We start from the raw sequence: 397,744 nt of genomic DNA on the forward strand, positions 1-397,744 counted from the left end.
GGTCATAAGGCAAACCTGCCAAAAAGGCAAAAAGCGCCTTTCCGGCAGGTTCGCCTTATGCTTGTCGCCTCTGGGCAAAGCCCTTCCGCTTTTCGGTTATGTCCAGCTACGGCGGCTAGAGGCTCGAGGTCATAAGTCGAGACCACCAAAAAGGCAAAGAGCGCCTTTCCGGTGGTCTCGCCTTATGCTTGTCGCCTCTACCCAAGCCGCCTCCGCTTTTCGGTTATGACAGCGTTTTCAAAAAAATCTTCTTTTTTTAATTTTCCTTCTTTGCAAGAAGAATTCAAACGTGTATACTATGTCATGAAAGCGGACGAGGTTCCGTGAAACAGTGAAGTATACTGGGAGGTTTACATAAATGGTAGCCGATAAGGGGAAAGAAAATCACCAAGCATCTGATCAACACGATGTTTTGAAATCTACACAAACGGTTATTCATCTTGCACTTGATAAATTGGGGTATTCACAAGAAGTATATGAATTATTAAAAGAACCTGTACGAATGTTAACGGTTAAAATACCAGTCCGGATGGATGATGGGAAAGTAAAAGTTTTCACGGGATACCGTGCTCAACATAATGATGCAGTTGGACCAACAAAAGGTGGGATTCGATTTCACCCGAATGTTACTGAAAAAGAAGTTAAAGCGCTTTCCATCTGGATGAGCTTGAAATGTGGAATTGTCGACCTTCCGTATGGTGGAGGTAAAGGGGGGATCATTTGTGATCCCCGGGATATGTCATTTAGAGAGCTTGAGCGATTAAGTCGTGGTTATGTACGCGCAATCAGCCAAATTGTCGGACCATCCAAAGATATTCCCGCTCCCGATGTTTTTACAAACTCTCAAATCATGGCGTGGATGATGGACGAATACAGCCGAATTGATGAGTATAATTCTCCAGGGTTCATTACAGGGAAACCATTGGTGCTTGGGGGATCACATGGTCGTGAAACGGCAACTGCGAAGGGCGTGACGATTTGTATTCATGAAGCAGCCAAGAAAAAAGGAATAAAGCTTAAAGGGGCGAGGGTAGTCGTTCAAGGCTTTGGTAATGCCGGAAGCTTCCTTGCAAAGTTTATGCATGATGCAGGAGCAAAGGTGATTGGGATCTCTGATGCCTACGGTGGACTTCATGACAAAGATGGGCTGGATATTGATTATTTGCTGGATCGTCGGGATAGTTTTGGGACAGTTACGAAATTATTTAATAATACGATAACAAACGAAGAACTATTAGAGCTGGACTGTGACATTCTCGTGCCTGCAGCCATCGAGAATCAGATCACAGAGAAGAATGCTCACAACATAAGAGCAAGCATTGTGGTAGAGGCAGCGAACGGACCGACAACCTTGGAAGCAACGAAAATCCTCACCGAGCGTGGGATTTTACTGGTTCCTGATGTGTTAGCATCATCGGGTGGGGTGACGGTTTCTTACTTTGAATGGGTGCAAAATAATCAGGGGTATTACTGGTCTGAAGAAGAAGTGGAAGAAAAATTGGAGAAGATTTTGGTCAGCTCCTTTAACAATGTATACGAAACTTCCCAGTCCAGAAGAGTCGATATGAGACTCGCCGCATATATGGTAGGGGTAAGAAAAATGGCCGAAGCATGCCGGTTCAGAGGTTGGATTTAATTCCAGTCAAGGATGAGATGGATGACATCTCATCCTTTTTCAATTCTATATAAACGTGTTTTACAATAATTTGAGCAGAAATTAGAAACCATACTACTGACATGGATCATGAGGTTCGAGTGCTTCCTTTTGACCAAATCGTAATCTTATTCCATAATAATTGGGTAGAAACCATTTTAACATCTGAAGTGAACGAACGTAAATTACCATTCAGATAGAGGAATTGAAGGAGTGTCTGAATTTGAAAATGGAAGAATGCATTATTGTAGGTGGGGGACCGTGTGGGCTTTCTGCTGCTATTAGTTTAAAAGAAAAGGGAATCGATCCTTTAATCATTGAAAAAGGGAATATCGTAAATGCCATTTACCACTATCCCACTCATCAAACGTTTTTCTCATCAAGTGAGAAGCTTGAAATTGGCGACGTTCCTTTTGTTATTGAAGAGCACAAACCAAGGCGGAATCAAGCACTCGTGTATTATCGTGAGGTAGCGAAGCGGAAGGAATTAAGAATCAATCGATTCGAAACCGTTCTTAAGGTGGAGAAGCAAGACGGCCGTTTTTCCGTTTCCACCTCAAAGGGAACGTATGAAAGTAAATCAATTGTCATTGCGACCGGTTACTATGATCATCCCAATTATTTAGAGATTCCAGGAGAGAAATTAGAGAAAGTCTTTCATTATTTTAAAGAAGCACACCCCTTTTTTGATACAGATGTGGTTGTGATCGGAGGGAAGAACTCAGCGGTTGATGCAGCACTTGAATTGAATAAAGCGGGAGCAAGGGTAACCGTACTATACCGGGGAAGTGAGTACTCAAAGAGTGTGAAGCCCTGGATTCTCCCTAACTTTGATGCGCTTGTCAGGAATGGCGAAGTAACGATGGAATTCAACTCGTGTGTTGAGGAAATTGCAGAGGACTCTGTTATTTACAATGTAAAGGGTGAGAAGAAAGAAATCAAAAATGACTTTGTGTTTGCCATGACAGGTTATCACCCGGATCATAGCTTCCTGACGAAAATGGGAATAGATATTGACAATGAAACAGGACGACCTTCTTTTCATCAAGAAACGATGGAAACGAATGTAGAAGGAATCTATATTGCAGGTGTCATTGCTGCGGGAAACAATGCGAATGAGATCTTTATTGAAAATGGTCGTTTGCATGGCGGACTGATCGCTGAATCCATTACTCAAAAAGGAAAGTGACAAAAGAAAGAGGCTCTGCTGTGAGCCTCTTTCTTTCATGATGGTTGCTTATGTTCCTGATGAAAGACAACCTTAATTTTTGAAAATCGTTTCTAATTCTTTAATGTCACCGGTTTGGGACAGAGCCACCATTAACTTGATTCTTGCCTTTTGTCCATTAAGACCATTTGAGAAGATAACCCCTTTTTCTTTCAGTTGTTTCCCCCCTCCTGAATAGCCGTATATATCCTGGACAATGCCATTAAAGCATCTCGAAACCAATACAACCGGGATATTAGCAGCTAACAGCCCATTGATTCCATCGACCGTATCAGGCGGGAGATTTCCTTGCCCTAATGCTTCGATTACAACCCCATCGTACTGTAAGTCTTTTATGGCAACTAATAAGCCTGAATCCATTCCGGCATATGCTTTGATCAGGGTAACCCTCTTGGAAATGTCGCAAACCTGATAATGCTCATTTGATGTTGGCTGGTGATGAAAAAGAACGCCTCTTTTGGTCACAATCCCGATTGGGCCATACTGTGGACTTTGAAAGGTAGATACATTGCTTGTGTGAGTTTTGGTCACGTTCTTAGCAGAGTGGATTTCGTCATTCAGGACGACTAAAACCCCTTTGTTCATGGATTTGTCATCAGCAGCTACCCGAACGGATGAAATGAGGTTATACAGACCGTCCGCTCCAATCTCATTACTTGATCTCATTGCCCCTGTAACGACAAGGGAGACGGGAAGAGAAAGGGTCAAATCCAGGAAGTAGGCAGTTTCTTCGAGGGTATCTGTTCCGTGGGTAATGACGACTCCGTCAAATGATTTTTCCCTGTATTTCGTTTCGATTATATCTTTTAATTGCTGCATATGCTCCGGTGTGATATGAGGAGAAGGCAGATGAAATGCTTCTAAGACCGTTAGATTTGCTAAATTCGATACGATGGACGTTTGTACGGAAAGGGGATTTTCCTTCCCTGGAGTGACTGCTCCCGTCTGTTCGTCTTCCATCATAGAGATGGTACCGCCTGTATGTATAACCAAAATATCTTTCTTCATCATTCATTCCTCCAACCAAATAAATTCCTGTTTCCATTCCTACATTAACATGATACGATTAAGAAAACAGAAAGAAAAGAGGACTTTTTTATGCTGGTGATTTTATCAGCGGGTATAGCACCAGGGTTAGCATTGCTAAGTTACTTTTATTTGCGGGATGAATATGAGGCAGAACCTATTACGCTAGTTTTCAAAACCTTTATGTATGGGGCCCTTATTACCTTTCCTATTATGTTTTTACAATATGTTTTAGAAGTGGAAGGAATCATTGATTCAAATTGGTCGACGGCATTTATTTCTTCCGGACTTTTAGAGGAATTTTTCAAATGGTTTATTTTAATGTTTGCGATCTTCCAACATGTTGATTTTAATGATCCTTACGACGGCATTATCTATGGTGCAAGTGTGTCACTTGGATTTGCTACTACTGAAAATATTTTGTATTTGGTTGCTAACGGTGTTGAACATGCATTTGGAAGAGCGATCCTGCCTGTTTCAAGTCATGCGTTGTTCGGTGTCATTATGGGATATTACTTAGGAAAAGCAAAGTTTTCCTCCAGGGAAGAAAGGCATAAGTGGCTTTTCATTGCGATTTCTTTGCCCCTACTGTTACACGGAACATATAATTACATCTTTCTAGCCGAGAAAAACTGGATCTATTATATGGTACCGTTTATGTTTTTCTTATGGTGGCTTGGTTTGAAGAAAGTGAAAAGTGCTCATCGATTGACAGAAAAAAAATACACGGGTACTGATTTCGAAAAAGAAATTATTTAAAAGGACGCTTTTTATTTAAAGCGTCTTTTTTGCATTTTCAAATCCCTGATTTCTCTTTCGTAACAAAAAACCGCCTTTAGCAAAGACGGTTCTATAAAATATTTACTTGTACGCAGCTGCCAGGTCGGTTTTAGGTGCTTCTTTCCGTTTCACTTCATCAATTTTATTCACGAACATTTGAAACACTTTTCTTTTTTCATCCAATTCGCGTATGTATTCCTTCAGTTCATTGTACTGTTCTTCAAAAGGCTTATGATACATTTCCCTGATATTTTCAATGATTTCTTCATTCACGGTTGATTGAATGACTTGCTTAGTGATGCCGTACTTATAGGAATATACCTTCAGTTCCTTCTTTATCTCTTCATAGTCAGTATTAATCTGATCCAGCACCTCTGAAATATCATCTTTCCACTCATCCAATGACTTCGCTAAATAGTCCTCCATCATGACCTCCCCCTTCAATTCCGGATTTATTTGAAGTAATCCTCATTCTATTATAACTCTGAATGTTTACATGGCTTTTGCTGGGACATTACAGAGTCTTATCAAAGGTGTGGTAGGTTGTTTTCTAATTTTTATTATTCACTTGTATAAAATGGGAGCCTCTACAAAAACTAGAGTTAATGTTAATTGAAGATATGGAGGTTAAGGCATTATGAATAGTCGTTTCAAATTGATTTCTACTTCAGTCGTCATGGTGCTTTTGTGTTCTCTTTTTATGATTTCCTCTGAAGGAGAGAAGGCAGACGCTTTTACAAATCAAGTGATACAACATGGCGCAACAGGTGAGGATGTAATCGAGCTTCAATCCAGACTTCAATATATCGGGTACTATAACGGTGACATTGATGGAGTATTTGGGTGGGGCACATATTGGGCTCTAAGAAACTTTCAATATGAATTCGGACTTCCCATTGATGGTTTGGCAGGAGCGAAAACGAAAGAAAAACTGGTGAAAGCCTCAAAGTATAACAAGCAGTTTGTAAAGAAACAAATTGAAAAAGGCAACAATTTCAGCCATTATGGCGGAACAGATTTAAACAAACAAAAAGGTCCTGGCGGTGGGGGGGCTGAAGGCGGAACATCCGGTGGGAAAGCAGCTCCTCAAAAGAAGCCTGCACCAAAGCAGGCACCGACTCCATCCAAGCCAACGGCAGTGAACACTCCTAATGGATTTTCACAAAACGACATTCAATTGATGGCAAATGCCGTATATGGAGAAGCCCGTGGTGAGCCGTATGAGGGACAAGTTGCAGTAGCGGCCGTTATTCTCAATCGGATAGACAGTTCTGCATTCCCGAACACAGCCGCAGGTGTCATTTTTGAACCTGGTGCCTTTACAGCTGTAGCAGATGGCCAGATATGGTTAACACCAAATGAACAAGCGAAAGAAGCGGTTTTAGATGCCATAAACGGCTGGGATCCTTCTTCAAGTGCTCTCTATTACTTTAACCCTGTGACAGCAACTAGCAAGTGGATTTGGTCACGTCCACAAATCAAGAAAATAGGAAAGCACATATTCTGTAGTTAAAGAGGTGAAGTAAATTGCTACGTGTCATTTTAATAACGGTGCTCGTCCTTGGTGTTGCAGGAACCGCATTCTGGGGATACCAAGAGCATCAGGAGAAAAATGCGATATTAATCAACGCTGAAAACAACTATCAAAGAGCGTTCCATGAGTTAACTTATCAAGTGGATCTTGTTCACGATAAGATAGGTTCGACTCTTGCCATGAATTCAAGGAAATCATTGTCTCCGGCACTGGCCGATATATGGAGATTAACTTCTCAGGCGCACAGTGATGTAGGGCAGCTTCCGTTAACACTTCTGCCGTTTAATAAAACAGAGGAATTCTTAAGTAATATTGGAGATTTCAGCTACCGGGTAGCAGTGAGGGATTTAGATAAGAATCCTTTAACGGATAAAGAGTATAAATCACTTGAAAATTTATATGAACAAAGTGCTGATATTCAGAATCAGTTAAGAAAGGTTCAACATCTGGTGATGGAGAACAACCTGAGATGGATGGATGTGGAGCTTGCTTTGGCGTCAGGAAATGAACAGGCGGATAACACCATTATCGATGGCTTTAAAACGGTTGAAAAGAATGTATCCGGATATGATGAAGCAAACTTTGGTTCTACAACATTTGTGAATACTGAGAAGAAAGACCAAAATTTTCAGAAGATTAAAGGGAAAGAGATTTCAAAGGATGAGGCCGTTTCGATCTTAAGAAAATATTCCGGAATAAGTGAAAAGACTGATGCAAAAGTAACGAAAAGTGGAAAAGGCTCTGACTATAAATTTTATAGTGTAACGATTGAAAAAGGGAAAACACACGCAAGTATGGATGTTACTCAAAAAGGTGGATATCCAATCTGGTATATTAACAATCGGGAAGTTCAGAAGCCCAAAATCAGTCTAAATAAAGCGGCAGAGAAAGCGACTGCCTTCCTGAAGGATAACGATTTTGACAAATTAGAACTATTTGAAAGTGCACAGTATGACAACATTGGTATCTTCACCTATGTGACCGTATTGGATGGTGTAAGGATTTATCCGGACTCTGTTAAAATAAAGGTAGCATTAGACAATGGACAAATCGTCGGATTTGCTGCAGAAGAATATTTGAAGAATAATCATCATAGAGAAATCGGACAAGCGTCCATTACTCAAGCACAGGCTAAAGAAACGACTAACCCTAATCTTAAAGTAATGGAAGAACGTAAAGCGGTAATTGTTAATGATCTTAATGAAGAAGTGCTCTGCTATGAATTCCTAGGGATGCTGGGTAAGGATACCTTTAGAATATTCATCAATGCAAACACAGGAGAAGAAGAAAAAGTAGAGAAGCTCAGAAAAGCGGAACCGATTTATGAAGAAGTCGTCTAGCTTTTAGAGGGACGGACCTCCGTTATGGAGATCCGTCCCTTTTCTTTAGATGTAGAAAAATTCAGAATAGAGATTCAAAAATGTATGGAAAGGTGATGAATGTCATGCCATAATATAGATACATAAAATGGGAAAGTGGGAGTATTGTACTATGATAAAAGCAGGTACCACATTACAGTTGGAACCGATACATAATGATACATTTGAACGGTATAGGTGCCGTGTCGTTGAGATTGGCGAAGTAGGTCTTTATATCGATTACCCTATTCATACAAAAACAGAGAAAACCGTTTTCTTAATAGATGGCACACAACTTAAAGCAAGCTTCACCGTTAATGAGCAAACGGTACTTATGTTTGAAACAGAAGTGAAGGGACGCAAACTATCCAAAATACCGATGATCCACATACATTATCCAGGTGAGGAAGGTTTAGAAAAGGTCCAAAGGAGACAGTTTGTCCGAGTAGAAGCGAACACAGATATTTCAATAAAAATAAACGATGGTTATTTTCCAACGATTACAGAAGATATAAGTGCAGGAGGATGCGCGGTATTGGTGAAAGAAGGAATGGACCTGAAAAGTGGTTCTAACATATCTACGACCATCGTTTTGCCCATGCAAACGGGTGAGAACCAGTATGTAGAAATAGAAGGTAAAGTGATCCGCATCTGGGAAAAAAGTCGCAAAAAAATTGCAAGCATTGAATTTGTTCATTTAACTGAAAATCAACGACAGCTTATTTTAAGATTTTGCTTTGAAAGACAGTTGAACTTACGAAAAAAAGGGTTACTTGAATAAAATTCCATAATATACACATACTTTTTCTATAAATAGGAAAAGGGTGAGAACAATTAAATCCGTTGAGCGAATATTAATCAAATTAGTCATAATACATTTCATTTTATTAATAGCAGTCCAATTTGTTATCCATGAATTAAATATCCTTCCTGAGCTGAATAAAATCGTTTTTTATGAAGGCGTCGAAAAAATGGAGTACAGCGAAATAGTCGAAACCTTATCCGGTAAAGCAGGTAATTAGTTGCCTGCTCTTTTTTTTGAATGGCTCTTTTCGCAAAGAATGTTGTTTTCTAGCATAGAATCTGCAAGGGCTCTGTCAACCAGGTTTATGCTGGATGGTGAGGGGAACTGCTCCGCTTGCAGCTAGCGTTCGGCCGAGCCTCCTCAGCTTAGCCGAACGGGGTCTCGGCACTCCCAAAATCCGCCGGAGTCTGCGCAGTTCCCCTCACCATCTTAAACAGTATTTTCTTGACAGAGCTTCAAGGTGTGCAAGAAAACAATGTAACGAGAAAAAATAACCCTTCTTCCTTAGAATGAAATTCCATCTCTATTGACCTTTAATGAGATTGCTTGCTAAAATCCTTGTTTTTATTGTTTTCCATTAAGGATTCATGCTTAGAAAGTTGATTGGAACGGAAGGATGCTCGACTCCTGCGGGAATAGCTGGACAGGTGAGACCCCGGAGGCTTGCCGAGGAGGCTCACCGCCAGCCCCGCGGAAAGCGAGCATCCTGGAGCGGAAATCAACTATTACTTTCTCCTCTACAATAGCAACAAACTTTACGAATAGAGCCTATAAAAAAGGGGGGATTACAGTGAAGGAGACAAAAAAATTTCCCGAAATGGAGACATCTCGTTTACGTTTAAGAGAACTTCGACTAAATGATGCACATTTTATCTTGAACTTGTATTCAGATGAAAATGTGTGTAAGTTTCTCTATGATGAGGAATTGTATACGAATATCGATGAGGCAAATAACTATATAGAGTGGAATACTTATTGTGAAAACAAAAACCATAATCGCTGGGGGATCATAAGGAAAGCGGATGGAGTTATAATGGGAACCGTCGGATTTCACTTGTGGGACCGCTATAATCATATTGCGGAAATAGGGTATGATTTGGCTGAGGAATACTGGGGAGAAGGCTACATAAGTGAAGCCGTGGAAAAGTGCTTGGAACACGGGTTTGATTTTTTACGTCTTAATCGGATTCAGGCTTATGTTGCACCAGAAAATCATTCCTCCATCCGAGTTCTTGAGAAGCGCGGATTTAAAAAAGAGGGAATCTTCAGGGACAAGCATTACTTCATGGGAGAGTACTACGATCTTTACTGTTACTCATTGTTAAAGAGAGAATGGAAGTAATTACAAATCCCATTTCTTCTGTACGAAAGTAAGCATATTCTCACGGTATCTTCTAACGATAGAATTCATGACCAAATAGGTAAAGATACCGAATAAAGGAATATTAATGACCATTCCAATAAAGAACGCCTTCCCAATTTTCAGCCCATAACCTACTGCTTCACTTGCGGAGTCTACTGTTTCAACATAAGGATCGACTACATCAATTGGGTAGAAGAAATGTCCTACTAGAAAATTCAGGTAGAAAAAAAGGGGAATGCCCAAATTAAAGAGACTCCACCTACTAATCCAGCGAATGGGTTTCCTTTGAAAATCTTTGCACACGCCGTTGATATGACTGGACCTATACCAAAGGAAGGAACAAAATTTATTATTAAACCTACCGTGAATCCTAATGCAATACTGTGAGCATTACCTTTTAGACGTAAAAGTTTTAAAGTAAGGCATTTGAATTTTCTTAGCTTTTTTCTAATCATGGAATCATCACCAGTAATCGTTTACTTTGTTACTCATTATATAGTATGGCTTAATTTGCAAGATTGTAAATGGAAAACAGTACTTTTATAAAAAGTTTTAATAATTTTTTCAAGACACTCCTTTATGATTTTGAGGAACATGATATGCTAGAAGTAATAGAATTTTTGGTAGAGCGAGGATAAAAGATGAAACTAACGAAAAAAATACCCAATATGGTCACGTTGGGAAATCTGTATTGCGGTTTCTTATCAATTGGGTTTGCCGCAAGCGGACAATTCAAAAATGCAGCAATACTAATTATTATTGGCATGATGCTTGATAGCATGGACGGCCGGCTGGCGAGGATGCTGCAAGCGGATAGTGTATTAGGAAAGGAATTGGATTCATTAGCTGATATTGTTACGTTTGGAGTCGCCCCCTCCTTTCTCGTATATTATACATATTTCTTTCAATTTGGTTTATTAGGGTTTATCGTGGCAGGGTTATTTCCATTATTCGGGGCTTATCGCCTGGCAAGATTTAATACCAGTCCGCCGAAATCGTCTCTTCATTATTTCGTGGGGGTACCGATTACGGCAGCAGGTGGGATCCTGGCGATTCTCACCCTGTTTGGAGACTCTATACCAAATATCGTGACAACGGTCATTTTCACAGCAATGTGTTTTCTTATGGTGAGCCGTATACGAATTCCGAGTCTCAAGGAAGTGCCTTTACCGAAATACGGAACGATTGTGACTCTCTTCATTGGAGCATTACTATTCGTCATCTACAAAGGGACATATGAGCAGTTTCCCTATTTAATCTACATTGCTACACCCCTTTATATTGCTTATCTGACGTATCGATTCATTAAAAGATAAAATGAAAGAGATCCAGGCATTCAATTTCCTGGATCTCTTTTCATTATGAAAAATGGTTTCTGCTATATGTTCTAAACATCGACTTCCAATGTGAAAGACTTTTTCATATAAAAAAGCTAGGGAGCATGTCCCTAACTCAGTCTACTAGATGAATTATATGAATCCCATAACGAGTCCACCCACTGCTCCTGTGACCACGACAATCCAAGGTGGAAGTTTCCAAAAGACCAGCATGCTAAGCAAAACCGCAGCAAAGGCAAAGTCTTGGGGAGCAAGAATGGAGGAAGTCCATATCGGATGGTAGAAAGCTGCGATCAGGATTCCAACAACAGCAGCGTTCACCCCCATAAGAGCTCCTTTTATCTTAGGATTCCTACGGAGAGAATCCCAGAATGGGAGAGTCCCTAAAATGAGTAGGAAAGCCGGTAGAAAAATAGCGAAAGTCGCAAGCAGTCCGCCTTGCCATCCATTAATGACAGCACCAATATACGCTGCAAAGGTAAAAAGAGGACCAGGAACCGCCTGGGCTGCACCATACCCTGCTAAAAACGCTTCTTCTGTTAACCATCCTGTAGGGACAAACTCCCGTTCAAGAAGTGGTAATACAACATGACCGCCCCCAAAAACCAATGACCCGGAACGATAAAAGCTATCGAATAAAGCGATCCATTCAAGTGATGTCACTTCCCTCAGGAAAGGAAGAAGAAACAGTAATCCGAAGAAGAGAGACAAACAAAACACGGCAAATCTACGGGAAATCGGGAAGTCAATTCGGGCTTCATCGTCGGGTTTATGTTGTTTAAAGAGTAGAAATCCAATAAAAGCTGAAAGAAGAATGACCCCGATTTGCGAAAAAGCTGTCTGCCATAATAAAATAACCACCAAAGTAAACAATGCAATCGCTTTTCGATTTAAATCAGGCGTCAACTTTTTTGCCATTCCTAAAATAGCATGAGCAACGACTGCAACTGCGACAATCTTTAACCCGTGTATCCACCCTGCATCTGCCACATCCAATTCTCGAAGAATGATGGCGAAAAGAATCAATGCAAGGACAGAAGGGAGGGTAAAGCCTATAAATGAAACAATCCCTCCTAGCACGCCTGCCCGCATAATACCAATACCTATTCCGACTTGACTGCTGGCAGGACCCGGAAGGAATTGGCAAAGAGCGACGAGGTCCGCGTAACTTTTTTCATCCATCCATTTTCTTCTGCGAATATATTCTTCATGAAAGTACCCTAAATGAGCAACCGGCCCACCAAACGATGTAAGACCGAGTCTTGTTGAAATAAACAGTATCTCAATCAGAGATTTTAAACTGCCTGATGTTTTCATTATCATTTCACCTTCTTTGTTAGTCTTTGATTTCTTTAAATAGTTCATAAGCTTTTTCCCGCGCTTCACTGAGTACTTTATTTCCTTTATATGTGGTCGTATAATACTTTCTGATCTTGCCGTCCACGTTTTTCTCTTCTTTTGTCAGTAGCCCGTCAGTATCCATTGAGTGAAGAATAGGGTACAGTGTACCGGAACTTATGCTATACCCATGTTCTCTTAATTCTTCCAGCATCCACGTACCGTAAATGGGCTCTTCTTTGGCATGGTGGAGAATATGAATTTGGATAAACCCGAGGAAGAGTTTCCGTAATACTTTGTCTTCCAATAAAACACCTCCCCTTGTAAAAATCGAAAGTCAATATCGAAAGTCGATATCGGAATATTATACAAAGACTGTAACATGATAAATGTACTGTTTCAATGAGCTTATGGTAAATTTACATACTCTTAACATTAAGGTACTTACAGGTGGTTTTCTTAGCAGTTAAAATCCCAACAAAAAAGCCATATCCACTATGGATACAGCTAAAGTTCATCATTATCTCTATCTCTATAAAAAAATGAATAGGTTTTGACTAAACCAATCAAAAATAACCCAATGGCAAAGTAGGCGGGAAGAAGATGGATAAACGAGGTGTACCCGATAGCAAAATGAATATATATCCCCGAAATAAAGGCGGGTAGACCCCCGATTAGAAGAGTCCGCCAAACCCACTTGTTTCCTTGCTGAAAGCCCCAAAGTGAGAGAGTTAAGACTAGTAATCCGACACTTAATAAAGCACTGCCGAACCCCGCACGATCATGTGCAATAACGGGAATGAGATTCTGATTGAACTCATGAAGAATCTCTGGTGGCATACAGAGGTATAGGAGATCCGTCGGAACAAAAACAGAAGTAATCCCAAAGTAAGAAATGACAAGACCTCCAAGAACAAAAGAAAATCCAAGTACGACAAATGCCAGCTGACCATGCAGGGATTGTAACCATATATGATGATTTTTTCGATTTCCAGAGGATGGAGTGCCCTTTATTTCCCTTGTATGAATCCATCCATATACGTAAAAGGGTAATAAAACGAGCCAAAATAAAAGGTGAAGCCAGTCAAAATAACCATATCCGATAAATAAGAAAATTCCCAGAAATCCTGTAATGGCAGCAATGTCAATCGACTGTTTGGCCCATAGCAGACCTCTCCTGACACCATGGAAGGAGAGCTGCATATACACAATCCCTCCAGAAATCATAGTACCTGCTAACGTCATTCGATCATGAGCCATAAATTTCACAATTCGGTCGTTGAATCCAGCAATCGATTCCCTTTGCATCCCCAAGTAATGTTCATCATAGGGCAGAATCACCGACGTTAAACTAAAAAGGAGGGCCAAGAGTCCTCCTATAAAAATAAAAAAGCCAAAGTACCAATAAGAGAGCCATCCCTTTTGAGGAGGTGACTGATCGTTCAAATCATCCAGCAATGCTTCGTTAATTCGTTTGGTTAAACCCGGACCTGAAAAGACATACCCATCTGAAAGAAGAAGAAGGTCTGCGCCCGCATTTAGTAGAGATAGTGCCTGACTGGGCTCACGAACTCCACCTGAAGTGATGATTGAGAGAGCAGGGGTTGCCTTTTTGTATGAACGAACAGTTGATAGGAGTGTGTTGAATTCATCTTCTTCTACAACGATTCCTGTAATATCTTCAACGGTTAATTCGCAGGGGCCGAACGGTGGATTTGAGATGAAAATCGGTTTGTCACTACGTATGGTATAGGAGGTTTCATTACCATCAAGAATATATCCATCTGAAAATTCATCTAAATGTTTCATCATAATAGATATTTCCTGGGGTGTCCCCGATAATCGTATGAAGAAGGGTTGTTTTTTTCTAATCTTCTTTAATTTCTCTAGAGTCCTCTCTAATCCAATGGATTCAAGGGGATCCGAAAACTGTATACGTTGCTCGCTATGATCCGCAACAGGGTAAAAGGATTTTGATGAACCCTGTAAAGTCACCGGGCCAATTTCAATAAAGCCAAATCCCAAATGGGTAAATGCAGATGTACCGGTTAGTAACGGATCAATTTTACCGGATAGACCAACAGGATTGGCAAACTCTATCCCATTAATTTGTTTTTTAAGTTGAGGGGGGCACTCTTCTCGTCCCAAAAAATTGATAATGTGAGGACCGAGGGGGAGAGAAGCGATTGTACTCATTCCTCTATGTATAAACTCTCTCGACATATAAGCAGGGAGTTTGGATAAAGCGGGTTTGAATATTCCGTGATAGGACCAATCAGGCATAACACATTCCTCGCAATTTATTGTAATACCATCATTTTAACAGAATTTTCATAAAGTGGGGGGAATTTAAAGAAGTCGGTTACGTGAACATACAAATTACTTTTTTGATTCAAATATTGGTGAAAGCATTGGGAGGAAATAGCATAAAATGACTAAGGTTCAGGATCTTAATAATGATTGGATATGTGAAAAAACAGACTTGTGAACATGTTTTAGTTCTTTCTTCCCGATTTCTGTTAGCCCGGTTATATCTTCTGAGTTCCGTCGATATACTTTACAGGTTTATTTCAACGGAAAAGGAGAGAGTGTATGATTAAAAAGATTTGTTATACCGTTTTTGCGCTATTTTTATTGCTGCCGTCCTGGGGCTATGCCGGTTCATTTGGTGGTGATGATCCTTCTGGAGTTCCCGGACAGTGGTATGTAGGTACAACCCCCTCGTATGTAGCCCCATCCAAGCATCCAATTCTCTTTGTTCACGGATTAAATAGCTCATCGAATACATGGTGGAATGACAATAATATGTATGACACAGCCTATCAAAATAATTATGAAACCGCTTTTATCGATCTTTATCCAACAAAGAATATGTGGGATAACGGTGCCCTCCTGGCCCAGAAAATTCGCGACATTTACAATTACTACGGTGAAAAGGTAGTGGTTGTGGCCCATAGTAAAGGGGGCATTGATACACAATCAGCTCTTGTACACTACGGTGCTTATCCATATGTCGCAAGGGTGATCACCCTATCCACTCCACATTACGGTTCCCAGTTAGCAGATCTTGCTTATAGCAGCTGGGCAGGATGGTTAACGGGCATTCTGGGAAGTAAGAATGATGCTACCTATTCACTGCAAACAGGATATATGAGCTATTTCCGATCAGAAACAGATCAACATACGAACGTAAATAGAAATCCGATCTATACGTTTGGTGGGACAAAATGGGGAAGCTTTGGAAGCTCTCTTTATTGGGGTGGATTGTATCTTAGTGCTTATGGAAGCAACGATGGTGCCGTTACAGTAAATAGTTCGAGACTACCCTATGGCACAGAACTGAGAGTCGGGGGTTGGAATCACTTCACTATCAAAGAAGGTTCCTCTACCTTTAATTTGTTCAAAGATTATTTGAATGAAGCGACCGATACGTCAGCCTTTAACGCTCAAAGTGTTGTGGAGCGAAAAGGTGCAGAAAGCGCTGCCTCTTATATTAGGGGAGGCGAATATAGTGGAAAGAAACAAGAAAAGGTCTTAGTAGAACAGGGGGCTAAGTCCGCAACATTTGATTGGATAAGCAATAGCCCCTCATCACAATTGATCCTGAAAGATCCCGGTCAACAAGCAAGTTCGACCATCAAAGTGAAAAAGGATGAAAGTGAGTACTTTAACGGCGCGTATCATCATACAGTTACCGTTCAAGATCCGGCACCAGGGGAGTGGACGCTTGAAGCATCTTCGTCTTCAGAAGAAAAGTATCTTTTACATGTGACTTATGAAAGCGCAATGAATGATGCATTGAGTATCCATGTAGCACAGGATGAAATCAGTTTGAAAGCCAAGGACAGTAAGATGAAGTTTCAACCAGACATGACCATTGAATATTACAAGGATGGTAAGTTGAAGAAGAGTAAGGTGAAAACAAAGAACGGCTCCTTAAAACTTCCGAAGCTTGGAGAAGGAGTTTATAATGTGACCATTGATGTAGAAGGAAGCAAGGACAAAAATACGTTCCAAAGAACCTTCATTAAAACCATTTACGTTGATGCTGCAGGGAAGGTTTATGGACAGTAGGATAGGCTGGAATACTTCTTGGTGAGGAGCTGATGTTCCATTAGCTTCTCTTTTTTGATGAAAAATAGGGACTGAATAATTAGTCTCCTGCTATTAGTTTGATAAAAGTCAACAATTCCGGAAATGCCATAGGAACTTATATCCAGACGCAGTTCCGTAGTTCAGTTCCATAGCTTCATTTTTGCAAATGGAAAAGGGTTTCAATCCCTTTATCTCTAAATAGATTAGGGAGTCGAAATAAAAGGAGGAATACATAATGAAGAAAAAATTAATGGCTGGTGCACTTTCGGGTGTGTTGGTAGCATCAGGAATCGCTTACTCTGCACCGGGTGCATCTGTACTTGCAAATGGTCCGGGATACAATGGAAACGAGACGATCAAAAACGAGCGACTTCATAATTATGAAGAAATGGCGAGCATGCTCCAACATTTAGATCAAAGATCAGATGCTCTTTCATTAGAAGTATATGGTCAATCTGTCAAAGGACGAGATCTTTACCTTGCGAAATTTGGAACAAATGAAAACAACCCTACAATCCTATACTTAACTCAGCAGCACGGAAACGAAACATTGACGACTGAAGGGGCTCTTCAGTTCATCAAGCATCTTACTTCGAACTCAAAAGAAGTAAAAGAAATGCTCGGGAACGTAAATGTATTGGTTGCTCCGCGATTAAATGTAGACGGAGCAGAAGGGGACGTCAATTTCTCCCTTGAGGATTATGTATCGGGAACTCACACCCGCTATAATGCGAACGAAGTCGATCTGAATCGCGATCATGTGGACCGGGAACAACCGGAAACAAAAGCTCTTCATGAAAACGTTCTTCAAAAATACAAGCCTGATTATATGATCGATCTTCACCATCAAGGAGCCGAAACAACGCTTGGAGATACGGATGAGCTTGTATCAGGATCAATTCTTTATCCTACTAATGAAAATGTAGACCCTGAACTCGTCGAAAAATCAAAACAGCTCGGATCAGTCCTTTACAACACGGTCGAACACCGTGGATTCGGTACTTTGTCCAAATACATCGGAGGAACGGCACCGACAATCAGCCGTAACGGACTGGCGGTTGAATATGGAATAGCAACCCTTCTTTTTGAAATGAGAGGAATGGCTGATCATTATCGGGATGATTATGTTCTGGGTCAAAAGAGTAATGGGTACCTCATTAAGCAAGCGGTCATTAGTTTAGAAGCTACGGCAAAAGCCATTGCTGACGGGTCAATTGAAAATGCGGATACTTCTTTCTGGGACACGCTTCCTGAAAGCTCATATAATCGTAGTGAAAGTGAATAAAATTGCTCAAAAGGGGTCCTTTCTTAACGGAAACGTCCCGTGATTTTTGATTATTTGTATAAGGGTGAAATAGAGAAAGACTTCCTATTTGGAAGTCTTTCTCTATTTCACGATCATCACGGGACATTTAGCCCTTTTTGCGACTTTATGGCTTACACTTCCCAAGACCATTTCTTGAAATACATTTAATCCACGGCTTCCAATGACTACTACATCGAAGTTGTTTTTGTTCGCATGCTCAACAATGGTCGGCCCCGGCTCTCCGTGTAAAAAGATAATCTCGTAGTCGATGCCTTCATGTTTTGCTTTTTGTTCAATCATTTGCAGTTTCTGCTTCCGTTTATCTGTTGCATCCAGTCCCCAATGTTGCAGAACTTCTTCCTTGGAATGCTTCCCGTCTACTACATAAACAATATCTATTTTAGAGCCTTCATGGCATCTTGCGAGAGCGATCGCTTTTTCTCCTGCTCTTAAAGAGTGTTCAGATCCGTCTGTTGCGAGAAGAATGTGTTTGAACATTGTTTTTCCTCCATCCGATGAAAGCGTTTAGTATTAATTTCTATATTTTTATTTAATTTCCTCTAATGAAATTTAAGATTATTTTTACATGTTTTGAATGAGAGTAGATTAACAGTGAAATCGAGAGATAACGAAAGATAAAGAAGTATGTTTGCGCTTTCATGCTTGTTTCACAAATCGAATCATCCATTATATAATGTCCCTTGTGTTAAACGGCCCCGACTTTCATGAGAGTTGAAAGTCATAAATAAATAGGAAGAGGTGCATTATGAGTTTAAGTCAAAAAATTAAATATGAGTGGTTTGGTAATATTCGTGGAGATGTGTTAGCCGGTCTTGTCGTGGCTATGGCATTGATCCCGGAGGCAATTGCGTTTTCTATTATTGCAGGTGTGGATCCAATGGTTGGGTTATATGCTTCCTTCTGTATTGCAGTAGTGATTGCATTTGTAGGCGGACGTCCAGGAATGATTTCTGCCGCTACGGGTGCAACAGCACTGGTCATGGTGACGCTGGTTGCAGATCATGGTTTACAGTACCTGTTAGCAGCGACTATCTTAACGGGTGTGATTCAAATTATCATGGGTGTCCTTAAACTAGGCCGCTTAATGAAATTTGTACCACGTTCCGTTATGGTTGGATTTGTGAACGCACTTGCCATCTTGATTTTCACTTCGCAGTTACCACACTTTGTTGGTGAATCGTGGATCATGTATGCAATGGTTGCTGGTGCATTGGGGATTATATACATTTTACCCCGCTTTACAAAAGCAGTCCCATCACCACTGGTAGCCATTATCGCTGTGACTATTTTCGCGGTGCTGACAGGAAGTGGAGTACGTACAGTTGGAGATATGGGTGAGCTTACTCAAGCCTTACCAATCTTCTTGATTCCAGATATTCCATTTAACTTCGAGACATTGCAAATCATTTTCCCATATTCTTTATCCATTGCCATTGTAGGGTTAGTTGAGTCCCTATTGACTGCATCTATTGTTGATGATATGACAGATACCACAAGTGATAAAAATAAAGAAGCAAAAGGTCAAGGGATTGCGAATATCGTATCGGGTCTTTTCGGTGGAATGGCTGGATGTGCGATGATCGGACAATCGGTTATTAATGTTAAGTCAGGTGGACGAGGACGTTTATCAGCATTTGTGGCTGGTACATTCTTGATGATCTTAATCCTCTTGCTCAATGATTTCTTGGTTCAAATTCCAATGGCCGCGTTGGTAGGAGTTATGATCATGGTATCCGTTGGGACATTTGATTGGTCTTCAGTGAAGAACTTACACAAAACGCCGATTACAGATAGTCTTGTTATGATTGCAACAGTTGTCACTGTATTGTTTACACATGATTTATCTAAAGGTGTTCTTGTTGGGATTATCTTAAGTGCTATATTCTTCGCTTCCAAAATATCAAAAGTGAAAATTACTACGATGGCTTCTGAAAATACTCATAAGAAGGTATACCGTGTGTCAGGTCAATTGTTCTTTGCTTCTGTTACGGAATTTGTTGAAAGCTTTAATTTCAATGAAGATGTGAAGGAAGTAACACTGGATTTAACTCACACACATTTATGGGATGATTCTGCCGTGGGAGCGATTGATAAAATCGTTATCAAGTACCATCAGAATGGCGTGAAAGTAAATCTGATTGGTCTGAATACTGAAAGTAATAAATTAATTGATAGATTGGCTGTGCATAACAAGCCGGGTGGATTAGATAAAGCCGTTAATCATTAAGTAAGAATCTGAAAAGTCCCTGATCATGTGATCAGGGACTTTTCTCTATATACTTATTTGTACATCATGAGCCCTAAAACCAAGAAAATTTTAAAAAAGGTTGAAATAAGCATATAAGTATTTTATTATATAAGAAAGAACTTATATAAGGACCTTTAAAAGGGTTTTTATTTTTCTTCATTATATAAGTAAATAATAATATGCTAATAATAAAAGTGCTTTAGGGGGTGTATACATGCTTAAATCAAAAGTTGATATTGAAAGGGCGGCAACGATGTTAAAACTTCTGGGGGATAAAACACGCCTTACAATGGTGAAACTACTAGAAAGTAATGATTGTTGTGTATGTGAATTTGTTGAGATTTTTAAAATGAGTCAGCCCGCTATCAGCCAGCACGTTCGTAAATTAAAGGATGCTGGTCTTGTAAAGGAGTCCAGAAGGGGACAATGGGTCTTTTACTCTCTTAACAAAGAAAGTGATGCGTATCAATTTGTTCAAAGCTTGATGGAACACTTGCCTAATCAGGATGATCGATTAACAGCATTAGAAAAGCAAGGATTACGCATTTCTTGTCATTAGGAGGAGGATTTCCCGTGTTATCAGTAATTTTAGCTACCATGATTTTTGTGGCCACATTGGTCCTCGTGATTTGGCAGCCTAAAGGATTGTCCATTGGCTGGTCTGCTTGTGGAGGAGCGATCCTTGCCTTAATTGTGGGGGTTGTCGACTTCCAGGATGTTGTGGCTGTGACAGGAATAGTGTGGAATGCGACTTTAGCATTCATTGCTATTATCATTATTTCTTTAATTCTGGATGAAATTGGATTCTTTGAATGGTCTGCTCTACATATGGCGAGAGCAGCAAAGGGGAATGGCGTGAAAATGTTTGTTTACGTCTCCCTATTGGGTGCGGTTGTCGCAGCGTTTTTTGCGAATGATGGAGCTGCGTTGATATTGACTCCGATTGTTTTGGCAATGGTGAGAAACTTGAATTTTGAAGAAAAAATGGTTTTTCCATTTATCATGGCAAGTGGATTCATTGCCGACACGACTTCATTGCCCCTTGTCGTCAGTAACCTTGTGAACATCGTATCAGCCGATTTCTTTGATATCGGGTTTGTAGAATATGCATCAAGAATGATCATTCCAAACTTCTTCTCATTGTTTGCAAGCATACTGGTACTGTATCTGTTCTTTAGAAAAAGCATTCCAAAGAATTATGATGCCAGACAGCTAAAGAAACCGGTTGAAGCGATTAAAGATCAGCGTATGTTTAAGCTATCCTGGATTGTGCTTGGTATCTTGCTTGTTGGTTACTTTATCAGTGAATCACTGCACATTCCTGTATCGATCATCGCAGGTATCGTGTCAATTTTCTTCTTGTTAATGGCTAGGAAAAGCTCAGCAGTCAACACGAAAACGGTCATTAAAGGTGCTCCATGGGCGATTGTATTCTTCTCGATTGGAATGTACGTAGTAGTGTATGGCTTGCGTAATGTAGGACTGACGAATGTGTTAACCGATGTTATCCAGGTGGCAGCTGATCAAGGGCTGTTCGTCGCTACGATTTCCATGGGATTCATTGCAGCGATATTGTCATCGGTCATGAACAATATGCCGACCGTTATGATAGATGCGATTGCGATAATGGATACGAACACTACAGGGGTTATTCGGGAGTCCCTTATTTATTCCAATGTCATTGGTTCCGATCTCGGTCCTAAAATCACCCCGATTGGTTCACTGGCAACCCTCTTATGGTTACACGTCTTATCATTAAAAGGCGTGAAAATCTCTTGGGGGCAATATTTTAAAACAGGAATTATTTTAACTGTACCAACGTTACTCATTACCCTTATTGGTTTATATATCTGGTTAATGATCATATCTTAAAACTTACAACAAAAGGAGCTCGATTATTATGTCTAAAAAAACACTATACTTCCTATGTACAGGTAACTCATGCCGCAGCCAAATGGCAGAAGGTTGGGCGAAGCATCATTTAGGAGAGGATTGGGATGTGAAAAGTGCAGGTATTGAAGCGCATGGATTAAATCCTAACGCCGTTAAAGCAATGAAAGAAACGGGAATTGATATTTCAAACCAAACTTCTGACATAATCGATTCTGAGATTTTGAACAACGCAGATTTAGTCGTTACCCTTTGTGGTGATGCAGCTGATAAATGCCCAATGACCCCTCCGCATGTCAAGCGTGAGCACTGGGGCTTCGATGACCCGGCAAAAGCGGAAGGAACAGATGAAGAAAAATGGGCATTCTTCCAACGCGTACGTGATGAAATCAGCGATCGCATCAAAACATTCGCTGAAACTGGAAAGTAAACAGAAATAGAGGGACGGACCTCATTGTGAATTGTAAATGTGAAGGATTGTACAATAGGTCCGTCCCTCCTTATAAAGCCGAGAGATTTTTCTCGGTTTTTTTCATACAAACTTAGTAAAGGGAGAGGGATTTTGATGGTTAAGGTTGAAATTTTTGATCCGGCAATGTGTTGTTCGACGGGGATTTGTGGTCCCAGTATTGATCCTGAGCTTACTCGCGTCGCGAATGCTGTATATTCACTTGAAAAACGAGGCTTTGATATTAGCCGATACAATTTAGCGAATGATCCAGGGGCATTTGCTGACCATGAGGTGATCAACCGTATTTTACACGAAGAAGGTCCGGATGCCTTACCTGTCACGCTTGTTGATGGGAAACAAGCCGCTGTTGGGAAATATCCTTCAAATGAAGAGTTAGCACAATGGTTTGAAGTGCCGGCTGAGGAATTGAATGAGAAAAGAAAAGTACGACTGACATTGGATATTAATAAGAAATAAGAAAGTTGGGGTAGAATGTTCACATCGTTTCAATTAGAGGCTGTCCATCATACACCATTCCTCTTTTTTACAGGTAAAGGCGGAGTGGGGAAAACGTCTACGGCGAGTGCAACAGCCATTGCCCTTGCTGATGAAGGAAAAAGGGTGCTGATCGTCAGTACAGATCCAGCTTCCAATTTACAGGATGTATTAGAAACCGAACTGACCAATCAGCCTAAACAAGTTCCAGGATTACCGACTTTATCCGCTTGTAATCTTGACCCGGAAGAAGCAGCAGCTTCATACCGTGAAAAAGTTATTGGACCATATAGAGGGAAGCTCCCTGAAGCTGTAGTAAGTAATATGGAGGAACAGCTGTCTGGTGCTTGTACAGTTGAAATTGCCGCTTTTGATGAGTTTACAAGCTTGCTTTCAGATCCTGACATAGTAGATCAGTTTGATCATATTGTATTTGATACGGCACCGACAGGTCATACACTCCGTTTACTGCAGCTTCCAACCGCTTGGACGGGGTTCTTGGAAGAGAGTACACATGGAGCTTCTTGTTTGGGGCCACTTTCAGGGCTTGGCGACAAGAAGGATTTGTATTCTTCCACTGTTAACGTTTTATCCGATAAGGAAAAAACAGCTCTTGTACTTGTTGCACGGCCGGATTCTTCATCGTTAATGGAAGCTGACCGGGCATCAACGGAACTCAAGGACATTGGAATAAAAAATCAAATGTTGATTGTCAATGGGTTAATGGGTAAGCATCAATGGGATGATCCGATTGCATCGGCCTTTTACAATCGTCAGCAAGGAGCATTACGTTCAATGCCGATTGCTCTTAGGGAAATTCAAACGTATTCGCTACCTTATGTAGCGTATTCCTTAACCGGAACGAATTCCTTGAGGCAATTATTCTCTCATGTAGAGGTTAACCAGAATGCCGTAACTGTTGATGACGATGAATCAATTGACATTCCCGGATTAAAAGAAGTGATAGATGACTTCTCCAAGAATAAAACCCGTGTCATATTCACAATGGGAAAAGGAGGAGTGGGGAAAACCACTATTGCCTCTGCCATTGCTGTTGGATTGGTTGAAAGGGGACATAAGGTACATTTAACCACCACAGATCCTGCAGCCCACTTAACTCATATGTTTCAAGAAGAACGAGGGAAGGACGACTTAAGAATCAGCCGGATCAACCCGAAAGAAACGGTTGAGTCCTATAAAAAGTCTGTTCTTTCTAAAGCTGCAAAGGGTCTCGATGAAGAAGGAATGGCGTATCTGGAGGAAGATTTAAATTCCCCTTGTACCGAAGAAATCGCCATCTTCCAATCCTTTGCAGAGATAGTGGGGAAAGCGGATGAAGAAATAGTCGTGATCGATACTGCTCCAACTGGCCATACTCTGCTTTTACTGGATGCAACTGAATCTTATACGAAAGAAGTGTCGCGTTCAAAAGGAGAGGTGGAAGATCATGTGAAAAATCTACTGCCACGCCTTCGTAATCCAAACGAAACGAGCGTAGTGATAGTGACATTACCTGAAGCTACCCCTGTTTTCGAAGCGAAACGACTTCAGGAAGATTTGCATCGAGCAGAGATTCACCCAAAATGGTGGGTCATCAATCAAAGCCTATCTGCAACGGACACAACAGATCCCGTGTTAAGGGGCAGGTCTGTCTCAGAGCGGGAATGGATACAAAAAGTGCATAACGACTATGCAAACAAGACCGCACTCATTCCATGGATGAGTGAAGAAAAGATAGGGTACAAAAAACTGAAGGACTTCTCTAAGTAAAGGTGGATAACAATGAATTATAATGAATTGGTGAAAGACCGAATTTATATCGGGGGTTTCGAAGATGCGGAATCAGTTCGTGATCAAGTGGATATAATCGTCGACTTACGAGCTGAAGCACCTGGAGTGGAATTTGATGATGTGTCCCGCATGCATCGTCCAATCGTAGAGAATGCTGATCAACAAGAAGAATCCGTAAGGCGAGCAATCGATGAAGTGGTAACAGCTTATCAAAATGGTAAAAACGTCTACTTCCATTGTAACGGAGGAAGTAACCGAACAGGCACGGTGGCAGCAGGAACTCTCCTGTCACTGGGAGAGGCCTCCACACTCGAAGAAGCAGAAACGAAAGCAAAGAATGTCCGACCAAAAATCAACATCAAACCAGAACTGAAAAATGTATTAAAAGAGCTATATTCAAAGAATTGAGGGACGGACCTCAAAAAGAAATGGGGATTGTATACAATGAATATTACGAATGAAGCAAAAGAAGTACTGTTGAATGCAATGGAAGAGAACAAATCGGAAGGCATCAGATTTTTTCTTAATCAAGGTGGATGCTGTGGGCCTCAAATTGGCGTTTCTTTAGATTCAGCTCAAGCAACAGATAAAGTGGAAGAAATTAATGGGGTTTCGGTTGCCTTCGATACGAATGTGATTACTATGACTGATGATATCACATTAGATATCCAAGATGGGGGATTAGTATTAGTGGGTGTTCCGGATAGCGGCTGCTGTTAAAGTTATCCTAAATAGGAAAAGCCTGCTCTGGGTACATATTGTACTTAGAAGCAGGCTTTTTTTATGATGAAGAATGGAGAAAATTCCAATGAAGAAACCAGCAGAGAAATCCCTGCCGGTCTGGCATACTATTTAATTAATTCCAACTGCATCAAATGATAGCTTCACAGCTTTGACTTCTGCTGAAGTGCTTCCATATAAATCGGTTGCAGACTGGACAGCTGCAGCTCTTGCCTGACTGAAGGTTGAGGAAGCTGTCAGGTACACAGTATTCATACGGTAATAAATATCCCCAAGCTTTTCACGGCCGATTCCGGGAACGCTTATTCCATAATGATTACCACCTTCACTTAATAGGTAAGCCTGCTTGTTGATGATTCCACTGTTTGTATGAACACCGCCATTATCTCCTGTACCAGTATAACGTTTAGAGTAGTGGTCAGGGTCACCGTATTTAGCAGGGTTGCTCATGGAGCGGAGGGCATCACCGGATGTGCCAGGTGTATAAATATCTTCTCCAATCTCGAAATCTGGATTCGATCCATTCTCGTATTCTACCAATGTACCAAAAATGTCTGAAATCGCTTCGTTTAAGGCTCCCGATTCATTCTGATACACAAGGTCAGAAGTAAAGTCTGTCACCGCATGAGTTAATTCATGGGCCACAACGTCAATGCCGCCTGAAAGTGGGGCAAACGTCGTGCCATCCCCGTCACCATACACCATTTGAGATCCATTCCAGAAGGCGTTATTGTAGCCGCTGCTGTAGTGAACAGAAGACACCAGGCGAGCGCCTTGATTATCATAAGAATTACGATTGTAGTTATCCTTATAGAAGTCATACGTGACACCTGCGAAATAATGAGCATCAACTGCAGGAGCATCGTATGCAGCATTTAGTACATTATCGCTATCTGACCACAAATTGCCCGGTAAGAAAAATTGAGGGAAGAAGGTACGGTTGTTCATGTTGTATGTATACACACCATTACCCCGGGTATTATCCTGCAAATAGTATTTTCCACTTGAAAGGGTGGTGTTCAACGGTTTAGAGTCACCTAATACGCCTTTACCGGTTCCTACTTGATTCGTTCCTGTGACTTCATGCATGTCGTTATATTTATTTAAAATCTTTCCGGTTTTCGCATCAATAAAATAGTTCCAGTTACCAGGAGACGGTACTAAATAATTCAGGTTCACAAAATAGGCAAAGGAAGCAGAATCGCCATCTGTGTAGACGACTAATTCCGGTTTAGACTCTTTTTCTAATTTTGGATCAATTCCAAGATCTTTCTTTGCGATCTTTAAGGCTTTTTTCGCATTCACTTTCTTATTGGGTGAGGTTATCTTTTGATCCAAGTCAGCTACGACAGTACCGGAAAACGCTTGAAGTGTGCCATCTTCCTTTACAACGGCTGACTGTGTAGAACCCCAAACAGGTACTCCATCGTAGGTTTGCTTAATGCGAACGACTCTATTTCCAAGTTCATCTTTTTCAACAGACAGCACCTTGAACTGCTCATCCGATTTCTTTTCGGAAAGTTTGAATTTTGCCTTGTTCTTTTCTAAAAAAGATAGAACGATTGTCTCCGCTTTTTGCATGGATGGAGCAGATAATAGTCCTGAAACAAATTCCGGAGTTCCTTCTTTTTTATTCATTTGAAAGAGAGCGTTGTCCGATGGTGCAGCTAAGCTCCCCGTAGCCATCATTCCTGACAGCAAGCCAATGGATAACCCCACGCTAATCATTTTATTCTTTTTCAAATCAATTCCTCCTATTTTTTCTAAAAATTCTGTCAAAAATAGACTATCATAGAAAAGAAGAGGAAGGTATTGAGAAAATGCAGGACTTTTTGAGGGTATAGAAGAGACCATTAAGGGTAGTATTCAGGAAAATTTTCATGAAAACGAATCTTTTTAATAGATTAAAAACTTTTGTTGGAATTTGTTATTTTTTTCTAGTGTAAAATATGCGGGGTGGGTTAAAAAGATGAGGGGTTCAGGACCGCCAGTGATTATGAAACTAGGTGACTATCAGGTCTCGAAGCATCTGGCTTTCTAATTATGTTTGGGAAGTGGATTCAATCATTATAAAAAACCCCTCAACCAATGGGTTAAGGGGTGCTTGCTACTTATTAGTATCTTACAGCATCGTAAGAGTTGATTCTTCCATGTTGGAAGTAAGAGCCTGTACCGCTGATAGGATCAGCCGTTTGTTCGATCGCTTGACGGATTTGAACATTGTTTCGTCCTTGCCCTGCAAGCAATCCTGCTAAACCTGCAACGTGAGGGGAAGCCATAGATGTACCTGACATGTATGAGTAGCCATTTTTAGGTACGGTAGAAGCTATGTCAACTCCTGGAGCGGTTACATCCACCCATGTTCCATAGTTTGAGAAAGAAGCTTTACGGTCTCTGGAATCAACTGCTCCTACGGCAATCGCGTTAGGATAAGAAGCAGGTTCAAACGTTGTTGATACTCCGTCATTTCCAGCAGCGGCAATGACGACAGATCCTTTGTTCCATGCATAATCAACGGCATTTTTTAAAGTTGTGGTATTACAGTCGCAACCAAGAGAAAGATTTAGAACTTCAGCACCTTGGTCTGCAGCGTAACGAATACCTGCCGCGATATCGTCAAGTGATCCACTTCCGTTGGCATCTAATACACGAACGGCAAGAATCTTTGTATTCGGAGCCATACCGGCAACCCCGGTTCCATTGTTCGTTTCAGCCGCTGCCGTACCTGCCACATGTGTACCATGTCCATTTAAATCCATTGGATAATAATCATTGTCGACGAAATCATATCCACGAAGCGTTTTGCCGTCTAAGTCAGGGTGGTTATAATCTACACCTGTATCAAGAACGGCGATTTCCTGACCGCTGCTTCCGCGTGCAAGATCCCATGCACTAGGTGTATACGTGTTTTGAGGTCCATATTGGTATCCTTGGTAGTAATAATCATTTGGAGTCCAGGTGGCTGAGAAGGTATAGTTCGGTTCTACGTATTCCACATTCGGGTTTTTGCTTAATGCTTTTACGGTTGCTTCTACATTTCCTACTTTTAACACTTCGAAGGGCTTCTTCTTATTAGCTTTTTCCTTTACTGCAGAAGCATTGACTTTTTTGAGGGTGTTTCCTTTTTCAGACTCTGCCACACCGTCTTTAAATTTTACAATAACCTCACCTTTTACATAGCTGCCTTTTTCGAGGCTTTTACTGACAACTGTCTTTTTCGGGGCTTTCTCAAGAGGGTTTTGATCTTGTGCAAAGGCACTTCCTCCGAAACTAGGTACGAGAGCAAGCGATGCAGCTAAAGATAAAGCAGCAATTTTTTTAAACTTCATAATAGCATTCCTCCGTTTTTCTTTTTTTTGGCTCAACGACAAATGAATTGAGTAGTGAATCGTTTGCTTGCGGAATGACCCCCTCTTATGAAAATTCACAAGAATAATAGAGATTGTGTATGGGAAACTATGTATATGATTCTTGCTAACTAGGATTCTAGCAGACCCTTTAGAAAAAAAGAATAGGGCAAGAATTAAGGTTTTGTAAATATAAGGAATAAAAATAAGGACAGTTACAAAAATCGCCGAGAATCATGAAAACTTTCCTCCAAACTCCCTCAAAAACAAAAATGACCATAGGTAAACAGTCACGCATTTTCCCAACAACATTTTTAAAATAATGAGGGACGGACCTCCAGTTTCGGTGAGTATAGTAGGGTGGTTTCAGGCTGGGATTTTATAATTAGCATGATTAGGAAGAGGGAATTAGAGGTCCCATCAAGAAGGAGAGAGCGGAGGGCAACACCATTAACAGGAAAAGGACTTCAGTGGATGAAGTCCTTTTCTAATTGATGTAAGATCATTTAATGAGCTTCTACCGCTTTATTTAATGATTGATAGATTTTCATACTTGAAATATTTATACCCATCTGTACAAATTCAATACTCATTTCTGGGCGCATTCCTGATAAGATCGGCTCGATTCCAAGTAATTTAAGGCTATCGATCAGTTTCATGATTCCTTGTTGGAACAATGGATTCACTTCATACACACCGGAAAGATCGATGATTAATTTATGAATGGATAGCTTTTTGCACTCAAGAAGGACATGCTCTGCCATCATTTCTCCACGGGCTTCATCCACTTGTCCAATGAGAGGCAACACAGCCAGGTCGGAGAAGATGGGAACGACTGGAGTGGATAAGGACAAATATTTTTCTTCAGATATTTTCAGTTGTTCTTCTGCATATTCGCTATACGCTTCACAGAAAGCAGAAATCATTTTTGTGAAAGATTGGTCGATATCATGTGTGATTTGCAGAAGGATTTCCTTCGTTACGGAATCATCATTATGAAGAATGATATCTTCTAAGACCACTTTTTTATATAAGGAGGATTTACTAATCGACAAATTTAGAGGGACACCCTGACCGCAAGCAAGTCTTCCTACTTCTTTTCCCCACTGACTTGATTTGTCTTCGTTTTCTTCTCCTCTAAGCAGGCCTTCACCTAATTGTTCGATAAGCTGCTCAAAATAAGGCAGGCTTTCATTCCTTCCTGCTTCCATATAATGTGTAGGGTAAGCAGCTAAAAGGTCTGAGAAGATCTTATTGGCGATTTCCTGCTTTCTCTCAATCAATTGATCTCCAATAGATGTAGTGATGGTGTGGTGAGTCATTTTTCTCCTCCAGATGTATGTTTTTCCTTTATTATAAAGTATTATTAATTTTTAGTATAGGCTGGAAAGACTAGAATAATAGTATACCAGGTATATTGACAAAAAAGATATTATTACCTTATAATTTCATTAATTTAAAATATTTCCAATTAGACGATGAATAGAAAATCATAATGAAGAAAATAAACTCTCGTCCTCAGGAATGATTTCTTGAGAATGAGAGTTTTCTATTTTGATAAAAGGAGTGTTCTGTATGAACCCTGTATTACTTGAAGTTCCAACAGTGTTAGAAACGGAAAGATTAGTGCTAAGAATGCCTCAGCCAGGTGATGGCAAATCAGTGAATGCAGCGATTAAGGCTTCTCTATCTGAATTAAAACCGTGGTTGGGATTTGCACAAAATGACCCTTCAGTAGAAGATACTGAAACGAACACCCGCGAGGCTCACGCAAAATTCCTGACAAGAGAAAGTTTGAGGTATCTCATCTTCCGAAAAGATACAAATGAATTCGTCGGTTCAACAGGCTTTCACAACATTGATTGGAGTGCTCCGAAATTCGAAATCGGTTATTGGATTGATACCAGAATGAGTGGGCATGGTTATATGGTGGAAGCCGTTGGGAAATTGACCGATTTTGCTTTAACTGAATTAAAAGGAAAAAGAGTGGAAATCAGGTGTGAATCCACAAATGGGAGGAGCAGGGCGATTCCTGAAAGGCTTGGCTATGTACTGGAAGGGGTTCTGCGAAATGAGGATCTTTCGGTTGATGAGGAGCGGCTGACGGATACGTGTGTGTATGGCAAAATCTAAATAGGTGATGCAGGGTCTTTATCTAGATCCTGCATCACCTATTTCAATCGTCATTTTAACGACAACTTATTTTTAAGCTGCTTCTGATTCTTTCGAATGGACTTTTTTCATGAATTCGTTTACATCCCCAGGTACTCTGCGATCGATCTTTGAAACGATATAGACAGAAAGGAATCCAATCGGAACCGTTATTAACCCGGGTACATTAAACTGTAGAAATTCAGGTAGGGTAGCTTTAAAGAAAATCATGTACATAGAAGCAATAAGGCCGATAACAAGGCCGGCAATTGCGCCTTTTTCTGTCATTCCCCTCCACCAAATACCCAGGATGAAAATTGGTGTAAACGTACTTGCTGCAACCGTGAATGCCAGTGCTACCAGATGGCCGATGGAAGCTTCTTTTACCAATAGACCAAGAACACCGTACAGAATTCCAAGAATGATAATTGAAACCTTTCCTGCTAAAACACGTTCTTTTTCAGTAATGTTTTTGCGGAAGAATGTTGCATATAAATCATGGGCCAATGCTCCGGAGCTTGCAATGAATAAACCTGATAGGTTTGAGAATACGGCAGCAAATGCACCCGCAATAACAAGACCAAGCAGCCACTCCCCACCAAGTGCCTGGGCAGTAGAAGGCACAACCATATTGTTTCCTCCGGCTATCAGGTCTTTCATAACACCTGGATCTGTGTCTCCGCTTAGAAAAATCGAGCGACCGACCACTCCAAGATATACGGCAAAGAAAAAGAATACACTTGCAATACCTATAGCCATAAGAGCGGACTTACGAGCTGCCTTGGCACTAGGGTTTGTGTAGAAACGAAGTAAAATATGCGGAAGTCCAATCGTTCCTAGTGAAAGTCCGATTGTCATTGAAATGGTTTGCCAGAATGATGGGAAGTAATTGCCGGTCCCTGTCCAAGCAGCTCCGTCAAATGGTATATCCTTTCCATCAGTAGAAAAACCGGCAGTTCCTGAAATGACCCCTTTAAATTCATTAATCGATGCCAGGATTTCCTGGTAATGGAGTCCACCATAGATAGCAGCACCAACCATAAGAAGAAAGGCACCAAGACGAATCCATAGTTCGAGAGCCTGGTTAAGTGTAGTACCCTTCATACCACCGATTCCAACGTAAAAAATCATGACAGAACAAGTGAAAATGATTCCAAATTCATAGCTTGTCCCAAAGAACATACTTAAAATTTGCGCAGCACCAAGTAACTGAGGGGCTGCATAGAAGCCTGATATGGCTAAAACAACCGCAACAGCTGCGAGGCGTGCACGTTTGCTGTGAAAACGATACGCTAAAAAGTCTGCTACTGTATAGGCTCCGAATCGACGAAGTGGACCTGCTACGAAAATAGCTAAAAGAGTCAGGCCAATAGAAAAGCAAAATGCATAATAGGCACCATCATACCCAAGCTGATAAGTTAAACCGGCAATACCAAGAAAGGTTGCTGCGCTTAAATAGTCCCCTCCTATAGCTGAACCGTTAGTAAACCAGCCAAAGCTTCTACCGCCAACAAAATAATCAGAAGCAGTGGCATTTCTTTTTGATAAATAGGTGATATAAACGATCGTCCCCATTAAAAGGAGTGTTAATAGGAACTTTGGTTCCAGTAAAATACCCATCAATTGATTCTCCTTTCCTCAGAAGATGTACTGGAGTGGGTGGGAATGTGGCGATCATTCTTTAGACGTTTCTCATAAAGAGTAGTATGTACATAGGCAATGATGAAAGCCATCGCCATGGCCACGATACTTGTGAAAAACCAGCTATACGTCATACCACCCCACATACGTGAGAACATAAAACCATCTGCATACCAATTCAATATCGGGATTGATAAGATAAAAACATAATAGAATAGCGTAAGTTTAATTCCAGTACTGAATTCACCCTTCATGATTTTTCTTGTTTCCGGATCGAGTGGCTCAAGTTCGCTGACATCTATAGTGTCTGCAGCCACATAATCATATTCCGAATACTCTCCAGCCATAGTAGACCCCTCCTTAAAATTTTTGCTGATTACTGATCACTGTCCTCCTTTACCAATAAGATGATATAAAATTGATTTTACGATATAAGAAGAATATATACCTTACAATAAATTATCAGAAATATACAAATATTTAATATAATCTAATTTTTACTCTATAATTTAGATAAGAATAAGACATCATTTTGTATATCATAGAAAGGCAGGATGGAAGTCACGTGTATTCGGTGAAGCTAGTCGTAAAAGATCAATTGGAATATGAAAAATTGGAAGACTGGATTACAGAAGAATTTATGGGAAACATTGCACTGGTGGAGGAAGTGAAACCAACTGATATACATATAGCCATTTTCGAAGTAAGTACATGGCTTGATTGGGTAAAAATATACCGATTTCATAAACGTAATAAAAAATCCAAAATCATTCCTTTGCTGGAACCATCATTATTGAATACTTCACCCCTTGCAATTGAGCTGAAATTAAGCAGTTTACTAGTCAAGGATGTAAAAAAGCATAAATTCATTCGAATATTAAAACAGGTTTTAGGGGGTATTTCAAGTGAGGATCATGCATTGACTAGTGACAATGTCATTGGGCTACATCAGGAACCAAAGAAAGGGAACCACCACACGTTACCTTTTCAAGAAGCATTTTTACGAAGATTACTTTCTGGGGAGATAAAATCTGAAGAGGAATTGATTCAAACCCGTTCTCTCTTTCCGGTGGATGGGCTGCCAAATGTGGTATGTTTTATACAGGGATTTATCAGATGCCCTGCCTGGAAAGAAGAGCAAGATTGGCATGCATCAATGATTATTCAAGACTACTTTGGAAAGCGCTTTCGTGAAGGCGGGATTTCTTTTTTATCATACCGCAAACACTTACTTATGCTCATTCGGCTTCCTTCGAAGTATGGATCTTTAAAGGACTGGAAAGAAGGAGAAGAAGGTATTCTTGATGCGATTGAGGGATTAGAAAGGGAGCATGGGGTTCATCTTTATATTGGTGTAGGGTCCATCTACCGAGAACCACTTCTCCTTCATCAATCTTATCGGGAAGCCTATAAAGCCAGGCGTACGTCACCATATGAGAGATTATCCCTTCGTTATTATGAAGAAATTACAACGGACCAGCAGATACAGAAATGTACGGACTATATAGCTCAGTGTTGTACGGATAATCTTTCCATAAAACAAGTAGCCAAACAGATTAATTTTAGTGTACCGTATTTCAGCAGGATTTTTAAACAAGAAACGGGACGGAATTTTGTTGAATATGTTACCTTTGTTCGTCTTCAGCGTGCCGTGTGACTTTTGCGTCATACCAACCATACAATTGAGTACATTGCTGAAGAACTTGGATTCAATACACCGAATTATTTTAGTGGTACCTTCAAAAAATATGTTGGCCTTTCTCCAAGAGAATACAGGAGAACGGAAGAAATTATTTTTATTTAATAAGCCAGGGGAGCAGACGATCTTTTGTGACCATGCAGCTGGTTAGGTAGTAATTCTTTCCCGCTATAATAGGATATCAAGGGGAGGCGTTTCTCAATGAGAAGCGCCTCTGTAATATGGACTCCTTATGATTTAACCCAATCTTTCTTCAACATACTATACGTTACAAGATCCTCATAATGATCATATAACCACTGCCCCTCCCGAGTGATGCCTTCTTTCTTAAAACCTAAACGTTCCGGGATGCCGAGGCTTTTCTTATTGTTGATGGCACATTGGATTTCTACCCTGTTGAGGTCCATTTCAATAAATAAATAGTTTAATAGAGAGGAAACGGCACGTGTAATGATCCCTTTTCCTTGTGCATCTTCAGAAAGAAGGTATCCAATACTGGTGCTCTTGCTTTTCCAATCAATATGATGCAGCCCGATCATACCGACTAATTTTCCTTGATAGCGTATCCCGGCATCGAATCCGTTGTTATCCGCGTAATTCCGAATCCAAAGGGGGATGATCGGTTCTAAATCCTGTGGAGACCGGCGTTTATCAACCCATAGAAGCCACTTGCGAAGATGATCCCGGTTTGAATCAATCAGGTCGTATAACTCCTCTTTGTGGTGCTGTTGAAATAGCTCGATTGAGATTTCTCGATCTACTGTGAATGAAAACATGGGGGACAACTCCTTTAATTTTAGAAGATTATACCATATTTTTCATGTTTATAGAGAGTAATCTAAGTAGGGTGTATTTTCTGTTTCGGTGTATTTTCATTGTGTTTTTACTATATTACGGAATTCCAATTCTTCTCAACACTTATAAATCCCTTGAAACATTGCCATACTTTAAGTAGTATAGATAAGTAGAAAATTGTAGAGTTTTGAAATGAGGGTTTTAAATGGAAAAGAAATCCATATACGGATTAACATTAGATCAACTGACAACATGGCTGGTCGAGCACGGTCAAAAGAAATTCCGTGCGGCTCAAGTGTGGGATTGGTTATATAAAAAGAGAGTGACAAACTTTGCGGAAATGAAGAATCTAAACGCTGACTGTGTACAGTTGCTGGACGATCACTTCTATCTTCATACACTCACTCAAGAGGTTAAACAGGAATCTAAGGACGGCACAATCAAATTCTTGTTCAAGCTTGAGGATGGTAACCTGATAGAGACGGTTCTTATGCGTTTTAATTACGGACTGAGTGTGTGTGTGACGACTCAGGTCGGATGCAACATCGGTTGTACATTCTGCGCGAGTGGACTACTCAAGAAAAACCGGGACCTATCAAGCGGTGAAATTGTCGAACAAATCATGAATGTCCAACATCATTTGGATGAAGCAGGAAATGGAGAACGGGTCAGTCATATCGTCGTAATGGGAATTGGTGAACCATTCGATAACTACGATAACATGATGGACTTCTTCCGAGTAGTGAATGACCAAAAAGGTCTTTCGATCGGTGCTCGTCACATTACTGTATCAACAAGTGGCCTGGCAGATAAGATTTACAAATTTGCCGACGAAAACATTCAAATCAACCTGGCTGTTTCCTTGCACGCACCAAACAACGAATTGCGTACGAAGATCATGAAGATCAACCGGGCGTATCCTTTAGAGAAGTTAATGCCGGCCATTGATTATTATTTAGAAAAGACCAATCGACGAATCACCTTTGAGTATATTTTATTGAGCGATGTGAACGATCATAAAGAAGAGGCTATACAGCTAGCCAAGTTGTTAAAGAACAAGCGTCATCTTTCTTATGTGAACTTGATTCCTTATAATCCAGTTGACGAACACAACCAATATCAAAGAAGTACGAAAGAAGCGATTGTTGAATTCTACGGTACATTACTAGAACATGGAATCAACTGTGGAGTCCGTGTGGAACAAGGGACGGACATTGATGCAGCTTGCGGTCAATTGAGAAGTAAGCAGATTAAAAAAGACAAAGTAAAATCTTAATACTTTATATTTAGCACATGAATTCCTGAATGGGATTTGTGTGTTTTTTTGTGTTTGTTGAGGATGAATATGAGATTAAATTCCATATATTGTTAAAATACGCAATTACCCTCTATTTTGGCGCAATTCCACTGGATTATGGCGCAATTCCAATTTTACAGACGCAATAAAATGAATTTTGACGCAATTAAGAAAGAAATCGACGCCATTCTCCTATCGAAAGACTTTAATATTTATGAATGCCAGTACGAAAAGCCATATTTGGTAACTACAGCTCATGATCACATATGAATGCAGTTAGGACCTTTTGTGCATCGATGATGAGTCCATGCATTATTACAATCCGGCAAACGCTGACACCTGATCACTTATTGGGAAGGGTGCAGGCCACAAGCCGCCTCATGACTTGGGTATTCATGCCCCTGGCCGCATTTCTTGCAGGAATACTGGCTGAAGCAATAGGCACAGACCTGACCATCATGCTTGCTGGAGCCATCTCGACACTCGCTTCCCTTCCCTATCTACATCACAGTTTGAAAGATAAATAGAGTGACGGACCTTCCCCATTTCTGTTTTATGGTAGGATGGAAATGGACGCCATTTTGGTGAGGAGAATTCAGATTTGATTACTGAAAGCTAATTGAAAGAGAGATTAAGAAACATCGATTTTAATTGTCCTGATTTAAAGTGGCACATGAACGTTTACAACTAAGAAAGGGGAGCAGAGGATGCAATCGAATCATCACGACATCACCATCATCGGAGCAGGTGTGAGCAGTGTGTTTCTCGCTTACACCTTGATGAAGCACAATGAACATGTCTCCATCCACATGATTGATCTCGGCAAAAAACTGAGTGAACGTACATGTGGGTTAGATGAGGGAGGAGTATGTACTTGTGAAGGAATGTGCAGTAAATACATTGGATTTGCAGGTCTTGGGAAATCAGAAGGGAAATTTAATTATACGAATGATTTCGGTGGAGAGCTTGGCAGGAAAATTGGAGAACAAACGACACTTGATTTGATGAAGGAAGTAGACGATATCCTCTGCGGGTTTGGCGGTGACATCATCCCCTCCTATAGCACGAAAAATGAGATACTTTCGAATAGAGCCGGTATGGCTGATTTAAAGGTGCTTTCAACAGAGGTCCGTCATTTAGGAACACGCTTGGCGAGTGAGGTTTTTCAAAAAATGTATGAGGTGCTGAAAAACCGTATTACCTTTAGTTTCGAAACTCATGTAGAAACGATCTCTAAAAATGAGGCGGGCTTTCACTTAAAGTCCAATATCGGTGATTTTACGACGGGGAAATTAGTGATTGGTACAGGAATGAGTGGCAGCACATGGCTGAAAGAACAAGCAGGATCTCTTAGGCTTTATCCAGGAGAAACCCGTCTGGATTTGGGTATACGTGTGGAAATGAAAGGTGATCAGCTTCAATCGATATTAAAAGATACATTTGAAACGAAACTTAAGATCGAGAGGGAATCATTCAGTGCGACAACTTATTGTATGAATCCGCGAGGGAGGATCATACGGAAGCACCAGCATGGCGTAGTGATGCCTGATGGACAGAATGCCCGTGAAGAAGATACACCAAGTTCGAATCTGAACTTCAGCTTGTTCGTTCCACGCTATTTTCTCTCCCATGATGAGGCAATGGACTATGCCATGAATATCATAGGTGGAATCAATCAAGGTCGAGATCGGATTATCGTTCAGAGATTGGAAGATTTCAAATCAGATCGGAATACAGAAACGTTGGATGGGAATCTGGTAGGTCCGTCCCTCAAAGCGGATTATGGGAATCTTCGGGAAGAGGTTCCTGAATTGTATGTGATGGCGCTTGAGAAGTTTTTTGCTTCTTTGGAAAGGCTTATTGGGGAAACTTTACACCCTGATACACTTTTGTACGGTTTGGATGCGAAGTTTTATGAACCTAAATTACCGACGGATCAGAATTTTGAAACAGATGTGTCAAATCTGTATCTGATTGGTGACTGCTCGGGAGAAACCCATTCCTTGTCTCAGGCAGCGGCAAGTGGTATTTATTTAGGGAAATATCTAGGAATATATGATTAACCACTTAATGATAAATTTGGAATAATTAGAAAGGATTTTTTTATGGGATTAAGAGTAGAGTAATCGACGGCATCTTGTTTTTTCTTTCAATTTCATTCTTCTAAGCTGAAATTGAGGGGATCATCTATGAATGGAGGCAATCCACTTTAAGTTGGAGGGGCCATTTGGATGCGTATATTTAGAGAAAGTAAGGAGGGGTTTTTTGTCTGATTGGGGCGCCTTATTTCTGTTGTTCATGATTATTGTGGCGATTTTAGCGTTCACCAACTTTACGGTTATGAAGCTGGCAGGGAAGAATAAAAAGAAGAGAATTTGGTATGGAGTCGCATGTTTACTGCTCACACCCGTGGTTTTTATCCTGACTGGTTTATCCGTAAGTCCATTTGATCCTTACGGGTTTGGAACGGGCATGGTCATGATGATTTATGGGACTTTATTTGCATTGAATAGCTTGGGAATCATTGTTGTTGGATTGTTCACTGAATAGGAATAGCGGCTTTTAGAATACATAAATCATGAAGGGCAGGTTGAAAAGATGGTAGAACTTTTTTCTTATAATTGGCAAATACGGGAAGAATGGTTTGATTGGTGCAGGGAAATCAATCAGGAAGAGCTGACCAAAGAACGTACAGGCGGGATGGGGAGCATTCTGAAAAATCTCTTTCATGTAGCGGACTGTGACCAGCAGTGTTATAATGGATGAATTGTTCAAGTAGAAAAGGGGAGTTAATGCCTTATGAAATATATGAAATCACATATGAAACAATTAATCAGGGACAATAAAGAATTGCAAAGTCGTCTGAAAGTATTGATGGATGAGATGAATTTAGAGCGTACGTTTGCTCTTAAGGCATTGTATCATTCAGAGGTTGCAGAAGGGGGAAAATACCAGGCTGCCTATCAAGCGTTAGACCAACCAAAGGAGTAAGTTTTTTTCTCTGAAATCCCGGATAGTAAATTCATACAGGTGACATGACCTGAGTTTAGCATGTTTTAAAAAATAATACTGTAAATAGGCGGCCAGGTAGAAGAGGACATTCCCTCATTACCTGGCCATTTTCTTTTTCACTCAGAAAAGATCTCCTGTAACAAAGGATCCTCATCTAAAATTTCCAAGGCTCTTTGTTGATAACTGGAATCATGTAAATAGGTATAACGATTAGGCTTAATCGATGTACTCATTAAAATCGCTTCTCTGTACTCTGCTTTTATTAATCCGATTGTTTTAACATAATCAAAAAAACCAGTTCGTGTAAAAACCTTTTCGATACGTTCTATTCTATGCTCTTGAACTTTTGCCATGATATAGGTGGCGACACCTACTTGAATCCCATGCATTTGAGGTGTTTTAGAAATGATTTCAAGACTGTGGGAAATCAAATGCTCGGAACCACTGATGGGAGCACTGTTTCCGCTAATGACCGTCGAAACCCCTCCCATTGTTAAGGAACTGACTAATTCTTTAAGGAGGATTTCATTTTTTAATTCATGCATCGGTGTCCGGATGAAGCTATTAACGGCTTTCTTACTAAGCATATAGGCGAAGGCATTTACAGAACCAACCCCGTTTTTTTCTTCAAATTCCCAATCATATAGTGCTGTCAGGTTTGACATGAGATCGCCAATCCCCGCCAGGATAAAGCGATCCGGTGCATGTCTAATAATATCTAAATCTACGATGATTCCATATGGGACCTTGGCAGGAACCGTCGTCTTCTTGCCATCGACGATTAAAGAGCAGTTACTGCTTGCGAATCCGTCGTTGGATGGGGAAGTTGGAATCGATATGAACGGACTTCTTCTGGAAAATGCAATATATTTACCGTAATCAACAACTTTTCCACCTCCTACCGCGATAACGACATCAAAGCGGCTCCAAGAAAATGCGGCAGAAAGTAATTCATGGATATCCATTGTATCATCCAGCTTTACGCACTCAATAGAGAGACTGGACAAGGCGTTTTCGATTGTATTTCTTAAAGTGGTATTTGAAAATTCATCAAATAGTACGATAGCGTTGGAGAATGGGTGCCTTTTTATAATATCGTCTAACCGTGACAACACGTCAGAGCCAACCTCTAAAATAGATGGAATCGGAATATTTGTAACCGAATTTGTCATGGGTTGTATTCTCCTTTATTCTCGATTTTTACTCCCTCTACACCTTCCACACTTGTCAGAAGGATTCCTTTAAAATCATTACGGTTTTCTCTTAAGATCCAAATGTTTGACTTGTAAAACCAAATGTATTATATTAATTGACAGGTCAACGATTGACCCCTCAATTATTAAAAAGGAGGAGGATGCTTTGTCCATCTCTTGTCGTGAAGAAGAGAAGATAATCGTTCAACTAAATGATATATATAAGCAAATGAGTCCTAAGTTTGAGCGCTGTACCGGAATTAGTCAGTCTCGGTTGGATCTTTTGCACAAGTTATTCGAAGTGGAAGAAATCAGTCAAACGGCTCTACAAAGAGAAGTGAATATTGATAGTGCAGCCGTGACAAGACACTTAAAGCAGCTTGAAGGAAAAGGGATGGTCTTCCGACGTAAAAATCCTGATGATAACAGGTTTACATTCGTTAGGTTGACAGAACAAGGCCGTAAGAAAATAGAAGCTTATCGTGAAGAGAAAGAAATCTTTATCTCTAAAGTTTTTAAAAGCTTTACAAAAGAAGAACGTTCGGTTCTATCCGACATGCTTATTCGTATTCAGGATAATGTTCAGGATATTGAATACTAAATTTTACTCATAAAGGAGAATGCACCATGAATCAAACAAAAATCAATGACTTTAACGAAATCATCACGGGTCGTCGCTCCATCCGAAATTATGACCCTTCTGTGAAAATCAGCAAAGAAGAAATGACAGAGATTCTAACCGAAGCCACTCTTGCACCATCATCTGTAAACTTGCAGCCATGGCGTTTTGTGGTGATCGATAGTCCAGAAGGGAAAGAAAAACTTGCCCCTCTTGCGAAATTCAATCAGAACCAAGTCAAAACTTCTTCTGCAGTGATCGCGGTATTTGTAGATATGAACAGCCTTGACTATGCGGATGAGATTTACAATAAAGCAGTAGAAGAAGGGTATATGCCTGCAGAAGTAAGAGACAGACAGCTTCCATCTATTAAAGGATTACTACAAATGATGACAACTGAACAGTTCAGGGAAATGAACCTCATTGATGCAGGGTTAGTATCCATGCAACTCATGCTTGCTGCACGTGCTCACGGATTTGATACAAATCCGATTGGTGGATATGAAAAGGATCAAATGGCTGAAGCATACGGTATGGACAAAGATCGTTACTATCCAGTCATGCTGATTTCAATCGGCAAAGCGGCTGATGCAGGCTACAAATCTGTTCGGCTGCCTGTAGAGTCCATCACAGAATGGAAATAAAAATAAGAAAAGAGGAGAAAAATATGATTATTATACATGCAGAATTTCATATTAATCCAACCAAAGAAGAAGCATTTTTAGAAGAGATTCGCCCACTTGTAGCAGAATCCAGAGCAGAAGAGGGAAACATTTCATATGACTTAATGAAAGATATTGAAAGAGAAAGTGTCTATACAATGGTAGAGGTGTGGAGGGATGCTGCTGCCGTTGAGAGTCATAATGCGAGTGAGCATTTCTCTTCATTTGTTGGAAGAGCGCCTGAGTATTTAGCGGCTCCTTTAGATGTGAAGATTTATGACGGAAACAAGGTACAGAAATAATGGATTGGGAAGCACCTGACTTTTGGTTGGGTGCTTTTTTAAATGAAAAAATGCCAGGCGCATAAGCCCCCGACATTTCCAACTACACCTCAATAATAATCGGCAATATCATCGGTTTCCTCTTCAAATGCTTGAATAGGTATTGACCTACGTCTTTTTTGATCTCCTGTTTCATTTCTTTCCAATCCCGAATATTTTCTGCAGACAATTCATCTACGACTTTTTTTACGAGATTGTTTACGTCCTTTAATAGGTCTTCTGAGTTTCGTACAAAAACGAAACCCCGTGAAATGGTATCAGGTCCAGAAATAATTGAATGATCCGACTTACTGAGGGTGATGACAATGATAAGCATTCCATCTTCAGAAAGTTGTTTTCGATCCCGTAAAACAATTGAACCGATATCTCCGACGCTAAAGCCATCTACATAGGTATCTCCTGCGGGAATGGCACGCGTTTGACGGGCAAGGGAATTCTCAATATCAACGACTTCACCGTTTTTTATTATAAAAGTATTTCCTGCTTCCACGCCTACCGATTCAGCCAGGATTCGGTGATGATGAAGCATTCGGTATTCACCATGTATAGGAATAAAGTAAGTCGGCTTCAATAATGTTAGCATGAGTTTTAAGTCTTCTTGATACCCATGTCCTGACACATGCATGCCTGTTGTACTTCCACTTCCGTAAATTACGTGGGCACCCAGTTGAAATAATTGATCCAGAATACGTGATACGTTCTTTTCGTTTCCTGGTATTGGTGAAGCAGCCAGAATGACCGTATCACCTGGATAAACGTATACGTCCCTGAATCTTCCAGTCGATAGGCGAGCAAGTGCAGCCATAGGCTCCCCTTGACTTCCCGTACATAAAATCGCTACCTTTTCGGGAGGTAATGCATCAATTTCACGGGCATCAATCAGCATCCCATCAGGCACGGTTAAATATCCCCGTTCTATGGCGACTGAAACGACATTGATCATGCTTCTTCCTAATAATGCCAGTTTCCTTTTTGTCTTAATGGAAGCATCGACCACCTGCTGGACCCGGTTGACATTGGAAGCGAAGGTTGAGACAAAGATCTTTCCAGTGGCTTTCAGGAACGCTTCATTCATATGATTCCCCACCATTTGTTCAGAAGGGGTCAAGCCGCTCCGCTCCGCATTCGTGCTTTCCGAAAGTAAGACCATTACCCCTTCATCACCGATCCTGGCCATTTTATGAATGTCTGAGTATTGATGATTGGCAGGGGTTAAGTCGAATTTAAAGTCTCCGGTATGTACGACATTTCCTTCCGGCGTATGAAATACGATACCTAAACAATCCGGAATGCTGTGACTGACCTTGAAGAACGAAACATCGATCGTTCCGAAATTCAGGTGGGAATTTGAGTCGATGGTTACAAGTTTTGTCTCTCTTATAAGCCTGTGCTCTTCTAATTTTAGTTCGATCAGTCCCAGGGTGAAATGTGTAGCGTAAATGGGTATGTTCATTTTTTTCAGAAGATAAGGAATGCCACCTATGTGATCCTCGTGGCCATGAGTGACAATTAACCCCCGTATTTTATCTTTGTTTTTTTCCAGATAAGTAACATCAGGAATGATTAAGTCGATCCCCAAAAGACTTTCATCAGGAAACTTACCTCCACAATCAATGATGACAATATCATCATGATATTGAATGACATACATATTTTTTCCGATTTCATTGATTCCGCCAAGTGCAAAAATGGATAATGCCTGTTCATTGGTATGCAAGAATGAACCCTCCAAGACAAATTGTTTTGGTTATTATGCCCGAATAGGTTGATATCATTAAGGTGGATTATGTATTGAGAGATAAAAAGTTACGTTAAATGATTAATATATGGTAAATTATGCTACTATTATTTATGAAAGTTACATACTAAGGAGTGATGGTGATGACATCAACAAAAGCATGGACAGAAGTAGATCAATATTTTATGAGTAAACTTCAAGTATCAGATCCACTTATGGATTCTGTATTGAAGGCAAATAGTGAAGCAGAACTGCCTGCAATCGATGTATCTCCGAATCAAGGGAAGTTTCTTTCTTTGCTTGCACAGCTTAAAGGAGCGAAACGCATATTGGAAATCGGGACACTTGGAGGCTATAGTACAATCTGGCTTGCACGTGCATTGCCCGAGGACGGCCATCTTGTAACCTTGGAATATAGTGAAAAACATGCAAAAGTCGCCGCAAAAAACATTCAAAAAGCTGGAATGGATCAAAAGGTGGAAATCAAGGTAGGTGCTGCCTTAGATACGTTGCCGACTATTGAGGGTGAATTTGACTTTATTTTCATCGATGCAGACAAACAAAACAATGCAAATTATTTAAAATGGGCACTCGAGCTTTCGCAACCTGGAGCTGTCATCATTACAGATAATGTGGTACGTGGGGGAAGAGTAATCGAGGATAATACCGGAGATGAAAGCGTTCAGGGTGTCCGCTATTTTGTTGATATGTTGTCTGAAGAGTCCCGCATTGATTCAACGGTTGTTCAAACCGTCGGGTCTAAAGGTTATGACGGGTTTGTAATGGGGATTGTGAAGGGATAAAAAATGATGATTGTATTTTATGGCATTCTTATGTAAAATAAATGAAAATTCATAATCTTAGATGTCATGATAGGAACGAGTAGTGACTTATCTCCCTGGTGAAGAGAGCTGATGGCTGGTGGGAATCAGTACAAAGATAAGCGCGAATTACCTCCTTAAACATTCTCTGTGAACCATTAGTAGCAGAGAACGGCCGGTCCGTTATCCGTATGAAGTGGAAGAGAAATCTTCAATGAGGGTGGTACCGCGTTAACCACGTCCCTTTTTTAGGGGCGTGGTTTTTTGGTGTGATTTTTAGTTGAGGAGAGTGGATAACGGCGAAATCTGAGATATAACGGCGAAATTCTCGTTTTAACGGCGAAATTCGAAATATAACGGCGAAATTCGAAATATAACGGCGAAATTCGAAATATAACGGCGAAATTCTCATTTTATCAGCGAAATCCAAAATATATCAGCGAAACTAGATAATTTCAGAGAGCCCCATCAACCTGACAAAAATTCAAACGGAACATTAATCAAGGAGGAATGATCATGCAACACAAGTGGGAAGCACTTTCACAAGAACAACAGGCTGAAGTAGAAAGGCAGTTAGCCGTATACAAAAAGGGAGTGCATGAAATCATTCCAGAAACAGAATTAAGGAACAAACTCGTCAAGTCAATTGCAACGGGAGTACCATTGAAAATCAAGCTGGGTCTAGACCCAACCGCTCCCGATGTTCATCTGGGTCATACAGTTGTTCTGAACAAATTAAGGTTGTTCCAAGAAAACGGCCATATCATACAGCTCATTATTGGGGATTTCACCGGTAAAATCGGTGATCCAACCGGCAAGTCTGTTGCAAGGAAGCAGCTGACTGATGAAGAGGTGAAGAGAAATGTCCAAACATACTTTGAGCAATTTGGGAAAGTCCTGGACAAAGAGAAGGTGGAGCTTCATTACAATTCAAAATGGCTGTCATTGTTGAATCTTGAAGATGTGATTCACTTGTCCTCAAAGATAACGGTTGCTCGATTAATTGAAAGAAACGATTTTTCGAATCGGTTGTCAACAGGGAAGCCAGTTTCGCTTCATGAGTTTTTCTACCCGTTAATGCAAGGATACGATTCCGTCGCATTAGAAAGTGATGTGGAACTTGGCGGGACGGATCAGCAGTTTAATGTGTTGATGGGGCGGCATCTTCAAGAGCATTATCACCAGGAAAAACAAGTTGTCATATTACTTCCTTTACTTGAAGGCCTTGACGGTGTAGATAAAATGTCAAAATCAAAACATAATTACATTGGAATTGATGAAGAGCCTAACCAAATGTTTGGGAAGACGATGTCGATTCCGGATGAATTGATCATCAAATACTTCAACCTGATAACGGACATATCTCTAGATGAGAAATCGAAAATAGAGAAGGAATTAATCGAAGGGACACTCCACCCTAGAGATGCCAAAATACATTTAGGAAAAACCATCGTGTCTATGTACCACGGAGAAGAAGCAGCCGGGCAAGCCGTGAACAATTTTAAGGAAGTATTCCAAAAAGGCGCCCTGCCTGATGACATCCCAGAGATACAGTGGACGGGTGAAAGGAGAGTGCCCATAATCAACTTACTTGTTGAGCTGAATATGCAAGGTTCAAAGAGTGAAGCGCGGCGGATGATTCAAAATGGAGGAATCAGGATCAATTCAGATAAAGTTCTGGATATGCAATTAGAAGTAGAGATTGAAGATGGACTGATTGTGCAGGTAGGGAAGAGGAAATATAAAAAGCTGCGAATAATGTAAGTCCGTAAGAAAGTCGTCTAATCAGTATGAATAGATGGCTTTCATATTTTTTATTATAAAACAAATATTTTTGATTTATCAGTTGACTTAATGGAAGATCTTGCATATAGTAAGATTATATCAAATAAATTTGATTTAATAGGAGCAGATGGCATGAATAAACAAATTCCATTAAAAGATATTTCACTGGATTCAACCTTCAGTAAATACGAAAAAAAATTCAAGGCACTTGCAGATCAAAAAAGGTTATTTATCCTGCATCAAATTACAGAAATGGGAGAAGTGTGCGTATGTGACTTATCGGATAAATTAGATTTACCCCAATCTAAACTTTCCTACCATCTAAAGATTTTAATGGACGCTGAGTTGATCTTGAAAGAAACACGTGGCACGTGGAGTTACTATACATTAAATCACACTGAATTGAATCACTTGCTATCAGAACAACTTTGCTGCTTGTTTAGGAAGGAATAAGATGCTCAATCTCTTTATGGTTTATTAATCAATAAAAGTGGATGAAAGCTAAGGCAGATGTTTTGAGAAAGAGCTTGTTTAAATTCGATTTATTAATCAAAAAAAGTTGATATATAATTTTGAATAATTAATCAAAAAAAATTGATTAAACAAAATGGAGGTAGTCAAAATGACTATATTGAAAGATTTCATCAGTATTGCACTTGAACTAACTGTGCTTTTTGTCGGGATTTCCTTTGTTATTCATTTACTGCAAGGACTCATTCCCTATAAAAGAATGGAGGAGCTGATGGATAGAAGTCATCCTCTGTTGAGTGCTCTGATTGCTGTTGGTTTTGCGTTCGTCACACCATTTTGCTCCTGTTCAACCATCCCTATAGTCGTAAATCTATTGCGAAACAAAGTCCGCTTTTCCATTGTAATGATTTTCCTTTTTGCCTCACCTGTACTGGATTTAACGATTTTGTCCTTGATGACGTACTTACTGGGATGGAAAGTCGCAATTGCATATACGATTATAACCACATCTTTTTCTATTATCATCGGATTTGCGTTGAGTGCATTTGGTTTTGAAAGACAACTAAAAAATGTGATGGTAGAAAATTTTTCAGCTCCTGAGAATGGTATCGACATTAAGAAAGCGATAAGAGAAACACTTACACTTATGAAAAATGTCTATCCATTTCTTATTATCGGGGCAGGGATTGGTTCGGTTATTCATGGTTCTGTTCCAACACAATGGATTACAACTTATTTAGGAGGCGAAAATTGGTGGCTGGTGCCGATAGCTGCGATTATCGGAATTCCTTTATACATCCGACTATCTACAATGATTCCGATCTCTCAAATCCTTATTGCTAAAGGTATGGCACTGGGACCAGTAATGGCCCTAATGATTGCATCAGCAGGAGCAAGCCTTCCGGAAGTGACTTTACTCCATAGCATCTTTAAGAAGAGACTTGTGTTCGCATTTATTGGCTCTGTCCTCATCATGTCTACTATATCGGGATTCTTATTTTACTTTATATAAGGGAGGTGAAAAAAATGAAATGGTTAAAGAGTTTGATGGGTCAAAAAGAACAAAAGGATTGCTGCAAAGTGAAGTTGGTTGAAGTAAAAGATGAAAATGTGAAAAAAGAATGTTGTCAAAAATGAAAAATGAAGCCCTCGTTTTCTAACGCAGGGCTTCATCTTCTTTTATTGGGATGGTAGTAAAGAGGGTACTTTCAAATCAATGAGTAGGCGTTTCGGTTAAATGAAAGCCAATATACTTCAACGCAGATTCTAAATTGCGTATCTTGACAATAGGCAGTTTTAAAAAAACACTAATTTAAGTTATAATTTTCCATATAATGAAATCCGACGAAAGGAAATGAAAGTACTTCAATCCAGATCTGTTGCCTAATGAGCAATTAATAAGAGATAAAGAGGAGAAACTAAATGTGTACAATCACAATTGAAAGAGCACGAATAGAAGATGCAGATATCCTTACTGATATAAAAAGGAAAGTGTTTGATGCTGAAAAAGATAAATGGCTTTCATATGCAGAGAATGTCGTCGATTACAATATACAACCACCAGGTTACGACTCCATCGAGATGGGGAAGTATATGATCCTAGAATTGAATTATTTCAAAATCCTTTATCAAGAAGAGCTTGTTGGAGGTGTGATTATCACGTTAGAGGGAAAGCGCCATGGAAGAGTCGACCGTATCTTTGTTGATCCGGATTACCAGGGAAAAGGAATTGGTTCATCTGCCATAGGATTAATAGAAAAGGAGTTTCCACAGGTGAAATCGTGGGAACTTGAGACATCCAGTCGGCAGCTGAATAATCATGCCTTTTACGAGAAGATGGGGTACACGAAAATCTTTGAATCAGAAGATGAATTCTGCTATGAAAAAAGGGTACAACTGGATGCTACAGAAGAGGCTGGGACGAGGGAGATTCTCATTCAAGGTGATACCTTGGGACAAGTTGACCTTTCTCGGCTGCAAGTCGAACAGAGCGACATGAAGGAGACGGATTTTTATGGGATCGCCGGGGCTCATACCACATTTAGCAACAGTAACCTAATGGGAGCTCAATTCAGTAATTGCAATCTAAGTGAGTCCCGCTTTCAAAATATTAATTTCAAAAAATCCCTGTTTGCTGATTTGAATCTTTCACATAGTGAATTCGCCCATGTGACTTTCGGCGGCGTTTATGTTCATGACACGACTCTTGAAGATAAGGAAGAGCCTGTAAGATTTGAGCGTTGCGATCTTAAAGGGAGTCCGTTTAAAAGTTGTAATCTGAATGATGTTGAATTAATAGATTGTGAGACGGAGGGAATGAGGATCAATAATATTTTGGTGAAGGATCTTTTGGATGCGTATGAAGTAGTACATAAGAAGAGGTAAAGTGAAAATCTCCAGACACCCGATTTAGGCGGAAGTCATAAGATACTTAATGACAGACGAAAGGAGAGGTGTCATTAAGTATGAATCCTTATCAATTTTATCGTCAATTCAAACCTTTTCATTTAGATGGTTACTCGCGGGTTCAGGAGGATCAATCACTGATAAAAGATATACAAAAGGCAATTAACGGAGAATATAGTGCGATCGCTTGTTATAAAAAACTTGCCAAATTGGCCCCAACCGAAGAAGAGAAAAATCGCATTCGAGAAATTCGAAAAGATGAAATGCGCCATTTCAAAGCTTTCAGTGATATCTATACGAATATAACAGGAGTCCCGCCCACTCCACAATTGCAAGAAGGTTGTCCTGATTCATACAAAAGAGGTATTGAATTCGCCATAAAAGACGAGCAAGAAACGGTTGATTTCTATTTAGAGATTGCTGATGGAGCCCAGGATGCCTATATAAAGGAATCATTCCGTCGGGCTGCTGCAGATGAACAAAATCATGCCGTTTGGTTTTTGTATTTCTTTATCAAGAACCAAGGAAGCTGGAGACAGGAGAGGCAAATGGATTACGGCGCAAAAGGAGCACTTCAGGCAACTTCACTCACAGTCCCTCAAATGCTCGTTTATACCATGCAGGATGAATACCTGGCTCAGACCAGATACGATCGAATCATACAGAATTTCGGTAATGTTCGAACCTTCTTAAGAATAAAAGAAGCCGAGCTGCGACATATTACAGCTTTGCAAACCCTTTTCCAGCGCTATGGTGTGCCATTGCCTGAAGATAATTCTCAAGCCTATACCTCAACTCCTGATTCGATTAAGAGTGCATACGCAGCAGGAGTTCAGGGCGAAATTGATAATATTGCTATGTATAATAAATTTCTGACTTACAATCTTCCTCAAGATGTAAGATTTGTTTTTACACAATTGAGAGATGCTTCACAGAATCATTTAGCTGCTTTTGAGAGAGGGTTAGCCAGATGAAGTGACCAGGATCCTCATTTCGACATCTTGATTCCAGTATTGAAAAAAAATGAAAAAAAAGAGATAGATGAGCCTGTCATCTATCTCTTTTTTCCGTTACTTAAATATCCCGAATGGCTTTCCTACAGGAAGTGTTTCTCTCCCAAAGTGGGTGTTCAACACACTTGCAGCAGAGCCGTAGAAGCTGAATAATGCAATAAACAACTCGGAAATGGCTGCTAATTTATGCATGGCTTCAGGTGCAATCCCTAGTGTGGACAGGGAAAGGCCGATAAATAAGAAATCAATCAGGACAAATATAATGAATAAGACCTTATGTGTTTCCATGGCGCCAACGGTCATAAAAATACTGAAAATCAGGTAACCGATATACGCAATCCCCAGTTGGTGTGGATCTACTGCAGCCGCCGCTGCTTCCCCAAACACACCGAATGAAATTAACCAGGATGTTCCGACTCCAAGCCAAAATAAGCCGAATGCTCCAAAAGCAGTGGATCCGAACGTATTATTATGTTTTGCATCTCCAAAAGATGCAATCAGCTGTGCAATTCCACCAAGGAAAATCGCCCATGGTAATACAAATGAAACCCCATCCGTCCATCCAAGTTTCGCTGAAGATGCGACAAGGGTAACCATAGCTAATCCGAAAAGTCCAAGAGCAGATGGATCCGCTGTGGCTATTTGAACTCTTTGAGTATTTTGTGTTTGATTCATGATGATACCTCCTATTGAACATACTTGACTAATTTACATAAAAAAGTCTTCATATGCAATAGAAAATATTATGTAAGCATAACTTTCATAAAAAAGGCGGTATTTTTGAGGTGGTTTAGGTATAAAAGTGAGGTTAGCTGATAAAATTTTCTCATACACTAATACAGCTCACAAAAACCTCATCAAAAGAGTCGATTTCAACCAGAGTACGACTCATCCAATGAAAATTCATCAAAAACTTCCTCACTAATGAAAAAACTCCCGGATTATCCGCAAAAAGATAATCCGGGAGTTCTTCCTTCTGAACGTACAACCAATTCACAACAAAAAAATGCATGAATTGAGTCTATCCTACATACATATCAACAGGGGACAAATATTTTACTCGAGCGATCCTCTAGAAGGGGGTGAGGGTGGTGGAGAACTACTTTATTTTCATGCTGATATTTCAAGCAGGAAGTTTCATCATTTCGTTGTTGAATCATATTGAAAAGTAGAGGGCTCCTTAAAGATTTTTCCGGACTATGACTGGCCTCATAGTTCGGCTTTTTTTCTGTCGGATCGCTTCCCTTTTAGTCTATGTAGATCTTCTCACGAATATACGTTTCTATTAATATAGTAATCGATGACGTACAGTTTCTAAATTTGCCTTTTGTTGTTATCATGGGATTATTGAAGAAATGCAATTAGGGAACTTTCTCTTACATACAAACATTTCCAGGAAGGAACCAGACACGTGAAGGTCATACATCAAAAATTGATAAAAGAACGATGCGGTACTGTTTCTTTCAAAAGGGGAGAGGCCTATTACCGTTCCAATAAAGTGAAGATGGACGAATTCAGTTCAAATTATTGTGAAGCGACCGTTATGGGGGAGGAAGATTTCCACGTAACCGTTACAGGGGGAGCTAATGGAGAACTCCACGCAAAGTGCAGCTGTCCCAAACTGGCATCGTTTGATAAAGATTGTCAACATATCGCAGCTGTCCTGCTCGCCATTCAATATGAGCAGCGTCGGGGAAACAGCCAAGAAGGGGGAGTAACAGAAGAATTTTTCACCTTGTTTCAGGATGAATCCATACGATCCACTGGTCACCAGAGGCATTTTGAAAATAGACAAGTACTGCAATGTGAAATACTGATTAAGCCTGTTACCTTAAAAACTGGTGGAGCTATAATCGGGATTGAATTAACGATACACTCTGTCAAGATTCAACAGGTTAGAGGGTTTCTACAGAGCATCAAAGAAGGAGTTCCCTTCCAACTTTCAGGATCATTCATTTTCAATCAACAACTTCATTGCTTTGAAACCGATACCGGTCCCGTGATGCAACAGCTTAGTAATTTGGCCCAGGAAGAGACAATATACTCTTCAACTGAAGTGAACACTAATGAACAATTGCTCATCCCACCCTCAGCATGGGAGCGGCTTTTACCGTTTCTTATAAAGGCGCCAAGGGTTAAAGTAGAGCAAAGCCAGCACACCGTAGAGGGGATCAAGCTATTGAAGACACCGCTTCCATTGAAGTTCGAATTTGGCCAAAATGAGAATGGAAGCTACATTTTACACATAACCGGGTTAAAAAATATGATCGTCCTTGATGAATATCAAGCCGTTTTTCATGAAGGAACAATGACCCGACTGGACACCAGGGATTGCAAACGGCTTTCTGAATTAAAGCGGCTTATCAGCAAATCAGGAACAGACTCGATACCCATTTCTCAAACCAAGATAGGCTTTTTTCTTGAGAAAGTAGCGATTGGTTTAAAGAAATTGGGGAAGGTCACAATCTCGGACGGAATTTCCAAAAGATTGGAAAAATCGCCGCTTGTGGCTAAGCTGTATCTTGATCGAGTGAAGAATCGCTTGCTCGCGGGTCTTGAATTTCATTACGAAAATGTAGTGATTCATCCATTGGAAAATCGCGAACCACCCTTGGGATCCTTACTAATTAGAGAGGTGGAGAAAGAAGATACCATCCTTGAATTAATGGAAGAGTTCTCTTTTGGAAAAACAGAAGGCGGTTATTTTTTACACAATGAGGATTTAGAATATGAATTTTTAACGTACGGAGTGACGAAGATTCAGAATCTTGTCCAGATCTACGCGACTACGGCAGTTAGAAACCGTGTCTTTAAGGGTAATAATGGTCCGAAGATTCGGGTCAAGGTGAAGAAAGAACGAATGAACTGGCTGGAATTCAAGTTTGAAATGGATGGGATCCCTGACCGACAGATCATGGAGATCCTGGAGGCATTAGATGAAAAACGTAAATATTACCGGATGCGAAACGGATCGCTTCTGTCACTGGAATCCACTGAATTCCAAGACATTCAGCGATTTCTTCATACGTCACAAGCGGAGAAAAATGATTTAATCAAAGGACTCGAGCTGCCATTACATCAAAGCCTTCAACTCCTGGACTCAGTTGATGTGAGCCACACGTTCAAATTAGGGGAATCGTATAAAGAGTTCCTGAGACGTATCATGAATCCCGGCAGTATGGATTTTGCCGTACCACCAACCTTGAACACACTGTTGAGAGAATATCAAAAAGACGGCTATCAATGGATGAAAACCCTGGCCTTTTATGGTCTTGGCGGGATCTTAGCCGACGATATGGGGTTAGGAAAAACCATTCAAAGCATTTCTTTTATTGTTTCTATGTTAGATGAGATTAGGATGCAGAAACTTCCGGCTCTGATTGTTTGTCCTTCGTCCCTCACCTACAACTGGCAAAGTGAATTTACGAAGTTTGCTCCTGAAATACAAGCAGTGATACTGGATGGAAATAAAGCAGAACGAATGAAGAAGCAGAATGGATTAAAGGATGTCGATGTAATTATCATTTCCTATCCGTTACTTCGAAGTGATATCAAATGGTACGAGCAACAGAAATTTCACACGGTGTTTTATGATGAGGCTCAGGCGTTTAAAAATCCAATAACGCAAACAGCAAGAAGCGTAAAGAAGATCGAAGCCAATCACCGTTTTGCACTAACGGGAACACCTGTTGAGAACTCACTCGAAGAGCTGTGGTCAATCTTTCACGTAATATTTCCGGGGTTATTTCGAGGGCTTAAAGATTACAGTCGTCTTACAAAAAAAGAAATCGCCAAAAGAATTCGCCCGTTTGTCCTGCGCAGAATGAAGGAAGATGTTTTATCAGAACTTCCGGAAAAACAGGAGATCATGGAATCTGTGGAACTGCTGCCACCTCAAAAAGAATTGTACGCTGCTTATTTAGCCAAGCTGCGTCACGATACACTTAAGCACTTGGACAAAAATACCTTGAGGAAAAACAGAATCAAAATTCTGGCTGGTTTAACCAGACTTCGACAAATATGCTGTCATCCAGGTTTATTTGTAGAGGGGTACCAGGGAACTTCAGCAAAATTCATTCAGCTCATGGAGATATTAGAAGAATCAAGGCTTTCAGGCAGGAGGGTGTTGATTTTTTCACAGTTTACCAAAATGCTTGAGTTCATCGGAAGAGAGCTTTCGGCAAAGGGACAGACCTTCTTTTACCTTAATGGTTCAACGCCTTCTGAAGAGCGGGTAGGCATGTGCAACAGATTTAATGAAGGCGAACGCGACCTGTTTCTTATTTCATTGAAAGCGGGAGGTACGGGACTCAACTTAACAAGCGCTGATACCGTCATCCTCTATGATACATGGTGGAATCCTGCTGTCGAAGAACAAGCAGCGGATCGAGCCCACCGCATGGGGCAAAAAAATGAGGTACAAGTCATCAAGCTCATCGCCCGCGGAACCATTGAAGAAAAAATGAATGAGCTACAAGAAAAAAAGAGACACCTCATTCAAGAGGTGATCGACCCTGAAGATAAAATCGTTTCTTCCATGACGGAAGATGAGCTTAGAGAAATATTATCGTTTTAGTCAATATAAAGGTGGAGCTTCTATATAAATGAAGCTTCACCTTTTATTGATATATTCCTCCTGAATTTTAGAAAGAACGCTCACATCAAACGAATAAAAATTTTATAAATAAGCATGATAAATGGGAAAGAATAGAAAGTTTCATGCGAAGAAGAGAATCTTTTTTTTTCAAAATGCATGTGATCTATTAGTTGAAATGAATGTGGGAACTATTGATAAAAATTTGTACATAAAGTCAGGTGTAATTCATGCGAAGACGTTCAAAAACAAATAAAGAAGAAGAGACAGATCCGACCTCCACACCTAAAGATAATAACAAGGGTACATCACAAGTGAATCAATTACATCCAAGCTTAGGAGGAAACCTAGAGTCCATATCACAAGCAATAGGAAATAGTGATGATGTTGTTATCAGAAAAATTAAATTGGGAAAGGAAGGATACATAGAGGCAGGGATCATTTATACAGATGGAATCGTTGACACAAAATCAATCAATGATTTTATCTTAGAATCTCTCATGATTGATTTTGATTTTGAAGACAATAGTGATTCCGAAAGAGATTTATTGGATTGTTTGAGAGATTCTGTTGTTGCTGTTGGGAATATTCAAGAATGTAAAGATTTTGAGACATTGTATTCCACTCTCTTTTCTGGACACGTCATCGTTTTAATAAATGGATTCACCAGAGGACTCACTATTGATTTATGTGGAGGAAAGGACAGGGAAGTAGCAGAAGCCACTCAGGAATCTGTTGTCAGAGGGCCGAGAGAAGCGTTTACAGAGTCGATACGGACGAATACAGCTTTGATAAGACGGAAAATCAATGATTCAAACCTTTGGGTAGAGTCTAGAAGGATTGGGAGAGTCACCAAAACGCAGGTTTCTGTTATGTATATTAAAGGAATCGTCAATGACAAAGTGCTGGAAGAGGTAAGAAAGCGTCTCGGTCGAATAGAGATTGATGGGATATTGGAAAGCGGTTATATTGAGGAGCTGATTGAAGATAAAACATTCTCTCCATTTCCTACAATCTACAACACAGAACGCCCCGACGTGGTTGCCGCTTGCCTTTTGGAAGGACGTGTAGCTATTTTGGTAAATGGTACTCCATTTGTTCTAGTGGTCCCTTCATTATTCACCCAGTTTTTCCAAGCTGCTGAAGACTATTATCAAAGGTGGGATTTTAGTACCCTCATACGCTTCCTTCGTTTAATTTGCTTTTTTATTGCTTTATTAGCCCCGTCCATTTTTATTGCTGTCACTACGTATCATCATGAGATGATACCGACCCCACTTCTTATTAGTCTGGCATCTCAGCGTGAAGGTGTACCATTTCCTGCTTTTGTCGAAGCACTGATGATGGAAGTGACGTTTGAAATATTACGGGAAGGCGGTATAAGGATGCCGAGAGCAATCGGTCAAGCCGTCTCCATTGTTGGCACATTGGTCATTGGAACAGCAGCGGTAGAAGCCGGAATTGTGTCTGCTGCCATGGTCATTGTTGTATCCATTACAGCGATCGCGAGTTTCGTGGTACCGTCTAACAATATGGGTATTTCCATTAGAATGATTCGCTTTATATTTATGGGATTGGCTGCGTCATTTGGTATATTCGGGATTACCGCTGCGTTTATTGCAATGATACTCCATTTATGCAGTTTACGTTCGTTCGGCATTCCTTATATGAGTCCTTTTGGGCCGTTCAATGTTGAAGATCAAAAGGATTCCCTATTCAGATTCCCACACTGGGGATTGATCTCACGCCCACATTTAATGAATCACCAGAATGTGAATCGTGAAGATAGTCCATCCCCGACCCCACCTGATAATCAATAATAGATGTATGGAGGTTGTTAGATGCTTAGAAAAACAATAACTCTCCTCTATATTTTTCTTTTGATTCTTTGTACTGCAGGTTGTTGGAACCGGGTTGAATTAAATGAACTGGCCATAAGTGTAGGTCAAGGAATCGATAAAGAGGATGGTAAATACAAGGTATCAACCCAAATTGTTATTCCGAGTGAAGTTGCATTAAAAGCGGGTGCGAGTTCTGGGATACCCGTAACCCTTTATACAGGGACTGAAGAAACCGTATTTGAAGCAATGCGGGAAATAACGACCGTCAGTCCAAGGAAGATTTATCATTCTCATCTCAGAATTCTTGTCATTGGGGAAGAATTGGCCAAAGAAGGAATAGGAAAAGTGTTGGATTTTTATGCAAGGGATCATGAATATCGGACAGATTTCTTTATTGTAATTGCCAAGGAATCGACTGCTGAGAATATATTATCAATGTTAACTACAATTGAGAAAATACCGGCAAACAACATGCTTTCCTCTCTGGAAACTTCAGAGAAGACATGGGCCCCGACAACCTCCGTAACCTTACATGAGCTTATCCGGAGCCTGGTGACTGAAGGAAAGAGTCCTGTACTAACAGGTATTGAAATTAAAGGTGAACCTTCTATTGGAGATAACGTCCAGAACATAGAACAGATTAACCCTGCAGCCTATTTGAAATATACCGGCATAGCGGTATTCAAGAGAGACAGAATGTTGGGATGGTTAAACCAGGAGCAGAGTAGAGGGTATAACGTCATCATGGATAATGTGAAAAACACGGTGGCTAATGTCCAGTGTCCAAGCAAAGGGGAAATGAATTTTGAAGTTATACAGTCAAAAACGAAAGTAAAAGGAACAGTGGAAAACGGAACTCCAAAAATTGAAGTTTCTATCGAGGCCGAAGGAAATATAGGGGAAGTGAAATGCGCCATTGATTTAACAAAACCAAAAACCATTTATGAATTAGAGAAGCAAACAGAAGATAGTTTTGTGAAGCTCACTCAAGAAACCATAAAAACAGTTCAGGAAGATTTCGCAGTCGATATTTTCGGATTTGGAGATGTCATCCATCGTTCAGACCCTGAGTCATGGAAGAAGCTAAAAAAGGATTGGAATGAAAAACACTTCACTGATCTTGACGTGAATGTGAAAGCTGATATTAAAATTCGCCGTTTAGGTAAGATAGGAAACTCGTTTTTACCTGAAATGAAGGAGTGACCATAATGTGGGCAACGCTGGGAATTGTTATTGTAGCTATCCTCATTATTATGGCTGAAGTACCTTCCCTTATAAAAAATAAAGCTAAAAGAGAGCTATGGGTATTTTCTGTTCTTTTCGTTATAGGAGTTGGATTAAGCATAGCGAGAGGTTTAAATGTAAGTATCCCAAATCCCTTGGACGTACTCATCATCGTATATAAACCTCTCATTGATTTGCTCACGTCGTTGTTACATTCATAGTAAATGAGGTGAATTCTTTTGGATAACAAGAAAATAGATCTTCCTCAATTTACTATACTTGTAATACTCATTACCATAGGAGATTCTATTCTGGTATTACCGGCAATACCGGCTGCTATAGCCAAACAGGACGCCTGGTTATCAGCGATTCTCGGATTATTAATTGGTTTATTTGTCGTCTATTTATTGGGAACGGTAGGGAAACTATATCCTCATTTAACCTTAGTGGAATATAACGAAAAAATCCTTGGAAAGTGGCCAGGAATTTTTGTTTCGATTCTATTTATTTTTTATCCGCTGCTATCAGTTGCAGCACATGTAAGGGAAATCGGGGATTTTACAACAACACATATCATGACTAATACACCTGTGATAATGGTTAACCTGTTATTTGTAGTCATCATCGTCATGGGGGCACGATTAGGTATCGAAGTTATTGCGAGATCAGGAGAAATATTTTTCTTTTTTTTTACGATCCTATTTGTAGTATTTGTTATCGCACTTGTTCCCTTAATTGATTTGAAGAATGTGCAGCCTATTCTTGAGGGTGGGATACAACCCGTCATTGACGGTGCCTTTACAGTGGTGGCCTTTCCTTTTATGGAATTAGTAGTATTTTTAATGGTTTTACCCTATGTAAATCATCAAAAAAAAATCAGAAAAAGCTTCCTCATAGGTTCTTTATGTGGGGGGCTTGTATTAGTCATTATCATTTCTTTTACGATTCTAATATTGGGGTACGATCTTACACAAAGGTCTTTTTATCCTACATTTGCTTTAGCCAAAGTGATCAGGATTGGTGATTTCCTGGAAAGGATAGAAGTGATATTAGCGGTGATGTGGATTTTAACGACTTATTATAAGATTACGTTCTATTTTTATATTTTGAACGTAGCATTAGCCCAAATAGTAAGAATAAAGGAATACAAGGTACTCCTCTATCCAATGGGTATGATTATCACTGTACTTTCAATCGTCATTTCTCCAAATGCAGCCTATTTTAATGATACGATTTCAAAATACTGGCCATTTTATGACAGTACATTTAGCGTATTTTTACCTTTGCTTTTATTGATTGTAGCTTTCATAAGAAAAAAACATGAAAGATAGGCTATAACCAATAGTTGTAATTTTTTTACTGAGTGGGTGTAAGGGAGGGCTACCTCATAACAACATACAAAATAAATTCAACCCAGTTGTTTGTATTGATTTTCTTGTTTGAATTAGGCAGTTCAATTATCGTGGGATTAGGATTTGACGCAAACCAGGATGCATGGTTAGTGATTCTATTAGCGATGATAGGCGGAATCATTCTTTTTCTTTTGTATCAATCCCTTTTTAAACAGTATCCCAACCTGCTATTAACGGAATATGTGGAAAAGATAGTAGGGAAATACCCTGGGAAAATCATTGCTTTTATGTATATTCTTTATTTTTTCTATATTGCAGGAAGGGTATTGCGAGATTTCGGAGACCTTCTCATTACCACTACACTTAGTCAAACACCATTAATGGTCATAAATTTACTCATGGTACTATTGGTGGTTTACTCCTACTACTTAGGGATCGAAGTTATTGCGAGAACTGGCAATATATTTTTCATTATCCTAACGATCCTCGCTTCATTGTTTTTTATATTCGTATTTATCGATCGCCTTCCGCAAATGGAGCATCTTCAGCCTGTACTTGAAAAAGGTTGGCTTCCTGTTTTAAAAACAGCATTCCCCTTAACCTTAACATTCCCTTTCGGTGAACTTATCGTGTTTACGATGATTTTCCCATTCTTAAATAGAAAGGAAAAGTTATTGAAGACAGGGCTTTTTGCAGTGATATTTAGTGGTACCGTACTCATTGTAACCATGGGTGTCATTTTAAGTATACTCGGGCCCACTATAGGGAAAAATACAGAATTCCCCCTTATGGAGGCAATAGAAAAAGTAAATATTGCCGAAATAATTCAACGTTTAGATCCCATCGCACTGGGGATATTCATTATAGGTGTCTATTTTAAAATCACCCTCTTCTTTTTTGCGGGAATGTATGGGTTTGAGAGATTGTTTCGTATCAAGAAGCAGAAATTCTTTTTATTACTGACGGGTACAGCACTTCTAGCAAGCTCGGTTTTTATGGCTGAAGGATTTACACAACATTTACAGGTAGGTCTCAAAGTTGTTCCGTTATATGTACATATGCCATTTCAGGTGTATATTCCAATATTATTATTTCTGATTATGGTAGTGAAAAGATTATTCAAAAAAAGGAGTCGTTCCCTGTAGAAGGTCAATTTAAAAGGCTCTTTTCGTAAAGTTTGTTGCTATTGTAGACACGAAAGTAATAGTTGATTTCCGCTACAGGATGCTCGCTTTCTGCGGGGCTGGCGGTGAGCCTCCTCGGCTGCGCCTCCGGGGTCTCACCTGTCCAGCTATTCCCGCAGGAGTCGACCATCCTGCAGCGAGAATCAACTTTCTGAGCATGAATCCTTAATCGAAAACAATTTAAACAAGCTTTTTAGCAAACAATCTCTTTTAAGGTAAGTAGAGATTCATTGTCTTAATGAAGCAGAATTATTTTTTCTAGTTATTTTGTTTTCTGGTACACCTTGAAGCTCTGTCACAAAGATCCTATTAAAGATGGTGAGGGGAACTGCGCAGACTCCTGCGGTAGTATGGGCGTGCCGAGACCCCGTTCGGCTAAGCTGAGGAGGCTCGGCCGAACGCTAGCTGCAAGCGGAGCAGTTCCCCTCACCATCCAGCACACACTAATCGACAGAGCCTTGCAGAACTTATGTTAAAAACAATAATCTTTACGAAAAGAGCGATTTAAAAACATGAAAATGTGGAAAAAGATGAAAAAGCTTAGAAATTATGAGCTTTTTTCTTTTTTACGTTCCTGGTTAGGAATATCTTCTAATTGAAATAGAGAACAAGGGAAAAGCACGCAAAAAGGGGTAAACTATTATGCGAAAATAACATTGACCACGCTGGTCAAAAAAGCTATAATATAATTGACCGATGTGGTCAAACACTTGTCCCCTAAAAGGAGGAAGAGAGAATATTGTTTAAGACGTTGAACATAGATTCTGAGAAAGAAGAAAGGATCATTAATGCAGCAACTCAAGTTTTTGCGAAGAATGGTTACCAAAACGCCTCAACAAACGCGATCGTGAAGGAAGCAAAGATTTCAAAGGGAATTTTATTTCATTATTTTAATAGCAAAAAGGATTTGTATGTTGCACTGTATGAACATCTATCCGACTTATTCACTGAGAAGATTTATGAGCGTATTGATTGGAAAGAGCGCGATATTTTCGTTACGATTCGTGCAGTAACGTTGATAAAGTTTGAGCTTTTTGCCATTTATCCGCATCTCATAAATTTTCTTACTAGTGCATTTCTCGAGGAAGCACCTGAAGTGAAAGATGATATCGAGCAGATTAAAGTCAAAATGGTGGAGAACAGCTTTGCAAAATTATTCTCCAATATGGATACATCGAAATTCAAAGAAGGAGTCGATGTGAAAAAGTCGATTCAAATTATTTATTGGACCTTTGAAGGAATAGCCAATCAACAACAACAAAAGGCTAAGACACTTTCTGTAGAAGAAATTAATAGAGAAGAAGTGCTGGCTGAAATCGATTCCTACATCGAATTATTGAAGGTGTCATTCTATAAATAAGAAATAGGAAAAGGGAGGATGAGATCGATGAATGTGATTGAAATTAATGAATTAACGAAAACGTACGGAAAGTCCAGAGGGATCACAGACATCAGTTTCCAGGTGGAAGAAGGGGAAATCTTTGGCTTTATCGGGCCAAACGGCGCAGGGAAATCAACGACGATTCGAACCCTCCTTTCGCTGATTCATCCGACGAGCGGCAGTGCGAAAATATTCGGTAAGGATTGTATTGAGTCCGCTCCAGAGATTGCAAAGGAAGTAGGATATCTGCCATCTGAAGTGTTTTATTACGACAACATGAAGGTGATGGATCTACTTAAGTATTCTGCCAGTTTCTACAAGAAAGACTGCACGAAGAGGATTAAAGAATTGGCTGAAGTGCTGAACTTAGATTTAACAAAGAAGATTGATGATCTCTCACTTGGAAACAAAAAGAAAGTGGGAATCATTCAAGGGTTGCTTCATGAACCGAAGCTCATTATCCTGGATGAACCAACTTCAGGTTTGGACCCTTTAATGCAACAAAAATTTTTCGAACTGCTTCAAGCTGAAAATAGGAAGGGAGCCACGATTCTATTTTCTTCTCATATATTGAGTGAAGTTCAGCGACTATGTGATCGAGTAGCGATCATTAAAGAAGGAAAAATCGTTCAAGTTGAAAAGATCAGTACGTTAAAAGAAAACAACCATAAAAAATTTAAACTTGAAATGAAAAGTGATGTAGATCAATCATACTTCGAGCTTGAAGGTGTGAGTAACCTTGAAGTGAATCAAAATCATGTAAGCTTCCTGTTCAGGGGGAATATCAACACAGTGATGAAGAAGATTGCCGATATCCAAATTGCGAATCTTTGGATCGAGGAGCCGGATTTAGAAGAAATCTTCATGCACTATTACGAAAAGGAGGCTTGATCCTCTATGAATATCTTTTTATATGAATTAAAGGCTTATCGTAAGTCCACGTTTATTTGGACCGGTGCACTCATTGTGTTAGTGATCCTGTTTATGTCAATGTTTCCTTCTATATCTAATGAAATTAATGAATTTAAGAAGCTCCTGGAAGGATTCCCAGAGGGAGTAAGAAAAGCGTTAGGTATTCAGGTGGACAGTATAGGCTCTCTAAATGGTTATTATTCGTATATTTTTTTATACATCACACTATGCGGTGCGATTCAAGCCATGAATCTGGGAATCTCAATTAGCTCGAAGGAAATTCGTGAAAAGACAGCTGATTTTCTATTGACCAAACCAGTTACCCGTACGAAGATCCTTTCTTCTAAAATACTCGCAGCTTTAACATCGCTGCTTTTTACAAATATCGTGTATGTGATTGCAGCAATCACTGTGGCGAATGTCGTGAAAGTGGAGAATTTCAGTCTGTATGTATTCTTGCTGATTTCGTTAACTCTCTTTTTCAATCAATTGATTATGTTTGCCGTTGGAATCATCACTGCTGTTATATTTCCTAAGGTGAAATCGGTAATCAGCTTATCACTCGGTGTCGTGTTTGCCTTTTTTCTAATAGGTATGGTTGCAGCTGCTGAGGAGGCTACTCGTTATTTATCTCCATTCAAGTACTTTGACTATAGTTATATCATGAACCATGAGGGATATGAATGGTCATTCCTGATCTTAGGGATGTTCTTGATTGTCCTTTCACTGATCGGAAGCTTCGTTATTTACAACAAAAAAGATATTCATACGGTGTAAGGGGGAGGGGAACAAGATGAACGTATATATAAGAGAAATGAAGGCTCACCGTAAATCCCTTATCATTTGGTGTATAGGGATGATTGCCTTGATCGGTTCGGGTATGGGGAAGTTTGCAGGATTCTCTTCTTCAGGTCAATCCATGAATGAGCTAATGGCTCAAATGCCAAAATCACTTCAAGCATTTCTAGGCGTAGGTAGTCTCGATATGTCGACTGCCAGTGGATTTTATGGAGTGCTCTTTCTGTATATAGGGTTGCTCACAACGATTCATGCAACAATGATTGGTGCAACAATCATTTCAAAAGAAGAAAGGGATAAAACCGTAGAGTTTCTGTTCGTAAAACCAATGCCCAGGAAGAAAATCATAGGGATTAAATTGTTGGCAGCTCTTACGCAAGTTGGGATTCTGTCGATCATCACATGGTCAGCTTCTTTACTAATAGTAGGAAGATATAGTGAAGGAGAATCCATTATCAGCGATATCGGAATCACCATGTTTGGAATGGTAATTTTACAAGTATTATTTTTAGTAATCGGAACAGCGATTGCAGCTTCGACCAAAAAGCCTGGAAAAGCCGCTACATTAGCAGCGGCCGTTTTATTAGTCACCTTTATCCTTTCCTTTGCCATCGACCTGAGCGAAAAAATCGAAGGCTTGAAATACCTTACCCCATTCAAATACTTTGAAGCGAAGAATGTGATGGATGCCGGTTTGGAATTGATATTTGTTGGGATTTCAGTTGTTTTGATAGGGGTTCTGGCTGTATCCACGTTTGTTCTATATGACAAGCGGGATTTGCATGTATAGAAGTAAGTAATCTAGTGATGCACGATATAGTTACGAGGATAAAAGGAGCTTCTTCACGATAAAGAAGCTCCTAAATGTATAGTTTACAATTTTGCTTTTAGTTCTTCGATTTGTTCCAAATGCCTCTTTTCATGGTACCCAATAAACGGTACCCATTCATCTAATCGGATAAGTCCGAAAATAGGATGAGGATACGCTTTTTTCTGTAATTCTCCTTTGCTTGTTGTATAAAGAAAGGTGAGAAGGTCTTTACGGGAAGCATTCAGTTTGTCCTTCACTTCTTGAAATGTAAGACTTTCTTCAGTAGGAACAACAAATGGAGGTGCATCTACTTTTGTCGATCGGTCCACCGTATAGTGGATCGGCTTCGATGGCACTTCCTGCTCTTCACCTTTAGCTAACGTTGATTGAATCGCTTTCGTCAAGGATCTCTCCATTAGATACAGATGATCCAGCACTTGCATGATGGTCCATCGACCTTCTTCCAATCTTTTGTTCATATCATCATTGGTTAAATCGCTCACACTATTCAATAGGTCAGAGCGGATGTCCTCAATCATGTTAATCTCTTTATCCATACAAGTTCCTCCTCATGGGTAGTTTCATCATCCATTTTACTTTTTAGAAAGATGGACGTACAGTAATAGCTCTCTTAAAAAAAAGCTCAGGAATCTGAGCTTTTCAGGTAATATGGTAGTTTAATTTTAACTTTCACTTCCAGTCTCTTCTCCCTCTCCATCAAAATCAGGGGCAATAGCTTTCCGGATGAATAAGGAAATAAGGAAGGCGACGGCAGCTAAGGCAAGAGCAAACCAATAAGCATGATGTACACCATAGGTCATGGCATTATTTAAGAGTCCTTCTGTCACCTCACCTGATTGATCTTCAATATACCCTGCCTGACTTTGTGTCATGATGCTGACAAAGATTGAAACACCCAGAGCCCCTGCGACTGGCTGCAGGGTGTTTGCGATGGCGGTTCCATGCGGATATAAATGCTTTGGCAGTTCATTTAAACCATTCGTTTGTGCAGGCATCATGATGGCTGAAATGGATAACATCAGAACCATATAGAAAAGAACGAATAACCAGATCGGTGTAGATGGATTAATCGTGCTGAAGAAAATCATTACCCCCACTAAGGTTAAGGTTCCTGGAATGATCAGTTTTCTTGGGCCGTATTTATCGAATAACGATCCCATCGTTGGAGACATCAGACCATTTAAGAGTGCCCCGGGAAGTAATAATAATCCGGCTGCTTTTGCAGAATATCCGAGAGGTCCTTGTAAGTACATCGGCATGACAATTTCAGATGCAAACATAGCCATGATGACGATGACGAAAATCGAAACTCCTCTCGCATAGCTTTTATATCGGAAAACACGAACATCGAGAAGTGGTTCATCAAGCTTTAATTGACGAAGGACAAATAGGACCAGGCTAATAACCGAGATTGAAATGATCAAGATGATTTTCATAGATGTAAACCCGGCTGCTTCCTCTCCTGCTGAACTAAATCCATAAACGATTCCTCCAATACCGATAGAAGAAAGGATAATGGACAAGATATCCACACTGGGACGAGTGATTTCGCCGACATTTTGTAAATATTTTAGAGCGAATAGAATAGCGAAAACGGCGAAGGGAATGACCGTAATGAATAACCATCTCCACCCTAACAAGTCGACAATTACACCAGAGAGAGTCGGTCCGATCGCTGGTGCAAACATAATGACCAGTCCGAACGTACCCATGATTTTACCGCGGACTTCCGGTCGGTAAATTAACAATAAGGCATTCATGATGACAGGGATGAGTAAACCGGTCCCAACAGCCTGAATCATCCGGCCCGCAAGTAACATAGGAAAATTCATGGCACATGCAGCAATCACCGTGCCGAGAAGAAACACACTCATCACACCGATAAACATTTGACGAGTCGTGAACCATTGGATAAGCAGGGCGGAGATAGGCATCAGCACACCCATGACGAGCATGAATCCTGTTGCTAACCACTGAACCGTGGGAGCATCGACGTTAAATACAGCCATTAATTCGGTTAGGGCGATATTTAACAACGTTTCATTTAATATGGCAAAAAAAGCACCGATCATAAAAGTAATGAGGATCGCTTTTGTATTGATTTGTGATGACATGTTGTTCCTCCATTAAAGATTAAAATAAAATACTTATCTATAATGCTTGATTTTGAATCATTTCTCAAGGGAATTGTTCCGTAAATCACGAAAAAGAGGGGTGTCACATGGACACCCCTCCAGACCATTCTTATACTTCTCGTTTTCTTCTTCTAAAGCGGTGGAAGACAAGATACATCATCGGAACTATGATCAGCGTTAATACAGCTGAGAACATGATACCTGAAATAATGGTAACTGCAAGTGGTGTAAAAAGGGCATCTCCGCTGACTGCAACTGGAATAAGTGCCACAATCGATGTGAGAGCTGTAAGTAGAATCGGACGAATTCGTGTACGTCCTGATTCAACCACAGCTTCTTTGACGTTCATTCCAGTTTTCAATCCTTGTTCAATGAATTCAATCAGAACAACCGAGTTTCTGACAACAATCCCGGTCAAGGATACCATACCCATCACAGCCAGGAAGCTGATCGGGGTTTGAGTAACGAATAACCCGAGAATCGCACCTGCAATCGCAAGATAAACGGCAACAAGAACTAAGAACGGAAGTGATAAAGAATTAAATTGAAGGGCAATGACTAAATACACTAAGAATATAACGATGGTAAAGAGTATGGTGATTTCAGAAAAGAAGTCATTCTGGGCTTGATTTTCTCCACCAAGTGTTATCGAATAGTCATTATCATCTAGACTTTCTCGTGCATCTATTACTATATCCTGGACATTTTCTTTATAATTCTCCTCATTCTCAGGGAAGGCACGAATCGTGATTGCACGCTCGCCGTCTTTATGAGGGATGAGTTGTAGTTCTTCTTTCTTCTCGGGAGTCACTAGCTCATCAAGAGAAATCAGCTTCGGTGGTCCAGCAGGATTAGCAGTTCCAGCGGGAACCTCAAGAGAAGACAGGTCGACTTCTTCGTCATTTCCTTCCAAAACCAGTGTCATATCGCGTTTTGTGACACCATTATCAAAGGCTTTCATCGGAATGCCTTCTGTAGCCAATCGCAGCTGTTGGCTGATCTGATTGATCGTAATACCATTTTCCTCGAGAAGCTCGCGGTTAGGAACATATTCAACCGTTGGCTCCATTTCCCCGACATTATCAACGACTAGATCAGTATCCAGTTTTTCAATTTCAGAAGAAATCTTATTACGAAGTTCAATTAATTGTTCCATCTCAGGACCAGAAACCGTAACTGTAACGGGAGCCCCTGCCGGTGGACCTTGCTGGATTGTTTCCATGAAGATCAACGCATTTGGATACTCTTCTCTCAGTTTGTCAGTCCATTCGTCAATCAGACCTTGAGCCGTTTGGTTTTCACGATCGACCCTCGCGACTAATTGACCTGTATTTTGACCGGAATTTGATAGAGAGCTGTTAAATAAGTTAGGTAATCCTGAACCAGCAAAAGCAGAGGTTTCATAGACACCCTCATCTGTTTTTAACAGTTGTTCCATGTCTTCTAAAGTGCTCGCTGTTTCTTCAATCGTTGTGCCGATTGGCAATGTTACATCAATCGTTACTTCTTCTCGGTCCGCTGACGGGAAGAATTCAAATGGTGTAAGAGCAATCAGGCCAAAGATAGCGGTTGTGAAGACAAGGCCGATGGCAGATACCACGAAAGGTCGCTTCGAAAACTTCTTTAGAAGAGTATCAGCATAAAAGTCAGCCAGTTTATTCAATGGTTTTCCTAGTAAACCAGGAGCATCAGAGACTTTCTTCGTTGTTTTACTATAAAGCAGGTATCTCATGATTGGAACAAAGATCAATGCAACGAGTGTTGATGCGATGATCGTCGTAATCAGAACAGTCGGCAATGCTCTTATGAACGCGCCATTTCCGCCTGATAAGAAAATAAGCGGTAGGAAGGTGAATACAATGGCCAGAGAAGAGGTCACGATCGAAACCCAGATCTCTTTGACACCATTTACGGCCCCCATTAGTGCACGATCACCAAGCTTGTAACGGCGTTGAATATTGTCATTCACAACAATCGAGTCATCCACAAGGATACCGAGAGCGATGATGGCACCGATGACAGAAATTTGGTTAAGGTCAACACCGGCAAACGGTAGTGGAATCAACCCCATCAAGACGGAAATAGGAACCGCTAATGCAACCACGAATGCACCAGAAACGGTAAGTCCTAGTGCCGTTGTCAAAATAACCGCTACAACGGAAATCGCAAGGGACATAAATAATCCATCAAAGATGTCTGTTACAATCGAAGCCTGAGAATAATAAGGTTCAAGTTTCACATCAGAAGGAAGAGACTTTGCCAGTTCATCCACTTTATCGCTTACTTTCTCATCTACAGAAGGGATATCCTCCCCTGACTGAACAAATGCTGTAAAGGATAGGGATGGCTTTCCTTCAAATGTGACGATATCCTTTACTTCTTTAGGAGCTACTTTAATGTTGGCGATGTCTTGTAGATAGACCGATTCTCCTTTAGGGTTCTTGCCAATGAAAAGCTCTTTCATTTCATCAAGAGTTGAGTAATGATCAACCGTTAATTGAACGACTTCGTTATCGACTTCTTGCTTTCCTAGAGGAGTGGGATAGTATTCGTCATTAATCGCACTCATGACTGTCGAAGGGTTGAGTCCGGACGACTTTAGTTCATCCTGTTGTAATTCGATAACAATTTCTTCTTCAGGTAATCCTTTTACCGCTACACTGGAGACACCAGTGATTTCCTTGACTTCTTCCTGCCAACGATTCATTTCCTCACGAAGAGAGAGAAGGGATTCCTTGTTATCACTTGTGAGATGATAGGAAACAATAGGCATTTTCACCGTGGATTCGTTAATTTCAGGATCGAATACGTCATCAGGGAAAGAAGTCGATGCATCGGAGACAGCTTGTCGCACATCTCCAAACACTTCTTTTTTGTTTTCTCCATCTTCAACCTCTACAATAATAGTAGAGAAACCGGCTGAAGAGGAGGAGCTGATTTCTTTAATCCCATCAATCGACTGGAGGGAAGATTCGATGGGATTGGTTACCGACCTCTCAACTGTGTCAACGGTCGCACCTGGATAAACGGTGCTTACCGTTCCGATGTTTACGCTGGTTTCCGGGATTTCTCGCTGTGGTAATTGCAGGAATGTTAATACACCGATAATCACAAACAACACGACGAAAATCAGCGTGATTTTGGAACGGTTTAATATAGCTTTCAACATGAATGTTATCCTCCTTTAATAATGTTTTGACTCATGGGTCAAATGATTTTTTATAACTTGAATAATCACTGACATAACAATCATTAATCGGTTGACTCATTAGTCATTTTACCTGTATTTTTTCTATAGTCAAGAAATAATGTTCTTCTATTTTTGTCAGACTATGGGTAGAATGAGAGAGTGAATACCTGGATTTAGAGGTGTAGGAATGGACAAACGAAACGCAATACTTGAATCAGCAGTGGAACTCTTTGGAGCCCATGGTTATAATCATACATCCATGCAGCAAATCGCCGAAAGTGTCGGAATTTCCAAAGGCTCCCTCTACTCATTTTTTCAATCAAAAGAAGATTTAATCATATCGATTTATGAACATTATCAGCAGCTCGTATTTGAAAGGGCATTCGTTGTGGGATTAGATGGTAAGCTACCTCCTTTGGAACGATTCGCCAAGCAGTTCCAGGTGCAATTCGAAGGGATATTGGAATACAAGTCCTATATGAAAATGCACATGCGAGGGGAGTCCGCGAAGAATAGTGACAAACTTGCTGCCATGGAACATCGCATGAGAGGACGTCTGTTCAGCTGGCTCGAACATAATCTATTAGACGTGTTCGGGGAGAGTATCAGACCATACAAATGGGATCTTATGTGGATGACACAGTCCATTTATTCATCATATATGATGTTGATGATCTCACATGATAACGCTCTCGATCCAGAAGAACTCGGAGATCATCTGGTGAAGCAGATCTCTCTGCTGGCAAATGATTTCATGAATGGAAACAGCTCTCCACTTTTGGACGATGACATGATGAAATCTTTTACTGTCAGCATGGACAAGGAAGGTGCCTTCATTTCATTTGAGAAAAGGGAGAATGCATGGAAGGCACTTTATGAAAAGATCAACGGATTGAGCGAAGCTCGTTGTGTGTACTTCTTGAACATAGCGAATCGGATTACAGAAGAATGCCGCGACTCGAAGCCAGAAGAGTTGATCATCAAAGGGTTATTTCGATTGTTGGTGGATGAAGAGGAATTAAAAACAGAAGCTGAAGAATTAGAAATGCTGCTCCTTCCTGTTAAATAGGGAGGGGTTTTTCAATATCATAAAAAGTTAATATAAGGCTCTTTTCGCAAAGATTGTTGTTTTCTAGCATAGAGTCTGCCAGGCTCTGTCAACCAGGTTTATGCTGGATGGTGAGGGGAACTGCTCCGCTTTCCGCGGATGTTCGGCCGAGCCTCCTCAGCTTCGCTTCCGGGGTCTCGGCACGCCCGTACTTCCGCAGGAGTCTGCGCAGTTCCCCTCACCATCTTTAATAGGATTTTCATGACAGAGCTTCAAGGTGTGCAAGAAAACAATGTAAGGAGAAAAAATCTTCCTTTTTCTTAAAAGGAAGATCAATCTCTACTTACCTTAAATGAGATGGTTTGCTAAAATCCTTGTTTTTATTGTTTTCCATTAAGGATACATGCTTAGAAAGTTGATTGGAGCGGAAGGATGCTCGACTCCTGCGGGAATAGCTGGACAGGTGAGACCCCGGAGGCTTGCCGAGGAGGCTCACCGCCAGCCCCGCGGAAAGCGAGCATCCTGGAGCGGAAATCAACTATTACTTTCTCCTCTACAATAGCAACAAACTTTACGAATAGAGCCTTATATAAAAATGCATTAAAGATCTCCAATCGTTATTCATCCAATTTTCCTCATTTATTTACAAATAGGCTATCACCACCCTGATAAAAGTTCCATTAGAACCAAAAATCGCACAACTTCAGTAGTTTTCTAGACGTTTGGTAAGACAATACTCCTATTTTTTCAATACCATAATAAAGACCATATCATTTAAAGGAGGTTTTTTTTATGGCATTTCCCAGTAATGCACAATATACCCCGGTATTAGTTGGGGGAGTACCATTATTTGACGTCTTGGGGGATGAGAGTCCCGTATCGACAGATATTGTAGGCAATTCAACTTTCCCAGCAGGTTTCTTTGCATACGATGGTACCAATGTCTATTTCCGGTTAAGGTTGAATGGGGATCCCCGGAATAATCAGTTAACGGGCTTAAGAAATTTCTCGTGGGGCGTTTTGATTAACACAACAGGTGTAGCAGGAACTTACGACTGGCTTTTTAACGTGGATGGGTTGAATAATCGAGTGAGTTTAATTCAGAATACGGTTAAATTAGTCAATTCTTGGAATGATCCAGCAGAAGGAACGGGGGGAGGGAATCCGAACTTCGCACAGCCGATAACCAATTTCGACTTTGCCAGAGTATCACCTGCCGATTCCAGCATCGGTGGGAATCAGGATTTCTTCCTCGACTGGTTTCTACCGGCAAGTACAGTATTTTCTTTCTTAGGAATTAATGCATCCTCAGCCATTCGTGCCGTATATTTTTCATCGGCAAACTCTAATAACTATAATAAGGATTCATTAAGAACAAGTGAAGGCTTTTCATTCACTAACGCCTTTACAGACCCAGTCACTCCGGATCAGGCTGACATCAGGGCGAGGCTTTCAACGAACAAAGTATTGAATTCAGGACCGCAAACCGTCGTCCTTGGCCAGCAGGCGACTTGGACAGGTACCGTGACGGTTACAAACACAGGCCTCTCCCAGGCTACCTCGGTATTTCTTGATGACATCATCGGTCCTGATCAAGTGAATTCATTCGTCGTGAATTCAACCACGCAAGGACTCACCACGTACAACCCTGCAAGTAAACTGCTCACATGGAACGTGGGGAATTTAAACCCCGGTGTCACCGCATCATTGACCTTCACCTTGAATGGTGCCTTTACAACAAGTGGTTCAAGAAATTTAGACAGGGTGCAAGCGACTGGATTCGATACATCTTCAGGTAATGCCATTCAGTCCAACACTTCCGTCGTCACCATTAACGTCCAACAGACAGCCACCATCAACGGGACAATAACCGATCAATCAACTGGTTTGGTACTACCGAATACAACGGTTTCCCTACTTCAAGGGATGAGCGTGATTGCAACCACTCAATCGAATGCAAGTGGATTTTATACGTTTACTAATGTGGTACCTGGAAACTATACCGTACAGGCTGCTAGAACGAACTATGTAACCGGGACAGCTAATGTGACGGCTGTAGGAGGTGCGTCGACAACGGCGGATATAGCACTTGTACCTCAGCCGAGTACGATTTCAGGAAATGTATCTAATGGTGGTCCCATTAACAATGCAACCGTCCAGCTTCTCAATAATTCGGGATCAGTAATAGACACGACAACCACTAACATAGCAGGAAACTATTCTTTCGTAAATGTAACTCCGGGTATTTATAACGTCTCTGTTATCGCATCCGGTTTTCAATCTCAAGCTAAATCCGTCATGACAGAGCCCAACCAGGCCGCTGTCGTCAATTTCACCCTTATCGCAAACCCCGGCTCTATTTCAGGTACCGTCCGGGATTCCTCCGATAATACAGCCATCCCACTGGCAAACCTAGAGCTGCTTGATTCAAACGGGGTATTCATCGCCACGACGACGGCAAATGGAAGTGGTCAATATACCTTTAATGATTTAGCACCAGGAAATTATCAAGTAAGGTCATTCGCTACCAACTATAGTACAACGACAGTATCTTCAACGGTTACAGCTGGTAATACAACAATAACGAACATTTTCCTTGAACCAAATCCTGGTTCGATTCAAGGAACCGTAGTAGACAGCGATACCATGGCGGCGATTTCAGGAGCCACAGTACAGGCAGTGAATAGTCAAAATGTCATCGTGGCAGCTGCGACGACCGATGGAAGCGGTCAATTTGGCTTTGATAGTCTTTTACGAGGATCGTATTCCCTTATTTTTACAGCAAACGGATATGCGACCCAAAACCTCGGTGCAATTGTGAATTCCAACACCACCACAATTGTAAATGCTTTTCTATCTAAACTTGCTGGAGCCCTCGCCGGTACAGTCCAGGACCCTAATGCTGTAGCGATACCAGATGCAACGGTAACTATTTTCCAAAACAATATTCAGATTGGTAGTGTAGTAACTGACGTAAATGGTAATTACATGGTTCCCGGACTGCCTCCAGGAAGCTATACGGTTGTTGTCAGTGCATCGAATTACACGACCGAAACCGTTGCAGCTATGATTGAAAATGGTCAAACCACCACGTTAAATGTAACGTTGAACGAAGATCCAGGTACACTGACAGGGTTTGTAAGAGACACGAATAATGACCCGATTGCCGGTGGAAGTGTCACGGTTCAAATCAGTACGGGGGCAGGAATCATTGTAGCTACCACTGTTACAGCACCTGATGGATCCTATATGGTTCCGAGCCTTGCGCCTGGGAATTACACCGTTGTCGCAGCAGCATCTAATTTTCAGGCAGCCTCACAAGGGGTGACGATTGTTTCCAATGCAATCTCTAACGTGAACTTTAACTTAGAAGCAAATCCGGGATCAATTTCTGGGATCGTTTCAAATGCACAAACAGGCACGCCGATTATTGGAGCCAATGTGGAGGTAAGAATTGTTGATTCAAGTGGAGCAGTCATCGCTACCGTTTTGACAGATGAAAATGGGGAATATATTGTAAATGGCTTGGCCCCAAGTATTTACACGGTCGTTGTTTCAGCACCAGATTTCCAAACCAATGCTACTACTGTGCAAATCGATTCAAATCAAACAGTGGATGGAAGCATCGCACTTGAACCGAATCCCGGACAGATAACGGGAACAGTCGTAGACAGTGTTGGAAGTAATCCTATTTCTGGGGCAAGTGTCAGCATCGTGAATAGCTCTAGTACCTTGATTACAACTGTATTAACGGATTCAGAGGGAGTTTTCATGGTTGAAGGACTCGCACCTGATAACTACACAGTGAATGTATTTGCAAATGACTTCCAAAACGGGACAGTGGGAGCCCTTGTTAATTCAGGTCAGACAACGCCTGTGTTGGTTTCACTGGACCCTGATCCAGGAGCAATTACGGGGACAATCAGCCCTATTGTAACGAATACAACCATTCAATTACGGAATGTTAACAACGTATTAATCGATTCTGTCGTACCAAATCAGGACGGAACATTTTCTTTCAATAATTTAACACCCGGAACCTACATCGTTTCAGGCTCAGCTCCTAACTATGCAACCGCCCAGGCTGGAGTTTCCGTCCTCGCGAATCAAACTTCAACCGTGGAATTAACCCTTGTCCCAAATCCGGGATCTGTATCAGGAATCGTGACAGATAATCTGGGGAGTCCCGTCGGAAATGCCATTGTACAAATTTTTGATCAAAATAATATTTTGATCGGTTCCGGATTCACTGACTCATCTGGACAATATATTGTCGGAAATCTCCCTAGCGGATCTTTCAATGTGGTTGTCAATTCACCAGGCTTCGGGCAGGTCATTACAGGAATCTTTGTCGGGGTCGGTCAGGATTTAATCGATGTAAATATTTCTTTGATTCCGAATCCGGGATCCATTAACGGTCAGATCACAAATCGAGCTAGTGGAGAAGCGATTTCAGGCGCAACTGTAGTCATCATTGATGGAAGTTCTCAAATTCCAGTTGCAACTACGACAACTTCAGTATTTGGAAACTATTCTGTAAGTGGTTTAACACCTGGTTCTTATATTGTCTCAGCTTCCAAAATGAATTTTACCACAGAGCAAATCGGTACCATTGTTATTAGCGACACGGATACGAGGGCCGATTTATCCTTAGGTGAAAATCCAGGTACTCTGGAAGGAGCTGTTGAAGATACCAATGGAAATCCAATTACCGGCAATGGTATTCAAGTTTCAGTCTACAATGAAAACAATGTGCTGATTGTTTCTTTCCTGGCCAATTCAGACGGGACTTACACTGTGCCATCTCTTGCACCGGGTACGTACTTCATTACAGCAACGGCACCAAATTATTCTTCTTCAACCGTCTCAGCCATCGTAGAATCCAATCAAACAACCACCGTAACAAATGTTTTAGCTGCAAATCCAGTAACGTTATCGGTTCAAGTACTGATTGAAAATACCGCGACTCCAATCCAAGGAGCTACGGTCACGGTCAGGCATGCCAATAACATTCCGATTGCAACAGGAATCACTGATGAAAGTGGATTTGTCACGTTTTTCTCGTTACCGACTGGTATATTGAACGTCACAGCTGATGCTTCTTCGTTTGGTACGGATACGAAGTCTGTTATCGGCGGAGCGGGAGATATTATATTTGCATCCCTGAATCTGGCGCAAAATCCTGGCCAACTTCAAGGGTTCATTTCAAATCTTTCTAACGGGGATGCCATCCCTAATGCCGTCATTCAACTTTACGATTTCACGAATGTACTCGTCCAAACCACTTTATCCAATCAAAATGGAGAATACACCTTCTCTGGAGTCTCCCCTGGAGTTTATACGGTCATTGCCAATGCAACAGATTTTGGGCCCGAGACGGCTGGTGCCATCATCGAATCAAACCAAACCAATTTATTAAGCTTTGCATTAAGACCCAATCCGGGTATCGTACAAGGATTTGTCCGGGATTCTATCACGCTGGATCCGATTGCAGGTGCAACGGTAGAAGTCAGGGAGCTTTCTGGATCGGGTCCAATCATTTTCACTACGATTACGGATGCTGATGGATTTTTCCAAACGACAACGTTATCACCAATTGTGTATGTGTTGGTGGGAAGCAGTCCTGATTTTGGTACTAATGCTGTAGCGGCAGAAGTAAGCAGTGGGGGAATTACCAATGTTGAAATCCTGCTCACACCAAACCCCGGTTCACTCACCGGAATAGTTAGAGATGCTGTAACCTTACAAAGACTGGCGGACACACTTATAAGGGTCATTGACAATCAGGGAACTGTAGTGGCAACCGTGCAGACGACAGTGGATGGAACGTACCTTATCGAAGGGCTGTCTGAAGGGGGTTATACCGTATCTGCCATTAATCCTAACTATCAATCCGAAATCGTTCAAACCACGATTCAGCCTAATTCTATGACTTTCTTGGATTTTGATCTACAGGGCAATCCGGCTACTCTTAGCGGGTCCATCGTTGATGCTTTCGATCAGTCCCCATTGACCGGCGTAATTGTCGAGGTCTATGTAAGTGGAACCGACACACTGGTAAGGCGTGTACTCACTGACGAAAATGGGAATTATTTGATCGAAGGGCTGCCTCAAGGAACCTTTGACGTGAAGGCTCAGCTTCAAGATTACGCCATTAGTGTGAACACCGTATTTTTATCACCTGGTGATAGTGAAGTGCTTAATATTGCACTTGTTCCATTCCCTGCAACCGTTCAAGGTACGATTCGGGATGCTGTGACACTTGCCCCCATTAGCGGATCCCTTGTGAAAGTGGTCATACCGAATACAGATATCACCGTCGGAAGCATCATTACATCAAGTGACGGTACGTATTCAATCGGTAATTTACCACAGGGAAGCTACAATGTAGTCATATCAGCTAACGGCTATGCCACAGAGGTCATTCCTGTCCTTCTCGTTCCGAATGGGACAGAAACGGTGAATGCCGATCTAGATCCGAATCCATCCACGATTACAGGTACCGTTTTAAATGGCCAATCGGCCACGGGAATACAAGGTGCGCTGGTGAGAGTTTTTAACTCTGACGGTGTATTTATAACCAGCATTTTAACAGATGAGAATGGTTTCTATGCTATTTCTGGCTTGGCAGCAGGTCAGTATACTGTTATAGCGAGTGCAGATGGTTTTGCCGATGGAATTAACATCGTTACACTATCACCAGGTGAAACCGAATCCCTTAACTTCAGCTTATCCAACCAAACCGCAACACTTAGAGGAATTGTGAGGGATAACGTGAACAATCAACCGATTCAATCTGCTTTAGTTCAAGTTTTTAGAATAGGAACGTCAATTCCAATTGCCTCTGTTCTAACAAATGGATCAGGTGAATATGTGATTGGTGGGTTAGACCCTAGAGAATATCGCGTCGTCTTCTCAGCTGATGGATACGCAAGTGAAGTATTCAGGATTTTCCTAACCAATTCTGAAGTCCGGACACTTAATGTGAACCTGCAGCGTCAGCCGGCAACCATCTCAGGTAATGTAACCGATGCGTCTACGGGGTTACCGATCCAAAGTGCCGGCGTCGTTACGGTAATCAGTGGAAGTGGAATCGTCGTAGCGTCCACCTTGACGGACCAAGAAGGAAATTATATCTTAACTGGTCTGGCACCTGGTGAATACAATGTAATCTTCTCAGCTGATGGATACGTCAGATCGACGTTCATGATCACATTAAGTCCGAATGAAACAGCCGTCCTCAATGCCGCTTTAGAACCAACCCCCGCTACCATTACCGGAAATGTAAGTGACGCGAATACCCTCGCTCCAATTGAGAACGCAATCATCCAAGTATTCACACTGGATGGGACACTACTGGGAGTTACCCTTACAGATATGAATGGGAACTACACTATTTCAGGTTTACCCGGGGGAACAGTCGTACTGGTCGTGCGTGCTCAAGGATATCAAAGTCAAATGCAAAACGTCTCCGTAACGAGAGGAAGCACGGCGACGGTCGACTTCTTATTAGAGGATAATCCGTCAAGCGTAAGCGGGATCGTCACAGACATTCGAACCGGCGAACCGATTTCCCAAGTTCTGGTTCAAATCTTCCCGATAGGTTCTAATGTTCCGATTCGTTCTACCTTAACCGATCCCAATGGATTCTATATCCTGACGGGATTACCAGCAGGAGCATACGTGATTCGATTCACTGCAGAGGGTTATCCGGTTAAAGAGATTTCAATTGTACTCCGAGAAAGTCAAGACCTGCAGTTAAATGTTCAATTAGGAGAAGAAGCCCCACCTCCACCACCTGGTAGTATTAGACCTGAATGTATCTCTGTAGAAAAAGTGTACGACTGGGTCATCGCAACTCACAACACCACGCAATCTGTCAGTCTCTCACCTGATTGCAGGGAGCTCGTAGATGAACTCGTTGCAAGAGGGGAAGGAATAAATGTGAAGTGTCAGCTCAGTCCAAATACCGAGCCGAGATGCTCGCTCATTTCGTTCGAAAGAGGAACACCGGGTTATGTAACGATTCGGGTGCAAGCGCTCTTGCTCGTGACCATCCAACCCCAATCCAATGAAGAAGATTTCTGCACCATGGAAGTACCAATCTTCTTTGACAAAAAAATGGCCGTATGCTTACCAGAAGGAATGGATGCAAGCAATGTGAACTGCTCTATAGTGGATATAAAGTGTCGTGAGAAGGAAGGAAGCCTTACACGGGAACAAGTGAAGATACAACTCATCGCATGCCTGGAAGTAGAAATGCTTCATCCGGTCATTCTTGAAGTATTAGGAACATTTTGTACACCAAGAACCATTGTGAAGCGTGTGGAAGAAGACGATATGTGTTAAGAGAAAATGAGGTGCCCCAGCGGAGGGCACCTTTTTATTTGGATTAAAGCTTTCTCTGAAGTTCCAAAATGTTTTTTCGGTAAAAAGGGGAGTCTGTTTGTTCATTTACGCAGCATGAATGGACAGAGAAAAACGGATATGCAAGAAGAAGGGATTTTTGGCAAGTAGAGAGATTTTATCGTTTTGAACAAAATAGACTACACAATTAGGAAGACATCACATACCTTCCATTCTTCCCATTACACCTATTAATCCATCTGAATTCACAGCTTAAACGTAACCTCACCAACCACTATTTTCCGACAAGATGTTTCGAATTTCCACAAACGGGGTAAAGGAATGTTGGCGCAATTATACGGTTATACTAAATCCGTGGGTCGTCAGGACTAGATTAGATCCTGGACGGCTTTTGTTTTGCCCAAATACATATATAAAGGAGGGTGTAACTATGGAGAAATGGATGAAGTTTCTCGAGGTTAATGCACCTCGGATTCTTGAATTGACGATTGAGCATGCAGTGCTCGTCGGACTTGCGATACTCGTTGCCCTTTTAATCGGGATACCTTTAGGGATATATTTGACGACCAATGATTATTTGGCAGAGACGGTGTTGCAGATTGCGTCGGTTATGCTGACCATTCCCAGCATTGCCTTATTTGGGGTGATGATTCCAATCTTTTCAATCATCAATCAGGGGATAGGATTTGTTCCGGCCTTTGTGGCATTGGTTCTCTATTCGCAGCTTCCTATTATACGGAATACATATACCGCGATTCGAAATGTGAGTCCTGAGATGCGTGATGCGGCGAAGGGAGTCGGGATGAAGACCCATCAACGTTTGCTGCGGGTCGAAATTCCAAATGCATTTCCTGTCATCATGGCGGGAATCAGAACAGCAGTCGTCTTAAACATAGGAATCGGTGTGATTGCAGCATATATCGGAGCTGGTGGCCTCGGAGTCCTTATTACTCAAGGGATTTCCAGAGGGGACAATTATTTAATTATTAGCGGATCTGTAGCGGTCGCGATATTGGCGATGATTGCAGATGCCATCCTTTTATGGATTCAAAAACGCTACACACCAAAAAGCATTGCATAAAGTGGAAGAGGTGAAGAGATGATTACATTTGATCATACAACGAAGACTTATGAAGGTGATGTGACAGCGGTTAAAGGTGTCGACTTTACCGTTGAGGAGGGTGACATAGTCGTTTTATTAGGGCCATCCGGGTGCGGGAAAACCACCTTATTACGAATGGTGAACCGGCTGGAATCGATTACAGATGGGAAAATCATCATCGACGGCCAGGACTCAATGGACTTGAATCAAATTGAATTGCGTAGAAAAATCGGGTACGTCATTCAAAGTAACGGACTGTTCCCCAATATGACGATTGAGGAAAACGTCATGATTGTTCCCGACATGCTGGGCTGGGGTAAGAAGGAAAAGAAAGAGCGTTTCAATAAGCTGATGGAAATGATCGGTCTTAGCGGAGATAAATTCGGCAAGAGATATCCACATGAATTATCCGGAGGACAGCAGCAGAGAATCGGTGTTATTCGTGCGCTGGCAGCAGATCCTCCCGTTATGTTGATGGACGAACCGTTTGGGGCACTGGATCCAATCATTCGTGAAAAAATACAGGATGAATTCCTGCAGATTCAGCGTGAAGTGAAGAAAACAATTCTGTTTGTGAGTCATGATATCGATGAAGCGATTAAAATGGCGGACAAGATTGTTCTGTTGCGTGGAGGAGAAATCATGCAGTACGACACTCCATCTGAAATGCTCGTCCGTCCTAAAAGTGATTTTGTTTATGAGTTCTTTGGTAAAGATCGTGCCATTAAAAGTTTAAGTTTACATACGATTGAAAACTTGAAGAACATCATAGGCTTAGCTGAATTTGATGAATCCATTCCTGATACGAAAACGATCAATATTCATCACGATCTTAGAAATACGTTGTCGATGCTTTTAAATCAGGAAGCTGACCAGGTCATCGTGACGGATGACGCAGGTAATAAACAAGGGGCCATTACGATCGACCTTGTACAGAAATACCTTCATTACGAGATTAAAGGAAAAACGAACGTGGTTCAGAAAGGATGATTCTGTGAATACGAAAAAGGTTGTCAGTAATGTCGTTCGGTATTTCGTGTATGCACTTGTCATCCTTTTCTTTGCATGGGCTATTAAAAATCAGTACTTCGACTATATGTTCAGTCAATCGAAGACGTTTCTACTTTTATTGAAGCAGCATTTGCAGCTTGTTTTTGTTTCTTCCATATTAGCACTTATTGTCGCGGTACCGGCTGGAATCTTGATTACACGAAAGCAGTTCAGACGAGCAGAGTGGATCGTGTCTAATACAGTCAATTTTGGCCAGACGATTCCGAGTTTAGCGGTTCTTGCCCTTATGATCAGTATATTAGGAATCGGTTTTAAAACAGCCATTTTTGCACTGTTTATTTATTCTCTTTTACCGATTTATCGAAATACAGTTGCAGGTATCGATTCAATAGATGAGAACCTCATTGATGCTGCCAGAGGGATGGGAATGAAACCTTATCAAATCCTTTTCCGCATTGAACTGCCGAATGCAGCATACTCAATCCTGGCTGGAATCCGGACAGCGGTCGTGCTGAACATCGGAACAGCTGCCCTTGCCTATGTCGTCGGTGGTGGGGGATTAGGAGTTTGGATTTTTACAGGTATTCAATTGTTCGATAATGGATACTTAATCTCAGGGGCGATACCTGTTACGATTCTGGCGATTCTGGTAGATTTACTACTGCGATTGGTGGAGAGGATCGTCGTTCCAAAAGGTACCAAACAAACATTAGAAATGTAATTAATAATCAGGAGGTGACGACCGTGAAACGGAATTCAAAGTGGATAGGGATCCTCATCCTGACTCTTATGCTAAGCGCCTGTTCAAACGCAGGAATAGGAGGTAAACAAATATCCGTTGGGGGAAAGAACTTTACGGAGCAATACCTTCTTTCTGAGATGACCGCCTTTTTATTAAAAGAAGAGGGTTTTAAAGTAAAACAAATGAACAACCTGGGAAGTACGGTTGTTCGTAAAGCATTGGAAAACGAGCAGGTGGATATGATGTGGGAGTACACCGGGACGGCCCTCATTACCTATATGGGGCAAGAACCGATGTCAGACCCTGAGAAGACTTTTCAAAAAGTGAAGAAGCTTGATGCAAAAAGGGACATTCATTGGATGAATATGTCCAATGTGAATAATACTTACGCACTGGCTATGAATCAGGATCAGGCAAAGAAATTGGGTATTGAATCCATCAGTGATCTGGCTGAATATGTAAATAACAATCCTGGAGAGTTAACAATGGCGTCTGACGCAGAATTTGCGAATCGTCCCGACGGTCTTCCAGGAGTAGAGGAATTGTACGGTTTCGAATTCGGTTCCGGACAGATCAAACAGATGGATCTCGGATTGACGCAAAGGGCATTGAATAACCGCCAAGTAGATGTTTCAGTTGCCTTTGAGACAGATGCCACGATTGTAGACTATGACTTGGTCACGTTGAAGGATGATAAGAAATTCTTTCCGCCATACCGGGCAGCGGTTAGCATTAATAAAAACGTTTATGAAAAATATCCGGAAATCAAAGATATTACGGCAAAATTAGCCGATAAACTTAACAGTGATATTATGCGTGAACTGAATTACAAAGTGGATATCGAAGGGAATAGTGTATCCGTTGTGGCTCATGACTGGCTAGTTGAGAATGATTTGATTGAGGAGTAATTAATTAAGACGACAGGACTGAATCTTAGCGGGTTCAGTCCTTTTTCTATTAAATGAATTTTAAGTTACAATAAGAATCTAGTAATCTAACTAAAAATGAAAGAGGTACAGATATGAAAACTGAAAAACAGAAAATGCTCGATGGAGAACTTTACGAACCATGGGATACTCAATTGATGGAAGAGAGACAACAAGCACGTTATTTAACACGCATACTTAATCAAACGACAGAAGAAGAAGACGAGAAGAGAGTGGCTGCCATAAAAAGGTTGTTCGGATCTACTGGGGAAAGTATTTATTTAGAGCCTGACTTCAGATGTGATTATGGTTATAACATTCACGTCGGCAATCATTTCTTTGCTAATTTTAACTGTGTGATATTAGATGTGTGTGAAGTCCGCTTCGGTGAAAATTGTATGCTCGCACCTGGAGTACATATTTACACAGCGACTCACCCAGTAAATCCTATTGAGCGAAACAAAGGACCGGAATTTGGGAAGCCTGTCAAAATCGGGGACAACTGCTGGATCGGTGGAGGAGCAATCATTAATCCCGGAGTGACGATAGGTGATAATGTGGTTATTGCTTCAGGTGCAGTCGTAACAAAGGATGTCCCTTCTAATGTAGTGGTGGGTGGAAATCCTGCCCGTATCATTAAGGAGATTGACTTCGAAGATAAAAGATAGAGCGTACATACACATCAGAACAAAGCAGCTGGAATCAATCTATCCCAGCTGCTTTAATTAGAACTTCTCCGGAAACTGCTTCACGATTCCACCTGATAAGGCATCAGACAGGTGAAGAATATGGGTCTTCCCATTATCAAAGCTTGTAATGTTTCCTTTCCAGTCTTTCTTGATTCGTGCGACTGCTTCATCGGTGACGAATTGCAAGTGCATATATAACAGGTCTTTTAGCGCATTTACGGACCAATAAGGATTTGCTTTTGCTAGGAATCCTGCAATATCATCTGCATTTCGATACCATTCTTTGTTTAATTTCTCGACCTCTGCTTGCTTCCCATTTTTAGCAGCAGATACGATTTTTCCTGCCAATACAATATGCTCGGTCAACAAATCAGCCAGCTTATTTCCAGCCTCTTCGCCGTAATAAGGTTTGATGGCATTTCCGATGTCTTTCTGATTTTGAAGCAATCGTGAAAGAACCACATCCTGATCCTCTAATCCATCAACGGCACTAATAATATAATTTCTGGTATAGATAACATGATCGTTCCATAAAATTCTCATGTCTTCTTTTGCTTTCACGCTGGCTACACTTACACATTCAGCCTGCTTAGCTTCAGCTGAAGTACTGAGTACAGGTAAGAAAGAAAGTGTTATCATCACACTCATCACAAGAATTCCAATCTTTTTCACTAAAACTCCTCCATTCATTTGACTATCGCCTCTTATTATTCGCTTCTTTTCCCCATTCACTCATAGAAACCTATTTGGTAAAATGTGCTGATACATTTGAAATGGAAATCGACGAAAGAGTAGGTCTCACCTATTATCTTGGCGGTGCTGAGATGACACCAACCTATAGGCAGAATAAGGAGCGTGAGGGAGGTAATATGACGGCGAACCTCTCTCTTTATTGAGGGATGACATAAACTTGTGAAGAGTTCTATTTTTTGAAAAAAGTCTGTCCAATTTTCATGAAAACTCGTTGCTTGTCCTCACCTTTCGATCACTTTCAACATAAAGTATTCTATGGAGGTGATGCATTGGCAAGAAAATTAAAAGTGTATCTTTTTATCAGTCCACCAGTAACTCATTCCAAGTTTGACTTGGGATCTCCTTCTCTCTCAAATATGTACGTTGCGCAGTTTGGGGTTACTCTTCGACCCCTTGCTCAGTAAGAGAACAATGGTTATAAGATCAACAGTTCATACTGAAAAAAATGAAGCGAGCGCCAGTATGAAACTCCGCCGTTCAATTGAAAAAAATGATGAATAAGAACGAGTTTACAGAAATAGAATAAAACCTATAAGAAAGTTTCCTCCATAAAAATAGAATCGTGCATAAAAAATGTTCCCTTCACTACCGGGAACATTTTTTCGTCATTAACAATAGGCACAAGTAGGAAAAGTCCAAGCAGGCTTGTCCATATGTGAATATAGTACAATATGTCATACTCTTAGGAGGAAATAATATTGAAAACCATAATGATTGATCCTGGTCATGGAGGTACTGATCCAGGTGCTGTTTACAATGGAAATGAAGAGAAAACCTACAATCTCTTGACGGCCCTTATTGCAAGGGACTTTTTGTTAAAAAATTACAATGTGAATATTCTGATGACGAGAACTGGAAATGAAACACTGTCTTTAACGGAAAGGTCAAATTTAGCCAACCGCACTAAACCTGATTTCTACTTGTCCATCCATCATAATGCTGGAGGTGGAAGTGGGTTTGAGAGCTATGTGTATAACGGCAGTGTTCCTTCACAGACGATTACCTATCAAAGAATCATTCACGATGAAGTGACGGCAGCTATTAATTCATCTTATAAAGTAATTGATAGAGGGAAAAAGAGAGCAAATTTTCATGTATTACGTGAAACGAACATGCCTTCACTTTTATTAGAGATTTTATTTATTGATAATCAAAAAGATATTGCGTTAATGAACAACGCTACATTTAGAAATACTGTAGGAGTGGCGATCGCAAGGGGTGTTGCAAAGGCTTTAGGTTTACCTGCAAAAATAGTGAATGAGAAAGAACTTTTCATAGTGATTGCCGGTTCATTTACAAAGCGTGAAAATGCTGAAGGTCGGGTAAATGAGTTGAAAAGAAAAGGTATGAATTCATTCATTGATACTGTGGTGGTCTTGGATAGAACGTATTACAGGGTCCAAACTGGTGCTTTTGCAGAAAGAGTGAACGCAGAAAATCAAGTGGCAAGCCTGAAAAAAATGGGTGTTGAAGCATTTATTATAGTAAGAGTTGACGATAACCCTAAGCCTCCTGTACCGTTTCCGACCGATCCGCCAAAACCGACGCAGCCTCCCAAGCCACCGGGAATACAGTTTTCGATCCTGGGTACATCTGTATTACGTGCTGAACAACTCGATGACTTCGCTGGAACAATTAACCGGGATGCTCCACTTTTAGGCAAATTCTATCTCTTTTACGGGAATCTTTATGGAATTAGAGGAGACGTAGCTTACTCTCAAGCTCTACATGAAACCAACTATTTCAGGTTCACAGGACAAGTCAAACCAAATCAAAACAACTATGCAGGGATTGGAACTACCGGTCCAGGTAATGACGGAGCATCCTTTAAGACTCCAGAAGAAGGGGTTCTTGCTCATATTCAGCATCTGTATGCATATGCATCAACCAATCCAATTCCACAAGGGCAATCACTCGTAGATCCCCGTTTTTCATTAGTTACACGGGGGAGCGCCAAACACTGGACAGACTTGAACGGAAAGTGGGCAGTGCCAGGGACTAACTATGGACAAAGTATCCTGTCTGTTTTCAATAGAAACATCCAAAATGCGATAAAAGTAATGGATGAACAAAAAATTGTGTTAAATGACACTCTTGGAAAATTGAAATGATGATAGTGGAGTGCCGCAATGGATGGCACTCTTTTTTGGTTGGAAGAGGGACATGTCTTTTTGTCTTTTTTTATCATAATAGCTTGCTCCAGAGTCAATACTAAACGTATGTTCTGGAGGTGAAACAGATGGAAAAGAAGAGCTTTGAACAGATTTATGAAGAATACAAGAAGCAAGGGGAATTTCAGGCTAAAGCAGAAATGTCTCAGGAGCTTGCAACTGGAGCGGAACAGATTGTAGCCGTCCGTCGAAATACGGATGACGATCTCATCGCTTTTAAAACTGAAAGTGGGAGAGAGTTGGATTATATCACTGCACTCGAAGAAGCGAAGTCAGGGAAACTGGCTCATGTCGATGTGATTCATCGGTATGGAAGAGATGTTCTTCGCAGTGAACCCGACGGCTTAAAAGAGAATAACCTTAGTGAACTTCCTTCTTTTTAAAAAGTATAAAATGAGCATAAAATAGGGATTGGTTTTATGCTCATTTTATTATTAGAGGAATCCTTCATTGATCAATAACGGTATAGAATAAATCCTCAGTCTCCTTCTTTCAGTAAATGATAGATCATCCGTTCCCGGTCATCAAAAAATTGCTTCATAATCTTATAATGGCTCGTTTCTTCCAATGAAGACTCCTGTAAACCTTCTTCTGATAATTCAATCAGAAAAGAAGAAGGGTATGCCATCAGAATGGGTGAGTGAGTGGCGATAATGAACTGGGAATTATCATTCACAAGTTCATGTATCCTTGAGAGCATGGATAACTGCCTTAAGGGGGAGAGTGCAGCTTCGGGCTCATCCAGTATGTAAATCCCTTTACCTCGGAAACGATTCATAAAGGTTGAGAAAAAGGCTTCTCCGTGCGATTGCTCATGTAGAGACTTCCCTCCAAATGAATCAATCACTCGTGGGCCAAATGAGGGATGCTGATCCATTTCTTCAATATTTGTCGCAACATTGTAGAAGCTTTCTGCCCTCAAGAAAAAACCATCCTTAGGTCGATCGACTCCCCTCACAATTTTCAAATACTTATCCAGATTCGAATACGAATCATACGTGGAGAATGAAAAGTTCAGCGTGCCTCCTTCAGGGTTAAATCCAATGGCCATTGCAATGGCCTCAAGAAGAGTTGATTTCCCCATTCCGTTTTCTCCCACAATAAATGTAACATTAGGGTGAAAGGTGAGGTCTGTCAGGCTCCGGATACTCGGAATATGAAAAGGATACGAGTGAAAGGAAGGAACGTTTTCGCTATGAAGTGACACTTTTCGAATATATGGCTGTGAGTGTAATGACATAATGCCCCTCCTTTTTTCTATAGATTAGCATAATTAAACAGATTCAAGGTACAAAAAATGCCATCACGATTTACGTAATGGCATTCCATTTTATGATCTTATCTTGAAGGTTCGAGAAGAACAACACTTTCTATGGTTTTAGCCAAAAGGCTGATGTCTGTAAACTCTTCAACTTTCATTGAATCCATATAAGTGATTTGAAAGCAATCCGTGTCCAACTGGTAGGTAACGGTCATAACAGGTGAGTGATCATGACTTGAAATCGTATGAACAATCTCACTATCCTTGAATTCCTTAAGAGTCTTGAGCATGGTTACGATATTTTCTAGTGACATATAACATGTCTCCCTTCTACTTGCTCGAGGGATTGACTAAATACAGTCTCGTAGACCCAATGAACCTTAAGTGTAACACATAAACGTATAAATAGAAACGTCTGTTCTGAAAACAACTGGAAATGAGCTCTTGGTCATAGAGAATATACGTATACCTCCTTTTTTGTTTTCATATGATGAAAGAAACAGGGGAGGCGGGTGATGACAGATGGCAGATCAACAATCAAGGGATGACCCTTCCAAATTGAGTTATCCAAATGACATGCTGGCTATTATTCGTAATGGATTAAAGCCCGCTATGTCAAAAAAAGTAATCGTCGTTGGGGCAGGGATGAGTGGTTTAGTCGCAGCTTCTCTATTGAAAAAGGCCGGGCATGAAGTAACGATATTAGAAGGAAATAAGCGAATTGGGGGTAGGGTATATACTGTACGCAAGCCCTTCACCCCCGGTAACTATATGGACCTGGGAGCCATGAGGATTCCCGATAACCACAAATTAGTATTCGAGTATATCCGAAAATTCAATCTGACCTATCAAGAATTCATCAATAGTTCTCCAAGAGATTTACTATTAGTAAACAATATCCTAACAACAAGGGAACAATACGAAAAAAATCCAGACATACTACAGTATCCGTTACCAGAAGGAGAAAAGGGAAGAACGGCTTCGGAATTGTTTATCGAAGCAACCAAACCATTTATGGAATTATATAATAACAGTGCTCATGATGAACAGCAAAAATTAATTAAACGTTACTCTCGTTATTCTATGGGACAATTTTTAGCAAACAACCCATTTGGTAAATCATTATCTTTAAATGCCATACGAAAAATCAATGTAATTCTCGGGATAGAAGGATTCCCTGAGTTCTCATTCGTGGACATATTAAAAGACATCATTTTTCCTATATTCAGGAAAGAGACAAAATTTTATCAAATAACAGGAGGAAACGACCACTTACCTTATGGATTTGTCCAAGAGCTTGGGTCGCACATTCTACTGAATCAAAAAGTGACCCACATTAGACAATCCGATGTCGGAGTTAGCGTTCGCGCAGTAGACTCCGGAGACGGAATGGCGCGGGATTACAATGCCGATTATGTCATCGTAACCATCCCTTTTACTGTCTTCCAGTTTATCGAGGTCATACCTTATGATTCAATATCCTTTAAAAAGTGGCAGGCGATCCGTGAGGTACCGAATGTTCCATCCGTGAAAATAGGAATAGAATTTCGTCGTCGCTTCTGGGAAGATTTGAATTACGGAAACATCGTGTCAGATCTCCCCACACGCTTTACGTATATGCCGAGTCACGATAAGGGTAGCAACAAACCAGGAGTCATGTTAGCGAGTTACAGCTGGGGACAGAATGCACTCTTATGGAACAGCAAATCAAAAGAAGGAATCATCAAAGAAGTTTTAGAAGACCTTTCTAAAGTATATGGCGAACAGGTGTATACAGAAATGCTGAATTATGTAGTCTATAACTGGAGTAAAAACCCATTCTCCGCAGGATGTTTTACCCTTTATACCCCTGGGCAGGCAAGTGATATCGGCGATTATATCAAGAAACCTGAAGGCAGAATTCATTTTGCCGGAGAGCATACTTCCTCCTTTCATGGTTGGATGGAAGGGGCGATTGAGTCGGGGGTGAGGGCAGCCAATGAAGTGAATGGCAGATAAGTGTCTCACCATTTCGATTTTCGCAGCAGTTTTACAAGAATTGTTGAAGAATGCCCTTGAGCTTAAATCTGAAAATGATTTAACGGTCTGAGGTGAGTATAGGACGATTATCAATCATATGGATGTGATTCTGGCTAATAGGAAGGTCAAACCGGTAAGACCTAGGAAATCAGACCGAATCCGGGAAAAAACCTTCTACTCTATCAAGCCCCTGCATAAAGTTAACTATTAAATACTTTATATAGGGGTACTGATGATGTCGTATAAGTCTCGAAACAACAATAGCTTAGTCCCACTAGTATTCGTCTCTATGAAGGCCATCATTCGGGTAGTATTGATCGGTATTGTCCTCATGTACTTGACTGTATGGTTGATTTCGTCGACGGCAATTAAATTGAGGGTGGATAGTTTACTGTATTCATCGATGTCCGAACTCGTCCCAAAAGAAACGTTTCTTATGTTGTTGTCACAGGAAATGACTGGACTGCGGGCTACCAATGAGGAAGCATTAAACAGTGATTTTGATTGGCTGGAAAGCGTCACGAACGTTTCACTCCTTGATCCGCGTAGTTTATTTGGACGGGAAATACCCGGAATCGAAAATTATCATACTCACATAGCCGTTGCCGGTAAAGGGACAGACATTACGAACCTCCCAAATGAATCACCGGCTCCGACAGAAGATCAGTTGAAAGATCAGGAAATCGATCAGAGTCAAATTGATCAGGCCAACAACAACTCAGGAGACGGAGTTCAAGAGATTGATGAAAAATCCGTCTACATCTATCATTCACACAGCTGGGAAGCGTTCAGCCCGCTGATTAAGAATAACAATTCAAAAGATCCCGCGAGTACCAACGAGAAGGTCAACGTCATTGCTGTCGGCACAAAATTGAAGCAAGAGCTTGAAGCAAGGGGGATTGGAGCAGTCCAGGATAAGACAGATGTAAACAAAGCTCTCAAAGACAAGTCATGGACATATTTTGAATCCTATCAGTTATCAAGGGGTCTAGTACAAGAAGCCATTGCCCAAAACGATGACCTAACGTACCTGGTTGATATCCATCGGGATTCTCAGCCACGAAGCATCACTACCAAAACCATTAATGGTAAAAACTATGCACGTTTATTTTTTATCGTAGGAAAAGAAAACAAAAACTTCGAAAAGAACCTTAAGATTGCAAAGGAATTGAATGCTAAACTGGAGGAAAAATATCCTGGCATCAGCCGGGGTGTCTTCATCAAAACAAGAGCAGAAGGTAACGGGGTCTACAATCAGGACCTAACCGAGAGAGCCATGTTACTTGAGTTTGGCGGAGTGGAAAATAATTTAGTTGAATTGTATAACTCTACAGAAGCGTTTGCGGAGATCTTTGCAGAATATTACAAGAAGGATGCTGTCGAGGTAAATGCACAATAAGTGATAGGGAAAAAAGACGTATGCCGTGTGGTAGACGTCTTTTTTTCTTCGCGAGGAGAGCGGTCTCTATGACGTCATCCATTATGTTCTCATGTTCTTCCTCCAACGATATCCCCAATAAAACATCCCAACCACCACTGAACCTGCCACCATAATAACCGTACCCTTATCCGCATCCAACACATTCACCACCACAAATGCTTCAATCAATAATGAAGGAATCTTCCCTATAGAACTGATAACAGAAAAGACAACAATAGAAATAGAGCTAAAGGCAGCGGCAACGGTAACCACGCTTGAAGGCACAAAGGGAACCATGCGAAATAAGAATAGAAGAAAGATCCATTCCGTACCTGACGCTTCTTTTAATTTGAGAAAATATTTGTTAGACAGAATCTGATCAATCCCTGTAATCTTCATACCTTTTCTATACAAATAAAAGCTAACCATGGCCCCTAATGATTCACCAAGTATGGATACCCCGACTCCCGGCCAAAATCCAAATGCGGAAATATTGAATGCCGTCAAGAAAACACTTGGCAGGAAACCTAGAATACTGATGAATATATTAATGGTTATACTGATGAAAATGAGAGACCAACTATCAAGGCCGATGAATTCGTTCATGAAATGCTGCAGTGTGTCAGTCATATTTCAATTCCTTTGTAAGAGTTTAGATTATCAGAATAATACATCTGAAGTCCTTTAGGAACAAATTTATTTTGTGATGAGTGCATACTCTTCTATAAAACAACTCTGTTATGGAATCTCCACTAGGGAAGATAGAATAGTTTAAAAGATGAAAGGAAAACGAGCTAACAATTATACAATCTTACTGCAGAAAGTTAGTTTAAATAAATAAAGAGGTTGGGACAGAACTAAAAACCACGATATAAAGAAAAACAAATCTGCCTACTGGGAAGCAGATTTGTTCGGGTTTTACTTAGACTAAAATACTTTTGTCACAACCTCCTTTTCAACTGCTTAATTTGGCACAATTTTTCCAATGAATGGAGCCGACATCGCTATGCGGATGGCATTCCTTTTGAAGATATTTGTATTCGTCCTCAAGTTCCTGGAGAGTCAGCTCAAATAATTGTTTGTCTCCTTTTTTGAATATGTTGTGGACAATTAATTTGTTTATTAACTCGTTTCTTCGATTGTGAATCGCTTCCTGAAGGATTTCTCCCATATTAGATCACTCCTCTTATAATGAATACGAACAGTGGAAGAGGCTCTTTCATTGAAAAAAGCCCTCTTCCTAGTAGATAAGAAGAAGGCTTTATGTATCAAACTTCAACTCATCTTCCAAGCGAATTGCTTGTGGAATTAGCACAGTGTTCTACGATGTAGAATCTGTTGCTGAGGCATCGTCGGGCCAGTCCCTCTTCCTCTCTGGATAAGCGGATATATAGTTGTCATGGATTTCTTATTATTATATATATTAGTATTCAGAGTTGTCAACTAGGAATTGAATGTTGGGTATAGGATAGATGGGAGGACTTAAAAATAAAATGTTGGAACTAACCCTCATTCCTATACTTTTTACCAATTCAGACACAGAATTTTTTTCTAATCAACAAAAAACATGATAACCTGTATACATAAACGCAATTATTGGAGTGAGTCGTATGAAGACAGTGGTTGTCGTAGGTGGAGGAATTACAGGATTAACAGCGCTGTACCATCTTCAAAGAATGTCCATTGAACGAGAAATAGATACCGAGTTAATCCTGATCGAGCGGAATCAGGAGCTCGGCGGCAAAATTAGAACCATTAATGACGGTGAATTCATTATGGAAGCGGGAGCAGATTCCATCGTGGCCCGAAATGAAGGGGTTCTGACTCTAGTTGAGGAAATTCAACTTCAAGAGGAACTCGTCTATAATGAAACAGGCACATCCTACATATATACAAATGGCGAATTACATAAGATTCCCCAAGACACGATTTTCGGAATTCCCATGTCCGTTGAGTCTCTTCAAAATAGCACCCTGGTCTCAGAAGAAGGGAAGATCGACGCACTTAAAGACCTTGAATCGGAAAATACACAATTTACCAAAGAGAGTTCCATCGGTGAATTTTTAGAAGCGTTCCTGGGTAAGGAACTTGTTGAGAAGCAGGTAGCTCCAGTATTGTCAGGGGTCTACTCTGGAAATTTACATAAGCTCACCATGGCTTCGACACTCCCATACTTACTTGAATATAAAAATGAATACGGCAGTATCATTAAAGGTTTATCAGCAAATAAACAAAAATTCCAAGGGGCATCCAATAAAAAGTTCATCTCGTTTAAAAATGGTTTATCAACCATCATTGAACGTTTAGAAGAACAATGTTCCAGTGGGACAATTTTAAAGGGAGTAGAAACAACTAAGCTCCAAAAAACAGGAGACAAATATGAGCTGACTCTAAATGGTCATGGGAGGATTCAAGCGGATTATGTGGTATTCGCAACACCTCATGACGTAACCCAGAAGATTCTGACCCATGAAAAACTTGAACCTGATTTTAATAAATTGAGAAACTCTTCCCTTATTTCAATTTACCTTGGATTTAACATTCCAGATGAGGAACTTCCTGCTGATGGAACAGGCTTTATCGTATCAAGCGGCAGAGATGTGAAATGTGATGCATGCACATGGACGAGCCGGAAATGGAAGCATACGTCCATTAATCAAAACCTTTTATTGAGACTTTTTTATAAAAGTACTAACCCTCATTACAATGAGTTGAAAGAGTTTAGCGAGGCAGAACTTGTGAGCATGGCACTTGAAGATATCAGAAAAAGTGTCGGCATAGTCGGAGATCCGATTTCTGTCGAGGTAACGAACTGGAAAGACCTGATGCCAAACTATCATCTTGAGCATAGTCAGTCTGTGCAATCGTTAGATGAAATTCTCGCAACCGAGCTGCCACGTGTGAAGCTGGCAGGTGCTTCATACTATGGAGTGGGCATCGGCGCGTGTATTCAAAACGGGAAGAAAACTGCAGAAAGTATTATAGATGAGTTAGAGGAGAACGTTTGAGGAAGATAATGAATAAAGGAAAAGAGTCTGGAATTTCCCAAGCTCTTTTCCTTTGTGTTTGCACGAGTTATGAAATCATTCGTCATTCTCCATTTTCCTTTTGAAATATTCAACTGTATTCTCTAAACCGGAGTTCAAATCATATTGAGGTTCCCATTTTAGATAGTGCAGAGCTTTCGAATTTGAGAGGTGACTGTGTAAAATATCTCCTTCCCGTTTCGCTTCGTAGTTTGGCTTTTGCGAAGAGTGGAGCTGGTTTGAAAGTAGGGTGTAGAGTAGGTTGACGGTTGTTTGGGTGTTGGTGCCGATATTGATGACTTGGTTGTCAGCGTTTGCGATGGCAAGAAGATTTGCCCGGGCTACGTCCTCTACGTAAACAAAGTCCCGAGTCTGGTTTCCATCCCCAAAAATGATGGGTGTTTCAATGTTTAATAGTTGCTCAATAAATATGCTTATAACTCCGCCTTCGCCATCGGATCGTTGTCTGGGTCCATATACATTGGCGTATCTCAAAATGGTGTATGGAAGTTTATAGAGCTTATTAAATAGTTTAATATAAGTTTCTGATACTAATTTTGAGGTACCGTAAAAGGAAATCGGACTAGTAGGACTCTCTTCATTAATCACCTCATTTGTATAACCATATACTGCACTGGAAGAGGAAAAGATGAATTTTTTCACACCGTATCTGGTACTGTACTCCAACAACTTTACGGTTCCTAATACATTGACTGCAGCATCTTCTGCAGGATTTTCCAATGATTTAGCTACGCTCACTTGGGCAGCGAGGTGCATAACGATGTCGGGTTTTTCTTTTTCAAAAATCTTTTCAACTTTATCGGATAACAGATTTTCCCTATATATTTTGACTCCACTGGGCACGTTTTCCTCCCTGCCATTAGAGAAGTTGTCTAGAATAATGGGGGTGTGACCTTCAGCGAGCAGTATTTCTACAAGTTGTGAGCCGATAAATCCGCCTCCGCCTGTAACTAATATCTTCATGTATGATCCTGGATCCGTTCATTCTCCCTCATGATGAGTCTCCTTTCTTTATAAATATGTTTGATAGATCTTTTCAATTTTTCTCGTCATAACCTGGGAGGTTAAGTGTTGACGGGCATAGGATTCAGCATTGTTTGCAAACCTCTTACGTTCTTCCTTATTTGTTAAGAAGCGCTTTATCGCATGTGCCAATTGCTCAACGTTACCAGGTTCACAAAGGATGCCTGTTTCTTCATGTTGAACCATTTCCGGGATTCCGCCACATGTGGTGGAGATGACCGCTTGCCTGGAAAACATTGCTTCCATGACGGATAGGGGAAAGTTGTCATTCACAGTTGCTAATACATAGATGTCCGACATGGAAAGAATATGGGGTATATCGTGTCGTTTCCCCAGGAATTTCACGTTATTCAGCTGAAGTTCTTTCGCCTGTTCAATCAGTTTTTCCTTCATGACTCCATCTCCGACAATCCATACTTCCACATTCGTCAGGTGTTCACGAAGTCTGGACAATGCTTCCAAGAGAAATCCATGACCTTTACGTGGTGACAGCCGGGAGACACACGTTAGGATAATGTTTTCATGATTTTTATGAGGAAGTGGATTAAAATCGATGCCAGTATGAACGGTGACCATCCTTTCATCTTTTGCACCGAAATCCATTAAGTTAGGTCGAAAGGAATCTGAAATCATCACGATTTCAGTGCTTGCTGCAATGCCTACTTTCTCAAGTTCAGTAAAATAGGCTTCTTCAATGGAACCTTTCTGCATTTTGTTGAATTTTAAGCGACTTTTCGTAAAGAACCCGTGTGGCGTAAAGAGTAAAGGTTTTTGGTATGTTTGGTTTAAATGTCCCAGGATGAAGATGGCAAATAGATCTTGAGCGTGTATGATGTCATATTGCTGGAGATTTTTTTCTTTGAGAAATATCCCAAATACATGAAGGTAACTAAGGTTTTTGACGATTTTTTCATTTACTCTTCCGTAGCGTCTATTCATAAATTTACGGGCTTCAGAGGATGCTTCGGGAATCCATTCTTCCAGCTGTTCTGAAGACATATGGTTGGGCGCTAGTACATCTACACTATGACCGCCCTTTTCAAAACCGTTTTTTATCGAAGTGATGTAATGAGATAATCCCCCTGTATGGGGGTATTGAAAAAATGTAACGTATAAGATTTTCATTGGCTTTGAATCATCGCCTTCTGTCTTCTGACCGAATGGTTGGAGAGTGAGAGGCTCCTTATAGTCTCTTTCCACATCATAATACTGATCCATGATGGCAAGAAGAGAGGGATGAATGTTGAAAGGGGGCATTCGACTCAAGATTTCTCATCCTTTCGTATCTATTTATAGATTCCCAGTTCACTTCCCCAGGTTGATATTTTTTCTAAATGGTAGGGAAGAAGCTCACCTCCGCGGTTGTCAAAGATACGTCTCAGCTGAGTGTGTAATCCTTTTTCAAGGGTTCGTTGAAGGTACGCCATTTTGTATAAATGAATGGGTTTGGTTTTGAACTCGATTCCATATTTCTTCATTTCATTCGTGTACACGTCGACCGCATGGGTGCGGATTTCTTCTGCATTGCTTTGCCAATCCTTCCGAAAACCTAGTAAAATTTCTACCAGGACAATCATGTCAAACCATGTAGGGGCAAATTTGGCTGATTCCCAATCGATGAATTGAATCGCCCAGGGTTCATTTTTACTGACATCTTTTGAACAGATATTCTGCATATGAAGATCTCCATGTGTAATGGAGTAGCCGCTGTTCAATAGTTCCGGGAAGAAGTCAGGACCGTTACTGTATAAGTTTTTTAATGGCTTATAATGTGGTTTGATGATGTCCTTCAATTGTTTATCCTTCTTGGCATCGTCTAGAAATGTCATTGTATTTGAAATGAATTTTTCCCGGTCGTTTTTCATTTTTACCGAGTTGTATATGGGAAACCAATGTTGAAAAGTCTTTTTTTCTTTCTTGAAATTTTCTTCATGCGTGTGGGCGTGAAGTTTAGCAAGGGTTGGGATAATATAATCAAAATGCTTGGGTGTAAAGGTAAGCTGTCCGCGAATTTGGCGAACAAACTCCATGAACACCCAAGTATCACTTCCTTGTTTCTCCATCAGGTATATTTCAGGAAGAAACTCTTTTAAAAATGGGTAGGCTTGACTGTAGACATTAATCTCGACTTCATTTTTGTATTTGGTAGAATGGTAGATTTTAAAAATGATAGGGAAGGTGTCTGTGTGTTTCTGTAGCTGAAGCTGATAGATGCTGCTCCTTTTAGTTGATTTAAGGTTTTGGATTGATGAAGCCTGGATGGTCACTTTACTTCCAAGGGATGTAGAGAGTTTTTCTTCGATTCCATGTTTATGAAACATGGATATCAGTTCTTGTGGTGTATACATACTCAATCACTCCTTCGTTTTCTTTTCCACGCATTCCGCAGGTGAGACAGGGTACTCCTTATAAATGGCATAGGATCATCAAAGGCAAGAAGAGCGAATACCTTTTTTCCCCTGAATCCATAAAAGAAGTCTTTTAAGCTCATTTCTCCATTTTTTCTTTTTTCAAGAAAGGTAAGGAAGTAACGTACCAGGTAAATCCATTGAACCCCGTCAATTTGCTGCAGTTTAGGAGATGGACGTTGACCAGTAAGGTACTGGTAATATTGAAGGGCAAAATCAACTCCGGAGTGACCGGTTAAACTATGGGTGAGCCAGAATCTGGGATTGATCTCAATGAGCTTATATTGCCCATCCCGTGGATCTTTTTTATACTCGATCATACTTACACCTTTTATTCCCAACTCTTTCAGTAGTGGAACACCGACATCGACCAGATCAGGTATTCGTTTGCTCACGATGTGTGCTCCCGTTCCGAATTGTGCCGGGAATTGGTGGTTTTTTTGGAGAGTGAAAAGGGCAAGTAATTCCATATCCTCATCGAAAAATGTCGCCACTTTATAGAAACATTGGTTGTCTCCAGGAATGATTTCCTGAATAATAAGCTCACCGAACTTGCGATAAATAGGATAGATTCTCCTTAATTGGATGGCGTCTTGAATATGAATGGCTTTCTTATTAACATGTTTTCTGAATTCATGTCCGAACACAGGCTTTAAGATACACGGAAATTCTAATTGAGTAATCGCCTCATCAAGCTGCTCATCACTTTCCACAAAAAAGGTTTTGGCTGTTGGGATATTATATTCCAATGCTAATTCATAGGTTTTCTTTTTATCTAATAAATCCAAAATTAAAGAGTGATCAGGATATAAAAATAGGTAGTACTGGGATAATTCGTCCCTGTATTTTGAGATGAAGACAACATAATCATCTGCACCTGCGTAAAGCACAGGCTTTTTATCAAGATTCATCGCTATTCCTTTTAAAAAAGACAGCAGCTCCGCTTCTTGGTTCAAGGGGCTTGGACATACCCCACATGTTGCAAGTCTTGATTTCCCCTTTGAATAGGGACCTTCTGTATCAAATGCATATACATCAATTCCTTTTCGGGAAAGGGCATGAATGATGCCGACTCCATTAGCGCTTAAGTCAAGGACAACAGCTGGATGTGATGACAACATTATTCATCCCCCGAAGCTATTAGATTTTGGTAAATCCCTTCAATCTTGCCAACCATGGCTTCCCGAGTGAGATGATTTTTGGCATATTGATACGCATTGCTGCCCAGCTTCTTACGCAATGCTTCATTTCCGATCAGGAGTTTGAGTTGAGTTGCCAACTGGCTGACATTGCCTGGCTCGACAATGATTCCGGTTTCATTATGATGAACGATTTCCGTAATACCACCGCAATTAGTTGTCAGGATCGCTGAGCCGCTATGCATGGCCTCAATAATGGAAATAGGAAGGTTGTCATTGATGGTTGGAAGAACAAATATATCCGTTTTACTTAGTATGGCAGGGACATCATCGCGTTTACCCAGGAATCGAACGTTCGATAGTTTCAGCGATTTGACTTGAGCTTCAAGCGCTTCACGCATTTCCCCATCTCCGACAATTTGCACCTCAACCTGATGAGTTGTTCCATTCATGCGAGAAAGGGCATTAAATAAATCCGAATGTCCCTTTCTAGGTCCAAGTCTTGCGATGCACGAAATCACAATTTTTCCACTCGTTTTAACGCGATCAATGGTTTTATAATCAATCCCTGTATTAATGGTTGTCAGATTTACAGGTTTCGCTCCCAGTGAACTCAATGGATCACGGAAAGAGTCACTTAAAATGACCATATGGGTCGCGTATTCAATCGCTTTTTTTTCAATCTCTTTGTAATACACTTCTTCTACTGAGCCTTTTTCAATTCGGTTAAATTTGACCCTGCTAAAGGTGAACATGCCATGTGGGGTGAAAAGAAGAGGTTTACCTAAATCTTCATTGAATCTCCCTAATATATTGGCTGTGAACAAATCCTGTGCATGAAGTATATCGTACTTTTCCAGTTTTACAGATTTCATCATCTGTTCATAGATGTAGAGCAAACGACAACTTTGTATGATTTTGCTTGTGTACGATCCGTATCGTTGCTCAAAAAAAGTCTTTAATTCAGGAACGATCACCTCACGCAGCTTTTCTACATTCACTTGTGAAAACTGATTCGGAGCAATGACATCCACTTTGTGACCTAAAGACCTCAAACCTTCTCGTAGAGTAGTAATGTAATTGGAAAGACCACCCGTATGAGGATAGTCCCAAAATGTCGCTATCAGAATGGATAATTTCTTACTGCCGGGTTTACCTTTCATCTTCTTAGTCTTGGATTTCTTTTTGCGTTCTTTTTTTCGTTTGGAATCTTTACCCTTATCCTTTATTTTTGCCGTTATGGGTTTTGATTTTACTCCATAATATTTATCGAGAGCAGAAACAAGGTAAGGATAAGGAAAAAATAGTTCTTTCATTTCCAGACCCTCCTTATAACTTCAAATGCTTCAGCATACGGTACCCCAACCGTCATGCCTCGGACACTTGCTAAATGTTTGACTCCCTCATAGGAACGTGGATGTGGAAACTCTCGCATTTCCACTTCATAATGTTTTAAGGAAGCAATTTTCTGAACAATCACTGATGAAATGTTCACATAATAATTCGGTTTAAATTGCTTATCATTTGTCTGGGTATTCCATTCACTTGAGGATACCGTTTCAAATGTAATCAATTCAATCGGTTGTTTATTTGGTAGAGGACGAACTGCTGTTAATACGGCTTGAAACGTAATTTGATGATCACGATTCACATCGCCGTAATGATGGGTAAATATTTTAGTAGGCTGATAGATATCAATTAATTTTTCAATTTCCTTGGTAAATAGATGAAGAGGCATCATTTCTAATTCCAGGTTCGGATGCTCCAGAAAAATAACTTCTTTAATTCCAATCTCTTTGTTTGCTTTCCGGGCAAGCTGCTGGATGTGATGGGCCTCTTCCTTTCTACCGTTTGCTGTAATGATCGAGATGACTCTATTTCCTTGATCCACTAACCTTTTTAGCGTACCAGCTGTCCCAAGTAGTTCATCATCTGGATGTGCTGCTATGACCAATACAGTTTCTTTCATTCCCTTCACCCCATTCTAATCTCTATTACATTACTATATGTATCCTTCTATATTGTCGAAACAGACACTAGCACAGGGCTAATGTCTGTTTCTTATTTTTTCTTTTTCGTTTGACCGATACTGATTCCACCGCTGATAATTTGTAACCGTACATATCCATCGCCATCAATCCATATGAAGAAATCAGGTCCGGCTGTTAAAAATGTCCCTTGCTGATCAAGTAATTTACTTCCGGCATATACATTGATTTTGTCACCGAGCGTGAAATATTTATTCAAAATCGCGGTATGGAAGTCGCCTTTAACCTTGGTATTAGAAGATGGTGATACTGTCTTACTAACCTTTTTATTCGTTTTCTGATGAAATGGTTGTAATTTCGATTCCTTAGGTGGGGTGTTGGTGTGTAAGATATCGAAATCCTGCTCTTGAGTATTTTTCACTTCGTCTTTTACGATACTTGTTTGTTTGTGATTACTGCTTTTGACTTGGTTATTAGTGCGGGTTAGTTTGTATTTCATTTCAGACCCGGGTGACTTAGAGCTTAATGTATCAGATTGAACTTGTTTATTAGATGGAGTAGATTTTGTTTCGTTTTCTTTCACTTTCATAGGTGAGATATCTGTAGACTTGACGTCCTTTTTCACTTCTTTGATAGATGAAGCAGATTGTAAGATATCAAAGTGAAATTCTGTAGTAGGTGCAGGGGTATCTGTTTCATCACTTGCTGATTCTTTAGCTAAGTGATCTGCACGGTCGACATTATTATTTCCTTCTTTGGTTGGCAGGCTCAAGTTTAAGATGTTGGTTTCATCAGCACTTTTCTTATATGCATCAACGATTTTTATCGTTTTTAGATCAGTCCGATTTAGTTTGTATTTCATTTCTTTTCCCGGTGGGCTCGAGCTAAGGATCTCGAAATTGAATTCGGCAGCATTCTGCTTATGTTCATTAACGATTTTCTTTGCCATGACTGAAGAGCGATTTAGTTTGTATTTCACAACTTTCGCTGAAGGAATCGGGTCTTCGGTAGTAGATTTTATATTTTTATCTTCGTTTATGTTTTTACCCGGTCGGTTATCCACTCTTGTTTTAAATGGGGCTGTATCATCATACGAATTCCCGGGATGTATAACGTCAGTATCTATTGTTAATGATGATTGATTAGTAATATCTTGATCAACTTCATCTTTCTCTAATAGGATATAGAGCTGTTCACCTTTTACATCTTCCAAAAGGTCTTCATGAAAAACTGCTTTCATTTTTTCTTCTTTCAAAATGATGTCACGAGTACCATCTTCATTGGATGGGCCGGCAGAGTTAGTTTGTTTCGTCATATCTGATTCTGATAATGGGGAGGGGCGCATAGATTTCATTTCATGTTTTTTTTGGTCTTGTGGCCGTTCCTCATGAGAAATCTTATCGTTCACTGGTTCATCATCTAGATTGTTAATATAGTTTTTTTGATCATTTTGATGAATGTCTTTTCCAGTCACTTTTTTTAACGTTTTTTCCTGCTCATGCTTAATTTCGATATTCGCTTCTTTGCTTTCTTCATTGTCACATGGGCTTGTCGATGGATTGTATTTTGGTACATGTTGTATGGGTGGTGCGCTTGCTGGATATTTTGATTGGGGGATACTGTTGTTGCGATCGATATAATTGAATCTTTCGAATGGTCGCACCTCTCTGGATAGTAAGCGTGGACATTTGCCGCGTCTTTTACGGTGTTTTGACTTGGAAATTCGAGAAAGTACTATGCTGGGTTGAACTTCGGTTGTTAGGGTGATGTCGAAAGAAGGTCGCTCAGTCGAATGATGGTGAGTATTGGTTTCGTTCAAGCTGCTCATCATACTGTGAATGATATGGGATACATGAACTTGATCAAGAAAAGGAGCATTTTGCAGCTGCTCTACGGGATAAGTAACGGATTGTTTTTTAGGTTTTTGGTAGCTCACAAAGATGGATTGATTGTGACAAGGGGCCATATAGTCATCGTAATAAAAGGAGGAAAAGATCCTTGGCAATATATGTTCATTAATAAAAAGATAACAATTGGGCATGTGCTTCACTCCACGTCTCTGTATCTATTAATAACCTATTCAAAAGCCCGGTTAGAGTGAGCGGAATTTAGGATAATACCATAAAAATAGGCTATACATTCCTTTTTCACATACATATATTGATTATGAATTGTAGACAAAATGTAAAGGAGTGGAAAACCTATGGTAGAAGAGTATGATGATTACACTAGAAAATATTCCGATCATCATGACGATGAAGAGCATTGTGAGGGAGATCCTGATGAACAAGATGAATTGTGCTTAGGAGACGCCGGTGAGAAAGAAAAACCAGGCAATCAAGATCTTCCTGAAACAGACGAGAACTGTGCGCATGAAAAGCAATGTTCAAATCAGGATTTTGACGACCTTCCTTGTAAATCAGTCGAAGGGGTGTTGAATTCAATGTTCCAGCTTGGGGATCATCTTGAAGTTTTCTTTGAGGATGAAATGATTGACAGCGGAGGAACATTTGTTGCAGCTTTCGACAATATTCTCATTTGGATGGATTATGATGCAAATGTCAATTTCACAGATTTATGCGGTCCGATCAGTGTAAGAAAAATAGGCTCCAAGAGAAAGAAAAACCAGAAACACAACGAAAAAAACAAAAATGAGCCTAAACATAAAGGCAATAACCAGATTGATAAGAAGAAAAAAGACAAACCGGATAAGAAAGAACAAGGTCCTCGGAAAAAGGATGTAAAGAATGAACAATCCGGCGTTAATGAAGAACTTCTGAACTTCGTAAAGCTTGAGAAAGAAGAACCTGAGACTGAGGGAATATCCCAGGAGACTTTAAATCTTCAACAAATACACGAGGACAATGAAACAATTGAAAGTGAGAGCAGCACTGTAGAAATTCTTGATTCCTCTGGTGGTGAAGATGAAACGACCATACCCCATTCAGTTGATGAAAAAGAAGGGGTAATCCATTTGTACGTTGACGATTACTCTAACGATTCAGGTCAAGAAGAGGAAGAGGAATACACTCCGCAATTGGAACCAGGTGAAGATCAACCCGAGGAAAAAGAGGTAGACACTGACATGGAAGAAAACATTTCCGATTACGAAAGTGACTCTCAAGACGGATTAGAGGAAGAACTAGACATCAATATCCCAGAGGAGAACCTGGCTTCTTCACTAGAAGATGATGAAGTTACTGATGTAGTTGAAGAGTTCGAAAGCCAGGAGGAGACTTTATTCAGTTTGGAGGAAAGCTCTTCAGAAAATAGCTCGGAACACCCACCAACCACCTCACTCCTTGAGGATGATAAAGAATAATTAATCTAGTAAATGACTAATTCGAAATATTTTTATGAAATCTAGTTATCTGCCTTTACGCATTTAACGGTTCAGCATAAAAATAGAGTAAACACCGAAAGGAGGAAACATAATGTCTAATTTGTTCAAAGATGGTAATATGGCTGATTTTCTTAATAAAATTTTATCTCTAGGTGATAAAATCGAGGTCCTATCTGGTGACGAAGAAATCGAAGAGGGTTCATATGTTTACGCAAGCGATAACTTCGTTGTATGGGCTGATGATAATGGCCATATGAACACGTCTAACTTAAATAATGTTACTGTTCGTAAAGTTTAGTTAACATTATTTAGAAACGAAAAAAATGACTGGACGCAATCCAGTCATTTTTTTTTGAGGAAAAATGAAAATGATAGGTAATAGCCCTATCATTTTTCGGTTTTTTTAATATAAATATATAGACTGTTGAATGTTAAAAGAGAAAGGAGGAGGCATTATGGGATTTTCCGATAAACTTAATAAAGTACTCAAGCTTGGTGATAAAATCGAGGTTATTTCGGGAGCAGAAAAAATAGACTGCGACGGAACATTTATAAAAGCTGAAGATCACTATTTAGTGTGGTCTAATGGTAATGGTGACGTTTTATTCACTCACCTGGATAGGGTAACGGTGAAAAAAGTATAATCATTTTTAAAAAATTCTAGGGATAGTACTTTTATGGGAGTACCATCCTTTTTTTGATTTCAGGTGCTTGTCCTAAAGACTTTTAATAAAACATTCTTTCCTTTTTGATATTAGGAAAGAACGTTTTTGTTTCTATGATATTTTAGAGTGGAACTTCATCATGTATGGTACTACTTATGGTTCTTCCAAGCATCATGAAGCTCAGGATTTAAATTCTTTACATGTTCCAGGAAATCGCCTGTTAAACCAAATTTCTTCATTCCTTTTAACAACTTTGTTGGAACAGGTGAGTCGGATGTAAATGCTCGCTTGTGATCAATCACTTTGAATTCGCCATTTTCATCCATTAACATATGGCGAACCTCCGTATCCCATCGTGTGAAGCCTATTCGTTTAAATTCTTCTAAAACGAATAATATTTTTCGTGTCATTTCTTCATCAATATGACCGTGTCGTTTCATGTGACGGGCAAGGGATATTCCTTGAACAAACTCCATGACAATGTAATTGTCACCAAATTCATATAGACGTGGCATAATGGCCGAATTCTGCCCTATTTTCATCGCTTCAAGTTCCCGTTGATGTGTTTCTTCCTTAAAGAAGTACTTAACTACTTTGTCCTCTGCTACCTTATAGATTTCACCATCTTTCCCATCACCAATCATTTCAAAGGATTCCAGGTCTTTCTTTGAGATTTTCCCGTTAAAAAAGTTCTCCATTAATCATCACTCCTTTACATGGTAGACTTTCACTTTTTCTATATTGTATGGAAACAGTTTCATTTGTGTAACCGAGCCAAATGCTGAAATTTCATAGAACGTGGTTTAAAATAATGCTTTCTTACCAAAGTTTGTCGTGTTGTAACGTAAAACCCAGGGGTTCAGTCAGTCAGCGTGAGATAAGAACTGTCTAAATTTAAAATGTAAAAGCAAAGGACGGCAGCAAGTTCATCATCATATAGCCTGCCGATCTCTCAACAGAGAATACTATACTATAGTATTCTTCCAATACTATAGACTATCGTTTATTTATAGAACCATAGGATGTTTGTCTACACGTACTATTCATATTTTTCATAAACTATAGTAATTCTGTTTAGTTATTCATCATTTGATTAATAGGATTGAAATTTTGATATATGGAAAGTAGGTGGGTAAATTGGGATCAAAAAGAGGTCATGATAAGGAAGACAAGCATAAGAAATCAAAGAATGACGAATACGATGACAAGCCTAAAGAGTGTAAGAAAAAAAGCGAGAAAAGCAAAAAACGAGGAAAGCGAGTACCACAAGAAGAGTTGGAACCCCAAACTGTCCAAGTTATTCAAGGTGAACAAGGACTTCAAGGCGAACCAGGACCTCGAGGTGAACAAGGGCTTCAAGGCGAACAAGGGCCTCAAGGTGAACCAGGACCTCGAGGCGAACAAGGACTTCAAGGTGAACCAGGACCTCGAGGCGAACAAGGACTTCAAGGCGAACCAGGACCTCAAGGTGTACAAGGACCTCGAGGTGAACAAGGACTTCAAGGCGAACCAGGACCTCAAGGTGAACAAGGACTTCAAGGTGAACCAGGACCTCGAGGCGAACAAGGACTTCAAGGTGAACCAGGACCTCGAGGCGAACAAGGACTTCAAGGCGAACCAGGACCTCGAGGTGAACAAGGGCCACAAGGCGAACAAGGGCCACAAGGCGAACAAGGGCCTCAAGGTGATCAAGGGCTTCAAGGCGAACTAGGACCTCAAGGTGTACAAGGACCTCGAGGTGAACAAGGACTTCAAGGCGAACAAGGACCTCGAGGTGAACAAGGGCCACAAGGCGAACAAGGGCCTCGAGGTGAACAAGGGCCACAAGGCGAACAAGGGCCTCAAGGTGAACAAGGGCTTCAAGGCGAACCTGGTCCTCAAGGAGAGCGTGGAATTCAGGGTATCAAAGGTCCTCAAGGGGAATGCACGTGCAATCAGAAATATTGTAATGTGTATAGAATTGGTGGAGATCTTATAATACCTGACCAACCTGTTTCTTTTAACCATACTGGCATTAGTTCTGCCGGGGACTTTATTCACTTGGGAACCTCAATAATCGTAGTGAACGAGGGAGACTACAAAATAAACTATAACGTTGTATTTACTAGTGGAAAAACAGGATTTAGTAGAGGAGGAGCATACGCATTATTCGTGAATGGTTTAATAGTAACATCCAGCAGGTATGGTAACCAACTAGGCATCTTCACAAGTGCCCCTGTGACCCTGGATTCCATTTTTCAAGTTAATGGAGAAGTGATTGTTACTATCCCGGCAGGAGGAAAAGTAGAGCTTAGAAATATTGGGCATACGGCAGATAACCTCATTGGTAATGTGGATAATACCCCTATTAATAGTGCAGGATTAACAATGTTAAAGCTAAATTGATAATAGGAATTAACTATCCAGAGCGCGCTGACCGGACATATGGAGGTCAGCGCTTTTTTTATACTGTCCCTATTCCCATTATAAGGGAGGCCATGAATATTGGGGACGGTTTGAAAGTAGGTCTCTTCAACTCGGAAGAAGAACGGATTAAACATACCCTTGGGTTTGCAAAGTATTTAATTTCTTATTGTAATGATATGTTCTCTCCTGTCAATTTTAATCATACATAAGGTTCCAACTCTCTAAATCAGGGTAAAGATACTGTATACATATTAAAAGGAGGATATCGCTGTGAAACTAGCCATGCTTATCGTTAACCCCTCTTCTGGGAAGGAAAGAGGGAAGGACTATAGTGAACATGCTCTTGAAACCATGTCAAAAATGGGGTATAAAACGGAATTGCGCATTACAGAAGGGGAAGGAGATGCGATGGATTTCGCCAGGGAGGCATGTGAGCGAAAGTTTGATTTCGTCGCAGCCATGGGAGGGGATGGAACCATCAATGAAGCGATAAACGGAATAGCTGAGCAGGATCACCGTCCTCTATTTGGTCTGATCCCACTGGGAACAGTAAATGATTTCGCACGAGCTTTAAATATTCCTATGAAACCCGAAGAGGCCATCGACATATTCAAGCATAATCATGTGCAGAAGACCGATGTTGGAAAGATCAATGGCCGATACTTCATCAATATCGTCGCAGTAGGCGCGTTGGCAGAAGCATCGTTCTCAACACCCGTCGAACAGAAGTCGAAGCTTGGCCCACTTGCCTATATAATAGAAGGAATGAAGAAAATGAAGGAGAAGCAGCCGTTCGAGCTTAAGGTCCACTCCGACCATGACTGGGAAGGGGACGCGCTTCTCATGCTTGTTGCCCTGACCAATTCTGTCGGGGGCATGGAAACCATTGCACCCGAAGCCAAAGTAAATGACGGTAAGCTCCATGTCTTTATCATCAAAGACATTGCCCTTCCTCATTTTCTATTGCTCCTTCCAAAGATTCTTTCAGGAGAACTGGCAGAAAGTGAACATGTCCATTATATGAAAGTCACAAAGCTGGAAGCGTCATCGTCCTATAAGATGACGGCCAATGTTGATGGGGACGAGGGGGACGAGCTGCCAATCATAATAGAAAACCTGAAGCAGCATCTTGACATACTTGTTCCACTTACAGAATAGAAGGAAGGTACAATGAAATTGGAAATCACCCAATCTGCAAAAGAAAAACTAAACGAAATCCCTAATGGAAAAATCATGCAGCTATCACTTGACCGTGGAAGCTGCGATATAGTGAACAATCTCTATGAAATAAAGGTAGTAGAAAATAGAGAATCTGATTCTACAGAGAATATCATCCAATCCGATGATTTGACCTTCATTATTGACGACGACTTCGAAGATTTGTATGAACACGAACTCACGATTGATTTTAAAAATAATTTCTTTGTGTTTAAGAATAAGAATCAGACGTTTAATAATCGAATTGGACTCAGGTATGTATAAAAGGGTGAGGGGACCTCTCTTTTTTAATGGTAAGTGCTACGTTGTATAGTAATTCTATACTTTATGTGTTACCATTACCTCTTACAGCAAACAAAGGACGTGACATTCATGATAAAAATTGACATCCCACAAGCGGATATTTCCATAACGGAACGCAGACAACCGAGAGACTCAGAAGAACCGAAGATCAAAAGTATCCAAGGGTTCATCGATCTTCACGAAATCCCAAGAGACAAAGGCGGTATCATCTTGTTTTACAACATCAACGACGAACTTCTCTTCGTTGGGAAAGCACGTAAACTAAGACAAAGAGTCAAGAAACATCTTGAAGATACTGTATCACCACTACGTAACCACAGAGGCGAAATCTACCGTATCGACGTTGCCATTGTTGAAGATGCAATGGATCGTGAGATTTACGAAACGTATATCATTAACAAGCTCCAATCAAAATATAACGTAGATAAAGTTTTCTATAAATAATTTAAAAAGGAACCAGTGTCACAAAATAGACGCTGGTTTCTTTTGGGCTGAAATGTATTTCAACAGGTAATAAAGGTCTTTTTTTTCACCTAATTACAAATTCAGGATTCCATCTAACCAGCAACTCTTCTCGAACCCCATAATATGTCGTATTAGTCCGATCCGTCACTCCATAAGACACTACACTTTCATCATCCGTCCAGGCGATGTTGATTGTTACTATGACAGAAGGTCTCTTCACTCCGGCAATCTCAATATCCACTGACTGATTCAACTCAAAAATCGTACGAAAACTAATCTCTTCCCGATGAATCGAAGGCGGGGAAGGAGCATCCTCTATATTCACAAACTTCTTATCTTGATCATGGATGTCATACGTAATAAATGATTTCCCGGGCTTTATCCAGTACGTTATTAATTCCACACGTCCTGCTCTTAAGGGTGTCCCCTTAAAAGCTTCGTGAAAAAGATCTTCATACTTGATGACTTCGTTCAGCTTAATGGGATTGATGGTTCCTTTCACAGAAGTACCTCCTTGGTATATGCCTATATATGGTCATAGTTATACATATTGGAGGTCGGGCTTCAATAGAACAGATAGTTAACTGCAGATATTGATAACCCTATCGAGGGAAGTCGGCCAGGGAAAAGGGTATAATTGAATGATAAGAACGAGTGACTGAATGAAAGTTACTTGTTATAAATGATACTATTCATTCAGTGATTAAAATAAATGAGAAAAGAAAGGAAAAATAATGACTATTCATTTTACTGAGGTAATCGAACCAAATCCTATAATTATTGATGCCTTGAATCGTTGGGAAAACAATCCTGTCTTAATTCCATTCATTCGCCCTAATAAAAACAAGAAAGAGCTGGAACAAGAGTGGCAGATTACTATAGAAGAGTTCAAAAGCCGTTTAGACACTCAACATTTTTATCTTATATACATAGATGACAAGCTTGTGGGAGAAATGAATTATATGGTGGATCCAAGTCATCTTCACAAAAGAGAACCCGGAACTGCCTGGATAGGAATTACAATAGGTGAAGAGGATGGACGTGGTAAGGGAATAGGTTTCAAGGCTATCCAATATTTAGAAGAAGAGATAAAAAAGCAAGGACTTACAAGAATTGAATTGGGTGTATTCGAGTTTAATACCCGGGCATATAAGCTATATCAACAGTTGGGATATCAAGAAATTGCTAGAATTGCTGACTTCACCTATTGGAATCATACAATGTGGTCTGATATCAGGATGGAGAAGTATTTAGGAGAATGAGCGTAATAATGAAGGTTGGTAGAAGTAAGTCACCAACTCTTTTTTGATATATTATTGTAATATATGTAATGTTTTGTCATTCTCATTTACTCGTACTACCCTCACTAACGCATTTAAAATAAGTCAAATTAGCTCAAAATGCTTTTGTGTAACTCCCTATTAAAAGCGGGTTTAAGTATATCCTGAACCAACCTTGTCGCTTCTCGGTGCATAATAATCATCGCTTTAACCTACCGGCACCATTCGAAAACACAGAATTGTAAAATCGTGGTAACCTTTCTTTCTTTGTAATCAAGTAAAATGATATTAGCTTCAAAAGGGGGGAACCACATGCAAGAAAACATTCATAATTATGATGATTTACTGAAAATGCTGGATTCATTTCTAAGGGAACCTGCTCCATTTTGGGATGAGTTTTTTTCTGATCGTGACAGATCAGTACCCATATTTGTGAATGCACCTGACGAGAATTTAGTATCATACGTGGAAATGGGAAGGATTACACCTGGAAAAGTACTGGAACTCGGGTGTGGACCAGGCAGAAATTCAATTTATTTAGCGGAACAGGGTTTTGAGGTAGATGCAGTTGATTTATCGAAAACGTCCCTCGATTGGGCAAAGGAACGCGCAGATGAAAGGAATCTCACCATCAACTTTTTACACCAAAATATTTTCGACTTCAATAGTGAACAGGGGAAATATGATTTCATTTTCGATTCAGGTTGTTTTCATCATATAGCACCTCATAGAAGAATGAGTTACATAGATATTATTGACAAATCATTAAAGGAAGAGGGATATTTCGGTATTACTTGTTTTCTACAAGGTGGAAGTCTAGGAGGCTCTGATATTTCCGATTGGGAAGTATATCGAAAAGGCTCACTTATGGGTGGATTAGGTTATACAGAGGAACGGTTAAGGAAGATTTTTCATTCATTAAAGCCTATTGAAATCAGGAGAATGATTGATAAAACACATTCAGAAAACCTATTTGGTGCCTCTGACTTATTGACTGGATTTTTTCAAAAATAGTAATCAAAAAAAGGGACGACATGATCAGCAGATAGTGATCATGTCATCCCTTTTTTTCACACTCTGAATCGAGACAGGAAACGCAAAAACTCCTTTTGTGTTTTATGTTGATATTTTGTAATGGCGAAGGTTTTAGCTTCCGGCATAGGAAAAGCATTTGTTTCAACCTCCAAGAGCCTTCCTTCCAGCAGCTCTCTCCTGACTGAAGAGGAGGGAAGATAGGAAACCCCAAGACCTTCTGCGATGAAGCGTTTCGTAATATGTGTTTGTGAAACCCTCATCATCCTGGTTTTTGGATAAAATTGCTTTATGGTATAACAGAGCTCATCCCAATAAGCAGGGTGATTGTGGGTCAATAAGTAATTCGATGCCAGTAAGTCCTCTTCTTCCAAAGGTGGGGCTGATTCGAAATCCCGTCCATCATGAGGAGCCACCATAATGACTTTATCTGAAAATAATAGAGTATGTTCAAGTTCAGGACTAAAGCAAGGAAGGCAGGAAAGTCCAATATCGACTCTTTCCTCTAGAACAGCCTTCTCGATTTCGGCAGATTCAATAATTTCAACCGAAATCTCAACCTGGGGGTGAGTTTCTAAATATTGTTTTAAAACAAAAGGTAACACATTATCAGCAATCAAGGGGGATATAGCCATTTTAAGGGTTGTCGTGTATCCCTGACTAAAGGATTGAAGATCAGAGATTCCTTCCTCATAGATCTCGATCAATCTTTTAGCATGCTGTAAATAGGATATTCCCGCTTCTGTCAGTTTGATTTTCTTCCCATCTCTTTCAAATAGGATAACTCCCAACTCTTTTTCAAGTTGTTTAATGTGTACCGTAACGGTCGGTTGTGATATAAATAATCGCTCCGCCGCTTTCCTGAAATGATTGAATTCAGCTGCTGTTATAAACGTTTTCACCACATTCAGATCCACTATTTCCACCCTATCCTTATTAATAAATGTAATCAATTGAATTAAATAAATTTAATTTTCTTAATTATAAATCCATTATACAATAATTGTAACGAAGAAAAAGGGGATGATACGAATGTTTAGTGAAGGACTAAAAGGAATTATCGCAGCACAAACAACGATCAGTCATATCGATGGTAAGGAGGGTGTCCTCATCTATAGGGGATATGAAATCGGAGAACTCAAGGATTTGTCATTTGAAGAAGCTGCTTTCTTATTATGGTATGGGCATCTTCCCAAGGTGGAGGATGCAGTGGAGATCAAAAAGAAACTGGGCACCTATCGATTCCTGACACCTGTAATGAGGGACATCCTTCATTCTCTACCACAAGGAATGGACATGATGAGTGTATTAAGGACCGTCATCTCCTCTATAGGAGGATCAGAATACAAATGGAAGCCAACTATTGAGCAGTCAATGCGATTGACGGCCGTCATTCCTACCATCATTGCCTACCGATTCAATATGATGATGGATAAACCTTTAATCGATCCGGATACCAAGCTGAACCATGTGGAGAATTATCTCTATATGTTAACCGGAAACAATCCGTCAAAGGCAGTTGCTGATGCGTTGGAAACGTATATGGTCCTGACCCTTGAGCATGGAATGAATGCTTCTGCTTTCTCGGCAAGAGTCACAGCCTCAACGGAATCCGATCTGGTTTCCGCCATCACTTCAGCCATCGGAACAATGAAAGGGCCACTTCACGGAGGAGCACCATCCGGGGTCATTGATTTACTGAACGAAATAGGCACGGCTGAAAAAGCCGAAAGTGTCATCAGAAGAAAATTGCTGAAAGGTGAGAAGCTGATGGGATTTGGGCATCGTGTCTATAAGACTCATGATCCAAGAGCCATCGCTTTAAGAAGCAAGCTGATAGAAAATATGGGGGATGATCACTCTCTTGATCTAGCACTCTATGTGGAGGAGAAGGCGATTGAACTTTTAGCTGAAATTAAGCCGGGTAGATCCCTATACACAAATGTGGAGTTTTATGCTGCTGCCATCATGAAATCGATCCATCTCCCATCAGATCTCTTCACACCGACATTTACTGCCAGTCGAATCGTTGGGTGGACAGCACATGTGATGGAGCAGGCTGAAAACAATACCATATACAGACCTCAATCCGAATATATAGGAAAACGAAACTGTTAGTGAGAAAAAACCTGCTTGTCTACACATAAGGGGTTCCGTTTTGAAATGCAAAATATGAATGAACATTGCTGTTCGTATAGTAATTCGCACCAAAATTAAAAAGCAATTTGGCAAGAAAATCAGAAAAGAAAAATGCTTGGAGAGATATGCTCCAAGCATTTTTCATCCCAAGATAAGCACTGGTTAGTGATTTTTTAATATACAATAATCCCCATATATCAAACTGCCAAAATAAGGGTGGGAATTCCTCTTTATGAGAATAGGCGCTTTCTTGAGATAAAGGAGATGATATTTTTTTACGAAATTGATGTTGGAACTTATTGTAAAGATTATTTAGTTTGTGATTTTTATTTTTTAACTCAACAGTCAATAAAATATACCCATAGATATTTGGTAATTGAAGTGATTAAATCACCTTAACAAAATGGTTATCTGAATTTTGGAACTAATCGTACTTCTATTCGTATGTATTTAGAGAAGGCAATCTTAAAGTGGAGACCGGCCACTTGAGTCGCTCTGTTGAAATATATTAAATTCTAGGAGGCGAATTTTATGGCTGAAGGTATGTTTTTACTAATGATTGTGTTAATAACTGTAGTAATCATAGGTAAAAGAAAAAAGAAAAAGTAATGAGAGAAATTGACTAATGATATTAAAATGAAGGTAATTCTTTCGTGCTTGGTATAGAAAAATCCATAAGAATATAGGTAATTTTATTCAAGACCAAAAAGATTATATAAGGGGTTTAATTGGTTGAAAATATCGATGAAGTAAGGACAGTGGTTCATGCAGTTTCAGATGGAGAACTTATTCAACAAAATGGAGCGATTGTTGAAGAATACAAAGTAAAAAGGCTTAGAGAGTTTTTCTCTCCTAAGCCTTTTTTGGTGTGGGAAATGTCGTGATTTTCATTGTGATTTGCCCTGTGATTTGGTTGTTTGCACCTCACAAGAAAACCCATTAGTCTACACAATAACGGGTTTACTTGTGAGGTGCAAACAGACAAATATCATATAAAATCTCATAGCTAATCACTGACAAAACACTTGGTAATACACAAGGTAAATCACACAAAAAAGGACCAACTTTTGATAAGTCGGTCCTTTTTACCACCAATTATTTTCTTATTTAACTAAAGCACCCGATTGTTTAAGTACATTTGTTCACAAAATTAAGTTTTTAAGACCTGCCTGTTTTCTTTCTCTCAGTTATTTTTTGGAGTATAAGTTTAAATGCCTTTACAAATAATACCCCTATAATAATAAGGGGGTTAATAAAATGGAAGAAGCACCCACAAGTAATAATGGAATGAGCACAAGTAATAATGAAATGAGTACATCTAATAAGATAAACCTTTCAGGTCTAGGTGTTGGAGCAATTGTACTAACCACTGTTTATACGGCGGTTTTGGCTTCGCAGTTAATGGCTACCAAGCATAAAGTCGATTACCTTTATTACAAAGAATTAACACAAAATAAATAGCTAATTATAGACGGTGCTTTTTTCACCGTCTTTTATTTAAATAAAACAGAATTTGAACTAACCTGCCCGTTAGCTCAATAGAAAAAGCTGTCTAAGCGACAGCTTTTATTTCGATTTTTGATTCTTTCCTTTGCTCTTTTTTTCATATTTGCCCCAAAAAGCAAAGAAAGCGAACAAAGAAATAGCTCCTAATATACCACCGACCACTTGGACGATTTGTGCTGTTTCCCAACCCAATAAAATCACCCCAAGACTTATATTGGTTATAATAATAACTTATTCGACCATAACATTAAAATTCCTTCTTCAACTATCCTGCTTCGTTAGTTGAAGAACTGATTTTTCTTAATCTTATATTTAGTTTAACATAAAATCCCAAATAACCTTCAAAAAAATCATCCTATTTCAAAAGGATGACCTCCATTAGCTTATTTAAAGTATAGGATATCGTTTAAAGTAAATTGCTTATCCGTTAATCCTAATTTTTGTGCTGGTGTTAGCCTTTTCTTCTTAGACACTTTATTTGCTAAACAAAAGTTGTAGTACGTTCTAAGAATGGTCAACGCCATTTGAGCATATTTAGGATTGAAATTTGCATAGATATAACTTTTTCCCTTTCCTCTCGCCGTCACTAGGGGTCTTTCAAGAATGGATAGCCGCCTTCTGATTTGTTGCATAAAGTTGTTTGTTGGACGATCACTGATTTTTAAAAGCATATTTGCAATGTGTTCGGTGTCAAAGTCACTTAAATCCGTTGTGCAATCAACGGAGAAGTATCCTTTGTCAGTTGGAGGTAGTGGATGTTCAATCGGATTTTTTGCCCACACTTTGAAATTTAAGGAACCGTCGGACATTACCTTATGAAAAGAATGTTTTTTCAAGTCCATAGCTAATTTGATAGATGCGATTTTCCTTACCGACCCCTCGTTGACCCCATTCATTTCCGCCCAATCTTTAAGGTGCTTTATTGCTTGAATATGCTCTTGATAAGCATCTGGAAGGTTTTTATTACGGTCAATTTTGGCAAGGAAGTGGTGGGCTTTAGATGAGATGAATTCATCATTAAATACCCGATAAAAGGCGTTCATAATTGTTTCGTCCTCATCTGAAACGAAACGCCACTTTTGACTTTGTAACATTTGTTTGAGCAACCAAAGGTGGGCAGTCACTGTGTAACCTGATTTAACGTGAAGTCCATTAATATAGTTCTTTCTTCGCATAAATTCATCACGATATGCGTGATATTCAGCCATTGTTTGAGTATCGTTTTCTGTTGGAGGCTGCGGCGAATGCGAAAACCTTAAACGAGCATTCTTCTTTGAGAATTCGTGTAGATGGTCTTCTCGGTAGTACCTTGTATCATCATCCACACCCTTTAGGCTGACATCCCAATCATAAGCAATATCAGAACGAAAAATATAACCCGTATCAATATCTCCTGTTACGATGATATGCGTTTGAAGCTGCTTGTCTTCAAGGTTATCGTATCGAAATCCTCCGTGTCCTTTTTGCCTTACATTGTTCAAATAATATAAGAGCTTATCTGTGTTAAGCCAAAGCGAGTCAAATTGCATAGACTTTAGTGGCTTTTGTTCGTGACGTTCAAGAAATTCAAGACACCTTCGATAGAGCCATTCTAACTTGCGGTAATAAGTTAAAGGAGAAATATTAAGAGCTTCGCAAGTACGAGTAACAGGCGTGCGATTGATAAGCATTTTGGCGAATCGGGGCATTATTTCGTTTCTCTTTTGGTTGAAACTAAATGATTCCCTTCGAGCGGGCAATACGTTAGTCATCTTTTTACAGGATTTGCATTGCCATTTTTTAGAGCCACCGCTACTTTTCCCTCGTTGATAGAATTCTTTTGGATTATCAAAAGGATTTGCTTCACCGTTGGAACAATCGTCTTTATGAAAGATATATTCAGGCTCAATATCTTTGACCTTATCTAATGTTGCTAGGCGTTTAATCTCTTCGGCAACAGACCAATTAGATATAGGCGTAACAGTACATTTGTGAGATCTCGTTAGTTCGGTAGGATCTGGATTACATACAATTGCATCGTCTTTGTCTTTCCCACGACTACTTAACTTATAGCGACTTGGCTTATTCTTAATCTCATCAAACTTCTTTTGTGGCAAGCCGAACCAAGAACAATAAGGATTTGTGCAATAATTAAACTGTAAAATATGATTTTCACCTTTATAAGTGAATTCAATCGGGTCAAACAGCTTGTTATATCTTCTCGCAAAGCGTCTGGGATTAAGAAGGGGGTAATCCAACTGTCGGTCCAATAATTCTTGAGAAGATAGAGGGTCCTTTACAACAACAATATCATCAGTTGGTTGAGCTAATCGTTTTAATTTAGCCAACGTTTTCTTCCTTTACATTTCGAATTTGACTGAGAATACGTTTGTTAAAACGTTTGGACTTAACCCATTCAATGAAATCCTTATCGTCAATGATGTTTTTAAGGAATTCATCAACCACTTCATCTTCCGTAAACTCCAAGTATTCCGCATAATATTTCACAATATAGCGGGTTTGTTCTGAAATCTTCCAATCGACGGACTCGCTGTTCTTATTTTTGGGCTTTAAAAACTTCATTTGCTTTTTCCTCCATATATTTCACAGTATAAATCACATTCAAATTCACATACCTTACAATAATTATTTCCATATATGTGATTTATTATGCTTTTTTATATGTGGAAAATCAAATAAAGTGCTATAAACCTTGATTTAATAATAAAAAACGCACGGTGATTTCGTATGTGAAATACCGTGCGTTTTACTTTGATATTTAATTGTTTGCACCTCTGAAGTAAACCCGTTATCTACACAACGCAGGTTTTTATTTTAATGATCGCCGGTCACGCGACAATTGACCTTACATTTGGGAATGTTCATTTTCATGGAGGGTATTGAGGAATTTTGTCGAATTGAAATAATACGTATTTGTATAAGGGCAAATATATTAGTGCTCAATTTTTCATGAATGAAGGAATATGGAGGGAACGAACATGAAAAATCAAAATGGGAAAGTAGTTGGCTTTGAATTAAGTAGTCAGGATCCAGAAAAAGCAGCAGCATTTTACTCAAGCGTATTCGGATGGGAAGTGTCCGAACCCCAATGGGACTACTGGGCAGTTTCAACGGGGCAAGGTGATGGGATGAGTGGGGGGATTGGCAAAGGACCTCATGATCATCCACACGGTACTCGTATTCAGATTGAAGTAGACTCCATCGAAAAAACCATTTCATCTGCTAAAGAAAATGGGGCGATGGTGGTCAGGGATAAGATGGAATTCGATGATTTTTTCCTTGCGTATTTAGTGGATCCTACCGGGGTGGGAATTGGGTTGATTGAAAAGAAATAGGGGAATAAAATTTTAGTATGGCAAGGATAATGAAACTACTTATAGGAAGAGGAGCGTCAACTTTGTTTGAAACTGTTTTAGGAAAACCCAAAAGCGACATAACTGAATACAAAATGAAATATAGAACCGCCGTGAAAGCAGTCATCATTCAAAATAATAAGATTCTCCTTATGCACTCAAACAGAGGAGATTATAAATTCCCTGGAGGCGGAGTTGAAGAAGGTGAAACCTTGCCTGATGCCCTCATAAGGGAGGTCGCTGAAGAAACAGGCTTTATACATTGTGTTGTTAATGAGCTCCTTGGAATTGTGATTCAAAGGCATTTGGATGTGTTTGAAGATGATGTCTTATTTGAAATGACTTCCCACTATTTCCAATGTGAATTAACAGACAGAGAAAGAATACCACAACAATTGGAAGGGTATGAATCGGAACTGAATATGATACCAAAATGGGTTACTTTGGATGAAGCGATTGAGGGCAATGAAAAGTTGATGGACCAGTTTGATAACAACCGCTGGATTAAACGGGAGAACTATGTATTGGGAGAGTTGAAGAAGTTATATAAATAATGACAGGAACACGCTAGAAAAAAGAGCTGCGAATTCCAGATCTCAGCTCTTTTCAATATGAATATAGTTCTATACCTAGAAGTTCAGCCCGTACTTTTTCAATTCTTCTGTATCATTGGGCAATGTCACGTAGCCTTCTAATTGCATATCAAGTTTTTCCAGCAGTTTAGATGAGGATTCATTGTCCTTTGTCGTAATCGCTATAATACGTTTTATTCCTATGTCCTTTGCAAGTTCCACCGTAGCTCGTGCTGCTTCAAATGCATATCCTTGAGATTGATAGGAAGAGAGAAAAGCAAAGCCAATATCTACATCTTCAAGTCCGTCGCGCTTAATCAATCCACACAATCCAATCGGAGTATGATCCTCCTTACGTTCTGTTAAGAACAAACCAAATCCTTCCCGTTCATACATTGCCCTGGGACCTTTCAGGATATAACCATTTGCATCCTCGATTGTTCGAATTCCTTTGTCACCTATGTATTGCAGCCATCCAGGTTCATTTAATAATCTCATAATGAATTCTGCGTCTGCAGCCTCGATCCACCTCAGGGTGAGTCGATCCGTTTCTAGTACTTTCAAGTGGGACACCTCACTTATTATCATTACATCTTATTTTACCTCGAAAAATGAATTAGGAACACCAGCCATATAATTAACCACTAAAATCATTGCGAGACACACAGCCGAAAAAAATCCAAGACTACTATTCAAGTTTCTACATGCTATAGTTTCATTATACAAAAAGAACATAGTAGAGGTGCAGTCATGACGGTGAAATTCAAAATAGAAGTTCCCAAAATCCCAACTCGATTAGAGTCAGCCAATTTTCATGATGTTTATTATGAAGAAGATCCATTCCTATCGAATTGTACGATAGAAAATGCAAGGCTGGATCACGAAGAAATCGATCAGCTCGTTTTATCAAAAATTGTTTTTAAAAATGTTTCCTTTATAGGTTCATCGTTTCCTCGAATCGATATGACCGATGTGGTATTTGAAAACTGTGACCTTTCGAATGCGAACTTCACCGAAGGCATCATTCACCGGGTAACGTTTAAGGAATGCAAATTAATGGGGGTGAATTTTTCCGAGGCGAATTTAGGCAATGTCAGTTTCATAGAGTCCTTGGCAAATATGAGTGACTTTGTTGAAGCACGATTAAAGCAGGTGAAATTCAACCAAACCTCCTTACAAAATGCCAACTACTCAGACTGCAGGCTCGTGAAGGTAAACTTTGATCAGTGCGATCTTAATGAGGTTGAATTCACCCAGACTAATCTTAAAGGAATCGATATTAGTTCATGTACATTTACACGTATAAATGTAGCCATAGAAAACCTATATGGATGTGAGGTTTCACAGGAGCAAGCGATCGGGTTTGCAAGCTTATTGGGATTGAAAGTGAAGGAGTAAAATCAAAGAGGTGTAGAGGTTGTTAACTCTACACGCTTTTTATGAATAGTTATTATGAGGTTCTCCATTAAAATAGTGGTATAATTCAATAGTCTGAAAATTATATTCTATATTTATCTGGATTTGAGGCAGCGTTTAATAGGGTTAATTTAGAATGAACGATTTCAAGAAACTATAAGAAGATGCGGACGATTAACAAGCCGCCTCCTTACTTTCGAGAGGGGAAAATGAATGAATTCAAACAGTGTGAAAATAGTAGAAGTAAATAAAGATAATTGGTACGATTGCTGTCAGCTGGAAATTTCCGAAGATCAAAAGACTTTCATCGAAACAAATGCGATATCGATAGCCCAATCAAAATTTGAACCTTCACTAAGGCCCTTTGCCATCTATTATGAGGACAAAGTGGTCGGCTTTTTAATGTATAACACTTTGCCAGAAGAACTCGATGCTTACTGGGTATACCGAATCATGGTGGATAAAAGCTATCAGGGTAAGGGCATTGGAAAAGCAGCAACTGCCTTGATGATAGAAGGTATGGTTGAAACCCTTGCTGTCGATAAGATTGTAGTGGGTTATCATCCTGAAAATAAAGGGGCACACCATTTATATACCAGTCTGGGATTTGTTGACCAGGGAGATAGATTTGGCAGGGAAATGGCTGTTGTGAAAAATTTGTAGTAGGAAAGGCCAAGTTAAGATACTTGGCCTTCATTAAGACTATTCTGCTTGGATCTATCTGATTATACTCAGCTTGAAAGCCAATCACACCTATAATCTCTAACGATCATTTTACATCCAACAATCCCTTTAATCTCTCCTTTGCTCCCTTACGCCACTTCTTCACTGCGGAAATTGAAACATTCTCTACCTCTGCAATCTCACTCACCGTCAGCATGTGCATGCATGTATAAAGCACCCATTTCCTCTGATTTTCAGTTAAATCCTCACAGTAACTGTACAGTAACTCTTGTGCCAACCCATCATTCCCTTTTTCATCCTCGATGATTTCAAAAAAGTCCGCTTCTTTGAAAATGCTTTTTTCTTCATTACGGTTTTCACTTGTTAATTGAGATAATATTCTGCCACGTACAAATGAATAAGCATAAGCAGGGAAAGCCCCTTTTTCTGAATCGAAATTTTCATATGCCTCCCAGAGTGCAATGAGACCTGTCTGATAATATTCATGCTTATTTTTGTATATGTGCAAAGAATGAATCACTTTATGAATCATTAAATCATATTGCTTATGAAGCTCTTCAAATTTCTCCAACGCAGATTCCTTCTGATTGGCGCGCCTCTCTTTGTATTCCTAGGTAGCTTAACCATACAAAGAAAAAGGGAGAGGGACAAAAGAAGTAATTGTCCGTAGGCCTGAAGTAAACACAGAGTAACTTAATGACGCGGTATACCCCTTTTTCTCATTAAAAACGCATTGTTTACCTGAATTATCACCTTTATAAAATAAATACAGAAATACGAATTAACATGGCCTCTATTATTCAAGATAAATTACTTTAAGGACATATTAAGGTAGATTCGTTTACCAAATCACATCAATAGGCAATACTACATGTACCAAGTAATGCTAAGGAGGGACTCACATGCCAAGGAAAGATGAATCCTTATCTGAACAAAATGATGAACCGGTACAGGAAAAAGAAAAAACCGAGATGCTCGAACGAATGTTAGCGGCTGTTCTTAACTATCTATCCGATGATGAAATAGAAGAGATTGACCTTGAATATCTCCTGACAAATACTGAAGATCTTAGGCAATGGTGGGATCAATACCGGGAGAAAAACAAAAAGCAAATTGAGGATGAAATCAAAAAGTCTTTGAGCAAGTTGACTCTTGAAGAACTAGAAAGCATTAGGGAACAAATAAAGGAAAAGAATGGCTAAGTCATGAATGACTTAGCCAATTTATATAGAATTTTATTGAATGCACCATCACAGAGCTAGTTAGCGATTCATATTTTAAATTATCCATAATATTATTATGTATACTACTATGATATTTGTAATAAACAGGAATTGATTATTTAAAGGGACACAAGCATAGGCTTAACTAGCTTATTAGGTAATTTATGTTAAAATAGAAAGAGATTTATAAGGGGGAATAATCATTCTGCATTGGTATCTTACCTCAACATTTGCATTAATCTTAACAGCCTTTAACTTTATGATTGAAAAAAAATTAAGAAAATCATTTCATATTACCAAAGAGGGAATGAATGAATTAAGGCACCCGGTACATAAATATGGCGAGAGAATACTATTAGTGCTCATGGTCTCCGGAGTTATCATAATTCTTTTCAAATATGAAACTATCATTAGCCCCGAATTGTATTTTCTGTTTTTCTTTATTGTTCATCACGTTTTCAAAGCTTTCATGGAATGGTTGTTTTACCGGAAAACAAAAGAATATGTATTAACGATTTCAACTATTGCATCTGCGATCACCATGTTAATCTTCATGGCGATTCTTGAGCAGCTTTCAATATAGCAGAGGAGAATTTATGACAAAAGCATACGTTCTTTTAATAGGCGGATTATTTATTTTTATGCTGGGTGTTTTCTTATCCATTCAGTGGATTGTTGTTGGAACCTTCTTTAGTGTCACAGGTGGCTTGATAATGGGAAGTAGCTCATATTTTATGGGGAAGAAAGCCGTGAAAAGACGATAACACTAGTTAGTCTTTTGATTCAAGTATGAAAAAACGCTCAGTCTGAGCGTTTTTTCTTCATAATAGGCAACTCGAATTCAAATTCTCTTAGTGATTTCTCGAAACAACTGATCTGCAATCGCCACAACCCCGATTGGCATTTGATTTACGATAACGGTCAATGACATTTCGCAGTCAGGATAATAAAGTGTCACTGATTCGTAGCCATGTATGCCTCCCTGATGACCAATGGCCTGTCTTCCATCTTCAAAGGTATATTGTTGGATTCCTAAGCCATAGGAATGCTTCGGATCATCAGCTTCGAGGAAACACATCATGTCAGTCAAAGATTCCTCGGTTAATAATTGACCTTTAAAAAGGGCCTTCATAAACGTTTGAATTTCAATGGGATTGGAAATAAGAGCCCCTGCAGTCCAGATAATCGATATGTTGAGATTCATAATTTCTGATATTTCATCTGAAAAGTCTGTCAGGTCAGCAGTCGCTCTGGAACATCCCGTCGCATAAGGTTTTCTTAGATCATTCGTAATAGGAAAGTATGTCCTTTCCAAATGAAGCGGTTGAAAGATCCATTGATTCAATAGGTATTCGATCGATTTTCCGGAGAGTTTTTCCGCTATCATACCAAGCAGGATATAACCTGTATTCGAGTAGTTAAATTCAGTACCCGGTTCAAATTCAAGGTCATGGTTGGCAACAAGTCTGATGAGGCTTTGTGGCGGGAATACATCTTGAAGGCTGTTTACAGCGTGCTGGATACATTTTGTTCCTGCAACATCCATCCATATGTAGTCCTTCAAGCCACTTCTGTGTTGCAGCAATTGACGGATGGTTATATGGATGCCATCTTTCAAGATACCGGGTAAAAGGGAATCTACGGTCTGTTCAAACGACACAATACCTGCATCCTTTAGTTTTAAAAAAAGTGTGCTGATGAAAATCTTCGTAATGCTCCCGATCCGTAGATGATCATCTGGTTCTAACTTTGTATCTGATGCAATGTGACGAACCCCGGCTGCCACGGGAAAGTCCTCTCCAGTAGAATCTGTCAGGCACACTGAGATGCCTGGAAGCTGATATCTCTCGCGCAATGAACGTACGGTATCCTCAACCAATATGCGATCTATCAAAAAAATCATCCTTTCGAGTTGTAGTTAAGCTCAGTGTATCAATGGTTTATCCTAAAATACTCAGTCCGGAAACCGAGATCTCATACTCCCAAAGAAGAAATGGAAGAGTCAGGCAGGATATGCGAAGCCTTTTATGGAAACTTATTCTAGTACTCTAAAAGAATTGGAGGGAGCTCTATGATGAAGAGTCCGATCAAGAACAAAGTGAACCTGGTTTTTATTCCTGTAAGTGACATTGAAAAGTCTAAAGAATGGTACTCAAAAATCCTCGGGATCCAAAAAGGAGAAGAACATTTTGATCATCTATTCGTTGCCGACATGGACGGAGCCGGTATGATCCTTGACACTATGCCCATGTGGAAAGACGAAAATGGAAAACTGCCAAGGTTGAATTTCCCGGCCATTCAATTTGCCACTGATGATATCCATGATTCCTATCAATTTATGAAAGACAATGGTGTCGAATTGGTAACTGATGTTCAAAATGATCAATACTTTGTTTTTAAAGATCCCGATGGGAATGTATTGATGGTTTGCCTATAATCAGCACTTAAAAGTTGGGAGACTCTTTTATAGTCTCCCGTCCCTCCAAATGATTGTTAGGTAGCGATATTTTATACATATGAGAAATGAGAGTAATTAGAAGGAGAGATTATCCATGGCCATCCGAAATTCCGGATAGTCATCAGGTAGGGGTCGAATGGATGGATTTGACTGAGTTAACGAAGTGTAGGTTATATCCTAAGAAAATCATTCCTTATCTAAATAAAGAACTAGCTCAGGTAGTATATCTTGGAGACATCAACTAATGAAACAAGCTCAGGGTTCAAACTCTGAGCTTGTTTCTATCTAGGGGAAAAGAGTGTATCCTCGATGAATCGGTGGTTTCATTGAGAATATTCCATTCTGCACATCAATGATCAGCAGTGCTTTGCTTTCTTGAAGCGATTCCCTCCTTAATGCTCAATTCCCGTAGGTGGTTTCGGTCTTCTGACTAACTCTCCACTACAGTTCGGGCAGATAGAGTCATTTTTAGCTGTACAGTCCTCACAAAAGGTACATTCATGGACACAGATGTACGCGTCATCCGTCAAAGTCCTCCGGCATGCCTGACAATCCGTCTTCATTTCTAATCCCATATGTATCTCCCTTTCTATTAATCTCCTTCCAGTATATTCTAAAATGCGTTAAGATAGTGAATATATGGAAAGTTTTTTTGAATCGGGACGGATTTAATGGATTCTATATACGAAACATAGGGGACACCAAAACTGAGGAATGGAGGACACCACATCATGATTCAAGCGGCCATATTTGATCTGGACGGAACTCTGTTGAACAGAGACGCCTCTGTAAATGAATTCATCACTAGCCAATATGAAAGATTGGATAAATGGCTAAGACATATACCAAAAGAATCGTACATAACCAGATTCATTGAATTAGACCAGCGCGGCTACGTCTGGAAAGATGAAGTGTACAAGCAGCTTATCGAGGAATTCACTATTCCTGAAATAACCTGGGAAGAACTGCTGGAAGATTACATCAGTGAATTCAAGCACAACTGTGTACCTTTTCCACATTTACATAAAATGTTGGAGGAATTAAGAGAGAAAAATATCAAACTGGGAATGATCACAAATGGCTTTGGCCAGTTTCAAATGGACAACATCCTGGCTCTTGAAATAGAAGCATACTTTGATGAAATACTAGTTTCGGAATGGGAAGGCTTGAAAAAGCCAGACCCTGAAATCTTCAAGAGAGCATTAGTAAGGTTGAATTTAGAACCTCATGAATGCATCTTTATCGGGGATCACCCTGAGTATGATGTGTATGGTGCTCAGAAAGTCGGGATGAAAGGTATTTGGAAGAAAGATCCTCACTTGAGTCATGCGGAACAAGCAGATGGGGTGATTGATGATTTGATGGAATTGCCGATATATATTGATCATCTTAATAGCAATGGAAGGTGAAAAAGACGTTATCAGTTCGAATTTATATAATTACATACAGCTGTCTAAAATTTCTAGCAAATTACAAAGGTGCAAAATTGATATCAGGGTTTGGTAGGTGCTATATTATTCTGAATAAGGTATGATTTCCAATCATACCTTTAATAGAGTTCAATTCCAACGAGGGGAGAATATATGGCTAATAAATGGGAAACAGCACTACCATCACTATCCCAAGTCACCGTGTCTTCCAATCCCAATAACGAACCTGTCAGGATACATGGTGGGGATGATAGTCTAAGATGCATCGGTGTCGGGACGGATGCAGCGGTCTTTCAATCCATTTATGCTCCAGAGTTTGCGTTCAAATTGTACGCGGAGGATAAGGGGTCGAAAATTACTATAGAAGAAAAAGTGTACAATGCCATTGGGAAATCACCTTTTTTCTCAACCTGCTATGCAGCTTACGATAAATTTCTCGTTTTAAGTTACGAAGAGGGACCAACACTATTCGATTGTCTGCTCCAGGGAATTCATATTCCAGAACAAGTAGTTCAAGATGTGGAGGATGCCAGACAATATGTTCGTGATCAGGGAATGAATCCCCGTGATATTCATTTAAAGAATATTTTACTTCAAAACGGAAGAGCGAAAATTATAGATGTGTCAGAATATGTGCTTCCTGGAAATGATTTCAGATGGGAGCATTTAAAGAAAGCATACGAAGAACATTACCACCTCATTGATGGAAGAGCCATTCCGTTTTGGTTACTTGAAACAATTCGAAAATGGTATAACTCATGGAATAAGCATTTCACTTCTTATGAGGAATTCATGAAAATTGTATTGAAGTTTACTTCATTTAAAAAAGACTGAAAAAGCGCTCTGAGCTAAAAGCTCTGAGCGCTTTTTCTTTATGAAGGTACTTCAAGGTGCCTATACCACTTATAAGTGCGTACTTCTCAACGTGTGTTGAAAGGTTCATAATCAACATTGAACTTTTTGGAGGTGCGATGTGAACTCGTTCTATCATCCGAAACATCAACTAGGGTACTTTTAGGTTCCTATACTACTATTTAGTACCTTTAGAACTTTAAAGTGCGTACTTCCGTTTATATTTAATACCTACCATAATGATGGTTATAGAGAAAATAAGAAAGGCGCCTTCGTGTTTTCTCTATAAAATTTCATATTTCATTACTATTCAGTTAAGGAGGAATTCTTATATGAGTTCTCATGCTAATACAATCAATCAATCTCAATCAAAAGCCAAAGGAGGTACCCTTGCCTTACTGGCACTTGCTATTTCTGCATTTGGAATCGGAACGACTGAATTTGTTCCAGTCGGATTACTATCATCGATTGCTGATGATTTATCCATCTCTATTACGCTTGCCGGTTTATTAATTTCCGGATATGCCATCGGGGTTGCCATTGGTGCACCGGTCCTTACGGCTTTGACAAGTAAAATGAGCCGTAAATCGCTACTAATGTCCTTAATGGTAATCTTTATCATTGGTAATTCTATCGCTGCCATGTCTACAAGTTTTGGAATATTACTGGTAGCCCGTTTTATCACAGCTTTTTCACACGGTATTTTCTTTTCAATCGGTTCTACGATCGCGGCGGATTTGGTGCCCGCACATAAACGTGCAAGTGCTATCGCTTTTATGTTTACAGGATTGACTGTTGCAACCGTCACTGGAGTACCTCTGGGGACGTTTATTGGTCAAGCATTCGGATGGAGGGCAACCTTCTGGGGAGTAGCATTACTTGGAATCGTAGGGATTATCGCAAGTGCCATTCTTGTACCGAAAAATTTAAAAGAAGCTCCACCTGCAAAGTTTAGTGAACAATTGAAAATCTTAAGCAACGGAAAATTATTATTAGCCTTTGCCATCACCGCTTTGGGGTATGGCGGAACCTTTGTAGCATTCACGTATTTAACGCCACTATTAGAGAATGTTACTGGGTTTAGTTCCAAGTGGGTAAGTATGATCCTGCTTGCTTATGGAATTGCCGTTGCAATCGGAAATGTCTTCGGAGGTAAAGCTTCCGATAAAAGCCCTCTAAAAGCATTATTCTGGATGTTTATAGCTCAAGCCATTGTCTTATTCTTCCTTACATTCGCAGCTCCATTCAAAGTGGCCGGCTTAATTGCTATATTCCTAATGGGACTATTCGCATTCATGAACGTGCCGGGTTTGCAAATTTTAGTTGTAAACTTAGCTGAAAAATATGTACCCACTGCCGTAAACGTAGCATCTGCTTTAAATATTGCCGCCTTCAATGTCGGCATTGCCATCGGTTCATTCGTGGGAGGACTTATTGTCGACAGTATCGGACTTATCCACACTCCGTGGATCGGAAGCATCATGGTTTTAGGAGCCGTTCTGCTAACTGCTTGGTTGCGTGGGGTAGAGCGTAAATCTGCTTAATACCATTATTTCTTGTAGGGGCGGCAATCTTTGCCGCCTCTTTCTATAGAAGAAAGAGAGAAATCAATTGTACATGAAGGATAAATTTGTCATAATTTATTTATACTTCAATTTAAAGTACTTCCCAAGAAAAAGGAGAGAAAATCATGTGGAATCAAAATAGCGTTTCCAAAATACTGGGCACACATTATCCCATCATCCAAGCAGGAATGGCTGGTGGAGTCACTACTGCAAATCTGGTATCAGAGGTCTCAAATTCTGGAGGTTTGGGAACCTTGGGAGCAGGATATATGTCAGTTGATAATATGAAACTAGCAATCAAAGAAATAAAAAATCAAACGAATCAGCCTTTTGGGGTGAACCTCTTCATACCTGAAACTCCAATAGTAAATGAAGAACAAATAACCAACGCCAAAAGATTGTTGGAGCCTTTTAAAAAAGAATTAAACCTAACGGACAACAGCTCGTTTTCAGAGCTTCAAACCGAATTTGAAAAGCAGGTAGAAGTCATCTTCAATGAAAAGGTACCCGTCTGCAGCTTTACGTTCGGCGCCCCATCTAAAGAGCTTGTGAAAGAGTTAAAAAAGGAAGGAACCATCGTGATCGGTACCGCGACGACCGTTGAAGAGGCAGTTATCAATGAAGAGAACGGAGTAGACATCGTTGTCGCCCAAGGAAGTGAAGCTGGTGGGCATAGAGGCACGTTTCTAGACTCATTTCAACACTCAATGATCGGAACCTTTGCTCTCGTTCCACAAGTGGTGGATGCGGTGAGCATACCTGTGATTGCTGCAGGAGGGATTATGGATGGAAGAGGCGTTAGTGCAGCACTTGCTTTAGGGGCAAAAGGAGCCCAAATGGGAACTGCTTTTCTTACATGTATAGAGAGTGGGGCTGGGGCTTCTCATAAAAGGGCTGTCTTAGAATCATCAGAAATTCATACGGTCATCACAGCTGCCTTTAGCGGGAAACCTGCCCGAGGAATTGTAAACAGATTTACCAGGGAAATGCAGGAATTCGAGAGCCAATTACCTCCGTATCCCATACAACATGCGTTAACGAAAAGGCTGAGAAAAGAAGCGGGGAAACAAGGAATTCCAGAATTCATGTCCTTGTGGTCTGGACAAAGCCCGAGACTCAGCAGGAATATATCTACCAAAGACCTCCTTATATCCATCGTATCTGAAGTGGAAGAAACGATAGGAAGGTTAAATGAATAACCAATTCACTCGTTCCATTCATAGTCCCAATCTCACAAATCCTATTTTCCAAATATTAAACCTTGTAATCATTTCTAGCAAAGGTATAATTTTGATATAAGGAAAGCGCTTTTTTATTTATCTTAAATTTTCTAAATAGTTAAAATCCATTCGCTATGTTGCTTTTTTTTAGGAGGTTCTAATGAGAGAAATATTACCTGGATCTGTACTGTCTCATATTCAGTATGGTTATCAAAAAGTTCCTAAGAAGGTCAAAAGTCAATGTCCAAGCTGCTCAAAGACAAGTGAATTTGTTTTGAAAGCCAATTTTTATCAAGTAAATAAAACAGGACTGTTTGCAGAAGCAAATTGTTCAGAGTGTAAGAAATCTGCTCTCTTTGTTATTATGCTAAATGATGATTCGGTCAATCGACGTGAGGAAGCGGGCCTGTATATTTATGATCCCCTGGCAACGAACGGACCGTTGGATCAGATTCAAGGGAATAAACGGATTCCACAGGACCTCGTCCGATCATTTCGATCCGCATTAAATGTCAGCCAGTCTAAGGATAACTCTGCTACAGCCGTTATGTCTAAGCGCGTACTCGAGAGTGTACTGAAGAATTTTAATGGGGACAAAGTAAACGGGCAATCATTATCGGAACAGTTCGACCAGTTACCCAAAAATGTCGACCTTACAAAGCCAATCCAGGCGCTGAGCCACCTTGTTCATCCCAACTCCCCATTCTATGAAATGCTGGAATTGGAAAGGGAAATTGACGATGAAACAGCGGGATTACTTATGGAATTATTAGAGGGCCTCATTGAGTACTTATTCGTTCTTCCAGAAAAAATCGAAACGCTACAAGAGAAAATCGAAAAGAAATATTAGTAGAAGTAGAGTGCCGTTTCTAGCACTCTACTTTTTTATAGTGGTTTTAACTTAAGGGAATACAGTGCCTGATTCACGTCATCGATGTCATAGATTCTCTTCTCTAAACAAAACTGAATCACAAGGTCGAATCGGTCGCTGTCTGAAAGGGAGAAACCGGCGGCACTCAACATATCACCGGTTTCTTCCTCCGACAGTTCAAGAGAGAGACACAGGGCTACCACTGTCCGTTTACTCGGCTTGTAATCAGGGATCGATCTGATTTTTGAAAAGTGCTTGCGGTCGACTCCTGCTTTTTTGTAGATGGAAGCATCTGTCTGACCCTTGCCATCGATGTGTTGAAACAACCTCTCTGAAAAAGACGCTGATTGATGCAGCTCAATAAAATCTTCCAGCTCACTGGAATAAATCTTGTCACTTAAGCAGGGTTCTTCTTTTTGTATATCATATATCCGTATTTCTCTATTTGTTTCCACGAAATCATGAAGTTCCTGCAAAATCTGTTCATTAAGCATACTTTCACCTCCAAAATGTCGCTCATTAAGCGACCCATTTCATCCTCTCAGTGGTTATGATTATATCAGAAACGATAAAGGGAGGATGGAAAAAAATGAATACTGCATTAACTGAAATAATTTTCTTACTAGACAGAAGTGGATCAATGGGTGGACTTGAACATGACACGATTGGAGGCTTCAATGCTTTCATTGAAAAACAGAGTCGGTTACCAGGAAAAACCGTTGTAACAACCGTTCTATTTGATGATGAATATGAGCGATTATGGACCGGAATTGAAGCAGACAAGGTAAGGCTCACCCCCGAGGATTATTATGTAAGGGGAATGACGGCTCTTATGGATGCAGTGGGAAAAACGATCCTCGATGTAGGTCATCGTTTGGCTAAGCTTGAGGAAGCCGAACGGCCAGGGAAAGTCATCTTCGTTATCACAACCGATGGTATGGAAAATGCGAGCGTTGAGTTTTCTGCCAGTAAGGTAAAGGACCTTATCAGTCATCAACAGGAGAGATACAATTGGGAGTTCATTTTTCTTGGAGCGAATATCAATGCTGCTGAAGAAGCCATGAAGATTGGGATTGACATAGAAAGCTCCTATCAATTTGAAGCTTCTGCTAAAGGTGTTGAAAAAATGTATGATATTGTGAGTGAGGCTGTTTTTGAGAAAAGGAGTGGCTATTAATTATTAATTTGGGATCTCATCTATCTATTGGATGAGATTTTTTCATTATGGAAACATTTGATGTTCTTTATAATGAATTCGCCGTTATATCTTACATTTCGCCGTTATATTTGAGGTTTCGCCGATATAATTGAAATAGCGCCGTTAAATCGGACGAATACATATCAACACCCCAATTTTCCAGCCTTAATCCATACAAAACGTATAAAAATGACCTCATCAATCAATAACTTTCTCGATTCTAAATAGAATTTATTTAAATTTTGCCAAAACTAGTTTATCATTATGAGGTAGATTCAATTTATACCAATTGGAAGTCAACGGAGTTAAAGGAAGGTACAATATGTCGACAGAAAACGAAAAGAATATTACCAGAATACATATGGATGGGAAAGAATACATTCTCATCGGAACTGCTCACGTATCGCGTCAGAGTGCAGAGCAGGTAAAAGAAGTGATTGAAGCCGAACAGCCGGACACGGTATGTGTCGAGCTGGACGAACCAAGGTATCAATCAATCGTCGAGGGAGATAAATGGAAAGATACAGACATCTTTCAAGTAATTAAAGACAAAAAAGCTACTTTGCTCCTTATGAATCTGGCCATTGGATCATTTCAGCGACGGATGGCCAAACAATTCGGCATCAAACCGGGTCAGGAAATGATTCAAGGAATTGAGTCGGCGAAAGAATCTGGCGCTGAACTCGTCTTGGCTGACCGGAATATCCAAATCACGTTTTCCCGTATTTGGAATAGTGTCGGATTCAGTGGCAAAGCGAAACTTATGACACAAATCATTTACAGTATCTTCAGTAACGATACCATTACAGAAGAAGAACTCGAGAAAATCAAATCTCAAGATATGCTTGATTCGATGCTAAATGAATTCACCCAAGTGTTTCCTAAATTGAAAACACCATTAATCGATGAACGGGATCAATACCTTGCCCAGAAAATCAAAGATGCTCCGGGGGAGAAAATTGTTGCGGTGTTAGGTGCAGCTCATGTTCCTGGTATCACTAAGGAAATTTATAAAGAACATAATTTGGACAAACTGAACGAACGTCCTGCTAAATCAAAATGGCCTAAGATTATAGGATGGGCTATTCCTGTAATGATACTTGCCGTGATTGCCTATACCTTCATTTCTAATCCAGATGCCGGGATACAACAGGGAATTAGTTGGATATTATGGAACGGAGGATTCTCTGCACTTGGCGTAGCCATCGGATTAGGACATCCATTAGCGATATTGACAGCATTCGTAGCAGCACCATTTACGTCTTTAAATCCGCTTCTTGCAGCAGGATGGTTTGCCGGATTCGTACAAGCCTATTTCCGCAGACCGAATGTCGGTGACTTTGACTCACTATCTGAAGACGTTCTAAGTGTAAAAGGATTCTGGAGAAACAAAGTTACGCGAATCCTCCTCATTGTCGTGCTTGCTAACTTAGGAAGTACACTTGGTACTGTCATTGGTGGGGCTGATGTTGTGCGACTGTTTCTTGAAAATTTAAAGTAAAGTGAAATAAGCTATCCTTTTGGGGGTAGCTTATTTTTTATTAAAAGATGTTGGAATATTATGTTAAAATAAATAGAAAAATGATATTTTGGAGGAATCTATTAAATGAACCACTTTATAAGCAGATATGCCCACTGGTTACTTCTCCTACTTGTAGGATCTAGTTTTGTTATGGGAATCACACTCTTTACCCATTCTGTTCAAGGGATAATCGCTGGTGTTTTTGGGATTATTGGATTTAGTGGTGTGGCTTTCCTGGTTTTTCATATCGAGAAGCAGAGGAGGAAGGAAACTAAATAATAATACAGTGAGGAATGATTAAGTTCAGGAGGCTTTATGATGTATCCAGAATCACAATCAAACTATGGAAGATAGAATGATAGAAAGGAGTGTCTATATGATATACGTTGTCAGACACGGTCAAACTGACTTGAATAAGGAAGGCAGATTACAAGGAAGAAAGGGACTCCCCTTAAATAAAGAAGGTTTCAGACAAGCTGAATACTTAAAGTACAAACTGTCACAGATTCCTTTTGATTATGTCTATTCCTCTCCACAAGAAAGAGCGATTCAGACGGCTGAAATTGCCACTGGAAAAGAAGCCTGCATAGATCCAAGATTGGATGTTTATGATCTAGGTGAAGCGGATGGGCTGCTGAAGAGCGAGGTGGAAATGGCTGGAGTCCTCCCTGATGCCAGACTTTATAATGGACTTGAAGAAACAGATTGTTTCATAGAAAGAATTTTTTCATTTATGACTGAACTGAAAAAAGAACATGGGAATAATGAAAAGAATATTCTGATTTCAGGTCACCGTTGTACGACTGGGGCTATCGGCTCATATTTCACAGTAGGGTCCAGGGATGAAAATATCTTGAAGCACTCTTCTAATAATGGCGATTATAGATTATTTTCATTTTGAACTATAGACAAACTGATTAGAGGGTAAGATGATTGAAAGAAAATTGGTTCCTCGTTTGGGGACAGGATTTCTATTCTGGATCAGTCCTGAAAATACACTAATTATAAATGCTCGTTATACGTTTTCAAAAAAGATCATTGGGTAAATAGTAAGTAGCCTTTACCCGCAACCTTGTGAGGAGAGAATAATAGGAGCTGTGACGATCGTTGCTCAATATACATGACAAATATTCCATTGTTTTGTATCAAACACATATGGCAAAATATCAAGCTTCTCGTAAATCTCAGAAAATTACGATCCAAATGCTTTCCCAGTATACAGGTTTCTCTGAGGAAATCATTCTCGAAGCACTTGAGTTTGGAAAGTTAGCACCTGATTTATCTATTAGATAATCACCTACGTGTAAAGGTCTAAGAAAATTATTTTCTCCTCCAAGGTTGACCAATAGGAAGCCTGTAATGTAGTTGATTCCTTTTTGCTACATAATTAATTTTTAAAGAATATATTGAAAAAACAAGCCTATATTTATTATAATAACAGAAAGGATTTATAGAGGAGGATCTAATGGACACCCACAGGAGTAAAAGGATATCCAAGTTATACCGAAAGTTGATTACTTCTGATGCAACACAAGCTTTCCTTATTTATAAAGGCCTAGATGAGACAACGAAAGCAGAATTACTCGATTTAGTGGCAGAGATGGGCTCTCAGCACTCAGAAAAACTTTTGAATAAAATAAGCTAACATACATTAACCGAGTTTAAGGCCTGGAGAGGTGATTTCTCCAGGTCTTTTCCTATGAAAAAGGTTATCAGGGGTAGAAATGGAGAAATTGAAAATAAGGATTTTTCGTTTATCAGCAGAATAGTAAATATATCAGCGAACCGTATTGAACCAGTAATGCACAGTATCAGATGCTTGCTATCATCAATCAACAAGTGAAAAAAATCATAACACGATTTCAATTTCATAAAAACTACTATAGCTGTTGAAGATATATCAATAAAATCAACCTGTGCCATTTGTCCTTCATCCAACGCTCAAACCCAATGATATGTACCAACTATATAAACAAAGAATGCGGTGTGATTTCGATTATGAAATCCATCGCATTTTTAGTTTTTTATTAAATTTGATGCTTCCAATGAACTATTTCTGGATTGAAAAGGGGAGAAATCATTTCTAACAAATCTAAAGGTAGTCCTATTTTCCTTATTTTATGAAAATAGGAATAAATTCCTTTTTATTCAAAAAATTGTTGTAATTAGGCGAATTAATATTTATAATATTAAGAAAATTTAATAAATATTTCCTAGGAAAGGGGGTTACTGTATGAATGTATATATGTCGGTGGATATGGAAGGAATTACAGGCTTAGTTGATCATACACACGTAGATTCGAGGAAGCATAATTATGAGCGTGGGAGAGTCTTGATGACGGAGGAAGCGAATGCGGTAATATTTGCTGCCTTTGAGTCAGGTTGCACCGAAGTACTGGTAAATGACAGTCATTCACAAATGAATAATCTATTAATTGAAAAGCTGCATCCAGAAACAAAGTTGATATCCGGTGGAGTAAAACCATATTCGATGGTTCAAGGACTGGATGCCACGTTTGATGGGGCTTTTTTTGTGGGTTATCACGCACGGGCTTCGACGAAAGGGGTGATGTCCCATTCGATGATTTTCGGTGTTCGCAACATGTTTATCAATGATGTTGCCGTAGGTGAGCTGGGCTTTAATGCGTATGTTGCAGGATTTTACGGGGTTCCAGTGTTGATGGTTGCAGGAGATGACCAGGCAGCACTTGAGGCAGAGGCATTGATCCCTAATGTTACGACAGCCGTCGTGAAGGAAACGATTTCCCGTTCTGTGGCAAAAAGCCTGACACCTCAGAAATCAGCTCAATTATTAAAGGAGAAAACCGAAGTAGCGATACATAATAAAGAAATCGTAAAACCTCTCACTCCACCTGACCATCCGACATTGCGAATCGAATTTGCGAATTATGGACAAGCGGAGTGGGCAAGTCTTATGCCAGGAACAGAACTGGAGGCAGGCACAACCACTGTACGATTTAAGGCAAAAGATATCCTGGAAGCCTATAGAGCCATGCTTGTGATGACTGAACTGGCGATGCGAACAACATTCTGTTAGAAAGTGTGAGATCAATGGGTACATATTTGTTGAAACGGCTACTGGCCATGGTGATTACGTTATGGCTGATTGTGACATTAACATTTTTCTTAATGCATGCCATACCAGGGTCACCGTTTAATGAAGAGCGAAATACAAGTGAGATCGTACAGCAAAATTTAGAAGCTCATTATCATTTGAATGAGCCGTTGATGGTACAATATTTTCTCTATTTAAAGTCCCTGGTTTCATTAGACTTTGGTCCATCTATTACACAACCATCACAAACCGTAAATGACTTATTGGGCAGGGGATTTCCAATTTCCTTTGAATTAGGAATGATTACTCTCGTGATTGCCGTATTGTCTGGCATTATTTTAGGGATATTGGCTGCTCTCAGACATAACCGAATCATAGATTACATGGCAATGACCTTCGCCGTACTCGGGATTTCGATTCCAAATTTTGTGATGGCGACATTACTTATTCAGGAATTGGCTGTAAACAGGGGAATCTTCCCTGTAGCCACATGGACGAGCTGGCATCACATGGTTCTTCCGACCTTGGCATTAGCGACAGGGCCGATGGCCATCATCGCCCGCCTGACTCGTTCGAGTATGTTGGAAGTGTTAACCCAGGATTATATTCGAACAGCCCGTGCCAAAGGGTTGTCACCAATCAAGATTGTGTTTAAGCATGCCCTGCGAAATGCCTTACTTCCGGTTGTAACTGTACTGGGTACTCTAGCAGCAGGAATATTAACAGGAACATTCGTCATTGAACAAATCTTTGCGATTCCGGGAATGGGAAAGTATTTCGTGGAAAGCATCAATCAGCGTGATTATCCCGTCATAATGGGGACGACTGTATTTTACAGTGCATTTCTCATACTTATGCTGTTTTTAGTCGATTTAGCTTATGGTTTCCTGGATCCCCGTATTAAGTTACATAAGAAGGAGGCGAAATAATGGGAGTTCCAAAACACCAAGAACCAAATGTGACTCCAGATGTACTGGATGAGTGGTTTACACCCAAGAAGAGGAATAAAGATGACGCCGAAGCGGTGGTCCGACCGAGTCTTTCCTATTGGCAGGATGCGTGGAAACGCCTTGTGAAAAATAAGCTGGCAATGCTTGGCTTTGTTTTTTTAATCGGGTTAATTGTGATGGCAGTCATTGGACCCATCATTTCTCCCCATGACGTAACGAAGCAAGCACTTTCGAACCAAAACCTGCCGCCTTCCGGTGATCACTGGTTTGGTACCGACGATATGGGACGAGATGTATTTACCCGTACGTGGTACGGTGCACGCATATCCTTGTTTGTTGGCTTTATGGCAGCACTCATTGATTTTGTTATCGGAATTGTATATGGAGGCGTAGCTGGCTATAAGGGTGGTAAAACCGATAACGTTATGATGCGTATTGTTGAAATTCTATACGGATTACCTTACCTGTTAGTTGTGATTTTATTAATGGTCGTGATGGGACCGGGCCTACTCACTATTATCGTTGCCTTAACCGTGACGGGCTGGATCGGTATGGCCAGAATTGTAAGGGGACAAGTGCTCCAAATTAAAAACTATGAGTTCATTCTTGCTTCTAAAACGTTTGGTACGAAAACAGCCCGTATCATACGGAAGAATCTCCTGCCTAATACGATGGGACCGATTATCGTACAGATGACACTGACCGTACCAAGCGCTATTTTTGCGGAAGCATTCCTAAGCTTCCTTGGATTGGGCATTCAAGCGCCTTTTGCGAGTTGGGGAGTCATGGCTAATGACGGCTTATCTACGATTCTATCAGGATATTGGTGGCGATTATTCTTCCCGGCTTTATTTATTTCACTAACTATGTTCTCATTCAACGTTTTAGGGGACGGACTTCAGGATGCACTTGATCCGAAGCTAAGGAGGTAATCATCATGAATCAAGTATTATCTGTACAAGATCTACATGTACAATTCTCGACTTATGGGGGTGAAGTCAAAGCGGTACGGGGAGTGAGCTTTGATTTACATAAGGGGGAAACGCTTGCCATTGTCGGCGAATCTGGATGTGGAAAGAGTGTAACGTCTCAAAGCATTATGAGATTAATTCCGAGTCCTCCCGGGAAGTTGACGAACGGCAGGATACTATTTAAAGGAAAAGACCTTTTAAATGTAACCGAACCGCAAATGCGAAAAATTCGAGGGGCCGATATTTCGATGATCTTTCAGGATCCCATGACAGCTCTGAATCCGACCCTGACAATCGGGGAGCAAATAATAGAAGGAATCCTGCAGCATAATGATGTTTCCAAGAATCAGGCGAGACAGAAAGCGATTGAGATGCTGACACTTGTCAGTATTCCAAATCCTGAAGAACGATTAAAGCAATACCCTCATCAATTTAGTGGGGGAATGAGGCAGCGGATTGTTATCGCCATGTCACTCGTATGCGAACCAGACGTTATAATCGCCGATGAGCCGACAACAGCTCTCGATGTAACCATTCAAGCGCAGATTTTGGAATTATTCAAAGAAATCCAGCAAAAAACCGGGGTCTCGATTATTTTGATTACCCATGATTTGGGTGTGGTAGCTCAAGTTGCTGATCGCATTGCCGTCATGTATGCCGGTAAAATTGTAGAGGAAGGAAATAGAAGAGAGATTTTCTATCACCCTCAACACCCGTATACTCAAGGGTTACTAAAATCCGTCCCAAGACTTGATCTTGATGGGGAAGACCTTATTCCGATACCCGGTTCACCACCTGATTTATTTTCACCACCCTTAGGGTGTCCTTTCGTTCCCCGGTGTGAAAAGGCGATGGAAGTGTGCGACCGTGTATACCCAGCGAAAACACAACTATCAAACGATCACCACGTTGACTGCTGGCTTCAGGATAAACGCGCCAAAAAAATGCTTTCATCGATTAGCTTAACCATCCGTTAAGTTAATTGTTTGATAGATAAAAAGAATAAGAGGGGGAAAAACATGAAGAAGCTATTATCAGTTTTTTTAGTAGGAATGCTCTTGTTTGTGTTGGCAGCTTGTACAGCTACAAAGGATGCAGGCAGTGAGTCAAGCAGTGGAGACAGTAAGAAAGAAAATGCAGGAAAGGTTCTTCACTTGAATAATGGTGCTGAACCAACGTCTTTTGATCCTCCCATTGGGTTCGACTCCTACTCCTGGACAGCATTAAACAATTTAATGGAGGGGATGACGCGCTTAAACGCCAATCATGAACCCGAAGCAGCAATGGCAGAAAAATGGGACGTCTCTGAAGACGGAAAAGTATACACGTTCCACATTCGTGATAATGCCAAATGGTCTAATGGTGATGATGTAACCGCCGGAGACTTCGTTTTTGCTTGGAAACGTCTGTTGAATCCGGAAACGGGATCACCGGCTGCCTTCTTAGGTTACTTCATTGAAGGTGGAGAAGCCTTCAATACAGGGAAAGGATCCGCTGATGAAGTGAAGGTAGCGGCAAAGGACGAGAAAACATTTGAGGTCACTCTTACCAGCCCACAAGCGTATTTCTTAAGCGTCATTGCGAATCCAGCGTTCTTCCCGATCAATGAGAAGGTGGCTACTGAAAACCCTGAGTGGTTTGCAGAAGCAGATACATTCGTAGCAAATGGGCCGTTTAAGCTGACTGAATGGGAGCATGACAGCCACTTTGTTATGGAGAAGAATGATCAATATTGGGATAAAGATTCAGTGAAATTGGATAAAGTCCACTGGGCAATGGTGAACGATACAAACACCGATTATCAATTATTCAAAACAGGTGAGTTGGATACAGCCGATGTACCGGCTGATCTAAGTAAACAGTTATTCGAAGAAGGTAAAGTCAATGTAGAGGATCAAGCAGGAACCTACTTCTACCGTTTCAACTTAGAAAAAGAGCCTTTCCAAAACCAAAACATCCGTAAAGCATTTGCCATGGCGGTAGATCAACAGCAAATGGTCGACTACGTGACAAAGAACAAAGAAAAAGCAGCATACGGCTTCGTATCAAAAGGTTTTAAAGACCCTTCAGGAAAAGACTTCCGGGAAGCGAATGGAGATTTAGTGAATACAGATATCGAAGAAGCGAAAGCCCTTCTGAAAAAAGGAATGGAAGAAGAAGGATACGATAAACTACCTGAAGTAACCTTAACGTACAGCACTAGTGATACACATCAGAAAATCGCTGAAGCCCTTCAACAAATGTTCAAGGAAAATTTAGAGGTAGACGTTAAATTGGCCAATATGGAATGGAACGTATTCCAGGACGAACAAAAAGCATTGAAGTTCCAATTATCACGAAGCTCATTCCTGGCAGACTACGCAGACCCGATCAACTTCCTGGAGAACTTCCAAACAGGGCATTCCATGAACCGAACAGGTTGGAGCAATGAAAAGTTTGACAGCTTAATCAAACAAGCCATGAATGAAGCAGATGAATCGAAACGCTTCGAATTAATGTATGAAGCAGAGAAAATCTTAATGGATGAAATGCCGATCATTCCAATCCACTTCTACAACCACGTGTATTTACAAAATGAAGATGTATCCGGCATCGTTCGCCATCCAGTTGGATATATGGAATTAAAATGGGCAGACAAGAAATAGGTGCTTGAACTAAGAGTGAGTGGAGAAGACGCAAGGCTGTTTGAAGCCTTGCGTTTGCTCCCTCTTTTTCTACGAAAGGGGTAGACAGCTTGTGGTGATAAAACCGTTAAGACTCAAAAAAGGGGATACAATAGGAATCATTGCTCCTGCAAGCCCTCCGAAATCTGAACCATTAAAAAAAGCCTTATCCTTTCTTGAAGAATTAGGTTTGGACATAAAACTGGGGAAATCCGTTCATAAGAAATATGGGTACCTGGCAGGTTATGATCAAGAACGGATAGAAGATATCCATATGATGTTCAGAGACCGTGACGTTAAAGCCATCATTTGTGCTTGCGGCGGTTTTGGCACAGGACGGATCGTATCCCGATTGGATTACAACTTAATAGGGGAAAACCCGAAAATCTTTTGGGGATATAGTGATATCACTTTTTTACATACAGCGATTCATCAACAAACAGGACTCGTTACGTTTCATGGTCCTATGTTAAGTTCAGATATTGGTCTTTCGGATGTACATGCATTAACGACGAATTCCTTCCAACAGTTGTTTCGTTCGGAAGCCATCGAATATACAAACAAACTTTCCATGTTGGAAACGGTTGTAGAAGGCGCAGCAAGCGGACCTGTAATAGGTGGAAACCTTACCTTATTGGTAAGCACATTAGGTACTCCTTTTGAAGTGGATACAAAAGGCAAAATCCTATTTATCGAGGATATCGATGAAGAACCTTATAAAGTGGACCGAATGATGAATCAGCTGAAAATGGCGGGGAAATTTCATGACGCATCCGGTGTCATCATCGGGGATTTCAAAAACTGTGTGCCAGAAAAACGCGAACAATCCCTGACTCTCGATGAGGTGCTCAAAGAACATATTTTAGATGCAGGCAAACCTGCATTAAAAGGATTTCATATCGGTCATTCTTCCCCAAGTATCGCCATACCATTAGGAAGCATAGGACGAATGAATACGTATAACCAAACATTCATTGTAGAAACTGGCATAAGAGAGGATGAGAATAAGTGAAGATCCATCAATTGGAAACATTCCGAACAGCTGTCCCGTTGCATACCCCTTTTAAAACGGCGTTACGCACCGTTGAAGTGGCAGAAGGCATCGTTGTGAAGTTAACGTGTGATGACGGGACTGTTGGCTGGGGAGAAGCTCCCCCGACAGTCGTGATTACAGGGGACAGCCTATCAAGCATTGAGTGGGCCATACAACAAGTGATCAAGCCGGCCATCATAGGGAAGAGTCTCTTAAATTATGAACAGCTCTTTCAACAATTACATTCTCTACTTATCCGTAATTCAAGCGCAAAGGCAGCTGTAGATATGGCCTTATATGATTGCCTTTCTCAGCATTGCAATCTTCCACTCTATCAATTTCTTGGCGGGTACCGTCATGAGCTGGAGACTGATTATACTGTGAGCGTTAATAGCCCAAAGGAAATGGGGGAGGATGCAGAAGCCTATGTGAAGCAAGGCTTTAACGTACTGAAGGTCAAAGTGGGAAAAGATGATATCGAGACGGATATTAAAAGAATTCATGAGATACGCCAGCGAATCGGGTACGATATCAAAATTCGACTGGATGCTAATCAAGGCTGGGAATCGAAATCCGCTGTCAAAGCGATTCGCAAACTGGAAGACCTTGATCTTAATATTGAATTAGTCGAGCAGCCAGTACCTGCTCATGACATTGAAGGGCTGAAAAGAGTCACTGATGGAGTGGATACACTGATTATGGCAGATGAGAGTGTTTTTACACCATATCAAGCATTTGAGGTGTTAAAAACCCGCAGCGCAGACATGATCAATATTAAACTCATGAAAGCAGGGGGCATCTATTACGCTCAGAAAATTAACGACCTCGCGGAGGTTTGTGGTGTCGAATGTATGGTAGGGAGCATGATTGAAACGCGCCTCGGGATTACGGCCGCAGCTCATTTTGCAGCAAGCAAGAAAAATGTCACCCGATTTGATTTCGACGCCCCTCTTATGTTGGCAAAAGATATAGTAGTGGGAGGCATTGAATATAACGGTCGAATGATAACGATGCCCACCCAACCTGGATTAGGGATAGAGAGAGTACTAGTTTAAATAACCACGAGGGGGAATTAATATGACGACAAAAGCGCTAATAGCAGTTCCCGTATCAACCGTATGGACATCCAAGTATTCAGCCCGTGATTTGGATTCACCTGCCGTTTCCAATCCCGTGCAAATCAACGAATGGTTAGATTCTTTGACACATGAATCCCGGTTGGCTCTTTGCGATGAAAACCGCATACAATCTCAAGCTTTATTCGGCCAGGAAGTATTGGTGATGGAAGAGGAGGACGGTTGGTCTCATGTGATCATTCCGGACCAGGCTACATCGAAAGACGATCAAGGATACCCTGGTTGGGTCCCCAGCGATCAGCTTTCACTTGGGGAGTTACCTCAAAAGGATACATATGCCATAGTCACTAGCAAATTCACGAATTTAATCAATGAAGAGAATGAGGTGGAATTGGCACTCAGTTTCCAAACGATTTTACCCGTTGTGAAAGAGCATGATCATGTTATCGAAGTTATGACTCCGTTAGGTACACGCTTCTTAAAACAGAAAGATGTGATCATCTCAACCACAAAGGTTAACGATCAAAAGGGTAGCGGCCAAGACATCGTCAATTCCGGAAGAACATTTCTTGATCTTCCTTACTTATGGGGAGGGATGTCGAGCTATGGATTTGATTGCTCAGGCTTCAGCTATACCATGTGCAAGGCGAATGGTTATCTGATTCCCCGAGATGCAAATGACCAGGCAAAAGCCGGAAAAGAAGTAGCACTGGATCAATTAGAGCCTGGTGATCTTTTATTTTTTGCTTATGAAGAAGGGAAGGGGAGCATTCATCACGTAGGGATCTATCATGGTGACGGAAAGATGATCCACTCTCCCAATACAGGGAAAACCATTGAAACTCTTTCCCTGAAAGGTACCTATTACGAGAAAGAGCTATGTATGGCAAGACGTTACTGGGAGGAAACGGAGGAATCATCATGACGAATCACAAACTACTAGAAGTAAAGGAATTAAAGAAATATTTTCAGCTTGAAAAAGGTAAAATCTTAAAGGCAGTGGATTGTATTTCATTTGATATCTATAAAGGTGAGACATTCGGTTTAGTAGGGGAATCGGGTTGCGGGAAGTCGACTACAGGCCGCACCATCATCGGTTTGTATGACAGCACGGATGGGGAAGTCCTGTATGAGGGGAAGAATGTTCATACACTCTCTGAAAAAGAAAAGCTATCCTTTTATAGAAGCATGCAGATGATTTTCCAGGATCCGTACGCTTCTCTTAATCCCCGTTCAACGGTACGTGAAATTATTGCAGAACCGATGGAGGCCCACAATTTATACCGGGATAAAAAAGAGCAGATGGAACGTATTTATCAGCTGCTGGAAGATGTCGGACTGAATCGGGATCATGCTAATCGCTATCCCCACGAATTCAGTGGCGGACAGCGTCAGCGTATTGGCATAGCCCGAGCTCTTGCCCTTAATCCTGATTTCATAATCGCCGATGAACCGATATCTGCTCTGGATGTTTCCGTTCAAGCTCAAATCGTAAACCTATTGAAAAAGCTTCAAAAAGAAAAGGGTTTGACCTATTTATTCATTGCTCATGATCTTTCCATGGTCAAGCATATCAGTAACCGCATCGGAGTGATGTATCTGGGACATATGGTTGAATTAACGGAGAGTAAAGAACTTTATAAAAAACCTCTTCACCCTTATACCCAAGCCTTACTTTCAGCTATCCCCATCCCTGATCCCGATGTAGAGGATGAGCGTGAACGTATGATCATTCAAGGAGAAATCCCCAGCCCGATCAATCCACCAAGTGGCTGTGTGTTCAGAACCCGTTGTCCTGTAGCCATGGAAGCGTGCGCCAGCCTGAAACCTAAATGGAAGGAAGTAGAAGAACAGCACTTTGTTGCTTGTCACTTGTACGACAATGAAATCACCAAGGATCATGACGAAGTAGCGGTCACAAAGTAAAGGATGAATAGTGGATGAATGGAAAATTATTAGAGGTAAAAATTCTGGACGCTATTGATAAATGTATGGGCAGGGTCAGTGTAGCCATTGACCTGCCATCACGCTCCATCCAAATCAATGATGATACTCCATATCCGGCCGCAAGTTTAATCAAGGTTCCGATCTTACTTGAAGGCTTTCGTCAGGCAGAGCAGGGGGGAATCTGCTTAAATGAAACGGTAATGGTCCCTAAAGAGGATAGAGTGGGAAGGGCAGGCGTGTTGTCAGCACTCTCCGGAAATATGTCGTTGACGGTAGAAGACCTCCTCACACTCATGATCATTGTGTCGGATAACACCGCAACGAATCTCTTGATCGACCGTATAGGGGCAGAAGCAATCAATAACCTTTGTAATTCTTTAGCATTAAAACACACGAAGCTTAGCCGGAAATTGATGGATTTTCAATCAATGGAACAAGGGTATGACAATTTGACCTCTGCTTCTGATATCATCACCTGCTTGCGGATACTGGACCAGAGCCCACTATTCAGTGAGCAGAGCCGTGAAAAGATGCTATCAATTTTGCATCAGCAGCAATTTGATACCAAGCTGCCGGCAAGAATCGACAGGGAAAGAGTCTTTATAGCAAACAAAACAGGGGAATTACCTGGGGTTGAACATGATTGTGCCATTGTTCGATGTAATCAAAAAACTGCCTACATAGCTGTATTAATTGATGGTCTTGAGGAAAACGAATCTGCGCGAGGCACCATTGCGGAAATCGGTAAGCTTCTATATGATTATTTAACTAAGCCTGATTTGTAAAAAAAGCGGCTTAGCCTGATTTGAATTTTCGCTATTCCTCGAAAAACTTTACCATAAGAAAAGCATCCTAAAACTTCTGGATGCTTTTTGACTTTTGCAAATGTATAAGTGCTGTATGGAGACTTGCGAACATCGGAATATGCTTCAATACGATGCCCAGGTTGACCATGGTTTGAGCGATTTGTGGCCTAATGCCTGTCAGGATTGCTTGAATTCCAGCTAATTTAAGCGCAGCTACCACTTTGATGAGTTGATCGGCTACCATTGTATCCACAACCGACACTCCGGACAAATCTATAATCAGATAATGCAGCTCCATTGAAGCTCCTTCTGATAGTGCCCTTTCCATTAAATCCTTCGCACGTCCTGAATTTATATCTCCTATAAGAGGAAGTATGGCAATCGTCTTTGTCACTTTCACAATCGGTATAGAAAGCTCAGAGCTGACCGTTCCTGCAAGGGAATGAGAATAAGAAACCGTAAGGCGATAAATGGCTTGATCCACACCAGAATGAAAAAGAGAAAGAATATCATAAAACGTTTCTAAGGACAGTTCATTCTCTATTGCATTAGTTTTTATTATTTTTCCAATTTCATGCCGAAAGTAATGAAGATCTTCCAGCGCTACTTCAAGTGAAACTTCCAACTGCTTAAATAAAGTAACAGAAGAACATGCCCATCCTTCAATAGATTGTTGAATATCATGAGAACGCAGGGACTGGGCTAAAAGCTCAATCATTTCTCCTCTCCATTTTCGCAGAGGTACATTTACATTATTAGGGTAAGGAGTATTTTCGTTTGTTCTTTCTTGAATCAATGTCACTTTAGAATCTACTATGATGTGAATGAATTCAAGATACTTGTTTTCGTCATGAATTGCGTTCATCGACATCTGATAACCTCCTACTGGATCAAAACTACGAGTTTCACAATTATGTAAATATATTTGGAAAAAGGATAGAGGAAACACTGGATATTATGTTATGCTTTTCAATAAGGAGTACATAAGCAATGATACTAAATGAGGACGTATAGAGTCTCACGAAGAGATCACTCTACAATAAGAAGATTCACAACATGATGAAGATTAAAGAGTAGGTCATTTAAATACTTTCCTACCATTCTATTATATCGAATAATACCATTTGGGAATGTTTCTGTTTAGCCACCCTCTAATAGAGTTTACACATTGCTTTTCTGCCATTAAGGTTCAGAAAGGGGTACTTAGGATTGAATAAAAGAACTTGGCTTATTAAGTTGAGAAAAATGAAAAAGATGACCCAACAGGAAGTGGCTTCGAAAGCTTTCATTGAAAGGTCCTACTATGCCCAAATCGAGAATGGCATCCGCAAACCGAGCAGTGAGGTCACTGTCAAGCTGGGTGAAGTATTGGACTTCCACGCATCCAGCTTTAATCTCGAGGAAAATCCATTCTCGATTGCTTTAAAGAATGCACCTGTCGTGCTCGCACATTGTGATACTCAATTACGCTATACCTGGATCTTTAATACTCCTGATCTTGTTCCAGACGATCATATTGGAAAAACCGACATAGAGCTTGATAATAATGAAGGGAATAGGGCATTAATGAAATTGAAAGAGGAAGTATTAGAAGTAAAGGCCCCCATCAATCGAGTGATCTCGATTCCTTTAAAAACAGGAACGATTTCCTATAATGTATACGCCCACCCCTTGTTAAATGAAGAAGGCACCCTTATCGGTGTCGCCACTGCTTCTACTGAAATACATATCTCCAACCCTAAAGATGGGCTCAACAAGCATACATAATGAATCGATACAAAAGGCGTGCATCCCAATGAGGAAACACGCTTTTTTTATCAAATCAAATTTCTTTACATACCATAATGGGGTATAGTATATTGAGAGCGTGGAGGTGGGAAGATGACCACTGAAAAGAATGAAAAAGAACCTGAGATTAACCCATCTGTGATTCAAGAGGAAGAGCGTGTTATGGATCATGTTGCATGCTCAGACGAACAAGTTCGGAAAAGCCATCATTCTGATAATGTTAAGAAAAACCTTGTAACTCGATTAAATCGGATTGAAGGTCAAATAAGAGGAATTAAAGGCTTGATTGAGCGAGATACGTATTGTGATGATGTTATTACACAAATATCCGCCACTCAATCCGCCCTCAACAGCGTAGCCAAAATTCTATTAGAGGGTCATATGAAAACATGTGTTCTTGATCGGATTCAAGAAGGTGACACAGAAGTATTAGATGAAGTCATGGTTACCATTCAAAAACTTATGAAAAAATAAAGGAGTGTTTACAGATGCAAAAAGAATCGTTAACAGTGGAAGGTATGTCTTGCGGACATTGTGTTAAGGCAATTGAAGGCAGTGTTGGGAAATTAGACGGTGTGAAATCGGTGCAAGTAAGTTTGGAAGACAAGAAAGTAGAAGTTGAATATGATGATTCACAAGTGAAGCTTGATGACATCAAAGAAACAATCGATGATCAGGGATATGATGTCGTGTAAGGATACTGTGCTTTCTCAGCACGGTTTTCTTTTACAATAAAGTATACCCCGTATAGGTATGGAGGGTTGATAAATGGTTCAGCATAAAGAAATCAATATAGAAATAACAGGAATGACTTGCGCTGCTTGTGCGAATCGAATCGAAAAGGGTTTAAATAAAATGGACGGTGTAGAAAAGGCAGCGGTCAACTTCGCTTTGGAGAAAGCAGCAGTAAAATACAATTCGGAAGTAGTGAAGCCAATTGATATTCAAAAAAGAATTCGGGATCTAGGTTATGACATACAACTCGAAAAAACCGAGTTTGATATTACCGGGATGACCTGTGCTGCTTGTTCTGCAAGAATCGAGAAAGTATTGAATAAGCAAGAGGGAATACAAAATGCAACGGTTAACTTGGCATTAGAAAAGGCAACCATTGAGTATGCCCCTGGCACAATCTCGACAGATCAAATCATTAAAAAGGTTGATTCAATTGGCTACGGTGCAACAGTGAAAAATGATGAGAATCAAGAAGAACAAACCGATCATAAACTTCAAGAGATCCAGAAGCAAAAACGTAAATTCATATGGTCACTATTATTATCGCTCCCCCTACTGTGGTCGATGGTCAGTCATTTTGAATTTACATCGTTCATCCCATTACCGGATATCTTAATGAACCCTTGGGTGCAAATGTCGTTAGCAACACCTGTACAGTTTATTATCGGGAAACAATTTTACGTAGGTGCTTATAAAGCATTAAAGAATAAGAGTGCCAATATGGATGTTTTGGTCGCACTTGGTACATCTGCTGCTTACTTTTACAGTGTGTTTCTTGCCTATCAGTCCATTGGGTCGGGAATGCATATGGTCGAGCTGTATTTTGAAACAAGTGCAATCTTAATTACACTCATTATTCTTGGAAAATTGTTTGAAGCCAAGGCAAAGGGTCGTTCTTCTGAAGCCATAAAGAAGCTTATGGGACTACAGGCTAAAACCGCAACGGTAGAAAGAGATGGAAATGTTGTAGAGATTCCTTTAGAAGACGTTATAACAGGAGACATCGTGTACATCAAACCAGGTGAAAAAGTTCCTGTAGATGGAGAAGTCATCGAAGGTCGTTCAGCACTTGATGAATCGATGATTACAGGCGAAAGCGTTCCGGTGGATAAATCTATAGGTGATACACTGATCGGTGCCACAATGAATAAAAACGGATTCCTTAAAATGAAAGCTACAAAGGTAGGAAAGGATACCGCCCTGGCACAGATTATCAAAGTGGTGGAGGATGCTCAAGGTTCCAAGGCTCCTATTCAACGGTTAGCAGATACAATATCAGGTATATTTGTTCCTATTGTGGTAGGAATTGCAGTCCTCACATTTCTTGTCTGGTACATTTGGGTTGAACCGGGTAATTTTGCCGAAGCACTTGAGAAGCTGATTGCCGTTCTTGTGATTGCCTGTCCATGTGCCCTTGGGTTAGCGACTCCGACTTCGATAATGGCAGGATCGGGTCGGGCAGCAGAATTCGGGATTCTCTTTAAAGGCGGAGAACATTTGGAATCGACCCATGGAATTACAACCGTTGTACTCGACAAAACGGGTACTGTTACAAACGGTGAGCCGGTATTAACAGATGTAAAAGTGGAAGCTGGTTTTGATGAAGAGGATTTCCTCGCTTTTGTTGGTGCGGTGGAACGGTCTTCGGAGCATCCTCTAGCGATTTCAATTGTGAAAGGGATCAAAGAAAAAGGAATTACTATATGGGGTAGTGAAGAATTTGATGCTATACCAGGGTATGGTGTAAAAGCAAAAGTTCGAAATAATGAAGTGGTCATCGGTACCACGAAACTCATGGAACAAAATGGTGTCCAGATGAATCATGTGATAGAAACCAAACAAACCCTTGAGACTGAAGGAAAGACGGTTATGCTCGTTTCAATTAATGGAAGCTATGCCGGCCTAGTCGCTGTAGCGGACACTATAAAAGATACTTCTAAACAAGCCATTCAGAGATTACATGATATGGGTTTAGAAATCATCATGATCACTGGTGACAATCAGCGGACCGCTGAAGCAATTGCAAAAGAAGCTCAAATCCATCATGTAATTGCGGAAGTATTACCTGAAGGAAAAGCAATGGAAGTTCAAAAGTTGCAGAAGGTAGGAAAGAAAGTCGCGATGGTGGGAGATGGAATCAATGATGCCCCTGCTCTTGCCATGGCAGATATCGGAATGGCGATCGGAACAGGTACAGACGTAGCCATGGAAGCTGCCGATATCACCCTTATCCGCGGAGACTTGAACAGTATCGTCGATGCTATCTTCATGAGTAAGAAAACCATTCGTAATATTAAACAAAACCTGTTTTGGGCCCTCGCCTATAACTCACTCGGCATTCCCATTGCCGCAATGGGATTCTTAGCACCATGGCTTGCCGGAGCTGCAATGGCATTTAGTTCTGTGTCGGTTGTCTTAAATGCACTGCGTTTGCAGAGAGTAAAGCTTTAACTAAAAAGAGATCAAAGGGAGTTAAAATCCTTTGATCTCTTTTATTGTTCATACCCTATTATTTACCGATCCGTTTCCGTGAATTTGATATCAATCAGCTTTTCAGTTTCCGACTCAAACTGAATGTCCACAAACACACCAAATTCTTTCCCGCCATGTTTTAACCAGAGCTTAAACTTCTCAGTCGATACTTTCGATCCGTTTTCCTTTCCGATATGAAGATAGTCAACGATCGCCGCATCAGGATATTTTTCTTTAGTCTTTTTCACTGCCAGACTTCCCCATTTCGCATAGGAGGGAATCTCTTGTTGAGCGTGTACGGGTTTCTGGTCAACTAGTGCCGCGTTGGCAATAAAAATCATACATAGAACAATTGGAATATGTCGTTTCATTTTCAATACCATATCCTTCTTTTTACCTTGTAGGTTTGTCTAGTCTGGCTGAAATTATTCTGCATTTTCCATTTAACTTACAATTACAGGAGTAACTGAAATCTTTTATTTAATTAGAATATTCTTTACTTACTCATCATAAAATCTTAAACTGTGGATGAGGAAGAAAATCTTTCCAACTAAATGAAAGGAGGCGATGACGATGATTAAAATCGTCGATGCAATGCAAAAAATCAATAAGTATGAGGTTATATATATTAAAACCTAGCGTAGGAGGACATTATGAAGACTACTGTAGAGCAAGTGAAAATCGTAGAATATCATGAAGGATTAGCAAAAGGAATCGCGAAAATGTGGAATGAAAGCCGTGAAAACTGGGGTGGAGATTCCGTTGTCACCACTGAACAAGACGTTAAAGATAAGGAAGCTAACTCCACAAATCTCCATCTCTTTTTGGCAATGGTGGGAGATGAAGTGGCAGGCTACTGCGGATTGTCTGAATACCGTGAGGACGAAGGTGCCCTATATATTCCTCTTCTGAATGTGCACCCCAAGTATCAGGGCTTAAAGATCGGCAAACAACTCGTACTGAAAGCGTTAGAGAAGACTGTGGAATTAAAATGGCCAAGACTGGATTTATTTACGTGGGCGGGTAATACAAAAGCCGTACCTCTATACAAAAAATGCGGATTCTTCTGGGAAGAGCGCGATGACTCCGTTCATCTGATGAACTTCATTCCGATGGTGCTCCAAATTGACTGGCTGAAACCGTTTTTTGATAAGCATGATTGGTATACAACGAGTCAGCGTTTAATTGAAATCAAACCAGATGGCCTGAAAGAACGAGATCATACTTATTATGAATACAAATGGGAAGCAGGAAATGAGTTCGTCCGTATTCAATTCGAACGAACGGGAAGAGGCATTCGCTTAATTGAAACGCAGGATTTCTTAGCGGAAATGAGGTTGCCTGACTTTAAGTTGCTCGAGAAAAAAGAACACGATGTGACTTATCATGTAGTGAATCGCAAAGAGAATCCGGTTGAAATCGCCCTAAGAGGAATATCATCTCCTCATGTAAAGCATGAATTCCATGAGACTATTTTAGTGGGGAAGAACTGGATTGGAGAATTCCCTGTCAGTGTCGACATGCCAACTAGTCAACCAAGTCCCTGGAAGACTCACCCGACAGTCGGGGTGACAGTAGAGGTGGACGGTCATTCAATCCCATTTGCACTAGGGGTGTTTCCTAAACAAGCGGGGAAACTTCATTTAAGATCGGTAAGAAAGAATTGGAGATCCCATGGTAAAGGAATGCTCTATCTTGATTTGGAAAGCCAATTGGAAGAAGAAACTACCTGGACAATCAAACTGCCTGTAAATAAGGTAGTAAAGTGGGAAACTTCAGAAGTGATGGCAAAAATCGAAGGGAAAAAGAGAGTTTCGATTCCACTTCCGATCCAGCTATTGAAAAATGGGTTTTTGTCAGAAGACGTGAATGTAGAGGTTGAACGAAAAAACGGGGACGTGCCTACTTTTTCCACTAGGCTGTCATTGGCTCTACCGGGATTTGGGGCGAAATTTGGTGGCGAGACAGAAGAGCATTGGATCGGGTTTAACGGTCCCCACTACGTAGAAATTGAAAAACGAAACCATATCGTTAAAGTAGGCTCTATCCATTCAATCCAAGATCCGATAACTTTCTTCACTCCTAAATTCGGAAAACCCTATAGTGAGGAATTTTCTAAGAAAGAAGCATCTTCTCTAGAATATATTGAGCTTCCTGAAGCTTTTGTGATGAAAACAACACTAAAGTCGGATGCATTTTCCTCCATGCTTCTGAACACCTATTTTAAGATTTACGGTGATGGCTTAGTGGAAATCAAACATGAAGTCGTGAATGCCGGAGAAGATGAAAGGAAGCATCTTTCCCTAATTCAGCCTGTTTTCATTAACTTTGAAGGAATGGCTATCCCACAAAGGAATGGGGTCTTAATCGGGAATGAGTCACTGGTTCCTTTCATGGAGTATATTAATGATAAAGATATGGCTGAACGTTGGATTTTCACAAGGTCTTCAAATGGAGATACTCTCGGTCTTGCTTGGCCGGAGGAAGCTCTTGGAAGAAAAGATGATTGGCGAATGGCTCTTGAATATGAGATCGACCTGGTACAGTCCCAGGAAGAAATGAGTTTAGGTCCCATCCAGGTCGGGATCAATACTTCCAACCACTGGTCTAAGTGGCGGGAGTTGGTGTTGGGTGATGAAGGGAACATGAATGAGCTGCCCCTGTATACTTTGGATAAAACAGGAGGAGATATTATTTCTTCTGTTGGTGAAAGGGAAGATTATTCATTCCAATCCATGCTTACTCCTTATATTCATGGTACATTAACCGTTCATTCAGAAAATGAAACTTTCGTTGAAGAAGTGGATAAAGCTGATTCAGTAACCCGTTTGAATCTTGGACTTGAGCATTCTTCACCAGGCGTCAAATGGATAGAAGGGGAATTCGAGTCCAAAAGTCACTTCGGAAAAGTAGAAGTTATGCAACTTGTTAAGGGGAAGAGGGAAGTGAAGGTTGAGAGGAACGAAGATGTCTGGTCTGTAGATAATGGCGTCATTTCGTTTAAAGCGTCATCTGTTTATTATCCTGGTATCTATTCCTTATCGATTGACGGGAAGGAAACGTTGGATCATCAATATCCAAACCCGGGTCCACGGGCATGGTGGAATCCGTGGGGTGGAGGTATCAGATACTCTTTACAATCCGTTAGTTCCTATTCAATGTTGAAAGAGAAAACGGCCATCGGATCTGTAACAAAGTTGGATCAACACGGTCATCAGTGGGCAGGGATTTGTTTGACAACAGAATTTAAGGAGCATGAAAAGATGAAGGGGATTGTTCTTCGTCAATATGCGTTAACACTACCAGAAGTGCCGGTCCTGGCTGTATACGCAGAGATTCAGCAGGATTCAGGAAGAACGTATACGAACGAATTAGTGGATGTGGAGGCTTTCTTCAAGACTGGTGAAACGTTAACATCCAGTTTCGTTAATCTTCCAACACAAGGAATGGTCCATAAATACTATGCAGGCGTTGAAGAATTTGTATTGAGAGATACACCATTTATTACGGTTGGGTCGGATGATCACCCAGAATCTGTGACATATGTTCACCCAAGTACCAAAAAACGGTCAGAAGCATACTTAAATCAAGATGTTCTTCTAGTAGCCTCAACAAACGAGTGGTCTGCAGCAACGGGAGAAACCATCGTAATTGAACCAACCATTCTATTTCATGGGGAAACTCGATCCGCACAAGCAATCAAGCCACTACAAAACATTCGATTCACCTAAATAAACACCACGCGAACCTGCCTCTGCCGTAGGTTCGTGTTTTTCATTGGGAGGGACGGACCTCCCAATGCGCCAAATTGAGAGATTCGGTCTGTTGGAGGTCCGTCCCTAACTGTTAAGCCATACTATTGATCTTGATTGATATTCTTTTCACCCTTATGGTTGGTATCCTCATCTTCCATCAATCCACCGACCGCCTGTTTAAATTCTCTCAAAGAAACACCGGCAGCTTTTCCGAGCTCTGGAAGTTTGCTTGGTCCAAAGAATAAGAGTGCTACGAACAAGATAATCGCTATTTCACCGAAACCCAGATTCATTTTTATTTCCTCGCTTTATTATAAAAGTAGTTTCAGTACATAACTTTACTTTAACTTGCTTTTAAGTCGAATATTTCAACTATATCTTTCCACTTAATCATCATATCCCAAGAGAATCGAGGGACGGATGAGATGATGCTATTTCCGCTCATTTCTCCAGATACAAGTATCGTTCCAACAAAGCTAAGAAGGAATAGAGAACAGAAGACATAACAAGCAATGGATTCCTTACGATATTCATAATTTCTCATATGAATGCACCTCAGTTTTATATAATTTTCAATGACCGATGTTTATTTTAAATAGGCACTGCAAATAAACTCTTAACTGCAAGAGAACACACGTTGTTTATGAGTGTAAGGAATCAGAGGTAATTTGAATGGGACATGACTACTTCAAGAAAGCCCAGTGAATCTGGAAAAATCTCAATGCTAAATAGACATCCAGCCAAAGGGATTAATTTGAAGTGTAATGTTGGAAGAATGGAAGTTTTATTAGAAGCCATACCATCTTGTTTATGAACCAGTGAAGGGACCACGTCGAGAATCATGTCTGCATCGGTTAAAAACACATGGTCAGAAATAGTAGCCACATCATCAAAACTTAAGAATACCGGGCTTTGATTCTGTTGTTGAACAGAAACTGTCCCTAACACCATGCTCAATACCATCAATAACAACAATCTCATCACAGTCCCTACACCTCCCAAGACAATATTAAAACTAATTATAGCTTAATTTCCCCCGGTGTCTATAACAAATTAAGAGGGACGGACCTATACCAATATAGGAAGGCACACGGAGCGTGATTTTCACCTTTTAGAGGTCCGTCCCTCAAGAGAGTTTAGCTTTTGTTTTAGCGGGTATAGGAGATTGAATATGTATATTTATGGAAGGGGATTGGAGATGGAAGAGAAGGCTGTTCATTTTTATGAATCTAAGAAAAGGTTAAGTTTGTTAGCGATTGGTTGTATATTATTTGTCCTTGTGTGTTTGTATTTATCGTTTGAATTCTTCTTTGTTGATGTTAACTACTTTATGGGGATCGTTGGTGCGTTGGGAGGTTTATTTTTTCTCTTTTGCTTGATTCAGATTTTTAAAAAGCTTTCCTATAATGTGCCTCATGTAAGCCTGACAGAGGAATATCTTATTTTAAATGTGTTACCGGAACATCCCGTTCATATCAGATGGGAAGATATTGAAAGTTATATTCCTTATGAGATTTACCGGAATGCTTTTATCGGGCTCATTCTGTCCAATGAAGAGAAATACCGTGAGAAAATGCCGGATAAGCTAAAACGCATGTCTAAGATCAATGTGAAAATGGGGTATCCACAATACAATATTGTAAAAGGCAATCTTAAAGAGCCCCAACAGTTACTTGATAAATTAAACCTTCGTATCCCTCACACAAAATTGGTTTCTGGAGGAAAAGGTGTTTCTCCTTCGAATCCACTATGAAATGAAAATTTCCACTTAAAAAGGTGAGCATCAATTGCCCACCTTTTCAACATTTCACTATTAATATACTTTATCACCATTAAAGATTGAATTCTTTACTACTACATAATCCACTGTTCGGATTGCTTCAAGCTTCGTCCCACCAGCATAGGAGATAGAGGATTGAAGGTCTTGTTCCATTTCGGTCAACGTATGTTCCAGTGACCCTTTATGTTCAACAAACATTTTTTTACCTTCAACATTTTTCTTTTCGCCTTTTTGGAACTCTGAAGCTGATCCAAAGTATTCTTTGAAGAGCTTGCCGTCTTTTTCGATTGTATCTCCTGGAGACTCTTCATGGCCTGCAAATAGGGAGCCGATCATCACCATGGACGCACCGAAACGAATGGATTTTGCTATATCACCGTGGGTACGGATACCACCATCAGCGATGATTGGTTTTGTAGCGGCTTTTGCACACCAGCGTAGTGCAGCCAGCTGCCAGCCACCTGTACCAAATCCGGTTTTGATTTTCGTAATACAAACTTTCCCTGGTCCGATTCCCACTTTTGTAGCATCAGCACCAGCATGCTCCAATTCTCTTACAGCTTCTGGAGTACCAACGTTCCCGGCAATCACAAAGCTCTCAGGTACGTATATTTTTATGTGTTGAATCATGCTGATTACCGCATTGGAATGACCATGTGCAATATCGATTGTTATAAATTCCGGTGTCAGCTTTTCTTCAGCTAATTGCTCTATAAATGCATACTCTTCATCCTTAACACCTACAGAAATAGAAGAAATCAGGCCGCGGGACTTCATATCTTTAATGAAAGAAATTCGTTTTTCAGGCTCGAAGCGATGCATGATATAGAAATAATTGTTTTCAGCTAAATATACAGCGATTTTTTCATCAATAATGGTTTGCATATTGGCAGGTACGACAGGTAACTTAAATGTATGTCCACCCAGGGTCACACTCGTATCACATTCAGAACGACTGTTAACCACACATTTTGCAGGAATTAATTGAATATCTTCGTAATCAAATACATTTTCCATTATTACACCCCTAAACACGAATATTAAAGTTTATTTATTTTATAAATGTTCGTCCATAAGGTAATTTACATCATTTTCTTATCGATGTCAAAGATTTTTGTCGTTATAAGAGAAACGACTGTAGATTTCAGCACACATTCTTGATTCAACAAATATTTAAGCGTTTGCAAGTATGAGTATATGAACCCACTGAGAGAGAGACTATGTTACAGTAAAGGAAGTAAGGCTTATGAACAATCCGTACAATAGGAAAGGTGGTTAAGCCATGTACTGGGTAATCGCTCTATTCGATGAAAAGACTGAACAGTTGATACAAGAAATATGGAAGGAACTAACCGTTAAAGATATTTCTTACTATGAGGAAGAAATCAACGATGCACGTCCTCATATCACAATAGGAAGTTATAACGAATTAGATAAGCAAAAATACATAAAAGCATTAGATGAGTATTATGAACATAAAAAACCGATCGATATCACCTTTAACACCGTAGGTTCATTTCTAAACTTCGGAACTCTATTTTTCTCCCCGACCATCACAAGAGAATTACTAAACTTTCATTCGGATCATCATGATTTCTTTCACGACTTCAATGAATCAGCTAATCCACTCTATCTTCCTGACAAATGGATTCCACACTGCACTTTAGCCAATAAGCTTTCGCCGGAAAAATTATCTCAGGGATTTAAGCATTGTTTAGAAAGAGGAGACACCATTAAAGCGAAGATAACTGGTATTGCTTTAATTGAATTAGTTGATGATTCAAAGGATTGCATAGACGCTCCGATCGTTTATTCAAAATCATTATTGGAGTAAACTGCAGCATCTGTAGAGGTGATTATTGTTTGATTATGGTATCCTAGCGAAGAACGACTCTTCAAGGGGGTATACCAATGATGGAACTAATCAATATTATTTTATTCCTTTTATTCATCGCATGTAGCATGGAGATTTTCGCAATGGGAAAACAACAAAAACAAATGAATGCAACCATCCAGGAGCTGAGAGACGATATTAAGAAATTAGTGAATCACGACAGGTAGTAGAAACTGCAGATGCTTGCTTTAACTCCCTGATTCATATAACACACAAAACGCAATGGAAATCGCTCCATTGCGTTTTGGGATGAGGTTATACAAATTGATTATTTTTCCGGAACTTTTCCATCAGACCTCTGGCATACACGTTCGCTTTCCCCACATCTCCTTTTTCCATATAATAATCAAACAGCAAAACGCCGTAATGCTCCATTGGGAGAACGTAGCCCATTTCCTGAAAATGAGGATAGGCTTTATCTTCCAAGTATTCAAAATACCCTTTTTTGTCTTCATTGACATTCAATTTGTGTAACGTAAAGAAGTGATAGAACGTTTTGTTTTCAGTTTTTTTGGATAGAGTCAAGCCTTCTTCTATAATTTGAAGTAACTCATCTTTCGAGGTCCGTCCCTCTTTGGTAAGGGCATTTATGTATCCTTCTAGTGAACCGAGGTAGTTTGGGTCCTGGGGTTGACGGGTGTTGACGGACTTTTTGTAGAGTTCGCTTGCTGACTTGAATTCTCCACTTCTTAGTTGGTGATAGGCGTAGTTATGGTGAAGAAGTGCTCGTTGGTGCTCCAATTCGTAAGCTTCTGCCATGTCTATTAATCGTTGGTATTCTTTGCTTTCCACATTGGAATCATCGGATTGTTCAAGTTGGAGTAGCATAAGCATCTCTGACTCGATCATCCGGGAGAAACTGCGCATCTCTACAAAGAATTGCAAGGCTTTATTCGCATAAAAATAGGCTAATACATTTGAATGAATGGAATGGTAGGCAACTGCTAAATCATAAAAACATTCCCGATTTGAATAGTCGTCCAGGCTAATCTTCTTAAGCACTGAAATGGCTTTGAAGTAATCGTGGATTACCCTTATGTGATAAATTCCATTAATATGCAGCAACATATTATGCTCATATGGACTAAGTCCTGACCACATCTCCATTTCTTCAATAAGACGTTTCGCAAGTTGATTTTCCCCGGAAAATAAATGATATCGAGAAAGAATCAGAGTATACGTACGATAAAAATCCTGAATCTGCAATAAATGAAACCCTTCCAGTCTTTTCTTTATGGAATTTGCCTTGTTCTGCAGCTTCTTAATGATTGATTCATGCCATTCTTTAAGAAGGGAATCGATACTCTTATAATTCTCTATTTCCTTTTCCATGTGAATTCCTAATCGTTCACTTAATAAGTGTATTGTTTCTTTTGAGACCTCAGTAAGTCCTCGTTCTATTTTACTAATATGGGTAGTGGAACAAATTCCTTCTCCCAAATCCTTTTGTTTAATCTCTTGTTGTTCTCGATAGAACTTGATAATTTTACCTTCCAGCATGATCTCATCCCCTTTGCATTCGTTCCAATTCATCCAATATTATCATAACCCCAATTAAAAATTGTCCATTTAGTAGTTTTTCTATTAATTACCGACAGAAAATAGGTCTATGTCAATTGATAATGTGATTGCAATTAGTCATAAAGACCTAATTAAAACCCCGATAGCTACTGAACTGAAAGAATACTAGAATATAGTTGTACTACTATTAAGAATACTTGTTAAATAAGAAAAGAAAGAGGTAGGAATTATGAATCCATACTCAATCGTGAAACGATCGGCAGTGATCGCCCTTTCCACGGGTTTACTGTTATCTCCGGTCAATACCTTGTCCACACCCACCGTTACGGCAACGGACTTGAAATCAGAAGATATATTAGCATCTTTAACAGAAGAGCAAAGATTTGCTTTGAAACAGTTGGAGTTAAACAAATTGAAGGGTCTTCAAGGCTTCAATGAAAGCGAATTGAATTCTGAAGAAGAAATCACGGTCATTGTTGAATTTCACTCAAAACCATCTGATGTAGCCGTGTTAGAAGCTGCAGTAGAAGGGAAAAAGTTAAAGAAAGAAGAAGCTAAAGCGAAAGTCGACAACGAGCACAATGTCTTTAAACAAGATGTAGAAAAGCACCTATCAAATCTAAACAATAAAGAAAAAAAAGCATTGCCAGAAATCACACAAACATATAAAACCGCCTATAATGGAGTGGCTATAAAGCTACCAGCCAATCAGGTAGAACAGCTCCTTCACTCAAAAGCAGTCAAAGCAGTGTACAAAAACCAAACATTTATGGTTGATCCCGTTAAAATGGCATTGCCGACAGATATTGATCGTAACATCACCACATCGGTAGAGAGCCTGCCTTATTTAAAAGTAGACGAATTACATCAAGAAGGGATAACAGGGGAAGGAATCAAAGTAGGTGTTCTGGATACTGGAGTGGATTATAAACATCCAGATTTAAAGGACGCTTATAAAGGCGGATATGACTTTGTTGACAATGACAATGACCCAATGGAAGCAACATATGAAGATTGGAAGGATTCCAGTCAGCCGGAATTAAGTCAAGTAGGCTCTACTTATTACACTTCACACGGTACACATGTATCAGGAACCATTGTCGGACAGAACAAGAACGATAGTGAAGTATCAGTTGAGGGAGTAGCCCCTGATGCTGATCTATATGCTTATCGCGTACTTGGTCCATACGGAAGTGGGTCCTCTGAAGGGGTCATAGCAGGGATTGAAAGATCTGTAGTAGATGAGATGGATGTTATCAATCTATCACTTGGCGCCAGTATTAACGATCCTTATTATCCAACGAGCACTGCGTTAAATTATGCTGTACTTAATGGGGTAACCACTGTCGTATCAGCCGGAAATTCAGGATCTAATGATTTCACTCTTGGATCACCTGGTACAGCAGCACTGGCATTAACTGTTGGGGCCAGTGATGTACCGGTTTCACAAACCACTTTTACAGGAGAACTACCAGGTGGATGGTCCACGGATGTCATCAGCATGGGAAGAGGATTTGCTCACCAATTTGCCAGCTTGGATGATAAGTCCCTTGAATTAGTGGATGTAGGCTTGGGTAATATGAAAGACTATGAAAATAAAGATGTCGAAGGAAAGATTGTTTTCGTACAACGTGGCGATTTTGCTTTAATTGACAAAGTTAGGTTTGCCAAAGAAAATGGGGCTGAAGCGGTCATCATGTACAACAATGTGGAAGGTCACGTTGGTTATAATCTAGGCGAATCTACTCACTTTATTCCTGCTTTCTCCATGACCAAGAAAGCTGGGGAAGAGTTGAAAGAAGCAATTTTGAATGGAGAAAACACTTTCACATTTAGCAACTTAGAAGAATCTTTCTCAGAAGGGGACAAGTTGGCAGATTTCAGCTCAAGAGGCCCAGTTAATAAAAACTATGATATGAAACCGGAAATCGTCGCACCCGGCGTAAGTGTCCTATCCACCTTCCCTTCCTATATGGTGAATCCAGAAAATCCGGAAGACTATAAATATGCTTATGCAAGATTGAATGGAACTTCAATGGCGTCTCCTTTTGCCGCTGGTGTGGCCGCGTTACTTCTGGGAGAGAATTCTGACCTTGAACCGTCAGATATCAAAACTATCCTTATGAATTCCGCTGATCCATTAAACGAAGATTACAGTGTGTTTGAAGTCGGAGCAGGTAGAATCGATCCTTATCAAGCACTTCACAGTCAAACGAAGATACAAGTAAATGATGAAACATTGCTTCCAAACGGAGAAAACCTGATCACAATCAAAGAACAAACCGGCGGCTTAAGCTTTGATAACCAGATCGTTTCAGAGGGTTCTCACATTCGGGTCAAAAAGACACTCGAATTCACAAACGACAGCAGTGAAAAAAAATCATACAACGTAGAGGTTTTAGAAAATGTTCAAGAAGGAACCAATAGTCTAAAGGAAAACGGCGTACAGGTGAATGTTGACAAATCGATTAAGGTCAATGCCGGGAAGTCAAAGAAATCAAATGTATTCCTTACAATGCCGAAGACAGCAAAAAAAGGTATTTATGAAGGATACTTAGTCATTTCCAACAGCAATGATTCTAGTGAAAGCTACCGGGTTCCTTTCAGCGTGAAGAAATCAGAAGAAGGATTCAACTCACTGGATTTACTTACACCAGCAATTACCCCATCACATTATAATCATGCATATGATCAATACAGAACGACGACGGCATTGGTGTTATTCAATTTAAGTTCACCAGTTGACACGTTGGATGTCATCCTACAAGATGGTAAGTCTGGAGAGGACCTGGGCTTGATCGGAACCCTGAATTTGAATGGAGCAGAAGACAACCGTGATTATTTCTTACAAGCCTTTAACGGCAACTACTATAAATTCACGGGGGATAAAAAGGATCCCGTTGCATCGGAAACGAGTATTGCCCAACCTGGTCATTATAAACTGAAATTCATTTCAACCTTACCAAGCGGAAAACAGAAAATCATTATGCATGATTTGTTCATTGATATTGAAGCTCCCGAAGTGAAAAGTTCACTCGACAGTGAATCTCCTTTCATTGAATACAAGCCTGGACAACAAACAGTGCCATTTGAAATGGAAGTGACAGATCCTAACGTTGAAGCTATGCAAAATGCCGGATTGGATATTGATCAATCGTCCAATTTCGCGGTTTACACCTATGGAGCTCCATTCCCTAACGGTCCTATCTATATGGATAAGAATGGGAAATGGAATGAAGAAGTAGAGATGAACGAAAAAACTAAATCCCTTTCATTCAATCTGATTGGTTATGACGCCGCTGGGAATCAGGCGAAATGGAAGGAATACTTCTTCCTGAAAGAAGGTACTCCTGTTACGTATGCAAAACACAATGTAGAAACTGCGAGATCAGGAGATATTTTAACTGCTTCACTCGTGTTAGATAATCTTGATGGGGTGAAAGAAGCGACCTGGTCGTTTGATAATTCAGGAATACAACATGTATACCTTGTTGAAGCTGCCTTAACAAATGAAGTAGAGGATTATGCATCCATTGAAGTGGATGGAAATCAAGTGAAAGTGAAATTCGATGAAAATAAAGCATTTGACCAAATAGAAGTGGTTGATGTAAAAGTAAAAGTCCAAGACGAACTATTCTATCCTATTGGATTCATCAAACCTACAGCTAAGATCATCAATGAAAACAATGAAGAGCAGACCTTGCTCAGTGCCGGTAATCGCTACAATCTAAAACCTAGATTTAACCGCGTTCAAGGAAACTTGATACCAGAAGGTTATCTTGTTGAAAGTGGAGGTTTTGCTGGATACAGAGACTGGGCAAAAGTAGGAGCTTCAATTAAGGTAACAAATCCTTCTGGGTATGAACTTAATGCTTCCGACTTGTTTAATGGGAATGCACGTTTTGAAATTGAGCCTCTACCGTTAAGTAATGATGCCTATACATTTGAAGTAAATGTTCCAGGACATTTTATTACAAAATACGATAAAGCATTTGGGTTTGAATACAAAGGGACATTATACGGTAAATCAGATACTATCGGCATAAGTTTAGTAGGCGGGGATGTAAACCAAGACCATGTAATCGACATCCATGACGCTATTGCGATTCAGGAAGCCTGGGGTACTGATGAGCGTGCGGCAGATATCAATTTTGACACAGTAGTGAATGAAAAAGACTTGAGCTTTGTTGAGAAGAACTATTTGCAGCAAAACGAAGACGCAACGAATCCACCAGCACCTACCGATTCTTGGAATGGAAAAACATTGGAATCCATAAAAAAAGAATTAGGACTTTAATCCATTTAGCTTATTGTAAGTTGGTAGGGGGTGTACGAAATGAAGAAGTTATCATATGCACTGCCTGAAGTAAACACCTGATAAAATCCTAAAAGGAATGACCTCTTTCTGAAGAGATCATTCCTTTTTTCTCTCAAATGATTCCCCGGTCATCACATTCATAAATCGTGCGAAAAACATCTCATACTCGAACGAAAAGGCAATCCGATGCTTTTTTGCTGTTTCTTCAAACTGAATATACGGTCTGATATCAGCAATGCTTTGTCCACGGTGGATGCCAGTGCTGGAAGTCACTATATGAACGGGGAGATTTAGAAACCTGAACATGTCATCATTAACTGCTGACATGAGGGTGATAGCATCATGTACAGGGCTTCCTTTAATCAATGGATTTCGCTTCTTATAAAAACCATAGTAATAGTCCAACAGGGGCTTAACAAGCTTCGATCGACCTTTATACTCGATGTAATCAACCATTTCAGGGGTTACAATCGCATGGTCAGTTACGTTTAAAGGGATGATGGTAAGATTATTCGCATATGTCAAAACAATTTTAACTGCAATTGGATCAGAATGAAAGTTTGCTTCGGATACCGCCGTTACATTTCCAGGTACCCAGAACGCTCCCCCCATAATATAAATCTTTTTTACTTTGTTCATAAGAGTCTGGTATAAGATGAACATATTCGCAAGGGACGTCAGCCTTCCAATGTTTACAATGATCAGTTCATCCCCATATTTCTCAATCAATCTAATAATCTCAAAGAAATTTTCAATAATTCCTTCATACAGACCAGGCTTAATTGGTCCAAGTCCATATTCTCCGTGTATTTCAGGATAGAATTTAGGCTGCTCTGCAGTCATCGGAACCTCTGCTCCACCAATAATCGGAATCTGATCTTTAAGGTTCAACAGTTTCATGAGGTAGTGAACACTTGCCACAGCAAGGGATCTGGGGACATTTCCATAATCAGCTACGACCCCGACAAGTTCAATCTCTTCACTCAGATAGGAATAGATCAAGGCAATCGTATCATCGATTCCTATATCCGCAAATAACAATACCTTCTGCATGATTCATCCACCACCTCGGCAATATTTAATACTAGTATATGGAAAACAGCACTCAGATTATGTGTAATGATACCCCTCCCAAAGAACCAAAAACTTTTTTAAAACAGGTTGAACTTTACGTTAACGTCAATGGTAAACTTGAAGTATCAAAATTTTCTAACAAAGAGATGATTACCATGACATACACGATAACTCAGCTGGCAAAGGAATTTAACGTAACGACACGTACGATAAGGTATTATGAGGAGCTTAATCTGTTGCAACCGTCAAGGAGCGAGTCAGGAAGGAGGATCTATTCGAAGAGTGATATCACGAAATTGAAATTGATATTCAGGGGAAAACGATTCGGCTTCTCCTTGGATGAAATCAAAGAAATGATCCAATTATTTGATCAGGACAGAACCGGAAGGAAGCAATTAGAACGCACGATTGAATATGGAACCAAACGAATCGAGGAAGTGACAACCTTTATTGAAGAGCTTGAAGCCATGAGAACGGAAATGGAAGAACTGAGGAATGAGTTTATCAAAAAATTAAATGAGACAGGGGAGACTTCAGAGTGAATATTTCACGTTTATTGTCACGAAATGCCCGTAAATATCCTACACATCAAGCAATAGTAACAGAGGGAAAAGAGTTGACGTACCAAGAACTTAATGAAGCAGTTAATCAATTTGCTTCTAGTTTACATCATCGCGGTATCGGCCTTGGAGATAAAGTGGTGTTATTTATGCCAAACACGAAGGAATTTGTGATCGGCTACTTTGCCGTTCTCCGGCTAGGCGCGATCATTGTCCCTGTCAATGCGAAACTGACACAAGGAGAGCTTCAATACATAGTGGATCACAGCGATGCGAAAGCCATTCTCGTTCACGAATGGTTATGGGAGACCTGTAGGGATCTAAAAACCGATGACCTATTGTGCGTGAAAACAGGAAATGCCCAAGATTCATGGGAATCCTTTGAAACTTTATTAAAAGAAGGAAGAACAGATGAAATCGATTGTCGATTAACCGAAGATGATGAAGCGACAATCCTTTATACATCCGGCACTACGGGTCAGCCCAAAGGCGTCCTGTTCACGTATCGAAACATACTTACTGTATCCACGATGATGTGTGTTGAATTTGCAATGAAGCCAGAGAGTAGAATACTTCATATGATGCCTCTCAGTCACTCTGCACCACTTCACCTTTTCCTGGTTGCAGGCACATATGTGGGAAGTACCCATATCTTATCACCAACCTTCACACCAGAGAGTTTGCTCAAGCTTGTCGATCAAGAGCGGATTACCCACTTCTTCGGAGCACCGGTTGCCTACCTATTCACTGCCAAAATGCCAAACATCAAGAGCCATAACCTCACCTCAATGAAATACTGGGTCTACGGAGGAGCACCCGTATCATCCGAAGAGATAAATATTATTAAAGAAAAATTAGGGACGGACCTCCTCCATTGTGTATACGGACTAACTGAAGCTGGCCCAAGCGGGACTTTATTAACCGCGGATGAACACCTTGAAAAAGGGGGAAGCATCGGCAAGAGAGGAGCTCTGGGGACCGACATCATCATCGCCAATGAAGAGGGAGAGCCGGCCGGGGTCCATGAGGTAGGAGAAATACTCCTTTACGGAGAAGGAAATATGAAAGAATATTACAAAGACCCGGAAAAGACAAAAGAGACTTACATGAACGGTTGGCTGAAAACTGGGGACCTCGCGAGGGTGGATGAAGACGGATACATCTGGGTGGTCGACCGGAAGAAGGACATGATCATTTCAGGTGGCGTTAATGTCTATCCTAAAGAGATTGAAGAGCAATTGGTCCAGCATCCAGCTATTTCTGAGGTGGCAGTAGTCGGTGTCCCTCATCCAGAGTGGGGGGAGACCGTAAAAGCATATGTTGTAAGTTCCCTGGATGGAGAAAAACTTGACCAGGAATGTAAAGCTTATCTAACTGGAAAACTGGCAAGCTACAAAATCCCGAAACTATATGAAGGAATTCCGACACTACCGCGTAATGCAACAGGTAAGATTTTGAAACAAGTATTGCGCGACGAAATACAGGAGGTGAAATCATGAAAAAAATTGAAAACTTCTATCGTGAAGACCCTCATTTCAAGGAACTCATGAAGCAATATCTGGACAAAGATTTTTTCGGCTGGGCTGACCAAGAGCTGGACGCATTCGGTGAATTGTGTGCAGGGGAAATTGATGATCGAGCGGTACACACTGATCGTGAAGGACAGCCAAGGCTTATCAAATACAACCGACTAGGAGAAGAAATCTCAGAAATCTGGGTGAATGAGGGCTATAAGAAAACAGTTGAACAAACATATAACAGGGGGATTGTCGGATATATCCATAAAGACATTCCTGCATTCGGTCGCAAAGGGAACTATGTGTATTCCTATGCACAAGGCTATCTCTTATCTCAAACAGAACCTGGATTTTATTGCCCGGTCACTTTATCCATGGCTACTGCTTTGCTTCTAGAAAAGTATGGTTCGGATCAGGTGAAAAAAAGATTTCTGCCCCATGTGCTCTCAACAGGTGAAGTGGAATTATTTGAGGGAGCTACATTCTTAACGGAACGGCAAGGAGGGTCAGATGTTGGCGCCAATGATACAAAAGCGATTAAAAATGGTGATTCCTATCAGCTTTGGGGTGAAAAGTACTTTGCCTCTAACTCAGGAATGTGCGGAGTGGCCATGGTGCTTGCCCGAATAGAAGGCGCTGGCAACGGAACAAAGGGACTCAGCTTATTTGCGGTTCCATGGCGAAAAAATGATGGCTCACTGAACGGAATTCGTATTCGAAGATTGAAAGATAAATTAGGTGTCCGAGCGGTGCCGTCAGCTGAAGTAGAATTTGAAGGAGCAGACGCTTATCTTGTAGGAGAACCGAACCGGGGCATCTACTATATGATGGAAGCCCTCAATTTATCCCGTGTCTGTAATGCGATTGCCTCGATTGGCATTATGAGGAGAGCCTACATGGAAGCTCGGAATTATGCCTTCTATCGGGAAGCATTTGGGCAACCGTTGACTCAATATCCGATGATCAAAGAGACACTCTCTCGTCTTGCAGCCAAGCAAGAGGTAGAAACAAGTGCAGTATTTCATCTCGTCCACCTGTTTGATCGTGTCGTTTCAGACGATACCCCGACGTCAGAAGAAGAAATGATCCTAAACAGATTACTTATTGCCATTTTGAAAAAGGAATCAGCAGAACAAGCGATTCATTTCTCACACGAAGCCATTGAAATGCACGGAGGAAATGGCTATATCGAGGATTTTGTTTTGCCTCGCTTACTTAGGGATGCCCAGGTATTGACGGTGTGGGAAGGAACAGCAAATATTCTAGGACTTGAAGTACTGAGATTAATGAATAAGCACCGGGCTCATGAGTACTTTTTGGTCAAAATGAAAGAAGAGTTATCCAATTTGCCAGAAGAGCTCCTGTTGTTTAGCACCCCAGTTACAGAAGGTATCGTAAAACTAGAACAATTATTGGAAAAAGTAGCATTGGGGGACATCGACACGCAAACGTATCATTCAAAACGAATCGCTGTGTTAATGGCCAATATATTCGAAAGTGTCATCGCACTTAAGGATGCCCATACAATGGGTGGAGGTAGGAAGCGAATGATCGCTGAGGTGTTTATCGAGCATACATGGAAACAAACCGAATGGATTGACGAGGAAATGAAATCGGTACAATATTTCGATGAAATTGTTGGTGTAAGTGTAAGCGTGTAAAAAATAATTGGCCCCTAAGCTCGGTTGGAGTTTAGGGGCTTGTATTATTTTTCGCAACAGCAGGGACAATCACATTCTTTTTTCGTCTTGCATGTGCAGCGTTCACATGAACACTCTTTTTTAACCAAGAAAAGCACCCCCGATATGACTTTTGTTAATAATCATCGTAACCAAAAATTTAATATTAATTCATTCAGGTTGAGAATAGGGTGAATTTAGAATGAGTTTTAGATTTTTTATGTAAATCAGGTTATCTCTTTATCTCTTACTATAAATTAGGTCATAGATTGAAATAACTGACTATAATAATGTTATGGTAACTAAGAATTCCGACAAAAATTGAGTTATTTACAAATAATACAATTCAATATCCATATGTTTACATATCAAATCAATTAAGGTAATATATGTAATTGGAGTGACTCATAAAAAAAGGGGAGGAAATATCGATGAAAAAATTATTGGTACCATTTATCTTGTTATCTATGAGTTTATTTATTGCTGCCTGCAGCAGTGATGAAGGTAGTACAGAGGAAACAGACAATGAAACGAACACTGAAGCAACAGAAGAAACAACTAAATCAGATGAGATGGAAATGAAAAGCGCTTTATTAGATTATCAAATGGAGATCATCAACACAGTAAATGCGAATGATTCGGCTATTTATCTCTTTGAAGCTGCTAAAGCAAAGGAAGAAGAAAAACCTTCTGATGAAGAAATTGCAAAACTTAAAACTGATGCAGAAGCTGCAGCTAAAACCGTAGCAGAAGACGTTCATGCTCTTGAAGTTCCTGCTGCACTTGATGCTAAAAACGAAGAAATACAAGGGGCTTTGGATGATCTTGCAAAATCTTATGAAACTAGAGCTGCTAACCTTTCGGATGAAGCAAACGCGGAATATACAGAATCAGATGAACAATTCGCTGCGTTTGAAGAAAAAATGGCCGCAGTTTATGAAGAAGCAGGCTTAACGAAGCCTAGTTTTTCAGCGGATATTGTAGATTAATAACGAAAGATTCATAGGTCACAACAATTCCAAGACCAAATAGGACAGCACTCGCTGTCCTATTTTTTATAAGTTCATAAAAGTTTGCTCAACAAAACATTTTTAACCTGTTCACAATAAGATAGCTGAACTAAAGAAGGTTGCTATAGACCCACATGAATGCGGATTGATATGATAAACACAATTAAAGTGTGGAGGATTTAACCAGTGAATCAAGAAAAATATAAGCAGTTAAAATTAGGTGAACGCGGAGCTATCATCAGTATCCTTGCATACATCGTATTATCCATAATAAAGTTTATCATTGGCACATCGGCCCATTCAGAAGCATTGCAGGCAGACGGCTTGAACAACGCGACAGACATTGTGGCTTCTGTCGCTGTACTTATTGGACTGAAATATTCCAGAAAGCCTGCAGATCAGGATCATCCCTATGGTCACTGGAAAGCAGAAAGCGTTGCGTCTCTAATTGCCTCATTCATCATGATGATTGTAGGGCTTCAAGTACTATATAATGCTATACAGTCTGTATTTGATGGGAAAACTCAATCACCTGACCTTCTTTCAGCATGGGCAGGGGTGGGTGCAGCTATCGTCATGTACCTGGTTTATCGATATAACAAAAGATTGGCTGAAAAAATAAACAGCCAATCCCTCATGGCTGCTGCAAAGGATAATCTTTCAGACGCATGGGTGAGTATCGGAACTGTAGTCGGAATTCTTGGGGCTCAATTCTATCTTCCTTGGTTAGACCCTCTGACGGCCGTTTTTGTAGGTCTTTTAATTTGTAAAACCGCATGGAATATTTTCCGGGAAGCTTCACACTATTTAACAGACGGATTTGATGAACAATTGATTCAAGCCTATGAAGAGACCATTCAAACCATACCGGGTGTAAAAGGGGTTAAGGATATACGCGCGAGAAACTACGGTAACAACACTGTCGTGGATGTGGTTATTTTAGTAAGGTCAACACTGGATATTAAACAGGCACATGACATTTCAAGCGTTGTAGAGGAAAAATTGATGAAGAAGCATAAAGTGTACGATGTGCATGTACATGTGGAACCGAATTAAAAGGTAGAAGGATTTACTTATACTTTTTATAAGTTGCAATTAAGAACTCCTGAATGAATTAGTAATCACGAATCCAGCACTAAAAATTCAGTTGAGTCTGTCCGGCTAAAAGTACGTTTCCCAAACATAAAAAATTCAATTAATTTGAAAATTAGGCAAAATAACTATTGCATAAAATAACCAATTGATGTTAAAATTCATTCACACGGTAAAAATAATTTTACCGTGTGAATCCACATAACAGGTGATACAAAATGAAACCAATGTTCATCATTAAAGAATATGATCAACTCAAAGCACTCAGCGATCCGTTTCGAGTCAAACTTATGATTCGTTTAGTTGAAAAGCCCTATACCGGTCAACAGTTATCAGAAATTCTCGATCTCTCCAGAGCTCGCATTCATTATCATTTAAAAGAATTAGAGAAGCTCGGTTTGATTGAAATTGTTAAAACGGAAGAAAAGAACGGTATCGTCCAAAAATTTTATCAGTCCGTTGCCAGTGGTTTTTATCCAGATTCAAGCATGCTTCCGCATAAAGAAGAAATTACAGAAACGAAGAGGCATTTGATGTATGGAATGCTTGACAGAACAATGGCAAGAGTATTATCAGCACCACCAGAAGCCTTTGAGCATGCCGGCCCCGAAGATCCGTCTGAATGGAATATTCTTGCTACTTCCTTAGAACTAAAAGTGACAGAAGAACAATTCAAGTCGTTTATTGATGGATATTTAAAACTAATAAAAGAATATCAAAACATCGCAAAAGATAATAAATCGAATCCTGACGCCAACTATTATTATCTCACAGCTTTTGGATTCCAAGTTGATGAATCTGAGTATGAAAAGAGAGTAATGAAAGAAGAAAAAGACCGTTAATGGTTTTTTTTAGACTAACGGTAAAATTTATTTTACTGATTAGGAATATTTTTTTTGCTTAGACGGTTAAAAAAAATTTACAGTCTGAAGGAGAGAATTAGTATGAAAGAATTATTAATGAAAAACCGTAATTTTGCCCCATTGTTCTTTGGGAGATTGGTGACGAATATGGGGGATAGTATCTATTATGTGGCTGCCATGTGGCTTGTTTATGAGCTGGGAGGAAGTGTCTTTTACACAGGGTTAGCCGGATTCCTTACCTTATTGCCCGGAACATTACAGTTTCTTGTAGGTCCTCTGGTTGATAAATGGCCGATTCAGAAAATGCTGGTCAGAACCCAAATCATTCAAGCAATCCTGGTAATGTTAATACCATTGGCACATTTTATGGGGTTTTTAACTGTTTCGTTCATACTCATCCTCATGCCGATCATTTCTGCTCTTAACCAATTCACCTACCCTGGGCAGGCAGCCATCCTTCCACGAATCGTTAGAAAAGATCAACTTGTCAAAAGTAATTCCCTGTTTTCCTTTGCCTTTCAGGGGGTGGATCTTGCCTTCAATGCCCTTGCCGGAATCTTCATCACCATAGTTGGCGCCATTACACTCTATATGATCGACGTTGTCACGTTTATTGCAGCAGCCATTTTGTTCAGTCTTCTCAAAATGAAATCCGAAACGAAATCAAAAGAAAAACAAACTGTAGGCGTAGCCTTTGCAGAATACAAGAAAGATCTAATAGAAGGTTTTTCAATCGTATTCAAATCCCATCTCGCAAAATTTTTATTGGGTTCAATCGTAGCAAATTTTGCCATCGGGTCCATCTATGCCATTTTGCCGGCATTTGCTGATGACAGAGGTGGCTCAGAATTATATGGTCTATATTTAGCAGCCATTTCAGGAGGTGCATTGATCGGAGCCATTGGAGCAACCTGGTTTGAGCGCTATCCATTAGGAAAGCTTACGATTGTATTATTCTTCTTGGGTGGCACTACTTGGATGATTTCAGGTTTTATTCCTATCAATAGCTTAAGCATTATATTATTCGGCTTATCATGGATTCCCATTGGTGCCACCAATGTCATCATAGGGGCCGCTCTTCAATCAATCGTTCCACAGCATCTGCTTGGAAGGATTTTCTCTGTCACATCATCTTTAGGGGCAATGGCCATGCCGTTCGGATCCCTTATTGGCGGCTATCTTGCTGAAATATTCAGTAGCACGTCTGTCTATATCGGGAGTGCTGGTGGGATTTTATTTATTTCCCTCGTATGGATCTTAAACAAAACTTTACGTTCCCTTCCACACACCTCAAAGCTTAATCCAGAGGAAGTAGGATTGGCAGATGAGAGTGTAACGGCTTCCTCTTAATAAAAGCAACATCCCTTCACAAAGAATTTCTATGAGGAGGGATGTTGCTTTCTGATAAAATACTTTACTATCGCGTGAAAGTATTGGATGATAATGGTAAACTAGAAGAATAGTACATTCTATGCCGGTAATCAGATTAATTCTGGCATATTCGTATAATCTTTGGATTCCCTGGGTGAACCAATTTGGACATTCCAAACATGCTGAAACTCAAAAAACAGTAAATAAGGAGATGAACATATAATGAAATTTCGTTCTAAGGTTGATCGATTTTTTATTTCTGTGATTTCCATATCGTTGCTTCTTATCTCTATTGTATATTTGATTCCACTTATTTTAATAGGTCGTCCCTCCATATTAAATATCATAGTCGTGGTAAGCTTATACGCTTTTTCAGCAGGCATCATAATATGGACAGGATTCTTTCAGCATTATGAATTGTGCGAAGACTACCTATATATAAAAGGAGGTCCGTTCAGGAGCCGAATTTTCTATGGTGATCTTACCAGAGTGAGAGCTACCCGGGATATTTCCACTGGATACAGAATCCTGTCTTCCAGGGATGCCCTTGAGATCTATTACCGAACCGGGTTATGGGGGAGTGTTAAGATATCACCTCGGGAAAAGGAGCTTTTTTTATCTGAGCTGGATAAACGCTGTTCCCATTTGTTCATTCAAAGTCCACCCCGAATCAATTCTAAATAATCTGAAACCTTCTGTAAATCAAAACCGTATACAATAGCAAGAGGTGATGAACTTGACAGGAATATTATTCATTATACTAATCCCAATTGTCTTTACAATCATTGCTTTAAATCTTTCCGATTCATCAAAGAGAGCCTACAGAAGTGGGGATGGGGGCTATTATGGTCCTTATGACGGAGGGCATGATTCAGCAGGCAGCTGCGACACCGGGTTTGGCGGTGGGGATTGTGGAGGTGGAGGAGGAGGCGAATAACTCGCTTCCTTCTGTTTTTTTGTTCGTGACGACATTCGCAACACATAGGAGATGAACACCTTTGAAGCGTTATTTTATTCAGCACCGGAACCTGGACATTCATATTACAGAATGGGGAGCCACTACTGATCCCGTAATCTTTTGCCTGCATGGACTTGGAAGTACCAGTCTCAGTTTTATGGAAGCGGCAGAGGAATTAAAAGAGGATTACAGGATCATTTCAATTGATGCACCTGGCCATGGTAAAACCCCTCCTTTTGATAAAGGTGAAGACTATGAAATGGCTAAAATGGCAGATTGGATAAATGAAGTAATTGAACTTCTTGAAATAGATTCTTTTTACTTCTTATCTCATTCATGGGGGAGCTTTGTCGCTCTTTACTACGCTGCAAAATACCCCAAAAGGGTACGCGATATCATATTAATTGATGGAGGCTACCAGGGGAAACGTCATTCGAACCAAACCGTAGAAGAGGAAGTCGATTTTTATAACAAAGACTTTGAACAGGTTTGGGAATCATGGGAAGACTTCCTGGCCCTCGTCAAAAGTGAAACATTAAACTGGAACCCCATTAAGATGGAGGCTGCGAAAGATCTATGTCTTTATAAAGATAACCGATATTATTGGCATGCACGTGGTAGTACTGCCGGTCACATCATAAGGGCCATGCACAAGGATGAAACAGAGGACATCTATCATATGCTGGACAGTTCCATTTTATTATTAAAAGCTACTCTTCCTCAAAGCATGGAGGAAAGCCGAAATAAGACCGCGGCCATTTTCAAGGAAAAAACCAGGGGTGAGGTAAAGTCGATTCCCGAAACCACTCATCTACTGCATTGGGACCGTCCTGAGACTGTAGTGAGTGAAATCAGGAACCGCTGGAAATAGAAAAAAAAGAGGAGGCACTCATTCAATGATTCGATTACAACCAATGCAAGACTGCGAATATACTCTATGGATTCAAGAATCCATTAAAGAGTACGCAGAGGAAAAGACGAAAGCCGGTAACTTCCAAAAAGAAACTTCATTAGAGCAGGCTGAAAACGAATTTAATCAATTACTCCCGGATGGACTGGAGTCAAAGGATCATTATTTATTTACTTTATTGGATGATAAAAACCAAGAAGACGTAGGGACTTTATGGATTAACGTACAAGAGGACGGTAAAGAAGCATTCATCTATGATATTAAGATTCATGAAAGCAAAAGAGGGAAGGGATATGGAAAAGAAGCCTTAAAGTCCCTGGACTCATTTGCAAGGGAAAAAGATATATCAAAAATATCCCTGCATGTTTTTGGTCATAACAAAGTGGCTCTTTCCTTGTACCAGAATACAGGGTTCGAAGTGACTAATGTCTTAATGTCTAAGACTCTTTAAGTTCAAACAAAGGGCACCACTCCAATCCGGTGCCTTTTTCTATGAAAAGAAGGACATGCAATTTGACTGCATCAAATGAAATATACCGTTATGATGACAGTTATTTTTCAATAGGAAACGCCGGAATACTAATCATTGGAATGATTGTACTAATCCTGATCATCGTATTCCTGTCCATATTTTTAAAGAGAAGAAAGTAGGAGCGCTATGAGAATCGTAAGATATGCACAAATAGACGATTTGGAATCTCTTGTACAAATTGATTGTCAAGTGATTGGAAACGAAAACAGACACGGGCATATCAAGGAGGCGATACTGGAAAAGAGATGTTTAGTCGTTAGAGAGAGGGAGACTACTGCCGGGTTTCTAATATTCAACAACCACTTTTTCGGAAACACTTTTGTCTCTCTCATCATTGTTTCACCAGAGGAAAGAAGGAAGGGCAATGCCTCTTTACTATTGAAACATGTTGAAGAAATTTCTCCGTCAGATAAAATATTCTCGTCCACTAATCAATCAAATCGGAATATGCAAAAAACCTTTCAAGTAAACGGTTATTCTCAAAGTGGAAAGATCGAAAACCTGGACCCGGGGGACCCGGAGATTGTTTACTATAAACCAAGAAGATAGGGGAGGTCATAGAGTGGTTATCTTTTTAGCCATTTTTCTATTAATCTTTTCATTTGATTTCACCAAATTCAGAAAGCAAAATCAAACCATGATTGAGCAAAACGAAAGAATGATTAAGCTTCTCGAGGAAATCAAGAATAAATAATTAATACATATGAAGCCAGGCTCCCCAATAAGGAGCCTGGCTTCAATCGATTGTAATGTAATCCTCATCCAGGCTTTCTACGCCCTGATCGAACGTCAGTTTTGTTTTAAAAAGGTAGCGAACCCCGTTTTCTTCAGAGTATGGCAGAGATTTAGGAATCCGGTAGGTGAAGGATAATTTGTTTCGTTCCTCTGCCTTAATGCTATCAGATTTTAAAACGGTAGTTGAATCAATGATTTTTTCTTCCTTTCCATTATTATCAAGCATCACCAAGTCACATTCCACCCGCCTCAGCTTTTGTTCGATAATACCCCCTTCTAAAAAGAAGTATCCTTGTAAAAGTTCTCCTTGCTTGAACGAGTTTTTAGGTAAAACCAGATCAATCTTGGCAGAGCCTATACCAAAGAGGGACATATATTTACGTAAAATCATTAGGCATTCTCCTTTTTTGTTGAAGTATATTTATTATCTATTTTAGCTTCGATTCTGTTCATCTCATTTTTATTGTTTAATATTTCATTTTTGTTTTGTTCTATTAGTTGAGAGAGGTTTGTTTTTAATTTTTTCATTGTCGATTACTTCCTTTCAAAATAGAGTGATATAGAAAAAGACCTTTACCGGAATTGGTAAAGGTCTTTTTAGACATATATAAACCTTCACCAACTGGTAAAGGTCTCGCTAACAACATGGTTGTCAATAAAGCCGAGAGTGAAACACTCTGTAATGACGACTTTACTGTTACAGCTACTCCCCTTTAGGAGAATATTAAATTATGAGACTATCATAATCGATGGGTGGAGAGTTGTCAATGAATTTGGATCTCGGGGTGAAGTGGCGAGATTTTATGTCCCGTTACCTAGTCAATGTTTTCACTCAACTCTTCATACCACTCCTTGGTTTCCCCAGGGTTTCCACCATTCAAAAAGATATGTTGATCATTCACCCGGATATAAATAAAAGGAGCTTCCTTGTGTATAAACAACAAGCTTTTCCCATAACCTTTCACTTTGAATTGTCCTTTAGACATGGTGGAAAGACCGAATCCGTTAACATGGTGGAAAGACCGAATCCGTTAATTTTCCAGGTGACTTCAGGCATATCTTGCATTAACTCAACCTCTTCAACCTCTTCAAGCGGCCACACTTCTCCATACAAACCAGTGACTTCAAATTCCTCATCTTTAACAATCAGATCATATTTTTCATACCCGAGAAAAGTGAGCACACTCACAAATCCTAAAACAACCACAAACAATGTAGAACTAATCCAAAAACTTCTTTTCCTTTTCCCTGAAACCTCAAATTTGGAAAGATATATGAAACCACCCATTAAAAAGACAAGCATAAAGCCAAATTGAACTTCTATTACAAATGGAAAAGAGGTGAAAACAAGGGGAAGAAGGATAAGCATTCCGACCGCAGTATAAATCATTAACGACCCGGTCTTATGAGGATAGCCATTTTTAATCAACTCTTCTTGTTCTTTCTTATTTCGTGTCACATATCCCGAAATCAGCCAATAATTTTTTTTTACTCGAATCGCCCATCCTAATAATGAAAAAAGAACTATAACAATTAGTTGAATCCCAATCAGGATTCCCATGCACTTTCCTCCACTCAGTTTATAGATAGTATATTTACGATTTTATATTGATATGGTTTCAATTATTTGGTGTTAACCAATTCCGTTTATATTAAATTCTTAACTTAACGATGGATGCAGGAATCGAGCTGTAAAATAGAGAAATATGTGGGTAGAATAAAATGTGAGAATCAGAAAGGGGCAGTCGGATGTATGAATTGAAAACAAAACAAAATGACAGCAGTGTAATTGAATTTATCGAAGCAGTAGAGAACGAAAAAAAACGCGAGGATGCCTATAAACTATTGGATATTTTCACAGAGACGACCGGGTTTGAAGCGAAAATGTGGGGACCGAGTATTATCGGGTTCGGTTCTTATCATTACAAATATAAAACCGGGCACGAAGGGGATGCACCGTTAGTCGGATTTTCACCGAGGAAAGCGAAAACAAGTCTATATTTTGCCCCAGGGGACCCAGAGAGGGAAAAGGTATTGGATTCATTCGGTAAACATACAACAGGAAAAGCTTGCGTGTACATAAACAAAGTAGCAGATATCGATCAAGACGTGTTGAAACAGTTGATTAATCAATCTGTGAACTTTCTTCAAAAAACATATCCCAATCCTTAATGAGGATAATAAGGAGGAATTAGTCTAATTTCTATGACTAATTCCTTATTTTTTTTATGTTGAAGCTTTATATTTGATATTAAAGAAAATATCCTATAATATTAATCTCGAATTAAAAATATTTCAGTTCGAGGCAATCAAGTTGGTATCATTGAACTGGATGAAGAAATTCACAATCAGAAAGGGACGATTCAACATGACAAAGGTTTTATACATTACAGCACATCCGCATGATGATACACAATCCTACAGCATGGCAGTAGGAAAAGCATTTATTGACACATATAAAGTGTCAAATCCAACTCACGAAGTTGTGAATGTAGACTTATACAAAGAAAACATTCCACAAATTGACGCTGACGTATTCAGTGGCTGGGGAAAATTGCAATCCGGGCAAGGATTTGAAGAGCTTTCACAAGAAGAACAGGCAAAAGTTGGCCGACTTGGTGAATTATCAGATCAATTTGTTGAAGCTGATAAATATATCTTCGTTACTCCATTCTGGAACTTCTCCTTCCCTCCAGCAATGAAGGCATATATTGATTCAGTGTCCGTTGCCGGGAAGGCATTTAAATATACAGAACAGGGACCTGTTGGGCTATTAACTGACAAAAAAGCTCTTCATATTCAAGCTCGCGGAGGCATTTACTCTGAAGGCCCAGCTGCAGCAATGGAAATGGGGCACCGCTATCTTGATGTGATGATGCAATTCTATGGAGTTCCTTCATTCGAAGGCTTATTCGTTGAAGGACATGCAGCAATGCCTGACAAAGCTGAAGAAATCAAAGCAAATGCGATTGCAAGAGCAAAGGATTTAGCACAAACTTTCTAATAGTAAGAAAGAGTCGACTGCGGTTGGCTCTTTTTTATTTCTTTTAAAAATGAAACTATATTCCCTTTAAATTCGTATGAGAGCATATAGAAGTAAGAATAGAGGAGGAAAAAGAATGAAAGAACAATTTTTTATCGATATTGAGGTTACTGATTCATTATCAGCAACCTTACAAAACCTTGTTGATACCAAAAGAACTGAAACGGGCTCTCACAATGTTTTCATTCAAAATGTCATTCCATTAGGGGACACACGTTTCACAGTTATTTTAGAAGTCGTTCAGGAAATCTATTAATTTTATCTGTGAGAACTTCATCGTATTGCTCTGCTGAAAAGTTGTAAAAAATAGAGAGAGACCCTCGACTATCGAGGGTCTCCTTGCTTTATCTCTTTATAAACATTTGCGTCCAATAATGACCGTACGACCCACCCTTCACATAACCTATTCCGATTTCTGTATATGTCGGAGAAAGGATATTTTTTCTGTGTCCTTCGCTGTTCATCCATGCTTCCACTACTTCAGCAGGTGTCCTTTGCCCTGCGGCAATGTTTTCACCTGCTGCTTGATAGGAAATTCCGAAATCCTTCATCATTTGGAAAGGAGAACCGTAAGTTGGGGATGTGTGGCTGAAATAGTTCTTCGCAATCATGTCTTCTGACTTGTAACGTGCCACACGTGATAATTCCCAATTTTCCTTCAGTGGAGGTAAACCAACTTTTGATCGTTCCTGGTTTAGCAGCTTCACCACTTCGTATGTATAACTTTCAGCAGTGTGGTTTGCTCCTGGTATGTTAAGGGTTTGTCCAGGATAAATCATATTCGGGTTGCTGACATTCGGGTTCGCCGATATCAACTCTGATACACCAACCTGATGCTTTACGGCAATCTTCCACATTGTGTCTCCATAGCTCACAGTATACGTACCTGCTGCGGAAACCTGAGAAGCTTGACCAAAACCAATGACAAAAGTGACAGACAACAATAAGATAGATAAAAGTTTTAAAGTTTTCATAGTTCTATTGAAATATAATTCTGTTAATTTTGAAACAGGTAGTTGTTACCACCTTTCCGATAATCCCATAAAATCAACATATAGTAAATATTACTAGGATATTTTCAAAGTGAAAGATGGTAACTATGTAATCAGAGCTAATTAAATTCCAAATCATGGGCTTTTTTCGGTATAATGGAAAATAGTAACTATAAGAGATACATAAGATTACTAAAATATTATGTAAGTTTATATCTTTTAAGGGGGCAACACTATGACCGTTTCATTATTTGAAAGTTTATTAAATGATGTGGAAAAACATTTCTCTGGATGGGATTTTTCCTTCGTCACCGAAACCGGCCGTATGGGATCTGGAATGATTTCCTGGTCGTATGGAAGTATGGTCATTCCACTGATACGGAATGCGAACTCAATGCTCGATATGGGTACGGGGGGAGGAGAGCTGCTTTCTAAACTACAGCCCTTTCCACCATCTGTTTGTGCAACAGAAGGATACGCCCCTAACCTTCCTTTGGCCAAGAAATGCCTGGAGCCATTAGGCGTTAGAGTAGAAGGTATGGACGGGGACGAAAACCTTCCATTTGAAACAAGCCAATTCGACTTGATCATCAACAAACACGAATCCTATTCTCCTGGAGAAGTGAATCGGATATTATCTCCAGGAGGCATCTTTCTGACTCAACAGGTGGGTGGTGAGGACTGCAATGATATCAATAGGGCTCTCGACGCTCCGATCAATGAAGAGTTTCTGCATTGGAACCTGGAATATGCCCATAAGCAATTGAGAGAAGAGGGTTTTGAAATTCTTTTTTCTAAGGAAGAATTTTCATCCCAACGATTTTATGATATTGGGGCATTAGTCTATTACTTGAAAGCCATTCCTTGGCAAGTCCCTGATTTCAGTGTGGAAAAATATCATGAATCATTGTTCAGAATTCATCAATCCATCGAAGAAAGAGGATTTTTCGAAGCAAAACAAAATCGTTTCATCCTGAAAGTGCGAAGTCAATATTAATGAAAGAAAATGAAACCTTATTTTATATATAATCGTAAAAAAGGATAGGAAGATGTCAAAAAACACTAATCTTAACTCTTCCCACGTTCACTTCAAAGGGGGTTCTTCACAATGTGGATTAACTTATTCTTCATCGTTTTCTTCATCATCGGAATCGTTTATCTCATACGTTTTCGATTAAACCTAAAATATGCCGCTGAAATAGCAGGCAATTGCCTGTATCCAGCCAGTGAAGAAGATATGAACAGCATTGTGATTCCAAGCGAGTTCAAGGTGATGCAGCCTTTAACAAAGGGAACAAAATCATATCAGTGGGTGAAATGGGGTACGGTCGGTGTCATTACCCTGTTAACTGCTTTATTAGCGGTTGTATACTGGACCGAGATGCTTCATCAATCTATTTTCAGTATTATACATCTCTTTTTCATCCTGATTAGTTCAATTAAACACCGTGGGAATTTTTATTTGTTAGCTGAAGGTCTAATACTGAACGGCTATTATGTGCCGTGGGGCAGGGTTAAAGGGTATGAAGTAGAAAAAATCATTAAGTGGCACGAACTTTACGGCCTAGATGACAAAATCAATTACGGCTTTAAGTTAGAAGTGAAAGTCAAAAATAAATGGTTCCAGCCTCAATTTGTAGTGGTTAGAAATCAGGTCCAATTGGATCGAATTCTAACACTGTTAGAAAAGCATGGTGTGGAGAACATAAGAGAAACCTCTCACACTCCAGTAACTAAAAATGTTTAACGTTACTTATAAATGGAGATGGCACTGACATTTTCAAGCCATTTCCCCGGGTTGTTACCGTCTTATTCAGCAAGCCAAACGTGTCGATTCTCATCTGTGATCGACTTTCCACCGCCCGGCAATGTAAACAAGCGTATCTTCATTGGGACCCCATTTCGGCTCACCTACACCAAAGAAGACTTCACCCAATACCTGAAATTCTTCTCCTTTTTGTGAAATCACACTCAGCATGTTGCTAACCGTGGACCAGGAAGCAGTCCGCTTATTCTGATCGAAATCACAAACCACCTGAACATTAGTGTTAAAGGAAAACAAAATTAGTATTTAAGGAGATGACAAGATGAGCTGGTTAAATTGGAATGACTTATTAGCACCTTCCAACCCTTACTCTGCAGTGTTCTTTGGAATAATCCTCACCCTTGTGGTTGCATGTAGTATCTGGTATGAAACGAAACAAAAACGAATATTATTCATTGCCATCGTAACAGGTGGTTTGACAACCGTCATTGGAGTGGGGCTGCTTACTATGATTGGATTCTATTAGAGAGGAAGGCGCATACCTATGAAATCACTTTTTTTCGTAATTGTCGGTGCCCTTTTAGGTTGGGGAATCACCGGATTTTTCACCAATGGATTTGAAACGGATTATCTATTCATACTAATTATTGGCTTGGTGATTGGGTATAGCATTGGTCGTAGAAAAGAAAAAGAAGAATTTACTGAAACAATGTAAGGGAAGTGTACTAGTATGGAACATCTAAATCTTGAACAATATGATTTATTTTTGTTTGACCTCGATGATACTTTGTTTGATCACTCAGAGGCTTATGAAAATGGATTAGTAGATACGATCCATCAATTTCATTCCTTAAGGGAGATCGGCCACTCTGAATTCATCCAAACCTTTACAAAGCATAATCACCTTTTATGGCCGAGGTTTTCATCCAACGAGTTAAATTTTCATGAATTCTCATTTTTAAGAATTAATAACGCTCTAAAGGAATTGAACGTTTCAGCGGAGAAGGATCTCTCTCTCAAATTCGTGAAAACATTTCAATCGTCTTACCTTGAGCGTATCAGACCTTATCAGAAGTTGAACGAATTCTTGTTTGAATTGAGTAAAAGTGTGGGGTTGGGAATAGTCACAAATGGAACTGTGTTTAATGCCTTTGAGAAGGTGGACCGTCTTGGACTATGCAGTATATTTCCAGAAAAGTCTGTTATTGTCTCTGAAAAAATTGGATTCCCGAAGCCAAATAAAGAAATTTTCCAACACGCACTGAATATTTTCGGGAGTACTGCTGATAAAACCCTATTTATAGGAGATAATTATTTCACAGACATCTTAGGGGCAAAATCACTAGGCTTAGATACTCTTTGGATAAACAGGTATGAGTATGAATGTCCACAAAGAGAAAAGCCTGACTACATATTAAGACATGTGGACGATTTGAAAAATGCCATAAACCAAAATGGAGTCGAATAAGTATGCTCATTCGACTCCTAGATTTATTTAAGACGTTTGTAGCTTCTCTTGAAATTTCATCATCTTGTCCTTTGTTTCCTGTACCAGTCCTTTTAAGGTTTCCGTATCAGGTTCGTCTTTTTTCGCTTCGGCAATTAAAGGATACAGGCTTTCTTCTATATTCTTATAATCCTCAGGATACTGTTCCTCGACCATCTTCTCGATCTCATCCCATTTTTCTTCAACTATCATTCCTTGTTCATTTACCTTCTTTGCATCACTTGAAGCATCCGTAAGGGTCTTATTTAAGTCCTCAACAGATTTAAGAGTATCATTCACACCTGACTTCAGGTCTTCGGCTGCAGTTTGTTCTGAAGTACCATCCCCAGATGTTGTCTCGGATTCGGGTTCATTTACATCTTTCACCTTATCTGCCCCTTGATTGTCGTCAGACGCTCCACAACCTGCAAACAAAAGAGTACTTACAAAGATTACTGATAATACATTTATTTTCTTCACAAATTATTCCTCCTTTTGAACTCATTATTCCCAAAGAAGGAGTGGAGAAAACAAGGTGATTTGGATTGGATTCCCTCTATTTCTCAGAAAAATTAAGTATACTATACTCATTAGCACATTATCGGAAGGAGTCATTGTTAATGAATGTAAGAAAACCAGAGGAAAGACTGTCAGCGATTAAAGCAGCTTCGAATTTTGTACTAGAAAACTTTCCAACCTGTCAAGCAGCACTTCTTGGAGGCAGCGTTGTAAGGGGAGAGGAGACAAGCACATCCGATTTAGATATTGTCATCATTGACGATACTATTTCCTCAGAATTTCGGGAATCACTTATCGCGCAGGGGTGGCCAATAGAAGCCTTCGTCCATAACGAAAAAACCATCCGAAACTATTTCCAATCGGACTGTCAACGAGCCCGCCCATCCTTGCCAAGAATGGTCTCAGAAGGAATTCCTATCGTCCATCACCCCATCATTCTCACCCTTAAAGAAGAAGCAAATAAACTTTTGAGGGACGGACCTCCTAAGTGGACGAATCAGATGATCGATATGAAGAGATATTTCATTACAGATGCATTGGATGATTTTATTGGATCAACAAATAGAGGGGAAGGTATTTTCATAGCGGGAGCATTAGGGGAAACGTTGCACGAATTTGTACTCAGGACAAATGGCCACTGGATTGGTGCATCGAAATGGGTTGTTCGATCACTAAAGGAATATGATGAAGACTTTGCTGAAGAATATGTAGAGGCTTTCGAACAGTTTTACAGTAATGGGGAGAAACAAGCAATTGTTAGATTAGTAGACTCGGTACTAAAACCACACGGCGGGAGACTATTTGATGGATTTGTGTTAGGGAAGGATTAAGTATAAGTATTCAACATAATAGCCCTTCTAAAATATGAAGGGCTAAAGTCTATACTATCGTTATACCAATATCCGAAACTCGTCATGGTCGACACTGTTTACACCATCGTCAAAGACAAGTCGGGTGACGAACTTATAAGAAACATCTTCACTACTTGGTGGAAATGAATCTGAAAGTCTGCACGAAAAGTGAATGGTGCGTTGTTCGTTTGCTTTCATCGTAGATGAGCTTAATATGGTATTTTGATGAAGAACAGATGAGCGGTCACTATTTTGATCGTACTGTAAAAGGTCGGTCTCGATCCTTTTTAGTTTCTGTTCCACTCGTCCGCCGGTTAGTTCATATTCCCCTCTGATCACGTCTCCCGGATGAAATTCTTTCTGATTCAATACCAAATCAATCTTTGTTGCACCAATACCGAACCTGCACATCAGTTTATTGAACATAACAGCCATTCAACCTCTCATTCATCTAGTTACCAATTCTACGCAATAAGGAGAGCTTTGGTTTCATTTTTCTACGCCTTTTCTACGACTATATTCTAAAAGAAAAGAAGCCTTCTTGTCTATAACCCTTCTTCGACATATTTCGCGAACTTTTATAAGTATTATCGTATTTTCCACTGTTCGTCCCTACATACTTTTCTCCAATTAATGAATCATGTCCCAAAAGAGTGTGATAATTGGAATTTATACCATAAAGAGGTAGAAATATAGTCTGAATTTCTATAAAATAGGACTAGAACATTATCATATTTTGGTAAAATACTAGTTTGTGAAGGGGTCATTCAATTGAAGGAAAAGAAGAAAAAGAAAAAAACCCATGTCCCATTGAGAATGAATTTACTTTTTATTTCGGTCTTTTTTCTATTCTCCCTTCTGATTCTTCGTCTTGGGATTGTACAAATCGTGCAGGGGAACCATTATGAAGCGGAAGTGGCAAGAACGGAAAATGTCAAATCTCATAATGGAACACCACCTAGGGGAAAAGTCTATGATCGGTATCGGAATGTAATCGTGGACAACGTACCTTTAAACGCAATCACCTATACCAGAACACAAACGACGAAGCCCGAGGATATGCTGAAGGTAGCAAGAAATCTGGCAGAGTTGATCGAAATGGAACGAGACAAAATAACAGATCGGGATCGAAAGGATTTCTGGTTATTGAGTCATCCTGAAAAAGCAGAGAAATTGGTGTCAGAGGATGAATTGAAGAAACTCGAAGATGATGAAGATCTTACAAAAGATGATGTAAACAAAAAGGTTTATGAGATGCAGCTCGAAAGGATAACCAAAAAGGACATCAACTCCTTTAATAAACAAGAAGAGGAAGTTCTGGCGATATTCCGCGAATTTAACACAGGTTACGCCCTAAGTCCTCAAATCATCAAAAACAAAAATGTTTCCATGGAGGAAATGGCAAGAGTCAGTGAACGCCTGTCAGAATTGACTGGTGTGAACGTTACCACGGACTGGGAAAGAAAATATGTGAATGACAGCACGTTGAGAACGATTCTCGGAAGAGTCTCAAGTTCACAGCAGGGCCTGCCAAGTGAGCTTGTCAATGAATATAAAGCTCAAGGCTATGCATTGAACGACCGTGTTGGTACGAGTTATTTCGAATCACAGTATGAAAACGTCCTAAAAGGACAAAAAGAAGAAATCGAATACATCACAAAAAATGGAAGTGTTCTTGATTCACAACTTATCAGCGAAGGTCACAGTGGCAAGGATGTCGTATTGACCATTGACCTTCAGCTTCAAAAAGAAATCGAAAAAATCGTCGAAGAAGAGCTGAGCAAACAAGCATCCCAATATTGGGAATCCCCATTCCTGGATCGGGCATTTGTTGTCATGATGGATCCACACACAGGTGAAATCCTTTCGATGGTCGGAAAGAAGTATGGGAAGGATGCAGATGGAAAGACGGAGATGCAGGATTATGCTTTAGGGACATTCACTTCTGAGTATGGAGTGGGATCTGCGGTAAAGGGTGCTACTGTGTTGACGGGGTATATGACTGGAGCGTTGAATGTTGGGGATGTGCTCTATGATGAACCGATTCGGATAAAGGATACACCAGTAAAAAAATCTTGGTTTAATGGGTCGAGGTATCTTAGCGATATACAAGCTCTTGAAATTTCGTCTAATGTCTATATGTTTAAAACAGCAATAAAAATTGCAGATGGAACTTATCGTCCTAATCAACCTTTGAACATTAACCCTGACGCATTTGATACTATGCGAAATTACTATAGTCAGTTTGGCTTAGGAGTAAAAACAGGAATAGATCTACCAGGTGAAGTAGAAGGGCTTAAAGGGAACGAACGGAAACCAGGTATGTTAATGGATTTTGCCATTGGGCAATATGATTTATACACACCGATGCAACTTGTCCAGTATGCTTCTACCATTGCCAATGGAGGCTATCGCATGGAGCCACATATCATGAAAGAAATTCGTGAACCCAGCCAAGAGAGAGATAAAGTTGGACCTCTCCTATATGAAAACCAATCCCAAGTTTTAAATCGTATTGATGCAACAGAAAGGGAGATACAGCAGGTCCAGAGAGGATTTTATCAAGTCGCTCACGGAAGTAATGGTACTGCTAATAACTTTAGAAGCGCACCTTATGACGCTGCAGCAAAATCAGGAACGGCAGAAGCTTTCTATTATAGCCCGGAAGAAAAAAGACAATATGAAACATTTAACACCACTCTTATCGGCTATGCACCATACAACAACCCGGAAGTAGCCTTTTCAGTAGTATTACCATATTCACACCAGAACAAAGATCCTTACGTAAACAAAACCATCGCCAAACGTGCAATGGACAAATACTTCGAGTTGAAGAAGCAATACGAAAAAGACGGATACTTTGACTCATCCACTGAAGAAGAAGTGCGGAATGCCGAACAACTTGAAGAGACGCAAGAACAAGGAACAGAAGAGGAATAATATCAACCCAATCCTTTGGACTGAAGGATTGCGTTGATGATTTATGATTACTTGCACTATTGATTAATAAGCTAAGTTGCCTGCAGTGAACCGCCTAGTCTTTTGCCGGATATTTGAGTAAAGAAGAAACTTATCCTTTTTTTAAACGTACATATATATATAGACATCCTCATTTAATGGGAGGGAAACGTATGTTATGGTGGATCATCGGTATTGCAGTGTTATTCGGAGTACTAAATGGGCTTCTAAGAAGAAAGTTTTCCAAGAACTCCTTTGAAGCAGGAAATCAAAACGAAAGACAGATCCAGGAAGAAGAACGTGTAAAAGCCGGCAGTTGGTTTACTGGCGGTCAGTAAGTAAAATTGTCAGGGGGAGCCTCCTGGCATTTTCTATGAGAAAAACCCCTCAGCTAATCGAGAATGAAAGAAATTTTCATACTTCATACTATGGGTAATTAATTAGATGAATTTCAAAGTTCATAGAAGAGGGACGGACCTCTATTTTACTGAGATTCAATGTTAGAACACATTGCATACTGGTTTTCTCAGTTGAATAGAAATAATTCAAGGTCCGTCCCTCTAGAAAGAAAGGAGAATATTCATGTCAATTAAGTATTGGGCTCAGATAGGTGTTGGTTTGTTGGTTTTTGGGTTCACGGCATTGTTTTCCTGGTATGAAGGGAGTGCGTTGTTGGATGATCCCTGGGAATGGAAGTATTCCACTCCGTTCAGTGAGATGATTCACGGCAGCGTCTTAACCCGGGAGCAGATAGTGGATCTTGATTTTTTTGTGTACGCTGCGAAGTATTCACCACTGTTTCCAAGCGTTATGGTGATGAGCGTCAGTTACCTTTTAGTTCTACTGGGATACAGAATTCTTAAACATCGGGGATTTCCATTATTTCTAACTCTGTTTGGAGTGATGCATCTTTTGATGAGTGCATTTATCGCGTCCTCCCCCACAACAGGGGGGAACATTCTTTTTTGGCTATTTATCTTAATAGGGATTTTTTTAATCATTCTCGCCTCTCTTTTTCACTCTTCTCCAACTTTACGAATGAAGCGGCAATCCAGACAAGCATAATAAGGGGTAGGTTCTCTTTTACCTTTTACATAAAACCATAACGTTTAACTGTACGGTTTACCTTAAATAAAGTATACTACTCTAGAGGTGATGTCCTTGGGAAGTTGAAGTTGTATCGAATAGGAGAACTATCTAAGCAAAGTCAAGTGTCCAAAAGGACGATTGATTATTATACAAAAATAGGATTACTGGATTGCGATCGATCACACAATAATTACCGGTACTATCACGAAGAAGCGTTAGCTGACTTAAAGATGATCGAACAATGTCAGCAGATGAACATGACGTTACATGAAATTAAAGATCGATTAACGGTAATGAAATCCTTGGAAGTAGATCCCTCGATTCTGGAAAAACAAGTAGACCATATTCGAAATGAAATGAATCACTTGCATAACGAATTACATGAGGTTTTACATGCGATGGAAACGCTCGGGGATGATGAGCGCAAACGAATGTTAAAGCAGGTATCCCCACAGGCTTTGGCCTTATTTCAAACATTAATGGTTTTTTCTGGTTAATCCAGCATAATAGATAAACAACTACAGGAGAGTGACTTTTTTTTGGACGATATACCACTGAATTCATTAGTATTATTAGGAGCATTAATTCTTTTATCTGCCTTTTTTTCATCGGCGGAAACGGCTTACTCTAGTGTGAATAAGATTAGACTTAAGAATTTTGTAAGTGAAGGAAGAAGAGGGAGCATTAAAGCTCATTATATTGCTGAAAACTTTGATAAAGCTTTGTCCACGATATTAGTTGGAAACAATATCGTGAACATCGCCGCAGCCAGTATTTCAGCAAAGCTTGCGACAGATATTTTCGGAGGAAACACAGGGCTTGTCATCAGTACTTTTGTCATGACATTATTAATTCTGATTTTCGGTGAAATCCTGCCAAAATCATTGGCAAAAGAAAATGCTGAAACCTATTCCTTAACCATATCAGGCGTTCTCTTTTTCTTAATTAAAGTTCTTACACCGATCAACTTCTTTTTTATCAAATTAAAAGAGTTGGTATCGAAGTTCTTCTCGAAAAATCACGAGATGCCGTCTGTCACAGAGGAAGAATTAAAAGTGATGCTGGATATTAGTGAAGAAGAAGGAGTCATTGATAGAGAAGAAAGAGAATTGATTCACCGCTCGATGGACTTTGATGACATCCTTGCAACCGAGGTCCTGACACCCCGGATCGATGTCAAGGCAGTTGAGGTGAATCAACCGATTGAAGAAATCAAGGAAATGTTCTTTGAAGAGAGATTTTCACGAATTCCGGTTTACGAGGATTATATTGATAATGTGATCGGAATTCTTTCAGAGAAAGAGTTTTTCACTCATTTGATCAAATTCGGTGAGGTAAACATCCGGGAATTGATTCGGGAACCAATGTTTATATTTGAGTCTGCCAAAATCTCTTCACTTCTTACTAAGCTTCAAAAGAACAATGTGCATATGGCCATTGTAGTGGATGAGTTTGGAGGAACAACCGGAATCATCACCCTTGAAGATATCCTGGAAGAAATTGTCGGGGAAATATGGGATGAACAAGATGAAAAAACACATTCCATGAGAAAAATCAGCGATAAAGAATATCGATTCGATTCGCAATATCAATTGGATGAATTTACAGAGTTACTCGATGTACCAGAGCCTGAAAGTTCTTACCATACAATTGGCGGCTGGGTCGTTGAAAGCTTTGAAGATCTTCCATCAGAAGGTGACAGCTTCGACTATGAAAACTTAAAAGTGAGCGTAGAAGAAGTGGATAATCGTCGGGTACGCACGATTAAAGTTGAAATACTAGAAGAAAAAACCGAAGATATTGTTCAATAAATATGAAATAACAGGCGCTTCATTGCCTGTTATTTTTTTGGTTTATAAATGATGGAAGGAGGGTGCTTTTATATGCACGAATCAGAAACAAGGGAAGCTCTTTTACGGGAACTTGAAGTTGTAAATAAATGGGCAGATGATCAAAAAGGGTTATGGTTTTGGGAGAAGCTCGGCCGTATTCCATTTATGATTCTAGACCGGATCACTCCTCAAATGGTGCATAACAAGATTGGACAAGCACTGGATGAAATAGGGAGCTATATACAAAAAGGTGGAAGCTACCTTACCAGTGAGAAAGAAGTCGTTAAGCGATTTACTAAGAGAACAGACAATCCTCATTTAACTGTCGAGGACATCGCCAAGCTGGCCATTTCAGATATGGATGAAGTAAGTGAAGGGATCGTGGGTATGAGAAAGAAGGTTGCGATGACCCAGGGGGCGACCACGGGAATCGGTGGGTTCCTGACTCTAAGTATGGATATACCTTTCATCCTGGGCATATCACTTAAGACTTTTCAGGAAATCGCCATAAGTTATGGGTACGACCCAAATGATCAGCAGGAGCGTATTTTCATTATAAAATGTCTACAGTTCGTTTCTTCAGATATTGTCGGGAAGCAAGCAATACTTCAGGAGCTTTCGGACTTCAACAAAAAGGATATGGAGAAAAGAGAACAAACCCTTTCCCAGATACAAGGATGGAGGGAAGTGATGGTCAGCTTCCGTGACAACTTCGGCTGGAAAAAACTATTCCAAATGATTCCCATCGCAGGCATCCTGTTCGGCTCCTTCATCAACAAATCCATGATCTCAGACATAGGAGAAACCGGCCGTATGCTCTACCGTAAAAGAAGAATCCTGGAGAAGCTGAAAGAGGGACGGACCTCTGAAATTTAATTTTTCTGGAGAAAAGGCTAAATATCAATCTTTTTAGATGATGAATGCAGATCAGAGGTCCGTCCCTCTTATTTGTATTTAATATCAGGTAGGGAGCCAAAGCTAATGAAACCAGAACTTGAATTCCTGTAAATCATTCGTCAGTAAAACAAAAGGGACCTCCAGTTGGAAGTCCCTTTCGTATTATTCTTCTTCGTTCTTATCTTTATTAAACCAAAGTGGTTCATCATTATCCACTTCGCCATTATAGTTAATCAGCAATTCTTCGCCAGCTTGAATGTCTTTATAGGCAAAAAAGTCGAAGGTATGGTTATCAAAATTTATTTCGTAAGTTGTATTAGGTGTATACGAATGATTAAACAACATTCCATAACCTAATAGAAGTGCTGTATGGTTGATTCCGTATTCAAATACATAATCCGCCAGGAACGTTTTCTCAATATGTTCATGTTCCTCATTGGGATAGGGGATGACTGGTGCTTCATGAACCAGCTCTCCTTTGGCTATATCTCTTTTTGCAAAAACGCCGCGATTAAGATCACCGTCACTAAGGGACGATATTTTCACTTCAATCATTATGCCACCTTCTTTCTAAATCCTTTAACTTAGTAAGCTTGACACGAACTGGATAGAAAATCAACATCAAATCTTTATTGGATCCAGCCCAATTAAAACAAATTCCCAAAAAAACCTCGAATGCTTCGTGCACTTCGTACTAGCCAGCTGGCCTTTTCTACTGACTCAGCTGCATAAATATCCACTTTATAGGAAGGTTGTTTTTTATCAAAAATATATTCGTTCTTTTCCGGGGTTTCGATCATCATTTCTCCAATTTTTTCACCCTTTTCAATTGGAGCTTGAAGAGTACCATCGTCGTTAAGCTTATCTTCATCCAATTTAACTGAAGCTTTCACTTTATCCTTCTCTTCTTTTGTTACTCGAATAGATAAAGGCTTGTCTATTTTGATGGCAACCGATTGTTCCTTACCGTCTGGAACGTCTAACGTGTGTTCCTTTTTCTTTTCAATATCATTCAAGCTGTACTTAACCGTCTCAAACTCATCAAATCCATAATCAAGAAGTTCTGTCGTTTGAATAAAACGCTCTACACTGCTGGGCTGACCATATTCATCTTTGGCATCTAAAATGACTGAAATATATCGGACTCCATCCCGCTCTGCAGTCCCGGTAAAAGTCGAACCTGCAAAGGGTGTCGTACCTGTCTTTAATCCATCTGCACCTTTATAAAAATAAGATTTATCTTTTAATAGGCCGTTTGTATTCTTCATGAGGAGTTCTTCCTCTGTACCCGGTCTGAAAACTTTGGAAGAGAGACCCGAAGTCTCTAATACTTCCGGAAAATCATGAATGAGGTAATATGCTAAAGTAGCCATATCTTCAGCTGATACCATGTTTTCATCATTCACATCGGTTCCTTTTGGAAACATGCCAAGCATATCGTAGTTACTAAGCCCCGAAGAATTTACAAATTGAAAATTTTCAAATCCGAGTTCTTTTGCTTTGGCATTCATCTGCTTTACAAATTCACCTTCAGTACCTGCCACCACTTCTGAAAGAGCAATCGCTGCACCATTTCCTGATTTGATCACCATGGCATCATACAGTTCTCTTACCGTATACTCTTCGTCCGCTCGCAGGGGAACATTGCTCAGTCCTGGTGCATTCGCTAATTGATAGACTTTGTCACTTACTTTATACGTTTGATCCCAATTAATCTTTCCTTCTTCAATGGCTTCTAACACAAGGTATTCTGTCATCATTTTCGTCATGCTGGCAATCCCGAGGAGCTGATCTTCATGTTCTTTATACACAATCTTACCTGTATCTGCTTCCACTAAGATCGCAGCATCTGCATTTATATCTAAATTCGTCTTACCATGCGCCGTTTGCTGAAAAGGCGTCATAACCATAAGGGATATCATCAAAACCGACAGGCTTTGCTTCATTACATTCATCTTCAAACCAATACCTCCAAAACCTAGTTTTACACAACCAAATTATTTTAACACACAAACCCCATAAGCGCCCCCAAACCCCAAAACCTTTTCAAATCGTTCATATTATTGTCAAAATGAGGGACGGACCTTACTTTTTGGTGAATCCTTATTTTTATTGGGGGATGTGATAGGATGAGGTCCGTCCCTCTATTAAAATTGGAAAATAATTCTTGCTCCGAACCTTCTAATCTGGTAGAATCATTTAAACCGTTTGGAGGGAAAGATTATGATTACATACCCACTATTGAAAAATGACGCAACCATAGGCTTGACCGCTCCTTCATCGGGAGTTCCTGAAGAACTACATGGTATGGTCAAGCAATCTATTGTAAAAATGGAGAGTAAAGGATACTCGGTAAAATGCGGAGAGACTGTATGGACTCAGCATAAAGCTAAATCTTCACCTGCTCAAAAGAGGGCCACCGAATTGAACCAAATGCTGCAGGACGAAAAAATCTCCCTTATCATCCCACCATGGGGCGGCCAATTACTCATAGAAATTCTTGACCTCATTGATTATGAAAATATCAAAACGAAATGGCTGCTGGGTTATTCCGACATCAGTGTGCTATTACTGGCACTAACCTTAAAAACCGGAATCGCCACTGCGCATGGAACCAATCTTGTTGATTTAAGGGGGGAGTACTCTGATTCAACGACGGCACAATGGGAATCCGTTCTCTCAACGAAAGAAGGATCGTCTGTCACTCAGCATTCATCTCAGCACTACCAAAAAGAATGGAATCACGACAACCCTTCTCCAACAATTTTTCACTTAACAGAGCCAACTGTTTGGAAAGCTGCAGGGAAACAAGATGTAAAGATCAATGGCCGTCTACTCGGAGGCTGCATAGATGTCATTAGGCACTTGATCGGAACGCCTTATGGTAATATAGCAGATTTTAGAGAGAAGCACATAAAGAATGAACCCATCCTCTGGTATTTTGAAAACTGTGAATTAAACACCGCTGATCTGCGCCGTTCACTTGTGCAGATGAAATTAGCTGGCTGGTTCGACCATTCTTCTGGAATTCTGTTTGGAAGAAGTGATAGCAACACGCCTGTTGGTGATTATACGATTGAAGATGTCTATCAGGAGCTATCAGACGAGCTGCAGATTCCAATTGTATATGATATTGACTGTGGGCATCAGCCTCCTCAAATTACTTTTATCAATGGAGCACATGGAGAGGTAGAAGTTTCAGGTGGAAAAGGAAAAGTCATTCAAACATTTAAATAATCAATAAAAAAACGTCCCACTTCAGGACGTTTTTTGCCTACTTCTTCAAAAGTTTATATCGCTTTTCATTCATCATCCACATGAAATATCCCCATAGCCATCCACCTGCTACACAGCATAGGAGCAAAAGGGGAAGGTAGTCTCTGATCACTACATACAGAATCGCTGAAAATACCAATCCAGTAATCAACGACCCATATACAACTGAAAAGAACCACTTCCCCTTTTCCCGAATGGTTTCCCAACGTCTCCAGTAGGTGCCATCCGGCTCCCTGCTATTGATAAAGAAAACACAGGCATTCAGAAAAAAGATAAGACTGATGACCAAATACATGTAAGATTGCGGATCTAACCAAAACACTAGAAAATTAATCAAAGAAGTGAAGGAGAACATGATATATATAAGTTTACTTTGTTTTATTTTTTCCATTTCTGCGCCCCCAATCTTCTGTATTATATCAAACCAATTCCGACATGGACCAACATATTCCAACATAATAAAGGAAAATCCCTCCATCTTCTAGAAGTCTAATGAAGAACAGAATTCGCTAAGGAGTTTTTATTAATGAAAGCAAATGTAATGACCATTCGAAAAAAAGGGATCCATGTCGAAACACATGGTTCTAAGGAGAATCCCGCCTTACTCTACTTGCACGGCGGCCCCGGTGAAAGTTGCTACGATTTCTCATTTCATCAAAGTGAACGATTAGGGAAACATTTCTATCTTGTTGCAATCGACCAAAGAGGTGTATGCCGTTCAGAAGCCATTAAAGAAAATGAGGAGTTTGGTTTTCAAGATCTTGTAGAGGATTGTGAAGCACTCAGAAAAGAATTAAGAATCGATAAATGGTCTGTAATAGGGCATTCCTTTGGAGGGTTTCTGGCTCTTGCATACGTCTCCCAGTATCCTGAATCCATCGAGAAAGTCATTTTCGAATGTCCCACCTTCGATTTCACCCTGACATCTAAGGGACTACTAAGAAAAACCGCTAAATTATTCGGAAAATACAATAAGTATGAGTTGCAAGAGAAGGCATTAAAATTTGCAGAGGAAGACCTTTCTCCAAGAGATTTTACAGAAATCTATATGAAACTGAGTGATGAACTTGGAGAACACCGCATGCAAATCTATACACATAATTTTAATAATCCAACTGACTATTATGCTACTTACACGGACGAAGAATGGGACACCCTATATGATCGTTCAGATCATCACTATCATCTTCTCCGTGAAGAGGGCGTCATTTTTACCAATTTGTTAGATAGAATCAAACGAATTGAAACACCGATGCTTCTTCTGACAGGAGAATATGGTCCCGTTACATGTGAAAAACATGTAGAAATATTTAAGAGAGATGCAGCAAATGGGGAGATCGTTCATTTTAAACATAGTGGTCATACACCTCATTACGAGGAAGCCGACCACTTTAAACAGGTGATCTTGAATTATCTATTAGTCAAAAGCCATCATTTCTCATGAATACACCTAAACGAATTCACATCATAGGCTCAGTTGCAAGCGGGAAATCCACATTCGCACGCCAGCTTTCAAACGAAAGAGGGATTCCATGTTATGAACTCGATAACGTGATGTGGAGAAGACACCCCGATGGTGAAAGTAGAAATACGGAAGCCCAACGAAGAGACATACTTAACTCAATACTAAATCGGGAATCATGGATCATCGAAGGCGTACATTATCAAGAATGGATGTACAAATGTCTTGAAGAGGCAGAGATTATCATCTTTCTTGATACTCCAAAATGGAAGCGGAACTACCGGATTCTCAAACGCTACATAGAAGAGAAATATGGATTCAAAAAAGGGAACTATAAGCAAACCTTAACGATGCTTAGAAAAATGTATGGATGGAATCGCCACTACGAAAAGGAAGAAAAGCCAATCATCATGCGAATTCTCGAACCCTATCAAGATAAAGTTAACATTAAAAAAGGATAAAGGAGCAATCAACATGTTTACTTATAAACTAAACGACGAATTAGAATTAAGACTTCTCGATATACAGGATGCTGAACGAATCCACGAACTGACTGATCAGTCAAGATCGTATTTACGTGAGTGGCTCCCATGGGTGGATTACTCAAAAACGGTTGAGGATTCAAAGGAGTTTATTAAAAGTACACGTTTAGGCTTCGCGAATAATAAGAGCTTAGCTACTGGCATCATTTATCAAAATGAAATAGTAGGGGTAGCAGGATTCAACGTACTTGATTGGTCAAACAAAGTGGCGTACATAGGCTACTGGTTAGGTGAAGGCTACCAAGGAAAAGGGATTATGACGACAGTGGCAAAGGGACTCACTAAATACGCATTTGAATACTATAAAATGAATAAAGTCGAAATAACCGCTGCAGAGTTCAACCATCGCAGTCGAGCGATACCCGAGCGTCTTGGTTTCAAGGAAGAAGGGAAGCTGAGGCAAAGAGAATGGATTTACGATCATTTTGTGGATCATATTGTATATGGGATGCTCGCAGACGAGTGGAAGAAGTCTTGAAACAGACCGTTCAAGAACCACTAAAGGAATTGATCTCTTGGGTTGAAAACATTAAATATAAAAATGGGAGTTCTGCTGCATCCCTTTATATTATAAAAGATGACCAGGTTGTTTTGGAGCATTATAGCGGCAGGTACTCCCATGAAAAAAATGCAGCTCAAATCATAAAAAAGTCTCAATTTAATGTTGCCTCTGCCCGTAAAAGCTATTTAGGCCTTACGGTTGCCTACGCTTTACATGATAAATATATCTCGAGCCTGGAAGATCCCATCACTCAGTATTTCCCTGAGTTTGATAAGGATTTGTTCAAAGGTACAACAATCCGTCATCTTGTAACTCATTCCCACGGACTTGATTCCGACGAAAGTGGATATATATTCCGGGAATTCAAGCCCGGTAGCAGCTGGGCATACCGTAACGTGGGTGTGGACATTATGACAAAATTAATTCACCGACTGTATGGAAAAGGGTTCCCGCAGCTTTTAAACGAGAGGGTTTTTACTCCCCTGGGGTTTAGTGAAACGGGATGGAGAACGGAACCAGGTGATAATCTTGTACCTATCATCGACCACATTGATAAACCTGCACTACCTGGACTGGGGTCAGCGTCAGATGGAACGGAGAAGAATTTATTTGCATCTCCCAGGGAATTTGCTCTCTGGGGGCAGCTACATGTACAGAAAGGCATGATGAATGGAAGACAAATCGTTCCCTCTAAAGTAATTGAGACTGCCACTTCCATTCAAAGTGTTTCGTATTCTGACTCCACGATTCCTGAGAACGGGCTGTTTTGGTACGTTCAAGACGTTCCAAGGGATAAAAGTGAATTGGGGGAGAGGGTACCTTCAGGATCTTATCAAATATTAGGTGTCACCGGTCCAACGATTCTTGTCATTCCTGCTTATAATGTGGTGGTGTCAAAAATGTATAACAAGCGATACAACTATGGGGGAGACCAATACCTTTATTATTTACGGGAGTTTAGTAACAAAGTGGCAGATCTATTTTCATGAAGAATGGTGCACTCCAATTGAACGGGGAATGAATTACCAAATATTTGGTAACACTAATGTCTATATTATGAGTCGGGCTATGGGGGGATCCCATGTTTCATATTGTAGTCATTGTAGTGATTATTCTCAGTTCCTTGAAATGGGGTTCCTGGAATAGATGGAGAGAATTTCTTCCCACGATCTATTATTTTAGTTTTTTCAATATGTTTTATCAGTATATCAGCTACAGCATGAAGGCGGTTTGGGAACTAGATGGCTTTTTCATCAATATGTTTGTGACGGATTCACTTTACACGATGGTCGCTTATCCTTGCCTTGTGGTTCTCTTTTTGAGCCACTACCCAGAGGAAATCAGAATGAAAATCTTCTATTATTTTAAGTACATAGGTGTTGCCATCTTAATTGAATGGGCAGCGTGGAGAATGGATTCCATTGAATATTTTGAAGGCTGGAATCTTTGGTGGACCCTCCTTTTTTATTTTATTATGTTTCCCATGCTGCGCCTTCACTTCAAAAACCCGTTTCGGGCATTGATGGTTTCAGTCTTTGTCATTGCGTTTTTACTTATTAGCTTTGATTATCATGTACTATAAAAAAACGGTGAATCCACATCTTGGGACTCACCGTTTTTCAATGTGAAAAGGGTTTTATAAGAACAAAACCATCAGTTCTTCATCGAAATATTCATCGTTATATTTTAATGCCCGCTTTTCTGTCCCGTATGGCTTGAATCCACAAGAGTGATAGAGGCCCTTCGCTGTTTCATTGGTTGTCACAACAGTAATCATAACTTGTTCAATGCCATCTTCAGCTTTTGCTTGAGTGATGGCAGCTTGTAACAGCCCTCTTGCGAACCCTTTCCCTCGATGGGCAGGGGAAACATACATGGCAAAGATAGAGGATTTATGCTTTATTTTTAATGCTCCTTCACGTACGAGGGTCACCGCTCCGACTAGTTTCCCGTCATCAAAGCAACCAAACGTGTAGCTGCCATTTTGCACAAGTCTCTCGGCTGTCACTTCAATTGGATTGGTACGGGCAATGGCTTCTTCATAGCTGCTTCCGAAGCTTGAAGGACTCTGTTGCAACATTTCCAACCGAAGCTGCCAATAAGCTTCGGCATGTTTTTCATTAAGTGATTGAATTTCCATTATTTTCTGACCTTCTTTCTGTTCCATGATATGATTAGAAGAGCTTTTAATTTAGCTATTCAAACAGAATTCGACATTATTGATGGAATCCCTTTAAATTGGAGGTATATGTATGGAAGATTGTCTCGGCTGCCGCCTTGCAAATGAAAAAGAGAAAGTATTTATCATATATGAAAATGATCATGTGGCCTGCTTTTTGGACCATGTACCGCATCACCCCGGACATACCCTGATCCTCCCTAAACGACACAAAGTGGAAGTAACGGAATTCAGTGAAGAAGAAAGTCTCTCCATAATGAAGGCTTCACAACTCGTTGCACAAGCCGTTCAGGCTCTATATGAACCCAACGGGATTACCATCTGCCAGAATGGAGGCATCTACAACGAGTTAACGCATTATCATATGCACGTTATTCCGCGAAATGAAGAGGCAGATCGATTCGGCGAACTGTTTTATGGAGAGGCTGAGGTTGAACAACACAGTGAATCACTGGAAGAAACTCAAGAAAAGATGATTGCCTACATTAATAGACTACAAGAATAGGAGTTAACAAAATGACAATACATAAAGATTTCGACCAAAAAATAATTCAATACGCAGAGCTCGCGATTAAAGTGGGAGTAAATGTTCAGCCTGATCAGCCCCTGTGGATTTCTGCACCACTCGGAACTGAAAAATTCGTACGCATGGTTGTAAAAGAAGCATATCTTGCCGGTGCAAGAAATGTGCATGTTCAATGGTACGACGAGGAAATCATGAGAACACAATATGAACTGGCCCCGGATGACACTTTCTACGAATACCCAAGCTGGCTGTCTGCTGCCCATGAATGGGTTGTGGACAACAAAGGAGCCTTTCTTCAAATAGAAGCTAATGATCCGGACCTGTTGAAAGGAATCGACCCAGACCGTATCCTTAATTTTGAAAAAGCAAGTGGAGATGCCTTGGACCGTTTCTACGAAGCGATTGAAAAGGATCAGATCAGCTGGTCTATCGTGGCCATCCCTTCACAAAAATGGGCAGACAAGGTGTTTCCTGACTTACCAGAGAAAGAAAGAATCCCAAGCCTTTGGGACCGTATCTTCACATCCGTCCGTATTAATCATGAAGATCCAGTCCTCGCTTGGCAAACACATATCGAAACCCTGACCAACAAAGCAAGCGAACTCAATCACCTAAAGCTCAAATCCTTGCACTACCAATCGGAAGGGACGGACCTTACTGTTGAACTCCATGAAGATCACTTATGGCTGACAGGAGCAAGTAAAACACCAGATGGAACCCATTTTATTGCCAATATGCCGACAGAAGAAGTGTATACTGTCCCTGTAAAAACCGGAGTCAATGGCACAGTTTCAAGTACCAAACCACTTGCTTACAATGGGAACGTGATCGACGATTTCACCCTTACGTTTGAAGATGGGGAAATCAAGAAAATCACAGCCAGGGAAGGGGAGGAAATCCTGAAGAAATTGATCCTGACAGACGATGGAGCGGCCTATCTTGGAGAGGTGGCACTTGTCCCGCATCAGTCACCGATCTCTGATTCCGGTGTTCTATTCTTTAACACCTTATTCGATGAAAATGCATCCAACCATTTAGCGATCGGTTCCTCTTATCCCACTTGTATAATGGATGGAGACATCTTATCCGATGAAGAACGGGAAGAAAAAGGACTCAATGAAAGTGTGGTTCATGAAGATTTTATGATTGGTTCAGAACATATGAATATAGATGGAGTGTGCCGTGATGGAAAAAGGGTCCCTATTTTCCGCAATGGCAACTGGGCTATCTGATTTAATAGTTTCAGTCTTGGTCAGATTTCCCTGATTTTATAGGGTTGATGTAAAAATGATTCATAATCCGGACGTCACTTGTGGCAAGTGATGGGGCCTGCTGAACTCATATTAACTCTCCTTTAACTGAAATCTTAAGGTTGATAAAATCATCAATCAAAACTCAATCGACCTTCACTCCTGATGAATTTTGTCAGCTGCCACAATATGTAATATTATGGTAGAATCATTGGAATCTCATGAAAACTTACAGTAATTTATGATATAATTTCTCCTTGTGAAAAAGGTCTATTAAAAAATAGTAAAGGTGGGGAAAAGAAGGTGAGTTTTGAAGGTCAAAAGATATTGCCTGCCATCCGGTCCATGAAGGACTTTGATAAAATGCTCGAAACCTCTTTTCAGTACGGTGTGTTTCTCGATCTCCATGTTGGAATGCTTAAAAGTGTGTTTGAATATGCACGGAAGGAAAATCGGAAAATGTTTCTGCATTTGGACTTAATCCATGGACTATCCAGTGATGAGTATGCGACAGAATATATCTGTCAGGAAATAAAGCCTTATGGCATCATTTCAACCAAAGGGAATGTGATTAAGAAAGCAAGGCAAAAAGGTATTTTTTCCACTCAAAGGATGTTTGTGATCGATTCAAGTGCTATGAATCGCAGCATTGAGCTTATACATAAAACAGACCCTGACTTCATTGAAGTCCTTCCTGGGGTCATCCCTAAAATCATTGCGGAAATAAGAGAAAAAACGGGGAAGCCTATTTTTGCGGGTGGGCTTATCGATACTGTTGAAGAGGTGGAATCCGCTCTTGAGGCTGGCGCTACGGCCATCACTACGTCAGATCGTGTGCTATGGAAGCATTTTGACCAGAATTAAATCCTGAAAAATGTATTGACAACGTTTTCATAGTGGAGTAACATAGTCCACAAGTTAATACGTTGTGAAAGAGATGAAGAGACTCACGTGAACTGCCTATTTCCAGGAGGCATTCCGTGAGTCTTTTTATTTTATAAAAAATATATGAAATGAGGGAAAAAGCATGACTGCATTTTTAGGAGAAGTGGTTGGAACAGCCTTACTCATCATTTTTGGTGCAGGGGTTTGTGCAAATGTGAATCTTAAGAAATCATTTGCTTATAACGCTGGTTGGATGGTCATCACATTTGGTTGGGGTCTTGGTGTTGCCATGAGTGTATACGCCGTTGGACAGTTTAGTGGGGCTCATTTAAACCCTGCTGTTACTTTGGGACTGGCTTTTAATGGAGACTTCCCGTGGGGTGAGGTTCCTCAGTACATCTTAGCTCAAATGATTGGAGCGATGATTGGGGCAACCATCACCTATCTACACTTTTTACCCCACTGGCATGCTACGAAGGATCCCGGGGTGAAATTGGGGGTATTTGCTACAGGACCTGCCATCCCACACTATTTTTCAAATTTATTAAGTGAAATCATTGGAACTTTTGTGTTAGTAGTAGGATTATTATCAATAGGAGCGAATACATTTACAGATGGCCTGAATCCATTTATCGTTGGTTTCTTGATCATTGCTATCGGAATTTCTCTCGGTGGAACAACAGGTTATGCCATCAATCCTGCCCGTGATTTAGGACCGCGCATTGCTCACTTCCTGCTGCCGATTCCAGGTAAAGGGCCATCCAACTGGGGATATTCCTGGGTTCCTGTTGTCGGGCCTGTCCTGGGAGGATCATTTGGAGGCGTATTTTATAAAGCCATTTTCATTGGACAAGTCACGACAAGCTTTTGGGTAGTGCTACTTGTTACACTGGCAGTACTTGGGCTTGCATATGCGAGTGACAGAAAGGTCAGTTTAGCTCAAAAAGTGCATCAACTATCAACAGAAAATTAATTTTTTGGAGGGATAACAAAATGGAGAAATACATTTTATCATTAGATCAGGGTACGACAAGTTCAAGAGCGATTTTATTTAATAAAGAGGGAGAAATCGTCCATACTGCACAAAAAGAATTCACTCAACATTTTCCAAAGCCGGGTTGGGTTGAACATAGTGCGAACGAAATTTGGGGATCGATTTTAGCCGTTATTGCTAGCCTTTTATCCGAGTCCAATATCAAACCCGATCAGATTGAGGGGATCGGGATCACCAATCAACGTGAAACAACGGTCGTTTGGGATAAAGAAACCGGAGACCCTGTTTACAACGCCATCGTGTGGCAGTCACGTCAAACAGCGGGGATATGTGAAGAACTTAAATCACAGGGACATAACGATACGTTCCGTGACAAAACAGGATTATTGATTGATGCCTACTTCTCTGGTACCAAGGTTAAATGGATTCTTGACAATGTAGAGGGTGCGAGAGAAAAAGCGGAGAATGGCAAGCTTTTATTCGGGACGATCGACACATGGCTGATCTGGAAAATGTCAGGTGGAAAAGCCCACGTAACGGATTATTCCAATGCCTCCCGCACGCTCATGTATAACATTTACGATTTGAAATGGGATCAGGAGCTACTTGACATATTAGGCGTTCCTGAGAGCATGCTTCCAGAGGTCCGTCCCTCATCGGAAATTTATGCGAAAACGGTACCTTACCATTTCTTCGGGAAGGAGATTCCGATTGCCGGTGCAGCAGGGGATCAGCAGGCGGCAATGTTTGGACAGGCTTGTTATGAAGAGGGTATGGCTAAGAATACGTATGGAACTGGTTGCTTTATGCTGATGAATACAGGTGAAAAAGCTGTAAAGTCTAATAATGGTTTACTGACGACCTTGGCATGGGGAATTGATGGAAAAGTGGAGTATGCGTTGGAAGGAAGTATTTTCGTGGCCGGTTCTGCCATTCAGTGGCTTCGGGACGGCCTTCGTATGTTGAAGGACGCGAAGGACAGTCAGGCGTATGCAGAAAAGGTAGACACTACAGACGGCGTTTATGTTGTTCCTGCCTTTGTAGGATTAGGAACTCCTTATTGGGACAGTGATGTTCGCGGAGCTGTGTTCGGTTTAACAAGAGGAACATCTAAAGAGCATTTTGTAAGAGCCACCCTGGAATCTCTTGCTTACCAAACGAAAGATGTGCTGACAGCGATGGAAGCGGACTCCGGAATTTCCCTTAAGAAACTGAGAGTCGATGGCGGTGCTGTTAAAAATGACTTCTTAATGCAATTCCAAAGCGATATTTTATCTGTACCTGTCGAAAGACCAGTGGTAAATGAAACAACGGCATTAGGTGCCGCTTATTTAGCGGGGTTAGCTGTAGGATTCTGGGATAACCGGGATGAGATATCAAAGCAGTGGAATAAAGATAAAGATTTTGAACCGCAAATGCCTGTTGAAACTCAAGGAGAACTATATAACGGATGGAAAAAAGCCGTTAAGGCAGCTATGGCTTTTAAATAAAATGAACATATGATATACTGTTTATAAGTTAATAAGTTCGGTTAGAGACCACGAGAGACCAAACCTGCATTATGGAACTATTTCACCATAATGTTCGTTTTGGTCTCTTTTTTTATGGTTAAACAAGAAGAGTGAGAACTTAAACTATTTATATATACCTTAGGAGGAACCCACTATGACCTTTTCAAGTACTGCAAGAAGAGAAGTGAAACAAGTATTAGCCTCAAACCACTTTGATATGATTGTGATCGGAGGGGGAATTACCGGAGCAGGCATTGCCCTTGATGCTTCGAAACGTGGAATGAAGGTGGCACTAGTCGAGATGCAGGATTTCGCAGCCGGGACTTCCAGTCGTTCTACAAAGCTCGTTCATGGCGGCTTACGCTATTTGAAGCAATTCGAAGTGAAAATGGTAGCGGAAGTGGGAAAAGAACGGGAAATCGTTTATGAAAATGGACCTCATGTAACGACTCCTGAATGGATGTTGCTCCCCCTTCATAAGGGGGGCACATTCGGTAAATTCAGCACGTCGATTGGATTAAAGGTGTATGACTACCTCGCTGGAGTAAAGAGAAGTGAACGACGCTCCATGCTTTCAGTTTCAGAAACATTGAAGAAGGAACCCCTTGTGAAAAAAGATGGCCTTAAAGGAGGCGGTTACTACGTTGAATACCGTACAGACGATGCACGTTTAACCATAGAAGTCATGAAAGAAGCAGTTGCACACGGTGCCACTGTCATAAACTATATGAAATCCCAGCGATTCCTCTATGAAAATAAGAAAGTAGTCGGAATTGAAGCTGAAGACCTGGTGACGGGCGATACGATCGAAATCCGCGGTTCAAAATTCGTCAACGCTGCAGGTCCTTGGGTAGATGATGTACGCGGTAAGGATTACAGTACGAATAACAAACAACTTCGCTTAACTAAGGGTGTTCATCTTGTCATTGATCAAAGCAAGTTCCCGCTTCAGCAGGCGGTTTACTTTGATACTCCTGATAAAAGAATGGTATTCGCGATTCCTCGAGATGGCAAAGCTTATGTCGGGACAACAGACACATTTTTCGATCAGGAAAAATCATCTCCTCATATGACATCTGAGGACCGGGATTATATCCTGGATGCGATTCACTTTATGTTTCCCGATGTATCTGTAGGGAAAGAGGATGTGGAATCGAGCTGGGCAGGTGTACGACCCTTAATTTTTGAAAAAGGGAAGGACCCTTCTGAAATTTCCCGTAAAGATGAAATTTGGGAAGCAGAAAGTGGACTCATCACCATTGCCGGCGGAAAGCTTACTGGTTACCGTAAAATGGGGGAAACAGTGGTTGACCTTGTATCAAAAAGATTAAAAGAAGAGAACAAGAAGAAGTTCCCCACTTCTTCTACGAAGCATATGCCGATCTCTGGAGGCCATGTAGGCGGATCGAAAAACTTCCGAGCGTTTGTTGATCAAAAAACAGATGAGGCGCATCAATTTGGATTAACAGAGGAAGAGGGAAGAAAGCTTGCAGCCATGTACGGTTCAAACGTGGATCAGCTCTATAAGCTTGCTCATGCTTATAGTGGAACAAATGATGAAAGGTCCGTCCCTCCTTATTTATATGCGCAACTGATTTATGCGATTCAGGAGGAGATGGCCGCGACGCCGGTTGATTTCTTTATTAGACGGACTGGTGCTTTATTCTTCGATCGTGAGTGGGTGGAGAAATGGAAGGAGCCTGTAATTGAGATAATGGCGAAGCTTCTGAAGTGGAACACAGAGCAGGAACAGCAATATAGAGCGGAATTAAATAGTGAGCTTAAGAGTGCAGTAGTCCCAGTAGATTTGCAGTCGTAAGCAGGAAACCGGCAGAATGAATTTTCTGCCGGTTTGTTTGTATACATGAGGAATTCCTGTAAGAATCATGATAAAATCAGGAAAAATATGTAAACTAACATCGAACCTTACGAGGGCATGCTCCATGTTCCTCAAGTGAACTTTTATTCTAGTGATGGAAAAATAGTTGGTTCGACGCAGGCAAAATAATGATCCATAAATATGCTTACAATTATATAAATATATGAATAGTTGATGAAATTGACCATAGATGACTATTCATTTCCCGAGAGACCTGTTCATCCCTTCTCAGAGTTGTTGAATATCCTATGGGGTTGCTGTAGATTAAGAATAGAAATTGACACGACTTCCTCGTTAAAAGGGTGGCTTCAATGGGATGAAGCCACCCTTTTTTTGCATTTTTTTGATAAAAAACTCAGTGGCTAAGAACCATTATTGCTATACTAATAGAAAGAAAAAATGGGGAGGAAGCTGAGATGAATCATAAAATAGCCGTGGTGACGGGGGCGAATAGCGGGTTTGGTTTTCTCTCGACGCTGGAGCTTGCACAACTAGGATATAAAGTGATCGCCTCCATGAGAGACCCACATAAAGGAAGTGCATTGCTTCAAAGGGCTGAGGAACTAAAGGTGGGGGATTTAGTGGAAGTGCATCCATTGGATGTTACGTCGGAACCATCCATCAAGGAATTCTCTACCGCCCTTAATGATTTGGGCAAGGTGCACATCCTCCTGAATAATGCAGGGTTTGCCGGTGCGGGATTTGCAGAAGAAGTTACAATCGATGAGTTTCGTGAACAATTTGAAACGAATGTTTTTGGTGTCATGAGAATGACTCAACTTGTTCTCCCTTATATGAGAAAGCAAGGAGAAGGGAAGATCATCAATATGAGCAGCATTAGCGGCAGATTCGGCTTTCCTGGACTCAGTCCTTATGTATCTTCTAAGCATGCATTAGAAGGATACACGGAAAGTCTGAGATTGGAGCTTAAACCCTTTGGCATATCTGTGCATCTGATCGAACCCGGTTCTTATCAAACGAATATCTGGACATCAGGTAAGAAAGTCACTCCACTTTCGATGCAAGAAAACTCTCCTTACTATCGCTACATGGAAGCCATCAACTCGGAAATTCAAGCTGGTGCAGATACACTCGGAGATCCAAGGGAGGTTGCCTCGATCGTCCGGGAAATAGCACTAAACAAGAAAAAATCATTTAGAATTCCCATAGGCAAAGGAGTGCGATTAACCCTATTACTCAAAGCAGTCCTTCCATGGAGCATAATGGAAATCATCATCTTAAAGAAACTCGGAATGAGAAAGACCAAAGAGGGACGGACCTTATAGCACGATCTGAAAATGTCTGAATATAAAGAATTTTATTGAACAGAAGGAGAATTTTGTCAAAAGAGAGAATATGCTAAAGGAGACATCTGCTCATTTATTAAATAATTGAATGAGTTATGCCTCCACACGAAATGAGGTGATTGATTGAATGAATGGATTGGTGCATCCGCTCTTTGCATGCATGAAGGTCGTTTATTGATGGTATTACAAGGGAAAGAAGAAGAAGAGAAACGGTGGTCTGTTCCATCAGGGGGATGGAATCGGGTGAATCCCTTCAGGAGTGCTGCAGACGTGAAGTTTGGGAAGAAACAGGCTATGATGTTGAAGTAGGAAATCATTTGTATACAAAGTGGGGGAATGAAGGAAGTATTTCTATAAGAATTCATTACTATGAAGTCCAGCTCCTGGGAGGAGTGGCCACCATACAGGACCCTGATCAATTAATACATAATATCGAATGGTTTTCACTTCAAGAGTTAAAGAACCTGCCCCTGGGATTTCCAGAAGATCATTCCATCATGGAAGCCTACATGAGTAAGAAGCTAAACACACTATCCTTTTAAAGGAATAGTATCGTTTTAGCACAATATATTATAAAGTATTTATCTATAAAGGAGAGAGTAGAATGGTGAAACGAACAGGAGAAGTAGTGATGGGAGTAATCGGAATCATCTTATCCGCATTATTTTCCATAATCGGAATCGTACTTAATATGGGGATGAGTAATCCTGAGGTCATGTCCCAACTCGAAGAAGGTATGGAGAGTGATCCAAATATACAAAATGCAGAGATGACTGCAGGAGATTTAAGCTCCATTATCAACGCTGCTGAATCAACTGGATCGTACCTTGTTATCTTAGGAATCATTGCGTCCATCCTGGGGATCATTGCTGTACTGACCATTGTGAAAAATAAAAAACCGGTATTGTCCGGAATCATGTTTATCATCGCTGCCCTAGTCATCGGACTTGGCACAATAGGATTTGGTTTCGTACCAGGCCTTCTGTTCCTGATCGCAGGAATCATGGCACTTGTTCGAAAGCCTAAGAAAACAGACCCTGTGTATTAATAAAGCATGTAGAGAATTTCTTCTCCAGGCATTATTTTTTCGTAAAGTTTGCTTGTACTCATCTTGCTTTCCGACTGTATTTATACTATCTTAAAAGTAGAGCATAATGATAAAACAAGAGACACTGGCGGCAACCAATGTCTCTTGCTACACAGCAAACTGCAAGGAAAGCAGTGGCCCAATAGAGAAAGGAACATAACTCTACCCTTCAAAGTTTAGGCGCTTCATGAGGGTGGGGTTATTTCTTTTTGTCGTTTGAAATAACTACGGCAATGATAGAGACGATTAAAGAGCCAAAGGTAATCATTAGCGTTAACGCCTCATACGTTGTCACTATAAGCACCACCTCCTTCTATAAGGAAGTGGCCACTCCCACCCTACATTCACTGTATGCTTCAAATTATATCACAAACCTCCCCCGTACTTTATAGGCAAGAGGTAGGAAAAGCTTACCCCTATCAAAAAAACAAACAACCCCATTGAGTACCTTCCGATTCAATACGATTATTTCAAACTTTCTTCAAAATGTGTTAGCATATATATGCTCATATTAATCGATTACATAACATCACGAAATTCGAGGAGGAACTCACGATGAAACAACGTATAGAAATGCTTAAAAATTGGTTAAAAGAAGAAAATATCGATGCCGCATTCATCAATTCAACTGAAAATGTATTTTACTTAACGAATTTCCACACGGATCCACATGAGCGCTTGATGGGACTGGTTGTATTTCCGGATGCCGATCCATTTGTGGTCGTACCTGGAATGGAAGCACGTCAAGTGAAGGATGCCGGTTGGAATAACGAAGTGATCGGCTACTCTGATCACGAAAATCCATGGGGATTCATTCAACAAGCCATTCAAAGACGAGGAATTGATGGCCGCAAGGTGGCTTTCGAAAATGAAGTCTTAACGTATGGCCGCAGTCAGGCATTTATAAATATGTTCAACTCACCGAATATAGTGAATGTTGAAGATAAATTAAATGAGATGCGTGTAGTGAAGGATGATGGCGAAATCGCCATCATGCGTCGTGCAGCTGAAATGGCAGACTTCGGGGTTGAAGTAGGTATAAGTGCACTCCAAGAAGGCATTACGGAGATGGAAGTTCTTGCAAAGATCGAGTATGAATTAAAGAAAAAAGGCATTCGTGAAATGTCTTTCTCTACGATGGTGCTCTTTGGTGAAAAAGCTGGAGATCCACACGGAAACCCAGGAGACCGGAAGCTGAAGTCAGGAGATTTTGTCTTGTTTGATCTTGGTGTTGTCCTTGAAGGATATACCTCTGACATCACCCGTACATTCGCTTATAAATCGGTTTCAGACAAGCAAAAAGAAATCTACAATACCGTATTAAAAGCAGAACTGGCATCCCTGGGTGCAAGTAAGCCCGGAAACCGTATTGGTGACCTGGATCAAATCGCAAGGGATATCATTACAGAAGCAGGGTATGGAGACTATTTCCCCCACCGGATCGGTCACGGCCTTGGGATCAACGTACATGAATTCCCATCGATGAGCCATTTAAATAATGGGATATTAAAAGAAGGAATGACCTACACCATCGAGCCTGGAATTTACGTTCCGGAAATTGGCGGCGTAAGAATTGAAGATGATGTACTAATAACGAAGGATGGTTACGAAACATTGACCAAATTCCCTAAAGAACTGCAGATCATTAAATAGAACATGGAGGAGGCTAACGGCGTGTTAGCCTTCTTTTTATGAAATGAAATGAAACCAATACGAAGGTCATTCGTATATATAGGGAGAGAAAGCTAGGGAAGGATGAAATTCAGTGAAAAAATTAATCATATTATTCAGCTTTTTTATGCTGACAGGCTGCGGGATCCTCGAGGAAGCAAATAACAGTTTGACCTATGTTGAGGAAATGACCGATTATTTAAATGAAGCAGAACAATTTGCAAACGATTTTCCTGGATTAGTGGAAAATGCAGCGGCAGATTCATCCAACATACCGGCACTTGAAACAAGATTAAAAGACATGAAGACAGAAATACAAGAGATCAATGATCTGACCCCGCCTCAGCTGGCAGAAAGCATCCACAAAAAAGTGGAAGGATATAATGACCAAGCGCTGGAAGGAATTGATCGTGCCTTAGTCGAAATTGATAAGGGAGAAGTCCAAATTTCAGAGTTACAAAACCTTGAGATCGTAAATACCTTTAATCAGCTACAAGAGATTAAAGGGAATCTGGAAAATTTAGGACAATAAGGAAATGGTGTTACAGATAGGACTTCTAATCTGTAACACCATTTCACTATAAAATTACATACCCCACGATCACTCTTCGTACATTCACGCCACTCTTGGTACCGCAAAAAAAATCAACCCTATTCTATCAAGTAGATTTGTATTAAACTAGTTTCGAATATGACTGATAAAAAACAAGTATGATTTCTCCACATACATAGAACAAGAGTTCTGAAAAACATGCTATAATGAAGGAATCATAAAGCTGGACAGGAGAATGATATGAAAGTTGTTATTGCCGAAAAACCCGATCAAGGAGCAACCCTCGCTAAACCTTTTCCTCATCGAAAACGCCAAGGATACATTGAAGTACATGCTAATGATGTGTTCCCCAAGGGGGCATATATCACATGGGCTGTAGGTCATCTTTTTCAGCTTCAAGCCCCGGAAAAATATGAAAGCAAATGGAAGAAGTGGACGTTGGAAGACCTCCCCATCATTCCTCAACGATTTCAATATGAGCTTCAACGGGCAAAAGCGAAACAATTCGCAGTCATCAAAGACCTTCTAAAGAAAAAGGAAGTCACAGAAATCATCCATGCAGGGGATGCCGGGCGTGAAGGTGAGTTGATCATCCGGAATATTATTTCAATGTCCCGGGTGCAAAAACCCATGAAAAGATTATGGATATCATCCCTGACAGAGAAAGCCATCATTCAAGGGTTCACCAGTTTAAAAGAAGAAACGGAAATGCGGAGCCTCTATTATGAAGCCTATTCCCGTGCTTGTGCGGACTGGCTTGTGGGAATGAATGCATCGAGAGCGTATAGCATTCTACTAAAGCAGCAAGGCATGTCGGATGTTTTCTCTGCAGGCAGGGTACAAACTCCGACTCTTGCTTTAATTGTGAAAAGAGATGAAGAAATAGAGCAATTCAAAAGCGAACCCTTCTGGGAAGTGAAAGCAACCTTTCAAATGGGAGATCACATGTACGAAGGGGTTTGGCAGAAGGATGGAGAATCCCGTATTCAAACAAAGGAACTGGCAGAGAAGATTGCTTCGTTCTGCCAAGGGAAGCCTGCAACCGTACTAGAGATGAAAACAGAAAGAAAAGAATTTGCTCCTCCATTACTTTTTAATCTTTCAGCTCTTCAGGCAACGATTAACAAAATATATAAATTTTCACCTAAAAAAACATTGGATGTTCTGCAAAAGCTTTATCAAAAGGGGATTGTTTCTTACCCAAGGTCGGATTCACAATATGTAACCAAAGGGGAAGCAGAAACCTTCCCGGAAATATTGTCTAAGCTTCAGGAATACAGTCCTTACAATAGCTGGATCCCCACTCCTCATAAGAGCCTGTTGAATAACAAGCGTTTTGTAAATGAAGCGAAGGTTTCTGATCACTATGCGATTATTCCAACTGAACAAGTAACCGATCCTCAATCTCTATCAGGGGACGAAAGGAAAATATATGATGTAGTGGTTAAACGTTTTATCGCTGCACATCACGACAAAGCTGTGATCAATTACACTACGATCACTACCATCGTGGACGAACGGGCTGAATTCATTTCTAAAGGAAAGCAAATTCTCCAAGAAGGATGGAGACAGGTTCTGATGCAGAATGAAAAGGATGACGAACCGCTCCTGCCACCTGTTAAGGAAAGCGACAAGGGCACTGTCAAGAGTGTCCATACCAAGGAAGGAAAAACCCAGCCACCTAAGCGTTACACAGAAGGTCAACTGATTACCTTAATGAAGACAGCGGGTAAATACATGGATAATGATGAGCTCGAGAAAGTGTTAAAGCAAACAGAAGGTCTTGGTACCGAGGCAACACGTGCTGGAATCATAACCATGCTTAAAGATCGGAACTACATTGATATCCAAAAGAACATTGTCTATCCAACCGATAAAGCAAAAGTCTTGATTCGGGCAATTGGTGAAAATGTGTTGGCATCAGCTGAAATGACAGCAAAATGGGAGCAGCGACTTCAGGAAATAGGAAAAGGGCAAGCGTCCGCACCAGAGTTTATGGAGCAAGTAAAGAAATTAAGCGATAAACTTGTTCAAAACGCTCTTCAAGAGGCAAACACATGGAATTTCGAAGATCTCGATACGGATTCCATCCAACGGTCCAAAGGGAATAAAGGTAAAAGAACATCGAAAACCAGCGTCGGCACATGCTTGAAGTGTGGCGGAAAAGTGGTTGACAAAGGAAAATTCTACGGATGCTCCAATTATCAAAAAACAAGGTGCAGCTTCACCATTTCTAAGACCATTCTCTCAAAGCGTATGACCCAGGCAATCGTGAAAAAAGTGCTCGCAGATGGGAAATCCGAACGCATCGACGGTTTCAAAAAAGGAGAAAAGGAGTTTTCAGCTTACCTTAGTTGGGATCCTGTTGAAAAGAAAATTCAATTCGTATTTGATATACATTAACCCATCGAAACGACTCTCATAAGGGAGTCGTTTTTTTATGCTTATATCCTTGCAAAAGAAAAATAATTGTAATACGGAAGTTTAATTTCAAGATAAGAGGATAAAACAAAAGAGTAGGATAATAGCTATATAAAAATGGAGGGTACACATTGAAAAAGATATTAATGGTTTTAACGAATGAAAGCAAAATTGATGATGAACACGAAACAGGTCTTTGGTTATCTGAGTTCGCTGAACCATATGAAGAATTTAAGAATCAGGGATTCGATGTAGATGTGGCTAGCTTAAAAGGAGGCCGCATTCCTTTAGATCCTAACAGCCTTGATGATGAACAGGTGGAAAAGTGGAAGGGTGTCACCAAAGAATTGGATCAAACGATGGTCCTTTCGCAATTGAACGTTAACGAATATTCAGGGATTTTCTTACCGGGTGGACACGGAACGATGTTTGATCTCCCTGACAGTCCGGAACTTCAACAAGCACTGGCTCACTTTGCTGAAAACAACAAAGCCATTGGGTCTGTATGCCACGGTCCTGCTGGATTCGTTGGAACGAAACTGTCAAATGGAAAATGGCTGGTTGAAGGAAAAAGCATGACAGGATTCACCAACGAAGAAGAACAGCAAACGGGCCTCGATTCATTAATGCCTTTCTTATTAGAAACAAAATTAAGAGAGCAGGGAGCTCAATTTGAAAAATCTGAAGCATGGAGTGACCATGTCATCACCGATGGGAAATTCGTGACTGGGCAGAATCCACAATCCAGTCAGTCAACTGCCGAAGCGTTCGTAAAAATAATTTAAAATAAATGATTAAATGAATAGGAGCTCTTTAAAGAGCTAATCCATACTATTCTTTCTAAAAGAGCATGGGGTGAGAACCTCATGCTCTTTTTTTGAGTTCAACACTATTCTCTATTGACCTGCCATTTGTGATAAAATCGTGAGAAGACTATAAAGCGAGGAGAAAATTATGCAGGTTGTTCGGATCATCATTCAAATTGCCATTCTATGCTTATTTTTCGAAATTGGAAAGTGGTGTACAGACTTCTTTCATTTACCCATTCCCGGAAGCATTATAGGGATGCTTTTTTTGTTTCTACTACTATTAACGGGAGTAGTAAAAGAAAGATTATTAATGGACGGTACAGGATTTTTTCTAAGACATTTTTCCTTCTTTTTTCTTCCATTGTCTGTTAGCGCAATGGTTTTGGGGCCATATTTTATTGATTTCGGTTGGAAACTCATTGTCATTCTGGTTATTAGCGGGATAACCGGATTTGTAGCGACCGCCCTATCAGCAGAGAGTTTAATAAGATGGAAGGAGAAACGAGACCATGATCCATCTCATTAGTTCACTGATGGCATTAGGCATTACAGTATTGTATTTTATCTTTGGCGTAAAGATTCACCGACTTTGGCCAAACCCCGTAACCATTCCTATATTTATTAGTACGATAGCTCTCATTGTCACATTATTGATCATCGATATTCCTTACGAACAGTATGCAGACTTCACTTCGTTTATAACGTATTTACTTGGACCTGCTACTGTGGCCCTTGCGTACCCCCTTTATCAGCACCGAAAGTTATTGGTACAGCATGTACAGCCTATACTTTTCGGTATCCTGTCCGGAAGTGGAATGTCTATGCTTATTTCTTATTTCTTCAGTATGTGGTTGGGGATCCCATCTGAGTGGAGCCGCTCCTTGCTTATTAAAACCATTACAACCCCCGTAGCAGTCGATATAGGGAAGGTGATTGAGGCGAATATAGAAGTCATTCCCACGGTCGTCATTGTGACGGGTATGTTCGGAGCTATGATCATACCATCTATATTAAAGTGGCTGCATGTAAAGCACCCCATCGCAAAAGGACTTCCATTTGGAGTGATTTCCCATGGAGTAGGGACGGCACAGGCTATTAAAGAGGGCGAAAGGGAAGGGGCGGTAAGTGGTGCCGCCATGGCATTAACCGCCACGATCATGTCCTTCGTCATCCCCATCCTCTTTCTTTTTGTTTGATAGAGTAATTGCAGGAAGCGAATCCCATCATAATAAACCACCAGACTAAACAACAGCTTTCCCTTTAAAAACAGAGTGTGTTTCGGTATAGTAAGGGAAGGTAAAATTTCAAAAGAGAAGGAAGATATTATGATTGTCAAAACTGATGAAGATTTAAAAGCGTTAAAAGAAGTCGGCCGCATTGTGGCAATGATCCGTGATGAATTACGCTCTCTGACAAAGCCTGGTGTAACGACTAAAGAGCTTGATGATATTGCCGGAAGACTGTTTGAAGAAAACGGAGCCATTTCAGGACCTAAAGGAGAATATGATTTTCCTGGTTTCACATGTATCAGTGTGAATGAAGAAGTGGCTCACGGGATACCCGGTGACCGTATGATCAAGGAGGGAGACCTTGTCAATATTGACGTATCCGGATCTAAAGATGGCTACTATGCCGATACAGGAATCTCATTTGTTGTTGGAGAGGGAGACCCGAAGCTTACAGATTTATGCGAGGCGGCATTAAATTCATTCGAAGCAGGACTCCAGAAAGCGAGAGCAGGATCTAAACAAAACGGTATCGGCAAAGCGGTTAATAATGAAGCGCGAAAAAATGGTTATACGGTGATTATGAACTTAACCGGCCACGGTGTAGGACGGTCTCTTCATGAGAAACCTGACCACATCTTAAATTATTTCGATCCATGGGATAATGCACTGTTAAAAGAAGGGATGGTCATCGCATTTGAACCCTTCATCTCAACCAAAGCACAAAACGTAATCGAAAAGGGCGACGGCTGGACCTACATCACACCCGACAACAGCTTCGTTGCCCAAATCGAACACACCATCATCATAACCAAAGACGAACCAATCATTTTAACACAATAAAGCAGTGAGGGACGGACCTTGATTCCTAGGAGTAGCTCCTAGGATCAAAGGTCCGTCCCTCTTTTTGTATATGTTTTGTACAACTAAATGCGACTATGATACATATGAGGAAAGGAAAAGGGGGGAGTGGAAACCTGGACTTTGGGCATTGTTCACTTGTAGGACCAACAGGGCCACGCTCCATTGAATTATTTAAATTTTACAAACAAAATGATTGTCATAGGAAAAAAGTTGGGGTAAAGTAGATATATTAAAGTTATACAAAGTTTATACATATAACATTAAAATTATCATTATTTATCGGAGGAACCCCCCATGGCTGTTTTGTTTTCAAGAAAACCCAAGACTGAACCTGTAATCGTCCCTACATCCAACATCATTGTCCTGCAAGACAAGAAACTGAATGAAAGATTGCATTATATGCAATTCCAGGAACACCATTTGAACGAATTAAAAGAAGTTCTCCCCGTCTATGAGCAGTTATCCGATTCCTTGCTTGAAACGGTATTGGATCATCTATACAAACATCCAAGTTTAGTAGAGATTGCTGTGAATCATTCCAGCCGAGAGCGATTAAAGAAAGTTTTCCATGATTACTTTCGTTCTCTATTCTCTGGTGAATTAAATAAAGAATATTTCTCCATGAGGGAGAGGATGGGGAAGACCCATAACCGGAATGGCGTTACAATTGATTGGTTTATTTCCACCTACACAACCATTCAGCATTTATTGATCCCTAAGATTGTAGAACTTTATCAAAACGACCCATCTAAACTCGCTTCCGTACTGGTCGCTATTGACCATGGTATTCATTTAGACGCAAGTATTGTATCTGAATACTATATCCAAAGCAGAATGGATGAGCTCGAGAAACTTCATCAGGAAAACCAGGCCCTGCAAGTAGAAATGCTCAACATGAATACAGAACTCGGCTCTTCATTAAGCCAAACAGAAAAAAGTCTAAATGAGACCGCTACGAAAGCGGAACGTATCCGTGCAGAATCTGAAAACACAGAAAAGAGCAGCAAAAATCTCCTTCAGCTTTCCAAAATGAACAAAGATCAAACAGATAATATGATCGACAGCTTTGGCATCATAACTGAACAAATCAAAACGCTATTAAACGAGATCCAAGGGGTAAAATCAATAGCCGAACAGATTACACCTCTTTCTAATTCGATTCAGCAAATAGCCGAGCAGACAAATCTTCTTGCACTAAATGCCTCGATTGAAGCAGCCCGGGCCGGTAATGAGGGCAGGGGGTTTGCAGTTGTTGCTTCTGAAGTGCGAAAGCTTGCCGAAGACTCAAAGGAACTGAGCCACTCCATCCATCAGCTCGTGAATGAAAGCAACCAGCAAATCGGAGTTGTTTCAAACCGTGTTCTTAACATGACTGACTTAACGGAGAACTCCCGAAAAGAAATCGGGAATGTACAAAACGGCATTATGACCGTTCAAATGGAAATGGAAAACTATATGGGTATGTTCAAACGAAACCAAACTGAATTAAATCATATCGTGGAAGCCATCAGGCAAATTAATCATACAACAGATGAATTGGTTCAGTTTGCTTCTACGATCATTCATAAAATGAATAATTAGAAAAAAGGGAAACCGGCATCAAAAACCGGTTTCCCTTTTTTCTATTAAACGATTTTCGTTTTACCACACTCTTGACACTTCCGATAAAACTTTCCATCTAATACACGTGATTTAAAAATATTGTTCCCACATTCGCAACGACCACTGTGTTCGTCGGGATCATCTTTATAAAGTACGATATTTTCTTCCTGATTATCCAACCTTGTCATCCTCCAATTCAACCATTCCTTCTTATAGTATAGTAGGGATCTTCCAGCTTGTTAAGATTAAACTTCCTTCTTCTTTAAGACTAAATCTTGTTTTATTTAAAGTTATAAAGAGCATTTACTAATTATTCACCTACGAAAAGACCACTGTATTTCTAAATTCAGCGTGAAAATAGAATAGAACTCTTTAACTATTTCATCCATAAATATCCTTTATAACTATTATTTTCATCTATAATTACCATTGTATTCCTCTATATGATAGTTTATACAGGAAATCGCTTTCTATTACAGTCGTGAAATATTCTTGACGCACGATATTAAAGTTCCTGTTATTGAATTGAGATTTTACTATGTTAGTATTTTCCCTGTTAGCAAAAATAAATAAACCGCTAGCTACATAAGGAGGAATTTTTCTATGAAACTAAAAAAATCGATTATTTCTGTGGCTGCATTTACTACACTTGCAGTGTCTGGTGGAGCTAGCGCTTCAGCACAAGACATCGAAGTTAAAAAAGGTGACACTTTATGGGGAATTGCCCAGGAATACGGCACATCCGTTGATCAACTCATGAAATGGAACAATTTAAATTCACACTTAATCTATCCTGACCAAGAACTCACGGTATCATCCAAAGAGTACTATACAGTTAAAAAAGGTGACACACTCTGGGGAATATCTTCACAATATGGAGTTTCCGTCGACAGTTTAATAAGCTGGAACGCACTTGAAAGTGATCTGATTGTCCCTGGACAAGAATTAGTCCTTAATTTAGAAGATAAAAAAGCACCTTCAGCTACTGCAAATACTTCTGAGCAAGCAGCAGCTCCTGCTCAAGAAGAAACAGCAGAAGTAGCTCCAGAAGCTGAAGCGCCTGCAACAGAACCGGCTGAGGCACAGCCTGCAGCAGAAGAACCAGCTGCACAAGAGGAAGCTGTAAAGGAAATCACAGTAGAAGCAACTGCTTACACAGCAAGTTGTGAAGGTTGCTCAGGTACGACAGCCACTGGTGTTAACCTTTTAGAAAATCCAGATGCTAAAGTGATTGCAGTAGACCCGAATGTAATTCCACTGGGATCTAAGGTATATGTTGAAGGGTACGGCTATGCAACGGCTGAAGATACAGGTGGAGCGATTAAAGGTAATCGAATCGATGTATTCATCCCATCAAAAGATCAAGCAGTTGATTGGGGCAGAAAATCAGTTAACGTAAAAATTCTTGAAAGCAATTAATAGATTGGAACCACTGAGATGTCATTCTCAGTGGTTTTTTATTCTTCCATACATTTTTAATAGCTTATAGATGCAAATGGAATAATTTTCTTGACAGCCTCTCCATTACCATTTATTTTCCATTCATCCACGCTTTACAACTAAGATTTCCCTTCAAATGAAAGAGTTAGAAACACTTCCAGCAGTATCGACAGAAAACAATAAATATTACACGCTTGTCATCTAATTGTTATCGGTTTATAAACACTTTGTTATGTATCTGAGGTAAGTCTATGTTACTATTTCAACTGTTGGTCTCATAGACCGAACACAAAAGGAGGAATTTCACAAGATGAAAAAAGTATTATTTTCCATTTTTTCCTTCACAGTTTTTCTAACAATCGGACTTACTTCTGCCTCTGCAGAATCAGACGATACTGCAATGAATGATTATCATAATATAGAACAAGGCGATATTCTTTGGGAGATTGCAAATCGATATCATGTTTCGATAGATGAGGTTGGCACACGCCAACAACTTTTAGAAGAAGGATATACTGTGAATAACGGACAAGAAGAAGAACAAGCTGTTAAATCCGCTGATACGGAAACTTCCGAGGATAAGGTTGTGAAAGAGGTTAACGTAACCGCTACTGCGTATACAGCTTATTGTGAGGGCTGTATCGGCATTACAAAGACGGGAGTGGACTTAATCGAGAACCCTGATGCCAGAGTCATTGCCGTCGATCCAAGTGTCATTCCACTGGGATCTAAAGTATATGTTGAAGGATACGGTTATGCCCGTGCGGAAGATACGGGAGGGGCCATTAAAGGAAAACGCATCGACATTTATATGGAAAAAGAAAAAGATGCCCTTAAATATGGTGTACAAGATGTCAAAGTGAAAATCATTGAAGAGTAACCAATAGTCAGGACGCCGATTCAGGCGTCCTTTTTGTATCAAAAAACTATTTTCCTTGAACTTTTAAACCTTCTCTAGCAGAAGGAGCTACGGATTTTATCTCAATTTCCTCACCCATTTGTTGTTGAGCTAATTTTTCAGCTGTTTCATGTTGCGATTGGTTTTGTTTATTTTTCATGACTCGACCTCCTCCCATACATTCTTTTCTTAACATTCACCGATACATGAAAATTACTACAAAAACTTCACCCAGTATTCCCAATTAAAGCTTCAAGTGAATTTAAAGGACACCTTTAATTCTATCCATCAAAATCCTATTCTTCCTATATAAAAGTTAATTTTGACTGTCAACCAAATTTATCTACCCTGCGTTATAAAACGTATTCATTTCCAGTTTCTCATGCTGGAAAATCCCTAAATGGGCTTTCAGATCAAAAAAAAGAATAGGAATGAAAACGGTTAAATGACAAACACTATAAAAAAATATAATGGTTATCACTTGCAAAGTTAAACTTTTTTCTGATAGGGTAACAAATGTTGGTTTTATGAGAGTGTGGTGAGGGAATAGGTAATAAGTAATTATTCCTCCACAATCCTCAGAATGCACATATTCCCATCTGCATTAACTGAGACTCTTTCAAGTTGAAGATGATTGCCGCTGGTGTACATACCAATATAAACACCCTCAATCCGGCTGTCGTTACCTTCATACAGAAAAGAGCAAAAAATACATTGGAAATGGAAAGGAGAATTTTATGAAGAGGATATCAAATGTTTTCTGGATTACCATTGCATTAGTTGCAGCATGTGTTGCCTATGGTGTCATCGCGCCAAAGTCATTCGAAAGTGTAACAGCTGATATGCAAAGCTTTATTACCTCAACATTCGGTTGGTATTATCTTATTTTAGTCACAGTGATTGTTATTTTCTGCGTATTCTTGATCTTTAGTCCAATCGGAACGATAAGATTAGGAAAGCCAGACGAGAAACCTGAGTACACGAAAGGAACATGGTTCGCCATGTTGTTTAGTGCAGGGATGGGAATCGGTTTAGTATTCTGGGGGGCAGCCGAGCCGCTGTCACACTATTTGACGCCTCCACTAGCTGAAGGTGGAACAAATCAGGCGATTAAAGAATCAATGCGCTATACGTTCTTCCACTGGGGAATACATGCGTGGGCAATCTATGCGATTGTCGCTTTAGCACTTGCTTATTTTAAGTTCCGTAAAGATGAGCCCGGCTTAATCTCAGCTACATTGAAACCGATCTTTGGAGATAAAGTGAACGGTCCACTGGGAACGATCATCGATGTACTTGCTGTATTCGCTACTGTTGTCGGAGTTGCCACAACGCTTGGTTTCGGTGCAGCGCAAATTAACGGAGGACTTTCATACTTACTGGGAGTTCCAAATAACTTCACCGTTCAGTTCATTATCATAGCGGTTGTAACCGTCTTATTTATGATATCTGCATGGTCTGGATTAAGTAAGGGAATTAAATATTTATCTAATACGAATATGGTACTGGCAATTGGACTGTTCGTGTTAATGTTCTTTATCGGACCTACATTGCTCATCCTGAATATGTTCACTGATACAATCGGTGCTTATATTCAAAATATCGCTGCCATGAGTTTCCGGATTGCACCATTAAATGAAGAGCATCGCGGGTGGATCAATGGCTGGACGATTTTCTATTGGGCATGGTGGATTTCCTGGTCTCCATTCGTTGGAATCTTCATCGCACGTGTATCACGAGGCAGAACCATTCGTGAATTCTTAATCGGTGTACTCCTTCTGCCTGCTTTAGTCAGTTTCATTTGGTTCGCTACTTTTGGTACATCTGCCATTGAAATTCAACAAGCAGGAACAGATTTATCAAGTCTGAATACAGAAGAGGTATTATTTGCTATATTTAACGGTTTTGAATGGTCAACGATCCTTTCAGTCATTGCCATCACGTTAATCGGAACCTTCTTTATAACGTCTGCTGACTCCGCTACATTCGTTCTGGGAATGCAAACAACCTATGGATCATTAACTCCACCTAACTATGTGAAGTTAACTTGGGGGCTTGCTCAGTCTACTGTTGCATTAATCCTGCTCTATAGCGGAGGATTACAGGCCTTACAAAATGCACTGATTGTCGCGGCGTTGCCATTCTCGGTCATTATGGCCCTGATGATGGTGTCTCTGTATAAATCACTGAATCAAGAGAAAAAAGAGCTTGGATTATACATCAAACCTAAGCCAAGAAAACCAAAAGAACCGAAAGTACCGAAAGAACATATGTAAGAATCGGTTTAGCGCCTGGAATTTTTCCAGGCGTTTTTTTTTCATATCGAGCACTTCCTATCTAGACATTTTACTCATTTTTCGCTCCTCCATGATATGCAAAACCCACTGTTCATAGGCAATCTGCTCCAGATGTATTTCATAGTCGAAAAGTCAATGCTGATTTTAATTAACCTACAATTTGTCCACTACATACATTAATATCGTAGTAAGATAACTGGAGGTGACTGATGATGTATGGATACCCTGGATATGGATATGGCTGCGGTGGTGGGTACGCTGGTGGCTTTGCGTTAATCGTAGTTTTATTCATCCTATTAATTATCGTTGGAGCAGCGTTTGTTTGTTAAAAATAAATAAATAATGGTTAGATGACCTCAAACCAAAGTCAATGATTCCTCCACCAACATCCGGTGAAGGAAGAACCGACTACAGGGGTCATCTTTTTTTATACATAATGATTGTCACAGAGTGGTTCTCGTATTAGAATACAAGAGGAATCAATATTCTTGTAAAGGATCGAGCCTCGATGACTAAAAAAACCGCCACAAAAAAGCGTCCCAGTAAGAAAAAACGGTCATCACCATTTACGATCGTCCTTATACCCATCATCATCCTTGCTATTTATTATGCCGTAAATAATGGAGAAGCCACTTATACCCTGTCCTCATTCGGTAAAGAGGAGGTACCTCCCGAATATATTCCCATTTATAAAGCAGCTGAAGAGGAATACGGGGTACCATGGTATTTACTGGCTGCCCATCACCGGGTCGAAACGAAATTCTCCACCATGAAGACTCTTGTGTCTCCTGTGGGAGCTGAGGGACACATGCAATTCATGCCATGTACATTTGTCGGCTGGTCACACCCCAGTTGCTCAGGCTTAGGGAAGGGGAATATCCCACAAAACCAAAAAACAGACCCTGACGTCATTGAAAAGTATGGTGGATATGGTGTCGATGCAAACGGAGATGGAATAGCCGATCCATTTCAAATTGAGGATGCCGTGTATAGTGCTGCAAACTATTTGGAACGAAATGGAGCAGCCGATGGAAAAATCGAACAAGCCGTATTTGCCTACAATCATAGCGACAAATATGTAGAAGATGTTTTGTACTATGCAGAGCGATTTGTAGAAGAGGAAGAAGAGTAGTCAAGCAGGGCTATATGAATTCTTAATATTGTCACTAAATCTCTAAAACACCCCATACTCACCAGGGTGTTTTTTTGTTATGGTAGTAAAGTCTCATTACCAAAAAAGGAATTTTTTTCTTAGAAAATAACAAAGAGGGGTAACCATGCTGCTATTAAAGAGGAAATCAAAACAAGAGAACGTTAACAGATTAAACGAAGAATCGAGATTGCCTGAAGTAAGCATAACAGTTTCACCGGGTGTAAAAAAACAACTAGAAATGATCCAATTGTCAGAAGCAGAATTAGCTGTTTTACGTTCAACGAAACAGTATTTAGAGGAGAATATACAAGAAATTATCGATGGTTTCTACCATCCAATCGAAAATAACCCAGTCCTACTAGCGATTATCGAAAAATACAGTTCCATCGACAGATTAAAACAAACACTTGCCGTCCATATTGCTGAAATGACGAACGGAATCATTGATACGCCGTTTATAGAAAAACGAAGAAAAATTGCAAAGATGCATATCCATATAGGCTTACCTACAAAATGGTATATTGCTTCATTCCAAAATCTTCAAACCACCCTTTTTAAAGTAATGTACCGACACGTTACCCATATGGAAGATTACAACAACGTCATCAATGCATTCACTAAGATTCTAAATCTTGAACAGCAATTAGTTTTAGAGGCATATGAAGAAGAAATAGAAGAAATCAGAGCCACTTCACTGCGTTTAAAAGAAAAAATGACGGAAAGGGTTCATGAAGCATCGACAGGTTTATCTGCTATTTCAGAAGAGTCGATGGCTTCTTTAGATTCAATTAATGATCGAATGAGCGAAGTTAGTATTTTAACTACAAAAGGAACTCAATCTATTGAAAAAATCAGTCATTTCTCTACTGAAGGAAAAGATAAGATGGGTGTTCAAAAAGAACATATGAGTAAAATTCTTTCAGATATGAGAGAAATGCTGAAGGAAATCTATCAATTGCAACAAATTTCGAATCAGATATTCGATATCGTTGCCATCGTTCAAACCATTGCAGAGCAAACAAATTTACTATCTCTTAACGCAAGTATAGAGGCAGCACGCGCCGGAGAACATGGAAAGGGATTTGCTGTAGTGGCAGAAGAGGTTCGGAAGCTTTCAGATCAAACGAAAAGTTCGGTCACCAATGTATCAAGTCTTATTTCAGGTACGAAACAGCAAGTTGATAAAATTTCCGCTTATATCATTTCAGTTGAAGAACTTGCTAAAAATGGTATGGGCTCAACAAATAAAGCACATATCTTCTTTGAGGAAATAGTAGAATCCATTGGCTCGTCTAAAAGCCAAAGTGAACAAGTTGAAGTAGAAATGAAAGAAATTTCCTTAGCTGTGGATGAGATATCAAACGCCATTTCTCACTTAACGATATCTGCAGAGCAATTAAATCGTTTAACATCTGAACTATAATCTGCTCGAGAACCGATTGCATATATCGGTTCTTTTTTTCATTTAGTGTGATTTAATACGTTTTATTGCTTGTTATTCCTTTATTCAAAGATTTTGCCAAACTGGGAACAACATCATCTGAACACTAACTATCCCCAATAAGAATTCCCCGAAAATCCATTTACCATATACACTCACATAATAAATTGTTATGATAAGGTTCGTGATTTTTTACGTATGGCAAAGGTGATTCAGATGAAAACGACAGAAATGATAGAAGAGTGGCAAACCGCTCTGGATATGGAAATTCTCCAACTAAAAAAACGGGAAACATCTGGGGTTTTGATAGAAGAAGGCAGATGTATCCGAAAAGAAGAAAATGCCTATATTTATTGGTTCACCCTTAGTTATCCTGCGTCTTTACCAGAAGGAGGAGGCGTAGTTTATAAGAGAAAGCAAACAAGGATCACAGGGGTGGTGATCAGTTCAGAGGACCGGGAGTGCATGATTGAACTCGATCAGTTTATAGGAGATACCATTTCTTATGGTCAAATATTGCATGAACCATGGGAAACATTAGAGAAGTTAATAGAAAGATTAGAGGAAGCAAAAGAGCGAACTGGAAAAACACAGCGTATTCAGCATATGATGAATCCAATGAAAGAAACAAGGCATCCGAAGACTGCGTTTAATAACCCTTTACACGAAGCATATGTGCGCAGTAAGTATAATCCTGTCACATACCTATGGGGACCACCTGGAACAGGAAAAACCTATACTCTTGCCAGAGTCGCCGCTTATCATTATTCAGAAGGAAAAAAAGTGCTGCTTCTTTCCCATAGTAATGCTGCAGTCGATGTCTTAATAGAAGAAATGTATCACTTTCTCAGCAGCCACAATCGGTGGAAGAGAGGGGAGGTCATCCGCTATGGTACCAGCCGGAAAGCGTATAGTGAAGATGTCACAGATTTAAGCGTGCTTCAATTATTAGAACAACTTGATCCCAGCCTAGCAGAGGAAAAAGGAAAGGTCGAAACCTACAGGAGAAGGCTAAAAAATAAACTGACTAAAACGTATTCAAGTTATGATTCAGAACGGTTGTCTCAACTGGAGGTTCATTATCAAAAAATCAAAGAAAAGTTTAAACGAAGAGAAGGTGAACTTGTCACAGACGCAAGGGTCATCGGTACGACTCTCTCTAAAGCTGCCATTGACGGTATTCTTTTTGAAGAAGAGTTTGACCTTGTTATCGTGGATGAGGCAAGCATGGCGTATATACCTCAGGTAGCATTTGCCGCTACCCTTGGAAAAAAGATCATTATTTGCGGAGATTTCAAACAGCTCCCGCCTATTTCTACGTCCTTTCATCCGATGGTAACCAAGTGGCTGAAGGAAGACATCTTTCATTCGGCTCAGGTAGCAAACGCCGTAGATAAAGGCAAGGACCATTCTCAATTATTATTACTTCCAGAACAGCGGCGAATGCATCCAAGTATTTCGGCATTTACCAATCACTTTATTTACCATTCGAAGGTGGGCGATCACCATTCGGTACGACAGATGAGAGCGGAGATTACGAATAAAATGCCTTTCCCTTCTCATGGAGCGGTGTTATTTTCACTCAAAGAAGGTACGGAATGGGCAGAGACGCAAAAAGGCTCCCGTTGGAACGTCCTATCCAGCTTAGCAACGATCAACCTTATTTCCGAAGCAATCGAGGATGGTATTCAATCTATTGGGATCGTGACCCCCTACCGTGTGCAAGCGAAATGGTATAACCTTTTACTGGACGAGTTAGTAAAGACCACACATCCTCAAACGAATTTATATGCCGCTACGGTTCATGGCTTTCAAGGTTCGGAAAATGACATGATCCTATTTGACCTTGTTGATGGAGCTTCCCACGGGAAACCGGGGGCACTACTTACTCGGAAAGGAAGCGACAGGCTACTGAATGTAGCCATTACGCGAGCGAGGGGAAAGTTCGTTCTTATTGCAAACGACCAATTTATTCAGGAGAAGACCCATTCTTCCCAACCCATTCATCAGTTCATACGTCATCTTCAACAGGAAGGGCATAAGGAAACAAGTTCATCACTCACCCCTTTCTCTACCAAGAAAATGAAGTGGATGGATGTGAGTGATCTAAACAGACTGGTGAAAGATTTCAAGGCAGCTAAACAAAAAATCGTAGTGAACGTGGGACTTGTGACAGATATCCCTGAAGAGATATTGAGCATATTAGACACAGTATCCCGTGAGATAAACGTCATAATCCAATGTAAAAACAGCAGCGCTTCGCAAGCGGGTAACAGCATCAAAATAGAAAAAGCAACTACGGATATTCCATTCATCGCGTTAGATGAAAAAGTCATCTGGTTCAATTCTTTTTCCAAAGAAAGAAACCGATTTCCTTATCATGTAAGGATTTTATCAAAGAGGATCACTGGCCAATTCCTCAAAATGATTGAAGAAAAATAAACGGGGGTCTTTTTGAAGGTTAGTAGCTCTCTTAAATAGGATAGGCATAATAGCAGAAAAAAGAGACTCGATTTACTTTGCATGATGTGAAACGATAAACCGAAAGTCGTGAGTTTCTTGTAACATCGATTGACCCCCTATAAACATGTTTAAAGGTCTGAGTTTTCACTTCAGACCTTTTCATCTATTTAGAGAGGATGATTACTCATTAGATAACCCCTGGACCCGGATGACGAAGGAAGTGGGGGAGGGACATTCCTTTTTAGGGACATTGATTTCAATGGTATGATGCTCGATTGAATAGGTGATTGCCCGTTGCTTTAAACAAAAGGGAAAACGAATGGTCCGGTTTCTCACCTTGATTTCGTCCTTCATCAGTATCGATACTACCAATTGTGTATCATTTTTCTTAATGATTAATTCCTCTGGATGAATATCTTCTGTTTCGATTTCTACGATGAACGCTTCCGTTGTATCGAGGAAGTCGACTCTAAATTCTTGTTCATCCAATTGAACCGTAGCAGGATCCAATAGCCAATCCTTCATATTCTCCTCCCAGTTCTCTAAATAGAAATCCTCCCTTTCCTTGCTCATTTACACCTGACCCCCAACTTTTCTTTTACACATTGTATTCTTTCTAATTTAATTGGTGAGGGTGTTATCATCAGCATAAAGAATAAATGGGTTTCATTCTGAAACAACTTGTCTGACAAATAAGAGGGAGTGCGGGAATTGTGTTAACACAATTCCCGCACTCCCTTATTGTTTCTTACATATCGTGATGGCTATGTTGTTTTTGTCGGGTGTGATTGCGATTCTTCACTTTATGTGATCCACTTAAAGGCTCCGGTTGTCCAGACTGCTTCGGAGCATTTTTACGCATATCTTTGCTATCATTTTTGTTCATATGGCATCCCTCCTGTTCTTAGAATGCTTTCTCCTGAAACAGTTTATTCATGGGTATAATTTTCAGCTGATCTGACCATACTAAAAAAGCTAATTTCAGAATAAGGAGAGATCAACCATGCCTTACCATAAGAACAAACAACAAGCGTACCAAGCTGCTGAGCAAAGTGTTACTGAAATACAGAATACAATCAATGAACTTGTTTTAGATGGAGCAAGTTACGGTTCACAATTGGCTCACTTGAAGAATGAAGTGAACGAAGCGTATCAACAAATTGAAAATGCACTTGAAGTGGCATCTGAGACACAAAGGGCGCAGCTCCAACAATTCAAATCAGACCTTTCTTCAATCGTCAGTGAAGTAAATGGGCAATCGTAAGGAATAAGAAGAAATAAAACCCGTTCTGCTAAACATTCGCAGAGCGGGTTTTATTTTTGAACAAACAGGGTAGGGGAAAAGAAATGAAGATATTTTACATGAATGATGGTGACTAAACCAAACTGAGTATGTCCATAAGCCTCGATTGGTCAATCACCGATCATTTGAATTACTGATTGGTTTTACGTTTTTTATTAAACTGACGTTGAGCTTCAGTTAACGGTTCATTTGAATACTCTTCATTGTAACCGGCACCTTTTCCTTGTGCCTTCGCTGCATTCATCCCGTTAATTACATGGTTTGCTTTACGTTTAGCCATTGTAGAACACCTCCATATGGATAGAATGCCACCATCATCAATCCTTTATAAGAGGAAAAGGCTAGCAGATTTATTTTCTCACGATAATAATTTCATGCAACTGACACGTTTTGACATGGTGAAAAATGTTGTTATACCAATATTTTTCAAAGACACTTAAGGAGTTTAATATTTTAGATAAGAAAAACTTATCAAAAACAATAACTTTATTGTTATTTACTTATGTAATCGCTTGTATTAAGATGTAAATGTGAGAAAAGTTCGTTAGTTTTTAGAACGAAAACTTTTCGACTTATTGTGTGATGTAGTTTAGAGGGGGAATCGAAATGGCAAAGAACGATGTATTTAATGCACGATCTTCTTTCGAACTAGAAGGAAAACGTTATCATTACTATCGTTTAAAAGCGCTTGAAGAAGCAGGAGTAACAAAAATTAATCGCTTACCTTACAGTGTAAAGGTATTGCTGGAGTCTGTACTTCGTCAGTTTGACGGACGCGTGATCAACAAAGACCACGTTGAAAATTTATCAAACTGGGGCTCAACTGAAGTGAAGGATGCGGAAGTTCCATTCAAACCTTCCCGTGTCATCCTTCAAGATTTCACTGGAGTACCAGCAGTAGTTGACTTAGCGTCTTTACGTAAAGCAATGGCTGATATCGGTGGAGATCCACAAAAGATCAATCCTGAAATTCCAGTTGATCTTGTTATTGACCACTCCGTACAAGTAGATAAATATGGTACAGTTGGGGCCCTGCAAGCAAATATGGATCTTGAATTCGAACGAAACGCTGAGCGTTATCAGTTCCTTAGCTGGGCTCAAAAAGCATTTGAAAACTATCGTGCCGTACCACCAGCAACGGGTATCGTACACCAAGTTAACTTAGAGTATTTAGCGAATGTCGTTCACGCTGTTGAAACAACAGATGGCGATTTTGAAACATATCCAGATACACTGGTCGGTACTGACTCCCATACTACTATGATCAACGGTATCGGCGTGTTAGGTTGGGGCGTAGGTGGAATAGAAGCAGAAGCAGGAATGCTTGGTCAACCTTCATACTTCCCAATCCCTGAAGTTATCGGGGTAAAAATGACAGGTGAACTTCCTAATGGAGCAACAGCTACTGACTTAGCCCTTAAAGTTACACAAGTATTGCGTCAAAAAGGTGTAGTAGGGAAATTCGTTGAGTACTTCGGAACAGGAGTAGCAACATTACCACTTGCCGACCGTGCAACAATTGCCAATATGGCACCTGAATACGGCGCTACTTGTGGTTTCTTCCCGGTTGATTCAGAGTCTTTAGACTACCTTCGATTAACTGGTCGTGACGAAGACCATATCAAAATGGTTGAGGAATATTTAAAGAAAAATGATATGTTCTTCACACCTGAAAAGGAAGAACCAACATATACAGATGTAGTAGAAATTGACCTTTCTGCAGTGGAACCTAACCTTTCTGGACCTAAACGTCCACAGGATTTAATTCCGCTTTCTGATATGAAAGAATCTTTCAATAAGTCAATTACAGCTAAAGAAGGCGTTCAAGGCTTCGGATTAGATGCGTCTGAAATTAATAAAACGGCAAGGTATTCAACGGAAGATGGTAAAGATGTGGTTATGCCTACTGGAGCGATTGGTATCGCTGCCATTACATCTTGTACAAATACATCTAACCCATATGTTATGCTAGGTGCTGGTTTAGTAGCGAAAAAAGCAGTGGAGCTCGGAATGAACGTTCCTGATTACGTAAAGACTTCCCTGGCTCCAGGATCAAAAGTCGTAACTGGTTACCTTAGAGATTCAGGCTTACTATCTTACCTTGAAGATATCGGCTTTAACCTTGTAGGGTATGGTTGTACGACTTGTATCGGTAACTCTGGTCCACTACGTCCGGAGATTGAGAAGGCTGTATCAGATGCTGACTTACTCTTAACGTCTGTGCTTTCAGGAAATCGTAATTTCGAAGGTCGTATTCATCCATTAGTGAAAGCAAATTATCTTGCTTCACCACCACTAGTTGTTGCATATGCTTTAGCTGGTACTGTAGACATTGACCTTCAAAAAGATTCTCTAGGAAAAGATAAAGATGGAAATGATGTATTCTTCAGAGACATCTGGCCTTCTCAAGATGAAGTCAAAGATGCTGTGAAATCTACTGTTACTCCAGAGTTATTCCGTAGAGAATACGAGCATGTTTTCTCTGAAAACGAGCGTTGGAACCAAATCAAAACAAGTAATGAGCCACTTTATAGCTTTGATGATCAATCAACATATATCCAAAATCCATCCTTCTTCACTGGATTAGCCACTACTCCAGAAGATATCCAAGGATTAAACGGACTGCGTGTTGTAGGTAAATTTGGTGACTCAGTAACAACTGACCACATTTCTCCTGCAGGTGCTATCGGTAAGGATACGCCAGCTGGTAAATACCTGCGTGCTAACAATGTTGAGCCACGTGATTTCAATTCATACGGTTCTCGTCGTGGTAACCATGAAGTGATGATGCGCGGTACGTTTGCAAACATTCGTATCCGTAACCAAATTGCTCCAGGCACAGAAGGTGGTTTCACAACGTACTGGCCTGACAATGAAGTTATGCCTATGTATGATGCGTGTATGAAATATCAACAAGATGGTACCGGATTAGTTGTTCTGGCAGGAAAAGATTACGGTATGGGATCTTCACGTGACTGGGCAGCAAAAGGTACAAACCTACTTGGTATCAAAACGGTCATCGCAGAAAGCTATGAGCGTATTCACCGTTCAAACCTTGTAATGATGGGAGTGCTTCCACTTCAATTCAAAAAGGGTGACAGCGCTGAATCTCTAGGTTTAACAGGTAGAGAATCGATTTCTGTCAATGTGACAAACGATGTTAAACCTCGTGATATCTTAACGGTTACAGCTGTAGCTGAAGATGGAACCAAAACAGAGTTCGAAGTACTGGCTCGATTTGATTCAGATGTAGAAGTGGACTACTACCGCCATGGTGGAATTCTACAAATGGTTCTACGTAATAAATTAAAGGCATAATGCATGCTGTAAGCCTCGGGTCCTCCCGGGGCTTTTTTTATTATTCTTTAGCAACCAAAAAGGCGAAAGTTCACTTGAAATTCCATGACTAAATAGAGACAAGCTAACATAAGATGATAGTAATATCATTCCTATGAGAGGAGCACACTCCTTTGAAATCTATCTTTGGCATTTTGCTTGTGGCTTTATTGGTCTTCACGTTCTACATGGAGAATAAGTCAGAGCCCACTTCCTTATCTGAAAGCACGTTCGGGCAAGCTGAGGAGTATGATCAATTAATCGATATAGAAGAAGGAGAGGTGTCGGAAACGACTCCTGTGGAGAACTATCCCGGACCGAATGTAGGGGACAAGGCCATCGACTTCAAATTGGATACTTTATCCGGGAAATCCGTCACGTTATCTGAATTGAAGGGAAAGAAAGTAATTCTCAATTTCTGGGCTACCTGGTGTCCACCGTGTAAAGAAGAAATGCCGATCATGCAGGAATTCTACACGAAATACGGTAAGGACATTGAAATACTGGCAATCAATATCGATCCCCAATACAACGTAAAAGAATACCAAAAAGCAATGGGACTCACATTCCCGATCCTATTAGACAAAGACGACAAAATCAACAACGCCTACGACATCCTAACAGTCCCAACCACCTATATCATCAACGAACAAGGAATCATCACCAACAAACAAATCGGCGCCATCACCAGCCTTGAATCCTTCACCGCGCTAATCAAGTGAGGGACGGACCTTCAAACGTATTAAAATGACGATTTATCGTTGGCGAGGGACGGACCTCTATAATTCAGAGCATTCAATATTCAATCGTCCAAATCCCATAATCCGTGGAGAAAACCAGCTCTACAATTGTGACCTTTGTTTAAAATATCTGACTTTTGGATATACTATTTATAACAAACCACAATTGAGAGTGAGGGGATTGGATTGCGAAGACCGCGAAAAAAATCATTTGCAGATCTTGTGAAAGAAAACAAAAAGCAGCTTCTTCTGGATCAGGATGCCATTGATGCCATTGAAGAACGAATCGATGCCAGACTGGAAATAAAGCGCCCTATAGGCAAAGCCGAGTAAGGAATTACGAGGCTTATTTTTTTTGCCCCAGAAATAATACTGCCAATTATTACGCCTTTTCTTCCTTCCCATTTTGGTAATCATACTAGTAAGGAGGGGAAGTTAATGAGCAATTCAAAGGGAAGTCCGAATCATTTTGCACCAAACCATATTGGTACTCAATCAAGAGCAGCAGGCGGAAACAAGGGAAAACAAATGCAAGATAAGTCAGGTAAGCATGCGCAGGTCATCCAAACAAAGGGTGAATAACGCTTGTGACAAAAAATGAAAAGGGAACGGCCTGAAGGTCCGTCCCTCATCACAATTAGCAGGAGGAATGAAGGATGGCATGGGATAAACCGAATCCGGATGATCGCAGTGATAATGTAGAGAAGCTTCAAGGTATGGTTCAGCATACGATTGAGAATATGGATAAGGCTGAGGAGTCGATGGCTTTCACAGACAGTGAAGAGCAGCTTCAGTCTATTAAAGCGAAGAATGAGCGTCGCAGAGAAAGCCTTGAAGCTTTCCGTAATGAAATTAAAGACGAAGCTCATCAAACAGAACAATAACATCCGCAACCCGAACGGACAAGGCTCTTTAGAGTACCTGGCTGTTCGGGTTCTTTCATCACTAAAAGGTTAGCTGGCTAAGGCTCCACACTCTTAAGCCTATTTATTCAATCCCTTCTCCATCTATGTTAAAATGAGGGAAGATAACGACTAGATGAAGAGGGTGTAGAGGATGCATATTGCTGAAAAAACCGTAGAGGTACGATACGCAGAAACCGATCAAATGGGTGTTGTGTATCATGCGAATTATCTTATATGGATGGAATTAGGGAGAACGCAGCTCATTGAAGATCTTGGCTTTAAGTACGCTGATATTGAAAAAGAAGGGATTCTTTCTCCCGTTATCGATCTGAATGTCAGCTATAAATCACCGGTTCGTTACGGGGAAAAAGCGTTTATTAAAACGTGGGTTGAAGAATATGATGGCCTCCGCATTACATATGCTTATGAAATTTATAATGGTCAAAACCAGCTGGCCATTACGGGACATTCGAAACATGTTTGCGTCAAGCAAGAAAACTTCCGTCCGATTTCTATACGTAAAATGTTTCCTCATTGGCATGAAGCATACGAGAAGGTCAAAAAGTAATTTCTACATATTGAAATATCTCTTGAAAACTACTTTACAGAAGCATGACAGAAAGGAAAATCTCCATGGCATTCGGGTTAAACAAACGTGAATTACTTGCATGGAAGCAGTCTGTAAAACGGGGAGAAATTGCATTTCTCACTCATTACTGGCTTGACGACCGATTCCCCCATGCACGATCTGTCACGAAAGTGGGCTGTTGTAATCTTGATACATTAACACAGTGGGGAGATAAGTACGGGTTGAAAAAAGAATGGATTCATGAGAGGGAAGACGGTTTTCCTCATTTCGATCTACTGGGAGATATTCAATATGACATTCTTCTTAAAGAGGGGCTCCACGACCATATCTCACGCTTTATAAACCGAAAATGAAAAGGCTGGCGAATGCCAGCCGCTTTCCATGCTACCTTATTTTTTGTACTCATATGAAGGTTCTTGAAGCTTATCGTCAAACTCGACGTATAAATCATGACCATCAAAGAACCATAAATCTCTCTCTTCAATAAAAAATTGCCTGTTCTCGATTTCAATTCGTTCGCCGAGATCAACCGGTTCGTCTTTGTTCACTCCTAATGAAAAACTATCATGCAGAGGACTGGAACCTCCATAGCGTACATAAAAACGAACTTGATCGCCTTCCTCTACAAGCATTTCGTTCTTAAACCACGTTAGAGCTTCTTTTGAAATATGTATTTTCATTGATGAGACTCCTTTCTCTACAGGTATTCCTCCAGAGTGTATCATGTTTCTTTACAAAGAAGGTTTCATTACATATTATATACATAGAAAAGAAGGAACATCTACTAATACGCATAAAGGATGAGATGAATGAATACACAAGCATTATTATATTACATAGGTGCATTTATATTTGCCGGATTAAGTGTATTGACGTTCCTGCAATTACACGATGCGAAATATCAGATAGAAGCCGGCACCTTTATTATCATTGCTGCCCTCATTTATTATGGGATGGTCACTCTATTCTTTAAGGGCAGCCGCAAAACTTTCTTGATTGCCAATGCCTTATTGGCTGTATTAGCCCTTGGAGGCATTTTCTTTAATTCATTGCTATTCGGTGGACATTAAAAAAAACGAGCTTCCCTTAGTGGAGGCTCGTTTTTGTATATCTTAGAAAGTTCAGGATAACACATGGGCAGATGGCTTTAGGAAGTCACCTTCTGCCGGCTTTTTATTATTCAGGCAGGCCATTCACCATATGGGAAACCATTTCTTCTTCTGAATAACCAATCAACCCATTCTTCTTAGCAAATTCAAGAGGGTAGATTCGGTAATTATTGTAATGATTTTCTGAAACAAAGGTTGGCTGGAATTCAATGGAAGGGTACGTAATTTTAGAACCGCCCGGATTCATCCTTTTTTCTACTTGAACCGTAACCATTCCTCCAATATCTTTGAAGTCATCTTTCTGTCCTGAAAGAAAATTCCCTAATGAATAGATGACTACAGCATCACGGCCATCGCTCGTTTTATATGTTTGGATTGGCTGCAGAACGTGTGGATGATGGCCAAAAATGATATCAACACCATTTTCCGTTAACACATTGGCCAGTCTTTCCTGTTCCTCAGTAGGGAAGCGTTGATACTCATTTCCCCAATGCAAACTCAATACGACTAAATCAATGTTCATGCTTTTAGCTTTCTTGACCTCTTCTATCATGTTTTGCTCGTCGATCAGATTGACTAAGTAGTCTTTCCCCTTTGGCACAGGGATCCCATTCGTTCCATATGTGTATGAAAGCAGGGCAAACTTGATTCCGTTTACATTGAATGTGCGAATTCGCTCCTTGTCTTCCTGACTTTTAAAGGCACCCACATATGGCATGGATATCTTCTCATAATAGTCGATTGCACTCAGAAGACCTTTTTCACCTTGATCCAATGAATGATTATTGGCAGTCGTGACTGCATCCACTCCCACGTCCTGTAAGGATTTCACGATTTCTTTCGGACTATTGAAGAGCGGGTAACTGGAAACGCCTAGTTCCACACCAGCCGGGGTTGATTCCTGATTGGCAATCAGGAAATCAGGGGCAGCCAGCATGTCCTTGATTGGTGAAAACATAGGGGTGAAGTTATACCCGTTTTCATCTTTGGCATCATTATATACGGTATCATGGAGAAGAATATCTCCGATGGCGGCAAGTGTTGCATTTGACTTTATCGATTTCCCCGAAGCTTGAACTTCTTTCGTCGTATGGAGCAAAGGGTAAAGCTTCTCATTCTGTTTTCCTTCAGCAGAGGTGTTCCAGTCTGCGTATTGCTTATTTACAAGAAACCCGATCACTAAGAGTAAAGGAACACAAAGGAATACTCCTGTCATTAATCGCTTTTGATTCATATTCATCATCCTTTATATTTACACTACCTCTATTTTACAAAATAAAAGGGGAAAGCGGGGCTTATTTATGAAAATACTGAAGTATATTATCATATTTTTGTGAATTTTAAACTATTTTGTTTAATCATGATGCTGTTTACCTTTTAATATCCATCATCTTTCTCAAACGAATGGAAGGGTATACCTATTTGATTGAACTAAAGCCATAAAAAAAAGCCACCTCTGCAGCCAGAAACTCTCCTATAGAAAAGGGAGGAGCCTGTTGCTTAGGTCGCTTTTTTACTAGAGCCACTTGATTTTAGGTTCTGTTTTATTTTTGATGCGGGTAATATTTGCACGATGTCTGTAAACAACGAAAATGGTCAGGATTCCAACGACAATAATGAGTGGAATATCTCCTGTGAAGATCGAGTACGTAAAGGCGAGCACCGCTGCTATCATAGAAGAGAGTGATACATACTTGGTTGCATACAAGCAAATGAAAAAGACAGCCAATAAAATTAAAAATAAGATGTAATTATAGCCTAGAAGAACACCCGCAGAGGTTGCTACTGCTTTTCCTCCTCTAAAGTTTGCAAACACGGGATACATATGACCAATCACAGCAAATACGCCAGCCAATAACATGTGTACATCACTTGCAAATAGCAATGGTAAGAGAGTGGCTATCGTTCCTTTTAAAATATCCATGATTGTGACAATCATCCCGGCCTTCACACCCAAGGTTCTGAACGTATTGGTTCCGCCAAGGTTTCCACTTCCATGCTCACGGATGTCTTTTCCGTAGAACGTCTTCCCGATCAGTAATCCTGAAGGGATGGAGCCTAATAAATAAGCTAATACAAGTATAAGGGCAAAAATCATCATCACTGCTCCTTTTAAAATAACTAATCCGTTCTTATTTTAACATGTTTTCCATAGGATGGGGAGAAAATAAACGAAAAAATTAGTACCTGTTCATAAAAGTAGATAATATTTTTATTCCTCATAAATCTGATTCACAAGGAGGGAAGTATGTTAAAATAGACACACTTTACATAGTTGAAATGAAGGTGTACACATATGCAATTATTTTTATCGGGCTTACAATGGGTGGCCTTTATGGTTGCAGGATCAATCGCCGCTCCTATTGCCATAGCTGACCTGTTTCAATTGTCTCCGGCAGATACGGCAGGGTTCATACAGCGGACGATCTTTGTGTTAGGGGCCGCCAGTCTTATCCAGGCATTGGTTGGTCATAAACTGCCCATTAATGAAGGACCCGCCGGACTGTGGTGGGGGGTTTTCGCCATCTATGCAGGTTTTTCAGGAACCTTGTACAGCAGTCACGAAGAAGTGCTGACCGTTTTACAGGGGGGGATGATTGTTAGTGGTGTGATTTTCTTTATTTTATCTGCAACAGGACTATTAAAGAAGTTATCAACCTTATTTACACCATCGATTACATTTATTTACTTAATGCTATTGATTCTTCAATTAAGCGGATCTTTTATCAAAGGGATGTTCGGGATACAACATGAAGGACAATCTCTTCAACCGTTTGTCTTATTAGGAAGTATCATAACCATCCTTTTGGCATTATACTTTTCAGGTCATAAACGAAAGTGGATCCAACAATACTCCATTATCCTTGCCCTACTATCGGGATGGCTGGTCTTCATTCTCATGGGATTGGGTGAAAGCGTGACTGTTTCTGACAGCTGGTTTTCACTACCGGATGTGTTCGTCTTTGGAGCACCTGTATTCGATACGGGAGTCATTGTGACTTCCATTTTCATTACATTCTTGTTAACGACCAATATGATTGCTTCCATTCGAGTGATGGAAGAGGTTATGAAGGCAAAGGGACAGCCCACATATGAAAGATTTACGAAGAGCGGCTTTGCTTCGGGATTGAATCAGCTGTTCGGTGGAGTATTCTCAGCCATTGGTTCTGTACCCATTTCCGGGTCTGCCGGTTTTGTTGCCGCTACAGGGATGTATTCCATTATTCCCTTTATCCTCGGAAGTGCGCTCATTATGATCATCAGTCTGATCCCGAAAGTGATGAATCTATTCGCAAGTCTTCCAGCTCCGGTTGGCTATGCCGTTACCACGGTCATCTTCATCAAAATGGTCGGGCTTGCTCTCGGAGAGTACAGAAAAGAAGAGAACGTGGAAAGAATCCATTTTGTCGCCGGCATTTCTCTCATTGTAGGGGTAGGAGCCATGTTTGTGCCCCCGTCCGCTTTTAAAGACATGCCTGTAGTGGTCGCCTCCATTTTAAACAACGGTTTGATCCTCGGAACCATCACAGGAATCATCGTAGAACAATTTATTCTGTTAAAGAACAAACAACACCCTGAAGCCGGCAGACAATAGTTTGCCGGCTTTTTATTGTCTATTGCAGCCAGGAAGTATCTTGTATGAGGAATCCACATTATTCATAAACTAAGGCCACAAAGGCAATTCCTTGGACTACATGTTTACCTTTTGTATAATGAGGGTATCCCTTCTATGTTTAGAAAAATTTCTCAGTTCATAAAGCAGGTGGAAAAATGATTGAATTTAAGAATGTCACGAAAGTCTACGAAGATGGTACAGAAGCCATAAAGGGTATTAACCTGACGATTCCAAAAGGAAAGCTTGTTGCCTTGATCGGGCCCAGCGGATGTGGGAAGACGACCACGATGAAAATGATCAATAAGCTCATTTCACCTTCCAGTGGAACGATTCTGATTAATGGTAAAGATACTTCAAAAACCGATGAAGTGGAGCTCAGGCGTAATATCGGCTATGTCATACAGCGTATCGGATTGCTTCCCCACATGACAATTGAAGAGAATATCAGTCTGATTCCACGTTTAAAAGGATGGAAGAAGGAACAATATGAAGGCCGTGTAGATGAGCTTCTATATCTTGTCGGACTTGATCCTGAAGTGTATCGTAAACGATACCCGCTTGAGCTTAGCGGAGGACAACAACAACGGGTGGGCGTCATTCGTGCCCTGGCAGCTGAACCGCCTATCATTCTAATGGATGAACCCTTCAGTGCACTTGACCCGATCAGCCGGGAGCAGCTTCAGGATGAACTGAAAAGCATTCAAAATGCGATACATAAGACGATTGTCTTTGTCACACATGATATTGACGAAGCGTTAAAGATCGCTGATGAAATTGCAGTGATGCGTGATGGAGAAATTGAACAGATCGCTACACCATCAGAGCTTCTGTCCCAACCTGCAAATGAATTCGTTCGGGCATTTATCGGTGAGGACCGCCTGAACGCTCGACAAACTCAACTGCAAGTAATCGACATGATGGAAGACAACACAAATTACGTGCACTATGAAGAATCGGAATATACTTCAATCCCTTATGACGCAACGGTCCAAGAAGCGGCAAGAGTACTACTTGAGGCTGGAAAAACCTATCTCATGGTGACTAAAGACGACCAAAAGCTAGGAAGCGTCACGGCCAGCGGGATTCTTCGTGCAGTAGCCTCAGAAGGGAAAAAGGAGGCACGCTCGGTATGAATACATTCTCACTAATGTTTATCAACACCATTTCAAATCGCTCGGATGCCATCGTAAACGGATTATTTGAGCATCTGTACCTATCATTCGTATCCATTTTTATAGCGATTGCCATCTCTTTGCCGCTGGGTATATACATATCACGAAAAAAACAAACTGCTGAATTTTACATCGGGATTACAGCCATTTTCCAAACCATCCCCAGCTTAGCACTATTTGGCTTTCTCATTCCCCTATTAGGTACAGGTAGTATCACAGCGATTATTGCCCTGACCGTGTATGCACTCTTACCGATTCTCAGGAACACGTACACGGGGATCATCGGGGTTGATGAGGGAGTCATAGAAGCGGGCAGAGGAATGGGGATGACAAACTCACAGCTTTTGTTTAAAGTGGAGCTCCCTCTCGCCCTGCCGTTCATTATGGCGGGTATCAGAACCGCAACTGTCTTAACGGTGGGGGTCGCGACGCTTGCAACCTTTGTAGGCGCGGGTGGACTGGGTGACCTCATTTACCGGGGACTATCCACTTGGAATAATGCTTTAGTTCTTGCAGGGGCCATTCCTGCCGCTTTACTTGCACTTTCTTTCGACTTTTTATTAAAGCTTCTTGAAAGAATGACAACACCTAAAGGATTAAAAGCACGTAAATAAAGCACTTTCAAAGGAGAGTAAGAATGAATAAGAAATTAAAACCAGTTATTTTATTAATAGTCCTATCCTTCATCATCGCAGGTTGCGGAAATGGAGGGGGTAAAGACACGATTACGGTTTCAGGTAAGATGTGGACAGAGCAGTTTATTTTAACACAAATGATGGCTGAACTTCTCAAAGAGAAAACAGACCTGGATGTTAAAGTGGAAGAAGGACTGGGAGAAGTATCGATTTTAACACCCGCTCTTGAAAAAGGCGACATCGACGTATATATCGAGTACACAGGAACCGGACTCGAAGCGGTGTTAAAAGAGCAAGCAAAGGAAGGGGCTTCAGCTGAAGAAATTCTATCTCAAGTCCGTAAAGGATACGAAGAAAAGTTCAATGTGACATGGTTAAAGCCACTTGGATTCGAGAATACGTATACCCTTGCTTATACTCAAAATCAGGACTTTGATGCCAAAACGTTCTCTGACCTTGTTCCCCTATCGAAGGATTTAAGCTTTGGAGCGCCGCATCAATTCTATGAGCGTGAAGGTGATGGGTACGATGCATTTGCCGAAGCCTACGGTTACGAATTCAAAGCGAAAGAAAGCTTTGACCCGAACATTATGTATGAAGCAGTGAAGAACGGAGATGTAGATATTATTCCGGCCTTTACAACCGATGGAAGAATACAACGTTACAATCTGAAAACGACTACGGACGACAAAGGATTCTTCCCACCATATGATGCCGCTCCCATCATCCGTCAAGAAGTTCTGGAAGAGCATCCTGAAGTAGAAGAAGTCCTGAATGAATTAGCAGGACAAATCTCTGAGGAAGAGATGAGTGAGATGAATGCCAAGGTGGATATGGATAAACAAGATCCTAAAGACGTAGCGCGTGAATTTCTCCTATCCAAGGGATTAATTGAAGAGTAAAATGTTAAGAAGTGTCAGAAAGGATAAAGGAGTAGTAACGTCCTTTGTCCATCTGACACTTCATTCTGTTTAGGTATATTTATAAAATTTTGATAAATTAGAGGGAAATATGGTATAAAAGAAGAATAGGACTTAAGGAACAGTTAAAGAATGAATGAAGGAACGATGAAGGAGTTGTAATCATCTATGGAAAACCCATCCCGACAAGAAATTGGAAGCATCCTTAAACAATCAAAACGCATTGCCGTGATTGGATTAAGTGACAATCCTGCACGAACATCTTATATGGTATCAAAAGCGATGCAGGATCAAGGTTATGAGATTATTCCTGTGAATCCAACCATTGACACCGCATTGGGCGTTAAAGCGGTATCTTCTCTGAAGGAGATTGAAGGACCGATTGACATTGTCAATGTATTTCGCCGCTCAGAATTTTTGCCACAGATCGCGGAGGAATTTGATGAAATCGATTCTAACGTGTTTTGGGCGCAACAAGGTGTAATGAATGAAGAGGCTTATCGCTTTTTGAAAGAACGTGGGTATACAGTCATTATGGATCGCTGTATTAAGGTTGAACATGCTTTAACCAAATAACTCTCACTCGTAACAAGCGGCTCTTACCGCTTGTTTTTTTTTCGGATGGGCTTTCCTACTTTCATTACTAAAAAAATCCGGTCCATACACAAGAAAACAGTCCGATATCAGAGCTGTTCTAGGAAAATACATTTGCGAAAATCAAATAAAACGCTACAATAAGCAATAGTGGTTTACCTCAGAAATGATCAAAACAGGTAAACGAACAAACGTTCTTGTGTTATAGTTAACATATACATAACCAATACTACCGTACAAGCACTATTTACGGTTAGAGAAGTTTTGAAAGGGGAATGTTCGTGGCCAACCAGAATAAGACCATGGATTACAATGATGATGCCATTCAAGTATTAGAAGGTTTAGAAGCCGTCCGTAAGAGACCTGGAATGTATATAGGCTCTACAGATTCAAGAGGATTGCATCATTTAGTATACGAAATTGTCGATAATTCGGTGGATGAAGCATTAGCTGGCTTCGGAAACGAGATTATTGTTACGATACATAAGGATAATAGCATCTCTGTCCAGGATAAAGGACGTGGGATGCCTACTGGAATGCATAAGCTTGGCAAGCCCACTCCTGAAGTCATTTTGACTGTGCTGCACGCAGGAGGGAAATTCGGACAAGGCGGATACAAGACCAGTGGCGGATTGCATGGTGTGGGTGCCTCAGTCGTAAATGCCCTATCTGAATGGCTTGTGGTGACGATTGAAAGAGATGGAACGAAGTATGAACAGCGTTTCACAAAAGGTGGAAAACCTGAAACCACTCTTGAGAAGATCGGAAAAACGAAAAAATCCGGAACGTGTATCCATTTCAAACCTGATACGGAGATCTTCAGTAATATCATCTATAATTATGAAACGATTTGTGAGCGTTTAAGGGAATCTGCATTCCTTCTTAAAGGATTAAAAATTGAAATCATTGATGAGCGTCATGATCAGAAGGAAGTCTTTCACTTCGAGAGCGGGATCCAGGCCTTTGTTCAATACTTAAACGAAGAAAAAGACGTGCTTCATAACGTAGCTTTCTTTGAAGGAGAAAATCATACGATCGAAGTGGAGTTCGCCTTTCAATTTAATGACGGGTTCTCTGAAAACATACTGTCATTTGTAAACAATGTTCGTACAAAAGACGGAGGTACCCACGAAGCCGGAGCAAAGACAGCCATGACCCGTGTCTTTAATGAGTACGCCCGAAAAGTTGGGATTCTGAAAGATCGGGACAAAAATCTTGAAGGGACCGACATTCGTGAAGGACTTGCCAGTATCGTTTCTGTGCGTATACCAGAACATCTCCTTCAATTTGAGGGGCAGACGAAAGGAAAGCTTGGTACGAGTGAAGCACGTTCAGCTGTGGATGCAGTTGTTTCGGAGCACCTTCTATATTTCTTAGAAGAAAATCCCGATACAAGCTCCCTTCTTATTAAAAAATCCATTAAAGCCGCCCAAGCCCGGGAAGCAGCACGTAAGGCAAGGGAAGATGCGCGAAACGGAAAGAAACGAAAGCGATCTGAAACCGTTCTATCTGGTAAATTAACACCTGCTCAATCGAGAAATCCTCAGCGTAACGAGCTCTATCTCGTGGAGGGGGATTCTGCGGGAGGTTCTGCAAAACAAGGTCGTGATCGTAAATTCCAAGCGATTCTTCCACTTCGGGGGAAAGTCATCAATACGGAAAAAGCCAAGCTTCAGGACATCTTCAAAAATGAAGAAATCAATACGATCATTCATGCGATTGGCGGCGGCGTCGGTCCTGAATTCAACGTCGGCGACATCAATTATGACAAAATTGTCATCATGACCGATGCCGATACGGATGGAGCCCATATACAGGTTCTGCTATTAACCTTCTTCTATCGCTACATGAAACCATTATTAGAAGCAGGGAAAGTTTATATTGCACTTCCTCCTCTCTACAAAGTAAGCAAAGGGGCAGGAAAGAAACAAAAGCTTGAATACGCATGGACGGATGAAGAGCTTCAAGGAGCCATTTCTAAAGTGGGTAAAGGCTATATGATCCAGCGCTATAAAGGTCTTGGAGAAATGAACGCCGATCAGCTGTGGGAAACGACGATGGATCCTGAAACACGTGCACTGATCCGTGTACGAATTGATGATGCAGCCCGGGCTGAGCGTCGCGTAACGACTCTTATGGGAGATAAAGTAGAGCCGCGCCGTAAATGGATTGAAAGCAATGTAGCTTTTGGGTTAGAAGAAGAAGGAAGTATTCTTGAAAATGAAAACATTACGGTCGCAGAGGAGGGGTAATACATGACAACTGTAGAAAGATATCAAGACTTACCTCTGGAAGAGGTACTTGGCGACCGATTTGGACGTTATAGTAAATACATTATCCAAGAGCGTGCATTACCTGATGCACGTGACGGGTTAAAGCCCGTACAAAGACGTATCCTTTACGCCATGTACGTGGATGGCAACACCCAGGAAAAAGGGTTCCGGAAATCAGCGAAAACCGTTGGTAATGTTATCGGTAACTATCATCCACATGGTGATACATCTGTGTATGACGCCATGGTGCGTATGAGTCAAACGTGGAAAGTGCGTAAATATTTAGTCGAGATGCACGGAAATAACGGAAGCATCGACGGAGATCCGCCTGCTGCCATGCGTTATACAGAAGCTCGTCTTTCTGCCATCTCCATGGAGCTCTTGCGTGATATCGATAAAAAAACCGTGGACTTTATCCCGAATTTTGATGATACATCCAGTGAACCAACTGTTTTGCCTTCACGTTTTCCGAACCTTTTAGTCAACGGATCCACTGGTATCTCAGCAGGATATGCAACTGACATTCCACCTCATCACCTTGATGAAGTCATTGATGCGACAATCATGCGTATGGAAAAGCCACAAAGCACGGTGGATGAATTAATGACGGTCATAAAAGGACCTGATTTCCCAACAGGTGGCATCATTCAAGGGGTAGACGGCATCAAAAAAGCCTACGAAACCGGAAAAGGAAAAGTGGTTGTTCGTGGAAAAGCAGATATTGAAAACATCCGCGGAAGCAAACAGCAGATCGTCATAACGGAAATTCCTTATGAGGTAAACAAAGCGAATCTCGTCAAGAAAATGGATGAATTCCGTGTAGATCGCAAAGTGGAAGGAATTGCAGAAGTTCGTGATGAAACAGACCGCGATGGAATGCGCATTGTCATTGAGTTAAAGAAAGATGCAGATGCTACTGGCGTCTTACACTACCTCTATAAAAACAGTGATCTTCAAATCGCCTATAACTTTAATATGGTTGCGATACATAACCGTCGTCCTAAACTAATGGGACTGTGTGAACTATTGGATGCTTATATTCACCATCAAAAAGAAGTAGTGACAAACCGTACCAGACATGATCTAAATAAGGCGAAGGATCGCCAGCATATTGTCGAAGGTTTAATGAAAGCTCTGTCAATATTAGATCAAGTGATAGCAACGATTCGTGCTTCGAAAGACAAACGTGATGCGAAGGATAATTTAATTCAGCAATTTCAATTTACTGAAGCACAGTCAGAAGCAATCGTCAGCCTTCAACTATACCGCTTAACGAATACAGACATTACCGCACTGCAGGCAGAAGCTGAAGAATTAGCGAAAACGATTGCTGAGTTAACGGCTATCCTGGAAAGTGAAAACAAACTTTACAGTGTAATCAAAAAAGAATTAAAAGGCATCAAAAAGCAGTTCTCTGATGCTCGCCGCACTAAAATTGAGGATGAGATTGAAGAAATTAAAATCAACCTTGAAGTACTGATCGCCAGTGAGGATGTCATGGTTACCGTTACCCGTGATGGTTACATGAAACGAACAAGTCTACGTTCGTATTCTGCTTCAAACGGGCAGGATCTCGCCATGAAAGAAACAGACAGGCTCCTTGGTCAGTATGAGATGAATACGACTGATGTACTGTTAGTCTTTACGAATAAAGGGAATTACATTTATTGCCCTGTACATGAACTTCCGGATATTCGCTGGAAAGACCTTGGTCAGCACGTTGGGAACATCGTGCCGATTGATCGCGATGAACAGGTTCTAAAAGCGATACCGATTAGAGAATTTGATCCATCCCACTATTTATTATTTGTAACGAAGAATGGAATGATCAAGAGATCTGAGCTTCCCCAGTACAAAGCACAGCGCTACTCCCGTCCTCTTGTAGGTATTAATTTAAAAGGAGACGATCAGCTGGTAGATGTACACTTAACCGATGGTTCCTATGATATTTTCATCGCTACACATCTAAGCTATGGTCTTTGGTTTTCCGAGGAAGACGTGAACATCGTCGGACCACGGGCAGCTGGTGTAAAAGGGATTAACCTTAAAGATGAAGATTATGTTGTGTCTGGTAAGATCATTAAAGACCCGGTGAAGGACTATATTTTCTTAGCAACCCAGCGAGGGGCAGTAAAGAAAATGAAATTAGCCGAATTTGAAAAGACATCCCGTGCCAAACGTGGAGTCATCATGCTGCGGGAATTGAAATCAAACCCACATCGTGTGGTAAGAATAGAAGTGGTTAAAGATACAGATAAGGTAGGCCTGATCACGAAAAAGGGAAAAACAGAAGAAGTGCTCCTTTCAGATCTTAGACCAAATGACCGTTACTCGAATGGATCATTTGTGATTGATGAAGGGGTTAGCGGATCTGTTTGTGAAACGTGGGCAGAATCACTACTATCTGGAACAAAAGAATAGCAACTCCAGAGAAACGATCAGAAACATTTCTGGTCGTTTTTTATTTACGGAAGACGAATAATATATGTATATTCATTCAATATTGTTGTACAATACCCGTGAAAAATTGTACAACAATTAATATTCTTTCAAAAAGATGAATTTATCAGTTGAATAGGCATTTATTTTTTGATAGATTAAGAAAGTGTCTGAATGGGTATACAAACATAGATTCATACATTATTTGTCATAAATACAAACATCTAGGGGGAACAATTATGGATATATTCACAAGTATAATAGGCAGCTTGAATGATTTTATGTGGTCATACATACTGATTGTGGCGCTTATCGGTCTTGGTTTATACTTCTCATTACGAACTAAATTCGCACAATTCCGTTACTTAGGAGAAATGGGAAGATTATTAACAGATAAAACCACGATTTCAGCAGAAGGAAAACGAGGCATTTCTTCCTTCCAGGCTTTCACGATCAGTACCGCATCCCGTGTCGGTACAGGTAACCTGGCTGGGGTTGCAACAGCGATTGCCGGCGGTGGACCGGGAGCTGTATTCTGGATGTGGCTGATTGCCCTTCTAGGAGGAGCGACAAGCTTCGTGGAGAGTACACTTGCTCAAATCTATAAAGTGAAAGATGGAAAAGACGGCTACCGAGGTGGCCCTGCTTACTATATGGAAAAGGGATTGAATGCCCGTTGGATGGGAATCCTGTTTGCCGTTATCATTACATTCTGTTTCGGTCTTGTATTTAACTCGGTCCAATCCAATACGATTTCTCTTGCCATGGAAGAAGCGTATTCATTTGATCGTATGACAGTAGGAATCATTCTAGCGGTTCTAACAGCACTTGTTATTTTCGGTGGGGTAAAAAGAATCGCCAGTGTAACTCAAATTGTCGTTCCAGTAATGGCCGTTCTTTATTTGATTTTAGCCTTCTTTATTCTTATTACGAACATTACCATGCTGCCAAATATGTTTGTGATCATTTTTGAAAATGCATTTGGTATTCGTGAAGTGGCAAGTGGCGGAGTAGGGGCAGCCATCATGATGGGTATCAAACGCGGTTTATTCTCAAATGAAGCCGGGATGGGTAGTGCGCCTAACGCAGCGGCATCTGCGGGTGTCACCCACCCTGTTAAACAAGGGCTTATTCAAACTCTTGGTGTGTTCACTGATACACTGCTTATCTGTACAGCAACAGCCTTCATGATCATCCTGTCTGACCAATACACCACAGGGATCGATGGCATCCAGCTGACGCAGGCAGCCTTAAGTTTCCATGTAGGGGAATGGGCAGATACATTTGTTGCTGTCGCTATATTCTTATTCGCCTTCAGTTCAATTATCGGAAACTACTACTACGGGGAAACTAATATCGAGTTTATCAAATACAGCCCGATCACTCTATTCATCTACCGAATGGCCGTTATCGGCATGGTGATTTTCGGAGCGGTTGTCAAACTGGATATTGTGTGGAGCCTGGCAGATTTATTTATGGGTCTAATGGCAATCATCAACTTAATCGCCATCACGTTATTAGCTAAGATCGCGATATCTGCACTAAAAGATTACCGAGAACAAAAGAGACAAGGTAAGGATCCTGTTTTCTACTCCAACTCTATTAAAGGGTTAAAAGGAATTGAGAGCTGGGAAGCAAAACCTGAGACGACAACAGAACAAAAATAATAGGAATGGACCAACCTTTTTATCGGTTGGTCTTTTTTGACTTGTTTGATGCTAAGAAAGATAAAAAGAGAAACGATAATCATTACATAGATTTTCCTTCTTTGGTGAAAATAAAAGGGAATCATTTTCTATCGAGGAGAGAGAATCATGAGAAAAGAATTACTATTTGCTTTCGGTGCTTTCTTTGTTATGTCCCTCCATGCCATTGCAGGAAACTTTTCCAGTGAACCACTGGAAAAACAGCCTGTGAATGAAATGACTGTCCATGTGTATAAAAAAGATGTAACCGGCGATGGTAAAAAGGATAAGATTACGCTTAAGGCCGTTCCATTTTCTCCTGATGCCCTATTTCTGAAACAAATTTGGGCGGATATTAAAACGTCTGAAGGCAGTGAGATTCGAATTGATTATGAAGGTGGCTATGAGCCGAAAATCCAATTTGTTGATTTAAATCATGATGGAATAAAGGATATGCTGTACTCATCAGCTACAGGAGGAAGCGGTGGACTCTATAATGTAGCGCTCCATACGTTAGCAGATAATAAACTGGTTGATATTGGATTACCTGAGCCCTTAACGATTCAAGCTCAGTTTGAAGATGACTACCAAGCTTCTATTTCATTTGTAGATACAAATCAATCCTACACAGTCGATTTACGTGACCGAAAAGAAGACTATGATCGATTGGGTATATACACCGAAGGAACCTTAAATGAACCTATGGAATTAATGGTTTTACCGTATGCATTTTTTGAGCCAACGAAAATCATCGGCAAACCTGGTAAGGGATTAAAAGGTTATCAGCAAATAAGCGGTGCCTATAAGGCGGATGGAATCGGAACGGCCACGTCTTATTGGTATTACGAAAATGATCAATGGAACCTGATGAAGATCAAGTGGAAAGCAAATAAGTAGCGGAACCGTTTCTAGGCTTTTATCATAATCTGTTGTAAGCCCATTTTTTGTAAAGGAGGCTTGCACATGAGTGAATTTAAGCCTGAAAAGCTAACGGTCACGTATTTACCACCAGCATCAATCTTCAATCCCGTTGATAATCGAAAATACACATTAACTCATTCTGATACGACGGGTGAACTATTTTTGAGTATTGGTTGTCACTTTGATTTGGAGAAGATCAATCCCTCCATGAGGGATTAAGTGTTGGGAGAATGGAGAAGAGACCTTGGTCAATACACTCTTGCAGGAACCGTGTATGTGAGTGGGGGAGAATTTGATCAACAGCTTTCCAACGTACGGTTTATGATTTTCAAAAAGGAGCTGCCATTGGCATTAGCAGCAATGGTGAACGGTGATAAAGGATTCTTCACGTACTATCCCTGGCTTTTGGATGCACCCATCATCGTCTGCTTTGAATCTGTATTCCCGGAATATCAGCAAACGCTTTATTTCGGGACACCAAGACAATATTTGTTGAAATAGTGCTTAGGCATAAAGAGGTAGAATCTGAACTCTTTGTGCCTTTTCTTTATGTATCCTGAAGTCATTGATAAAGGAGAGAGGTAGTGATAGGTATGATTAGATCGGGGTTAAGTAAGTTGGATTGAATAATTTAGTAAAGTAGAAAAAAGACGGCGGACAAAAAGACTCATCAGGGAATGTTATGTAAACTAATAAACAACTATGAACGCAGCAGCTAACAATTGGCATGAGAAGATAATTATAAGAATTAAGGAACCAAACTGTGTTAAAATCAACGAAATAAATTATCAGATAATAAGATGGAAAATCCGTAAAGATCTACAAATCCAGATATCAAATTTGATATCTGGATTCACAAAAATAAAGATGCATGACCAGACTGAATGGATCATGAGTAAATTAAATTTTAGGATCGGATTAATAAACCTAAAAAAATCAATAGGGTTAACCAAATTTAAGTGTTGATGTAAAGTGTCTCATTTTTTTCTTCTGTCTCATTGTTAACAGTATACTTGTGATACGAGACCGGGATCGATTATTTTATTCAGGTACCGATAATAAATATTATGTTAACTGTAAGCTAGAAACGATCGTTGAGTATACGATCCCTTTATCCTCCCTTCACCTCTGATACCGTGCGACACAGATTCGGTTCTTCTTTGTCTTTTAGTTCATAAAGGCGTTTCAACTTCATTCCCTCGATATTGTTGAAACGGTAAATGCCTCCGGACAAAAACAAATTCACCTGCATATTTTCCTCACACGATAATAAATTCTTATCATAGGATATGGATAAGATCTCTCCATTCACAAATTGGTTAAGAAAGCTGTGATTTGACAAGATGAAAAACTGTAATGATGATTACTTCTCATTTCAAAATCTACAGGAAATTGGAATGTCATTTGACAAGGTCTTTGAACATATTTTGAAGTTCATGCGATCGCAGCCAAATGGTCACTATCGATTAATGGTAGGGACTGATTCACAAGTTCATCAATCACATACCACCTTCATAACAGGAATTGTGATATTAAATGAAGGAAATGGTGTGTGGGCATGCATAAGAAAAGTGTTAATCCCTAGGAGAATGCTGCAATTGCATGAGCGGATTTCTTATGAATTGTCTTTATCCGAGGAAATTGTTTCGTTATTTACTAAGGAAAGAAAAAATCAGTTAATTGATATAATCCTTCCATATCTTTATGAAGGAGCTACATTTTCAATGGAGGGACATATTGATATCGGGGCTGGAAAACAGAATAAAACAAGCAAGTTTGTTAAGGAAATGGTCACTAGGATGGAAGCAATGGGTGTGGAACCGAAAATTAAACCTGATGCCTTCGTCGCTTCCAGTTATGCCAACCGTTACACAAAATAAAAGACATACTATTACATTTGAGTTAGGTGATGCCCCTTCTCTCTTCTCCCTATATTCCTCCATGAAATCATCCAATACCAATACGTTCTTTTGCTCCTTGGAGTACATCCTTACATATCCCTCCAAAACTTCAGTAAACAAAAGAATATCTGCTCTCACCTTATCTGATTAAAACACATAGAAATTAGGACTTCTGCCCAAGCACAGTGGACAAAGTTGCATAGTATATAGTAAGTCGAGGTCTACCTTGAAAATTTTATAGAAGTTAGGGGGATTTATAATGTGGTTCCCATTTTTCAATCAGTGTGATAGAAACAGAAGAGATGATTTTCCTAGTTGCCGTTTTTGGGACAACTTAATGTTCATCCACTGTTCATGCAATGATGACTATGACGTTTGCGACAAGCCAAGAAGAGAATTCGAAGAACAAGAAGTGAGATGTTTTAAAATAAAGGACAAACATGACTGTAAATGTCATAAAAAAGATCACCACCGCGATTGCGGATGTAAAAAACATGAACATCATTGTGAATGCCATAAAAAGAATCATCACCATAAATGTAATTGCCCTAAATGTAACCGCAATTTCTAAATGAAAACCTCTATTCCACTGATAGTTTTATCTGATAAAGAGGTAACTCTCTATGAGCATGGGGCTCCCCATGCTCAATTTTTTTTACGAAGTATTAGTTATATATTTTTAAGTTAACGATTTGCACTATCTTTGTTTTTCTCGATTTTACGTGCATTTACGCACCAACTTGCATTATTCCGCTAAAAAGAACAAATGTTCCCTCCGGACTCTTCCTATCCTTGCAAACCGGACTGAAAGACAGTTGGACAATCCGTACGGGTAGGCTGATAAAAGCAATGACTTTTAAATCGGCCTGAATTTGCTTGATTATACCATTGACTTGGACAATTACCCGGTGGCTTGAAAAACCACATGCTAAAACTTGCAGGATGTATTCGTCGACCATTTATAACTTTTCTGGCCATGTCAAGTTCGTTACTTCTTGCCCTTTGATAAAAGTATCCTTTTTGCGTGGCTTCGAATCCCCCAGGGCTTTGGTAAACCATTTGTTTAATGCTTCTGATATTCTTAAAATCCAAACAATCACCCAATACCCGATTTACACCTACATTCCCGACCATCATCATCCCTTGATTTCCTTCACCTTCAGCTTCTGCTCTCATTAACCTGGCAAGTAGTTTAACTTCCTCTTCATTATGCTTTATTAACGGCACTGTATCACCCTCCCTCATATCCTCATATCAAATATATGGGCAATCGGACTGTCCTATACTCGGTGCCCAATAGACTTCATTAGAAAATGTAAAGAAGGTCCCGCTAAAGGACCTTCGCTTTATCGTGTATTTTCTTTCCGGACAAGATTATCTCTAAGTAAAAACTTTTGAATCTTACCACTTGCATTCCGAGGAAGTTCTTCTACGAAAATATATTCTCGGGGTCGCTTATAATCCGCCAACAAATCCCCATTTTTCAAAAAGAGATCGAGATCTTGCGTAGACAATGAAGGATTTTTGGAAACAACAACGGCAATCACCTGTTCTCCCCATTTTTCATGAGGCTGGCCGAGGACGGCAACATCTACAACATCTTCATGGGCGTGCAGTGCATCTTCGACCTCACGGGGATACACATTTTCTCCCCCCGATATCACCATATCATCCACCCGATCAGCGACGTACAGATACCCATCTTCATCCATATAACCCAGATCACTGGAATGGTACCAGCCTTTATATAATGCTCTTTCCGTCGCTTCCTTACGGTTGAAATATTCAAGCATTGTACAGGAACCGCGAACAATGATTTCCCCGACTTCACCAGGCTTGCAAAGATCATCCGGTTCAGAAGGACCATTTTCATTCGGTTTGACTACCCGTATTTCATGATTATAGGCGGCCCTACCTGCCGATCCTGTCTTGGTTAGCTGCTCATCCTGAAGGAGGAAGGTAACTGCCGGACCCATCTCGGTCTGACCATAGGCTTGTATCAAGTCAATCTTCATTTTCTCATGGAGTGCCCTCACAAGAACCGGGGCCATTGGGGCGGCCCCGTAAAGACCGATCCGTAAAGAAGAAGTATCATAATCTTCTACCCCGTGTTGCAGAAGCATGTTCCACATCGTTGGCGCAGCGAAAAAGGAACTGACCTTTTCCCGCTCAATCACTTCTAATACGGTTTGCGGTTGAAACTGATGAACGATAATATTCTTCGCTCCAGCTTGAACACGGGGAAGGAAGCAGCAATGAAGCTCTGCGCAATGAAACATAGGCGCTGTAACAAGTCCGATATCATTTGGTGTCAAACCCATAACAGACGTACAAATCAAGCTTTGCTCAGCCATATCCCTATGCCTGTGCAGCACACCCTTTGGCCTCCCGGTAGTCCCGCTCGTGTACATAATCGCATATGGGTCCGTTTCTTCTACAGGGATGTTTATTAAGTCATTCGAACATGGATTCACAACATTTTTATAGCTATGAGAAAAGGTAGGGGCATCTTCTCCAACATACCAAAAAAGGGTCTGTGGAAAGTCTTGTGAAATCTGCTGAATCGGAAGGGTGAGGGCTTCCTCAAATATCAATACCTTTGGTTTGGCATCTTCTAAAATGTAGTGTATTTCTTGAGCCTTTAACCGAAAATTAATTGGGTTAATCACCGCACCGATCTTTCCACACGCAAAGTACAAAGTTGCTAACTCCAGTGTATTGAATAGATAAGTCGAAACCCGATCTCCCTTTTTCACACCTGCCTTTAGCAACGCATTGGCTGCACGATGAACTTCATCCTGCCACTGTGCAAAAGTTAACCGATTACCTGTTTTCTCTTCTACAATCGCCTCCTTATTCCGAAATTTTTCTACCGTTTGATCAAAAATGGATCCTGTCGTTGCGTACATATTTCTCCCCCTTTAATTTAAGGTAAATCCCAATATTGCAACATTCCCTAATCAATTATGTTCGAGACCGTTGTATGTATACCCTTCTTTACTATCTGATAATTCAGAAATATATTCACAAAGAAAAACGTCACCTTCCAATCGTGCAAAGGTGACGTTCTTTCTACAACAATGATTACGAAGCTTTCTGCTCATTCAACACAACATTGAGCTTTCGTTTAGAAAACACGTTAAAAAACAAATTCAGTCCAATGGCTGTCATACTTCCAGCAACAATCCCGTTATCCGTCAAGATTCGGATGCTGGATGGCATTTGAGCAAATAATTCCGGAACAGCGGTTACACCTAATCCCATTCCTACTGAACAGGCAATGATCAATAGATTTTCTTGAGATGCAAAATTCACATGACTAAGCATCTTAATCCCATACGCTACGACCATCCCGAACATGGCCACCATCGCCCCGCCCAATACTGAAGCAGGAATCACTGTCGTTAAAGCACCGATCTTTGGTACCAATCCAAGGATCACGAGAAATGCTCCTGTTGCATAAATCACACTGTTGCGCTTCACGCCTGAAAGCTGGACCAAGCCTACGTTTTGTGAATAAGCAGTGTAGGGGAATGCATTGAATAATCCACCCAGTAAGATTGCCAGCCCTTCTGCACGGTAGCCCTTTGATAAATCCTCTTCTGAAACCTCATTATCGGTGATATCAGCCAGAGCAAAATAAACTCCTGTAGATTCTACCAAACTCACCATGGCTACTAATATCATGGTGAGGATTGCCGTTATTTCAAACGTCGGCATGCCAAAGTAAAAGGGTTTTGCCATATGAAACCAGGAGGCATCCCCAACAGCACTAAAATCTACTTTTCCCAAAACAAATGCGACGGCTGTTCCTGCCATCAATCCCAGTAAAATGGAGACAGAGCGAACAAAACCGGTGAAAAATTTATAGAGGACTAAAATAAAGAACAACGTTCCAAAAGCAAGAGACAAATTTTCCAATGAACCGAAATCAGCACTCCCTTGTCCACCTGCCATATTATTCATGGCTACTGGAATCAAGGTAATCCCTATGATCGTTACTACAGAGCCAGTCACTACAGGAGGGAAGAAACGAACCAGTTTCCCAAAGTACTTACTGATTACAACAACGAATAACCCTGAAACCAGTATCGAACCGTAGATCGCCGAAATTCCATACTGCCCGCCAATCGCAATCATGGGCCCTACAGCCGTAAACGTACATCCGAGTACGACCGGAAGTCCTATCCCAAAGAAACGATTCTTCCATACTTGCAATAAGGTGGCGATTCCGCACATGAAGATATCAATGGAAACCAGATAAGTGAGCTCTTCTCCCGTTAATCCTAATGCTCCTCCTACGATCAGTGGAACGATGACCGCTCCCGCATACATCGCGAGAACGTGCTGAATACCGAGTGACGCCAGTTTAATTGGCTGATTTTTCATTATACCCGCGCCTCCTCTTGCTTGAATGTCACTTTCCCGTTTTCAAGGGATTGGATTTCCGCTAATGATTCAACTCTGTATCCCGTTTCACGAACGAGCTTTCCTCCGTCTTGGAAGGACTTTTCTATGACGATCCCGATGCCGGCAACATGGGCGCCTGCTTGCTTAACTAAATCGATTAATCCCAGGGCAGCCTGTCCATTTGCTAAAAAGTCGTCAACCAATAGGACACGGTCATTTTCTCCTATGTATTTACTGGAAATCGAGATTGTGTTTTCTTCCTGCTTCGTGTAGGAGTAAACCGTTGATGTAAGAACCCCTTCTGAAAGGGTTAACGATTTACGCTTACGTGCAAATACAAGTGGAACATTCAATTGAAGAGCAGCCATCACGCCAGGAGCGATTCCGGACGACTCAATGGTTAACACCTTTGTAATTCCCAGATCTTTAAAGCGGCGTTCGAATTCTTTCCCGATCTCCACCATCAATTCCGGGTCCACTTGATGATTCAGGAACGAATCTACCTTTAATACAGTATCTGAAAGGACGACACCTTCATCTTCAATTTTGTTTCTTAATAAATTCATAATCAAAACGCTCCTTTACAGTAATAGAACCTGGAAGTCTACAAAAAAACCCAAAGGCTATTGTCCTCTGGCTAGAGTGAGACAATGACCTTTGGGTTAGGCAAAGAGCGTCCGTATAAACGGACAATCCATTGCTCACTCATAGTCGGATCATTTACGGTAATCCGGTAGAAACTCGCGAGCCATATCCCCGCTATTATATGAGTGAAAACAAATATTGATTTGATATTGGATAGTATAACGGGAACTCATCCGTTTGTAAAGATTCATTTCTTAACAATATGTACATTTTTCACAAAAATGTTCGTATAATGAGCAAACGGGCATAAAGGTACATCCCCTTTACACCCGTTCAGAAAGTTCCTGTAATAGCTTCCTTTTCTCCCCTTCAGAGTAGTCTGATGCCTTGATTTCTCTTCTCTTAGAGGCAATGAAAGCAAGCTTTTCTATATAGCTATCATCAAATCGTTGGAAGATTTGATTGGTAAGTTTTTTAGCTAAGAATGGACTTGCTCCGCCGGTTGAAACGGCAATCGTTAAATTCCCTTTCTGTCTAAAGGAGACCATCTGCATATTTCCGCAATCCCCATCATCCACCACGCATAAAAGTTGATTTTCTTCAGAGTGAATTTTTACCTGTTCATTCACCCATCGTTCATTCGTGGCAGCGATGACGATAAAAGCATCTCGTAAATCATCAGGTTCCACTTCTCTTTTTACCCATAGAATTCTTTTTTCTTCATGTAACGCTTGAATTCCATCAACAGCGTCAGGACTGATGACTGTTATCATCGCTCCTTGCTCTAGAAATACAGAGAGCTTCCGATATGCCACTTTCCCTCCGCCTACAATCGTAACTCGTTTTCCGTTGACATCAATCATGACAGGCAGCATATGATTCTCCTCTATCACAAAGGCTTTCATTCACACGATCCAGGAATGCTTCTTCCACAAGGGGGTCATACCCTAAATAATCACCCAGAATGATATGCTCATTGTCCGTTTTGTTAATCTCTCTTTCAATTCCTTTCATGAGTAACCCGGTAAACAGCAAGTAGGGAATGAAAATGACGTTTCTCTCTGTATTCCTGACAGATTCCAAGGTCTCTGAAAAGCTTGGTGAGGCCGCTGTTAAGTAACAGGTCCTTACATCTGCTAACTTTGTCTTTCGATGCACAAGTTCGGCCAGGGCTCCTAAGTCCTTTGTAACATCGGGGTCTGAACTTCCTCTCCCTATTAATACGGCAACGGTGGAAGAGTCAATTGGAGCAGCATCGTGTATTTTCTTTATCACACTTTCAGCCATTTTATCGTGAACCCCAATAGGCTTACCATACGTTACCGTAATCCAAGGATAGGTTTGTTGACAGTTTTGAATTTCATCTGGAATGTCTTTTTTGGCATGAACCGCCGTCAAGAGGAGTAGGGGAACGACGGAAACGTGGGAAGCTCCTTTTTCCACGCATGCTTTAAACCCTTCTTCAATGGAAGGTGATGCAAGCTCAAGAAAGCTTATTTCCTGGATTTCCGCTTCCACTTGGTTCTGGCACCTTTTAATAAAATCAATGGCTTCTTCACGGGCTTTCGCAATACGACTTCCATGGCACACGTATAAGATCGCACGTGTCATTTAAAGTGCCTCGCTCATGATCGATTTCTTATCAAACCTTTCTTCAAACCATTGAATCTTCTCCCGGAAACGGACCACTTCTCCCACGATGATCATGCTTGGATTCTCAATCTTCTCTGTTTTCACAATATCGATTATCGTATCCAGTGTCCCGGTCACGGTTCTTTGCACTTCTGTTGTTCCCCAGTGGACCAGTGCCACAGGAGTTTCCTTGCACTTACCGTTTTGAATGAGCTTTTCTTTAATGTAAGGGAGATTCCCCACCCCCATATAAATGGCCAGGGTATCGATTCCTTTGGCCAGACTTTCCCACTTTTCATCTTCTTGTTGATTATTTTGTTTATGTCCCGTAACAAAGGCGACACTTGAACTGGCTTCCCGGTGTGTAACGGGAATCCCTGCGTAGGCAGCCGCTGCTATACCCGAAGTGATACCAGGGACGATTTCAAAGGGAATCCCTTTTTTTGCAAGGGCTTCCGCTTCTTCACCCCCCCTTCCAAATACGAAGGGGTCCCCTCCTTTCAATCTCACCACTACCTTGCCGCTGGCAGCATAACGAACGAGAAAATGATTGATCGTATCTTGTTTCATCGTATGATAGTTTGGCAGTTTCCCGCAGTATATCAAGTCGGCTCCTTTTTTCGCATAGGAGAGAAGCTCTTTATTCACCAGCCGGTCATATAAAATGACATCTGCTTTTTGTATGGATTTCAATGCTTTTAATGTGATTAATTCAGGATCTCCAGGACCCGCTCCAACCAAGTAAACCTTCCCCATTTATCCTGCCTCCTTAAGATTTGATGATTGTTTCCTGTTCATGCAGAACAAACCCTGCACCATTCCCACGGATTCTACGTTTCTCGTAAAGAGAGATGTCTACCACATCAGGCTTTTTCAAAAAATACTTCTCTAATTCAATTTCTACTAGATCAAAGGCTTTCTCATCTGATTCAGCCGCTACTACGACAATCGTGACGAACTCGTGAGTAGTCACTTCAAATCGATATAAGTTCATCCAGTATGCCTCCTTACGCTTCCTGAAGTAATTGATCTAACGATTCTTGAAGGGGAGCGGTACCGACCCGATTGATATAGTCAAAAAAGTCTTCTCCCGGTGCTTTTGTTTGTTTAAAATGAAGGAGCAATTGCTTGACCACCCCTGTCAGGTTGCCTGCTTCCACTTTCCCTTTTAACTTTTCATTCAGTTTTCCGCCGTCTTGAAGAGTTCCTCCGACGTATATTTCAAATGCTTCGATCATCTTCTTATCTTTTGTTCTCATTTTAATTCCTTGTAACCCGATATCGGCGATTTGTCGTTGGCCGCATGAATTCGGGCATCCTACCATGTGGATTCTGACAGGGACATCCAATGAAAGTTCCTGATCCAATTGATTGGCGATTTGTCTCATCCGTTCCTTCGTTTCCACTAAAGCGAGATTACAATATTCGATCCCTGTGCATGATACGGAATACCCGATGAAGGATAGGGGACTCGTCGAAATGCGATCAAAGATTTTCTCAGAAAGCAAAGCATCAACATGTTCATCTGGTATGTTGGGGATGATGAGATTTTGAGAATTACAGTTTCTCAGTTCTCCATTCCCGTATTTCCTGGAAATCCTCGCAAGTTCATACACTTCTTCAGAATTCAAGCGCCCAACCGGTACATTCAACCCCACATAATTGAGTCCTTCCTGTTTCTGTGGATGTACTCCGTAGAAATACCCTGCATTCCAACCTTCTACGGCATCAACTCCCGCAGGTAAAAGCTCAACATACTGTAATAGCGTTTCCTTGAATTTCTCTGGACCCCAATCTGCCATTAAAAATTTCAACCGGGCCAAATGCCTTTTTTCCCGATAACCGAAGTCACGGAAAATCGTGGTGACGGCTATCGCAACTTCCTTCACTTGGTGAGGAAGGATGAAAACATCCAACTCCTGGGCGAGGAATGGTCTGGCGGCCAATCCTCCACCGATCTTCAAATGGAAGCCGACTTCTTCTTTACCGTCAATCAGCTTTTTTGCCGGAACAAAGGAAACACAATTGATTTCAGCATTCGACGCATTCTTGATATTTGCGGAGATGGCTACTTTATATTTCCGAGGTAAATTTGAAAAATCTTCGTTGTGCTGGAAGAAATCATATACGTCTTTCACAATGCTCCTTGTATCGAAAAGTTCATCAGGGTCGATTCCTGCCAGGGGATTCCCGACGATATTACGTGTGATATCCCCACATGCACCGGCAGAAGACAATCCGACCTTCTCCAGACGATTAAAGATGTCGGGAATCTGTTCGATCTTCAACCAGTGAAATTGGATCGCCTGGCGGGTGGTGATGTCATAAACGTCTCTTCCATACTCTTTACAAATGGCAGCAAGTTCCCGTGCCTGTTCATAGGTCAGGATGCCCGACGGGACGTTCACTCTCATCATGAAATAGCCGTCTTCCTTTGGTCTTTGCAGATACAAACCTGCCCATTTAAACTTATCCCACTCTTCTTTCGGAATCGAAGAGAATCCGTTTTCCGCATAATATGGAATATCTTCAAAGATAGACAACCCGTCTTTCTCCAGTTTCCATTGTTCCGTTTTGTTCAATTTCTCATTTGACTCCCATGATTTTGAATATGCCATGCTTTTCTCCCCCTTAAATAAGCTGTTTTTGATTCAATACAGTTAGTAAGTACTCCACGCATTCTTCAATTGAATGTTTCTCTGTATCCAGTACCACTTCCGGTTTTTCAGGCGCTTCATAAGGAGCACTGATTCCCGTAAAATGAGTGATTTCCTTGTTACGTGCTTTTTTGTACAAGCCTTTCGGATCGCGCTTTTCACATTCTTCTAAAGAACAATGCACATAAACTTCGATAAATTCATCCGTCTCCACTAAATTTCGTACGAGAGCACGATCTTCCCTGTAGGGTGAAATAAAGGCTGTCAGCACAATTTGGCCGCTGTCGATGAAAAGTTTGGACACCTCGCCGATTCTCCTGATATTCTCCTTGCGATCTTCTTCCTTAAATCCCAGATCATGATTTAATCCATGACGGACATTATCACCGTCCAGAACATAGACTTGTTTTCCTTGTTCGAAAAGGGAGTGGGACAATGCATTGGCGACACTCGATTTCCCTGAAGCGGATAAACCTGTGAACCATAAAATAAAGCTTTGATGTCCATTTTTATTTCGTCTCTCCCGTTTCGTTACTGCGGTTTCATGCCATACGATGTTTTCTGTTTTTTCATTCAACCCTGTACCCTCCTTAAATCGTTTGTCCAGCTTCTTGTTTTAAACCTCTAATTAACACTTCGATCACTTCAGGGCGACTGAACGTTGAAGGGGGGACTTCCCCGTTACGGAGCATCCCTCTCACTTTTGTCCCTGATAAAATAACGTGATCGGTCTTATCATGAGGACATGTTTTCGTAGTCGCCATCCCTTCGCATCTCTCACAGTAGAAACTATGCTCGAAGCGGAGAGGGGTAATCCCTATCTCTTCTTCATCGAACTGATCAAATATTTTCTGTGCATCATAGGTACCATAATAATCACCAACACCGGCATGATCTCTCCCGACGATAAAATGCGTGCATCCATAATTTTTTCGTACCAGTGCATGGAAGATGGCTTCCCTTGGACCGGCGTACCTCATGGCAGCAGGGAAGACTCCTAAAAACACACGATCTTTAGGGTAATAGTTCTGTAATAGAACTTCATAGCTCTCCATTCTGATGCCCGCTGAGATATCATCCGCCTTTGTTTCGCCAACCAACGGATTTAAGAAGAGTGCATCCACGGTTTCCAATGCCGTTTTCTGAATATACTCATGGGCCCTGTGAACAGGATTTCTCGTTTGGAAACCGACAATCGTTTTCCATCCCTTTTCCTTAAACAACTTTCTCGTTTCACTTGGGTCAAATGTATACTCGTTGAACGGTTTGGAAAGACGTTTAATGAGGCTTATCTTCCCACCTACATACACATCTCCACGTTGGAATAGTTTCTTGACACCTGGATGATCCTCGTCGGTCGTTCCGTATACGAGAAGGGCTTCTTTCTGTTTGTCTGGTTCATAAATATCCTCGACTTCAATGAGGCCATATGTTTCTCCCTTATAAACAAGGCGGCTCTTTAAGCCTTTCTTTACGTCTCCTGCTTTTTCTTTTGCAATGGGCAGGGTAATCGGGATGCTCCACACGCTGCCGTTTCGCAAACGTAAACTTTCTACTACATGTTGATAATCGACTTCGGTCAAGAATCCATTTATAGGACTGTATGCGCCTATCCCAATGAGTTCCAAATCACTTAACGCGGTTTCGTCTAACGGGATCTCATGGAGAATATCCTCATAGGGTTCCTCTGGTAAATATGATTGAACAAGCGTTCCTCCGTGGGGCTGTAAACTCATCATTTATCCTCCTTAACATATTGTTTTAATCGGAATTAAGATTAAATTCCGCCTCCGTCTCCGTGAACGGATCGCCTTTCTTCGTTAATCACACGCATGAGGGATAGTGCTCCCACAGTAGCGATAATGACACTTATCGGAACCACGATCGAATACAGATCGCTATCGATCACGAGCTTCACTAAAAAATATGAAATACTGAGTGAAATCAGGGGAGAGACCACCCATATTTTGACGATTTTTTTGACGATTTTCTTTTGCAGCATATGTTTACCGTTCTTCGCCATCCCGAGGCCAATGATCGAGGACGAAGTAACCTGAGTCAGCGGGATCGGTAATCCATACAGTGAGCTCACCATCACAAGGATCGCTCCTGTAGAGGAAATGACAATTCCTTCGGCTTTTGAATAGTGTGTAATTTTTTTCCCGTTGGTTTCCACTACTTTTTTCCCCAGTAAGATCGCTCCGAGGGCAACGAATAAACCACCCAGCCAAATCCCCCGGGAAGGAGACAGTAAACCCGCACCCACCAATGGACCGACGGCGTTGGCTACATTATTCATCCCTGCAGAAAAGGCTTCAAAGAACCCGGCGATGATCAAAAGGTACGCAAGCCACCTTTTTTCAAAATGGTAACCACGCTTTTCAAGTTTTACTATACCTATGCCGAATACCCATGTAACCCCGAAGGCAATGACCGGGACAATCACCCAGAATGACATAATCGTCAATAGTGACTTCACATATAGAACTTGATATGCGACTCCGACGCCTACAACCGCTCCGACCGTAACTTCACTTGTAGACAGCGGAATTCCGATCACATTTGCCAGAAACAAGGATACGGTGGCGGATAACAAAATGATGACCACGATTTTGATGGAGAGTACATGCTGCGGGATAATCCCCGAACTAATGGTTTTAACTACTTCTCCGCCACCCAGAACCGCTCCGCTCAGGACCCCTGCAGCGCAGATCCATAATGAATTCCTGATGTTTTTTATTGCTCCTGCACCATATGCAACCCCCATCGATGCTGCCGCTCCGCTGGCACCAATGTTCATAGCGAAGAACAAACTTATGATCAGGGCGAATATTTCAAGCAAGGGATGTCACCTCTTTTAATGAAGACCGCATTCGGTTTTCCCTTTTCCTTTCCATCTTCCGGAGCGGAGATCATTGATGTCTATGGCTTGCGTTGTACAATGGGAGCATCCGATACTTGGATACCCATGATCATGAAGTGGATTATAGGATAGGTTATGCTTATGGACATACCTCCAAATCTCCTTCCAGGTCCAGTGAATCAAAGGACAAATCTTAACTGATTGGAACTTGTCGTCCTTATTGATGAATTCAACCTGACTTCTTGTAGGTGATTGTTCTCTTCTTAATCCTGAAATCCACGCATTCCCCTTGGATAAGGAATCTTTTAAAGGGTCGAGCTTTCGAATTTGACAGCATTGGTTCGGATTTCGCTCCCACAACTTATCACCATATGTTTCTGCTTGCTCTTCTAGCGTCAATTCAGGCTTTTTCATATCAATGGTGATACCAGGATACTTCTCCTTCACCTTTTCAATCGTTTCGTAGGTTTCTTTGAAATGAACACCTGTATCAAGAAATACTATGGTTGCTTTCGGTTGTACTTTGGTTAGGAGGTCGATTAATACGATCCCTTCTATCCCAAAACTGCATGCATATACGACACTTTTACCATAATGTTCATACGTCCACTCAAGTAAGTTTACCGCTCCTTTATAGACCGGATCAATTTCAAATTGGACAGATGGTTTTTTCCAAGTTTGATAGGTTAACATGATACACCCCTTTCCCGCTCATCCAAACAAAAAGAGGCGATAACAAGATAATAGGGATTTCCTTTATCTGTGTTATGCGCCTCTAGTTTGTCTAGTCAGCTTATTTAATTCGCACTTTCTCGTTTTTCTCCAATTGAATGACTTTACCGTCCTGAACCACAATGGTAATCGACCCAAAACTCATCGTCTTCAACATCGATGTGATCTTCTCGACTACTACATCATACTCTGCTTCTTGATTTTTTTCTTTAGTCACATGATTCCCCCAATTTTCATCTTATCCAGAAAAATCATGAATGAAAAAAACAACTCTCCATTTTGGAAAGTTGTTCAGGTAAGGATACCTTATCTTCCAAAATGACTTCACATTTTGCTGGAATTAGCACCTTACATTACGTAGGTTGCTGGGCTTCGCGGGGCCAGATCCCTCCACCACTCTGGATAAGAGTTATTAATTTTAATATTCTAAATAATATCATATTCTGCAGGGAAGTCAACCCGAGTTTTTCTATCGGATTTAAGTCTTTTGACTTATTTTTCTTTCAAAAGCTTAATACTCTTTATTTCTATTCGTTTTATGAACGCTATAGGACTTTATTTTTACAAGAGTGTTCAAAATAATTGAAACTTTAATTTACCTTCGATTACTTTCTTCTGGTTCTGATTGACAGCAAAAACTTTAAAATGTAAGAGATCATCCTGTTTTTCTGATACTTCCGCTATCAATGTAATGACATCGTCCAAAAAGACCATCCCTTTAAAGCGGACGGTGTACTCTTTGATAAATCCTTCTTCATAATGATCACTAAAAAGCTTGGAGACATTGCCCATTGTCCACATGCCATGAGCAATGACTCCTGGAAGACCCAGTTTATTGGCTTCATCATCGATCGTATGAATGGGGTTATAATCCCCCGATGCTCCTGCATATTTGATTAAGTCGATTCTCGAGACTGGAGATAATTCAACAAGGGGAAGGGTTTCACCTATATTAAGGGATGATAGTTTAGTCATTTTCCCAACCTCTCTCTGACCGCTTCAGTGATAATCACAATCGCCTCGGAGGCGAAAATCCTCTTCCCTCCTGAGTCTTCACCGATGTCTTCGATTACCAGAAAACCAAGTGTTCCACCCGATCCTTTCCGCTCATAATAATCTTTTATCTCCGTATAACACTGAATACATTCCCCAACCTTCAGTGGTCTTTCATAGTGAAAAGTTTGTTCCCCATGAATTAACCCGACGTTCGGTAAATGAAAACCCTCAATCGTTCCATAGTCAAGCACTCTCGGAAAAGTGGGGGGAGCGATATTCCCCCTGTATCTAGAACTCTTTCCTGCTTCTTCATCCACATAAATGGGATGTGGATCACCGATGGCTTCGGCAAACTTACGAACCGCCCCTTTTTCCACACAATTTTCTACGGAAGGTGAGCGTTTACCGATATAAGCTTGAAACATATCCTTCACCTCTTTCTCCCATTAGGCTTTCGGCCCTCCAGCTACGTAGAGGATTTGTCCATTAACGAATGACGAGCTTTCATCCGCAAAAAACGCCACTGCATTCGCTATATCTTCCGGCTGCCCGCTTCTTCCGACAGGAATTCCTTGAAGACTCGCTTCCACCAGTTGTTCAAAGGGTATTCCGATTCGCTTCGCCGTTTCCCTGGTCATTTCCGTTTCGATGAATCCGGGGGCAACTGCATTGGTCGTTATACCCAAAGGACCAAGCTCTATAGCCAAAGTTTTCGTTAAGCCTTGAAGACCCGCTTTAGCCGTGGCGTAATTTGCCTGGCCGCGGTTACCCAGTGCAGAGGTAGACGAAATATTAATCATACGGCCATACCTGTTTTTCACCATATAACCTTGTGCGGCTTTCGCTACGTTAAATGATCCTTTCAAATGCACATCCATGACCGTTTGCCAATCTGTATCGGTCATTTTAAATAGCAGGTTATCCCTTATGACTCCTGCATTGTTGACGACTATATCAACGGAGCCGAAACTTTCATAGACTTCTTTTAGGGCCACTTCTACTTCCTCGGATTCTACTACATTCGCAACTTTTGTATATATTTCATACTCTCTCAATTCCTCACTGACTTCCAAAAGTGCCTCTTCATTTACATCAAGGATGGCAACCCTTGCCCCTTCTTCTGCAAAGAGCTTGGCAATCGCTTTACCGATCCCCCGGCTCCCGCCTGTTACTAAAGCTACTTTTCCTCTGAATCTTTCACCCATTTTCATTACCTCCATATCGCTTTAAACAAATTGGCCCACTTTCACATGCCCTTTTAATAGATTCCTTGAAATGATCAGTTTTTGAATTTCATCCGTACCATCATAAATCCGCCACAATCTTGCTTCACGATACCAGCGTTCAATGGGGAGCTCTCTTGTGTAGCCCATCCCTCCGTGAATTTGAAGGACCCGATCCACTACCCGGTTTCCCATGTTCGATCCGTACAGCTTGGCAATCGAAGCAACATGGCGATTATCTTCTCCTTGATCCAACGTGAATGCTGCATTTAACACAAGCCACCTGGCTGCTTCAATTTCCACGGCAGAGTCAGCGATCTGCCATTGAATCGCCTGTCGATCCGCAATTGGCTTTCCAAATGTCTCTCTTTCCTTTGAATAATCAATAGCCATTTGGAGTAAACGTTCCGCTGCTCCTACTGCTTGTGCCCCAACAATCCAACGTGCGAACCCGATCCATTCCAAGCCCAGATTGTAACCACCATCGATTTCGCCGAGAATATTTTCTTCAGGTACCCGCACGTCATCAAAAAACAGACTGGCCGGTCCCCATTCCCCCATGGTATGAATGTATTCAGATGTCCACCCCATGCTTCGATCGGCAATAAAACAGGTTACTCCGTCCCGACCCGTTTGCCGATGCTTTTCCTTATCGGTCACCGCCATGACCATGACAAAGTCTGCTTCATTTCCTCCTGTGATAAAGGTTTTTTCCCCATTCAACACCCATTCATTTCCATCCTTCACCGCGGTCATCCGAATGTTCTGTGTATCGGATCCTGCTCCCGGTTCCGTCATGGCAAAACAGGACTTTTTCTCTCCGTTTATCGTGGGGATCAAATAGTTCCTCTTCTGTTCTTCGTTTGCATAGTATAGGATGTTGTCTGCGTAACCACCGAAACTGAAAGGCACAAAGGTTTTGGAGATTTCCATATAAACAATGGCCATCATCATTTGCCCGAGATCCGCTCCACCGTATTCTTCTGGTGTATTGATACCCCAGAACCCTGCTTCCTTTGCTTTTAACTGCAGATCTTTTCTTTTTTCCGGGGAAAGACTTGGTTTTCCTTCCCGTTCATTTCTTAGCACTTCATTTTCTAAAGGTATTAGTTCTTTCTCAACAAATTTACGGATGGTTTTTTGGATCATCCTTTGTTCATCTGATAACCGTAAGTTCATCCCGTTTGCCCCCTATTAGATGGATTGTATACTAACTACTCAGTATTATGGCTGCAGGATTACCTTTCCTACCGTTTTTCTTGCTTGCATGAGTGTATGGACCTTAGCTGCTTCTTCTAAAGGAAATACATGACCAACCGTTACTTTCAATTCTCCGGACGCGACATAATGAAAGATTTCATGAAGGGTTTTCTGGGTTAGTTCGGCATCTCTCATGAGAGGAGGGAGGAAGAACCCGATAACAGACTGATTCTTTGCCATCAAAGAAGACGGATAAAATCTGCTCTGTTCCCCGCTTGCTACTCCGTATATGACCATTCTCCCGAAATAGTCGAGACATTTTAACGTCTTATAGAAAACATCACCGCCTGCCATCTCCAATGCCAGGTTTACACCTTTTCCATTTGTGGCTTCCAGAACTTTTGCTTCCCAGCCATCCTGAGTGTAGTTGACTAATACGTCTGCCCCCATGGCCCCTGCAAGACTTAATTTCTCTTCTGTACTGGCCGTGGCGATGATCTTACCTGCACCAAAACGTTTTGCCAGTTGGACGGCAAGCAGTCCAACGCCACCAGCCGCTGCATGAATGAGGACGATTTCTCCCTGCTGCAACCTTCCCAAGGTTTTTAATATATGATAGGCACTTAATCCTTGAACAGGGATGGCGGCCGCTTCTTTGAAATCCAATCCATATGGCAGGGGGATCACCGACCGCTCATCTGTCAGGGCAAATTCTGCATAACCTCCTGAGTCCATCATGGCTACAACCCGGTCTCCTCTTTTCACCCTCGTCACGTCTTCCCCCACTTCTGTTACAATTCCTGCCACTTCGGCACCTGGAATGTATGGCAGAGGGGTTTTCACCACATATTGCCCCTCACGACGAGCCGTATCAGCATAGTTGACTGCAGAGGCCTGTACTTCAATTACGACTTCTTTCCCTCGAGGCAATGGAATATCAATCTCCACATTTTCTAAAACATTGGGACCACCGAACTCTTTGAACTGAATCGCTTTCATTTTAACGCCTCCTATTTTCCTGAAAAAGATGGTCTTCTTTTTTCTTTAAACGCTGAAACTCCCTCGGCATGATCTTCCGTTGAAATCATCAATGTTTGTGTGATTCGTTCCTGTTCAAGTATTTCATCCAATGATGTGGTGAATGAACGATCAATCATTTTCTTCATCATTCCATAGGCTTTACTTGGTCCCAAGGCTAATTCTCTAGCCCAATCAGTTGTTTCCTCTTCAAGTCTTTCAGAAGGAACCATACGGTTTACCACACCTAAGTCATACATTCTTCTTACAGCTACAGGTTCACCTGAAAAGAAGAATTCTTTCGCTAAATGAGAGCCGATGATGCGTGGAAGAAAATACGAACCTCCTCCATCGGAAATAAGACCTACTTTAGAGAAACTTAAAGCAAATTGACTATCTTCTGAAGCGATGATCAAATCGCAGGCAAGGGCTAAATTAAAGCCGGCACCTGCTGCAAAGCCGTGTACCGAGGCGATGACCGGTTTATCTATTTCTTTTATTGCTTTAATGCATGTATTTAATATCCCGATGTGTTCATAGACTTCGGTTGATGTGGCGCTTCCCATCGTTTTCACGTCGCCGCCTGCAGAAAAGGCCCTCCCGGCACCGCGAATCACAACGGCTCTGATTTCCTGATTATGTTCTGCCTGCTCTAGTGCTTCAACGATTCCCGTAAGCATGTTCTCATCAAAGGAATTCAAGCTATCCGGTCTGTTTAATGTCAATGTAAGCACCCGGTCAGTGGTTTCTATTAGTAAAGAGGATTTCATCGTTTTCGTTCATCTCCTTGTCTTTATTCCTGGCGATCGAATGCAGCTTGATTTCCCAGGGTGATCAAAGATTCCGCAAACCGATCAAATTGAGAAAATCGTGAATCTCTGGTTTGCCCCATCTTAAAGCGGTAATAGATTTGTTGCACAATGACTGCGAGCTTAAAGTAAGCAAAAGATAAATAAAAATGGATATGGTTCACGTCCCTTCCGCTTTTCCTGGCATACTCTTCGATAAATTGCCTTCTGGTGTAAAAACCGTCCATAATCGTTACTGGAGGCTTCCCCAGACCGAATTTTAATAACTCGGGATCATCATTTTGTATCCAATACCCCATAGCAACACCTAAATCAGCAAGAGGATCACCAACGGTCGCCATCTCCCAGTCAAATAACCCCACCATGGATTTCAGGTCAGAAGAAAACATGGCATTGTTTAATTTAAAATCATAATGAATGATTGTCGATACAGCATTTCCTGGAACATTCTTTATCAACCACTGTGTCAGCTGATCCACTTCACGAATCTCACTTGTTTTGGCACGCTCGTAACGTTTGATCCATCCGTGTACTTGTCTCTCCATAAAATGTTCGGGCTTACTGATTTCATGAAGAGTTGTTTTTCTGTAATCAATGGAATGAAGTTCCACCAGTTTAGAAACCATTTCCTCCGATATTTCCCTGCAGACATCTGGTGTGACATGGAGATGCGGGGGAAAGGAAGTATCAAACACTTCACCCCTTTTTCGCTCCATGATAAAAAATGGGCTGCCTACGATCCTTTCATCATCAGAGAATACATACGGCTCCGGTGTAACCCCGAATACTGGTTGAATTTCTGCAAGAATCCTATATTCTCTTTTCATATCGTGGGCCTTCGGGGCGACGGGTCCTAATGGAGGACGCCTCAGTACACCTTCCCATTCGCCCATTTTAAGTAGATACGTAAGATTTGAGTGTCCTGCAGAAAATTGTTTAATAGACAGCTCTTCATGAAGGAGGCGAGGGAAATGTTCATTCAAAAAGTTTTTTAGATTGGTGGTATTCAGTTCTTCTCCTTCTCGCACCGATACCGTTTCATACCCTGTTTTTTCAGACATCTTATCCCTCCAACATTAAGAATATTCAGTTTTTAACGGGCGCAAATGAGTGTTTAACTGATTCTTTAACAACTCAGGGATCATTTTGCTTTGCTGCTCAAGAAAATCAAAATAAACGATCACCGCATTCCCTTTTGCAATCAATTGATGAGTGTTCGCACAGGAGATTTCATGTTCTAACTGAAAGCTCTTTGATCCAATTTTTGATAGATAGGTGGTGATCTTTAACTCTTGATTAAAATACCCTTGTGATACAAAATCACATTTGGTTGAAGCCAGAATAAAACGCCAGTCTTTCACATCCATATCAAATCCGAGTGATTGAAAGAATTTAATTCTTGCTTCTTCTAAATAAACAAAATAAGTAGCATTGTTGATATGACCTAATGCATCCGTTTCGCAAAATCTACTCGTTACCGTAATGGTTTCCATTAGCACACCTTCTTCCTCTATAAATACTAACCAGTCGGTATGTTAATTCAAAAGGAAATCCTCTACATGATTTCCCCTTTATTCTGACTCAATCCCTTTTAGTACCATATCGACAAAAGTCCGGGCAATTTCCTGATCGGATTTCGCACCATCAGGTTTATACCATTGATAGCTCCAGTTCATCATACCCAGAATTCCAAAGGCTACAATCGATACGTCAAAGTCCTCATGAAAGTCTCCGTTCTTCCTACCTTCTTTCAGGAGAGTTTCTATATTATAGCGATACATATCCCGCTTAGGCTCAATTGCATCCAGACTTTCCTGACTCAAGTGCCTCATTTCTCTAAAAAACACTTTGGCACTCGGCCCTTGCTCTTTAATATCCAAAATGGAAAGATGGACAATATCATATAGCTTTTCCATGTAGCTCTTCCGATCGTCCCCAAGTACTCTTTCCTGTTTAGATAATAAGCCATCAATATAGCGCATATGAATTTCCCTTAACAGTTCTTCCTTACTGGAAAAATAGTAATAGAATGTTCCTTTCGTTACACCGATGGATTCTACGATGTCCTGGATGGAAGTAACGGTAAACCCTTTTTCATCAAATAAGCGTACAGCATGTTCTGTAAGTTTTTCTTTCATCTGAAATCCTCTCAATCTGCAAATATCACCTGAATTATATCATATTACCTCACACTATCACGCAGAGCTCTTCGCAATATTTTCCCAACACTCGTCTTAGGAAGCTCCTCACGAAACTCAATGATTTTTGGAACCTTGAATGATGACATATTCTCCTGACAGAAATAAACCAATTCCTCTTCAGTTGCCTGTTTCCCTGACTTTAAGACGATCACTGCCTTAACGGTTTCACCTCTATAAGAGTCCGGGACACCAATTACGACCGCTTCCTGTACGCTTGGATGCTCGTAAATGATTTCCTCGACTTCCCGGGGATACACATTGTATCCTGATGCGATGATCATATCTTTCTTTCGGTCCACAATGGAAACATAACCTTCTTCATCCATTCGGGCGATGTCTCCCGTGTATAGCCAGCCATCTCGAAGGGCGTGTGCAGTCTCTTCAGGTAAATTCCAGTAGCCTTTCATGACTTGAGGGCCTCTAATAATGAGTTCGCCAACATCTCCTAAAGGAACCTCCAAAGTGCCGGTTGCTAAATCGACTACCTTATAGTCTGTGGATGGTAATCCAATTCCAACGGTTCCGGGCTTTCTTTCAGCAAAAGCAGGGTTGCAATGAGTCGTTGGTGAAGCCTCTGATAAACCGTATCCCTCTAATATTTTCGCTCCTGTTTTCTTTTCAAATTGATTCAATAACTCTACTGTCATTGGGGCGCTTCCGCTATTACAAATCTTTATTGAATCAATGCCGTACTCTTCTGCCTGCGGATGATTGGTGATCGCCACGTACATAGTCGGAACACCTGGAAACAGGGTGGGCTGCTCGTTCTTAATCGTGGTTAATACTTCGGTCAATTCGAACCTGGGGAGTAAGATCATTTCATTTGCCGAATAGACTGCAAAGTTCATACAGGAATTCATCCCAAATACATGAAAGAACGGAATCACACTCAGGCTTCTTTCTTTCCCTGTTTCGATGCTGTCTTTAAAGAAGAATTGGCTCTGAATGACATTTGAAAGAATGTTTTTATGAGTGAGCATGACTCCCTTGGATGCCCCGGTAGTTCCACCCGTATATTGAAGCACTGCCACATCTTCTTCAGGATTGATCAACACTTGGGATACTTCACCATCCCCCACCCTTAAAAATTCATCAAAGGAGTAGTCCGAAGCGCTGTTTTCCCCCTGGAGGCTGACTACGATAATCGTTTTGATCTCTGTTTCCTGTTGTATGGATTTGACCATAGGATAAAAACGGTCCAATACGACGATTGTCTCTGCCCCCGAGTCGTTAAGCAGATGGATTAATTCCCTCTCAACCGACATCGGATTCACCTGTGTGACAATTCCCCCGGAGGTAAGGATCCCATAATAAGAGATTACATATTGGGGACAGTTCGGAAGCATGATCGCCACTCTGTCTCCTTTCTTCACTCCACTATGTTGAAAGGATGAAGCAAGCATGGTGACGGCACCCTGAAGTTCACCATACGTGATCCGTTTTTGATAAAAGCTGATACATGGATGAGCAGGGAATGAAGTAACGGTTTGTCGAAGCATTTCTGGTATTGAAAAATCCACCACAGGAATTTCAGTTTCAAATGTCTCAGGGTAATGACTGAGCCAAGTTTTAGTTGTCACAAAATCATTCCTTCCATTTCAGATTACTAATGTACCAATTAGGTTTGTACCTTTCCAATACGCCTTAGAGCATTTGATTGAGAGATCGCCGACCATTTCCTCTCATCCTTCTTGTAATCTCTTCATCATCCTACTCTCTTCCTAGCTCTCTACAGGAGAAGGTTTTTCGTGTTTTCTCAATTCCAATTTGGCCAATTGGGCACGGTGTACTTCATCTGGTCCATCAGCAAGCCGCAGTGTACGGGCGTTCGCCCATTGAGCTGCCAACGTGTAGTCATCCGATACACCTGCTGCCCCGAACGCTTGAATGGCCCTGTCAATCACACGTAAAGCCATGGAAGGAGCCACCACTTTAATCATGGCGATTTCCTGTTTAGCTGCTTTATTGCCGACGGTATCCATCATGTAGGCTGCTTTCATCGTGAGAAGACGGGCTTGCTCGATTTCAATCCTTGAGTTCGCAATCCATTCTCTTACGACCCCCTGACCTGCTAATGCCATTCCAAATGCATCACGCCCATGAACACGCTTACATAAATCTTCAAGTGCCCGCTCGGCTGCTCCAATCAATCTCATACAATGATGAATTCGCCCCGGTCCCAACCTTCCTTGTGCGATAGCGAAACCTTTTCCTTCACCCCAGATCATATTATCTAAAGGAACTCTTACATCGGTAAAGGTGATTTCTCCATGTCCATGAGGAGCATGATCGTAACCGAACACAGGGAGCATGCGCTCAATTTTCACACCTGGTGTATTCAGTGGGATGATGATCATTGATTGCTGTTCATGTCGACTCGCTTCTGGATCCGTTTTCCCCATCAAAATGGAAAAGGTGCATCGAGGGTCCCCGGCGCCTGATGACCACCATTTCCTCGCGTTAATGATGTATTCATCTCCATCCCGAATGATACTCGCCTTAATATTCGTTGCATCGGAAGACGCGACATCAGGCTCGGTCATAGAGAAACATGAACGGATATCACCATTTAGAAGCGGGATAAGATACTGTTGTTTTTGGGCGGGAGTCCCGTAACGTTCCAACACTTCCATATTCCCTGTATCAGGAGCATTGCAATTAAACACTTCCGGCCCGATCAGGGATCTCCCCATGATTTCACAAAGAGGGGCGTATTCTACATTATTGAGCCCGGCACCATATTCGCTTTGAGGAAGAAATAGGTTCCATAATCCCCGTTTCTTCGCTTCCGCTTTTAATTCTTCCATGATTGGGGGAACCCCACTCCAACGGGTTTCTTGCTGATTGAGCTGATTTTCATAGAGCGATTCATTCGGGTACACGTATTCTTCCATAAAACGGGAAATTCTATTTTGATATTCTTGTACTTTTGGAGAATAGGAGAAATCCATTACATCCATCCTTTCTTGACCAAAACATGTATGCCTTCGCACTCCGTTACATCGCTGAAGATCCACCGTCTACGACGAGAACTGAACCAGTGACAAAATCAGATGCACGAGCCGCCAGGAAAAGTGCCGCACCTTTTAGATCATCTTCGGTACCGAATCGATTTAATGGTGTGCCGTCTAAAATGGCTTCCCCTGCATGAGACAGAATTCCTTTTGACATTTTTGTTGGAAAGAATCCCGGTGCGATTGCATTCACATGAATCCCGCGGGATCCCCATTTCACGGCTAGATCCTTTGTGAAATTGATGACCGCTGCTTTACTGGTACTATAGCCAATGGCATCCATATACCGTGGGTCTGTACCCTGAAGACCTGCTACGGAAGCGATATTAATGATTTTTCCTTCCTGCTGCTCGAGCATTAATTTCCCCACGGCCTGTGACATAATAAACGTACCATTTACATTCACATTGATCACTTTATGCCAAGCGTCAAGAGGCATTTCTTCTGCTGGCGCCCCCCAGGAAGCTCCGCTGTTATTCACTAAAATATCAATGCGGCCAAACACCTTCTTCGCTTCGTCCACCACACGCTGTACGTCTTCAGGATTAGTGACATCACACTTCAATGCCAGTGATTGGACACCTATTTCTTCTAATTCCTTCTTCACGTTTTCACATGCTTCAACGTTTCTCGAGCATACTACAACGTTTGCCCCCGCTTCAGCAAACCCTGTCGCGATTTGTCTTCCGAGCCCCCTGCCTCCTCCAGTCACAAGGGCAACTTTACCTGATAAATCAAATAATTCATCCACATGCATATTCGTGCCTCCTCATCTTTACAGCATTTCATTTACACACCTCAAGATACTAACCGGTTGGTATGTTTAATTCTATAGTAAAGAATATAGTCTGAATTTTCAATCATAAACACTGGAAATAATTGAATTTATTTTCAAACAAAAGAAAAACCGGCTCATCCACGAATGAGCCAGCCCACTTGTTTAAGCTTCTGCTTCAATGATTTCTTTGTTATACGTTTCGCTATCCAAGTCCCCTGTCACTTTACTTGTTATGATTCCCGATGTCATCGCACCACTTACATTTACTGCTGTTCGCCCCATGTCAATCAAAGGTTCAACAGAAATCAATAGACCGGCTAACGCTACTGGAAGATCCAAGGCGGATAAAACAAGGATAGCCGCAAATGTAGCTCCGCCTCCTACGCCTGCAACACCGAAGGAGCTGATGGCCACCACCACGATGAGCGTAAGAATAAAGGAAGGGGTTAATGGATTGATCCCGACAGTCGGTGCAATCATCACTGCAAGCATGGCAGGATACACACCAGCACAACCGTTCTGTCCGATGGATAACCCGAATGATCCCGAGAAGTTGGCAATCCCTTCTGAAACCCCCAATTTATTCTTTTGTGTTTGAATGTTAAGTGGCAGTGTTCCGGCACTGGATCTCGATGTAAAAGCAAATGCTAATACAGGAAATACTTTTTTCATGTAAGTGACCGGATTTAAGCCTAGAAGAGTAAGCATGATTAAGTGAATGGCAAACATGATAATCAAGGCCACATAAGATGCTCCGACAAATTCTCCAAGCTTCATGATGCTATCAAAATTACTTAATGCCACTGTTTTAGCCATGATGGCCAACACACCGAATGGAGTGAGTCGTAACACCAAAGTCACAATTCTCATCACTACAGCATAGACGGATTCAACGATCTTTTTGAAGAATTCAGCAGCCTCAGGCTCTTTGCGCTGAGCACCCAAGTAAGCGATACCGATGAAAGCTGCGAAAATCACGACAGCGATCGTCGAGGTTGCTCTTTGTCCCGTAAAGTCAAGGAACGGATTCGCAGGCAAAAGCTCGAGAATTTTTTGGGGATAACTCTGACCTTCTAAAGCTGTTGCTCTCTCCTCTAATTGCACACCCCTTGCCGCTTCTGCCTCTCCTTGATCAATCTGGATCGCTTCCAAGTCAAAAGCCACGGTCGTAGCAATTCCGACAGCTGCAGCAACGGCTGTTGTACCTACCAGCAATCCAATGATCAATACAGAGATCTTTCCTAAATTATGAGAACGTTTTAATTTAGTGAAGGCTGAAATAATCGAGACAAACACTAAAGGCATGACAATCATTTGCAGTAGTTTAATATAGCCGGTTCCGACGATGTTAAACCATTCAATCGATTGTGTGACATTTTCATCCCCGGCTTCATATACCCACTGTAATCCAAGACCAAATAATATTCCGAGCCCCAGAGCGGTAAACACTCGTTTTGAAAACGAAACATTTTTCTTTTGCATATAAAGTAATACGCCAATGAGAACAAGAAACACCAAAATGTTTAACAAAACAAACCAGACATTCATTCTTACCCCTCCCTCTTATCGTTGATGATGATACAAGTTAGACCGAGGTCTACTGTATAGTATGATGAGGGAGTGAGAGATATGTTGCAGTAGTCGTTTAATTTTTTTATTGTGCATCCATTACAATCGTAAAAGCTTTTGTTGGACAGCTCGGGCTAAGTTCTCCGTTCGAAACGGGTGTTTTGCAATCGCAGAAATGACTGCGACACCGTCCGCACCTGCTTCCGATACTTGAGAAGCATTACTTCCCTTGACTCAACAACTAACCTGGCTTCATTCACGTCATGAGAGGAGACACCAAGTATTCTATTTCCTATCTTCCGACGGACTTTTCCCTCCTCCCTCTATCCCAAATATCGATGATAAACCGATTTTGCTTCCCTAATATCTTTTGTTCCGTGAATGAGAGTACGCCCATCACGGAAGAGTACGATTCGATAAGATTCAACCTCGAATGAAATCAAATATGGATTTCTAACCACTTGTTTTCCCTGAATTTCCAACAATTTCGATTGTTCAATAAGATCGATGTCATGTTGTGAAACTGGACGGATCTGAACTGAATCCCTTCCACAAAGGACGGCAGTTTTGGTTTGATTTTCGTACTTCAGACTGGGGAATGTCCGATGTTCTCCGCATGAAGGGCATCCATCCCTTTTCAGCTTGCTCACATCCAGGGTAGTATGCTCATTTTTCCATAAATCAAAAGAGACCACTTTATGACCCAGTGCCTTCACGTCTTCTACCAGTATCTTTAATGCTTCAGTCGTTTGATAGGCCACAACCGTGGATACGGCAGGACTGATGATCCCTGCTGTATCACAGGTCATTCCACCGATCGGAACAGTGTCGATCAAACATTGAAGACAGGGAGTGATACCGGGAAGAATGGTGAATGATATTCCATAACTCCCGACACAAGCACCATAAATCCAAGGAATGGAATATTTTTGAGAGATATCATTTATGATCATTCTCGTATCAAAATTATCCGTTGCATCGATGATTAGATCTACGTCCCTGGCAAGTGTCAACATCTCTTCTGGCATGGCATCCAGTATATGCTCTTCAATATTTACAGTTGAGTTAATTGCTTGGAGTCTTTTTTTTGCTGCTACAGCTTTTGGAATTCGATTTCTTGCATCTTCCTCGTTATAGAGCTGTTGACGATGCAGATTGCTCCATTCTACATAATCACGATCCACGATCGTCAACTTACCGATACCTGCACGCACAAGGGCCTCTGCATTTCCTGTTCCCAGTGCTCCTGCCCCGATCAACAACACATGTTTATCTCTTATTAACTTCTGTCCTTCTATTCCGATGGGGGAAAACAGCCTTTGTCTTGAATATCTATCATCTATCAAACACTCATCCCCTCCATCGGGCTGCTTGCTGTTGCATAACGTTTCTTCGGAATTCTTCCAGCCTCATATCCGAAGCGTCCCCCTTCAACCGCAAGCCTCATAGCATTCGCCATCATAACCGGATCATTAGCCGAAGAGACGGCTGTATTGAGCAATACAGCGTCAGCCCCGAGTTCCATTGCAAGAGCTGCATCTGAAGGAGAACCAATTCCGGCATCCACAATGACAGGTACCTTGGCTTGTTCAATAATGAAGCGAAGATTGACTGGATTGATGATTCCCTGTCCAGATCCTATAGGGGAAGCGCCCGGCATGATGGCATGTGCCCCTAACTCTTCTAATCTTCTGGCAAGAACCACATCGTCAGACGTATAAGGAAGCACTGTAAAGCCTTCTTTTATTAGTTCTTCTGTTGCTTTCAGTGTTTCGACGGGATCGGGCAGCAGCGTTTTATCACATCCGATCACTTCTACCTTAATCATGTCACAGAGCCCTGAAGCTCTCGCTAATTGTGCATGTCGAACCGCTTCCTGAGCACATTTAGCCCCTGCTGTATTCGGTAATAACGAATAGTTTTCAAGATTCAGTTTTTCTAAGAAATTAGGTTGGCTAGGCTCAAAGATATTCATGCGCCTTACCGTGAACGTAAGAATTTCTGCACCGGAAACCTCGACAGCTCTTTTCTGAATATCAAGATCAGGATATTTTCCCGTTCCCAGTAAAAGTCTTGAATGAAAAGTGTACTTTCCGATTTTCAACATTTCAACCGCCTCCTACAAATTGGACTAACTCTATGTTGTCCCCATTTTTCACCTTGGTGATCTCATGCTCCTGTTTTTCAAGGATGGTTTGGTTCTGTTCAACGATGATCATTCGGTTTTCCAGGTTAAAATGATGAATCAATTCCACTACTGTTGAAATTGATTCCGGCACCGTGACCAGCTGGCCGTTGATTCGTAATTCCATCTTCTCAACTCCTCTCGTATTCATTTATTGAATGAGTATCCTTCCCTTCAATAACGTCTGCCATCATCACTCCTGTTATTGGAGCGAGGAGGATGCCATTACGGTAATGCCCCGTTGCAATGGACAGACCGTCCCATTCTTCACTTCTCCCCATAAATGGGAATCCTTGATAAGTCTGAGGACGTATGCCGGCCCAAGCCTTTTCCCACTCGGCGTAAGCTAAATCAGGCAGTATGCTTGTCGCCAGCTGCATGAGGTTTAATAAACCATCTACGGAAATAGTTTCATCAAAGGTATGGGGCTTCTCTGTTGCCCCTATCAAAAGCCTTCCACCAATTTTCGGAACAATGTAGCAGTCATCCGTAAAAATTGTACGCTCTACCACTTTGCGGGATACTTTAACTGAAAAGCATTCTCCTTTGACTGGATACGTATCGAAAGTCATATTCAGCTGTTTCAGTAGAGATTGACTCCAAGCACCTCCCGCTACGATCGTTTCGTCTGCGTAAAAGGGACCAATAGTTGTTTGGATCCCCGTAATCCTGCTTCCTTCTATAATAAAATCATAAACGTCCGTAAATTCCTTTATCTCTGCACCTAATCTCGATGCTGCCAAACCTAACGCTTGAGTAAGCTTTAGGGCTGAGACATTTCCATCTTTCGGAATATATAAACCACCAGCCACAACCTTTGATAGATGAGGTTCGTAGATAGAGAGGCTTCCAGGAGACAACCATTCAACCTGTTCCTCCTTTGCTGCTATAGATGCAACTTCCAGTAAGTCCTTGGCTTCTTCCTCTGTTTTCGCTAGTTTAATCATTCCATTTTCTACATACTCAATGGCCATTCCGCTAATTTCTTTGAGTTCCTCAGCTAGAGTAGAATACATATTCCGGCTGGCCATCGCTAAATGATACAGAGGACTCCCCCCATGTAATTCTGTTTGAACGCCAAGCATGCCTGCGGCGGCTTTCGACGCTTTTCCCGCCAATTGATTCCTTTCAATCAGGAGAACTTTCTTTCCTCTTTTGGATAACTGATACGCAATCGAGCAGCCAATAACCCCTCCACCCACAATCATGACGTCATACAGCTTGACCAAGCTACCTCACCTCCATATGTACTTCTTTATAATAGGATCGGGCTGAATCTAATGGATCTTTTGAAAGGAAAATACCTGATAAAATTGCAACTCCTCTTGCCCCTGTTCGCATGACCTCTCCTACACGATCAGGTGTGACCCCACCGATAGCGATAGTAGGAACAGGGATGGATCGAACCATTTTTTCTAAGCTTGCTACTCCCACACCAGTCTTTCCCGGTTTCGAAGAGGTAGCATAGATATTTCCATAGAGTAGATAATCCGCTCCGTTTTCCATTGCCTGTTGTGCTTCTTCCAGGGAATGTACAGAAGCTCCTATCTGCAAGGAAGGAAAAGCACTTTTCACTAAGCTGATATCCGCACTTTGATGGCCAAGCTGCACCCCTCTTACACGCTTCATAAAGGCAATGTCTGCCCGGTCATTGACACATAATTTTGTTAATGGGACTCCTGCTGCTAATAGTCGATCAATGGCCACAGCCATTTCTTTCCCCGACCACTGCTTTTCACGAAGATGGAGCATGTCGATATATGGATATATGGATTTCGAGATTTTCACTAATTCTTCCACTGATTGTATTCCTGTTGAAATCACATGTAATTGTTTTCTCGTTTCAATTCCCATGGCGAACATCTCCCGTCGGAAAAATGGGTAGATGGATAGAAGAATAATAACTGAGCACAACCATGAAGAGAATGCTCCCCAAAAAATATCCATCATATTTCGAAAAGGTTTCCCTGTAGTAATAGGTTCGGTTTCCACTTCCTTTGAAACCCTTTGTTTCCATGGCCACGGCAATTCTGTGCGCTCTTCTGATGCTCTGGGCAAGCAGGGGAATGGAATACGATTTCATTTTATGGAATAAGTTCTTTATTCCTCTCCGTTCTTCAACTCCCCTGACTTTCATGGCGTTTCGTATCGTGAAGTATTCTTCAATCATAATGGGTATTAATCTGAATCCGGCCATAAAGCTATACGCATACTTAGGTTTTAATTGCAGCTGCTGCATGAGGGAGTAGAAAAGCTTCACCGGTCTCGTTGTAAGAGCGAATAATAATCCCAATATAGCGAATACGATGGTACGCAATCCAACATGGATCCCCCGATAAAAACTTTCTTCGGTAATGTGGATCAAATCGAATTTCATCCATGTTGTTTCACCTTTCCCAAATAAAATCATTGATGAAGCTGTAGAGATGAAAACAAGGAAAAAAGGTAGAATCATTAAACTGACCGTTCTATATGAATATCCTGAGAACACCGATAACAGGAGAAAAAAGAGTAAGCTCAAATATAACAACCAGTTAAGATAATGAATAAAAAGCAGGAATACAAAAAGCCCGATCAAGGTCATTAGCTTGAAGCTGGGATTTATTTGATGAAGCCAGGTTTCTCTATGCTTGAGTACTATATTCATATTGCTTTACTACCTGCAATCTCATTATAGAAATCCTGGGTAAGACGCCCATTTTCAATTACCCATACTCTGGATGCAAAGTGAGTAATGATCTTTTCATCATGTGTCACCATCAAAATGGTAGATCCTTCTTTTTGATAGTCTCGAAGCATCTCAAGTAACGCAAACGTATTTTGGGAATCCTGGCCAAAGGTCGGTTCGTCCAGTAATAGAATATCTTTATTCCTGACAAGGGACGCTGCGACGCTTAATCTGCGCTTTTGCCCCATGGATAAATGATAGGGATGATGATGATTGTATGAATCAAGCTTGAATCGCTTCAATAGTGCATGCACCTTTTTCTCCACTATACCTTCATCCACTTTCCCACGCCGAAAGGTATACGCAACTTCATCAAACACACTGTTTGTTACAAACTGAAACTCGGGATTTTGAAAAACAAACGTACATTCCTCTGGAACATTCTTTCCTTTTACCTGACTTCCATATAATTCATACGTCCCGGTCGTTTGGATGAATTTCATGAGACTGTGGAGTAATGTTGATTTCCCGGCTCCGTTCTTTCCGGTGATTGCAATCCATTCACCTTTAAGGATGACGGCATTTTCAACGTGGATCTTCACCTCTTTTTGTATATACCCTTTAAAGTTCTCCAGCTTTAAATTCGTTTCTCCAAACTGGGCAACCTTCTGCGGAGGGTGGGAAGAAAGATAGTCATTCCACGCTTCCGGATACCATACCCCGACTAATTTCAATGTTTCCTTGAAATTTGATAAAATGTGAGCCTTTGGTCCATCAGCCACTATCCTTCCATTAGCATCGAAAAGAATAATACGGTCAATGATCTCCAGTACGTGACTCAGCTTATGCTCAACGATAAGTAACGTTTTATCTTCACATGTCGTTTTCACTGTTTCCCATACAGATTTTGTACTCTCTTCATCCAACATGGCTGTAGGCTCATCCAGAAATAGCGTGTGGGGATGGAGCGCAAGGGCAGAAGCAATGGCCAGCTTTTGCTTCATCCCCCCTGATAGAGAGGAGATTTTTGTATGGGAATCCCCCAGACTTAAATTCACCTTCTCTAACAGTTCTTTAATTTCCCCTGGCATTTCGTCTCTTGGAATTTGGTTGTTCTCCAAAACAAAGGCAATTTCCTCATCAACATACGGCATACAAAATTGAGCATCCGGATCTTGAAAGACATACCCGAAAGATTCAGGACGCTCAATCGAGTTAGCTTTCATCGGTACATCTATCAAATGGGGTATGACACCGGATAAAACCTGGAGGAGTGTGGATTTTCCACAACCAGAAGGCCCGAGCAGCAATACCTTTTCCCCGTCTTCTATCGTAAGGCTTACGTCTTTAAACATCAGTTTATCTGAACCGGAAAATGTAAGGCGCAGATTTTCAACATGCATCGTCATTCCCTCCTTTACTGATTCAGGGCATCATAATCTTTTTGGTCTGCACGTCTGACCAAACTGGTTACCCCCGTTTTCTCCAGAGCCTTAACGAGATAAAAGGCACCTATGCCTGCTATCACGATGGATCCTATCAATCTGGCACCAATAAATAGAGATAAATTCCACAAAACCAGGTCTCCCATGTATCCCTTAAAGTAGTCCATCAGGATTGAGCCAATTGATGAGCCCACAGCTGCTGTACAAATGATGATGACATCAAAGCGCTTATAGCGGGAGAAAAGGAAAATCAACTCTGCAAACAAACCTTGAATCAGACCGAATAGGAGTACCTCCAGACCCCATTCACTTCCCATAAGAAATTCCCCTGAGGAGGCGGCAACCTCTGCCAGAAGCGCGACGCCAGGTTTCCGAATGATTAAAAAAGCCACGGTTGCCGCCATGAACCACATGCCATAGATAAGTTGATCAGCATGCAATCCAAATGGCTTTAACAGGTTGTAAACCGGTCCCCAAAGCTTATAAATAATTCCAAAACCTATGGAGATCACGACCGTTACTAAAATGTCCGTCAGCTTTAATTTAGACATGCATTCTACCTTCTTTGCCCAGAGATGACTGAAACGGCCACTGCTCCAGTGTGTATGCCATTTCCCAAAACTGTAATTCATAAATGCTGCTCAAAATGAAATTCTCTTTCATTCTTTCCTTATCTGTTTCTGTCATCGTTTCTGCCAATCCATCAAGTCGCTGAATCTGTTCTTCCACTAACTCCCGAAACCATTCTCCACCATAAGCTGCGATCCACTCTTGATAAATACCTTCCTCAGGTGTACATAATTTCAAGCGCTCACCGATCTCATAATAAAGCCAGTAGCAGGGGAGTATTGCCGCCAGAATATCGGCCAGACCTCCATACCGTGCGGAACGATACATATGCGACGTGTAGGCATAAGCCGTAGGAGCAGGTTTGAATTGCTGTTTTTCTTCTTCCGTAATCCCTAAACGGTTTGAGAAATTTTCATGAAGGGAAAGCTCCGCTTCATTTGTCCCCACTGCGTGCGTTGCCATTCTCGATGTAGTATGTAAGTCTGTGGCTTTGGCTGCCCCAAGTGCCTGCACCTTTGAAAAGTGTGAGAGGTAATAGGCATCCTGGAGAATGTAGTACCTGAAGTTTTCAAGGGGGAGGGTTCCATCCCCGATTCCTTTAACGAAAGGATGGTTGAAACTCGCATCCCAAATTTCCTTCACTTCGTTTCTTAAGAGCGTTGTAAATGACATGGTATTTTTCTCCTTTTCCAGACGACCCGAAATGGGCAACAAAAAAAGCCACTTTCATTATGCATACCGCATACAGAAAGTGGCTTGAGATCAGTTTGGTAGAATTCGATTCTATGTGACCGTCAAACACCACTTCCCTACGCTGGTCTCAACCAGATCAGGTTCAAAGGGTCTTAAAGTCACACTTTAATCTCAGCCTTTTAGAAGGCACCCCTAGTGGGTCGTCCTATGAAATTTTGTATTCGATGTTATCGTACCACGATTCTTTTACTTGTCAACACCAAAAAGAAAACCTTTCATCATTTTTCCATTTTTCCTTTCCATACCAAACCAATCATAGCAAAGGATACCCACTACGAAGATTCAAGTGAAATTCATTTAAAATAAAGCACTTGTAAAGCAAAATTAAATGACTATCAGAATTGTATAAATATACATCTAATAGATTAGGGCAAGACAAAAAACGACCATAAAAGCAGGGACGGACCTCCAATATGGAGGTCCGTCCCTGCCCATCATTTAAACCATCCTTTTTCTTTTGATTGGGTGATGGCTTCGATTCGATTTTTAACTTCAAGCTTGTCGAGTATGGTTGAGATGTAGTTTCGGACGGTACCCGTTTTGAGGCTGAGCTCATCGGCTATCTCCTTCGTGTTTTTCCCGTCAGCAACCAGCTCCAACACTTCTTTTTCACGGTCTGTCAGGGGGTTCTCTTCACTATACACATCGTCCATGAGCTCTGGTGCATACATACGTTTACCCTCCATCACAAGTCGAATGGAGTACGCCAGTTCTTCACTTGGGCTGTCCTTTAACAAATAACCCTTCACTCCACCTTTTAATGCACGCTGGAAATAACCGGATCTGGCAAAGGTCGTCAGGATAATCACTTTGCAATTTTCGCCTTTTAATTCCTCTGCTGCTTCAAGACCGGTCTTTTTAGGCATCTCAATATCCATGATACAAATATCCGGCTGCAGCTCGTGGACGAGGGCAATGGCTTCTTCTCCATTGCCCGCCTTTCCGACCACTTCCATATCATCCTCTAAACTAAGTAACGAGCCTAAGGCACCTAATAGCATTCGCTGGTCTTCTGCAATAACAATTCGAATCATTCCATTCCCTCCCTGTCTGTTTGCTTGATTACTTTCGGCACTCTCATAATCAAAGTGGTCCCATTTTCGGAAAAAACGTCTAAGCTCCCATTTACAAATTCTAACCGCTCTCTCATCCCGATTAAGCCGCTGCCTTTAGACAGTGTGTAATCTCCCTCGATTCCCATACCATCATCCTTCACTATGATGGTCATCTCTTTATCCGACTCTTCAATGATTAGCTCACAGTGCGACGCCTTGCTGTGTTTGACAACATTCGTCACAGCTTCTTTCAGGCACATGCTCAAGATATTTTCCAGAAAGAGTGATGCTTGGGGGATCATGACCTCATCATCCATCACGAAATCAATTTCCGCTGCCTTTAATAGCTGTTTGATCCGGACGATTTCGTCTTTTAGCCGGATCCCCCTCATCTGAGAGACCATTGTCCTTACTTCACTCAAAGCCGTTCGTGCCGTTTGCTGAACATCCTTTAATTCGCTTCTGGCCTGCTCTGGATCTTTGTACACCAATTTTCTGGCCAAATCACTTTTCAGGCCGATAAGAGAAAGCTTTTGACCCAATGTATCGTGTAGATCCCGGGCAATCCTCTGGCGTTCTTCCTGCTTGACCAAGTCTGAAATACGTTTATTTGCATCTTCCAACTGATCTTCTAGCTGCACCTGTTTATTTCGATTATAAATATTAAACGGCAACAGAATGACGCTTATCCAAATGATCAGAATAAAAGGAAATTGGGATAAAAATAATTCGTCCTGTATAACAAAATTATAATTGATCGATGCCGTCGTTAATACCAGGTGGATAATATAAAGGGTTAAAAACGCCACCCGGTTTTTTATATTCCCATTATAGTAGGCAATGTAAAAAGCAAAATAGATAAAATTAAATTGAATGGTCATGGTAATGGATATCGCGATTAAAATCGATGTCCATAAATAAACCGGCCAATCCTTTGAAATAAAAGCAAATCGTAAAGAAATAAAGAACATGATGGTCAAGGAAATCCCAACAACAATTTCGATGGAAGAGGAGGACTGAAAGATAAAATAAAATGGCAGGATGCTGATGATGCTCCATATATAAGGGGAAATTCCTGATCCTTTTTGAATATTGATTAACTTTTTTGGCATTTGCACAATAAAATCACCTCTTTTACTTTCAGTTTTTTAACTATGTAACCTATAGTATGACATAAATAATACCCATTTTCATACAAACGGTTTAAGAATTGTCCCACCGTATAGACAAGAAACTCGTATAAAATACTTCATTAAAAAATACTAATATTTCCGATTTTGAATCGCTTTTTGCTTCTGCATGATCTCATAGGATTTATGGATGATATCCGTTAACACATCACCTTTATAAACTCTTCCAATTTTCGTGTTTTGCTGATAGTATTCAACGATTTCATCCAATTTCTTTGATGTTTCCTTATCAACCCTTACATTAAGCTGCATTCTTCCTTGATTTGACAAGGTTCGCCCTCCTTCAACTATCTATCTGTTAGCAACTGCTAGCACTTTGTTATCACTAGTATAACAAATGCTATCAAATATATATACCTGCAAATGACCTAAAAAAAGTGAAAAGCCCAAGCGTCAATCTGCTCAGGCTTCCCGTTCATCTATTTGTTTTCAATCGAGATTTTTACTGGTACGATATCCATCTTTACATTGAGATATGAGTAATCATCTTGACTTCCATCTTTATAACCCCAAAAGCCTTCCGTGTGATCTCCTTTTTTGAAAGTCAGTTCGAAGCCTTCATCCTGAAAAAAACTGTAGCTCTTCACTTCATCCTGTCCAACGTTATCAAGTAGGCTATAGCTTAAATAGTTTGCAAGTGAAGGATGAGGCGTTAATACTCCTGTATGAGGAGCAGCATTATATTCGTAGTATTCATAGTCTTTTGTTGAAACCTTGTGATCACTGATCGTATATTCCTTTGTATTTAAATTCAATTGATCACCTGAGGTAATCCATGATAAATGTACATTTTTATACGTATGTGATGATTGTGAGAGATCTGAGGGACTCAAATCAACTACTGATACGCCGCCTCTACCTTTTACTTCAATGGTCTTCGCTTCGTTATCCACTATCATCGCCGTATCTTCATCGATCCCATAGGAGAATTCATTTTCTTCTCCATGTTCAGCAGTGGTTGCAATTAAACGTCCCAATCGTGCTTTTTTATCAAAATGCTGGTCCACGATACCGTACGGGAAGAATCCTAATCCCTTTTCAAGATATCCAGGTCCTCCTTCTTGTTGAGACATGCCTTCATACGTATCAGTGAAGCCTTTTGATAGAGTGTCATAGCTTCCACCACCTGCGATCATCACATCGCTCATGATCGCAGCTCCTGCACTTGTACCGCCGAGAACGGCTCCATTACGATAGATCTCCCAAATATTTTCAAGAGCTAATGATAGAGTTCCATCTTCGTTTAACAATGTTTGAGTGATATCCGTTTGATCTCCACCTACAAACCAAATGGCATCGTACTCCAGAATACTTTCTGCTATATCCGGATTATTTTTATTATTCATCCAGTTAGACTCATCTTCTTCTGTCCCTTTAAAGTCATGATTTGATAGAGGAAGAATGTCGATATTTTCTTGAGGTACACCGTATGATGACAAATCCTCTTTAAATGCATGTGAAGACTTTAAACTGGAACTTGCAGCAGGGATAATCCCTATCTTCCCGTTTTCCCCGGCCCGATTGATAAATTCGCTGTACACTTCTTCATTACTACTCCCTAAAGCTCCTCCAACAATCACCAGGCTGCCTTTTGTCTCAGCATCAAAAGGACTTTCAGGTACTTCTAATGATGATGTATTAAAGTCATGTGAAAGCTGATCTTCTTTATTAAAATGGACGGATACAGGTGTAACATTCATTTCCACATGCAAAAGGGAGTAAGAATCTTTTTGACCATCCTGATAACCCCAATACCCGTTTGTTTCATCTGTCTTTTTGAACCCCAGCTCAAAACCATTTCCTTCACTATCATAAATATATCCATATACCTCCCTTACCGCCTCATTGTCCACCAGTGAGTACGACAGGTAATGCGGTAATGTTCCATAGGATGAGAGAACACCCGTAGCTGGAAGAGGCTTAAAGTTATAATATTCATAGTCTTTTGTTTCAACCTTATCTTCGCTTATGTTAAATTCTTTCGTTTTCACATTGAACACATCACCAGGGGAAATATAACTAAGATCTATGTTCTTTATTTCTTTTCCTGTTAAAGTAGACTGAGATGCATCCACTACCGTAATGTTACTTCTTCCTAATACTGAAATCGTCTGTTTTAGATTGTTGACCACCATCGCTGTATCTTCATCAATTCCATAGGCTAAATGGTTTTTATTCGTTTCATAACGGATGGCTGTAGCCGCCAGTCTACCCAGACGTGATCTTTCATTAAAATGTTGATCTACAATTCCCCATTGAAAGAATCCAAGCCCTTTTTCAATATAGACAGGTGCATATTCTTCATCCGGATTCGATACATCATCAGTTATAAACTCTTGACGAAGCCCTCCTAAACTATCACCGCCTGTGATCATCACATCACTCATGATGGCTGCTCCGGCGCTTGTCCCACCAAGAACGGCTCCTTTGCGGTAAACCTTCCAAATTTCATCTAAAGCTTTCGTGTTTTTCCCATTGCCCTTCACTAATGTGTCTGTGATCTTAAGCTGATCTCCACCGACAAACCAAATACCTGTCAGCCTCTTGATTTTTTTTGTGATTTCTTTCTTTTGAGCGTTATCTTTCCATTCGCTTTCGTCTTCTTCTGTCCCTGAAAAATCATGAGAAGATAGAGGAAGAATTTCAATAGCTGATTCTGCTACCCCATAGGAAATCAAATCTTCTTTAAATTGATTGGATGACTTCAGAGAACCTGAAGCAGATGGAATGATTCCTATTTTCGCTTTCTTTTTACCACCTGATAGGTTAATAAATTCTTCGTATACAGCCGAGTTGCTGCTGCCTAAAGCTCCTCCGACTATCAATAGACTCCCTTTGATGCTGTTTTCGTTTTTCTTGGCAAATGAACTGGAAGTTGCCAAACTGCTTATAACTGCAAATACAGTTATTACAATGAAAAGTTTCTTCGCTTTACCCCAATAACCATTCATTAACATTTCTCCCTTCTATTAATCTATTTTCAATTCATTATTATGCAATTTCCATGCCAACTCTGAAGTCTCTGAATTATCAGTCATTTAAGAAGGAAAGGGTTAAAATTGGATGTTTATGGTGTGGTTATAAATGAACCAATAACAAAAAAACCTCTACATTCGTTTGATTTCGAATGTAGAGGGTGCAGCTTATATCGATTATCCGATATTTTCCTCGCAATATGAAAGAAGGAGACTTTCTTCCTCTTCTTCTAATTCAAAGTCAAGATACGACTCAGTGTTTCTTTCTACAATGGTCGACTGTACGATCCTGGAACCGTTCTCGTCTCGAACAAAAATGACTTTTATGTAAATACCCTGTTCTCTGTAAAGCTCATCATCCTCAGGCACTTCAATATCAAGAATAACTTCATATCGATCTCCATTTAGTATACCGGTAGGATCTTTCAGTTCCTCGGCACTATGACTGGTAATGTTCATTTATCTAACTTCCTTTCAATGTGAAACAAGTTTCTTTCATCTTCCTATTATACACCTAAATCGGTAGATTTTAAAAACGTATTCCTCTAATCAGCCTCACAAGTAAATGAATGGGCTTGATCCACAAACTTCGTTATAATAGAAGCAGATACGAAGTTTAAGGAGAGAATGCAATGAATTCTAAAGAGATGCAAGAAAAAATCATTGAAAATTATCAGAAGGACGAGCATATGATGATTCTTGTGTTTGCACAATGGTGTGTGAATCACGACTTTGACCCTGCAACCCTTTATCAGAAAGCCTACCCCCATCAAGGGGAAAATCCCGCATTAATGCAAGGGATCGACTTAACGGTCCCTAAAGAGGAGTCTGAAGAAATTCCCGACACGACTTTACTGGGTGTCCTCTCCCTATTCGGAAATGACGACTTGGCTCATGTCGTCACAGAAGAAATCAGCAAGCGCCCTGGTAACAAGGGATAATAGTAAGAGGGACGGACCTTCACAAGGTCCGTCCCTCTATTTTTATTCACATATTACTTAAGCTTCATCCACCGTTTGAAGGAGGTGAAAAAGGAAATAATATATGAGCTCGTAGGAAGCAAGCAGCGTCAGTCCTTCATGAAAATCAGGGAGATCGTTTAAAGTAATGTTTAAATCCCATAAACCATCCTCACCATTAAACAATAAATCATATGATGATTCGCCTTTAAGAGTATGTTCCAAGTAATGCTCAATTTGGCTGCGATATTTTTTTTGAAGCTTCAAACCCAACATTGCATCATACGTTCCAAACACGTCGTCCACTTCTATTGAAACAGCCTCCACCCCAATCACATCAAACCATTCCAATTCCAGGAAGACGAACTCGTTTTTATGTTTTTTTAAGTAGGTGATCGGCTGATCGAGAAATACGAGTGATTCTTGAGCGATTAGTTCTTCCGTTTCCTTATCGCAACGCTCGATATATGCTTCTTTAAATCGCGAACCGGATTCCCGTCCAGTTATCTTCTCAGTATCCAATAACCCATGCTTCTCTGCATATTCTTTTTCCAGTGGAAATAAAGCAACGCTACCATTCGATTCTTCGATATACTGCAACAATCTCTTTCTTAACATCCTTTACCCTCCGTAAATGTAATTTCTCTACTTCTTTTATGCACTACTCTAACTCTAAGTATACAGGACAGTGATCACTCCCAAGTATCTCAGAGTGGATCTCTGCGGTCTTTACAGCAGGCGTTAAACGCTTTGACACAATAAAGTAGTCAATTCTCCACCCAATATTCCGTTCACGGACATTACTCATATAGGACCACCAGCTAAAGGCATCATCCTTTGTAGGATGGATATACCGAAAGCTATCGACAAACCCTTCCTGCAGGAGCATCGTCATTTTCCCGCGTTCTTCCTCTGTAAAGCCTGAATTCCCCCGATTTGATTTGTCATTTTTCAAATCTATTTCGGTATGTGCGACATTCAGGTCCCCACATAGAACAACAGGTTTATGTTGGTCCAAATCAAGAAGATACTTCCGTAAAGTATCCTCCCACTCCAGACGTTCACCGATTCTTGACAGATCCCTTTTTGAATTAGGGGTATATACATTCACCAAATAAAAAGAATCAAACTCACATGTAATGATCCTACCCTCTGGCTCTATCTGGTCATCATCGAAACCATATGAGACAGCCAGCGGCTTCTTTTTAGTGAAAACGGCCGTCCCTGAATATCCCTTTCGCATCGCATAATTCCAATATTGATGGTATCCCTCTAATTCTAATGAGATCTGCCCTTCTTGAAGCTTTGTTTCTTGAAGGCAAAAAATATCTGCGTCCACATGCTGAAAATAATCTAAAAATCCTTTTTTCACACACGCTCTAATTCCATTTACATTCCATGATACTAATTTCATATTAATCTATTTAACTCCTTTACTCATAGCAATACCCTTTATTATCCTACCATAAAATCACCAGAAGACATTCATTATACTGATATAACATAAGGAATCACCCATTACTATTCTGATATAATTTAAGCTCCCCATTGATATTTTTGCACAATAAAAACCATGCCTGCGCATGGTTTTATCGTTTATTTTTTTCGATTATAAGACTGCGAGGAAGATTTTTTTCTTGTTTTTCTCCCTTTAAAGTCAGTCTTCATATCTGCTGCTGTCCCCTCGGAAGATTTTTGTTGTAGAGAGTTAGAGGACTTTCTGCTCGTCATTTGTTTATCTTTGAAATCGTCCTTTTCCCTTGTCAAGGATTCCCGATCCTTGCTTTTCCTATTTCCTTGTCTTTTATCTCCCTTTTTCTTCGAGGGTGTTTTTGACTTTAGAGAAATGGTATTCCCAAGGTTTTGCTTTTGAATTCGACTATTCAGCTCTGCTTCAATTCCGTCCAGGAGGCTTCTTTCTTCAGAAGAATAAAGGGTATAAGCTAAGCCTGTTTCACCTGCTCTTCCGGTTCTTCCAATTCTGTGAATATAGGTCTCGGCATTCTCAGGCATGTCATAATTAAATACGTGAGTGACTCCCTCAATATCCAATCCCCTGGAAGCCACGTCAGTCGCAACCAACATTGGTACGTCGCCGGTTCTAAATTGTTCCATAACAATTTCACGCTTCTCTTGTGGAATATCCCCATGAAGTTCAGCCACTTTAAATCCTTTTGACTTCAGCACTTGATATAATTTCGTCACCCGTCGTTTCGTTCGGCAAAAAACGATGGATTTACTTGGCTGAAAGGCCTCTATTAATTGAATGACTGTGTCTTGCTTGGCCCGATCCACTGTAAAAATGGCAAATTGATTAATGGAAGTGGATCTTTCTGATTCCGCCACCTCGATATATTGGGGAGTTTTCATATATTTGCGACCCAATTTTTTGATTTCAGCAGGTATCGTCGCAGAAAATAACATCGTTTGACGATGAGCTGGCGTTTTCCTTAAAATTTCTTCGACTTTATTAAGAAAACCTATTTGCAGAAGCTGATCTGCTTCATCAATGACCAAAAACATAAGATGAGATAGGTCGAGATTCCCTCTTTTCAGATGATCCAATAGCCGTCCTGGAGTTCCAACCACAATATTCACATTCTGTTCCAGTTCCTTGATTTCCTCCTCATGGCTTTTACCACCATAAACGGAGAGAACGCTAAACCCTTTGTTTTTCGTTGTGAGCTTTCTTATTTCACTTGTCACCTGGATAGCCAGTTCACGTGTCGGGGTAATAATCAAACTCTGAATATGATGTGTGTTGGATTTACTTTTCTCCAGAATGGGTAAAACGTAAGCAAAGGTTTTTCCCGTCCCGGTTTGAGCCTTGGCCATGACATCTTTTCCCTCCAAAAGGGTCGGTATCACATTTTCTTGTATGGGTGTCGGTATACTTATACCGTTAGTAGATAAGTTTTTCTGAAGACCTTTTGATAGTCCCAGTGATTCAAACGAGTTCAACGATCATTCCTACTTTCTTAAAACGAGATTTGACTTGTCTACTAATAGTGAACGTTCCGTGGTGAAAAAGCAAGAACAAAAAGGATTCCGAATTGGAATCCTTTTTGTTAATCATGTATTAAACCTACTGATCATCGCGTTCTTGTGTGCGCCCCATATATTACTTCTTTATAAACTCTGTTATTTCCTGAAAGATTTCTTCTCTAATCGTATTCACCTTTGAAAAGTCCATGGCTCTTATATAGATGGACTCAAGTTGTTCACGGAGGCATTTAGCTTCTTTAAGATATGAGATTGCTTCTTTCATTTTATCCTTATAGGCTTTTGTCGTTCGCTCAATGTCGGCAGCATATTTTTCATCGGTCCCTTGGGTGATGCATCTTTCATACATATCGATGATTTCATCAGATTCCCGATCCGGGAAATATTCATGCGGTGCGGTACTGTCGAAAATTGCGATTCCTTTTTCTCGTATGATTAACATATCAAGACTATTGGGGTCAAATCCACAATGATAAACCTCTACATCATAGCCTTTTTCTTCTCCGGCAGAAGCAATTTTCTTTAACATCGTTGATTTTCCAGATCCTGCACGTCCTTTGATAAAGTATCGCTTCTCGACATCCTCTGTTAAATTCTGAATGTAGTCAACTGCTCCATCAGGAGTCGCGGCTCCTAAGAACCGATGTTTGACTGTAGAGGATTTAGAAAGGTTCTTATCTTCAAAGAAGAGTGAAATTAACTCATTTGTCAATTCATTCGCTTTTGTGAAGTTCATGTTGGAAATGTAGATTTCTTCAATGTCATCATGGGCACGAAGGGATGCAGCAAAGGTATCGTATGCTTTCTGAAAGAATGAGGCAATTTTATCATTTAAGCCAAGGATTTCCTCTTTATGCGGCAAGAGTTTCTTTGAGTCCCATGCCGCTCCTAAATTCACATATTCTTCAATAACACCAGGAGCTTTCGGTTCTATAATATGAGGAGCCGTCCCATCCACAATGCCGACCCCAAATTCAGGGAGGAGAACGCCATCGATTGAGTGATTATCGGAAGCGCAATGTAAATAATCAACCTCTAACCCTTTACTCTCAAATCGTTCACCAACCGACTTCATCAATGAGGATTTACCTGTCCCGGGACCACCCTTCAGGATATAAACCCGCTCTAATCCCTCTAACACCGAATCATATAGGCTGTAAAAACCTTTAGCCGTATTTCCCCCAGCATAATAATGACGAACCTTACCTGTCATGAAATCACCCTTTCACATCATTTATTTAAACATATGATGTGAGATCTAAATAGGTGAATACCCAACTAAAGCGGAAACGGCTTGACCATAAAAAAACATTTCCACGAATGGAAATGCTTTTTATGTATCGCCGTGAATCAATCGTCTCCGTTTAGAAAATCACCGATTCCACCAAGTAAACTTCCCTCACCAGTCGAACGACCTCCCCCCTGGGGAGCGCTTGCATATATTCTTTCTGCTAAACGACTGAATGGAAGTGACTGAATCCAGACGGTTCCAGGTCCACGGACCGTGGCAAAAAACAATCCTTCTCCGCCAAGGAAGGCAGATTTGATTTTTCCAACATATTCGATATTGTAGTCCACATCTTTCGTCATGGCCACTAAACAACCCGTATCTACCCTTAACAACTCGCCAGGTTGAAGTTCTTTTCTATAAATCGTCCCTCCGGCATGAAGAAAGGCTAACCCGTCGCCCTCAAGCTTCTGCATAATAAATCCTTCACCACCGAAGAAGCCAGTTCCTAATTTCTTTTGAAAGTCGATTCCAACGGATACTCCCTTCGCTGCACATAGAAAGGCATCCTTTTGACAAACAACTTTCCCTCCTAATTCACTGAGATCAACCGGGATGATTTTTCCTGGATAAGGAGCAGCGAATGATACATGCTTCTTACCCATCCCCTCATTGGTAAATACGGTCATGAACAAGCTTTCACCCGTTAATACACGTTTTCCTGCACCAACAAGCTTACCCAAAAAACCCCCGGTCCCACCACCCTTGGATCCATCTCCAAAGATTGTTTCCATCCCGATTCCGTCTTCCATCATCATCATTCCACCAGCTTCGGCTACGGCACTTTCTCCTGGATCCAATTCTATTTCAACGAACTGCATATCATCTCCATGCAATTTGTATTCAATTTCATGTGAATTCATTCCTTGTTCCTCCTTCTAATTTCAAGCATATTTACCTATTCTTCATGACAGATACATTTCCCTTCTCTCATTCTATTTTCGCAATAATGAGATTTCATACAAAAAAACACTCCGACACGAATCTGCTCGTGACGGAGTGTGTTTCCCCCATGATTATGGTTTAGGAATGTTCTTACCGTAAAAAATTTCATCCATTTCCATTTTCACTTTATCTGTAATTTCTTCCATTTCACTTTCATCCAGCTTTTCTTTTGTATAGCCGAATAAATAGTTATTTAAATCAAAATCTTTCAACTTACATTTTGTATGAAAGATATTCTGAGGATACACATTTACATCAATCATGTCATACTCATCTTTGATTTCCTCTGGAATGTAATTCTGAATCGAATTAATATCATGATCGATAAATAATTTTCGTCCATTGATATCACGTGTAAATCCTCTCACCCGATAATCCATCGTCATGATGTCTGTGTCGAATGAGTGAATAAGATAATTCAACGCCTTTAGTGGAGAAATCTCCCCGCAAGTAGAGACATCGATATCTGCCCGGAAAGTAGAAATCCCTTCGTGAGGATGATACTCAGGATACGTATGAACCGTAATATGGCTCTTATCAAGATGCATCGTAACCGTGGATGGCAGTGGTCCCGGAGATTCATCAAAATGTTCTGTGGGTACTTCAACAATCGGTCCTTCAGACACCAGGATTGTCACACTCGCACCCTGTGGGACATAATCCTGCTTAGAAACGTTCAAGACGTGTGCGCCAATAATATCCGATACATGTGTCAGGATCTTCGTTAACCGATCCGCGTTATATTGTTCATCGATATATTCAATATACGCTTCACGCTCTTCACGGGTCTTGGTGTAGCAAATATCGTACATATTAAAACTTAATGACTTCGTTAAGTTATTAAATTCATGTAGTTGAATTCGTTCTTCATGAGATAATTTCATCGTGAATTTCCCCTTATATGTAAGTTTGTCGTGCCTGCCTATGCTTTTATCTTACCCAGAGCCAACCATACTAAAACAGGTTCTTTTGATTGAAGATGGTTGAGAATGGGTACTGAACATAGTGAATAAGCATTTCCTTTTTTACTTATTTATTAATTTGGATACAATGGAAGATAGAATGGAGTGTTAGCGATTGAGACGATTGTTTTTACTTATTATGATAGTTGCTTTTGCCTATATATCAAAACCCGCATGGGAAGACAAAGTGGAAGCAACAGAATTCGATTCTGTGCTCACAAAAATTGAAAAAATAAAGAACAGTCCAAAAGTGAAAGACACCTTCAATCAACTATACAACGAAGTAAACCTACTGCTCATTAAATTGGACGAGTCATTTAGAGATCTCGAAAATCCCTCTAATATAAAGGAAGAGAACCCTGTAGAAAAACCTACTTTAACAGTACCAAGTGATCAAACCTTCTCTATCTATAATATTGAAATGGGAGATTCAAAAGAGAACCTTGAGCAAGAGCTGGGAGAAGCAAAGAGACAATCCACTAATGAATACGGAGTTTCCTGGTATGCCTATCACGAAAACTACCGTAATTTCTTAATGGTTTCTTATGATGAAAATAACCGGGTTAATGGGCTTTACACCAATCAAGACCTCCTTTCCTCCTCATCGGGAATTGAAATGGGGGTATCCAAAGAGGTGGTTCAGAATGAACTCGGTGAACCACTCTCAAACATCCGAAAAGGATTGACTCTATATCAACTCCAAAACAATGGAGAACAGGAAGTCTATCAAGTGGATGGAAGCTACGTAACTGTGTTCTATGACAAGCATGAAAACGACACCGTCACGGCCATACAAATAATCGATGAAAGCCTGGAAGCAAATAAGAAGAATTTCTATTCAGAAGCGAGTTCCGAGTTGAAGGAAGGATTTGAATTCCAGCTTTTTGACCTCACAAATGCTACTCGTGTGGAAAAAGGATTCAATGCACTCTCTTGGGACGATCAAGTCAGGGACACGGCAAGAAAACATAGTCTGGACATGGCGGAACAGAACTATTTCAGTCATACCAATCTCGAAGGGGAATCCCCATTCGACCGCATGGAAGAAGATCAGGTAGCCTTTCGTACCGCAGGGGAAAACTTAGCCTATGGGCAATTAAGTTCCATCTTCGCCCATGAGGGATTGATGAACTCAAAAGGGCACAGGGAAAACATCCTTCAACCCCATTATGAACATTTAGGTGTCGGAGTCGCATTCAACGGAAAAGCACAGCCGTATTTCACAGAGAACTTCTTTAGTAATTAACATTGATCTTCATAACCACTAAAAAAAGCAAGTGAGTAACGATCACTTGCTTTTTTTGTGGTTATGATTTAGATGGAGGAACATCGCATCCATTTTCGTCACAAGCCATACCATCGGTTCCCAGTGGCTGGAGCGAATCCGTTTGATTCTCTTCTTCCCATACTTTTTGGATGGAGCTTAAAAATACGTCACTTGGCTGTGCACCTGAAATAGCATATTTGCGGTTGATCACAAAGAATGGGACACCTTGAACACCTATTTGTCTTGCTTCTTCTTCATCGGCTCTTACATCTTGGGTGAATTCATCACCTTCTAGTACAGCTTGTGATTCTTCTGCATCCAATCCGGCTTGTTCCGCTAATCTCACCAGCGTTTCCTTGTCACCGATATGCTTTGAAAGAGTAAAGTGAGCGTGTAACAGTATTTCAGTTAGCTCTGTTTCTTTCCCTTTCGTTTTTGCATAGTTTGTCAGGCGATGTGCATCGAATGTATTCGTGGGAATACTGGTATCAAAGCGGAAGTCCAGTCCTACCGTTGCTGCTTGTTTCGTCATGCTGTCAGTCATGTTTTTTGCTTGTTCAAGAGAAGTACCATACTTTTTCGAAAGAATCTCCTGAATGCTCATATCTGTATCCACAGGTGCATTGGGATCTAACTCAAAGCTCTTGAAAGCAATCTCAACTTGATCTCTTTCAGGGAATTGATGGAGAGCTTCCTCTAAATGACGTTTCCCTATATAACAAAATGGACATACATAATCTGACCAAATTTCAATTTTCATCCTATACACCTCTATTTACATTTTCAATTCGTATCTGATCGTACCATAAATCGCATGTTTCCACTTTGAATTTGCTCAAGGCTTACGAATATGGAGGCTTTCTTCTCGTTCTTCTTTTCACCCTGGCTGCATGACACCGATCACAAATTGGAAACCCGAAGTTTGGAGGTAATTTCTTTCCGCATTGTTTGCACGTCTGACTCATACTGGTGACCTCTGTCCTGAGACTTTCGTGTACACCATCGGCGATTTCACTTCTAACCCGCTCCCAGTAATAGGCCTCCGTCTGTCTTCCCAATCGATATAAGAATAAAAGATGCAGACCGACAGCCTTGTAGGATACTTCTTTTTGTTCCAGGTTTTTGTTATTTATAGGTGGTTCGGGTAACTCTTCTCCGTGTACAATGGCGTACATGCACTCTAGCCACTGCTCGGTTAACTGAGCCTCTTTTTTCGAAAAAGGAAGATGTAAAAATCCGTACAGGTCATTCAATGTAAGCTTCGCCTCGATATCGGTTCCACGAATGAGTTCATATAACTCCCTCTCTTCAAATAGGGAGGCTTTTTCCGTACCATAAGGACTATTGAATTTCTCCCAAAAGTAGAAAAACGTATCAAGGTCATGGTAATAGCGTTGAAAACGTTCAAACACAGCGCTTGTCGGTGCGATGGCAAATGTTTCGAGAGATCGATCGGGCTGATCTAACAGATGTTTCATTACTTTAATATCCTTTGTAAAAGCTACTTTCCCTTCATTGTACAGTCCTTTTCTGCCGGCACGACCGGCAATCTGCTTCACTTCCTGGGATGTCAGCCTTCTCCTTCTCGTTCCGTCAAATTTATCGGTTTCCAGGAATACGATTCTTCGGATCGGTAAATTCAAGCCCATTCCGATTGCATCGGTTGACACAATCATGTTTGTCTTCCCTTTAATGAATTGCATCATTTGTTTCTTTCTTGTTTCAGGAGGCATACTTCCGTAAATCATGCTGACCTTATGTCCATTATTTTGCAACCTTGATGCCGTATCCAATACTTTCTTGCGGGAAAAGCAGACGAGAGCATCTCCTTTTTTGGCATGCCGTAATTGGAATTCTTTCGATTCGACCTGTAAAGGAATTTCTCTTTTGTAATCATGGACTTCAATGTTCCCTTCACCCACTAATTCCATTAGCAGCTCCCGGACATTTTCACTTCCGATGATATGTACCTCTTTTGCCTTTGCTTTCGTAATGGCACGGTACCAGGAAAAACCTCTATCTTGATCGGCGAGCATCTGAGCCTCATCGATTACAATCACTTCATATTCGTCCTTTTCACGGAACATCTCTACGGTAGACGATACGTGCTTTGCCAAAGGGACTTCTTTTTCCTCTTCTCCTGTTTTCAGATTACAGGGTACTCCATCTGTGTTCAATGTATCAAATACCTCCAGGGCGAGGAGGCGGAGTGGAGCTAAATACATGCCGCTTTTCGCTTCTTTCATCCGGCTTATGGCATGATGGGTTTTCCCTGTATTCGTTTCACCGATATGGAGGGTATACTTGATATCACCCCGGAATGAAGGACTATACTCCCTTCCAAAAATATCTTCCATCATTCTCTGTTCTTCTTCCTGCTTCCTTTCCAACTCTGCTAACTCAGCAGCCTTTCTCTTCTCCCGCTCTGTTAAATCTCTTTCATAAATGGAAAGGTGAATATCCTCATCAAAAGGAACTTCTACCACCTGATATAAGTCCACAACATACTCCTCTTGAATCATTGTGAAAAAGGTTGACTTCAACGTAAGGAGAAAATGGTGACTCAGCCTGCTCAATCGTTCTTCCGATAAGGGCTGACCGAATACATCATCGTATTCAGACAATAATTCTTCAGGCATATGACTCAGGAGTGAGCGGTATACAATTTGCTCTGAATAATAAAAGATGAAACGCTCGTACGGATAGAAATAGGTTTCATATTCCCATACGTGTCCATCCCAGCTCTCACTCTTTTTGTGAATGGAGCCTGTAAATTCCTTAAGGAAATCAGATACCGTCGTAAAAGAATCACTAGTGAAGTTTCCTTCCTCTTCCAGTTTCTCTTCCAGCATATATGGTTCAGTATGGCGATATTTTGTTTTTGATTCCAGATCTTGTACAAATTTTTTAGCAAATAAATGGCGTAACTCCACATACCAATACAGTTCAAGCTCATCCATTTGCTTGTTTATGAAGGAGAGGATTTCTTTTTGAATATCTTTTTGAAGGGCTGCTTGCTTTTTTTCTTCGTGCTTTTTTAAATAGTTTTCTCTAACATGTTGATGGCGCTCTTTCCAATCGATTGCTGAAGGTGGATATTCCATTAACCAGTTTAAAATATGAAATGGCTGAAAATCTCTTATCTCATTGCGAAATAACTTGTTAATCAGTTTCTTATCTGTCCCTTCGATATCATAACCTTTATTTCTCAAGAAGGCTTTTTTATGGCTTCGAAGAACATCATTGGTTACCTTGTTAAGCCAGATATTCGTCCAGATATTGTGAAAGAAAGCACTTCTTTCTGTAACATAATCCTGAAATGAAGGACAATTCTCATGTTTCTCTAAGTAAAGTGTGATATCATCTTCTATTTTTCGTTTTGTTTCTTCTACGGCTTCTTCACGAAGTATTTGAAGGTTTTGCATGATTTGACCCCTTTATATGTTTTACACGTTATCCCTATATGTACTTTATAGTGTATGTATTTCTTCTATATCTAACAAATCTCTTGCTTACAAATAGTTCATTATAGCATAGAAGCTGCCCCTGAATGATGATAAATGATAATAGAACTACGCGGGGCCCCATAGTTCAGGGCATGCATGTCATTGCTTGCCTCTCTCAATCGCTTCACCAACTGCTTCCGTTAGTTCCTTGGTGAGCTCGTGCACCATTTTATCAAATGTAGATTCAAGGATTTTAGCCAGTGAACTTGTGGATTCAATCATGAGACACCCCGTCATAGCCGTGATGGAAGAGTTTACTTCATCAGCCTTAAAAAAACCTTCACCTATAAACTTTTGATTGATCCCCCTTAATATGAACATGACTTCGGATGGTTCCTTCCATTCTGTAACCAGTACCTTCACATGCACCTTTTTGCTCAACACTCCAAAATGCAGGGTGAATTTCCAAGTCGATTGAACATCTGAAACAATAGTATGCTCTTTGTACCCAGGAACAAGAGGAGCCCAGGCATTCATATCACGAATGAATTCCCATACATGTGAGCGTGATGCATGAACGTTAACATGATGAATTCCCATTCCCATGAAAGTACCCCCTTCCTTATTAAATGAGATGTCCGTGAATAGTATGTAGGGTAAGAGGCTATTATGACTGGTGGGAATGAGTAAAAAAAGAAGCTTCACAAGGAAGCCTCCTATTTCATGTTATTTACGATCTCGAGAACTTCATGGAGCTCTTTGATTTCATAATCAGGGATAATATCTTGAGGATTTTGCTGACGTCGATTAATCCAAACCGTTGTGATACCGAGATTTGAAGCCCCGCGAATGTCTGTATTTAAATTATCTCCTACCATGATCACTTCGTCCTTTTGAAGCTTAAGCCTCTCTAAAGCATGAAGAAACATTGCTGAATCCGGTTTGCCTTTACCGATATCTCCTGAGATGATAATTTCTTCAAAATAAGGCACGAGTTCAGGTGTCTTATCAAGTTTTGTATTCTGTAAATGAGGTGAGCCATTCGTTAATAACAACAGTTGAAAATCCCCCTTCACTTCATTTAACACACGAAAGGTATCTTCATAAACGTAAGGTTTCTCTTTTCTTTCTTTGCGAAATCGCTCGGATAATTCTGCCCCAAGCTCTGCATCCGTAATGCCTAAAGATTGTAACCCTGACGTCCAGGCCTTTTTGCGGTAAGTTGGGACGATTTCTTTCATCTTATGGAAGCCTTCATCATGTTCGTCCAGGAAGTCTCCCCAAAGTCCTTCAAAGGGATTAATACCAATATTCTGTGTAAATTCATATGTATCATAGGTTGAATACAACTTTGTCGCAGCTTCTCTTACACTTTGCTCTAAATCTTGGGGATCCACCCCCACTTTCGTCTGTGCATAACGGCAAGTTGCTTTAAACGCTTCTTCAATACTTTTGGAGTCCCATAATAATGTGTCATCTAAATCAAACATGATGGCTTTAATCATCTTTTTCTCTCCTTTTTTCGTTTACGTTAATCTTATATTTTAGATTACTAGCTATACGGGAATTAGTAAACCAGAAAGAAAAATAAATTATCCTTACGTTATTATCAACGTTTTTAGGGAATACAACTAAAAACAACGTTTATTGAGGTGAACTTTACATGTGGATTGTATATGCAAGTATTGCGTTAATTGTGGTTGCGATAGTCATGTTGGGAGTCGCACTAATGAAAACAGTGAAGACGACCCGACCCGTTATTAATGAAATGAATCAAACGGTGGCAAACATTCAAACCAGAATGGACAAAATTTCTTCTGAAACGAATCAGCTACAAGAAACACAAGGAGAGATTCAGGGAGATATCGAATACAAAAAGACGACCATCACCAACACCGTTCAAGAGGTCAAACGCACACCAGAAGTATTGAAAGGATTTTTAGCCAGCTTGAAGAAATAACAATGATCACCTTACTCTTTAGTGAGGTGATATTTTTTAATTGTTATAACAGTTTACATAATATAATTAAAGTTCACCTCTCCCCCTTCGCTTCCATCCCCTGCTTTAAACATGATACAATCGACTGGACTAGTAATGAGGAGGAGATGGTATGAAAAAATGGGCATTTGTTTCGGACTTTGATGGCACGATCTCTAAAAAGGATTTTTATCATCTTGTACTGGAGAAGTACTTTGAAGAGGGGCAAGCTTTATACAAACAATGGAAGTCTGGAGAAATGAAGGACATCGAATTTTTGCGTCAGGTTTTCACGTCCATACATCAAGAAGAAAGTCAGATCATTGAAGATATACATTCTCTGGAGATTGATGAACACGTTCCTTCCTTCATCCGTAAAGTGCAGGCACAAGGAGGGGACTTCTATATATTAAGCGCAGGTACGGATTACTATATTCATCATATTCTTGGGCAGTACGCAATTACTGGCGTTGAGGTGTACTCAAATGAAGGATACTATAAAGAGAAGAATGTACATATGAATATTGATCCTGAACATCCACATCACTCCGAACGATATGGAATCGATAAATCAAAAGTTCTTACTGATCTCAAAAAAGAGTATGAGACCATTTATTTTGCAGGTGATAGTGAACCAGATAGTCATCCTGCCAAAGTGGCAGATATCACTTTTGCCATGGAAGCATTACAGGATATCCTGAATGAAAACCATACTCCTCATATTGAAGTGAATGATTTCATCGACATTGAGCAACATCTAATACGTCTTGGAGTGCTGCGCTAGATCTTTTTGCTTATCTTGCCTTTGCGTGATACAATTATCTTGCCTCTCCCGAACATTCGCTTGTTGCGGGACACTTAACCATGTACGGAGGGGAGGGGCCTCGCTATAAAAACCTTCAGACCGAATTCCCTTTAGGAATTCGGTCTTTTTTATTGACTGATTATATTCATGGATATGAAAAAAGCCAGCCCCCGATTGGGAACTGGCTTGAGATACTAATGTAAGGAGCCACATTTGCCGTAATTTGATATAAGAAAGTTTTAAACCACCACTCCTCAAAGTGGGTGTTTGCAGAAGGTTTCCTGTCGTCCTCAAATCGTGGAGGCTTGACATTCCAACTTCGATGTAAAACTCCCTATTACAGTTTAAAGGTTAAAACTTCGTTATGATTACGTACAACGCAGCCTGTATTAGTATAATACATCATCATGAATGGCATTTCAACTATTGTTTTTCTCTACCATCAATAGATATTCGTTCACAAAAGAACGGGACCAAGGTCCGTCCCTCTTTCATTACGCGTCGTATACTTCCATTTTCTCCATAACGTCGCCGTTTTTCATTGATTTCGCGATGTCGATTCCTGATGTCACTTTCCCGAAAACGGTATGAACGCCGTTTAGGTGAGGCTGTGGCTCATGAACGATGAAGAACTGACTTCCTCCAGTATCTTTACCAGCGTGGGCCATGGATAATGAACCTTCTTCATGTTTATGTGGATTTCCTTCTGTTTCACATTTGATTGTATATCCAGGACCACCCATACCATTACCATTAGGGCATCCGCCTTGGCTTACGAAACCAGGGATGACACGGTGGAAGCTTAAACCGTTGTAGAAACCTTCGTTTGCTAATTTTTCGAAATTTGCCACTGTTCCAGGTGCTTCATTTGGAAATAAGTCAAATTCGATTTTTTCACCTGTTTGAAATTGTATGTATCCTTTTTTTGCCATTATAAACAGCTCCTTTTTATATTAAGTCAATCAATATAATATCATTGAACAATTACTATGTCACTTTATAGGTCACTTTTCATTAGGAAACATTTCAATGAAAGTACCTCTTCATTTATTTTCACCGTATGTGCTTGTTGTTTTCACTTTCCCCTGAATCTTCGGGTACAGGTTGTCATGAAACACTATCCTCTTCGAATAAGCTTTTATAGTAGTCATATTTCATTTTAGGGAGTGAAACATATGGTCGAAAATTTATTGAGTGGGATCTCCATCGATCCTCAAGTTACTTTACTCGTTCCAATGCTATGGGTTTTAGGGTATGCATTGAAGAGGACTCCTCACATTCCGGATTGGTTGATTATCTGGATTTTGCTGCTGGTGGGAGTAGCTGCCAGTGGATGGACATTGGGCTTTGATTTTAATGGAATTGCTAATGGATTCATCGCAACGGGTGCAGCCATTACCACCCATCAATCTGTTAAACAGACGTTTTTCTCACGGGTGAATGATCGAAATAAAAGAGAAAAAAAGAAATAGGGACGAAATAGGACTGGTCCACGTGAAACTAAAATCACAGTTTCTCTTGGCACCAGTCCTTTTTATTCGTTCGTTTATTTTGCTAACACTTCAATGAATTCTCTCATATAGTCTGGTAAATCGGGTGGTCTACGGCTTGAAACAATATGACCATCTGTGACGACGGGTTCATTTACCCAGGTTGCCCCTGCATTTTCCATGTCATCTTTTATTCCTGGTGTGCTGGTGACTTTTACACCTTGAAGAATTCTGGCTGAAATTAAAACCCAACCCGCATGACAGATTTGACCGATTGGCTTCTTACTCTTGTCCATGGTTTGAACCATAGAAATCACATCTTCATAGCGGCGCAACTTATCAGGTGACCATCCACCCGGTACGAGGATTGCATCATAGTCTTCCGGATTGATATCTTTAAACGCGTATTCTGAAACAATCGGAACCCCGTATTTCCCGATGTATTCTTGATTTGCATTTTCGCCGACAATATGTACAATTGCTCCTTCTTCACGCAAACGTAATACAGGATACCACAGTTCAAGATCTTCAAAATCTGCACTTACTAATTGAATGACTTTTTTACCCGTTAGCTTCAACAGGACCCCTCCTCACTTATCTTCACTATCATTGTCTAAGTTATGTTTGGATATTGCAAACAATAGATCTTAATTATACGGACTATACTTCTTAATTGCTTGGATGATTGTTTTCGTTTGGAAATAAGATACAAGGAAGGCAACTACGGTCATGATAGAACCAAACGTGTATATGAGTGTCGAAAATTGCTTAAACGAATTTCTTTTCAAAAGAATCACCATACCTTCAAATTAGTAACAACACTCTTCTATCATTCCCAATTAATAGTAAAGTATGATAGGCAGGCAGCCGTCGCTGTTATGTCTCCAATAATTTTATAAGAGCTTGAGTGCCGCTGTTTTCTTCCCCATTATGAGCCAATTCTTCATATAATGAGAGGGCGAGCTCTAACCCCGGAGTCTTGATTCCCATCTCCCTGGATGATTCCAGGGCAATCTTAAGATCTTTGATAAAGTGCTTTATATAAAAACCGGGAGCATAGTCCTCATCAATCATTCGCGGAACCAGATTACTAAGGGACCAGCTGCCTGCCGCTCCCGAGGTGATACTCTTAAGCACATTATCCGGATTCAGGCCTGATTTCTTCGCATAAAGAAGGGCTTCACTTACTCCCATCATGTTAGAAGCAATCGTGATTTGGTTACACATCTTCGTGTGCTGTCCCGCTCCTGCCTTACCTTGATACACAACATTTGAACCCAGAAGGCCTAATAGGGGCTTGGCCGTTTCGAATGATTCCTCGTCTCCTCCTACCATGATTGAAAGCCTTGCTTCTTTGGCTCCGATATCTCCACCTGAAACAGGGGCATCCAATGTCGATATTCCTTTATCCTTGCCTATATCAAAAATTCTCTCTGCTAATTTTGGAGATGAAGTGGTCATATCAATGGCAAATGAGTCACGTTTTAAATGATGAAGAATTCCATTTTCACCGAAGTATATTTCTTCTACATCTGTTGGATATCCTACGATCGTAATGACTGCATCCGAAATTTCAGCCACTTTCCTTGGAGTGTCTGCCCATTTTGCACCTCTATGTATAAGCTTCGCTGCTTTCTCTTTCGTACGATTATATACGACCACCTGGTAACCGGCCTCGAGCAGATGGCCTGCCATGCTTTGTCCCATGACACCTGTTCCAATAAATCCAATGACACTTTGTTTGGTAATATCCTTCATTGATTTCTTCCTCCCTTTGCTTTACATCTATTATGTATATTTTTAACTAGAACTCAATAATTGTCCACTCCTGTAATTATTTGAATCTATCCCTAATGTTTAAATTCATGTATGCCGGGAAAATAAAGAACATACTATACAAACTATATATTCCCTGAAGGAGGAAGAATAAAATGAGAGTAAATAAAACCTTACTTGTTGGTGCGACGGTTACGGCTGGTTCATTAGGATGGATCTTATCATCGAAGGAGAAGCGTAATCAGCTGCACAATGTGAAAGAAGGATTGGTAACGAAATTCAAGAAGAGAAGAAAAGAAGATCTACCTGTTGAAAAAGGCGGAAATCCAGACCCTGGAAATATTGAAGACAATTCCATGGTGAGTGAAGGAGCCATGACTTCGGTTCAATATTACAATGAAAAAAAGCAAGATTAATAAAGCTGAACGAGTGGGTTAACCCCCCTCGTTCAGCTTTTTCAATTCAGCATAAAAAAATATACGGTTACAAATATAAGGACAATAGTTGCTACAATCGCCATCATCTTAATGAAGGCATCTGCAGAAACAAATGTTTGTGTGTTTATATGTCTTCTCGTCCGGTAGTAGTTAACGGTCGATCCAATAATGATAACTAACCCGATAATGATCGATACAGCACTGATGGAGACGGCGATTCGATCTTGGACGGCATCTCCTTGAAGCGAGTTATAATGCAAGCTTGTTGTGAGGAAACCAATCCCGATAATAGCGATCGCTGTACGAATCCAAGCCAGGAATGTTCGTTCATTTGCTAGGTGCTGCTGAATATATTTTGATTCATTTGTTTCGTTCATACATATCCACTTCCCTGGTTCTTCCATATACATGCAAGCATCCTCATTGAGGATGCTTGCATGATTTTACTATGCTCTTTTCAAACCGCCATTTTATTTTACCGCACCGCACATCGGTTTGGACCTGTTTCCATTTCCCGTTGTTCCTCTTCTTCCGGATGCATTTTCCCCATGTTGGTTTCACGAATTTTTTCATAGCTATTGGGTTGAGGCGGAAGATTTTCTGTAACTGTTCTTCTGAATTCCTGCTCATCTTCTATGTTTAATCCATGATTTTCTCTATATAGAGCATTTAGAGGATGAGACACCGATCCATCTTCATTCATCTCATCGATTGTCATAAAGTGGGCAGGTAAGACAATCAATTCATCCGCAAGATCTTTATACCTCGAATACAAAGTTTTCCTTAAGTCCCCTACCCAGTCTTCTGCTTTACCAGCTAAATCAGGTCTGCCTATCGAATCAATAAACAGAATATCGCCTGTTAACAAGTAATGACCGTCCACAATAAAGGAGGTGCTCCCAATCGTATGTCCAGGAGAGTATACAGCTTTAATGGTCGTATCACCAACATTAATGACCGTGTCATCATTTAATTCTTTATATTCGTATTGAACGTCCTCTGCATCTTTAGGAGGCAAATAATAAGGAGAATTGTATTCATTACTTAAAGACCGTCCGCCTGAGATATGATCTGCATGCAGATGCGAATCAAATACTGCTTTGACCGATACTTCATGGTCTTGAATAAATTTCTTATAAGGTTTCAAAATTCGGCTGGTGTCAACGAAAGCTACTTCTCCATTTGAAACGATAGCATAAGATAGACAACCTTTCCCGATACGGACAAATTGATAGAGTGAACCGCCTGAGACATCCCCAATTTTTACAGGCTCATGATATTCACTCCAAGCCTGCATGCCTCCATTTACGGAATAAATGTTGTCCATTCCTGCTTCTACCAGCATTTCTGCCGTTTTCGTGGAAGAATTTCCTTTTGCACATATTACGTAAATGGCTTCATCACGTGGTAAAGTGGATTGAACAGCTCCAATATTTTCCTTCAGTTCGGAAAAGGGCTTATTTATTATTTTTACGTTCTTCCCTTCTACCTTCCAATCATCGAAGGCATCCTTTGGACGAACGTCCAGAATAAACATGCTGTCTCCATTGAGTATCTTTTTCGTTAGTTCCTTTGCCGTCAATTCTTTTACATTTGTCATATGATGAATTCCTCCCTCTTTCTATTTTCATCCCAACGTATATAAATTATCCTATTTCCCACCTTTTAAACCTGTAGGGGTATTTAAAATAATTATTTTTCCAATAATGAAAATCGAAGAAAGAATGATTTAATCTACTTTACCTTCCCATGCGAGCATTCCGCCGTCCATATTTGTTACATTGAATCCTTGATAGTCGAGAAACTTTACAGCTTGACTGCTTCTGCCGCCGGATTGACAGACCACGATGTACTCTTTCTTCTTGTCTAATTCATTCATTCGAAATTCCAGAAGTCCCAATGGAAGGTGGATACTTCTTGGAATTCTCCCACTTCTTACCTCAGCTGTTTCGCGAACATCAATAATATTTAATGTTTCTCCAGCTGTTAATCGTTCATTTACCCTACTTGCTGAAATTATTTTCATTAATATTCCCTCTCCCTCAAAGGTTATAGCTCTATTAATTGGACCAAGAATTCATTCCACCCTTAACATTTGTAACCGTTGTGAATCCTTGCTTTTTAAGCACTTTACAGGCACTGGCACTTCTCATTCCACTTTGACAAATCACAATGATTTCTTTATCCTTCGATAATTTGTGAGCATGTTGTTGTAAAGACTGTAATGGTATGTTCTTAAAGTGTCTGATGTGATTTTGTCTGAATTCTCCCGGTGTACGAACATCAATGAATTGCTTGTCAGTATTACCAAACAATGATTTTAATTCATTCGTTGAAATTTGTTTGATATTTTCCCCTGGTTTCTTCATCATCACATAAAGATAAATAAGTATGGCTAGTACAATTACTCCAATAAATTCCAAAAATATCACCTCATCTGTTTGAATTAATCTGATTCCAAAGCATTTACTTTATAGCTTTATAATATACCCTACTAGGTATATAGTCAAGTGCTGTGTATATCCATAGAAAAACCGACTCTGTCCTTAGAGTCGGTTTGATATATTATAGATAATAATAGTAGCGTTTATGTGGGCCCTTAAATGGGTTATTTACAATCTGCCCTCCAAGAAAGCCTAATCCAAGACCAATTAAACCTGCACCGATTGGATTAATACCATACCCGTAGCCTCCTGCCGGACCAAATGGTGGTGGACCGTAACCGGGCTGTGGAAATCCTGGTGGCGGAAAACCTTGGGGTCCCGCTGTACTACCATAAGGTCCTTGATTATAATAACCTGGTCCTCCACCGAATCCCCCTCCTTGACCCTGGTTCCCTTCCCATGGTACATAGCCTGGATACATGCCTGGAGGATTGCCGCCATATCCAGTCCCAAGGTTTGGAAATCCGGATCCGGAGTTAAATAGGCTCATCAAGTTCTTTCTGTACATGGTTCTCCTCTCATACATCTTCGTCACTCCTCTTTATTAGCCTATTAAGAAATGAGAAAAAGGGAAGGGCAAATGTCCCTGTTTGGGAAAAGTAGTGAGCCATGAACGGATTTCCTCTTCCGACCCCTTCCGTAATTCATGCTAAAATGGATAAAGCTACTACGGTAAATGGTTCTTATATCATAAAAAATTCACTAATTTCGTCTATAATAAAACTTATCATTGCATGTGTAGTATGGATAGGAGTGGTTTACGTTGAAAAAATGGAATGTCCTGATTGTGGATGATGAGCCGGAAATGAGGCAGCTGATCAAACTGTATTTAAACAGAGATCAGTATTTCTGCTTAGATGCAGAGAACGGACTCGCTGCCCTTGATCAGCTGAAGAAAACACATGTGGATATCATGGTTGTGGATATCATGATGCCATTCATGGATGGTTATCAATTACTAAAAGAGGTTCGGGAAACAAGCCAGGTCCCTTTCATCTTCCTTTCGGCAAAGGGAGATGATTTAGACAAGGTGAAAGGACTTAGGCTCGGAAGTGACGACTATATGGTTAAACCATTTAATGCTGAGGAACTTGTTGCACGAATCGAAACGATTCTGAGAAGATCCTACGGAACTCAATCGTCCCAACATTCAATGATTGAACGATATGGACCGGTGTCATTTAATTTGGCATCAAGGACGATTTCAGTTGGTGAACTTTCACCTCGTTTAACCTTAAAAGAATATGAACTATTCTTGTTCCTGGCCCGTAATAAAGGAAGAGTGTATAAGCGAGATCAGCTTCTCGATCAAGTATGGGGAAGTGATTATGAAGGAAGCGATCGTACAGTGGATACCCATATTAAGACATTAAGGCTGAAATTGAAGAACCATGGACCTTTGATCGAAACGGTGTGGGGCCTTGGCTATAAGTTCGAGGGATCCGTTTGAAAAATTTCAATCTGACTCTCAATAAAAAAGTCTCTCTTCTATTATTAAGCAGCTTATTTTTAACCATTGTCTTTTCATTTCTTTTTATTCATTTTCTCTATAAGGATCTATATATTGGGACCGTTAAGGAGTCACTGCTTTATCAAGGACAGAGAACAGCTGATCACTATCACTATGGTGACGTAAGCGGGAGTGTAAGGGATAAAATCCTTTGGTATAATGTGATCTCCCCTTACGAAGTGTTTGTTGTGGAGAAACTTGAAGACTTAACCAAAAGCTTCCCATATCGTATTGATCAAAATCCTCTCATCAATAACAATGACAAAAGAGAATTGGCTAAAGGTAATCTGGTAATGAAAGAAGGATATGTAGAAGAATTTAACCGGAATGTGATTGGAGCTATCTTTCCTCTTATGAACCAAGAAAGATTAATGGGGTATTTACTCATATACATCCCCTTGGCTGAAATGACGGAAGTGTTCAGTAAAGGGATCCCTATATTGGTACTTACAGGTGTCATGTTTTATTTTGTATTGTTCTTGATCATTCAATCTTCTTTAGGATCATTATTTAAACCTGTTAGGGAAATGCAACAATTTTCAAATAAAGTGGCTAAAGGTGATTTTTCAGACAGGCTTAATGTCAACTCGAGAGATGAAATGGCAGAACTTGCCCTGACATTTAATAGTATGGTCGATTCTCTTCAACATCAAGAGGAACGGAAGCGTCAGTTTCTTTCGAATGTTGCCCATGAATTAAGGACTCCCCTTACCTATATTGGTGGATATGCAAAGGCACTGACCGACAAGGTTCAAACGAACCCTGAAGAAATGGAGAAAAGCCTGCGCCTAATTCAAAAAGAATCGATACGGATGCAGAAATTAATTACAGAGCTACTTGAATTGAATAAATTGGAGGATAGCTCTTTTTCTTTAGATATTGAACCAATTGTACTCTCTCAGTTAATTATGGATTCTTTAACACTTATCCGCCCTCATGCAAAAAACAAAAAAATGGATGTCCAACATGATTTAAATGAAGAATCCATTATTAATGGGGATCCCAACCGGGTCATGCAGGTATTCTATAATATTTTGGATAATGCCTTGAAATATTCTCCTGAAGAGAGTCGCATTCTCATTCAATCGTACGAAGAAGGTGGAATGGCTGTTGTAAAAATCAGGGATACCGGTATTGGCATTCCTGCAGGTTCCTTATCCCGTATCGGAGAAAGATTTTACCGCTCCGATTTGTCAAGAACAAGAAATACAGGAGGATACGGCCTCGGTTTATCCATCGCCAAAGAAATCATGAATAAACACGATGGTTCTTTGTCTATAGATAGTGAAGAAGACAAAGGAACAACGGTCTATCTAAGGTTTCCTTTACTTGAAATAAAAGACTGAGTCAATAGCAGACTCAGTCTTTTTTGTTATTTTAAATACAAAATAGTCCATTATCCAAATAGATTTTTAATGGATTTAAAGAAATCAGCGATGGCATTTAATAAGCCAGTAAAGAAGTCAGACACTTTTTGCCCGAACCCTTCATCTTTGACAATTTCCTTAATCGTGGTTTGGATGTCATTGGTCAGGTCATCTAATTGTTGTTGAACATTATCAAAGTTAATATCCAGTGACCTCATTTTTTCAAACAAATCGATTAATAACTGGCGATCCTCCGGGCTTAGCTCGATGTTCAGAGTTTGAAGCTTCTCTTCAACGATTTGTTCAACTTCTTCTTTCGTAGCGGGATCCTGTTCGGCTATTTCCTTCTTTATTTCGGTTAACAGGTTGCTGACTTCTTCCTTATCAATCCCAGCTTCTTTGGCAAGTTCTGTTGCCACGGTTAATTCCTCGTTGGCAACCTCCATACGCACCGTATCAAGCTTCTCTCCACTAACATCATACGCTTTATAAATTCCGACTAATGCAGAATGACCACTTACCTTTATAGGAGAGGCCACATCCACTACTGCGTTCTCGACGCCTGCAGTTAATAAAGCATTTGAATACATAGAATTCGTCACTTCCGTAATATTTTCCGGTGTCACAATATTAACCTTCAGACCCTCGCCTTTTTCTTTGCGAGTAATCATGGCGGAGGAAAACATACGGGCATTACGGTTTTCACCTTCAATATACTTCACAAGGTCTTCGCCCGTTGCCGTAAACTCTTCCACTTCGGTTCCGTCTTCCATTCCTAATTGATCTTGAACCTCTTTCTTTTGTTCGCCGGTAAGGGTTTCCCCATATACAACGATAGGCAGGCCGAATTTTTCATTGATGCTTTTTTTATCATTATCTGCAGCAAATGCTGGCTGGGTGAGGCCCACCATTAGTGATAATAGTAAGGCAATGGTAATCAATTTCTTCATTAATCATTCTCCCTTTTTCATGATGGATAGATAATAGAGCTATTCCACTCTTCCATTGTACTAGTCTCATTAAGTATGTTCATCCATCTAGAGTCTTATTTCTTTCTGTTGATTAGACGAACCATACCAGAGGAAAGTTACAATGACTTTTTTGTGCACTACTATAACACGCACGAAGCTACAACACAAAAAAGCTTCGTTCTGTTCACTAGAAATCCTCTATAGGGTAGAAGATACCAGGTGAATCAGAACTAAGCTTTAAATGGTTTACAGTATATCGAGCCAGATTTTAATCGCTGTAGCCAGGATTAAAACGGCTAGTATCATTTGAAGAACCTTTGTATTCATTTTCTTTCCTGCCATAGCGCCCAGTGGAGATGCAATTAAACTAGCTACGACCATAATCATAGCTGGCAGATATTCCACTTGACCTGTCGATATCTTTCCGATTGTTGATCCGATTGAAGAAATCAACGTGATGGCAAGGGATGAAGCGATCGTCATTCTTGTCGGGATCTTAAGGACCACCAGCATAATCGGAACTAATAGGAAAGCTCCTGCCGCTCCAACGATACCTGCTCCAACCCCGACGATCAAGGCAAGTATCGCCGCTAACCATTTGTTAAATGTAACGTCCTCGAGTTTTATATCGTCAATGCCTTTTTTGGGAATGAACATCATGATAGCGGCAATTAATGCAAGAATTCCATACACAATATTAATTCCAGCCTCACTCATGAATTTCGAACCATACCCGCCAATGAAGCTACCAATTAATATACTTACACCCATGTAAGTGATGAGGGTTTTATTAAGATAGCCTCCTTTACGGTAAGCCCAAACCCCACCAAGTGTGGCAAAGAAGACTTGAACTGCGCTAATACCTGAAACTTCGTGAGCAGTGAATGTTGCTACTCCAAGCAATGGCGGAATATAAAGGAGCATGGGATATTTAATGATACTACCGCCGATCCCTACCATTCCTGATATATACGAGCCGACAAATCCGATTAGAAAAATAGTCATGATAAATGCCAAATCCATCGTGTTGTTCCTCCTCTTCTAATAAAACGGGAACCTCTCTGGCAGGTTCCCATTTTGATTATTTCTTTAGATTAGTACGCTTGATTATCGAACCGCACAGCGGTTTGGTCCAATTTCCATCTCACGCTGTTTCTCTTCATCTGGACTTACTTTACCCATGTTCGTTTCACGAATTTCCTGATACGCGTTTGGTTGAGGTGGAAGGTTTTCAGATACCAGCTTTCTGAATTCTTCTTCACTCTCGATATTTAAACCATGGTTTTTTGCAAATAATGTTCCCAGCTTTTCACCTACGGAGCCATCTTCATTTAATTCATCAATAATCATAAAGTGAGCCGGTAAAACGGTTAGCTCCATAGAAAGGTCTTTATACCGTTTGTAAAGACTTTCTCTAAGGTCAGCTACCCAATCTTCCGCTTTCCCGGCAAGATCCGGACGTCCGATACTGTCCACAAATAGAATGTCTCCAGATAATAAATACTTTTCATCAATCACAAATGAAGTTGAACCGATTGTATGCCCCGGTGAGTAAAGAGCTGTGATATCAATCGTTGTATTTCCAATCACGACTTTATTCCCATCTTCAAGTGCAGCATATTCAAAGGTAACTTCTTCAGCATCTTTAGGAGGTAACCAATAGGTAGCATTTGTTGCTTCTGCAATGTTACGTCCTCCAGAAATATGATCGGCATGCAAGTGAGTATCAAATACATTTGTAATCGTTGCACCTTTTTCTTTTGCAAAATCGATAAAGATATCAGTCATACGAGTAGCATCGACGATCGCTGCTTCACCATTTGACACGACCATATAGGATAGACAACCTTTTCCTAAACGTACAAATTGATAAAGCTCTCCGCCTTTTGTTAATTCACCCACTTTAACAGGCTCCAAATGTTCGCTCCAAGCTTTCATTCCGCCTTGAAGGTAAGAAACGTCCATCCCTTCATCTGAAAGCATTTCCGCTACCATAATAGAAGAACCTTCTTTCGCACATACAACAAGAATGTCTTTATCCTTAGGGAGTTGATCCATTATTTCTTCTACACCATCTAAAAGAACGAAGTATGGGATGTTCAGGTATTCAAATTTTTCACCTTCAATTTTCCAATCTTCAAAGGCATCTGCATTACGAACATCTAAAATGAATAAACCTTCTCTGTTCATGACTTTTTGAGCCACTTCTTTTGAATTCATTGGTTTGACTGACATAATTTAACCTCCCAGTATTAGTGTTTATACTTTACTTCACGTTCGATTCAACGTCTCCAGTCCAATCGCTCATGCCTGGAACAACATTGATAACATTAGTAAATCCTTTTTCAGCTAATAATTGCGCCGCCATGTCGCTTCTGTTTCCTGTACGGCAAACCACATAAATGTCCTTGTCTTTATTCAATTCGTCTGCACGTGTTTCAAGCTCTCCAAATGGCACCGAGATCGAGCCTGGAATATGTTTGAATGCATATTCGGCTTTTTCACGGACATCCAGAACAACGACATTTTCATCGCCCAATTTACCGGCCAATGTATCATTATCCGTTACTGATTCATGTTTACGCTCTACAGCCTCTTCACCACTTGATTTGCGGACAAAGTGCTTCAGAACATCTCCTTCTTCAATGGTTCCGAGATAATCATGACCAGAACTTTTTGCCCAAGCTTGAAGATCCGCCTTAGAACCCTTGTCTGTTGCTTGGATCTCAATCACTTGTCCTGCTTCCAGGTTATTCATGGCCTTTTTTGTTTTTACGATCGGCATTGGACAAGCTAATCCTTTTGCATCTAATACGAAGTTTGTTTCAATCGTGTTCATTTATAAAACCTCCAATTACCTCATAGGGTATATTTTATTTCAAAAAAATTAGATGAATAAGTTCACGTTACCATTTTCAGCATCCGCTAAATACGCAGCTACTCCTGCATACTCGATTTCTTCTAATAATTCATCTTTGTGTAAACCTAATAAATCCATTGTCATGGTACACGCAACCAGATTGATTTCTTGTTCCCTTGCCATGTCAATTAAATCAGGTAAAGGCATAGCATTATGCTTCTTCATAACACCTTTGATCATTTTAGGACCCATGCCCATGAAATTCATGTTGGATAATCCCAGCTTATCTGCTCCGCGAGGCATCATACCCCCAAACATTTTCTCCATAAATCCTTTTTTCACAGGTACCATTTCTTCTTTTCTTAAAGCATTCAATCCCCAGAATGTATGGAAAATGGTTACGTCATGATCATAAGCTGCCGCACCGTTCGCAATGATATATGCCGCCATCGCTTTATCATAATCTCCACTAAAGAGAATAATATTGGTTGTTTTTCTTTCTGACATTGTATCTCCTCCTAATTACTGTAAGGGGTATTGATCCCCTTAAAAAAATTTATCCTTTTTTAATCCAGAATGTAAATACATCATTTTCTTCATTTGAATCGAGCAATTCATGTCCTGTAGATTTAGCCCAGGCTGTTAAGTCACTTTTAGCACCTTTATCCGTTGTTTGAATCTCTAAAATTTGACCAGTTTCAATTTCTTTTATTGCCTTTCGAGTTTTTACAATCGGCATCGGGCAGGCTAATCCTTTAGCATCTAGTACTTTATCTGCGTTCATTTATAATTCCTCCTAAGAATGATTGTATTTAAAATACCTATAAGGGTATATTATATGATATAAAAAAAGATGTCAACTTCTTTTTTTATCGACTCTTCACTAATAAATTCACTGCTTCTTTTACAAGGGTTTCTGTATTTTCACCCGTCTCTTGTGAATCCCTTACGCACTCTACAAGATTCATACTGACGATTAAGCCTACGGAACGGTCCAGAGCTGTTTTTGCTGCGGAAAGTTGAGTGATAACGTCTTTACAATCTTCCCCTTGCTCCATCATTCTAACGATTCCACGGAGCTGCCCTTCGACACGTTTAATTCGATTCTTAACTTGTGAATTGTATTCCATAAAGACACCTCCTGTTGGCTTGTTGTTTCCTGCTACAATTACAATAATATACCCCATTAGGTATAATGTCAAGAAGATAATCCACCATTTTTTATAAAAACAGCTAAATAAAAAAATGAGCACAATTTCTCCAATTGTACTCATTCACTCATTATATAAGATAGAAGCCCATTTGCCTTTTCGCCATATATTCCAATTGATTCTGTATGAAGGCAACGGGCTCTTCCAGATAAATCGGGACAATCTGATTCCATTCTGGAACGTATTGCTTGATGTTGAACTCCAAGGCATAGCATGTATTTGCTGTTAGAGGCAGATCCCCTTTTATGGGGATGTCCCTTTGTTGATCATATAATCCCATTAAGGCCCCTGCTTCATGACAGTGATACCCGATGGGGTGAGAATAAAGCATCGCCTCTATCTCCTCACCTCTTGCCTTGTTCATTGCCCGTTGAAATACTTCATTACCTGTTCTTCCCACCTTCATTTCTTCTGTGATGATATCTTCAAATCTTAGAGCTGTTTGTAATGCGGATTGAAGTCCTTCAGGAGCTTCTTCCTCCCCTGGATAGAGAACGTATGCGAGTTGCTGGGTGTCTGTCGCTAAACCGAGATAACGAATACCAAAATCCAAATGTACAATATCTCCACATCGAATGATTTCCCCTTCTAATCGTTCCATCGCTGCCCCTTTTCTTTGTAAATCCACCGTAGGGTAAAAGGACGTTTCCATTCCTAGATCCAATACGCATTGCCTTATCCAATCAACTACATCTTCAGTCGTTGTAATACCAGGATGGATCACCGCTCCGGATAAAGCTTCTGCCGCTATTTTCCTCGCAAATTCCGCTATTGAAGGGTAGGCTGTGAGTTCCTTCGATGACCTGATCGACAGCCAATCAACAATGATGTGTTGGGCAGACACAAATTTATGTGAGTACTCATCGAGAAGTATGCTCAAATGTTGGTAAAACGAATGACTTAAACCATCACTTGCAGCAAAAGTTGGGGAATAGTTCAAGGCAATGGTATCAGGGCAGTGAACTTCTACAAGTCTTTTAAGGCACTCCCATTGATCACATTCTTCAGGCTTCCAGACCCGTTCATAAAATGGCTCAAAGTTCGGATTAGGGTGCAGTACCCACCTTTTCACTTGTTGATCTCCGTCAAGATAAAACACTAGAATCGTCAATCTCCCGGAACCATCTATTGATGCCGGGTAGAGACTTTTCAAAACAGGATCTTCATTATACTCTCTGCCCGCAATAATCCACATATCTAGATTATTCTTTTTCATTAAGGAAGGTAAAAGGGTATTAAGTCGATGAAACAGCCATCGGTTCTGTGTTTCTTCTCTTTTCTTCAACGGAAGAATTCCCGGTAAATGTTTCATATCTCCACTCATGGGTATCACTCCCTCATTTCATTGATTTTATTACATTTTCGACAAAAGATGATTATTCCCTCCTGAAAAATAAAAATGACCATTGGATAAAATACCCCCAATGGTCAGCAAGTCCATATGTATACTCTTATATTAGATGGTTCTTTCACTACTCATTACTTCTCTCTGTAGATAATCTACAAACTCTTCGAGATGACGCGGTGAACAAATATCTTCTTCTAATAGAGGAATTCGATACAATGTCTGGTTTGTGAATTTCTCCCTCATCAGCTTTAGGTATAACTTTTCCTGGTCCCTCCTTTTTTGCAGGAACTCTCCATCTGCCTGATTCGGGAGGATCTTATTTATGATCAGTCCCCCAATTTTCAATCCGTGCTTAGACATTAATTCAATGGCTTTTTCCGTTTCCAGTATCGGGAGCCTCTCAGGAACGAGGACAAAGATAAATCCTGTTCTTTTTTGATCCAGTAGGATCCCCCGTACTCTTGAAAACTTTTCACGACGCTTTTGCAGGACATCATAAATGGGGTCCTCTACCGGCTCGCCATCATTTAATAGCTGTGAATAGTTCTTGTTTGTTTTCTTACGCCTTTCAAGCATCCCGTCCATCCAGACTCCCATGAGTTCAGGAAGAGATAGAAGTCGGATCGTGTGGCCTGTAGGTGCTGTGTCAAAAATGATCTTATCGAACTCATTTCCTTCCTCGAGAATGATGGAAACCATCCGGTCAAATAATGCTGCTTCTTCTGCCCCTGGTGCCGAAGCAGCCATATCGATTTGACGGTGAACCTCATTCACCATCTTTGATTTAACCATTCCCTTTAAATTTCGTTTCACTCCGTTAATGTAATCCTTTGTTTCAATCTCCGGATTAATTTCTATCCCCCATAGATTTTTGAGTAGTGGAGTTTTCTCCCCCTTGATTTTCTGGTGAAAAATATCACCCAGGTTATGCGCGGGGTCTGTTGAGATGATTAGCGTCTTTTCTCCCATCTTCGCAAACATTACCGCTAAAGCAGAAGCAGATGTGGATTTCCCAACACCTCCCTTACCTCCTACAAAAAGAATTGACTGTTGTTGTAATTCATTCATGTATATATCCCCTCCCCATACTTCAACAACATCTGATTCCATCTAAGGGGGAGTGCTCCATTCCCATTCTTAAATGCCAACCGTGAAATTTCTCTATTATATATGGATAAAGTTCCAATGTGTAATAAAAAACGGGATTCGGCAGGCCAAGCATATCCGAATAGAGCAATAATAAGAATAGATCATCCTCATCTCTCAATTCCCTGGCGATTTCCGTTTTGTGAGGGAGGCGAATCATTTCATCGTATAGCTGAATGATTCTTTTGAGCTTTTCTTTCATAGACGAATCCATTAGTGTTCCCCTCCTTATAGTTGTTTCGGTAATGAGGCATGCTGATTCTGATATTCTTGTTCCTCCTTCAAAATAAGTAGAAAAAGGGGACTAAGAGCCCGGGTCCCCTTTTTCTATCTCCTGACTAAGCAGAGAACTGTGAAGGATCATCTCCCTTTTTGGATAGGGAAGATGCCGCAGTTATTAATATCCATAAGGTGAAAATAAGAATGATACTTCCAAAGATAAAGAGCAGCATATTCCCTTCTGATTCACCTACGCCTGACCATTCAAACACGACTTGGTTAATCATCGCCCATAAGGTCATGAACATAAGGAATACCATTGGGATTAAGGTAGCGATATAATTCCTGCCTTGGCGCTTTAGCCAGATGGTAATCAGAAGTAAACTGATTCCCGCAAGCAATTGATTCGATGTACCAAAAAGCGGCCATAGAAGGTATCCACCCGACCCGAATCCTTTAGGTCCTTGAGGTAATAAAGTTAAGGCCGCACTTGAAACAACGGCAATCGTCGTTGCAACATGAGCATTTGTTAAAGGATTTACGTTGTACTCTTCTCCCAACTCGGCAATGATGTATCGCATCAGTCGTACAGAAGAGTCCAATGTTGTTGCAGCAAAGCTCACAATGATTACTGAAACAATCGTAGCTGCGATATCAGCAGGAATTCCTACACCTGTTGCAAGTTGTCCGGCCCCTTGGATGAAGACACCCAGCCCTGCTCCACTTGCTGCAGCAAAACCGCTGTATGTCGCTTGGAATTCTTCCACATTCGGAAAAAATGTAATACATGCAATGATCGCGATCAATGCAAGCGCTCCTTCACCAACAGCACCTAAATATCCTACAAAGCGTGCATCCGTTTCTTTATCCAACTGTTTGGACGATGTGCCCGATGAAACCAACCCGTGGAATCCGGAAATGGCACCGCAGGCAATCGTGATAAATAATAACGGGAACCAGGATACATCTGCTGCTCCGTTTGTCATTGGTGCGGTAATTTCAGGGTTAGTAAATAGAAGACCAAGATAAAGCAATCCTAAACCAACAATTAGTTGATGGGAGTTGATATAATCACGTGGCTGTAATAGCTTCCAAACAGGTAGAGTTGAAGCTATGTACACATAGATCATCAGAATGACGATCCACACCAAGAAAGCCATGCTTGTTGAACTCAAACCAAACAATGATGTGGCTTCTTGTCCTCCGAAATAACGAACTAAATCAATTTGCAAAAATTCAACACGACTGGCAATGACAGCTGATGCATACATGACTGCCAGTGCAACGATTGAAGGTATTAACATGCTGCCATTCCGCTTGTAAACTGAATATCCAATCCATATCGCTAGTGGGATCTGAATGAAAACTGATACGACACTTGCAGGGAATGTAATAAAAAGATTTGCGATAACCCATGCAAATACTGCATTAACCATTAATACAAGAATTAATATAATAAACAGAAATAGTACTTTTGCTCTTTTTCCAATTAACTTATTGGCCAATGAACCGACGGATTGTCCCTTATTTCGAACGGAAAGAACCAAAGTTCCAAAATCATGCACCCCGGCTGCAAATACTGTCCCTAAAATGACCCATAAAAATGCGGGAAGCCATCCCCAGTAAACGGCGATTGCCGGTCCTACAATCGGAGCCGCCCCCGCCACTGAAGTAAAATGGTGACCCCACAGAACAAACTTATTCGTCGGGACGAAATCGACACCATCTTTGTATTGGTGTGCCGGTGTCACATAATTGGGATCCAGACGGTACACCCGCTCAGCAATAAGCTTAGAATAATATTTATACCCAAACAAAAAGACAAGCCCTCCTATTACCGCTAACCATATACCACTCATCAAATTCCTCCTTCATCTTTTAATGTGTATACATTTAAATATCTGAATTTTTAGAATGTATACGCTTACTACATTTTACATTGGGTTTTTATGGTTTTCAATGAGAACATTTACTCTTATTGGTCTTTTAAGCCAAATAAAAAGACAGATTCTATAATAGAATCTGCCCTATAGTTAAACGACGTATATGCTATCCTCATCTGTCGGATCTACCGCTTGGGGTATGTCTACTGTCGTTCTTAGAATGGTTTTGTTAGCATCCGTTGTTTTCGGATGATCTGAAGATGTAGGAAACGTGAAAGAGATCCTCTTTTCTTCACCCGCACCGATTGTACCGATCTTATCAAGGACAATCGTATCTAAATCTTTTTCATGATAGGAAAAGTCACTATCTTTTTTATCCTCCTCATACTTCTCAAGAAGCAATAAATGAATTTCATTAATAGGCTGATCGGCCATGCCACCGATCAAAACGACTTCACCTTCAATTGAATCCCCAGGGGAAATTTTAGTTTTGTGCACGATTGTATCTACTTTAACATGTCCTATCCCGATACTGGACAAAAACTGTTTAAACATATTTCAGCCACCTTTCATATACCTGATTGTCTTTACCCTAACATGTACCCCTCTTATTCATCCATTCCTACATATTCTGCGAGTTTTCCGCAAAGAATATGAGAGAAACATTGGAAAGGAGTGAATAAAATGAAAAAAATGGTTGTATCTATCTTAGCTGTATTCCTGATTAGCCTGAGTGTCGGTACATTTGCAGCAGCAGAAGGTGAACCACAAACACCTAAGGTAAACCTTACTGAAGAACAAAAATCAGAGCTTGCCCAATTGCATGAACAAATGTATTCAACAAAAAAAGAACTTGTGAAGAAATATGTAGAATATGGCGTCTTCTCAAAAGAACAAGGGGACAACGTACTTAAAATGATGGAAGCTAAGTATCAAAAACTGAAAGAAAATGACTACATGATGAGATGGCATCCTCATCCACACCATGGAAAAAAACTAGATCACAAAGAGTAGGCGGAAGGGCTATTTTGGCCCTTCCCTCCTTAAATGATCAGGAAATTCCCTCCCGTAATTAAGAAAGGCTCCTTAAGATTCCAGACACTTTGTTTATATCTTCCATTGAAACATCATAATGAGTGGTAAAACGTACAAGAGTAGGTCCAAAGGTCACTGCCAGTATCCCCTTTTCTTTTAACTCATCAATAAATTGCTCTGATGTGATTCCTCTTCCCTTTACATCTGCCACGACAATATTTGTATCAACAGAATTGATTACTTCAATTCCCTTGCAGGCTTGAAGGGTTTCTTTAAGTACGATTGCTTTCTCATGATCCTCCACTAATCGCTCTCTCATAGTTGTTAATGCAACCAATCCTGGAGCAGCAACCATCCCTACCTGTCTTAACCCCCCGCCTAATCGCTTTCTCCACTTACGGGCACGATTAATGAATGAATGATCACCTGCGATAATAGACCCTATAGGGGCACCCAACCCTTTGGATAAGCATATTTGCACAGTATCACAATGATCAGTGAACTCCCTGATATCTCTCCCACTGGCATTTACTGCATTAAAGAGCCGTGCTCCATCGATGTGCACGGGAATTGAATGTTTTTTCGCAAGAGTATAGATCGCCTTCATATTCTCTGGGGACACAATGGCTCCACCTGCGCGGTTATGTGTATTCTCCAAACAAATGAGCCCTGTTTCTGGAAAATGCTGATCTTCAGTACGTATAGCCTCTTCTACTTCAATCGGATCCATCTCACCATTTATCCCATGGATCGTACGTGTTTGAACACCTGCCAATGCGGCAACCGCTCCTGATTCATAATAGAAAATATGGGAATTCGCTTCTAATAGAATTTCATTCCCTGGACGTGTGTGTGTTAAAACAGCAATTTGATTACCTTGAGTACCACTTGTTACAAATAGCGCCGCTTCTTTACCAAGTAAGGTGGCCGCTTCTCTCTCAAGCTTTATGACTGTAGGATCTTCTCCATACACATCATCCCCTACTTCAGCCTCAAAGGCAGCCCTACGCATTTCTTCCGTTGGTTTTGTAACTGTATCACTTCTTAAATCAATCAAAATGAAATACCTCCTCTTAAAACTTCCCTAGTGTCATTATATCAAAGGAAGGCGTTTGATGAATCAACCTTCAGATGAATAAAAGACCATACAAAATACCCAGAAAAAATATAATTATAGGAATATTCAAAACATTTACCTCTTTTATATGTTACTATTTTAATAATCATTTACCTAAAATAGAAGAGCCATTAAAGCCAGTTAGAGGAGAAGGATCATATGACAATCGGTTCTAAAATCCGCTTTCACAGACTAAAACGAAATTTAACACAAGAAGATTTATCAAAAGGGATTATTTCCGTATCATACCTTTCCAAACTGGAAAACAATCAAGTTACTCCGTCAAATGACATCATTCATTTACTCTGTGGCCGATTAGGTGTAAATAGTCTGCTTGATACGACTGCCCATTTGAACAAACTACTTCAGAATTGGAACCATGCCCTACTGTGGAATAAAACAGAGGAAGCTAAGTCGATCCATGTGGACGTTAAGAAGGACCTGGAACAGACGGATGATCTCATTCCGCATTTATTCTATAAAATCCTTTGCTTCCGTGTTCAATTAATTCAAGGGAACCTTAAGAATGCGTTGGAACACATGAAACAAATCCAATCCAATTATAAAGAACTGACCGATACGCTGAAATTCTATTATCACAAATACAAAGGGAACTATTATTATTTGATTGAAGAGTACGATAAAGCCAAAGGAGAACTGAAAGAAGCTGAAACCTGCTATGTAGTTGGAAATGTGATAAATGAAGAAGAAAGAGCAGATTTATATTATTTATTCAGCCTGGTCTTGACCCGTTTAAGTATGTACCGATTAGCAATCTTCTACGGCGAGAAGTCACTCTCCATTTTCCAGGGCGTCTACTATCAGAAGAGATGCGCCGAGGTGCATTTGATTCTAGGAATTTGCTATCGGCGTATACGTTATAGCGAAGAAGCGATAAAGCATTATGATTGGGCCAATTTCATTTCTCAATCCATAGACTATACGTCGTTAAACTCAAAGGTAGAGCAAAACTTAGGATATTTAAAATCATTTATGAACAAGAGCGATGAAGCCATTCAGCATTATTTGCGAAGTATTGAATTGAAAGGGTCAGACGAAGAAGGAAAGCTCTACTCTATTCTCTCTTTGGTTAAGGAATATTATAAAAAGAACCAATTTTCCGAAGTGCGATTCTGGTTACCTAAAGGATTACATCTTTGCTCTAAAGAAAAGTTCCCGGATAAATTCTATCAATTATCATATTATCAGTTTGCTTTAAATGATTTCCCACAAGGTTTTGAAGCTTTTATGAAGGAGTATGCACTGCCCTTCTTTAAAAAGAGCGGATCCCATCTATTATATGCTGAGTATTCTAAATTCCTTGGCCAATATTACCAGGGGGTTAGAAAATATAAATATGCAGCATTTCATCTAAATGAAGCCAATCTCATTTATGAAGAAATGTTAACTTTATAGGAGGTGAAATGATGAAAAAGGTGAAAAAATTTTTACTAATCACCAGCCTTACCGCTATGGCACTCTCTGGTGTTGTGGTAATCAACTCCCCGGAAGAAGAATTCCCACCATTCTCAAGTAAATTATAAAAACAAAACCATCAGGACTGGCCCTTTTTAGGACCAGTCCTTTTCAATCTTTCAGCTCATCTGTCAATCTACCATATGTGAACAAGTACAAATCACGGTAAAAGAAGGTTCACTTTCTCTACGTATTGATCAATTGATTTGAAAATATAATTATTCAATGAAATTTTCTGAATAAAGAGATATAGTTAGTATTGAATACATATCAAGGGGGATTATTGATGAATACTGCATTTGAAAGTAAATTAGAAAGATACGCAGATTTAATCGTACAGGTAGGTCTAAACCTGCAAAAGGATCAAGAACTTCTGATTTCTGCACCTATTACAGCGTATAAATTTGTTCGACTTGTTACTAAGAAGGCCTATGAAGCAGGTGTATTAAATGTACTTACGGACTTCTACGATGAAGAGTTAAAGAAAATCCGCTTAGACAATTCTTCTGAGGAAGGCCTGAAAGCGTATCCTGATTGGAAGGCAAAAGGGTTTATTGAAATGGCGGAAAACAATGTAGCGCTATTAAATTTAGCGGCACCGAACCCTTCCCTATTAAGAGATGCGGATCCAAAAAGAGTTGCCATTTTGAACAGAGCTTCCGCTGAAGCAATGAAAGATTTTTCTGCTTATATCGGCGGTGGCAAAATAAGCTGGCTAATAGCGGCATTCCCTACAATCGAATGGGCTCAAACTGTTTTCCCTGAACTTTCTCAGGACGAAGCAATCGATAAACTATGGGAAAACATCTTTTACACTACCCGGACGGATCAGGAGAATACGGTCGCACTTTGGGAATCTCATATTAGTAATCTGAATAAGAACGCTGACCGTTTAAATCAAAGCAAATACAAAAAGCTTCATTATAAAGGACCTGGAACAGATCTTTCCATTGAATTCCACCCACAAACGAAATGGATCAGTGCCCAGTTCACAAATGATCAAGGAATTCCCTTTGTTCCGAACCTCCCAACGGAAGAAGTGTTTACAATCCCAGTCAAACAAGGTGTGAATGGGACTGTCTCAAGTACGAAACCACTTAACTATAGCGGTACGTTGATCAGGAACTTTTCCCTCACATTTAAAGACGGTAAAGTGGTAGAATTCACAGCTGAAGAAGGATATGAAACCTTGAAAAATCTGCTGGAAACAGATGAAGGGGCCTCCTATTTAGGAGAAGTGGCATTGGTTCCTCACAACTCACCCATCTCTAATACAAACATTATCTTCAACAACACACTTTTTGATGAAAATGCTTCATGCCATATAGCGCTGGGTAGAGCTTTATCAGTGTGTGTGGAGGAAGGGAAAAATATGACGGCGGAACAATTACGGAAAGTAGGTTTTAACGAAAGTATGATTCATGTAGATTTCATGATAGGATCGGCTCAGTTAGATATTGACGGCGAAAAGGAAGACGGATCGATTGAACCTATCTTCAAAGCTGGTGATTGGGTTTAAAATTTGATTTCGAAGGAAGAATAATGGTGTAAGGCTTAAATAATTTATTTAAGCCTTTTTTTGTTGAGGTTTATCTTAACAAAACTTTTGGAGACAAGAGTTTTTAATATAAACCACTATAACACTATTGGTAAAACTTACATGTAATATGACAAACAAATTTCTTTTTTAACATATTCAATACTTCACGAATACTTTACAATAGAAGTATACCTTTTTTAAAGGAGCGATTTTATTGTCGATCAATCACAAACATTCGTTTATATGGAGTGGCATCATTCTCTCTTTCTTCACTTTATATATAATATTTCGCACTACAAATGTACAATCCAGTGAAAAACCCTTAACCGTTGAAGAAAAATACCCCACTGTCTTTGTGCACGGGTATAAAGGTACATACAATTCTTTCAGAACGATGCTGGAACGTTTTGAAAACCAGCATGGCTGGGGTCAAAAAACGTTGGAGATTTACGTGTCTGAGAATGGCAGTGTCGTGTATAAAGGATCTCTTCCCACAAATCTCACTTCACCTCCACTCGTTCAAGTCATCTTTGAAGATAATCGGGCATCATTGGAGAAACAAGCGATTTGGTTAGAAAGTGCCATGAAGCTTTTACATCATCAGTTTGACGTTTCAAATGTAAATATTGTGGGACACTCCATGGGCGGCCTTGCGTCAACAAAATATATTCTAAATACCAGGGATAGCTCGTTTGTCCCTAAGACCCATAAATTCATTACGATTGCTACCCCTTTCCTTGGTGTTACGAAGGAATCCTATGATGAAATCAATACAGGTGCAGCTGTTATAGACTTAAAACCTGAATCACGTGCATTGAAAGAAATGTTTTTGAATCGCCATTTAATCCCTTCCAATATAAACGTATTGTCCATAGCGGGATCGGGTGATGATGTGGTGAATGTTCAAAGTGCTATAGGCAGTCAATCACTATTTGAAAAAAACCAATATCAATCCAGGATCGTGTATGATCCATCCATTTCTCATAGCGGCCTGCATGAAACGATAAAAGTAGACCGGCTTGTAGGAGATCACTTATGGGGTAAATGACCAGCTTCCCTATTCAGACCGTTTTATATCTGAATAGGGAAGTTTTTTATTGTGCAGTTGCGTAAACTTCCTTTACGTTCTATACTACACAAGACTAAACCTCAAGGTTAGGATGAGTAGAATGACAAAAGAAAGAATCATTAAAGCAAACCCAAAATACATACATCATTTCCAAAAAGGATTCCCCCTTCTTAATAAAGAAAATGTGACGTCATCGATTGAGAATATTCAAGAAGGAGAAATTCTTAAACTTGTAGACCATAACAATGACTTTATCGCCAAAGGCTACTCTGGAATACAGAACAAAGGAATCGGATGGCTGCTGAGTTGGAAGGAACAAGAAGCAATTGATAAAGACTTTATCTTAAAAAAGCTTCAAGCTGCCATCAATCAACGTCTTCACTTCTATTATAGTGAAGATACGACAGCGTTTCGAGTGTTTAATGGTGAAGGAGACGGATTTGGAGGCATCACCATTGACTACTTTGATGGATACTACTTAGTTCAATGGTATTCAAAAGGAGCCTATGCCTTTAAGGAAGAAGTGATGCAAGGATTAAGAGAATTAACGGATTACAAAGGTATTTATCAGAAGAAGCGATTTGCACAGGAAGGAAAATATGTGGAGAATGATGATTTCGTTGAGGGAACCCGCCCTTCATTCCCCCTTCTCGTCAAGGAAAATGGCGTTCAATTTGCCATCTATTTGAATGACGGCGCAATGGTAGGGGTTTTTCTTGACCAACGTGAAGTGCGTAAACGAATTCGTGACTCGTACTCTGAAGGCAAACGTGTATTGAATACGTTCTCTTACACAGGAGCATTTTCTGTTTTCGCTGCACTCGGTGGTGCCCTGGAAACAACCAGCGTTGATCTCGCTAATCGCAGTTTAAGTAAAACGATTGAACAATTCAGCATTAACGGGATCGATTACGAAGCACAAAACATCATTGTGGAAGATGTCTTTAAATACTTTAAATATGCCGTAAAGAAAGAACTCTCCTTTGATCTTGTGATTCTCGATCCGCCAAGCTTTGCCCGCTCAAAGAAACATACATTCAGTGCAGCTAAGGATTATAAAGATTTGTTAAAAGAAGCGATTGCCATCACTGAAAAAAAGGGTACCATTGTGGCATCCACTAATTGCAGCACCTTCAATATGAAGAAATTCAAAAGCTTTATTGAAACAGCCTTTAAAGAAACCAATGGAAAATATAAAATACTCGAAGAATACACACTGCCCGAAGACTTTAAAACCCTCAGTCAATACAAACAAAGTGACTACCTTAAAGTCGCCTTTATTCAAAAACTATAATGGATAGGGACGGACCTTTAAAAGGTCCGTCCCTCCTCCTTCCTCTTCCTCCCCGGGGAATATTGTGCCTGGAGCGGAAAGGAACGGTCACGGCCTCTGTTTTCACACTATCATTCATTCAAAAGATTAATATACCTTTTGGAATCTGTGTTAAGGTTTATTCTTTCCGCAGATGACAGAATAATCTGTCATTATTTCCTCGGAAACCGCATAAAGCGACATGTAGTAAGGATTTATTGGAGAAAAAGATCGAATAAGGAGGTTTACTGATGAAAAAAGCTGTTTTTCTTGATCGTGATGGCGTAATCAATGAGGTGAAAACAGAGAGAGTGACATTTGTGAATCGACCCGAACAATTTTATTTCCTGGAGGGAGTCCTTGAAGCTATCAAATTATTGACAGATTCCGATTTCCTGATTTTCGTCGTCACCAACCAGGGTGGAGTTGGGTTAGGTTATCTTTCTCATAAACAACTTCAATCCATTCACGATCATATGTTAAGGGAAATTGAAAAGGCCGGGGGTTTCATTCAAGAGGTATCCTGTTGTACTCACAAGCCGCATGAGGGGTGTAAATGCAGAAAACCTGAAGCAGGGATGCTCTTGGATCTTGCACGAAAACATGATATTGATATTGCCCAATCGTATATGGTAGGTGATCGCGAGGTAGATATCGAAGCTGGTCGCAAAGCGGGATGCACTACTGTCTTACTTTCAGATAGCTCCCCTCATCTATATGAAGCCGACCACATGTTTACTAACCTAATGGATGCTGCTGAGTTTATCCTCACTAATAAATAAGTCTCAAAGGTGCCCCCGAATAACGGGACACCTTTTTTTATCCCATTTACAGATTATTAATTGCTATCGTGAAGCCTTCAATACTTCCATCCAAACTTACATAGGGACATCAGGAAGATCCCGTTTTATCGTTTTCAAAATAGGGAATTCTATGGTAAAGTACTATGGGACTAATGAGAACGGGAGGTATTTGATGAACCAGCAGGAATTATTACAAATTATACAAGATCACTATCCCTTTGATGTTCTAACCACTGAACAGTTAGATTACATTATTTCCGGTTCTAAATACACCACCTTCAAGAAGGGTGAATTCCTTTTTCATGAAGATGAAACGGTAGAAGAACTTGATATATACTTCCTTGTCTCGGGACTTGCGAAAAATGTTCTCCATCGCTCAAGCGGCAAACAGTATTCACTCCGATTCTACTATCCAGGAGACTTAATCGGGATTATGATTATGCTTACAAGCGGTGAAATGACCTTTTCCGTACAGGCAATAGAGGATTGTACCGTGTTCCGCATTCAAAAGGATCGACTATTGGAGATTATGACCAAGAACAATGACTTTTCAAAAATCATCTTCGAAAGCATCGGAAATCGTATGAAAACATTGTACGATGAAATAAAAGTGAAATCTGCCACTGAATCCGACGACGAAAATATCAATCTGTTTCGTACTAAAGTGCATACGTTAATGGACCGCCCCACCTTCATTGACGAAAATGCCACTGTTCTTGAAGCAGCCAGAAAGATGAAAGAAGAAGATACATATGGTCTAGTGGTAGTAGATCAAGAGAAAAAGATGCATGGCATTCTTACCCAACGGGAAATCCTGTCTTATATTACAAACCCAATAATCAGTGAATCAGTTAAAAACTGGATGAAGAAAAAACCGTTTTGGATTCGTGATGAATCCTTTGCATATGAAGCCCTTTCTTATTTCAAGCATGAAGAAGTGGATTTTGTACCCATCATTCGCAACGATGAAGTTGTGGGAGTTCTGACCAGTACTTCGTTTCTCAATATACAGGATTCCAATTATTTGGATCTTTCCTATAAAATCCAAAAAGCCGTTTCCAACGACGAACTGGTAGAGCTGGCAACGGTGAAAAGCAATACTTTTCAACAGTTCATCCAAGATCTGCTCCTTCAAGATAGTTTTGGCTACGATATTTGCGAAGTGATCTCAAACTATAATGATCGCCTTCATCGAAAAATCATTCAATTAACTGAAAAAGAAATGCGTCAGGAAGGATTCGGATCTGCGCCTATCAATTATTGTTTTATCGTAATGGGCAGTCAAGGCAGAAGCGAACAAGGCTTTCATACGGATCAGGATAATGGGATCATTCTCGATGATTATAACCACTTGTCCGATCTTAACAAGGTTGATGTGTATTTCCAGGCATTCACGGAAAAACTCAATTTAAAGCTTGCTGCATGCGGTTTTCCTGAATGTACTGGCGGGATCATGGCGAAGGAACAGAAATGGAAACGATCCTATACTGATTGGAAAAAGGCGATTGATGAATGGCTATCCGAAATAGATGCACAGGAAGTTCAAAACATTACGATGTTCTATGATTTCCGCCCCATTTATGGTGATTACTCCATCGCAGAGGAAATTCGAAATTATTTAGCGGAAAAATCGAAACGGTCTCTCAATATGCAACAACTATTAAGAAAAGATGCCCTTCGTTTCAAACTTCCTGTAGGCCCTTTGGGACGAGTGAACCTTAAGCCCAGGAATCATTTGTTTAACATCAAAAAGTCCGGGCTTTTGCAAATCGTCAATATGATTCGCATTCATTCTGTAAAATACGGAATAAAAGAAGTTAATACGATAAAGAGGGTTCAAGCATTGAAGAAGATGCAGGCTTTCCATCCAAGGGATGCTGAAAATGTAAAAACAGCTATGCACATTCTTCTCACTCTCCGTACAAAGCAAAACCTTCTTGAACTTATAGAAGGAAAACCATTAAGTAATGATATTGATGTGCGTACTCTTTCAAAAGAGGATCGTCAGAAATTAAAAGAATCCATCCAGATTGCCAATCGACTTCAACAAGTGATGGAAATTAGTTTTAATAGGAACCGGGTGGTTTAATGAATGATATTGGAATTAATGTGGGCTACCGCATTCTGAAATATTATTTATGGCAGCAATTTTTCTTTCGCTATCAAGTGAAACGGGAAAAAGAAAAGCTATCCTACCATAAATTATCTCGTGCCCTAAAAGAGTTTGAAGAAGAAAAACCCACGCTTCAACAAAAACATTTGTTCGATTGTGATTTTACCATATTTGACCTGGAGACAACGGGCTTTTTTCCGGAGGTCGGGGATGAAATCATCTCGATCGGAGCGGTTAAGGTTAAGGAAGGTAGAGTTCAACGGAAAGACACCTTCTATCAGGTCATAAACCCCCTTCAAACGGTGTCGAGGGATACGAAGCGATTTACAGGTCTGAGACGAAAAGACTTTCTGAATGGTGTTACGTTACCTATCGGATTGGAGCGATTTATTGAGTTCAGTAAAGGAACGATCCTTGTCGCCCACCCTGCCAGTTTCGACATAAATTTTCTCCAAAAAAGGATTTATAAGTGGCAGCTCCCATCATTTGATCCTGAATATGTCGACTCCTTTTCGCTTGCCAATGGGTTATTGGAACGGGACGATTGCTACCTGGACGCCCTTGTAAAACGGTTTGACATCGACTACCGGACACGACATCATGCGCTGAATGACGCGATCATGACCGCCGAAATCTTTGAAGAGCTATTAAAAATCTGTTATCAGCAAGAGGTTCACACGATACGGGGATTGAATGAATTTATACTGGAGGAGACAAGCTCCGGGTTCTGATCTGAACTCCTCCCTCCTGATAGCTGATAAATGAAAAAAACGCTTGAGAAAATTTCCTCAAGCGTTTTTCCATGTTTATTATCGGATTTGTCCGGTTCCATGCATCATATACTTAACGGTTGTGAGTGCTGGTAGCCCCATTGGTCCTCTAGCATGAAGTTTCTGTGTAGAGATCCCTATTTCAGCACCAAATCCTAACGCTCCTCCATCAGTGAAACGAGTGGAAGCATTATGATAAAGAGCGGCAGCATCAACGAGCATCATGAATTTCTTCGCTGTTTCTGTATTTTCCGTGACAATGGCTTCTGAATGCTTTGTACCATATTGTTCGATGTGATCGATTGCTTCATCCAAAGACGGGACAATCTTCACGGCAATATCCAGACTTAGATATTCATTTGCCCAATCTTCTTCTCCTGCAAGTTTCGCATCTTCAATCGCTTCGACCACTTTTTCATCTCCGTGAATGGATACATTGTGTTCTTTAAGCTTTTCTACAAATGCACCCTTATTTTCTTTGAACCAGTCTTCATGCAGGATGACGGTTTCAGCTGCATTACATACCGCTGGACGGTCTGTTTTTGCATTGATGATGATGTTTAATGCTTTTTCCACTTGAGCTTCTTTGTCAATATAGATATGACAGTTTCCTACGCCAGTCTCCAGGACAGGTACAGTTGCATTATTAACGACAGCATTGATTAATGCACCTCCACCGCGGGGAATCAACACATCGATATGCTCTTTCATCGTGAATAGCTCACTTGTAGCTTCTCGATCGGTTGTATTGATGAATTGTACGGCATCTTTAGGAATATCCGTTTTCTCGAGTGCTTCATGCATGACGTCCACAATTGCTTTGTTCGAGGTAATGGCATTTGAACCACCTTTTAGGACAATGGCATTACCGGATTTTAGTGCTAATCCAGTTGCATCAACCGTTACATTAGGACGGGCTTCATAAATCATTCCAATGACACCAAGTGGGACCGTTACTTTTTGAACTTGCAGTTGATTTTCAAGAGACCAATCGGATACTACTTTTCCAGTGGGATCCTCCAGGTCAGCAACTTGACGGAGACCACTTGCGAAATCTTCAACACGTTCTTTAGACAGTGATAAACGGTCCATAAATGCAGCTTCGAAGCCCTTTTCTTTGCCTCTTTCAAGGTCTTTTTCGTTTTGCTTTAATATAGCTTCGTAATTCGCTTCTAAATGATCGGCAAGGATATGAAGGGCTTTATTTTTTTGGTCGGTAGTCAGCATACTTAGTGTTTTAGAAGCTTTCTTTGCAAGCATGGCTTGTTTTTTTACATTCGTTTTTTCTATAGTTAAAGTCATCAAATACCTCCTGATTTTTTTGAAAAGAATTCGACCGGATTGTGCAGGGTAAGAAGGAGACTAACTCCTTCTTTTATACTCCTACTGGAATGGGTAAATCCACATGACATACTAATTGGTCAATTTCGACTGCGATTTGATCCGCTTTGATGTCTGTAGGATTTTTCAGTTGACCTGAACGGTAATTGACCATTCCCAAACCAATTTCTTCATTTCGATTATCAAGGATTCGTACCACTGCACCTTTATTAAATCGGCCTTTTACAGTATAAATATCATCAATTGTTAAGCTTTCCTTTTGTTCAAGAATACGTTCTTTCGCATCTGAATCGATGGTGATTTCACCTTCGGGACCTGAGTTGAACGCAATCCATTGCTTTTTGGAATCAAGGTTTACGGAATCTTCTGCCGTTTCAAAGTAGGTCCCTTTTGCTGTATGTTGGACAGCATCGTAAATAACATCTGAGTTTCCTGATTTACCTAGAAACGCAGGAATTCCAGAAGCCATTGTGATCTTGAATGCATCGATTTTCGATCTCATTCCGCCAGTTCCTACAGAACTTCCAGGCTCTCCTGCCATGTCTTCGATATCTTCAGTAATTTCCGTTACGCTTTCTAACAGTTCAGCATCTGGATTTTTACGTGGATCAGAATCATACAGTCCGTCAATATCAGATAGAATGATGAGTTGATCCGCATCCACTAATGCCGCAACTTTGGCAGACAGGGTATCATTGTCTCCGAATTTCAGTCGATCAACCGTTACTGTATCATTTTCATTGACAATTGGAATGATCCCTCTTTCAAGCAGGACATTGATTGTATTTCTTGCATTGTTATATCGGTCTTCATCAGAAAAATCACTACGAGTGATCAGAATTTGAGAAGCCACGTATCCGTTGGAAATTAACAGATCAGAATACGCTTCAATCAATAGTCCTTGACCAATAGCTGCTGCTGCCTGCTTCTCCGGAAGAGAGCTTGGACGTGTCAAACATCCTAATTTACGATAACCGGCAGCGACGGCACCTGATGAAACAAGCAATACTTCATGGCCATCATCCTTTAAACGGACGACTTCATCAACGAGACGTTCCAGTTTTCTACGACTCATTTCTCCATGCAGGCTTGTTAATGAACTACTTCCAATCTTGATTACGATACGTTTCTTCTGATTATTTTGGGACATTCAATCACTCCTAGTAAAAAGGTCCGTCCCTCGCCCCTCTTTATGTGTGTGGGGACGGACTTGTATTTCTTGTATGGTTGGTATAAGTTATTTGGGGTGCTTACGATTCGATGTTTGTTTAGCTGGTTACTAATTGTTTGGACTGTAAGGATGAGCTTATTTCTTTCGATCGTTTTTCTGCTCCCTTGACAGCTTCTGAGATAGCCTTACCTCCGCCGAACTCTGCTAATGCATCAAGTCCTGCAGCTGTAGTACCATTTGGGGATGTTACATTCTCTCTTAGTTGAGTTGGTGATTCTTCACGCTCAAGCATCATTTTGGCTGCACCGAAAATGGTCTGAGCTCCGATTTTACGTGCTAATTCCGGATCTAACCCGGCTTCGGCACCTGTCTTTTCAATGTGTTCCATTAAATAGTAAAAGTATGCTGGGCCACTTCCGGCAATACCAGTGAAAATGTCCATCTGACTTTCTTCAATCACGAACACTTCACCAATGCTTGATAATAACTCTTTTGCATTTTCCATGTCTTCTCTTGAAGTAAAGCGACCAGCACTAATGGCTGTAGCAGATTCTTTCAACATACTTGACGTATTTGGCATGACCCGGATAACAGGCTGACCTGCAAGTAGTTGCTCTTCCATATGAGAAGTAGTGATTCCTGCCAGCACCGACATAATCACTGTATCGTTCCTTACTAAGTGATTAATGGAATCTAATGCTTTATCAATATCCTTTGGTTTCATCGCGAGAATAAGAATGTCTATCTCATTAAAGGGTAGATCATCTTTTGTTAGAGCCGTTATATCATATTTAGCTTTCATTTCCTGAAGTCTTCCTTGATTGCTTCGATTAGAAACAATAATTTGTTCTGATGGGATCTTTCCGCTTTGTACAGTACCTGAAATCATTGCTTCCGCCATGTTTCCTGCACCTAGAAAAGCTATCGTTTTATGTTTTAACAATCATATCCACTCCTGTTCCTATATTAATTGTCGGGTTTTTAATCGTACATTCATTTTTTAAGTTTAATAATAATTATGAAAGAATTTATTGTTATTGAATTTCCTGGTTAATGTGTCTAAAAACCTTTGTTGTCGTGTGTTTGTTCACAACGTTTATAATCGTAACATGCTGGTATATGATATCAAGGGCATTAAAGGAAGTAGTTAGGAATTAGCCGTAATACGAAGTGGAAGCGTTATCATTACCATTTATGTTAATCAGATTCCTTCTAAAGGCTATATATTGGCTCAGAGAGCGTATAATCAGAATTTTTGCTTTTACTTAATTGCTTGAATGCGAGTCGACTTTTCCTACACATACTGTCAGAGCAGTTCTTAGCGCCGTATTCATTCCTACTCCCAATCCACAAAAAAAAGCCCGGTAAGCATTTTTCAGCTTACCGGGCTTTTTTCATTCATTCAGTTGTAGCTTCGTCTGAGCTCTTTCCATTAAGAAAGTCTTTCAGAGCTTGTATATTTTCTTCAAAATTAATATCCAGTACAGACCCTACACCGCTATAGCTTCCAAAACCATACGATCCTTCAACTGGGATGGTGAGCTTATCCATATCGCTGCTGTTACTCAACAGGATATCTTTAGCGATGGAAATTTGATCAAGCTTACTCATATTTGTCTGGATATAGGGTTGAATCGATCCCGCCATTTTAGGAAGCTTTGTTACTCCACCTATTGAGAGGACCTCATCTTTAAGAGCGTTTATGACTTTTTGTTGTCTTTCAACCCTGCCAAAGTCCCCCTCTGCATCAGCACGGAACCTTGCATACCCCAATAATTCTTTCCCATTTAAGGTTTGAACACCAGGCTGAAGGGAAACGCCAATGTTTTCCGACATCGCCTTTTCCACATCCATTTCAATGCCCTCCGGTGCCAGTACATCAACGGATTGTTCAAATCCTTTGAAGTCGACGACCATGAAATATTGAATATCAATATCAAAGTTTTGTTTGATAGTCTTTCTAAGCAATTCTGGTCCACCTAAATAAAAAGCTGTATTCAGCTTGTAGTTTTGGTATCCCGGTATTTCTACATATATATCCCTCATAAAGGAAACAAGTTTGGTTTCATTTGTTTTAGGGTCGATCTGTGCGAGCATCATCGTGTCGGTTCTGGATTTCTCCTCGCCTCTGCTGTCGACTCCCAATAGCAATACGTTAACCTTACCGTTTTTATCTTTCACGCCATTAAATTTATAATCTTCTTGAAGCTTATCGTCTCCAGCCATTTTGTATCCACTATAAAATTGAAACGCTGCATAACCGAGTAAACTAAATATAAGTAATAATAATATCAATATCACTTTTCTTCCGCGTTTTTTCTTTTTAGACTTGCGATCTAATCGTGAATCCATTTCTACACCTACTTTTATGTCATTCATGAATTACTGATGATAGTATGAAATAGTACTCTATTCTAATGAAATTGACAATCGAAGAATCTTGGATAAACTAACACATTTCTCCATACCATTTGAAAGTTTATTTTATCACAAATATCCATAAAAGTATTTATTTGTTCCTACCCCTGCAAATGAAGTGAATGGAAGTAACCGTTCGTAAGTTCTATTACTTCTGGTTCCTCGACTTTGTTGTAAGATATGATGAATGAAGTAGAAGGCCCACTGGATTTGTCCAAGTCTTGGGATGTGGTGACATCCTCTTTTCTTAAAGGCTTCCCTAATAAGAGAGAAAGTTCGTGAAAAACGCCTTTAGAGCCGACTGGCATTATATCGATGATAGCAGGGTGTTGAACACAGTTCATAAATAGAGCCAGTGGTGCAATGGAAGCATGTTGCTTCATCACTTCAATTCCTACCAGGGGGGTTCCGATAAGCGCATAAGCAAGGTTTGTACAAGAGGGATAGGGCCTCTTCTTGTTTCTTATGCCAATACACGTAACTCCAAGGGCCGATTGATTAAGACCGATATTCGATTCAGTACTCCCCGTAATGGGAGTACCTTCCTGTTTCATTTCACTTAAACCTTTCTTCACACCATTGCAATACTGATCCCATACAGCATCACTTGTAAAGTTCAGTAATTGAATAGCTTTGAGCCTTGCTCCCGCGGCCAAACATTCCATCGCTGCTACACGGAAACAGTAATAACCCACTGTCTCCGGATCCGCCAGGACCACATCTCCTTCTTTATTTCCAATCCCTCCGCTGCAATCAGAAGCCAGGATCAACTCTTCTTCCTCTGAAATTGAAATGGATATAATATCCCGAAACTTGATCATGCGATTTTCCCCTTTTTCAATCTTGAACGTAGAGGAGGATACAAGAAGTGGGCAATCGTTAAATTAATGAAACTGGCTATTAGTAAGGAAGGAAGAAGGGCATAGTAAAATGAAGAACTAAGGATAAATATAAATGGAATTCCCGCGAGTAGACCGTTTCCTATAAAAAAAAGGATGGCTGCAAGTACCCGTTTCCCATTCGAGAACACATATCCAAATATCCACACAAAGAAGGCCATTTCAGCAGCAATGAGCACATGAAATGGCCCAAGTGGGAAGCCTGCGTACAGGCTCGAAAGCAAGTGACCTCCGCCTGCAATGATTGCCCCCCATCTCCCATTGTAAAGGGAGGCAATCAATAATGCAGGCATACTATCCAATGCTACCGTACCTATTACGGCAGGTATCTTCACCATTCCGCCAATCGCAGAAAAAGCCATAAACAATGAAAGAAGCAAAAGAGTCTTAAGATTACTTTTCATTTTTTTTCTGAACTTTACTGGTTGAAAATACGTTTGCGCTTCGGATATATTCGACATCATTTACATTACAACGATAATTGATCACACGGGCCAATGCGAAAAAGTAATCGGATAATCGATTGATATACTGCAGTGTCACAATGGGAAAGTCCTCGTCCGTTTTTGAAAGTGAAACCATGATTCTCTCTGCTCTTCTTGTAACCGTTCTGGCAATGTGAATACTTGACGATGCTTTCACGCCACCTGGTAAAATGAACTTCTCAAGTGGAGGCGCTTCCTTCGTAAACCGATCAATCTTCTCCTCCAACGCATGGACGGATTCGGGCTGAAGCTTGATTTTTCTATGCTTAGAAACGTTGGATAGGTCACCGCCACAATCAAATAGTTCATGCTGAATCGTCTCAAGATCCTGTAGGACATCCTGAAAACCCTCTACATCCAGTTCTGAAATGGCTTGCCCAACAAAAGAATTCACTTCATCCAATGTTCCATATGCTTCGACACGAATATCATCTTTATCTACTCTTCCACCGATCAAACTCGTTTGACCTTTATCACCAGCTCTTGTGTAAAGCTGCATGTTTACCCTCTCCTTTATCCTTTTAATGATGTAGCAAGGCCGTACCAAACAACCCAAACTTCCTGAGACATTTCCGCCAGATCTTGATAAATCCAACCTGTCATATCCCGCCACTCCCTGGACAGCTTATCCATTGGGACAATTCCTTTCCCGATTTCTGAACCTATCCAGATTACACTGCGATCAGAGTCTTCTTCTTCCCACTGCTTTAAGGATTGTATCAAAATGGTAAAAGACTTTCTGATTTCGGAATCATTATTTAAAATGGTTGATCGAATTCCATACTCAAATCCCTCCATTACGATGACAGAGTTTGAAAAGTTGATCTCATCCAATTGAATCCTTTTTCCATTAAATAATGGAATCCAGGTTGTATCCGTTTCTTTAAGATTAAAATGGATTTTCACCCATCTGCTTTTCCCATTAAAGGAACCTCCCGTAACGAAGTACATGTTTGATTCCTCCAATCATTTTCTGTCTTCCATACCAATTCATACCCTTCCCCATGGTTGACCTCCCATTCCCAAAACGTTCTGTGAACATTTTTGGGAGATAACGATGTTAATAGATGTCGAATGACTCCACCATGAGTAATAACGGCGTACCGCTTCCCGTTGTGCTCTTCTATCTGTTTGATAATCTGTGCCCAGGCTAGCTCGACTCGATTTCCAAATTGATTCATCCCTTCCCCATTAGGTGGAGAAATGGATGGGTCCAATATCCATTCTTGATATACATCATCTTCTTTTAAGCTTTCATAGGTTAAACCTTCCCAGCTTCCAAAGTGTAGCTCTCTTAAAAGGGATGAAGAGATCAATGGAGCATGAGGAAACAGAAAATGAGCGGTTTCTATACAGCGGTTAAGATCACTCGAAAAGCACCGTTCATACTCTTCAAAAAGAGTATTTCGCCTTTTAAGTAATTCGATTCCTTTTCGAGATAAACTGGAATTGGTCCAGCCGAGGTATTTCCCCTGCTCATTTTCATCAGTTAAACCATGGCGAATACATGCAATAACCATATAGTCATCCATAAACACAACTCCACTCCCTCTACACTGGCCCCGATTGTATCACCGGACATACCGCCAAACCATTTGATGGATCTAGAATAAACAAACCAGAATACAGCTAACGCCACCAGGGTGAATAAAGCATAAAAATAAAACCAATTTAAATAGAAGCTGCCGACTCCACCCAGCAATAAACCAGAAACAATCCATATAAGATCATAACCCGTCATATTCTTACGGAAACCATATCCCATTCCAGACGTCTGGGCTGCAGGGATAAGAATCAGACTCGCCCCCATCATCATTCGACTTAAAAAGGGAATGGACACAAGGATCATAACAATAAAAAAAGGGGAATGGGTTTGCAGTATGGTTTCATAAATAAATAAAAACTTTGAAGAAAGCAATACCACCAGTGACAAAACGCCAAAGGCACCTACCCTCGGGTCTTTCATGATGTCTAATCGTTTCTTTTTATCTCTATAGGAAAAAAAGGCATCACTTGCATCCATATAGCCATCTAAATGGATACCACCCGTTAATACGATTGGCATTACCCAAATAAAGAATGCTATTCCTAAAGGGCTTATGTGGGTAAGAGAATTCAGAAAAACATATCCTCCTAAAAGAAACACACCTACAAATAAACCTAGCAGAGGAAATGTGCGGACCATCCACTTCATTTCCCTTTTGCCGATTGAAAATTCTTTACGGATCGGCAGAATCGTAAAAAACTGCAGGTTAAGGAGAAAGCTCTTAAATAGGATCATGAGTAAACCGTCCTTCCTCATTCGGACCCCTCTTTTTCACAACCGGGATTCCCGCCGTCATTTCAATCGCCACACATGCTTTTTTCACCATTCTTATATGCAATGCACCAAGCCGTTTCTGGAAAGTAAGGATATCGGTTGAATCAATTGGAAGGTCAGAAACCAATTCATTACTAACCAGGAGCAGTACATCAACTTTATTTAGCAACCGTATGATAGACTGATAGATTTTCTCTTCTATATCCTGGTCTTTCTCCTCTCTATTACCATACATCTCATTTGTTAAAAGAGTCGTGAGGCAATCTAACAGAACAACGGAGTGTTGAGGAATGTGGTTGATGATCCTTTCAATCGAATTGGGACACTCAACCGTCGTCCATTCCACCTTAGAAGATTGCCGGTCCTGCCGGTGTTTCGAGATTCTTTGCTCCATCTCCCTGTCAGTGTTCACTCCACAAGCAAGATAGACCAATGGAACGTTTGACTTTTTCTTCTCTATTGCCCATTTTTCAGCAAAAGAGCTTTTGCCGCTTCTAACCCCTCCGGTTATAAAATACAGGATTCCCAAGTCGATTCCCCCTCTTCTCAATCACCCTGTCATTGATTTAGTTCTCCTCTGTTTGATCCAAATAGCGTTGAATGGCTTTTTTCGTTACCTCATACACACCTCGCCCTATCAACTTCCCTATCGGTGTAATCGGCCCTGCGAACGGTTCCAGCTCACCTTGTTGACTCGAGGAGATCAGAATACTGTCCGTCGGTGTCCCCGTTGCCAGCTGACCAGTTCTTCTGTCCCTCACATTCATGTCGTGAAGGGCCCTCACTTTTGCTTCTGTTGAGGTTACAAGGGCTTCTATATATGCTTCATCTGACAGATTCCCATTTATGAACACCCACGTATTAATCGTACCTGGCCTTAAGTCAATATCATATTGATAACTTGTTGAGACATCAATCGCATTTCCGACACCGGCTGTCACCACAACGAATACGGAATGCCCTTGAACTTCGAAGCGATCGCAAACCATATTATTTAAAGGAAGAGCCGTCATCATACCTACAGAAAATGAGGGATCCAGGTCTTTATGAACAAGAAATTCTTTCATATCCTCTTGATAATCTGAGCAGTCATAATCTGCAGGGACTCTACGATTGATAAAGTGCCTGTACCATCCGATTCCTGCACCAATGATCCCTGAGGACATACATTTTAATGGGTAAGGGGCAGAGAAATGTATGTATTCTTCCCTCACGTTCAGGAAGCTTTCATCTAACACAAAGTCCTCGGTCGCACTCTCCTCAGGAACAATGACCATTTGAGGTTTTGCCACTAAAGGATGAGCTTGTTTCTGAACCTTTGTACGATACACCTCTTCGATATGCTTCTCTTTCAGAACCTCTTCCGGGTGATGAAGAAGTTTGGTTTTTCCTTTGTCTAAGAGAAGTAAGCGATCACAGTATAAACTTGCTAAATTCAAGTCATGGAAGATCGCGATTACTGTTAATTTTTCGTGTACCGTTTGATTCTTAATTAAATCCAACAATGATTTCTGATACGAAAGATCAAGGTGATTAGTAGGTTCATCAAGCAACAGGACTTGTGGTTCCTGAGCGAGAGCCTGGGCAAGAAATACCCTCTGGCGTTCTCCCCCGGACAACTCATGAAGGTAGCGGTGCTGAAAGGACGTAATGCCCGTTTGATCCATTACCTTTTCTACGATATCAACATCTCGTTCAGTCGTTCCTTTTAAAAAACCTTTTTGGTGAGCATATCTCCCAAGCATAACCGTCTCCCTCACTTCATACGAAAAGGATTCCGTCGATATTTGAGGAAGTACCGCTATCTGTTTGGCTAAATCCCTTGAAGTAAAATGATGCAGTTCTTTTCCTTTTAATCTGATGTTTCCATCCATTAATGGAAGCAGACCCGTCATGGCTTTTAACAAGGTCGTCTTTCCACTTCCGTTCGGTCCAAGAATCCCAAAGAATTCTCCTTTATCTATATGAAAATTCATATCTTCCACAATTATTTTCTCGTTATATCCTACTGTGACACCTTTTAGATCTATCATGATGAAAGCCCTCTTTTCTTCAGTAGAATATAAGCAAACATCGGGGCACCGATAAGAGCTGTTATCACTCCAATCGGAAGCTCGGTTGGTGCAATGATGGTTCTTGAGATGAGATCGGCCAACACGAGGAAGCCTCCGCCTACAACGATGGACAAAGGAAGTAAGTGTCTATGGTCATGCCCTACCATCCTTCTTAGAAAATGAGGGATGACAAGCCCCACAAATCCAATTGTACCTGAAACTGCGACAGCCGCCCCCGTCAGTATACTTCCTGCTATTAAGATGAGGAGTTTCCTCTTTTGTACGGATATCCCGATATGATGGGCTTGTTCTTCACCAAAGCTCATGCCATTCAGTTCCTTGCCATTGAGAAACAAAACGATCACTCCCATGAAGAAAAAGGGCAATATAATCGTAATGTAATCCCACCCTCTCATGGATACACTTCCAAGAAGCCAGCCGATGATCTGTCTTAATTCCTCTCCCGTCAGGGCAATCATTAAGGATATAAGGGAACCTAAAAAAGAGCTGAAAATGATTCCTGTTAATATGATGGTTTCTACCTTCATGGTTCTTTCAACCTTCTGTGCAAACCATAATACGAGGAACACGGTTATAATCGAACATAGAATACTGAGAAAGGGAAGCGTAAACTTCCCAATGAACGGAATGCTCCAATTAAAGAACAATGTAATAACCGCACCGACCGATGCTCCTGAAGACACACCCAATGTGTATGGATCAGCGAGCGGGTTGCGCAATAGTCCTTGAAAGGAAGCTCCTGCAATTGCTAAGGAACTTCCAACCAATAATGCCAATAATACTCTGGGCAATCTTATGGCATACACTATATTTGCAAACATTGGATCAATCTCTTCCGGTAAAGGGTATCCAAACCATTTAGCTCCAACGATGAACAGAATATCCTTTGGCGGGACAGAGACGGTTCCAATCGAAATACCGGCAAAAATTGCGAATAGTAAAAACGATACAGCCAACCCGTATGTTATCCATATTTTATTCTGCAAATAACTCCGGATAGATCGACTTTGCAATTTCCTCTACTCCTTCGACTAATCTCGGACCAGTACGTGTGACCAGATCTGAATGGACGTCATGGACATCTTCATTTTTCACAGCGGTTACATCTTTCCAACCTTCTCGGCCCATCACTTGTTCTTTAGGATTTTCACTATAAAAACCATAGGTTGTAATGATGACGTCAGGATTTGAAGCGATGACCGCTTCTTGATTTACTTGGACCCATCCCTTCTGGTCACTCATCACATTTTCGGCATTTACCAGTGAAAGCATTTGATCAATAAAAGTATTTTTTCCTGTCGAATATATGTCAGGGGAAGGTGAAACCTCTACATATACTTTTTTCTTTTCAGATACACCACTGACTTTTTCCTTAATGGATTCAAGATCCGCTTTCATCTCAGAAATGACGGACTCAGCTTCATCTTTCTTGCCGACCAATGTGCCGATGTTTTCCATCGTGGTGTACACTTCCTCAAAGCTATTGGCATCACGTACGATATAGACCTTTACCCCTGCCCCTCGAAGCTGTTCTAATCCTTCTTCTGCCGACACAGCAGTGGATTCATGGGCAAGAACCAAATCCGGATTCAGACTGATAATCTTCTCAACGTTAAATTCCATTCCACCTATTTTTTCTTTCTCCGATGCTTCTTTTGGATAATTATCAAAATCTGAAACCCCTACGATTTCCTTATTCAACCCTAACTCGAATAAGATTTCTGTGTTGCTCGGAATCAATGAAACAATATGTTTAGGTTGCTCATCCAGCGTGACTTTATTATTCAGGGCGTCGTTTACTGACAAAGGAAAAGCAGATTGTCCCTGGCTGACTTCACCGCTATCTTTATTCTTTTCTACATTTTCATTGTCAGTACCGCAAGCTGAAAGGAGTCCTAGAGATACTATTAGAGCAAGAATGAGTTTGAATGTGTGTTTCATACGTTTTCCTCCTGTGAATGAACTTATTTCCAGACAAAAAAACATCTCCAGTGGGACTAGAGATGTTGTGTAAGATGCATAGAAGGCTTTAAACCGTTAAACATGCACATTACACCCTTCTATCCGCGTAGATTTGGTGCGAAAGACATTAGGCAGGTCTCCTGGCTCATGGTCATTGTTTGCTGCACCTTCCCATACCTATTGGTACAGTGGTATTCATACAGCTCACTTCCATTTACAGTGGCGGGACCGCGTTGGAATAACACCAACTTCCCTATTATGAAGCTAAAAAGTTTGCTACCGAAACTTCCGCTTCACCTAATCTCATATCGTATGTAATTATTCCGTTCAACAGAATTATACACAAGATTCTATGGATAGTGAATGAAATTTGATAAACTTTGCTGAAAATAGCAGGAATACTTCTTTCCGAAACTTTTCCCGGTGCAACCTTTCGAGCTAATAGATTGTCCCCTCCATTCTTTCGTGATAAAATCTTTTTCAAGCAATCGCTTTACTGCTTTAGAGGAGCACATATGGTACAGGAGGTTCAGCAATGAAAGAAAAAAAAGAAATCGCTACCTTTGCAGGTGGATGTTTTTGGTGCATGGTAAAGCCATTTGATGAATTACCGGGAATAATTGATGTCGTGTCAGGTTACTCAGGGGGCCACCTTGAAAACCCAACATATCAAGATATAAAAGCAGGAAATAGTGGACATTACGAAGCTGTTCAAATCACATTTAATCCTGATGTATTCCCTTATGAAAGATTATTAGAGCTATACTGGCCACAGATTGATCCAACAGATGATGGCGGACAATTCCATGACCGCGGGGATCAGTACCGGACAGCTATTTTCTACCATAATGATCACCAAAAACAATTAGCTGAAAACACAAAGAACGAAATAGCAGACAGTGGACGATTCAAGAAGCCTATCGTCACAAACATCCTTCCTGCTTCCACTTTCTATCCGGCAGAAGAATACCATCAAAAATTTTACAAGAAAAATCCAGATGAATATAAACAAGACCGGTCAAAATCAGGTCGCGATGAATTTATAGATAATCATTGGAAGAACTAAATAGCGGGATGAAAAAAACTCCTTTCGCCAAACTAATGGCAGGAAGGAGTTTTTGTATGAAGAAAAATGAGAAAAATACAGAAGACAAAGAGCAGGTTATCGGGTTTGAAGGCCCAGGGAAAGTCGTCAATTTCTTTGACCCCTATCCTGATGAAGATGAAAAGAATGTAAATAACTCGGATACGGTAGATAATCATTCTTCAGAAAAACAGTAAGAATATAAAAGGTGAAGATTATTTAAATGTAACCTTCACCTTTTCATATTAACCCCTCTTTTAATGGTGGTACGTTCGTCAACACAAACAGGTTTTCTTTTCCTTCAGGAGCCTGTGAAGGTATCACCTTTACCGAAAATGGTTAAAATGTCGATAATAATCAAAAGATTTGAGGGTGAAAAAATGTATATTTGGTTAGGATCTGTTATTCTTACCGTTTTCCTTTTTACTAGAATCCCGACAGTCAAAAAGTCCATTCATGTAAGGAATAGTTTTCTCGTAAAAAAATGCTCCATCATCATTCCTGCCAGAAATGAAGAACAGACGATTGGAAATCTATTATCAAGTATTCAGAAGCAATTTATTCAGCCGTTTGAAGTGATCGTTGTAAATGATGGATCGAAGGATCGGACGAAGGCTATAGCCGAAGAATTTGGAGCAACAGTCGTCGATACTCCCCCTCTTCCAAATGGATGGAACGGAAAATCTTGGGCTTGTTGGAATGGGGCGGAAGCTTCAAAGGGGGAATTCTTACTGTTTGTTGACTCAGATACATGGTTCGAGCAAGCAGGACTTCTGAGAATATGCGAGACTTATCAACGACAGCAATGTCAGGGAGTTCTGAGCATTCATCCCTATCATAAGATGAATAGTGGATATGAAACATTATCCATGATGTTTCATTTAATCGTATTCGCCGCAACAAGTGTCACTCATCTCCTTTCAGGGTTGGTCAAACCTTCGGGTGGGTTTGGCCAGTGCTTCCTGTGTTCAAGAGATGTATATCGGCGAATCGGTGGGCACGAAGCAATCAAAGGAAATATGGTGGAGCATTTTGCTTTAAGTCAACGTGCTAAAAAGTGTGGAGAATTAGTAGAGGCAGTCAGCGGAAGCAATGCCATATCCATGAGAATGTATGGGAACGGGTTGAGCGGGTTATTCCACGGATGGTCTAAGAGTTTCGCTTCCGGGGCAAAATCGACAAACATCATTCTTTTGGTACTATCTTCATTGTGGATTACCTCTCTCACTTCTTTTGTCATACATTCGCCGGTAATGGTGTGGACAGACCCCTATATTTATTTGATTCAGTACTTGTTTTTAAGTGTTTACTTGTATTTCATCCTTAGTAGGATAGGGAATTTCACCATTTTTGAAACGCTCCTATTTCCAGGCCATATTCTATTTTTCGTGATGACCTTTTCCCACTCGGTGTTTACAACATTTTTTACGAAAGACACAAAGTGGAAGGATCGATACGTTTATATAGAGAGAGGTAAGGATGAAAAGATGAAATGATCATCCATTCGAAGCATTTTACAAATAGTGAATAAATTTTTAAAAATTAGACCATTTTAATGATAAGAACCGAGGAAGTCCTCCACTTCAATAGCCATACATCACCTGATTTGCTCGGTTCCCTCTTCTAGTTCCCTCCTTCTTTCATTTTACCACTATGTTATCCATTATGGCAGTGACAGGATATTCCTCTGTATTGATCGGATGTGCTTTCATCGCATTAATCGGCACACTCCTGCCTATTAAATCCGTAAGTATACAGAAAGGCCAGCAAAATGTGAAACAAATAGGATCATAATATAAAAGAGTGCTGACAGTTATGGTCAGCACTCTTTCTTATGTTCAAGAAATTCAGGGAGGGGCCACACTCTTGGCGAGCCTCCTGTTATTGTTTTTACTTTTTTAAGTAAGTCCATCCTTCTTCTTGATAAACCCGGTCTTCCTTCATGAGTTTTCCAAGAGCCCGTTTAAAGGAAGCTTTGCTCATATTAAAGCGATCTTTGATTTCATCCGGCTGGCTCTTATCCCAAAAAGGAATAGCTCCATTTCTTTCTGCAAGATACTCAAGAATGACCTCCGCATCGTCCAGCATTTTGTCCTGCTTTAACGGTAAGAACGAAACATTTAAGTTCCCGTCATCCTTAACGTCGATGACTCTCCCTTCAACCAGCTCTCCCAGTCTTGGCTCCGCTTTGCGTTCATTCTCGTGAACGAAGCATCGATATCCTTGTTCGGATAAGAAGAAGGTTCCGACTCTCAGTAGTCGATACACTCGTCCTTGCACTTTTGCGTTCATCATTTCTGAAGATGCTCTTCTAGACACCTGTTCAATGATATTTTCAGTGGCTAATCTTCCGTATAAGCGGTCCTGCTTGTCACGATTCAGTGTTAAAAACAACTGATCACCCGGGTTTGGCCAGAGTTCCAGGAATTTTGGAAGGTCATCTGCTGAGACTAAAATATCCTTAGGTAGGCCAATGTTAACGAAAACGCCCAAATCTTCCCGTTTATCCACCACCTCAGCCCATCCGTAAGCACCGACTTGTACTTTAGGGATACGCATTGTGGCCGTAAGGCGAACATCCTTATCGTGATAAAGAAACACCTTCACAGTATCTCCTTCTTGAATTTCTTCTGTTATCTCGGAATGGTGCAATAGCACACGATCTATTTCATTCGTTAGAAAGAAACCATAAGGTACTTCATGATCAACGAATAAATCCACTACCGTACCTGGTTTTAAAGAAGACATTATTCTAGTTCCTCCTATTTCAATTACTTATTAACTTAAGTTCTCTCTACTCAAGTTTTGTATTCACTAAATATAGCTTTTTTCAGTGATTATGTATAGTACATGAGGCGATTTTTATAATAAACCATCAATTTAGAAAATAATGAATTCACGAACATTTAGTCGTTCCATTGACCTGATGAAAGTGACTTGATATGATGCTTCTAATTCAATTATAACAAATTCTCATACACCTTGTATAAGTTCAAGAATAAGGCTTGAACGTTTCTACCAGCTACCTTAAATGGCTTGTCTACAAGATAAAATAACACGATTATTTTTATCCTGTGGATATGACTCTGGTTAACTTTTGACCAGAGTCTTTTTATTTTCTACTTGGAGGGTTATTTATGAAAACATTCTTTCAATTTGCTGAAAGAGGAACAACTTATAGAAAAGAAACGTTAGCAGGTATAACGACCTTCCTTTCAATGGCCTATATTCTTATCGTCAATCCAATCATCCTCAGTCAGGCGGGAATGGATAAAGGCGCATTATTTACAGCTACTGCCCTGTCGGCGATTGTAGGGTCCCTTTTAATTGGGGTACTTGCAAACTTTCCAATAGGTATTGCACCCAGCATGGGACTTAACTCTTTCTTTACCTTTTCTGTATGTATCGGAATGGGCGTTCCATGGGAAATTGCACTGACCGGAGTATTTGTGGCAGGCATAATCTTTATGATCTTAAGTGTCATGAAAATTCGCGAGAAAATCATCAATGTCATTCCACAGGATTTAAAATATGCGATTGCAGGTGGAATCGGATTCTTCGTAGCCTTTATAGGATTTAAAAATGCAGGACTTGTAGTTGCCAATCCAGAAACCTTTGTCTCGATCGGAAATCTTTCTTCTTCTAATACACTTCTTGCAGTCTTCGGATTCGTTATTACATTGATGATGTTAGTTAGAGGCATTCGTGGAGGAATATTTTACGGAATGGTCGCAACCACTGTCCTCGGTATGATTACAGGGAAAATCGAGGTTCCTCACTCCATTATTGGTAAGGTCCCTAGCTTAGATCCTACATTTGGAGTTGTTTTTACTCATTTAGGTGACATTTTCACCCTTGAAGTTTTGGCGGTGATCTTCACATTCCTTTTTGTAGCATTCTTTGACACTGCAGGGGCATTGATTGCTGTTGCCAGTCAAGCGGGGATAATGAAAGATAATAAGATTCCGAATACAGGTAGAGCTCTTTTAGCTGATTCTGCTTCAGGAGTGGCTGGAGCGATCTTCGGGACTTCAACGACAGCCTCCTTTGTAGAATCCTCTGCAGGAGTAGCCGTTGGAGGCAGAACGGGATTCACTTCAATAGTGATTGCTTTTTGTTTCTCTATCGCTCTCTTCTTTTCTCCAATATTATCTGTTATTACTCCTGAGGTGACAGCACCAGCATTGATCATTGTAGGTGCTTTAATGGCCACCGAAGTAAGGCATATTAACTGGAGTCGCTTGGAAATCGTCATTCCTACATTTGTAACCATCATTATGATGCCCTTAACGTTCAGTGTTGCAACCGGGATTGCCTTAGGGTTTGTCCTTTATCCACTAGCGATGATTTCGTTGAAAAAATGGAAAGACGTTCATCCGATCATGTATATCCTTTGCGCGTTATTCATTGTTTACTTTGCTTTTTCTTAAAACAGAGAGAGTGATTGCTGGATGCAATCACTCTCTTTTCGTTCTATGGATGTTTATGAAGACTTCGAACAGTTTCGTCGGTAGGCAGCAGGAAGGTCATCATCCCTAGTAGTGGGAGAAAGCTGCAAAGGATCATGACGAAACGAATGGTGTATAGATCTGCGAGTCCCCCGAAGATGACTGCACCTACTGCCCCCATTCCAAAGGCAAGTCCAACGGTTAATCCCGACACCATTCCAATTTTTTGTGGCAAAAGCTCTTGAGCATACACAACGATTACACTAAAGCTTGAAGACAAAATAAACCCGATGCAAAAGATAAATGGATAGACAATACTTAAAGATAAGTAAGGTAAAGTAAGGGTTAACGGGGCAGCACCCAACATTGAAAAGAATATGATATTCCTTTTTCCAAAGCGGTCTGAAAGCGGCCCTCCCAAGAAGGTTCCCAGTACTCCCGCAAACATAAATACAAAAATGTATGCCTGCGCTTCTTTAATGGAAAGACCGTAATCGTCAATTAAATAAAACTGATAGTAATTGGATAATCCGGCTCCATACCACGAACGGGCAAACACTAAAAACACCACTAATACCATTGCCCATTTAATTCTGGGATGAATCGGTTTTTTCTTCACGTTTGTCTTGCTATGTCGGTTCACCTTTTCATTAAAACGTAATTGCTCCGAATACCAATTGGATACATGAAATAAAACAATGACCCCCAGGATTGCTACAATGGAAAACCATAATGCCCCTTTTTGACCGAATGGAACAAAAATAAACGCCGTAATCAATGGGGCCAGTGACTGCCCGGTATTCCCACCTACCTGATATATCGATTGAGCCAGGCCCCTGCGGTTTCCGGCTGCCATATATGCTACCCTGGAACCTTCGGGATGAAAGATGGCAGAGCCGAATCCGATGAATAACACAGATAAGATTATCCATAAAAAATGACCCGATAATGCAAAGCCCACCAAACCAATTAAGCTTGACAGCATTCCTAGTGGAAGTAAGTAAGGTTTTGAACGTATATCCGCATAATAACCGAATACTGGCTGCAACAATGAAGATGTCATATTGAGGGCAAATGCGATCCAGCCAATTTGGGTATAACTCAGCTGCAAGGACTTCTCAATGATCGGAAACATGGCCGGAACAACTGCCTGTAACGTATCATTTATAAAATGACCAGAGCTAATGGCTAATAGAATACCGTATATAGTAGGATTCTGCAGGGGTTTCACAGCTGCTTGGGCCAAATATTGTCACTCCTCCCTTTTATTTCGTTACTCTAAATAGTATACTGAATTCTCTATCCATTTCCTACAGACAAATAAAAAAAGTCGAAGCAATGTTCGACTTTTCACGATTCTGATTACCCTCTGTTCGGAAAAACGCGTTTCAGCATCTCTGCCATTTCTTCTCCGAGACCCTCAATCGGCTTTCCGTTCTCTGCTTTGTTAGTATAATCCCTCATACGATCAGTGAAATCAGGATTTGTTGAAATATAAACATTATTTATATTTCCGTTTTGACTTTTCACTTGATCCGAGATCTTTTTCTCCAAATCCTTCGAAACTTTCCCATTCATTTTATCTTCAAGTACCGCCGCTACATACGCATTTTGATCTGTTGTCAAAACATATGCGCTTTTTACTTCATTAAGACTGGCCACTTTATTTGCCTCTTTTTTGGCCAGTGAATAATTCTCTCTCCTTGTTCCGTCATTGACATACTCACGATTATTCACATAATCACGATTAGCCTGATTGTTTTTGTAGTTTACTTTTTCCAAATTACGGTTATTCATTTCTTGTCCTTCTTCATTCATGTCATTCCCCATACCGCAGCCTGTTGCAATGCTCGTGAACATCAATCCCAAAAGGGCTATCAATAGATATTTTTTCAAATTTACTACCTCCTAAATATTATTCATCCTTACTATCCCCACAGCACTTTAAAACTATTCAAGGACTGATTTAGCGTTTAATTCCACTCCCATTTAGGGAAAACTCATTATGTAGAATGTTTACGGAGGTGGAGAAATGTTCCAGGCTGCTTTATGGGGAGGGATCGTCAGTTTATCCCTCCTAATCGGTGCTGTTATGGGGATTTATTTGCACATATCAAAACGAATAGTCGCTTATATCATGGCATTGGGAACGGGGTTGATCATAGGTTCTGCCACCTTTGATTTACTAAGTGAGGCAGAAGGGAAAGCGAACCTGCTCCATCTCACATCTATGTTCTTACTAGGGGCCCTCTTATTCACTCTCTTCGAAATCTTCATTTCAAAGAAAGGTGGAAGTGAAAGAAAGAGATCAAAGAAGAATCCCCATGGTCATTCAGGATTAGCTATTTATGTAGGAACGATAATGGATGCAATACCCGAATCCATCATTATTGGAGTCAGCTTTATAGGAGACCAACCTATACAATGGGTGTTTATCATCGCCATTTTCATCAGTAACTTACCTGAATCATTATCAAGCAGTATCGGTTTCAAGCTTGATCAATATAGTACAAGTAAAATTCTTACCCTCTGGGGAAGCGTAGTGGTTCTCTCATCCCTTAGCTCCTTGCTCGGGTATGTACTCTTACAGGATGCCTCGGAGAGCATATCTTACATAATCGGAGCGTTCGGGGCAGGCGGATTATTAGCCATGGTATCCTCTACGATGCTGCCAGAGGCGTTTGAAGAAGGAGGTCCCATTGTCGGATTTCTGTCTTCATTAGGTATCATACTTTCTTATATACTGACAAACTTGTCGTAACCCATTTCCTTTTAATCCCTTTGGTATCATAAAAACGTCCTTAAGCGCTTGCTTAAGGACGTTTATTTTGTTTATTCGTCATGATCTATGGTTAAACCTTCAACAAATCGTTTTCCCATCAGCTTATCTTTTTTCCGGTTTTCTTTACTGTTAAAGATAATATCAAAATCATAACCTTCGGGGTATAGCTCTCTCGCCGAAACATAAAGATCCAGACGTTTATGATTAATTATTCTTCTTTCACTCTTAATTTGCACGGTGTAATCACCTCTATCATCTGGTCCTTCATATACAATCCCGAATTCTCCACTCGTTGAAATTTTAACATTATCACCTTTATTAAATAATGGACCTCCACTCTCCCCCTTTGAGGAAGATTTACTATGGTTCCTTTTTTTATATTTGTTTACGATAACCTGCCTTTCCAACTCCTTCTTCACATGATAATCGATTTCTCCCAGGTCCAGGTCATAGCATTTCTTTTCCTTATACGTAATTTCATGGGCTTTTTCAATGATTTCAGGGTGCATTCCCAGCTTTAATGCAATGGCAAATGCTTGGCTCTCGCCTCCCTTACCCACTATGAGCTTATACGTAGGTTGTAATGTATCAATATTGAATTCCATACTCCCATTCACGAAGCCTTCATGCTCTTCTGCGAAATGCTTTATTTCACTGTAATGGGTAGTTGCGAGTATCGTGGCTCCTTTTTCATATAATTGATCCAGGATAGCTGTTGCCAGCCCCATTCCTTCTAACGGATCCGTACCGGAACCAAGCTCATCTAACAGAACCAAGGTTCGATCATTTGTATCCTTTAATATATCGATAATATTTTTAATATGGGAGCTGAATGTGCTTAAATTTTGCTGAAGGCTTTGACCATCCCCAATATCTAAAAGAATATCTTGATAAATACTGACTTCACTACCCTTTTCTGCCGGAATATGAAGACCGCATTGGGTCATGAGGGTGAGAAGGCCCACCGTTTTAATGGTGACTGTCTTACCTCCAGTATTCGGCCCGGTTATGACTAACGCATGAAAATCCTCACCCATCTGAATGGATAATGGCACTGCCTCTTTTCCAAGCAGGGGATGAACCGCATTTGTTAAATGTATTTGATGATTTTCATTTACTAGGGCGCTCACACCATCAATGGAGCGGCTATATTTGGCCTTTGCAAATAGGACGTCGTAATGCACCATCGTTTCAATCGCCAGCTTTAATTGTGGTTCGTACGTTTGAACCAGCCCTGTTAGCATCCAGAGGATGTTCTCAACTTCACGGTCTTCCTCAAGCTTATAGTATAAAAGCTGATCTTGCTGAATGCTTAATTCCTCAGGCTCAATATAGAGAGTCGATCCTGAAGCAGATGAATCCATAACGGACCCTTTCATTTTTCCTTTATATTCTTTCTTGATGGGGAGAACATACCTGCCATTTCTCTGACTAACAATCGATTCTTGTAGGAATGATTTATATTTAGCTGACTTTACAATCGCTTGAATTTTATCCTTTAACCGATCCTCTTGAATCCCCATTTGTTTTCTGATCCTTAACAACTCTTTACTGGCGTGATCGTCCACTCTCCCATTACGGATGCATCGATTGATTTCTTCCCCAATTTCAGGGATCTCTTCAATCGAATAAACATATGAAGATACCCTTGGAGCCACCCACTGTTTATCCTCCATGAATTTTTTGATTTTTTTACACGCATCCAGAAAATAATAGAGGCTTGTAAATTGATCTGGCTTCAATGGCACCCCTTTATTCAGGTTTGCTACAATGTTTTCCACGCCATCCAAAGCATGAATCGGTATACTCGCACTTTTCTCCAGGATTCTTACGGCTTCCGCTACTTCACCTAAACGCATTTCAATTTGGCGTTTGTTGATTGATGGCATTATTTTCATCAATTCCTTTTTCCCTTCTTCTGTAAGGGCATACCGTGACAGTTCTTCCTTGACTTTGTTAAATTCTAAAGTTTGAAACGTCTTTTCGTTCAATGTTTTCTCCTCCATATAAATAAAATAGACCACAACGAACAATGTCCATTGTGGTCTTACTCACTCGTATACTGACTTGCCAATAATAATCGCATGTGTCTACGTAAAACGTGAATCGTTCATAACCGAACGCTAGAAACGACTACACAGATTTCCCGATTCATGTACACAAAAAGAGCTGTGCACAAAGACACAGCTCTCCTATTAAAGGGTTGAGTATGCTATGACCATTGTTCTTAACTACACTTTGTAGGCAAGGCTAAATAAGCTTATTCCATAACCTGTTTTTAAGGCTATTGCCTGCAAAATGTCCGTATTCATTTCACGGTTAGTTAAGAACGACACCTAACATAGAACATACTCCCTTTGTATACAATAATTTAATTCATGAATAGTTTACGATGTATGGAATTCATTGTCAATAGGCTACTGTATAGACCTTTTATATTGGAACCTTTTCCATTGAAAACGGATAAAACAACCGACACAGAATCCCCCAAGCGCGACGGTCGCTGCGAGGAATACCATTCCTGAGAAAAGGTAGAATCCTGTACTCCACCCAGCCAGAGCACTCATAATCGCTGCTCCTAAGCAAATCACGGCAATCATGTTGTTAAATCGCTGCTGATCAGCGTCTTCAGGAGGATACGATGAAAGCTCTTTCTTTAAGAAACTCCTCCCTGCCTTTATGACGGGATTGAACTTAAATATCATAGCTGATAACCCCACCATTAATGGAAGCATTATGAAGAATTCTATTTGAAACACCCATGAAATGGCTACTGTAGAAACGATGAACCACTGATTTAATTGAACTAAAGGTTTCGGTATTGAATTGAGTGAAGGTGAACCCATTTTTAATCCCTACCTTTCTGATTGGAATTTATGTAATTATAGTGTAGTGGATTCATCAGAAAAAATCAAAAGAAAAAACCGAAAGCACCCGCCCATTTTTTGGCTGCTTTCGGTTCTCATCATTTATAGGTTCCTTAGTATTTCTGCATGACGCTGTTCATCATATGCAGCCCTCATAAATCTACGTTTGGCTCTTGGCTCGGTAAGCCTGTTGGAAATAGACAAATAAAAGGATACCGTTTCACTTTCATCTTTAATGCTTTCTCTTATCCCTTGCCGGTAATTTGAAGGCAGGTCTCTAGGATTGACTAAATTAATGGGTGGGTATCGACCTGTTAGTTGCAAGTACGATTGTGTAAATCCATTAAAGTGACGGATCTCGTCCTGCCTTATTCCCAAGATTGCCAGCTTGGCTGTATCATTCGGTGCAAGCTCTGCCAGTTGTGTATAGTAAGATATAGCTAAAAATTCATCATTAATGGCTTTTTGTATATCTCTTCTCAGTTGTCGATCGATTTGACGGTCATCCTGATTTTCAAAATAATATGGATATTGATCGTACATCAAACATCTCCTCCTAAAGCATAGCCTTTTACAGACTATGCCAGAAGCCCATCCATAGTGATGCTCTGCATCATCTCATTAGCTCTTATCGATGCCGTAACTCTCCAGGAGCCATCTTCACTATAAGCTGAAGAATTTCTCACTGTTCCGGCTAACACTCTATCTTTTTAGCATACTCGCGTGTTATAATCTTTTAGATTGAGTATTAGGAGGTATATCACACATGATTCAAGTATCAGATGTAAGCTTACGTTTTGGTGATAGGAAGCTATTCGAAGACGTGAATATAAAGTTTAATCCAGGGAATTGCTACGGACTTATCGGAGCAAACGGTGCTGGTAAATCAACATTTCTAAAGATCCTTTCAGGAGAAATCGAAGCTCAGACCGGCCACGTATCAATGGGTTCAGGAGAGCGACTTGCTGTATTAAAGCAGGACCACTTCGAATATGAAGAATATGAAGTGCTGAAAGTTGTCATTATGGGGCATACCCGTTTATATGAAGTCATGCAGGAAAAAGATGCCATCTACATGAAAGAAGATTTCTCTGATGAAGACGGCATGAGAGCTGCAGAATTAGAAGGTGAATTCGCCGAGCTTAACGGTTGGGAAGCTGAATCAGAATCTGCGATCCTGTTAAAAGGCTTAGGAATCAACGAAGAGCTTCACACGAAACAAATGTCCGAACTAACAGGTGGAGAAAAAGTAAAAGTATTATTGGCACAGGCACTATTCGGCAAGCCGGATGTTCTTTTACTGGATGAGCCTACCAACCACTTGGACATTCAAGCGATTCAGTGGTTAGAAGACTTTTTAATTAACTTTGAGAACACAGTCATCGTCGTATCACATGACCGTCACTTCTTAAACAAAGTATGTACACATATTGCTGACCTTGACTTTGGAAAGCTCCAAGTTTATGTCGGGAACTATGATTTCTGGTATGAGTCCAGTCAATTAGCACTTAAAATGGCTCAAGATCAGAATAAGAAGAAGGAAGAAAAAATCAAAGAGCTTCAGGCATTCGTTGCCCGATTTAGTGCAAATGCATCTAAATCGAAACAAGCCACTTCTCGTAAAAAATCGTTGGAAAAAATCTCATTGGACGATATCAAGCCAAGCTCACGTCGTTATCCTTATGTACAATTCAAGCCTGAGCGTGAAATCGGAAACGATGTTCTACGTGTAGAAGGTCTTACAAAAACGATCGATGGAGTAAAGGTCTTAAACAACGTTAACTTTATCCTGAATAAAGAAGACAAAATCGCACTTGTCGGAGCCAACGAAATTGCTAAAACGACTCTTTTCAAAATCCTTGCAGGTGAGATGGAGCCGGACAGCGGCACATTCAAGTGGGGAGTGACGACAACTCAAGCTTACTTTCCGAATGAAAACTCCAAGTACTTTGAAGGAAATGAACCTTCGCTTGTAGACTGGTTACGTCAATACTCACCGGAAGATGAAAGTGAAACTTTCCTTCGCGGATTCCTGGGTCGCATGCTTTTCTCAGGGGAAGAAGTAATGAAGAAGCCAAGTGTTCTTTCAGGGGGAGAAAAAGTTCGCTGTATGTTATCCAAGATGATGTTAAGTGGATCAAATGTTCTGTTATTAGATGAACCAACAAACCATTTAGATTTGGAATCTATCACTGCATTGAATAATGGATTGATTAACTTTAAAGGTGCGATGATCTTCGCCTCCCATGACCATCAGTTCATTCAAACCATTGCGAATCGCATTATTGAAATCACCGAAGATGGTGTCATCGATAAAGAAATGACTTATGATGAATTTCTTGAGATGAAAGCTTCCATGAAAGCTTAATGTGAACCAGAAAAAGCAGGTAGCCTGATGCTACCTGCTTTTTTTCATTCATATTGACCATGTTTAACCAAGTATCCTTTAATCTGAAAATAGCTTATTTTTTTCGGTAATTCCTCTTTAATGGGCTTTAAGAGGTCCGTCCCTACTTTCTGGACTGCGTCTTCAATAAGTGTTTCTTCTTCTTCTGTAAAGAGGATGGTCCAGTCATTCGTGATGCGTTCCTGATAGGCTCGGATAATGTGATTTTCAATCGTTGCTGTACTCATTCCCCGTTCTTTCGCAATTTTTTTTATATCCAAGTTATCTTTGAACAACTCATAGCTGATTAAATAGGAAGCCGTGTCAGATTTACCTGTCTTACGTGGTGGTGCAGGTTTGACCACTTCGACTTCATGCTCTGGATTTTCATCTAAAAAGGAGGAGATTTCCTTGATGAAAACTTCTCCATACCGAATCATCTTGTTTTCCCCCACCCCGCTCACTTGGAGGAATTCATCAGGTGTTTTCGGCACCTTCACACACATATCCTGTAAGGATTTATCGGAGAAAATAACGAATGGCGGGACTCCTTCAGAATCTGCAATCGATTTACGGAGTGTTCGCAAGGTCTGGAACAAGCCATCTTCTTTAGGAATGATGGCCGAAACAGTAGGCTGCACCTTTCTCGTTATACTTCTTTCCCCCATTAACACCTCTTTGCCTTTTGCTGAAACTTTCAGGATAGGAAAGCTCCCCCCCTCGACTTGTATGACCCCCTCTGAAATCAAATAATCAATGAACAGTCCGACATCCTTCTGTGATTGTTCCTTCATTAATCCATATGTGGAAAGCCGATCGAACCCCCATTCCAGGATTTTTTTGTTCTTTGACCCCGTTAGTACACCGCTGATGAGTGAGGTTCCAAATCTTTCATTCATTCGCATCATACAGGATAATACCATTTGAGCCTCTCTCGTTACATCCTCGGATTCCCTATCATCCAAGCAATTGCTGCAATGACCGCATGCTTCCTCTACTTGTTCCCCAAAATACGCTAAAATGTAGTTCTGCAGACATGCTTCTGTATGGACAAAATCAACCATTTCGCGTAATTTCTGCATCTCATTATCATGTAATTCCTGATTTACGATATTTAGGTCAATGATATACCGCTGTGTCTGGATATCCTGAGGTGAAAATAATAAGACACATTCGCTGTCCACTCCATCACGACCTGCCCTACCAGCCTCTTGATAGTATCCCTCCATATTCTTCGGAATTTGGTAATGAATCACAAAGCGTACATTTGATTTATTAATCCCCATCCCAAATGCATTGGTCGCAATCATGATGGTAATGGAATCATTCAGGAAGGCTTCCTGCTGTTCCTGCCTTACCGTGTCATGCAGCCCGCCATGATATTTCCCGACGGAAAATCCCTTTTTATCAAGATAAATATAAAGGTTTTCAACTTCCTTCCGTGTTGCACAGTAAATGATGCCGGAATCCTGATGATTCTTTTGTACATACCTTTCAACCCAACGCTTACGATCTTCACCTTTTACAACCTGGAAGAACAAATTCGTCCGTTGAAAACCAGTTAATACTTTATATTGATCTGGAATATGTAAATGATGAAGGATATCAGCTTGTACCTGTGGAGTTGCAGTCGCGGTCAGGGCGAGAATGGTGGGATTTGATTGTAGTTGATTAACAGCGTTATAAATCCCTAAATAGCTTGGTCTGAAGTCATGACCCCATTGGGATAAACAATGGGCTTCGTCAACAGCTACCAGGGGAATGGGTAAAGAATTGAGGAATCGGATGAATCCAAATGATTCCAATCTTTCAGGAGCAATATAAACGAGTTTGTATTCACCTGAAGAAATCTCTTCCATCCTGGTCTCTACTTCACTATTCGATAGCGTACTATTAATGTAGGTTGCTGGAATCCCTTGATGAAGTAACGAATCCACCTGATCTTTCATTAAAGATATGAGTGGAGAAATAACAAGTGTAACTCCATCAAGCATTAGAGCAGGAATTTGGTAACAGAGCGATTTCCCTCCTCCTGTCGGCATGATCCCTACTGTGTTTTTTCCATCCATTATGTATTCAATAATACTTGCTTGTCCATCTCTGAATTCGTCGTATCCAAAGTACTGCTTTAATACTTGTTTTGCTTCTACAATCACATTTTCCCCTCCCAATAGATCTTACTATTCCTTTATTGTATTCCAGAACGGGGAACGTGCCAATAGGGTTTCCCATTTTTTAAACAAAAGGCTGTACATTCGTATTCTTATACGCAATGTACAGCCTTATCATTAGATTAAAACCACTTGACTATTTTTTCTTCTTTATTTACTTCAACAGGCTTCGACAGCTTCCAAAAGCTATCCCATACAGTATCTTTACTCTCAGTTGAAGAGCTTTTAACTTCTTTCTCTTTCTTGTTAGACATGGTGCTACCTCCTTTAATACATAAATACATTACATCCTATTCAAATATAAAAAAAGAGTTTAATAATTTTTTCAAAAACACCTAATTTTATGATGCTCATTTTGCCTCGACAAGAAAAAAGAACCAATCAGATAAGATTGGTTCTCTACGATCCACTAGGATGATTTAATTGTAGGATGTGGATTGTCTACAACTTGTAATACCTTTGTAGATGTCACCATATCTTCTTTACAAAGCGGACACTTAGGAGTATCTTCACTTTTGAAGTTATCTCTCATCCAGCCTTTACAATCTTCGGCGGAACAAGCCCAAATCTTTGTATCCTCTGTTTTAATTTCTTCCTCAACTTGATTTCTACGACCAAAAGCCATTGAACGTCCTCCTTTAAGGTAAGTAGGATTTCCTTGCTATGCTTTCTAACAGGAAAATAATGATTGTGGTAATTTATGCTGCAGATAGTATGTGGTCATTTATGTGTAGCCAGTGTAATCGTATAATTTCTGCGATTGTTTCCATTATACCATACTTGACTCCAATTTAATATATGAACTCCTCAGTAAAGGTAACAAACGCACCATTATGTAATGAAGGAAGAAAAAAGATCCTTCATCATTTTTTCTTTCTGTTTCTGGAAGAAGGGGCCTTTACTCCACCTGATAATTCCTGGTTGGTCGTACCTTGTCCTTCCACTTGAGAAGAACCCAACACAGCTTTTGATGCATCTTTTTTCTTCTTGCTCATCTGCTTCACCTCCACTCCTACCTTGCCCAAATCCATTCCAGAATATGTATGAATCAACCACCTTTCTCTTTAATGAAGACTCTTTTCATAAACATTGATGCTATTTGCAAAGAGAGCAGAGGTCGAATTTCCTTATAGATGGTGAGGGGAACTGCGCAGACTCCTGCGGAAGTACGGTCGTGCCGAGACCCCGTTCGGCTAAGCTGAGGAGGCTCGGCCGAACGCTAGCTGCAAGCGGAGCAGTTCCCCTCACCATCCAGCACACACTGATTGACAGAGCCGGAGCAGATCTTTTGTTATAAAGCAATAATCTTTGCGAAAAGAGACTTAATGAAAAAATCCCATCTTGTGATTAAGAACAGGATTCATGGGAATTCTAATCTATAAATTAAGGTTTAGGGTGTTGAATTCTGTGTTTAGACGTAGAGAAGTGAAGAAAGATATTGAAAACGGGTCCCCCCATAGCTTTGATATAGAAACATTTCATAAAGAAATTCTTTCACTGGTAAGCAACAGTGAAGATTTGGTATTCAGAATCATTACAATAGGCGAACAGAAGCTTGCAGTAGTATATTTTGATGATTTAATCAATACTACAGCGATGCAGGACAGTATCATCAGGCCACTTGAGGAATCCACAGGTGACCTGAATTATCAACTGATCCAGGATACGATTAATATTGCGAAACTTACACAGACGAATCAAATTAATGACGTTGTAAATAACATCGTCAATGGAACTGCTTATATACTCAAGCAGGGTGATACCCATGGGATATTAGCGGATGTTTCTGATAAGGGCACAAGGGGGTTGGAGAAAGCTGAAACAGAATCCCTTGTGTTTGGTCCTAAAATTTCTTTCACAGAATCCATCACGAAGAATTTAAATCTGATTCGTTCTAATATTAATGATCCTAAACTATGTGTTGAAACATTCATGATTGGATCAAGAGCTAAGAAAAAAGTTCAAATGGTTTACATAAAAGACATTGCTGAAGAAGAGAACGTAAATACGTTTAGACAGCGCATTACGGAAATTGAAGTTGATAGTATAGTTGATTCCACAGTACTCGCTCAGATGATTGAAGATAATTCATTTACATTCTTTCCGCAATTTATTACAACTGAGCTACCGGACCGCTGTACCATCTCACTCCTTCATGGAAAGATCTGTTTACTTGTCGATCGCAGTCCTACAGCGGTCATCGGACCATCTACGTTTATGAATTTCTTTGAATCGACGGAAGACATTTATATGAGATGGAATATGGGAACGTTTTTAAGATTGGTTCGCTTTGTGGCAATCTTCTTCTCCATCCTATTGACACCTGCTTATGTGGCGGTATTAACATACCATTACGAGGTAATTCCATCTGCTCTTCTGGTTTCATTAGGTCAGTCACGATCTAACGTTCCATTCCCGCCTTTTTTTGAAGCTCTATTATTGGAATTCATCATTGAGCTCCTAAGAGAGGCTGGAGCAAGATTACCAACAAAGGTTGGGCAAACCATGGGGATTGTAGGTGGTATCGTCATCGGTCAAGCGTCAGTGCAAGCTGGGTTCACCAGTAACATTTTAATTATTATCATCGCGATATCCGCCTTGGGCTCCTTCACTGCTCCAAGCTATGCAATCGGAACAGCCGTGAGAATCATCCGTTTCCCAATCATCATCATGGCCGGGTTATACGGTGGTGTGGGAATCATGTTTTGCCTCTGTTTCATTCTCATTCATTTACTGAAAGTGACAACATTAGGCAGACCTTATCTATCACCAATTTACCCATTTAGGTTTGCAGACTTCAAATACAGTCTATTCCGCTTACCCTATCAGTATTTAGTCCAACGTCCCATCTCCAATCACCCCATGGATCAGGGAAGAATCCCTGAGAAGAAAGCAAAAGAGAAGAAAGACGTTGATGAGTAAAGGATGAATTGTATGAATATTAATGTGAATCCAAAGGAACGGTTAATGTTTAATGCCTTTTTGATCATGTTTATCTTACACACTGCCCAAACGGGAGTCGGGATTGCAGGGCTGCCAAGAGTCATTTACATGGAGGCGAACAGAGACGCATGGATTTCTGTCGTATTAGCTGGAATTCTCGTTTCGATTGTTCTATATCTCATGGTAAAAATGCTTGAAACTTACGATAGTACCGACTTGTACGGCATTCACTTGGATGTTTATGGGAAATGGATCAGCAAAGGATTTAACATTCTCTACATTGGATATTATCTCAGTGTCACCTACGTGATCTTAATGAACTATATTGAGATGGTCCAAGCCTGGATATTTCCCAAAATGCCCACATGGCTCTTGATGGCGTTATTGATTTTTTTAATGGTTTATTGTGTGTTGGGGGGAATCCGGGTAGTCGTCGGAATTGCTTTTTTAGGACTCATCCTTGCCTTCTGGTTAGTATTCATGATCTACACCCCCATTAAATATATGGACTTCAATCATCTTCAACCTGTATTAACATCCTCCCCCAAACAGATACTGATGGGCATATATAAATCAAGCTTTACCCTCATTGGCTTTGAATTGGTGTTATTTGTGTACCCTTACATCAAGGAAAAGAAAAAAATACTAAGATATGGCCTTATTGGTGCAGGATATTCCACCTTTCTCTTTACGGTTGTGACCGTTGTAAGTATCGGCTTTTTCTCAGAAGATGCCCTTTTAAAGACTATCTGGCCAGTCCTGTCCATGTTCAAGATATTGAGGATCCCAAACTTGGAGAGATTCGAATTCATCGCCGTCTCTTTCTGGATGCTCGTCATCCTTCCAAACATTTGTCTCTATTTTTGGACAGCTTCTAGAGGAATGAAAAGAGCATTTAATGTTTCTCAAAAAAAAGCCATCTACCTCTTCGCTATCCTGCTTTGGATTTTATCCCTTTGCGTGCAGGATCGTATCACGATGAATACCATTACAGACAAAGTTGGTACTACTAGTTTTATTCTTTCGTTCGTTTATCCATGCTTCCTGTTCATGCTGGTTAAATTGAAATACATTTCTAAGAAGAAAAAGGGTGTAGATGTATGATTAGAAACATCATGCTCCTCCTGCTTTGTCTTTGTACATGTTTCTTAAGCAGCTGCGTGGAGCAAAAATATTTAGAAAAGCTTGGATTGATCACTGCAGTTGGATATGATCAGGCTGAGGATGAAAAAATAACCGGTACGATGGTACTCTATCAGTTTAACCCGGCCATGCAGGATGTTGAAAAGGTCCTTATAAGTAAGTCAAAGACCAGTAAAGGAATCCGTCTCTCACAGAATTTAGAAACCGATCATAAGCTTGTTTCCGGGCAGCTGAGGATAACAGTTTACGGAAGAGAGCTTGCGGAAAAAGGGATTTCCCACTTGGTTGATACGTTGGAACGGGATTCTTCCATTGGGAATATGGTGTACTTGACAATAGCTGATACGACTGCCGAACAAATCCTGAATTATCAAATGACGGAAAGACCTTCGAATATGGGGACGTACTTATATAATTTGGTCAGGCAAAACGTTGAATCGGAGTTGCTGGTTTCTCCAACACTCCAAGAATTCATCACCGATTACGGCAGTGTTGGCAAAGACCCCATCCTGCCATTGCTAAAGGCAACAGACGGGAAGGTTGGAGTGGATGGATTCGCATTGTTTACAAGGGATAAATTCATTAAAGAGATTAAAAAAGACAAGATTTTTTTTATTCGATCTCTTATGGAAGATTATAATGCCGGCAGTGTCGAAGTGGAACTACCATTAGAAAAGTTCAAACCTTACTTAACAAGTGCTCATCTTGGCCAAGAAAAAGATAAGGTTTATATTATGATTGATAGTATAAAATCATCTCATAAGGTAAAAGCAGAGAAAAAAGCAACACCGACCTTTGAAGTGAAATTGAAGATCGAATCACGTTTACTCGAAATGTCTGAAGAAATGAAGTTGTCAGATCCAAAAGCGTTGAGATTGCTTGAAAGTGAGATTGGGGACTATATCGAAAAAAACATCAAAGAAATTATTTTGATGCTTCAAGAGGAAGGGACGGATCCAATCGGATTTGGCACGGAGTATAAAAGTATAAGGGGACACGAAGATTTATCGAGGGAAAAGTGGGATAAACTGTACAAAGATGCTTCTTTTCATGTGAAAGTAGAGAATAAAATCATACGAACAGGAGTAATTGATTAATAACCAACAGGTCCATCCAATTAAGAGGGACCTGTTTTTTTATTCCTGTGGAATTCGTTCTGCGATTTCATCGATGATTGACTTATTGTTAATTTCCATCGGTTGATCACCTTCGAAGATAATCAAACCGTAATAGACCTGTAGATCATCGTCACACGCTTCGCAAAAAAACTCTTCACCCGGGTTCCAAAAAGCAATTGAGTGCAACCTCTTACTTTTTGACTTACGATAGCTTTTACTCAATCGTCTCATTTCTTCAAGAAACCTTTCGGTTGCTTCATCCCTGTTATTAAATGTCCACTCTTGAACAATATCTTTTTTCCAGCCTTCAAAAAACCACCAAGGCTCTGCATCACTTTTTGTTGTCATGACTCTCCATGTATTATTCAATGCTTCACCCTCCTTTTTTCCATGTCCAAATTGTACATAAAATACGAACGAAAGAAAAATATTTAACTTATACTACTCTAAATTATTGACAAGTTCCCCCCTGTACAAGCATAGGTTTATTAGAAAAGACCTATGTTGATCAAGGTTAATAATAAAAGGGAGGAAAAACATTTGAATTTTATTGTATTGAAGAAAGGCTCCATCATCGCCATATTAGTGACCATTATGATCATTACTGTCGGGACGATATGGGCATTATCCTCTAAAAACTCCTATCCTACCGTCTCATTATCAGATAAAACGGGTGACAAACAAGTAATCCAGCTGGTCACTGGGGAATTCAAGTCTGAAACAGCCTCAGGAAAAAAGATTGAGTCCTATCGATGGGACCCTGGAACGATTGTAGTAGAAAAAGAGGTGCCTGTAGAATTACGGATATACGGAGTAAACGGCATGGAACATCCATTTTATATTGAGGGAACGGATATTAAAGGTACGGTGAAAAAAGGAGAAGAAACCGTAGTAAATGTGGCGTTCTCAAAAGAGGGAACGTATAGACTGATTTGTGAAACACATGAAACCATTGATCGTAATGGTCCAATGATTGCGTATATAGTGGTTGATTAATGGATGAATTGCGGGCTCTCTAAAGGTGGGATTTAGCCCCTTGGGAATCTTTCAAAATGGGTATGTCATCATCTTAAAATGCCATACCCATTGCATATCCAGCCACTCCAAATACAATTCCAACGAAATAACTTCCGAAGAAATAAAAGAGCCCCATTTTCACTTCCCCCTGGAGAAGCCTCAATACCTCCCAGTTAAAGGTTGAGAAAGTAGTAAATGCTCCACACACTCCGATTCCGAAAAAAAACATAGCATTCTCTTCGGCACCACTTCCAACCAATAGCCCCAAAAATAAAGAACCCAATGCATTAACCAACAGGGTCGCTTTCGGAAAATACGAACTACTGCACCGCTTAACGGCGTTCGCAACCAAATACCGTCCGATTGCCCCAACGCTTCCCCCTAATGCTATCAACCATATGTTAACGCCCATGACTGATCACCTTCCCTTTTCTTCCCGAGACAAAACCCAGCCATGCTAAAAGGACCCCACCAAAAGAAGTTATGGTCATATACACGAAAAACATGCCCCACTGCTTCTGCAATATAAAGGTGATCAACTCGATACTAAGTGTCGAAAAAGTTGTAAAAGATCCCAAGAACCCTGTTGCAATAAGTAAATACGATTTTTCATATTTAGAAGACCATCGACTATAGAAATAAGCCAATAGAAAGCTTCCCAGGAGATTCGCCGTTAGTGTCGCAAACGGTAATCCATTTTGAATCGTCCAGAGGTAACTAATTCCCCACCTGCACAAACTTCCTAACGCTCCACCTATCCCGACTAATAGATATTTCATCCTGTATAACATCCCTATTTAATAAATTATTTTTTTGAATCCTTTTGTTCACTTATTCGTATGTACAATTACCATAGTTTCTTATTCCATTTAGCTGTATACTTTAACTGGAATAGAGTTTAAGCTTTAACCATTCATTTTATCAGTAAATTGAAGGAGTCTTCTCCAGTGACATTTATCATTATACAAGACTTAGTAGACTTTTACTTTAGTCCATTACATTTAACTATAGTATTACTATTTATCGTCGCTATGATTTGGAATCACATCCCTGGTACATTTCATCTATACGTACGACCCTATGATAAGAGGGCTGAAGGACCAAATATCATTGCCAAGTGCGTTGAGGCTAGTGATATTATTCCTATCGGGATCAGGTTCATTACATGCATGAAATTTCAATTTTATCATACCGATAATGACGAAGAATCCTCTTCTGTTTGTTTTTAACCAACAAGCATTTATACAGAGGAGGAATTATCATTGAGAAAAATTTCATTCATCATGCTACTTACATTATTCACTCTATCAGGGTGTCAAAGTGCAACAACTGAAGGAGCGTTCTTTCACGACTATCTTGTTAACCCATTTTCGTTTCTCATCCATGAAATAGGTACCTTCCTGGATGGAAACTTTGGTCTTGCGATCATTCTCATTACCATTTTCATACGTCTCGTCCTTTTTCCTTTTATGCTTAAAACGTATAAGAATCAACAGGATATGAAAGGGAAAATGGCTTTAATAAAGCCGGAGATGACGGAAATGCAAAAAAAGATAAAAGAAGCGAAAGATAAAGATGAACAGAAGAAACTGCAGCAAGAAATGATGTTGCTTTACCAAAAACATGGAGTGAATCCTCTTAATATGGGATGTTTACCTTTGTTAATTCAAACACCCATATTGATCGGGTTATACTATGCGATTCGGTCATCATCTGAAATCGCAAGCCACTCGTTTCTATGGTTTAATTTGGGGCAGCCGGACTATATAATGGCCATTATTGCTGGCTTGGTCTATTTAGCCCAAGCTCGGGTATCTTTGATGAATATCCCTGCAGAACAGCAGGCCCAAATGAAAATAATGAGCTATCTTTCGCCCATTATGATCTTTATTTTTTCATTTAATGCGCCAGCTGCCTTACCCCTATATTGGACAGTGGGAGGGGCATTTCTCATCTTACAAACGCTGATTGGTAAAACCCTTTATCATCATCAACCATCATTAGAAAAACAAGAAAGTCAATGAAAAAAGGGAGCCCGCAAGCTCCCTTTTTTTACATTTAAAAGATTATTTTTTGACAGATCCTCTTCTGAAAATGGAAATTCCCATAATGAAAAGCAGGATCATGTAAATAAAAAATGGGTAAAAAAGGATTTGTTGACGTAATTCATCTCCGAAAAATAATCCTGAGCTTTCACTCGAAGCAACTGCGTTTTTATGTGTTACGGGAGATTTCATCACAGGACTGAGCTTTGTTGAAGCCATTTCTTCCTGATCTTCGTTATATAGTGTTAATACTCCATTTCGATCCAGGCTCTCAGTAAACTTCCCATTCGCAGGCTGAGTAAATTGGAAATCCTGATCAAGCTCAAAAGAAGTATCCTCATAGTGAAAGACCGAATTCTTTGGAATAGAGCTTCTGGTGAAACCACTTAATCCATAATCAAGTAGTTTTCTGGTATCTGAGTAGATAGCTCTCTTGGACTGAGCCTTCATCGTAACAACGACCAGAGAGAGATTTTTATTTTCAGCTGAAGTCACAAGCGTATGTTTGGATTCATCAATGAACCCATTCTTCCCTCCGGTCACTTCCGGATAAGGAAGTTCCCCTTTCACCATCTTATGATGATTATAAAGAGTAGTCTTCCATCCCTCAGTCGACCAATCAATTGATTTCAAACTAAAAAGCTCTTGAAATTTTTTGTTCTTTAAAGCATAGCTAGTAATCACTGCCATATCATAAGCCGTTGTATAATGATTTTTACCGAACAGTCCATGAGGGTTTTCAAAATTCGTATTCTCTACGCCAATTTCGTTTTTTAAAAAAACGTTTAATTTTTCAACAAATTGCTGAACGGAGCCCTCGGTGTGTTCAGCAATGGCAACCGCTGCATCATTACCGGAGTTGACCATCAGCCCTTGTAGCAACTGCTCCAAAGAAACCCTTTCTCCTGCTTCCAAGTAAACGGTGGAGCCTTCTGTATTACTTGCTTTCTCACTTATTACCACCTCGTCATTCAGGTTGGCATGCTCGATTGCATAAATAGCTGTAGCAATTTTTGTAATACTTGCGGGATTCATCCGTTTAGTCGAATTTTTCGAATACAATATACTCTTTGTTTTAGAATCTATAATGATAGCCGAATCACTAATGATATTTTTAGGTTTATTCACATTATTTTCTTGTGCTGATACGATAGAGGCAGTAAAACAGAATAAGATCAGAACAATGAACCATTTTTTCATATATCCACACACCTGTCTTGTCAATGTACTTACCCATTCTATCAAAAATGTTTTTTATTTAATCATGAATCTGAGAAATGTTAAGAAATTGAAAGAATGGTGTCAAATCCTGACATCGATTTCAGACTTTGTAATAATAGGTGTCTATATTTCCATTTCACCTTCGTTTACAATAAAATAAGAGTATGAATATGAAACCTTTTTGCTCATTAAATCGTATCTAACGTAAGCATCTTTATGAAGGGGTAGATGAAATGAATACATTTCTTCAATTTTCAGTAAGAACAGTCATCTCATTCAGTATAGGGATCAGTAGTTTTATCGCCTACTTACTCCTATTTGACTTAGGATTCCCTCTTACATTCTTGTCAGGTCTCGGTACGGGTATTCTCCTTTTCTTCATCGTAAAGGGGCTGCAAAAGAGATGGTGGCTGAAAAAAAATGGACTTTCCTCACAGGAATTTCGATATATTAACAAGAATTTAAAAGAAGCGAAAGAAAAAGTAAAACGCCTTCAAAAACAACAATTAAGGGTAAGGTCACTTGGGGCTTTTAAGCAAATCCTCGAATTGAACAGATTGAGCAGAAGAATTTATCAACTCGTAAAGAAAGAGCCGAAAAGATTCTTTTCTGCAGAATCATTTTTCTTCTACCATCTGGATTCAGTTGTTGAAATCACAGAAAAATATACGTTTCTTGCTGCACAACCCGGGAAGAACAAAGAAGCCTTCTTATCCCTTCAACAAACCCGGACCACACTTGATGATCTGACAGGGTCATTGGAGAAAGACCTGCAAAACGTATTGGCTAATGATATGGATACACTACAGTTTGAACTAAACTTCGCCAATCAACATTTATCTCATAAAAAAGACTTAAAATAGATATCGGAGGTTTTATGATGGAGCAACGAAATGAACAATCTGAACTGGACCTGCTGCTTTCCAACCCGTTTGGAGATGAAATGCCTGCTGTAAGTGAACAGACAAAGTCTCCTTTGCTACTCGACCGCTTACCAAAAGAACAGCAGGAAAAGGCAAAGCAATTAGCTGCTCAGATCGACTATAAAGACTATGAAGCGATTTTAAAATATGGAACTGCCGCTCAGACCCAGCTTTCTACTTTCTCCCACTCCATGCTCGATCATGTACAAAAACGGGACATCGGTCCCATTGGCGATGTGTTAGGAGATTTAATGAAAAAGCTCGAGCAAATGAATCCTGATGAACTGAATACCAAACAAAAGGGAGTTTTCAAAAAGCTTTTCCGTAAAGTCACTTCCTCCCTGCAGGAGGTCCTTTCCAAATACCAAAAGATCGGCTCACAGATCGATCGCATTTCAGTCAGACTCGAACATTCAAAAAAGACCCTGCTTGATGATAATCGACTATTGGAAACCCTGTATGAAAAAAATAAAGACTATTTTCAAGCCCTGAATATGTATATTGCAGCAGCTGAAATTAAACGGGAAGAGATTCAACATACGCTGCTTCCCTCATTACGCAAGAAAGCAGAAGAAACGGATGACGAGTTAATTTATCAGGAAGTCAATGATACGATGCAATTTCTGGATCGATTGGATAAACGGATCCATGATTTAAAGCTAAGTAGACAAATGACCATTCAGTCTGCCCCCCAAATACGCCTAATTCAAAATACGAACCAGGCACTGGCAGAAAAAATACAGGCATCTGTACTCACAGCCATTCCTCTTTGGAAGAATCAAATTGCCATAGCCCTGACTCTCCTGAATCAACAAAAGGCTGTAGCCGCTCAGAAACAGGTTTCGCGGACCACCAATGAGCTCCTTCTTAAAAATTCAGAGATGCTTAAAACGAATAGCATTGAAACAGCAAAAGAAAATGAACGAGGAATCATTGATATTGAAACATTGAAGAAAACACAAGAAAACCTTATTTCCACCATTGAAGAAACCTTGGCCATACAAGCAGAAGGACGACAGAAACGTCAGCAGGCAGAACAGGAAATGGTCACGATGGAAAACGACTTAAAACAGAAACTCATTGAAATCAGAAAGTAAAAGAGGAGCCGGTTGGCCCCTCTTTTACTTTCTGATTACTATATTCTGAGCCGAAAAACAACTAAATGAACCTTTTGCTATTTCTCCTCATTGTGAACAATGCTATCCGTTATTGCATCATACTCCTTTTCCGCAATGGAGCTTGTGATGATTTCTTCTTTTTCCAGTTTTGCGACGGCCTCATATTCTGCGTATAGTGCGTGTTTTCTCAGTGTCGTTAGCTGATCTGCTTTTATTACTGGATTTTTTTTGAATAAATTATCCAATTGGGCTTTTAACATGTCGATTCTTTTTGTATACATATCGACCAGCTCATTGGATACAGGATCTGTAATATAGAGCTTTTGTTTTACACGATGGATCTCTCCAATGGCTGTTTCATATCTGTGGAGTTGACTGAGCAATTTTTCAAATTCCACATGTCCCCCTTCTTTTGGTTTAATCCCTAAAAGATTGATCAAGGGTTTGATTGTCAATCCTTGGATGACAAGGCTGAATAATACCACACTAAACCCAAGGATCAAGACGTCTTCTCTTCCTGGGAAATCTCTCGGAAGGCTGAGGATCAAGGCGATTGATAACGATCCTTTCAAGCCTCCCCAATTCAAAATATGCTTCCATTTATGAGGGAAGTTCCCGATGAGAGATAAACTTGTATAGACTGCAATACTTCTTGCCAGAAGTACTAAGAGAATGGCTGCGAAAATATAAGGCCATTTTTCAATAAAGTCTATCCTCGTTATTTCAAGTCCGACCATTAAGAAAACGAGGGAATTGGCAAGTAACGCGGCTACATCCCAAAAACTATTTATGTTCAATTTTGTTGTAGGGCTCATACCGATTTTCCCGCCGTAATTACCGAATATAAGAGCTGCAATCACGACCGCGATAACACCTGAAGCATGGACGCTCTCTGCAAGGAGGAATGAACCATAAAACAAAATCACACTGAATATAATTTCCAACGGATAGTCATCGAAGTACTTGGTTAAAACGGAAAACGCATAACCGAGGGAACTTCCAATAATGACACCCAAGGATACCACCCGGATGAACTCCCAAATGCCACTCCCGAGTCCGGACCAGCCTGCATCAATATAGGATAGTAAATAATAAGCGGATATATTGAACAATACAACGGCTAAACCGTCATTAAATAAACTTTCACCTTCAATGACAACCTCCAACCTCTTCTTTACTCCTACACTCTTGAATATGGATAGTACACTGACAGGGTCTGTCGCACTCATCAATGCCCCAAAAACAAATGCTGCCGGAATGGAAAAGTTAAAAAGGTAATACGCTGAAAAGCCGATAATTAAGAACGAAATGAATGTTCCCCCAAAAGCCAAGGCAATAATCGGCTCCTTATTCGCACGCAAATGGGTAAAAGGCAGCTTCAAAGCTGCTTCACCCAGAAGCGCTGGTAAAAATAATGTGATAATGACAAAATTAAATACTTCTCCTTCTGTTATAAAATCCTTGAGGGGCCCAAGGACTGGTATATTGAATAACCCGATAAGGGCACCTACAATGACTAGGGCAATTGGATATGGTTGTTTGAATTTCTTGGCAATTGCCGTGATACCTGCTGCGATCATCACTAAAATAAGTCCCAGTTCAAAAATATGGTGCATATCTAACTCATGCATAATCACCGTGACCTCCCTTTTTTTATAATTTTTTCCTCATCTCTTTATTTATTAACCTTCCCTTCATCGTGAATACGACTCGCATTTATATCATTTTTCACCATACAAAAAAGAATGACCTTCTACGAATAGTGAGAATAGTCATTCTTTCATTATACATTTTTTTCCTCTTTTTTTCGAACTTGACGGATTTTCCACTTACAGATTCTTACCAAACCATGGAGAGAAAACTTGTTTCTTAGTGGTTTTTTCTTGCCTCCATCCTTTTTGATTCAAGATGTGATTCATCCTGTGATATTCATGAATCGTGGCATTCATATCAGAAATATTGTTCATCTTATCCATCGCCTTTCATTTTATTACTTTCAGTATATTGCAGGTAAAGGTAATCCGAATGAGATGGATGATTGATTTTATTTCAGCCTAAGGACTGATTTTAATTCCTCCTTTCCCAAAAAAAGACGACCACATGGTTCCCATGTAATCGTCTTGGTCCTTCATCTATATACTTTTGTACAGAAGCTTCCGTAATAAAGGAAACAACACTTCAGGGAGTTCTTCTACATCTGAAACAAGAATACTGTAATTCCCATAAATGTTCTGAATGGTTTTTCTTTGCCCCTCATCTATTTCTCCGTTCGCTAAAAAAACGTTGATGACTTCAATTCCTTGTTTTCTTGCGTCTAATACAGCCTCATGAGTATCAACGATCCCGTTTTGCTCATAATCCATCGCTGCTGGCTCACCATCAGAAAAGACCAGAAGGAATTTTTGTTTTTCGTTCCGTCTGAGGATCCGTTCTGTCATTAACCGAATGGCAAAGCCGTCCCGATTATCTTCTTCAGGCTGGAGCTGCATGATTTCTGAGCCACTGTTAGGTTTTAAGGAAGAATAGAAGTCCAGTACAGGATTCATGTAATTTGGTTGACTGGTCTTTGTGGCCCTGTTGGTATCTTCCCAAAAGCCGATAACCTCATGCGGCACGCGAACGGACTTTAACGATTCATGAAATAACGTGATTCCCAGCTTGGTTTGATCCATCTTGTCATACATAGAACCGGAACAGTCTACCAATAATGAAAACACGGCATCTATTTCAGAAGATGGATTCAGTTTCTTATAGAAAAGTCTTGGATTATCGTCAGTAATGAACCGCAATAACTTTTTGTTCAGCCTACCGAAGTGCAAATCACTTCTAGGCTGGATTCGCTTATGCTCCAATGTTTTCTCGATCATTCTTTGAAGCTTCTTTTGATAAGGAGCGATTAACCCTTTGTTAAGGTTATACAAGTGCTTGTCTTCTGAAGTAGGAATGGTTGGCGAAATAAAGTGAGGTACAGCAAAGCGATTGTCCTTTCCATACTCACCTTCCCCTCCACCAAGTTCATCTCTTTCTTGCTCCTCTGCCCTCACATTTTGGTACTGCTCCTGCTCCGTTTCTTTAGCTGAGCCCTGTACCATAGCCATTGCCTGGTCTCCATCATCCCCTTCACGGACACCTTCGCCCATAAGATCGGATTGACTTCCTTGGTCTAAGTCAAACTGAAGGAATGACTCCCCTTTGTCACTCGTTTCCCGGTGCCAGGTACGGAATTCTTCATCTATCACTTCTTCCTCCCCTGTGCTCTCTTCTTCCAACACATCCTGATTAGCAAGGGGATCTTTTCTCTTTAAATCGTCAAATGTTTCAGTAAACATTTCCTCCGTGTTATACACATCTTCAGGCAAATGGAAGTATTCATTTAACATATCTTTTCTAACAATCTCATCGATTACGTCTACCATTTCCAGGCAAATTCTTACTACATCTTTTGTGTTACGGGTTTCAAAGAAGCGCGTGATTTGCCGATGTAAAAAGGGCATTGCTAAATCAATATCCTCACTTATCCGAACAGGTTCTTCTAAAGGAGATTGTGCATGGAGAAGTAGGAATATTGAATTAAATAGAGCATCTGTGAAAACACTTTTCGTAATATTTACTTTAAGCTGTGCCTCGAAGTGCTGGCGATATAATTTTCTTCTCGTTTCAAATGACTTCTTTGTTCCCGGACGCTTGGATTTACAAATTTCCTCTAAGCGAGCTTCTTCACCAATGACAAATAACTGCTTGGCAAACCGGGGAACAGAAGTTGCTTTCACCTTCTCAATATAATCGATAACATCATCGTTCGTGGTTTCATGAAGATTACCGATCGTCCTTAAATAAATATCACTTTTCAATCCATGTACTTCTTCTTCTTTTTTTCGGTGATCCCAAAAATGACTGACATAAACCGTTCCTTCTTTATAATCCAGATAAGAAAACGGTCCGTATTTCAAGTTCATATCGGCATTTTTGGAAAGTGTTTTCGTCAAATCAGCCATTTCCATTACTAAAAAAGAGTCTATGGTTTCATCATTAAATTGAATAAATCGATGCATTACAAGTCCCTCATTCAAATAAGGTTTCAGCTATATTTTGAATAGCCGCTTTTTCTCGTTCATCTTCCAGTTTATCAACGATTCCGCGTTGTATAGCCCTTTTTGCCGGTAAGTACACGGCTAAATCACAGGCATCCAATAGGGCACGTATGGAAGCCGCTTCCTCTGAAATTTGGCCATTTTTCACTTGAACCAATAAATCCGAAGACAAGTCTACAAATTGAGTAATAAGCTTAGAATCGGACAGCTTGCTTTGACTTTCAATCACACTCTTTAACGTTTCCCCTTCGATATATGGCACATCGATTACAACAAAACGATTTTTTAACGCTTCATTTAACGGGACCGTGCCTACATACCCTTCATTGATGGCCGCTATTACACCGAATGTAGGGGCGGCTTTGACTATTTCCCCTGTAAATGGATTCGTTATACTTCTGCGGTAATCCAACACACCATTTAAGATCGGCAGCGTTTCAGGCTTGGCCATATTAATTTCATCAATATAAAGGAGATGCCCATTTTTCATCGCTTGAATAACAGGTCCCTCAATGAATTCAATGGTGTTTTTTCCGTCTCTTTCGCTGATTGTTTTATAACCCAGTAATGCTTCTGCATCTAAGTCAACCGAGCAATTTATACTGTGCATCGGTTGAGAGAAGATGGATGATAAGGTATCAGATAGCTTCGTTTTCCCTGAACCAGTGGGTCCCTTAAGAAGAAGATTTTTCCCTAAAGACAGAGAGATGATACTATCTTCAATAATATAGTCTTCACTAGCGGTATACCCTCCTTCTCCAATTAATGAAGAATGCTCAGAAGAAGAGAATAATTGCTTTCTCTCGTTTATAATATAAGTAACCGATTCTGGTAATAATCGTTCAACATTCATTTTAAGACATCCTTTCCATTTCACATACTAGACATTCTACATGTAATAACGCTTACACTGCAAAGGCTCTGCCTAATTTTGTTACGAAGAATATATTTTAGTCCTGGACTAGCAACCCATTGATATATCAAAATGTTAAAAAACACCCATTATCGGGTGCTTTTCAGCTTCTATACTTTTAAATCATATCGAGTGAACCCTCGAGATACGTACATACCAGCTTTTTGATAAACGATGGTTGCGTCTGTATAGCTATCACTGTCGACTGATAGAGCTGCTGTAGTCATTCCTTCGTCTTTCAATTTTGAAAAAGTATAATAAAGCAAATAGTGGGCGAGCCCTTTCCGACGCCACTTTTTGCGAATCCCCAAATGGGTGATTTCCCCTAAATTTGTTTCATTGTTAACCGTGCAAAAGACAAAGCCTACAAGGTCATTCCCTTCTCTTAATACAAACCAGAGATCAGGGTCAAATGAAGGACGAAGAAAACGCTTCTTAAATTCATCCAAGCTGGATGGATGATAATCAAAGTGGTCTGAGAACACCTCTTCAAATACCTGATGAAGACTCTCAGCGTCGGTATCGGGATTGAAACTAGAAATACAGTAAGATGAAGAGACGGATGCAATAGATAGATCTTTTAGCTCTTTTTTCATCTGGAACCAATAACGGGTTGGTATAAATCCATATTTCTCAAAAGCCTTCTTCTCTTCCTCAAGATTAGCAGAAAGGATAATGGTTTTTGAGTCGGAACTCGTTTCTTTCTTTCTCCTGGCTGATATAAAAAGCTCTTCTGCCAACTCACCTATATAGAGATCCATATGATCGTTTGGAAGGGCAATGAGTAATGAAGGTAAACGGTGATCTTTTTCAGTAAGAATGGAGATAGCTACTAAATTCCCATCATGCCACAGCCCTCTTCGGTCAGCTTCAGGAATAGATTCAATCATTTCTTGAATATCAGCCTCACTCGTTTGAACCTCTCCATATACTTCCGTTTCATAACTATTGAACAGGTTAATGAGAGATGCATGGTCCTCCATCGAAATGATTCGCTTACTAAAAGAGTGTTTCATTCTCTTCTCCCCATTTGCATCATATTTTAGTAGCCATCAAAAAAAGCCGGTCTCTTCATATTAGAAGAAACCAGCCAGAAAGGGGTGGCTTACACCTCTTCAAAGTACTCTTTGTAGAAGCCTCCCATTTTACCACTTTCATCAATGACGAAGTAATACTCTTCAGATTCGTTTTTCACTTCGTATTCTTTTCCAATGGATAAAACATTTTCAACTGTATATTTCTTTGCGTCCGTATGTACACATTTTACCTTTTTCCCGGTATTGTTTTCCGTCCAAGTTTTGTGAATCAATTCAATAACCTCCTTTATGAATGTACTATGCTAATAGTATATTCTTACAGAGCTATAAGTTCAACTACTAACTGATTTGTCATTTTTTTGTGAAACTACCACTTTTAATAAGAAAATATGGTATATTATAGGAGGAAATTGTAGGAGAGGTTCGATTATGGTGAGAGACGGATTAAAAAGAATTGGTATGTTCACTTTAGTATTAATGGTTTTTTACATGAGCACCCACCGACCTAATGAAGAACAATTTTATTCATGGCTTTTGGATGAATACAATATTGAATGTCATGAATCTATAACCTGTACGAAGAAACTTGAAGGAAATTCTTATTCAACCCTGATTGAAACAGGCTCAAATGTTAAAAATGGCTACTTGCTATTTAACACAATCGGTAAAATATATGAGGATGAAAATGGCTCAAGGACCACAATTAAAGCGTTGGGTGTATTCGGGAAGTATTTTACTATAATAAAAGATGAACAAGATAGATAGACTGATTAAAGGAGAAGGCATCTTTGATCAGTCTTTTCTTATTTTCTATAGCGTACCTTTTTCCATTTCGAAGTATTAGAGGTTTTTTTCAAGGTAATAACAATACTGTACACGATAACCCCGATGAATAAAATGGAGAAAATGATTCCTGCCTTCACGCTCACTTCTTCCAGTAATCCCTGAAAACTTTTTGGAAAATACCTCCCAATCTGAAAATACACAAATCCCCAAACAAAAGCAGACGGAAGAGCATATAAGAGAAACTTCAGGAAAGAAATCCCTTTAGACGTTCCTGCAATATAAGGCATGAATAATCGGATGCCTGGTATAAAATAACTGAATGAAATGGCAAATGGACCATACTTATTTATCCATTTTTCACCATTGTCAATGAGTCTCCTTGATTTATCTCCCTTCATAAAGCGAGATATTAGTCTTGTTCCGAAGTATCGGCCATTTAAAAAGGCGAAGATTCCATAGGAGATTAATCCACTATACATAAAGAAAAAGGAGGTATACGGGTTGAAATTTCTCCATTCAGATAAATATCCCGATAGTGCAGCAGCGAGTTCGTTAGGTACCGGTAATCCTAAAAAAACAATCCAGCTAAAAAGAAACATGGCGATATATCCAAATTGATCGACCAATTGTAGTAAAACATCCATCGTACTACCCCATTTCACACAAAGCGACTATTTTCACGTGCTTATCGCGCCTTTCTATTCACTACCCAGTATTGATAGGTTGAAAACGCTTGGAACCCTAACCTCTTAAGAATGGGAGCAGAGTGGCCGACTCTGGCCTGACAGGTAACAAACCGACATTGCGCACGTTTTGCCATTTCCAATCGATGGGCCACTAATGAAGAATATACTCCTTCATGCCTTGCTTCTTTTAGCACCCCTCCTCCATTGAGGTATAGGAATTCATGATCACGGCTCAACCGATAATTTCCGTATCCAACGGGATGCCCCTCCTTATTGTAAGCTAATGTGAACCCACCATCCGTTCCCCATTTGCTTATAAACTCTTTTCTTTGTTTAAAGATGACCGGCTTGTCTTCTTCCCGATATCCCCATATGGAGGAACTGATTTCTACAAGATCATGAATGTGAAGGTCACTTTCAACTGTAATGACTCTATGAGAAGGTGAATTGATGAAATGATTCTGATTCAGATCAAATACCAGTCCCTCATAACGCTCTTCCATCATACCATCATGTGATTGGATGAACTGCTCTTCCTGATCGATAAGTGGCTCCCTGATCCACATACTAAAGGATTCCTTTCCATAAAAGCCTTCAATCACCTTCCATTTTTCATGAAGTTCATTCAAATCGTTTATAATGAATTTAGGTACCTTATTAGCAAAGACATTTTTCAACTGTTTGTTTTTGATTGCAACGATTCCCTCACTGTGTAAACTATCCACTTCACTCGGTATCAATCGATCTGGATAGTCCCAGTGATGTGATTCTATTGCAGTGAATAATAGATCATCACTTACCTTCATGACTTCACCTCCCGGAACTCATTCGTACATCTATTCTTATTAGTCAAGAAGATTCTGCACCTGTTCTTCTGTCATCCCTATTCCAACTAATTGTTGCTGTAATTTCTCATGATAGGACTTGCTTACATGTGGCCGACTGCCACGTAGAATCTCTTTTGCATAATGATCTGGGGGACAGGTTTCCTGACACTTACCTTTCACAATAAAGGTCAATACGTCCTTGTAAAGCTTCCTGCCAATCCGTACGTCGATGAAAGCTGCTCTATACCATCCAGGGGCTACCCCTTCTCTCGTGAACAAGTATTCTACTGCTTGTTGAGGGAGATCATAAACTACCCCTTCCATTGTCCCTCCATCCTCAATAATGTCGCCCCGGCCACCATCATGTACTTTAAAGAGATACTTCATAGAATATCCTTCCAAAACTCCTCCACCAAGACAGTTTTTGAAATGGTGATCTACATGAGCTAATTTAAAACGCTCATCATCCATGCACGAACCATACGCAAAATAAAGTATTCTATCAGGCTTGTCATTTAGAAACTGATGTACTTTCCAATCTCCTGATTGAATTTCTTCCTGGAACAATTCTTCGTTTTCAGAATAATACACAAAAGCTTCCTGCGGTCCATTATCTGTTTGAACCAGTTTAAGCTTTCGTATATAAAGGTTGTCTTCACGTTCTTCGATGAAATCCTCCAATTCATCCAACGGTGATAATATACTGGAGTTAATTTTATATAATTTGCCATAAGTAGTCCCATTGCCTTCTTTTAGTGCGGGATATCCTCTTTTTGTATCGTAAAGAACACCTTCCACCCAAGCTTGTTCCCTCATCAATATGGCTTCCTTTAATAAAAAATGATTGCTTTCGTGTTTTCTTAACGTCCCATAAACAAAAACGTACACAGATAATCCCCTTCCTGTTGTTAACATAATTATATTATCGTTAATCATTTCTTAAGTCTTTCCTTTATTTTAGCAAATAGTCTCTGAAGTTTCAGTTATCTACTACTCCTATTATACTTATGTATCCCTATGAAAAGGACATTCCCGATGAATTGGGAATGTCCTTTTTAAGGAAGCGTTTTCAAATCGTTAATTACTTTTAGGCAGGGCTGCTTCTTTCGCCTGCTCTCTTAAACGAAATTTTTGAATTTTCCCTGAAGCTGTCATTGGGTAGGAATCAGTAAACTCGATATACCTTGGAATTTTATGACGGGATATCTTCCCTGTACAATATTCTCTAATCTCTTCTGGTGTTGCGGTTAGACCTTCCTTCAAAATAATCCAGGCCATAACTTCTTCACCATAGACTTCATCAGGGATTCCAATGACTTGAACATCTAATACCTTTGGATGGGAATAAAGAAATTCTTCAATTTCTCTCGGATAAATATTCTCACCGCCTCGAATGATCATGTCTTTTAATCTTCCTGTAATTCTACAATAGCCGTGTTCATCCATGACCGCTAAGTCTCCAGTATGCAGCCAACCTTCAGGATCTATGGCTAACCTGGTAGCCTCTTCATTCTTGTAGTACCCTTTCATGACGTGATACCCACGAGTACACAACTCACCCTGTACCCCGTGGGGAAGTTCCCTGTTCGATCCAGGCTCTACAATCTTCACCTCTACATTTGGCAAGGCTTTTCCAACCGTTTCTACCTTTAATTCAATCGGGTCATGGGTACGTGTCTGAGTAATGACAGGGGAAGATTCTGTCTGACCGTAGGCAATGGTTATCTCATCTGCCCCCATTTTATCCATGACGCCCTTCATGACTTCGATAGGACAGTTACTTCCCGCCATAATTCCAGTACGCAAATGGGAAAGATCGTATTGATCAAAGTCTGGAAGGTTCAACTCCGAAATAAACATGGTTGGCACCCCGTGAAGACCAGTACATTTTTCATCCTGCACCGTTTGCAGAACCTGTCTCGGATCGAACTCCTGTAATGGAACCATAGTAGCCCCAACCGATACACATGCAAGTGTACCCAATACACAGCCGAAGCAATGGAAGAATGGAACAGGAATACATAAACGGTCTTCGTTCGTCAATCTCATGCACCCGGCAATATTATATCCATTATTTACGATATTAGAGTGAATAAGCATGACTCCTTTAGGAAATCCAGTCGTGCCTGACGTGTATTGCATGTTGATGGCATCATTGGGGGACAGGCTCGAAAGTCTTTCATCCAACTTCCCTTCCTCAACATCATTTCCTCTATCCATAATATCCTGCCAGCTATATGTACCTGGATATGCGTTCTCCCCTAAGACAATGACATTCTTTAAATATGGAAGTTTTGAACTCTCCAATTCCCCGGGTTTAGACGTTTTCAATTCAGGACATATTTCATACAACATGTCTATATAGGAAGCCCCTCTGAACTCTTCCATCAAAATAATCGTTTTACTGTCGGATTGCTTTAATAAATATTCTAATTCAGCAGTACGATAATTAGTATTTACGGTTACCAGTACAGCTCCCATTTTGCCCGTCGAAAACTGACTTACTAACCACTCAGGAGTGTTAGAAGCCCATATCGCGATATGATCTCCTTTATTGATCCCAAGATCCATAAACCCCTTTGCAGCCTGCCTGCACTGTTGATTAAATTCATGATAAGACCATCTTAATCCTCTGTCTGCGTAAACGACCGCTTCAACCTCAGGCTGTATACGAGCTTTTTCTTCGAGTAATTCACCTACAGTTGTTTGTATTATCTCGGACAAATGGATATCCCCCTTTATATGTATTCATGTTAAGCCTGGAACCTTACAGTATAGGTAGTCAAAGAGGTTAAAGTTCCTTATGCGTGTAATATTATCACAAAAATTAAAATTTTCAAACTAATTAATCGTGATATTCTTTTGACTTTTATGAATCTAAGGTGAATAGCGATCGATAGGAGTTAGATGACAAGTTTCTACATGACCTCGATGAGTCCAACTTTTTTATATAGACAAAAAACGTCTCCTCTAAACCTTTTTCTACATAATAACTAAAAATACTACTTTAGACGTAATTTATAAAAAAACCTTTTCAAATGAGTGTTTTCTATGTAGAATAAATAGAAAATATAGAAAATTCTATATTTTATACATTCCTGGGAGGTTGGTCATGAAAATCTTAAGTAATGAACAGTTGGTGGCAGCTTATCGTGATGCTGAGAAACAAGGGAATGATCAAGACTGGATTCTGCTTCTTAAGAAAGAAATTCGTAACCGAGGATTGAAGCCTTTTAGGAAATCTTAACAATGAAAATCAAAAAAGAATACTAGCTTATATCTCACCCCCTGAGATGCAATTTTTACGACAGACTCAACTTCACTTGAGTCTGTCTTTTTTCATTTTTGAAACAGACGTTAACTATGCTTCTTACACTTGAATCCATGGTATTCCTCAATTTGTTTGAATTGCTTACTATCCAATAGCCCCATCTTATGAAATAGATATGAATACTGAATCACTTTTTTTGAATTGAAGTTCTTCATCATTACATCTCCCCTCCTTACTCATGTCCGAGAGTTTCCTTTGGTAAACTTTATTTTAGTTATCCATATTTTATTCTCTTAGTAAAAAAACGTGAAAAAAAAGCTGATTCATCATCCACTAATGGATGTATGAATCAGCCAAACATTCATCTATTCTTATTCAATCAGGACTACTTAGCCTTCAAGTAGTAAGTCTTCTGGATTCTCAAGTAAATCTTTCACCATTGCCAGGAATCCAACTGCTTCTTTCCCATCAATGATTCTGTGATCATACGATAAAGCAATGTACATCATAGGGCGATTTTCCATTGTATCTTTATCAATGGCCACTGGGCGAAGCTGGATTTTATGCATTCCTAAAATCCCAACTTGCGGTCCGTTTAAGATTGGAGTTGATAGTAATGAACCGAATACCCCACCATTTGTAATCGTGAATGAACCACCTTGCAGATCCCCAAGAGCTAATTTGTTGTTTCTGGCCTTAGTAGCCAGTTCCATAATTTCCCCTTCGATTTCTGCAAAGTTTTTGCGTTCACAATCGCGTACAACAGGTACTACCAATCCATCATCCGTAGATACGGCTACCCCAACGTCATAAAACTTCTTAAGGACAACTTCATCCCCATCGATTTCTGCGTTCACGTATGGGAACTTTTTAAGAGCTGCTACGACTGCTTTTGTAAAGAAACTCATGAAACCAAGTCTTACATCGTGGTCATCAAAGAATTTATCCTTTTTACGTTTACGCAGCTCCATTACTTTACTCATATCAATCTCATTAAACGTTGTAAGCATGGCAGCTGTTTGTTGAACCTCTACTAAGCGTTTCGCAATCGTTTGACGACGGCGTGACATCTTCTCACGAACAACCGGCTTTCCATCATCTTTTTTCGCTGGTGCCTTCTTCTCTTGAACAGAAGGTTTAGATGGAGTCTCAGCCGGCTTACTGCTATAGGCTTCAATGTCTTGCTTACGAACACGGCCTAGAGGATCTGTTGGCACATCGGAAAGATCGATACCTTTTTCACGTGCCAACTTACGGGCCGCAGGAGAAGCGATTGGACGATTCTTTTTGTCCTCTTTCGCTGGTGCTTCTTCGGTTGCCTCTTCTTTCTTCTCTTCCTGTTTAGGAGCAGGTGCTTCTTCTTTTGTATCAGAAGTGGCTGGAGCTTCTCCACCTGCACCAACAATGGCAATAACCTGACCGACTTCAACCGTATCGCCTTCATCAGCTTTAAGTTCTTGAATCGTACCTGCTTCTTCAGAAATGACTTCAACATTCACTTTATCTGTTTCCAGCTCAACGATGTATTCGCCCTTTTCCACATAATCCCCTGGCTGTTTCAACCATTGGGCGATTGTACCTTCTGTAATTGATTCTGCTAATTCTGGAACTTTAATTTCTGCCACTGTGATGTCCTCCTCTTTCTTATCGAGTTAACGCTTCGTTAATAATTCGTGATTGTTCTTTTTTGTGTACAGTTGGTTCACCTTCTGATGGACTGGAACGTCTGCGACGACCGACATAATGCACCTCAACACCGTCAGGCGCAATGTCACGGAGTCGTGATTCTGCAAATGTCCATGCTCCCATATTCTTAGGTTCTTCTTGAATCCATACAATTTCTTTAAGGTTTGAATATCTTTCCAGAATGGCTGATATATCACCTTTAGGGAAAGGATAAATTTCTTCTACTCTAAGAATGTGTAACCAATCTTTATCATCGATATTTTGAAGCTTCTCTTCTAAATCAATCGCAATTTTCCCGCTGCATAATACAACCCGTTCAACAGCCTCAAGATTCTCACCGAGACCCTTTTGCTCAAGGACTGAATGGAATTCTCCATGGGCTAATTCCTCAGCTGTGACAGCTGCAAATTGATTCCGGAGCAAGCTTTTCGGCGTCATGATTACAAGTGGTCTTACTTCTTCTTTTTGTAAAATGGCAGCTTGACGTCTAAGAATATGGAAGTATTGACCAGCTGTAGAACAGTTGGCAACCGTCCAGTTATATTCTCCACCCAGTTGCAGGAATCGTTCTAAGCGGGCACTTGAATGTTCTGGACCTTGACCTTCGTATCCATGCGGTAACAGCATAACCAGGCCGGTTTTTTGACCCCATTTTGCACGGCCAGCTGAAATGAATTGATCGAACATCACCTGTGCCATATTGGAGAAATCACCAAATTGAGCTTCCCAAAGAACCAACGTCTCTGGTGCAAACACATTATACCCATACTCATATCCAACAACAGCTGTTTCAGTAAGAGGACTATTAAGAACAACAAACGAAGCATGACTGTCCTTTATATTGTGTAAAGGGATGTATTCTTCTCCGGATTTTTCATCATGAAGAACCAGGTGGCGTTGAGCAAACGTACCACGCTCGGAATCCTGTCCCGTTAATCGAATCGGCGTACCATCCTTCAAGATAGAAGCAAACGCCAACGTCTCGGCATGGGCCCAGTCAATTTTCCCTTTACCTTCAAACACCTGGCTGCGTCGTTTTAAAATGCGATCCAATTTCTTGAACACATTAAAGCCATCCGGCCATTGAAGCAGTTCATCGTTTAAACCTTCAAGCTTATTAAAATCAACACTCGTATTAATTTCCGGTAAGCCATTTGCTACGTACTCAGGTGGAGCAAGGACGGTATCGGGATCGTCGTCTTTAGCCGGTACCTTATCGTATGCCGTTTTCAATTCTTCTTCGATGTCGGTATCCATTTTCTCTACATCTGCTTCTGTGACGATTCCTTCTGAAATCAATTTTTCAGCATATAGTTTCTTAACATTTGGATGGTTTTGAATGACTGAGTACATTAATGGATTCGTCACCATCGGTTCATCCATTTCGTTATGACCAAAACGGCGGTAGCCGATCAAATCAATGACAAAGTCTTTTCCAAAGGTTTTACGATATTCATAGGCGAGCACCGCTGCAGCAAGACAAGCTTCCGGATCATCTGCATTGACATGGACAATCGGAACTTCGAAGCCTTTGGCAGTATCAGATGCATATTTCGTCGAGCGGGAATCACGGCTTTCAGTCGTGAAACCGATCATATTGTTCGCAATCAGGTGAATGGATCCACCCGTGTTATATCCACGTAATTGACTCATATTTAATGTTTCAGCGACAACACCTTGTCCAGGGAAGGCAGCGTCTCCGTGAATCATGATGGCATAGGAAGACTCCGGTGACTGCTCTGGATAACCCTTATCTTCACGGACTTCTTGTGCAGCACGTGTGTAACCAGCCACAATCGGGCTCACAACCTCCAAGTGACTTGGGTTATTCGCCAGGGTTACACGTGCTCTCGCTGTTGACGACTGTAGAGGTGAGATTTCGCGATCAGCACCTAAATGATACTTAACATCACCTGTCCAACCATATGTAATCCCAATTGATCCTTCTGAAGGAATCAGATCCTTGCTTGGGGCATGTTGGAATTCGGCAAAGATCATTTCATACGGTTTACCAATAACATGGGCCAACACGTTTAAGCGCCCTCGGTGTGCCATGCCGATATTGACTGTTTTAGCACCTGATTCAACTGAATATCGGACCATTTCGTCCAGTAAAGGCACCATAGAATCCAGTCCTTCTATGGAGAAACGCTTCTGACCAACAAATGTACGGTGAATATATTTTTCAAATCCATCCACTTCGGCAAGCCGTTTTAATAACGCCAGTTTCTTTTCCTTAGAAAGAGGAGTGAAGTAGGATTCTGATTCAATCTTTTCTCTTAACCAATTCTTTTCTTCAAGCTCATGAACATGAGCATACTCAAATGCCAGTTTCTTAGTGTAGACCTGTCTTAAATGATTAATTGCCTGCAAGCCATCCTTTATGTGTGAAGGTGCATTCGGGCATAAAAAATCAACAGGAATCTGCTTTAAATCTTCTTCAGATAAATTAAACTCAGATAGTTCAATTCTTCTTGTGTCTCTATTTCGGTCATTAAGGGGATTAATATCCGCAGCTAAATGACCATATGTACGAATATTATCTGCTAACTTGACTGCAGCTACCATCTTACTTAACGCAGTCGGTTGTGCAGGCAGCGTGAATGATGTATCCCCATGCTGGGCACTTGCGATTACTTGTACGTCTTCAGCTGTAGGAGGGCCCCATTGTTCGAATAATTCTTTCAATTCAGGATCTACGTCTGTAGGATCCTCCAGGAATTGTTCATAAACCTCCATTACATAGCCTAGGTTAGGTCCGTAAAACGATTGCCACGGTTCCCCTTTTGCCGATTGCTTTTTCATTGTGAAAAACCTCCAACTATTTTGCCAGTTAGTATAATTTGGGTATCATGTATTCTTACAATTTCAAAGCCATATTTCATTATGCAAGAGCCATATTTCATTATGCAAGAATAGTAATTTTAAACACATAAAAACGCTTACAAGGACATTTTATCACTGTGCAGTAGTAAGATAAAGTCTTTATGACAAATTTCTCAAAATTTTGTTTTCCGTATTTTGAATATGGTTATTACTTATATTCCCATAATAAATTACAAGAAAACCTTTTTCTATATCGACTATTCTGAAATAATATTTTATTAAGCGCTTTCTCTTTCACCTTCTTGTATCCCTTATATGAGGGTACTTTTTTCATAAACCATCTTACTACTGTTACTAAAAAAAACCAAATATTTTTTGTTATTTTTCATGATTTTTTATAGGTTATAAGATTTTCAGAATGTTAGATAAGCCTTATGTGTTTAAATTTTCAGCGCTTGCCTTTTTGTTTCTCCCCTCCTGCCTATGAACTCATCGCCCATGCATTGCATACAATATAACAATCATGGCAGATGGCCTATATAGATTAAAGCGAGGTGGTTCACATGTTCCCATGGAGTTTATTCCCATTCAATAAAGACATGAAAGAGCAGATGAATCCGAAAGAAATGGATTCCTATATACAAGGTATGATGAAAAAAATGTTCCCGGGCGGATGGGAGGGTATGATGAATCCGAATGATATGATGAGCGGGGCGCAATCCTTTATGAATCCGTTGGGCAATCAAGGGGAGAAATCTCAGCGGGGTCAGGCTTCACCTTCTTCTCATTCAATACCTGCAAATGTCTTTGAATCTTTTGAGGATATTTACATCCGGTTTCAGGTTCCAAGTGAGGAGTGGATGAAGCAATTGAAAATATTCCACACGTCGAATCAGGCAATTATCGAGAACATCCCGGGACATGAGGAAAGACAGGTCATCACACTCCCTTGTCTTGTGAAAAAAAAAGGCGCAGTGGCTCAATACAAGGACGGGATATTAGAGCTGAAAATACCTAAAAGCATCGACATGCAATATACAGAAATAGACGTCTCTGATAAATATTGAGACGTCTTTTCTCGTACAATACCTTTAATGAGCATACTTAAGAGAGATGCGAATAATGGTACCTGCGGGCTCGTTTCTTAAGGCTAAGATTTCACCGTTGTAGTTTTGAATGAGCTTTGATGCAATGGCTAACCCCAAACCATAACCGCCTTTTTCGCGACTTCTGGCCTTATCCACGCGGTAGAACCGGTCAAAGATCTTTGGAAGATCCTCTTCCGGGATTCCGATCCCTTCGTCTTTCACTTCGATCATCATATCTTCTTCACGATTCACTAGCTTTATTTCAATGTTTGAATGCGTATCAGAGTATTTAACGGCATTATCTAACAGAATGATCATAATTTGTTCCAGATGCCTTGGCATAATAGTCACCATTGTTTCATGATCCAGCTCATCCAAACACAGAAAAGTGTGTTCTTGATGTAGAAATTTAAAGTCTCTAATAACCTTATCAACCACTTTTTGTGGATTGGCACGAACGGTTTGAAGGTCAAATTTCTCACGATCCGCCCTGGAAAGTTCTAACAGTTCCCCTATAAGCCTTTTCACTCTTTCAAGTTCTTCCAATGACACTTGTAAAGATTCTTCCAGAATCGTCGGATCTTTTTTTCCCCACCTGTTCAAAAGGGCCAGGTGTCCTTCTAATACCTGTATGGGCGTTCTTAATTCATGTGATGCATCTTCAACAAATTGTTGCTGTTGCTGAAAAGATTTCTCAATTTCGCTCATCATCTTATTGAAAATTTGTGATAGGTCACTTATTTCATCATGGGCCTTCACAATCTCTACTCTTTCGTGAAATCCTTTTCTTTCAATCGATCTCATTGTTTCAGAAAGCTTATTTAATGGACGCACAAAGCTTTTAGCCATGAAATAGCCGATAATTGCACTGATCAAGAGCGCTAATACCCCCGTGATGGTCATCATCCAGAACAGGTTCTTCATGATCTTTTCATATCGATTTAAGGGCTGGATAATTTCAATATATCCATTGAATTGATTCGATCGTATCGGAGATCTCCCAATGAGCATTTGATTTTTCTCAGATTCTATGAGGGTAACTGACTTCTCTCTAACGGGATGAAATGGTACGTAAAAAGCTGATTCATTTTCACTCCGTATTTCCAATACTTGATTCCCCTGATGATCTAAAATACGTATGGTCTGGTCCTTTTCAGCTATTTGTTTCATCAAATCCCGGCTATCATAAATGTCCTGGAGCTGTATATTTGGTCCTCTTTGTTTGAAAAACACCGTAATTTCATCCAGCACACGACCAAAATTATTCTCTTCTTCATCCACCATCCACTTACTGATTGCATGATATTGAAAAAAACTAAATAAGAAAAAGGCAAGGAATATGGCTGAACCAGCGGCTAACGCCCACTTCACTTTAAGGGAAGAGGGCTTAAAACGATTCAGGAATGTATTCATGTCCTCATCACATACCCAGTACCGCGTACAGTTTGGATGTAGCTATCTTCGTCGGGCGAATCAATTTTATTACGTAAATATCTTACATAAACATCCACTACGTTCGTTTCAACCTCGGTATCATACCCCCACACTTTATTGAGAAGGACTTCACGGGTCAAAACAATATTTTTATTTTCCAAAAAGGCGAGTAAAAGGTCATACTCCCTTTTCGTAACCTCGATTTCATGTTCAAGCTTAAATACTTGCCTTGATTCCTTTTGAACGGTGATATCACGGTAATGATACGTTGTTTGAGTCGAAGCTGCTTCTTCATTTCCGGCTCGTCTGAATACGGCCCTCAATCTCGCTAACAGTTCTTCAATAGCAAAAGGCTTTACGATATAATCATCTGCACCGCTGTCCAATCCTGATACACGGTCCATTACACTGTCCCTTGCCGTGATCATGAGGATCGGAATAGCTTTCACTTGCCGGATTCTTCTGCAAACCTCAAGTCCGTTCAAATTCGGCAGCATTAGATCCAATAAGATAATGTCCCAATTCTCGTTTAAACCTTTCTCTAACCCCCCTCTTCCATCATGGGCAAGACCCACTTCATATCCTTCATATTTAAGTTCCAGTTCAATGAACCGGGAGAGATTTTTTTCGTCTTCTATGACTAAAATTCTTTTCACATAAATCACCTGCTCTAAATGCTAATACGTCTTATTTTATTTTACTTTTGCTGAAAATAAAATCATTAAGCGCTTGAAAGATTTCAATACCTTGATACGTCATTAATGTAATGGCAGTAAAACTGAAAAATAAAATAGGAATTATTCGAATCCACATGGTTCTTACCTCCCTTTTATCATTACCGTCATTTTCCTCCACATTCATTAAAATTGAATGAGAAAAGGGTAAGTTTTCACTTAGAGAAGAAAGAAATTATAAGTTTACATAATGATATTATAATCAAATAAATAGATAGTATGAAATTGCTCCTGTTGAAGAAAATAAGAGTTGTATAAATAAGAATGAGGTGCACGAAATGGAAAGTAAGAAAAAATTGGATTTACTTGCGTTATCCTCTATTCCTTTAGTTATGACACTTGGGAATTCGATGTTGATCCCTGTCCTTCCTCAATTAGAAAAGGAGCTTAACATTACGGGATTTCAATCAAGCTTGATCATCACCGTTTACTCCATCATAGCCATACTCTGCATTCCGATTGCCGGTTATTTATCCGATCGGTTCGGCAGGAAAAACATTTTAATACCCAGTTTAGTCATTGCAGGAATCGGTGGCCTCATTTGTGGATTTGCTTCCTTATACGGTTCGAACGCCTATATTTTTGTCATTGTAGGAAGGGTTGTTCAAGGAATTGGAGCAGCCGGAGCCTTCCCGGTCGTCATTCCTACAGTAGGAGACCTGTATGAGGATGATGATCAAATCACCAAGGGATTGGGTTTAATCGAAACATCCAATACTTTCGGCAAGGTGCTAAGCCCGATACTTGGTGCGTTATTTGCTGCATGGATCTGGTTTATTCCCTTCTTTTCCATTCCAGTATTTTCACTTTTATCCATTCTACTGATCATGAAATTTGTAAAAGTGCCCGCCAAAAATGGAGAAGTAGCGAAACAAACCATTAAGGAATTTGTTCATGAGGTGGGAATCGTCCTTAGGAAGGAAAAGAGATGGATCTTCGGAATCTTTGTGATCGGAATCATTTCCATGTTTACTTTATTTGGATTTTTATATTATTTATCTACCCGCTTAGAGCATGCTTATGGAATTAACGGAGTAATGAAGGGACTATATTTAGCAGTCCCACTCCTTTTTTTATGCCTAACCTCCTATATAACCGGGAAAGTGATCGGAAAGAGCAAAGACAAGATGAAGTGGGTCATCGTATTTGGATCCCTCATGAGCTCGGTCGCTTTCATTCCATTAATTTTGACTGAAGGATTAGGGGTCATCTTGAGCATATTTTCCATTGCTGGTATCGGAATGGGCGCAGCCCTTCCCTGTTTGGATGCATTGATAACAGAAGGAATCGAGAAGGAACACCGTGGAACCATTACCTCCATTTACAGTTCAATGAGGTTTACAGGTGTCGCTTTAGGTCCCCCTATAGTAGCGTTGATTGAACCTTTGAGTACCTTTATCATTTTCATCCTTCTAAGCCTATTTTCCAGCCTGGTCGGAATGCTTTTCATTAAGGTTCCGGAAGCACAGCAAGCTGTCTCGACTAAAAAGGCTTGAGGATTCATCCCATGATGAAAAAACGGAGCTGAAATGCAGGCTCCGTTTTTTCAATTGCACACCCAGATCTGCTGAGTAGAATAAAGAAAGCTCCTCCTTTACAATCCCGAAATGTTTATTTCGATACATAATGTGGTAGATATATCCATAAACATGATAGGGATCGTAAGGGAGGAATATATATGACCTGGATAATCGTGATTGCTTCTCTTTTTGCACTTCTCATTCTGGCTGAAGAAGTCATTAATTATTTTCTACGTACAAAAGTAATTGAACATCACCCCAAGGCGAAAAGAAGCGAAGGAAAGATGAAAACTTTGTTTCATAAAGTAAAGCTGAAACTGACTCATACACAGTAAGTAGTACTACATAGACTAAAAGGTGGAGAAGTTCTTCTCTGCCTTCCATTTCAGTCACTTCTTTGACACAATATGCAGTGTTTCATTTGATTGATGTGATAACATATCTTTAACCTCTTGAGGATATAATTGTACTTCTGAAAGTTCTTCCAGGGGAATCCACTTGTATAATAAACGATCCCCTTCCAGCCCATGAAAGGCGTCCTTTTGAAAAATTGCCCGATCTGCAGCTGTCACTTTATAGTAAAATCCAATTTCATGGAAATCCCATTCTTTATAGGGAAAGAAATTTTCGTTCACCAACATCAATTGTTCTACATGAATTTCAACCCCCAGTTCTTCTCTCATTTCTCTCTTTAAGCTTTCCTGTGAGGCTTCACCCATGACGACTCTTCCACCGGGCAACGACCAGTAGCTGTCTTCCACTTGTTTATGTAATAAAATATGGTCCTGTTCTATCCAGACGGCCACTACCCTGTAATTAAAAACGTTTCGGTTTTGTTTAAACACAAGATCCATTCGACCCCTCCTTCTCTTCATTCTAACCAATAAAAACCCAATATTGTTTAAAAATGGCTCTTTTCGCAAAGATTGTTGTTTTCTAGCATAGAGTCTGCCAGGGCTCTGTCAACCAGGTTTATGCTGGATGGTGAGGGGAACTGCTCCGCTTGCAGCTAGCGTTCGGCCGAACCTCCTCAGCTTAGCCGAACGGGGTCTCGGCACGTCCGTACTTCCGCAGGAGTCTGCGCAGTTCCCCTCACCATCTTTAACAGGATTTTCATGACAGAGCTTCAAGGTGTGCAAGAAAACAATGTAACGAGAAAAAATATTCTTTTTCTTAAAAGGAAGATCAATCTCTACTTACCTTAAAT

The 397,744-nt window shown here is 40.4% G+C and carries 408 protein-coding genes, 1 other RNA gene, 3 pseudogenes, 6 riboswitches and 1 other annotated feature; of the genes and pseudogenes, 224 read left to right on the top strand and 188 right to left on the bottom strand.

Annotation, left to right across the window (positions count from 1 at the left end; translation table 11 throughout):
• The first annotated feature begins 358 nt into the window (after positions 1–358).
• Positions 359–1,636 carry a Glu/Leu/Phe/Val family dehydrogenase gene (locus tag DET59_RS00540; RefSeq protein ID WP_113967654.1) on the top strand — a complete coding sequence of 426 codons (1,278 nt, stop codon included), beginning with the start codon at positions 359–361 and terminating at the stop codon, positions 1,634–1,636.
• A gap of 241 nt (positions 1,637–1,877) precedes the next feature.
• Positions 1,878–2,843 (top strand): YpdA family putative bacillithiol disulfide reductase, encoded by a 966-nt coding sequence (locus DET59_RS00545; protein WP_113967655.1) that lies wholly within the window; start codon positions 1,878–1,880, stop codon positions 2,841–2,843.
• 72 nt (positions 2,844–2,915) lie between these two features.
• Here DET59_RS00545 and DET59_RS00550 read toward each other — a convergent pair whose 3' ends face one another.
• Positions 2,916–3,893 (bottom strand): asparaginase, encoded by a 978-nt coding sequence (locus tag DET59_RS00550; protein WP_113967656.1) that lies wholly within the window; start codon positions 3,891–3,893, stop codon positions 2,916–2,918.
• A gap of 87 nt (positions 3,894–3,980) precedes the next feature.
• Here DET59_RS00550 and prsW point away from each other — a divergent pair, with 87 nt between their 5' ends.
• On the top strand, positions 3,981–4,667 hold the full coding sequence (gene prsW, locus DET59_RS00555) for a glutamic-type intramembrane protease PrsW (RefSeq protein WP_113967657.1): 687 nt from the start codon (positions 3,981–3,983) through the stop codon (positions 4,665–4,667).
• A gap of 102 nt (positions 4,668–4,769) precedes the next feature.
• Here the strand turns inward: prsW and DET59_RS00560 are convergent, their stop codons facing one another.
• On the bottom strand, positions 4,770–5,114 hold the full coding sequence (locus tag DET59_RS00560; RefSeq protein WP_113967658.1) for a hypothetical protein: 345 nt from the start codon (positions 5,112–5,114) through the stop codon (positions 4,770–4,772).
• A gap of 250 nt (positions 5,115–5,364) precedes the next feature.
• Between DET59_RS00560 and sleB the strand changes: the two genes are divergently transcribed.
• From sleB to DET59_RS00585, 5 genes are all read left to right on the top strand, one after another.
• Positions 5,365–6,201, top strand: coding sequence for a spore cortex-lytic enzyme (gene sleB / locus DET59_RS00565; RefSeq protein ID WP_258549547.1), 837 nt, complete (start codon positions 5,365–5,367; stop codon positions 6,199–6,201).
• Between the two features lie 14 nt (positions 6,202–6,215).
• Positions 6,216–7,562 carry a germination protein YpeB gene (ypeB, locus tag DET59_RS00570; protein ID WP_113967660.1) on the top strand — a complete coding sequence of 449 codons (1,347 nt, stop codon included), beginning with the start codon at positions 6,216–6,218 and terminating at the stop codon, positions 7,560–7,562.
• 151 nt (positions 7,563–7,713) lie between these two features.
• Entirely contained in the window at positions 7,714–8,361 is a 648-nt protein-coding gene (locus tag DET59_RS00575; RefSeq protein WP_113967661.1) for a flagellar brake protein, read from the top strand.
• Between the two features lie 43 nt (positions 8,362–8,404).
• Entirely contained in the window at positions 8,405–8,602 is a 198-nt protein-coding gene (locus DET59_RS00580; RefSeq protein ID WP_258549518.1) for a YpfB family protein, read from the top strand.
• Positions 8,603–9,175: 573 nt separating this feature from the next.
• Entirely contained in the window at positions 9,176–9,727 is a 552-nt protein-coding gene (locus tag DET59_RS00585; protein ID WP_113967662.1) for a GNAT family N-acetyltransferase, read from the top strand.
• Here DET59_RS00585 and DET59_RS00590 read toward each other — a convergent pair whose 3' ends face one another.
• Positions 9,728–9,991, bottom strand: a complete 264-nt coding sequence (locus DET59_RS00590) for a DUF2062 domain-containing protein (RefSeq protein WP_181778010.1) — start codon at positions 9,989–9,991, stop codon at positions 9,728–9,730.
• Positions 9,964–10,203 (bottom strand): DUF2062 domain-containing protein, encoded by a 240-nt coding sequence (locus DET59_RS22270; protein ID WP_220154046.1) that lies wholly within the window; start codon positions 10,201–10,203, stop codon positions 9,964–9,966. Before DET59_RS22270 ends, DET59_RS00590 begins: the two co-directional genes overlap by 28 nt.
• Before the next feature lie 186 nt (positions 10,204–10,389).
• On the opposite strand from DET59_RS22270, the gene pssA reads away from it, so the two are divergent.
• Complete coding sequence (pssA, locus tag DET59_RS00595) at positions 10,390–11,064, top strand: CDP-diacylglycerol--serine O-phosphatidyltransferase (protein WP_113967664.1); 675 nt, start codon at positions 10,390–10,392, stop codon at positions 11,062–11,064.
• A 153-nt stretch (positions 11,065–11,217) separates the two neighbouring features.
• Here the strand turns inward: pssA and DET59_RS00600 are convergent, their stop codons facing one another.
• From DET59_RS00600 to DET59_RS00610, 3 genes are all read right to left on the bottom strand, one after another.
• A complete protein-coding gene (locus tag DET59_RS00600; RefSeq protein WP_113968014.1) occupies positions 11,218–12,402 on the bottom strand; it encodes a chromate transporter in 1,185 nt (394 codons plus the stop codon).
• A 19-nt stretch (positions 12,403–12,421) separates the two neighbouring features.
• On the bottom strand, positions 12,422–12,730 hold the full coding sequence (locus tag DET59_RS00605; protein ID WP_113967665.1) for a PadR family transcriptional regulator: 309 nt from the start codon (positions 12,728–12,730) through the stop codon (positions 12,422–12,424).
• A 200-nt stretch (positions 12,731–12,930) separates the two neighbouring features.
• The gene (locus DET59_RS00610) at positions 12,931–14,706 is read right to left on the bottom strand and encodes a dihydroorotate dehydrogenase (protein ID WP_113967666.1); all 1,776 of its coding nucleotides are present in this window, start codon (positions 14,704–14,706) and stop codon (positions 12,931–12,933) included.
• A gap of 309 nt (positions 14,707–15,015) precedes the next feature.
• On the opposite strand from DET59_RS00610, the gene DET59_RS00615 reads away from it, so the two are divergent.
• Both DET59_RS00615 and DET59_RS00620 read left to right on the top strand, forming a co-directional pair.
• Complete coding sequence (locus tag DET59_RS00615) at positions 15,016–16,497, top strand: esterase/lipase family protein (protein WP_113967667.1); 1,482 nt, start codon at positions 15,016–15,018, stop codon at positions 16,495–16,497.
• 256 nt (positions 16,498–16,753) lie between these two features.
• Complete coding sequence (locus DET59_RS00620) at positions 16,754–17,803, top strand: M14 family metallopeptidase (protein ID WP_113967668.1); 1,050 nt, start codon at positions 16,754–16,756, stop codon at positions 17,801–17,803.
• Between the two features lie 102 nt (positions 17,804–17,905).
• Here DET59_RS00620 and DET59_RS00625 read toward each other — a convergent pair whose 3' ends face one another.
• Positions 17,906–18,322 carry a universal stress protein gene (locus DET59_RS00625; protein ID WP_113967669.1) on the bottom strand — a complete coding sequence of 139 codons (417 nt, stop codon included), beginning with the start codon at positions 18,320–18,322 and terminating at the stop codon, positions 17,906–17,908.
• 268 nt (positions 18,323–18,590) lie between these two features.
• Between DET59_RS00625 and DET59_RS00630 the strand changes: the two genes are divergently transcribed.
• From DET59_RS00630 to DET59_RS00665, 8 genes are all read left to right on the top strand, one after another.
• Positions 18,591–20,072, top strand: a complete 1,482-nt coding sequence (locus DET59_RS00630; protein ID WP_113967670.1) for a SulP family inorganic anion transporter — start codon at positions 18,591–18,593, stop codon at positions 20,070–20,072.
• 235 nt (positions 20,073–20,307) lie between these two features.
• Positions 20,308–20,652: an ArsR/SmtB family transcription factor gene (locus DET59_RS00635; protein ID WP_113967671.1), complete on the top strand. Its 345-nt coding sequence runs from the start codon at positions 20,308–20,310 to the stop codon at positions 20,650–20,652.
• A gap of 14 nt (positions 20,653–20,666) precedes the next feature.
• Positions 20,667–21,965 carry an arsenic transporter gene (locus DET59_RS00640; RefSeq protein ID WP_113967672.1) on the top strand — a complete coding sequence of 433 codons (1,299 nt, stop codon included), beginning with the start codon at positions 20,667–20,669 and terminating at the stop codon, positions 21,963–21,965.
• 28 nt (positions 21,966–21,993) lie between these two features.
• Complete coding sequence (arsC, locus tag DET59_RS00645) at positions 21,994–22,413, top strand: arsenate reductase (thioredoxin) (RefSeq protein WP_113967673.1); 420 nt, start codon at positions 21,994–21,996, stop codon at positions 22,411–22,413.
• Positions 22,414–22,548: 135 nt separating this feature from the next.
• Positions 22,549–22,911, top strand: coding sequence for an arsenite efflux transporter metallochaperone ArsD (gene arsD, locus DET59_RS00650; RefSeq protein WP_113967674.1), 363 nt, complete (start codon positions 22,549–22,551; stop codon positions 22,909–22,911).
• 15 nt (positions 22,912–22,926) lie between these two features.
• Positions 22,927–24,699 (top strand): arsenical pump-driving ATPase, encoded by a 1,773-nt coding sequence (gene arsA, locus DET59_RS00655; protein ID WP_113967675.1) that lies wholly within the window; start codon positions 22,927–22,929, stop codon positions 24,697–24,699.
• 12 nt (positions 24,700–24,711) lie between these two features.
• Positions 24,712–25,128, top strand: coding sequence for a protein-tyrosine phosphatase family protein (locus DET59_RS00660; protein WP_113967676.1), 417 nt, complete (start codon positions 24,712–24,714; stop codon positions 25,126–25,128).
• Between the two features lie 36 nt (positions 25,129–25,164).
• Positions 25,165–25,440: an adhesin gene (locus tag DET59_RS00665; protein WP_113967677.1), complete on the top strand. Its 276-nt coding sequence runs from the start codon at positions 25,165–25,167 to the stop codon at positions 25,438–25,440.
• A gap of 132 nt (positions 25,441–25,572) precedes the next feature.
• On the opposite strand, the gene DET59_RS00670 is transcribed toward DET59_RS00665, so the two are convergent.
• From DET59_RS00670 to DET59_RS00680, 3 genes are all read right to left on the bottom strand, one after another.
• Positions 25,573–27,189, bottom strand: coding sequence for a M4 family metallopeptidase (locus DET59_RS00670; protein WP_113968015.1), 1,617 nt, complete (start codon positions 27,187–27,189; stop codon positions 25,573–25,575).
• A gap of 386 nt (positions 27,190–27,575) precedes the next feature.
• On the bottom strand, positions 27,576–28,790 hold the full coding sequence (locus DET59_RS00675) for a S8 family peptidase (protein ID WP_113967678.1): 1,215 nt from the start codon (positions 28,788–28,790) through the stop codon (positions 27,576–27,578).
• Positions 28,791–29,314: 524 nt separating this feature from the next.
• Positions 29,315–30,130: an STAS domain-containing protein gene (locus DET59_RS00680; protein ID WP_113967679.1), complete on the bottom strand. Its 816-nt coding sequence runs from the start codon at positions 30,128–30,130 to the stop codon at positions 29,315–29,317.
• 253 nt (positions 30,131–30,383) lie between these two features.
• Here DET59_RS00680 and DET59_RS00685 point away from each other — a divergent pair, with 253 nt between their 5' ends.
• Positions 30,384–30,941 (top strand): GNAT family N-acetyltransferase, encoded by a 558-nt coding sequence (locus DET59_RS00685; protein WP_113967680.1) that lies wholly within the window; start codon positions 30,384–30,386, stop codon positions 30,939–30,941.
• A gap of 72 nt (positions 30,942–31,013) precedes the next feature.
• Here DET59_RS00685 and DET59_RS00690 read toward each other — a convergent pair whose 3' ends face one another.
• Both DET59_RS00690 and DET59_RS00695 read right to left on the bottom strand, forming a co-directional pair.
• Positions 31,014–32,582, bottom strand: coding sequence for a sodium/solute symporter (locus DET59_RS00690; protein WP_113967681.1), 1,569 nt, complete (start codon positions 32,580–32,582; stop codon positions 31,014–31,016).
• Complete coding sequence (locus tag DET59_RS00695) at positions 32,579–32,947, bottom strand: hypothetical protein (RefSeq protein ID WP_113967682.1); 369 nt, start codon at positions 32,945–32,947, stop codon at positions 32,579–32,581. Before DET59_RS00695 ends, DET59_RS00690 begins: the two co-directional genes overlap by 4 nt.
• Before the next feature lie 218 nt (positions 32,948–33,165).
• Between DET59_RS00695 and DET59_RS00700 the strand changes: the two genes are divergently transcribed.
• Together DET59_RS00700 and DET59_RS22275 are read left to right on the top strand one after the other, a co-directional pair.
• Positions 33,166–34,257 carry an AraC family transcriptional regulator gene (locus DET59_RS00700; protein ID WP_113967683.1) on the top strand — a complete coding sequence of 364 codons (1,092 nt, stop codon included), beginning with the start codon at positions 33,166–33,168 and terminating at the stop codon, positions 34,255–34,257.
• 3 nt (positions 34,258–34,260) lie between these two features.
• A complete protein-coding gene (locus DET59_RS22275) occupies positions 34,261–34,404 on the top strand; it encodes an AraC family transcriptional regulator (protein ID WP_113967684.1) in 144 nt (47 codons plus the stop codon).
• A 125-nt stretch (positions 34,405–34,529) separates the two neighbouring features.
• On the opposite strand, the gene DET59_RS00710 is transcribed toward DET59_RS22275, so the two are convergent.
• Positions 34,530–35,075, bottom strand: coding sequence for a GNAT family N-acetyltransferase (locus DET59_RS00710; protein ID WP_113967685.1), 546 nt, complete (start codon positions 35,073–35,075; stop codon positions 34,530–34,532).
• A 224-nt stretch (positions 35,076–35,299) separates the two neighbouring features.
• On the opposite strand from DET59_RS00710, the gene rlmN reads away from it, so the two are divergent.
• The 6 genes from rlmN (at position 35,300) to DET59_RS00735 (ending at position 39,382) form a co-directional block, all read left to right on the top strand.
• The gene (rlmN, locus tag DET59_RS00715; RefSeq protein ID WP_113967686.1) at positions 35,300–36,370 is read left to right on the top strand and encodes a dual-specificity RNA methyltransferase RlmN; all 1,071 of its coding nucleotides are present in this window, start codon (positions 35,300–35,302) and stop codon (positions 36,368–36,370) included.
• A gap of 320 nt (positions 36,371–36,690) precedes the next feature.
• Entirely contained in the window at positions 36,691–36,918 is a 228-nt protein-coding gene (locus DET59_RS21460; RefSeq protein ID WP_181778011.1) for a hypothetical protein, read from the top strand.
• Positions 36,919–37,098: 180 nt separating this feature from the next.
• Positions 37,099–38,454, top strand: coding sequence for an NAD(FAD)-utilizing dehydrogenase (locus DET59_RS00720; protein ID WP_113967687.1), 1,356 nt, complete (start codon positions 37,099–37,101; stop codon positions 38,452–38,454).
• A gap of 202 nt (positions 38,455–38,656) precedes the next feature.
• Positions 38,657–38,941 (top strand): hypothetical protein, encoded by a 285-nt coding sequence (locus DET59_RS00725; RefSeq protein WP_113967688.1) that lies wholly within the window; start codon positions 38,657–38,659, stop codon positions 38,939–38,941.
• A 48-nt stretch (positions 38,942–38,989) separates the two neighbouring features.
• Positions 38,990–39,157, top strand: a complete 168-nt coding sequence (locus DET59_RS00730; RefSeq protein WP_113967689.1) for a DinB family protein — start codon at positions 38,990–38,992, stop codon at positions 39,155–39,157.
• Positions 39,158–39,190: 33 nt separating this feature from the next.
• Positions 39,191–39,382, top strand: coding sequence for a hypothetical protein (locus tag DET59_RS00735; RefSeq protein ID WP_113967690.1), 192 nt, complete (start codon positions 39,191–39,193; stop codon positions 39,380–39,382).
• Positions 39,383–39,519: 137 nt separating this feature from the next.
• Here the strand turns inward: DET59_RS00735 and DET59_RS00740 are convergent, their stop codons facing one another.
• Complete coding sequence (locus tag DET59_RS00740; protein WP_113967691.1) at positions 39,520–40,575, bottom strand: iron-containing alcohol dehydrogenase family protein; 1,056 nt, start codon at positions 40,573–40,575, stop codon at positions 39,520–39,522.
• 187 nt (positions 40,576–40,762) lie between these two features.
• Here DET59_RS00740 and DET59_RS00745 point away from each other — a divergent pair, with 187 nt between their 5' ends.
• From DET59_RS00745 to DET59_RS00755, 3 genes are read left to right on the top strand one after another with little or no spacing between them, the layout of a single operon-like run.
• The gene (locus DET59_RS00745; RefSeq protein ID WP_181778012.1) at positions 40,763–41,197 is read left to right on the top strand and encodes a MarR family winged helix-turn-helix transcriptional regulator; all 435 of its coding nucleotides are present in this window, start codon (positions 40,763–40,765) and stop codon (positions 41,195–41,197) included.
• Positions 41,198–41,223: 26 nt separating this feature from the next.
• The gene (locus DET59_RS00750; RefSeq protein ID WP_113967692.1) at positions 41,224–41,859 is read left to right on the top strand and encodes a nitroreductase family protein; all 636 of its coding nucleotides are present in this window, start codon (positions 41,224–41,226) and stop codon (positions 41,857–41,859) included.
• Between the two features lie 23 nt (positions 41,860–41,882).
• On the top strand, positions 41,883–42,179 hold the full coding sequence (locus DET59_RS00755; RefSeq protein WP_113967693.1) for a putative quinol monooxygenase: 297 nt from the start codon (positions 41,883–41,885) through the stop codon (positions 42,177–42,179).
• 82 nt (positions 42,180–42,261) lie between these two features.
• Here the strand turns inward: DET59_RS00755 and DET59_RS00760 are convergent, their stop codons facing one another.
• Positions 42,262–43,869 carry a ribonuclease J gene (locus tag DET59_RS00760; protein WP_397540908.1) on the bottom strand — a complete coding sequence of 536 codons (1,608 nt, stop codon included), beginning with the start codon at positions 43,867–43,869 and terminating at the stop codon, positions 42,262–42,264.
• Between the two features lie 230 nt (positions 43,870–44,099).
• On the opposite strand from DET59_RS00760, the gene DET59_RS00765 reads away from it, so the two are divergent.
• The 6 genes from DET59_RS00765 to DET59_RS00790 all read left to right on the top strand — a co-directional run bounded on the left by DET59_RS00765 (position 44,100) and on the right by DET59_RS00790 (position 50,413).
• Positions 44,100–44,759: an O-methyltransferase gene (locus tag DET59_RS00765; RefSeq protein ID WP_113967695.1), complete on the top strand. Its 660-nt coding sequence runs from the start codon at positions 44,100–44,102 to the stop codon at positions 44,757–44,759.
• Positions 44,760–44,816: 57 nt separating this feature from the next.
• Positions 44,817–45,025: a binding site (T-box leader), on the top strand.
• 268 nt (positions 45,026–45,293) lie between these two features.
• Positions 45,294–46,541, top strand: coding sequence for a tyrosine--tRNA ligase (gene tyrS, locus DET59_RS00770; protein WP_113967696.1), 1,248 nt, complete (start codon positions 45,294–45,296; stop codon positions 46,539–46,541).
• 153 nt (positions 46,542–46,694) lie between these two features.
• Entirely contained in the window at positions 46,695–47,015 is a 321-nt protein-coding gene (locus DET59_RS00775; protein ID WP_113967697.1) for an ArsR/SmtB family transcription factor, read from the top strand.
• Positions 47,016–47,184: 169 nt separating this feature from the next.
• Entirely contained in the window at positions 47,185–48,045 is an 861-nt protein-coding gene (locus DET59_RS00780) for a permease (protein WP_113967698.1), read from the top strand.
• A gap of 410 nt (positions 48,046–48,455) precedes the next feature.
• Positions 48,456–49,418, top strand: coding sequence for a GNAT family N-acetyltransferase (locus DET59_RS00785; RefSeq protein WP_113967699.1), 963 nt, complete (start codon positions 48,456–48,458; stop codon positions 49,416–49,418).
• Positions 49,419–49,498: 80 nt separating this feature from the next.
• A complete protein-coding gene (locus DET59_RS00790; RefSeq protein ID WP_113967700.1) occupies positions 49,499–50,413 on the top strand; it encodes a ferritin family protein in 915 nt (304 codons plus the stop codon).
• Between the two features lie 96 nt (positions 50,414–50,509).
• Here the strand turns inward: DET59_RS00790 and DET59_RS00795 are convergent, their stop codons facing one another.
• The gene (locus tag DET59_RS00795; protein ID WP_397540905.1) at positions 50,510–51,127 is read right to left on the bottom strand and encodes an acetate uptake transporter; all 618 of its coding nucleotides are present in this window, start codon (positions 51,125–51,127) and stop codon (positions 50,510–50,512) included.
• A 736-nt stretch (positions 51,128–51,863) separates the two neighbouring features.
• Here DET59_RS00795 and DET59_RS00805 point away from each other — a divergent pair.
• From DET59_RS00805 to DET59_RS00850, 10 genes are all read left to right on the top strand, one after another.
• Positions 51,864–55,028 (top strand): DEAD/DEAH box helicase, encoded by a 3,165-nt coding sequence (locus tag DET59_RS00805; protein ID WP_113967703.1) that lies wholly within the window; start codon positions 51,864–51,866, stop codon positions 55,026–55,028.
• Between the two features lie 248 nt (positions 55,029–55,276).
• A complete protein-coding gene (locus DET59_RS00810) occupies positions 55,277–56,866 on the top strand; it encodes a spore germination protein (RefSeq protein ID WP_113967704.1) in 1,590 nt (529 codons plus the stop codon).
• Positions 56,867–56,887: 21 nt separating this feature from the next.
• Entirely contained in the window at positions 56,888–58,090 is a 1,203-nt protein-coding gene (locus DET59_RS00815) for a Ger(x)C family spore germination protein (RefSeq protein WP_113967705.1), read from the top strand.
• Between the two features lie 5 nt (positions 58,091–58,095).
• Positions 58,096–58,332 (top strand): hypothetical protein, encoded by a 237-nt coding sequence (locus DET59_RS00820; protein WP_113967706.1) that lies wholly within the window; start codon positions 58,096–58,098, stop codon positions 58,330–58,332.
• 18 nt (positions 58,333–58,350) lie between these two features.
• Complete coding sequence (locus tag DET59_RS00825) at positions 58,351–59,442, top strand: GerAB/ArcD/ProY family transporter (RefSeq protein WP_258549520.1); 1,092 nt, start codon at positions 58,351–58,353, stop codon at positions 59,440–59,442.
• Positions 59,443–59,474: 32 nt separating this feature from the next.
• Positions 59,475–60,608, top strand: a complete 1,134-nt coding sequence (locus DET59_RS00830) for a GerAB/ArcD/ProY family transporter (RefSeq protein WP_113967708.1) — start codon at positions 59,475–59,477, stop codon at positions 60,606–60,608.
• Positions 60,609–61,386: 778 nt separating this feature from the next.
• The gene (locus DET59_RS00835; protein WP_258549521.1) at positions 61,387–62,007 is read left to right on the top strand and encodes a TetR/AcrR family transcriptional regulator; all 621 of its coding nucleotides are present in this window, start codon (positions 61,387–61,389) and stop codon (positions 62,005–62,007) included.
• A gap of 27 nt (positions 62,008–62,034) precedes the next feature.
• Entirely contained in the window at positions 62,035–62,919 is an 885-nt protein-coding gene (locus tag DET59_RS00840; RefSeq protein ID WP_113967710.1) for an ABC transporter ATP-binding protein, read from the top strand.
• Positions 62,920–62,925: 6 nt separating this feature from the next.
• Entirely contained in the window at positions 62,926–63,717 is a 792-nt protein-coding gene (locus tag DET59_RS00845) for an ABC transporter permease subunit (protein WP_113967711.1), read from the top strand.
• 16 nt (positions 63,718–63,733) lie between these two features.
• Positions 63,734–64,528 carry an ABC transporter permease subunit gene (locus DET59_RS00850; RefSeq protein WP_113967712.1) on the top strand — a complete coding sequence of 265 codons (795 nt, stop codon included), beginning with the start codon at positions 63,734–63,736 and terminating at the stop codon, positions 64,526–64,528.
• A gap of 83 nt (positions 64,529–64,611) precedes the next feature.
• On the opposite strand, the gene DET59_RS00855 is transcribed toward DET59_RS00850, so the two are convergent.
• From DET59_RS00855 to DET59_RS00865, 3 genes are all read right to left on the bottom strand, one after another.
• Entirely contained in the window at positions 64,612–65,106 is a 495-nt protein-coding gene (locus DET59_RS00855) for a DinB family protein (RefSeq protein ID WP_113967713.1), read from the bottom strand.
• A 126-nt stretch (positions 65,107–65,232) separates the two neighbouring features.
• Complete coding sequence (locus DET59_RS00860) at positions 65,233–66,684, bottom strand: MDR family MFS transporter (RefSeq protein ID WP_113967714.1); 1,452 nt, start codon at positions 66,682–66,684, stop codon at positions 65,233–65,235.
• Positions 66,685–66,814: 130 nt separating this feature from the next.
• Positions 66,815–69,874, bottom strand: a complete 3,060-nt coding sequence (locus tag DET59_RS00865; RefSeq protein ID WP_113967715.1) for an efflux RND transporter permease subunit — start codon at positions 69,872–69,874, stop codon at positions 66,815–66,817.
• Between the two features lie 208 nt (positions 69,875–70,082).
• Here DET59_RS00865 and DET59_RS00870 point away from each other — a divergent pair, with 208 nt between their 5' ends.
• From DET59_RS00870 to DET59_RS00900, 7 genes are all read left to right on the top strand, one after another.
• On the top strand, positions 70,083–70,964 hold the full coding sequence (locus DET59_RS00870; protein WP_113967716.1) for a TetR/AcrR family transcriptional regulator: 882 nt from the start codon (positions 70,083–70,085) through the stop codon (positions 70,962–70,964).
• A gap of 771 nt (positions 70,965–71,735) precedes the next feature.
• On the top strand, positions 71,736–79,292 hold the full coding sequence (locus tag DET59_RS00875; protein ID WP_113967717.1) for a carboxypeptidase regulatory-like domain-containing protein: 7,557 nt from the start codon (positions 71,736–71,738) through the stop codon (positions 79,290–79,292).
• A gap of 448 nt (positions 79,293–79,740) precedes the next feature.
• On the top strand, positions 79,741–80,391 hold the full coding sequence (locus DET59_RS00880; RefSeq protein WP_113967718.1) for an ABC transporter permease: 651 nt from the start codon (positions 79,741–79,743) through the stop codon (positions 80,389–80,391).
• Positions 80,392–80,409: 18 nt separating this feature from the next.
• Complete coding sequence (locus DET59_RS00885; RefSeq protein WP_113967719.1) at positions 80,410–81,402, top strand: ABC transporter ATP-binding protein; 993 nt, start codon at positions 80,410–80,412, stop codon at positions 81,400–81,402.
• A 4-nt stretch (positions 81,403–81,406) separates the two neighbouring features.
• Entirely contained in the window at positions 81,407–82,144 is a 738-nt protein-coding gene (locus DET59_RS00890) for an ABC transporter permease (RefSeq protein ID WP_113967720.1), read from the top strand.
• Positions 82,145–82,167: 23 nt separating this feature from the next.
• A complete protein-coding gene (locus tag DET59_RS00895; protein ID WP_258549522.1) occupies positions 82,168–83,073 on the top strand; it encodes a glycine betaine ABC transporter substrate-binding protein in 906 nt (301 codons plus the stop codon).
• A gap of 113 nt (positions 83,074–83,186) precedes the next feature.
• Positions 83,187–83,759 (top strand): sugar O-acetyltransferase, encoded by a 573-nt coding sequence (locus DET59_RS00900; protein WP_113967721.1) that lies wholly within the window; start codon positions 83,187–83,189, stop codon positions 83,757–83,759.
• Between the two features lie 57 nt (positions 83,760–83,816).
• Here the strand turns inward: DET59_RS00900 and DET59_RS00905 are convergent, their stop codons facing one another.
• The gene (locus DET59_RS00905; protein ID WP_258549523.1) at positions 83,817–84,452 is read right to left on the bottom strand and encodes a glycosyltransferase; all 636 of its coding nucleotides are present in this window, start codon (positions 84,450–84,452) and stop codon (positions 83,817–83,819) included.
• 779 nt (positions 84,453–85,231) lie between these two features.
• Between DET59_RS00905 and DET59_RS00910 the strand changes: the two genes are divergently transcribed.
• Together DET59_RS00910 and DET59_RS00915 are read left to right on the top strand one after the other, a co-directional pair.
• Positions 85,232–86,644 (top strand): N-acetylmuramoyl-L-alanine amidase, encoded by a 1,413-nt coding sequence (locus DET59_RS00910; protein ID WP_258549524.1) that lies wholly within the window; start codon positions 85,232–85,234, stop codon positions 86,642–86,644.
• A gap of 128 nt (positions 86,645–86,772) precedes the next feature.
• Positions 86,773–87,087, top strand: coding sequence for a DUF3892 domain-containing protein (locus DET59_RS00915; RefSeq protein WP_113967723.1), 315 nt, complete (start codon positions 86,773–86,775; stop codon positions 87,085–87,087).
• Between the two features lie 95 nt (positions 87,088–87,182).
• Here the strand turns inward: DET59_RS00915 and DET59_RS00920 are convergent, their stop codons facing one another.
• Positions 87,183–87,944, bottom strand: a complete 762-nt coding sequence (locus DET59_RS00920) for an AAA family ATPase (protein ID WP_113967724.1) — start codon at positions 87,942–87,944, stop codon at positions 87,183–87,185.
• 98 nt (positions 87,945–88,042) lie between these two features.
• Positions 88,043–88,279 (bottom strand): hypothetical protein, encoded by a 237-nt coding sequence (locus tag DET59_RS00925; RefSeq protein ID WP_113967725.1) that lies wholly within the window; start codon positions 88,277–88,279, stop codon positions 88,043–88,045.
• Positions 88,280–88,487: 208 nt separating this feature from the next.
• On the opposite strand from DET59_RS00925, the gene DET59_RS00930 reads away from it, so the two are divergent.
• The 3 genes from DET59_RS00930 (at position 88,488) to spoIIP (ending at position 91,383) form a co-directional block, all read left to right on the top strand.
• A complete protein-coding gene (locus DET59_RS00930) occupies positions 88,488–89,963 on the top strand; it encodes a flavin monoamine oxidase family protein (RefSeq protein WP_113967726.1) in 1,476 nt (491 codons plus the stop codon).
• Positions 89,953–90,054 (top strand): DUF2975 domain-containing protein, encoded by a 102-nt coding sequence (locus DET59_RS00935; RefSeq protein WP_258549525.1) that lies wholly within the window; start codon positions 89,953–89,955, stop codon positions 90,052–90,054. The genes DET59_RS00930 and DET59_RS00935 overlap by 11 nt, the downstream gene beginning before the upstream one ends.
• A 165-nt stretch (positions 90,055–90,219) precedes the next feature.
• Positions 90,220–91,383 carry a stage II sporulation protein P gene (gene spoIIP, locus DET59_RS00940; protein WP_181778014.1) on the top strand — a complete coding sequence of 388 codons (1,164 nt, stop codon included), beginning with the start codon at positions 90,220–90,222 and terminating at the stop codon, positions 91,381–91,383.
• Positions 91,384–91,464: 81 nt separating this feature from the next.
• Here the strand turns inward: spoIIP and DET59_RS00945 are convergent, their stop codons facing one another.
• Complete coding sequence (locus DET59_RS00945) at positions 91,465–92,034, bottom strand: TVP38/TMEM64 family protein (protein ID WP_258549526.1); 570 nt, start codon at positions 92,032–92,034, stop codon at positions 91,465–91,467.
• A 325-nt stretch (positions 92,035–92,359) separates the two neighbouring features.
• Positions 92,360–92,575, bottom strand: coding sequence for a Fur-regulated basic protein FbpA (locus DET59_RS00950; RefSeq protein ID WP_113967728.1), 216 nt, complete (start codon positions 92,573–92,575; stop codon positions 92,360–92,362).
• Positions 92,576–92,681: 106 nt separating this feature from the next.
• Positions 92,682–92,789: riboswitch (SAM riboswitch) on the bottom strand.
• Between the two features lie 225 nt (positions 92,790–93,014).
• On the opposite strand from DET59_RS00950, the gene DET59_RS00955 reads away from it, so the two are divergent.
• Complete coding sequence (locus tag DET59_RS00955) at positions 93,015–94,412, top strand: protoporphyrinogen oxidase (RefSeq protein ID WP_113967729.1); 1,398 nt, start codon at positions 93,015–93,017, stop codon at positions 94,410–94,412.
• A gap of 75 nt (positions 94,413–94,487) precedes the next feature.
• On the opposite strand, the gene DET59_RS00960 is transcribed toward DET59_RS00955, so the two are convergent.
• From DET59_RS00960 to DET59_RS00990, 7 genes are all read right to left on the bottom strand, one after another.
• Positions 94,488–95,414 carry an NAD-dependent epimerase/dehydratase family protein gene (locus DET59_RS00960; protein WP_113967730.1) on the bottom strand — a complete coding sequence of 309 codons (927 nt, stop codon included), beginning with the start codon at positions 95,412–95,414 and terminating at the stop codon, positions 94,488–94,490.
• Between the two features lie 48 nt (positions 95,415–95,462).
• Positions 95,463–96,731: a glycosyltransferase family 4 protein gene (locus tag DET59_RS00965; protein ID WP_258549548.1), complete on the bottom strand. Its 1,269-nt coding sequence runs from the start codon at positions 96,729–96,731 to the stop codon at positions 95,463–95,465.
• Between the two features lie 29 nt (positions 96,732–96,760).
• A complete protein-coding gene (locus DET59_RS00970; RefSeq protein ID WP_113967731.1) occupies positions 96,761–97,822 on the bottom strand; it encodes a protein kinase family protein in 1,062 nt (353 codons plus the stop codon).
• A 2-nt stretch (positions 97,823–97,824) separates the two neighbouring features.
• A complete protein-coding gene (locus DET59_RS00975; protein WP_113967732.1) occupies positions 97,825–99,003 on the bottom strand; it encodes a carboxylate--amine ligase in 1,179 nt (392 codons plus the stop codon).
• Complete coding sequence (locus DET59_RS00980) at positions 99,003–100,337, bottom strand: glycosyltransferase family 4 protein (RefSeq protein WP_113967733.1); 1,335 nt, start codon at positions 100,335–100,337, stop codon at positions 99,003–99,005. The genes DET59_RS00975 and DET59_RS00980 overlap by 1 nt, the downstream gene beginning before the upstream one ends.
• Positions 100,334–100,990 carry a PIG-L deacetylase family protein gene (locus DET59_RS00985; RefSeq protein ID WP_113967734.1) on the bottom strand — a complete coding sequence of 219 codons (657 nt, stop codon included), beginning with the start codon at positions 100,988–100,990 and terminating at the stop codon, positions 100,334–100,336. Before DET59_RS00985 ends, DET59_RS00980 begins: the two co-directional genes overlap by 4 nt.
• Before the next feature lie 92 nt (positions 100,991–101,082).
• Positions 101,083–103,050, bottom strand: coding sequence for a hypothetical protein (locus DET59_RS00990; RefSeq protein WP_113967735.1), 1,968 nt, complete (start codon positions 103,048–103,050; stop codon positions 101,083–101,085).
• A 162-nt stretch (positions 103,051–103,212) separates the two neighbouring features.
• On the opposite strand from DET59_RS00990, the gene DET59_RS00995 reads away from it, so the two are divergent.
• The 3 genes from DET59_RS00995 (at position 103,213) to DET59_RS01005 (ending at position 104,996) form a co-directional block, all read left to right on the top strand.
• Complete coding sequence (locus tag DET59_RS00995; RefSeq protein ID WP_113967736.1) at positions 103,213–104,331, top strand: hypothetical protein; 1,119 nt, start codon at positions 103,213–103,215, stop codon at positions 104,329–104,331.
• 112 nt (positions 104,332–104,443) lie between these two features.
• Positions 104,444–104,650, top strand: a complete 207-nt coding sequence (locus tag DET59_RS01000; protein WP_113967737.1) for a hypothetical protein — start codon at positions 104,444–104,446, stop codon at positions 104,648–104,650.
• A gap of 157 nt (positions 104,651–104,807) precedes the next feature.
• Positions 104,808–104,996, top strand: a complete 189-nt coding sequence (locus tag DET59_RS01005) for a hypothetical protein (RefSeq protein WP_113967738.1) — start codon at positions 104,808–104,810, stop codon at positions 104,994–104,996.
• 170 nt (positions 104,997–105,166) lie between these two features.
• Here DET59_RS01005 and DET59_RS01010 read toward each other — a convergent pair whose 3' ends face one another.
• A complete protein-coding gene (locus DET59_RS01010; protein WP_113967739.1) occupies positions 105,167–105,715 on the bottom strand; it encodes an RIO1 family regulatory kinase/ATPase domain-containing protein in 549 nt (182 codons plus the stop codon).
• A gap of 503 nt (positions 105,716–106,218) precedes the next feature.
• Here DET59_RS01010 and DET59_RS21830 point away from each other — a divergent pair.
• From DET59_RS21830 to DET59_RS01030, 6 genes are all read left to right on the top strand, one after another.
• Positions 106,219–106,728, top strand: coding sequence for a hypothetical protein (locus DET59_RS21830; RefSeq protein ID WP_220154047.1), 510 nt, complete (start codon positions 106,219–106,221; stop codon positions 106,726–106,728).
• A 9-nt stretch (positions 106,729–106,737) separates the two neighbouring features.
• The gene (locus DET59_RS21835; RefSeq protein WP_220154048.1) at positions 106,738–106,995 is read left to right on the top strand and encodes a hypothetical protein; all 258 of its coding nucleotides are present in this window, start codon (positions 106,738–106,740) and stop codon (positions 106,993–106,995) included.
• Positions 106,968–107,402, top strand: a complete 435-nt coding sequence (locus tag DET59_RS21840) for a hypothetical protein (protein ID WP_220154049.1) — start codon at positions 106,968–106,970, stop codon at positions 107,400–107,402. Before DET59_RS21835 ends, DET59_RS21840 begins: the two co-directional genes overlap by 28 nt.
• A gap of 291 nt (positions 107,403–107,693) precedes the next feature.
• Positions 107,694–108,581, top strand: coding sequence for a diacylglycerol/lipid kinase family protein (locus tag DET59_RS01020; RefSeq protein ID WP_113967741.1), 888 nt, complete (start codon positions 107,694–107,696; stop codon positions 108,579–108,581).
• Between the two features lie 12 nt (positions 108,582–108,593).
• On the top strand, positions 108,594–108,905 hold the full coding sequence (locus DET59_RS01025) for an iron-sulfur cluster biosynthesis family protein (RefSeq protein WP_113967742.1): 312 nt from the start codon (positions 108,594–108,596) through the stop codon (positions 108,903–108,905).
• A 108-nt stretch (positions 108,906–109,013) separates the two neighbouring features.
• Positions 109,014–109,388, top strand: a complete 375-nt coding sequence (locus DET59_RS01030) for a nucleotide excision repair endonuclease (protein WP_113967743.1) — start codon at positions 109,014–109,016, stop codon at positions 109,386–109,388.
• 85 nt (positions 109,389–109,473) lie between these two features.
• On the opposite strand, the gene DET59_RS01035 is transcribed toward DET59_RS01030, so the two are convergent.
• Entirely contained in the window at positions 109,474–109,911 is a 438-nt protein-coding gene (locus DET59_RS01035) for a hypothetical protein (protein ID WP_113967744.1), read from the bottom strand.
• A gap of 232 nt (positions 109,912–110,143) precedes the next feature.
• On the opposite strand from DET59_RS01035, the gene DET59_RS01040 reads away from it, so the two are divergent.
• Together DET59_RS01040 and DET59_RS01045 are read left to right on the top strand one after the other, a co-directional pair.
• Positions 110,144–110,671, top strand: coding sequence for a GNAT family N-acetyltransferase (locus DET59_RS01040; protein ID WP_113967745.1), 528 nt, complete (start codon positions 110,144–110,146; stop codon positions 110,669–110,671).
• A 330-nt stretch (positions 110,672–111,001) separates the two neighbouring features.
• Complete coding sequence (locus tag DET59_RS01045; protein WP_113967746.1) at positions 111,002–111,703, top strand: class I SAM-dependent methyltransferase; 702 nt, start codon at positions 111,002–111,004, stop codon at positions 111,701–111,703.
• Positions 111,704–111,759: 56 nt separating this feature from the next.
• Here DET59_RS01045 and DET59_RS01050 read toward each other — a convergent pair whose 3' ends face one another.
• A complete protein-coding gene (locus DET59_RS01050; RefSeq protein WP_113967747.1) occupies positions 111,760–112,638 on the bottom strand; it encodes a LysR family transcriptional regulator in 879 nt (292 codons plus the stop codon).
• Between the two features lie 115 nt (positions 112,639–112,753).
• Here DET59_RS01050 and DET59_RS01055 point away from each other — a divergent pair, with 115 nt between their 5' ends.
• On the top strand, positions 112,754–113,839 hold the full coding sequence (locus DET59_RS01055; protein ID WP_113967748.1) for a citrate synthase/methylcitrate synthase: 1,086 nt from the start codon (positions 112,754–112,756) through the stop codon (positions 113,837–113,839).
• A gap of 19 nt (positions 113,840–113,858) precedes the next feature.
• On the opposite strand, the gene DET59_RS01060 is transcribed toward DET59_RS01055, so the two are convergent.
• Positions 113,859–114,209, bottom strand: a complete 351-nt coding sequence (locus tag DET59_RS01060; RefSeq protein WP_113967749.1) for a hypothetical protein — start codon at positions 114,207–114,209, stop codon at positions 113,859–113,861.
• 379 nt (positions 114,210–114,588) lie between these two features.
• Between DET59_RS01060 and DET59_RS21465 the strand changes: the two genes are divergently transcribed.
• Together DET59_RS21465 and DET59_RS01065 are read left to right on the top strand one after the other, a co-directional pair.
• Entirely contained in the window at positions 114,589–114,744 is a 156-nt protein-coding gene (locus DET59_RS21465) for a hypothetical protein (protein ID WP_181778015.1), read from the top strand.
• 373 nt (positions 114,745–115,117) lie between these two features.
• Complete coding sequence (locus DET59_RS01065; protein WP_113967750.1) at positions 115,118–115,321, top strand: hypothetical protein; 204 nt, start codon at positions 115,118–115,120, stop codon at positions 115,319–115,321.
• Positions 115,322–115,426: 105 nt separating this feature from the next.
• On the opposite strand, the gene DET59_RS21910 is transcribed toward DET59_RS01065, so the two are convergent.
• From DET59_RS21910 to DET59_RS01075, 3 genes are all read right to left on the bottom strand, one after another.
• Positions 115,427–115,558: a hypothetical protein gene (locus DET59_RS21910; RefSeq protein ID WP_258549527.1), complete on the bottom strand. Its 132-nt coding sequence runs from the start codon at positions 115,556–115,558 to the stop codon at positions 115,427–115,429.
• A gap of 191 nt (positions 115,559–115,749) precedes the next feature.
• Positions 115,750–117,693, bottom strand: coding sequence for an insertion element protein (locus DET59_RS01070; protein ID WP_113967751.1), 1,944 nt, complete (start codon positions 117,691–117,693; stop codon positions 115,750–115,752).
• On the bottom strand, positions 117,686–117,928 hold the full coding sequence (locus DET59_RS01075) for a hypothetical protein (RefSeq protein WP_113967752.1): 243 nt from the start codon (positions 117,926–117,928) through the stop codon (positions 117,686–117,688). The genes DET59_RS01070 and DET59_RS01075 overlap by 8 nt, the downstream gene beginning before the upstream one ends.
• A 416-nt stretch (positions 117,929–118,344) precedes the next feature.
• On the opposite strand from DET59_RS01075, the gene DET59_RS01080 reads away from it, so the two are divergent.
• Entirely contained in the window at positions 118,345–118,701 is a 357-nt protein-coding gene (locus DET59_RS01080) for a VOC family protein (protein ID WP_113967753.1), read from the top strand.
• 62 nt (positions 118,702–118,763) lie between these two features.
• Positions 118,764–119,273 (top strand): NUDIX hydrolase, encoded by a 510-nt coding sequence (locus DET59_RS01085; RefSeq protein WP_258549528.1) that lies wholly within the window; start codon positions 118,764–118,766, stop codon positions 119,271–119,273.
• Between the two features lie 75 nt (positions 119,274–119,348).
• On the opposite strand, the gene DET59_RS01090 is transcribed toward DET59_RS01085, so the two are convergent.
• Positions 119,349–119,855: a GNAT family N-acetyltransferase gene (locus DET59_RS01090; RefSeq protein WP_113967754.1), complete on the bottom strand. Its 507-nt coding sequence runs from the start codon at positions 119,853–119,855 to the stop codon at positions 119,349–119,351.
• A 186-nt stretch (positions 119,856–120,041) separates the two neighbouring features.
• On the opposite strand from DET59_RS01090, the gene DET59_RS01095 reads away from it, so the two are divergent.
• Positions 120,042–120,689 (top strand): pentapeptide repeat-containing protein, encoded by a 648-nt coding sequence (locus tag DET59_RS01095; RefSeq protein WP_113967755.1) that lies wholly within the window; start codon positions 120,042–120,044, stop codon positions 120,687–120,689.
• A gap of 231 nt (positions 120,690–120,920) precedes the next feature.
• A complete protein-coding gene (locus tag DET59_RS01100) occupies positions 120,921–121,370 on the top strand; it encodes a GNAT family N-acetyltransferase (protein ID WP_113967756.1) in 450 nt (149 codons plus the stop codon).
• Positions 121,371–121,476: 106 nt separating this feature from the next.
• Here DET59_RS01100 and DET59_RS01105 read toward each other — a convergent pair whose 3' ends face one another.
• The gene (locus DET59_RS01105) at positions 121,477–121,962 is read right to left on the bottom strand and encodes a sigma-70 family RNA polymerase sigma factor (protein WP_113967757.1); all 486 of its coding nucleotides are present in this window, start codon (positions 121,960–121,962) and stop codon (positions 121,477–121,479) included.
• A gap of 331 nt (positions 121,963–122,293) precedes the next feature.
• Between DET59_RS01105 and DET59_RS01110 the strand changes: the two genes are divergently transcribed.
• The 3 genes from DET59_RS01110 to DET59_RS21470 all read left to right on the top strand — a co-directional run bounded on the left by DET59_RS01110 (position 122,294) and on the right by DET59_RS21470 (position 123,378).
• Complete coding sequence (locus DET59_RS01110; RefSeq protein ID WP_113967758.1) at positions 122,294–122,593, top strand: hypothetical protein; 300 nt, start codon at positions 122,294–122,296, stop codon at positions 122,591–122,593.
• Positions 122,594–122,873: 280 nt separating this feature from the next.
• Positions 122,874–123,197, top strand: a complete 324-nt coding sequence (locus tag DET59_RS22280) for a DUF4181 domain-containing protein (protein WP_113967759.1) — start codon at positions 122,874–122,876, stop codon at positions 123,195–123,197.
• A gap of 13 nt (positions 123,198–123,210) precedes the next feature.
• Positions 123,211–123,378: a hypothetical protein gene (locus DET59_RS21470; protein WP_181778016.1), complete on the top strand. Its 168-nt coding sequence runs from the start codon at positions 123,211–123,213 to the stop codon at positions 123,376–123,378.
• Between the two features lie 77 nt (positions 123,379–123,455).
• On the opposite strand, the gene DET59_RS01120 is transcribed toward DET59_RS21470, so the two are convergent.
• The gene (locus DET59_RS01120; protein WP_181778017.1) at positions 123,456–124,508 is read right to left on the bottom strand and encodes a serine hydrolase domain-containing protein; all 1,053 of its coding nucleotides are present in this window, start codon (positions 124,506–124,508) and stop codon (positions 123,456–123,458) included.
• Between the two features lie 180 nt (positions 124,509–124,688).
• Between DET59_RS01120 and DET59_RS01125 the strand changes: the two genes are divergently transcribed.
• On the top strand, positions 124,689–125,051 hold the full coding sequence (locus DET59_RS01125) for a VOC family protein (protein ID WP_113968022.1): 363 nt from the start codon (positions 124,689–124,691) through the stop codon (positions 125,049–125,051).
• Between the two features lie 413 nt (positions 125,052–125,464).
• On the opposite strand, the gene DET59_RS01130 is transcribed toward DET59_RS01125, so the two are convergent.
• Positions 125,465–125,647 carry a DUF1272 domain-containing protein gene (locus DET59_RS01130; RefSeq protein WP_113967761.1) on the bottom strand — a complete coding sequence of 61 codons (183 nt, stop codon included), beginning with the start codon at positions 125,645–125,647 and terminating at the stop codon, positions 125,465–125,467.
• A 156-nt stretch (positions 125,648–125,803) separates the two neighbouring features.
• Here DET59_RS01130 and DET59_RS01135 point away from each other — a divergent pair, with 156 nt between their 5' ends.
• The 5 genes from DET59_RS01135 (at position 125,804) to DET59_RS01155 (ending at position 130,989) form a co-directional block, all read left to right on the top strand.
• Positions 125,804–126,481 (top strand): HAD family hydrolase, encoded by a 678-nt coding sequence (locus DET59_RS01135; protein ID WP_113967762.1) that lies wholly within the window; start codon positions 125,804–125,806, stop codon positions 126,479–126,481.
• A gap of 174 nt (positions 126,482–126,655) precedes the next feature.
• On the top strand, positions 126,656–127,336 hold the full coding sequence (locus DET59_RS01140) for a serine/threonine protein kinase (protein WP_113967763.1): 681 nt from the start codon (positions 126,656–126,658) through the stop codon (positions 127,334–127,336).
• Between the two features lie 350 nt (positions 127,337–127,686).
• The gene (locus DET59_RS01145) at positions 127,687–128,898 is read left to right on the top strand and encodes an MFS transporter (RefSeq protein ID WP_113967764.1); all 1,212 of its coding nucleotides are present in this window, start codon (positions 127,687–127,689) and stop codon (positions 128,896–128,898) included.
• Between the two features lie 146 nt (positions 128,899–129,044).
• The gene (locus tag DET59_RS01150) at positions 129,045–130,118 is read left to right on the top strand and encodes an NAD(P)H-dependent flavin oxidoreductase (RefSeq protein WP_113967765.1); all 1,074 of its coding nucleotides are present in this window, start codon (positions 129,045–129,047) and stop codon (positions 130,116–130,118) included.
• Positions 130,119–130,299: 181 nt separating this feature from the next.
• The gene (locus tag DET59_RS01155) at positions 130,300–130,989 is read left to right on the top strand and encodes a hypothetical protein (protein ID WP_113967766.1); all 690 of its coding nucleotides are present in this window, start codon (positions 130,300–130,302) and stop codon (positions 130,987–130,989) included.
• 35 nt (positions 130,990–131,024) lie between these two features.
• Here DET59_RS01155 and DET59_RS01160 read toward each other — a convergent pair whose 3' ends face one another.
• Positions 131,025–131,504 carry a hypothetical protein gene (locus DET59_RS01160; protein WP_113967767.1) on the bottom strand — a complete coding sequence of 160 codons (480 nt, stop codon included), beginning with the start codon at positions 131,502–131,504 and terminating at the stop codon, positions 131,025–131,027.
• 95 nt (positions 131,505–131,599) lie between these two features.
• Between DET59_RS01160 and DET59_RS01165 the strand changes: the two genes are divergently transcribed.
• The 15 genes from DET59_RS01165 to DET59_RS01245 all read left to right on the top strand — a co-directional run bounded on the left by DET59_RS01165 (position 131,600) and on the right by DET59_RS01245 (position 146,231).
• Entirely contained in the window at positions 131,600–132,187 is a 588-nt protein-coding gene (locus tag DET59_RS01165; protein ID WP_113967768.1) for a vWA domain-containing protein, read from the top strand.
• Between the two features lie 343 nt (positions 132,188–132,530).
• Complete coding sequence (locus DET59_RS01170; protein WP_113967769.1) at positions 132,531–133,709, top strand: TraB/GumN family protein; 1,179 nt, start codon at positions 132,531–132,533, stop codon at positions 133,707–133,709.
• 397 nt (positions 133,710–134,106) lie between these two features.
• Complete coding sequence (locus tag DET59_RS01180; protein ID WP_113968023.1) at positions 134,107–134,631, top strand: histidine phosphatase family protein; 525 nt, start codon at positions 134,107–134,109, stop codon at positions 134,629–134,631.
• A 206-nt stretch (positions 134,632–134,837) separates the two neighbouring features.
• Positions 134,838–135,023, top strand: coding sequence for a hypothetical protein (locus DET59_RS21475; RefSeq protein ID WP_113967771.1), 186 nt, complete (start codon positions 134,838–134,840; stop codon positions 135,021–135,023).
• A gap of 172 nt (positions 135,024–135,195) precedes the next feature.
• Positions 135,196–135,375: a hypothetical protein gene (locus tag DET59_RS01190; protein WP_044337098.1), complete on the top strand. Its 180-nt coding sequence runs from the start codon at positions 135,196–135,198 to the stop codon at positions 135,373–135,375.
• A 588-nt stretch (positions 135,376–135,963) separates the two neighbouring features.
• Positions 135,964–136,788 (top strand): M55 family metallopeptidase, encoded by an 825-nt coding sequence (locus tag DET59_RS01200; protein WP_113967773.1) that lies wholly within the window; start codon positions 135,964–135,966, stop codon positions 136,786–136,788.
• Between the two features lie 14 nt (positions 136,789–136,802).
• Entirely contained in the window at positions 136,803–137,735 is a 933-nt protein-coding gene (locus DET59_RS01205) for an ABC transporter permease (RefSeq protein ID WP_113967774.1), read from the top strand.
• A complete protein-coding gene (locus DET59_RS01210) occupies positions 137,735–138,688 on the top strand; it encodes an ABC transporter permease (RefSeq protein WP_113967775.1) in 954 nt (317 codons plus the stop codon). The genes DET59_RS01205 and DET59_RS01210 overlap by 1 nt, the downstream gene beginning before the upstream one ends.
• A 5-nt stretch (positions 138,689–138,693) precedes the next feature.
• Positions 138,694–139,704 carry an ABC transporter ATP-binding protein gene (locus tag DET59_RS01215; protein WP_113967776.1) on the top strand — a complete coding sequence of 337 codons (1,011 nt, stop codon included), beginning with the start codon at positions 138,694–138,696 and terminating at the stop codon, positions 139,702–139,704.
• 42 nt (positions 139,705–139,746) lie between these two features.
• Positions 139,747–141,372, top strand: a complete 1,626-nt coding sequence (locus DET59_RS01220; protein WP_113967777.1) for a peptide ABC transporter substrate-binding protein — start codon at positions 139,747–139,749, stop codon at positions 141,370–141,372.
• Positions 141,373–141,463: 91 nt separating this feature from the next.
• Positions 141,464–142,402: a S66 peptidase family protein gene (locus DET59_RS01225; RefSeq protein ID WP_113967778.1), complete on the top strand. Its 939-nt coding sequence runs from the start codon at positions 141,464–141,466 to the stop codon at positions 142,400–142,402.
• Complete coding sequence (locus tag DET59_RS01230) at positions 142,399–143,478, top strand: mandelate racemase/muconate lactonizing enzyme family protein (RefSeq protein WP_113967779.1); 1,080 nt, start codon at positions 142,399–142,401, stop codon at positions 143,476–143,478. The genes DET59_RS01225 and DET59_RS01230 overlap by 4 nt, the downstream gene beginning before the upstream one ends.
• A 22-nt stretch (positions 143,479–143,500) precedes the next feature.
• On the top strand, positions 143,501–144,424 hold the full coding sequence (locus DET59_RS01235) for a C40 family peptidase (RefSeq protein WP_181778018.1): 924 nt from the start codon (positions 143,501–143,503) through the stop codon (positions 144,422–144,424).
• Positions 144,421–145,425 (top strand): ABC transporter ATP-binding protein, encoded by a 1,005-nt coding sequence (locus DET59_RS01240; protein WP_113967781.1) that lies wholly within the window; start codon positions 144,421–144,423, stop codon positions 145,423–145,425. Before DET59_RS01235 ends, DET59_RS01240 begins: the two co-directional genes overlap by 4 nt.
• Positions 145,426–145,439: 14 nt before the next feature.
• On the top strand, positions 145,440–146,231 hold the full coding sequence (locus tag DET59_RS01245) for a serine hydrolase (RefSeq protein ID WP_113967782.1): 792 nt from the start codon (positions 145,440–145,442) through the stop codon (positions 146,229–146,231).
• A gap of 67 nt (positions 146,232–146,298) precedes the next feature.
• Here DET59_RS01245 and DET59_RS01250 read toward each other — a convergent pair whose 3' ends face one another.
• Entirely contained in the window at positions 146,299–147,123 is an 825-nt protein-coding gene (locus tag DET59_RS01250; RefSeq protein ID WP_113967783.1) for an STAS domain-containing protein, read from the bottom strand.
• Between the two features lie 338 nt (positions 147,124–147,461).
• Between DET59_RS01250 and DET59_RS01255 the strand changes: the two genes are divergently transcribed.
• The 4 genes from DET59_RS01255 to DET59_RS01270 all read left to right on the top strand — a co-directional run bounded on the left by DET59_RS01255 (position 147,462) and on the right by DET59_RS01270 (position 151,226).
• Positions 147,462–148,019, top strand: coding sequence for a helix-turn-helix domain-containing protein (locus tag DET59_RS01255; protein WP_220154050.1), 558 nt, complete (start codon positions 147,462–147,464; stop codon positions 148,017–148,019).
• A 183-nt stretch (positions 148,020–148,202) separates the two neighbouring features.
• Positions 148,203–148,514 (top strand): metal-sensitive transcriptional regulator, encoded by a 312-nt coding sequence (locus DET59_RS01260; RefSeq protein ID WP_113968025.1) that lies wholly within the window; start codon positions 148,203–148,205, stop codon positions 148,512–148,514.
• Positions 148,515–148,528: 14 nt separating this feature from the next.
• Entirely contained in the window at positions 148,529–148,735 is a 207-nt protein-coding gene (gene copZ, locus DET59_RS01265; RefSeq protein WP_113967784.1) for a copper chaperone CopZ, read from the top strand.
• Between the two features lie 73 nt (positions 148,736–148,808).
• A complete protein-coding gene (locus DET59_RS01270; RefSeq protein WP_113967785.1) occupies positions 148,809–151,226 on the top strand; it encodes a heavy metal translocating P-type ATPase in 2,418 nt (805 codons plus the stop codon).
• A 62-nt stretch (positions 151,227–151,288) separates the two neighbouring features.
• Here the strand turns inward: DET59_RS01270 and DET59_RS01275 are convergent, their stop codons facing one another.
• Positions 151,289–151,630: a DUF3889 domain-containing protein gene (locus DET59_RS01275; RefSeq protein WP_397540906.1), complete on the bottom strand. Its 342-nt coding sequence runs from the start codon at positions 151,628–151,630 to the stop codon at positions 151,289–151,291.
• Between the two features lie 270 nt (positions 151,631–151,900).
• Between DET59_RS01275 and DET59_RS01280 the strand changes: the two genes are divergently transcribed.
• Entirely contained in the window at positions 151,901–154,978 is a 3,078-nt protein-coding gene (locus DET59_RS01280) for a GNAT family N-acetyltransferase (RefSeq protein WP_113967786.1), read from the top strand.
• A 125-nt stretch (positions 154,979–155,103) separates the two neighbouring features.
• On the opposite strand, the gene DET59_RS01285 is transcribed toward DET59_RS01280, so the two are convergent.
• From DET59_RS01285 to DET59_RS01295, 3 genes are all read right to left on the bottom strand, one after another.
• Entirely contained in the window at positions 155,104–155,295 is a 192-nt protein-coding gene (locus tag DET59_RS01285) for a twin-arginine translocase TatA/TatE family subunit (RefSeq protein ID WP_113967787.1), read from the bottom strand.
• Between the two features lie 50 nt (positions 155,296–155,345).
• On the bottom strand, positions 155,346–155,546 hold the full coding sequence (locus tag DET59_RS01290; protein WP_113967788.1) for a hypothetical protein: 201 nt from the start codon (positions 155,544–155,546) through the stop codon (positions 155,346–155,348).
• Between the two features lie 113 nt (positions 155,547–155,659).
• Positions 155,660–155,986 (bottom strand): hypothetical protein, encoded by a 327-nt coding sequence (locus DET59_RS01295; protein WP_113967789.1) that lies wholly within the window; start codon positions 155,984–155,986, stop codon positions 155,660–155,662.
• A gap of 187 nt (positions 155,987–156,173) precedes the next feature.
• Here DET59_RS01295 and DET59_RS01300 point away from each other — a divergent pair, with 187 nt between their 5' ends.
• Positions 156,174–156,755 carry an STM3941 family protein gene (locus DET59_RS01300; protein WP_113967790.1) on the top strand — a complete coding sequence of 194 codons (582 nt, stop codon included), beginning with the start codon at positions 156,174–156,176 and terminating at the stop codon, positions 156,753–156,755.
• 60 nt (positions 156,756–156,815) lie between these two features.
• On the opposite strand, the gene guaC is transcribed toward DET59_RS01300, so the two are convergent.
• Positions 156,816–157,799, bottom strand: a complete 984-nt coding sequence (guaC, locus tag DET59_RS01305; protein ID WP_113967791.1) for a GMP reductase — start codon at positions 157,797–157,799, stop codon at positions 156,816–156,818.
• Between the two features lie 265 nt (positions 157,800–158,064).
• Here guaC and DET59_RS01310 point away from each other — a divergent pair, with 265 nt between their 5' ends.
• Both DET59_RS01310 and DET59_RS21480 read left to right on the top strand, forming a co-directional pair.
• On the top strand, positions 158,065–158,616 hold the full coding sequence (locus DET59_RS01310) for a 2'-5' RNA ligase family protein (protein WP_113967792.1): 552 nt from the start codon (positions 158,065–158,067) through the stop codon (positions 158,614–158,616).
• 77 nt (positions 158,617–158,693) lie between these two features.
• Positions 158,694–158,843, top strand: coding sequence for a hypothetical protein (locus tag DET59_RS21480; RefSeq protein WP_181778019.1), 150 nt, complete (start codon positions 158,694–158,696; stop codon positions 158,841–158,843).
• A gap of 88 nt (positions 158,844–158,931) precedes the next feature.
• On the opposite strand, the gene DET59_RS01315 is transcribed toward DET59_RS21480, so the two are convergent.
• Positions 158,932–160,176: a helix-turn-helix domain-containing protein gene (locus DET59_RS01315; RefSeq protein WP_181778020.1), complete on the bottom strand. Its 1,245-nt coding sequence runs from the start codon at positions 160,174–160,176 to the stop codon at positions 158,932–158,934.
• Positions 160,177–160,426: 250 nt separating this feature from the next.
• Between DET59_RS01315 and DET59_RS22225 the strand changes: the two genes are divergently transcribed.
• A complete protein-coding gene (locus DET59_RS22225; RefSeq protein WP_113967794.1) occupies positions 160,427–164,494 on the top strand; it encodes a S8 family serine peptidase in 4,068 nt (1,355 codons plus the stop codon).
• Between the two features lie 117 nt (positions 164,495–164,611).
• Here DET59_RS22225 and DET59_RS01325 read toward each other — a convergent pair whose 3' ends face one another.
• Complete coding sequence (locus DET59_RS01325; protein WP_113967795.1) at positions 164,612–165,571, bottom strand: nucleoside hydrolase; 960 nt, start codon at positions 165,569–165,571, stop codon at positions 164,612–164,614.
• A 173-nt stretch (positions 165,572–165,744) separates the two neighbouring features.
• Here DET59_RS01325 and DET59_RS01330 point away from each other — a divergent pair, with 173 nt between their 5' ends.
• From DET59_RS01330 to DET59_RS21930, 13 genes are all read left to right on the top strand, one after another.
• Positions 165,745–166,131, top strand: a complete 387-nt coding sequence (locus DET59_RS01330) for a MerR family transcriptional regulator (RefSeq protein ID WP_113968027.1) — start codon at positions 165,745–165,747, stop codon at positions 166,129–166,131.
• Positions 166,128–167,648 carry a class I adenylate-forming enzyme family protein gene (locus DET59_RS01335; protein WP_113967796.1) on the top strand — a complete coding sequence of 507 codons (1,521 nt, stop codon included), beginning with the start codon at positions 166,128–166,130 and terminating at the stop codon, positions 167,646–167,648. Before DET59_RS01330 ends, DET59_RS01335 begins: the two co-directional genes overlap by 4 nt.
• Positions 167,645–169,327, top strand: a complete 1,683-nt coding sequence (locus tag DET59_RS01340) for an acyl-CoA dehydrogenase family protein (RefSeq protein WP_113967797.1) — start codon at positions 167,645–167,647, stop codon at positions 169,325–169,327. Before DET59_RS01335 ends, DET59_RS01340 begins: the two co-directional genes overlap by 4 nt.
• A gap of 449 nt (positions 169,328–169,776) precedes the next feature.
• The gene (locus DET59_RS01345) at positions 169,777–170,334 is read left to right on the top strand and encodes a hypothetical protein (protein WP_113967798.1); all 558 of its coding nucleotides are present in this window, start codon (positions 169,777–169,779) and stop codon (positions 170,332–170,334) included.
• A gap of 207 nt (positions 170,335–170,541) precedes the next feature.
• The gene (locus tag DET59_RS01350; protein WP_113967799.1) at positions 170,542–171,411 is read left to right on the top strand and encodes a cation diffusion facilitator family transporter; all 870 of its coding nucleotides are present in this window, start codon (positions 170,542–170,544) and stop codon (positions 171,409–171,411) included.
• A gap of 254 nt (positions 171,412–171,665) precedes the next feature.
• Entirely contained in the window at positions 171,666–172,289 is a 624-nt protein-coding gene (locus tag DET59_RS01355; protein WP_113967800.1) for an ArsR/SmtB family transcription factor, read from the top strand.
• Between the two features lie 102 nt (positions 172,290–172,391).
• Positions 172,392–173,660, top strand: a complete 1,269-nt coding sequence (locus tag DET59_RS01360) for an MFS transporter (protein WP_113967801.1) — start codon at positions 172,392–172,394, stop codon at positions 173,658–173,660.
• Between the two features lie 243 nt (positions 173,661–173,903).
• Entirely contained in the window at positions 173,904–174,365 is a 462-nt protein-coding gene (locus tag DET59_RS22285; protein WP_113967802.1) for a PH domain-containing protein, read from the top strand.
• 52 nt (positions 174,366–174,417) lie between these two features.
• The gene (locus DET59_RS01370) at positions 174,418–174,618 is read left to right on the top strand and encodes a hypothetical protein (protein ID WP_113967803.1); all 201 of its coding nucleotides are present in this window, start codon (positions 174,418–174,420) and stop codon (positions 174,616–174,618) included.
• 61 nt (positions 174,619–174,679) lie between these two features.
• A complete protein-coding gene (locus DET59_RS01375) occupies positions 174,680–175,510 on the top strand; it encodes an alpha/beta fold hydrolase (RefSeq protein WP_113967804.1) in 831 nt (276 codons plus the stop codon).
• A 25-nt stretch (positions 175,511–175,535) separates the two neighbouring features.
• Entirely contained in the window at positions 175,536–176,000 is a 465-nt protein-coding gene (locus DET59_RS01380) for a GNAT family N-acetyltransferase (protein ID WP_113967805.1), read from the top strand.
• 207 nt (positions 176,001–176,207) lie between these two features.
• Entirely contained in the window at positions 176,208–176,630 is a 423-nt protein-coding gene (locus DET59_RS01385; RefSeq protein WP_113967806.1) for a GNAT family N-acetyltransferase, read from the top strand.
• Between the two features lie 13 nt (positions 176,631–176,643).
• The gene (locus DET59_RS21930; RefSeq protein WP_258549529.1) at positions 176,644–176,775 is read left to right on the top strand and encodes a hypothetical protein; all 132 of its coding nucleotides are present in this window, start codon (positions 176,644–176,646) and stop codon (positions 176,773–176,775) included.
• A gap of 42 nt (positions 176,776–176,817) precedes the next feature.
• Here the strand turns inward: DET59_RS21930 and DET59_RS01390 are convergent, their stop codons facing one another.
• The 3 genes from DET59_RS01390 to DET59_RS01400 form a co-directional block, all read right to left on the bottom strand.
• On the bottom strand, positions 176,818–177,207 hold the full coding sequence (locus DET59_RS01390; protein ID WP_113967807.1) for a sporulation protein: 390 nt from the start codon (positions 177,205–177,207) through the stop codon (positions 176,818–176,820).
• Positions 177,207–177,344 (bottom strand): FbpB family small basic protein, encoded by a 138-nt coding sequence (locus DET59_RS01395; protein WP_113967808.1) that lies wholly within the window; start codon positions 177,342–177,344, stop codon positions 177,207–177,209. The genes DET59_RS01390 and DET59_RS01395 overlap by 1 nt, the downstream gene beginning before the upstream one ends.
• A gap of 433 nt (positions 177,345–177,777) precedes the next feature.
• Positions 177,778–178,377, bottom strand: a complete 600-nt coding sequence (locus tag DET59_RS01400) for a DUF3784 domain-containing protein (RefSeq protein WP_258549530.1) — start codon at positions 178,375–178,377, stop codon at positions 177,778–177,780.
• 188 nt (positions 178,378–178,565) lie between these two features.
• On the opposite strand from DET59_RS01400, the gene DET59_RS01405 reads away from it, so the two are divergent.
• From DET59_RS01405 to DET59_RS01415, 3 genes are all read left to right on the top strand, one after another.
• Positions 178,566–178,988, top strand: a complete 423-nt coding sequence (locus DET59_RS01405; RefSeq protein ID WP_113967809.1) for a DUF1801 domain-containing protein — start codon at positions 178,566–178,568, stop codon at positions 178,986–178,988.
• A 196-nt stretch (positions 178,989–179,184) separates the two neighbouring features.
• Positions 179,185–179,820 (top strand): FMN-dependent NADH-azoreductase, encoded by a 636-nt coding sequence (locus tag DET59_RS01410; RefSeq protein ID WP_113968028.1) that lies wholly within the window; start codon positions 179,185–179,187, stop codon positions 179,818–179,820.
• 115 nt (positions 179,821–179,935) lie between these two features.
• Positions 179,936–180,115: a hypothetical protein gene (locus DET59_RS01415; protein ID WP_113967810.1), complete on the top strand. Its 180-nt coding sequence runs from the start codon at positions 179,936–179,938 to the stop codon at positions 180,113–180,115.
• Positions 180,116–180,203: 88 nt separating this feature from the next.
• Here DET59_RS01415 and safA read toward each other — a convergent pair whose 3' ends face one another.
• Positions 180,204–180,833: a SafA/ExsA family spore coat assembly protein gene (safA, locus tag DET59_RS01420; protein WP_113967811.1), complete on the bottom strand. Its 630-nt coding sequence runs from the start codon at positions 180,831–180,833 to the stop codon at positions 180,204–180,206.
• A gap of 253 nt (positions 180,834–181,086) precedes the next feature.
• Between safA and DET59_RS01425 the strand changes: the two genes are divergently transcribed.
• From DET59_RS01425 to DET59_RS01445, 5 genes are all read left to right on the top strand, one after another.
• Positions 181,087–181,848 carry a class I SAM-dependent methyltransferase gene (locus tag DET59_RS01425; RefSeq protein ID WP_113967812.1) on the top strand — a complete coding sequence of 254 codons (762 nt, stop codon included), beginning with the start codon at positions 181,087–181,089 and terminating at the stop codon, positions 181,846–181,848.
• A 111-nt stretch (positions 181,849–181,959) separates the two neighbouring features.
• On the top strand, positions 181,960–182,598 hold the full coding sequence (locus DET59_RS01430; RefSeq protein ID WP_181778021.1) for a hypothetical protein: 639 nt from the start codon (positions 181,960–181,962) through the stop codon (positions 182,596–182,598).
• 340 nt (positions 182,599–182,938) lie between these two features.
• Positions 182,939–183,142: a hypothetical protein gene (locus DET59_RS01435; RefSeq protein WP_113967813.1), complete on the top strand. Its 204-nt coding sequence runs from the start codon at positions 182,939–182,941 to the stop codon at positions 183,140–183,142.
• Between the two features lie 18 nt (positions 183,143–183,160).
• On the top strand, positions 183,161–183,331 hold the full coding sequence (locus DET59_RS01440) for a tRNA U-34 5-methylaminomethyl-2-thiouridine biosynthesis protein (protein ID WP_113967814.1): 171 nt from the start codon (positions 183,161–183,163) through the stop codon (positions 183,329–183,331).
• 15 nt (positions 183,332–183,346) lie between these two features.
• A complete protein-coding gene (locus DET59_RS01445) occupies positions 183,347–184,084 on the top strand; it encodes an HAD family hydrolase (RefSeq protein WP_113967815.1) in 738 nt (245 codons plus the stop codon).
• 27 nt (positions 184,085–184,111) lie between these two features.
• On the opposite strand, the gene DET59_RS01450 is transcribed toward DET59_RS01445, so the two are convergent.
• On the bottom strand, positions 184,112–184,582 hold the full coding sequence (locus DET59_RS01450) for a hypothetical protein (RefSeq protein WP_113967816.1): 471 nt from the start codon (positions 184,580–184,582) through the stop codon (positions 184,112–184,114).
• Positions 184,583–184,722: 140 nt separating this feature from the next.
• Here DET59_RS01450 and DET59_RS01455 point away from each other — a divergent pair, with 140 nt between their 5' ends.
• Entirely contained in the window at positions 184,723–185,451 is a 729-nt protein-coding gene (locus DET59_RS01455; protein WP_113967817.1) for a nucleotidyltransferase domain-containing protein, read from the top strand.
• Positions 185,452–185,511: 60 nt separating this feature from the next.
• Here DET59_RS01455 and DET59_RS01460 read toward each other — a convergent pair whose 3' ends face one another.
• A complete protein-coding gene (locus DET59_RS01460) occupies positions 185,512–185,907 on the bottom strand; it encodes a sporulation protein (protein WP_113967818.1) in 396 nt (131 codons plus the stop codon).
• Positions 185,908–186,288: 381 nt separating this feature from the next.
• Here DET59_RS01460 and DET59_RS01465 point away from each other — a divergent pair, with 381 nt between their 5' ends.
• The 6 genes from DET59_RS01465 to DET59_RS01485 all read left to right on the top strand — a co-directional run bounded on the left by DET59_RS01465 (position 186,289) and on the right by DET59_RS01485 (position 192,227).
• Positions 186,289–188,412: a peptidoglycan D,D-transpeptidase FtsI family protein gene (locus DET59_RS01465; protein WP_113968029.1), complete on the top strand. Its 2,124-nt coding sequence runs from the start codon at positions 186,289–186,291 to the stop codon at positions 188,410–188,412.
• Between the two features lie 191 nt (positions 188,413–188,603).
• Entirely contained in the window at positions 188,604–188,768 is a 165-nt protein-coding gene (locus DET59_RS21485) for a hypothetical protein (RefSeq protein WP_181778022.1), read from the top strand.
• Between the two features lie 244 nt (positions 188,769–189,012).
• Positions 189,013–189,495 carry a YjdJ family protein gene (locus tag DET59_RS01470; protein WP_113967819.1) on the top strand — a complete coding sequence of 161 codons (483 nt, stop codon included), beginning with the start codon at positions 189,013–189,015 and terminating at the stop codon, positions 189,493–189,495.
• A gap of 110 nt (positions 189,496–189,605) precedes the next feature.
• Entirely contained in the window at positions 189,606–190,016 is a 411-nt protein-coding gene (locus tag DET59_RS01475; RefSeq protein WP_181778023.1) for a MerR family transcriptional regulator, read from the top strand.
• Between the two features lie 42 nt (positions 190,017–190,058).
• On the top strand, positions 190,059–191,330 hold the full coding sequence (locus DET59_RS01480) for a hemolysin family protein (protein WP_113967821.1): 1,272 nt from the start codon (positions 190,059–190,061) through the stop codon (positions 191,328–191,330).
• Between the two features lie 72 nt (positions 191,331–191,402).
• The gene (locus DET59_RS01485; protein WP_113967822.1) at positions 191,403–192,227 is read left to right on the top strand and encodes an EcsC family protein; all 825 of its coding nucleotides are present in this window, start codon (positions 191,403–191,405) and stop codon (positions 192,225–192,227) included.
• Between the two features lie 183 nt (positions 192,228–192,410).
• Here the strand turns inward: DET59_RS01485 and DET59_RS01490 are convergent, their stop codons facing one another.
• Positions 192,411–192,803: an SET domain-containing protein gene (locus tag DET59_RS01490; protein WP_113967823.1), complete on the bottom strand. Its 393-nt coding sequence runs from the start codon at positions 192,801–192,803 to the stop codon at positions 192,411–192,413.
• A gap of 92 nt (positions 192,804–192,895) precedes the next feature.
• A complete protein-coding gene (locus DET59_RS01495; RefSeq protein ID WP_113968030.1) occupies positions 192,896–194,203 on the bottom strand; it encodes a D-alanyl-D-alanine carboxypeptidase family protein in 1,308 nt (435 codons plus the stop codon).
• Positions 194,204–194,471: 268 nt separating this feature from the next.
• Between DET59_RS01495 and DET59_RS01500 the strand changes: the two genes are divergently transcribed.
• A complete protein-coding gene (locus tag DET59_RS01500) occupies positions 194,472–195,485 on the top strand; it encodes a S66 family peptidase (RefSeq protein ID WP_113967824.1) in 1,014 nt (337 codons plus the stop codon).
• A 37-nt stretch (positions 195,486–195,522) separates the two neighbouring features.
• On the opposite strand, the gene DET59_RS01505 is transcribed toward DET59_RS01500, so the two are convergent.
• Positions 195,523–195,915, bottom strand: a complete 393-nt coding sequence (locus tag DET59_RS01505) for a hypothetical protein (RefSeq protein WP_142675555.1) — start codon at positions 195,913–195,915, stop codon at positions 195,523–195,525.
• Between the two features lie 135 nt (positions 195,916–196,050).
• Here DET59_RS01505 and DET59_RS01510 point away from each other — a divergent pair, with 135 nt between their 5' ends.
• The 5 genes from DET59_RS01510 (at position 196,051) to DET59_RS01530 (ending at position 199,612) form a co-directional block, all read left to right on the top strand.
• On the top strand, positions 196,051–196,968 hold the full coding sequence (locus tag DET59_RS01510) for an alpha/beta fold hydrolase (RefSeq protein WP_113967826.1): 918 nt from the start codon (positions 196,051–196,053) through the stop codon (positions 196,966–196,968).
• On the top strand, positions 196,965–197,447 hold the full coding sequence (locus DET59_RS01515; RefSeq protein WP_113967827.1) for a P-loop NTPase family protein: 483 nt from the start codon (positions 196,965–196,967) through the stop codon (positions 197,445–197,447). Before DET59_RS01510 ends, DET59_RS01515 begins: the two co-directional genes overlap by 4 nt.
• 13 nt (positions 197,448–197,460) lie before the next feature.
• Positions 197,461–198,006, top strand: a complete 546-nt coding sequence (locus tag DET59_RS01520; RefSeq protein ID WP_113967828.1) for a GNAT family N-acetyltransferase — start codon at positions 197,461–197,463, stop codon at positions 198,004–198,006.
• Positions 197,991–199,019: a serine hydrolase domain-containing protein gene (locus tag DET59_RS01525; protein ID WP_258549531.1), complete on the top strand. Its 1,029-nt coding sequence runs from the start codon at positions 197,991–197,993 to the stop codon at positions 199,017–199,019. Before DET59_RS01520 ends, DET59_RS01525 begins: the two co-directional genes overlap by 16 nt.
• Before the next feature lie 92 nt (positions 199,020–199,111).
• A complete protein-coding gene (locus tag DET59_RS01530) occupies positions 199,112–199,612 on the top strand; it encodes a CBO0543 family protein (RefSeq protein ID WP_113967830.1) in 501 nt (166 codons plus the stop codon).
• A gap of 54 nt (positions 199,613–199,666) precedes the next feature.
• Here DET59_RS01530 and DET59_RS01535 read toward each other — a convergent pair whose 3' ends face one another.
• Positions 199,667–200,170, bottom strand: coding sequence for a GNAT family N-acetyltransferase (locus DET59_RS01535; protein WP_113967831.1), 504 nt, complete (start codon positions 200,168–200,170; stop codon positions 199,667–199,669).
• A 112-nt stretch (positions 200,171–200,282) separates the two neighbouring features.
• On the opposite strand from DET59_RS01535, the gene DET59_RS01540 reads away from it, so the two are divergent.
• The 9 genes and pseudogenes from DET59_RS01540 to DET59_RS01580 all read left to right on the top strand — a co-directional run bounded on the left by DET59_RS01540 (position 200,283) and on the right by DET59_RS01580 (position 209,609).
• On the top strand, positions 200,283–200,714 hold the full coding sequence (locus tag DET59_RS01540; protein ID WP_113967832.1) for an HIT family protein: 432 nt from the start codon (positions 200,283–200,285) through the stop codon (positions 200,712–200,714).
• Positions 200,715–200,725: 11 nt separating this feature from the next.
• The gene (locus tag DET59_RS01545; RefSeq protein ID WP_113967833.1) at positions 200,726–201,967 is read left to right on the top strand and encodes an aminopeptidase; all 1,242 of its coding nucleotides are present in this window, start codon (positions 200,726–200,728) and stop codon (positions 201,965–201,967) included.
• Between the two features lie 321 nt (positions 201,968–202,288).
• On the top strand, positions 202,289–202,849 hold the full coding sequence (locus DET59_RS01550; protein WP_113967834.1) for a glycerol-3-phosphate responsive antiterminator: 561 nt from the start codon (positions 202,289–202,291) through the stop codon (positions 202,847–202,849).
• A 163-nt stretch (positions 202,850–203,012) separates the two neighbouring features.
• A complete protein-coding gene (locus DET59_RS01555; RefSeq protein WP_113967835.1) occupies positions 203,013–203,843 on the top strand; it encodes an MIP/aquaporin family protein in 831 nt (276 codons plus the stop codon).
• A gap of 20 nt (positions 203,844–203,863) precedes the next feature.
• The gene (gene glpK, locus DET59_RS01560; protein ID WP_113967836.1) at positions 203,864–205,354 is read left to right on the top strand and encodes a glycerol kinase GlpK; all 1,491 of its coding nucleotides are present in this window, start codon (positions 203,864–203,866) and stop codon (positions 205,352–205,354) included.
• 175 nt (positions 205,355–205,529) lie between these two features.
• Positions 205,530–207,194 carry a glycerol-3-phosphate dehydrogenase/oxidase gene (locus DET59_RS01565; protein WP_113967837.1) on the top strand — a complete coding sequence of 555 codons (1,665 nt, stop codon included), beginning with the start codon at positions 205,530–205,532 and terminating at the stop codon, positions 207,192–207,194.
• A 476-nt stretch (positions 207,195–207,670) separates the two neighbouring features.
• Positions 207,671–208,540 (top strand): SDR family oxidoreductase, encoded by an 870-nt coding sequence (locus DET59_RS01570; protein WP_113967838.1) that lies wholly within the window; start codon positions 207,671–207,673, stop codon positions 208,538–208,540.
• 144 nt (positions 208,541–208,684) lie between these two features.
• A pseudogene (locus DET59_RS01575) lies at positions 208,685–209,103 on the top strand (NUDIX domain-containing protein).
• A gap of 62 nt (positions 209,104–209,165) precedes the next feature.
• Positions 209,166–209,609 (top strand): DUF4064 domain-containing protein, encoded by a 444-nt coding sequence (locus tag DET59_RS01580; RefSeq protein ID WP_113967839.1) that lies wholly within the window; start codon positions 209,166–209,168, stop codon positions 209,607–209,609.
• A 238-nt stretch (positions 209,610–209,847) separates the two neighbouring features.
• Here DET59_RS01580 and DET59_RS21935 read toward each other — a convergent pair whose 3' ends face one another.
• The gene (locus tag DET59_RS21935) at positions 209,848–209,943 is read right to left on the bottom strand and encodes a putative holin-like toxin (protein ID WP_253275457.1); all 96 of its coding nucleotides are present in this window, start codon (positions 209,941–209,943) and stop codon (positions 209,848–209,850) included.
• A gap of 260 nt (positions 209,944–210,203) precedes the next feature.
• On the opposite strand from DET59_RS21935, the gene DET59_RS01585 reads away from it, so the two are divergent.
• The 8 genes from DET59_RS01585 (at position 210,204) to DET59_RS01620 (ending at position 218,773) form a co-directional block, all read left to right on the top strand.
• Positions 210,204–211,301: a M24 family metallopeptidase gene (locus DET59_RS01585; RefSeq protein ID WP_113967840.1), complete on the top strand. Its 1,098-nt coding sequence runs from the start codon at positions 210,204–210,206 to the stop codon at positions 211,299–211,301.
• A gap of 112 nt (positions 211,302–211,413) precedes the next feature.
• A complete protein-coding gene (locus DET59_RS01590) occupies positions 211,414–211,851 on the top strand; it encodes a DUF6376 family protein (protein WP_113967841.1) in 438 nt (145 codons plus the stop codon).
• A 261-nt stretch (positions 211,852–212,112) separates the two neighbouring features.
• Positions 212,113–214,275: a DNA topoisomerase III gene (locus DET59_RS01595; RefSeq protein ID WP_113967842.1), complete on the top strand. Its 2,163-nt coding sequence runs from the start codon at positions 212,113–212,115 to the stop codon at positions 214,273–214,275.
• A gap of 149 nt (positions 214,276–214,424) precedes the next feature.
• A complete protein-coding gene (locus DET59_RS01600; protein ID WP_309472422.1) occupies positions 214,425–215,078 on the top strand; it encodes a type 1 glutamine amidotransferase domain-containing protein in 654 nt (217 codons plus the stop codon).
• A gap of 169 nt (positions 215,079–215,247) precedes the next feature.
• Positions 215,248–215,628, top strand: coding sequence for a CidA/LrgA family protein (locus DET59_RS01605; RefSeq protein WP_113967843.1), 381 nt, complete (start codon positions 215,248–215,250; stop codon positions 215,626–215,628).
• Positions 215,612–216,298: an LrgB family protein gene (locus DET59_RS01610; RefSeq protein ID WP_113967844.1), complete on the top strand. Its 687-nt coding sequence runs from the start codon at positions 215,612–215,614 to the stop codon at positions 216,296–216,298. The genes DET59_RS01605 and DET59_RS01610 overlap by 17 nt, the downstream gene beginning before the upstream one ends.
• 129 nt (positions 216,299–216,427) lie before the next feature.
• Complete coding sequence (gene map / locus DET59_RS01615; RefSeq protein WP_113967845.1) at positions 216,428–217,171, top strand: type I methionyl aminopeptidase; 744 nt, start codon at positions 216,428–216,430, stop codon at positions 217,169–217,171.
• Positions 217,172–217,486: 315 nt separating this feature from the next.
• Positions 217,487–218,773: a globin-coupled sensor protein gene (locus tag DET59_RS01620; protein WP_113967846.1), complete on the top strand. Its 1,287-nt coding sequence runs from the start codon at positions 217,487–217,489 to the stop codon at positions 218,771–218,773.
• 44 nt (positions 218,774–218,817) lie between these two features.
• Here DET59_RS01620 and DET59_RS21490 read toward each other — a convergent pair whose 3' ends face one another.
• Positions 218,818–218,982 carry a DUF8096 family protein gene (locus tag DET59_RS21490; protein ID WP_181778024.1) on the bottom strand — a complete coding sequence of 55 codons (165 nt, stop codon included), beginning with the start codon at positions 218,980–218,982 and terminating at the stop codon, positions 218,818–218,820.
• Between the two features lie 415 nt (positions 218,983–219,397).
• Between DET59_RS21490 and DET59_RS01625 the strand changes: the two genes are divergently transcribed.
• Positions 219,398–220,213: a 3D domain-containing protein gene (locus tag DET59_RS01625; protein WP_113967847.1), complete on the top strand. Its 816-nt coding sequence runs from the start codon at positions 219,398–219,400 to the stop codon at positions 220,211–220,213.
• Between the two features lie 331 nt (positions 220,214–220,544).
• Positions 220,545–221,114: a 3D domain-containing protein gene (locus tag DET59_RS22230; RefSeq protein WP_181778025.1), complete on the top strand. Its 570-nt coding sequence runs from the start codon at positions 220,545–220,547 to the stop codon at positions 221,112–221,114.
• Positions 221,115–221,160: 46 nt separating this feature from the next.
• Here the strand turns inward: DET59_RS22230 and DET59_RS21945 are convergent, their stop codons facing one another.
• Entirely contained in the window at positions 221,161–221,292 is a 132-nt protein-coding gene (locus DET59_RS21945; RefSeq protein WP_258549532.1) for a hypothetical protein, read from the bottom strand.
• A gap of 577 nt (positions 221,293–221,869) precedes the next feature.
• Between DET59_RS21945 and DET59_RS01635 the strand changes: the two genes are divergently transcribed.
• The 5 genes from DET59_RS01635 (at position 221,870) to DET59_RS01655 (ending at position 228,465) form a co-directional block, all read left to right on the top strand.
• Positions 221,870–223,408 (top strand): glycine betaine uptake BCCT transporter, encoded by a 1,539-nt coding sequence (locus tag DET59_RS01635; RefSeq protein ID WP_113967848.1) that lies wholly within the window; start codon positions 221,870–221,872, stop codon positions 223,406–223,408.
• A gap of 233 nt (positions 223,409–223,641) precedes the next feature.
• A complete protein-coding gene (locus DET59_RS01640; RefSeq protein WP_220154053.1) occupies positions 223,642–223,758 on the top strand; it encodes a YjcZ family sporulation protein in 117 nt (38 codons plus the stop codon).
• A 179-nt stretch (positions 223,759–223,937) separates the two neighbouring features.
• Entirely contained in the window at positions 223,938–224,561 is a 624-nt protein-coding gene (locus tag DET59_RS01645; RefSeq protein WP_113967850.1) for a lytic transglycosylase domain-containing protein, read from the top strand.
• A gap of 145 nt (positions 224,562–224,706) precedes the next feature.
• Positions 224,707–226,005 carry a globin-coupled sensor protein gene (locus DET59_RS01650; protein WP_113967851.1) on the top strand — a complete coding sequence of 433 codons (1,299 nt, stop codon included), beginning with the start codon at positions 224,707–224,709 and terminating at the stop codon, positions 226,003–226,005.
• A gap of 234 nt (positions 226,006–226,239) precedes the next feature.
• On the top strand, positions 226,240–228,465 hold the full coding sequence (locus tag DET59_RS01655) for a DEAD/DEAH box helicase (RefSeq protein WP_181778026.1): 2,226 nt from the start codon (positions 226,240–226,242) through the stop codon (positions 228,463–228,465).
• A gap of 201 nt (positions 228,466–228,666) precedes the next feature.
• Here the strand turns inward: DET59_RS01655 and DET59_RS01660 are convergent, their stop codons facing one another.
• Positions 228,667–229,059, bottom strand: coding sequence for an Hsp20/alpha crystallin family protein (locus DET59_RS01660; RefSeq protein WP_113967853.1), 393 nt, complete (start codon positions 229,057–229,059; stop codon positions 228,667–228,669).
• Positions 229,060–229,234: 175 nt separating this feature from the next.
• Positions 229,235–229,372, bottom strand: a complete 138-nt coding sequence (locus tag DET59_RS01665) for a small acid-soluble spore protein P (protein WP_113967854.1) — start codon at positions 229,370–229,372, stop codon at positions 229,235–229,237.
• A gap of 117 nt (positions 229,373–229,489) precedes the next feature.
• Here DET59_RS01665 and DET59_RS01670 point away from each other — a divergent pair, with 117 nt between their 5' ends.
• Entirely contained in the window at positions 229,490–229,750 is a 261-nt protein-coding gene (locus DET59_RS01670) for a hypothetical protein (protein ID WP_113967855.1), read from the top strand.
• Between the two features lie 169 nt (positions 229,751–229,919).
• Here the strand turns inward: DET59_RS01670 and sspO are convergent, their stop codons facing one another.
• Positions 229,920–230,069, bottom strand: a complete 150-nt coding sequence (gene sspO, locus DET59_RS01675; protein WP_113967856.1) for a small acid-soluble spore protein O — start codon at positions 230,067–230,069, stop codon at positions 229,920–229,922.
• A 326-nt stretch (positions 230,070–230,395) separates the two neighbouring features.
• On the opposite strand from sspO, the gene acnA reads away from it, so the two are divergent.
• The 7 genes from acnA (at position 230,396) to DET59_RS01710 (ending at position 235,712) form a co-directional block, all read left to right on the top strand.
• Entirely contained in the window at positions 230,396–233,107 is a 2,712-nt protein-coding gene (acnA, locus tag DET59_RS01680) for an aconitate hydratase AcnA (protein WP_113967857.1), read from the top strand.
• Positions 233,108–233,259: 152 nt separating this feature from the next.
• Entirely contained in the window at positions 233,260–233,847 is a 588-nt protein-coding gene (locus DET59_RS01685) for a peroxiredoxin family protein (RefSeq protein WP_113967858.1), read from the top strand.
• A 204-nt stretch (positions 233,848–234,051) separates the two neighbouring features.
• On the top strand, positions 234,052–234,198 hold the full coding sequence (locus tag DET59_RS01690) for an FbpB family small basic protein (RefSeq protein WP_113967859.1): 147 nt from the start codon (positions 234,052–234,054) through the stop codon (positions 234,196–234,198).
• Between the two features lie 105 nt (positions 234,199–234,303).
• On the top strand, positions 234,304–234,447 hold the full coding sequence (locus tag DET59_RS01695) for an acid-soluble spore protein N (protein WP_044336998.1): 144 nt from the start codon (positions 234,304–234,306) through the stop codon (positions 234,445–234,447).
• Positions 234,448–234,521: 74 nt separating this feature from the next.
• A complete protein-coding gene (tlp, locus tag DET59_RS01700; protein ID WP_113967860.1) occupies positions 234,522–234,749 on the top strand; it encodes a small acid-soluble spore protein Tlp in 228 nt (75 codons plus the stop codon).
• A 172-nt stretch (positions 234,750–234,921) separates the two neighbouring features.
• Positions 234,922–235,338 carry an acyl-CoA thioesterase gene (locus DET59_RS01705; RefSeq protein ID WP_113967861.1) on the top strand — a complete coding sequence of 139 codons (417 nt, stop codon included), beginning with the start codon at positions 234,922–234,924 and terminating at the stop codon, positions 235,336–235,338.
• Positions 235,339–235,403: 65 nt separating this feature from the next.
• Positions 235,404–235,712, top strand: coding sequence for a hypothetical protein (locus tag DET59_RS01710; RefSeq protein WP_113967862.1), 309 nt, complete (start codon positions 235,404–235,406; stop codon positions 235,710–235,712).
• 36 nt (positions 235,713–235,748) lie between these two features.
• Here the strand turns inward: DET59_RS01710 and DET59_RS01715 are convergent, their stop codons facing one another.
• Positions 235,749–236,039, bottom strand: coding sequence for a HesB/YadR/YfhF family protein (locus DET59_RS01715; protein WP_113967863.1), 291 nt, complete (start codon positions 236,037–236,039; stop codon positions 235,749–235,751).
• A 129-nt stretch (positions 236,040–236,168) separates the two neighbouring features.
• Between DET59_RS01715 and DET59_RS01720 the strand changes: the two genes are divergently transcribed.
• Positions 236,169–236,429 carry a hypothetical protein gene (locus DET59_RS01720; protein ID WP_113967864.1) on the top strand — a complete coding sequence of 87 codons (261 nt, stop codon included), beginning with the start codon at positions 236,169–236,171 and terminating at the stop codon, positions 236,427–236,429.
• Positions 236,430–236,535: 106 nt separating this feature from the next.
• On the opposite strand, the gene DET59_RS01725 is transcribed toward DET59_RS01720, so the two are convergent.
• Positions 236,536–237,702 (bottom strand): CapA family protein, encoded by a 1,167-nt coding sequence (locus DET59_RS01725; RefSeq protein WP_113967865.1) that lies wholly within the window; start codon positions 237,700–237,702, stop codon positions 236,536–236,538.
• 282 nt (positions 237,703–237,984) lie between these two features.
• Entirely contained in the window at positions 237,985–238,566 is a 582-nt protein-coding gene (gene plsY, locus DET59_RS01730) for a glycerol-3-phosphate 1-O-acyltransferase PlsY (protein WP_113967866.1), read from the bottom strand.
• A 198-nt stretch (positions 238,567–238,764) separates the two neighbouring features.
• Between plsY and DET59_RS01735 the strand changes: the two genes are divergently transcribed.
• The 11 genes and pseudogenes from DET59_RS01735 to DET59_RS01795 all read left to right on the top strand — a co-directional run bounded on the left by DET59_RS01735 (position 238,765) and on the right by DET59_RS01795 (position 252,603).
• Positions 238,765–240,063: a purine/pyrimidine permease gene (locus DET59_RS01735; RefSeq protein ID WP_113967867.1), complete on the top strand. Its 1,299-nt coding sequence runs from the start codon at positions 238,765–238,767 to the stop codon at positions 240,061–240,063.
• Positions 240,064–240,239: 176 nt separating this feature from the next.
• Positions 240,240–241,217, top strand: coding sequence for an ABC transporter ATP-binding protein (locus tag DET59_RS01740; protein ID WP_113967868.1), 978 nt, complete (start codon positions 240,240–240,242; stop codon positions 241,215–241,217).
• Positions 241,214–241,870, top strand: a complete 657-nt coding sequence (locus DET59_RS01745) for an ABC transporter permease (protein ID WP_258549533.1) — start codon at positions 241,214–241,216, stop codon at positions 241,868–241,870. Before DET59_RS01740 ends, DET59_RS01745 begins: the two co-directional genes overlap by 4 nt.
• Before the next feature lie 23 nt (positions 241,871–241,893).
• Positions 241,894–242,793 carry an ABC transporter substrate-binding protein gene (locus tag DET59_RS01750; RefSeq protein WP_113967869.1) on the top strand — a complete coding sequence of 300 codons (900 nt, stop codon included), beginning with the start codon at positions 241,894–241,896 and terminating at the stop codon, positions 242,791–242,793.
• Between the two features lie 186 nt (positions 242,794–242,979).
• A complete protein-coding gene (locus DET59_RS01755; protein ID WP_113967870.1) occupies positions 242,980–243,387 on the top strand; it encodes a CoA-binding protein in 408 nt (135 codons plus the stop codon).
• 299 nt (positions 243,388–243,686) lie between these two features.
• Positions 243,687–245,657, top strand: coding sequence for a DNA topoisomerase IV subunit B (parE, locus tag DET59_RS01760; protein WP_309472423.1), 1,971 nt, complete (start codon positions 243,687–243,689; stop codon positions 245,655–245,657).
• A 3-nt stretch (positions 245,658–245,660) separates the two neighbouring features.
• Positions 245,661–248,099 carry a DNA topoisomerase IV subunit A gene (gene parC, locus DET59_RS01765; RefSeq protein ID WP_113967872.1) on the top strand — a complete coding sequence of 813 codons (2,439 nt, stop codon included), beginning with the start codon at positions 245,661–245,663 and terminating at the stop codon, positions 248,097–248,099.
• Positions 248,100–248,356: 257 nt separating this feature from the next.
• Positions 248,357–249,784 (top strand): alanine/glycine:cation symporter family protein, encoded by a 1,428-nt coding sequence (locus DET59_RS01770; protein WP_113967873.1) that lies wholly within the window; start codon positions 248,357–248,359, stop codon positions 249,782–249,784.
• Positions 249,785–249,931: 147 nt separating this feature from the next.
• A complete protein-coding gene (locus tag DET59_RS01775; RefSeq protein WP_113967874.1) occupies positions 249,932–250,699 on the top strand; it encodes a hypothetical protein in 768 nt (255 codons plus the stop codon).
• Positions 250,700–250,765: 66 nt separating this feature from the next.
• Positions 250,766–251,224 (top strand): annotated as a pseudogene (locus DET59_RS01780) (staygreen family protein).
• Between the two features lie 896 nt (positions 251,225–252,120).
• Complete coding sequence (locus DET59_RS01795; RefSeq protein WP_397540907.1) at positions 252,121–252,603, top strand: ribonuclease H-like YkuK family protein; 483 nt, start codon at positions 252,121–252,123, stop codon at positions 252,601–252,603.
• Positions 252,604–253,410: 807 nt separating this feature from the next.
• On the opposite strand, the gene DET59_RS01805 is transcribed toward DET59_RS01795, so the two are convergent.
• The 42 genes and pseudogenes from DET59_RS01805 to DET59_RS02005 all read right to left on the bottom strand — a co-directional run bounded on the left by DET59_RS01805 (position 253,411) and on the right by DET59_RS02005 (position 291,610).
• Entirely contained in the window at positions 253,411–253,800 is a 390-nt protein-coding gene (locus tag DET59_RS01805; RefSeq protein ID WP_397540909.1) for a cell wall hydrolase, read from the bottom strand.
• 170 nt (positions 253,801–253,970) lie between these two features.
• Positions 253,971–255,533, bottom strand: a complete 1,563-nt coding sequence (locus DET59_RS01810) for a fatty acid--CoA ligase (RefSeq protein WP_113967880.1) — start codon at positions 255,531–255,533, stop codon at positions 253,971–253,973.
• 175 nt (positions 255,534–255,708) lie between these two features.
• Entirely contained in the window at positions 255,709–257,013 is a 1,305-nt protein-coding gene (locus DET59_RS01815) for a nucleobase:cation symporter-2 family protein (protein ID WP_113967881.1), read from the bottom strand.
• A complete protein-coding gene (locus DET59_RS01820; RefSeq protein WP_113967882.1) occupies positions 257,013–257,600 on the bottom strand; it encodes a xanthine phosphoribosyltransferase in 588 nt (195 codons plus the stop codon). The genes DET59_RS01815 and DET59_RS01820 overlap by 1 nt, the downstream gene beginning before the upstream one ends.
• A gap of 122 nt (positions 257,601–257,722) precedes the next feature.
• A riboswitch (purine riboswitch) is annotated at positions 257,723–257,824 on the bottom strand.
• 118 nt (positions 257,825–257,942) lie between these two features.
• Positions 257,943–258,494, bottom strand: a complete 552-nt coding sequence (locus tag DET59_RS01825) for a precorrin-2 dehydrogenase/sirohydrochlorin ferrochelatase family protein (RefSeq protein WP_113967883.1) — start codon at positions 258,492–258,494, stop codon at positions 257,943–257,945.
• The gene (locus DET59_RS01830) at positions 258,475–259,230 is read right to left on the bottom strand and encodes a sirohydrochlorin chelatase (RefSeq protein ID WP_113967884.1); all 756 of its coding nucleotides are present in this window, start codon (positions 259,228–259,230) and stop codon (positions 258,475–258,477) included. The genes DET59_RS01825 and DET59_RS01830 overlap by 20 nt, the downstream gene beginning before the upstream one ends.
• Positions 259,231–260,007, bottom strand: coding sequence for a uroporphyrinogen-III C-methyltransferase (cobA, locus tag DET59_RS01835; protein WP_113967885.1), 777 nt, complete (start codon positions 260,005–260,007; stop codon positions 259,231–259,233).
• 13 nt (positions 260,008–260,020) lie between these two features.
• Complete coding sequence (locus tag DET59_RS01840; protein WP_113967886.1) at positions 260,021–260,245, bottom strand: DUF3906 family protein; 225 nt, start codon at positions 260,243–260,245, stop codon at positions 260,021–260,023.
• Positions 260,246–260,258: 13 nt separating this feature from the next.
• Positions 260,259–261,869: a nitrite/sulfite reductase gene (locus DET59_RS01845; protein ID WP_113967887.1), complete on the bottom strand. Its 1,611-nt coding sequence runs from the start codon at positions 261,867–261,869 to the stop codon at positions 260,259–260,261.
• A 13-nt stretch (positions 261,870–261,882) separates the two neighbouring features.
• A complete protein-coding gene (cysC, locus tag DET59_RS01850) occupies positions 261,883–262,485 on the bottom strand; it encodes an adenylyl-sulfate kinase (protein ID WP_113967888.1) in 603 nt (200 codons plus the stop codon).
• Positions 262,486–262,498: 13 nt separating this feature from the next.
• Positions 262,499–263,644, bottom strand: coding sequence for a sulfate adenylyltransferase (sat, locus tag DET59_RS01855; RefSeq protein ID WP_113967889.1), 1,146 nt, complete (start codon positions 263,642–263,644; stop codon positions 262,499–262,501).
• A 41-nt stretch (positions 263,645–263,685) separates the two neighbouring features.
• On the bottom strand, positions 263,686–264,708 hold the full coding sequence (locus DET59_RS01860) for an inorganic phosphate transporter (protein WP_113968034.1): 1,023 nt from the start codon (positions 264,706–264,708) through the stop codon (positions 263,686–263,688).
• A 57-nt stretch (positions 264,709–264,765) separates the two neighbouring features.
• Entirely contained in the window at positions 264,766–265,464 is a 699-nt protein-coding gene (locus tag DET59_RS01865) for a phosphoadenylyl-sulfate reductase (RefSeq protein WP_113967890.1), read from the bottom strand.
• 100 nt (positions 265,465–265,564) lie between these two features.
• The gene (locus DET59_RS01870) at positions 265,565–265,720 is read right to left on the bottom strand and encodes a YezD family protein (protein WP_113967891.1); all 156 of its coding nucleotides are present in this window, start codon (positions 265,718–265,720) and stop codon (positions 265,565–265,567) included.
• 86 nt (positions 265,721–265,806) lie between these two features.
• A riboswitch (SAM riboswitch) is annotated at positions 265,807–265,912 on the bottom strand.
• Positions 265,913–266,076: 164 nt separating this feature from the next.
• The gene (locus DET59_RS01875; protein ID WP_113967892.1) at positions 266,077–266,478 is read right to left on the bottom strand and encodes a MaoC/PaaZ C-terminal domain-containing protein; all 402 of its coding nucleotides are present in this window, start codon (positions 266,476–266,478) and stop codon (positions 266,077–266,079) included.
• Positions 266,475–266,924, bottom strand: a complete 450-nt coding sequence (locus DET59_RS01880) for a MaoC family dehydratase N-terminal domain-containing protein (RefSeq protein ID WP_113967893.1) — start codon at positions 266,922–266,924, stop codon at positions 266,475–266,477. The genes DET59_RS01875 and DET59_RS01880 overlap by 4 nt, the downstream gene beginning before the upstream one ends.
• Positions 266,925–266,945: 21 nt before the next feature.
• On the bottom strand, positions 266,946–267,704 hold the full coding sequence (fabG, locus tag DET59_RS01885) for a 3-oxoacyl-ACP reductase FabG (protein ID WP_113967894.1): 759 nt from the start codon (positions 267,702–267,704) through the stop codon (positions 266,946–266,948).
• A 21-nt stretch (positions 267,705–267,725) separates the two neighbouring features.
• Complete coding sequence (locus tag DET59_RS01890) at positions 267,726–268,901, bottom strand: acyl-CoA dehydrogenase family protein (RefSeq protein ID WP_113967895.1); 1,176 nt, start codon at positions 268,899–268,901, stop codon at positions 267,726–267,728.
• Positions 268,902–268,946: 45 nt separating this feature from the next.
• Positions 268,947–269,921 (bottom strand): quinone oxidoreductase family protein, encoded by a 975-nt coding sequence (locus DET59_RS01895; RefSeq protein WP_113967896.1) that lies wholly within the window; start codon positions 269,919–269,921, stop codon positions 268,947–268,949.
• 11 nt (positions 269,922–269,932) lie between these two features.
• A complete protein-coding gene (locus tag DET59_RS01900) occupies positions 269,933–270,709 on the bottom strand; it encodes an enoyl-CoA hydratase/isomerase family protein (RefSeq protein WP_113967897.1) in 777 nt (258 codons plus the stop codon).
• A gap of 23 nt (positions 270,710–270,732) precedes the next feature.
• A complete protein-coding gene (locus DET59_RS01905) occupies positions 270,733–271,809 on the bottom strand; it encodes a phosphotransferase family protein (protein ID WP_113967898.1) in 1,077 nt (358 codons plus the stop codon).
• A gap of 15 nt (positions 271,810–271,824) precedes the next feature.
• Entirely contained in the window at positions 271,825–272,241 is a 417-nt protein-coding gene (locus DET59_RS01910) for an acyl-CoA thioesterase (protein WP_113967899.1), read from the bottom strand.
• Between the two features lie 78 nt (positions 272,242–272,319).
• Positions 272,320–272,886: a TetR/AcrR family transcriptional regulator gene (locus DET59_RS01915; RefSeq protein ID WP_113968035.1), complete on the bottom strand. Its 567-nt coding sequence runs from the start codon at positions 272,884–272,886 to the stop codon at positions 272,320–272,322.
• Between the two features lie 44 nt (positions 272,887–272,930).
• Positions 272,931–274,529, bottom strand: a complete 1,599-nt coding sequence (locus DET59_RS01920; protein WP_258549534.1) for a long-chain-fatty-acid--CoA ligase — start codon at positions 274,527–274,529, stop codon at positions 272,931–272,933.
• Positions 274,530–274,670: 141 nt separating this feature from the next.
• Entirely contained in the window at positions 274,671–275,900 is a 1,230-nt protein-coding gene (locus DET59_RS01925) for an acyl-CoA dehydrogenase family protein (RefSeq protein WP_113967900.1), read from the bottom strand.
• A 46-nt stretch (positions 275,901–275,946) separates the two neighbouring features.
• Positions 275,947–276,720 carry an SDR family oxidoreductase gene (locus DET59_RS01930; RefSeq protein WP_113967901.1) on the bottom strand — a complete coding sequence of 258 codons (774 nt, stop codon included), beginning with the start codon at positions 276,718–276,720 and terminating at the stop codon, positions 275,947–275,949.
• Between the two features lie 183 nt (positions 276,721–276,903).
• Entirely contained in the window at positions 276,904–278,289 is a 1,386-nt protein-coding gene (locus DET59_RS01935) for an L-cystine transporter (protein ID WP_113967902.1), read from the bottom strand.
• 344 nt (positions 278,290–278,633) lie between these two features.
• Entirely contained in the window at positions 278,634–279,653 is a 1,020-nt protein-coding gene (locus DET59_RS01940; protein WP_113968037.1) for a thiazole biosynthesis adenylyltransferase ThiF, read from the bottom strand.
• Positions 279,653–280,417, bottom strand: coding sequence for a thiazole synthase (locus DET59_RS01945; RefSeq protein ID WP_113967903.1), 765 nt, complete (start codon positions 280,415–280,417; stop codon positions 279,653–279,655). The genes DET59_RS01940 and DET59_RS01945 overlap by 1 nt, the downstream gene beginning before the upstream one ends.
• Position 280,418: 1 nt before the next feature.
• Positions 280,419–280,622 (bottom strand): sulfur carrier protein ThiS, encoded by a 204-nt coding sequence (gene thiS / locus DET59_RS01950; protein ID WP_113967904.1) that lies wholly within the window; start codon positions 280,620–280,622, stop codon positions 280,419–280,421.
• Positions 280,623–280,626: 4 nt separating this feature from the next.
• Positions 280,627–281,724 carry a glycine oxidase ThiO gene (gene thiO / locus DET59_RS01955; RefSeq protein WP_258549535.1) on the bottom strand — a complete coding sequence of 366 codons (1,098 nt, stop codon included), beginning with the start codon at positions 281,722–281,724 and terminating at the stop codon, positions 280,627–280,629.
• 1 nt (position 281,725) lies between these two features.
• A complete protein-coding gene (locus DET59_RS01960; RefSeq protein WP_113967905.1) occupies positions 281,726–282,349 on the bottom strand; it encodes a thiamine phosphate synthase in 624 nt (207 codons plus the stop codon).
• Positions 282,339–283,142: an energy-coupling factor transporter transmembrane component T family protein gene (locus DET59_RS01965; protein ID WP_113967906.1), complete on the bottom strand. Its 804-nt coding sequence runs from the start codon at positions 283,140–283,142 to the stop codon at positions 282,339–282,341. Before DET59_RS01965 ends, DET59_RS01960 begins: the two co-directional genes overlap by 11 nt.
• Positions 283,139–284,092 carry an ATP-binding cassette domain-containing protein gene (locus DET59_RS01970; RefSeq protein ID WP_397540910.1) on the bottom strand — a complete coding sequence of 318 codons (954 nt, stop codon included), beginning with the start codon at positions 284,090–284,092 and terminating at the stop codon, positions 283,139–283,141. Before DET59_RS01970 ends, DET59_RS01965 begins: the two co-directional genes overlap by 4 nt.
• A 12-nt stretch (positions 284,093–284,104) precedes the next feature.
• Positions 284,105–284,503: pseudogene (locus DET59_RS22290) on the bottom strand (ABC transporter ATP-binding protein); the annotation flags it as partial.
• 77 nt (positions 284,504–284,580) lie between these two features.
• Positions 284,581–285,159 carry an ECF transporter S component gene (locus DET59_RS01975; protein ID WP_113967908.1) on the bottom strand — a complete coding sequence of 193 codons (579 nt, stop codon included), beginning with the start codon at positions 285,157–285,159 and terminating at the stop codon, positions 284,581–284,583.
• Positions 285,152–285,850 carry a thiaminase II gene (gene tenA, locus DET59_RS01980; protein ID WP_113967909.1) on the bottom strand — a complete coding sequence of 233 codons (699 nt, stop codon included), beginning with the start codon at positions 285,848–285,850 and terminating at the stop codon, positions 285,152–285,154. The genes DET59_RS01975 and tenA overlap by 8 nt, the downstream gene beginning before the upstream one ends.
• A gap of 117 nt (positions 285,851–285,967) precedes the next feature.
• Positions 285,968–286,075: riboswitch (TPP riboswitch) on the bottom strand.
• Positions 286,076–286,365: 290 nt separating this feature from the next.
• Positions 286,366–286,965, bottom strand: a complete 600-nt coding sequence (locus DET59_RS01985) for a response regulator transcription factor (protein WP_113967910.1) — start codon at positions 286,963–286,965, stop codon at positions 286,366–286,368.
• Positions 286,962–288,098 carry a sensor histidine kinase gene (locus tag DET59_RS01990; RefSeq protein WP_113968039.1) on the bottom strand — a complete coding sequence of 379 codons (1,137 nt, stop codon included), beginning with the start codon at positions 288,096–288,098 and terminating at the stop codon, positions 286,962–286,964. Before DET59_RS01990 ends, DET59_RS01985 begins: the two co-directional genes overlap by 4 nt.
• Before the next feature lie 150 nt (positions 288,099–288,248).
• On the bottom strand, positions 288,249–288,446 hold the full coding sequence (locus DET59_RS01995; RefSeq protein ID WP_113967911.1) for a hypothetical protein: 198 nt from the start codon (positions 288,444–288,446) through the stop codon (positions 288,249–288,251).
• A 149-nt stretch (positions 288,447–288,595) separates the two neighbouring features.
• Entirely contained in the window at positions 288,596–291,127 is a 2,532-nt protein-coding gene (locus DET59_RS02000; protein WP_113967912.1) for a cyanophycinase, read from the bottom strand.
• A 201-nt stretch (positions 291,128–291,328) separates the two neighbouring features.
• Positions 291,329–291,610, bottom strand: a complete 282-nt coding sequence (locus tag DET59_RS02005; RefSeq protein ID WP_113967913.1) for a DUF6509 family protein — start codon at positions 291,608–291,610, stop codon at positions 291,329–291,331.
• A 173-nt stretch (positions 291,611–291,783) separates the two neighbouring features.
• On the opposite strand from DET59_RS02005, the gene DET59_RS02010 reads away from it, so the two are divergent.
• Positions 291,784–292,092: a hypothetical protein gene (locus DET59_RS02010; protein ID WP_113967914.1), complete on the top strand. Its 309-nt coding sequence runs from the start codon at positions 291,784–291,786 to the stop codon at positions 292,090–292,092.
• Between the two features lie 57 nt (positions 292,093–292,149).
• Here DET59_RS02010 and DET59_RS02015 read toward each other — a convergent pair whose 3' ends face one another.
• The 6 genes from DET59_RS02015 to speD form a co-directional block, all read right to left on the bottom strand.
• Positions 292,150–292,728, bottom strand: coding sequence for a branched-chain amino acid aminotransferase (locus tag DET59_RS02015; protein ID WP_113967915.1), 579 nt, complete (start codon positions 292,726–292,728; stop codon positions 292,150–292,152).
• A 43-nt stretch (positions 292,729–292,771) separates the two neighbouring features.
• A complete protein-coding gene (locus tag DET59_RS02020) occupies positions 292,772–293,524 on the bottom strand; it encodes an exodeoxyribonuclease III (protein ID WP_113967916.1) in 753 nt (250 codons plus the stop codon).
• Between the two features lie 182 nt (positions 293,525–293,706).
• A complete protein-coding gene (locus DET59_RS02025) occupies positions 293,707–295,071 on the bottom strand; it encodes a DEAD/DEAH box helicase (RefSeq protein ID WP_113967917.1) in 1,365 nt (454 codons plus the stop codon).
• Positions 295,072–295,231: 160 nt separating this feature from the next.
• Positions 295,232–296,326 carry a PRK06851 family protein gene (locus tag DET59_RS02030; RefSeq protein ID WP_113967918.1) on the bottom strand — a complete coding sequence of 365 codons (1,095 nt, stop codon included), beginning with the start codon at positions 296,324–296,326 and terminating at the stop codon, positions 295,232–295,234.
• A gap of 137 nt (positions 296,327–296,463) precedes the next feature.
• On the bottom strand, positions 296,464–297,264 hold the full coding sequence (locus DET59_RS02035) for a TIGR00266 family protein (RefSeq protein ID WP_113967919.1): 801 nt from the start codon (positions 297,262–297,264) through the stop codon (positions 296,464–296,466).
• 153 nt (positions 297,265–297,417) lie between these two features.
• Positions 297,418–298,230, bottom strand: coding sequence for an adenosylmethionine decarboxylase (gene speD / locus DET59_RS02040; protein WP_113967920.1), 813 nt, complete (start codon positions 298,228–298,230; stop codon positions 297,418–297,420).
• A 193-nt stretch (positions 298,231–298,423) separates the two neighbouring features.
• On the opposite strand from speD, the gene DET59_RS02045 reads away from it, so the two are divergent.
• Positions 298,424–299,554: a CAP domain-containing protein gene (locus DET59_RS02045; RefSeq protein ID WP_258549536.1), complete on the top strand. Its 1,131-nt coding sequence runs from the start codon at positions 298,424–298,426 to the stop codon at positions 299,552–299,554.
• A 61-nt stretch (positions 299,555–299,615) separates the two neighbouring features.
• Here DET59_RS02045 and DET59_RS02050 read toward each other — a convergent pair whose 3' ends face one another.
• The 4 genes from DET59_RS02050 to DET59_RS02065 form a co-directional block, all read right to left on the bottom strand.
• Positions 299,616–300,335 carry a DsbA family oxidoreductase gene (locus tag DET59_RS02050; protein ID WP_113967921.1) on the bottom strand — a complete coding sequence of 240 codons (720 nt, stop codon included), beginning with the start codon at positions 300,333–300,335 and terminating at the stop codon, positions 299,616–299,618.
• An 82-nt stretch (positions 300,336–300,417) separates the two neighbouring features.
• Positions 300,418–303,000 (bottom strand): helicase-related protein, encoded by a 2,583-nt coding sequence (locus DET59_RS02055; RefSeq protein ID WP_113967922.1) that lies wholly within the window; start codon positions 302,998–303,000, stop codon positions 300,418–300,420.
• 180 nt (positions 303,001–303,180) lie between these two features.
• Positions 303,181–303,627: an SRPBCC family protein gene (locus tag DET59_RS02060; protein ID WP_142675556.1), complete on the bottom strand. Its 447-nt coding sequence runs from the start codon at positions 303,625–303,627 to the stop codon at positions 303,181–303,183.
• Positions 303,628–303,737: 110 nt separating this feature from the next.
• Positions 303,738–304,526: an HAD family hydrolase gene (locus DET59_RS02065; protein WP_113967924.1), complete on the bottom strand. Its 789-nt coding sequence runs from the start codon at positions 304,524–304,526 to the stop codon at positions 303,738–303,740.
• 158 nt (positions 304,527–304,684) lie between these two features.
• Between DET59_RS02065 and DET59_RS02070 the strand changes: the two genes are divergently transcribed.
• On the top strand, positions 304,685–304,981 hold the full coding sequence (locus DET59_RS02070; protein ID WP_113967925.1) for a DUF948 domain-containing protein: 297 nt from the start codon (positions 304,685–304,687) through the stop codon (positions 304,979–304,981).
• A gap of 151 nt (positions 304,982–305,132) precedes the next feature.
• Positions 305,133–305,783, top strand: coding sequence for an MtnX-like HAD-IB family phosphatase (locus tag DET59_RS02075; RefSeq protein WP_113967926.1), 651 nt, complete (start codon positions 305,133–305,135; stop codon positions 305,781–305,783).
• Positions 305,784–306,004: 221 nt separating this feature from the next.
• Here the strand turns inward: DET59_RS02075 and ssrS are convergent.
• Both ssrS and DET59_RS02085 read right to left on the bottom strand, forming a co-directional pair.
• A non-coding RNA gene (gene ssrS, locus DET59_RS02080) (6S RNA) lies at positions 306,005–306,193 on the bottom strand.
• 105 nt (positions 306,194–306,298) lie between these two features.
• Positions 306,299–306,736: a peptidylprolyl isomerase gene (locus DET59_RS02085; protein WP_113967927.1), complete on the bottom strand. Its 438-nt coding sequence runs from the start codon at positions 306,734–306,736 to the stop codon at positions 306,299–306,301.
• A 243-nt stretch (positions 306,737–306,979) separates the two neighbouring features.
• On the opposite strand from DET59_RS02085, the gene DET59_RS02090 reads away from it, so the two are divergent.
• Positions 306,980–307,276 carry a phage holin family protein gene (locus DET59_RS02090; RefSeq protein WP_113967928.1) on the top strand — a complete coding sequence of 99 codons (297 nt, stop codon included), beginning with the start codon at positions 306,980–306,982 and terminating at the stop codon, positions 307,274–307,276.
• Between the two features lie 74 nt (positions 307,277–307,350).
• Here the strand turns inward: DET59_RS02090 and DET59_RS02095 are convergent, their stop codons facing one another.
• Together DET59_RS02095 and DET59_RS02100 are read right to left on the bottom strand one after the other, a co-directional pair.
• A complete protein-coding gene (locus DET59_RS02095; RefSeq protein WP_113967929.1) occupies positions 307,351–307,872 on the bottom strand; it encodes a type 1 glutamine amidotransferase domain-containing protein in 522 nt (173 codons plus the stop codon).
• A gap of 298 nt (positions 307,873–308,170) precedes the next feature.
• Positions 308,171–309,052, bottom strand: a complete 882-nt coding sequence (locus DET59_RS02100; protein ID WP_113967930.1) for an NAD(P)-dependent oxidoreductase — start codon at positions 309,050–309,052, stop codon at positions 308,171–308,173.
• Between the two features lie 173 nt (positions 309,053–309,225).
• On the opposite strand from DET59_RS02100, the gene DET59_RS02105 reads away from it, so the two are divergent.
• On the top strand, positions 309,226–309,486 hold the full coding sequence (locus DET59_RS02105; protein ID WP_113967931.1) for a DUF92 domain-containing protein: 261 nt from the start codon (positions 309,226–309,228) through the stop codon (positions 309,484–309,486).
• 41 nt (positions 309,487–309,527) lie between these two features.
• On the opposite strand, the gene DET59_RS02110 is transcribed toward DET59_RS02105, so the two are convergent.
• The 5 genes from DET59_RS02110 to DET59_RS21495 form a co-directional block, all read right to left on the bottom strand.
• Complete coding sequence (locus DET59_RS02110) at positions 309,528–309,917, bottom strand: YidH family protein (protein WP_258549537.1); 390 nt, start codon at positions 309,915–309,917, stop codon at positions 309,528–309,530.
• 65 nt (positions 309,918–309,982) lie between these two features.
• Positions 309,983–311,107, bottom strand: a complete 1,125-nt coding sequence (locus DET59_RS02115; protein ID WP_181778027.1) for an MBL fold metallo-hydrolase — start codon at positions 311,105–311,107, stop codon at positions 309,983–309,985.
• Between the two features lie 129 nt (positions 311,108–311,236).
• Entirely contained in the window at positions 311,237–311,533 is a 297-nt protein-coding gene (locus DET59_RS02120) for a rhodanese-like domain-containing protein (protein WP_113967933.1), read from the bottom strand.
• A gap of 34 nt (positions 311,534–311,567) precedes the next feature.
• Positions 311,568–311,930 carry a rhodanese-like domain-containing protein gene (locus DET59_RS02125; RefSeq protein WP_258549538.1) on the bottom strand — a complete coding sequence of 121 codons (363 nt, stop codon included), beginning with the start codon at positions 311,928–311,930 and terminating at the stop codon, positions 311,568–311,570.
• Positions 311,931–312,072: 142 nt separating this feature from the next.
• Positions 312,073–312,477 (bottom strand): hypothetical protein, encoded by a 405-nt coding sequence (locus DET59_RS21495; RefSeq protein ID WP_181778028.1) that lies wholly within the window; start codon positions 312,475–312,477, stop codon positions 312,073–312,075.
• A gap of 237 nt (positions 312,478–312,714) precedes the next feature.
• Here DET59_RS21495 and DET59_RS02135 point away from each other — a divergent pair, with 237 nt between their 5' ends.
• Both DET59_RS02135 and DET59_RS02140 read left to right on the top strand, forming a co-directional pair.
• The gene (locus DET59_RS02135) at positions 312,715–313,401 is read left to right on the top strand and encodes a response regulator transcription factor (protein WP_113967934.1); all 687 of its coding nucleotides are present in this window, start codon (positions 312,715–312,717) and stop codon (positions 313,399–313,401) included.
• The gene (locus tag DET59_RS02140; protein ID WP_113967935.1) at positions 313,398–314,807 is read left to right on the top strand and encodes a sensor histidine kinase; all 1,410 of its coding nucleotides are present in this window, start codon (positions 313,398–313,400) and stop codon (positions 314,805–314,807) included. Before DET59_RS02135 ends, DET59_RS02140 begins: the two co-directional genes overlap by 4 nt.
• 50 nt (positions 314,808–314,857) lie before the next feature.
• Here DET59_RS02140 and DET59_RS02145 read toward each other — a convergent pair whose 3' ends face one another.
• The 12 genes from DET59_RS02145 to DET59_RS02200 form a co-directional block, all read right to left on the bottom strand.
• Complete coding sequence (locus DET59_RS02145) at positions 314,858–315,778, bottom strand: DUF1002 domain-containing protein (RefSeq protein WP_113967936.1); 921 nt, start codon at positions 315,776–315,778, stop codon at positions 314,858–314,860.
• 267 nt (positions 315,779–316,045) lie between these two features.
• Entirely contained in the window at positions 316,046–316,822 is a 777-nt protein-coding gene (locus DET59_RS02150) for a sulfite exporter TauE/SafE family protein (RefSeq protein WP_113967937.1), read from the bottom strand.
• A gap of 84 nt (positions 316,823–316,906) precedes the next feature.
• Positions 316,907–318,034 (bottom strand): MBL fold metallo-hydrolase, encoded by a 1,128-nt coding sequence (locus tag DET59_RS02155; RefSeq protein ID WP_113967938.1) that lies wholly within the window; start codon positions 318,032–318,034, stop codon positions 316,907–316,909.
• A 31-nt stretch (positions 318,035–318,065) separates the two neighbouring features.
• A complete protein-coding gene (locus DET59_RS02160) occupies positions 318,066–318,638 on the bottom strand; it encodes a sulfurtransferase TusA family protein (protein WP_113967939.1) in 573 nt (190 codons plus the stop codon).
• A gap of 48 nt (positions 318,639–318,686) precedes the next feature.
• On the bottom strand, positions 318,687–319,166 hold the full coding sequence (locus tag DET59_RS02165; protein ID WP_113967940.1) for a DsrE/DsrF/DrsH-like family protein: 480 nt from the start codon (positions 319,164–319,166) through the stop codon (positions 318,687–318,689).
• 49 nt (positions 319,167–319,215) lie between these two features.
• A complete protein-coding gene (locus tag DET59_RS02170) occupies positions 319,216–319,443 on the bottom strand; it encodes a sulfurtransferase TusA family protein (RefSeq protein WP_113967941.1) in 228 nt (75 codons plus the stop codon).
• Between the two features lie 85 nt (positions 319,444–319,528).
• Positions 319,529–319,789, bottom strand: coding sequence for a metal-sensitive transcriptional regulator (locus DET59_RS02175; protein ID WP_113967942.1), 261 nt, complete (start codon positions 319,787–319,789; stop codon positions 319,529–319,531).
• Between the two features lie 151 nt (positions 319,790–319,940).
• Positions 319,941–321,194, bottom strand: a complete 1,254-nt coding sequence (locus DET59_RS02180; RefSeq protein WP_113967943.1) for a M24 family metallopeptidase — start codon at positions 321,192–321,194, stop codon at positions 319,941–319,943.
• A 132-nt stretch (positions 321,195–321,326) separates the two neighbouring features.
• A complete protein-coding gene (locus DET59_RS02185; RefSeq protein ID WP_113968043.1) occupies positions 321,327–322,286 on the bottom strand; it encodes an ArsA family ATPase in 960 nt (319 codons plus the stop codon).
• A 22-nt stretch (positions 322,287–322,308) separates the two neighbouring features.
• Positions 322,309–322,566 (bottom strand): cory-CC-star protein, encoded by a 258-nt coding sequence (locus tag DET59_RS02190; RefSeq protein ID WP_113968044.1) that lies wholly within the window; start codon positions 322,564–322,566, stop codon positions 322,309–322,311.
• 136 nt (positions 322,567–322,702) lie between these two features.
• Positions 322,703–324,442: a carbon starvation CstA family protein gene (locus DET59_RS02195; protein WP_113967944.1), complete on the bottom strand. Its 1,740-nt coding sequence runs from the start codon at positions 324,440–324,442 to the stop codon at positions 322,703–322,705.
• 174 nt (positions 324,443–324,616) lie between these two features.
• Positions 324,617–325,021: a sporulation protein gene (locus tag DET59_RS02200; protein ID WP_113967945.1), complete on the bottom strand. Its 405-nt coding sequence runs from the start codon at positions 325,019–325,021 to the stop codon at positions 324,617–324,619.
• 129 nt (positions 325,022–325,150) lie between these two features.
• On the opposite strand from DET59_RS02200, the gene DET59_RS02205 reads away from it, so the two are divergent.
• Positions 325,151–325,480, top strand: a complete 330-nt coding sequence (locus DET59_RS02205) for a YckD family protein (protein WP_113967946.1) — start codon at positions 325,151–325,153, stop codon at positions 325,478–325,480.
• A gap of 58 nt (positions 325,481–325,538) precedes the next feature.
• On the opposite strand, the gene DET59_RS02210 is transcribed toward DET59_RS02205, so the two are convergent.
• Positions 325,539–326,558 (bottom strand): threonine aldolase family protein, encoded by a 1,020-nt coding sequence (locus tag DET59_RS02210; RefSeq protein WP_113967947.1) that lies wholly within the window; start codon positions 326,556–326,558, stop codon positions 325,539–325,541.
• Between the two features lie 219 nt (positions 326,559–326,777).
• Between DET59_RS02210 and DET59_RS02215 the strand changes: the two genes are divergently transcribed.
• The 7 genes from DET59_RS02215 (at position 326,778) to DET59_RS02245 (ending at position 335,662) form a co-directional block, all read left to right on the top strand.
• Positions 326,778–328,034 carry a helix-turn-helix transcriptional regulator gene (locus tag DET59_RS02215; RefSeq protein ID WP_113967948.1) on the top strand — a complete coding sequence of 419 codons (1,257 nt, stop codon included), beginning with the start codon at positions 326,778–326,780 and terminating at the stop codon, positions 328,032–328,034.
• A 346-nt stretch (positions 328,035–328,380) separates the two neighbouring features.
• On the top strand, positions 328,381–329,613 hold the full coding sequence (locus tag DET59_RS02220) for an aminopeptidase (RefSeq protein WP_113967949.1): 1,233 nt from the start codon (positions 328,381–328,383) through the stop codon (positions 329,611–329,613).
• Between the two features lie 235 nt (positions 329,614–329,848).
• Positions 329,849–330,682, top strand: a complete 834-nt coding sequence (locus DET59_RS02225) for an alpha/beta hydrolase (RefSeq protein ID WP_181778029.1) — start codon at positions 329,849–329,851, stop codon at positions 330,680–330,682.
• Positions 330,683–330,803: 121 nt separating this feature from the next.
• Positions 330,804–331,997, top strand: a complete 1,194-nt coding sequence (locus tag DET59_RS02230) for a class I SAM-dependent rRNA methyltransferase (protein ID WP_113967951.1) — start codon at positions 330,804–330,806, stop codon at positions 331,995–331,997.
• A 269-nt stretch (positions 331,998–332,266) separates the two neighbouring features.
• Positions 332,267–332,797: a D-glycero-alpha-D-manno-heptose-1,7-bisphosphate 7-phosphatase gene (locus tag DET59_RS02235; protein WP_113967952.1), complete on the top strand. Its 531-nt coding sequence runs from the start codon at positions 332,267–332,269 to the stop codon at positions 332,795–332,797.
• 193 nt (positions 332,798–332,990) lie between these two features.
• A complete protein-coding gene (locus DET59_RS02240; protein WP_113967953.1) occupies positions 332,991–334,907 on the top strand; it encodes a DUF294 nucleotidyltransferase-like domain-containing protein in 1,917 nt (638 codons plus the stop codon).
• Complete coding sequence (locus DET59_RS02245) at positions 334,907–335,662, top strand: 3'-5' exonuclease (protein ID WP_113967954.1); 756 nt, start codon at positions 334,907–334,909, stop codon at positions 335,660–335,662. The genes DET59_RS02240 and DET59_RS02245 overlap by 1 nt, the downstream gene beginning before the upstream one ends.
• Positions 335,663–335,740: 78 nt before the next feature.
• Here the strand turns inward: DET59_RS02245 and DET59_RS02250 are convergent, their stop codons facing one another.
• The 14 genes from DET59_RS02250 to DET59_RS02315 all read right to left on the bottom strand — a co-directional run bounded on the left by DET59_RS02250 (position 335,741) and on the right by DET59_RS02315 (position 348,351).
• Complete coding sequence (locus tag DET59_RS02250; RefSeq protein ID WP_113967955.1) at positions 335,741–337,003, bottom strand: glutamate-5-semialdehyde dehydrogenase; 1,263 nt, start codon at positions 337,001–337,003, stop codon at positions 335,741–335,743.
• 73 nt (positions 337,004–337,076) lie between these two features.
• A complete protein-coding gene (gene proB / locus DET59_RS02255; protein WP_113967956.1) occupies positions 337,077–338,192 on the bottom strand; it encodes a glutamate 5-kinase in 1,116 nt (371 codons plus the stop codon).
• Positions 338,193–338,310: 118 nt separating this feature from the next.
• A complete protein-coding gene (gene proC, locus DET59_RS02260; RefSeq protein WP_113967957.1) occupies positions 338,311–339,156 on the bottom strand; it encodes a pyrroline-5-carboxylate reductase in 846 nt (281 codons plus the stop codon).
• Positions 339,157–339,611: 455 nt separating this feature from the next.
• Positions 339,612–340,565 carry an LCP family protein gene (locus tag DET59_RS02265; RefSeq protein ID WP_113967958.1) on the bottom strand — a complete coding sequence of 318 codons (954 nt, stop codon included), beginning with the start codon at positions 340,563–340,565 and terminating at the stop codon, positions 339,612–339,614.
• A gap of 167 nt (positions 340,566–340,732) precedes the next feature.
• Entirely contained in the window at positions 340,733–341,452 is a 720-nt protein-coding gene (locus DET59_RS02270) for an ATP-binding protein (protein WP_113967959.1), read from the bottom strand.
• Positions 341,449–341,934, bottom strand: coding sequence for an ECF transporter S component (locus DET59_RS02275; RefSeq protein ID WP_113967960.1), 486 nt, complete (start codon positions 341,932–341,934; stop codon positions 341,449–341,451). Before DET59_RS02275 ends, DET59_RS02270 begins: the two co-directional genes overlap by 4 nt.
• Entirely contained in the window at positions 341,924–342,514 is a 591-nt protein-coding gene (locus tag DET59_RS02280; protein WP_113967961.1) for a cob(I)yrinic acid a,c-diamide adenosyltransferase, read from the bottom strand. Before DET59_RS02280 ends, DET59_RS02275 begins: the two co-directional genes overlap by 11 nt.
• A 14-nt stretch (positions 342,515–342,528) precedes the next feature.
• The gene (locus DET59_RS02285) at positions 342,529–342,966 is read right to left on the bottom strand and encodes a bifunctional adenosylcobinamide kinase/adenosylcobinamide-phosphate guanylyltransferase (RefSeq protein ID WP_113967962.1); all 438 of its coding nucleotides are present in this window, start codon (positions 342,964–342,966) and stop codon (positions 342,529–342,531) included.
• A complete protein-coding gene (locus tag DET59_RS02290) occupies positions 342,918–343,547 on the bottom strand; it encodes a histidine phosphatase family protein (RefSeq protein WP_113967963.1) in 630 nt (209 codons plus the stop codon). The genes DET59_RS02285 and DET59_RS02290 overlap by 49 nt, the downstream gene beginning before the upstream one ends.
• Positions 343,505–344,317 carry an adenosylcobinamide-GDP ribazoletransferase gene (locus tag DET59_RS02295; RefSeq protein WP_258549539.1) on the bottom strand — a complete coding sequence of 271 codons (813 nt, stop codon included), beginning with the start codon at positions 344,315–344,317 and terminating at the stop codon, positions 343,505–343,507. Before DET59_RS02295 ends, DET59_RS02290 begins: the two co-directional genes overlap by 43 nt.
• Positions 344,283–344,864, bottom strand: coding sequence for a bifunctional adenosylcobinamide kinase/adenosylcobinamide-phosphate guanylyltransferase (locus DET59_RS02300; RefSeq protein ID WP_181778030.1), 582 nt, complete (start codon positions 344,862–344,864; stop codon positions 344,283–344,285). Before DET59_RS02300 ends, DET59_RS02295 begins: the two co-directional genes overlap by 35 nt.
• Before the next feature lie 37 nt (positions 344,865–344,901).
• Positions 344,902–346,368: an adenosylcobinamide amidohydrolase gene (locus DET59_RS02305; RefSeq protein ID WP_113967965.1), complete on the bottom strand. Its 1,467-nt coding sequence runs from the start codon at positions 346,366–346,368 to the stop codon at positions 344,902–344,904.
• Entirely contained in the window at positions 346,365–347,423 is a 1,059-nt protein-coding gene (locus tag DET59_RS02310; protein WP_113967966.1) for a FecCD family ABC transporter permease, read from the bottom strand. Before DET59_RS02310 ends, DET59_RS02305 begins: the two co-directional genes overlap by 4 nt.
• Positions 347,386–348,351: an ABC transporter substrate-binding protein gene (locus DET59_RS02315; protein ID WP_113967967.1), complete on the bottom strand. Its 966-nt coding sequence runs from the start codon at positions 348,349–348,351 to the stop codon at positions 347,386–347,388. Before DET59_RS02315 ends, DET59_RS02310 begins: the two co-directional genes overlap by 38 nt.
• 134 nt (positions 348,352–348,485) lie before the next feature.
• Positions 348,486–348,684: riboswitch (cobalamin riboswitch) on the bottom strand.
• A 223-nt stretch (positions 348,685–348,907) separates the two neighbouring features.
• On the opposite strand from DET59_RS02315, the gene msrA reads away from it, so the two are divergent.
• The 3 genes from msrA to DET59_RS02325 all read left to right on the top strand — a co-directional run bounded on the left by msrA (position 348,908) and on the right by DET59_RS02325 (position 350,952).
• Positions 348,908–349,438, top strand: coding sequence for a peptide-methionine (S)-S-oxide reductase MsrA (msrA, locus tag DET59_RS02320; protein WP_113967968.1), 531 nt, complete (start codon positions 348,908–348,910; stop codon positions 349,436–349,438).
• A gap of 56 nt (positions 349,439–349,494) precedes the next feature.
• On the top strand, positions 349,495–349,653 hold the full coding sequence (locus DET59_RS21500; protein ID WP_181778031.1) for a hypothetical protein: 159 nt from the start codon (positions 349,495–349,497) through the stop codon (positions 349,651–349,653).
• A 183-nt stretch (positions 349,654–349,836) separates the two neighbouring features.
• Complete coding sequence (locus DET59_RS02325) at positions 349,837–350,952, top strand: glycosyltransferase family 2 protein (protein WP_181778032.1); 1,116 nt, start codon at positions 349,837–349,839, stop codon at positions 350,950–350,952.
• Positions 350,953–351,346: 394 nt separating this feature from the next.
• On the opposite strand, the gene DET59_RS02330 is transcribed toward DET59_RS02325, so the two are convergent.
• The gene (locus DET59_RS02330) at positions 351,347–352,204 is read right to left on the bottom strand and encodes a CvfB family protein (protein ID WP_113967970.1); all 858 of its coding nucleotides are present in this window, start codon (positions 352,202–352,204) and stop codon (positions 351,347–351,349) included.
• A gap of 214 nt (positions 352,205–352,418) precedes the next feature.
• A riboswitch (purine riboswitch) is annotated at positions 352,419–352,519 on the top strand.
• 74 nt (positions 352,520–352,593) lie between these two features.
• Between DET59_RS02330 and DET59_RS02335 the strand changes: the two genes are divergently transcribed.
• On the top strand, positions 352,594–353,886 hold the full coding sequence (locus tag DET59_RS02335; RefSeq protein WP_113967971.1) for an NCS2 family permease: 1,293 nt from the start codon (positions 352,594–352,596) through the stop codon (positions 353,884–353,886).
• A 43-nt stretch (positions 353,887–353,929) separates the two neighbouring features.
• Here DET59_RS02335 and DET59_RS02340 read toward each other — a convergent pair whose 3' ends face one another.
• A complete protein-coding gene (locus tag DET59_RS02340; protein ID WP_113967972.1) occupies positions 353,930–355,150 on the bottom strand; it encodes an MFS transporter in 1,221 nt (406 codons plus the stop codon).
• A 116-nt stretch (positions 355,151–355,266) separates the two neighbouring features.
• The gene (locus DET59_RS02345) at positions 355,267–355,800 is read right to left on the bottom strand and encodes a YhcN/YlaJ family sporulation lipoprotein (RefSeq protein ID WP_258549540.1); all 534 of its coding nucleotides are present in this window, start codon (positions 355,798–355,800) and stop codon (positions 355,267–355,269) included.
• A gap of 136 nt (positions 355,801–355,936) precedes the next feature.
• Here DET59_RS02345 and DET59_RS02350 point away from each other — a divergent pair, with 136 nt between their 5' ends.
• Positions 355,937–356,665, top strand: coding sequence for a ZIP family metal transporter (locus tag DET59_RS02350; RefSeq protein WP_113967973.1), 729 nt, complete (start codon positions 355,937–355,939; stop codon positions 356,663–356,665).
• A gap of 71 nt (positions 356,666–356,736) precedes the next feature.
• Here the strand turns inward: DET59_RS02350 and DET59_RS02355 are convergent, their stop codons facing one another.
• The 3 genes from DET59_RS02355 to DET59_RS02365 form a co-directional block, all read right to left on the bottom strand.
• On the bottom strand, positions 356,737–358,677 hold the full coding sequence (locus tag DET59_RS02355) for an endonuclease MutS2 (RefSeq protein ID WP_113967974.1): 1,941 nt from the start codon (positions 358,675–358,677) through the stop codon (positions 356,737–356,739).
• A 426-nt stretch (positions 358,678–359,103) separates the two neighbouring features.
• Positions 359,104–359,532, bottom strand: a complete 429-nt coding sequence (locus tag DET59_RS02360) for a DUF4395 domain-containing protein (RefSeq protein WP_113967975.1) — start codon at positions 359,530–359,532, stop codon at positions 359,104–359,106.
• A gap of 123 nt (positions 359,533–359,655) precedes the next feature.
• On the bottom strand, positions 359,656–360,096 hold the full coding sequence (locus tag DET59_RS02365; protein ID WP_113967976.1) for a ferritin-like domain-containing protein: 441 nt from the start codon (positions 360,094–360,096) through the stop codon (positions 359,656–359,658).
• A gap of 223 nt (positions 360,097–360,319) precedes the next feature.
• Here DET59_RS02365 and DET59_RS02370 point away from each other — a divergent pair, with 223 nt between their 5' ends.
• A complete protein-coding gene (locus tag DET59_RS02370; protein WP_113967977.1) occupies positions 360,320–361,921 on the top strand; it encodes an ABC-F family ATP-binding cassette domain-containing protein in 1,602 nt (533 codons plus the stop codon).
• Between the two features lie 44 nt (positions 361,922–361,965).
• On the opposite strand, the gene recQ is transcribed toward DET59_RS02370, so the two are convergent.
• The 4 genes from recQ to DET59_RS02385 all read right to left on the bottom strand — a co-directional run bounded on the left by recQ (position 361,966) and on the right by DET59_RS02385 (position 365,105).
• A complete protein-coding gene (recQ, locus tag DET59_RS02375; RefSeq protein WP_113967978.1) occupies positions 361,966–364,095 on the bottom strand; it encodes a DNA helicase RecQ in 2,130 nt (709 codons plus the stop codon).
• A 137-nt stretch (positions 364,096–364,232) separates the two neighbouring features.
• Positions 364,233–364,364, bottom strand: a complete 132-nt coding sequence (locus tag DET59_RS21950; protein WP_258549541.1) for a hypothetical protein — start codon at positions 364,362–364,364, stop codon at positions 364,233–364,235.
• Positions 364,365–364,519: 155 nt separating this feature from the next.
• Positions 364,520–364,735 carry a cold-shock protein gene (locus DET59_RS02380; protein WP_113967979.1) on the bottom strand — a complete coding sequence of 72 codons (216 nt, stop codon included), beginning with the start codon at positions 364,733–364,735 and terminating at the stop codon, positions 364,520–364,522.
• A gap of 238 nt (positions 364,736–364,973) precedes the next feature.
• Positions 364,974–365,105, bottom strand: a complete 132-nt coding sequence (locus DET59_RS02385) for a YuzL family protein (protein ID WP_113968047.1) — start codon at positions 365,103–365,105, stop codon at positions 364,974–364,976.
• Positions 365,106–365,517: 412 nt separating this feature from the next.
• On the opposite strand from DET59_RS02385, the gene DET59_RS02390 reads away from it, so the two are divergent.
• From DET59_RS02390 to DET59_RS02400, 3 genes are read left to right on the top strand one after another with little or no spacing between them, the layout of a single operon-like run.
• On the top strand, positions 365,518–367,032 hold the full coding sequence (locus tag DET59_RS02390) for a spore germination protein (protein WP_258549542.1): 1,515 nt from the start codon (positions 365,518–365,520) through the stop codon (positions 367,030–367,032).
• Between the two features lie 12 nt (positions 367,033–367,044).
• Positions 367,045–368,157, top strand: coding sequence for a GerAB/ArcD/ProY family transporter (locus DET59_RS02395; protein WP_113967981.1), 1,113 nt, complete (start codon positions 367,045–367,047; stop codon positions 368,155–368,157).
• Positions 368,154–369,293 carry a Ger(x)C family spore germination protein gene (locus DET59_RS02400; protein WP_113967982.1) on the top strand — a complete coding sequence of 380 codons (1,140 nt, stop codon included), beginning with the start codon at positions 368,154–368,156 and terminating at the stop codon, positions 369,291–369,293. Before DET59_RS02395 ends, DET59_RS02400 begins: the two co-directional genes overlap by 4 nt.
• Before the next feature lie 39 nt (positions 369,294–369,332).
• On the opposite strand, the gene DET59_RS02405 is transcribed toward DET59_RS02400, so the two are convergent.
• Positions 369,333–369,683, bottom strand: a complete 351-nt coding sequence (locus DET59_RS02405) for a DUF1033 family protein (RefSeq protein WP_113967983.1) — start codon at positions 369,681–369,683, stop codon at positions 369,333–369,335.
• 171 nt (positions 369,684–369,854) lie between these two features.
• Here DET59_RS02405 and DET59_RS02410 point away from each other — a divergent pair, with 171 nt between their 5' ends.
• On the top strand, positions 369,855–370,310 hold the full coding sequence (locus DET59_RS02410; protein WP_113967984.1) for a cupredoxin domain-containing protein: 456 nt from the start codon (positions 369,855–369,857) through the stop codon (positions 370,308–370,310).
• Positions 370,311–370,383: 73 nt separating this feature from the next.
• Here DET59_RS02410 and DET59_RS02415 read toward each other — a convergent pair whose 3' ends face one another.
• Both DET59_RS02415 and DET59_RS02420 read right to left on the bottom strand, forming a co-directional pair.
• Entirely contained in the window at positions 370,384–370,743 is a 360-nt protein-coding gene (locus DET59_RS02415; protein WP_113967985.1) for a fluoride efflux transporter FluC, read from the bottom strand.
• A complete protein-coding gene (locus DET59_RS02420) occupies positions 370,733–371,110 on the bottom strand; it encodes a fluoride efflux transporter FluC (RefSeq protein ID WP_113967986.1) in 378 nt (125 codons plus the stop codon). Before DET59_RS02420 ends, DET59_RS02415 begins: the two co-directional genes overlap by 11 nt.
• Before the next feature lie 168 nt (positions 371,111–371,278).
• Between DET59_RS02420 and DET59_RS02425 the strand changes: the two genes are divergently transcribed.
• Positions 371,279–371,560 carry a hypothetical protein gene (locus tag DET59_RS02425; RefSeq protein WP_113967987.1) on the top strand — a complete coding sequence of 94 codons (282 nt, stop codon included), beginning with the start codon at positions 371,279–371,281 and terminating at the stop codon, positions 371,558–371,560.
• A 54-nt stretch (positions 371,561–371,614) separates the two neighbouring features.
• The gene (yidC, locus tag DET59_RS02430) at positions 371,615–372,355 is read left to right on the top strand and encodes a membrane protein insertase YidC (RefSeq protein WP_113968048.1); all 741 of its coding nucleotides are present in this window, start codon (positions 371,615–371,617) and stop codon (positions 372,353–372,355) included.
• Between the two features lie 42 nt (positions 372,356–372,397).
• On the opposite strand, the gene DET59_RS02435 is transcribed toward yidC, so the two are convergent.
• Positions 372,398–373,576 (bottom strand): D-alanyl-D-alanine carboxypeptidase family protein, encoded by a 1,179-nt coding sequence (locus DET59_RS02435; protein WP_113967988.1) that lies wholly within the window; start codon positions 373,574–373,576, stop codon positions 372,398–372,400.
• A 254-nt stretch (positions 373,577–373,830) separates the two neighbouring features.
• On the opposite strand from DET59_RS02435, the gene DET59_RS02440 reads away from it, so the two are divergent.
• Together DET59_RS02440 and DET59_RS02445 are read left to right on the top strand one after the other, a co-directional pair.
• A complete protein-coding gene (locus DET59_RS02440; RefSeq protein WP_113967989.1) occupies positions 373,831–374,460 on the top strand; it encodes a 5-bromo-4-chloroindolyl phosphate hydrolysis family protein in 630 nt (209 codons plus the stop codon).
• Positions 374,461–374,474: 14 nt separating this feature from the next.
• Positions 374,475–375,617: a toxic anion resistance protein gene (locus DET59_RS02445; RefSeq protein WP_113967990.1), complete on the top strand. Its 1,143-nt coding sequence runs from the start codon at positions 374,475–374,477 to the stop codon at positions 375,615–375,617.
• A gap of 77 nt (positions 375,618–375,694) precedes the next feature.
• On the opposite strand, the gene DET59_RS02450 is transcribed toward DET59_RS02445, so the two are convergent.
• The 5 genes from DET59_RS02450 to DET59_RS02475 form a co-directional block, all read right to left on the bottom strand.
• Positions 375,695–377,269, bottom strand: a complete 1,575-nt coding sequence (locus DET59_RS02450; protein ID WP_113967991.1) for a cation:proton antiporter — start codon at positions 377,267–377,269, stop codon at positions 375,695–375,697.
• Between the two features lie 501 nt (positions 377,270–377,770).
• Positions 377,771–379,690, bottom strand: coding sequence for a vWA domain-containing protein (locus tag DET59_RS02460; protein ID WP_113967993.1), 1,920 nt, complete (start codon positions 379,688–379,690; stop codon positions 377,771–377,773).
• Positions 379,691–379,700: 10 nt separating this feature from the next.
• Positions 379,701–380,582, bottom strand: a complete 882-nt coding sequence (locus DET59_RS02465) for an ATP-binding protein (RefSeq protein ID WP_113967994.1) — start codon at positions 380,580–380,582, stop codon at positions 379,701–379,703.
• 170 nt (positions 380,583–380,752) lie between these two features.
• Positions 380,753–381,658 (bottom strand): GNAT family N-acetyltransferase, encoded by a 906-nt coding sequence (locus DET59_RS02470; RefSeq protein ID WP_113967995.1) that lies wholly within the window; start codon positions 381,656–381,658, stop codon positions 380,753–380,755.
• Positions 381,659–381,747: 89 nt separating this feature from the next.
• Positions 381,748–381,951: a DUF6501 family protein gene (locus DET59_RS02475; protein ID WP_113967996.1), complete on the bottom strand. Its 204-nt coding sequence runs from the start codon at positions 381,949–381,951 to the stop codon at positions 381,748–381,750.
• 157 nt (positions 381,952–382,108) lie between these two features.
• On the opposite strand from DET59_RS02475, the gene DET59_RS02480 reads away from it, so the two are divergent.
• On the top strand, positions 382,109–382,444 hold the full coding sequence (locus DET59_RS02480; protein WP_113967997.1) for a hypothetical protein: 336 nt from the start codon (positions 382,109–382,111) through the stop codon (positions 382,442–382,444).
• 38 nt (positions 382,445–382,482) lie between these two features.
• Here the strand turns inward: DET59_RS02480 and DET59_RS02485 are convergent, their stop codons facing one another.
• From DET59_RS02485 to DET59_RS02500, 4 genes are all read right to left on the bottom strand, one after another.
• The gene (locus DET59_RS02485) at positions 382,483–383,109 is read right to left on the bottom strand and encodes a DedA family protein (RefSeq protein ID WP_113967998.1); all 627 of its coding nucleotides are present in this window, start codon (positions 383,107–383,109) and stop codon (positions 382,483–382,485) included.
• Positions 383,110–383,150: 41 nt separating this feature from the next.
• On the bottom strand, positions 383,151–383,957 hold the full coding sequence (locus tag DET59_RS02490) for a GNAT family N-acetyltransferase (protein ID WP_113967999.1): 807 nt from the start codon (positions 383,955–383,957) through the stop codon (positions 383,151–383,153).
• 39 nt (positions 383,958–383,996) lie between these two features.
• Entirely contained in the window at positions 383,997–384,866 is an 870-nt protein-coding gene (locus DET59_RS02495; RefSeq protein ID WP_258549544.1) for a gamma-glutamylcyclotransferase family protein, read from the bottom strand.
• Between the two features lie 189 nt (positions 384,867–385,055).
• On the bottom strand, positions 385,056–386,693 hold the full coding sequence (locus tag DET59_RS02500) for an AMP-binding protein (protein ID WP_113968050.1): 1,638 nt from the start codon (positions 386,691–386,693) through the stop codon (positions 385,056–385,058).
• A 397-nt stretch (positions 386,694–387,090) separates the two neighbouring features.
• Here DET59_RS02500 and sda point away from each other — a divergent pair, with 397 nt between their 5' ends.
• A complete protein-coding gene (gene sda / locus DET59_RS02505) occupies positions 387,091–387,225 on the top strand; it encodes a sporulation histidine kinase inhibitor Sda (RefSeq protein ID WP_044336757.1) in 135 nt (44 codons plus the stop codon).
• A gap of 110 nt (positions 387,226–387,335) precedes the next feature.
• On the opposite strand, the gene DET59_RS21955 is transcribed toward sda, so the two are convergent.
• The 3 genes from DET59_RS21955 to DET59_RS02515 form a co-directional block, all read right to left on the bottom strand.
• Positions 387,336–387,467: a hypothetical protein gene (locus tag DET59_RS21955; protein ID WP_258549545.1), complete on the bottom strand. Its 132-nt coding sequence runs from the start codon at positions 387,465–387,467 to the stop codon at positions 387,336–387,338.
• A 171-nt stretch (positions 387,468–387,638) separates the two neighbouring features.
• A complete protein-coding gene (odhB, locus tag DET59_RS02510) occupies positions 387,639–388,874 on the bottom strand; it encodes a 2-oxoglutarate dehydrogenase complex dihydrolipoyllysine-residue succinyltransferase (RefSeq protein WP_113968000.1) in 1,236 nt (411 codons plus the stop codon).
• Positions 388,875–388,893: 19 nt separating this feature from the next.
• Positions 388,894–391,740 (bottom strand): 2-oxoglutarate dehydrogenase E1 component, encoded by a 2,847-nt coding sequence (locus DET59_RS02515; protein WP_113968001.1) that lies wholly within the window; start codon positions 391,738–391,740, stop codon positions 388,894–388,896.
• A 584-nt stretch (positions 391,741–392,324) separates the two neighbouring features.
• Between DET59_RS02515 and DET59_RS02520 the strand changes: the two genes are divergently transcribed.
• A complete protein-coding gene (locus DET59_RS02520) occupies positions 392,325–392,828 on the top strand; it encodes an Hsp20/alpha crystallin family protein (RefSeq protein ID WP_113968002.1) in 504 nt (167 codons plus the stop codon).
• A gap of 24 nt (positions 392,829–392,852) precedes the next feature.
• Here the strand turns inward: DET59_RS02520 and DET59_RS02525 are convergent, their stop codons facing one another.
• Positions 392,853–394,262, bottom strand: a complete 1,410-nt coding sequence (locus DET59_RS02525) for a HAMP domain-containing sensor histidine kinase (protein WP_258549546.1) — start codon at positions 394,260–394,262, stop codon at positions 392,853–392,855.
• A complete protein-coding gene (locus DET59_RS02530; RefSeq protein ID WP_113968003.1) occupies positions 394,259–394,939 on the bottom strand; it encodes a response regulator transcription factor in 681 nt (226 codons plus the stop codon). The genes DET59_RS02525 and DET59_RS02530 overlap by 4 nt, the downstream gene beginning before the upstream one ends.
• A gap of 356 nt (positions 394,940–395,295) precedes the next feature.
• Here DET59_RS02530 and DET59_RS02535 point away from each other — a divergent pair, with 356 nt between their 5' ends.
• Both DET59_RS02535 and DET59_RS21505 read left to right on the top strand, forming a co-directional pair.
• The gene (locus DET59_RS02535) at positions 395,296–396,513 is read left to right on the top strand and encodes an MFS transporter (protein ID WP_113968004.1); all 1,218 of its coding nucleotides are present in this window, start codon (positions 395,296–395,298) and stop codon (positions 396,511–396,513) included.
• A 182-nt stretch (positions 396,514–396,695) separates the two neighbouring features.
• The gene (locus tag DET59_RS21505) at positions 396,696–396,872 is read left to right on the top strand and encodes a hypothetical protein (protein WP_181778033.1); all 177 of its coding nucleotides are present in this window, start codon (positions 396,696–396,698) and stop codon (positions 396,870–396,872) included.
• Positions 396,873–396,926: 54 nt separating this feature from the next.
• On the opposite strand, the gene DET59_RS02540 is transcribed toward DET59_RS21505, so the two are convergent.
• Positions 396,927–397,391 (bottom strand): NUDIX hydrolase, encoded by a 465-nt coding sequence (locus DET59_RS02540; RefSeq protein ID WP_113968005.1) that lies wholly within the window; start codon positions 397,389–397,391, stop codon positions 396,927–396,929.
• Between the last annotated feature and the right edge of the window lie 353 nt (positions 397,392–397,744).

The organism is Rossellomorea aquimaris (assembly GCF_003315075.1).
Lineage (GTDB): Bacteria > Bacillota > Bacilli > Bacillales > Bacillaceae_B > Rossellomorea > Rossellomorea aquimaris_C.

Bases quoted from the DNA above. Each gene is read 5' to 3' on its own strand.
- DET59_RS02350 (WP_113967973.1), top strand. From the start codon at position 355,937: ATGTTCCAGGCTGCTTTATGGGGAGGGATCGTCAGTTTATCCCTCCTA.
- DET59_RS02285 (WP_113967962.1), bottom strand. From the start codon at position 342,966: ATGTACTTCGTTACGGGAGGTTCCTTTAATGGGAAAAGCAGATGGGTG.
- DET59_RS02315 (WP_113967967.1), bottom strand. From the start codon at position 348,351: ATGAAACACACATTCAAACTCATTCTTGCTCTAATAGTATCTCTAGGA.
- DET59_RS00750 (WP_113967692.1), top strand. From the start codon at position 41,224: ATGAATCAAACAAAAATCAATGACTTTAACGAAATCATCACGGGTCGT.
- DET59_RS21950 (WP_258549541.1), bottom strand. From the start codon at position 364,364: ATGTCTAACAAGAAAGAGAAAGAAGTTAAAAGCTCTTCAACTGAGAGT.
- DET59_RS01580 (WP_113967839.1), top strand. From the start codon at position 209,166: ATGGTGAAACGAACAGGAGAAGTAGTGATGGGAGTAATCGGAATCATC.
- rlmN (WP_113967686.1), top strand. From the start codon at position 35,300: ATGGAAAAGAAATCCATATACGGATTAACATTAGATCAACTGACAACA.
- DET59_RS02465 (WP_113967994.1), bottom strand. From the start codon at position 380,582: ATGAATGTTGAACGATTATTACCAGAATCGGTTACTTATATTATAAAC.
- DET59_RS01075 (WP_113967752.1), bottom strand. From the start codon at position 117,928: ATGAAGTTTTTAAAGCCCAAAAATAAGAACAGCGAGTCCGTCGATTGG.
- DET59_RS02070 (WP_113967925.1), top strand. From the start codon at position 304,685: ATGTGGATTGTATATGCAAGTATTGCGTTAATTGTGGTTGCGATAGTC.
- DET59_RS02010 (WP_113967914.1), top strand. From the start codon at position 291,784: ATGAATTCTAAAGAGATGCAAGAAAAAATCATTGAAAATTATCAGAAG.
- DET59_RS01345 (WP_113967798.1), top strand. From the start codon at position 169,777: ATGAAAAAATTATTGGTACCATTTATCTTGTTATCTATGAGTTTATTT.
- DET59_RS02535 (WP_113968004.1), top strand. From the start codon at position 395,296: ATGGAAAGTAAGAAAAAATTGGATTTACTTGCGTTATCCTCTATTCCT.
- DET59_RS00925 (WP_113967725.1), bottom strand. From the start codon at position 88,279: ATGTCACTAGAAAATATCGTAACCATGCTCAAGACTCTTAAGGAATTC.
- DET59_RS01635 (WP_113967848.1), top strand. From the start codon at position 221,870: ATGAAGAGGATATCAAATGTTTTCTGGATTACCATTGCATTAGTTGCA.
- DET59_RS02395 (WP_113967981.1), top strand. From the start codon at position 367,045: ATGAATATTAATGTGAATCCAAAGGAACGGTTAATGTTTAATGCCTTT.
- DET59_RS01895 (WP_113967896.1), bottom strand. From the start codon at position 269,921: ATGAAAGCGATTCAGTTCAAAGAGTTCGGTGGTCCCAATGTTTTAGAA.
- DET59_RS02295 (WP_258549539.1), bottom strand. From the start codon at position 344,317: ATGAGGAAGGACGGTTTACTCATGATCCTATTTAAGAGCTTTCTCCTT.
- DET59_RS02100 (WP_113967930.1), bottom strand. From the start codon at position 309,052: ATGAAGGATATTACCAAACAAAGTGTCATTGGATTTATTGGAACAGGT.
- DET59_RS21480 (WP_181778019.1), top strand. From the start codon at position 158,694: ATGATGGAACTAATCAATATTATTTTATTCCTTTTATTCATCGCATGT.
- yidC (WP_113968048.1), top strand. From the start codon at position 371,615: ATGCTACTTACATTATTCACTCTATCAGGGTGTCAAAGTGCAACAACT.
- DET59_RS00695 (WP_113967682.1), bottom strand. From the start codon at position 32,947: ATGGCTGGAGAGTATTCGGAATATGATTATGTGGCTGCAGACACTATA.
- DET59_RS01930 (WP_113967901.1), bottom strand. From the start codon at position 276,720: ATGCATGTGGATGAATTATTTGATTTATCAGGTAAAGTTGCCCTTGTG.
- DET59_RS00865 (WP_113967715.1), bottom strand. From the start codon at position 69,874: ATGTTGAAAGCTATATTAAACCGTTCCAAAATCACGCTGATTTTCGTC.
- DET59_RS21945 (WP_258549532.1), bottom strand. From the start codon at position 221,292: ATGAAAAATAAACAAAACCAATCGCAACATGAAACAGCTGAAAAATTA.
- DET59_RS01490 (WP_113967823.1), bottom strand. From the start codon at position 192,803: ATGATTGAAGTGAAAATATCGTCCCTTAGTGACGGTGATCTTAATCGC.
- DET59_RS01520 (WP_113967828.1), top strand. From the start codon at position 197,461: ATGTTTACTTATAAACTAAACGACGAATTAGAATTAAGACTTCTCGAT.
- DET59_RS02325 (WP_181778032.1), top strand. From the start codon at position 349,837: ATGTATATTTGGTTAGGATCTGTTATTCTTACCGTTTTCCTTTTTACT.
- DET59_RS21505 (WP_181778033.1), top strand. From the start codon at position 396,696: ATGACCTGGATAATCGTGATTGCTTCTCTTTTTGCACTTCTCATTCTG.
- DET59_RS01010 (WP_113967739.1), bottom strand. From the start codon at position 105,715: ATGGAGAACTTTTTTAACGGGAAAATCTCAAAGAAAGACCTGGAATCC.
- DET59_RS01750 (WP_113967869.1), top strand. From the start codon at position 241,894: ATGAATAAGAAATTAAAACCAGTTATTTTATTAATAGTCCTATCCTTC.
- parC (WP_113967872.1), top strand. From the start codon at position 245,661: ATGACAACTGTAGAAAGATATCAAGACTTACCTCTGGAAGAGGTACTT.
- arsA (WP_113967675.1), top strand. From the start codon at position 22,927: ATGTTCACATCGTTTCAATTAGAGGCTGTCCATCATACACCATTCCTC.
- DET59_RS01470 (WP_113967819.1), top strand. From the start codon at position 189,013: ATGTCAATTAAGTATTGGGCTCAGATAGGTGTTGGTTTGTTGGTTTTT.
- DET59_RS01170 (WP_113967769.1), top strand. From the start codon at position 132,531: ATGTCGACAGAAAACGAAAAGAATATTACCAGAATACATATGGATGGG.
- DET59_RS02235 (WP_113967952.1), top strand. From the start codon at position 332,267: ATGAAAAAAGCTGTTTTTCTTGATCGTGATGGCGTAATCAATGAGGTG.
- DET59_RS02160 (WP_113967939.1), bottom strand. From the start codon at position 318,638: ATGAACACGATTGAAACAAACTTCGTATTAGATGCAAAAGGATTAGCT.
- DET59_RS02175 (WP_113967942.1), bottom strand. From the start codon at position 319,789: ATGGAATACAATTCACAAGTTAAGAATCGAATTAAACGTGTCGAAGGG.
- DET59_RS01430 (WP_181778021.1), top strand. From the start codon at position 181,960: ATGTGGATTAACTTATTCTTCATCGTTTTCTTCATCATCGGAATCGTT.
- DET59_RS01080 (WP_113967753.1), top strand. From the start codon at position 118,345: ATGAAAAATCAAAATGGGAAAGTAGTTGGCTTTGAATTAAGTAGTCAG.
- DET59_RS01360 (WP_113967801.1), top strand. From the start codon at position 172,392: ATGAAAGAATTATTAATGAAAAACCGTAATTTTGCCCCATTGTTCTTT.
- DET59_RS01515 (WP_113967827.1), top strand. From the start codon at position 196,965: ATGAATACACCTAAACGAATTCACATCATAGGCTCAGTTGCAAGCGGG.
- DET59_RS02115 (WP_181778027.1), bottom strand. From the start codon at position 311,107: ATGACAAATGTAAAAGAATTGACGGCAAAGGAACTAACGAAAAAGATA.
- DET59_RS00635 (WP_113967671.1), top strand. From the start codon at position 20,308: ATGCTTAAATCAAAAGTTGATATTGAAAGGGCGGCAACGATGTTAAAA.
- DET59_RS01180 (WP_113968023.1), top strand. From the start codon at position 134,107: ATGATATACGTTGTCAGACACGGTCAAACTGACTTGAATAAGGAAGGC.
- DET59_RS02205 (WP_113967946.1), top strand. From the start codon at position 325,151: ATGAAAAAAATGGTTGTATCTATCTTAGCTGTATTCCTGATTAGCCTG.
- DET59_RS01440 (WP_113967814.1), top strand. From the start codon at position 183,161: ATGAAATCACTTTTTTTCGTAATTGTCGGTGCCCTTTTAGGTTGGGGA.
- DET59_RS02485 (WP_113967998.1), bottom strand. From the start codon at position 383,109: ATGGATGTTTTACTACAATTGGTCGATCAATTTGGATATATCGCCATG.
- DET59_RS01945 (WP_113967903.1), bottom strand. From the start codon at position 280,417: ATGTTGAAAATCGGAAAGTACACTTTTCATTCAAGACTTTTACTGGGA.
- DET59_RS00660 (WP_113967676.1), top strand. From the start codon at position 24,712: ATGAATTATAATGAATTGGTGAAAGACCGAATTTATATCGGGGGTTTC.
- DET59_RS01155 (WP_113967766.1), top strand. From the start codon at position 130,300: ATGAGAGAAATATTACCTGGATCTGTACTGTCTCATATTCAGTATGGT.
- DET59_RS01435 (WP_113967813.1), top strand. From the start codon at position 182,939: ATGAGCTGGTTAAATTGGAATGACTTATTAGCACCTTCCAACCCTTAC.
- DET59_RS02265 (WP_113967958.1), bottom strand. From the start codon at position 340,565: ATGGATTCACGATTAGATCGCAAGTCTAAAAAGAAAAAACGCGGAAGA.
- DET59_RS02400 (WP_113967982.1), top strand. From the start codon at position 368,154: ATGATTAGAAACATCATGCTCCTCCTGCTTTGTCTTTGTACATGTTTC.
- DET59_RS02015 (WP_113967915.1), bottom strand. From the start codon at position 292,728: ATGTTAAGAAAGAGATTGTTGCAGTATATCGAAGAATCGAATGGTAGC.
- DET59_RS01670 (WP_113967855.1), top strand. From the start codon at position 229,490: ATGCCTTACCATAAGAACAAACAACAAGCGTACCAAGCTGCTGAGCAA.
- DET59_RS01190 (WP_044337098.1), top strand. From the start codon at position 135,196: ATGGACACCCACAGGAGTAAAAGGATATCCAAGTTATACCGAAAGTTG.
- DET59_RS02290 (WP_113967963.1), bottom strand. From the start codon at position 343,547: ATGGATGACTATATGGTTATTGCATGTATTCGCCATGGTTTAACTGAT.
- DET59_RS21460 (WP_181778011.1), top strand. From the start codon at position 36,691: ATGAGTCCATGCATTATTACAATCCGGCAAACGCTGACACCTGATCAC.
- fabG (WP_113967894.1), bottom strand. From the start codon at position 267,704: ATGGGTGAAAGATTCAGAGGAAAAGTAGCTTTAGTAACAGGCGGGAGC.
- safA (WP_113967811.1), bottom strand. From the start codon at position 180,833: ATGAAAACTTTAAAACTTTTATCTATCTTATTGTTGTCTGTCACTTTT.
- DET59_RS00755 (WP_113967693.1), top strand. From the start codon at position 41,883: ATGATTATTATACATGCAGAATTTCATATTAATCCAACCAAAGAAGAA.
- tenA (WP_113967909.1), bottom strand. From the start codon at position 285,850: ATGTCATTTACAACGCTCTTAAGAAACGAAGTGAAGGAAATTTGGGAT.
- DET59_RS01405 (WP_113967809.1), top strand. From the start codon at position 178,566: ATGTATGAATTGAAAACAAAACAAAATGACAGCAGTGTAATTGAATTT.
- DET59_RS02035 (WP_113967919.1), bottom strand. From the start codon at position 297,264: ATGAATTCACATGAAATTGAATACAAATTGCATGGAGATGATATGCAG.
- DET59_RS01145 (WP_113967764.1), top strand. From the start codon at position 127,687: ATGAGTTCTCATGCTAATACAATCAATCAATCTCAATCAAAAGCCAAA.
- DET59_RS00780 (WP_113967698.1), top strand. From the start codon at position 47,185: ATGACTATATTGAAAGATTTCATCAGTATTGCACTTGAACTAACTGTG.
- DET59_RS00985 (WP_113967734.1), bottom strand. From the start codon at position 100,990: ATGAAAGAAACTGTATTGGTCATAGCAGCACATCCAGATGATGAACTA.
- DET59_RS01045 (WP_113967746.1), top strand. From the start codon at position 111,002: ATGCAAGAAAACATTCATAATTATGATGATTTACTGAAAATGCTGGAT.
- DET59_RS01805 (WP_397540909.1), bottom strand. From the start codon at position 253,800: ATGAGAGCAGAAGCTGAAGGTGAAGGAAATCAAGGGATGATGATGGTC.
- DET59_RS01330 (WP_113968027.1), top strand. From the start codon at position 165,745: ATGACATACACGATAACTCAGCTGGCAAAGGAATTTAACGTAACGACA.
- DET59_RS00610 (WP_113967666.1), bottom strand. From the start codon at position 14,706: ATGCCTGATTGGTCCTATCACGGAATATTCAAACCCGCTTTATCCAAA.
- DET59_RS02515 (WP_113968001.1), bottom strand. From the start codon at position 391,740: ATGAAAAAGCAATCGGCAAAAGGGGAACCGTGGCAATCGTTTTACGGA.
- DET59_RS00875 (WP_113967717.1), top strand. From the start codon at position 71,736: ATGGCATTTCCCAGTAATGCACAATATACCCCGGTATTAGTTGGGGGA.
- DET59_RS02415 (WP_113967985.1), bottom strand. From the start codon at position 370,743: ATGGGCGTTAACATATGGTTGATAGCATTAGGGGGAAGCGTTGGGGCA.
- DET59_RS01355 (WP_113967800.1), top strand. From the start codon at position 171,666: ATGAAACCAATGTTCATCATTAAAGAATATGATCAACTCAAAGCACTC.
- DET59_RS02245 (WP_113967954.1), top strand. From the start codon at position 334,907: ATGAATGATATTGGAATTAATGTGGGCTACCGCATTCTGAAATATTAT.
- DET59_RS01530 (WP_113967830.1), top strand. From the start codon at position 199,112: ATGTTTCATATTGTAGTCATTGTAGTGATTATTCTCAGTTCCTTGAAA.
- DET59_RS00870 (WP_113967716.1), top strand. From the start codon at position 70,083: ATGGACAAACGAAACGCAATACTTGAATCAGCAGTGGAACTCTTTGGA.
- DET59_RS01570 (WP_113967838.1), top strand. From the start codon at position 207,671: ATGAATCATAAAATAGCCGTGGTGACGGGGGCGAATAGCGGGTTTGGT.
- DET59_RS01245 (WP_113967782.1), top strand. From the start codon at position 145,440: ATGAATGGAAAATTATTAGAGGTAAAAATTCTGGACGCTATTGATAAA.
- DET59_RS02060 (WP_142675556.1), bottom strand. From the start codon at position 303,627: ATGGGAATGGGAATTCATCATGTTAACGTTCATGCATCACGCTCACAT.
- DET59_RS01625 (WP_113967847.1), top strand. From the start codon at position 219,398: ATGAAACTAAAAAAATCGATTATTTCTGTGGCTGCATTTACTACACTT.
- DET59_RS01985 (WP_113967910.1), bottom strand. From the start codon at position 286,965: ATGATTCGAATTGTTATTGCAGAAGACCAGCGAATGCTATTAGGTGCC.
- DET59_RS01150 (WP_113967765.1), top strand. From the start codon at position 129,045: ATGTGGAATCAAAATAGCGTTTCCAAAATACTGGGCACACATTATCCC.
- DET59_RS02440 (WP_113967989.1), top strand. From the start codon at position 373,831: ATGAATACATTTCTTCAATTTTCAGTAAGAACAGTCATCTCATTCAGT.
- speD (WP_113967920.1), bottom strand. From the start codon at position 298,230: ATGAAATTATCTCATGAAGAACGAATTCAACTACATGAATTTAATAAC.
- DET59_RS00600 (WP_113968014.1), bottom strand. From the start codon at position 12,402: ATGAAAACATCAGGCAGTTTAAAATCTCTGATTGAGATACTGTTTATT.
- DET59_RS00915 (WP_113967723.1), top strand. From the start codon at position 86,773: ATGGAAAAGAAGAGCTTTGAACAGATTTATGAAGAATACAAGAAGCAA.
- DET59_RS02490 (WP_113967999.1), bottom strand. From the start codon at position 383,957: ATGAAGGTAAGTGATGATCTATTATTCACTGCAATAGAATCACATCAC.
- DET59_RS01875 (WP_113967892.1), bottom strand. From the start codon at position 266,478: ATGACTAAACTATCATCCCTTAATATAGGTGAAACCCTTCCCCTTGTT.
- DET59_RS01735 (WP_113967867.1), top strand. From the start codon at position 238,765: ATGCAATTATTTTTATCGGGCTTACAATGGGTGGCCTTTATGGTTGCA.
- DET59_RS02330 (WP_113967970.1), bottom strand. From the start codon at position 352,204: ATGTCTTCTTTAAAACCAGGTACGGTAGTGGATTTATTCGTTGATCAT.
- DET59_RS00680 (WP_113967679.1), bottom strand. From the start codon at position 30,130: ATGACTCACCACACCATCACTACATCTATTGGAGATCAATTGATTGAG.
- DET59_RS02370 (WP_113967977.1), top strand. From the start codon at position 360,320: ATGATTCAAGTATCAGATGTAAGCTTACGTTTTGGTGATAGGAAGCTA.
- sda (WP_044336757.1), top strand. From the start codon at position 387,091: ATGAAAATCTTAAGTAATGAACAGTTGGTGGCAGCTTATCGTGATGCT.
- DET59_RS01165 (WP_113967768.1), top strand. From the start codon at position 131,600: ATGAATACTGCATTAACTGAAATAATTTTCTTACTAGACAGAAGTGGA.
- DET59_RS01795 (WP_397540907.1), top strand. From the start codon at position 252,121: ATGTCATTTGACAAGGTCTTTGAACATATTTTGAAGTTCATGCGATCG.
- DET59_RS21955 (WP_258549545.1), bottom strand. From the start codon at position 387,467: ATGATGAAGAACTTCAATTCAAAAAAAGTGATTCAGTATTCATATCTA.
- DET59_RS01005 (WP_113967738.1), top strand. From the start codon at position 104,808: ATGGGATTTTCCGATAAACTTAATAAAGTACTCAAGCTTGGTGATAAA.
- DET59_RS01410 (WP_113968028.1), top strand. From the start codon at position 179,185: ATGACAAAGGTTTTATACATTACAGCACATCCGCATGATGATACACAA.
- DET59_RS01725 (WP_113967865.1), bottom strand. From the start codon at position 237,702: ATGAATCAAAAGCGATTAATGACAGGAGTATTCCTTTGTGTTCCTTTA.
- DET59_RS01445 (WP_113967815.1), top strand. From the start codon at position 183,347: ATGGAACATCTAAATCTTGAACAATATGATTTATTTTTGTTTGACCTC.
- DET59_RS00955 (WP_113967729.1), top strand. From the start codon at position 93,015: ATGAAGACAGTGGTTGTCGTAGGTGGAGGAATTACAGGATTAACAGCG.
- DET59_RS02075 (WP_113967926.1), top strand. From the start codon at position 305,133: ATGAAAAAATGGGCATTTGTTTCGGACTTTGATGGCACGATCTCTAAA.
- DET59_RS02435 (WP_113967988.1), bottom strand. From the start codon at position 373,576: ATGAAAAAATGGTTCATTGTTCTGATCTTATTCTGTTTTACTGCCTCT.
- DET59_RS22270 (WP_220154046.1), bottom strand. From the start codon at position 10,203: ATGATTAGAAAAAAGCTAAGAAAATTCAAATGCCTTACTTTAAAACTT.
- DET59_RS01235 (WP_181778018.1), top strand. From the start codon at position 143,501: ATGACGACAAAAGCGCTAATAGCAGTTCCCGTATCAACCGTATGGACA.
- DET59_RS01210 (WP_113967775.1), top strand. From the start codon at position 137,735: ATGGGAGTTCCAAAACACCAAGAACCAAATGTGACTCCAGATGTACTG.
- DET59_RS02380 (WP_113967979.1), bottom strand. From the start codon at position 364,735: ATGGCTTTTGGTCGTAGAAATCAAGTTGAGGAAGAAATTAAAACAGAG.
- DET59_RS02335 (WP_113967971.1), top strand. From the start codon at position 352,594: ATGAAAACATTCTTTCAATTTGCTGAAAGAGGAACAACTTATAGAAAA.
- DET59_RS21495 (WP_181778028.1), bottom strand. From the start codon at position 312,477: ATGTATGAGAGGAGAACCATGTACAGAAAGAACTTGATGAGCCTATTT.
- DET59_RS01000 (WP_113967737.1), top strand. From the start codon at position 104,444: ATGTCTAATTTGTTCAAAGATGGTAATATGGCTGATTTTCTTAATAAA.
- DET59_RS01830 (WP_113967884.1), bottom strand. From the start codon at position 259,230: ATGACACGTGCGATCTTATACGTGTGCCATGGAAGTCGTATTGCGAAA.
- DET59_RS00710 (WP_113967685.1), bottom strand. From the start codon at position 35,075: ATGTTTTCATTCACAGTAGATCGAGAAATCTCAATCGAGCTATTTCAA.
- DET59_RS02090 (WP_113967928.1), top strand. From the start codon at position 306,980: ATGGTCGAAAATTTATTGAGTGGGATCTCCATCGATCCTCAAGTTACT.
- DET59_RS01900 (WP_113967897.1), bottom strand. From the start codon at position 270,709: ATGAAATCCTCTTTACTAATAGAAACCACTGACCGGGTGCTTACATTG.
- DET59_RS01220 (WP_113967777.1), top strand. From the start codon at position 139,747: ATGAAGAAGCTATTATCAGTTTTTTTAGTAGGAATGCTCTTGTTTGTG.
- DET59_RS02020 (WP_113967916.1), bottom strand. From the start codon at position 293,524: ATGAAATTAGTATCATGGAATGTAAATGGAATTAGAGCGTGTGTGAAA.
- DET59_RS01820 (WP_113967882.1), bottom strand. From the start codon at position 257,600: ATGAATTTATTAAGAAACAAAATTGAAGATGAAGGTGTCGTCCTTTCA.
- DET59_RS00540 (WP_113967654.1), top strand. From the start codon at position 359: ATGGTAGCCGATAAGGGGAAAGAAAATCACCAAGCATCTGATCAACAC.
- DET59_RS02420 (WP_113967986.1), bottom strand. From the start codon at position 371,110: ATGAAATATCTATTAGTCGGGATAGGTGGAGCGTTAGGAAGTTTGTGC.
- DET59_RS00970 (WP_113967731.1), bottom strand. From the start codon at position 97,822: ATGTATACACCACAAGAACTGATATCCATGTTTCATAAACATGGAATC.
- DET59_RS01290 (WP_113967788.1), bottom strand. From the start codon at position 155,546: ATGAGAAATTATGAATATCGTAAGGAATCCATTGCTTGTTATGTCTTC.
- DET59_RS01040 (WP_113967745.1), top strand. From the start codon at position 110,144: ATGACTATTCATTTTACTGAGGTAATCGAACCAAATCCTATAATTATT.
- DET59_RS00665 (WP_113967677.1), top strand. From the start codon at position 25,165: ATGAATATTACGAATGAAGCAAAAGAAGTACTGTTGAATGCAATGGAA.
- DET59_RS01260 (WP_113968025.1), top strand. From the start codon at position 148,203: ATGGATCATGTTGCATGCTCAGACGAACAAGTTCGGAAAAGCCATCAT.
- guaC (WP_113967791.1), bottom strand. From the start codon at position 157,799: ATGGAAAATGTATTTGATTACGAAGATATTCAATTAATTCCTGCAAAA.
- DET59_RS01300 (WP_113967790.1), top strand. From the start codon at position 156,174: ATGTATATTTATGGAAGGGGATTGGAGATGGAAGAGAAGGCTGTTCAT.
- arsD (WP_113967674.1), top strand. From the start codon at position 22,549: ATGGTTAAGGTTGAAATTTTTGATCCGGCAATGTGTTGTTCGACGGGG.
- DET59_RS01585 (WP_113967840.1), top strand. From the start codon at position 210,204: ATGAAACAACGTATAGAAATGCTTAAAAATTGGTTAAAAGAAGAAAAT.
- DET59_RS00945 (WP_258549526.1), bottom strand. From the start codon at position 92,034: ATGACTGACACACTGCAGCATTTCATGAACGAATTCATCGGCCTTGAT.
- DET59_RS02180 (WP_113967943.1), bottom strand. From the start codon at position 321,194: ATGAGTGGAGATATGAAACATTTACCGGGAATTCTTCCGTTGAAGAAA.
- DET59_RS00990 (WP_113967735.1), bottom strand. From the start codon at position 103,050: ATGCCCAATTGTTATCTTTTTATTAATGAACATATATTGCCAAGGATC.
- DET59_RS00950 (WP_113967728.1), bottom strand. From the start codon at position 92,575: ATGGGAGAAATCCTTCAGGAAGCGATTCACAATCGAAGAAACGAGTTA.
- DET59_RS00850 (WP_113967712.1), top strand. From the start codon at position 63,734: ATGAACGTATATATAAGAGAAATGAAGGCTCACCGTAAATCCCTTATC.
- DET59_RS01925 (WP_113967900.1), bottom strand. From the start codon at position 275,900: ATGGATTTCTCCTATTCTCCAAAAGTACAAGAATATCAAAATAGAATT.
- DET59_RS01425 (WP_113967812.1), top strand. From the start codon at position 181,087: ATGACCGTTTCATTATTTGAAAGTTTATTAAATGATGTGGAAAAACAT.
- DET59_RS01860 (WP_113968034.1), bottom strand. From the start codon at position 264,708: ATGAACATTGGTGCCAGCGGAGCGGCAGCATCGATGGGGGTTGCATAT.
- DET59_RS02460 (WP_113967993.1), bottom strand. From the start codon at position 379,690: ATGCATCGATTTATTCAATTTAATGATGAAACCATAGACTCTTTTTTA.
- DET59_RS01865 (WP_113967890.1), bottom strand. From the start codon at position 265,464: ATGTTAACCTATCAAACTTGGAAAAAACCATCTGTCCAATTTGAAATT.
- DET59_RS01500 (WP_113967824.1), top strand. From the start codon at position 194,472: ATGATTACATACCCACTATTGAAAAATGACGCAACCATAGGCTTGACC.
- DET59_RS02105 (WP_113967931.1), top strand. From the start codon at position 309,226: ATGAGAGTAAATAAAACCTTACTTGTTGGTGCGACGGTTACGGCTGGT.
- DET59_RS01275 (WP_397540906.1), bottom strand. From the start codon at position 151,630: ATGGTATTGAAAATGAAACGACATATTCCAATTGTTCTATGTATGATT.
- DET59_RS21485 (WP_181778022.1), top strand. From the start codon at position 188,604: ATGTTATGGTGGATCATCGGTATTGCAGTGTTATTCGGAGTACTAAAT.
- DET59_RS01025 (WP_113967742.1), top strand. From the start codon at position 108,594: ATGAAATTGGAAATCACCCAATCTGCAAAAGAAAAACTAAACGAAATC.
- DET59_RS00625 (WP_113967669.1), bottom strand. From the start codon at position 18,322: ATGTTCAAACACATTCTTCTCGCAACAGACGGATCTGAACACTCTTTA.
- DET59_RS01055 (WP_113967748.1), top strand. From the start codon at position 112,754: ATGTTTAGTGAAGGACTAAAAGGAATTATCGCAGCACAAACAACGATC.
- DET59_RS02185 (WP_113968043.1), bottom strand. From the start codon at position 322,286: ATGAATGAATTACAACAACAGTCAATTCTTTTTGTAGGAGGTAAGGGA.
- DET59_RS01095 (WP_113967755.1), top strand. From the start codon at position 120,042: ATGACGGTGAAATTCAAAATAGAAGTTCCCAAAATCCCAACTCGATTA.
- DET59_RS01535 (WP_113967831.1), bottom strand. From the start codon at position 200,170: ATGGAAATTCAATCACTTAATGAAAAACATGCCGAAGCTTATTGGCAG.
- DET59_RS02065 (WP_113967924.1), bottom strand. From the start codon at position 304,526: ATGATTAAAGCCATCATGTTTGATTTAGATGACACATTATTATGGGAC.
- DET59_RS02270 (WP_113967959.1), bottom strand. From the start codon at position 341,452: ATGATCAAGTTTCGGGATATTATATCCATTTCAATTTCAGAGGAAGAA.
- DET59_RS01720 (WP_113967864.1), top strand. From the start codon at position 236,169: ATGAATACACAAGCATTATTATATTACATAGGTGCATTTATATTTGCC.
- DET59_RS00785 (WP_113967699.1), top strand. From the start codon at position 48,456: ATGTGTACAATCACAATTGAAAGAGCACGAATAGAAGATGCAGATATC.
- DET59_RS01965 (WP_113967906.1), bottom strand. From the start codon at position 283,142: ATGAATATAGTACTCAAGCATAGAGAAACCTGGCTTCATCAAATAAAT.
- DET59_RS00765 (WP_113967695.1), top strand. From the start codon at position 44,100: ATGACATCAACAAAAGCATGGACAGAAGTAGATCAATATTTTATGAGT.
- DET59_RS01460 (WP_113967818.1), bottom strand. From the start codon at position 185,907: ATGGCTGTTATGTTCAATAAACTGATGTGCAGGTTCGGTATTGGTGCA.
- DET59_RS01605 (WP_113967843.1), top strand. From the start codon at position 215,248: ATGCAGGTTGTTCGGATCATCATTCAAATTGCCATTCTATGCTTATTT.
- DET59_RS00735 (WP_113967690.1), top strand. From the start codon at position 39,191: ATGAAATATATGAAATCACATATGAAACAATTAATCAGGGACAATAAA.
- DET59_RS01200 (WP_113967773.1), top strand. From the start codon at position 135,964: ATGAATGTATATATGTCGGTGGATATGGAAGGAATTACAGGCTTAGTT.
- spoIIP (WP_181778014.1), top strand. From the start codon at position 90,220: ATGTCGTATAAGTCTCGAAACAACAATAGCTTAGTCCCACTAGTATTC.
- DET59_RS00960 (WP_113967730.1), bottom strand. From the start codon at position 95,414: ATGAAGATATTAGTTACAGGCGGAGGCGGATTTATCGGCTCACAACTT.
- DET59_RS00995 (WP_113967736.1), top strand. From the start codon at position 103,213: ATGGTAGAAGAGTATGATGATTACACTAGAAAATATTCCGATCATCAT.
- DET59_RS01415 (WP_113967810.1), top strand. From the start codon at position 179,936: ATGAAAGAACAATTTTTTATCGATATTGAGGTTACTGATTCATTATCA.
- thiS (WP_113967904.1), bottom strand. From the start codon at position 280,622: ATGGAATTACGAATCAACGGCCAGCTGGTCACGGTGCCGGAATCAATT.
- DET59_RS01545 (WP_113967833.1), top strand. From the start codon at position 200,726: ATGACAATACATAAAGATTTCGACCAAAAAATAATTCAATACGCAGAG.
- DET59_RS01250 (WP_113967783.1), bottom strand. From the start codon at position 147,123: ATGTCGATGAACGCAATTCATGACGAAAACAAGTATCTTGAATTCATT.
- DET59_RS00575 (WP_113967661.1), top strand. From the start codon at position 7,714: ATGATAAAAGCAGGTACCACATTACAGTTGGAACCGATACATAATGAT.
- DET59_RS01650 (WP_113967851.1), top strand. From the start codon at position 224,707: ATGCTGCTATTAAAGAGGAAATCAAAACAAGAGAACGTTAACAGATTA.
- DET59_RS22280 (WP_113967759.1), top strand. From the start codon at position 122,874: ATGATTGAAAAAAAATTAAGAAAATCATTTCATATTACCAAAGAGGGA.
- DET59_RS01380 (WP_113967805.1), top strand. From the start codon at position 175,536: ATGATTCGATTACAACCAATGCAAGACTGCGAATATACTCTATGGATT.
- DET59_RS01270 (WP_113967785.1), top strand. From the start codon at position 148,809: ATGGTTCAGCATAAAGAAATCAATATAGAAATAACAGGAATGACTTGC.
- DET59_RS01280 (WP_113967786.1), top strand. From the start codon at position 151,901: ATGAAGACTACTGTAGAGCAAGTGAAAATCGTAGAATATCATGAAGGA.
- map (WP_113967845.1), top strand. From the start codon at position 216,428: ATGATTGTCAAAACTGATGAAGATTTAAAAGCGTTAAAAGAAGTCGGC.
- DET59_RS00975 (WP_113967732.1), bottom strand. From the start codon at position 99,003: ATGTTGTCATCACATCCAGCTGTTGTCCTTGACTTAAGCGCTAATGGA.
- DET59_RS01485 (WP_113967822.1), top strand. From the start codon at position 191,403: ATGCACGAATCAGAAACAAGGGAAGCTCTTTTACGGGAACTTGAAGTT.
- DET59_RS02250 (WP_113967955.1), bottom strand. From the start codon at position 337,003: ATGACTTTAACTATAGAAAAAACGAATGTAAAAAAACAAGCCATGCTT.
- DET59_RS00615 (WP_113967667.1), top strand. From the start codon at position 15,016: ATGATTAAAAAGATTTGTTATACCGTTTTTGCGCTATTTTTATTGCTG.
- DET59_RS01395 (WP_113967808.1), bottom strand. From the start codon at position 177,344: ATGAAAAAATTAAAAACAAACCTCTCTCAACTAATAGAACAAAACAAA.
- DET59_RS00810 (WP_113967704.1), top strand. From the start codon at position 55,277: ATGCGAAGACGTTCAAAAACAAATAAAGAAGAAGAGACAGATCCGACC.
- DET59_RS01755 (WP_113967870.1), top strand. From the start codon at position 242,980: ATGGAAAACCCATCCCGACAAGAAATTGGAAGCATCCTTAAACAATCA.
- DET59_RS01125 (WP_113968022.1), top strand. From the start codon at position 124,689: ATGAAGAGTCCGATCAAGAACAAAGTGAACCTGGTTTTTATTCCTGTA.
- DET59_RS01565 (WP_113967837.1), top strand. From the start codon at position 205,530: ATGACCTTTTCAAGTACTGCAAGAAGAGAAGTGAAACAAGTATTAGCC.
- DET59_RS01775 (WP_113967874.1), top strand. From the start codon at position 249,932: ATGAGAAAAGAATTACTATTTGCTTTCGGTGCTTTCTTTGTTATGTCC.
- DET59_RS00560 (WP_113967658.1), bottom strand. From the start codon at position 5,114: ATGGAGGACTATTTAGCGAAGTCATTGGATGAGTGGAAAGATGATATT.
- DET59_RS01215 (WP_113967776.1), top strand. From the start codon at position 138,694: ATGAATCAAGTATTATCTGTACAAGATCTACATGTACAATTCTCGACT.
- DET59_RS02445 (WP_113967990.1), top strand. From the start codon at position 374,475: ATGATGGAGCAACGAAATGAACAATCTGAACTGGACCTGCTGCTTTCC.
- DET59_RS02000 (WP_113967912.1), bottom strand. From the start codon at position 291,127: ATGAATGGTTATTGGGGTAAAGCGAAGAAACTTTTCATTGTAATAACT.
- DET59_RS01340 (WP_113967797.1), top strand. From the start codon at position 167,645: ATGAAAAAAATTGAAAACTTCTATCGTGAAGACCCTCATTTCAAGGAA.
- DET59_RS01595 (WP_113967842.1), top strand. From the start codon at position 212,113: ATGAAAGTTGTTATTGCCGAAAAACCCGATCAAGGAGCAACCCTCGCT.
- DET59_RS01110 (WP_113967758.1), top strand. From the start codon at position 122,294: ATGCCAAGGAAAGATGAATCCTTATCTGAACAAAATGATGAACCGGTA.
- proB (WP_113967956.1), bottom strand. From the start codon at position 338,192: ATGTCCCAAAATAATCAGAAGAAACGTATCGTAATCAAGATTGGAAGT.
- DET59_RS02190 (WP_113968044.1), bottom strand. From the start codon at position 322,566: ATGAAAGAAAAGCTCAAAAGAATCATTCAGCTATACGATGAAATGATT.
- tyrS (WP_113967696.1), top strand. From the start codon at position 45,294: ATGCAACACAAGTGGGAAGCACTTTCACAAGAACAACAGGCTGAAGTA.
- DET59_RS02360 (WP_113967975.1), bottom strand. From the start codon at position 359,532: ATGGGTTCACCTTCACTCAATTCAATACCGAAACCTTTAGTTCAATTA.
- DET59_RS00550 (WP_113967656.1), bottom strand. From the start codon at position 3,893: ATGATGAAGAAAGATATTTTGGTTATACATACAGGCGGTACCATCTCT.
- DET59_RS00920 (WP_113967724.1), bottom strand. From the start codon at position 87,944: ATGTCATTACACTCACAGCCATATATTCGAAAAGTGTCACTTCATAGC.
- tlp (WP_113967860.1), top strand. From the start codon at position 234,522: ATGGCATGGGATAAACCGAATCCGGATGATCGCAGTGATAATGTAGAG.
- acnA (WP_113967857.1), top strand. From the start codon at position 230,396: ATGGCAAAGAACGATGTATTTAATGCACGATCTTCTTTCGAACTAGAA.
- DET59_RS02110 (WP_258549537.1), bottom strand. From the start codon at position 309,917: ATGTATATGGAAGAACCAGGGAAGTGGATATGTATGAACGAAACAAAT.
- DET59_RS01910 (WP_113967899.1), bottom strand. From the start codon at position 272,241: ATGGAAACCATTACGGTAACGAGTAGATTTTGCGAAACGGATGCATTA.
- DET59_RS02170 (WP_113967941.1), bottom strand. From the start codon at position 319,443: ATGAACGCAGATAAAGTACTAGATGCTAAAGGATTAGCCTGCCCGATG.
- DET59_RS02450 (WP_113967991.1), bottom strand. From the start codon at position 377,269: ATGCATGAGTTAGATATGCACCATATTTTTGAACTGGGACTTATTTTA.
- DET59_RS01030 (WP_113967743.1), top strand. From the start codon at position 109,014: ATGATAAAAATTGACATCCCACAAGCGGATATTTCCATAACGGAACGC.
- DET59_RS02385 (WP_113968047.1), bottom strand. From the start codon at position 365,105: ATGAGCAAGAAGAAAAAAGATGCATCAAAAGCTGTGTTGGGTTCTTCT.
- DET59_RS00965 (WP_258549548.1), bottom strand. From the start codon at position 96,731: ATGCCCCCTTTCAACATTCATCCCTCTCTTCTTGCCATCATGGATCAG.
- DET59_RS00670 (WP_113968015.1), bottom strand. From the start codon at position 27,189: ATGATTAGCGTGGGGTTATCCATTGGCTTGCTGTCAGGAATGATGGCT.
- DET59_RS01465 (WP_113968029.1), top strand. From the start codon at position 186,289: ATGAATTTACTTTTTATTTCGGTCTTTTTTCTATTCTCCCTTCTGATT.
- DET59_RS00860 (WP_113967714.1), bottom strand. From the start codon at position 66,684: ATGTCATCACAAATCAATACAAAAGCGATCCTCATTACTTTTATGATC.
- DET59_RS01990 (WP_113968039.1), bottom strand. From the start codon at position 288,098: ATGCCAAAAAAGTTAATCAATATTCAAAAAGGATCAGGAATTTCCCCT.
- DET59_RS00775 (WP_113967697.1), top strand. From the start codon at position 46,695: ATGAATAAACAAATTCCATTAAAAGATATTTCACTGGATTCAACCTTC.
- DET59_RS01970 (WP_397540910.1), bottom strand. From the start codon at position 284,092: ATGTTGGATGAAGAGAGTACAAAATCTGTATGGGAAACAGTGAAAACG.
- DET59_RS02050 (WP_113967921.1), bottom strand. From the start codon at position 300,335: ATGAAAATTGAAATTTGGTCAGATTATGTATGTCCATTTTGTTATATA.
- DET59_RS01065 (WP_113967750.1), top strand. From the start codon at position 115,118: ATGGAAGAAGCACCCACAAGTAATAATGGAATGAGCACAAGTAATAAT.
- DET59_RS01140 (WP_113967763.1), top strand. From the start codon at position 126,656: ATGGCTAATAAATGGGAAACAGCACTACCATCACTATCCCAAGTCACC.
- DET59_RS01160 (WP_113967767.1), bottom strand. From the start codon at position 131,504: ATGCTTAATGAACAGATTTTGCAGGAACTTCATGATTTCGTGGAAACA.
- DET59_RS02305 (WP_113967965.1), bottom strand. From the start codon at position 346,368: ATGATAGATCTAAAAGGTGTCACAGTAGGATATAACGAGAAAATAATT.
- DET59_RS02365 (WP_113967976.1), bottom strand. From the start codon at position 360,096: ATGTACGATCAATATCCATATTATTTTGAAAATCAGGATGACCGTCAA.
- DET59_RS00730 (WP_113967689.1), top strand. From the start codon at position 38,990: ATGGTAGAACTTTTTTCTTATAATTGGCAAATACGGGAAGAATGGTTT.
- DET59_RS01705 (WP_113967861.1), top strand. From the start codon at position 234,922: ATGCATATTGCTGAAAAAACCGTAGAGGTACGATACGCAGAAACCGAT.
- DET59_RS02120 (WP_113967933.1), bottom strand. From the start codon at position 311,533: ATGAAAATAATTTCAGCAAGTAGGGTAAATGAACGATTAACAGCTGGA.
- msrA (WP_113967968.1), top strand. From the start codon at position 348,908: ATGAAAGAAAAAAAAGAAATCGCTACCTTTGCAGGTGGATGTTTTTGG.
- DET59_RS01840 (WP_113967886.1), bottom strand. From the start codon at position 260,245: ATGAACTTATATCGATTTGAAGTGACTACTCACGAGTTCGTCACGATT.
- prsW (WP_113967657.1), top strand. From the start codon at position 3,981: ATGCTGGTGATTTTATCAGCGGGTATAGCACCAGGGTTAGCATTGCTA.
- sat (WP_113967889.1), bottom strand. From the start codon at position 263,644: ATGAGTTTACAGCCCCACGGAGGAACGCTTGTTCAATCATATTTACCA.
- arsC (WP_113967673.1), top strand. From the start codon at position 21,994: ATGTCTAAAAAAACACTATACTTCCTATGTACAGGTAACTCATGCCGC.
- DET59_RS01640 (WP_220154053.1), top strand. From the start codon at position 223,642: ATGTATGGATACCCTGGATATGGATATGGCTGCGGTGGTGGGTACGCT.
- DET59_RS02155 (WP_113967938.1), bottom strand. From the start codon at position 318,034: ATGTCAGTCAAACCAATGAATTCAAAAGAAGTGGCTCAAAAAGTCATG.
- DET59_RS01715 (WP_113967863.1), bottom strand. From the start codon at position 236,039: ATGAAAATACATATTTCAAAAGAAGCTCTAACGTGGTTTAAGAACGAA.
- DET59_RS01495 (WP_113968030.1), bottom strand. From the start codon at position 194,203: ATGAATGTAATGAAGCAAAGCCTGTCGGTTTTGATGATATCCCTTATG.
- DET59_RS01740 (WP_113967868.1), top strand. From the start codon at position 240,240: ATGATTGAATTTAAGAATGTCACGAAAGTCTACGAAGATGGTACAGAA.
- DET59_RS00855 (WP_113967713.1), bottom strand. From the start codon at position 65,106: ATGGATAAAGAGATTAACATGATTGAGGACATCCGCTCTGACCTATTG.
- DET59_RS02520 (WP_113968002.1), top strand. From the start codon at position 392,325: ATGTTCCCATGGAGTTTATTCCCATTCAATAAAGACATGAAAGAGCAG.
- DET59_RS02150 (WP_113967937.1), bottom strand. From the start codon at position 316,822: ATGGATTTGGCATTTATCATGACTATTTTTCTAATCGGATTTGTCGGC.
- DET59_RS01555 (WP_113967835.1), top strand. From the start codon at position 203,013: ATGACTGCATTTTTAGGAGAAGTGGTTGGAACAGCCTTACTCATCATT.
- DET59_RS00880 (WP_113967718.1), top strand. From the start codon at position 79,741: ATGGAGAAATGGATGAAGTTTCTCGAGGTTAATGCACCTCGGATTCTT.
- DET59_RS00795 (WP_397540905.1), bottom strand. From the start codon at position 51,127: ATGAATCAAACACAAAATACTCAAAGAGTTCAAATAGCCACAGCGGAT.
- DET59_RS00820 (WP_113967706.1), top strand. From the start codon at position 58,096: ATGTGGGCAACGCTGGGAATTGTTATTGTAGCTATCCTCATTATTATG.
- DET59_RS00935 (WP_258549525.1), top strand. From the start codon at position 89,953: ATGGCAGATAAGTGTCTCACCATTTCGATTTTCGCAGCAGTTTTACAA.
- cobA (WP_113967885.1), bottom strand. From the start codon at position 260,007: ATGGGGAAGGTTTACTTGGTTGGAGCGGGTCCTGGAGATCCTGAATTA.
- DET59_RS02540 (WP_113968005.1), bottom strand. From the start codon at position 397,391: ATGGATCTTGTGTTTAAACAAAACCGAAACGTTTTTAATTACAGGGTA.
- DET59_RS02085 (WP_113967927.1), bottom strand. From the start codon at position 306,736: ATGGCAAAAAAAGGATACATACAATTTCAAACAGGTGAAAAAATCGAA.
- pssA (WP_113967664.1), top strand. From the start codon at position 10,390: ATGAAACTAACGAAAAAAATACCCAATATGGTCACGTTGGGAAATCTG.
- DET59_RS01510 (WP_113967826.1), top strand. From the start codon at position 196,051: ATGAAAGCAAATGTAATGACCATTCGAAAAAAAGGGATCCATGTCGAA.
- DET59_RS02030 (WP_113967918.1), bottom strand. From the start codon at position 296,326: ATGACAGGTAAGGTTCGTCATTATTATGCTGGGGGAAATACGGCTAAA.
- DET59_RS01665 (WP_113967854.1), bottom strand. From the start codon at position 229,372: ATGAACAAAAATGATAGCAAAGATATGCGTAAAAATGCTCCGAAGCAG.
- DET59_RS01975 (WP_113967908.1), bottom strand. From the start codon at position 285,159: ATGTCTAAATTAAAGCTGACGGACATTTTAGTAACGGTCGTGATCTCC.
- DET59_RS01385 (WP_113967806.1), top strand. From the start codon at position 176,208: ATGAGAATCGTAAGATATGCACAAATAGACGATTTGGAATCTCTTGTA.
- DET59_RS00845 (WP_113967711.1), top strand. From the start codon at position 62,926: ATGAATATCTTTTTATATGAATTAAAGGCTTATCGTAAGTCCACGTTT.
- DET59_RS01905 (WP_113967898.1), bottom strand. From the start codon at position 271,809: ATGTCTGAAAAAACAGGGTATGAAACGGTATCGGTGCGAGAAGGAGAA.
- DET59_RS02240 (WP_113967953.1), top strand. From the start codon at position 332,991: ATGAACCAGCAGGAATTATTACAAATTATACAAGATCACTATCCCTTT.
- DET59_RS01610 (WP_113967844.1), top strand. From the start codon at position 215,612: ATGATCCATCTCATTAGTTCACTGATGGCATTAGGCATTACAGTATTG.
- DET59_RS21830 (WP_220154047.1), top strand. From the start codon at position 106,219: ATGACAAGCCTAAAGAGTGTAAGAAAAAAAGCGAGAAAAGCAAAAAAC.
- DET59_RS02165 (WP_113967940.1), bottom strand. From the start codon at position 319,166: ATGTCAGAAAGAAAAACAACCAATATTATTCTCTTTAGTGGAGATTAT.
- DET59_RS01660 (WP_113967853.1), bottom strand. From the start codon at position 229,059: ATGAGCAAGGAAAGGGAGGATTTCTATTTAGAGAACTGGGAGGAGAAT.
- DET59_RS01845 (WP_113967887.1), bottom strand. From the start codon at position 261,869: ATGGCATATTCAAAATCATGGGAGTCAAATGAGAAATTGAACAAAACG.
- DET59_RS22230 (WP_181778025.1), top strand. From the start codon at position 220,545: ATGAAAAAAGTATTATTTTCCATTTTTTCCTTCACAGTTTTTCTAACA.
- DET59_RS01890 (WP_113967895.1), bottom strand. From the start codon at position 268,901: ATGAACTTACGGTTATCAGATGAACAAAGGATGATCCAAAAAACCATC.
- plsY (WP_113967866.1), bottom strand. From the start codon at position 238,566: ATGATTTTTGCCCTTATACTTGTATTAGCTTATTTATTAGGCTCCATC.
- DET59_RS01695 (WP_044336998.1), top strand. From the start codon at position 234,304: ATGAGCAATTCAAAGGGAAGTCCGAATCATTTTGCACCAAACCATATT.
- DET59_RS01540 (WP_113967832.1), top strand. From the start codon at position 200,283: ATGGAAGATTGTCTCGGCTGCCGCCTTGCAAATGAAAAAGAGAAAGTA.
- DET59_RS01205 (WP_113967774.1), top strand. From the start codon at position 136,803: ATGGGTACATATTTGTTGAAACGGCTACTGGCCATGGTGATTACGTTA.
- DET59_RS01130 (WP_113967761.1), bottom strand. From the start codon at position 125,647: ATGGGATTAGAAATGAAGACGGATTGTCAGGCATGCCGGAGGACTTTG.
- DET59_RS02275 (WP_113967960.1), bottom strand. From the start codon at position 341,934: ATGAAAAGTAATCTTAAGACTCTTTTGCTTCTTTCATTGTTTATGGCT.
- DET59_RS02525 (WP_258549546.1), bottom strand. From the start codon at position 394,262: ATGAATACATTCCTGAATCGTTTTAAGCCCTCTTCCCTTAAAGTGAAG.
- DET59_RS02220 (WP_113967949.1), top strand. From the start codon at position 328,381: ATGAATACTGCATTTGAAAGTAAATTAGAAAGATACGCAGATTTAATC.
- DET59_RS01645 (WP_113967850.1), top strand. From the start codon at position 223,938: ATGACTAAAAAAACCGCCACAAAAAAGCGTCCCAGTAAGAAAAAACGG.
- DET59_RS01100 (WP_113967756.1), top strand. From the start codon at position 120,921: ATGAATTCAAACAGTGTGAAAATAGTAGAAGTAAATAAAGATAATTGG.
- DET59_RS00760 (WP_397540908.1), bottom strand. From the start codon at position 43,869: ATGTATGTCATTCAATATCATGATGATATTGTCATCATTGATTGTGGA.
- DET59_RS00675 (WP_113967678.1), bottom strand. From the start codon at position 28,790: ATGAAGTTTAAAAAAATTGCTGCTTTATCTTTAGCTGCATCGCTTGCT.
- DET59_RS01810 (WP_113967880.1), bottom strand. From the start codon at position 255,533: ATGTACGCAACGACAGGATCCATTTTTGATCAAACGGTAGAAAAATTT.
- DET59_RS01400 (WP_258549530.1), bottom strand. From the start codon at position 178,377: ATGGGAATCCTGATTGGGATTCAACTAATTGTTATAGTTCTTTTTTCA.
- DET59_RS21470 (WP_181778016.1), top strand. From the start codon at position 123,211: ATGACAAAAGCATACGTTCTTTTAATAGGCGGATTATTTATTTTTATG.
- DET59_RS00930 (WP_113967726.1), top strand. From the start codon at position 88,488: ATGGCAGATCAACAATCAAGGGATGACCCTTCCAAATTGAGTTATCCA.
- DET59_RS02280 (WP_113967961.1), bottom strand. From the start codon at position 342,514: ATGCAGCTTTACACAAGAGCTGGTGATAAAGGTCAAACGAGTTTGATC.
- DET59_RS00815 (WP_113967705.1), top strand. From the start codon at position 56,888: ATGCTTAGAAAAACAATAACTCTCCTCTATATTTTTCTTTTGATTCTT.
- DET59_RS01310 (WP_113967792.1), top strand. From the start codon at position 158,065: ATGTACTGGGTAATCGCTCTATTCGATGAAAAGACTGAACAGTTGATA.
- DET59_RS01285 (WP_113967787.1), bottom strand. From the start codon at position 155,295: ATGAATCTGGGTTTCGGTGAAATAGCGATTATCTTGTTCGTAGCACTC.
- DET59_RS01655 (WP_181778026.1), top strand. From the start codon at position 226,240: ATGAAAACGACAGAAATGATAGAAGAGTGGCAAACCGCTCTGGATATG.
- sleB (WP_258549547.1), top strand. From the start codon at position 5,365: ATGGTGCTTTTGTGTTCTCTTTTTATGATTTCCTCTGAAGGAGAGAAG.
- DET59_RS01815 (WP_113967881.1), bottom strand. From the start codon at position 257,013: ATGAAAAATCAGCCAATTAAACTGGCGTCACTCGGTATTCAGCACGTT.
- DET59_RS02470 (WP_113967995.1), bottom strand. From the start codon at position 381,658: ATGAAACACTCTTTTAGTAAGCGAATCATTTCGATGGAGGACCATGCA.
- DET59_RS00740 (WP_113967691.1), bottom strand. From the start codon at position 40,575: ATGACAAATTCGGTTACAAATATTCCGATTCCATCTATTTTAGAGGTT.
- DET59_RS01935 (WP_113967902.1), bottom strand. From the start codon at position 278,289: ATGAATGTCTGGTTTGTTTTGTTAAACATTTTGGTGTTTCTTGTTCTC.
- DET59_RS00900 (WP_113967721.1), top strand. From the start codon at position 83,187: ATGAAAACTGAAAAACAGAAAATGCTCGATGGAGAACTTTACGAACCA.
- DET59_RS00980 (WP_113967733.1), bottom strand. From the start codon at position 100,337: ATGAAAGAACTATTTTTTCCTTATCCTTACCTTGTTTCTGCTCTCGAT.
- DET59_RS01915 (WP_113968035.1), bottom strand. From the start codon at position 272,886: ATGAAAGAAAAACTTACAGAACATGCTGTACGCTTATTTGATGAAAAA.
- DET59_RS01770 (WP_113967873.1), top strand. From the start codon at position 248,357: ATGGATATATTCACAAGTATAATAGGCAGCTTGAATGATTTTATGTGG.
- DET59_RS01135 (WP_113967762.1), top strand. From the start codon at position 125,804: ATGATTCAAGCGGCCATATTTGATCTGGACGGAACTCTGTTGAACAGA.
- DET59_RS02145 (WP_113967936.1), bottom strand. From the start codon at position 315,778: ATGAAGAAATTGATTACCATTGCCTTACTATTATCACTAATGGTGGGC.
- DET59_RS00790 (WP_113967700.1), top strand. From the start codon at position 49,499: ATGAATCCTTATCAATTTTATCGTCAATTCAAACCTTTTCATTTAGAT.
- DET59_RS01240 (WP_113967781.1), top strand. From the start codon at position 144,421: ATGACGAATCACAAACTACTAGAAGTAAAGGAATTAAAGAAATATTTT.
- DET59_RS22285 (WP_113967802.1), top strand. From the start codon at position 173,904: ATGAAATTTCGTTCTAAGGTTGATCGATTTTTTATTTCTGTGATTTCC.
- DET59_RS01710 (WP_113967862.1), top strand. From the start codon at position 235,404: ATGGCATTCGGGTTAAACAAACGTGAATTACTTGCATGGAAGCAGTCT.
- DET59_RS01960 (WP_113967905.1), bottom strand. From the start codon at position 282,349: ATGGGAATTGAAACGAGAAAACAATTACATGTGATTTCAACAGGAATA.
- DET59_RS00685 (WP_113967680.1), top strand. From the start codon at position 30,384: ATGAACCCTGTATTACTTGAAGTTCCAACAGTGTTAGAAACGGAAAGA.
- DET59_RS01315 (WP_181778020.1), bottom strand. From the start codon at position 160,176: ATGCTGGAAGGTAAAATTATCAAGTTCTATCGAGAACAACAAGAGATT.
- DET59_RS21490 (WP_181778024.1), bottom strand. From the start codon at position 218,982: ATGACAAGGTTGGATAATCAGGAAGAAAATATCGTACTTTATAAAGAT.
- glpK (WP_113967836.1), top strand. From the start codon at position 203,864: ATGGAGAAATACATTTTATCATTAGATCAGGGTACGACAAGTTCAAGA.
- DET59_RS21500 (WP_181778031.1), top strand. From the start codon at position 349,495: ATGAAGAAAAATGAGAAAAATACAGAAGACAAAGAGCAGGTTATCGGG.
- copZ (WP_113967784.1), top strand. From the start codon at position 148,529: ATGCAAAAAGAATCGTTAACAGTGGAAGGTATGTCTTGCGGACATTGT.
- DET59_RS01880 (WP_113967893.1), bottom strand. From the start codon at position 266,924: ATGTTTCAAGCTTATATCGGTAAACGCTCACCTTCCGTAGAAAATTGT.
- DET59_RS02480 (WP_113967997.1), top strand. From the start codon at position 382,109: ATGGTGAGAGACGGATTAAAAAGAATTGGTATGTTCACTTTAGTATTA.
- DET59_RS02055 (WP_113967922.1), bottom strand. From the start codon at position 303,000: ATGCAAAACCTTCAAATACTTCGTGAAGAAGCCGTAGAAGAAACAAAA.
- DET59_RS01455 (WP_113967817.1), top strand. From the start codon at position 184,723: ATGAATGTAAGAAAACCAGAGGAAAGACTGTCAGCGATTAAAGCAGCT.
- DET59_RS01505 (WP_142675555.1), bottom strand. From the start codon at position 195,915: ATGGAAAAAATAAAACAAAGTAAACTTATATATATCATGTTCTCCTTC.
- DET59_RS01390 (WP_113967807.1), bottom strand. From the start codon at position 177,207: ATGATTTTACGTAAATATATGTCCCTCTTTGGTATAGGCTCTGCCAAG.
- DET59_RS02195 (WP_113967944.1), bottom strand. From the start codon at position 324,442: ATGAGTGGTATATGGTTAGCGGTAATAGGAGGGCTTGTCTTTTTGTTT.
- DET59_RS02215 (WP_113967948.1), top strand. From the start codon at position 326,778: ATGACAATCGGTTCTAAAATCCGCTTTCACAGACTAAAACGAAATTTA.
- DET59_RS01620 (WP_113967846.1), top strand. From the start codon at position 217,487: ATGGCTGTTTTGTTTTCAAGAAAACCCAAGACTGAACCTGTAATCGTC.
- DET59_RS00720 (WP_113967687.1), top strand. From the start codon at position 37,099: ATGCAATCGAATCATCACGACATCACCATCATCGGAGCAGGTGTGAGC.
- DET59_RS02230 (WP_113967951.1), top strand. From the start codon at position 330,804: ATGACAAAAGAAAGAATCATTAAAGCAAACCCAAAATACATACATCAT.
- DET59_RS00620 (WP_113967668.1), top strand. From the start codon at position 16,754: ATGAAGAAAAAATTAATGGCTGGTGCACTTTCGGGTGTGTTGGTAGCA.
- DET59_RS00630 (WP_113967670.1), top strand. From the start codon at position 18,591: ATGAGTTTAAGTCAAAAAATTAAATATGAGTGGTTTGGTAATATTCGT.
- DET59_RS00885 (WP_113967719.1), top strand. From the start codon at position 80,410: ATGATTACATTTGATCATACAACGAAGACTTATGAAGGTGATGTGACA.
- sspO (WP_113967856.1), bottom strand. From the start codon at position 230,069: ATGGCTAAACGTAAAGCAAACCATGTAATTAACGGGATGAATGCAGCG.
- DET59_RS00840 (WP_113967710.1), top strand. From the start codon at position 62,035: ATGAATGTGATTGAAATTAATGAATTAACGAAAACGTACGGAAAGTCC.
- DET59_RS02200 (WP_113967945.1), bottom strand. From the start codon at position 325,021: ATGTTTAAACAGTTTTTGTCCAGTATCGGGATAGGACATGTTAAAGTA.
- DET59_RS01825 (WP_113967883.1), bottom strand. From the start codon at position 258,494: ATGCTGCCTGTCATGATTGATGTCAACGGAAAACGAGTTACGATTGTA.
- DET59_RS22225 (WP_113967794.1), top strand. From the start codon at position 160,427: ATGAATCCATACTCAATCGTGAAACGATCGGCAGTGATCGCCCTTTCC.
- DET59_RS01745 (WP_258549533.1), top strand. From the start codon at position 241,214: ATGAATACATTCTCACTAATGTTTATCAACACCATTTCAAATCGCTCG.
- DET59_RS02005 (WP_113967913.1), bottom strand. From the start codon at position 291,610: ATGAACATTACCAGTCATAGTGCCGAGGAACTGAAAGATCCTACCGGT.